The sequence below is a fragment of the Candidatus Manganitrophus noduliformans genome, from assembly GCF_012184425.1.
GTDB classification, from domain to species: Bacteria; Nitrospirota; Nitrospiria; order SBBL01; family Manganitrophaceae; genus Manganitrophus; species Manganitrophus noduliformans.
This window is the reverse complement of the sequence record NZ_VTOW01000001.1, coordinates 168,005-627,314: the sequence shown is the minus strand read 5'-3', so window position 1 is coordinate 627,314 and position 459,310 is coordinate 168,005. Positions and strand designations below refer to the sequence as shown.

Genomic DNA, 459,310 nt, shown 5'->3' with positions numbered 1-459,310 from the left:
AGCTCTTGATATACTCTTCCGGTTTTCCGGGATCGAAGACTTTGTTCATGATCGTGTGGTTCTGGTAGGTGCTGCCCGGCGGAGGGTAACCGATCTCTTTCATCTTCTCGCCGCACTCCGAGGCGAGATAGACCCGCTCCGCCACCGCTTTGTAATCGATGTCCCCTTTGATGTACCCCCACCGCTTCATCTGGGTCAGAATCCAGACCCCCATCGAATGCCAGGGGAAGGGATTGAAGTCGATCCGGTCGGGAACATGATGCTCCTTGCCGAGGCCGTCGTCATATTTTCCGGTCAACACCTGCTCCACCACCGGCAGCGGCTGATTGAGATACGCCTTCGGCGCGATGGCGGCGGCGATCTCTTTGCGGTTTTCATGCTTCGACGAAAAGTGGGTGGCATCGACGATCGCTTTCAGCAGGGCGCCGAAGGTGTTCGGGTTGGCGGTTACAAACTCCCGGCTCGCCGCAAAGGCGCAGCAGGGATGCCCGTCCCAGATCTCTTTGGTCAGCAGATGAATAAATCCGACCTTGTCGAAAACGGCCCGCTGGTTGAACGGGTCGGGAGAGAGGTAGCCGTCGAGATTTTCGATCCGGAGGTTGGCGACCATCTCCGGCGGCGGCAGCACCCGGATCTCCACATCTTTGTCCGGGTCGAGGCCATGCTCCGCGAGATAGTAGCGGAGGAGGAAGTTGTGCATCGAGTAGTCGAACGGCACGGCGAATTTAAATCCTTTCCACTGCTTTGGGTCTCTTTTATCTTTATGTTTGATGTGAAGGGTAATCGCCTGGCCGTTGATGTTCTCCACCGCCGGCATGACGAACGGGACGGCGGGGGAGCCGGCCCCCAAAGTGATCGCCAGCGGCATCGGGGTCAACATATGCTCCGCCTCGTACTCCTTGGCGATCGCCTTGTCGCGCATCACCGCCCACCCGGCGGTTTTGAGCAGCGCGACATCGAGGCCGTAACGTTTGTAGAACCCCATCGGCCCGGCCATGATAATCGGGGTGGCGCAGGTGATCGGCACAAAGCCGATTTTCAACGCCGTCTTCTCCAAGGGACCGCTCTTATCTTTGGCGGCCGCCTTCACCGCCGCCAGCGGGAGAAATTGCGCGATCAGCGCGGCGATCGTCCCCTGGCCGAGCATGCCGATGAACCGCCGGCGGCTGAGCGGCGTGTGGCGGAGCACCGCCCGGACGACGGCCCCCTCGACGGCGCGATCGAGCGCCTCCTCAGGTCCGGCCGGAGCCGGGTCATGATTGTGAGGGTTTTGCAGATGGAAATGCTCCTCCTTTTTCATTACATCCCCCCTTTCTTTTGATTGTTTTTCGTATCGTTTATTTATCCGCCTTTGAAACGAGCGCAGCGCCTTCCGCCAATGCATCGCTTTTATGAGAATCGCCTCCGTCCAATCGTCGCTTGGCGTCCCCCTCGCCGTAGAGAAACTCAAGGATCTCTCCCTTCCAATGCTGATAGCCCGACTGGCGGACCAGCTCCATCCGCGACCGGGGACGGCGGAAAGGAATCGGCACGATCCGGCCGATCGTGGCGGCGGGCCCCCGGGTCATCATGACGACCCGGTCGGAGAGCAACAGCGCCTCGTCGACATCGTGCGTCACCATCAAGACGGTCGTTCCGAATTTTTCCCAGATCCGGAGCAGCTCGTCTTGAAGATGCCCCCGGGTCAGCGCGTCGAGCGCGCCGAACGGCTCGTCGAGGAGGAGCACTTTCGGCCGGATGGCGAGGGCCCGGGCGATCCCGACCCGCTGGCGCATTCCGCCCGAGAGCTCGGCCGGCCGCTTCTGCGCCGCCTCGGTCAGGCCAACCATGTCAAGGAAATGGCCGACCCGATCTTTTTGCTCCTTCCGGCTCATCCGGGGAAAAACCGACTCGACGGCGAGGGCAATGTTCTCGGCACAAGTCAGCCATGGAAGCAAGGCATGGCTCTGAAAAACCACCCCCCGGTCGGGTCCCGGCCCGTCGATCTCCTTTCCCTCCAAGACAATGACCCCTTCGCTCGGTGTAATCAGGCCGGCCACCATCGACAAGAGGGTGCTCTTTCCGCAGCCGGAGTGGCCGATCAGGGTCACGAACTCCCCCTTGCGGATCTTGAGGTCGATTCCCTGAACCGCGGGATAAACGCCGTTGGCCCCCTCGAAGGTCTTGCCGATCCGGCTGATCTCGAGATAATTGGTCTCGATCCGTTTAATCAAATCCTGACCGGTTGCTTCATCGCACTTCATAGTCAAACCTCCTTCCAAGCCAGCCCATGGCGTTATCCAAGATCAGGCCGACGATACCGATGACAAAGATCGCCAGGATAATGTGTTCCAGGCTGAGGTTGTTCCACTCATCCCAGACGAAGAAACCGATCCCGATTCCGCCGGTCAGCATTTCCGCCGCCACAATCACGAGCCAGGCGATCCCGACCGAGATCTTAAGGCCGGTAAAGGTATAGGGAAGGGTCGCCGGCAGGAGAATCTTCGTGAACCGCCGCCAGGGGGAGAGCTTCAGAATGCGCGCCACCGAAATATAATCGGCCGGGATCTTCTGAACCCCGAAAGCGGTGTTCAAGACGATCGGCCAGATGGCGGTGATGAAGATGACGAAAAAGGCGGCCGGGTTGGCCGCTTTGAAGGTGGCCAGTCCGATCGGAAGCCAGGCGAGGGGCGAAACCGGCCTTAGAATCTGGATCAGGGGGTTGACGGCCCGGTGAAACGCCGGCACCGCGCCGACGAGGAACCCGACCGGGATACCGACCGCGGCGGCCAAGCCGAACCCGACCGCCACCCGCCCTAAGCTGTAGAGCAACTGCCAGCCGAGTCCCATATCGTTGGGGCCGCGATCGAAGAAGGGGTCGCGGATCAGATCCCAGCTGTGCGTGAAGGTTTTGATCGGCCCGGGGAGCATCGGCGCGACCGTTCGGCTGATCGCCTCCCAAATTCCGAACACAATTGCGAAAACAAGCAGCGGCAGGATCAGCCGATCGAGGCGCGGAAAACGGAACCGGCGCTTCCGCGCCGTGATCTCCGGACCCGGCGCCGGTTTCTCCTCCGCCCCGCGGATCGCCTCTTCTGTCGCTTGGAACACCACCTCCATCTCCACCTTCTCCATCCTCAACTCCTCCGAATCTTAAACTTTTGGACATATCCCTCCGGGTCGGCCGGGTCGAACTCGATCCCGTCGAAAAGGGTCTCCTTCTTGTACTCCTCCTTCGGAACCGGGATGCCGAGTTTTTTGGCCGCTTCCCGGTAGAGATCGGTCCGGTTGACCTGATCGACCACTTTCTTATAGTCGATCGGCTTGTCGATGAATCCCCAGCGGCGGTGCTGCGTCAGAAACCAGAGGCCGTGCGATTTGCAGGGGAAAGTGACCTCGCCGTCGCGGTAGAACTTCATATAGTCGGGATCGTCGACCGTCTTCCCGTCGCCGTAGTCGATCTTCCCCTGGATCCGCCCCAAGAAGACCTCGGTCGGCGCGTTGACATATTCCTTGCGGCTGATGATCTCCGCAACCTTGGCACGGTTCTCCATCTTGTCGAGGTGTTGAGAGGCCTCGATGATCGCCATCAGCAGCGCCTGGACCGTCTTCGGATTTTTCTCCGCAAACTCCTTCGTCATCCCCAGCACCTTCTCGGGATGATTTTTCCAGAGCTGCTGTGTCGTGATGGCGGTCCAGCCGATGCCGTCGAAGATCGCCCGCGCATTCCACGGCTCCCCGACGCAGAAGCCGTCCATGTTTCCGATCCGCATGTTGGCGACCATTTGGGGCGGGGGGATAGTGATCAGCTTGATATCGTTGTCCGGGTCGATCCCCCCCGCGGCGAGCCAGTAGCGCATCCACATCGCGTGGGTTCCGGGCGGGAAGGTCATCGCAAAGGTGTAGGTCCGCTTTCCCTTATCGGCGTCGATCTGCTTCTTCAGATCGGCGAGCGTGTTCACCCCTTTTTTCTTTAAATCGGCGCTCAACGTGATCGCCTGGCCGTTGTGATTGATCGCCATCGGGATGATCATCTCTTTTTTCTGCCCCTCGGCCCCGGTGATCCCGAGGGTGGAGGCATACGGCATCCCATAGAGGATGTGAGACGCCTGAAGCTCGCCGATCGTCAATTTGTCCCGAACCCCCGCCCACGAAGCTTCCTTCGAGACGATCACCTCCAGGCCGTATTTTTTATAAAGTCCCAGCTCGTACGCCATGACGACCGAGGCGCAATCGGTCAAAGGAATGAATCCGACCTTCAGCTTGGCCGTCTCCGGGGTGTCGCCGGTTCCGGCGAAAAGTCCGCCGGTCAGGGGCGGGAGACCCGAAAGAAGCACCCCGAGCGCCGAAAGTCCGGCGGCGCCGAGAAAATGCCGTCGGGTGATCTCGTTCTTCTTATTTGATGATGTTGGCATCTCTTCCCCTTTCATCGGTCAGCGTCAGCCCCAAAAACCTTCTTGTGTCAACCCTAATGCCCCCATCCATCCTCGCAGGACATCGTGCCGGGTCACCGTTCCGACAAGATGATTCTCTTCATCGACCACCGGGATCCGAAAAAGGTGAAACTGCATCATGTAATGGGCCACCTCTTCGAGGGGAGTCGCCTCATCGATCACAACGGGGCAGATCTTCATTACCTTGCCTGCCGTTGTTTCCTTGAGATCTTTCCCCTCCATCAGCGCTTTGATCAGATCGATCTCGCTTACCTTTCCGACCACTTGGTCTTTCGAATTGACGATCGGCATTCCGTGAAAGCCCGACTCCAAGAGAGCCAGGGCGATATCGAATGCGGACGTCTCCTCCCGGGCCGATAATGTATTCGTCTTTTTGATCTCCCCCACGGTGGCGTAGTGCGGCTTCATCTTGATTCCTCCTTAAACAAAAAAAACGCCCGCCTCCATGAGAGAAACTTCACTTCATCATGGAAGAGAGCGCCTTCGCTGCTTTCGGAATACAACGTTGTATCCAGCACGTCTAAAGAGCAAATCGAATGCCAAGCTTGCGGACTTGGCATCAGAATTACACAATGGACTGATTTCACATATTATTTCTCTCTCTTCTCATCAAGTCGGTCGATGGACAATCGGACCTTCGCCGCGACGGAATTGTCTGGTTTCAGACAAGGGTGACCGACGCGCCGAGGAGATTGGATCGATTGTATTTATTAGCTTGACCGGTCAAATTTAATTCTGTATATTGCCAGCGGGCATTATATTTTCTTTTTAGAGCCTTATTTATTCCGCTAGAATCCAGCTTTGTGTTTAAAACTGCAAGGGAGTGGATAGTGATGACTCGCGTCCCTTCCGATTTGACTAAACATGAACTGGTCACCGTTCTAGAGTTGATTCATGCCTCCCTGAGCGTCAATACCGAAGAAGAATTTAAATCCCTCCTCTCCCGCGTCGAAGCGCTCATTCCCTCTACACATACGATCATTTGCCTTGGAAAGATCGACGCCGAAACCCGTTTTCAAAGCTTCATGAAAATGGTCAACATCAGTTACCCCCTTGACTGGATCCGCCTCTATACGAAAGAGGATTATTCGGAAGTCGATCCGATTCTTCAGTCCCATTATGGTCGATTTAAGACTCAGATCTGGTCGGAAACCTATCGACAAGCCACCTCCCCAGGCGAGCTAAAATTTATTAGAGATGCGGACACATTCGGCCTATCGGAGGGGATTACGCTCGGGGTCGCCTGTCACCGAAGAAGTGTCGGGAGCATCTTCTCCTTCGCGGGCCAATCGATGTCGGATCATACCCGTCACGCCACGATACTCGAATACCTTGTGCCTCACCTTCATGTCGCGCTGATGCGAACCCTTTCCCCCTCCTCCACCCAAAATCCGGATCTCTCACATCGCGAGCGGGAGGTTCTGGACTGGATGAAGGAAGGGAAAACGAGCTGGGAAATCTCCCATATCTTACATATCAGCGAACGGACAGTGAATTTTCATGTCCAAAATATTCTTTCAAAACTTCAGGCTTCGACCCGTGGACACGCCATTGCCCTGGCGCTACAGCAGGGGCTGATTGGACCGTAGTCATCCAGTCGAGAAATTCAGGTTGGCGATTCCGGTTGTGGGATCGAAATGCCTCCCAATCCAGAATAGCGGCCATTGAGTTCGCGCCCGCCGGAGGGAGACATTTCACCGGACCGATCGGCGTCGAAATAAACCCCAGAAATTGAAGAATTCTCCAAAAACGCTTCTCGACTTCGAGATAGGAATACCGGACGTTGTTGACGAGGGTCCACTGATAGAGACCTTTGAGAAGGATGTTCAGATAGCGGGAAGAGAGTCCTTGTTCTTTTGCGGAGGGTGTTATCGCGAGCCTGGAGATTTCGGCGGTATCGATCTCTTTGCGGATCTGGTATCCGGGAGCAACCAAATCCGAAAAATCGGTCTCCAACATAAAAGGTTGGTTCGGAGGGAGGAGACGGATCATTCCCAGAAGGGTATTCTCTTCCGAGAAGAGCCCCAGTAATGTTGCAAACGAATCGTACCGGTCAATCTCCAATCCGGTCGGATTGGCCGGAACCCAGCCGAGAGTCTCGCAAAAAATCTCATACCGCAGCCGGTAAGCCTGCAAATACTCTTCTTCCGATTCAATCGATCTGATCCAACATCCATCTTCATAAAACTGAATCGTCCGATAATCCATTTTTTCCTCCATTTGTGAAAGGGTGAAATGACGGTGATACAAGGCAAGGCTACCTGAAGATGACGAATATGCCGACCTGTTAGAACTGACAGGTGACTTTTTAGACGAGCCCGATAGAATGCACATTGAAATAAACTAAGAAGAAAATCATTAAAACAGAAGCTTTCTCAATGAGACGGGCTGAGGGGGAAACACCAAGAGGATTTATGAGAACCTGGATCCTTTTCTTTTTGTCTTGATTTGAAAGAATGTGGAACCGGTCAGGAACGTGATAAGCCGCCTTACTTGAAGGAAGTGGCAGAGCCGACGAACAACAAACATACCGAGAGGGCAAATGATGATGTCATCAGATGACATTAAGGATGGAGTTAAAAACCATCAGGAGAGTCTCGCGAAGTTTGCGCAGGGTCAAGAGATAGAGAAAAACAGCAAGATCACGGGAACGCCCTATTTAATGTCTCACCACAGCGGCAAAGAAAACGAAAAGACGACGGAAACCGTCGAAAAAGCGAAGACGAGGATAAAGAAGCAGACGCCCCACAAGAGGCCCCTTACGAAGCGGGAAGCGGAGATCGTTCGCCTGATCTCAGGCGGCCTGAGAAATAAAGATGTCGCCAAAACACTGGGTATCAGCGTTAAAACGGTCGAAACACACCGCGTGAATATAATGAACAAGCTCGCCCTTCAGAATCTTGCACAACTGATCCGCTACGCCGTTCAGAATGGGCTTATTCAGATTGAACTAGAGAAATAGGTAATCCGGTCAATGCTGATCTTCCCGGCCCTCCCATAGCCGACCCCTTACATATCGTTACGGTTCACTGTAACGGATCATTCGAATTTCGTTGCTCAAACTCTGTTCCCCGCCCCGATCTTTCTTGGAGTGATGGGCCTTCTATATCTCTATACTGCCTATCTGCTGGAAACTTCTTGACAAAAAAGGTGAAATCGTGTTTAATAAATTTTTTCGAAGGACCAGAAAAAGGGAGATAGGAAATGCACGCAGTGATGGAAACAGGTGGAAAACAGTATCGGGTGACCACCGGTGATGTCGTTCAAGTGGAAAAATGTGTCGGTCAGGTCGGTGACAAGGTAGAGATTCGATCCCTTTTGCTCCTGCAGGACGATCAGGGAGTCACCGTCGATCCCGAGCAGATCAAAACCGCCAAGGTGGTCGGCGAGATTCTCCAGCAGGGCCGGAATCGCAAGGTGGTCGTCTTCAAGAAAAAGAGACGAAAGAACTATCGGAGAACGCAGGGACACCGACAGGCATTTACCCGTCTGAAGATTTTAGAAATCGTAAAATAAATATTTTGAACAGGAGTTAGAGCAATGGCACATAAAAAAGGGGTCGGCTCCTCCCGAAATGGCCGCGACAGCCACGCCCAACGCTTGGGAGTCAAGCGGTTCGGTGGCGAGCAGGTTTTGGCCGGAAATATTCTGGTCCGGCAGAGGGGAACCCGTATCCATCCCGGTTTGAATGTCGGAATCGGAAGCGATGATACACTCTTCGCAAAGATTTCCGGCGTCGTTACGTTCGAGCGGGTTGGAAGAGATAAAAAGCGGGTCAGCATCTATCCCTCCTCGTAACGCTCCTTTCCACCCCTCCTCTCCCTCATTTTAGAAAGCGCCCTTTGGGGCGCTCACATTCTGATTGGAATCGCTGTGTTTATCGATCAGGTCAAAATCTACGTCAAGGCCGGCGACGGAGGAGACGGGTGCGTCAGCTTCCGGCGCGAGAAGTATGTCCCGAGAGGCGGACCCGACGGGGGGGACGGAGGGAAGGGGGGAGACGTTTTTCTAGAAGCCTCCCCTGAGCTCTCGACCCTCATCGATCTTCGCTATCAGCAGCACTATATGGTCAAGCGGGCCGAAAACGGAAGCGGGCAAAACCGCAGCGGAAAAAACAGCCCCGACCTGATCATTCCCGTTCCCGTCGGAACGACGGTTCGCGATGCGCAAACCGATGAACCGATTGCCGATCTGACCGAGGTGGGGCAGCGGGCGTTGATCGTCCGGGGAGGCCGCGGGGGACGGGGTAATTCCCATTTCAAATCCCCCACCCGGCAAGCCCCCCGCATTGCGGAGCCGGGGCAAAAAGGAGAAGAACGCTGGCTACAGCTGGAGCTGAAGCTTCTCGCCGATGTCGGCCTGGTCGGTCTTCCCAACGCCGGAAAATCGACCCTCATCTCCGTTATCTCCGCCGCCCGTCCGAAGATCGCCGACTATCCGTTCACCACATTGGAGCCGAACCTGGGGGTTGTGACCTGGGGCGGGACGCGCAACCAGGAATATCACTTCACCGTCGCCGACATTCCGGGACTGATCGAAGGGGCTCATGAGGGGAAGGGGCTGGGGATTCAATTCCTAAAACACATCGAGCGGACATTGCTTCTCCTCCATTTGGTAGACGTCTCGGAGATGGGAACGGAAGATCCGCTGCACGATTTTGAAGTGGTCCGGGCAGAATTGTCTTCGTATCATCAAACGTTGGCCGAGAAGCCATTCATCGTAGCGGCCACCAAAATCGATGCCGCCGGCGAGGGGGAGAAAAAAGAGCGGCTGCGGCGCTACTGCAAGCAGAAAAAAATCCCCTTCTTTGAAATCTCCGCCGCCACCGGAAAAGGGATCAAACCGCTCATTCGCACGCTCGGGAATCAGGTCGAGCTCCTCCGAAAAACGAGAGCCGCCCCGCCGGCCGCCGCCGACGGCGAATCCATTCCTTAACTCGGAGACCGGGATGTCCTCGCCGCGACAGCGCCTCCATAAAAACAAACGGATTGTCATCAAAATCGGCAGCAGCATCATCGCCTCGCACGAGAAGGGCCTTCGCGAAGAGCGGATGGCGGAGATTGCCGAAGAGGTGTCTCTCCTCCGGTCCGAAGGACACGAGATCTTCTTGGTCTCCTCCGGCGCCATCCTCTGCGGGATGGAGAAGCTGGGGCTGACACGCCGGCCGAAGACGATCCCCCTCAAGCAGGGGGCCGCGGCCGTCGGACAGAGCCGGCTGATGTGGGCCTATGAAAAACATTTCGAGAAGTTTCAGATCAACGTCGCCCAGGTTCTCCTGACCCGGGAAGACATTGCCGATCGAAAACGCTTCATCAACGCCCGAAACACCCTGATGACCCTTCTGGAACACGGCATTTTGCCGATCATCAATGAGAACGACACCGTCACGGTCGATGAGATCAAGCTGGGCGATAACGATCACCTCGCCGCGCAAATTACTCATCTCGTCGATGCTTCTTTGTTGGTGATTCTCTCCGATGTCGACGGCCTCTTCACCGCCGATCCGAGAAAAAACCCGGAGGCGGTCTTGATCCCGTTGATCGAGGAGATCACGCCGGAGATCGAGCGGATCGCCGGCGAGCCTGGAGCGATCAGCGGCACCGGCGGGATGGCGACCAAGGTCCAGGCGGCCAAAAGCGTCGCCGCCTACGGTGTGACAACCCTGATCGTCAATGGAACCGCTCCCGGGTTGATGCAACGGGCCTTTCAGGGAGAATCGATCGGGACCCTCTTCCTACCGAAACCGGTCCGCCTCACCTCCAAGAAGCATTGGATCGCCCACTCCCTGAAGGTGAAAGGAGAGGTCGTTCTCGATGCCGGCGCGGTGGAGGCGATCTTGAAAAAAGGGAAGTCGCTCCTCGCCTCCGGCATCCGCGAGATTACCGGAAAATTCGAGGTCGGCGACGCCATCCGATGCCTCGCTTCCGATGGGAAAGAGATTGCAAAAGGCTTGACGAACTACAGTGCGTCTGAGATGATATTGATTAAAGGAATTCATTCTTCTCAGATCGAGAAAAAGCTCGGTTACAAGTCTACCGATGAGGTGATTCATCGGGATAATTTGGTGATCCTCAATGGGGCTTAAAGAAACCCTCAGAAAACAGGCGCAACGGACAAAAGCGGCGGCGCGAAGCCTGGCAAAGTGCTCGTCCGAAGTGAAGAATCGCGCCCTTCTCGCCATGGCCGAGCGCCTGGAGCGCGAAACCGCTTCTCTGCTGACCGAAAACATGAAAGACCTCGAAGCGGGGAAAGAAAAAGGGCTCGCCGGACCCCTTCTGGAACGGCTGACCCTCACGCCGAAGCGAATAACGGAAATGGCCGCCGGGCTGCGGGAAGTGGCCGCCCTTCCCGATCCGGTCGGCGAGGTCCTCAAGATGACGCGGCGGCCCAACGGCATTCAGGTCGGCCAGATGCGGGTTCCGATTGGCGTGATCGGCATCATCTACGAGTCGCGTCCGAACGTCACCGCCGATGCGGCAGGCCTCTGCATTAAGTCGGGGAACGGTGTGATTCTCCGGGGCGGATCGGAGGCGATTCACTCCAACATCGCCATTGCGCGCCATTTGGACGAGGCAGGCCGTGCGGCCGGACTTCCCCCTCATGCCGTCACGCTGGTGGAAACAACCGATCGCCAAGCGATCTTCGATCTCCTCACCTTCGATGACCTCATCGACCTGATTATCCCCCGCGGCGGAGAAGGTTTGATCCGCACCGTTGTGGAACACGCCAAGATCCCCGTGATGAAACATGACAAGGGAATCTGCCATACCTTCGTTGACGAATCGGCCGACCTTCAAATGGCTGAAGAGATCTCTCTGAATGCGAAAGTCCAGCGCCCCGCCACCTGTAATGCGATGGAGAGCCTCTTAGTCCATCGGAAAATCGCGGCGTCGTTCCTCCCCAAAATCGCAAAGCGACTGCAAGAGGCCGGCGTGGAGATCAGAGGCTGTCCGGAGACGATAAAACTCCTGGAGGGAGGGGGCGGATCCAAAATCGTTCCGGCCAGTGAGACCGACTGGAAAACCGAATATCTCGATTTAATTCTCTCGGTCAAGGTCGTCGACTCGATCGAATCGGCGATGGCGCATATCGCCACCCATGGATCCCAGCACTCGGAAGCGATCATCACGCAAGACTATGCGCACGCCATGCGATTTTTGAACGAGGTCGATGCCTCCGCCGTCTTCGTCAACGCCTCGACCCGCTTGAACGACGGTTATCAGCTCGGCCTCGGCGCTGAAATGGGGATCTCCACCAGCCGCATCCATGCCCGCGGCCCGATGGGCCTCGAAGCGCTGACCTGCATGAAATTCATCATCTTCGGGGATGGACAAATTCGAAAGTAATCGTGATTCGCTATTCGTTCAATGTTAAACGCAAAAACGGATTGCACGAATAACGATTCACGTTGAACGATTCACGTCCTCTTATGAACTATGCGCATCGGCCTTCTAGGCGGCACCTTCAACCCGATCCACAACGGCCATCTCTACATCGCCGGGGCCGTCCGTGAAAAACTTCATCTTGATCGGATTCTTTTTATCCCTTCCGGAACGCCACCCCACAAAGAGGAAGAAGGAATCCCTCCGGCAAAACATCGCCTTGAAATGACCCGGTTGGCCCTATTAGGCCATCCCGAATTCGAGCTCTGCGAAATCGAGGTAAAACGACCGGGCAAGTCGTATTCCGTAGAAACCCTCTCGGAGCTGAAACGTCTCCACCCCCATGACCGGCTTTTCTTCATCATCGGCACGGACGCCTTCGTTGATCTCCCGACCTGGAGGGAGCCCGAGCGCCTCTTCACACTCTCTGACTTTATTGTCGTCACCCGTCCCGGCCACCCATTTTCGCAATTGCCCGATCTCGGCCCGCTTCAAAAGCTCAAAAGGAGTAATTCGAGCCCGCTCCTGGAACTCGACCGCCGGAAGGAGGGGATCGTAACTGTTCCTTTAACATCAGAGACATCGATACACTTTCTCTCCATTTCCCCCAGCCCGATCTCGGCAAGCGAAATCAGAAAGAGGCTCGCGGCCGGCCGAGGGACGAAAAATCTCTTGCCTGAACCGGTAGCCTCATATATAATAAAAAACAAACTCTATGGGGCTTCATCAGAGACATTTCGGGACCGATCAGATCAGGAAAGAGGATAACGATTCCTAAGGATTCAAAGAAAGCCCGCGTAAAGAAACCGGCCTGGGATGCCAAGGCAAAGGCCCTTCTCATTGCGACGGCCGCCCAGTCGAAGCACGCTGAGGAAATTACCGTTTACCAAGTCGGCGACTTGACCTCCCTCGCCGACTTTTTTGTCATCTGCTCTGCGGAATCGGAGCCTCAGATTCGGGCCATCGTCGATGCGGTTCACGACTCCCTTGCAAAAAAGGGATCGAAGCCCCTTGGGGTCGAAGGCCGTGGGGCGAGCCTTTGGGTCCTCGTCGATTACAACGACGTGATCCTTCATATCTTTAAAAAAGAAGCAAGGGAGTTTTACAATCTCGACCGACTCTGGGGAGACGCCCCGCAACTCCCTTTCCCTTCTTCAGAGATGGAAGAGCCTCCGAGTAAAAAGAAAGAGCGAGGGAGGGTCAGATAGTCCATGCCTCTCTTAATCCTTATTTTCTTCGCCTTCATCGGAATTGTCGGTTATCTCGCCCAGCTGAATCCGGAAAAGGTCACCCTTTTCATCACGCGCGAGACCTCCTATGAAATGCCGGTCACCGCGCTGATTCTCTTCTCCACCGCCTTCGGCGGCCTCCTGGTCATCCTCTCCGCCGGCATCCGCGAAACCAGAAACCTTTTTCTCAACTGGAAATACACCCGGCTGCAAAAGAAAGAAGCGCAGGTCGAGACCTATTATACCGAGGCGGTTAACGCCTTTCTCGGAAAGCGGTATCGCGACGCCACCCTCCTTTTCCAGAAGGTGCTGGCGCTGAACCCGAATCATGTCAGCACCCTCCTGCGGCTCGGAAAGATTCAGCGGATCGAGAAGAATTTCAACGAGGCGATCCGGCTCCATCGGAAGGCGCGGAGTCTCGACGAGCAAAACATCGAGGTCCTCCTCGCCCTCTCGCGCGATCTCGAAGAAGCCCAGCGATTCGAGGAGGCGATTCAGCATTTGAAGGAAATTCTACACCTCGATGAAACCAATGTCGCGGCGCTCACCCGTCTTCGGGACCTCTACATTCGGCTTCAGCATTGGGAAGAGGCCCATCCGATCCAAGAGAAGATCCTCAAGCTGCCGCTCTCCTCCGAGGCAAACCAAAAAGAGCGGGTTATTTTCCTCGGGATCAAATACGAGATCGGACGGCTCTTCCTCCAACGCGACCAGAAAGAAATCGCCCGGCGCTACTTCAAAGGGGCCATCAAACTTGAAAAGGGATTCTTGCCGGCCTACATCGGCATCGGCGAAGTCCATTTGAAAGAAGGAAAGACCGAACTCGCGGCGGCCCTGCTGGAAAAAGCCTATGAAATGACGAACCACCTCATCCTGCTCCATCGCCTGGAAGATCTCTACCTCGAAATGGGGGAGCCGGAGAAAATCCTGCAGGTCTACCGGAAGGCGATCGATAAAGACCGCCACAACACCGTTCTTAAATTTTTTCTCGGAAAGCTCTATTATCGTCTTGAAATGATCGATGACGCCTTCGAGACCTTGGCGGAGATCGACGCCCATGTCGAATATTTCCCCGATCTACACAAGATCCTCGGAAACATTTATATGCGGCGGGGAGAGCCCGAGTCGGCCGTGGAAGCGTTCAAAAAAGGTCTCAAGCTGAAGAAACGGGTCTTGGTCCCCTACTACTGTGCCCAATGCGACTATCACACCATCGAATGGTCGGGGCGATGCGGCCGGTGCGGCCGGTGGAATACCTATCAGGCCAATCCGATCCTGGTCGACAAAGCCCATAAGAAAGCCCTCGCCGAAACCCCCTATTCCACCCCGCACCCTCGGGAGATCATCTAAATGCCGCAGAGACCGAAACCTGTCGTCCTGATCATCCTGGACGGCTGGGGAATCAATCCCCGGACCGATGCAAACGCCATCGCGCTGGTCGATCCCCCTTTTTACCGGTCACTCCTGGAGCATTATCCGAACACCTATATCGAGGCCTCCGGCGAGGCGGTGGGGCTCCCCGATCAACAGATGGGGAATTCGGAGGTGGGGCATCTGAACATCGGCGCGGGCCGGATCGTCTATCAAGATTTTACCCGGATCAATAAGGCGATCACCGAGGGAACCTTCTTCAACAACCCGGCCCTGAATGCGGGGCTCGATGCGGCCAAGGAGCGGAACAACACCCTTCATCTGATGGGGCTTCTCTCGGACGGCGGCGTTCACAGCCACATCGACCATCTGATTGCCCTTTTGGAAATGGCGCGGAAGAAACAGCTCCGATCGGTTCGGATTCATCCCTTCCTGGATGGGCGGGACACCCCCCCGCAGAGTGCGCTTCGTTATATCGATCAGCTCGAGCAGGTCCTTGAGGAAAAGCGCCCCTCCGGCGCCGACTGGAAGATCGCGACAGTGATCGGGCGCTATTATGCGATGGATCGAGATAAGCGCTGGGATCGAACCGAGAAGGCCTATCGAGCGATCGTCGAAGGGAAAGGAATCGAGGAGATCTCTGCAAGAGTGGCTGTAGAGAAGAGCTACGCGGCGCAGATCACCGACGAATTCGTGAAGCCGGTTGTCATCGTTGAGGAGGGAAAGCCGGTCGGAAAAGTCCTAGACGGGGACAGCGTCCTCTTCTTTAATTTCAGGGCCGACCGCGCCCGGCAGCTGACCCGCGCCATGACGCAGAGAGATTTCACCGGTTTCCCGCGGGAGGTTTTCACGCAGCTCGCCGCATTCGTCACGATGACCCGCTATGATGAAACCCTCCCCCTACCGGCGGCGTTCGAGCCGGTTTCGCTCGACCAGATCCTGGCGGAGGTGATCAGCCGGCGGGGGCTCCACCAGCTTCGGATCGCCGAGACCGAAAAATATGCGCACGTCACCTATTTCTTCAACGGCGGCCGAGAGGTCCCGTTCGAAGGAGAAGAGCGGATCTTAATCCCCTCTCCCAAAGAGGTGGCGACCTATGATCAGAAACCGCAGATGAGCGCGTATGAAGTGACCGACGAGGTAGTCCGCCAGATCGAGCGCGGCCGGTTCGACCTGGTTGTGTTGAACTTCGCCAATCCCGATATGGTGGGGCATTCCGGCGTGTTGAAAGCGGCGATGCAGGCGGTCGAGGTGATCGATCGATGCCTTGAACGGATCGTCGACAAAACCCTTGCGGCAGGGGGAGCGGTTCTGATCACCGCCGATCACGGCAACTTGGAGCAGATGATCGATTACCAAACGGGGGAGCCGCATACCGCCCATACGACGCTGCCGGTCCCCTTTATTCTGGTCTCTCCGGAAAAGGTCCGGCTTCGGCCCGGCATCCACGCCGATATCGCGCCGACCATTCTCGATCTGATGCAGATCCCGAAGCCGCCGCAGATGGACCACGACTCATTGATCGTGAGGAGCGAAGCGGGGAAGCGAATGGACCTCAGGTGAAGTCAAAACCACCAGGGGGGCGGGCTCTCCTTCGATTTCAGATAGCCCTGTAAGATATCCCTCCTTGCAACCACCCCCACCAGGGTGCCGTTCTTATCGACGACCGGCACCCGGATCAGATGTTTCTCTTGAAGCAATTGAATGATCTCTTCCGATAGGGTCTCTTCGGTCACACAGATTGGGCTCACCGTCATAATCTCTTCCGCCGTCACCTTTTCCAGCTCTTTTCCGCTTGTGATCGCCTTGAGCAGATCAAATTCGCTGATAATCCCGACCAATCTCTTTCCTTTATCGACAATCGGCACACTGCCGAATCCACCCATCGTGATTGCGGTCGCGAGCTTGTCTCCGGTTGCATTCTTCGGGTAATAATAAACATCGGTCTGCATGAAGTGGGCAGCCGACATCTTCTTGAAATCCTCTCCCCCCAGCATATAGTCGACGCGTCTCATAACGGTCCTCCGTGTGAACGATATTTATTGTATCAACTTATCGGGTTGAATTGAAGCCCCCGATTCGATCAGGGAGCGGAAAGAAGCTTACTGGGGATCTTGATTGGATTCATGGACCGTGGCCGATTCCGCACAGTCTCTTCCGTTTTTTTTGGCTTTGTAGAGGGCATAATCGGCGCATGGCATAATCTGATCCATCTCCTTCAAGTCGGGGTCTGGCAGCGCCGCGATTCCGATGCTCAACGTAATTTTTTCCCCCTTTTTCATCTCTTTGAAGCGAAGCTGCCTGACATGTCTGAGGATCCGCCCCGCCGCCTTCACCGCCTCCTCTCCTTTCTGCTGGGAGAGAAGCACCGCGAATTCATCCCCTCCATACCGGGAAACCGTATCAACCCCCCGGATCTGCGCCTGGATCGTCTGTGCCGTCTCCTTTAAAACCAGATCGCCGACGTCATGGCCGTAAGTGTCATTGATTCTTTTGAAATGATCGACATCGATCATGAGGCAGGTAAATGGAGTCCCATAGCGGCGGTAGCGCTCGAACTCCTGGGCCAGCATCTCCTCGAACCGCCTTCGGTTGAAAAGACCGGTCACCGGATCGGTAATCGCCATCCGCTCGAATTTCCGCATCAGCTCCTCATACTCCGTGTTCTTCTTCTCAAGCTGATCACGGAGGGTCTTCTCGCGGAGAACGGCGTCGATCCGCGCCTTCAGCTCCGAATCATCGCACGGTTTGGTGACATAATCGTTCGCCCCGTCTTCCAGTCCGGCCACACGCTCCTTGACTTCGGTCCGGGCAGTCAAGATAATAATCGGGATCGATTGCGACTCGACATTCAACTTTGCCCACCGGCAGACCTCTCGACCGGAGATATCGGGAAGCACCAAATCGAGGAGAATCAAATCGGGCCGCTCAAGTTTGATCAACTTCATGCCCTGCATCCCGTTTTCGGCGATCAGGACCTCATGGCCCTCTCTTTCGAGCAGAACCTTGGAGTGCTTGGCCTCAAACGCGCTATCGTCAACGACCAGGATCTTGGCCATTCCTTGCTCCTCGCGACGGGAACTGAATCTGAACACGTATGTATGCCTTCCCCGCAGTTATTTTGGGGGAGGCATACGAAGCGGCGGTGTCTTTTCTCTCGGGCCGACGCTCTCCCAAGGCTTGACGGAAGCGTCAATCTGAGCCAAAGATACCACATCCCCTTGACCTGTCAAGAAAATGGAGCCCCTCTAGGGCAAGCTCGATGAGTGAGAAATATCACAATCATTGACCTGCGAAACACAACCGGATCGCCCCGTGGGGGGACTTCCAACTTCGACGGGGCTTCTGTATAATCATCCCAGGAGTGAATCACCATGCGCATTGAAAAAGAAGCGGTTCTTCGAGAACTGGAGAAGAAATCCGACCACCCCATGCTCCTGAAGGAGCTGATGCGGGCTCTCAAAGTTCCCAAGGATGCGCGAAGAGAGATCAAGAAACTTCTCCGTAAAATGATCCAGGAGGGGGAGATCATCAAGACCCGCGGCAACCGCTACGGCCTGCCGCAGAAGATGAACCTGGTGATCGGCCGGCTAAAAGGGCACCGCGACGGATACGGGTTTGTTATCCCCGAAACGGAGGGAGAACCCGACATTTTCATCGCCGCCAAGAAAATGGAAGAGGCGATGCACGGTGACCGCGTCGTCGCCCGGATCGAAGCAACCAAGCCCGACGGGCGGCGGGAAGGAAGGGTCATTCGGGTCTTGGAGCGGGCCCGCAAACAGATTGTCGGCCGGTATGAAAAAGGACGAACGGTCGGATTCGTCATCCCCGCCGACAAACGAATCACCAGCGATCTCTATGTCACCCCCGAAAACAGCCTCTCGGCCGAAACGGGAGAAATCGTTCTCGCCGAGATTCTCTCCTACCCGACCAAAACCCGAAACCCGGAGGGGAAAATCGTCAAGGTGCTGGGGAAGGCGGATGATCCCCGGATCGATACGATGATGGTCGTGGAGTCGTACGGCCTCCCGCGCGATTTTCCGCAGGAAGCGATGCAGGAGGCCGACAAGATCAAAGAGTCGGTCACCGCCCAGATGCGCAGGGGGAGAGAAGACCTCCGGGGTCTTCCGACCGTGACGATCGATGGAGAGAAGGCACGCGATTTCGACGACGCCATCTCGATTGAGAAGACCCGAAAGGGTTATCTTCTCCGGGTCCACATTGCCGATGTCTCCCATTATGTTCCGCAAGGGTCGGCGCTCGACCGGGAGGCGTACGAGCGGGGAACGTCGGTCTATTTCCCCGACGCCGTCATCCCGATGTTTCCGGAGAAGCTCTCCAACGGCATCTGCAGCCTCAATCCGAAAGAAGACCGGCTGGCGATGACGGCGGAGATGACCTTCGACGCCGACGGCCGGCGGGTCGGCTACAAGCTCTATAACAGCGTGATTCGAAGCGACGAGCGGATGACCTATACCGCCGTACGGCAGATCCTGGTTGACCGCGACCAGAAGGTGCGGGAGCGGTATGCCGCGCTGCTTCCTCAATTCGAATTGATGGAGCGGCTCGCAATGCAGCTTCGAAAGAACCGGCTGGAGCGGGGGAGCCTCGATTTCGATCTTCCCGAGCCTTCGATCGTCCTCAGCCTCACCGGGGAGACGATCGACATCATCCGAGAGGAGCGGAATGTCGCGCATCAGATCATTGAAGAGTTCATGCTCGCCGCCAATGAGACGGTCGCCGAACATATGACCGCCCTGGAGGTCCCCTTTCTCTATCGGATTCATGATCCGCCGACCCCGACCCGGATTTTTGAATTCAATGAACTGCTCAAGACTTTCGGCCTCTTCCTTCGCGATCTGGAAAGAATCCGCCCCAAGTCGCTCTCCGATGTCTTGGACGTAGTGAAAGGGCGCCCGGAGGAGCGCCTCATCAATCAAATTCTCCTTCGTTCTCTGAAGCAGGCGAAGTACTCCGCCGAGAACCACGGGCACTTCGGACTCGCCTCGGAGGAATATACCCACTTCACCTCGCCGATCCGGCGCTATCCCGATCTGGTGGTTCACCGTCTTTTAAAAAAGGCCCTCCATCAACGGATGTCGCAAGACGAGCAGGAAGAATGGGGACGTCGCCTCCCTGAAATCGGCAAGCATACCTCGGAGCGGGAGCGGGCCTCTATGGAGGCGGAGCGGGAGGTGATTCAACGGAAGAAGGTCAAGTTCATGTCGGACAAGGTCGGCGCAATCTACAGCGGCTTCATCTCCGGCGTCGCCGCCTACGGCCTCTTTGTCGAACTGGGCAGCTATTTTGTCGAGGGATTGATTCACGTCAGCAATCTGCATGACGATTATTACATCTACGACGAGAAGCAGCACGCGCTGATCGGCGAGCATCATCGGCGCACCTTCCGGCTGGGTGACCCGATCCAAGTCCGCGTCGATCGGGTCGATCTGGAGAATTGGCAGATTGATTTCGGTTTGATGGAAGAGGAAAAACCACGCCAACGGAAGCGGCGGTCGAAATAGGGCCGTTCAGCGCCCGCGAAACATGCTAATGTAATTAGAACAAGAAAAGCGGCTCTTCTCTACAGAGAAGACATCGTTCGCTTATTCCATCATGTCTTGGCCCCCTTCCCCGTTCCACTAACCCATCGCAACCGGCTGATCCCAAAGCCGAATCATAATCTTACTTTTTTACCATAAATATTGACTTTTTATACTTTTATGGTATAGTCCATATATGAATTTAATAACCCCCCGAGAGCGAAGAATGAGAGAACCTTCATGTTTTATAAGACACCATCGTGATTGTTTCCGGGGTCTTTCATCTTGCCGGGTGTGTCGCCTTGCGACGGAGGACAAACATGGACGATCATCAGTGGGGTGAACTCATCGCGTTTATCATCGACAAGACATTAATCTCGGAGCAAAGGATCGAGCGTATTCTCCACATTTATACTCCCGAAGCGCTTCCCCCGTCGTTACTAGAAGTAATACAAGATATCCTGATGGAAAAGGAGATTACAAGGGAAGGGGTGAGCCCTTTCACGAAATATGGCGCGCTTAGCTCTCTTATGGACCTTGAGGCGGAACAAACAAAAAAAGAGTTCCTCACTATCGAAACGGTTTTAGGGCACGGCAGGATATCCGAAGCGGCTGTTGGCGAGGTTCCGGAGCTATTTATCAAATATTCGAATCTCATCGAGGATATCTGTTCCAAAACAGGAGAAAACGAAGAGACAATCCACCAGGTCCACCGCGCTTACCTGGAATATGTGTATATGAAAACGAACAATCCTGACACCCTCATCCCTTTCCTGAAATGGTATTTGAAGACCGAAGAAAATATAAACCGCGACTTTTAGTATAAAAATATATTAAAAACCGTTCCGGTCATCGGATATTCCCGCCTCTTTATTATTCATTCATCCCGGCGGGAATATCCCTCCTTCGAGGGGATTGACGCAAATAGATTCGCCTGTGATTTGTAAATCCGGAATCGCGCTCATATCGGGATATCCTTAATTTCCGCAGGTCCGCGTCAAAGCCGGTCCTTCGACCGTTTGTGAGCCCGAATCTCCTTCCAAGACCCCCGACAGCGCCGGGCATTCTGCAGCGCCGCTCCGGCCTGTCGTGCTAAATTCTCCGCCAACTCCAGATCCGCCGTACGATACCGACGGCCCGAATCGATCAAGACGAAGGAGATCGCGCCGAGTGTACGCTCCCCGACCCGAAGCGGCGCGAGGATCGCCGATTTCAACCCGAGCGATCGGGCAATTTTCAGGTGTTCGTCATCCCATGCGACGGAAACCAGCATCTCGTCGGTGATCTCCGGAAGGAAGATCGACTTTCCAATCTGCAGCGCCCGTCGGATGGGGTGCTGTCCGTTTAGGTCGGAGGGATCGCGATGGAACAGCTTCCTTCCGAGCGCCTCTTTGGCGGGATCGGCGGCTGCCACGGCCAAACGGCGCAACGTTTGATTCTCTTCCAAAATATCGATGACGCACCCATCGGCCAAATAAGGGACGGCGAGGCGCGCAATACCGGCGAGCGTCGTTTCATAGTCGAGTGATGAGGCAAGCAGCGTGCCGGCCTCCGACAGAAAGGCCATGTGGCGACGGGCCTCTTCCGTCTCGGTTCGTGCGATGCGCTCCTGAAATGAGAGGCGGTGTCGCTCTTGCTCGATCCATTTGCGTTCGCTGATGTCCCGAATAAAGCCGGTAAAGGCGGGAGGCCCTTTTAAAAAGAGCCTCGTCATTTTCAACTCCGCAGGAAATTCACTTCCATCCGCCCGCATTGCCGTGATCTCGATGCGCCGACCCAGCACCTTCCCTTCTCCGGTCGCAAGAGCGTGCCTGATGCCTGCCCAATGCCGCTCTCGAGAAGCAGGAGGGATGATCCGTTCCGCCATCTCTTCCCCGATCACTTCGGAGCGGCGATAACCAAATGTGTTCTCGGCCGCCGGATTGAACTCAAGGATCTTCCCCTCATGATCGATGGTAATAATACAATCGAATGAGGCCTCCAGAATCGCTTCCCGCTGCGCTTCGCTCTCGCTGAGCGCCTTCTGCACCTTGTCCCGATTGGTCAAATCGAGAACAAAACTAATTCCGCTGTGTTGAGAGCCCTCCAGCATGATCGCTCCGAATAAAATCGGAACACGGCTGCCGTCTTTACGGACATACTCCTTCTCAAAAGGGGCGCAGACGCCGGTCTCCGCGAGATCTCGAAGTCCTTTCTCATCAAGGCGCCTATATTCCTCCGGCGTCATGTCGCGCGATCGCAGTCTCCCGGAGAGAAGCTCTTCCCGCGTGTAGCCGACCATGTTGAGGAAAGCATCGTTGGCCTCGGTGATATTTCCATGAACATCCCAAAGGAAAAGCCCCAGGACGTTCGACCCTGCCAAGCACCGCAAGATGCCTTTACATTTATTCATCCTTCTATTTATGCCGCGAAATTAAAAATCCGCAATCAGACTATCTCTCATCTCGATGGTACGAAATATCCTACCGAGAACAGGGGAAACCAGATGAAGTGCGTTTCGTTAATATATTCTTTCTAGGGGGTTTTAAAGCGGGGACGATTCGTCGAGATTGTTATATCAGCGGGGCAGCGAAGGAAAATCGATCGATGAGGAAGAGGGGTCGTTCCTCTTGTTCCGGAGGAGGCCTTGAACGCGTTGAAGCTGGCGCCGGCAGTCGTCGGCCCCCTGAAATAAAATCGACTCCATTCCGAGCCGTCGTGCGCTCTCCACATTGGGAGGGTGGTCGTCGATGAAGACACAGGCAGCGGGAACCAACCCGTAGCGGGAGAAGAGATGGTGGAAAATCTCGGCGTCCGGCTTGATCATTCGAATGTGCGCCGAGATCACCAGCCCCTTGAACTTCCCCCAAAAATCATATCGCCTCTGAAGATAGGCGAAGACATTCACCTGCATGTTCGACACACAATAAAGATTCATCCCTTCCTTCGACAGCTCTTCTAAAAGCGCGAACGTCGGCTGAATGGGGATGAGGGTCTCTCTCACAGTGTCCATCAGTTTCTTCATCTCCGAGAGAGGCCGCCCCGTTCGCCGCTGGAATAACAGAATCGCCGCTTCCTCGTCGAGGGTCCCTTTATCCAGGGCAAGCCAATCGGGATGTTGAAAGACCTCCTTCTTGATGAGGGCCTGCGTCTTCGGGGCCTCCGGATAAAGCCGCGCTAAGATTTGATCGGGCTTCCACTCCAAAAGAACCCCGCCAAGATCGAAAACAACATTCTGAATAGACCGCCTCATCAATCCTCCATCACCGAATGAATGCTTCCCTCGGTTCAGTATATCCCAGCCGGATCAATAGCCGATTGCAATCTTTAGCACTTCTGTGCAAAAGCTGCAACCCCGACCGCGACCCGATGGACTCTCTCTGATCGAGACCCCTAGATATAGACTATTTTCTTTACTTTAACCGAAACCTGTGTTATGAAGAAACAAATTTCTTGTTGTTTGGAGGTCTCTCTGCTTATCTTGATGGACCGATTCGACATTCAGGATCGATCCCCCACGACGCCGGGTATTTTCTTCCCCGCCCCGGTTTGCTTAACTCCTTTTCTCTCCAATTTACCCATCGAATATTTGAGGATATAAAGATGCGTCTTAAAAAATTAGAGGTCTTCGGATTCAAATCGTTCTTCGACAAAACCGTGGTCACCTTCCAGCCCGGCATCAATGCCATCGTCGGGCCGAACGGCTGCGGGAAGAGCAATCTGGCCGATGCCATCCTCTGGGTGCTGGGAGAGCAGAGCGCCAAAAACCTCCGCGGCGAAAAGATGGAAGATGTGATCTTCAACGGAACGGAGCAGCGCAAAGCGCTCGGGATGGCGGAGGTGTCTCTCACCTTCGGCGACATCGACAATGAACTCCCCCCTCCCTACTCCCCTTACGCCGAGATCACCGTCAGCCGGCGGCTCTTCCGCTCGGGCGAGAGCGAATATCTCATCAACAAGACGACCTGCCGGTTGAAAGATATCCGGGACCTCTTGATCGATACCGGGGCCGGATACCGCGCCCATACCATCATCGAGCAGGGGAAGGTCGATGATCTGATCTCCGCCTCTCCGATGCAGCGGCGGGAGCTCGTCGAAGAAGCGGCCGGAATCGCCAAGTATCGCCTCCGGAAGGCGGAAGCGCTTCGCAAGCTGGAGGCGACCGAACAGAACCTCACGCGCGTCCGGGATATCATCGGCGAGATCAAGCGGCAGATCAATTCCCTCGACCGCCAGGCGCGAAAGGCGGAAAAATACCAGAAACTGCGGGAGGAGCTCCGCGCGCTGGAGCTGTGGGTCGCCCGCGCCGAGTGGGATCAGTGGTGCGGGACACGTGAGCTTCTGGAGCAGGAGGAGAGGGGGCTGCAGGAGACGGCGTCTTCGGAAGAGAACCGTCTCGCCGGACTCGATTTGAAGCAGGCCGAAATCAAGCTCGCCTTGACCGAGCAGGAGCAGGCGCTGGGGCAGATCAAGACGCAGGTCTTCGAGATCGAGGGAAAAATCCAACGGCTGGAGGGGCGGATCGAGACGATCCGCGCCCAGCGGAAAGAGTGGAGCGAGACCGAAGCGCGCAACCAGCAGGAGATCGGAGAGATCCGCCAGGCCGAAGCGAGCCTGAAAGCGGAAGAAGAACTTCTTGAGAAAGAGCGGGAAGAGATCGAACGGGAGCAACCGGAACGGGAGCGGCTCCTCGCCGAGCGGCAGGAAGAGTCGAGCCGGCGCGAAGAAGAGCTCAATCGTGAGATCGCCCGCCTGGAGCAGGAGAAGGTCTTTCTCTTCGAGCTTGCCTCGCGGCTCACCCAGGCGAACAATAACCTCCTTCACATCGAGCGGCGGAAAGAGGATCTCTTTAAACGTAAAGGGCGCGGCGCCCAGGAACTCGAAGCGGTCCAAGGGAAAAAACAAACGATCGAAGAGGCCGCCGGCCAGTTGAAGGGAGCGTTGGAGCAAACACGGCAGCGTCTCTCGGAAAAGAGCGCCGCGCAGACCGCCGCCGCCGCCCGTTTGAAAGAAACGGAGGCCGACCTCAAAGCCCGGTCGGCCCGGCTCTCCCAGGCGAAGGAAGAATGGGCCGCTCTGGCCGCTCAGCTCGCCTCCCGCGAAGGTTTTTACCGAGGGCTTCTCGGCTCGGGAACGGAGAGCCTGCTGGTCCAGCTCCAGGGAACTCACGGGATGGTCGCCGACTTTATCGACGTCCCGGCCCCCTACGAAAAAGCGATCGAAGCGGTGCTCGAGAGCCGTCTGCGGGGCATTATCGTGGAAGGACCGGCCGAGATCAAGCAGGGAATCGAACACCTCCGGCAATCTCAGATGGGGCGGGGAACGTTCTTCCCCCGCCGGCCCCGCGTTCGGAGGGAGGGCGCTCCCCCGCTTGAAGCGGGCCAAGACGGAGTCATCGGCCGCGCCCTCGATCTGGTGACCAGCCGGGAAGGGTATGACGCTCTGGCGAACGCCCTCCTCGGAGAGGTGGTTCTGGTTCGAGACCTCGACGTCGCCCTTCGGCTCTGGGAAAGCGCATCGGCCCCGGCCGTTTGGGTCACGCTGCAGGGCGAGGTCTTGGATCCTTCCGGCGGGGTGACCGGGGGAGAACGGGGTGAGACCGGTCTTCTTGAACAGAAGCGGGAGATCAAATCGTTATCCGACCAGATGGACCATCTTCATGAAGAGATCCGCCGGTTGGAAGGGGAAATCACTGAGACGCAGGGGACCCTCCAGACCACGCGGCAGGAGATCGAAACGCTGACGGCGGAGATCCGATCGCTCGAGATGCAGCAATTGCATGAGCAGAAAGATCACAGCACCTCGCTGGCGGAGATCGACCGTCTCCAGAACGCCCTTCAGACCGTCCTCTTCGAGCAAGAGGAAGGAACGAAGGAAGAACGGGAACTCTTGCAGCAAGAAGAAGAAGAACGGAACCGGATCGCCGAAGCGCAGCGCCTCAAGGGAGAAAAAGAGGCGGAAATTGTCCGTCAGCAGGAGCAGGTCGAGGCATTTCGGCAAAGCTTGGGGGGAATGAAAGAAGAGGTTGTCCGGTTAAAGATGGAAACGGCCTCCCTCAAAGAGCGGCATCGTCACCTCCTGGAGAAGCGGGACCGGGTCCGCCGGGCCCAGGAAGAGCTCGGGCAGCGATTCCAAGAGAAAGAGCGTCTTCTCGCCTCGCTCAAGGAGAAGTGGCGGGCGGCTGAAACGGAAGAGGCTGAAACAACCACGGCCATCTCGCAGGCCATGTCCGAACGGGAGGAAAAGGTCGCCCAGATCCGTGAGAAGACCGAGGTCCACGCCGCCGTTCTGGCACAATTACAACGGATAGAGCAGGAGATCCACCAGGTTCGCTCGCAGTTGGACCAGACGCAGAAATCACTCCAGGAGCGCGCCCTTCGTAAGATTGAAGCCCAGATGACGCAGGAAAAGATCCGGGAGACGATCTTCATGAATTATCAAATCGAGATCGCCGAGACGACTCCCCCTCCCCCCCCTTCTTCCGAAGAAGGAGAATGGACGATGGACCAGGCGCGAGATCGCGCGGCGACGCTCCGGCATTCGCTCGATGAGATGGGACCGGTGAACATCGGCGCCATCGAAGAGTACCGCGAGCTGGAGACCCGCTACCAGTTTCTCACATCGCAGGAGACCGATTTAACCACTTCGATGGAGAGTCTCCGGCAGGCGATCGCCAAGATCAACAAAACCACGCAGAGTCTCTTCACCGATACGTTCCACCTTCTGAATGAGAAATTCAAACAGGTCTTCGTCTCCTTCTTCGGCGGCGGCAAGGCGGAGTTGATCCTGCTGGACGAGGCCCATCCGCTCGAATCGGGGATCGAGATGGTGGCGCAGCCTCCGGGGAAGAAACCGCGCAGCATCACCCTTCTCTCCGGCGGGGAGAAGGCGCTGACGGCGATCTCCCTCTTGTTTGCAACGTTCCTGATCCATCCGAGCCCCTTCTGTCTGCTCGATGAGATCGACGCCCCGCTCGATGAAGAGAACACGCGCCGGTTCACCAAGGCGATCGACGACATGTCGCAGCAGACGCAATTTATCGTCATCACCCACAACAAGCGGACGATGGAGATTGCCGATGTCCTCTACGGGGTCACGATGGAGGAGACCGGTCTCTCCCGCCTCATCTCGGTCGACTTGAACGAGAAGGAGCGAACGAACGGCAATGGACATCCGGTCGGAGCGCCGGTGACGTCCGATTCTATCTAACGGATTTGATTCGATCGGCCCGCGATGATGGAGGAGGGGAGCATGTCCACGGAAGAGAATGCCAACATCGTTCGGGAACATTACAGCGCTTTCAATAAACGTGATTTCGGGTACGGGGCAACCCTGGTCGATCCAAAGGTGCGATGGACCAATATCCCCTTTGCGACCACCTACGAGGGGCCGGAAGGGTATAAAGCGTTTTTAAAGATGTGGACCACCGCCTTCTCGGATGCGCGGATCGAGATCACGAATTTGATCGCCTCGGGCGATTGGGTCACCGTCGAGTTCACCGGGAAAGGAACCCATCAATCGGGCCCGCTCATCGGCCCCAAAGGATCGATCCCGCCGACCGGCAAGTCGATCGATCTCTCGTTCTGTGAAATCTTCAAACTCAAAAACGGCAAGATCTCCCTCGCCCGACTCTATTTCGATGCCGCCACAATGCTGCGGCAGCTGGAAAAGATCCCCTAACCGGACGTAGATTATTTTCATCCGACCGGCCTCATTTTTGTGAACTTTCCCGCTTGATTGAGAACAATTAATTTCGTTATACTTTTTCATGATACTCAAGATCAGTGTAACGCATGAGGGGTCCTCCTTTTCTTCAAGGTAGGGTGTTGGGCCGACATCATCCTTAAAGAGAAGATGGCCCCCTTTTCATTTTGATTGCGACGAGGCGCGCAGCATCGTTTCCACCTCACCGGATAGAAACAACCACCTAAACAGATCACGGATCAGGAAAGAGCGCCGCATGTTCACACAAGAGGATTTCGAGCAACTGATCAAGCATTACAATGACGACTATCTTTACCTGTTGATACGGGCGAGCCACCGGAGTTATGAGTGCCTCATCTCCTCGTTTATGGTGCTGAAGGATCTCTATCACGTAATCGTCAAGTTCCAGGCCTCGGGAGATTTCCAATTTCGAACCCTCCCTTATCCTTTGTCTTTTCGCGCCAACGACGATCTTCTCAAGAGCATGGGGTTCGACGGCGAAGAGATCAGAAACATCTATCACTTTCTTGAATTCGTGAAGCAAACACAAGGGAAAGAGTTTGAGGAATGTTTAGAAGGAAGCGTCTACAATTTGTGTAAACGTCTGCCGGATGATCAAGCTTGGAAAATGAAAAGCGCATTGCCTTCGTAGCAGGACCTTCGAACAGGAGGCTACGCGGATGGAAGCGGGGCGGAACGGCACAGGGATCAATACATCTCACCTCCATCTGGGCGGCTCTCCTTATAAAACGGCGCCATTTTCCTTCGGGTTCCCCCCTCTTTTTGTCGATTTCTAAGCGTTTTAACGGAATGACTTTCCCTTCTTGAACCGAGAAGAATGCCCTGGCTATGCTTTCGGTAACCCTTTCTCTTGGCACTTCAAATAGGTACACCATTCGCTTCGTAAAGCGACTGTATCAACCGGTGCACCTATTCTTTCTCACCTTGTCAAGGTGGGGGGCGGCAATGGGTCATTGCCCGTGGCGTTTTGTGAACAATATAATTAAAAGGAAGAGTGACGCATGTTTACACAGGATGATTTCGAGCAACTGATCAAAAACTATAACGAAGATTTTATCTATCTCCTGATTCGGGCCAGCCAACAAAGTTATGAATGCCTTATCTCGTCTTTTATGATGCTGAAGGATCTCCATAACGCCATTGTCAAATTTCAAGCGTCGGGGAAATTTCTATTTCGAATTCTTCCCTATCCGTTGTCCTTTCGCGCGAACGACGATCTTTTGAGGACCATGGGATTCAACGACGAGGAGATCAGAAACATCTACGGCTTTCTTGAATTCGTAAAAGAAACACAAGGGAAAGAGTTCGAGGAGTGTTTGAAAGAGAGCGTGTACAACCTGTGTAAACGTGAGCCCGGAGATCAGCCATGGCGAATGAGAAGCTCAGTGCCCTTGTAGAAGCAAACATCGAATCTCTCACCGAATTGTGGATACAAGCCGTGCGGAGCGACGTGCGGATCGACTCGGACGCCGCGCTGTCGCGTCTTGAATTACGCGACCACGTCCCTGCGATTATTGAAGAGATCTGCGAATTACTTCGAGCCGATGAAACACCGTCCCCCACCAACACATTGGAAGGGCGCGTCAAAGTCTACCTGCGCTTTCAACAAGGTTATCGCGGACGGGAGCTTGCGCGGGAGGTGTCCCTGCTGAGAACCAAGATGCTCGACTTCTTGGCGGATCGCTGCGCCAATCCTTTGATGAACGTCGATCTGAAAGCCTATTATCCTGCGGCGCGCATCATCAATCTTTACATGGACGAAGTCTTGATTAATGCCATTTCCGCTTACAGTGAAGCCGCTTAATCACCCGAACCATCCGCGGTCACGAGGCCGTCTTCATTTCCTATGATCGCCCTTCTCTGGATTCTCGCCGTCGTTTTGATCGTGCTCGGCCTCGCCGGGCTGGTGTTGCCCGCCCTTCCCGGCGCGCCGCTCCTTTTCGTCGGCTTGCTCCTGGCGGCCTGGGCGGAAGATTTCGTCTATGTAGGGGGATGGACGCTGGCGGCGCTGGGGGGGATGGCGGTGCTGACCTATCTGGTCGACTTCGCAGCAACGGCGTTCGGAGCAAAGCGCTTCGGCGCCTCCAGGCGTGCGACGGCGGGCGCGGCGATCGGCGCCCTCGCCGGGTTGTTCTTCGGTTTACCGGGGGTTCTGCTGGGGCCTTTTGTCGGGGCGGTCATCGGCGAATTGACCGCGCGGCGCGATCTTACGGCGGCGGGGCGGGCCGGGATCGGCGCTTCCTTGGGGCTGGCGCTCGGCGCGGCCGCCAAGCTTGCGTTGGGCTTCGCGATGGTGGGGATCTTCCTGGTGGCGCGATTCGTGTAGACGGATTAACAATGAACCCGTTTTCGGTCCTTATTCCATTTTCTTTTCATCCGGAAGTTCGATCACTTCGGGTTTTCCGAATAAGAAGCCCTGAATCAGATGGACACGCATCTTTTTTACAACCGCGAGCTCTTTCCGGGTCTCGATCCCTTCAGCGATAATTCCCTTTTTCGCGTAATTGCGCAAAGCCAACACCTGATAATTTAAAAACTCCCTGAATTTCTCGGATGAAACGGCCTGAAGAATGGTAAGGCGGTCGATCTTGATATAATCGGGGACCAGCTTGGCGATGAACGGCAGGGAGATAAAACCGGCTCCAAAATCGTCGATGGCGAATCGAAACCCTTTCTCGCGCCACTTTTGCGCGACTTTCAAATGGTTTTTCAAATCATGCAACGCTTCCTTCTCCGAGATTTCCAAAATCACCTCCAGACGAGAGGAGGTCGCCACGGGGTCGAGACGCTCTAAGAGCGCGAAATCGGCGTTGACAAAGACCCGCTTGAGCCCGATGGCCTGAGCCGCCTTGATCTGCTTTTTGAAGCAGATCTCCTTCAGCTCATTCAATTTACCGATCGCCTCATATTTTTTGAAAAGCTCGTAAACACTCACTCTTCCCTGCGCGTCGCGGCTCAGCGCTTCGTGAGCCAGCGTCTCCCCCGACAGGGTATCGATGATCGGTTGAAAAGCGATCTGGACCACCTGGTTATCCAGATAATACTCTTCTTCACCGATATGGATCTTATCGCCCCGTTTTTTGGCAATGTATAAAGCCCGATCGGCCAGACGGATCAGTTGGTCGACATCGCTTTGTAAACAGGTTGGAATCTTGCAGATTTTCTGATCCGCTCTCCTGAGTGCAGCGAAGCACTCCTTCTGGTGATAAAAGCAGCCGCTTCGCTGCACTCAGGGTCGGTTGGACACGCTTATTTTTTGAGTTTCTTTCCGTCAAAAACCACCGTCTCTCCCGGCTTCATCACCAGGGCAGGAATTTTCTCCTTCCCAAGCGCATCAACAAAGGCTTTCGGATCTTGGGTCAGAACAGGAAAGGTTCCGAAGTGATGCGGAATCGCCAACTTCGCTTTGACCGTCGCGGCGGCCTTCGCCGCCATTGCCGGGGACATTCCAAAGTGGCCGCCGATGTTGATCAGGGCGACGTCGGGGGCATGCTGGCCGATTAGCGCCATATCTCCGAAGTAGGCGGTGTCGCCGGTATGGTAGATCGTCGGGCCGTTCTTGATCACCAGAAGGAATCCCGCCGGGTTGCCGGCGTAGACGATATCGGCCTCTTGCGCGCCCGCGTTCGGATGGCCGAGGCCGCTGGAGTGGACGGCCGGCGTCATCAGAACGGTCACCTCCCCCTTCGCGATCTGAATCTCCCCCCCGATATTCATTAACGTATCGAATCCCATCTGCTCCTTTGGAAACCCGTGGAGCTTGGCCATGTTGCTTCCAAGCTCGAAATTGGAAACGAGCCGGGCCCCCGTCTTCTTCGCCAAAGCAACGGCATCGCCGACGTGGTCGAAGTGACCGTGGGTGAGCAGAATGTAATCGACCTTTTCAAATCCGGCGAGCGGATCTTTGCCTTCCTTCGCATTCGGATTGACCGGGTTCTTCAGCCAGGGATCGATCACCACCACCGCCCCGCCGGGGGTCACGATCTCAAACGCCGCATGGCCGTGCCAGGTCAGCCGGGTCTCCGCTCCCCACGCGGAAACAACCGGCACCAGGAAGATCATCGCTAAAAGGAGCATATATCCGAACAGATTTCCCTTCCGATTCATCGCATCATCCTCCCTCTCCATTTTGATATGATTAGACTACGCAACCGACCCGGTCTTCCTACCGACATGACCCTCCCCTTGTAACCGAATCGATCCTCCCTCGTCAACTCTCCACCCCTCTTCTTGTGGCCGGGCCTCCGATCCGATAGAATCAAAAACAACGGCGCATCCGTGCAGAGGATCTGTCTACAGGACGCCGGGAGAAAACCGCCAATGACCCTTCGGCTTTATTCAGGAACGATCTTGCCGCTGACCCTGCTCGGTGTCGGGCTGATCGGATTTTTCCTCCTCTGGAGTGTCATGATCCGAATGCCCGCGGCCTCTTTCCGCGGACCCCTCCCGCCCCTCACCCCCGCGGAAGAAGCAAGCCGCGCGCGGCTTCAATCCCACCTCTCCCTCCTCGCCGGTCGGATCGGCGAGCGGAACCTTCAGAAACCGGCGCAGCTTGAAGCGGCGGCGAGTTATATCGAATCGACCCTTCGGCAAATCGGTTACGGAATCGTCTCACAGGAGTACACTCACAACGGCCAAACGTTCCGGAATCTGGAGGCGACCCTCCCGGGCCAAGACGGGACGGAAGAGGTTGTTCTTTTCGGCGCGCATTACGACTCCGTCTTCGGCTCGCCGGGAGCGGACGACAATGCCACCGGGGTGGCGGCGCTCCTGGAGCTGGCCGCGTTATTGAAGGGAAAACGATTCGACCGGACCATTCGGTTCGTCGCCTTCACCAACGAGGAGCCGCCGATTTTTCTGACCGGCCAGATGGGAAGCCGGGTCTACGCCCGTGAAGCAAGACGGCGGGGGGATAAAATCACGGCGATGGTTTCGATCGAGTCGATCGGTTATTACGCCTCGGAGCCCGGCAGCCAGCGGTATCCCTTCCCGTTCAGCTTCTTTTATCCGGATCGCGGCGACTTTATCGCCTTTGTCGGAAACATCCGGTACAGGCGACTGGTGAAACAAAGCATCGCCGCCTTTCGAAGGAGAACCCCCTTCCCCTCGGAGGGGGTCGCCGCCCCCGCCTGGATCCCCGGCGTCTTTTGGTCCGATCACGACTCGTTTTGGAAAGAGGGCTACCCGGCGATGATGATCACCGACACGGTCCCCTTTCGAAACCCGCACTACCATCTCCCCACCGACAGGCCGGAGACGGTCGATCAGGTTCGTCTGGCGCGGGTGGTTCACGGCCTGGCCGATGTCGCCCGAAGTTTGGCGCAGAAGTAAAGAGGGAGCCGACCCATGCGCTGAAAGATAGAATTCCGGCGGGGCCGTTAAGCGGGGGGATGTTTCTTCACCAGGAAGCGGGCGATGTCGCCGATTTGGGTGGGATCGGGAGAGAGGAACTCGACGCCGACCCCCTCCGAGCCGGTCCATCGAATTTGACCGGCGAGATGAATCTCTTCATCATTCAATAAAAACTGGACCTCGATAATGTCTCCGAGATTGAAGCGATGGGCCGTCCGCACAAAACAGCCCCCTTCACTCAAGTCCACCAGCAATGACGGCTCTTTATCCAGAAGGGCCTCCTGCTGAACCTTCAAACGGGTCGAACGTCTCGCGATGGAAGCGTCCTGGATTTTTTTAATGGCATCGACAAGGCGGAGGAGCTGATCGTCGTTGTGGGACTCGAATCGGATTCCGTATTGGTTGGCGCCGATCACGTGAATGACCCGGCCGCGCAGGTGAAACGTTTCGCCGAAGGCGGAGAACCTCACTTCGAGCGGGTCGGCATCGCCCAGGGGCTTGTTGCACTCGACAAGGCATCCGCCGAGACTCAGCTTTTTGATCGCCGCGCGGATGTTGCGATTAATCCGCGCTTCGAAGTTGACGTCCACGCGAACGAACTTGCGTCTTTCGTAGGCTGAAACCGACATGTCTTAATTCTCCTATCCGGGATATCTTAAGATGGGATTGGAGATCCGAAACGGATTAATTGTACCAAATTTGAAACAATTTTCAATGGAAATAAAGCCTTCCGTTAAAACACCCAAGCGCGGGTCATTGTTTTTATCTATCCGCGGGAATCTCGATTTCGGCGCCGCGTTCCTGCGGTCAGCGGCTCGACACCTCGAAAAATGGTTTCCCGATTGCAATGATTGGGCGCGATGTTTTATGATTAGAATCACCCTGGATGTTTTCCCCGTCTCGATCGGATCGATGAAGACGCGATCTACATCCAATCTCTTTCACAAGGGCGACCCCTCATCATTACGCCACCCATTGCCATTTACCGAAAGGAGAGAATCATGGCTCAAGCAAAACGCGGGAATGCCGTAAAAGTTCACTACGTCGGGAAATTCGAGGATGGGACGGTATTCGACACTTCCAAAGAACGGGAACCGCTCCCTTTCACCATCGGCGAAGGAGAAGTCATCCCCGGCTTTGAAGAAGCGGTGGTCGGAATGAATCCGGGAGAGTCGAAGAAGGTCGTCATCCCGGCGGAAAATGCCTATGGCCCGCGCCATGAAGAGATGGTCCTGGTGGTCGATCGACAGAACCTCCCCGAAGGGGTCGATCCGCAGGTGGGACAGCAATATCAAATTCCCCAATCCGACGGCCAATCGATCGTCGTCACCGTGACCGACGCCTCCGATTCGAGCGTCACATTGGACGGCAATCATCCTTTGGCGGGACGCGAGTTGACATTCGAGATCGAGCTGCTTGAGGTGGCCTGATCACCCGACCGATCCGAGGGGAAAAAGTCCGGCCGGCGATCGCCGGCCGGATACAAGCTACAAAAACCTCGCCTCTAAGATGAGGACCCCTACCCCCACGCCGATCGTCAGCAGCGTTAAGATCGCGCCGACCTTGAAGTACTCCCAGAAGGAGATCTCCACCTCCGGGCGCGCCAATGAGACGACGATCAGATTGGCGACCGAGCCGACCAGCGTCAGATTCCCGGCAAGCGTGCTGCTCATCGCCAGGGTGAGCCACCCCAGATCGGGGTTGGGAAGCGCCTCCACGAACGGCTCCAGCAAGACGACCGCCGGAACGTTGCTGACGAGATTCGAGAGAACCAGCGTCACCCCGCTGAGCACCGCCACCACCTGCGCCGGGCTTCCTTGAAGCAGCGGCGCGCTTCCCTCCAGCACCAACCGGACCCATCCCGAGCGCTCCAACCCCCGCATCACCACGAAGAGGGAGGCGAAGAAGACCAGCAGCGTCCAATCGACCTTTCGGAAGGCGAGCTCCGGTTTTCGATTGCCGATCAGAAAGAGGACCGCCGCCCCCCCGATCGCAACGAGCGGATAGGGCTGCTCGGCGAAGAAGAGGACCAGCATCCCCGCCACGACCGCCAGGCTTTTGATTAAAAGGGGGCGATCGGTCTCGGGCAGGAGGTCGTTCGGCCCGATCTCGACCGGGGAAGCGGGAGACGCCAGCTCCTTTCGATAGATCCAGGCGATCACGGCCACATTCAGGGCCAACCCGATCAGGGTGATCGGCGAGAGCAGAAGGAAGAATCGGGCGAATGAAATCTCCGAATGATTCCCGATGAACATGTTCTGCGGATTTCCCATGATCGACATCTGGCCGCCGATGTTCGACGCCGTCGCCAGCGCAATTAAATAAGGAATCGGGTTCAAGCGAAGCGACCGGAGGAGCGGGAGCAGAATCGGGGTGAAAAGAAGACAGATCGTGTCGTTCACGAAAATGGCGGAGAGAAATCCGCTCAGCAGGACCACCCAGACCAGGAGGCGAAAGGGGGAGAGGGAGCGGCGGGCCAAACATGACGCGATCCAGTGAAAGAGCCCACCCATCGCAAGATAGGCGACGACGAGCATCATCCCCAGCAGGAGGAGGAGGGTGTTCCAGTCGATGGCGATGTAGGCTTCTTGGAGGGAGAGGACGCCGGTTGCCACCATTAAGACGGCGCCGACCAGCGCGCCGGCCGGCATATCGAGCGGAACGCCCGGGATGTTCCGAACGGCGATAAAGGTATAGGTGAAGAGAAAGATCAGGAGAGAGGCGGTCACGGCCCCCTCACCGATGCATTGACGGCGAAATCATCGGAAGGAGCGCCTCCTCTTTTTGAGGCGGGGCGAGATCGTCTTTTCCCTCCGCGATCTCCCCGACCAGATCGTAATCGTGCGCGGCGGTGATTCGAACAGAGACAAACCGGCCCGGGTTCACCACCTCTCCTCCGGTGTCGTGGTTTCCGTTCCTACCTCCAACCATTCCCCCTAGGTCATTGATCAGGACGACGCCGTCCACGTCGGGGGCCTGTCCTTCCAGTCGCCCTTCGATCAAAAGGTCACTTTCTTTCGAAAGCCCGTCGACCAGGACCGTCTGCACGGACCCGATTATCTTCCGGTGTTTGCGCCGAGAAATCTTCCGTTGCATTTCCAACAGCGCCTTCTGGCGCTTAATCTTGACCCCTTCCGCAATCGGATCGCCGAGCGGATGGGCGGAGGTCCCCTCCTCCAGCGAGTAAGTGAAGATGCCGAGCCGGTCGAATTCGGTCTCCCGGATGAACTCCGAAAGGCCCCGGAACTCTTTCTCCGTCTCCCCCGGGAAACCGACAATGAAAGTACTTCGGAGGGTGACGCCGGGGATCCGGTCTCGAAGTTTCTCGATCAGCCGCTCGATGTCGCGCCGCTTCCCCTTCCGGTTCATCTTCTTGAGAATGGTATCGTCAATATGCTGAAGCGGGAGGTCGATGTAGCGGCAGATCTTCTCCTCCTCGGCGATCAGATCGATCAACGCGTCGGTGAAATCGGTCGGATAAGTATAGAAGAGGCGGATCCAACGAAGGCCGTCGATCCGGACCAACGCTTTCAGAAGGGTGACCAGCTCCCCCTTTTTCCGGCGGTCCCAACCGAAGCTGGTGAGGCTCTGGGCGATCAGGTTGATCTCAACCACCCCTTCGTCCGCCAGCGCCTGCGCCTCGCGGACGACCGAATCGATCGTCCGGCTCTGAAGATCCCCCCGAAAAGAGGGAATGCTGCAGAACGAGCAACGGTAGTTACACCCCTCAGACACTTTGATATAGGCCCAGTGTTTCGGCCCGAGCCGCAGGCGCGGGGTCTCCGGCTGATAGAGATAGGTCGGCGTCTCGGTGAGGCTCGGGCGATTATCTGTTCTCTTCGGATTCAGCAGCGCGTCGCAGAGGGAGGCGATCTTCGGGAAGTCGCCGGTCCCGACGACGGCGTCGATCTCCGGAAGCTGATCGAGGAGATCGCCCGAATAACGTTGCGTCAGACATCCGGTAGCGATGAGCGCTTGGCAGCGGCCGCTCTTTTTCAGCTCTCCCATTTCGATGAGAGTGTCGATCGACTCCTCTTTGGCCTGATCGATGAATCCGCAGGTGTTGACGATCACGATATCGGCCTCTCCCGCTTCGGCGGTCAATTCATACCCCGCCTGAAGGAGCGATCCGAGCATCACCTCGGAATCGACCTGATTCTTGGGGCAGCCGAGGCTGACCAGCCCGACCTTTTTCTTTTCATTTGAATATTTCAAACCGACCTCTCCGGAAAGAACGGCTATTGTATGCCAACTTCCCCCGAAAAACAAGCGTTTCGCGAACCAGCCTCTCCCCTCCAGATCCACTCCTTTGGATTGGACGGACCCTCTTTTTCATTTAACCGTTCTTCCCTCTCCGAGTAGTTTACCAGATCCGATCCGCCTGATTTTCAGGGAACGAGGAGAGATACAGCAAAGCATCGAAATCATACAGCAGGGCAGGGATATTCTTGCGGAAAGACATTCTTCCTTCCGGAAGACTTCCGAATTCCGGAAGAGAAACCGTCCCACCGATTCCGATTTTGATCCCTTCGGATCGTCAAACGGCCTTTTTTCTCACTCTTTCCTTCCTAACATGTCACGGCACATTGCTTGCTTTAGCCTATGATCGTCATACCAACAATCAAACATCGAGGGGGGATAAAATGAATTGCAGAAAATGCGGCGGGCTGATGGTGGCGGAGAAATTTTTATTTACATCGATCGAATCGCGTCCTTGGGACTATGTCGGCGCGCGGTGTCTCTGCTGCGGGCGGATCGAGGACCCGGTGATCTTGGCGCACGAGATGAGGGCACGGTCCCGTCGTTCCAGAGCGAGGGGTTAGCGTCGGAACGCTTCGGAACCGCGCAGAATCATCCATCTTGTCTGAAATCGTCCATTTTCGTTTTGATTGTGGAATCGCTCCGCCCCGATTCAGTATAATGGTCTGACCCTGACATTTGCTGATGAGCGGAGCCGCACGATGGATGCTTTTTTCTCAACCCCCCTGGAAACCAGACTCGCACGCCATCTGACCGAATCGCCCGAGCAGGCCGCCCTCACCCTCTTTCACTCGGTCGCCGCCGAGGTTCCCGCCTACCGCGACTTCCTAAAACGCGAAGAGATCGATCCGGGCCGGATTCAAACGTCTGCCGACTTTCAAACCCTCCCCCTTCTCACGAAACAAAATTACATGACCGTCTACCCGCTCCCGCAGCGCTGCCGCGGGGAAAAGTTGCACGACTGCGAGATGATCGCCGTCTCCTCCGGATCGACCGGAACCCCCCTCTTCTGGCCCCGCTCTCTGAGACATGAGCTCGACGTCTCCTTTCGTTTCGAGCAGATTTTCAGGGATGCTTTCCAAGCCGACCGCCGCCCCACGCTAGCGGTGATCTGCTTTGCTCTCGGCACCTGGGTCGGCGGGATGTACACCGCCGCCTGCTGCCGGTATCTTGCCCAGAAGGGTTACCCGATCACCCTCGTCACGCCGGGGAACAACAAGAGCGAGATCTTCCGAGTGATCGAGACCCTGGGTCCGCACTTCGAGCAGGTGGTCCTCGCCGGTTATCCGCCGTTTATCAAGGAGGTAATCGATCATGGGATTGCGCAGGGGATCGACTGGAAACGGTATCGGATCAGAATGGTCTTCGCGGGCGAGGTCTTCAGCGAAGAGTGGCGAACGCTGGTCTGCGAGCGGGTTGGATCGAGCGATCCGGTCCATGACACCGCCTCCCTCTACGGAACCGCCGATGCCGGGGTGATGGGGAACGAGACACCGATTTCCATCACCCTCCGACGGTTTTTCGCCACCCACCCTTCCGCAGCGCGGAAGCGGTTCGGAGAATCCCGCCTCCCGACGCTTGTCCAATACGATCCGTTGAGCCGCTTCTTCGAGGTCACGCCGGAGGGGACCTTGATCGTCACCGGCGACAACGGCGTGCCGCTCATCCGTTATCATATCGCCGACAAAGGGGGCGTCGTTCCTTACGAAACAATGCTCCGGTTCGTGAAGGAAAACGGCGGAGATTCATTGACCGACCTGCGCGGCGTCTATCCCCTCCCCTTTGTTTATCTCTTCGGCCGGGCCGACTTCACCGTCTCCTACTACGGCGCGAACATTTACCCGGAGAATGTCACCGTCGGCCTGGAGCAAGCGCCGATCAAACAGTGGGTCACCGGGAAGTTCGTCCTTCAGGTGCAAGAGACCGAAACGAAGGACAAGCGCTTCAGTGTGGCCGTCGAGCTCCTGCCGGGGATCACCGGCGATGAGGAGAAACGGCAGGCGATCGCCGCATCAATTCAGCGGGAGCTGCTGCGGCTGAACAGCGAGTTCGCCCACTACGTTCCCGCCGCGCGCCAACGGCCGGAGGTGACGTTGAAGCCGTCCGGCGATCCGGACTATTTTCCAATCGGGGTGAAGCACCGATACACGAGAAAGTAGTTGACGTCCTTCTCTCAGGTTTGCGATGCGTTATGATGTGATTGTGGTGGGGGGAGGTCCGGCAGGAAGCACCGCGGCCCGGGAGTGCGCGGCGCGGGGAATGTCGGTTCTGCTCCTCGATAAGGCGACCTTCCCGCGCGACAAACCGTGCGGCGGCGGGATCACGCTGCGCGCCGCGCGTCTTTTGCCGTTTGATCTTGCCCCGGTCGTCGAACGCTCGATTCGCGGGCTCGACCTGACGTTCTCCCGCCGCGGCGGCTTTGCCCGCGATGCAGCGCAGCCGCTTTTTCATCTCGTCCAGCGGAACCGGTTCGATCATTTCTTAGTCGAACAGGCGGTCAAGGCCGGAGCGACCCTACGGGAGCGGACCCCGCTCCGCGAGATCGAGCGGGAGCGATCCCGGGTGATCGTCCGAACAGGCAGCGAAACGTTCGAGGGCCGGACCTTGGTGGCGGCCGACGGCGCGAATGGGGAGACCGCCAAGCGCGCCGGACTGACCGTGCCGCGCTGGCGCATCCTCGCCCTGGAAGGAAACGTCACCCCGAGCGGCCGCTTCCCGGAGCGGTGGCAAACCCGCGTCGGGATCGATCTCGGCGCCGTCCCCGGCGGATATCACTGGCTCTTTCCGAAGGGGGATCATCTCAACATCGGGATCGGGGGGTTGCCGTCGGTCGGATCGGCCCTGCGCCGGAAGTTCGAGGAGGCGGTCCGCAGTTACGGCTTCGACCCGGCGGCGCTCTGGGGAGTCCGGGCCGCCCCCCTTCCGATCCGCCGTCCCGATACGCCGCTGATCCATGGCAACCTCCTTCTGGTCGGCGATGCCGCCGGCCTGGTCGATCTGCTGACCGGAGAGGGGATCTACGGCGCGATCTGGAGCGGCCGGGCGGCGGCCACACATCTTGCCGCACACTTGGATGGGAAAGTCTCCGATCTGGAAGGCTACCGGCAGGAGGTGGAGCGGGAGTTGATCCCCGAGCTTCAGATCGCCTTCCAGATGTGGTCTCTCTTCCACCTCGCTCCCGCCGTTGCAGCCAATCTGCTCTGGCGCCGATCGAACGGGCCTCTCAGCCGGCTCATCGGCTGGACCCGCTTCTGCCGGTTGACCCAAGGGGAAGATCGCTATAGAAATATACGGAAAGACTTGCGACCGCTTTGGTCGATTCTCGATCTGGTGCTCCGGCCCGCGGCGTTTCCGTTCGCCTCGAAAATCTTTGAGACGTTCCAGCGGTAGGGCTCACATGAATGATCGGGATCAGAGGAAAGCGACGGCGACCTCATCCGCCAAAAGCAGCCCCTTAGGGGTCAGCCGGACCTGTTGTTGATCGATCAAAAGAAGCCCCTCCAAGATGAGTCGGTCGGTGGTCTTTCGGAGGGAGGGGTCTTCCTTCAGGAATTCGAGTGGAATTCCTTCCGTCTTTCTCAACCCGAAGATGATCCGGTCTTTCCGCAACATCTCCGGGCTCACCTTTTCGGTGCGATCGACCGGAAGATGCCCCGACGCGATTTTCTCCAAATAGGCCTGGAGCGAGTCGGTGTTCGCGCGGTGTTCCCGATCGAGGTAGGTGTGGGCCGAGAGGCCGACGCCGAGGACCTCGCCCCGATCCCAGTAGAGAAGATTGTGGCGGCATTCGTAGCCGGGCCGGGCGAAGTTGGAAATTTCATAGTGCCGGTAACCGGCGGCCCCCAGGCGCGCTTGCGCGGTTTGATACTGCATGATCGCCTCCCCCTCGGTGGGAAGAGAGAGAAGCCCGGCGCGGGCTTTCTTATCAAAGAGGGTTCCCTCCTCGATCGAAAGCCCATACAAAGAAAGATGCTCCGGGGCAAGATCGATCGCCGCCTGGAGGGTGGCCTCCCAGGCTGAACAGGATTGATCAGGGAGCGCATAGATCAGATCGATCCCGATGTTGGCAAAGCCGGCCGAGCGAGCGGCATGGAAGGCGGCGCGCGCGGCCTCCGCCGTGTGGCGCCGACCGAGCGCTTCGAGATGCGCATCGGAGAACGACTGCACCCCCATCGAGAGGCGATTGATTCCGCCTTCCCTAAGGAGCGCAAGATTTTCCGGATGGATCGTGGCGGGATGCGCCTCCAACGTCACCTCGGCATCGGGGGCGACGGGAAACCGTTTCCGACAGAGCGCCACAAGACCGGCGAGGACCTCCGGGGAGTAGAGACTCGGCGTCCCGCCTCCTAAATAAATAGTGGTGACGACACGGTCCCGCCAGAGCGGCGCGTCGGCATATGCGGCGATCTCCTTTTGAAGGGCGTCGGCATACCGCGATGCAAACCCCTCCCGGTATCCCTGAATATTGAAGGCGCAGAACGAGCAACGGGAAAGACAAAAAGGGAAATCGATATAGAGTCCGATCGGCTTCATCTCTCTTCTCGGCCTTCCCAGGAAAGGGAGCGAAGGAACTGGTGCGTCTCCTTCGGAAGCGGCGCTCCTTGCCGCTCGTGGAGGGCGAGCGTCTCTTTAAGAAAGATCAAATCGCCCGGCCGGTCGATGTCATACCAGAAGGGAAGCAGCGCGCAGCCGCGCTTCTCGGCATTGATCCTTCGCAGGGTCGAAATCAAGACCCGATCGCTCCCCCATTGAATCCCGCTGAAGAGATCGGGGAGCGGCGGCCGCGCGCCGATCAGATAGTAGCCGCCGTCGAGACTCGGCCCGATCACGAGCGGCGACTGTTCGAGGCGATCGACCGCCTGCCGGATCAGATCGGCCGGCAGGGTCGGCGCATCACACCCGATGAGGACCACCCGCTGAAACCCCTCACCGAACCCCCAATCGAAGGCGTTCTTCATTCGATCTCCCAGGGTTTCTCCTTCCTGACGAATCAACGGGATCGACCGCTCCCCTCCACACCGGACCAGGAAAGGGTGATCGGCCGGCGGGGCCGCCGCCAACGCCCGTTGAACCGGGAGAGAATCGGTCAGGGCAAGGGTGTCGAGGATCATGGCGGCTTGCAGCCGGGCCCGTTCTTCCGGATGAAGAATCGATTGAAGACGGCTCTTCACCAATCCCGGTTCGGGAGCTTTGGCGAAGATGATGATGATCGCCTTTTTTTGCGTCTCGGTCATGGAGGGTTCCTACAAGATTCTTCGGTCGAGGATTATCATGATTCACCGCGGCTGTCAACGGAAACAGCCTTTTCCATTGAATTTACAAGGGAAAGATGGTATAAATGCTTCTAATGAAGAAAAAACGAAAAAGCCGACCTCTCCGCATTTTCCTGGGACTCTCCCTCCTGCTCCTTTCTTTCACCGCAGTTTATATCGCCTACCTCGATTATCAGGTGATCACAAAGTTCGAGGGCCAGCGGTGGAAGCTCCCGTCCAAGATCTACTCGGCCCCGCTCGTCCTCTCTCCCGGCCTCGATATTGAGAAGAGTCACGTGGTCTCCCGGCTCAAACGATTGAATTATCATCCGGTGAAGCGGCCGGTCCGAAAGTCGGGGGAGTATTATCTGACCCATGACGGCCTGGAGATCTTTCTCCACGACTTCGCCTACCCTGACCGTCTTCAGCAAGGCATTCCGGTGAGTCTTTCCTTTTCCACCGGGAGGCAGATCGATCGGATCGTCGATCTTTCACTCGCGGAAGATCTCGACCGGGTACCGATCGAGCCGGAGGTGATCGGGGGATTTTATGAGGGGATCTGGGAGGAGCGGAGCCTGATCGGATTGTCGGAGGCCCCGCCGATCCTGATCGATGCCATCCTCGCCATGGAAGACCGCCGCTTCTACGAGCACAGAGGGATCGATCCGCGCGGCATCTTGCGCGCCGCTTGGGCCAATCTTCGCGCCGGCGGGATCGTCCAGGGAGGGAGCACCCTCACGCAACAGCTGGTCAAGAATTTTTATCTCGACAGCGAGCGGACCTGGAACCGAAAGGTCAATGAGGCGATCATGGCGCTCCTCCTGGAGCGGCGCTATAGCAAAGAGGAGATCCTCGAGACCTACCTGAACGAAATTTATCTCGGCCAAAACGGAATCATGGGGATCTACGGAATCGGCCAGGGCTCCTGGTTCTACTTCGGCAAGCCGCCGGGCGAGATGACGATGGGAGAGTCGGCGCTGCTGGCCGGGATGATCCGCTCTCCGAATACCCTCTCTCCTCAGAAAAATCTGAAGAAGGCGATTCAGCGCCGCAACCTGGTCCTGGAAACCCTCTTCGCGGGAGAGAAGATCACCCTTCGTCAATACATCAACGCCCGCGCAGAGACCGTTTCCGGCCGGAAGGTGAAAGAGCGGTTGAACGCCGCCCCCTATTTCGTCGATGAGGTCCGCCAGCGTCTGGCGGCGGCCTACCCCGGCGATCTTCTCAACTCGGGCGGGCTTCGGATCTTCACCGCGCTCGATGTCGAGCTGCAGCGGATCGCCGAGGAAAAGCTCCGCGACGGGCTTCGGATGCTGGAGCGGCAATACTCCCACCTGAAGCGGGCCGAACCGGATCGGCAGATTCAAGCGGCCTTGGTGGCGATCGACCCCAGAACCGGAGAGGTCCGGGCGCTGGTCGGGGGACGCGACTACGGCACCAGCCAATTCAACCGGGTGACGCAGGCGCGCCGCCAGCCGGGATCGCTCTTCAAGCCGTTCGTCTATCTGGCCGCCTTTGAAGAAGCGGCCAACGGGAGAGGACCGTATACGCCGATCAGCCTGGTCGAGGATGCTCCGATCACCCTGCAGGCGGGAGGCCGCGACTGGTCGCCGCAGAATTACGATCGAAACTATCTCGGGCCGGTGACGCTGCGTGCCGCGCTCGAGCAGTCGCTGAACACTGCGACCGTTCGTCTGTCGCAAGAGGTCGGGATCGAAAAGATCAGCAACGTTGCCCGCGCGTTGGGGGTGATCAGCCCTTTGAAAGATCTTCCTTCGCTGGCGCTCGGAACCTCCGAGGTTTCGCCCCTGGAGATGGCGGTCGCCTACGCGACGTTGGCCAGTCAAGGAATCAAGCGCGACCCGCTCTTTGTGGAAGGGGTGATCGATCCGGCCAATCTCCGCCTCGACTCCCCCGACTCGGAGGAAATGCCGCCGTTCGAAGTGATCTCGCCGCAGGCGGCCTTTCTCGTCACCCATCTGATGAAAGGGGTGATCGAGTCGGGCACCGGGCAAGGGGTCCGGCGGCTCGGCTTCGATCGTCCGGCCGCCGGGAAAACCGGAACCACCAGCGATGAGCGGGACGCCTGGTTTGCCGGGTATACCCCGGAGCTGGTCACCGTCGTTTGGGTGGGGTTCGATCAGAACGACCCGGTGGAGTTGACGGGGGCCGCGGCGGCATTGCCCATTTGGACTGCCTTTATGAAGGAAGCGGTCGTGGCGACATCGCCGACCGACTTCCCCCCGCCGGCCGGGATCGTCTTCGAGCGGGTGAATGAAAATGGAAAGACCTGTCTCGATGGGAAGGAAGAAGCCTTCATCGAAGGGACGGAGCCGACACAATCATGTCGAGGGGGAATTCTCAAATGGTTCGAACGGCTTTTCTTTTAATCGCAATCCTCGCGAGCGCCCTCGCCGGCTGCCAGAAGGGGGCCGAGGGTCCGTCCGAGATTGTGATCGGCGTCGCCGGCCCGATGACCGGCGATCAGAGCAAGCTCGGGGGGGATGTCGAGCGGGGGGCGCGCCTGGCGGTGGAGGAGTGGAATGCGCGCGGCGGGATCAACGGGAAGAAGCTCCGCCTGGAAGTCGGCGACGATCAGCACGACCCAAAACAGGCGGTCTCGGTGGCGAACAAGCTGGTGAATTCCGGCATCGTCGGGATGGTAGGACATTTTAATTCGAGTGCGTCGATCCCCGCCTCGGCTGTCTACCATTCGTCCGGTGTTCCGATGATCACCCCCGCCTCAACCAATCCGAGATTGACCGATCAAGGATTTTGGAACGTCTTCCGCGTCTGCGGCCGGGACGATCAGCAGGGGAAGGTGGCTGCCGACTTCGCCGGAGGACAACTCAAGTTAAAGAGAGTGGCCATCCTTCACGACAAGACGACCTACGGCCAGGGGCTGGCCGAAGAGTTTCGAAAAAGTCTTGCCGCCCATCCGGAGACCGAGGTCGTCTCCTTTGACGGGGTCACTCAGGGGGACAAAGATTTCAGGGGCATCCTTACCTCGATCAAAGGGAAGAATCCGGAGCTCTTTTTCTTCGGCGGGGTCTTTCCGGAGGGGGGACAGCTCGCCAAGCAGGCGAAAGAGGTCGGCCTCACCGCCCCGATGCTCAGCGGCGACGGGGTCATCGATCCGAAGTTCATCGAGATCGCCGGGGCGGCGGCCGAAGGGACTTACCTCACCTTCACCCCCGATCCCGAAAACATGCCGGAAGCGAAAGAATTTCTGGAAAAATACAAGGCCAAATATGGAAACGAGCTCGCCCCCTACGCCATCTACTCCTATGACGCCGCAAACATCCTTCTGACTGCGCTCGCGGAAGCCGAGAAGGAGGGAAAGATCAAAGATGGGAAGCGGGTCGCCGAGATCATGCGGAATGTGAACTATGACGGGGCGCTCGGCCACATCGAGTTCGACGAAAAGGGAGACGTCAAGAAGTCCCCCTACATCGTCTGGATCACCAAAAACGGCAAGTTCGAGGAGTTCTGGAAGCCGCAGGGATAAAGAATCGCCGGCCATCGGAAATTCATCCCGATCTTCCTTCCCTCGGTGGAATTCCTTTCTATATCTATACATAGCATAAGTTATCATAAGCGAGACCCTCTGCACATTATGGATATCCTTCTCACCCCCACCGGTCTGCGCGGCCTGGCCGGCTTCGCCGGTCTCTTTCTGTTCATGGCGATCGAGAACCTCTTCCCTTTTCGAAAACGGGTCGATCCGATTTTTCGCCACTATGGTCTGAATCTGCTGATCGCGGGGGGGAACACGCTCCTCCTCGGCATCGCCTTCGGCGGGGCGGTCGTCGCTTACGCCCGGTTTTTGGAGACGCGCGGGATCGGGCTGCTCCATCTCTTTCCGGCGGGGCTCGGCTGGAATATTTTTCTTTCCCTGCTCTACCTTGACTTCGTCACCTATTTGTGGCACATGGCGTATCATCGGGTGCCGCTCTTCTGGCGGCTCCACCGGGTCCACCACACCGACCGGGACCTCGATGTCACGTCGGCCTCCCGGTTTCACCCGGCGGAGATCGGCGTGTCGATTCTTTTGCGGTTGGGGGCGATCGCCCTTTTAGGGCCGGCGTGGATCTCCGTGGTGATCTTCGAAGGAGCGCTGCTGCTCGCAGCGCAGTTCCAACACAGCAACCTCAAAATTCCGGAGCCGTTGGAGTCGGCGGTGCGTTGGGTTTTCGTCACCCCCGATATGCACCGGGTCCACCACTCGGATGTTCCGGCGGAGACCAATTCGAATTACTCGACGATCTTCTCGTTTTGGGACCGGTCGATCGGAACCTACCGGATGGCGCCGCAGGAGCGGTTGAACATCGGCTTGAAGGAGTACCCGAATCCGGAAGACCGCACTTTTTTGAAGCTGATGGTGATGCCGTTCGGCCGAGGCTGTAGCAGCGCCATCGCCGAAAGCACCCCGAAAGAGACAAGGACCTAGCATGTTTTTACAGCAATTGATCAACGGCCTTACCCTCGGCGCGGTGTATGCGCTGGTGGCGCTCGGCTACACCATGGTCTACGGCATTTTGGGGCTGATCAACTTCGCCCACGGCGAGATCTACATGATCGGCGCCTATCTCGGGATCATTTTCCTCGGCCTCTTCACCGTCGCCGGCCTGACCGAATCGCATCTTTTCCTCTCGCTCATTCTGACCTTTCTCCTCTCGGCGGCGACCTGCGCCGGATATGGGATGACGTTGGAGCGGATCGCCTACCGGCCGCTTCGGCACGCTCACCGGCTCGCGCCGCTGATCTCGGCGATCGGGATGTCGATCTTTCTTCAAAATTATGTGATGTTGACGCAGGGATCGGGCGACAAGGTTTTCCCCCACATTCTTCCGACCGGTCCGATCGCCGAAGCGGGCCTTCCGATCAGCGGAATTCAGCTCTTCATCCTCCTCGCTTCGGTCGTTCTGATGGGAACGCTGCACTTCTTTATTCGAAAGACCCGCCTAGGGAAGGCGATGCGGGCGACGGCGCAGGATAAAACGATGGCGTCGCTCTGCGGCATCCCGATCGACCGGGTGATCATGGTGACCTTTGCGATCGGGTCGATCCTCGCCGCCGTCGCCGGGGTGATGGTGGCGATGTATTACGGGGTGGTCCATTTTTTTATCGGCTACGTCGCCGGCATCAAAGCCTTCACCGCGGCGGTCCTCGGCGGGATCGGAAACATCCCGGGCGCCATGGTCGGCGGGCTGCTGCTGGGACTGGTCGAAAGCCTCGGCGCCGCCTACATCTCCAGCGAATTTAAAGACGGCTTCGCCTTTTTGATTTTAATCTTCGTCCTCATCTTCCGTCCCTCGGGCCTGCTCGGCGAAAAGGTCCCGGAACGGGCGTGATCAAAGGAATAATTTGTCGATCTCCGTGTTAAAGAATTCGCTATTGATCGGCCTCTGGATGGGGCTGCTCACCCTTCCCTTCATGGGGTGGCAAGAGGCGGGGAAGCTCGCCTTGATCCTGGCGGCCGGCGGGATCTTCTGGCAGGGGATGATGATCTGGGGGAGGAGCGAGCCTCTCCATACCGGGATGATCCTCTTTCGAAGGCGGGTGAGGGAAATTGGAGAGACGATCGCCCGGGTGAATCGGGCGGCGCTCTTCGCCGGAGGGGGTGCCCTCTTCCTCGTCCTTCCTCTTTTTCTGAACAACTACTACATCGACATCCTCAGCCTGGCGGGACTCTACGCATTGCTGGCGGTCGGGCTGAACATCACGGTCGGTTACGCCGGTCTTCTCGATCTCGGTTACGCCGCCTTCTATGGGATCGGGGCCTATGTTTATGCCCTCCTCTCCACCGGCATCGGCCTCTCTTTCTGGCTCGGTCTTCCGCTCGGCGGGGCGGTCGCCGCCGCGTTCGGCGTGATCCTCGGGACGATTACGCTGCGCCTTCGGGGCGATTATCTGGCGATCGTGACCCTCGGCTTCGTCCAGATCATCTATCTGGTCTTCAATAACTGGGACTCGGTCACGAACGGCCCAAATGGAATCTTGAGCATCGGGCGGCCGGAGCTGCCCGGATTCGTCCTCCGTCAGCCGATCCATTTTTATTACCTCGTTCTCGCGCTCCTCCTCGTCACGGTCCTGGCCATCTACCGATTGACCCATTCTCAAATCGGCCGGGCCTGGATCGCGATCCGTGAAGATGAGCTCGCCGCGGCAGCGATGGGAATCAACACCACCCAGATGAAAATCCTCGCCTTCGCATTGGGGGCCGGGATCGCCGGGGTGGCGGGGGTCTTCTTTGCGGCCAAGTATACGTTTGTCTCGCCGGAGAGCTTTACCTTTCTCGAATCGGTCCGGGTCCTCTCGATGGTCGTATTGGGGGGGATGGGGAGTCTTCCCGGCGCGATCCTCGGCGCTTTCCTCCTGACCGTCTTGCCGGAGCTTCTCCGGGGCCTGACGAGTTATCGGATGCTGATTTTCGGCGCGGCGCTGGTGGTCATGATGATCTTCCGTCCTCAGGGTCTCCTCGGAAAGCGTCATTAGATCTACGTAAGGCAGCTTGCGAAAGGGCGGGGGCTGTGATAAAAACGAGTAAGACCGAAATAAAGGAGGAAATCAGATGAGAAAGAGCCTTTCCTTCGTGATGGTGCTTCTCTTCTCCCTTTTCTTGTTGGGAGGGGTCCACGCGGATGCCGGCGGCCCCAAAGTCCCGCCGTTCGAGCTTCTTTCCCTCGACGGGGAAAAATACACCGACAAAGACCTGCTCGATAAGCCGACCCTGCTCATCTTCTGGGCCTCCTGGTGCGGTACGTGCAAACACGAACTACCGAAGGTTCGCGACCTCAAAGAAAAGATGAAGGGGAAACCGTTTCAGGTGATCGCCATCGGGTTTAAAGATTCGGAGGCGAACATCCGGGGCTATGTAAAATCACACCCCGATGTTTTCAATTTTCCCGTCCTCTACGATTCGAACGATCGGGTCTCCACCCGATTCGGAGCGCAGTTCACCCCCACCCTCTTTCTATTGAATAAAAAGGGGGAGCTGGTCCTGCATCATTTTAGCGGCGGCTTCTTCGAGCGCCGCGAATTCCAAGAAGCGTTGCAACAACTCTTAAAAGAGGCATAACCAGACTGGACTGTCAGACTGAAATGGATTTTCATTACGACTACATCACGACACCGGACGCCTTCAGCGAGGCGGTCGATGCCTTGCGCGGCGCCCCTATCATCGGCGTCGACACGGAAGGGGACTCCCTCTACAGCTATCAGGAGAGGGTCAGTCTGATTCAGATCTCCGGAGCGGAGCGGCACTTCATCTTCGATCCGCTCCTTCTTGAAACAGTGGAACCGCTCGGCGCGCTTCTCGAAGAGCGATCGATCTTAAAAATTTTTCACGGCGCCGATTATGATCTGGTGTCGTTGAAGCGCGACTTCGGGTTCAACATCGGCCCGATCTTCGACACCGCCTTGGCGGCGCGCGCGTTGGGGGTTCGAGAATTCTCCCTTCAGAATCTGATTGCGCGTTATTTCCAATTAAACCTTTCGAAGACCCATCAAAAATCGAACTGGTCGATCCGTCCCCTTCCGAAGGATCAATTGGATTACGCCGCCCAAGACACCGCCTACTTGGTTCCGCTCTACGAGCTTCTGAAAAAGGAAATCGCGGAAAAAGGAAGGATGGACCAAATCGAAGAGGAATGCCGGCTGCTGGAAGCGATCACCTGGAGCGGGAAAACCTTCGAGCCGGATGATTACCTGCGCATCAAAGGGGCGCGCGTCCTCCCCGCCGCTTCTCAAAAAGTTTTACGGGAGCTCGCCGTAGTGCGCAACCATCTGGCGAAAAAGAGAAACCGCCCGCCGTTTAAAATCATCTCTAATGATGATCTCATTAAGATGGCCAAAGAATCGCCCCGATCAGAGGAGGATTTGAAGCGGCTTTTCCCCAGGGAAACGGCGCCGGTCTTTCGAAATCCGGCCCTCTGGCTGAATGCCGTGGCAAAGGGACTGACAACGACCGATCCGCTCCCGAAAGTCGAGCGAAACGGCAGCGCCCCGCTTACTCCTGAACAAGAACGATTGTTGACCCGCTTGAAAGAGTGGCGAAACAAACAGGCGGAGCAAGAAGGGGTGGAGCCGGCGATGGTGGTCACCAGCGGCGTGCTGCGCGATATCGCCAAGCGGACGCCGAAATCGATCGAGGCGCTCCGGGAAGTCGCATCCCTTCGGGAGTGGCAGATCCACCGCTACGGAGAACTCCTCCTCAAGGAAATCTCCACCCCGCCCAAGGCCCGTAAAGAGTGACCCCCTCCAGATTACCTCTTTCCAGCATGATGAAGCTGAAAACGCTTCTCCGTCCCCATTGCCTGCAAGGTGATCTCCCCCTCTAATCGATAGTCGATCTCCTCCGTTTTTTGTCTCAATAGCGGCGCCAGCTCGCGCGCCTCTTTGAAGCTCATCTGCACCGGCAGGACAACATCGATCGATTCGTGCCTCGGCAGCTCGAAGGGGGCTGTCATCTCTCCCTCCGCAATTTTCACTTCATGTAAATAAAATTGATACGTCAGATGCCGGACGGTCACGCCGACGGGGTTCGGATTGGTAATGCGTAGAGCCAGACCCACCGAGGCCCCCGAAAGATCGATCCGGTCGATCCGAATTCCTTGCAGGCGCCATTCCGGTTTGGAAAGAAACCGGGCCGGCGAGCAGCCGAAGAACGCCTGGAGGAGAAAAATAACAAAAAGGGAGAAGGATACAAACCGTTTCTGCATCCGTTGAGACTACGGCATTGAACAATCTTTGTCAAAGGTCTCTTTTTTCCTCTTCCGCCCTTGACAAAATATTACTTTTTGGTATCTTTTACCACGAACAAAGTCTGAATCCAAGATAAAGGCAAACCAACCGAAAGGTTGGGGCGCAAAGCTTCAAGGCTTCGCCGGGCGAAAGGAGTCGCCGGCATGCTAGTTGGGCTGCCCTGGATAAATAAGAATCGCTCTATCCTTATTTATATGCGCAGCCCATTTCTAGAGTTTGGAAATGGGCTTTTTTATTTTGCAAGGATGCAAACGAGAGGCTGCCCATTTCTAGGTCGTCCGAGAGAACACATCGAAACACAAACAGGAGGCAACAAATGAATAGGTTACTTGCAGTGGCTTCGGCTTCGTTGATCTTAAGCCTCAGTCTGGCTGCCTGCGGAGGCGGAGGAGGAAGCAGTTCATCGGGTGGTGGTGGCTCTCAGTCGGCCGGCTTCGAGGTGCCGACCGAAATCTCGGCGGTGCCGACCAATCTTTCCGGAAGCGTCGGAGGGGTCACCAAGCCGGGGTTGAAATCAAAGCTCTCCGCGTTGAAGCAGGCGGCGACCGACCCGAACACAGATTACAGCAAGGCCGTCACCCGCAAATATGTGAACGAGCACACGCTGGAGCAGTTCGATATCATCGAAGAGGTCCTCGCAGCGCTGGCTCAGACGAACTACGCCGACGAGGCCAACGTCAATCAGGGACCGTACAAAGCGATGGTCTCCTTCCAGGACGAGCAGAACGGCGTCCAGACCAAGAGTCTGGAGCCGTGGGTCGTCGATTCGGCGATGATTGAGGAGGACGGCCAGGACGTCAATCGCGTCCGGGTTTGGATCGACGAGGCCGACATCAACCGTCTCATTAAAGCCGAGTTTAAAATATACCAATCGGCGACACGCAAGGAAGATGGCTCCTATAGCGACTACGGCGTTTGGAAGCTCAATGTCAAATTTGGCGATTCACCCGACTCCTTCTTTGCGGCGGATGCCGGTGTCGATGCAAACGGCCGCTCCGTCATTCGCATCAACGAGCGCCAGACCGAATCGACCGATGCGCCTCCCCATGAAATGAAGGCGATTATGAATCGGTCTGAGACGGATGGTTATGGCAAGGTGATGTTCCCCGATTGGGAGAGCTGCCATCAGCCCGACTGCAACCCGGCCCCGGTGGTCGCAAAATATGCCTACAACGCGAACCACTTGGCCCTTCAAAAAGCAGAGGGCGCCGTTCAATATAAAGACCGGACTTCCGTCAACGACATGACCCATCGTTACGGTCTGTTCGACAGCACAACCGGCCAGGATATTATGAAGACCAAGTCATTCGGCTTCCCCGTGGACTACACCGACGGCGAGGGCCGCCACCGGTTCGCCTACTATGGCGCCTGGCAGGGTCGTCATTCGCTCTGGTCCGACGGTGGAACGATCCCTCAGGGGACGACGGTCACCCGTCAAGACAGAGGACCGCAGCAGAATGCGGAGACCTACACCGTCTCGGCCCCATTCGTTGGAACCCTAACGAAGCGGACGGCGGTCGCGGCCAATGTCAATGACGTCAAGGGAATCCCGGTCGAAACCTGGGTCAATTCGAATTTCGAGCTCCGATATCTCGCATCGGGGCCGGACGGGGCGGGTTGGTATGAATGCACCCATACCTTCGACCCAGATACCGGGTTTTTCCAGCAGAATTGCGCCAGCAAATTCACGGCGTTCGATTCACTGATTGTCGGCGAGAACGACAATAGAAAGTTCGTGAATATCAATCAATGCAACGGTTGTGATCAAAATAACCCACCGACCAACTACGTCTATCTGGCGGACGGGCCGAGCGGCGCCGGTTTCTACGTCGGCACGTTCGATTCTTCCACTGGAAGGACCACCGCGACCTCGACTCTTTATACGCCGAGCGACAATGAATTTCTCTGGGTCAACATCGGCGGGTCGATCTACATCATGTACAACGGAACCGGCTGGGTTGAGAAAACGTTAACCGGTTTCGATACCGAGACCTGGACACCCGAGTTCGCCCCTAGCGAGACGGGCGACAAGCCTTACACCATGCCGCTCGACCGGGAGTTCTACATCAACAGCCGGGGGGCCAATTATATCGTCAAGCGGACCAGCACCGGTTACGAGGTGAAGATCGAGATTCAGAGCACGGCAAATCCGGTAAACGCTTCGACCTTTGTCCCAACCGGCACCGTCTTCAAGTCGTCTTGGTCGCCGGACACCGAATCGACGTTTGAATTCGTTACCGATCCGAACAGCGCCAATTTCATGAAGCTGGTCTACAAAACGATCGGCCAGACGGATCAATCCTCGAACCCCGCTCCTCAGGTGGGGCAAGTGGTCACGAATGGGCAGTGGGGACTGGTCGCTTATGTCAACGGCAACCAGACAACCAACCAGTTTAACTGGGACTACCCAAGAGAGGGAGACATGTGGGGAAGTCAGCAATACCTCAAAGATGCCAGCAACAACTACGTCCTGCTGAGCGACCCGGTTCGCCTCCTGCCGGTGACGTTGACCAACAATGCGGGAGAGGAAAAGTCTCTCGCGCTTCAGTATGACGGCTGGATGCACGGCTTGCCGGATCTCTTCCACGAGCTCTTCAAGAACGGTCACGTGATGACGGAGGATATCTCCAATAAGATCATTAACATCCCGGCCGGCACCCAGGTCACCGATGCCGATGATCAGACCAAGGGCTACCTGGTGAAACCGCTGGAGGTCAGCCAGTTCTTGGCCGTCCTGGAGAATGATCCAGGCGATCTCGACATCAGCGTTGCCGACAGCATCGACCTCAACTCGGTTCCCGTATTGGTCGATCACAACATGGGAGATGTGCCGGAGACCGACGGCGTGAAGTACTCGGAAGGGATTTTAGTGGAGTAGATTCAAAGGAGTACCCCGCCCGCCAGGGCGGGGGGATCCACGGCGTCGGGCAACGTCGTGGGATGATACACCCCTCCTGTGCCCGCGCGAAGAGGGGACGCCGAAAGGCGCCCCCTCTTCTCTATTTATGGACGAGGAAAAACCGCTTTCTTCTCTACCGATAGCGCCTCGGCAAGAATTTCTTCGACCCACCTGCAGACCTCATCCAGGCCTTCCAGCCTTTTGAGATTGGTGAAGATGTAGGGACGATCGGCGCGCATTCTTTTCGTATCCCGGTCCATGACGCCGAGGTCGGCCCCGACGTATGGGGCGAGATCGATTTTGTTGATGACGAGCAGATCGGACCGGGTAATTCCGGGACCTCCTTTGCGCGGAATCTTGTCCCCCGCGGACACGTCGATCACATAAATCGCCCGATCGACCAGCTCCGGGCTGAAGGTGGCGGCCAGATTATCCCCGCCGCTCTCGACGAAGATTAATTCCAAATCGGGAAACCGATGGACCAGCTGATCGATGGCATGGAGGTTTCCGGAAGCATCCTCCCGGATCGCCGTGTGGGGACAGCCGCCGGTCTCGACGCCGATGATCCGCTCTTTTTCCAAAGCCCCCGCCCGGATCAGAAACTCGGCATCCTCGCGGGTGTAGATGTCGTTGGTCACGACCGCCAGATGATACCGATCCCGCAGCCGCATGCAGAGCCTTTCAGTGAGGGCGGTTTTCCCGGAACCGACCGGACCGCCGATCCCGATACGGACCGGCAGGCGGAGCTGCCGCGGCGTCGGAGCGACTGGCTCATGATCATGAAATCCTCCCATCCCCTTCCCTCCAATTTATATGTGGGGCCGGCGCCGAATAACCGTGTTCGTTACAGATCTTCTCACCAGGTGCGCCATACCCCACACCCTACGACTGAAACAACCGCATCTCGGCCATTTCATGCCGCATGCTGCGAATCTCCAACGCCGGCTGGAATGAAGCCGGGGCCACCTCCCGTTCCGAGAGAACGTGCTCCAGCGCTCCCCCCTCGCAAATCTCCTTCCAGAGCCGGGCGAGGATCCGCTGCCCCTCCCCCTGGCCGATCGGCAACAGCCGCAGCCCCGCCGAGACCTGCCCTGACGCCATCCCATAGAGATATCCGATCAGGGTCGGAACCATCGGCCGCTCGGCGGCCACGCCCGCCAGCGCAAAAGCCACGGCCGGATCGCCCCGAAGCTGTCCCTCCTTCAATGCTTCCAGACATCCTCTCGTCCACGAAGAGGGATAAAGATCGGCCGTCATCTGAATCCAGCGCCGCCCGATGGCCCGGCTTCCCTCCCGGAATTCCATCGGCAGCCGCATCGCCATTCCCTCTTCATCCAAAGCGGAGAGCGTCTTCAAATCCGCCTGCACGGCTGCCGCATTCGCTTTCCTGATGAGGACGCACTCCCCTGGAAAAACCGAGTAGATCAACTTTGCCCGAATCGACCGAAAGAGCCCTTCGCCGTCCCGCACCCTCCCCTCCCGGACCGCTTCTTCCAGACCGAAGGAGTGGGCATACCCCCCCGCCGGGAAGAGGGAGTCGCACCATTGAAGAAGGCCGAGGAGATCTTTTGGAGAAAGATTCATTTCCGGTCCATGCATGTAGGGGCGTATTGCAATACGCCCCTACACCGTTTAAAACAAAAAATACCGCTGCGCCATCGGCAGCTTCTGTGCCGGCTCGCAGCGCAGTAGAACCCCGTCGGCCCTGACCTCGTAGGTCTCCGGGTTCACCTCGATCCGCGGGAGCGCATCGTTCAGCCACATCTCCCGTTTCCCGATCCGCCGGCAACCCTGCACCGCAACAGTTCTTTTCCTCAGCTCCAGGCTCGCCGCGAGGCCGGTCTCCGCCGCCGCCTTGGAGAGAAAGGTGATGCTGTTTTCATAGGGAGCGCCCCCGAAGGCGCCGAACATCGGACGGTAGAGGACCGGCTGCGGGGTCGGGATCGAGGCGTTCGGATCGCCCATCGCCGCCCGGAGAATCATACCCCCCTTCACCACCCGCTCCGGCTTCACCCCGAAAAACGCCGGCCGCCAGAGGACCAGATCGGCCAGCTTTCCCACTTCGAGCGATCCGACCTCGTCGGCGATCCCATGCGCGATCGCCGGATTGATCGTGTATTTGGCGATGTACCGCCGCGCCCGGAGGTTGTCGCTTCCTTCCCCCTCTTCCGGCAGCGGGCCGCGCTGTCCCTTCATCTTGCTCGCCGTCTGCCAGGTCCGGAGGATCACCTCCCCCACCCGCCCCATCGCCTGGGAGTCGGAGGCCATGATCGAAAAGGCGCCGAGATCGTGAAGAATATCCTCCGCCATGATCGTCTCGGGGCGAATCCGGGAGTCGGCAAAGGCGACATCTTCCGGGAGCGAAGGATCGAGGTGATGGCAGACCATCAGCATGTCGAGATGTTCGTCGATCGTGTTGACCGTGAACGGCCGGGTTGGATTGGTTGATCCCGGCAGGATGTTCGCCTCCCCGCAGAGGCGGATAATATCGGGGGCATGTCCGCCGCCGGCTCCTTCGGTGTGATAGGCATGGATCGTCCTCCCGGCGATCGCCTCGATCGTCGCCTCGACGAAACCGGCCTCGTTCAAGGTATCGGTATGAATCGCCACCTGGACATCGAACCGATCGGCGACTGTGAGCGCGGTGTCGATGGCGCGCGGGGTGGTACCCCAATCTTCATGCAGCTTCAACCCGATCGCTCCGCCGAGGATCTGCTCCTCCAGCGGCGCCGTCGACGACGCGTTCCCCTTTCCGAGAAAACCAAGGTTGATCGGAAAGCCGTCGGCCGCCTGGAGCATCCGGGCGAGATTCCACGGCCCCGGGGTGCAGGTGGTCGCGTTCGTCCCGGTGGCCGGTCCCGTCCCGCCGCCGATCATTGTCGTAATCCCGGAGGTGATGGCTTCATCGATCTGCTGCGGGCAAATGAAGTGGATATGGGAGTCGATCCCGCCGGCGGTGACAATCATCCCCTCGCCGGCGATCACTTCGGTGGCGGCGCCGACCACCATCCCGGCGGTCACGCCGTCCATGATCTCCGGATTCCCCCCTTTTCCAATTCCGACGATCCGGCCTCCCTTGATCCCGATATCGGCCTTCACGATCCCCCAGTAATCGAGGATCAACGCATTCGTGATAATCAAATCGAGCGCCCCTTGTTCCGACGTCGCCCCGACCGACTGCCCCATCCCGTCGCGGAGAACTTTCCCCCCGCCGAACTTGCATTCGTCCCCATAAACGGTCAGGTCCCGTTCGATCCGGATGATCAAGTCGGTGTCGGCCAGGCGGACCCGGTCGCCGGTCGTCGGTCCGAACATTTCGGCATAGACCCGCCGCGGGATCTTCAGACTCATGAGTTTCCCTCCTGAAATCCCTTTTCCCGAAGCCGCATCAACGCCGCGCTCTTCTGCGCCGATCCCGCCGGGCCTTCGGTCAGGCCGTTTAATCCTCGGACAATCCGGCTCCCGCCGAGCGCCACAAGAACAATCCGCTTCTTCTCTCCCGGCTCGAACCGGACCGCGCCGCCCGAGGGGATATTCAGCCGCATCCCGAATGTGGCCTCCCGATCGAAGGAAAGCGATCGGTTCACTTCGAAGAAATGAAAATGAGAGCCGACCTGAACCGGCCGGTCGCCGGTATTCGTGACGGTCATCTCAATGGTCCGCCGGCCGGCGTTCGCCTCGATCTCGCCGTCGGCGATGAAATATTCTCCTGGAATCATTATGTTTTCCTCATTAGGCCTCTGTAGAGACTTCCCGGCGGGACGTCTCTACCATACAGAGGACGACACCCTGCATCATCCTATTTCACGTGATCGGATCGTGGATCGTCACCAGCTTGGTTCCGTCGGGGAAGGTCCCCTCCACCTGGATCTCCTTGATCATCTCCGGCACCCCTTCCATGACGTCGTCCCGCGAGAGGATCTTCCGCCCCATCTCCATCAGCTCCGAAACCCGTTTCCCGTCGCGAATCCCCTCCATCACCGCCGAGGTGATGAGCGCCACCGCCTCCGGATAATTGAGCTTGAGGCCGCGTCCCTTCCGCTCCTTCGCCAATTGGGCCGCCAGATAGATCAGGAGCTTCTCCTGCTCCCGGGGTGTCAGATGCATTTAATCTCCTCTGTAGGGGCGTATTGCAATACGCCCCTACCCATCCGAAACATCACACCGTCAGATGCCGGCGGACCACCTCGTCGGTCAATTTCTCAACCGGCCCTTCCGCCGCAATCGCCCCCTTCTCCATCACGTAGAACGAATCGGCAATCTCCCGGACCAATGAAAGGTACTGCTCCACCAGGAGAATCGCCATCTTTCCCTCCCCCTTGATCCGGCGGATCACCGCCACGATCTCCTTGATGATCGACGGCTGGATTCCCTCGGTCGGCTCGTCTAAAAGAAGCAGCCGCGGACCGGAGACGAGCGCCCGGCCGATGGCGAGTTGCTGCTGCTGCCCGCCGCTGAGATCGCCGCCGCGCCGGCCGAGCATCGTCTTCAGAACGGGGAAGAGGTCGAAAACCTCCGCCGGGATCGTTCTCCCGCCCGACGCCTCCAGACCGATCAGGAGATTTTCTTCGACCGTCAGGCTCGGAATGATCTCCCGGCCCTGGGGAACATAGCCGATTCCGCGCCGGGCGCGCAAGTAGGGGGGCGCCTTCGTGATCTCCTCCCCGGCCAGCGTGATTCCTCCCCCCTTGGGGGCGAGGAGGCCGATGATGGTTTTCATCAAGGTCGTCTTCCCCACTCCATTCCGACCCATCAGACAGACAACCTTCCCCGCCGGGATGCTCAGATGAACCCCCCGAAGCACCTGGCTGTCTCCGTAAGAGACGTTGATCCCCTGCACCTCAAGCATGGGCCTCCTGCTCCCGTCCGAGATAAACCTCGACCACCCGCGGGTCGTTCTGAACCTGCAACATCGGCCCCTCGCAAAGAACCGTCCCCTCATGGAGGACGGTCACCCTTTTGGCGAAATGGCGGACGAACTCCATGTCATGTTCGATCACCAACACCGAATGCTCCCGGGCAATTCCCTCTAAAAGCAGGCCGGTCTCCTCCCGCTCTTTTCCGGTCATCCCCGCCACCGGCTCGTCGATCAAAAGAAGCTTCGGCTCCTGCGCCATCACCATCCCGATCTCCAGCCACTGCCGCTGGCCGTGGGCGAGGGTTCCGGCGAACCGCTCGGCATGCTCCGCCAGCCCGATCCAGTGGAGGATCGCCTCGATCCGCTCCCGCTCCTCCCGTCCCCGCCGGCCGAAGAGAGACGGGATCACCCCCTTCTTCCCCCGCAGCGCGAGGGCGAGATTATCGAAAACGGTATGGTGCGGAAAAGCGGTCGGGGTCTGAAATTTTCGGCCGATCCCCCGGTTGGCGATCTGGTGCTCTCTCAACGGGAGAAGATCGGTCCCCGCTTCGAAGATGACCCGGCCCTTCGCCGGCTTGACCTTCCCGGAGATCACGTCCAGCAGGGTCGTCTTCCCGGCCCCGTTCGGCCCGATGACGAACCGGAGCTCTCCCCGCTCCATAAAAAAATTCAAGTCGCGCAGCGCCAAAAAGCCCTCGAAGCTGACCGTCACCGCCTCCAGATAGATGATCGTCTCCCTCGGAGGAGCCGTTGCTTTTTCCTCAATGACTGCGACATCGACCTGAACATCTTTCCTGCTTCCATCAATTTCTTTTGGCTGACCGTTCGAGGGAAGCCCCTCCCCCATCCCGCTTGCAGATTTCACTCTTCCGAACCTTCGTTTTACCCACTGTTGGATCTGAGCCGGCAATCCGACCAGTCCGTTCGGAAAAAAGAGGACCCCTGCGACAAAAAGCCCGCCAAGGAGAAAGGGCCAGAGCTGCGGGACCTTGGTCGTCAGATAGGTCCGCAGACCGTTGACGACGACGGCGCCGAGGGCCGCGCCGATCAACGTCCCGCGGCCGCCGAGCGCGACCCAGACGACCACCTCCAGCGACGGGAGAACCCCCATCTGGCTGGGGGTGATGATCCCCACTTGCGGCACATACAAGGCGCCGGCCACCCCCGCCAAAACGGCCGAGACGGAAAAGACGAAAACTTTGAATCCGGTCGTGGAGAAGCCGCAAAAATGGAGGCGGCGCTCGTTGTCCCGGATCGCACGAAGGACCTTCCCCAACTTGGAGGAAACGATCGACCGGCAGAGAAGATAGGCCCCGATGAGGAAAACGACCGTTGCGATGTAGAGTCCCCGCTGCGTCGCCGGATCGTGGAGGGAAAACCCGAGGAGGGTCTTGAAATCGGTGAGGCCGTTCGTTCCGCCGAGGTTCATTTCGTTTCGATTGAAGAGGAGCCAGGCGGCGAAAGCAAGCGCCTGCGTCAGGATGGAGACATAGACCCCTTTGATCCGGCTGCGGAAGGTGAGATAGCCGAAGATCCCCCCGAAGAGGGCCGGGATCAGGATCACCCCCAGCGCCGCCAATCCGAAGTGCTCGAACGGCTTCCAGAACCAGGGGAGCTCCGCCACCTGGTTCCAGACCATGAAATCGGGGATCGCCTCGCCGTATTTACTCTGCTCCGACCCGATCTCCAGCATCAGATACATCCCGATGGCATATCCGCCGAGGCCGAAGAAAACCCCCTGGCAGAGACTTAAGATCCCGGCATAACCCCAGAGCAGATCCATGCCGATCGCCAAGATCGCCAGCGAGAGATATTTCCCAAGAAGGGTTAGATAAAAGTCGGGAAGATGGAGCGCGGCGCCGGCCGGAAGCATGTTGAGGATCGGAAGGATCACCCCCAGAACAAGCGCCGTTGCAATCAGCCCGAAGTTCCCCTTCTTCGAATCGACCGACATTATGCCGACTCCGCCGCGCGGCCTTTGGCCGGGAAGAGACCGGAGGGCTTTCGCTGAAGGAAGAGGATGATCGCCGCGAGGATAAAAATTTTGGCGTAGATCGCCCCGCCGGTCCCGCCGATCATCGGCTCCAAGATCTTATTCAGCATTCCGATCCCAAACGCCGAGACGACCGTCCCGGCCAGCTTGCCGACCCCGCCGACCACGACCACCATAAACGAATCGACGATATAGGTTTTCCCCATCTCCGGATCGACATTCCCCACCAGACTCAAGGCGCATCCCGCCAGCCCCGCCAGGCCCGCTCCCAAAGCAAAGGTCCATCCATCGACACGGCGGGTCGAGATCCCCAGGCACGCGCTCATGTCGCGGTTTTGCGTGACCGCCCGGATCTTCAGCCCCCAGCGGGTCCGCGAGAGGAGAAGAGAAACCCCCACCAATCCCACGATGCTTAAGGCGATAATGAAAATGCGATTGTAAGGTAAAACCAGACCGACCGTCGCCTGAACGCCGCCGCGGATCCAGGTCGGCGCGTTCACACTCGTCAGATCGCCGAAATACCACCGCGCCGCCTGCTGCAGAATCATGCTGATCCCCCAGGTCGCCAGCAGCGTCTCGAGCGGCTTTCCGTAGAGAAACCGAATCACCCCCTTCTCCAAAAGCCACCCGACCACGGCGGCCACAAGAAAAGAGAGCGGGAGCGCCGCGATAAAATAGAGATCGTGATACCCCGCCGGAAAGCGCGTTCTGAAAATCTCCTGCAGGACGAAGGTTGTATAGGCCCCCATCATCATCATCTCGCCGTGGGCCATGTTGATCACCCCCATCAACCCGAAGGTGATCGCCAGGCCGAGCCCCATCAACAACAGGATCGATCCGAGGCTGATCCCGCTGAAAAGGGTCCCGACAAACTGCTCCCGGGCCTGGTAGTCCTCGATTCGTCCGATCGCCGTCCGGAGCGCCGATCGGACGGCAGGGTCGGTTTCGGCCGGCTCCTCGGAAAAGAGGGCCTTCAATCGGGGAAGCCCCTGCTGGCTGTGGATCGTCCCCAACCGCTCCGCCGCCGCGCGACGGACCGCCGGATCGGGATCTGCGAGCTGAATTTGTCCAACCGCCTCTTCCATCGCATGCCGCGCCCAACGATCGGTTTCCCGGGACAAGGCCCGGGTCAGCGGGAGAAGATTGGAGAGATCCCCCCCGTTCCCGATTTTGGTCGCCGCCGAGCGGCGCGCCTCCGGGGAAGGATCGGAAAGTTTGATCCGGTCGAGCGCCGCCGAGACCCACCGCCGCCCTTCACTCGATCCGACCGAGATCATCTCGAATCCCTCGTCGGTTCCATCCCCTTCGCCGATCCGCTCCCCGGTCAACGGATCGACCAGGAGACCTTTCTTCTCGCCGTCGGGCGAGGCGACCATTTCAACGCGGACAACCCGGACCGCTCCGTCGGTCGTCCACCGGTAAAGACTCCCCTCATGCAGCGCCGTGAGGAGGGGAAGACTCGCCGGATCTCCCTCCTCGGCCAATTCCTTCAGCGTCCCCGCCTGAACCTCCGGATCATCCCCGGCGATCTGCTGGAGGAGCAGCCCCTTATCTCCACCGGCGGGAAGGGACCCCTCCGACCAAGCGGACTGAAGCGGCCCAAAAAGAAAAATGAAGACCAGAACGACTATTTGTAATTTCATCTTTTCGCCATACCACACGGGGCCGGGAGACGTTTCCGCCCCCCGGCCCCCGACACCTGCTTTAAACTACATCGGCTCGATCGGCATCGCCGACGGATCGAGGAAGACCTTCTGGCCCCCCTTCATGTCGAACGACCCCTTGCCCCCCTTGCTCCAATCACATTGGCGATCGGGATAGGTGTACTCGCTCCACGGCTCCGGCGTCACGAGCCCTTTCGACTGCCAGATGATCTCGAATTGACCGTTGGCCAAGATCCGGCCGATATAAACCGGCTTCGCGGTGTGATGGTTCCGCGTATCGGCCACGATTTTTCCCGCCGCCGTTTGGACCTCCAGTCCGGGATAGGCCTTCAGCACCGCATCGACATCGGTGCTCCCCGCCTTTTCGACCGCCGCCTTCCAAAGATAGAGGCCGTTATACCCCCAGAACATCGGATCATCCACCACACGGCTCGCCCCGCCGGGGAGGTTGTTCTTTTTGGCGAATGCCTTGAACTTCTTGACCAGCTCCTTGTTCTCCGGGGTGCTGACCGATTGGAAATAGTTCCACGCCGCCAGGTGGCCGACCAACGGCTTGGTGTCGAGGCCGCGCAGCTCATCTTCCGCCACGCTGAACGACATCACCGGACACTCGTCCGCTTTCACCCCAGTGTTCGCCAGCTCTTTGAAGAGGGGAACGTTGGAGTCGCCGTTGACGGTGTTGATCACCGCCGCTTTCCCGCCGGCGCAGAACCGTTTGATCTTGGCGACGATCGTTTGATAGTCCTGGTGATGGAACGGGGTGTACTCTTCCATGATGTCCTTCTCGGCGATTCCTTTCTTCAGGAGCATCGCCCGGAGGATCTTGTTCGTGGTCCGCGGATAAACGTAGTCGGTGCCGAGCAGGTAGAATTTTTTCTTCTCCCCCCCTTCTTTGCTCAGGAAATATTCCACGGCGGGAACGGCCTGCTGGTTGACCGACGCGCCGGTGTAGATGATGTTCCGGGAGCACTCTTCCCCCTCATACTGCACCGGATAGAAGAGAAGGCCGTTGTTCTTCTCGACCACCGGGAGCACCGACTTCCGGCTGACCGACGTCCAGCAGCCGAAGATCACCGGAACTTTGTCCTGAACCAGAAGCTTCTTCGCCTTCTCGGCGAAGAGGTCCCAGTTGGAGGCGGGATCTTCCACGATCGGCTCGATCTTCCGGCCGAGCACCCCCCCCTTGGCGTTGATCTCCTCGATTCCCATCATCATGATGTCTTTGATCGACTGCTCGCTGATCGCCATCGTTCCGCTGAGCGAATGGAGGATGCCGATCTTGATGGGTGGTTTCTCCTCCCCCGCCGCATTTGCGACCTCCCTTGCAGCGAAGGTCCCGACGACCCCCACCGCCAAGAGAACCAGAAGACCGAATAATGTCGGCTTCAGATAACGCCGTTTTGTTTTGACCCCTTCCGTTGATTTTTTTTCTCCCACCATCTCTCCTCTCCTTCTGATAGTGATCTTCCCTTGACTTACTTCAGGGCGACAAACGATGCCCCCATCAATCACATGTGTCGATCGATTCGCTTAAGAATGGTCAATATTTTCGAATGGGGGGGAGGGATCTCCCCAACACCTCCTTTCGAAAAAGGTCCCAGAGGTTAAAAAAAAACCGTGAAGGGCCGGGGTGTCGTGGGCCAGCGCCCGGACCGCCAGACCCCGACGGGATAGGAGCGTGGCCCCCCAGAAAAGATCGGCCCGTTCGACCGATCGGAAAGCCGTAAGAAGCCTCATCCGGGCCGACTCCGGGCAGAAGAGATAAAGGGTGCCGAGATGACTGAAGCCCTCCATCACCCCGATCTCCTCCAACGGGCGTTCGGAGGGGGCCAGCCGAAATCGCTCTTGAACCAGAACCCCTTCCGGATCGACGATCCGCAATTGATTCTCATAAAGCCGGTAGGCAAACGATTCCCCCCGGGCAAGCCTTCCGGGGCCGAGGAGGTCGGCGTAAAAAAGGATGGCCTGCTCCTCCAGAAAAATATCGGTCTCTTGATGAAAAGCCGCTCCGGCATAGGGGAGAACCGGCTCGGCCAGATATTCCAGGGTGGCGCCGGGACCGACGGAGAGGGTGGTCCGCTGGCGGGCCTCCCCCGACGGCGTCGGATGGACCCGCGTCGCCGCCGGCGTCGTCACGACGGCGTGGGTCCCCTTCTCCAGACGGAGGGAGATCTCGAGTTGGTCCCCCTCCAGAATTCCCGCCGTGGCGTTGAGAAGATAAAGATGGGCCGTCCCCTCCCCCTCGGGGTAGAACGGCCGGATCACCCGAAGCGGCGCCTGCTGGCGGATCTCCCGCGCCACCGTTCGATTTCTCTTTTGTTCAAAGGTGATGTTTAGAATCCCGTGCACCTGCCGTCCCATCCGTATTTGTAGGGGCAGACCCGTGTGTCTGCCCCTATGAGAGGATGCCCGTTAGATCTGGAACTGAAGGCCCAGTTTGATCATGTCAAAATCGGGGGCGCCCGCGGCAGCCGGATCATCCTGAGAATAGGTGAGGGTGATCCGAGCGTTGTGTCCATCGATGATATAGCTCAATGCCACATCGAGTCGGCTGTGATCGCCGGTGGCCGGACCTTCATTCTCGAACCGCTGATACCGGACCATCGGCTGGAGCTGTCCCTGAAGCGTCTCCCCGCCGACCTTGCCGGGAAGGAGATAGCTGATCAGCGCGAAGTAGCCGTCCCCTTCCGTGGCAAGCCCTTCGTTATCGTAGTCATAATAGGCCCCTTCCAAGGTCGCGACCCCTGCCGAACCGAGATTCCGCTCAACGAGGAGATCGACGTTCCAGCCGGTAAAATCGCCGGAAGCCCCCGCCGTTCCGACGGCGTCTTTTTGGGTCATTGCCGCCAGGCCGATTGCGAGAACGTTCATCGATCCGTAATAGGTGCTGCTGTTGTAGTACCCCGCCTCCGGATCCCACAGATTGAGGGTGAGCCGCCCCGCGTAAAGGAGGTTGTCTTTCTCATTCGGTCCGCCTGTCGTCCCGTCGAAGGCGCCGACCTGGTACTTAAATTTTCCTCCGCCGATCATCCCCCAGATCGCCGCGCCGTCATCCCGCCCGGCGAAGATCGCCGGATACATCTGAACGAAGGGGAAATCCCAGGCGTTCAGATAGTAGGGGCCGTCCAGATTCGAGCGGTCGCTGGGAGGAAGAAAACGGCCGAACCAAATATTGAAGTAATCGTTAAAACCAAACTTCACGACCGCATCCAGGACACGAATGCTCTCCGTTGTGGCGGACGTCTGCTCGCGTTCGGTATTGAACTCAAAGGTGATTAATTCATGGAGCTGTCCACTCATGTAGAGGCGGATATTATCAAGCGCAAAGTCTTTGGACCAATCCTCTCCGCTCGGGGCGGCATCTTCGATCATGTTGAAGCTGGTCCGCAGCCCCATCCCGACACTGACGGAGCGCACGTCGTCGATTTTGATCGTTCCCCCCGCGTGGGCCGTCGAAGGCCCTGTTGCCAATGAGGAGAGAAGAATTCCGAGAAGTCCCAGGAAAACGAAGATGCGCCCAAGGCGATATCGTATCATTTGGTTTTTTTCCTCCATGTGTCGGTTGTGGTGATCGGTTGGGTCGGTGGTCTTTCATTTTGGGCAAAAAAAAAGTGCATCACCCGCGCGAACCACGCCGGGATGAGGCACCTTGCCTGCACGGAGATTACCTCTTCGTAATCGACCGCTCGTCGTACATGATTCTCTTGGTGCAATTGCTATACCGATTGGATCTGTAAGCGCGCTTACTTTCACAAAAGAACTCGAACGCCCTACAACCGCGCGTCATTTATTTGACAGCGGGGATAGAAATAGGACATCAAAAATGCAATCCCGAAAAGTAACCGGGCCGAACGATTTTGTCGCGAAATGAACAAATCTGTTTTTTTTGTCTCCACTGTGTCGCCCGAATTCGACTCGGAAAATGTTCTTCTTCTTGACCCTTCATCGGCCGCTGTGATAAGGTGCTCGCGTTTTGACTTCCTCCCTCAAATGTGTTATCCAAAAGAGCGGGAATCATGTCTCAACAGGCTTTTTTGGAAATAGAGGGGCTGACCAAAACCTTCGACGGGCTGAAGGCGCTCGAAGGGGTTGCGCTCTCGATCGAAGCGGGGAAGGTGACCAGCCTCATCGGGCCGAACGGCGCGGGGAAAACGACCTTTTTCAACTGTATTACCGGCCTGATCCCGCCGACCGCCGGCCTGATTCGGTTTCGAGGGGAGCCGATCGGTTCTCTCCCGCCGCACGAGATCACCCGTCGCGGGGTGGCGCGGACCTTTCAGAACATCCGGCTTTTTTCGGAGATGACGGTTCTCGAAAATGTCATGGTCGGCCGGTATCCGCGAAGCGCTCCCCCGCTGATCGGCACTTTTATCGGCGCGCTTTTGCAGAGCCGGCACTTTCGAGGGAAAGAACGGCGGCTCCGCGAGGAGGGGCTTCAATCGTTGGAATTTGTCGGCCTGGCCGACCGGCACGACCTCACGGCGCGCCATCTCTGTTACGGCGACCAGCGGCGCCTCGAGATCGCCCGGGCGCTGGCGTCGGAGCCGGGCCTGATCCTCTTGGACGAGCCGGCGGCCGGAATGAACCCCCGCGAGACCGAGGCGCTCATGGTCCTGATCGGCCGGATCCGCGATCAGGGAATTACCCCGTTTCTGATTGAGCACAACATGAAAATGGTGATGAAGATCTCCGACCGGATCTTCGTCCTCGACCATGGGGTGAAAATTGCCGAAGGAACGGCGCAGGAGATTCAAGGCAATACCAAGGTCATCGAGGCCTACCTCGGGAAGGCGGAGACGGGAGGTGAGGAGCAGTCGAAACTTCCCTGACCCCGCGCTCCTTTTTTAAAATGCTCGCAATAAATGATCTGCGCGCTTCCTACGGCGCGGTGACGGTTTTGAATGGGATCTCCCTGGAGGTCGCATCGGGCGAGGTCGTGGCGCTCATCGGCGCGAACGGCGCCGGGAAGACGACCACCCTGATGACGATCTCGGGAATCCTTCCGAACCGCTCCGGAAGCATTCTTTTTTGCGGGGAGGAGATCTTGGGTCTTCCGCCGCACCGGATTGTTGAGAAGGGAATCTGTCATGTCCCGGAAGGGCGGCGGATTTTTCCAAGGCTTTCGGTCTTAGAAAACCTGGAGATGGGGGGCTACCTCCAAACCGGCCCGAAGCGGGCCGAGGAAGATCTCGAGCAGATCTTCACCTTCTTTCCGATTTTAAAAGAGCGTCGATTTCAGCGGGGAGGGACCCTCAGCGGGGGGGAGCAGCAGATGCTGGCGATCGGCCGGGCGCTGATGTCGCGGCCCAAACTCCTCCTTCTGGATGAGCCCTCTCTCGGCCTCTCCCCCTTGATGGCCGAGAAGATTTTTGAGATGATTAGGGAGATTCGTCGGCAGGGGAAGACGATCCTTCTGGTAGAGCAGAACGCGCACGCGGCGCTGACATTGGCCGACCGCGGCTATGTGATGGAGACCGGCCGGATCGTCTTATCCGATCCGGCGTCGCAGCTCTTGCAGAACCCGCGGGTTCAGTCCGCCTACTTGGGATCGGGATCTTCCCTCTAAGAGCGCCACACACAACCGAACCGTTCGAGGTGGATGATGAAGAGAACTCCTCTCTATGAGAGACATGTAAAGTTAGGCGCGAAGATCGTTCCCTTCGCCGGATGGCAGATGCCCCTTTCTTATTCCGGCGTCACGGATGAGCATCAGTCGGTTCGGACGGCGGCGGGGCTCTTCGACATCAGCCACATGGGGCGCTTCGAGCTCTCCGGGAAGGGAGCGGAGGCCTATCTGGAACGGCTGACCCCCGGCCCCGTCCACAAAATGCAGCGGGGAAGCGCCCAATATTCGATGCTCTTGAACAAGACCGGCGGCATCCTCGACGACATCTACCTTTATAAGCGGGGGGTCGATAAGTTTTTTGTGATCGTCAATGCGGCCAATCTCGACAAAGATTTCAAGTGGATGACGAGCCATCTTCCCCCCGGGGTCGATCTGAAGGATGTCAGCGGAGAGACGGCGCTGCTGGCCTTACAGGGCCCTAAGTCGTGGGAAGTGCTGGTTCAGATCATTCCCTTCGGTAAAACCGAGATCGCCCTTCGAAACTTCATTGAAACCGAGCTGGTCCCGGCGCGCGGCGCCAAAGGAATCATCGCCCGAACCGGCTACACCGGGGAAAAGGGATATGAGCTGGTTATTCCGGCGGAAGCGGCCGAAACGGTCTGGAATGCCCTGCTGGAGGCCGGGAAAGCGGAGCGGATCAAACCGGTCGGGCTCGGCGCGCGGGATACCTTGCGGCTGGAGATGGGCTATCCTCTCTACGGCCACGACATGGACGAGAAGACGACCCCGATCGAGGCCGATCTGGAGCGCTTCATCGATTTTGAGAAAGATTTTATCGGAAAAGAGGCCTTGGTCCGGCAGCGGGAGAAGGGGTCCCAACGGAAGCTCATCGGCTTTGAGCTTCTCACCGGGGGGGTTCCCCGGGAGGGCCATACGATCTATTCCGACCAGAAGATCATCGGCAAAGTCGCCTCGGGGAATTTCTCCCCCTCGCTGCGAAAGGGAATCGGCATGGGTTATGTCGATCCCCGCTACAGCGAGATCGGGAGCGAGGTCCTGATCGACATCCGCGGAAACGCCACCCCGGCGATCATTGTCAAACGGCCTTTTTATAAAAAGAAGAAATAAAAGACGGACGGAGGTTTCATGGAATACATTCCCAAAACGGCGGCGGAAGAAACGGCGATGCTGGAGGCGATCGGCGTCTCCTCCTTCGATCAACTCTTGGAGATTCCCGCCGGCCTGCGGCTGAACCGGCCCCTGAATCTTCCCCCTCCCCTCTCGCAGATGGAGCTGCGGCGGGAGCTCTGGGAGATCAGCCGAAAAAATCTCGACACCAACACCGCCCTCTCTTTTCTCGGCGGGGGGAGTTATGACCACTTCGTTCCGAGCACCGTGGGGCATGTCCTCTCCAAATCGGAGTTCTACACTTCTTACACCCCCTATCAGGCGGAAATGAGCCAAGGACTTCTCCAAACGATCTATGAATACCAGACGATGATCTGCCAGCTGACCGGGATGGAGGTCTCGAACGCGTCGGTGTATGACGGCGCTTCGGCGCTGGCCGAAGGGGCCTTGATGGCGATGCGGGTCACCAAGCGGAGCAAGGTCATCCTCGCTCGGACCGTTCATCCCCACTATCGGCAGGTCGTGAAGACCTACCTCTCCGGCCTCCCGGCGGCCCGGATCAAGGAAGCCCCCTTTCACGCCGGATCGACATCGATCGAACGGCTCGGCGAGCTGATCGACGATCAGACCGCCGCCGTTCTGATTCAACACCCGAATTTCTTCGGACAGTTGGAAGAGGTCGAAGAGATCGAACGGCTCGCCCATGCGCGCGGAGCGCTTCTGGTGATGACGGTCGATCCGATCTCCCTCGGCATTCTGAAGACCCCCGGTGAATTCAACGCCGATATCGCCGTCGGCGAGGGACAGTCGCTCGGGAATGCCGTCAGCTACGGCGGGCCGTACGTCGGCTTCTTCGCCACCCGGCGCGATTTCATCCGCCAGATGCCGGGGCGGGTGGTCGGCGCCACCACCGACGGACAGGGGCGGCCCGGCTTCTGCCTCACCCTCCAGACCCGCGAGCAGCATATCCGCCGGGAGCGGGCCACCTCGAATATCTGCACCAATCAGGCGCTCAATGCGCTGGCGGCGGCGGTTTATCTCGCCACTGTCGGGAAGGAAGGGCTTCGTGATGTGGCGATGCTCTGTCTCGCCAAATCGCACGCGGCGCAAGAGAAGATCGTCGCGATTCCTGGATTCAGCGCTCCCTTCACCGCCCCTTTCTTCAAGGAGTTTGTCGTCCAGCTTCCGGTCCCGGCCTCCCGTCTTCTCAAGAAGGCGCGCCGCGCCGGCATTCTGGCAGGAATCGACCTCGGCGCCTATTATCGCGAGCTGAAAAATCATCTCTTGATCTGCGCCACGGAAAAACACCATCCGGAAGATATTGAGCGTCTGGTCGCGCAGTTTAAATCTTTTAACGTGTGATAACGATGTTGGAGCGCACCCCTGTCCCTGCAGATCGGAAGGCATTCATCGCCTCCCACATCGCTCAGATCAGCGAGGAACGGCTCCTCGGCCATCTCGAATCGTTGGTCGGCGTCCGGCACCCGGTGACCGCCCCGGAAGGGCTGCGGGCCGGCGGAGCCTATATCGCGGGACAGATGAAATCGTTCGGCCTCGACCTTCTCGAAGAAGCGATCGAGGGGGAGCACAACGAGCGGTTCGTCAATTTAATCGGACGGGAAAGCGGGGGCCGGTCCGGGAAGAAGATCCTGGTGATCGGCGCCCATTACGATACGGTTGCGGAGTCTCCCGGCGCCGATGACAACGCCAGCGGCTTGGCGGTGATGTTGGAAGTGGCCCGGATTCTCGCGCCGTTGCGCGGGAAGCTGACGCCGCAATTCGTCGCCTTCTCCTTGGAGGAAGAGGGCTTTTTGGGAAGCGATCACTACGCGCGGCAGGTCCGCCGGAACAAAGTCCCGCTCTGGGGGGCGATTATTCTGGAATGCGTCGGCTACACCGATGCGCGTCCCGGCTCGCAGACGGCGCCGGCCGGCCTGCCGATGAAGCTGCCGAGCCAAGGCGATTTCATCGGCCTGGTCGGCAATGCCGCCGCGGAGCCGATTCAGAAGGCGTATGAAGCGGCCGTCGCGACCTACTGCCCCGAGCTTCCCTGCGTCAGCCTGCTGGTCCCCGGCAAAGGAGAAGCCCTTCCCGACTCCCGGCGCTCGGACCATGTGCCGTTCTGGGACCGCGGCTACCGCGCGGTGATGCTGACCGATACCGCCGATTTCCGGAATCCGAATTACCACAAGAAGAGCGATCAATTAAAAACGCTCGATATGACTTTTATCACCCGGGTCGCGCGGTCTCTGGCGGCCGCCGTGATCGATCTTGCCGAGCTCGATCTCGTAGAAGCGAAATCATGAGGCGGAAAATCGGACGATGACGCGCGAAATTTATCACGGAAAAATTGTCCATCTCTTCGTCGAGTCGGCCGCCTTGCCGAACGGAAAGACCTTCGATCTGGAGGTCGTCCGGCATCCGGGGGCCTCGGCGGTCGTGCCGCTGAAAGAGGACGGCAAAGTCGTTCTGATCTACCAATACCGCCATGCCGCCGGAGGGTTTATCTACGAAGTCCCGGCCGGGAAACTCTCGCCGGGAGAGGCCCCCGAGTTGTGCGCGGAGCGGGAGGTCGAAGAGGAGGTCGGCTACAAAGTCGGCAAGCTGGAGAAGCTGACGACGATCTTCACCGCTCCCGGCTTCTGCGACGAGCAGATTCATCTCTTCCTCGGAACGGGGCTCGTCTTCAGCGGCCAGCAGCTGGGGGAAGATGAAGTGCTTCAGGTGATCGAGATGCCGTTTGAAGAGGCGATGAATCGGATTGAAGACCAGACGATCCGCGACGCCAAAAGCATCGTGGCATTGGAATTGTCATACAGACGAGCGAAGAAACGGGGCTGGATTTAAAAGATAATGAAGGAGGAATAGGTGCCAGAGAAATTAATTTTCGAAAAAAGTGTCGCGGGACGGCGGGGAGCCACTTTCCCGACCGAGGCGCTTCAGGGGTTTTCGATCGACCAGGTCTTGCCGAAAAAATTTCAGCGGCAGATCCCGCTGCCGCTGCCGGAGGTGAGCGAAAACGAGCTGATGCGCCACTACACCCGCCTCTCGCATGAAAACTACGGCGTCGACACCGGCTTCTACCCGCTCGGCTCCTGCACGATGAAGTACAATCCCAAGATCAACGAAGATGTCGCCCGCTTCCCCGGCTTTGCGCAGATTCATCCCCTTCAGCCGATTGAAACCGTTCAAGGCGCGCTGCAGCTGCTGTATCATCTTGAAAAAATCCTCGCGGAGATCGCCGGGATGGCGCGGGTGTCGCTCCAGCCGGTGGCGGGGGCGCAGGGAGAGTTGGTCGGCATGTTGATCACCCGGGCCTATCATCAGCAACAGGGACGGCAGCGAAAGAAAGTGATCATTCCCGATTCGGCGCACGGGACCAATCCGGCCAGCGCCGCCCTCGCCGGCCACACGATCCAGACGGTTCATTCCAACGCCGACGGGCTGATCGACGTGGACGATCTTGCCAAGGTGGTCGACGAAGAGACCGCCGCCTTCATGCTGACCAATCCGAATACGCTCGGCCTCTTCGAGCGGGAGATCGAGAAGATCGTCCGGATCGTCCACGACGCGGGGGCCTTGATGTATCTCGACGGCGCCAATCTCAACGCCCTTCTAGGGCTGACCCGTCCCGGCGACATGGGGTTCGATATCGTCCACTTCAACCTCCACAAGACCTTCTCCACTCCCCACGGGGGGGGCGGGCCGGGAGCCGGGCCGGTCGGCGTCGCGGAGCGGTTGGTCCCCTATCTTCCTTCGCCCACGATTGAAAAGAAGGGGGAAGAATATTTTCTCGATGAACGTCGCCCCCAATCGATCGGGCGGATTCATGGTTTTCACGGCAACTTCGGCATCTTGGTCCGCGCCTACACCTACATCAGCCGGCTCGGCGCCTCGGGTCTCTCTGCAATTAGCCGAAACGCCATCATCAACGCCAACTATCTTCGAAAGCAGCTGGAAGGATCGTATCCGGTTCCGTTCAACCGTCCCTGCATGCACGAGTTCGTCCTCTCGGCCAAGAAGTTTCGGGAGAAAGGAGTCCATGCCTGGGATATCGCCAAACGGCTGATCGATTACGGCTTCTACCCGCCGACCGTGAACTTCCCGCTCGTCATCGAGGAGGCCTTGATGATCGAGACCCCGGAGAGCGAGCCGCGCGAGGTCCTGGATGCCTTCGCGGAAGCGATGAAGTCGATCCGAAAAGAGATCGACGACGATCCTTCGCGCTTGACCGGCGCGCCGCATACCCGTCCGGTCGGCAGAATGGACGAGGTCCAAGCGGCGAAACGGCTCGATGTGAATTACCAAAAGAAGTAAACTGTATGGCAGAGAGGCAATCGTCTTTAGGAGAAAGCAATGCCATTGGAGCATGATGTTCTCATCGTCGGCGCCGGCCTCGCGGGGATGCGGGCGGCGATCGCCGTTCCCACCCATCTGAATGTCGGTGTGATTTCGAAGGTCCATCCGGTCCGGAGCCACTCGGTGGCGGCGGAGGGGGGGATCAACGCGGCGATCCGTCCGGAGGATTCTTGGGAATCGCACATGTACGACACGGTGAAAGGGAGCGACTGGCTCGGCGATCAAGACGCCATCGAGATCCTCTGCCGCGAAGCGCCGGGCGACATCATGGAGCTGGAGCGGATGGGGGCCCTCTTCTCGCGCGATCCGCAGGGGCGGATCGATCAGCGGAACTTCGGCGGCCTCGGCTTTCCCCGCACCTGCTACGTCGCCGACCGGACCGGACATGCCCTGGTCCACCTTCTTTATGAACAGCTCGTCAAACGGGCCGCGCACGTTTATGAAGAGTGGTATGTCACCTCGCTCATCGTGGAGGAGGGGGTCTGCCGCGGCGTCGTCGCGCTGAACATCTTCAACGGCGAGTTGACCGAGATTCGCGCCAAGGCGGTGGTCCTCGCGACCGGAGGATATGGGCGGGTCTATCTGATCTCCACCAACGGGCTGATCAACACCGGCGACGGCATGGCGCTCGCTTATCGCGCCGGGGTCCCCCTGCAGGATATGGAATTCGTTCAGTTCCATCCGACGACGTTGAAAGAGACCGGCATTCTGATCACCGAAGGGGCGCGCGGCGAGGGAGGCTATCTCTTCAACGCCCGCGGCGAACGGTTCATGGAAAAGTATGCGCCGAAGATGATGGAGCTGGCGAGCCGGGACGTCGTCTCCCGCGCCGAGTACCAGGAAATCCTGGAAGGTCGCGGCGTCGACGGCTGCGTGATGCTCGATCTGCGGCATCTCGGCAAGGCGAAGATCATGGAGAAGCTCCCGCAGATCTGGGAGCTCTCGATCACCTATGTCGGGGTCGATCCGGTCGAAGCCCCCATTCCGGTCACCCCCGGGGTTCACTACTCGATGGGAGGGATCTTGACCGACATCCACGGCGCAACACCGATTCGGGGTCTCTTTGCCGCCGGGGAGTGCGCCTCCGTCTCGGTCCATGGCGCCAACCGGCTCGGCGGAAATGCGCTGATGGAGACGATCGTCTACGGCCGGCGGGCCGGGACCCGCGCCGCCGAATACGCGGAGCAGACGCAACCGGCGCCCTCTTCAGGCCGGGTGCTTCAGCAGGAGCGTGAGCGGATCGGAGCGATCCTCTCCCGGAAAGAGGGGGAGCGGGCGGGGTTGCTCCGGGAAGAGATCGGAAAGGTCATGGCAGACCATTTCGGCATTCTAAGAACACGCGAGCGGATGGAGGAGGGGAAACGGAAGCTGGCGGAGATCCGGCCGAGGCTGGAAAAGATCGCCCTCCACGACCGGGGAAAAACCTTCAATCTCGAATTGATCGATGCGCTGCAGATTTTCTCGATTATGGATCTGGCGGAGTGCATTGCCGAAGGAGCGGCCGTTCGGGAAGAATCGCGCGGCGCGCATTCCCGCCCCGACTTCCCCAAACGGGACGATGTGAACTGGCTGAAACATACGCTGGCTTATCGATCAGAGGCCGGCCCCCGGCTCGATTATCGCCCGGTGACGATCACGCGGGTGCCGCTGGGCGAGCGCAAATACTAAAACTCAGTTCACCCCGCCTGAATCGGTGTGAAGGAGAACCCCGTTATTTCCGACCGCCCAGCCTTCCAATCCCCCCGGTGTGAAGTAGACCCCATTCAGGTTTTGATTCGTTCCGGCCGGTGATTGCCGCGTCCAGTTTGTTCCGCCGTTCTGTGTATACAAAACCATCCCCGCCGCGCCGACCACCCATCCATTGTTCGCATCGGAGAAATGAACATCAAAGAGTGTCGAAGTGGTTGATGACGCCTGCGCCGCCCAGGTGACACCCCCGTTGGTCGTCTTATAAATTCTCCCCGAGCTCCCGACCGCCCAGCCGGTCGATGCACTCACAAAATAAACCCCATTCCAGGTGGTGCTGACGGTTTGCGTGCAGGCCCAGCTCGCTCCCCCATCGGTGGTGCGGGCGGTCCATCCACTGGTTCCGACCATCCAGCCGCTGCCGGCATCGAGGAAGTAAACGCCGTTCATCGTCGCCGCCGCGGGAATACAGGCACTTGCTTGCGGCGACCAGGTTGCTCCGTTGTAATAATAAACCTGCCTCGTCGTCCCGGCATTGGTGACCCTGCCGACCGCCCAGCCGTTCGTGGCATTGGCGAAGTAGACTCCTTTAAGATTCCCGGACCCCGCCAAGGTTGTATCCAGTCCCCAGGCGCCGCTGCTGTAATGATAAACTCCCCGGGTATTGGTGACGGCCCATACGTCGGTCGCGCTAACGACGGAGACACCGTTAAAGTCGCCGGCGACCCCCGACTCTTTGACCCAGCTGGTCCCTCCATTCGATGTCGTCAAAACGGTCCCGGCGTCACCCACCGCCCAACCGTTGACCCCGTCCAGAGCGAAACCAACAGACTTTAAATGATTCATGGAGGGTCCGGAGACATTATCCCACTCCGTCCCGTTGAAACTGGTAAAGACCATCCCGGAGAGACCGGCGGCAACCCCGTTTCCATTATTGGAAGCAACCCCCCTAAAATATTTGGCGGAAGGAAGCGACGGATCACCGGCGTTAAAGGTGACAGGGAGCCAGGCCGCTCCATTCCATTGGAGAATGGTTCCCGCCCCCGTGTTATCATCCCCCCCGACGGCCCAACCGAGACTGGGAGTAGACATGAACACATCCAGAAGGGTCGAGGGGGTGCCGCTGGCGACCATCTCCGTTGTCCAGGGTTCCGAACCAGTATCCGAATAGATGTGAAGAATCGATCCCTCTCCGCCCACATCGGGGGCGCCGACCGCCCATCCTTCCAACCGATCGGGAAAAGGGGAGTTCGGATCTTTGGGCAGAAAAAAGAGAGAGTAGAGTTGTCTGGCGGACTTCCGGTCCTGCGGGATGATACCGGCCCAGTTATCGTCCGTCCATAAGATCGAATCGTTCGCATTGTTCGTGGTAATCCACCCGTGCGTTGCATCGTTCATGAAGACATGGGTCAATTGGTCTGTCCTTCCGGAAGCGATCGGCGCCCAAGATCCCCCTCCATCCCGATAGAGAATGGTCCCCGCGTCTCCCACCGCCCATCCATGAGACGCGTCGAGAAAATAAACCGACTGAAGCGGTTGGGTGGTCGAACTGCTCTCCGCCTCCCAAGTCGCCCCGCCGTCGCTGCTGTGAAGGATGGTGCCGCCGTCGCCGACGATCCATCCTTCCAACGAATTGACGAATCGAATCGCGCGAAGATCTTCCCCCGTGCCGCTGACCACCGGAATCCAATTGTTCCCATAATCGGGGGAATCGGGAGGGGAGCGGAGAATCGTTCCGCTATCGGCGACCGCCCAGGCCACCCCTTCTTCAGAGAAGGTCACATCGTTGATCGGATAGCTGGTCGGCTTCGGATTTTGATGCTTCCATGCGACCGGATTGCTCAGGCCGACTTCGATCGTCTTCGACTGCACCGGAGAGAGCGTGCTTCCGCCGGAGGTCGCCGTCAGCGTGAGGGTGGCCGAACGGGCCTGTCCGCAGGTCAACGTCGATGCATCCACTGTCACGGTGATATCGGTCGAGGTGGCGCCGGCCGCCACCGTCCCGCTGGTGATATCGAGGGAGACCCATCCTGTCTCCGCCCCCGCATAGGTCACCGCCGCGCTCCAACCGAGGGAGCTTCCGCCGTTGTTCTGAATGGTAAATGGTTGCGGGTCGGGACTCCCCTTGCAAGCGGTCGCAAAGAAACCGAGGGCAGAGGGACTCGGCGTGATATTCGCCGCCGAAGGGACCACCACTTCCACCGTGACGTTCTGGGGAGAATTTCCCGCCTCCGCCGAGGTGAGGGTGATCGTTCCCGAAGAGGTCGCTCCGCAGGGAAGATCGGCCGTGTCGACATTCGCCACCGTCACCGTCGCTCCGTCGGTCCCGTTTGTGGGAGCAAATTGAATCCAAGCGGCGTTCCCCGCGCCGCTCCAATTGAAGCCGCCGTTTCCGTCGCTGGTGATCATAAACGAAGGCGATCCGCTGGTTGCGACCCCGCCGCAGGAAGAAGCGGTGAAAGTCACTTTCAGTTTATCTGTGATGATCGCCGGACGGGGCGGAACGACGACTTCCACGGTGACGCTCTGCGGAGAAACGCCTGTCGCCGTCGAGCTGAGGGTGATCGTTCCGGAGGAGGTCGCTCCGCAAGGGAGGGTGGCGGTGTCAATATCCGCCACGGTGATCGTCGCGCCGTCGGTCCCGTTCGTCGGGGCGAACTGAATCCAGGGCTGACTGGCCGTTGCATTCCAATTGAAGCCGACGTTTCCGTCGCTGGTGATCGTAAATGACGGCGATCCGCTGGTCGCGATCCCGCCGCAGGAAGAGGCGGTGAAAGTCACCTTCGGTGTGTCCGTGATAATCGCCGGAGGCGGTGTCGTCGGCGCCGGGATCGTCACGGTCACCGTCAAAGAGACCGGTGTGTTGCCGGCGTCAGGGGCTTCAAAATGAACCGTTTGCGAATAGTCCTCGCCGCAAGAAAGACCGGTCGTGTCGATCTGCGCCGTCACCGTCGTGGGAGCCGTCCCGCCGGAAGGGGTCAGCATCAACCAGGAAGGAACATTGGAAGTCGACCAGGTGAATGTTCCCTTTCCGGCATTGGTAATCTCAAACGTCTGGCCGGCCGGATTCGATCCGCAGCCGACGCCGGTGAAGGCCAGCTCCGCCGCGCTCAGTTGAATGAACGGAGAAAAAGGGGTCGGAGAAGGAAATATCCAATCCTTTTGGCCGCTGCCGTCGTTACAGCCGGTCAAATAAATTAAGAAGATCAAAAGGGTAAGTTTCTTCATATTCTTTCAAAGTATAGCCCAGCATCCCTATCTTGTCTGCGCGCGGAGAAGAGGACGGCGGGTCAAAGATAGAAACCCCGTACAATCGCCAATCTTGTCAAATCGTCAGGGAAAAGAAGAAACTGGAAGTGTCTTATGGAACCACGAGAGGGGGAAATAAGCGGTTGGTAAACTTGGGACGGATGGTCTTTGTATCTGATTACGCCTGATAATACTGCCCTTCGAGATTCCCTCCGCCGACGAATTTGAAGACGGTGGTTCCGATCCGGATGAGATCGCCGTCCTTCAACGCGGAGCCGATGACTTTGATATCATTGACGTAAATTCCGTTCTTGCTGTGGAGATCCTTGACCATCGTTTGATTATTCTTCCGATAAAACTCGGCGTGATTTCGCGAGACGGTCTTCTCATCGATCGAGATCTGGACCTGATCCCCCCGGCCGACCAGGATCTGTTTCTGGTCCAGCATATATTTCTTCCCAAGTGTTTTGCCCGAAATGACGACCAGGCAGGGAAGGCACTTTCGAGGATCGGTCACCGGAGATGACTCGGGATGAATCGTATCCTCATTATCCATGCTGGACCCCTTTTCACAATCTTTCTATTGCGTTCGGATGGCTATCCCAAAACAGGATAAGCCGTTTACCTAACCAAGTTTATAATAAAATAGTAAATTGTCAAATGCGTCGTCTTCGCGCGCGCGGATCGGCGCGTCTCTCCTAGAACCGCGAGAACGCCCTTTTTAAATTCTCCCACTCTTGAGTCGGAAGGGAAGAACGCCAGCGGATTTTTTGTATCCGGCTCTCTCGATAACGCTTCAATCGCCATCCCGACGAGTCGGTCTCGATCACGACGGCGCCGTCTCGATCGGTCCGATAAATCTCGGCGGGAAGGGCCTGGTAGGCGGCAAGCACATCGGGATGCGGATGCCGGTATGGATTGTTTCGGCCGACCGAAAAGAGCGCCGCTTCGGGCGAGACGGCGGAGAGAAACAAAAGATCCAAGGAGCTGATGCTTCCATGGTGAGGAACTTTCAGGACGGTGCTCTTCAGATCTGTCCCGCTTTCCAGCAGGCGTCGCTCCCCGCCCCGTTCGATATCCCCGGTGAGGAGAAGAGAGAATCCCTTTTCGCCCAGATCGGGACAAACGAGCCGGAGAACGATCGACTGATCATTGAGCGCCTCTTCCTCAAGGGGATTGATTGCGGGAGGATTGAGGAAGAAAAGCCGGCAGCCGTCGATCTCCATCGGCGGCGCTTCGGAGGAGATCACCTTCGGTCGAAGCCCCTTCGCTTCAAGCGCCTCGGAGAAGGCCTGATAGAACGGAAGATCGCGCGGCCGGCCGTTGGTCCAGGTCTCTTTGACATCGAATTTTCGAACGATGTAGGAAAGCCCGCCGATATGATCCATCTGCGGGTGGGTCCCGACCAGATAGTCGATCGTTCGAATTCCCCGCTCCCAAAGGTAGGGGGCGACGGCGATCCTTCCGACGTCGAACCCGCCCCCTGCCCCCCCGTCGACTAACATCGTCTTCCCGCGGGGGAATTCAATCAGGGTCGCATCCCCCTGGGCCACGTCGATGAAGCTGACCCGCAGCCGCTCCGGAGGAAATCGAACGCTCCCCGCCCCGAGAAAAAATATGAAGAAAGCGGCGACGGACGGCGCCATCCATTTCCAGGAGACCCCGCGGACGAGCATCCAGATCGTCACCCCGTAAAAAAGGACGATGATCCAGAGCGGAGGCGCGGCGGCGTGGAAATCGGCGCCCGGGAACTCGGCAAAAAATCCGGTGAGGCGATCATAAAACGATCCGAGGAGTTGATGCCCTCCGGCCAAGGGAAAGCCCTCTCCTCCTAAAAGGGAGAGGAGGGCGGAGAGAAGACCCAAGGGAACGATGATCCAACCGGCGAGGGGGATCAGAAGAAGATTGGCAAACAGTCCGATCCAGCTGAATTGATGGAAATAGAAAAGGGTCAGCGGCGCGGTTCCCAATGTCGCCCCCAGGGTCGAGAGGAGCATCAGCCGCCCCGGCTCGATCAGATAAGTCCGATAGCGCGACCGTTCCTCTTCCGCCGGGGCGGCCGGGAAAGCCCCCTTCCACCAGGAAAAGGTCAACGCGATCATCAGGACCGAAAGGAAAGAGAGCTGGAACGAGAGGTTGAAAACGGCTTGCGGATGAAAGCCGATGATCAGAAGCGCCGCCAGGGAGAGGGTCGTTTTCACCTCGCCGCTTCGGCCGATCCAGATCGAGAAAAGGTAAACCGAAATCATCGCCAGCGAGCGGATCGTCGCGACCTCTCCCCCGGCCAAGAGGGCGTAGAAGGCGACCGGCACCGCCGTCGCCAGGGCGGCCCACTGGGAGGGGATCTTCCAGAGAGAGAGCCGAAGCAAAAGGGGGGCGGGAAGATGAAGGAGAAGCCACCGCGCGGCGCCGAAAATCAAAACCGAAACCAGCGCCAGATGCGAGCCGGAAATGGAGAGAATGTGGGTGGTCCCCGAGGCCGAGAAGCGCTCCCGGATCGGATCGGTCAAATAACCGGTTTCGCCGATGATCAGTGCCAGCAGGAGGGCCGCCGGCGCCCCTTCCAGCGAGGCGAGGATCTTCCGCCGAATCCGCTCGCGCCCCCGGTAGATCGACTTGAGGAGCGGATTTCCCTCCTCTCCGATTTTTTGAATCCGGCCGAGATCGGAAAGGCCCGCCGACCCGCTCCAACCTTCCCGCTCCCGGTAGTCGGCGTAGGGGAACGCCCCCGGCGTGCCGAATTGTTGGGGACGGCGCAGGCGGATCCGCATCCGGAGGCGATCACCGTATTCGAAGGGGGCATCGGGATGATAAATCGTGAGCCGAAAGGAGCCGTGGACCGGTTGGATGGAATCGCCATGGATCTCGATCCCCTCCATCTGAAGAAGGACCTGTTTCGCGAAATGCTGCGGGGGCCGATCGATCCGGGCCACAAGATCGATCTCCCCCTGGTCGATATACCGCCTCAGGTCTCCCGGGCGAAAGGGGGTCGAGACGAGTTGCTGGAGAAGCAATCCGGCGCCGGCGCAGAAGAGGAGCGCAACGGGGAGAAGCGCTCCCTGCCTGAATCGCCGGTCGAATAACAGAAAGCAGAAAAGAAAAAAGATCAGGGTGAGCGGGAAATACGAGAAGAGCTCTCCGAGCGCCAGGCCGGTGATGAAGGAAACGGTGATCGCGATGAAGGGTCTTTTCCCCAACGATCACGCTCCTGATCGCCCCGCGAAGCCGCCGCCCCGTCGAGATCCCGGATGGGACTACGGTTGGGTTTGGAGGTAGCCGGCGACGATCATCGCCACGACGATTCCGACGAGAAAAAGGACAACGCAGCCGCAGCCCCATCGGTTGGTCTGCTGGACGTCTTTCGCCAGCGCCGCCTTCGTGTTTTTTCGTTTGATCAAGGATGAACCGGCTCCTCGGCAATCACAAGCGCTGCTGCCGTCCTCTCTCCGCGGCCGGCATGCAGTCGGCCGCCTCTTCGAGCCGCCGGGCCTCCTCGGCAACCCCTTCGAGCTTCGTCCGAAGGGCCGCGATGCGCGCCAGCAGATCGGGCGGAGGATGGAGCCGTTCGACCGCCCCGAACGTCAAAAGAAGATCGGGAAGGAGCTCGCGGAGCGCCGTGACCAAACGGAGCATCTCCTTTTGTTGTCCTTTTTCCTGCTGAGTGCTCACTTCAAACCGCTTCCCTCGGCGGAGCGCCGACCGAGATCTGAACCGTTCTCTCTCGTTGATCGCGGTAGAGGGTCACCGCAATCGATGTCCCCGGGGAGATCTTTGAAACTTCCTGGCGAAGCGCCTCGGGAGTTGCGATCTTTTTTCCGTCGAGGGAGAGAAGGACGTCGCCCGCCCGAATTCCCCCACGGTCGGCGGGGCTCCCCGACTGAACCGCCGCCACAAAAACCCCCTCCCGAACCCGGAGACCGAGCCGCATCGCGATCTGGGGGGTCAACTCCTGAACCGTCAACCCCAGCCAACCGGCCGGAGGGGCTTCAACGGCGAGCCATCCTATCAGAAACAGAACGAAAAGTCTTCGCATTTTTCGAAACGTCCAAATGATCGATCTACGAATAATCGAATTGGTGATGATTATTTCAAAGGTGAAAATGGATGTCAAGTTATACGGAAGAGAATGACCCGTTCACTACCTACTCCGAACAGTAAGGGGTTGCTTTCGCTCAAGTCGGGCGGTACGATGATAAGAATGAAAGGAGTGAAAGAAAAGATGGCGTTGAAAGATGAAATTTTATCCGATCTATTTTTACATCTCCCCGTCAGCAGCGCATGGATCGATTTAAAACAAACCTATCGCTTTGTCACCCCTGCTTATGCCGATCTCTTCGGGAAAGAGCCGAAGGAGTTGGTCGGCCGATCCCTTTACGAATTTTTTCCTGAAACGAAAGATCGGATAGAGCAAGGCCTCCATCAGGCCGCCTCCGCCGGAGAGGCGGTCGAATTGAACGATCTGACCCCCTCTCTCCCCGGTGAGCCGGGTCATTGCGATCATTTCTGGAATGCAACGCTCTGGCCGATCCGGGATTCAACAGGAACGACCGCCGGCTGGATGATCTCGATAACCGATCTGGCCCAAGAGGTTGCGATTCAAACCCAGCTGGAAGAGACCCTCGCTGAGCTGGAAGAGGAACGGGAACGGCTTCAGATGGACGTTCGGGAGCGGGAGCGAATCATGTCCCTTTTGGACCAATCCCACCTCGACCTCGCGGCGCAACATCTCGAGCTTGAGCAGGCAAATCAATACAAAAACCACCTCCTGACCGACCTCTCCCACGAAATTCGAACGCCGCTCAACATCATCCTCGGCTACGGCCAGCTCCTCCAGGATGAAAAGTTCGGAAAGGTCACCCCGGCCCAGCGCGACGTGGCCCAGCGGATCGTCGCTTACACCCGGTCGCTGTCGAAACTGGTCGACCGTCTGCTCGATCTCTCCGGAGCACAAAGCCGCCCGATGCCGGTTCTGACAACGGAGGTCTCCCTCCCCCAGCTTTTAGAGAGCCTTTTTGCCTCGATCCGTCCTCTCCTTCGCCAGAGGCGGGTCCGTCTGAAGTGGAAGGATGGAACGGCGCCGCCGAACATCGTGAGCGACCCGATCCGGCTCCGGAGGATCTTTTTTAACCTCGCAAGCAATCTCATCAAGTTTATTCATCATGCGACATTAACAATCAGCGTGAGAGATCTGACGGAGCAAAGGAGCGTCGCGGTCACCTTGACCGGAAGCGGGAAACAATTGGAACCCCTCTCCGATGTGTTTGAAGATTTTTTCCGCGTCGCGGCGCAGCGGCAGGGAGAGAGCACCGGCCTCGGTGTCGCCGTGGCGAAGGAGTTGCTCGATCAAATCGGCGGCAAGATTGAGATGAATCGGCGGCCGAGGGGACACCCCGTATTTACCATCACGATCCCTTACCACCCTCCTCAAGAAAGCGAATCATTACTGGGGCAACAGGAAGCGGCCTGAAAAAGAAAACGGGGTGGGGCGGGACGCCGCCTCGCCCCAACGCCTTACGCCAATGCCTTACGCAACGCCTTACGATTGATGAAAAAACAGAAAAAAGAAACCGGACGGGTCGTCGCCGTCTGCCGAAGCCCGACCGCGGGACTTCTCAAACAACCGGAGGATCGGATCCTCATCGGCCGATACGGCGTGGAGGGGGACGCTCATGCCGGTCCGAAGAGGCGGAGCCGCCGGACCGGTCTGGTAAAGCGAAATGACCGCCAAATCAGCGTCGTGGCCAAAGAGGTGATCGATGATCTCCAGCGCCGGTTCGGGATCGCCATTCCGCACGGAGGCTTCGGAGAGAATATTCTCGTGGAGGGAATCGGAGACCTCTCGAATCTCTCCGAGGGAGATCAGCTCTCTTTTGAAAGCGGGGTCGTTGTGGAGGTGACCGAGCAGAACGAGCCGTGCGCCAATCTAAACGTCTGGCACAAGCGCGTTCTTTATGAAGTGATGGGGAAACGCGGCATTGTCGGCGTCGTCAAGAAAGGGGGAACCCTTCGCCCGGGCGACGCGGTGGCAATAAAAATCGGCCGCTCAAGGCGGCGATCCCCTTGAGCGGCCGGAAACAACAACGACGTTATTTGATGTCGAGCAGCTCCACGTCAAAGACGAGGGTCGCATTCGGGGGGATGACCCCGCCGGCGCCCCGCTTGCCGTAGCCGAGATCGGGCGGGATGGTCAATTTCCGCTTTCCGCCGACTTTCATCGTGGAGACCCCTTCGTCCCATCCTCGAATCACCTGCCCGACGCCGATTTGAAAGGCGAACGGCTCATTTCGGTCGACCGAGCTGTCGAATTTTTTCCCATCGGTCAGCCAGCCGGTGTAGTGGACGATCACCGTCTGTCCCTTTGTGGGGCTGGCCCCTTTTCCCTCTACCAGATCAACGTATTCTAAACCAGAGGCCGTCTTCACCACATTCTCCTTTTTTGCATCGCCGGCAGCTCCGAGCGGAGAGACCAAGGCCAACGTTAAAATTGTAAAAAGAACGACAAGCAGTCGCATCGATTCTCCAGTGCAGTTACGGTCCCCGATGGACCGGATCAATTCGGGGTTGAGTTTAATCTGAAATATAAAGGGAATCAAGGAAAATTACTGTAGCGGGGCTGCTCGCCCCACACCCCACGGTGGGGCTTGGGGCGAAGCCCCATTCAGTGTTTACCGCTCTATTTCTTCGTCGGCGCCAGCATATACGCGTCGACGGCGCTCCAAACCGCCATCGCCACGAGGATCATCTGCAAAGAAAGGGAAATATTTCCCTCTCCCATCGCCTGACGCCGGACGACCCCGCTGATCACCATTGCGATTACCAGGAACACGGCCCCCTTGACCCATCGGTGTTGAAGCAGTTGGCCGGCCCCGGGTAAAATCGTTGAAAGAATTGCAGTCAGTATCCGTTCCATGATCTCCTCCTCCTTCTGTTCAATTCCTTCAAAGTATACCCGAAAATCAGGAGGAGAGGGATCCGCTTTCCGATCGTTGTCTCAAGGCAAGAGGGAGAAGGTTACACGGAGAGGAGCCGTCTTTTCTTGAAGAATCCCTGCTTTTTTTCGTAGCTTTGAAGCACCGCCGCAGCCGCCAACCCAAAGGCCAGATGCGAGAGAATCGGCATGGCCGCCTGCATCGGCGCTTTTTTCCAGGGAGGACGCTCCGCCCCGATTCCGGGAACCCATCCCGAAAGCCCGATCGCCCAGAGGGCCAACCCGAAGAGCGGCCCCGAAACCCAGGGAGAGACATTCAACTTGGGGGCCGACCAGCCGTAAAGCGCTCCCATGAGGGTCCCATACGCGAAGTTCGATCCTTGAATGGCGGCCGTCTCCGCGTTCCCGCTCAGCCGCCCCTGAATCCCGAAAAAGTTTTCGGCTTTCTTCACCACCTTGTGCGGAAAGAGGGCATTGTGTTTTTGCCCCCAGGGCAACGCCCTCTTTTCCAACTGCACAACGGCGGTCAACGCCGCCGTCCCGGCGACGCCGGCCAGAAGTCCCATTCCGATCTGCTTCATCATCGTTTACTCTCCTTATCAATCATGCGGATGATCAGGTTGTGCTGAATACTTCCATCGTACGATAAAGAAATTTGGCGGATCAATCACCCGATTGGATTATCCCCCACCCGCTTCCCTAAAGAAGCAAAAGAGTCGGATCTCAGGGGAACCTGACCGGAAAATCATATTTTATGTGATCTCTTGCACTGATCATCCGGGAAATTGACATACACTGTATTCTATTGTAGGCTGAAAGCATACAAGGAGGTCTATGATGGCGAGTATACAGAAAAGCTTGAGGATTCCAAAGGAAGTTTTAAAGGAAATCGAGCAGATCGCCGAGGAGCGCCAAAAGGACTTTTCCAGTGTCGCCAATGAGTTGTTGGAAGAAGCCGTAAAAACCCATCGCTGTCCGGGAATTATCTTCACAGAAGGGGTCAAGGGCCGGCGGGCGAGGGTGGCCGGCACAGGCATCGAAGTATGGGAGGTAATCGCCGCTTATCAGAGTGTGGGTGAGAGCCTGCAACGGCTCCGCCAAGCCTATCACTGGTTGACCGAGCAGCAGATTCAGTCTGTCCTGGGTTATTACACAGCCTATCCGGAAGAGATCGACCGTCTGATTTCAGCGAATGAAAGCTGGACGCCGGAACGTGTTCAAAAGAAATATCCTTTCTTGCCTGCCGGCAAATAATGAAATATTACCTCGATGAAGACCTCAGTCCAAAGATTGCTGAGATACTCAGAAAGAAGGGGGTCGACACAATCAGTGCGCATGACATCGGAATGATCCAGATATCCGATCGGGAGCAATTGGAATATGCGGCTGAGAACGGCCGATGCCTTGTCACCCGAAACAGAGACGACTTTATTGCTCTGACGGTTCAATTCTTCAACGAGCATCGGCGGCATTCTGGATTGCTGGTTGTTCCGTATTCTTTTCCCGGAGACCGTTTTAGCATCATCGCCAATGCCGTTGCAAAGCACGCCTCGAATCATCCGAGCGGCATGGAATCCTACGCGGTAGATTTTCTAAAGTCTTAATGTGAGCGTTCCCGGAATTCCGCTATCCCTTTTTGATTTAATTCGTTATGATCCGAAGCGAATCGTTACTTGTTAGACCTTCATTGATCCCCGCCTATTCATGCTTTTAAACATTGAATCAGAGGAGGATGCCGATGAGCCTCACCGATGAATGGATTGCATCGACGCGGAAATTTGCGACCCGGCTTGCCGAACAGGCAGGGCGGATCAAGGCCGTTCCCCAAAAAGATATTGCGGCGCTGCGGGGCGAAGGGCAGTCGCTTCTTCGGACGCTGATCGACGGACTCCCCCTGCTCCCCGACTGCGAGGCGATGAGCGCCGTGCGCTCCTTCGGCGCCGCCGCGGGGAAGATCGATCCGGCGTCTGCAGAGCGGCTCGGCCCGGTCCTCGATGTCTCGAATCGATTGATGACATTGACCGGCAGCGGCGGCCCCGGCCCGACGGTTTGGGCGCAGGAACGCTCCGGCTTGCCCGACGTGCTCAAGGGGATTCCGCTCCCGGAAAAAGAGCGGCGGGTTGTCGATAATATGTTGTGGACGCGCGAGATGTTCGAGTCGTCGACGAAGGCGCTGGAGGGGGTGGGCGAGGAGATCGAACGGCAGGACGGCTCGGGGGAGCGCAAGGCGAAAGAGGCGGCGCGCGAGATCGAAGAGAAGGCGCAGAACCCGCCGGTGAAGCCGGGGTTCCTTCAGCGGGTGGCGACGGCGATTGCGAATTTGTTTGGGGCGATCTTTGGGTGAGGGAGCCTTTTAAGTCCCCCTTACATTCTGTTAATAAATTAGCACAATAATAATGATCAGTCTTGTAAGGCGCGTATGATCGATCTTTCATGTAAATTTCCAAGTATCTAAGATTACTTAGAATCTCTCCTATAAAACGCCACTCTTCTCCCTCAGTTAACTTTAATTATAATTTGACTTATTTAAAGTTAATCACTAAACTTTAAACATAAAAAAATCTATTTAAAGTTGATCGCCGATGAAAAACCCAAATTTCAAGGCCGGAGTCTACCGGCAACAATACGAGTACAAGAGTTTTACCCCTTCCAACATGAATATCACATTCAAATGGCAAGACCCTAAGATCGATGTGTTACTGGAGGAAGCAACGAGATTTTTAGGCGAATTGAATGCTTACTCGCTACTCGTACCCGATGTAGACTTCTTCATCCGTATGCACCTCTTCAAAGAGGCGACAACCTCTAGCCGTATCGAGGGAACGAAGACGGGTATGGATGAGGCATTACTGCCTGAAGAAGAGGTCAATCCGGAACGAAAGAATGATTGGGCTGAAGTACGAAATTACATAAAAGCGATGGATTTCGCCATTGCGAACATAGAGAAGATTCCACTCTCTATCCGGCTGCTTAAAGAGACACACAAAATTCTTCTGACAGGTGTTCGTGGCGCACACAAAAACCCTGGAGAAATTCGCACCAGCCAAAACTGGATCGGGGGCGCGAGTCTCAAGGATGCCGTATTTATTCCGCCGCATCCCAATGAGGTTCCCGAGCTTCTTAGTGATTTAGAAAAGTTCTGGTATAACAAAAATATTGAGATTCCCCATTTGATTAAGATCGCGATCAGCCATTATCAATTTGAGACCATCCACCCTTTTCTAGACGGGAATGGGCGTATCGGCCGGCTGCTCATTACGCTTTATCTTGTTTCGATGGGAATATTGCAAAAGCCGACACTCTACTTGTCGGATTTCTTCGAGAGAAATAAGGGCGCGTATTATGACGCGTTGACTGTCGTCCGAACATCCGACAATTTAGAACATTGGATTAAATTCTTTTTGGTCGGGGTCGCAGAGACAGCAAAAAACGGGAAATCAACGTTTGAAAAAATTATTGCCCTGCGACACGACTCTGAGCAGAAAATTATGTCGCTCGGAAAGCGAGCAAAGGTGGGCCAAGAACTTCTGAAGCAGCTCTATTCTCAACCGATCCTAAATACGAAACAGATCGCGGAACGATTAAACATTACTCCCCCATCGGCCAGCACGCTCGTCAAACAATTCGAGGAGATCGACATCCTTAAAGAGGTCACCGGGTTTAAGCGGAACCGTCTCTTCCAGTTTACGAAGTATCTAAGACTGTTTGAGAAATAGATACCTTTATCGAAAAATAAATCTGTTCCCTTTTCGGTCATGGGTCGAGAGGCAATCGACTCCTCGATCGCGCAGCACCTGCGCCAGAAGAGGATCAACATCCTCATCCAGATAGAGCTTGATCGAGATTATTTCTTCTTATTGAGAAGGCGGCCGGCGCACTGCCTCTTCCATGTTCTCAGCAATGTCCCTGTCTATTTCTTCGCGGTTATCGTAGTAATAGGCCAGCGCGTCGTGGATTTGCGCCAGCGTCAGATGGGGGAAATCGGCGACCAGCTCTTCCGGCGTGAGTCCGTGTTGAAGAATATAGATCACCACGGAGCGGACCGGAAAGCGGGTCCCGGCAATGATCGCGCTTCCTCCGCAAATGGCAGGGTCGCCTGTGATATGAGGATGGGTGATTCTGGACATGACATTATTCCTAAAGTATGTAAAAGAATACCATCGTTCAGGCGCCCTTGAAAAGGTTTTCATCGCGGGTCTTGTTTTGATCGAACGGCAGGACGGCTCGGGGGAGCGCAAGGCGAAAGAGGCGGCACGTGAGATCGAGGAGAAGGCGCAGAACCCGCCGGTGAAGCCGGGGTTCCTTCAGCGCGTGGCGACGGCTATTGCGAATTTGTTTGGGGCGATTTTTGGGTGAGGGGGGCTTATAGGAAGGTGATCAAAAATAAAGCCGTTTCTTGTCGGGCTAAGCCAAGATCTGTTATTGCAAGACCTGATTTTCGTCGCGAGATTTACATTTATTCCACCGCCTCTAAGACCTTCTTCAAGAATGGATGAGTCTCTTTTGTGCGGTGCTCCATAAGGACCTCGCGGCCGGCCTTACCACCATAGAGCATTAGGGCGAAGAGTGCATCATAGCGCAGCAACTGGGCCGACTCGTTCAAGAACTCCTTAACCTGTGCAACTCCCTCTGACCCCCACAGGTGTACCGCAATATAAAAACTCAGGCCTCTCTTTCTCAGATCCGGATCAATCAACAGCTCTTTTAATTGAGGATCAAAAGTGCGATCGACATGTTTGCGTAGCGCCTCGGTCGCGGCCCACCGAATGTTTGGATTATCGTGCGCCATTAGTGAGAGCAGTGGATTAACATACTTTTGCTCCAATGAATCTGAGAGCTTTTCGGTGGCAAGTCCCACAATAACCGAATTCTCACGTTTTAAAATCTCTTCAAGGCCGACCTTCTCTCGAAGCAGCCTCTGAAACTCCGCCTCTGAGAGTTCCCAATTTAGTTTCAGAATACGAGACTCGGCAAATTCTCCGTCGTAGAAATGGGGAGAAAGAAAATAGGCGTTCAGGTAATATTTAAGGGCGTTTACTTTATCTCCCTTGACCTTCATATAGAAACGGCCTATCCCGCCTTGGATCTGGTCTACATGGGGGGCAAACGCCGCCGCCTGCAGTAAGTGCCGCTCGGCTTCCTCAACGCCTTTCTCTTTTTCCAAAAACTGTATTAGCAAAGCGAGTTGAAAATGAAATAGCCCCTCGGAGGGAAAGGCCTCCAGGGCCTCCTCAAGCAGTTGCTTTGCAGCGGACGGCTCCTTCTCAATTAATTTGCTTATCCTTGCTTGATAAGCAGCCTGTGATTTTGGGTACTTCTCTGCAAACTCCCGCATTACCGTCTCAGAATTCTGCAGATCCCCTTCCTGTTGATATATCACGGCAAGCGTACTGATTTGACTGAAGTCATCCGGTCGAAGCTCAATCGCTTTCTGCAAATATTTCTTGGCCTTTTGCCAATCTTTGCGGGAGGCATATAGCTTCACAAGATCTTTGATCGTCTCAACTGCAGAGGGATCCTCTTTGTGTACTCGCAGCAGGCGCTCCTCCGCTTGAGGAGAATCCTCAGGTGCCCCTTGCATGGGAAAAATGCGTCGGAAGACAGGATCGAACTGTGCATTTCCGAATCGGCGTCTTGCATCTTCTAAAATATATAAGGCAGTAAGCTTTTCATCATGATCAGAGAAATACTTGGCAAGTTCTAAATGGGGTTCCGGCTCGAGAAAAGAGATGGCGAGACGCTCACGTAGATGAGCCAAATCTTTCTCCTCGGCCAGCGCTGGATTGGGCAGCATTAAAAAGAGAAGGATCGAAAAAATTGTTTTCAACTTACCTGAGAAATGCACCGTCTTGCCTTTGGAAAACCATCGTTTCAACGTAAAAAACCATTCCGCTCGTTTTTCGATTACTGTCATGCCTCGCAAAAGAAGCGATGGACAGGATTAAAAAAGCACCATTAATGGGCTTTACAGAAGCCCATAATATGCCATTGCGGAAGATAAAAAACAATATTATTCCTATCTGTTATGGATTGCGGCGGGCTCGGCGCCAACGATCTGGGCGCGAGCGCTCCGGATTGCCCGATGTTCTCAAACGGGTCCTGCTCCCGGGGAGAACGCGGCAGGACGGCTCGGGGGAGCGCAAGGCGAAAGAGGCGGCGCGTGAGATCGAGGAGAAGGCGCAGAACCCGCCGGTGAAGCCGGTTCCTTCAGCGGGTGGCGACGGCGATTGCGAATTTGTTTGGGGCGATATTTAGTATTTTAGAGCAAATGGAAGCGGCGAGCGGATTCGAACTGCTGATTTCTTTTCGATCTATTGATAAGAGTCAAAATATAGTCGCTTCGATTCTTCGACGGAGACGCTCAAACAGATCCGAGGAATCCTCCCATAATATATGGTTGAATTGTCTTGTATCAAAGTGGAGGTCGTCTTTATGATCTTGTCTACAGGTCCAGATAACAGGGAGGCCGAGACCAAGCGCAAATCCCGCTTCAAAATAGACTCCTCCACGGTGACCGGTAAAGTCCGCAACTAGAAAACGGCTTTTTCGAATTTCAGAAATAATTCTATCATCTATTTTTTCGTTGTGTTCTTTCACATCAACTCGCACAACCTCGTAACCACAAACTTCAATCGCTTTCTTGAACCCATGGCTATAAGAATCATTGAGGTTCGTATTAAACCACATAGCAACGAACGCTTGTTCCGAATTTTTACCAATTCTCCGACTTTCCATTTCAGCCAGTTTGTTCCAACCATGAACCGATATTGTTACCGAAGAAATACCCACAGGAGTATTTTTACATTCGATCCACTCGGCATCAACAAGCGCCATGAGAATAAAATTATATGCCTCTCTACTCTCCGCAAAAAGAATTGGATAGTCGTCATTTTGATTGATGTAGTCCAAATGACCAGGTATCCCTGAAGAATTAAGATATAAATTTTTAAGAGCTCTCTCTAATCGCTCCGAAACAGTTCTTGGAAAAAGGGAAATTATCTCATCAGCACTGATGGCGGGTTCGGCTGAAACCTGAGCAATCTCTCTATTACTCACGATTGTAATTCTCGGTTTTTTCTCAAGAGATCTTTCCCTTGTAAAGGCAGAGATTTTAGCTTTATCGACCGCTGTTAACGATTTGAGGTTTATAGAAGATTGCCTACTAATAGAGTAGTCACCGCAGACGTGACAGTCATATTCGTTCACATCTTTTGTACCGACTGATTTTGATGGTACATTTAATTTTCCACAAATCGGGCATTCTGCCACGTCTCGTCCTTCCTATAAGAAGAAACCTTCTTAAGATCAATTCCGAGTTACTTACAATATAGTGATCGATCGAGTTGAAGGGTTAGGACTATCGACTAATTTAAAACGAGTGAGTTTTTGCTTGGGGACAGAAAATTTGGAGAATTTTTTGTCTAAGTTAAGTGTTGATCTTATTTATAAAAAACCTGGTGCCGAAGGGGGGACTCGAACCCCCACGGGGTCACCCCCACTAGACCCTGAACCTAGCGTGTCTACCAATTCCACCACTTCGGCTTTTTAGACGGGAGGGATCGGAGGAGGTCTCCGATCCCCGCATTCTTATAACAAATTCGGGGGAGAGAGTCAATCAATTGCGGAATTTGGAATGGGGCTCTTCGCCCCAAACCCCACCGCGGGGGGTGCGTGCCCACCCCCCTTCGGATTCCCAGGGCAGCCGGGGGGAAAGTACCCCCCCAGCTCCCCCCGGCTACGGTCAGAACTCGCACCCCCACGGAGGGGCATCGTGGATGGTGCTTCAGACAGCTGACCTAATAGGGTAGGTGGAACGATTTGATTTGTAGTGGGCCTCTGCGTCCTCGCTCCACCCATCCCCCAGTGGGTCCCTTGCGCTGCGGGCGCAGAGGCCCACAGAACATCACCCCGAATTCTATGAATTAAATCAAAACCCAAGAGCGAAGAGCGTGCGCGTCATGGGCGTTCTGTGCCCCCATTCTCCTGCGTTCTTCTGTCCAGACGTTTTATCTACCAAATCAGGTCACCATTGTTTGAAGCACAATCCACGGTGCTCTTCCGTGCGTTGTGCGAGTTGTGACCGTGGGGGGTGCTGGGGGGCGGTAGCCCCCGCTGCCCTGGGAATCCAAAGGGGGTTGGGCACGCAACCCCCTTGGCGGGGGGTGGGGCGAGGAGCCCCACGACTTTGATCTTGCAATTGATTCTCGCAGCTGGGGGGGCTTGGGGCAACGCCCCATTCCAACGCTCTTATTCCCGCGTCGCCGGATCGATCACAACACTTTCCTTCCGAAACTGAAAATAAAGAAGCAGATCGTACACCCCCTTCAACCCGGCCGCCAGGAAGAACGGCGCCGCCGCCGACACCGATTGAATCAGCACGCCGGTGACGGAGGGAGCAACCGCCTGGGTGAGGCTTCGCGAAAGGAGCGTGATGGAGGCCGCCGCCGTCCGCTCCGAAGGGGCCACCAGGGCGACCGTATAGGCTTGCCGGGTCGGGACATCCATCTGGGAGAGGGCCATCCGCGCCAGATAAAACCCGACCGCAATTTCAAAGGTGGGCGACAGCGGCACCAAAATGAGGAGGAGATGCGAGAGAAGATGGGTCGAGACCATCGTCTCCAGCAGACCGATCCGGTCGGCCAGGCGCGCCGCGACCAGGAACGAGAGCGACGTCAAAATCCCGGCGACAAAGAAGAGGGTCGAGAGGGTCTGCAGCGAAACATTGAACCGGGTATAAAACCAGTAGGCCACCAGGCTCTGAAGGACGAAGCCGCCGGCGAAGGCATCGAGAGAAAAGAGAAGCGACAAGCGCGTGACCCGCTTGCGCGAGGTGGGGCTGAGGCGCTGCGGCGAAAGGGGCGCCGTCTCCCCCTCCACCTGCCCGGTCAGCCTCCACGCCATCCAGGCCGAAACCAATCCGAGAAACGTATAGAGAAGAAAGAGCGGCTGAAAACTCGCGACGGAAGAGAGCCCGGCCCGCTCCAGCCATCCGGGGAGCCCCCCGACCAGCGTGCCGGTGGCGGTGGCGAGCAGCCCCGCCATGTTATAAAAGGCGAAGAGCTGATTCCGCTTTCCCTCCGGCCCGACCTGCGCCAGGACCGCCTGCTCGATCGAAAGAAACGGCCCGATCTCATAGCCGGTGGCATTGATCGCGCCGATAAAGGCGGCGATGAGGAAAAAGAGCGGCCGGTCCGAAAAAGCAAAGAGGAGCCCGGAGGCCGCCATCAGCAGGCTGAAGAGAATCAAGATCCGCCGGCGCCCGAGCCGGTCGGCATAGAGGGCGGTCAGGACCGTAAAAACGGTCCCCCCCAGAATGCTGAGGGTCATCACCGCGCCGATCGCGATCTCGGAGAGGCCGCGCTGCTTTAAATAAATCGCCAGGACAAAACTGACGAAGCCGTACGCGAAGGCGCGGAGCATCCGCGCGGCGATCAGCAGCGTTCCATCCCGGCCCAACCAGTGAAGGGACATCCCTCTCCCCCGAATCAACGCCTGGCCAGGGCGCAGCCGATTTTTCGCTCGGGCCGATACGATTCCTTCGTTTGACGAAGAGAAGGAATCCCCGAATCATCCATCGCATTGATCCATTGAAATGCGGTCAGGCTTTGGCAGAAGGAACGGAAGAGATAGGCGGCGGCCCCCTTCCATTTCAGATCGGCGACTTCTAAGAGAATACAGAAGGTCTCGCGGTCTTGCGGGAAGCCGAAGGTATACCCGGCCAACGCGCCCGACACTTCGACGACCCAGCCGGTCAGACCGAGGACCTCCGCCTCCGAGAGAGCATGCCGGTGAACCGATTCCGAATCTTGGATCATCCGGCGATAGATCGGATCGGGATGCCGCGCGATTCGATCTTCGACCCATCTTTCCAAAAGCCCCCGCGCCGCCGCTTCATCGGAAGAACGATAGGCGCGGCCGATCGGGTGATGCTTCTCGAAAGCATTACAGGCGGCCCGCTTCGCCTTGTATCGATCCCCCTTCAGCGCGGCCAGCGCGGCGCGCCGGTAGAGATACTCCGGCGCTTTCCATTCGGTCGTAAGGTCGCACGCCTGATAAAAACCGATCTCGGTCTCGGCGATATTTTCGATCCGGGAGATCGCCCGGTCGGGATTCTTCCGGTCCATCCGGTCGAAACAGTCGAGGATCACCGTCCGATCGGGGGGGCCGAGCGGCGGCAGCGGCATGTAGAGACAGCGGTCGTATTCGGCGAAGAGGAGAAAGTGGTCCCGATGAACGGCCCATTGAAACGAAAAGTGATCCCGCCAGAGGAAGTGGGCCGGAAAAGCGTAGGCCGAAAGGGGGGCGCCGGTCTGTTCGAGATAGTTTTCAAAAAGGGGCCGGGTGTCGCGTTGAAGCGGCTTCAGGTCGATCATGGTTGGATGGAAGAGTGATCTCGGCCGACCGCCTCGGTGATCCGTTCAAGCGGCCGGACGATGATGACATCGTCCTGATAGGGGCCGATCAGCGCCGGATGGGTCGCAAGGATCGGTAGGATCGACGCCGACTCCAGAAAGGCCGCCACCTCCTCGGCATCGACCTTCATTTCGGGATCGGCCGCATGCATCTGGATGAAGGGACATTTGGTGTCGATTCCCAAGACCACCCCCCCTTCCGGATCGCGTAAGATGGCAAAAGGATAGATCCGGCAATCGAGCGGCCGCTCGCCGTAAATTTTGCAATATTGAGTCTGAGGATCGAAGTAAGGACAGATGCACCCCTCGCCGTGGTGCTGAAGCTTGATTTTGGAGCCGGCCGCGGGGGAGTAAAAAAACCGCGCCTGCTCGGGCCCCAGCCGCGCGATTTCATCTTGCGTGAAGAAGGGGGCGAGAAAGCTCGTCTCCTCCGGAAAGCGGCAGCAGACGTCGCAGGTGAGACAGAGGGAGGAAGGGACGATCTGCTTGAGGGGGCGATATTTCTCAACGAGGGAATCTTGTTTCATTGAATACCTACCAAGGTGTTGGAAATGCTTGATCCGTCATTCCCGAATGTTTAATCGGGAATCCAGTTCTTTTGAAATTAATAAATTCTGGATTCCCGCTTTCGCGGGAATGACGGCTTAACAAAATACAAATACTTTCCAACAACCTGCTAATCGAATAAAGAAAGGGGGAGGCTTTCACCTCCCCCTGTTCAAGTCGAAGTTGCTCATAAGCCGAGTTCTGTTCCCCGACAGGACACCCCAAAAAGCAGGCTTTTTGGGGACCCCGGAAGTCGGGGTGATGATCATTTCTCTGGACCGTCTGTTGCCAGCCGGTTCTAGCGACCTTACCCGAGAGCTCGGGCGGGCCGCCCTTAGAAGAAGGCTTTCGCCTCCCTCGTGCTCTCCTATTTGGTCTTGCTCCGGGTGGGGTTTACCATGCCTTCGATGTCGCCATCGAAGCGGTGAGCTCTTACCTCGCCGTTTCACCCTTACCGGGCATCCGTAGGATGCCAGGCGGTTTATTTTCTGTGGCACTTTCCTTAGGGTCGCCCCCAGTCGCCGTTAGCGACCACCCTGCCCTTTGGAGCTCGGACTTTCCTCCCCCGCGCCAGGATCGTGAGATCCTGCCGAGAGCGATCATCTGAGCCACTTCGCCAACCGATCTTACACTCTTTTCGTATTCTTGTCGATAGCCTCGTTGGCCAGGGCATCGGCCTCGCTGTTCTCCCTCCTCGGGATATAATGGAACCGGACCGCCCCCTCCGGCCACTGCCGGCGCAGCTGCTGCGCTTTCTGGACCAGCGGAATGATCCCCGGATGTTTCACCTTGTATTCTCCCGTCATCTGGCGGACGACCAATTGGGAATCGAGGTAGAAGTCGATCTCCTGCGGCCGATGCTTCCGGGCCTCCTCCAACGCGCGAATCAGCGCCGTATACTCCGCCACATTGTTCGTGGCGATGCCGAGATATTCCGAGAGTGTTTCAATCGTCTCGGCCCGCTCATTTTTAATCACCACGCCGATGCTCGCCTCCCCCGGATTGTTGCGGGAGGCGCCGTCGGTGTAGATCGATAATTTCGCCATGGGTTAGGTCGGTGCAGGGAACAAAATGCGATGGCAGTAGGTGCAGGCGAGGACTTTCTCCCCTTTCCTCACCTCGGCCACCAATTGGGGGGGGAGGCTGAAATGACAACCGCTGCAGATGTTTCCTTTCAGGGCCACCACGGCCAGCCCTCTTTTCGTCGCGGCCAGCCGCTTGTATTCCTGAAGGAGATTCTTTCCGACCTTCTCGCTCAGGGCGGTCCGCTCTTGCTCAAGCCCCTTCATCGACTCCGACTTGCTCTTGAGCGCATTTTCCAACCCCTCTTTTTCGGCGCGGAACTTCTTCTCCTCCTCGGCCACCACCTTTTCCTGCGCCGCCGCCTCTTTTTTCACGGCGTCGGCCCGGTCCATCGCGACCAGAAGCTCTTCCTCGATCTTTCCCTTCTCCGCATTGGCCGATTCAATCTCGTGCAGATGGGTCTGATATTCTTTATTGGTCTTCAGCTCGGTGAGCCGTCCCTTGAGCTTGGTGATCTTCTCCTCCGCCGACTGGAGGGCCTGCTCTTTCTCTTTCCGCTCCTTCGTCGCCTGATCGAGCGCGCTTTTTAATTTGGCCAGCGTCTCCTTCGCCTGCTCCAACGGCTGCTGGGCGATCTGGAGCCGCTCCGGGAGCATCTTCTCCTCTTCGTGGTACTGGTTCAACTGGCGGTCCAACTCTTGAAGCCCCATCAACAGTGCAAGCGGCTCTTTCACGATCTCTCCCAACGACCTTTCTCCCAGAGCAGGAACTCCGGATATGGTGGGCCCACCAGGATTCGAACCTGGGACCAACCGGTTATGAGCCGGCGGCTCTAACCGCTGAGCTATGGGCCCGGTTTCGTTACTCGTGATACGTTCATCGTTAAACGTGAAGAAAGAGATATCCGAGTAACGAATACCGATGAACGTTCACTCACAGGCTTTCGACGAAACTCTTCAGCCGTTTGCTTCGGCTCGGATGGCGGAGCTTGCGCAGCGCCTTCGCTTCGATCTGCCGGATTCTCTCTCGCGTGACCTCGAAATCCTGGCCGACCTCTTCCAAGGTGTGGTCGGTCGACTCGCCGATTCCGAAGCGTTTTCTCAAGACCTTCTCCTCCCGGGGGGTCAACGTCTGAAGGACGCTGTTGATCTGCCGCTGCAGATCGTACCGGATCGCCGCATCGAGCGGGGAGATGACTTTCTTGTCCTCGATAAAATCGCCCAGATGGGAATCTTCTTCTTCTCCGATCGGCGTTTCCAGGGAGATCGGCTCCTTGGCGATCTTGAGGATTTTTCTCACCTTCTCGAGGGGGAGGTCCATCTTCTCCGCGATCTCTTCCGGAGAGGGCTCCCTTCCGAGCTCCTGCACCAGCTGCCGGGAGGTCCGGATCAACTTGTTGATCGTCTCGATCATATGGACCGGAATGCGGATGGTCCGCGCCTGGTCGGCGATGGCCCGTGTGATCGCCTGCCGGATCCACCAGGTGGCATAGGTCGAGAATTTATAGCCCCGCTTGTACTCGAATTTATCGACCGCCTTCATCAGGCCGATGTTTCCTTCCTGAATCAGATCGAGGAACTGGAGGCCGCGGTTGGTATATTTTTTCGCGATGCTGACGACCAGGCGGAGGTTGGCTTCCACCAGCTCGCTCTTCGCGAGCTTCATCTTCTGCTCCGCTTGAGAGAGCTGGCGGATCGAATCTTTCAGCTCCTCGGCGGTGACCAACGCCGCTTCCTCTACCTCGCGGACCCGCTTTCGGGCGTTCCGATAGATCTTTTCGATCTCCAGGATCTGCTCCTCCGAAAGATTGACCTTTTTCTCGACGGCCCGCATCTCTCTTCGCCCCTGCTTCGCTTTTTTGAAGAGGGCGTTCAGCTCCTCGCTCGCGACCCCCATCTTCCGCTTGCAAAGGGTCACCTCCCGTTCCGCATGGATGATCTTATCGGCCAGGGAGCGAAGCTCTTCGATCAGCCCCTCGATCACGCGAGGATGCAGGTTCATCGCCTCGATCTTTTCGATCACCTTTCCGCGCCCCTCTTTGAGGGTCTCCTGGGCGAGCTTCTTCGCCTTTTCGCTCCGGGCGGAGCGTTTCGTCCGCTCCACCAACCGGATGTAATCGCGCTGGCGATTCTTGAGCTGATTCATCAATTCGAGCGTTTTGGTTTTAAGCTCTTTTTCGTCCTGCTCCACAACCTCAAATTCTTCCTCCGGCATGGAGACGACATCGCCGATCGGAATCTGATCGGTCTTGAGCTCTTCTCCGAACGTCAACACCTTTTGGATGGCGATCGGAAGCCCGAAGACGATGTTGGAGATCTCTTTCTTCCCCTCCTCGATCCGCTTCGCGATCTCGATCTCCCCCTCCCTGGAAAGAAGCGGCACCGAGCCGATCTCGCGGAGATAAAGGCGGACCGGATCGTCGGTCCGGCTGACCGCGCCGGGGGTCAAATCGATCTCCTTTTCCCTCTCCTCGCCGACGACCTCTTCGTCGACCTCCTCGATCTCCTCGACATCTTCGACCTCTTCGTCCGATTCGACCGCCATCCGCTGGAACCGGCCGGCCTCCTCGGGGTCGATCACTTCGATATCCATCTCGCCGAACATCATCATGATATGGTCGAGCTGATCGGAAGAGAGAACATCGGCCGGAAGGGCGTTGTTCAATTCCTCATACGTGAGGAAGCCTTTCTCTTTGCCTAAAGAGATCAGCTGTTTGACTTCTTCCATCTTTTCTTCTTTGGACATGGAGCCTCCAATAGATTTCTAAAGGGACCAACCAATTTTTAATGCGACAAGGTCAAATGGCTGAGCTCTTTCCGAAGTTTTAGAAAGTGCTGCTGAAGAGACTTCATCAAAGAGAAATCTCCTCCCCGCTCTGCCAATTTGATCTTACTTTCAATCTCGCTGCTCTCCCTTCGGAGCCGCTTCGCCCGGAGGGAGAGAATATAGTCGCGCGCCGTTTGCTGCACATTCTCATAACGGTTTTCACGAACGGACAGACGGCTGTACAATGTGAGGAGGGGCGCTTCGATCTCGTTCAAGCGGTTCGGCGAAAACCACCGGCCCTCCTCCCGATTCCAAAAATGAGAGAGTATCCCCCGAATCTGCGGGTCTGTAAAATCTTCCAGATCGAGCTGATCGGCAAGCGCCGAAGGGTCGATTTGACTCTGAAGGAGGAGCGAGGCAATCGTTTCCTCATCGTGAGGAAGCTTCGACTCCGCAACCGGCGCCGGCCGGCTCGGAGAAACCTCTTTTTTATTCTTCCGGGTCCGGGAGGAAAATTCGGCCCTAAGGTCCCGCTCTTCAATCCGAAGTACATCGGACAGCCGCTTGAGGTAGTGGCTTTGTTCGACCTTGTTCTTTAATCTCTCGATGAGGGGGAAGATTTCTTCGGTTACTTTTATTTTATCATCAACAGACTTGAGAGCGGAAGCCTCCGTCATCTTAAAAATGGCGAAATCGATCGGCGTTTTTCCCTCCTCCAGTTTCTTGAGAAACCCGGCCTTCCCCTCCTTTCGAATAAACAGATCGGGGTCTTCCCCGGAAGGGAGAGAGATCACCTTGGCCGAGATCCCCTCTTCGATCAGAAGGGGGGCCGTCCGAAGCGCCGCCCGGGCGCCCGCCTCATCCGGATCGAAAATCAGAAGGACCTTTTCCGAAATTCTCCGAATGAGCCGCAGATGGTCCTGTGTCAGGGCGGTCCCCATCGTCCCGACGGCATTGGGAATTCCGGCCTGGTGGGCGGCAATCACGTCGAAATAACCCTCGACGATAATCAGAGCGTTGATGCCGGCCCCTTTGGCCCGATCCAAGGCGAACAGGTGTTTCCCTTTGGTGAAGACGGGGGTTTCGGGGGTATTGAGATATTTCGGCTGCGTGTCGTCGAGAACCCGCCCGCCGAACCCGACCACCCGCCCTTGCAGGTTCCGGATGGGGAAGAGAACACGATTTCGAAATCGATCGAAAAGTCCTTCTTCTCCCTGCGCCCCCTCCCTCCTGGAGGTCAATCCGGCCTTTTCCAAAAGAGAACGGGAAAACTGCTTGCCGAGCTGTTTGAGAAGATCATCCCGCCGCGGCAGCGCAAATCCGACGGAGAAGGCTTTGATCGTTTCGGCCGTGATCCCCCTTCCCTTCAAATAATCTCTGCAAAAAGCCCCTTCGGGCCGTTCGATCAGATTCCGGTGAAAATAGGCGGCCGCCGCTTCGTTCAGTTCATAAATTTGCGCCGCTTCACGCCGGGCCGGACTTTCTCGCTCATCCGGTCCCGCCTCGGGAAGCGCCACCCCCGCCTTGCCGGCCAGCCTTCGGAGCGCTTCGGGAAACGCAACCCCTTCGACCTTCATCACGAATTGAAAAACATCTCCCCCGACCCCGCAGCCGAAACAGTGAAAGAACTGCTTCGAGGGGTTGACGCTGAAGGAGGGCGTTTTTTCGGCGTGGAAAGGACAGAGACCGGTGAAATTCTGTCCCGCCTTCTTGAGGGTGAGGTATTCGGAGACAACGGAGACAAGATCGCTTCTGTCCCGAATGGTTTCGACGAGTTGATCGGAAACCCTTCTTCCATTCAAAGAGAGAGACCTTCCCTGACGATTAAGATCAAAGCTTAGAAATCGCGGCTTACCTTCGGTTTATTTCTGCCCAAGGCATTCTCGGACCATCTGGCTGACCTTGCTTCCTTCCGCCCGTCCCACAAGCTGCGGGACGAGGAGCTTCATCACTTTCCCCATATCCTTTACGTCGGCCGCCCCGGACTGGGCAATCGCCTCTTTGATCTTGATCCGGAGATCCTCGTCGGAAATCTGCTGAGGAAGAAAGGATTGGAGAATGGCGAGCTCTTTTGTTTCTTTATCGACGAGGTCCCGACGTCCCCCTTTTTCGAACTGCTCGATCGACTCCTTCCGCTGCTTCACGGCGGAGCTGATCACCTGAAGGATCTCCTCGTCGGTCAGCTGCTGCCCTTTGCCCTTGTCGATCTCTTTATTTTTGATGGCCGAGCGGAGCAGACGGATGACGGAAACCCGGTCGGTGTCGCCGGTCCGCATCGCCTCTTTCATTTCATCAACGAGTCTTTGCTGCAGCGCCATGATGGGGGGAGGAACCTCATTATCAATGGACGAGATTGCCAGAATGATCGGTACAGTAAATTTTAACTATAGCAAACCGGTTGTTGCTTGTCAACTAATTGTTTTTATTTCCTTTTTCCACCCGATACATTATCCGGGAGGCCACTGCAGGGAACGCCCCCCAAGTAAATGAATATGGAGGTGAAAAACGGTTTGGCCGGCATCCCGCCCTGAATTGACCACCGTACGGAAACCTCGCTCGGCAATTCCCTTTTCTCGCGCCAGCTTCGGGAGGGTCAGAAAGAGATGGCTGATCGCTTCGCGATCGTCCGGCGTCAGATCGAGCAACCCGGAGAGATGTTTCCGGGGAATGAGCAGAAGATGGACCGGGGCCTGCGGATTGATATCTTCGAAGGCGACCATCTTTTCATCTTCATAGACCAGTTTACTTGGGATCTTTTTCTCTGCAATCTTGCAGAAGAGGCAATCGCCCCCCGCAGAAACCGGTTGCTTCGACATCATGACTCCTCGCTATGGTTTTTTCCTCACTTGAGTCCTTGATTTTTTTTCGGCCAACCCCGATTGAGACGATCGCCGGCGAAGCTCCGCTTCAATGGCTTTGAGCGGGATCTGATGATGGTTCAGCGCGACCCAGAGATGATAAAGGAGATCGGCCGTTTCGTGGACCACCGCTTTTTTGTCTCGATTCTTCGCGCTGATCATAAACTCGCCCGCCTCCTCCCCCACCTTCTTCAAGATCCGATCGATTCCCCCCTCGAAAAGGGTGGTGGTGTATGACTTCGGAGAGGGGCGCCGTTTCCGATCCGAGATCGTCTGATAAAGCGCCTCGAAAACAGGAAGGTCCGGTTTCGATGGAGCAGTCGGCTTTGCGCCGTTGGGGGTGATCTTCTCAAAAAAGCAGGAGCGGCTCCCGGTGTGGCAGGCGACACCGACCTGTTCGACTTCGATCAAGAGGGTGTCTTGATCACAATCGGTGTAAATGGCCTTCACCCTCTGGACATGGCCCGAAGTTTCCCCTTTTCGCCACAATTTTTTTCGGGAGCGGCTCCAGAAGTGGGTCTCCCCCGTTTGGAGCGTTTTCTGAAGCGAGGCGGGGCTCATGTAGGCGACCATCAAAACATCTTTCTTCCGATGATCGACGATGACGGCGGGGATGAGACCGCGCGAGAATTTAAGCGGATCGGCTTTCTTTTTCATACGAGCCGGACCGGCACCCCCTTCTTCGAGAGATAGGCTTTCGCCTGCGGAACGGAATAGGTCTGATAGTGAAAGATCGAGGCCGCCAGCACGGCGTCGGCTTTTCCGACGGCGATCCCTTCATAGAGGTGATCCAAAGTCCCCACCCCCCCGGAGGCGATGATCGGAACATGAACCGCTTCGGCCACCGCGCGGGTCAGCGCCAGATCGTATCCCTGCGTCGTTCCGTCCCGGTCCATGCTGGTGAGGAGGATCTCCCCGCAGCCGGCCGTCTCCATCCGCTTGGCCCACTCGACGGCGTCGATTCCGGTCGCCTTCCGTCCGCCGTGGGTGAACAGTTCCCAGCCGTTTTCATCCCTGCGCTTCGCATCGATGGCGACGACAATCGTGGAGCTGCCGAACTGAAGCGCCGCCTCCCGGACGAACGCCGGGTTCTGCACGGCGGCGGTGTTGATCGAGACCTTATCGGCCCCCGCGGCGAGAAGCGTCCGGACATCTTCGAGGGTCCGGACCCCGCCGCCGACCGTCAGCGGCATCGAGACCTCCTCGGCGGTTCGCCGGACGATATCGAGCAGAATCTCCCGCTCATCGGAAGAGGCGGTGATGTCGAGAAAGCAGAGCTCATCGGCCCCCTGCGCCTCGTAGAGCTTGGCGATCTCCACCGGATCGCCGGCGTCTTTGAGATTGACGAAGCTCACCCCTTTGACGACCCGCCCCCCCTTTACGTCGAGGCACGGAATGATCCGCTTCGCGAGCATCAGGCTTCTTCTCCCCGGAGCGCCGCCAAGGCTTTCGGAAGCGAGAGGGCCCCGGTGTAGAGGGCCTTTCCGACGATCGCCCCCTCGACCCCCGGGATCTCGGCGAGCTGCTGAATCTGCGGTAGGGTGGTGACCCCCCCCGATGCAATGATCGGGATCTCCACCTGCATGCCGATCTCCCGGAAAAGCCCGATGTTGGGACCGGCGAGCATCCCGTCTTTTTCGATATCGGTCAGGATCAGCGCCGCGACCCCCGCCTCCTCCATCCGAACCGCCAGCGTCGCCGCCTCCTCCGGATGGACCTCCGTCCAGCCGCGGACGGCGACCCGCCCCTTTTTTGAATCGATCCCGGCGATGATCCGACGCGGAAATTTCCGCGTCGCCTCTTTCACCAGCGGTTCGTTCTGCAGCGCCGCCGTCCCCAGGATCACGGCCGCCGCCCCGGCCGAGAGATAATGCTCGATCCGATTGAGGCTGCGAATCCCGCCGCCGACCTGAACCGGAATCTTCACCGCTTTGATGATCCGCTCGATCAAGTCATAATGGACCGTTGCGCCGCTGACCGCGCCGTCGAGATCGACCAGATGAAGCCGCTCGGCCCCCTGGGACTCCCACTGTTGCGCCATGGCGACCGGATCTTCGGAGAAGACCGTCTCGGAATCCATCGCCCCTTGTATCAGCCGGACGCAGCGTCCGCCTTTGATATCGATCGCAGGGATTACAATCATCTTCCCTCCCTAATTCAATTTTGCGAAATTGGCAAGCATCTGAAGCCCCATCCGTTGGCTCTTCTCCGGATGGAACTGGCAGGCGAATACGTTCTCGTGCGCGATCGCCGAGGGAAAACGGACGCCGTAGTCGGTGGTCGTCGCCACCCAATTATTTTTTTTCGGAGCCCCGTAGTAGGAGTGGACGAAATAGAAATAGGCGCCGTCCGGAATTCCCTCCAAAACGGGGCTCTTCTTTTCGATCCGGATCTGATTCCATCCCATGTGGGGAACTTTCAAATCTCCCTCCGGGAATCGGACCACCTGCCCCGGTACCAGATCGAGCCCCGGATGGGACCCGAACTCCATCCCCTCCGTAAAGAGAATCTGAAGTCCCAGGCAGATGCCAAGGTACGGTTTTCCCGCCCGGATCGATTCGGTGATCGGTTTGAGAAGACGAAGCGTGTCGAGGTTCTTCATGCACTCCGGAAAGGCCCCCACCCCCGGCACCACCAGATGGGTTGCGTCCGAGACCGCCTTCGGATCTGAAGTAACCACGGCGGCATACCCCGCCCGCTCAAACCCCTTCTGAACGCTCCGAAGATTCCCCGACCCATAATCGACAATGACGATTTTCATACGTGAGAATATTAGAGCTTTCCCTTCGTCGAAGCGACCCCCTTCAACCGGGGATCGATCTGCGTCGCTTCATCGAGCGCCCGGCCGAAGCCTTTGAAGATCGCCTCCAGGATGTGGTGCGGATCTTTTCCATAGTGAAGGTTGATGTGGAGGTTGATCTTGCATTGATCGACGACGGCGCGGAAGAAATGCTCCACCAAATCGGTATCGAACTCCTTGATCTTCTTTTTCGGCATTTTCACCTGGTAGACGAGATAGGGACGGCCCGAAAGATCGACCGTCACCTCGGCCAGCGCCTCATCGAGCGGAATCGACGCATGGCCGAACCGCCGGATTCCCCGCTTCTCCCCCCAGGCCTTGGCGAGCGTCTCGCCGAGAACGATCCCGATATCTTCGACGGTGTGGTGATCGTCGATCTCGACATCTCCCTTCGCCTTCACCGTCAGATCGAAGTAGCCATGCTTCGCAAAAGCGGAGAGCATGTGATTCAGAAACGGGAAGGGGGTCTCGACCTGATACTTCCCAGCCCCGTCCAGGTCGATCTGGATGGTGATTTGCGTCTCTTTTGTCTCCCGTGTCACGGCGCCGTTACGCATTATTGTTCACCCGAATTCGGACCATGTTGGCGTGCGCCTCCAATCCTTCCACCTCCGCGATCCGGACGAGGTGTTGGCCGCTTTTCTCCAGCGCTTCCCGGCTGTACGAAATCACGCTGCTGCGCTTCACGAAGTCATCGACGCAGAGCGGCGAGAAGAACCGCGCCGTCCCGCCGGTCGGGAGAACGTGGTTCGGCCCCGCGATATAATCGCCGAGCGCCTGCGGCGTCTGCTCGCCGAGAAAGACCGAGCCGGCATGGACGATGCCGTCGAGGTAGGCGAACGGCTCGGCCACGAAGAGGGAGAGATGCTCCGGGGCGATCTCGTTCGACATCGCGATCGCTTGCTTTAAATCGGGAACGATGAAGGTGACGCCATGATGCCGCAGCGAGGTCGTGGCGATCTTCTTCCGGGGAAGCCGGGCGAGCTGCGCCTTCATCTCCCGCTCCACCTTCTCGACGAGCGATTTGGAAGTCGCCAGGAAGATTACCACCGCCTCCTCATCATGCTCCGCTTGCGAGAGAAGATCCGAGGCGACATAGGTCGGGTTGGCCCGGTCGTCGGCGATGATCAGCAACTCGCTGGGGCCGGCGATCATATCGATATCGACCAAACCGTACACCAACCGCTTGGCGGCGGCGACGTATTGATTCCCCGGCCCGACGATTTTATCGACCTTGGGAATCGTCTCGGTCCCATACGCCAAGGCGCCGACCGCCTGCACCCCGCCGATCCGGTAGATCTCCGTTACGCCGGCAATATCGGCGGCGATGAGCATGTAGGGATTGAGCACCCCGTCCGGAGAGGGGGAGACGATCACCAGGCGAGGAACCCCCGCGACCCGGGCGGGGATGGCGTTCATCAAAACAGAAGAGGGATAGGCCGCCTTCCCGCCGGGGACATACAGTCCGACCCGCTCGATCGGATGGACCCGCTGGGCAAGATAGATCCCGTCGTTCTGAACGGTAAACCCTTCTTTCTTCTGTTTTTCATGGAAAGCGGTAATCCGGTCGGCGGCATATTGGAGGCTCTCCACGACGGCGGGATCGGCCTTCTCATAGGCCCGCCGAGTCTGATCTGCATCGACCCGCATCTGGTCCGGGGTGAGTTTCAGCCGATCGAATTTTTCTGTATAACGCAGAACCGCCTTATCTCCTTTTTCCCGAACGTCATCGAGGATCTTTCGAACGGTCTTTTCGATTGTCCGGTCCCCGACATCCAATCGATGGAGCACCTTCCGATAAACCGCCTTAAACCGCCGATCTTCGACATGAACCGTCTTCATCATTGTTCGACCTCGTATCCCTTTTTCTACCGGTGAACCTTGACCTTCGATTCCCGACTGCCGCTCTTTTTTAATTCCTTCTTCACCGCCTCCATCAACTTCTGCACGGCCGGATATTTGATCTTCAGGCTGGCGCGATTGACGATCAGCCGGGCGGTGCATTGGGCGATCTCATCGACCACGCCGAGATGATGCGTCCGGAGCGTTTCCCCGCTGGAGGTGAGATCGACGATCTGATCGGCCAATCCGACTAGCGGCGCCAGCTCGATCGAGCCGTAGAGCTTGATGATCTCGATCGGGATTCCCTTCTCCAGGAAATAGCGCTCGGTGATGTTCGGATACTTCGTTGCGACGCGCAGCTTGGAGTGCCCGTTCGGCCGCTCCCCGTTCCCATTGCCGCTCGGACCCGCCAGAACGATCCGGCAGAAGCCGTATCCTAAATCGACCGGCTCATAAACGTCCCGCATCTGCTCCAGCAAAAGATCTTTTCCGACGATCCCGACGTCGGCGGCGCCGTATTCGACATAGGTCGGAACATCGGTCGCCCGGACGAGGATGATTTTGATCTTCTTCTCCGGGACGTCGAAGGTGAGACGGCGGCTCTCTTCGGTCAGTTCCGCCGGAACAATCCCGAGTTGGCCGAGAAAGGGGATCGTCAGCCCAAGGAGTCTCCCCTTTGACAGTGCGATCGTGAGGGTCGGCTTCTCCATCTAGGCCGCTCCTTTCACCCGGCGGATCGAAGCCCCGACTTTCGAGAGCTTCTCCTCGATCCGCTCGTATCCCCGATCGAGATGATAAATCCGGAGCACCTCGGTCTCTCCTTGCGCTACCAGGCCGGCCAAGATCAACGAGGCGCTCGCCCGAAGATCCGACGCCATCACCGGCGCCCCCGACAGCTTCTGCACCCCTTTGATCACAGCGTGATTTCCCTCCAGCCGAATCTCCGCCCCCATCCGGCGAAGCTCGGCGACATGGTTGAAGCGGTTCTCGAAGATCGTTTCGGTGACGACGGAGAGGCCGTCCGAAATCGACATCAGCGCCATCATCTGCGCCTGCATGTCGGTCGGAAATCCGGGATAGGGGAGGGTCTTCACATCGACCGCATGGACGGCGCCCCCTTTGACCCGAAGGAGATCTTTCTCCTCCGTCACGGTCGCCCCCGCCGCCCGGAGCTTCTCGATGACGCTGGCCAGATGTTCCGCGCGGCCGTGGCGGATCACCAGGTCCCCTTTTGTGATCGCCGCGGCGATCATGAAGGTCCCCGCCTCGATCCGATCGGGCATCACCCGGTAAGAGGCACGCTTCAGCGCGGCAACCCCTTGGATGGTGATTCGGTCGGTCCCCGCCCCCTCGATCCGCGCGCCGCAGGCGTTGAGAAACTGCGCAAGATCGGTGATCTCCGGCTCGCAGGCGGCATTCTCCAACGTCGTCGTCCCCTCCGCCAGGGTCGCGGCCATCATCAAATTTTCCGTTCCGGTCACGGTCGGGAGATCAAAATAGATCTTGGCCCCCTTTAGTTTGCCCGCCTTGGCATGGATCATCCCATGCTCGATCTTGATCTCGGCCCCCATCTTCTCCAGCGCGGTGAGGTGGAGCTGAATGGGGCGCGCGCCGATGGCGCAGCCGCCGGGAAGAGAGACATGGGCCTCGCCGCAGCGGGCCACCAGCGGCCCCAAGACCAGAATGGAGGCCCGCATCGTCTTGACGAGATCATAAGGGGCCTCGCAACTCTTGATCGTCTTGACCTGAACCGAATGGACCCCCTCCTGCTCGCTGATCTCCGCTCCCATTCGCTGTAGCAGCTTCTTGGTCGTGGCGACATCCATCAACTTCGGAATACCGAGCAGGGTTTGCGGTTCGGAAGAGAGAAGGGTCGCCGCTAAGATGGGGAGCGCCGCGTTTTTCGCCCCGCTGACCTCAATCTCGCCGATGAGAGGAGCCCCCCCCTGGATGACGATCTTATCCATCGGCGCCTCGTCTCCGGCAGACAGCGATCCGATCGATCCCGGCCGGATCTTGGAGAAAGGTTGCGCTGAACATCGTCTCCTGCGCGGCATAGGCTTGGAACCAGGCCGCCTGCCCCGCCCCGAGCTCAAAGAGGAGAGATCCTTCTTGCGTGAGAAAAGAAGGGGCTTTCCTCAGAATACGCCGATAAAAGGCGGTTCCCTCCTCCGGCGCGAAGAGGGCCTGCGCCGGCTCGAAATCGCGCACCTCCGGTTGAAGGGTGGGTCGATCTCGCTCTGGGATATAAGGGGGATTGCAAACGATGAGATCAAACCGATCCGCTCCCGCTTGAAGCGGCGCGAAGAGATCTCCCCGCACGAAATAAAGCTGCGGAAGGCAGCCGTGGCGCTCCGCATTTACGCGTGCCGTCTCAAGGGGCCTTTCATCGATGTCGGCGGCAACAACGTGAGAGTGGGGAAATTCTTTTGCCAGCGCAATCGCCAGCGCCCCGCTCCCGGTGCAAAGATCGAGAATACGACAGGGAGCAGGCGAGATCGTGCGCGCCCGCTCGACGATCAGCTCGGTCTCGGGCCGAGGAATAAAAACCCCGGGGCGGACCGAAATGGAGAGCCCGCAGAAATCGACCTGACCGGTAATGTATTGGATCGGCTCGCGCCGGGCGCGCCGCGTTAAATATGATTGAAAGAGGCCCTCTTGATCGGTCTCGATCGGCCGCGCAGGTTCTAAATATAGATCGATTCTACGGCAGGAGAGAAGTGCGCAGAGGAGCAGTTCGGCCTCCCGCCGGGGCAGGGCGATTCCTTGCGCTTCGAGGAAAGCGGTTCCTTGGCCGAGAAGTTCGGAGACCGTTTTTTCTTTTGTCATGGTGATCGGCATCTTCATTCAGGAGGAAGCGGGGTTGCTCGTCTCCAATCCCATTCAGGAAGAATTACGATTCGGCCAATTGCTTTGCCTCATCATCGGCGATGAGAGGCTGAACAAGGGAGTCCAGCTCTCCCTGAAGAACCTGATCGAGCTGGTAGAGGGAGAGGTTGATCCGATGATCGGTCACCCTGTTTTCCTTGAAATTGTAGGTGCGAATTTTCTCGCTTCGCTCTCCGGTCCCGACCTGGGATTTCCTGTTTTTTGCAATCTCCGCCTCTTGCTTCTCCCGCTCGACTTCCAGCAGGCGGGATCGGAGGATCCGCATCGCCTTGGTTCGGTTTTTTAATTGGGATCGCTCATCCTGGCAGGAGACGACGAGGTTGGTCGGAAGATGGGTGATCCGGACGGCGGAATAGGTCGTATTGACGCTCTGGCCGCCCGGTCCGGAAGAGCAGAAGGTATCGATCCTCAGGTCTTTCTGGTCGATATGAATATCGACCTCTTCCGCTTCGGGGATGACCGCGACCGTCACGGTGGAGGTATGAATCCGCCCGCTCGCTTCCGTCTCCGGTACCCGCTGAACGCGATGAACGCCGCTTTCGTATTGGAAATGACGATAGGCCCCCTTTCCCGCAACCGAGAGGATGACCTCTTTCAAGCCTCCGATTCCAGTCTCGCTGGAGTCCATCATCTCCACCTTCCAGCCCTTCTTCTCGGCATATTTCATGTACATCCGGAGAAGGTCCGACGCGAAAAGGGCCGCTTCGTTGCCTCCCGTCCCGGCGCGGATCTCGAGAAAGAGATTCCGATCGTCCAGGGGGTTTTTCGGAATAAGGAGCCTTCTGAGAATGGCTTCCTGCGCCTCTTTCTTCTGCTGAAGCGTATTCCACTCCGACTCCGCCATTTCGCGCAATTCCGCCTCCGCCGCCGGATCCCGCCGGACCTCATCGGCTTCCGCGATCTCCTTGAGAAGCGACTTGTAGGTCTCGTATTGCTGGATCGTCTCCACGTATTCAGACCGTTCTTTCGCGAGACGAATCTGCTCCTTCGGATTCGCCAGCACCTTCGGGTCGGACAGCTGAGCGCCGAGCACTTCGTATTTTTTAAAGATTCCTTCCAGTTTGTCTGTCAAGAAATCTTCTTTAGAGAGAACCATTTCTTTCCCGTACCGCTTGGTTAAGTTCAGATACCAGGCTTACCCTGGACCACTTAGAGAGGAGAAAATAAAAAACCTGCCCGGCGGGCAGGCTCTGGAAGAGGAAGTCGGGGGCTATTTCTTCGCGTATTTCTTCTTGAACCGTTCGACGCGGCCCTCGGTATCGATGATTTTCTGGGTCCCGGTGAAGAAAGGATGGCAGGAGGCGCAAATCTCAAGGCGGATTTCGCCTCGGGTCGACTTCGATTTAAGCACCGCCCCGCACGCACAGGTGATCTCCACCTCTTTATATTCGGGGTGAATGGCTGGTTTCATTGCAATCTCCTTTTATTTCATAAATGGGCATAGATCGAGCGTGAGATTATAGCTTAAATCACGTTTACTTTCAAGCCCTTTTTACTTGTTCATCGATTCCAAGAATTCTTTATTCGTTTTGGTCCCCCTGATCTTGTCGAATAAAAATTCCATCGACTCAATTGTCGAAAGGGGGCTCAAGACCTTCCGGAGAATCCACATCTTGTTGAGGTCTTCTTTATCGACCAGCAACTCTTCTTTACGTGTTCCGGAAAGGGTCATGTCGATCGACGGGAAGATGCGGCGGTCGGCCAATTTCCGGTCGAGGTGAAGCTCCATGTTGCCCGTTCCTTTGAACTCTTCAAAGATGACGTCATCCATCCGGCTTCCGGTATCGATCAGGGCGGTGGCGATGATGGTGAGACTGCCGCCGTTTTCGATGTTTCGGGCCGATCCGAAGAACCGCTTCGGCCGTTGCAGGGCGTTGGCATCCAAACCGCCGGAGAGGACCTTTCCGCTCGGCGGAACCACGGCGTTGAAAGCGCGGGCCAACCGGGTGATCGAATCGAGCAGGATGACGACGTCCCGCTTGTGCTCGACCAGACGTTTCGCTTTTTCCAGGACCATCTCGGCCACCTGGACGTGCCGCTGGGCCGGCTCATCGAAGGTGGAGCTGACGACCTCCCCCTTCACCTGGCGCTGCATATCGGTGACCTCTTCAGGGCGTTCATCGATGAGAAGAACAATCAGAATGATCTCCGGATGATTCTTCATGATCGCTTTTGCGATCGCCTGCAACAGCATCGTTTTACCGGTTCGGGGCGAGGCGACGATTAATCCACGCTGTCCCTTTCCGATCGGGGTGATCAAATCCATCACCCGGGTCGAGTAATCTTCCTGGCTGTACTCCAGCTTAATCCGCTCCAACGGATAAAGCGGGGTGAGGTTGTCGAAGAGGATCTTATCCCGCGCGACCTCCGGCTCTTCGTAGTTGATCTTTTCTACCTTCAGCAACGCAAAGTAGCGCTCGCTCTCCTTGGGAGGCCGGATCTGGCCGGAGACGATATCGCCTGTTCGGAGATTGAATCGCCGGATCTGCGAGGGAGAGACATAAATGTCGTCGGGTCCGGGGAGGTAATTGTAATCGGGGGACCGGAGAAATCCGAAGCCGTCCGGAAGGGTTTCCAGAACCCCTTCGCCGTAGATCGTTCCATTTTTCTCGGACTGGGCTTGCAGAATCGCAAAGATGAGCTCTTGTTTTCTCAGGTTGCTCGCGCCTTCGATCTTCAGCTCCCTGGCCACCTCAGTCAGGTCCGCAATGCTTTTCTCTTTCAGTTCGGCAAGATTCATCTTTTTCTCCTTGATATATTAAATCTTACAGTCAGTTTCTATTCAGGTATTGATTAAATGGTTTAAAAGTGTAAAAAGGGCGAGCATGTCAGATAGGATTTATCCGAATATGACCTTCATCGATATATGTTTAGATCGCATCATCATTAATTATAAGAATTGAACGAGGAAGGGATCGTAAGACGAGTAGGCAATTAGCTTATGGCCATCATTCCTTTTATGGTTTTTTTTAATGAAATGCTCTGAGCAGATATGGAAGAAAATTTGTGAACCACCTGAGACGGATCTTTCGTTTTGGACCGGCCAACGAATAATGTTGTAGGAGGAGATGCTGATGAAGAGCCGAGTCGGAAAGAAGTCCCAACGACATTCACTATAGGCTAAGTCGTATTATAGTCAACTCGTTTGTTTTTGTCAAACGCTATTTTCCGTCAAGGTTCGGCTTCATCGCTCTCCCCTCTTTCTCACTAGTGATTTGACATTTCATGGGAGGATGGTATATTGATTCCGTTTTCCAAATTGATGGAGGGGAAATCGATGAGGCAACGGCGGTTCTTTGTCGAGGGGATCATTGCTGGGGTCACGATCTTGTTGCTGGCGAGTTGCGCCGGTCACAAGGCCAAGCATGAGGAACCGGACTGGGTTCAAAAAGGAAACGGCGCTTTTCTCGATAACGATCAAAAGGCCTTCTATGGGGTGGGCGCCGTCACGGGGGTGAAGAACAAGCCGTTGGCAAAAACGGCCGCCGACAACCGGGCCAGAGCGGAAGTTGCAAAAGTATTCGAAACCTACTCCGCCTCCCTGATGCGCGATTATGCCGCCTCCACCACGGCCGGCGATTTCAAGAAGACCAGCGAGGAGCAGAACATCGAGCAGACGATCAAGACCTTCTCGGCCACGACCCTCTCCGGCGTGATCATTATCGATCACTGGACCGATCCCGCCGATGGAACGCTCTACTCCCTTGCGCGGCTGGACCTCGATAAATTCAAGGACAACATCCAACAGGCCCGAGAGCTGAATGCCGCGGTCCGCGATTACGTCCGAGAAAATGCGGAGAAGGCCTTCGAGGCGCTCGACAAGGAAGAAGAGAAACATCGGTAATCTCTTCGGGCCGATCCATTTTCCGATCCGGATGGTATCGTGCTGCAATCCCCCATTGAGAAAGGAAAGAACCATGATCAAGAAAGCGCTCTTTTTAATCCTTACAGCCACGGCACTCACCGGGATGATCTCTTGCGGCGGAAGGACCGTTTCCCGCGTCGAGACCGATACGGTTACAGACCTTTCGGGCCGCTGGAACGACACTGACTCCCGCCTGGTCGCCGAAGAGATGGTGAAGGATTCGCTGAACCGTCCTTGGGTCGACAATTTTATGAAGAAGCGCGGAACGGAGCCGACCGTCATCGTCGGGACGGTGGTGAACCGCAGCCACGAGCACATCAATGTCCAGACCTTCGTTAAAGACCTGCAGCGGGAGCTGACCAACTCCGGACGGGTCTCCTTCGTCGCCGGCCAGGGAGAGCGCGAGGAGATCCGGGCAGAACGGCTCGACCAGGCCCAGAACTCGTCGGACGAAACGGCGAAGGGCCCCGGGAAAGAGATCGGCGCCGATTATATGATGATCGGGACGATCAACACCATCCTTGATGAAGCCGACGGAACCAAGGCGGTTTTTTATCAGGTCGATCTCGAGATGGTCGATATGGCCAACAACAAAAAAGTGTGGCTCGGCCAGAAGAAAATCAAGAAAATCATCGAAAAAAGCCGGATCAAGTTCTAGGGATTGATGTCTCATGCATCCTTCCCCCCTATCTTCATCAAAATGCCGGACGCTCACGGCGCGATTCTTTAAGCTCGGGACCCTCTTCTCACTTTTGCTTTTGACCGCCTGCGGTCCTTCGCTCCGCCACCAGCAACTGGTGGAGCAGCATCTTCGCTCTCATCGGTATGCCGATGCCGATGCCGTTGTTGAGAAAAACAAGAACGACTACGGCGATCGCAATCGTCTTCTTTATTATCTCGATCGGGCTTTTCTCCTCCACCTCTCCGGGCGCTACGAGGAGAGCAACCGTTTTTTTGAACAGGCCACTGCCGAGATCGACCGGCTCTACACGCAAAGCCTCTCCACCCATGCCGGCGCGATGCTGACCAACGATAACCTTCTCCCTTACGAAGGAGAAGACTTCGAAACCGTCCTCATCCATCTCTTCTCGGCGCTCAACTATGCCGCCCTCGGCCGATGGGACGACGCGCTGGTGGAGGCAAGACAGGTCGATGCCCGCTTGAACCTGTTGAACGATCGGTACACGCAGAAAAACGTCTATAAGGAAGACGCCTTCGCGCGTTACCTATCCGGAATTCTTTATGAAACACGGGGAGAGTCCAATGACGCCTTCATCTCTTATCGAAAGGCCTATGAAGCATTCCAAGCATACAAAAAAAATTACAACACGCCGGTTCCTTCCCGGCTGGGGCTCGATCTGATCCGGATCACAAACACCCTTCATCTGCCGGAAGAACGGGAGGAGTATCAGCGGCTTTTTCCCGAGTCGGTGGAGGGCGCTTCCCGAAAATCTTCGGATCAAGAAGGCGAGGTTGTCGTAGTCACCTATGAGGGGCGGTCGCCCGTGAAGGAAGATTACTTCATCGATGCGCCGGTCCCCGATGGAGGGGGGGGCCTCTACCTGGTTCGGGTGGCGCTTCCCCGATTTGTCCCCCGCCCCTCCCAAGTCGGCTCGGTGGAGGTGACCTTCCGGCAAGGAGAGACCCTCCTTAAACAGAGCGCCGATGTGATGGAGGATATCACCGCCCTGGCAAAAAAGAACCTTGAGGACCGGATCGCCCGAATCTCTTCCAAGGCGATCGCGCGCGCGACGGCCAAATATGCCGCGGCCCGGACCGCGAAGCATCAGGCGAAGAAAAAGGGAGGGGAAGGGGCCGAGATCCTGACCGACTTTCTGACCAACGTCTATTCGCTCGCCACCGAGCAGTCGGACAAGCGGAGTTGGCGGACCCTCCCCGCCAAAATCCGTCTGGCGCGCGTTTCTCTTCCTCCGGGAGAATGGGAGGTCCGGATCGCCTACTACTCGAACCAGGGACATCTGATTGAGGAGCGCCCGATTCCGCCTCTAAAGATTGAAAAAGGGAAGCCGCAGTTTTTGATCGATCATCTCCTACAGTAACGCCGATTGAGGAGGACCTATGAAACGTTTCACCCGGTTTATTCTGCTCTTGGGCAGTATGGTACTCCCTCTCTTCGACATGACGGCAATCGGTCTCGCTGCCGAGAAACCCGACTGGGTCGACGGACCCAGCGAAAATTATCCCGAGGCATCTTTCCTGATCGGCGTCGGCTCCGGCGATACCCGGCAACGGGCGGAAGAGAGCGCCTATGCCGCGCTGGCCCGCATCTTCCGGGCCGAAATCCGCTCGGCCACCCACGAGCGGGAAGATTTCCGACAGACCGAAAAGGGAAAGCGGATCGAGATCGATCGGACGATTGACCTGCGAAACCAGACCGAGGTCTCCACGCAGAAGGTGCTCGAGCAGGTCCGGATCGCGGAGCGATGGACCGACTCCGTCTCTAAAGTCCACTATGCCTTGGCGGTGTTGGACCGGGCGAAGAGCGCTTCGGCGCTCCGCCGGAAATCGCTCGACGCCGAAATGGAAGCGCGAGAATGGGAAGCGCGGGCGAAAAAATCGGCCGACCCGCTTGAGCAGGCGCGGGCCCTCCACAAAGCGCTGCGGGCCGCCCGGCAGACCGAGATCTACGAGTCCGATCTTCGCGTGATCCAGCCGACCGGCCGGGGGGAGGGCCTCAAGGTCAGCGCCGCCGCCCTCGATGACCAACTGAAGGCGCTTTTAAGCCGCTCCTTTAAAGTGGATGTCCAGATCGACGGTCCGCAAGCGACAGCCGTTCGCGATGCCATCCTCGCCGGACTTCACGACAAAGGGTTCATCGGAGGGGGCGAGGGCGACCTGCTCATCAAGGGAAATGTCGGACTGGAAGAGGCCGATCTGAAAGACCCGAAATGGCACTATATTCGGTGGTCCGCCGATTTGACACTCACCCAAAAGGAGGGTCAGAAAGAGTTCGGCCGCATTCAGCGGTCAGGGAAAGAAGGCCATCTCACCCCCAAAGAAGCGGAGCGGAAGGCGCTGTCCGCCCTCCAAAAGGAGCTCTCCGAAACGGTTGGCGAGAGCGTCTTAAAGCTCATCTACGGAGAATAAATCCATCCAGGAGAGGACCGGCTCAACATATTGAACCCCTGCATCAAATTGCATCGGAAGCGTCGAGCATGTTAAAGTAATAAAAGTTCTCAGCCTCACTGTTCGATAGCGCCTAATGTCACTTCAAAAGGAAAAGCGCGATGAAGGTCGCCGGTATTCTCATCGGGATGGGCATCCTCCTCCTCGTGTTGGTCCTTGCCTCTATTTCCCGAATGAATACGATCCGCTCCGAAGCCAAGGCCGCGCGCGCGCGACAGGCCCCCCGGATCGTCGTGCCCGCCCCGGACCCCGCCCGATTCAATCATTTGAGAATCGCCAAGCTCGGGAGAGACGGCGCGCCGATGGTCTTCATCCGGGGAGGGACCCTCTGGAGAGGGGCCAAAATAGAGGGAGAGTTCGATGAAAAGCCGGCGCGCGAGGTGACGATCAACGCTTACTTCATCGATCTTTATGAAGTCACCAACGCCCAGTATCAGCAATTCGTCGAGAAAACCAACCGCCACCGGCAGGAGGTGATGGTTTTTTTTGATGATGTCTCCGTCTTATTCCAACCGAATCATCCCGCCGTCGGCGTCTCCTGGTTTGATGCCGACGCCTATTGCGCCTGGAACGGAAAGCGACTCCCTACCGAGGTCGAGTGGGAACATGCCGCCCGCGGCGAGGAAGAACACCCTTGGCCTTGGGGAGGAGATTACGCCGACGGTTATGCGAATGCGCGCGGCGAAGACGACGGCTTTGCCTATACCGCCCCGGTCGGAACCTTCGAGGCCGGCCGGAGCCCGTTCGGCCTTTACGATATGTCCGGAAACGCCCTCGAGTGGGTCTTCGATTGGTATGATGAATTTTATTACAAAGACGGGCAGGTCACCCATCCGAAAGGGCCCGAGGTCGGCATGGCCAAAGCGGTGCGGGGAGGCTCTTGGGACAATGTCGGAAGCGACGTCCGGACGACCAAACGTTATGCCGTCGCTCCGTACCGAAAAGAGGCGACCATCGGTTTTCGCTGCGCCATGGACGCCCCGGACGCCCCCCCCTCTCCAGTCGCAACCACCTCGAAAGAAACCTCTCTCAAGAAGAATTAATCCCGCTCTCTAGTAAGCTAGACCCGGAGATGGATCGATCGTCTCGGCGAATTTTCCTGTACCGGAATAGATACGCTAAATATACTTAGTATCTTGTAGGGCCGGATTCTGCTTGACTCGTCGACGGCGGATTGGTTAGTGTACAGGGTGGCTGAGTGATACCATCCCCGTCTAACCCTGACGGGACTTGATCTGGGAATGCCCGAGCGGCATGGATGTTTGATTCAGATTAAGCGCAACGCTCATCCTCGCGAACACCCAAAATCATCTATAGTCACTAACATCAAAAATTCTCTTCTCTAAACCGATGCCGCGTATATCGTATATAAAGACGGGCCCTGTGGACCGGGAATGACAAAAACCATTTTACAGATTGATCTCAGAGACAACCGCGCACATCCTGACCCTTGCTCCAATCTGAAGCAAATCATCACAGAGCACCTCCCCGGGGAACGGGTTCAACTGATCGGCGCATCGGCCCTCCCTTCACCGGAGGCGTTGTCGATTCGGGCGCCGCACCTGATCTTACTTCAATCTTCCTCGGAAAAGATCGCTGCAGAAGCGGTCTTCTCTTTTCGGCGGCTCGGCTACTTTGTGCCGGTCCTCTGGCTCTCCTGCCAGGGTCCCTTGATTAATCTTGCCCCCTTGAATCAAGTCCTTCAGGTCGCGGACGATTTTCTCTTCTGCCCTTTTCAGCCGGGCGATTTGATCGCCCGCATACAAAAATGGCTTCAGTTCGAAGACCGGAGCGCCGCCGAGCGGCTGAAGATCGATCTTGGCATGGGTTCTCTCATCGGCGAGAGCGATCCGTTTGTAAAAGCGCTTCGCCAGATCAGCCTCCTGGCCCGATGTGATGCGACCGTCCTCCTCTCCGGGGAGACGGGAACCGGAAAAGAGCTCGCCGCTCGCGCGATTCACTACCTGAGCGCCCGCGCGGGGGGCCCGTTTATTCCGGTGAATTGCTCCGCGCTTCCAGAAACCCTCCTTGAAAACGAGCTCTTCGGCCATACCAAGGGAGCCTATACCGACGCCTCGCTCCCGCAGCGGGGCTTGATTGCAGAGGCGGAGTCGGGCACCTTGTTCCTCGATGAAATCGACGGGTTGAGCCTGACCGCTCAAGCCAAAATCCTCCGCTTTCTCCAGGAAGGGGAGTATCGGCCGTTGGGGGGACGACAGCCGCTCCAGGCCGATGTCCGGATCGTGGCGGCGACCAATGCAAATCTGGTCGAGAAGGTCAAGGCGGGAACGTTCCGTGAAGACCTCTACTTCCGTCTGTATATTCTCTCGCTCTCTTTGCCCCCGCTCCGAGAACGGTCAGAAGATATTCCGCTGCTCGCCAAGTACTTTTTAAAAAAATATTGCCGGCGCTTCCGAAGCGATTATAAAATCCTCTCACCGGCGGCCCTGATGAAGCTCTCCTCCTACGCATGGCCCGGCAATGTCAGAGAGCTTGAAGCGGTGATCCAGCGTGCGATTGTCCACTCTCCGGTCTCTCTGATCCAGGCCGAGGAGATCGACCTTCCTCACGCCGAAAATCCCCCCAGACGGGGATATCCCTTCCGGACGCTCAAACGACGGGCGATCGACACCTTTGAGAAATCCTATCTCTCCCAACTGTTGATGACCCACCGCGGAAACATCTCCCGCGCCGCGAAAGAGGCGGGGAAAGATCGAAGGGCTTTCCGGCGGCTGATGGAAAAACATGGCCTGATCCGACAGCAGTTCATCAATGCGGGGCAAGGCGACGCCCAGGTGATTTAGGCTCCCACTGCGCCCCGCTCCCCGTCGATTTTTTTCCCAGGGCATGGGCGAAAAAAGAATACGATCGCATGGAGGGCTCAGTTCTGGGTAGCGGGTGTGATCTTCTTTTCACGACGAAGGTTGCGCCAGCCCGAGAGATCTGCCGAGGAGATTGCCCTCCTCCACAACCGACACGGTCACCGCCTCGCTCCCCGGCCTGACGGCGGATTCGATACAAAAGCCGGTGCTGGGCGGTCACGCTGACCTACCAGGACCTCCGGACCCGAAACGCGTTCTCTGTTCTGATCTCTCTAAAAGGTCTCGGCAAGACCGGATAAGCCGGTTCACTTCGCTCTTCTAAGGTTTCGCCAGGGAGCCTGCCCTGACCCATCGAGACGTTTGATTTAAATTTTCCCGGCGCCGGGAAAATAATTCCCCGTTGTGCCCGAAGAGAATAGACCTTTGGCAAAAATGCCTGATACCCGGGCTGGTATCGGATTATCAGGGCAAAATGGCAAGTTAATCATTAGCCGGATCGTACGTGACGCGAAGAAAGGAAAAGGGGCCTGCCTGCGTAGTTGACTTTCGAAATCGAATGCGCAATTTGTAGACCTGGCCCGGTCGCTTGAAAAAACCGGGCTGCGGTCCTTCGCCGCCGCGCCCGGCTCGGGAGAATCCGCATTGACCGCCCCCTCATCGTCCACCCGGGTGCTGTTTGTCTGCATCGAGAACGCCAATCGGAGTCAAATGGCTCAGGCCTTCGCGCGTCTCCACGGCGGTCCGACCGTCGAAGCGCACAGTGCGGGCTCGAACCCTTCCGGCCAAATCAACGCGAAGGCCGTTGAGGCGATGCGCGAGTTGGGCTACGATCTGAACACCCACGAATCGAAGTCCCTCGCAGACATTCCCGACGTGGAGTACGACGTCGTTGTAAGCATGGGATGTGGGGACGCCTGTCCCTCCGTGCGAGCCGTGCGCCGCGAAGATTGGAACATTCCCGACCCGAAGGAGTTTTCGCCGGAGCGGTTTCGGGAGGTGCGAGATTTGATTGAAGCGAAGGTCAAGGATTTACTTGCAGGTCTTCGAATTCAGCGCGGCGCGGTCTAACCGTCGGTTGGAAGCGTCTCATTTTAGGTCGGCTCGCCTCGATCATCGGGCGCGCAGAGAGCAGGTTAATCGATGATAGGCCAGTGGATTCTCATCACAACCGGAGCCGTCGTCATCAGCGCTGCGATCGCGGTCTTGATCGGACGGGCCCGCGAAACCGCCCAGGCCGAGCAGATGGCGGCAGCCCTCATCGAGAGCGCCGGCCGGCTGGCGAACGGGACCGTCGATTTTGGCACCTTCTCCGAACTCCCGCCCCCGGTTGCCCGTTTTTTCCGGCACGTTCTGACCAACGGCCAGAGGTTGATCAAAGCAGCGACGTTGCAGCAATCGGGTCTGCTGAGAACCGATCCAGCCGCCGAAAGTTGGTCCCCCTTCACCGCAAGCCAACTCGCGGTGCCAGGCGCCGGTTTCGTTTGGAACGCCAAGGTCGAGATCCCTTTCGCCGCTCATATTCGTGTCCGGGACAGCTACATCGCCGGTGTCGGCTCGGGCCGCGTCACTTTCTTGTCGGCCTTTGCTGTCGCCTCGGAAGCAGGCGCACCTGAATTGAATTCGGGCGCGTTGCACAGGTACCTGGCCGAGGCGGTCTGGTTTCCCACCGCCCTCCTGCCCCAGTCCGGGGTGGTGTGGCGTCCGATCGACGATCACTCGGCACTGGCCACGCTCACAGACAGGGGAACGACGGTGTCGTTGGAATTTCGTTTCAACGAAGTCGGAGAGGCGACGGGTATCTACAGCGCCGGTCGTTTCGGCAGATTCGGCGGCGAATATAAGCAGGTCCCATGGCAGGGCCACTTTCGGGACTATCAAGTCCAAGCAGACATGCGGATCCCCCAATATGGGGAAGTTGGCTGGTACGACGACGGCGTTCTACAATTGGTCTGGAAAGGACGCGTCCTGAATGCGCAGTATGAGCTTGAGCCGTAAGGCGATTGTTCACGCGGCCGGTCCGCCCGCCGACGGAGCGCCGCACCGGCGCGCTCGTTCGTCAGCCTCCATTGCGAGGAGTCCTTTCGGGCCCCCTCGCTTCAGGCACGATTCGAAAGGAAGGAGAAATCAATGCATCCGAAGGTCGTGATCCGGGGCGAGACAGCGGCGGATGTCGACGCGATCCGGGAGGTGACCGTCTCCGCATTCAAGACCCTGGAGATCAGCAGCCACACGGAGCAGTTCATCGTCGCGGCGCTCCGCGCCGCCCAGGCCCTCGCCGTCTCGCTGGTGGCGGAGGTCGACGGCCGGGTCGTCGGACATATCGCCTTCTCGCCGGTGACCCTCTCGGACGGGACGAGGAACTGGTACGGGTTGGGACCGGTGTCGGTGTTGCCGGAGCACCAGCGGCAGGGTATCGGCAAGGCGTTGATCGAGGAAGGTTTATCCCGGCTGAAAGGCCTCAAGGCGCGAGGGGTCTGTCTGGTGGGGCATCCGGAATACTACAAAAAATTCGGGTTCAAGAACGCCCCGGGACTCGTGCACGAGGGGGTGCCGCCGGAGTTTTTCTTCGCTCTCTCTTTCGACGGACAGATCCCGCAGGGGACCGTCACCTTCCATGAAGCGTTCCACGCGAAGGGCCAAGAGGGCGCCGGCAACGATTGAAAGCCCCGACCTCTCCAAAGATCGCCCCAGCAAATTAGCCCGGTCCTTATTGATCGGCTTCACGATCTTCTGAGCCGGGTGTAGCGCTCCCTTCCGGACGGTCCCGGCCGGCCAAACCCCCACCCCGATTGGTCCCTCGAGAAACCCGGATTGATTTTTCACGAATCCGCGGATATACTCGCCCCCGTTATGACCCGAAGAGAATCGCCCTTGGGCGAAAGTTTCTGAAAGACGGCACCCCACTGGAATATATGCTGGTCAATATCCGCGACTGGTGCAAAAACGACTTTGAGGTCGTCCACCAGCTTCGAATCAACACTGACACCAGTTTTCAACGCTACGACCTCATTCTCCTGATCAACGGCCTGCCACTTGTGCAGATCGAACTGAAGTCGCTACAAATCAGCGCCCGCCGCGCCATGGAGCAGATCGTCGAGAGAATATCTTTATCTGGTGTTTCTTTCTCGCCGTCGCCCAACTGGCCGTGGATCAGCAAGAGGCCTATCGCTGGGTCAAATATATCTATATCGACGACCCCATCTCCTCGCTGGATGACAACAACGCAATCGCTGTAGTCTGCCATCTCGCGCAACTGTTGAAGGGTGCCAAGGGGCAAATCAAAGCCGTTGTCTCCTCCCACCATGCCCTATTTTTTAATGTGGTATGGAATGAGCTGAATGAAAGACGAAGGGATAACCCGCTTCAGCCTCTATTCCTGAATAGTAAACCGGACGGAACCATCACGCTCTGCGATACCAAGGACACACCCTTCTTTCATCATGTCGCGTTGCTAAAGGAGTTGCATGAGGCCGTGGAGTCCGGCCAGCTCTCTACCTACCACTTCAATGTGTTGCGCAGCATTCTGGAAAAAACAGCCTCATTCCATGGGTTCCCGAACTTTTCCGCTTGCATTAAGAAGGACAAAAACGATGAGGATGGCCTCCTGTATGCACGCATGATCAACGTCCTGAGCCACGGCAATTATTCGCTCTTTGAGCCCCGCGAAATGCTGGAAGAGAATAAGCAGTATTTTACAAAAATCTTAAACGACTTTATGGCGAACTATCGGTTCAATCCCGAGCTGTTCCCGCAACACCCGGAGGAGACAGCAGTATGACAAAAGAAGAGCGCAACCAACTTGGAAAGACCCTCTGGGACATCGCCGATCAGTTGCGCGGAGCAATGAATGCCGACGATTTCCGTGACTATATGTTGTCGTTCCTGTTTTGCGATATCTCTCCGACAATTACGAATCGGCAGCGCGGAAGGAGTTGGGAAGGGACTATCCCGCGCCTGCAGAAGGCGAGCGGCGCGCGCCGCTGGCGATCTGGTACGAATCGAATGTGGAAGATGTCCCCGCTTTTGAGAAGCAGATGCGACTTAAGGTGCACTATGTGATCGAACCGCCATATCTGTGGAGCAGCATATACGAAATGGCGCGCACCCAGCATGACGACCTGTTGGACACGCCGTGGAAGGGTTTTAAGTATATCGAAGAGAAATCCTTTGAAAGCACATTTCAGGGTCTGTTTTCCGAGATCAAGCTACACTCCGAAAAACTGGGAAAGACGGCCAAACTGCGCAACGAAAAACTCTGCGCCATTTATAAAGAAGATCGGCGACGGCATTGCCCAGTTCAGCACCACAACTGATATTCTCGGCGATGCCTACGAATACCTGATCGGCGAATTTGCCGCCGGGTCGGGTAGAAAAGCGGGTGAGTTCTACACTCCCCAGCAAATCTCAACGATTCTTTCCCGAATCGTTACCCTGGACAGCCAGGAACCGGCCACCGGGAGAAGGAAAAAACTTAACAAGGTATATGACTTCGCCTGTGGTTCCGGCTCGCTGTTGCTCAACGTACGCAAGCAACTTGGTAAGGACGGTATCGGCAAGATCTACGGCCAGGAGAAAAATATCACGACTTACAACCTGGCACGCATGAACATGCTGCTGCACGGGGTGAAGGATACTGAGTTCGAGATTCACCACGGCGACTCGCTGCTCAACGACTGGGATATCCTCAACGAGATGAATCCAGCAAAAAAAGTGCAATTCGATGCCGTGGTCGCTAATCCCCCTTTCAGCTACCGTTGGGAGCCGAACGACGCGTTGGGCGAGGACTTCCGCTTTAAGAACTACGGCCTTGCGCCGAAATCCGCCGCCGATTTCGCATTTTTGTTACACGGTTTCCACTTTTTGAGTGACAATGGTGTGATGGCCATTATCTTGCCGCACGGTGTGCTGTTCCGGGGCGGCGTGGAAGAACGGATTCGGACCAAACTGCTCAAGGATGGCCATATCGACACCGTGATTGGCTTGCCCGCCAATCTCTTTTTCTCCACCGGCATCCCGGTTGTATTCTGGTGCTCAAACGCTGCAAAAAGCCGGATGATGTATTGTTCATCAACGCCAGCGAACATTTTGAGAAGGGCAAGCGTCAGAATCGCCTGCTGCCGGAACACATCGACAAGATTGTCGACACCTACCAGCACCGGAAGGAAGAGAGCCGCTACGCCCGCCGCGTTGCAATGGAAGAGATTGAAAAGAACGACTACAACCTGAATATCTCGCGCTACGTCAGCACAGCCACAGCAGAGGAGGAGGTCGATCTCCAAGCGGTGAATCGAGGCTTGGTTGAGCTGGAACAGAAGATCGCCGCCGCCATCAGCCGCCATAACGAATTTCTCAAAGAGTTGGGGCTACCCCCATTGCCGCACACAGAAAAGAAGCAGTAATTCCGCAGAGAGAAAAGGGCCACCCATTAACAGTCGAAGTCAAGAGTGAAAAAGAGATCCCTCCTCTATTTTAGGTTAACAGAGTATCCAACAATACATATTCGGGATTCACACTTTGATCGCTGCGTCCGTGGCTTCGTCGGTTCGAAGTCGTCTCATTCTCAGAATGATCCGCTTCAGTCACCCATCCGGATCTAGCCTAAAACCATAAACAGTCTTCTCTTAGGCCCAAACAGTTGTTTGACTGTTCCAGAAATCATTCGGTTCCATGCCGTGTCCACTCAGATTGTTTACAGGCTCCGTTCCCAAGGCGCTGGGTCGGGCCAACCCCTTCTGGCTCATGGCATGGGCGGATCAAATGGAATTCCTTTAAAGCGGGTTGAAGCGGCTCCCAATCAGATCTGATGGTTCGACCAACCCCTATTCTGGCTCAACCGCCTCAACCCTTTCCTTCTACTTGTGAAATAAACGTTCTGCGTCAAATGCGGGCGGATTCCGGGGACACCATACTTAATTATTGACTCCTCTTAGGCGAAGGGTTGCCCTGCCGTCATGGTTAGAATCGCACGGGTCATCGCGCCCGGTATCCCCCACACATCACTCAACGCGGCAACCGCCGGCAACAGACATTTTTTCACGATGAGGATTACCAAGTTTACATTCGACGGATAGCCGAATGGTGCTCTCGTTTCAAGTTGGTAGTCTGGCATACCGCCTTATGCCGAATCATGCCCAGATGATTCTGGCCCCACATGAGCGAACGGGACGCCCACTTGAAGGCGAAGGGTTTTATTTCCAAGCCTAAAACCGTATCCTTTCGTCGTCGAAGACCAGGGGTAAAGAAAAAGACATCGAATTAAGTATGGTGTCCCCGGAATTACCCCGGTTGCGCTGATCGGGGCGGCAGCGAAACAAAAAACCGTCTCGCTCTGCAAGAGTCCCCCTTCACCATTCCGATTTTAAAGGCACCCGTTTTGCAATAGCCACGGATGGACATACGCGCCGTTTTCGCGTCGTCGCGGTAAAGGCTCTGCCTCCACAGTTCCGGGGCCTCCCGACCTTCTCCGAAGCGCGGCGCCGAACGACGGAGGGACTATGGATCAGCAAAAACAGAGGATGGGGATGAGCTGGGGCCGATTCGCGGCGATGATCGCGACCTCGACCTTCATCATGTTCTTTTTGATGTACCAACTTGTCTACTCCCTTGACCACGCAATGTTCAGTATGAACCGGCTGATCGCATCATTGGTGATGGGGTGCGTCATGACGGTCGTGATGTTGAGCTTCATGTGGGCGATGTACGAAGGGATCGGAACCAAAATCGCCGTTCTCGCCGCGGCCGCCCTCGCCGGCGTCCTCCTCCTCTCCGTCAACCGGAGACAGGTCTTGATCGAAGACGTCACCTTCATGAAGTCGATGATCCCCCATCACTCCATCGCGATCAACAACGCCCGGAAGGCGCGCATCAGCGACCCCCGTGTTCGGGAACTGGCGGACCAAATCATTTCGTCGCAGGTTCGTGAAATCGCCGAAATGGAGCAGCTCATCGACGATATCGGGCGCCACGGCGAACGGGGCACGGCCGCCCTTCCCGCCCGTGCCGCGGAGGTGACCCCCGAGATGGAACGCGAAATCAGGGACGCCGTGCGGTGATCCGCGCGCCGGGGTCTCGCGCTTCGGCGAGCGGCCTGCGCGAAGAAGTCGTTCGCCCTGCAAACGGCCTCAGGTCAGCGGCGCCGGCGGCAGGGGTGGTCCCGGCGGGGTGATCGGCGTGTTGACGACCATCACCGTTTTGGTCCAGGTGTCCAAGAGGGTCGCGATCGCATCGGCTTGCTGGGCCGCCGTCTTCTTATCGGCCACCCCCGATGTAAAGAGCGCAATCAAAGCGGCGGAGAGGACCCCCGGCGGGGCGACGGTGACCACGCCGGCCATCGTCGGCGGCGCCGGAGGGGGCGGGGCTGCAAAGGCGATCGGCGGGGCCATCCAGAAGGCGACGAAGGCAAGGTCCATCGCAGAGGCCAATCCGGAGACCGCCGCCGGAGGGGGCACCCCCTTCGCCGCCGTGAATCCGGCCGCCAAGGCGCCAGCGAGCGCGGTTTGGGCCGCCGTGAGCGAAGGGGGCAGCGGGGTCGTCGCTCCCGCCTGGGCCCCCTCCGCATATTTCTTGTAAGCCTCGGCCCACTTCTTCCCCGCTTCGGTCTCGTCGGGCGGAAAAACGATCTCCCCCGGTTGCGCCGGATCGTTTCCTTCGAAGATATCCTTGAGGCGGTTGGAGAGGAGGGTCTTGTTCAGCGGCATCGGCTATTCCGCCTTGAGCACCTTCGTGATCGACTTCGGATTGGTGGTGGAAAGCACCACGGGCGGCCCGGTCGGCCCGACCCCGCTCGGATGGGTGTGGGTATCGAATATCGTCTGGACGAAGGTTTTTGTCGCCAATTCCTCCGGCATCTCGGACGCTCCCTGAGCGATCACCGAATCGGCCTGGATCGTGATCTTCTGGCCGCTTCGATCGATGACAATCTCGGTCCCCTCCTTCGTTCGAACCGTGATCGACTCGCTTCCCGAGCTGTCGTTGATGATGATCACATTCCCCGACGGCGTCTTGATGACCTGCTGCTGCGGGTACGATTGAAGCGCCTCCTCGGGGAGTTCGCTCTGCCCCCCCGGCTTCCCCCAACTGCAGCCGGTCCAGAGCGGATGGTCGAGCTCTCCTTCGATAAACTCCACCCAGACCAGATCTCCGACCTGCGGCATGAAAAAGAAGCCGATTCCCGCCCCGGCATACGGGACGGCGGGCCAGGCCCAGCCGCTCACGGCGTCCGCGAGAAGACTCGGCACGGTCACCTTCAGCCGTCCGAGCTGTTCCGGATCGTTATTATCCTGAACGAACCCGCGATACTTTCCCCAATATTTCCCTTCGGCCCGCTCGACATACCGGGCCATTCTTTCGTCCATCGCTAACCTCTTCCCATTGGAAAATGATAAATGGAAAACGGCAAATGGAAAATAATCATTTTATTCTCCTCGCTATTCTATGGAATCGGCAGCCCGATCCGCAACCGTTCCATCCGCAGATCGGCTTTCCGGACGTAGATGATTTCGACCTGCAGCGTGCTTCCTTCGCTTTCTGCGGCAACGGAGACCTGATCGACTTGAAGCTCGTCCCCCAGATAGCGCTGGAGCGCCCGGTTGACCATGAACTCGGTCGTCGCCGCCAGGATGTCGTTGTTCGGATCGAAGACCAGATCGCGCAAGCGGGTTCCGTACTCCGGCAGGTTCACCCGCTCCCCCGGCGACGTCAGAAGCAGTTGGAGGATCTTCCCCCGCAGCAGCGGATCGCCCCCCTGGGCGTAGACCCCGCCGGTCCCATCGATCCGGAACGGAAAGCCGAGCCCGCTCGGAACTGACGGCGGCCCGCCCCCTCCGGGGGAGGTGAAGATCGGCGCCTGAACCGGCTGAACGAAAAGAGGAATCGTTTTCGAGGGAAGACTGTAGGCGCCTCCCCGCCGGGCGATCACCGTGAAGTAATAATGCCCCCCCTCTGCAAAGCCGGGGATCAACGCCGAGGTGACTTTGAGATTCCCGGCGCGAAGCGTCCGGAAGGGATCGAGCGGGTCGGGGCTGGAGAAGAGGTCAAACGCGATTTTTTGCGCTTCGATGTCGTCGGCGTAAGTCCACTCCAGCAAGACCATGCCGGCCCCCTCGTCTTGGCCGGTCAGATCGGAAGGGGATGTGATCGGCGCGCCCAAGGGGGACAACCCCAGATCGGCGAACGTCCCGATGCAGAAAAAGCACGGCTCAAATCCCTCGGCGACCGCCTGCCCCGCCGTATCCGGGGTGAAGGACTTCTGCATCAAAATTTCCGAAATCTGGCACTGCGCTTTCTGGTTCGCCAGATCGTGAAACTCGTTGCTCTTCAGATTGCCGAGATAAGGGGCCATTATTTTTTCTCGCCGCGCTTGGTCCCGATGAGATTTTGGACGGCGTAGGCCCGAAAGGCCCGGAGCCACTCGGCATCCGGAGTGTCGGCATTTTTCAACACCCGCTCCAGCGCCGCCGGGCCCTCCGCCGCTAGCCCCCTCACGACGGGACCGGGGGCCGGCCGTTTCAGATCCTCCAGGCCCTTCCGGTTCGAGAGGAGCTTTTCGATCTTCGTCCGGTCGGTCCGCGAAGGTTCTCCCTCATAAGTAATTGAGACCCGCCCCTGCCGGACCGCCAGCCCTTTCACCCCCGGAACCTTTTCCTGGACCGCTTTCAACACCTCGCTCAACGGCACCCCCTCCGGGTTCTCGCGGCTCTCCACCGTCACCGGCAGCTCGACCTCCGCCAATTCAACATGCTGCGCCGGTCCGGTGATTTTTTTGATCGGCACCGCCCCCTGGATCAGCTGCTGGCCGACCGGGTTCTCAAGAAAGGGCCGAAGCGGCTCCAGGTCTTTTTTCGTAAAGATGTAACGTCCGGGCATTGAAAACCTCCATAATGAAGCTTTCAGCATTCAGCTAAATCAAAGGATTTTCTGTTTAAGCTGATTGCTGAGCGCTTATTTTACTCAAAAACTCTTCTTCAACTCTAACACCGTCAGACGCATGTTCACCAGCTCCACGCTGAAGCCGTTCTGGTCCACCCGGGCGAAAAGCTGGACCGACGTCGGGACAAAGCTGTTCGGCACAAAGAGGAATCCGGCGTCGCTGTTGACGAAGAGCATCTGGATCGGGATCTCCACGCCGGTCTGCTTCCGCCGGAGCGGGATCTTCATCGTCTTGTCCTGGATCTTCCCCTTGTCCGGTTCGGTCGTCGGATCGGTCATCTCGTCATTGTAAAAAGCGGCCCGGATCTCCAGGTGCGAGTTGTTCGGCACCGCCCCGGTAAGGAAGAGCTCCCCCGACCAGAAGACCAAAAACTTGCTCCCCTTCGAGGCCGGAGGAAGGACGATCCCTCCCAGGAAATGATCGGTATCCTCCCCGGTAAAGGCGGAAAGATCCGCGATCGGCTTATCGACGGTGGAGGCATTCCCCGCCCGCTGCCGTTTGTCTTGGAAATCGAGGATCTTGTCCGGCTCGGGCGCATCGCCGTCGCGGGTCAAGATCGCGAGCGGCGCATAGTAGTGCCGGACACCGTGCGGCAGCACGAAGCTCAACGGCTCGATCCGGGTCTCCGGGTTGATCCCCGACGGCTCATCCCCGGCGAGGAAGCGGGTCTTGAAGATCCAGTCATCGCCCCGGCGCATCTGGTTTCCGCCGAACCGGATCGCCACCCCGTCGTTCAACGGGATCGCCGCGGAAACCGTCGAATCGGCTGGGTCGGCGGGGATCGGAACTTTAAAGGCGTTCCACCGCGCGATCTTCGGCCGGTCTTCCATCGAGAACCCGGTGAAGTTGAGCACCTTCGACGCCGCCGGCAGCAGCGAGAGCTGCCCGCCGACCGGATCGTTCAGCGTGATCACATTTCCGAAGACCGATTGGATTTGGTGCATCTCGCTTCCGAACTCTTTCGAGATCAGGATCAGCTCGCCCGGATGAAACGCCGACGCATCTTCGACGACGACCTCCTTCGATCCCGCCGGGATCGGCGCGATCACCCGCCCGATCGTCGAAGCATTGTCGTCCGACCAGCGGAAGGTCGCCGTGCCGATGTTGCCCGCCGTATCGATCTCGATTCGATAAAGGCGGTTCGCCTCGCCGGTGTAAACCCCTTCCGTCGCAAGGGTCCCCTTCCCGATCCCCTGCCCCTCCGGAAGCCCCCCTCCCTGATTCACCCGGACCCGGTATTTCACGCGAAGGCGGGTCGTCGTGTCGGGGCCGCCCAGGGCGATCTCGCGGATCTCGGGATCTTCCACATAGGTTACCGGCTCCTGCCAGACGTCGAGGTAGACCATGTCCTTCCGAACCTCCCCGGCGGGGGGAGACGCCAGCGACGGATCGTTCGGATCGGCCTGTTCGGAGTAGAGGGTGTCCCTGACCAGGACGCAGGGAAACCCGGCGACATACATCCGTCCGGCGTTTTCAATGCTGGGATGGGTAAACTCGAACTGGGTGTTCATCAGCTCCAGAAGATTGGCCAGCCCTTCGTCCTCTCCGCCGCCCCCTCCTCCGCCCCCCCCCTCCTCTTCTTCCTCGCTCAGCGCGCCGAACATCCCGAAGAGGGAGAAGATCCCGAGGAACTCGGAAAACTCCGAGCCCCGGATAATGAAGTTGTTGACCCCGATCGTCTCCAGAAGATTTTCGCCGGCGATTCGAAGATCGTCGAAATCCCACACCAACGGGTTCGTCCCGTCTTGGTAGACCTCGAAGCCGTATTTCCGGATCTGCGTCAGATCGGCCGGGGTGCCGGTCGGAAGCTCGAATTTGACGAGCGCGGCGATCAGGTCGGCCGGATTGATCGGCGGAATGGGGGGCTGGGCCGGCGCGGGATCGAGCACTTGCAATGTAAAAACCTTCGTCGCGACCACCCCGTTATTGTCGACCGCCTGGACGGTAAAGGTGGAGCTGCCGGCGGTGGTCGGGGTGCCGCTGATTTTTGCGCTCTTTGAGTTGTCGCCGCTGCCCGACGGCGCCAAGGTCAAACCCGCCGGCAGACTCCCCGATGAAACCGACCAGGTGATCGGGGTCGCCCCGCCGAAGCTGAAGATCGTCCCCCCGCTGTAGCTTTGATTCCGCCCCGCGTCGGGAAGATCATCGGTGGTGATGTGGAAGCTGACATCGAGGGGGGCGGCGAACCCGGCCACCCAGACCTCTTTGGCCGCCCCGCTGTTCTGTGTCAACCAGACGGTCCGGTTGCCGTCGTCGTCTTCGAGGAAAAACTTGATCGTCCCGGCCGACTGCTGGTTCAACCGGTAACGGAAGGTGAGGACTTCATCCGCCGAGAGGTCTTTCAGATTGGTGAAGGTCTTGGTGATCGTGACCGTCCCGGCATGGCCGGAGAGCCTCAAGAAACCCTTTCCCTCGTAAGGGCCGTCTTTTCCGATCCGCAGGGTCCCCTGCGGGGAGGAGAGGATAAAACCTTCGAGCGACTCCATATCGTCGAACTTCTTGCCGGGAAAGTTGAGGAAGAAAAGAAGCGGGCCGAAGATCATGCTGAAGATGAGCCGGATCGCTTCAACCATGATCGCGCTGCAGACCTCGCCGGCGCACTGCTCCAGGTTAGGACTGCCTCCCCCCGGCGGGGTCGCTTTCTCGACCAGCGTTTCCATCGGGAGGGGGAAGATCGGATCGACGGCAAACCCCCGATTGGGACTCCCGTCGCCGATCGCCTCGCGGCTCATCCGCCGGAGGAACGAGACGAAGATATCCTGGTTCTCGTTCCAGTCGGCGTCGAGGATCACCCGCCCCTGCTGGAGGTAGACCCCCAGATAATTTTTAAGCTCGTTGAAGCTGTCGCGCGAAATCGATTGGGTCATGCGTTCTCCAAATTGTAACTGTAGGGGCGAATCTTGTATTCGCCCTGCATTTTGCGTTTTTCCCGGCGAGAGAGAGGGCGATCACAAGGATCGCCCCTACGAAACCAACACCGCCGGATCGACCTTCGGGACCCGTGTGTCGATCGGGACCGGGACCACCCCCGCCGGCAGCAGCTTCGGCGAGCGCTGCAGGAAGCTCGTCAGCAGCTGCGCTTCTGCTTCCGTCTCCTCGTCGCTATAGTCGACGGTGATCAGATCGGCCGGCGAAAAAAATCCCGCCGGGAATTTGAACCGCCCCCGGTCGACATCGACCGCCAGCCGGCCCGGCGTCACCGGGGTGGCCGGATCGCCGAGATCCTTCTCCTCGGCGACGAGCGTTCCACTCACATCGATCCCGTTCCGGTAGACCCTCCACCCGCGCGCCGCGCCGTGAAAATCGGCCAGGGCCGCCCCAAGCCGCCGCTTGACCGAGATCGGCATTCCATCCTCCCCGTCTCGCAGAACGATCATTTTCCCCTGCGGATCGAACCCGAAGAGCGCATGCGCCGTCGCCGAGAGGGCCGCCGGCGCCCTGCCGCGATGGTTCTGAACCGGCGCCAAAAGGTAATCGACACGGATCTGCTCGGCGGCGATTCCGAGCCCGGCCAAATCGAGCTTGAACCGCCCCAACTGCGGGTCGACTGCGACCTGGTCGGGGGCAAGGATCATCGGCGCACCGGCGGGCGTCATTGGATTGGAAAAATCGGAGAGGTCGGCGGCGCGCAGCGTGACCGCCGGCTGGAAATCGGCGCTGCAAATATCGACGCCGCCGACCCGGATCGTAAACCCGCGGGTCGTCCCGCAATATTCTGCCGCCGCCGATTCCAGCTTCCGCCGGGTGAGGGGCGCGCCGTCGATCCCGTCTTGCAATTGCAGCGCGGCCCCGGCGGTGTCCCCCACCCCCAGAAGGCGTCCGTCGAAGGTGAAGTTCCCGCTCTCCGAATCGGGGGGCAAGACATTCGGCCGTTGATTCTGCATGCGCCGTCCGAAGGTAAAAAAGAAACCCAAGTTGTCGAAGTGGTATCGGCCGAACCGATCAGTGGGCCGCCGCGGGCGGCGGATGTCGAGGGTGTGGGGGGCCGCATCGTCGCTCCGGTTCAGCCGCGCGATCTGTTTCGGATCGCGAAGATCGAACGTCTGGACCGCGACCGAAGCGGGAACCAGCACTTGAAAATCGACCCTCAGGTTTCCCGCCAAGGGAATCGGCGAGACGATCTTGAATCGCCCCAGCTCCGGATCGATCGCAATCTGATTCGGCAGGATCGTGAGGGCGATGCCGCTCGGCATTTTGGGATTGGCAAAGTCGATCAGGTCGGCGGCCACCGCGGTGAATGCGGGGACCGAATCGGGAAGGAAGAGATCGGCGCCCCGGTCTCTAATCGCAAAGCGCCCCTCGATCCCGGCATACGCCGCCTCCTGCCCGAAGAGCGCGTTCCGCGTGATCGGCCGGCCGGTGATCCGGTCGAAGAGGGGCTGGCGCTGCTGATCGGCCCGGAAGAAAAAATTCCCGCTCCCCGGCGGCGCTTCCCCGACCGGCTGGTCCCGATAAGGGATCACGGGGTTGAGATCGGGAACAAACGGAACTTGAGCGACCTTTTGGGAAAAATCGATGACGGCGGTCCGCCACGCCGTCACCCGCTCCGCGAAGAGGGCGATCGGATCGTGCAGCCCCTTCGACCGGTAGAAGGCGAAGGCCTCCTCCACCTCGGTCCGCTGCGCCCGCTCCGGAAGGGTCGGATCGATCTCCACGCCGATCAGCGCCCCGATCAAACCGATGAACGGCTCGCGGCTGTTGTCGATGAAGAGATCTTCATAAAGCTGCGCCACGCTCACCTCCAGCTCGTCGAGCGGGAGGGAGGCGATCTCCAGGAAACGGCGCAGCTCTCCCTTGGCGTCTTTGTCGCGGTAGATCCCCGGAAGGAGTTGATAGAGAAGCTTCGGGAAATCGACGCTGGGGGAGAGAACCGGGTCGCTCATCGAATGCCTCCAAAGAGGTTCACGGTCAGAAGCCCTTCGTACGCCAATTCATTCTCCCCGATCGGGACATCGGCGAAGTCGCACCCCTCATGGTGGGTCGCCGGCGGCAGGCCGCTTCGCGCCAGCCGCTTCAAGAGAACATAGGCGACCCCTTCGACCGGATGGAGCGCCGCAAAGACCTCTCCGACCCGAATCGGCTGGCCGAACGCCAGCCGGGCGAAACTCAGCAGATCGTGGAGGATCTTGAAGATCTCCTTCCGGACCCGCTCCTGCCCCGCATCGGCCTTCAGATAAACATCGACCGCGACATCGACCGGCACATAGGTCGGATCGAGAACATCGACCCCCGCCATCCGGTTGACCGGCTGGCGCGCTTCAAGATGCCCCTTGAGCGCTTCCTTCAACGCCCCGCTTGCGAACGGGGGCGGGATCACGGTCGGATTCTCCGGCGCGATGTAGACCTGGACCACCTTATAGCCGCCGCGAAGCCCCACCCGTGCTTTCGCCTTTCCGACGCCGGGAAACGCTTTCGCCAGCAGCTCATAATCATGGAGCGTGACCGCCCGCTCCTGCGCGATGATCGATCCCGGTCCGGAGATCTTCGCCTCTTCGGTCGTCTCCCGGTCGGCCCCCCCCTCTGCGTTGAAAGGGTTGGTGATCTGGGTGATCTGGGGAATGGCGGTGAGGGCGACCGTCAAGGTGTCGGAGCCGACACTCCCCTCGCTCCCCAGCCCGATCCGGTAGACCCCCTTCACCTCCGCCCCGGCCGGAACGACGCTCCCCCGCTGGCCAGTCCCGAAGGTGATCGTGAGGGTGTCGTTCTCATCGATGAAGGTGACATAGTGCAGATCGGACGGCGTGCTCTGAAAGAAGGTCTCGACCTCGTCCCAGAGGACGCCGTCGACGCGGACCTCCAGCTCGGGCCGCGACCGCCGCCGGGTGAACGGCCCCATCTTCACCAAATGGGTCACCGGTTTGCGCGAGAGGGTCATCCGTTGTCCGGGGGCACCGTCGCCGATGAAGAGCGGCTCGTCGAAGACCGACTCGCCGTGCGTGGCGACGATGTTGTTCCCCTTCAGCGTCGTCTTCGCCGGATCGAACGGCTCCGGAAGGGGGGGAAGCCAGGTGATCCGATCGACATCGGCCCCCGCCGGCTCGATTTTGATCATTTCGAGCATCGGCGAGCGCCGGATTTTAAACGCACCGTCGGGCTGCTGACGTTTTTCTTCGAAATAGAGCGCCATCCCTTCGGCAAGCGCATGATCGGTCCGCCGAAGATCGATCGACTGGGTCTCCGCCGCCAGGGCCGTCAGGCCGACCGCCGAGATCGCCAGATCGATCCCGCTGTTCAACTGCTTCAAGGAAAATTCCTGCGTGACCTCGAAGTTCCGGTCGGGCTCCCCCGGCACCCCGGCGGTCTTGAGCCGATAGGGGAGCGCCGTCCCGCCGACGGTCACGTCCGCCGAGCAGTCGAAATGGATCCAGACTGACGCCGCCAGCCCCGGATCGATCCGATAGTCGATCAGACGGAGCAGCTCCACCACCGAGCGCCGCTGGGTCGCCGACGGAAGATACGCTTCGTTCGCGATCCGGTCTTGATAATAGCTGAGAATGTCGGCGACGTAGGCGTAAAGCTCGATCAGGGCGACGCCGAAGTCGCTCTCGCTCCGGTCGGTCCAATTCGGCAGCAGCAGGGGAATTTGATTGAGCATCCCCTGCCGGAATCCTTCATAATCCTTCGTCACGTAATCGATGACGGGACGGCGGCGAAGGGTGGTGATTTTGGGGGGCTGAGGTCCGGACATGTCGTCTCCAATCGTAGGGGCGAGGCGGTGCCTCGCCCTTCATGTGGGCGACCCGTCGGGTCGCCCCTACAAAAATCAAATTCCTGGGATCGTCGATCCTTCTTGTTGCGCCGGAAGAACGCGGTTGCCCGATTCGACCGAGGCGCCGCCAAGGCCGGGGAGCGCGATCGCGATCGGGAGGGCCGCTGCGGCGAAAACCTCGTCGCCGGTCAATCCCGCGCCGTTCCTTCCCCCTTCGAAGTTTTGTGTGTAGCCGTCGAGAGTGAACGCATGACGGACGCGGGTCACATAATAAAGTCCGCTGAACTGCTCGCCGGCCCCTTTGATCGTCACCAGCCGCTTCGGCCGCAACACCGCGCCGTAGATCCGCGCGTCGATCTCCCCCTCGACATGAACAAACCGATCGCCCCCCCGGTATCCTTCGCGCAACCGCCCCCGCATCTCCTGAGACGACGCGGCGATCTGGTTTTTCAGCAGGAGGCGCCCGGCGCGCGCCCCCGACTGGAGATCAGCCAAGCCGGTCTCGCCGAGCTTGCGCCGGGGGCTCTCCGTCATCTCTTCCCGCGCCTCCTCCTTCTCGAACGGATCGATTCGGCGGATTTCAAGATGGGTCGGGGCGGTGCCGTCGACGCGAAAGCGAAGATTCACAAGGTTCGTCTCCTCGCCGAACTGGATCGCCAGAATTTTCTGCGGCGGCAGTTCGAGCGTCGGGCTTCTGAAGTACCCCTTGCTCCCTTGGACGAAGCATTCGAACCCGTTCCGCGCCGCCAGCCGCCGGAGAAACCGGATGTCGCTTTCGGTTTGAAGGGTGGTTGAGACCGTCTCCTCCAGCCGGGCCACCGTGTCCTCCACCTCGTAGCTCAATCCATAGTCGCCGAAAATCTGCTGGGCGATCTCGCTGTCTTTTTTGTTCGGCCAGGCGAGCTGCTTCTCCTCCAGGTCCATCAAGGCGCTCGCGTCCATCCCGGAGATCTCCAGCGTCGACTCCTGCGGATCGCCGGAGAGGTTTACGTTCATGTGGGTAATGTAGCCGTCGATCAGCGTCTCGATGCCGCTCTCCGGATAGCCGGCCTCGATCGAAACCCGGTTCCAGACCCGAAAGAGCTCCTTCTCGTCGATGTATCTCCAGCTTCCGTCACGCTCGACGTTGAGGGCGATCTCGACCCGGAAGACGCTGGCGGCGTCGACATCCTCTTCCACCTCAATCCGTATCAGATCGGGAATGAGATCGTCCTGCTTTTCCCCGTTAATCGAGAGGGTGACGACTTCTTTGATTTCCATTACACAATCCGATTCTGCGGGACACGGATCCGCCGGCCCGGCTTGAGGAGATGAAACGGATTTAACTCATCCGTATTTGCGTCCAAGATCAGCCAATACTTCTTCGGATCGGTATAGAACCGATGCGCCAGATGATCCAACCGTTCTCCCTCGCTGACGATGTGCTCGAAGACGCCGGGGGTTTTCGGAATCTCCCGGATCTCCAGCACTCGCGGCGTCTTCTCCTCGGCGTTCTCGGGAGCGATGACTTCTGTCCGGGTGTAGCGCGAGCCTTTGTAGATCATAGATCATCCCTCTATTCCGGTAAGGGCGTATTGCGATACGCCTCCTACAACCCATCAAATATTAATGATCGACTTCGCTAAATCGGGCGCGTTCGCCAAATTCAGCGCCGCCAGCAGCTCCCGCTGCGCCTGCGTGAAGATGTTGAATGGGTTCCGCCCGCCGATCACCTGGAGGCTGACCCCCACCGTCACCCGGACGGGGTTGAGGTTCGGATTGTACTCGGTCTCCTGGATATTCAGATCGGTGATCCGGACGGCATTGATCCGCTGCCGGCCCCAGATGAAGATGACGACCGGCGGGCTCTGGCGGTCTCCAAAACCGAAATCGGCCGAGAGCCCCAACAGTCCCGCAAAAACCGATTCCGACCGGGGGATCACCATCATCTCCAGCGCCGAAAGGGCCGGGAGCACGCCGAATTCCCCGGCGATCGGATCGCCTTTTTCCAAGGCATCGGTCGCGTCGAGTCGGATGTCCAACGACAAGCTCTCCGGATTGGTATGGACCGTCTGCGCCTCCCCGAGGCTCTCGCTTTCGGAGGCTTCCTCTTCTCTCCCCCGTCGGGAAGGAGGGGCCGTCACACTGATCCCCTTGCGCCGGGTGATCGTCTCCGGGTTGAACTGGAAAGGGACGATCAGCGGCGGGAAGGCGAGCAGATTGGAATCGACAAAGGCCCCCTTCAAGACCTTCGGTTGATTGGAAAATCCGTTTGCCATCGTTCTCTCCTATTTTCTTTTGAGCCGGTGGGCGACCTCTTCGCGGATCGCCCCCGCGGCTCGCCGGACGATTTCCGGTTTGCCGGCGCTCTCCGATGAAATTCGGACCGCCGGCGGGGAGAGCCGCTCGATTCTCCCGGGGGGGGCCCCTTGAAGCTGCTTCTGAACCTGGGAAAGGACCTGTTTGGAAAGCATCGCCGCCTGCCGCGGGTCGAGCGGAACGCGATCGTAAGTGATCTTGATTCGTTTGATCCGGATCATCTGGCGCTCCTCTTGGGGACGGCCCGCTCGGTTGCAAGGGCCGGGGGAAGGGTGAATTCCGACTCGGAGAAGAGTTTCCCCATCTTTTCATATTCCCTTCGAATCGCTTGAAGAAGATGCACCATCTGAATCGGCCCCCCCGCCTCCGCCGCCAGGAACGCCGCATTTAAAACAATGTTCCGGATATTCCCGCCGGCGATCTTGAATTGACCCGCCAGATATTCGAGATCGACCCCCTCCGCCAGCGGCGCCTCCTTCGGAAGATGCTTCTTCCAGATCTCCAGGCGCGACGCTTCGTTCGGAAAGGGGAACTCGATGCTCATCTGGATTCGCCGGGAGAAGGCGTCGTCGATGTTTTGCGCGAAGTTGGTCGCCAGGATGACGATTCCCTCGTACTCCTCCAATCGCTGCAAAAGATAGTTGACCTCGATATTGGCATAGCGGTCGTGGGCATCCTTCACCTCGGAGCGCTTTCCGAAAAGGGCGTCGGCCTCGTCGAACAAGAGGATCGCGTCCGACCGCTCGGCCCCCGAGAAGATCCGTTGGAGATTCTTCTCGGTTTCGCCGATATATTTGCTGACGACCGCCGAGAGATCGACCTTCAAAAGATCCCGTCCCAACATTTGCGCCAAGACCTCGGCCGCCAGGGTCTTTCCGGTCCCGCTCGGCCCCATGAAGAGAATGTAGATCCCCTTTCCGAGGAGGAGCTTCTTCTCAAAACCCCAATCGTGCAAAACCTGCGGTCGATGGCGGACCTGGGAGACGATCTCCCGAAGCTGCTGGAGGAGGGGGTTGGGCAAGACAAGATCTTCCCAGGAAGCGCGGGGGGTCATCGACCGCGCCAGGCCGCCGAAGTGAACCTGCGATCGCTCGCGGCAGGCCCAGAGAAGGTCGTCGCACGTCACCTCCGCCTGCGCGGGGGAGCGGAGAGTCGCCCGATCCCGGGCAAGGCACATCGCCTCCTCCATCTCCCGCAGGGTCAGCCGATACCGGAGCGAGAGCGATTCGATCTCCTCTTTCCCGATCGTCGTCGGCGCCCGGTCGATCAATCCTCTCCACCCCTCGATCCGGCGGTGAGCGTCGGGGAGGGAGAGGGCGAAGGGGAGAAAAAGGCTCTCTTCAGAGATCGCCCCCGGCACCCGCGGCTCCGTCCCCTCGATGAAGGTGAGCCAGGAAGCTTCCCGCAAAAGAGATTCCATCACGGAGATATCCCCTTTTCCCTCCTCCCGCCACTTCTCGAAGCCGGAGAGATAAAGCGCCGCCGGCTGCAGCAACGCCTCGCGGACGATCCGTCGAAGCCCCTCGGCGAAGGGGAGGGCGCCGGCCAGCCCGGCCTGATGCAGCGCGGCCAGATCGACCTCGATCAGATGGATCTTCAATGTTTCGCAGAGCTGCTCGGCGATCCCCCGCCCATCGGGGGCGCCGGGTCCGTAGAAGTAGGCGAGGACTTTTCGCCGGGGGGCATTCTGTTGCTGGAACTGTGACGTGATCAACCCTTGCAGCTGGGAGACCACCTCCGCGGCGGGCGACGGAAGGGCCCGCTCTTTCCGGCGAAGCGGCTGAACATAGGGGAGGACCTTTGCATCGAACTGCGCGATCTCCAGGAGAAAGGCGACGATCCGCTCGTCAAGAACGAGCCCTTGATTCAACCGAGGAATCGGGAGCCCCGCCTCCCCGGCCGGGTGGAGAAGGTGCCAGCGAAGCAGCGGCGCCTGCGCGGAGAAGAAAAAACGCCCCTGCGGGCCGACCGCTCCTTGCAGCCGGGCGATCGTCAGAATCAGATCGACGCTGGGGAACTTCCGTGTCAAATCGTCCTGAAGATAGGCGTAGAGCTTGGCATATTTCGGATCGAGCTCCGGCGCAAGGGAGACAAGAAGGGCGGTCTCCTCGACCGGCGAGAGATGGAAAAGATGCGCGAGGTGAGGGAGGGAAAGATAGACCCCTTCTTCCAGACTCGCCTTTCTTCTGGAGACGATCTCTCTTCGCGACCGATCGAGCGAGGCGCGGAGCGCTTCGGCGTCGGGTTCATCCGCCGGAGGGTTTTGAGAGAGAAGCCGCTCGGCCTCCTTCTGCGAAAGAAAAAGCCCCTGCCCTTCCGTTTTTGCCTCGCGTCGATGGAAGAGGTGAAGCAGGAGCGATAACGCCCGATCGAGCCAGTCGAGCTCGGCGGCGAGGTACTCCCGGCTGTCGCGGAACGACGCGGCCTTGGTCGCTCTCTTAGTCGCTCTCATGGAACCACCTCAAACACCTCCCGCAGCCGGGAGAGGTTCGCTACGTTCACTTCGACCTCATAGACCCCCGGCGTCAGTCCCGCCGGGACCGGTGCCACAAACAGTTGATCCTCGAAGAGCATCTGATCTTCCACCGCGATCCGACCGCCGACGCGGACCGTCGCTTTCCATCCCCGCAGGAAAGTCCCGGTGAACTGGAGGGTCGTCCCGACCGGACCGGAAAGAGGGGACATCCCCTGAAGGACCGGCTGCTTAAAGGGCGCGCGGACATCGAGTTCGACTTGCGTGACCCGCTTCGGCAGCGGACGCTCTTGCTCCGCCGGAACCTCCACATATGAGACTTCGTAAGCGACCGAGAGACGGAAATCTTTGTTCAGCGCCGTCCAGATCTTGCTGAGCTGCTCGAGATCGAGCGGAAGGAGGGTCACCTTCACCTCCCCCTCCTGCAGGCCCGTTTCGAGGTAGGTCTGAGGGATGATGGCATTTTCGTAGAGGACCCGCATCGCCTCCCCCAACAGTCCGTGCGCATCGGCCAGGCCGGTCTGCGGATCGAGGGGAGAAAAGGGGGTCATCAAATAGAAAAGGTTCAGGGCGAGCGGTGGAGCGACGAGCTGGTTCGTCGTTCCCCGCTTCGGCTGCCAATCGCGATTGTTCAGGTGCGGGTTCTCGATGACCCGGTAGAGAAAAAGATTGATCCGCTTGTTCTGCCCGCTCGTGTCGCCGGGAGAGATCAGCGACACATTCGTCGCCGGAACCATCTCGCCGACGAGAAGATTCTTCAACGACTCGGTCACTTTTCCGATGGTGGTGCTCATCGTCGTCTCACACCTTTCCGAGATAATACCGGGCCGCCGTCTCCCAGGCGCCCGAGCGCTTCGGCGCCTCCGGCCGTGCTCTCGGAGGCTCCGGTTTCCGCTCCGGCTCGGCCACCACCCGAACTTCCAGCTGCTCGATGATCAAGTCCCCCTTCTCCTCTTTCGCTCTGGCCGCGGGCCGCGGAAGGATCGCTCCACGCGGCGGAATGAACAGCGCCTTCGGAGAGAGATCGACGGTTCTTTCGTCCTTCTCGGTACGTTCCGCCGGAGAGGGGTGCGCCGGGTCAGCGGGTCGCGCTTTGGATGGTTGATTTCCCGACAGGAACGCTTGATGAAGCTTTTCCTTGGGAGCGGAATCCTTGCGGTCTGCCGGAACAACCTCCCAGATGATCTCTCTTGCCGGCCGATCGGGACCGCGAGCTTGCTCCGCGCGGCCTTGTTCCGGTTGGGCCGATCCCTCGCCCGCGCTCCGCTTTTCTCCGGTCGGCTGAAACCGCCGTTGCGACGGATGAACGGCCCGGTTAAATTCGACCGGCTCAAAAGAGAGGCTCTCCATGATCGGCTTCGGCCGCTCCTCTGTGATCGGAGGAAGAGCGAATGGAGCGGGTCGAATCGGAGCCGTCTCTTCTAAAAACAGCCCCCTTTCCAGCTCCCGCTGTGGGGACAAGGGCTCCGGCGCAGCGGCCCGTTCACCTGCGTGCGTCTCGTCCGATTGATCGGACAGTGGGGACGAGGGGGACGGCGGGAGGGACGCTCTCTCCTCGATCGACGCGACTTCAAAACGCTCCCCTCCCTCCGCATCCTCCCAAAAGGGAGGCGAAGCGCCCGGCGCGGCCGGCTCCCCTTCGACGCTCTCTTCGAGAGTCGATTCCATGTTCGCAGGCGCGACGATCGGAGGCGCCGCCTGTCGAGGGTACGCAAGCCCCGATCCGACCCGGCGCAACCCCGGCGCCAAAACCCGGTTCAAGAAGGGGTTCATCCGACCTCCACGGCGGGACGGCCTCTCCGATCGAGCTCGTCGGTGAGAAGCCGAAGATAACGATGCCGTTTCCGCCGGGTCATCCCCAGAATCTCCCGCAACGGCCAATGATAGTAGAATCCCAACAGGTGAACCTCCCGCTCCAGCTGCGTCCTCCCCCGAAGAAGTTCATTCAAGAAGAATGGGACAATCTCGAACCGGTGTGTGAAGAGATGGCCACACTCCGGGCAGCGCGCCTCCATTTCGGCATCCACCAGAGGGGAGGCGCGTTCCATCGCCGCCGTGATCTCTTCCACTGTATCGTCCAACAGCCGCGACACAGCGTCGAGGGTGACCGCATCGACCTCGCCGATCTTCAGAAGGGAGCGGGCAAGGAGATGATTGACCCGTTCCCGCTCGTTGAGATGGGACCACCCGCGCGCCGCTTCCTGGTCCGCGCCATTCGGAATCCGGAAGACAACTTCCCGCGGCGGGCCACCTTCTTCCGAGAGGAAGATCGCATAGCGGGGTGCGACCGGCTTCGGCTCGATCGGGATCTGGTCGAGCGCCAGATCGATGTCCATCTTCTTGGCGCATTCGGATCGGGGGCAGACCAATGTGAGTTCCACCCCCTTCCCGAAGGTGATCTGCCGAAGCCGTAACATCAGATAGTCGCGATCGCCGACAGTGAGCGAGCGGATCGTCTCTTCGGTCGGCCGCTCCGGGCCGATCCGCTCGACGCAACGGCGCAGCAGCGCCGTCACGAGCGCGGCCTCGGTCCACTCCCGCGCCGGATCGGCGATCCACTCCTCCTCTCGACCGGTCAGGGGGCGAAGCTTCACCTCCCGATGCAGCGTTCCATCACGATCGAGATATCCTCCGGGGAGAAGGAAGAGCCCTTCTTCAGGACGTTCAATCGGGTCTGACATCTGATTTGATTACTTCTCGGTCGGCTCGGTCACCGACTTATCCCGCTCCCATCCTTCGTTCTCGAGCTTGATCGTTTGGATGGCGACCGCGTTGGCGCCGGCATCCAGGTCGGGAAGGGCCTGGTAATCCGAGACCCAGCAACGGAAAACGTTGTACGAGAAAACCTTTTGGCCCGCCTCGTTGAAGACGTCGATCGCGATGTCCTTCCGGAAGTTCTTCAGCGACCCCGACGCGTCTCCCTGGAAGTTGTGGACCAGATTGGCCCAATCCTCAAAGGTGGTGTCGTGGGTGACGCCGGCCTCCAATGTAATCGCCTCGTATTTTGTCTTCCCGGGAAGCTGGCGGCTGGTGGAGGGATCGCCCCCCTCCCGCCAAGGGGTGACTTCGGTCGTCCGCTTGAGCGAGCTGCACTTGCTCAAGCCGGCGACATACTGATTATCCACTTTGACTTTGAACTTAAAATTGCGATACGGATCGAACCGATGCGTGTTGACCGTGAACTTGGCCATGAATGTATTCCTCCTTCAGATGATTACGCCGACTCCCCGGCCTTCTGACTGATCTTAATCACCACGAACTCCGCCGGCTTCAGCGGCGCAAAGCCGACCATCACGTTGACCACCCCGGCATCGATGTCGGCCTGGGTCGTCGTCTGGCTGTCGGCCTTCACGAAGAAGGCCTGCGACGGGGTCGCCCCCTGGAATGCGCCGGCCCGGAAGAGGGTCATCATAAAGGCGCCGATGTTCAGGCGCAGGCTCGCCCAGAGGTCTTCGTCGTTCGGCTCGAAGACCGCCCACTGGATGCCGTTGTAGATGCTCTGCTCGATGAAGATGGCGGTCCGCCGGACCGGAACGTAGCGATACTCCGGATCGGCCTGCGTCGCGACGGTCCGCGCCCCCCAGATGACGATGCCGGACGCGGGAAAGACCCGGATCACATTCACCCCGATCGGGTTCAACGTGTCCTGCTCGGCGTCGGTGATCTCTTTGGTCAGCCCCACGGCCCCGCCGATATTCGCCTCGGTTCCCGCCGGTGCCTTCCAGACGCCGCGCCGGGAGTCGATCCGCGCGTACATCCCGGCGACATAGCCGGAAGGGGGGAGGAGAATCGGCTCCGGCGAGACCCCGGTCGGGTCGATCGCTTTGAGCCAGGGAAAGTAAACCGCGGCATACGAGCTCTTCACGGTGAGACCGGTCACGAAGGCCTGCGCTTCCTCTTTGGTATCGTCGGCCGCCCCCATGTCCCCCACAAAGAAGCAGTCTTGGCGGTTGCGGCAATAGTTGCCGCCGAAGTCGACCATCGTCTTCGAGCCGATCCCCGGCACGGCGACGATGTTCACATCCCGCCGGACGTCGAGAAGGGCGAAGCCGTTCTGATAGTCGATCTCCTGCGGCGTGATCCCGTCGCTCCCGAGGGTGGCGCTGATCACGTTGCCGGCCACGGCGGCATCGCCGACATGGTAGTTGGCTCCGACGGCCGGGCGAAGAACGGCGGCGCCGGCCTGTTCGACTCCGCCGTTGTTTCTCCCCAGCTTGAGAAGGGTCGCCCCGTTCTCCGACGGGGCATTGGTCACCTGGACCGAAGAGCGCTTTCCGCCGGCGCCGGAGGTGAGGGTGTAGACCCCTGTCGCAAACCCGGCGGTGAAGGCGGTGAACGCGGCGGTCGGCGTCGATCCCCGGAGCGGGACCAGCGCCCGAACCGCAGTCTCGATCGCGGTGGCGATCTCCCCCCCGGTGGTGAGCGGATTGGCCAGGGTGATCGTCTGCGGTCCGTCGCCGTTGACGTTCACCACCATCTTCCGGTTGCCGGCGGGGAGGGTGGTCGCCGGGGAGGCGCCGCTGACGCTGGTTCCCCGGTTGGTCGTGTCGTTGGCCGGATCGACCACCGCTTTAATCAGCTTGGAGTTGGCCGTCACGACATTTTCGACGAAGTTCGTCGCGTCGGGATTCATGCTGAGGTTGTCGTGGATTTCAAGAGGGGTTCCATTGAGCTTGACGGTGATCTTGAATTCGTTCCCCGAATCCTGCGCGCCGTCGGCGACATCGATGTCGAGCGCGTTCCCCCAGGCGCCGGGGCTGTTGGCAAAGATCGTGAGGGTCTTTGCGGGGGTCCCCTTTCGATCGACGATCGCCACATCGGCGGCCACCGCCCCGTTCGCGACCCGGACGATGTAGAGCCGCTTTCCTCCGTTGTTGAAGAATTGGAGCGCCGCGTGGGCGAGGTAGCTGTCGTTCTGAAATGTGCCGTAAGTCGCCTGAAACTCGATGAAGCTCGTCACCATCAAGGCCCGGTCGAGCGGTCCCTTCTCGGCCTTTCCGATAAACGCCGCCGTGGAGGTGCTGACCCCCTCGATCGGACGAACCCCGCTCGGGACCTCCTCAATGTAGACACCCGGATGCAGTCTTTCCATCTATCCCTCCCTGTGAGAAATCCCGGCCCGCGGGAATCCCCGATTCAAATGAATTGCGCCAAGTGATCTATCCTCGACCCCTTCCCCGTTTCGCCTTGGGGGCTTCGTCCGTTTCGGCCACCGACACCCATCCCCGCTGGGCCATTTTCTCAAGGGTTGAATTGTTTTTGGTTTCGATCGGATCGATCCCCCCCGCCTCTTCTCCGGGGGCCAGATGGAGGGTGGCGCCGCTGTTGAGGGGGATAACGAGCAACTGTTTGGATCGGTTTGTAATATTTATCGGCATCTCTAAACCTCCCTTCGAAGGGGGAAAAGACGCTCCACGAGCGCCTTGACCTCGTCCTTCTTATCCGGATTCAAACGATAGAGAGGGAGCGATGCGCCGCGATGCTCCTCCAGGATCAGTCCCTGCTTAACCAGCGACGAGAGCCCTTGTGAGATTTCCACCAGTCGCTCATGAATCTCCTCCTCCAACAGCCACCACCGCGTCATTCCTTCAAGGGTATCCCTCGCCTCCGGATGTCTGAGGAGGTAGCTGAGGAGTCGTCGAGCGGTCTCTTCCTCTTTCCGTGTCAAGTCGCGGTCCAGCATCGTTCCCTCTCGAAGAGAGAAGATTTAGCAAAAGGCAGGCCGCTCCCCGCAACAGACCGAACGGGACCGATCCTCACCTGGAATAATCGGATGATTGTTAAGGAAAGCGCTTACCCGCCGGTGTTTTTTTTCAATTGAAAATGAATTAAAAGTGGCGCCTCTCTGTCCCACCCACTGGGGCGGAAGAGCCCCACCTTTGGTAAAGAGGAAGCGCTGACCTCCGGTCGTTTTGAGCGGTGCTCATTTCTGATTACATCGGCACCAAAGTTGCTTTTCCCCTATCCGATCGTGATCTACTCGCTTGTCGACGGGGTCCGGATCATCTTCCCACCGGAAGAAAGCGGTGAAGCGCGGAAGGATTGCATTGATATTGCCGGGCGGTTTAAATACCGCTCGTTGATCGAGAGGAAAAGAGGCATCATGGACCCCAGGATTATCCCCCTCTATTATCTCAGCTCGCTGGCCGGCCTGATCATGGTCGCCGGGGGGATCTGGCTGATCTACAAAGAGAAGATCTATATCGATCAAGAATCGAAGCAGGTGACCGAGATCGAGACCCCGATCGGGAAGTTCAAGACCAATCTCCCGGCGCTGGTCCTCTTTGCCCTCGGCTTCGTCCCGCTGATCTACCCGATCGTGAAGTCGGCCGGGTTCGCCGAGGAGATCCGGATTCAAGGCAACGTCAAGGCGAGCACCTTCCCGGTGCAGGTCTACGCCGTGATCCGATCCGACTCGCTCCTGGAGAGCCGCGGCTTCAGCCTGGAGGTGCCGGTGGTGGAGAACGCGCCGGGAGAGTATAAAATCCTCTACATGGCGGGGAACCTCGTCCTCGAAGAGCGGGCCGACCTGAGACGGCGGCAAGACGGCAGGATCCAGCTGCCGGATAAAGAGCTTCTGCTTTCTGCGGAGGAGCAATTCGAGCCGGCCCGGGTAGAGCCGGTCCCTCCCGAATTTCAGTAAAAAGGGGGTCGAGATGAGCCGATGCTTTTTCCTGACGCTGCTGATTCTCACCCTCCCCCTCCCGGCGCTCGCCGCTGATTTCAACGGCCGCGTCGTCGAGGAGAGAAGCCGGGAGGGGATTTCCGATCTGACGGTCCGGCTGATCCCGCCGAAAGCGGCGGGGCGGCCGGAGAAGGCCACCACCACCGACGAGCGGGGGGGATTCCGTTTTCCCGACATCGAGAGGGGCCGATACCTGCTGGAGGTGTATCAAGGAACCACCCTCCTCTATCGGGAGGTGGTCGAGACGGATCAAGAGACGGTCAAGGAGATTCAACTCTCGCGGAAGGGGAGATGACCGGCGCTATTCCGCAAAAACAGAGGCGAATCAAAACTGTTCTCACTCACGCAGACAAGGGGAGCTCGCATGGCGAAGAGACCGAAGAAAAAAGGGGTGACGGCGAAAGAAGCCGCTGCAGACCAATCGAACCTCAGCATCATTTACATCCATGGGATCGCGAACAAACCGGCCCCGGCGGTCTTGAAGCGCCAGTGGGACATGGCCCTCTTCGGGGTCGATATGGGATCGCGCACCCGGATGGCGTATTGGGCCGACATCCGCTATCCGCAGCCGCTCCCCTCTACGATGACGGAGGCCAAGGCGATGATCCTTTCGGAGAGCTACCGCCCCCGCTCCGACGAGGAGATCATCGACGAAAGCAAGCGGCTCGCGCCGTATGGCAAAGACGCGGAGGCGTTCGCCCAGAAGCTCGCCAAGCGGATGCTCGATCAGTCGAAGAAAGATCAGATCAGAGCGCAGGATGGGACACTGGATGTGAAAGATGTCCAGGCGAAGATCCTCCCCCCTTGGATCCGGCGCTCGGCGACCGAGTGGATCACCAAGCAGTTCATCGAAGATGTCGCCGCCTATTTTTACAATCAGGAGCAGCGCAAGGCGATTCAGGAACGGTTTCGGTCTCTCTTGAACCCGGAGGGGGGACCGTACTTCGTGATCGCCCACAGCCTCGGAACGGTCATCTCCTACGACATCATGAGGGAGCTGACCGCCGGCAGCGGCGCCCAGACCCCCTACTACATCACCCTCGGCTCGCCGCTCGGAATCGACGAGGTCCAAGACAATCTTCGAAAACCGGTTCGGATTCCGGCGCCGGTGAAGCAGTGGGACAACTTCGCCGACCTGCTCGATCCGGTCGCCTTCGACAAGTCCCTCTCCGGCGAGTTCGCCCCGACCGGGAAAATCGACGACGACATCGTGATTAACCGCGACACGCTTCGGTTGAGCGGCTTCAATCCCCACTCGGCGACCGGCTATCTCGCCACGAAAAATGTCCAGACGACGGTAAGGAAAATTTTAGGATCGAGCTTCGCCGAGCCGCTCTCGCCCTTCATCGTGGCGCGCGACCTCGCGGCCGAGATGGCCGACCCGACCGAGCGATTCCCCGTCCTGATTGAATTGAAGGAGGAGATGACCGGAAAAACGCTCGAAGAGAAGCGAAAGAATCTGATCGAGGAGCTGACGCGGCTGACGGACCGTCAGCGCGCCGCGAAGATAGATCCGCTCAGGCGTTTCGTGGCGGCCGAATTGACCTCCATCGAGATCGACACCCTGGCGGTGCGGCACCCGCAGCTCCAAATCGCCCGAATCTGGAAGAACAGCGAGAAGCGGGCGCTGCTCGACAAATCGACCCACGTCGTCCAGGCCTATACCGCCCAGCTCGGCTACGGCGCCACCGGACGCGGGATCACCTGGGCGGTGCTGGACACCGGTATCGCCGCGGACCATCCGCACTTCAAAACCTACAACAACATCGCCGCCCAATGGGACTGCACCGGGATCGGCGCTCCAAGGATGCCGAAGACCGGGGACGTCGGCGACGGAAGCGGGCACGGCACTCACGTCGCCGGGATCATCGCAGGCAGCGGGACCGGCGAGAACGCCCTCTACCGTGGGATGGCGCCGGAGGCGAAGCTTCACATCTACAAAGTCCTCGACGACGACGGCCGGGGGAGCGACTCGTGGGTAATCAAGGCCCTCGACCACATCGCCAGCATTAACGAGGCCTCGCCCAGTCTGGTGATCCACGGGGTGAACCTCAGCCTCGGCGGCCCGTTCGATCCGACCGTCTACGGCACCGGCTTCTCCCCCCTTTGCCGGGAGCTGCGGCGGCTCTGGCGGATGGGGGTGGTCGTCTGCATCGCGGCGGGGAACGAGGGACGGCTGATCATCGAGACCTTCGCGGGGCAGCAGGAGTTGAACCTCGATCTCTCGATCGGCGATCCGGCCAATCTGGACGAAGGGATCGCCGTCGGATCGGTCCACAAGGAGCAGCCGCACCTCTACGGGATCTCTTATTTCTCCTCGCGCGGCCCGACCGCCGACGGCCGGGCGAAGCCCGATCTGGTGGCGCCGGGCGAGCGGATCGTCTCCTGCAACGCCCGGTTCGCCGCGAAAAGACCGGCGACCCACTATGTGCCGATGAGCGGGACGAGCATGGCCTGCCCGCATGTCTCCGGGATCGTCGCCGCCTTTCTCTCCTCCCGCCGCGAGTTCATCGGCCGGCCCGATCAGGTCAAAGCGTTCCTGCTGTCGCACTGCACCGATCTGAAAAGAGACCGCTACCATCAAGGCGCCGGCATGCCGAATCTGGTGAGGATGCTGGCGGAAACATAAGAAAACCAGGTGAGGAGTAAATCAGAATGCCTTTCTATCGTCGCGGTTCCAAAGGTCCCGAGGTCGAGCGGATTCAGGCGCGGTTAAAAGAGCTCGGTTATTATCGCGGCCCCGTCGACGGCGACTTCGGCGGCGGGACCGAGAGCGCGGTCAAATTGTTTCAAAAGGCCAAGCGGCTTACAATCGACGGCATCGTCGGACAACAGAGCTGGACGCTTCTGTTCGCCGAGGAGATTCCGCCCCCGGCGATCCTTCAAAAATCGCTCGCCTACCGTTGTTTGGCCTTGACGGGAACGTTCGAAACGAACGCCCCCGTCCCCGACTGCTTCGCCGGCCTCTCGGGCGATTTCGACGGGCAAGGGATCAGCTTCGGCGTCCTTCAGTGGAATCTCGGCCAGGGGAGCTTGCAGCCGCTCTTGGCGGAGATGAATCGGAAACATCCGAAGCGACTTCGCGAACTCCTCCATAACAACTATCCTTTGTTCGTCACCTTCCTCAAGGCCGACCGGGCCGAGCAGATCGCCTGGGCGCGATCGGTCCAGGACCCGATCCGGCACACGATCTTCGAACCGTGGCGCGGGCTCCTCAAAGGGTTGGGCCGGATGCCTGAATTTCAAGAGATCGAGGCGGCCCACGCAGAGACCATTTATCAGTCGGCCCAAAAGCTCTGCAGGTCCTACAAGCTCTGGTCGGAGCGGGCGGTGGCGTTGATGTTCGACATCGTCGTCCAGAACGGCAGCATCTCCAACATCGTTCGCGCCCAGATCCTTCACGACTGCGAGAAGATCGACCCCAACTTGGATGAAGAGGAAACCGAGGTGGCCCGGATGACGATCATCGCCAACCGCCGCGCCGAGGCGGCGAATCCGCGATGGGTGGAGGATGTCCGCGCCCGCAAACTTTGCTGCGCCCGCGGAGCCGGCCGGGTCCATGGAACCGAGATCGATCTGGAGGGCCAATACGGAATCGGCCTGCGGGAGGCCTCGATGAAGGAGCGGGGCGGGATTCGGTAAGATACTCCAATCATCTCACTCGAAAAAGACCTCATCCGAAGAGATCTCCCCTTCTTGATTTTGATCCTTTTAAAAGCGTAGACTTTCTATTTAGCGACCCACCGGCGGGAGCCGATTCCGCCGTTTTTCCCACCCCTCCGTCCGGAATCTTTCTTTAGAAGCAAAGGAAGGTCCTGGCGCGGAGCGGCCCCATCAAACCTAAACAGAAGGAGGGACTGCGATGACCCATCGGTGCAACCCGCTTTACTGTATCATTCCACCTCACATCCTCCGGAACGTGGCGGAGCGAGGCAACTCAAATCAGAAGGCGTCGGCCTGGCGCGCGTTATCCATTTCCGATCAGATCCGCGGACATCGCCAAGCGCTCGCGCCGATCGCCCCGCTTTTGATGACCCCCCTCATCGGCGCCAAGGGAAGATCGGTTTACGACGCGCAGCAGGAAGACGAGCTCCCCGGGAAGCTGGTCCGAAACGAGGGGGACCTACCGACCGGCGATCCCGCCGTCGATGAAGCCTACGACGGCGCGGGGGCGACCTACGATCTCTTCATCGAAATCTTCGAGCGAAACTCAATCGACGACCGCGGAATGAGGCTGATCTCGACCGTCCACTTCCTCAAAGGCTACGACAACGCCTTCTGGAACGGCCAGCAGATGGTCTACGGAGACGGCGACGAAGACATGCCGGAGCAAGATCGCCTCTGGAACCGATTTACCTCCTCGATCGATGTGATCGGGCACGAGCTGACCCACGGCGTGACGCAATTTGAGGCGAACCTCGCCTACCGGTTTCAATCGGGAGCGCTGAATGAGTCGATGTCCGATGTCTTCGGCTCGCTGGTCAAGCAGCGGACCCAAAACCAAACCGCCGACCGGGCCGACTGGCTGATCGGAGAGGGTCTCTTCACCTCAAACGTGAATGCAGCCGCAATCCGGTCGATGAAGGCGCCGGGGAGCGCCTACGATGATCCCGTCCTCGGAAAAGATCCGCAGCCGGCTCACATGAAAGATTACAAGAAGCTCGCCTTCTGGGAAGACAACGGCGGCGTTCACATTAACTCCGGGATCCCGAACCATGCCTTCTACCGAGTGGCAACGGAGCTTGGCGGCCACGCCTGGGAAAAAGCGGGGATGATCTGGTATGTCGCCCTGCGGGATCGAATTCGATGGAACTCGGGGTTTCAGAGCGCTGCGAATCATACTTTCCAGGTAGCCGGCGAGCTCTTCGGTCCGGGGAGCAAGGAACAGCAAGCGGTGAAAAACGGCTGGTCCCAGGTCGGGATTAATATCGAGGCAAAAGCGAAAAAGGCCGCAGCCTGAATCCCCGCAGACCGGAGGCGCGAGGAACATGGAGGATCATCGGCCGAAAAACTCTATCCAACCATTCTTCCCCGCTCTTCTCCTTTCCCTTCTGATCGCCCTTCAAGGCTGCGGAAAAAACCTCGGCCCTGAAGGGGAAGAATTCTTCCGGAAGGAGCGCGACGTGCAGGTCCGCTTCGTGCGCTCCGGCGGGCTGGCCGGGATGCGGACGGCCGCCGTCATCGATTCGGAGTCGCTCCCGGAAGAGGAAGAAAAGCGCCTTCGCGATTTGATCGACCGCGCCGGCTTCTTCGGCCTTCCGGAGGAGATTCCCGGCCCGGCCCGGCCCGACGAATTCCGCTACAGCATTACCGTCGAGATCGACGGCAAGCAACACCGCGTCCGCACCACAGAGACCGCCGCTCCGGAGCAATTAAGACCGCTGATAGAGTGGCTGAACGAGGCCGCAAGAAGGGAGACGGCGCGCACCGGTTGAGGAGCCGCTTCGTTTGTGGTACCGTGATGAAAAGGGCGCTTGATGATTCTCGTCCGAGAAGCGCTTGATCACGCTTCCGCTTGAGTAAGGAAAATCGAGAGATGAGGAGGGAATTAATCTATATTCTGGTTTGGATCTTGGTCCTTTCCGGCGTCGTCGCCCCTGCAGCAGCCGCCCCGCTTATTCAAGAGTACCCGGTGCCGCGCGGGTCGCGGCCGCACGATGTGGCCCCGGCGCCGGACGGCGCCGTCTGGTACACGGCGCAGGGCTCCGGCGAGTTAGGCCGTCTCGATCCGGCCACGGGAAAGACGACCCACATCCCATTGGGCGAAGGGTCGCGCCCCCACGGGGTGATCGTGGGACCCGACGGCGCTCCCTGGATCACCGACAGCGGCCTGAATGCCATTGTTCGGGTCGATCCGGCCACCCGCGCCGTGAAGACCTTTCCCCTCCCGCCGGAGAGAAGCAACGCCAATCTCAACACCGCGACGTTCGACCGCCAGGGGATCCTCTGGTTCACCGGCCAGAACGGCGTTTACGGACGTCTTGAGCCGACGTCGGGGCGGATGGAAGTTTTCGACGCGCCGAAGGGACGGGGACCGTACGGCATTGCGACCGCGCCCGACGGCAGCGTCTACTACGTCTCGCTCGCGGGAAGTTATCTGGCCCGGATCGATCCGAAAACCGGGAAGGCGACGGTGATCGTGCCGCCGACGCCCGATCAGGGAGCGCGGCGGGTCTGGTCCGACTCCCTCGGCCGGCTCTGGATCAGCGAATGGAACGCCGGGAAGGTGGGAATGTACGATCCGGCGAAAAATCAATGGAAGGAGTGGCGCGCCCCCGGCGAGGGTCCGAAAATTTATTCGATCTTCGTCGATGAGAAAGATCAGGTCTGGGTGAGCGATTTCGGCGCGAACGCCTTCATGCGATTCGATCCGGCAAAGGAGACGTTTGAAGTGATCCCCATTCCGAGCCCCGGCGCCGCGGTCCGGCAGATGCTCGGCCGACCCGGCGAGGTCTGGGGGGCGGAGTCGGGGACCGATAAGCTCATCGTCCTCCGGACCAAGTAGCCCTTCGCGGCTGGACAATGACTTAAACGTTTCAGGCCGACATCAGCGCCTCCGGGCGGCCGAATAAAAACCCCTGGCCGAGATCGATTCCCATCTTCCGGACGAGGGTCAATTCCTGTTCGGTCTCAATCCCCTCCGCAATCATCCCCCGCGTGGTGTAATTGCGCAAGATAAAAACCAGATCGTTTAAAAAATCGCGGAGCTTCGGAGAAGAGACCGCCTGGAGCAGGGTGGAGCGGTCGATCTTGATATAATCCGGAATCAACTTCCCGACAAAGGGGAAAGAGCCCGCGCCCGCTCCGAAATCATCGATGGCGACCTGGAACCCCTGTTCGCGCCACTTTTCGACGAGCGTAAGATACCGCTCGATATGCCGGTGACGGCATGCTTCCGCCTCCGAGATCTCCAAAACCACGTCGATCCCTTCCGGCTTCCGGATCAATTCGATCTGATCGAGGAGCTGGAAATCGACGTTCAGAAAAAGCCGTCCTCCCTGGAAGGCGGGCTTTTGCGCCTCATTGAGCTGGGAGCGGAAGCAGAGCCGCTTTAACTCGCCGAGTTGGCCGATCACTTCGTAACGCTTAAAGAGCTGCGGCACGGTCAGCTTCCCCAAAGGATCCCGCGTGAGCGCCTCGTATCCGATCGGCCGGCTGGAGCGAAGATCGATCACCGGCTGAAAAACCATCCCGATATCCCGCTCATTGAGTCGATGTTTCCCATTGCCGATGTGAATCTTTTCTCTCCCCTGTTTGGCGAGGGAGAGGGAGCGGTTCGCCAGGTCGATCAACGCATCAATCGTAAAACCGTGCTCGGGATAGAGCGCCGCTCCGATGTGGATAGGCAGGAGAACCTGCGTCTCTTCACTGACATTTGCCACCGCTCTCCGAATCCGCTCCGCGGCAAGGACGACCCCTTCCCGGGAAGTCTCCGTCAGGAGGACGGCGATTTGATCTCCCCTCCAGCGAAAGACAAGATCGCTCTCTCGCGTACTCTCCACGATTTTCCGAGCCACCCGTTTTAAAACCCGGTCCCCGGTTTGATGGCCGAGTGTGTGGGTGACCGCTTTAAAATAGTTCAAATCGCAGAGGAGGATTGCAAAACACCCCCCCTTTCGGTCGACCCGCGCGATCTCTTCGTCCGCGCGAAGATCAAAGTAGCGGCGGCTGTAAAGCCCGGTCGCCGTGTCGAAATTCCCCTGCCGTGCCAGCATTTGTTCGGTCCTCATCCGCTCGATGATCTCGTTTTCAAGCGCTTGATTGGTTGCTCTCAGCTCGGCCGTTTGAAGCAGAATTTGACTCTCCAGCGATTTATTCAATCTCTTGATCTCTTCCTCGGCTTTCTTTCGTGAGGTGATATCGATCATCACCGTCCGACAGTGTCGTGTGCCCCGCTCCCCTTCGATCAAGAGACTCTCCATCTGGGCATCGAAGAGGCGGTCCCCTCTTTTTATTTTGATTTCACAGCGACGGCGTCGGCCGTCTTGAAAAACCGTCGCAAGATGGGTGCGAAAGCGGATTTGGTCTTCTTGAGAAAGATAGCGGGTGAAGGGCTGATCAATGATTTGATGCCGCTCCCCCCCCATCTGTTCCGCGCCGGCGGGATTGACCTCCAGAATGGCGCCGTCGCAATCGAAGATAAAATCGCCGACCGGGGCGCCGTGGTAAAGATTCGAATACCGGTGGCCGAATTTTTCAAGCTTGGCCTGGGTTTCCCGCAGTTCCTCATTTTGTATTTCCAGTTTGGCCTGTTGCGTCTTTAACTCTTCAAGCAGACGCGCCATTTTTCCCTGAGCCAGTCGTTTCAGCATTTTGTTTTTTCCGTTTAACTTTTCATGGGCGGGCAATTTGGTTTGACGCCTGTTCATTGTCATCTCCAGGTTAAAGAGACAAAAGCTTTCCCAGTATATCCCGATATACAATTTTGATGAGAACGTGATCAGGCCGAGAGGCTTCATGGGGTTGAAGCCGATACTTTAAAACGAATTATCCCAAATAGCGATTAAGAAAATGGGGAGTTTTTCCAGATCGGACCGGAAGGAGAAGAGGACCGCCGCGTTAGGGAGCCCCTGTTCGGCGGATCGAATTGAATTTTCAGGCGGGGATCAACGGCTCCGGCCGGCCGAACAGGAATCCCTGGCCGAGATCGACCCCGATCTCCCGGACGACCGCCAGCTCTTGTTCGGTCTCGATCCCTTCCGCGACAATCCCCTGGGTCGTATAATTTTGCAATGCGAAGACCAGGTCCTTTAAAAACTTTCGGAATTTCAGGGAGGAGACCGCCTGAAGCAGGGTCGAGCGATCGATCTTGATGTACTCCGGAATCAACTGTGCGATGAAGGGGAAGGAGACGAATCCCGCCCCGAAATCGTCGATGGCGAGTTGGAACCCCTGCGCGCGCCATTTTTCGGCGAGCGCGAGGTAACTCTCGACATGATGGCTATGCAGCGCCTCCATCTCCGAGATTTCCAAAATCACATCGATTCCCTCCGGTTTTTGCATTAATTCGATCTGATGCAAAAGATGGAAATCGACGTTCAGGAAGAGCCTCCCTCCCTGCAAGCCGAGCCGCTGCGCCTCGTTCAGCTGGGAAGAGAAGCAGAGCCGCTTCAATTCGTTGAGCTGACCGATCGCCTGATATCGCTGAAAGAGCTCCGGGGCCGTCAGCTTTCCTTGCGGATCCCGCGTCAGCGCTTCGTATCCGATCGACCGGCCTGAGCGAAGATCGACGACCGGCTGAAAGACCGCCTTGATACTCCGCTCATCAAGGAGATACTCCTCCGCCCCGATGTGAATCTTATCGCCCCCTTGTTTGGCGATATAGAGCGATCGGTCCGCCAGGCTGATCAACCCATCGATCGTGACGCCGTGTTCCGGGTAAAAGGCCACCCCGACGCTGATATCGAGGGGAAGCTGCGCCTCTTCACCTAGTTTTTTCACCGCGCTCCGAATCCGCTCCGCAGTAATGAGGGCCCCCTCCCGAGAGGTGTCGATCAGGAGGACGGCGATCTCATCTCCCCCCCACCGAAAGACCAGATCGATCTCTCGGATGCACTCCTGAATGCTCTGCGCCACCGACTTTAAGACCCGATCTCCGGTCTGATGGCCGAGGGTGTCGTTGATCGATTTAAAATGATCCAAATCGCAAAGGAGAATCGCGAGACAACTCCCCTTCCGATCGGCCCGCGCGATCTCTTCGTCTGCGCGAAGATCAAAATAGCGGCGGTTGTAGAGTCCCGTCAAGGCGTCGAGATTCGCCTGCCGCGCCAGCGCCTGTTCGGCCTTCTTCCGCTCGATGACTTCATTTTGAAGCACCTGATTGGCGGTTTTCAGCTCAATGGTCCGTTGGAGAATCCGGCTCTCCAGCAACTCATTTATTTTTTTCGTCTCTTCTTCGGCCCTCTTCCGAGGGGTGATATCGGTCATCGCCGTCCGGCAGCGTTCGCCCCTCTCCTCTTCGACAAGAAGGCTTTCCAGCTGGACGTAATACGAAGTGTTCCTCCCGTTCATTTTTATTTCACAGTGCCGTCGGCCGCCGCCGTGGAAAACCGCGGCGAGATGGGCGTGGAAATGGGGTTGATCTTCTTGCGCAACGTAAAGGGTAAAAGGTTTTTCAATGATCTGCTGCCGCTCCATTCCCAACTGGTCCGCGCCGGTTAAATTGACTCCGAGGATGAGACCGTTGCAGTCGAATGTAAAGTAGCCGAGGGGAGCGAAGTCATAAAGATCCGAATATCGATTTCGAGACTCCTCCAGCATCGCCTGGGCTTCCAGAAGCGCCTCGTTCTGCATCTCCAGTTCAATGTGGTGGGCCTGCAGCTCCTGGAGCAAACGCGCCATTTTATCCGGAGTCGATCGTTTTGATATTTTGTTTTTTTCTTTAAGCTTTTCTTGGGACCGCTTATCGGATAGTTTGGTTGGACGATTTTTCATCGCGGGGTCTCCATGCTAAAGAAAGGGGCGAAAAACACTCAGATCGCGCGGATAGGAGGGAAAGAATTCGCAGGGTCGGAAACGACAGTTTAAAACAAGTTTGGTTAAATAGCGATTAAGAAAAATGGGAGTTTTTCCAGTAAGAGGGAGACGAGGGACTATCCGGACGCTGGCGAACCGGATCCAACGCTACCGGACCTTCGGGTATTAATCCGATTTGGTGAATTGCATCCCTGTATGGCGGCCGCCTATAATCAGATCACATCGATACCAGCAATGTGAAGGGAGAACAAGCGATGGCAGGAGAGAAGATCCTTATTGTCGATGACAATTCCGATGCGGTTACGATCCTCACGGCGATCTTAAAAAAAGGGGGATATGCCGTCTCAGTTGCGAGAGACGGGGTAGAAGCCCTTCGTATGGCCACCGAGAAGCGTCCCGCCTTGATTCTCTTGGATTTGATGTTGCCGAAAATGGATGGATTCGAGGTCTGCCGGCGCATTCGGGACGATCCGGCATTGCGGGATACGATTATTTTTTTCCTCAGCGCGAAAGGCGATACCTCCTCCAAGACACAAGCGATTACTCTGCGGGTAAGAGAGTACATCATCAAACCCTTCACACCGCAGGAAATCCTTGAAAAGGTTCAATACCATCTTTCGACGCCAAAACCCCCGGACATTTTTTCACTCGCTTTTCTGGTGGGTCTCTACAGCCGTCTTGTGCAGCTCGGGCTATGGATCCGCTTGCGTTCGCTTCAAAAGAGGCCGGCGATAAACCCCTTTCCTTGATGCGAGGAGAATAAGAGAGAACCGTTCAACGGATCAGACGCTTGGATGATCCAGCATCTTCCAAAAAGAAAACCCCGACCGCGAGGAGACCTCGGGGCGGGGTCAAGGGGGGTCGGCTGACCCGGTCGGTGGGCGATTGCCCCTTAAGACCGAACAAAGGACGAGCCTACATATGTTTCCGTTTCAAAAGTAGACGCCTCTGGGAGAAATTTCAGGGGAGCAATCATCTCCTCACCCGGTAGCCTCTTTTCAAACTTGGGTGAATCGGCCGGGACAGGCACCCCTCGGCGGACGAAATTGATCCATTCTACCGTAATTGTCTTGAAATCATTGGCCCAGGGTAGGTGCAAAGCGGTGTAGATCCCAAGCAAAAGCATGTTGATCAATGCGAAACCGGCAAGTCCCTCGAGTCCATAAACGATGTATTCTTGAAACATGGCGCCCTCCTTTGAGAACCGTAATATCTAACCTGCCCTCTTATATAGCAAATGAGGTGCCATTATTATAAATTTAATTATATCAACATCTTATGAAACACATCCTGCTCCGAAAGAGAAGGGTTGTTTCATAAGTGAAACGCCCATCCTGTTCACTTTTGTAACTCAGATTTCTTTACAGGATCCAAAACAGAAAAGGCCAAAGGAACGCACCCGAACCGGCCATGAGTTTCTCTTTGGGGGTCAACCGGCGAGTGGCGTATAAGAAGGGGAGGCTTACGGGGGAGGTAAGGAAGCAGGCGGTCAGATAAACCCATTTGGGAGTCCGCTGCGCTCGGACCGGTTCCGGAAAAAGGCTACAGAAGGGGCACTCGACCTCTCCACGCAAAATTTGACCGCATCGCGCGCAACGCGTCCGGCCCAAGAGTTCATCGAGATAAGCTTCCTCGTCTGCCGACATGATCGATCCCGCCTCGAAGAAAATCATATCAAGGTCCGGCGGCGTAAATCAAAGCTTTCTTAATCGATCCGGCTATGCAGCCTTTCCTGTTTCCGGCTCCGGCGCTTGGTAGCGCTGGAGCGCCTCTTCATATCCGCGGGCGTCTTCCTCTTTTAGAAAAAAGGCGAGGTTGCGCGATCGGTAGCCGCTCCAGGGTCCCTTCGGTTCAAACCCGATTGTCTCAGCGGTCTCCAGGTAGTCGACCTCAAATCCCTCGGTATAGATCTCGGCGTCCCGCTCCAGGAGAAACCGCAAAAACTCCCGATTCTCCGGGATGCGGTCGGTTAGACGGGCATTGCCGTTCGGCGCGGCATCGTCATCTCGGAGCGCAAACTCCTCAAACGAGGCCGCGTCTGCCTTCATCTCCCTCGGGATCTCCAACGCATATCCCGGTAGGAAAGGGGAATAGGGGGGCGGCTCTCCGGACGGCGTCGCCTCATCGTCATAGATGTTCGGCATGTCGCCGACCTGTTCAATTCCCCCCTCTTCGTCATAGACGTGTGTTACATCGAGTAGAACTTTTTGTCTCGGCATAAATCGTTCCTTCCGATAAGACAATCGATCTTCGGATCCTTTTCGCTATGCGGCCCACGGGTAGGTCTCCGGCGGCTCCCGTTCGGCGCGCGGTTTGAGAGGAAGCGGATGGAGCGCTTCGGTCTCGTCCAGGTAGAGGAACGCGTCGTACCGAAACGGCATGACCGTCGGAACATAATTTCCGAACCGCTCCCGATTCGGATGATAGACGACGCCGATGGCGCGATGGTCGCGCCATTCCCAAATTTGCTCCTTCCTCGGGAGACGGTCGAGATTTTCAAATAGGATCAGCAGGTCGCGGGCCGCGATCCGGTGGAGGAGCTCCTCCCAGCTCTCCTCCCGCGCCGGCGGCACCGGCATGATCTCCATCGGCGCCTCCCACTCCACCGCGGCGACGACGCTCCCGCGATACGAGCCGAAGCCGACAAGGACCACCTTCTCCTCCCCGTACCGCTCGCGCGCGAGCTGGCCGACATTGACCATCCCCTCGTCGGCCATGTCGGTGGCGCTGGCGTCGCCGACATGGGTATTGTGCGCCCAGACGATCCCCTTCGCGTCGGGTCCATGGAACCGCATCAGCCGGTCGAGGGTGTCGGTCATGTGGTGATCGCGGATATTCCAGGAGGAGGCGCCGCCCCGCACCATCGTCCGGTAATAAAGCTCAGCGTTCTTCGCCACCAGGGCGTTCTGCTCGGCGTTGAACGCCCCCTCCCGGTCGTCCGGGTACTCCTGAAATTTCCGCCGCAGCATCGTCAGGATCTGGACCACCTCGTTTTCGCACGAAGCGGGGACAAACGCGGTCGCCCGGGCATACTCCTGAACGTCTTCCCCATACGGCTCGAAGCAGCGATACGCCTGCCTGGCGACCTGGGCCGCCGCCGGATCGATCCGATTCAGGTACCCGATCACGGCATGCATCGAATCCCAAAGGCTGTACACGTCGAGGCCGTAAAACCCGACCCGCTTCTCTTCCGGAATCGTTTCGTTAAAGCGGCGAAGCCATTCGGTCAGGGCGACGATCTCATGGTTGGCCCACATCCAGGTCGGCCAACGATCAAACGCAGAGAGCACCTCCCGCGCGCTCGCTCCCGAATTCGTCGCCCCCTTCACATACCGGTTCACACGGTAGCAATCGGGCCAATCTCCCTCAACCGCAATGAAAGAGAACCCCTTTTCTGTAATCAGCCGCTCGCTGATGAGGTGCCGCCACGTATAATACTCGGCGGTTCCGTGGGAGGCCTCCCCCAGAAGGACGACGCGGGCTTCGCCGATCCGATCCAACAGCGGATCGAGATCGCCCTTTCCCGCCAGCCGGTGCGCCAGCGTGCGGAGCGATTCGATCCACTCTTTGCTATTTTCGGAATCGCCCTCCGGTGCTTGTTCTTTTTCCATGCCGATCTCCCCTTCTTCCCCAATCATTACTAGCCTAGAGATTTCATTAAAAAAGGACAATTCCTCAAAAGGAGTAGGCGATCCGTTCTTTCAATAGGACACCCGTTGTATAATGGACGGATGCAGCTCAAACATCTGGTCCAACTGACCGCGCGACTTCGGGAAACGGCGCGCAAAAACGAGAAGATCCGCCTGATCGCCGATTTCTTAAAGCAGACCGCCGACCACGAAACGGCGCTCAGCGCACTCTACCTCACCGGCACCCTCCCCCAAGGGAAGATCGGGGTCGGCTGGAGAATGATCCAAGCGGCCCTCTCGGAGGGAAAAGCATCTCCTCTATCTCTCTTATCTCTCTCGCTTCAGGATGTGGACGATCACTTTGCACAGATTGCCGCTGCGGAGGGATCCGGCTCGGCAGGACGGAAAGTGGCGCTGTTGGGACAACTCTTTCAACGGGGTGACCCGGAGGTGCGGCGTTTCCTCTCGCAGTTGATCATGGGTGAGCTACGGCAGGGAGCGCTGGAGGGATTGGTGTTGGAGGCGATTGCGAAGGGGGCCGGTCTTGCGACGGGGGAGGTCCGCCAAGCAATGATGTTCTCCGGAAACGTCGGTGAGGTGGCACGGGTTGCCCTGGAAGAAGGGGGCGCCGGATTGAGGCGGTTCTCGCTTTGTCTCTTCTCGCCGGTCTCCCCCATGCTCGCCCAGACGGCCGACACAATTTCCGAGGCGCTGGAGCGGCTCGGCGAAGCAGGCTTCGAGTTCAAAATCGACGGAGCACGCATTCAGGTTCATAAGGGGGGGGAGAGGGTCCGCATCTTCACCCGGCAGCTTCAGGAGGTCACCGAACGGCTGCCCGAAATTGTGGCGTGGACCCGAGCCTTACCGGTGGCTGAGATCATTCTGGAGGGGGAGGCGATCGCGCTCCGGCCCGACGGAACGCCGCAGCCGTTTCAGATGACGATGCGGCGGTTCGGCCGGATGAAGAATGTCGAGGCGATGCGGCGGGAGATCCCGCTTACCTCCTTCTTTTTCGATTGTCTCTACCGGGAAGGACGCTCGCTTTTATCTCTTCCTTATCGGAAGCGATTCGAGAACCTCTCTGAAATCATCCCGCCTGACGCGCTGATTCCGCAAATCATCACGGCCGATCGAGAGGAGGTCGCACGGTTTCAGCGACGAGCGCTGGAGGCGGGTCATGAGGGATTGATGGCGAAGGGGCTTGCGGCCCCCTACACCGCCGGACAGCGCGGATCGTATTGGCTGAAGCTGAAGAGGGCCAAGACCCTTGATTTGGTGGTCCTGGCGGCGGAGTGGGGAAACGGCCGCCGGTCGGGATGGCTCTCCAATCTTCACTTGGGGGCGCTGGATCCGGAGAGCGGACAATTCATCATGCTCGGAAAGACTTTCAAAGGGCTCACTGATGAAATGCTTCAATGGCAGACGGAGAAGTTTCTCGCGATGGAGACGGCACGGGATGCTTGGACGGTTTATCTCCGGCCCGAACTGGTGGTGGAGGTTGCGTTTTCCGATGTACAGGCGTCGCCCCGTTATCCGGCCGGGATGGCCCTCCGTTTTGCGCGGGTCAAGCGTTATCGGCCGGACAAGCCGGCCGACGAAGCCGATACATTACAAACGGTGATGGAGATCTTCAGGCGAGAAACGCGATTAGAAATGAGATAACAAGAGCGGGAAGGGGCAAGTCGCGTTCCAAATTTTCGCGATTCTATTGCACCTTTCGCTTTGAAAGGAGAATTTTTTCCCCTTCCTTAAAGGTAACCTGAATCTTGTCCCACGAAAGGCGTTGGGTCACCACCCCGAGGCCAAACTGGGCATGATCGATTAAATCATTCTGCTTGAAGGGACCGGCAAAGGTATACGGCTGCTTCTTTTTTGAAGAGGATGACTGGACCAACTGTTCCCAAGCATGCTCGAGCTTGGTCTGTTTTGCGGCCTTTCGGGCGGGGGACTCTCCGGCCGCAGGATTGACATACCGATGGAGCCCGCCGCACGTTTTACACTGCACCTTGGCAACCCGCTCTCCCACCATCGCAGCGATCGTATGGTCGAGGGGCAGCTTACACTTCGTGCAAACCGAAGTGATCTCTTCTCCAACCTGATATTTTTTCGTTGTACTCATTGCGCCCTTTCTCAAAAAGTTTTGGTTTATTTTACTCCTTTTTGAGGGAAAATGCCACCTTAAACAATGAGGGAACCGGAGAGAGTTCGAGGTGTAAATACGTCGGTAAAAAACAGGGCTCTCCGATCAGGACGCCAGGGATAGATCGTTAACTCACTGAAAAAATTTGCCCGCCGGCGGCGTCCGATATTATAGGGCGAACCGCCGGCGGGCACTGATTGATGCCTGCGGATAAGACGTCATTTACAAACGGATCTACCGACTCGGTTCTTCATCGGTGTTCGGCACAAAGAGTTCATTCTTTGGGTCCATGAACTCGTTGTCCAAACCCGGTTCGTCGACAAGATTGCGGCCTCCGCCCATTCCTTCGAATTCCTCTTCATCCCCGATCACCTCTCTTGCGACAATCACCGGGTCTCCTTCTTCAATGTTTTCTGTCACCTCCGAATCGAGTTCGGTCTCAAGATCCCGCTCGATCTCGCTGCGGTCGAATCGCCGGACCGTTCCGGTCACCTCCACGTTTTTTCCTTTCAGATCTTGCGTCACTGAAAGGGGATGCTCCGCAATCACGAAAAGCGATTCCCCTTGATTATCTTCAATCGTGAACGCCCTATTTCCATAGGACTCTTCAATCTCCCCCTGGATCTTTACCTGTTCTCCAATGCGATCTCCCGGTTTCTCGGCAACTTCTTCGACCCGGACATTCTCGGTAGCGCATGCCGCCAAAAGGAAAAGAGAGAAGAAGCCTCCTATCCACTTCAGCGGATTAAGGTAACGATTTTGATTTTGAATCATGATCTCCTCCATGTGTATGTCTATGAAATGGCCTCTCATTGCTCCGGCGGAGAGACAAGGTCTAACTCAGCCGAAAGCGACCGCTGCAATAAAGTCCATCTATAACTCAGCTTAGACATTTTATTCGGGGGTTGGCAATTCTTCCAAAAGGAGTAGCGAAGAATCGCCCGATGGAGGGGTGTTGGTGCATCGAGGGGAAGCCGCCTTTCGCTTCTGAGTTGAAGCGAAGCAACGACATTGTTCAAAGCACATACAGTGGCATAGACAAAATCACCGCTGAAAAGAGGTCTGCAAGATTTTCAGCGATTAAAACTGCCGGATCAGCGGCTTGGTCCCGCTCCCACGCTCCTGAAGCCAGCGGGAGAGGGGGATTAGCTGGCGCTCTTTGAAGCGGATGCCGATCTGCATGAATTCCAGCGTCTGCGCCAGCGCCCGTTCGGCGGCGGCGACCCGGTTGGCCGGGTCGTTGAAGAAAACCTCGATCTCCTGGTACCACGCGTCACGCCACAAGGCGCGGGTTCCCTGAATAATCCGCATGGCGCCGACGCTCCCCCCCTTCTGGCGCAGCGGCTGCCAGCGGGCTTTGATGAAATTCCACGCCTCCTCCTGCGCCGTCGGGTTGGCGAGCAGATACCGAACCGGCTTCCAGACGTCCTGCGAGCGGACCTCTTCCGAAAGAGAAAACTCCAAGAGCTTCCGGGCCAGATCGGGCTTGGCAAAATCGGCCAGCGCCAAGAGGTACCGGTCGCGATCTTCGGGGGTCGCGGCGGTTTTGAATTTCTGGACGAAGCGGTCGAATCCGGAGCCGCCGTCGGTCCGGGCGGTCAGGCGAACAAGCGGGGTGGTCAAGGTCGGATCGATCGAGGTCGGCTTCGCCTGATACCGTGTCCACCGCCGGGGGAGCTCCGAGAGGATCTCTTCATCCTGCGCCAGCGCCCCCATCGCCCAGAGGGCGGCGGCGCGGGTGAGCCGCCGCTCATCATCCTCGGCGGGCGCCGGGTCCCAGCCGACCTCCTTCCAGACCGGCTCGAAGAACTCCTTCACGAGCGCCTGAAACTTCGGCCGATCCTTCGGCATCACCAGCTGATTCGAAAGGGTCTCGAAGTATCCCGCCGCCGCCTCGACCACAACACGGGTTGCATCCCCCTTGAACCGGACGAGCATCTCCATGAAGGTCACGATCGAGAGATCGCCGCTGACGCTCAGGGCCCAGAGATGATTCAAAAACCCAATCCGCTCCGGGGCGGAGAGGGCCGTCGTCGCGATCGGCTGAAGGGCGTCTCGGAGGGGACGGTTGTATTCGGTCCGGAAAAAGCCCCTCTCCTCGGCATTCCCGTAGACCCAGCGGACCGCCCCATTTCCGGGAAGGGGGACCGGGGTGACCCGGTTCTTGAGAAGCACCCGGTGGGTCTGAAGACCGGTGTCATCTTCATATTTCAACGTAAAAGGGACCGACCAGAGGAGCGGGGAAGCCTCGCCGACGGCGCGGCCGGCCGCGAAGAACCGCCGCTGCTCGACCGTAAGATTCCGGAACTGGCTCTCGGAGGCCTCCAGGGAAATAAGGGGGAAGCCCGGTTGGGTAAACCAATCTTTGGCGATCGCCGAAACCGGCTGGCCGGAGGCCGCTTCCAAGGCGGTCCAAAGATCGGACGAGGCGGTGTTTTTGTACTGGTGCGCCTTCATATAGTCGCGAATCCCTTTTCTGAAGGCCTCCTCTCCCAAGAACTGCTCGATCATCCGAAGACAGGCGGCTCCCTTCTCGTAGGTCAACGCGTCGAACATCTCTTCAATTTGCGCCGCGCTGGTCACCTTCGCCTGAATCGGCCGGGTGCTCTGCAACCCGTCGACGCCGAGGGGAATCTGCTTCTCCTGCTGAAACTCCACCCAGGAGTTCCACTCCGGCCGCCACTGATCGACGATCTTCACCGCCAGCCAGGTGGCGAACGCTTCATTCAGCCAGAGATCGTCCCACCACGCCATCGTCACCAGGTTGCCGAACCATTGGTGGACGATTTCGTGGGTGATGACATTGGCGACCCCCCGCTGGGTCCCGGTGGAGGCGAGCGTTTCATCGAGCAAGAGGCGGGAGTCGCGGAAGAAGATCGCCCCCCAGTTCTCCATCGCCCCCATGGCGAAGTCGGGAACGCTGACGAGATCGAGTTTGGGATAGGGGTAGGGGAGGTCGAAATAATCGTTCAGGAGGGGGAGGACCGCCGAGGTCACTTTCAGAGCAAAGTCGCCGAGGTGGAGCTGGCCCGGCACCGTCCAGAGGGCGACGCGGGTCCCGGCGACCTCGATCTCCTTCGATTCCAGGCGCGCGACCGCCAAGGCGAGGAGGTAGGTCGACATGACCGGCGTTTCATCGAAGGCGACCGTCTTCGTTTTTCCGTCGGCCTTCTGATCAACCACCGGCATGTTCGAGAGGGCGGTCAGATGTGCGGGAATCGTGACGGTGAGGCGAAACCGCGCCTTCAGCCCCGGCTCATCGAATGAGGGAAACATCCGGCGGGCGTCGGTCGCCTCGAACTGCGTGAAGGCGTAGGTCTCGCCGCCGGCCTGCGCCTCATAGAGGCCGCGAAGCTGCCGGTTCAGTTTGCCCGAAAACCGAAGCTGCAACGCGGCCGGTCCGGCCGGGATCGCTTCGGGGAAATGGAGGGTGATCGTTTCGGAAGGAGGATCGGCGGAGACGCGGGCCGGAAGAGCGGCTTCCTTTCTTCCCCCCGTCGCCTGAGAAACCTCCAGCTCCAAGGCATGGAGGGTGACGGCATCGGTCGGCTCCGTCACCTGAATCTCAATCGTCACCTCACCCTCGAACCGACGCTCCTCGGGGACAACGGTGAGTCGAAGATGGTACAGCTCAGGCCGGACCCGCCCCGGCAGGCGTCCTTCGATCAATGGGCTCATAGATCTCCTATCGGAAGATAATGTGAGGCGGGAGGCGGAAAAAAGATTTAAATAATCTTTTTCTCCTCCCGCCTCTCGTGTTTTCGCATTTAGGGCATTATAAGACAGACCGGTGCCGAGGGCAAGCCGGAAGGCGATCTATTTGGATTGGAATTGCGTGCGGTAGTCGGAGGGGGATTTCCCCATCTTGCTCAGGAAGACTTTGCTGAAATAGCCTTGCTCCGAGAAGCCGACCTCGCAGCTGATCTCTTTGATCGTTCGATGCGGATCTTTGAGGAGCTGAATCGCGCGGTCGATCCGGATGGCGGTGAGATAATCGTGAAAACCGACGCCGCACTCTTTTTTAAACGAGGCCGAAAGATATTTCGGATGAAGCGACACCGCCTGGCCGATCTCTTCCAGCGAAAGCTCCGGCGAGCTGTAGTGCCGATCGATATATTGCACCGCACGGCGCATTTTTAGCGAGAGGTGATCGAAGTCGATTTTCAGATTCCGGTGCACCCGCTCAAAGGGATCGGAGCTGAGGAGGCGGGCGATTTTTTGCTCCAGTTGATCGAGATTCCACGGCTTGTCGATAAAGCCGTTGGCGCGCACATCCAACAACTGCGTCAGCAGCTCTTTGGTGCCGTATGCGCTGGTAAAGAGGATCGGGACCACCCGGTCGATCTGACGGATCCTTCGGTAGAGGGTCACGCCGTCGGTCTCTCCCAGGCGATAATCGAGGATGATCAGATCGAGATCCCTTCTCTCCTGGACAATGCGAAGGGCATCGTCAGCTTTCTCTTTCTTGATCAGCTGATATTTGTCTTGGAGGATGATCTCCAACGACTGCAGGACCGATGCATCGTCATCCACCGCCAAGATGGTTTTCTTGTGCGGATCGGGTCCGAGGGTGGTGATCTCTTTTGCTTCCAAGTCTGTCAGGGCCATAGGTTTGATTCCTATACAGGATGATTTCAAGCTTTATTATACCCTATGAATCCAAACGTGGGGAAGCCAAATTCTCCCTTCTCGGTTTAATAAAGAAGCTCTAGAGAGGAAGGAAAAAGGTAAAGTTATCTAAGAAAAAAGCAGGTCGGAACACGTCGAAGGCGAAAAATACCGAAGGACGCGGGAGGGAAATCCCCTTTCATTCTCGCTGTTAAGACCATTCGGGAAGTCTCGTGATGATCTCCCACTCTTCGGGAGTCACCGGTGTAATGGAGAGCCGGTTTCCTTTTCGAAGGACCATCATCGATTTCAACGCCGGGATTTCCTTCAACCTTTTTAGGGTAATCACCTCCCGGCATGCTTTTTTAAATCGAAGATCGACCATGAACCAAACCGGCTGACTCGACAGACTTTGGGGGTCGTAATATTTGTTTTTCGGATCCCAGGCGGTATGATCGGGATAACCGGTCTTGATGACTTCGGCGATTCCGGCGATGCCGACCGGTTCGACATTGCTGTGATAGAAGAAGACGCCGTCGCCGACCCGCATCTGATCCCGCATGAAATTTCGCGCCTGATAATTCCGAACCCCCGACCAGTAGGTCGTCCGATCGCGCTTCAAATCATCGATGGAGTAGGTGTTCGGCTCCGACTTCATCAACCAATATTGTTTTTCAGGGGCCACTGAATACTCCATCGACGAAGGAAAAGGTCGCCGGGCGCGCCTGCCCCTTTTCAGGAAAGGGGGGAAGGAGGCGGCGCGCCGTCCGATAACGCGGCTTCCAGAAGGGATGATCGAGGCGCTCCACCCTCACCTCTCCGCCTCGGCTGGGAGCATGAATGAATTTGTTCCCTCCTATATAAATCCCGACATGAAGCGGCTGCCACCTGCTGATTCTGAAGAAGACCAGATCGGCCGGCAGGAGCTGGCCGCCGGGGACCGGCCGGCCTTTTTTAATTTGCGCGCCGGTGACGCGCGGAAGGCTCAGGCCGACCGACCGGGAGAAGACATAGGCGACATACCCGCTGCAATCAAACCCCTCCGCCGGGGTCGCGCCGCCGAAGCGATACGGTGTTCCCAGAAAATGATGGGCGGTCTTCACCACCCGTTGGCGGGGAGGGACTTTGCCGCTGATCACCAGGTCAGGCCGATCGTTTCCCTGCATCCCGGCGCAACCGGTCAGCATGAAGAAAAAAAGAATTGTGAAGAGTCCCCAACGCATGACGGTAAAATACCCCGTATCCAAAAGGGTTGTCAAGCAAATCACTTTTGCTTTGCCGGAATGTTATGCTATAGTCTCTTTTCTTATTACGTTATTATACCGAATCGGAGGAGAAAGCATGTTGACCTTTTATCACTACGCCAAATGCAGCACCTGTATCAAGGCCAAAAAACATCTCACGGCGCAGGGACATCTCTTGAAGGAGATCGATCTCACCACCGATCCTCCGTCGGCGAAAGAGTTGGCCGACCTGGTCAAAAAGAGCGGGCGTCCGTACACCGATTTTCTCAACCGGAGCGGGGTAGTATACCGGGAAATGAAGATGAAGGAAAAGGTCAAGCAGCTCTCCGAGGGGGAGATCGTCCGGATGCTGGCGTCGAATGGAAGATTGATCAAGCGGCCGATCGTCACCGACGGAAAGCGGGTCACCGTCGGCTTCGACGGGGGGGAGTTCGATGCCGCCTGGCCCCTCCGCGTCGGTTAAATGAAAAACGGCCGAACCGCGCGGCCGCGATTTCGGCCGTTTTATCGATTTCTCAGCCGATTTAAGCGGCCATTCTTCCGCCGGCGCTGAGATCTTTCTTTAAATTCTCAATCTGCTCCCCGAGTCGATCCAGCTGATCCCCGAGATTTTCCTCCGCCTCGGGAAAGAGCGTTCCCTCCTCTTCTTCGATATGATCATCGAGGGCCTTCTCCAGCTCGGAGAGTTTCTTCTTGAAATTTTTATCTTTCCCGGTCAGGCCGACCAGATCGGTCAATATTTGATCGACCTGCTGGTGTTCCTCGATAGAGTGCTCCACGAGTTCGTTATCATACTCCCTCATCGCAGGATAAAAAATCTGCTCCTCCGATTGGGTATGCAATTGGATCTCATTCTCGAGCCTGACGAGAAGATCTCCCTTGTCTTTAGCGGATTTCAATTCCTGAATTAAGTCTTTCACGGTTTTGTGATCTTCGATGAGCAGTTCCGTTGCTTTCATAAGATCTCTCCTTTCATTTCTGAAGCCCGTTCTCATCGTACGAAAAGGGGCACGGGGAAAACAATCACCCGATTGGAGAGGAGGATTCATTCAAAAGAGCGAGGCGGTTTTTCCCTAGAAGCGACTGGCGACAACACATTTTCCCGCTCAGGCCGCCTCCCTCCACTCCTCTTCGAGATCGCTCCGCATTTGGCCGATTTGGGAGCCGAGTTCGTTCAGTTGCTCTTCCAACCGCTCTTCCATCTGGGGAAATATTCTGACCTCTTCGTCGTCGATATGCGCATTGAGGTGCTCTTCCAATTCGTTCAGCTTCTGCTCAAATTCCTCTTCTTCTTCGACGGCATCGATCAAATCCTCCAGCAATTCATCGACCTGCTGGTGCGCGTCCAGCGCCGAATCGACCCAGGCGCCGTCCACATCCCTGACGGCCGGGTAGAAAAGCGCTTCCTCCAACTGAGCGTGAATCCTGATTTCCTTCTCCACCTTCAGGAGAAGCTCTTCTTTGTCCCGCGCCGATCGGAGCCTCTCAAGCAGGTTTCGCATCTTCTCGTGATCTTCTTGAAGCAGTTCCGTCGCCTTCATCATCTCTTCTCCTCATGCAATTCCGGATCATCCCTTCATCGTATGAAAAGAAACCGGCCGGAACAATCACCCTAAAGAGGTGGGGCCAATGATCCGGAAGAAGGAGAAATGATCTTAGATGAGAAGGAGCCCGGCGGCGCGGAGGGTCCGCCAGGGACGGCTTTGCAGAAATTTTGAGAAGGATTGGCCTGCCGAAGCGGGATACCGCCCCCCCGCCTCCGAAAGCCGGATGAAGGGGGCTCCCTTTCTTCCGCGGGGCCGGGATTGATCGAGGAGATCGCGGCACCATCCGGCAACCGGCGGATCAAGCCGAATCTCCCCGTCTTCTTCCCATCCGGGAAAGATCAGGGAAACCTGCCCGGCCCTTTTCTGTGTCCGGAGCGGCCGGAGGAGCGGTGTCCCCCCGAGCCAAACCAGCCGCCGCTCCAGATCTTCTCGGGTGGACGGAGGGGAGGCGAGCGCCTGCGCGATCAGATCGGCGGGAACCTTCGGCTTCGGTGTGGGAAAGTCGAACCAGCGCCGGACACCGGTCTCCAATCCGACGCCGTGCATATAATTGTAGATCGCCTTCGCCAGCCCCGGACCGAAGGGGGCGGGGTCGCACCCGGCCGGATCGAGATGGATCAGATCGTTGTTGGCGAACGGTCCGGGCGCCGGTCCGGCGATCGTGATGCCGTACGCGTCCGGATTCAGTCCCACCGGGCTGTGGCGCGTGGCGGTAAAGCGATGCCAGAAGGCCGACTGAATGACCCCCGCCGCAAAAAGCTGCCGCACCCGTTCCAGGCTCTCGACCGTCTCCTGGGGGGTCTCGGTCGGAAAACCGTACATCAGATAGGCATGGACCAAAATGCCGGCCTCGGTGAAGGCATGGGCGACGCGGGCCACCTGGGCGACGGTGATCCCCTTTTCCATCAAGGCGAGGAGGCGGTCGGAGGCAACCTCCATCCCGCCGGTCACGGCGATGCAGCCGGAGGCGGCGAGCAGCCGACAGAGATCGGGGGTGAAGGCCTCTTCGAACCGGATGTTTCCCCACCAGGAGATCGACCGTCCCCGATCGAGCAGCGCCAGCGCCAGATCGGCCAAGCGCGACGGCGGCGCCGCCTCATCGACAAAATGAAACCCGCTCTCGCCGGTTTCTTTTAGAAGGGCATCGATTCGATCGGCCAACAGCGTCGCCGGGGCCGGCTCGTAGCGGCGGATGTAGTCGAGGCCGATATCGCAGAAAGAGCACTTCCGCCAGTAGCAGCCGTGCGCCACCGTCAGCTTGTTCCAGCGTCCGTCCGACCAGAGGCGGTGCATCGGGTTGAGCATCTCGACGAGCGAAATATACCGCCGAAGCGGGAGGCCGTCATAGGTCGGGGTGCCGATCTCCTCAAAGGGGAGATCCCCCTCCGGGGCGCCGTTGAAAAAACGGACCTTCCCGTCGATCCGAAGAAACGTCCGGCAGAGCCGCTCCGGCGTCCGGCGGCGATCTAAAAACTCCAGGAGAGAGAGGAGGGGACGCTCGCCGGCGTCGAGCGCGACATAATCGACCGTGTCGAAGAGGCGCGGCTCGGCCAGATCGCGCAGCTCGGTGTTCACGTAGCCGCCGCCGAGGGCGATCTTCACCCGCGGATTCCATTTCCGGACGGCGGCCGCCGCCCGAAGCGCGCCGTAGAGATTTCCGGGAAAGGGGATCGTGATCCCGACCAGCGCGGGCCGATGCGTTTCCAGATGGGGTCGTAGGACCTCTTCCAGCATCTGATCGATCAGCCCCGGCGGCGCGTTGAGCGCTTGGTGAATCGGGTCGTACGAGGCGGCCGAGGTGGCGATCCGCTCTGCATACCGGCTGAGGCCGAAGTGGGGCGCCACCGTTCCCTGGATCAGATCGGCCAAATCGTCGAGGTAGAGGCTTGCGAGATGCTTCGCCCGGTCGGTGATTCCGAGGCTTCCGAATGCCCATTGATCTTCCTCCAGCGCGGCGAACCGGGGCCCCTCCGGAAGAAACCGCCGCTTGCAAATCTGCGTCGCCAGCGAGGGCTGATTTCCCTGGAGAAACGCGATCACCGGCTCGACCGTATCGAGATAACGCTCTTTCAAAAGAAGGCTCCGGACAACCGCGGGGTGAGGATCTTCCACCGCTCGGATCTCCTCGAAGAGACGGCTCAGCCCCGGCCGGGAAAAGAGGGCGAGGATCGTCTCGATGCCGAGGTCGGCCTGAAAGACGGGATACCCCCTCGACCGGAGAAACCCGGTCAGATAAGCGGTCGCCGGGTAGGGGGTGTTGAGCTGGGTAAAGGGGGGGGTCAGGAGGAGAAGTCGGCGGTTTCGGTTGGAGAGAGCATTTTTAGAGGAAATCATTTCGGCTATTCTGTCACCGCGGCGGAACGATGTCAAATCGGGCGAATCCTCCCAAAGGAGTAGCCGCATCCCCTCTTCGGGTCATTGAACCTTCGCTGCCGCAGATGCTACGTTATAAAGAGTAACCCTTTTGTTCAGGAGGCGCTTATGCAGCCGGCTCGCGCAAAAATCATGGGCCATCCGATCCACCCGATGCTGGTCGTCTTTCCGATCGGCCTTTACATCATTTCGTTTGTCTTCGATCTGGTTTATTTGTCGATCGGCGATCCCTTTTGGTTTCGAATGGCCTACTGGACGATGCTGGGGGGATTGATCGGGAATGTCGCCGCCGCCATCCCCGGTTTTCTCGACTACCTCACCCTCCCTCCCAAGACCGAGGCCCGCCAGATCGCGACATACCATATGGGAATCGGGGTCACCCTGGCGATTCTTTATTTCGCCAACCTTCTCCTTCGCGATTGGGGAGTCATCGCGGCGAATCAGCAGCCCTGGGGGGTGGTGATCTTGAACCTGGTCGGCGTTCTCTTGATCGGCCTGCAGGGATGGCTGGGGGGAGAGCTGGTCTACAAACATGGCGTCGGCGTGGAAGAAAAAGGACGCACCGGCGAAGAGCGATTCCGAAGGGTGGCGTGAGGTCAACCGGCCGGGAAGGAGCGGTCCTTCTCCGGCCGTTTGCTTTCGGACGGTCCTTTGTCCCCCCTCTGTGAGAATCCCCGCCTTCTTCCTTTAGATTCCCCTCCGATCCCAAAAGCAAGTTGCTTTCAGGCCGGCTTGTCTGTATGATGGAAAACAATGAATGATCGTGAACGGGCCGCCTTACGGCAGCAACTTCTTAAAAAACTTCGGGATTCTTTCGTCTACAGCGCCGAGCCGACGTTCGTCCTCTCCTCCGGAAGGAAGAGTCACTTCTATATCGATTGCAAGAAGGTGACGCTCGACGCCGAAGGGGCGACCTGGGTCGGGCTGATGATTCTCGACCGGATCGCCGATCTGGAGATCGACGCCATCGGCGGGATGACCCTCGGCGCCGATCCGATCGCCACCGCCGTCGCGGTCCTCAGCTACGAAAGCGGCGCCCCCATCTCGGCCTTCATCATCCGGAAAGAGTCGAAAGGGTACGGGACCCAGGGCTTCATCGAGGGAAGGGTCGGCCGGGAGACCAAGGTGGTCGTGGTCGACGACGTCCTCACCAGCGGGCGGGCGACCGAGCGGACGATCCGGATCCTTCAAGAGGCCGGCTGCGACGTGGTGAAGGTGATCGCGCTGGTCGATCGGAAAGAGGGGGGACGCGAGCATCTGGAGCGTCTCGGTTTTGAGGTGGAAGCGCTCTATACCGTGGAAGATCTCTTAAAGGGCTAACCATTGGCCACGCCGAGCCTGGAAGAAAAGCGCGCCTGGGCGGAACAGTTCTTCGAGAAGACCGGGGCGAGTTACGATCAGGTGGTCGATCATACGACCTTCCGGATCGACCGGCTCTGGAAGAAAAAAATCATCTCCAAAATTCCTCCCTCCTCCCGAAAGATCCTCGATCTCGCCTGCGGCACCGGCATTCTCAGCTTCGCCGTCGCCCAAAAATTCCCAAATGCGCAGATCGTCGGGGTCGATCTGACGGAGGGCTATCTCGACATCGCCCGGAAAAAAGCCGAAGCGAACCGCGCCGATGTCACCTTCGTCCACAGCCCCGCCGAAGCGTTCGTCTCCGACGACCGATTCGACGCCTGCGTGACCTCCTACCTTCCCAAATACGCCGACCTCGATCTTCTGATGTCGAATCTCTCCCGAATGATCGCCCCCGGCGGCGTCCTCGTCTTCCACGACTTCACCTACCCGACGAATCGATTCCTGCAATGGACTTTCGAAGCCTACTTCAAACTCCTCCCCCCGATCGGCGGCTGGCGCTGGCCGGAGTGGAAAGAGACCTTGTATGAACTGCCGGTCGTCATCCGAAAAACGCGATGGATTGAAGAGCTGACCGCCGCGATGCGGCGGGAAGGGTTCGAAGCGATTCAAGTTGAATCTTTGACAATGCAGGGATCGGCACTCGTCACCGCAAAGAAGCAACAATAAGCCTTCATTCTATGCGGACATCCTTTTCTAATTGACCCCCCCTAATGCATTTCGATAATATCTAGCGGTTGGCTCGTTGCATCAACATTTGCGGCTCGACATTTTCAACATCGGCGATCTGTTCCAGGGCGGGGATGCGGGTCAAGGCGTCGGCGATCTCTCCCGAACGGGCCCGCAGCCAGGCCGCGTGCGGCGCATAGTCGAGGCGCTGCACGACCTCGTAACCGGCCTGCTCGATTTCCCGGAGGCGCCTTTCAACCGGCACCCCTTCTTTGAAGCGGATGAAGACGCGTCCCGACGGGACGGCGGGCGTGCCGCCCGGCTGCAGCGTGTAGACCGGCCCGACTTGGCCGGGGGCGTTTTTCTGCTGCTCCGCTTCCCCGCGGAATATCTCGATCCGGTCTTCTCCTTCGCCCATCGAGAGGAGGGCGTCTTTGGAAGGCGGCCGGGGGCCGTGGACGGCGTAGCGGTCGGGCAAGCGGGTATAGACCGGAGAGGACGGTTGTATGCCGCTTCGAACCTCTTGGGGGAATTTGGAAAGGGGATTTTTCTCCGACGCCATCTCGACACCTGCAACAAAGAAGAATACGCCCAACACCTATTTTGAATTTGGAGGCCTGATCGGTTTAGTATAGAGGATACGCGCCGCGCAATCAAAAGACAACTCAGACGACAAGGAGGTCCATCGATGTTCTCGTTCCGATATGGTGGCAAGACCGGAAAACGCTACTCCCTCACAACCAGCAACGAGCATCTCGTGGTTCGCACGACCAACCGCGCCCCGGTGCTCGCCGCAAGACCCTTCGAGGTGGCCCCTGTTTCACCGGAGGCCCGCGCCTTGCTCGGCAACTTCGACCTGGCGGCCCGCTTTCGTGAGGCGGGGGTCGATGTTCTTCGCGCGAAGCCGACGCGACGTGCCAAGAGCCTGCGCGACCGCGCCCGCCAAGTCCTGAAGCGCGAGCCCCAGGTCGAATTCGCCGGCCGGGTCCTCGTCGATCCGAAGAGCGGTCGGCCGGTCATTTATACCGAAAACTTCTTCGTCAAGTTCGACGGCGACGAGAGCGCCACCGCCTGCCGGAAGATCATTAAAAAACACCGCCTGGAGATCAAGCGGGTCCTCGAATATGCCCGCAACGCCTATTTCGTCGCCGCCCCCGAAGGGACCGGGCTCAAGATCTTCGACATCGCCGAGGCGCTGTTGAAAGAGCCGGCCGTTCAATTCTGCCATCCCGAGCTGATTCGCGAGGCGCGCCAGCGCGCCGCCTTCCCGCAGCAATGGCATTTGAAGAAGACGAGCGTCGGCGGCCAAACCATCGATCAGCACGCCAATGTCGAAGCGGCCTGGCCGTTGAGCGACGGGACCGGAGCGATCATCGCGGTCATCGACGACGGGGTCGATCTCGATCATCAGGAGTTCCGCTCCTCGGCCAAGATCGTCGCCCCCCGCGACGTGACCCGAAAGACGAACGACCCGCGGCCCGGCAACGGCGACAATCACGGGACCGCCTGCGCCGGGGTGGCGTGCGCAGACGGGAATTTCGGCGCCTCGGGGGTCGCGCCGCGGGCGCGGTTGATGCCGATCCGCTTCGCCTCCAATCTCGGCTCGCAGGCGGAGGCCGACGCCTTCGTCTGGGCGGCGCAGAACGGCGCCGACGTGATCTCGTGCAGCTGGGGGCCGCCCGACGGCGATTTCACCAATCCGAACGATCCGCGCCACCATCAGGTCGTGCCGCTTCCCGACAGCACCCGCCTGGCGATGGATTTCGCAATTAAGAACGGCCGAAACGGAAAGGGGTGCGTCATCTGCTTCGCCGCCGGCAACGGCAACGAGAGCGTCAACAACGACGGCTATGCCAGCTACGAGAAAGTCATCGCCGTCGCCGCCTGCAACGACAAGGGGAAGAAAGCGCCGTATAGCGATTTCGGTCCCGCCGTCTGGTGCGCCTTTCCGAGCAGCAATGTCTTCCCGTCGCTCACCCCCGGCATCTGGACGACCGACCGCTCCGGACCGCTCGGCTACAACTTCGGAAGCGCCAGCCTCGGCGACGCCGCGGGCCACTATACCGACGAATTCGGAGGGACCTCCAGCTCCTGTCCCGGGGTCGCCGGCGTGGCCGCGCTGATCCTCGCGCGCAACCCGAACCTCCGCTGGGACGAGGTGAAGGATGTGATCAAGCGCTCGTGCGATCGGATCGACACTTCCGGCGGGAAGTACGATGCGAACGGCCACAGCCACCTCTACGGCTACGGGCGGGTCAACGCCAAAAAGGCGGTGGAGCTGGCGGTGCCGGCGCAGCCCGACACGGTCGCCATCCGGACGGTGGTGCGCGACGTCCCGATCCGGGATCTGCAGACCGCCCGGCTCGACCTGCCGGTCGCCGACACCGGCTCTTTGAAAAAGATCAAAGTGACGGTCGACATCGAGCACACCTACATCGGCGATCTGATCGTCAGCATCAAACCGCCGACGGCGACCGGCGTCTCCGCCATCCGCCTTCACAACCGGGAGGGGGGCGCGACCGACAATCTCAAGAAGACCTATGACGAGATCAATGCGCCCGGCCTCGTTGCGCTGAAAGGGAAGAGCCCGAAGGGAACCTGGACGCTTATTGTGGAGGACAAGGCCCGCGTCGACACCGGGAAGATCCGGAGCTTTACGCTTGAAATGACGCTTTGATTGGGTGAAGAGTGCAGTCCCTTGGCATTGACGAAAGAGAAGGATCAAACCGCAGTGCCGAGGGACTGCCTGATATTATAAAAAGGGGACAGATTTATTTTGTTGACTTATATCGATTCATGGATTTTAAAGTCGATTGTAAAAGAACATAAAAGAGGGACCATTTTTAAGGTGCTGTGAAATCAATTAATGGTGTCTGTTCCTCTTTATTCGACTACAAACACACCCTCATCCCGCCGGGCCATGCCGTGCTTCTACTCATTGGGGGGCTTATTTCTTCGATAAAGTCTATCTTGATTTTCTGAGGAAGAACGGCTAGGCTGAAAGCATGGATTACCAACACATCATTACAATAGAGCCTGGCAAGCGCGGCGGAAAACCGTGCATCCGTGGATTGCGTATCACCGTCTCTGACGTGCTCGACTATCTTGCTTCCGGTATGTCGGAAGATGAGATTCTCAGAGACTTTCCCGATCTTACACGTGAGGATATTCGGGCCTCCCTTGCGTTTGCCGCAGACCGGGAGCGCAGGCTAGTCTCGATCCAGACAAAGTGAAGCTTCTCTTCGATCAGAACCTTTCCCCCCGATTGGTAAAGGCGCTTATCGATCTTTACCCTGATTCCGTTCACGTTCGGGATGTTGGTTTGCACAATGTCTTGGACGAAGTCGTCTGGGAGTATGCCGCCCGCCACGGCCTGTCCATCGTCTCGAAAGATGCCGATTTTCATCAGCGAAGTTTTCTCTTCGGCTCTCCTCCGAAAGTGATTTGGGTGCGGCGCGGGAACTGTTCGACATCGGACATCGAAGCGATTTTGCGGGCGCATCATGCGGATCTGCTTTGGTTCGAGCAAGACGTAAAGAGCGCTTTTCTGGTCTTAGATTAACGCGCGCCGGCGTTCAGTTTAGATGACATAAAGTCCTTTCCTTTTGAGGTCATGAACCCACCCATGAAATCTCGCTGGCTCCTTCTCGTCTCAACCGCCCTCGCCTTCATGACGGCGGTGCTCCTGCTCGAACGACCCGGCGTGGTCGCGCAAGTCGGCCTGGGTCTGGCGACGGCGATCTTTCTCTGGTTCTTCGTGCGAATTGCCGAGCTCGATCCGCGCCAGATCCTCACCACCATCGCGATCGCCACGACCGGTGAAGTGGTCCTGTCGATCGGGTGGGGCCTCTACGATTACAAACACACCCTCATCCCGCTCTACGTCCCGCCCGGCCATGCCGTCTTCTACGCGTTGGCGGTGGTGACTGCCCGCGAGCGAAGCCTCCAAAAACATGCCGCCGCCATCACCCGGACCGTCCTCATTTTGGGAACGGTTTACGCCGCCTCCAGCTTTCTCTTCTTGAACGACACGTGGGGGCTGCTCTGGTGGGGGGTGGCGTTCGTCCTCTTCCTGAAATCGGAGAACCCCCTTCTTCTCTCCTCCTGCGCCGTCTACACGATCCTGCTGGAGTGGGTCGGCACGGCGATCGGCAACTGGTATTGGCTGCCGGAGGTGCCGTATCTTTCCATCAGCTCGGCGAACCCGCCCGCGGGGGTTACTGTTCTCTACATCGTCCTCGACCTAATGGTGGTCACCGCCTGCGGATGGCTTTGGCGGAACTCCGAAAAAGCGGACCCCTCACCGGTTCCGAGCCTCAATATTGCAGAAGAACGATAGAGGATCACGCGTAAAAGAAAATTGTTGCACTCTCTTTCTCGCCGCCAGAGCCTCTCTAAAAACTCGAGCGATCCCTCTGCGCATCCTCTAAATACATATTGACTTGATCGAACGCGTCTATATAATATGGCCCTAAAACTGAATCCGGCTTATGCGAGTTTAGGTTGAAAGAGAGCACCCTCCTGCCCCACCAAAGAATTATTTTCGCGCTGGACTACCCCTCGTTCGAAGAAGCGCGCCCCTTCATAGAAGCCTTAAAAGATAAGGTCGGTTTATTTAAGATCGGGTGGACGCTGCTTTTAAGCGAGGGCCTGAATGTCTTGGCCAAAATAGAAGGGATCGAAGGGGTCTCCGCCAAGTTTTTTTTGGATATTAAATATTCGAGCCGGTCGGTCGAAGATATCCCGCAACAGGTCGGCGGCATGGCTTCCGTCATCACGTCTAAAACAAGAGGGGTTGAGTTTATCACCGTCCACACGTACGAAGGCGAGGCCCTTGTGGGAGAGGCCGTCAAAAAATTCAAGACAAAAGGAACGAAGATCCTCGGCGTGACGGTGTTGACGAGCGTCAACCAGGAAAATTCGAAGATCACACCGCTCCAAAGGGTATTGGAGTTGGCTCAAATCGCGAAAACGGCCGGTTGCGACGGGGTCGTTTGCTCCGGACATGAAGCCGGAGCGGTCAAAGAGAAACTGGGCCGGGATTTCATCGTTGTCACGCCGGGCATCCGCCCTGTATGGGCCGAGATCAAGAAAGACGATCAAAAAAGAATCATGACTCCGGGAAATGCGATTAGAAATGGAGCGGATTATATTGTGGTCGGCAGACCGATTTCCGCCGCAAAAGACCCCGCCGAAGCGGCGAGCAGGGCCGAGAAGATCGCCGAAGAGATCGCCGCCGCGCGAAGAGAAATGACCGCCCTTTAAAGATTTCAACCACTCCTCCCGATCACGACAACAGCAAGCCGCCGCGGGAGGCAAAATATGGCTCAATACCGAAACGCCTTCCCCCAACTGAGCGACCGCTTTTCCCTCACCGACGGCGGCAATTAGGCATAAACGGAACACGCCTGACCGAGGAGAAAACAATGAAAAAGCTTTCGAAGCGGCGTAAACGAAAAGAGCCGCCGTACGGCGGCCCGATTCCGGACGAAGAATTTCCGCCGGACACCCCCGAAGAGATCGGCCTCGAAAAGCGGGCCGCGCTCGTGCTCCATTGCGGCGGCCGCGCGATTGCCGCGACCAAAGGGAGCGCCGTCGTCTTCAGCGAAAATATTATCACCCAGCATACGGACCTGATGTACCTCCGTCTGACCGCCAGTTTTTTCTTTGGTCATGACGAAATCACCTACCTCTCTCCTTTCTTCGATCGGGGACCGGTCGAGAGAAACGTCAAAGAGTCGCTGCTGAACCGGCGCGGCGCCAACGCGCGTGCCGACGGGAAAAAGCTCCGAGACGGCGACTTGGAAGTGGTGGACGGCAGCGTTGTTCTCGATGCTCTCAACACGCTTGCAAACGTCAAAGCGTTTTTTGATCGCGTCCGGGCCGAGGGTCATGATGAAGTGTTTGTCTACATTCACGGTCACGGCAATGCGGCGGAGGAGTTCCGTCGCAACGGTCGCGTTGTGTTGGCCGATGAAGACAGTAACCCAAGCGAGTTCATTTCGTTCGAGCAGCTCGGGAAGTGGATCAACGCCATTCAAGCCGACCATATCGGCGTGGCGGTCGACACCTGCTACAGCGGACAACTGGCTCGACGTATTAGAAATAGACGACACCTTCTTGTAGCGATGTCGGCCGATGGGCAGGATCTCTCTTTTGGAGACGGGGAGAACGCTTACCATAAGATTCGGCGAGGGAAGTTCGGCGACTGGTCCGATCTCTTCATCTTCAACTTTCAGAAACTCAATGCCGATGACAAGGTAGACGTCGCGACCGACCGCGCTTCCAGGGCGGTCGGCTCGGAGTCGCTCAACGCCACGCCGCGTCGGGCGCCGAGCCGTCTGAGCGGTCACTAATCTCGAAGGCCCCGCAGCCGGCCTCACCCCGCCAGCCGCCAGGTCACCATCCCGGCGGCCAGCAGCATCACCCCCAAGCTCACACATTTAAGGATCGCTTCGTAGCGGACCTGATGATTGGCAGGATCGAGGCGGCCCGATCGCTTGAGCTCTTTGTAAGGGCGGGAGGCGTTGATCTCCACCAGGCTCAAGAGCCCCATCGCGCCGGCCACGATCAGGGCGGGAGGGGAGAGCTGGTTGGTCTGAACGACGTAACCGGCGAGAACCGGCAAGACCCCCCAGGAAAAGGCGAACCAGCCGTCGGTGTGAAATTTTCCGTCAAAGAGCTCCAGATTGTAGGCGAAGAGGAAAAACCCCTCCAGAAGGGCGATCACCGCCAGTTGGGGGGTCTTGAAGAGGATATAGTAGAAGCCGAGGGCGTACGCCGGGACCAAGGCGCCGATCGCGAGGGTCCAGAGCTGTCGCTTGGAAAAATGCGCCCCCCACGGCTTGGGTCCTTTGCCGCCGATCGCATCGAGGGCATGCGCCGCGATCCCGAGGCCGAGGAAGTAGATCAGGACAGCCGCCCCGACCCGCTCCCAGAAAATGGTTTCGGCCAACATCCCGCCGATCACGGTGAAGGCGAGGACCATTCCGGTATAGGGGAGAAAGAGGAGGCCGATCCAGATCCGGAGCTTCAGCGGACCGGATTTCGGAACGAACCATTCGGAGCGGCGATCGGGAGCCGGGTCCATGCCATCCTCGATTAGTGGGGTCGCTTACTCGGTATCGACCGTTCGGAAGTTCGATCGCTCGTCCGGGAGGGGGCTTGGGCGGGCGCCTGTTGCACCGGCGGGGTCGCCGGACCGCCGTATTGGAGAATCAGCCCCCCCTTGCCGACGGCCCACCCCCGGGCGGGAGAGGTAAAGTAGATGCTGTTCAGCCGCTGCGTCACCCCGCTGTCGCGCTCCGCCCACGATTTTCCGCCGTCCTTTGTATAGAGGATCATTCCGAGATCGCCGACCATCCATCCCTCCGGCCCCTGCATCGAGAGGTCCCAAAGCGGCATCTTCGTTCCGGTGTCGATCGGCCCCCAGCTTTTTCCGCCGTCCTCGGTCATCAAGAGGGTCCCCTCCGACCCGACCACCCATCCCCGGTTCGGCGGACGAAAGAGGATTCGGGTGAAGGTTGCCTTCGTCGGAAGCCGGAACGGGGTCCATGTCGCGCCGCCGTCTTCCGTCTGAAGCAGGGTCCCCCCGGTGCCGACGATCCATCCTTTCCGCTCGTTGAGGAAAACGATGTCGGAGAGACCGGCGGTGGTATCGCTGAGCTGAAAATCCCATCGGTTGCCGCCGTCGACTGTTTTGAAGATCAACCCCGTCTCGCCGACCACCCATCCGATCTTGGGGGTCAGGAAGAAAACCCCTTCCAGGCTCGCCTCGGTCAGCTTCTGCCGGCGCTCCCAACGTTTTCCCCCGTCGATCGTGTGGAGGAGAAGCCCCTTGCCGCCGACCGCCCACCCCTCCCGCGGCGAGGTAAAATGAACCGACAAGACCCACTCTTCCGTTCCGCTGTCTTGATACCTCCAGCTCCGGCCGCCGTCGTTGCTGTGGAGGATGGTGCCGGTCTCCCCGGCGATCCAACCGTGCCGCTCATCAACAAAGTGGACCCGAAAGAACCGGTCGGTGAAGCCGTTGTTCTGCGTCTCCCAGCGTTTGCCGCCGTCGCGGGTGTGGACGATCACCCCCCCCCATCCGACCGCCCAGCCGTGGCGGTCGTCGCCGAACGAGAGCCCTTCGAACGTTTTGTTCACCGCGGCATCGACCTTCTCCCAGGTCGCCCCGCCGTTTTCCGTTTTCAGCATCGTTCCGGATCCGCCGGCGGCCCAGCCGATCTGGGGAGAAGCGAATTGCACGCCGATGAGAAGATGCTCCGTGCCGCTTTGCTGCGGCTCCCAACGCTTTCCCCCGTCGGTCGTCCCGAGGATCGTCCCCTGTCGGCCGACCGCCCAGCCCCGGAGCGGGTCGATGAAGAAGATCGCCTCCAGCGCGGCGGTCGTCCCGCTCTTCTGCGCCGTCCATTGATTTCCGCCGTCCTGAGTGTGGAGGATCATCCCGTTCCACCCGGAGGCCCATCCCTGCTGCGGATCGATGAAGAAGACCTCCAGAACCGGACCGGTCTGCCCGCTTTTTTGAACCTCCCAACGCCGGCCGCCGTCCGCGGTACGGAGAATCACCCCTTTGTCGCCGACGATCCAGCCGTTTGATCGATCGGTAAAGTAAACATCCCAGAGCCAGACCCGCTCCGGATTCCGCTGCTCCTCCCAGCTTCGGCCGCCGTCGGCCGTATGGAGGATCTTGCCGGTCCAGCTGATCGCCCAGCCGTGGCGCCGATCGGCAAAATGAAGCGAGAAGAACCGCTCCCCTTTCTCTTTGTATTGCGCCCGCCAGCTCGCGCCGCCGTCGGCGGTGTGGAGGATCGTTCCATCTCCCCCCCCGGCCCATCCCTCGCTCGCCGAGACGAAATGGACCGCCCAAAGCCCGTTCGACGTCACCTCCCCTTGCTGAACCGACCACCCCCCCTCCGCCGCCGCGACCGTCCCGGCGAAAATCGGGAGGAGAAAACCGGCCAAAGCCGTGTAAAAGAATAGACTTTTCTTGATCATCCGGTACAGAATCTTGACCCTCCTTCTTTTTTTGTGTTATCTATTTACAACATTCAGGAGAGAAATGCAAAGCCGCCTTCTAATCCCCATTGTATTGATCTTGCTTCTGATCGACGCCCCCGCGCGGGCCGAGGAGGAATCGCTTCGATCGGTCCGCCAGCTCACCAACGAGATTTATCGCCTCTCTCTCGATATGATCACCCACGGCAGCGAAGGGCACCACCATGAGATCGTCAGTTACGGCCAGGAGATGATCCGGCGGAGCGAAGCGTTGATCCAGGAGGTGGAGTCGAGCCCCTCTCCGAAGATCAAAGAAAAAAAAGAAACGCTCCTCACCTCGATCAATGCGACCCTGAACAAGGCGAAAGAAGCGGTCCGGCTGGGGGAGGCGGAGAAAACAGATCCCGCCCTCGACGCCTCCCGCAAGGCCTCCTTCCGCGCCAAGCAGTTGCGCCAGCAGATCCAATCATTGAAGTAGACCGACCGGCCCTTCTCGTCGGAAGCGATACAAAAATGTCGGCCGGCCGACCGCCGCTTCTTTCCATTCGATTCCCAGGCCGACCTAAATCACACGAAAAATCAACCGATCCGACCGGTCCCTCCCCCCGGCATGGTTGTTGCTCTATATTCGGTCAACGATAACGACGTCTGCGGGCAAGGGCGCCTGGATGAATCTCTCCAGGCGCCTTTCCGTTTTTAAAGGGGTTTCCATGCGGGAAGGAATCCTTCCACCGAAATTTGCCGACAAGTTTTTCCGGATCGATTTTGATGCAATGCCGCTTCCGATCCTCTCCCTCTATCCGATCCCCCCCTCCCTCGCGCTGGAAGAGGTAACGCTCGACCTCGCCGGCCTGGAACAACATCCGCGTTTGATTTCCTGGCCGATGCTGCACGAGCTTCCCCGCGTGAAGCTGAAGGTGCCGTTCATCTGCCAGATCTTCAACTGGGTCGAGGAGGTCGAGTGGGAGGGAATCCGCCTTGTCGATCTGCTCGACTCCTTCAAGATCGACACCCACCCCGACGGCTACTTCGCTTTTTACTCGCGCGACCGGGTCTTCTTCGAAGGGCTCTCGCGCGATGAAGCCCGCGATCCGCGCGTTCTGCTGGCATATGGATTAAACGGGTCGCCCCTCCCCGAGGTCCACGGCGGGCCGCTCCGATTGGTCGTCCCCTTTCTCCAGGGGTATAAAAGCGTCAAATGGGTCCATTCGATCCATGCCTTCCGGCACGACCCGGTCGGGATCAAGCGGCTGCTTGCCCAGAGCCCGACCGGCCAGCTGAACGAAAAATGGCGGGGCCAATATCAAATTGTCCCCCCGGCGGGTAAATCCGGAGATCCCCCTCCGGTACGGAGCGAGATCGCGCCACTCTCCACCCCCCCGGCCGCGATCTCGCCTCCGGAACCGCCGGTGCACGGCCGGGTCGATTCGGTCCTCAAAAAGAAACAGCCGCCGCGGCAGGCGACATTAAAAGAGGTGATCGCCTTCGTTCGCCCCGGCAAGCAGCTGGCGACCCGCCAGGCGCTGGAAGCGGCCGGCATCTACGGGTATACGACCACGACGGTCCTCGGCCGGAGCCGCCAGCGGGGGCTTCGATTTCAGTCGGAAAAAGGGGAGCCGGTCGCAATCAAGTTTATGCCGAAACAATATTTCTCGATCATGATCGACGCCGGCCGCGTTCCGGCGGTGATCGCCGCCTTAATGAAAGCGAACCGGACCGGAAAGGGGGCCTACGGCGACGGCAAGATCTTCATCGTCGACATCGACGACGCCGTCCGGATCAGCACCGACGAGCGGGGGGAAGAGGCGATCTGATGGAGGGTGAAAGAAAATGAAGCTGATTCGCGCGATCATCCGCCCCGAGCGGGAAGAGGCGGTCCTGGGCCGTCTGGAGGCGGCCGGACTTTTTGCCGTCACGAAGATGCCGGTGCTCGGGCGCGGGAAGCAACGCGGGATCCAGGTGGGGCCGGTTCATTACGACATCCTCTCCAAGTCGATGCTCCTGCTCATCGTCGGCGAGGAGGAGTATCCCCGGGCGATCGCCGCCATCGAGCAGGGGGCCGGGACGGGGCACCCGGGCGACGGGAAGATCTTCGTCCAGGAGGTCTCGGAGAGCTACACCATCCGGACAGGGACAAAAGAGACGGAGTCGGTGTCGGAGTGAAGGATCGATGACGAATCAATCCAAAATGCGGGTGGTGGTGATCGGCAACGGGATGGCGGGGATCGCCGTGGTGGAAGCCCTATTGAAAACCGGCGCCCCCCTCTCGATCACCCTCTTCGGCGATGAGCCGCAGACCCACTACAATCGGATTCTCCTCTCCGATCTTCTGGCCGGGAAAACCGAGGCGGAGCGGATCTTCACCCGGCCGCGCACCTGGTATGCCGAGCGGGGAATCGATGCAAAGCTCGGTCTGGCGATCACCGGCATCGATCCGGTTTCCAAGTATGTGACGAATGCCGACGGCGGCGCCGCCCCTTACGATGCCCTTGTCCTCGCCGTCGGCGGGGTCCCTTTCATCCCGCCGATTCCGGGGAGCGAGAAGAAAGGGGTCTTTCTCTTTCGAACCCTGGAGGAGACGGAGCGGATCGTCGCGGCGGCCCGATCGAGCCGGCGCGCCGTGGTGGTCGGCGGGGGGCTGCTTGGTCTGGAGGCGGCGCGGGGGCTGATCAATTACGGTGTATCAGTCACCGTCGCCCACCTCGCCGACCGGCTGATGGAGCAGCAGCTCGATCCCCCCGGCGCCTCGCTTCTGAAACGGGAGCTGGAACGGATGGGGATCCGGATCTTGCTCAAGACCACGGCGGAGGCAATCCTGGGAGAGGAGCGGGTGACCGGCGTTCGCCTGACGACCGGCGAGGAACTCCCCGCGGGAATGGCGCTGATCTGCACCGGGATCCGGCCCAACCTGACCCTCGCCCAACAGATCGGATTGAGGACGAATCGAGGCATTCTGGTCGACGATCGGATGGCGACGAGCCTCCCAGGGATCTTCGCCGTCGGGGATGTCATCGAGCATCGCGACAAAACCTACGGCCTGATCGCGCCGCTGAAGGAGCAAGCGGAGGTGTTGGCCGATGTCCTGGTCGGGAAGAATCAACGTCGCTACCCCGGAACCCTCTGCGCGACGACACTGAAGGTCGCCGGCATTCATCTCACCTCCGCCGGCGATTTTCTCGGCGGACGGGGGGCGGAAGAGCTGGTCTTCATCGATACCGAGAAGGCGATCTACAAAAAATGTGTGATCCGCCAGAACCGTCTGTCCGGGATGATCCTCCTCGGCGACAACAAAGACGGCCCCCGGCTTTTTAACCTGATCCAGAAGGGGGAAGAGATCGGCGAGATTAAATCGTCGCTCCTCGGAAATGTCTCGGTCGAAGGGGGAGCGGGGGCCGCAAGCGGCGCGGCCGCGCTGCGGGAGGCCGACCTGGTCTGCAACTGCAACAGCGTCACGAAAGGGATGATCCTCGCCGCCATCCGGGAGAAGGGGCTGAAGACACGTGACGAGGTGGCCGCCTTCACACAGGCGACGACCGGCTGCGGAAGTTGCAGTCAATTGGTGGAAGATCTTCTCGGCGAAGCGACAAAGACGCCGGCCAAGGGGCCTGCAACGGCGATCGTTGCGGAGAGGTCCCCCACAAAAACAGGACCGGGGGCGCTCAAGACGCTCGACCTGGAGAAGATCAAACAGGAAGGGTTGGGAATCGATTTTGACCGGCTGCGTGAGGAGGGGACCCGCGCGTTGGTTCCGGAGGATTATTATCGTCTCAAGACCTACGGCATCTGCAGCCAGAAACACCCCGGCTACTTCATGCTCCGGATCCGCATCCCGGGAGGAGCGGTCACACATACGCAGCTGATGGGACTGGCCGACCTTGCCGAGGTCCACGGCCGGGGGTGGGGACACCTCACCGTCCGCCAGAGCATGGAGCTGCATTGGATCCGCGTGGAAGATTCGCTGGAGATCTTCGAGAGGCTGGAGGCGATCGGTCTTTCGACCCGCTCGGCTTGCGGCCACACCTTGCGGAACATCATGGCCTGCCCGCACGGGGGGGTGGCGTCCGAAGGGCTCTTCGATGTTCAGCCCTGGGCCCAGCGGATCACCGATTATTTCGTGAAGCGGTCGGATCTGATCAACCCGACGATGCCGAACCGCCTGAATGTCTATTTTGCCGGATGCCGGGCGTGCGCCTCCGATGCCGCGATCAACGACATTGGGTTCGTGGCGGTCGAACGCGAAAGAACTTTGTCCGACCCGTCGGACCTGTCTGACACGTCAGACAAAAAACTCGGTTTCGAGCTCTGGGTCGGAGGAAGCTTGGGGGCCCATCCGATGCTCGGATTCAAGCTGAAGGAGTTTCTCTCCCCGCCGGACGCGCTGGCCGCCTGTCAGGCGATCTTCGCCATTCACACCAAATTCGGCAACCGGAACAAAGCGAAGTCGCGGTTGAAATATCTGATCGAGCAATGGGGCCGGGAGAAATTCGTCGAGATGTTCGAGAAGGTCTTCCTCGAAAAACAGAATCTTCCCGAGAACCGCGAGATCCCCCTCCCTTCTTTGGCCGACCCGGGACCGCGGCCGCCGCTCTGGAAGCGAATCGGGAACCGGCTGAATCCGGTCTCGATCCCGAACACCCCCGGCATTCTTCCGCAGCGGCAGCCGGGTTACGTCCGCCTGACCGTCGCCGTTCCGCTGGGGGAGCTGCGCGCGGAGCAGCTTCGGGCCGTCGGCCGAATCGCGCGGCGGCATGGCAACGGGATCGTCCACTTTACGAAAGACCAAAATCTCGCCCTCCACTGGATTCCGGTCCGGAAGACCGGCCGGGCCGTTCAGGCGTTGAAGGCGGCCGGCCTGTCGCTCAAGGGAAAAGAGAGCGGCCCCGCGCTGCTCGCTTGTCCCGGCACCGAGTTCTGCACCCTCGCCGTGACCAATTCGCAGGGGGCGGCGCGCGATCTATTGCGCTTCCGTCCGGAAGCGCCGGAGAAGGCGGCCCTCTTTCAGTCGATCTCGATTCACCTCTCCGGCTGTCCCAACAGCTGCGCCAAACATCAGGTCGCCGACATCGGCCTCGCCGGAACGATGACGCCGGTCGGCGAGCTGCGGCGGTTTTCCTACCAGCTCTTCCTCGGCGGTCAGGTCGAGGGGGGAATTCGCTTGGGGGCGATGGTCCGAAAAGGGATTACCGAAGAGATGGTCGTGCCGACCGTCGACGCGCTGCTCGGAATCGTCGCGACCGATCGTCTTCCGGGCGAATCGTTTCAGGAGACCGTCCTGCGGCTCGGCGCCGACCAGGTCGCATCACTTCTCGAAAAAGAGATCGGCCCGCTGGCGCCCGAATTGTCGGATGCGATCACGATGATTCCTGATTTGATCGAAGCGCGATGAAAAAAGAAGGAGCCTTTCGATGAAGATGGTCCAAGCGATGGTCCGTCCGGAGAAGGAAGGGGAGGTGATCGCCGGGCTGGAGAAGGCAGGCTTCATCTCGCTGACGCGGCAGGCGGTCTTCGGCCGGGGACGCCAGCGCGGGATTCAGGTCGGCCCCGTCCGCTACGAAGAGCTTCCCAAGGTCTGGCTGATGCTGGTGGTGGAAGAGGGGGAGGTCGATCGGGTCGTCGATACCATCAAGATCTCGGCGCGCACCGGAAATCCGGGCGACGGGAAGATTTTCGTCTCCACCCTCGCCGAGGCCCGCTCGATCCATCCGCCGATCTGATCTAAGTCGCCTGTCCGGAAACGATTTTGAAGATCTCCCCATCGTAGGCGGTGATGTAGAGCTCCCCCTGCTCGTCTTCCCCAAAGGAGCTGATGTTCTTTCCGGTCTCCAGGAGCAGCCGCTGGTCGGAAACCGCTTTCCCATCGTACCGGAGCATCCAGAGCCGGCCGCTTCCGAAATCGGCGTAGAGATACGCTCCCGGCAGGTTCGGGATCGCGCTTCCCCGGTAGACATATCCGCCGATGACCGTCGTCCCTTCCGAGCGGGGATAATCGAGGATCGGGAGGAGATATTGGCTTTTATCGCAATCGGGGCTCACCCCCGGCGTGCAGATCATCCCCTCCATCACCCTCCAGCCGTAGTTCCCCCCTTTTCGGATCACGTCGATCTCCTCCCGCGCGTTCTGGCCGACATCGCCTGCGTAGAGGAGGCCGGCCTGGCGGTCAAACGAGAAGCGCCAAGGATTCCGGAGACCGTAAGCCCAGATTTCGGGAGCGGCCCCCGGCGTGCTGACAAAGGGATTGTCGGCGGGGACGGCGTATTCTTTTCCGCCCGCCTTCTGATCGACATCGATCCGGAGCATTTTGCCGAGGGGGGTGCCGAGACTTTGGGCATTGTTCTGCGGATCGTTTCCCGCTCCGCCGTCCCCCATCCCGATATAGAGAAAGCCGTCGGGCCCGAAGAGGATCGTCCCTCCGTTGTGGTTGGAAAAGGGCTGGGGGATCGTGAGGAGAATCCGCTCGTTCGCCGGATCGGCCCGGCCGGTGGCCGGATCGACCGTAAATTCGGAAATGACGGTGTGGAGTCCCCCGGCGTCGGAGGTGTAGTTGACGAAGAAGCGGCGGTTCTCTTCAAACTTGGGGTGAAAGGCCAACCCGAGGAGTCCCCTTTCCCCCCCGGCGCTGACCCGGTCTTGGATATCAAGGAAGGGTGTTTCGCCGACCGCTCCGTTTTGCAAGATCCGAATCGTCCCCCCCTGTTCAATCACGAAGAGCCGACCGCTCCCGTCCCCCGCGTTGAAAAGCCCGATCGGGTCGTCCAGCCCGGTGGCAACCGATTCGAGCCGAATCGCCGGCGCGCCGGAGGTCCCCCCGCCGATCGTAGACGAGGTACTTTTAGAAGAAGACGAATTGCAGGAGGCGGGGAAGACGAGCCAAAGACCGAAGAGCAAGAAAGAGAACGCCTTTCCGAAAGAGATCATGCGCAAGGCCCTCCTAGGGTGTGATATCCAGCCTAGGGGAGGCGAGGGGGCATTGTCAAGCAGGCCTGCGAATCCGCCGATGCTATTTCCCTTCGAACAGCCGGATGAAGTCGTCCCGGACCCGGCGCATGTGGTGTTGAATCTCCTCTTCGAGCTCTTTTCTCCCCCGCTCCCAATCGCGCTGCCCGTATCCCATTCTCCGCGCAAGAAAGGTAAACTCCTCCGTCCGAACGTCGGGAAGGATCAGATCTTTCGCGTGGCCCCGGACGATCCGGAGCGCGTCGATGAGGCTTCTCAGAAAAAGATAACCGGCCTGAAAATCGATCCAGATCTCTTTCGGGAGGATCTTCAGCCGGCGGAGCTGCTCGAGCGCCGCGAGGGTATGCGGGGTTCGCAGCGCCGGATGGCGGGCGCCGTGCATGATCTGAAGATACTGGACCGCATATTCGATGTCGAGGAGGCCTCCGGCGCTGTATTTCACATTGACCTTCCCCTTCGGAACCAGCTCGTTCCGCTGACGCTCTCTTAACGCCAGCGCGGTCTTTAAATCCCACGGCGCCCCGCCGTAGACAAACCGGTCGCGGTGGGCCTCTACCTTCCTGCCCAATGTCTCATCGCCGGCGATCCACCTCAGCTTGATCAGCGCCTGGCGCTCGAAGGGGGCGGCCTCGCCGGCCGGCGCGTAATAGGCGGCGAGCTGAGAGAGCGGGTTCGCCAGAACCCCCGCGTTTCCATGCGGCCGCAGCCGCGTATCGATATGAAAGATCCCCTCCTGCTTCGCCGTGATGAAATGGGTGATCTGCTGCGCCAGCTTCTCAAAGAAGAATCTGTTATCGATCGGCTCCCGGCCGTCGGTCTGGCCCGGTCCTTCGTAGACAAAGAGGAGCTCGATATCGGAGGCATACCCCAGCTCGGCCCCGCCGAGTTTTCCCAGTCCGCAGATGGCGAAGGAAGAGGGGCGTCGGTTTTCAAGGCGGGGCGCGCCGTATCGCTTCACCAGATCGGCCCGGCAGAGAAGATCGGTCTCTTCAATGACCACCTCCGCGAGATCGGTCAGCGCCTGAGAGAAATCGGTCAACGTCAGGGAGGGTTCGAGGAGATGTTTGATGTCGATCCGGAAAAGCTCCCGGTCTTTGTATTCATTCAAGATCCGTTTTTGCTCTTCCAGTCCGGTTCCTTTCCGAAGCTCCCGGCGCAGGCCCCGGCGAAGCGCCTCTTTCCCGATCCGGAGTTTTTTCCCCTTGTATTGATCGAGCAGAGGAAGAAGGTTTTCGAACTGAATCCGAAGAAAATCTTCCCACAGATAATCCGAGGTCCCGAAGAGGCGCGCCAAGAGGTGGAGTGTCTCCCGCTTCTTCAGAAAAGAGATGAGTGAACTTGATTTTTCTTCCTCGATGATTTTGTCGAGCAGTTGATCGAAGTGGGCGATCGCCTTCGTCGGATCGGGGGAGCGGACCAGGAAATGAGTGAACTGCTTGATGAGGGCGGCCGAGATCCGAAGCGCTTTTTTCTCCCGCTCCCCGGCGATCTTTCGTCCTCGTCGGTCGGAGATGTAGAACCGGTCTTGGATCTCGGCCCCGGCATTTTTGATCTGGACCTTGTGAATATAAATGCCGCGCAGCGAGAGGGCGTTGGAGAAGGCGTAGAGAAAGCCGGGGGTATCCTTGCCGTGGATATCGAGAATCGTCCACCGTGCCGAACTCCGATTGTCGAACCGGACCTTCAGCGGCGAAAGAAGCCCCCCCTCCGGAACCTTCGCCTTGGAGAGATAAGCGATCAGGTGCCGATTGACCTGATCCCTCGCCTCGTTGAACTTGTCTTGGTCGAGAAGACGGACGAGCAAGAGGAGCGCCTCTTCGAGCCGCTGCCGCCGGCCGGCATCGAACTCCTCTCCCGGAATCAGGGAGGCCTGAAAAACATCGACGATCGTTCGAGGGGCCGGCCGCTTCGGGCGCGCAAGCGGGCCCCGCGCCGGCGCGGCCTCTTCATCCGAAGAGGTGTGGACGTTCCCCGCCTGAATATCGAAGCCGAACGAGGCCAAGAGGCCGCAGAGGATCGAGAACTCCGAGAAGTAGTCGAAGGCGACCACTGTGATCTCAAAGGCGCGCTCCCCTTTGGAGACGATTTTCAAGGCGGCGGGACGATCGCGGTCAAGACGGGAGGCCATCCCGATATGATCGGCGATCTCCGCGGCGGAGTAGAGGGAGAAATAATCCCGATCCATCCGGGAGAGAAAGTCTTGAACCGTCTCTCTCGGCGCGGAAAGCGCCTGTAGTTTTTTTTCTAATTCTTTGAAGCCCAATTGCCTCGCGCTCAACCTCAACCGGGTTCATTATACAGAATCGGGGACGCCCCATCAAATCGGCTCTGCAAAACAAATTGCAGCGGAAGCAAAGGGGATGTATAATTCGGCTCAGTGAGATCCTGGGAAGAGGAGAGCGGACGATATGATCGATAGAAATCAACTTACCGAGCAGTGCCAAGACACCCTTTCATCGGTTCTTGGACTGGCAATGCATTTTCTCGGTTGTCTCCGCTTCGACCGTAGAAACCCCCAACAGCTTTACTCAGTCTGTCTCTATTCGCGTCTGCTTGAATTAGCCAGCGGGTGTAGCGTACTGCTCGAAAAGAACACTCTCGTTGGACTCCCCCTTCTTTTGCGAAGCATGTTTGAAGCTAATATTGACCTGGCAAACCTCATGAAATCCACCGATTACCCTGAGAGAATGCATGCGACATTTCTGGAACAAAAACTCAAGCTGATAAAGGAAACTTTGACAGACAACCCCAATCCGCCCCAGGGAATATTACAATTGCACCGAGGCTATCATGTATGGATTGTCCATATCCGAATTTGTAAGACGAGAGGCAAGGGTAATCGAAGTGTGTGTTAAAAAGTTCCCTGGGCGCAGAGATTCAGCGAAGGAAATGGCAAAGTTTAGGTTATGTCGCTCCCAGATTATTGAGGGGTCTCATAAATGATCGGGAAGGGATAATATAAAAAATATAGGCGATTGGGGCCAGGTCATGCAATATCTTAATATGGTGCTCCTGCTGCCCAGCTCACTGGAGCCCACCGCGTAAAGTCGTAGCAATTTGGGGAGGCTCGGTGGGCGGACAGCTCAATTTAACATTAGCTGCAACAAAATTCCATAGAGAAAGGTGAATCAAAATGGCAGTTCAAAAACATCAATTCGTCATTGACGATAACGGGAAGAAGACAGCGGTCATATTAACGATCGAGGAGTATGAAAAATTAATTGAGGAGGCGGAAGAGCTAGAAGAGATTCGCGCGTACGATGCAGCCAAGGCGGCAAACGACCAAGCCATTCCGTTCGAGCAGGCGGTCGATGAAATTGAGCGTGACCGAAAGTGACCTATACGATCACCATTTTACGGCGCGCGTTGAAGGAACTGTCGGATCTGCCGCAGAATTCCTACACTCGGGTACGAGATGAGATCCGAAAGCTGGCGGAGAACCCTCGTCCGAATGGATCGAAGAAGTTGGCCAGTCGATCCGGGTGGAGAATCCGAGTAGGCTCTTATCGTGTGGTTTATGAAATCAATGACGCGAGCCGTTTGATTACGATTATGCACGTTGGGCATCGTCGAGATATTTACCGATAAACGTACCAGCCAACACTGGAGCCAACCGCAAAAAAGCCGTCGCATTTTATTGATAGAGTAATCGGGGGCGGGGGCTCATTTTTAGCATTCTTTCATTTGTTGAGATACGGTGCCGCCTCTCGAACCAAAAAATGAGTCAAAAGATCCGCGTCGGAAGGAACCTTCCCCCTCTACGAAACCGCCGTTGCAGTTGAAGGACCTCCTCCTCGCCCCTCAGCTGAGCGGCGAGGAGGTCGCTTCTCTGCTCAGCCCTTATGGTTTCGAAGAGATCAAGCGGGCCGATACGAACCTTCAATTGATCGCCGAGGAGCCGCGGGTCCGACAGTTCTTCGCCGAAATTCTGGAGGATTTCTTAAGCCCCCTGGGTCAAACAGCCGAGCCCGATCGGGGGCTGAACGACTTCGAGCGGTTTACCCGGGCCGCCATCAGCAAGACCCAACTCTTTTCGTATCTCCGGGACGATCCCGCCACCGTATCGAGAGCCGCCACGATTTTTGGCGGAAGCGCGTTTCTGGCCGAAATTTTGATTCGGAATCCGGAATATTTTTATTGGGTTTTCGACCCGGCGGTGCTGAAGGGGCACCGGAGCCGGCGGGAGATCGCGCGGGACTTCTCGCAGGCGCTGCGGCTCCTTAAAACAAAGGAAGATCGGCTCGATCTCCTTCGCGCCTTCAAACGAAAGGAGATCCTCCGGATCGGCGTGCGCGATCTCTTGCGGGAGGCTTCCGTAGAGGAGACTCTGACGGAGCTTTCCGAGCTGGCCGAGGTTCTGATCCAGAAGGCGTATGAGATTTGCGACCGGGGCTTGCGCGAGCGGTATGGGATTCCTTCCTACCGGGACCGCTCGGGGAGGCGGGTGCGGACCGGATTCACCATCATCGCCATGGGAAAACTGGGCGGCGGCGAGCTCAACTTCAGCTCCGACGTCGATCTTCTCTATCTTTACGCGACCCGAACCGGCCGGACCTCCGGCGTTCGAGGAGAGGCGGCAAGCCGGATCGCGAACGCCGACTATTTCCGGCGGCTCGCCCAGCAGATCACGGCGGCGTTGAACACGGCGACCGGCCAGGGCTACGTCTATCGCGTCGATCTACGGCTTCGCCCCGAAGGGGAAAAGGGGCTGATCGTCCAGCCGCTCCAGGGCTACCGGCGCTACTACGCCACCCGCGGGGAGACCTGGGAGCGGCTCTCCCTGCTGAAGGCCTGGCCGGCGGGGGGGGATCGTTCCCTGGGCCGGGAATTTCTGAAAAGGGTGATCCCCTTTCTCTACGGCAAACCGTTCGGCCTCCCCGGATTGCAGGAGGTCGGCGCGTTGAAAGCGCGGATCGATGAGAAGATCGACCTCTCGAAACAGACCGAAAACCACGTCAAGCTCGGCCGGGGAGGGATTCGCGAGATCGAATTTATCGTACAGGCATTGCAGATTTACTTCGGCGCGAAACACCCCGCGATCCGGGAGCGAAACACCCTGAAGGCGATCGAGAAGTTATCGCGATCCAAGTTTCTTTCCAAAGAGGACTCCCGTTCTCTCAAAGAGGCTTATCTTTTCTTGAGGAACGCGGAGAACAAGCTTCAGGTTGTGAACGATTCGCAAACCCACCTTCTGCCGATCGATCCAAAGGGGGTCCGGGCCTGCGCCCTTCGGCTCGGCTACCGGGATGAAGCGACCACGTTTGCGCAAGATCAATTGATGCGCGATTATCGCGCCCACACCGGCCGGGTCCACACCCTTTTTCGTCTCCTCTTCGGAACGCCGTCACAGTGGCCCGCCTTTCAGAAGAAACCCCGCTGATCGATCTGATCGAACCTATCGAATCCTCTACGGCGGCCTTTTCAATTGACCTTAGAGAAAGGCTATGATAGCCTTTTAGCTCGTTTCTGTGATTGAAGGATATCTCTATGTTTTATAAGGTGAAAGGGCTTCTGGAATGACAGAGGCCGAATCCCCCGATACCAGGGAGAGAGGCTTTCCCGCTTCGAAACGCCGATTCCTCATTGCTTCCTTTCCCGCACCGATCTCTCTTTTGTTCCCCGTTCTTCTTTTCTGGCTTCTTTTCCAGCCGGCCCCCTCTGAAGGGGCAGGGACGTTTACCGCGTTCGAAAAGACCTTTTCTCGCGGGGAAGGGGAGCCGATCCTGGTTGAGAGCGAATTTACCGTGATCGATCCGGAAGCGTCCTACCTGCTGAAGATCTCAAGCAATGGACTGAAAGATGCCCCGAATGAAAAGGTCGGCGCCTCCGAGATTTTGCTGAACGGGGTCCAGATCGTCGGCTCCTCTCGGTTTAGCCAAAGAGAAACCTCCTTTAAAAAACCGATCACCCTCAAAGAAAAGAATATCCTCCAGGTGAAGCTCAAGGGGAGACCGGGGGGGGAGATGACGCTGCGCATCGAAGGAACCGATCGGATCACGCCGCAGCTGTCGATCCTCGCGCCGAAGACGCGGCTTCTCATCAATGATCCCCGGCCGACGTTTATCCTCAAATATGAAGACGCTACCGCCGGCGTCGATCGCAAGAGCCTTCGGGCTGTTCTGAATGGAAAAGATATTGCGTCTCTGTTTGAGCTGGGGGAGACGGAGGGGACCTATACCCCCGATCGTCTCCCGGACGATGCGTATACCTTCGTGGCATCGATCGCCGATTTTGCGGAAAACCGCGCCGAGGCGAGGGCGACCTTCCAGCTCGATGCCACCCCCCCCGAGACCCGTCTTCTGCCGTCGGACCCCCCCGGCGGATCAGACTGGTATCCGGCCTCCCGCCTCGAAGCATCCGACCCGGAGGGGGGCGCGGGGCTGACCGAGCTTCGATATCGGATCGACTCCCATCCGGAGGTCGTCATCCGGCCCGACGCCGATCTTCTCTTCTCCGAGCGGCGCACCCTCTCGGCCCCGCTTCCGCAGGAGGGAAAGTTCGATCTCCTCTATTATGCAATCGACCGCGCCGGGAATCAGGAGGCGGTGCAGCAGCGGACCGTTCAGATCGACGGGACACCGCCGCAGATCAAGGCGCATCTCTCTCCGCCGCCGAACGAATTCGGCTGGCATCGAACCGACGTGACCGTCAGTTTCGAGGCCACGGATCTCCTCTCCGGACTCGCCTCGACAACCCCGCCGATGCCGATCACCGCCGAGGGGGAGAATCAGCCGGCGCAAGGGATCGCCGTCGATCGCGCCGGGAACGAGACGAGGATCGCGGCCTCGATCTGGATCGACAAAACCCCGCCGATTCTTTCTTTGGATTCCGTTCCGGAGGAAGCCGCGCTCGCCACGAAAGCGGTCCCCCTGACCTTTTCCTTCAGCGATTCCCTCTCGCAGGTTCGGCCCGACCGCTTGACGGTCGTCCTGAACCGGGTCGATCTCTCGCCGGTCTTCAGACCGCAGGAGGGCCAGGCGACAAAGACCTTTGCGATGGCCGATCGGGAATATCTTCTGATCGCCTCGATCGAAGACCGGGCCGGGAATAAAACCGAGCTGACCCGCCGGTTTACCATCGATACCCTCCCGCCGGAGCTGACCGTCGCCGCCGCCGAGGGGGACCGGCCCATCAAAGCGACGGCGGCCCGCCTGATCGGCAAAGCGGTCGATGCAACGACGTCGGTCCGCTCCCTCCGGGTGAACGAAATCGAAATCCCCCTCCAGACCGGGGGGGAATTTACGGCTCCTTTTCCGCTCCTCAACGAGGGGCTGAATTCCTTAAAGATCGAAGCGGTCGACGAAGCGGGAAATGTCGCCGTCAAGGAGATCAACCTGGTTCGGGATACCGTCGGTCCCGAATTCAGCGAGATGGCCCCCGCGCCGGGATCGTTTAGCCGGCAGCCGACGGTCACCCTCTCCGGGAGGGTGCGGGATCTTGCAACCGGGGTGGTCTCGCTCCAAATCAATGGAGCGGCCATTCCGTTCGCCCCCGAACAGGGAGACCGCTTTTCCGTGGAAGTCCCCCTGCCGGTAGAGGGGGAGAACCCGATCGAAATCATGGCCGTCGACGAGACGGGCCATCAGACCGTCTACCCCCGCTTTTCCGTGGTCAGGGACACGGCGCCGCCGGTCGTCGAGGTGGTGCAACCCGTTCCCGGCTCGAGCGTTGCCAGCAGCCCGTCCGTCGTGACGGGGAAAATACTCGATGCCGGGCCGATCACGGCCTTCTCCCTCAACGGTCGGCCCGTTGCCCTTCAGGGAAACCGATTTTCAGCGGAGATCCCGCTTCAGACCGGCGAGAACACCCTCCGCTTCTCGGCGACCGATGCGGCGGGAAACAACACTGAAGCGCATCGAACGATCCTACTCGACCCGACATTGCCTGAAATGAAGATTACTTCCCCGAGAGAGGGCCAGCTGATCGCATCCAAAACGGTCGACCTGGTCGGGCGGGTGGCCGATCCGACCTCTTCGATCTCTTGGGTCATGATCAATGGAATCCGGATCGTACCGACCGTGACAGGCGACTTCGCCACCGTTTTCCCTTTAAACGTTGAAGGAGAAAATCGGTTTGATTTCATGGCAAGCGACCTCGCCGGCAATCATGTTTCAGCAAGCCTGACGGTGATCCGGGATACGGTGCCGCCCGACCTTTCGCTCGTGCATCCCGCCGGAGGCCGTTACACCGACGAGCCGACCCTTCCCTTGACGGGGACCGCGTCGGACCGGGGGGGCTCGGCCGTTTCGGTCAGGGTCGACGACGTCTCCGTTCCGCTGAAGGAGGGTCGGTTCAAAACGATTGTTGCGCTGAAAGAAGGGGAGAATACCCTCCAGCTTACCGCGACCGACGCGGCCGGCAACGTCAAAACCCTTTCACGAAAAGTGATCCTCGATACCCGTCCTCCGAAGATCACGATCGACGCTCCTCCGGCCGGCGCGCCGATTTCCACTTCGGTGATTATTCTCTCGGGAACCGTCACCGATGCCGGCCCGCTTCGCTCCGTCACCCTCGACGGAAATCCCGTTCCGGTGAAAGAGGGCGCGTTTACATTTCCGGTGGTGCTCTCTCCCGGCGCGAACACTCTGGTTCTCTCCGCGACCGATATCGCGGGGAATACCGGAACCGTCCGCTGGGAGGTCACCCTCTCCGAGCCCTGATCTCAACATTTCGAAGACCGGCGCCGCGAAATACCTCTCGCCGCCCTAGACAAATCCCGATCATCGGTTATACTTTCCGAAGTACGGTTCATCATCAAGCGCAGGAGGGGATATGGGATCGGTGTTCGGAAACGGGAAGGAAGAAAACGGCAAGCGGGCGGTTGAAGATATCATCATTTATATGGGGAAGAACGTCGAGATCAAAGGGAACGTCAACTTTGAGGGCTCGGGACGGATCGACGGAAAAGTCGAAGGGAAAATTACGGTGAAGGGAAGCATTATTTTTGGAGACGGCGCCGTGATCACCTCCGACGTGGAGGGAGACACCGTGGTGGTCGGTGGAAAGGTGACCGGAAGGATCGTCGCGCACCAGAAGATCCAGCTGCTTCGGACCTCCATCTTCACCGGAGACCTGATCACCCCGTCGCTCCTCATTGAGGATGGCGCTCAATTTAATGGAAGCTGCAAAATGACCAGCCATAGCTCTCAGGAGCATTACGAGGCGGAGCTGATGAAATCGGAGGCCATGGCCGTCCGATAACTGTGCTGATGACACAGCGGCCCTGCTCACGATCTGATGAGCAGGGCCGCTGTGGTTTTATCTTCCTGTTTTATCTCTCTCGCCGCCGAGGCCGATGTCGCGACCCGGCGCGAGCGGATCATCACGATTCCGGCCCCGCCTCCAGGATCATCCCGCCGCCGATCACTTCCTCCCCCCGATAGAAGACGACCGATTGCCCCGGGGTGACCCCGCGCTGCGGCTCATCAAAAAGGATCCGGACCCGGCCCTCTGAAAACGGAACCAGCGTCGCCTCCCCGGCCGGAGACCGATAGCGGATCTTCGCCTGAACCCGGAGGGGGGCTTCCGGACAACCCTCCCCTCCCCAGACAAGACGATCGGCAAACACCTCTTTCTTCAAAAGCGACTCCTCCGACCCGACCACCACTTCGCGCCGCGCCGGATTGAGCTGCGTGACATAAATCCGCTCCCCCGCTGCGACGCCGAGACCCCGGCGCTGGCCGATCGTGTAGAAGGCGACGCCGGCATGTTCTCCGACCACCTCCCCCGACTCGGTGACGATCTTTCCGGGGGCCTGCGATTCGGGGCGATGCTCCGAGAGAAACGCCCGATAATCTTTCTGCGTGACGAAGCAGACCTCCTGGCTCTCCAAGACCTCTTCATACGGAAGGCCCAGCGCCGCCGCCTTCTTACAGACCGCTTCCTTGTGCATTTCTCCCAGGGGGAAAAGGGTTGCAGCAAGTTGTTCCTGATTGAGACGATAGAGGAAGTAGCTCTGATCCTTCTGAAGATCGGCCCCCTTCAGCAAGGAATAGCGGCCCCGTTCGGGTCGATGCCGAATCCGGGCATAATGGCCGGTGGCGAGAAGATCGGCCCCCAGGTCGCACGCCACCGTGAGAAGACGGCCGAATTTCATCCGCTCGTTGCAGCGGACGCAGGGGTTGGGGGTCTGGCCGACGAGATAGGCGTCGCAGAAATCGTCGATGATTTCAGAGCGGAATTCTTCTTGGATGTCGAGGACGTGATGCGGGATCGAGAGAAGCTTCGCCACATGGCGGGCCAGCCCCACTTTGCAGCAGGAGCGGTCCTGCCAGCGCTTTTCGTCTTCCCCCTCATCCTTCCAGAGGGTCAGGGTGACGCCGATGACGTCATAGCCGGCCTCTTTCAGCAGGGCGGCGGTGACGGCGGAGTCGATCCCGCCGCTCATCCCGACCACGACCCGTCTTCCCTTTTGCGTGCCGTTCAACCTAACTCCCGTTCGAATCGTGCCCGACCGCTTGCAGCGGCCGGATCTCAGCCTGTGAGGCCTCTTCCTGCCCCATCTGGCACTTGCCGTTGAAGCTGACCCCCTCTTCGATGATCAGATTGGGGGTGTTCACGGAGCCGGTCATCACCGCCTTGGAGAGGAGATGGATCCGCTCCGAGGCCCGGATATTTCCGGAGATTTTTCCGCCGCAGATCACCGTGCCGGCGGAGATCTCCGCATTGATCACCGCCGTCTCGCCGACGACCAGCTTGCCTTGGGTGACGATTTCCCCCTCGACCTTGCCGTCGATCCGGACGGTGCCGCTGTAGGTGATGATCCCCTTAAATTCAGTCCCCTTTCCCAGGAACGCAATGATCTCATCCGACTGGGCTCCCTTTTCCTTTTCATCCCTTCGCAACATGATCCCCCCTACATGGCCTGGAGGAGATCCCGAATCGTGATCTCCTCACGGTTATTCATCTTAATTCGTGCCGGTCAGCTTCTCGAGAATCCGGTCGAGATCTTCAAAGGAGTAATACTCGATCCGGATCTCCCCCCCTTTTCCCTGCTGCACCAGACGAACCTTTGTCCCCAGCGCGAGGCGGAGACGGCTCTCCAATTCCGCCGTTTCCGGCGCGGCGCTCCGCGGGGCCTTCGGCGGCTCCGGGCGCGCCTCTCGTTTCATCTTTTGAACCAACGCTTCGACCTGACGGACCGACCACCCCTTCGCCTTGATCTCCCCGGCGATGCGAAGCTGGTCTTCTTTCCGCTCCAAAGAAAGAAGCGCCTTGGCATGTCCCATTGTCAAGACGCCGTCGGCAATCGATCCCCACAACGACTCGGGGAGGAGGAGCAGACGGAGGAAATTCGCCACGCTCGACCGGTCGATCCCCATCCGGGCGGCGATCGCCTCCTGCGTCAGGGAGAATTCGGAGATCAGCCGTTGATAGGCTTGCGCCTTCTCGATCGGGTTGAGATCTTCCCGTTGGACGTTTTCGAGGAGCGCCCACTCCATCAGTTCCTGATCCTGGACCGGCTTCACGATCGCCGGGATGGCCGCCAAGCCGGCGAGTTGCGCCGCGCGCCATCGGCGCTCCCCCGCGATCAGCTCGAACCGCCCGTTTTCTTCCTTCCGGACGGTGATCGGCTGGATCAGCCCGTGGCTCTTGAGCGAGGCGGCGAGCGCGGCGAGCGCTTCCGGATCGAAATACTGCCGCGGCTGGTATCGGTTCGGGATGATCTTCCCGATCTCGATCTCCCGAATATCTCCCTTCGGCGGCTCCACCGGCGGGACCAGGGCGGTCAGTCCAAGACCTTTTCCTAACGCCTTACGCTGCTGCATGCTCCAAGACCTCCTTGGCGAGGGCGAGGTAGGCCTGCGCCCCCTTCGAGACCGCATCGTAAAAAACCGCCGGCTTGCCGTGGCTCGGCGCCTCGGCGAGGGTGATGTTGCGCGGGATGGTGCTCTGGAACACCCGGTCTCCGAAATGCGATCGAATCTCCGCCTGAACCTGGTTGTTGAGATTGTTCCGGCCGTCGAACATCGTCAACAAAACCCCTTCCACTTGGAGGGACGGGTTGAGCGATCGGCGGACCAGCTCGAAGGTGTTCATCAGCTGCGCCAATCCCTCCATGGCGTAATATTCGCACTGCATCGGGATGAGGAGAGAGTCGGCGGCGGTCAACGCGTTGAGCGTCAGCAGCCCGAGCGAGGGGGGACAATCGATCAGGATAAAGTCGTAGTGTTCGATGGATCCCTTCAGCCGATCTTTCAGGACCTGCTCCCGGCCGTCCATGCCGACGAGTTCGATCTCGGCGCCGACCAGATCGATATGCGCCGGAACGACGCTCAACCAGGGGACTTCAAGCGGAACGACCAACTCCGAGAGCCCCTTGCGGCCGATCAGAAGATCGTACACGCTTCCGGACAATCCCTCTCGGGAGATCCCGATGCCGCTGGTGGCGTTTCCCTGGGGATCGAGGTCGATCAACAACACCTTCTTTTCGGCGACCGCGAGTGACGCGGCAAGATTGATCGACGTGGTCGTCTTTCCGACCCCCCCCTTCTGATTGGCGATTGCGATGACTTTTCCCATCAATTCTTGACCTAGCGCTTGCCGAAATGCGCTATCCTAGCATATTCCGTTTTGGAAAAAAAGCATTAGTCGATAAACCATCAGACCACTTTGAGGAGGACCAGCGACCGGGGTTCGTCCGTGAAAGGGAGCGAAACCGGGTGGATCCCCTCCAAAACCAGCCGCCGATTTCCCTTCAACGCTTTCTCCCACCGCGACGCATCGGGCGGTCCCTGGAAGAAAAGGATTCTTCCTTCACTCTGGACCAATCCGACCCCGTTTTGGAGGATGACGGCGGGAGAAACCGCGCGCGTCAGCAGGAGATCGTACTGCTCCTCCCACCTCGGCCCGTGCAGATGCTCTAGACGATCCTGAAGGACGGAAATCCCTTCCAACCGGAGCAGGCCGATGAAATGGTGGAGGAAGGCGGCCTTCTTTCCGGTCGCTTCCAGGAGGGTCATCTCCAGCTCGGGGCGCGCAATCTTCAGGACCAGGCCCGGAAAACCGGCGCCGGTCCCCACATCAATCCAGCGCTCCCCCTTCCTCGGCTGCAGCAGGGTCAGCGGGGTGAGCGAATCCAAAAAGTGTTTGATGAGGATCTCCCGGTCGCTTCGAAGACCGGTGAGATTGATCGAACGGTTCCAGCGGATCAGCTCAGAGAGGTAAAGGAGAAGACGGTCGACCTGTTCCGACGAAAGTACGATTCCAAGCTCCCCGGCGCCGCGGACGAGAAGGTTTCTCTGCTCTTCATTCAGTGTCCGCTCTCCATCACATTCGGGGTAATCGGTTCGTCCCCATCGTGCCGACCGGAGAGCTCTTTTCGCCTTCGACGTTCGAGCGCCAGCATCAGAATCGAGATCGCCGCCGGCGTGACGCCGGAGATTCGAGAGGCCTGGCCGAGAGAGCGGGGTTGGATCTTTTTCAACTTCTCAAGGACTTCTCTTGAGAGGCCGATGACCGCATCATAGCTAAATGTCTCCGGAATTCGCTTTCCCTCCATCTGCTTGAACCGGGCGACGTGGGCAAGTTCCCGTTGAATATACCCGTCATATTTGATCTGGATCTCGATCTCGTCTGCGATCGAGGGATCGGTTTGATTCTCCAGGTTGAACCAGGAGACGAGGCTGTTGTAGTCGATCTCCGGCCGCTTCATCAGTTGCGCGAGGTTCATTGAGGGAAGAATCCCCTGAATGCCGGCATTCGCCAAGATCTCGGCGGAACGGGGAATCGTCCGGATCGATGTCGATTCAAGCCAGGCCCTTTCCCGTCCGATCCGCTCCCGCTTCGAAAGGTAGGCCTGATATTGCCGCTCGGGAAGAAGGCCAATATGATATCCGTTTTCCATTAAGCGTAAGTCTGCATTATCGTGCCGGAGTAAAAGGCGATACTCTGCACGAGAGGTGAACATCCGGTACGGTTCCTCGGTCCCCAGTGTGACCAAATCATCAATTAAAACACCGATATACGCGTCGGATCGGTCGAGGATCAGCGGGGGCTGATCCCGCAGTTTCAGAACGGCATTGATCCCCGCCATGATTCCTTGTGCGGCTGCTTCTTCATACCCGGAGGTCCCGTTGATCTGCCCGGCGTGATAGAGCCCGGCGACAGGCTTCGTCTCCAAAGTTGGATGAAGCTGAATCGGCGGAACATAATCATATTCGATCGCATAACCGGGTCGGAGCATTTTTACGTTCTCAAGACCCGGAATGGTTCTAACAAATTCCAGTTGAACCTCTTCCGGGAGGCTGGTTGAAACGCCGTTAGGGTAGATGACATTCGTATTTCTCCCTTCCGGCTCCAGAAATACTTGGTGGCGCGGATGGTCGGAGAACTTCACGATCTTATCTTCGATGGAGGGACAGTAACGCGGTCCGATCCCGGTAATCACCCCGGAGTAAAGAGGCGATTCGGTCAGGTGGGCTCGGATGACGTCGTGCGTCTTCTCCCCGGTATAGGTGAGATGGCAGGGAAGCTGGTTGATCTCCAGCCGGTCGGTGGAATATGAAAACGGAAGGGGGGGCTGATCTCCATATTGCGGCTGAAGCTGAGCATAATCAATGGTGTTTCCGTCGAGCCTGGGAGGGGTTCCGGTCTTCAACCTTCCTAAGGTGAAGCCGAGATTGATCAGGCTCTGCGAGGCTTTTTCGGCCGGTGCTTCACCGATCCGTCCCGCTGAAAATCGGCGCAGGCCGATATGGATCAATCCTCGAAGAAAGGTCCCTGTCGTTAAAATGACCGCGCCGCTATGAAATCGGGTCCCGTCTTGAAGCGCAACCCCCACCGCACGGCCGTTTTCTACCAGAACCTCGTCGACCATCCCTTCAATCACCGTCAGATTGGGCTGTTTGAGGAGAACATCGGTCATCACGGACCGGTAGACGTCCCGATCTGCTTGCGCCCGGAGGGCGCGGACCGCAGGCCCCTTTCGCATATTGAGCATTCTAAATTGAATGCCGGCCTGATCGATGACCCGGCCCATCTCTCCCCCCAAAGCATCGATCTCCCGGACAAGATGACCTTTTGCAATACCGCCGATGGCGGGATTACACGACATTTGGCCGATATTGTCGAGCTTCAGCGTAAAGAGAAGGGTCTTTGCCCCCATTCGAGCGGCAGCAAGGGCCGCTTCGCAGCCAGCATGGCCTGCGCCGACAACGATGACATCATATGCCGCTTTGTTCATCCCCTCTCCGATTCATGTTCCACGTGGAACACTTTTTACTTGCCGATACAAAAGTTGTTGAAGATCTGATCGAGAATCTCATCGGTTGTCGTTTCGCCGATAATCTCTCCCAAGGAATCGGCTCCTTCCCTCAGGTCTGCAGCAAGAAACTCCCATGAAGCGTTCTCTTCGACCGCTTTTATGGCACGATGAAGACTCTTGGACGCCGCCTCCAGGGCGGTGCGATGCCGAAGGAGGGCGACCAGCGGTTGCTCTTTCTCAGGTTGTTTCCGAAGAAGCTGCTTGATCTCTCGTTTTAAATCGCCGAGCCCGGAACCGGTCACCGTCGAAAACGGGAGGATCACCTCCTGCGGATGCTCCGTTCTTATCCGAGAGTGATCGAGACACTCAGGCAAATCGGATTTGTTCAGGAGAATGATTTTTCGCTTCCCTTTCAGACGTCGCGCTAAGACATCGTCTTCAATTTGGAGCGGTTCGCTCGAATCGAGCATCCAGAGAATCAGATCGGCCTTCTCCAAGGCTTCTTCTCCGCGGCGCACCCCCTCTGCTTCGATCGGATCCTCTGTCGCTCGGTAGCCGGCGGTATCGGTGATTCGAAGAGGAAGGCCTTCGATGTGAACGGTCTCCTGAAGAATATCCCTTGTCGTGCCGGGGAGGGGGGTCACAATCGCCCGGTCTTCTTCCAGGAGAAGATTCATCAGGCTCGATTTCCCGACGTTGGGCCGCCCGATGATGACGGCGGTAAATCCCTCCCGGATTTTCCGTCCCTCTGCATACCCTGCCAGGAGGCGCTCCACTTCTTCTGAAACAGACCCGATCTCCTTGCCCATTTCAGAATCGGTCCAGAAGTGGATTCCCTCTTCCGAAAAATCAATCGAAGCCTCAATATGAGCGAGAATCTGGAGCAAATGTTCTCGTAAGAACTCAACTTGACGGGATAAACTCCCTTTTAACTGTTTGAGCGCCCATCCATGATGGTCCCAATTCTCCGCAGTGATCACCTCCATCACCGCTTCCGCTTGGACAAGGTCTATTCTACCTAATAAGAAAGCCCTGCGCGTAAATTCTCCAGGGGCGGCCAGCCTTGCACCCTGCATCACAAGAAGGGAGAGGATTTTTTCAAGGATGAGCGGACTGCCGTGGGTCTGGATTTCGACAACATCTTCGCCGGTATAGGTCCGCGGGGCTTTCATGACCAAGAAGAGGGCTTCGTCGACAATTTCCAGACTGTTTGGATCGATGACGTGACCGTAGTGCGCGGTGTGGCTTTGAACTTTCGCGAGCTCGCCGGAACCCTTGAAAAGAGACTGGACGACTTGGAATGCTTTGGCGCCGCTCACCCGCACGACACCGATGCCCGCCAATCCGATCGCGGTCGAAATAGCGCAGATGGTATCGTCCTGCCCCGCTTGCCGTCGCATTTCGTCTTCCTGTTACGTCGTTCCCGCCTTGGGAATCGCCAGCCCTTCCCGGTTCATGAGGTATTGCTGTCCGATCGTCAGGATGTTGTTGACGAGCCAATAGAGGACCAAGCCCGATGGGAAATTGAGAAAGAAGAAGGTGTAAATCACAGGGAGGAAGAGCATGATTTTTGCCTGCATCGGGTCCATTGTTGTCGGCTGCGTCCATTGCTGGAAAAACATGCTGATCCCCATAATCACAGGCAATACGTAAAAAGGGTCTTTATCGGAAAGGTCTTGAATCCAGAACATGAACGGCGCCTGCCGCAGGTCGATCGTCGTGTAAAGAACATTAAATAAGGAGATAAAAACGGGTATTTGCGCCAGCATCGGCAGACAGCCGCCGAAGGGGTTGATCTGGTGCTCTTTGTAAAGGTTCATCAGCTCCCGATTCATCTTTTCACGATCGCCCGCATACTTCTTTCGAAGGGCTGCCACCTTTGGCTGGATCGCCGCCATATCTTTCATCGACGCAAGGCTCTTTCGGGTAATCGGGAAGAAGAGGACCTTCACGAGGACGGTAACAAGAATGATGGCGACCCCGTAATTGTGGGTGAATTGGTAGAAGAATCGAAGGATAAAATAGATCGGCTTTGCTACAAAACGAACGGGGGCCCAGCTTCCCATGATAAACCAGCCGAAGTCGATGCTTTCTTGAAGACCGGCGCCGATCTGTGCCAGTCGATCGTATTCTTTCGGACCGGCATAGAGCCCCAGCTGTTTTTGACCGGCCTGCTCCGCCGGAATCTTCAAGTCGACCCGAATTTGCTGCGCTCCCTCTTTTTCCACCGTGACTGTGTTCATTTGACCGACTTCCTTTGGAATCAGGGCGCTGATAAAGTATTTATCCTGTAGCGCTGTCCATAAAACCTCCCCTTCGTGAGCCACTGCTCCGCTTATATCCGACTCCGCATTCTTGATCATTTCATTATTGACGAATGTCGCCGCGCCGATGCTCCCGCCGAACTCCACCGCCCAGTTATTAATGCCGAAGTTCGTGCCGAGTGAGATCTTGTAGCCCTCTGTATAGCCTTCTGTCGCAATTCGGGTGTCGACCAAGTAGTGATCGTTGTGGAAGGTCAACTCTTTCGTTATCTTCCGACCGTCCGGGCCGACGGCGGTGAGGGTCACCACCTCCATCGGATTCTCCGGGCTGAGTTGAACGGTCTTCTCATCGAGGCTGTATAGCTGCTTCGATCCATTCGGTTCTTCTTCAGTGAAAACGGTCAAGGGCAAGGTTTTCACATCCTCCTGAAGGAGCTCGATCGGAGCCGCTCCTCCCGCCTCTGTTTTCTCGGTGTACTTTTTAAGCTGCCATTCTTTGACGGTCCCCCCGATGTTCGACAGGACGATACGGTAGAGATCGCTCTCTATTATCTTCTCTTTCGCATCTTTTTCCTCTACAACAGGTTCTCCAACCGAAGCACCTTCCTGCGTCGAGGAAGAGGGCGCGCTTTTCGGTGTCGTTTCCATTGGCGCTTGCGTCACTTCAGGAGCTTGCGGAGTGGGGCCGATCATCTGTTCCATGAAAAATGGGTATGCAAAAATGATCGCTAAGGATAAAATTAAAAACACAATAAGACGTTTTTCCATCACTTGTCTGGGTTCCTCTAAATAAAGAAAACTTAATTTACCGGATCGTAGCCGCCCGAGCAGAATGGGTGACAGCGAATAAGGCGTTTAATCGTCATAATCATCCCACGAAAAAAACCATGACGCTTGACCGCCTCAATGGAATAGGACGAACAGGTCGGGTAAAACCGACACGCAGGTGGAAGCAAAGGGGATATAATGCCTTGATAGAAACGAACAATGAAAATATAGATTAAGGCCATTTATTCTGGGGGTTTCGGAAAAAGAGCTTTGATTTGATCGGACACCTGATTTAAAGTAAGGAGTTTTGATCCGACCCTTGGAATCACAACTAATTTGTGACCGCGGAGTGAAATCTGTTGGCGCCGGAGGGCCTCGCGATAGACTCGTTTGATACGATTGCGCTCTACCGCCGATCCAAGCTTCTTACGAATGTGAATGGCATAGAGCAGATCCGGAAACGGATACTTCAAAGAAAAAATAACAAAGGAGGGAGAGACAAACTTTCTTCCCTCTGAGAAAACCCTTTGAACCTCTTCTTTTCGAGTCAACCGCTTTAGCTTGACGCTAGGCGTTTGTGAGGCGCTTCCGTCCTTTAGCGCGGCGGTTCTTAATAACCCTTCTACCATTGGGAGTAGACATCCTCTTCAAAAAACCATGTGTGCGACTTCTTCTCAGTTTGCTCGGTTGGCGGTAGGTAACCGACATAGTTTCTCCTTACGTTGTGAATATGAAAATGTATATTTTCCTAAATTTTAGCGTTATTGTCAAGACTAAACTCGTTTTGAATTTTTAGAGCTAAAAAAAAGATAGAAGTAATAGTAAGGGGAGGGGACTTCTTGATAAGATGGCAAGGTCCTTTTATTAAAGGAAGAAATGCCGGGGATAGCCGTGTGGATAGCCGATTCACCCGATTAATCACTTGATTCATTTTAGGCGATTTGGTATATTAGAACAGCATTTTTGTCGGAATCTGTTCCTCAGCGGTTGAGTTCTTCACAGGGTAATCTCTAAAACACTGATATACCTAAGAAATAAAACTATTAACAACTGTTGATAAGATTGTGTGTAACTCCAGGAAAGTCGGATGCAGTTGGACCAGATCTGGAAGCAACTCCTTGTTCAGCTGGAGCCTAATATTAACAGGCAGAGCTTTGAGACATGGCTGAAACCGACCTCCTTGGTTTCCATTTCCGGAAAGGATGTCCATGTTGCTGTGCCGAATCGATTCTTCGGGGAGTGGATTAAAGAACATTACTACCCGCAGATGCAGGAGGCACTGGAAAGGGAATTATCGGAGGAAGGGCTACGTATTCATTTCGTAGTCGATGAGAAGGGAGAGGCTGCCGGATCGCCTGAGCGCGAGAGACGAAAAGGAAACCTCAACCCGCGCTACACCTTCGATTCGTTCGTGGTAGGATCAAGCAATCAGTTTGCCCATGCCGCTTCCCGAAAAGTCGCGGAACGGCCGGGCACCTCGTACAATCCGCTCTTTCTCTACGGCGGGGTCGGATTGGGCAAGACCCATCTTCTGAGCGCCATCGGTAATTTCATCTCCACGCGCGACCCTCTTCTCCGTATCGCCTATCTTTCCTCGGAACAGTTTACGAACGATGTGATTAACTCCATCCGATATGACAAGATGATCGAGTTTCGAAACAAGTACCGGAATGTCGACGCTCTTTTGATCGACGACATCCAGTTTATCTCCGGCAAGGAGCGGACCCAGGAAGAGTTCTTCCACACGTTCAACACGCTCTACGAGGCAAATAAACAGGTGGTCATTTCAAGCGATCGCTCGGCCAAAGAGATGTCCGACATCGAAGAGCGTCTCCGCTCCCGATTTGAAATGGGGTTGATCGCCGATATCCAGCCCCCCGATCTGGAGACGAAGATCGTCATTCTTCGGCGGAAGGCGGAGGGGGAGGGAATTCCGCTGCCGAATGATGTGGCGCTCCTCCTTGCGACCCATATCAAAACAAACGTTCGAGAATTGGAGGGGGCGTTGATTCGGCTCGGCGCGTTCAGTTCGCTGACGGGGCAGGAGATCACCGTCGAGATGGCCAAGCGTGTCCTGCGCGACACCATCCAGGAGAAGAAAAGGGTCGTCACCATCGAGGATATCCAGCGGGCCGTCGCGGAGCGGTTCCAGATCAAACTGGTCGAGCTCAAATCGAAGAAGCGGACCAAAAATCTGGTCATTCCGCGGCAGATCTGCATGTTCCTCTGCCGGGAGCTGACCAGCCTCTCTTTCCCGGAGATCGGGAAGCACTTTGGGGGGAAGGACCATTCCACCGTGATCCATGCCTGCAAACAGATTGAAAAAGGGATGGGAGAAGACTTCAGTTTGAAAACCACACTCGACAGCTTGACCCAAAACTTGAAGGAGGATTGAGAATGAAGATCAAGATCGAGCGGAAGGAGCTGCTCACCGGGATCCAACGCGTGCAAGGGGTGGTCGAAAAACGCAATACGATGCCGATCCTCTCTCATATCCTCATGGAAGCGCAGCGGGAGAAGATCGCCCTCTTCGCGACCGATCTGGAGATTGGCATCCAGGGAGCTTACCCGGCGGAAATCCTGGAGCCGGGCCGCCTCACTTTCTCGGCGCGAAAGCTCTATGAGATCATCCGAGAATTTCCGGAAGGAAAAGTGGAAATTACCGGCGAGGCGAACAACTGGGTTGTCATTCAATCGGGAAAGAGCCATTTCAGAATCGTGGGACTCCCCCCGGAGGAGTTTCCGACCCCACCCTCCTCGGACGCGGAGAGCAAGCTCCCGATCGATGCGGCCGCCTTATCCGATCTGATTCGGCGGACCTTGTATGCCTCCGGGGAGAACGACGCCCGGTATATCCTCAACGGTGTCTTGGTTCAGCTACAAGAGGCGGACGGGAAGAAAAAGCTGATCCGCTTTGTCGCCACCGATGGACATCGCCTCTCACTGGCCGAGGTTCCAATCACCGCTGATGCCGGGTCTCTCTCGGAGCAGAACATTATCGTCCCGAAAAAAGCGATCTTGGAGATCAAGAAGGCGCTCGATGAAGGGGGAGACGAAGGGGCGCCGGAGCTGGCGATCGGGAAAAATCAGCTGGTCTTTCGGCGCGGATCGTTCATCCTGACCTCCCGTCTCATGGAAGGGAACTACCCGAATTATCGGCAGGTCATCCCGAACGGAAATGATAAAAGGGTCTCGGTCAATCGGGAGGAGCTCGAAGGGGGTCTCCGCCGCGTCTCCCTTCTCGCCCGGGAGAAGACCAATGCGGTGAAATTTACGCTCGAGAGCGGCCGGATTCTGCTTAACTCCAACAACCCGGAGATGGGAGAGGCGAATGAAGAGGTCTCCGCCTCTTTCGCGGGGGAGGGCTTCAGCACCGGTTTCAATGCGCGCTACCTCCTGGATGCGTTGTCGGTGCTGGAAGGGGAAGAAGCGACGCTGGAATTTAAAGATGCTCTCTCTCCTTGCCTGATCAAAGAGGAAGGAAAAGGATTTCTGGCGGTGGTGATGCCGATGCGCGTGTAATCGTCCACTCCGGACGGATCCAGATAAAACAGGTTTGTAAGGAATAGAAAGAGAGTATGGCAGAAGAAATTAAGCAATCACAATATGATGCGGGAAAGATCAAAATCCTCGAGGGCCTCGAAGCGGTTCGGAAGCGTCCGGCGATGTACATCGGAAGCACCGGGCCCGACGGCCTCCACCACCTGGTCTATGAAGTCGTCGACAACTCGGTCGACGAGGCGATGGCCGGCTACTGCACCGAGATCGAAGTGATCATCCACATCGACAATTCGGTCACCGTGATCGACAACGGCCGCGGGATTCCGACCAACATCCATCCGGACAAAAAGGTCTCCGCCGCCGAAGTGGCCCTCACCGTCCTGCACGCGGGGAGCAAGTTCGACAACGAGACCTATAAGGTCTCCGGCGGATTGCATGGCGTCGGCGTCTCGGTCGTGAACGCACTCTCGGAATGGCTGGAGCTGGAGATCAAGCAGAACGGCTCGGTCTTCCAGCAGCGCTACGAGCGGGGAAAGCCCCAAGCCGCTTTGAAGACCATCGGCAAGACCAAAAAACGCGGGACGCAAATCACCTTCAAGCCCGACGGGCAGATCTTCGAGCAGACAGAGTACTCCTATGATGTTTTGACGACGCGCCTTCGAGAACTCGCCTTTCTCAACAAAGGACTGCTGATCTCGCTGGAAGACGAGCGGACCGAGAAGAAACAGGAGTTCTGCTACAAGGGGGGAATCCTCTCGTTCGTCGAGATGCTCAACGAAAGCAAGACCCCGCTGCATAAGCCAATCTTCGTCGAGAAGGAGAAGAATGGGATCATGCTCGAGCTGGCGGTCCAGTACAACGACAGCTATTCGGAAAACCTCTTTTCTTTTGCTAACAACATCAACACGAAGGAGGGGGGAACCCATCTGGTCGGCTTCAAATCGGCGTTGACTCGAACGGTGAACAGCTACGGCTCGGCAAACAATCAGTTGAAGAACGGAGAGACCGTCAGCGGCGATGATGTCCGGGAGGGATTGACCGCCGTCATCTCGGTGAAGCTGCCGAACCCGCAGTTCGAGGGACAGACGAAGACGAAGCTCGGGAACTCCGAGGTGAAGGGGATCGTCGAAGGGGCGGTCAACGAGGCGCTCGGTGAATACTTTGAAGAGAACCCGCCTGTCGCAAAAAAGATCATCGACAAAGCGCTGAACGCCGCGCGGGCCCGCGAGGCGGCGCGCAAAGCGAAAGAGCTGATCCGGAGAAAAAACGCGCTCGACGGCGGCTCCCTTCCGGGAAAACTCGCCGACTGCTCCCAGAAAGATCCGGCCCTCAGCGAGATCTATCTGGTGGAGGGAGACTCGGCGGGCGGCTCGGCCAAACAGGGGCGCGATCGCCGTTTCCAGGCGATCCTTCCATTGAAGGGAAAGATCCTCAACGTCGAACGGGCGCGGTTCGACAAAATGATCTCCTCCGAGGAGATCCGGCTGCTGATCACCGCTTTGGGGACCGGCATCGGCATCGACGATTTCGATATCGCCAAGGCCCGTTATCACCGGGTCATCATCATGACCGACGCCGACGTCGACGGGGCGCACATCCGAACCCTCCTCCTGACCTTCTTCTATCGCCAGATGGCCCAGATGATCGAGAAGGGCTACATCTACATCGCTCAGCCGCCGCTTTTCAAGGTGAAGCGGGGGAAGACCGAGCGTTACCTGAAGGACGAAGCGGCGCTCCGCGAATATTTGATCGGAATGGCGGGCGATGAGGTCCAGATCTATCAAGAAGGATCGAAGGAGTGGGCCTCCGGGGCGAAGGTGAAGGGGCTGCTCAAGAAGCTTGCCTCTTACGAAGCGATTATCGATCACTTCGCGCGCAAGCAGATCGACGCCGAGGTTGTCCGCGCTTTGACGCAGCATGAGGAGCTCCAACCGGAACTTCTTCGGGACCGCAAGCGCCTCGACGCCCTGCTTGAAACCGCCAAGGGATACTGGACCAAGTATTATCCGACCTACGTCATCACCTCCTCGATCGGTCAGGATGAAGAGCATGTGTCGCACCGGGTCGAGATCCAGATCCAGAAGAACGGCGCCCCCCATTTGATCAAAATCGACGAGGCGCTCATCGGATCGCCCGAGTTCCGGGAGCTGAAGAATCTCTCCCCGTTGCGTTTGGGGCTTGGAAAGCCTCCCTACCGGGTGACTGATTCCGACGGGGAGAAGGAGTATCCGACCGCCGCGGGCATCATCCAGCATGTCCTGGAGCGGGGGAAGAAAGGGCTCTCCATCCAGCGCTATAAGGGTTTGGGGGAGATGAACCCCGACCAGCTCTGGGAGACGACGATGAACCCGGAAAGCCGCACCCTCCTGCAGGTCCAGCTTGAAGACACGGTCGAAGCGGAGCGGGTTTTCTCGGTTCTTATGGGCGATGAAGTCGAACCGCGCCGGAATTTCATCCAGCAGCACGCGTCCGAAGTAAAGAACCTCGATATTTAAATGCGGGTGTCGGGGGCCGGGTATCAGGGAAATAGTGAACGAGAGGTAAGGGGGTTTTCACGGTCGAATTGACCGAAACTTTTCTGTTTTCGTTTTTGCTCTTCCCCAACACCTGACCCCCGGCCTCCGGCCCCCAGTTTTTAGGAGTTGCAATGCCAGTAGACGAACAGAGAAACACCGTCAATCTCGAGACCGAGATGAAGTCGGCATACATCAATTACGCCATGAGCGTGATCGTCGGCCGCGCCCTTCCCGACGTCCGGGACGGTCTCAAGCCGGTCCACCGGCGGATCCTCTACGCGATGTTCCGCGAAGGGCTCCTCTCCAATCGTCGTTATTCGAAGTCGGCCGGTGTCGTCGGCGAGGTGATCAAGAAATATCATCCTCACGGCGATGCGGCGGTCTACGACGCGATGGTCCGGATGGCCCAAGAATTCAACATGCGCTACCTCCTGGTCGACGGCCAGGGGAATTTCGGCTCGATCGACGGCGACCCCCCGGCGGCCTACCGCTACACCGAGGCGCGTCTCACCAAGCTCGCCGAGGAGATGCTCGCCGACATCGACATGGAAACGGTCGACTTCGTCCCGAACTTCGACGAGTCGGTCGTGGAGCCGACCGTCCTCCCGACCCGGATTCCCCAGCTTCTGATGAACGGCTCTTCGGGCATTGCCGTCGGAATGGCCACCAACATTCCGCCGCACAATCTCGGCGAGTTGATCGACGGGCTGATCCAGCTCCTCAACGATCCGGCCCTCACGGTCGAAACGCTGATGCAGACGATTAAAGGACCCGACTTTCCGACCGCCGGCTTCATCTATGGAACCAAGGGGATTCAAGACGCCTACCAGACCGGCCGCGGCTCCATCCAGCTTCGCGCCCGCGCCGTCATCGAGGTGAGCGAGAAGACGGAAAAAGAGACGATCGTCGTCACCGAGCTCCCCTACCAGGTCAACAAGGCGCGGCTGATCGAGAAGATCGCCGAGCTGATCCGCGATCGAAAAATCGAAGGGATCTCCGACCTGCGCGACGAGTCGGACCGCGACGGGATGCGGATCGTCATCGAATTGAAGCGGGGCGAGATCGCTTCAATTATCCTCAACCAGCTCTACAAGCACACGCAGATGCAGTCCTCTTTCGGCGTCATCATGTTGTCGCTGGTCAACAACCAGCCGCAGGTATTGAACCTCAAGCAGATGCTCCAGTACTTCCTCGACTTCCGCCGGGAAGTGATTATTCGCCGAACCCGTTTCGAATTGCGGGAGGCGGAGGCGCGCGCCCACATTTTGGAAGGGCTCAAGATTGCCCTCGACCACCTGGATGAAGTGATCGCCCTAATCCGCAGCTCCCCTTCTCCGGACGAAGCGAAGACCGGCCTGATGCGGCGGTTCGGCCTCTCCGAGCTCCAGGCGCAAGCGATCCTCGACATGCGGCTGCAGCGGCTGACCGGGCTGGAGCGGGACAAACTCATCGCGGAATATCGGGAGGTCCTCCAGAAGATCGAGCAGCTCAAAGCGCTCTTGGCGAGCGACGCCCTCATCCGAAAAGCGATTCAGGATGAGCTGACTGAGATTCGAGAGAAGTATGCCGACGACCGGCGGACCGAGATCCTCCCCGAGGCGGGCGAAATTCACATCGAAGATCTGATCGCGCCGGAGGAGATGGTCATCACCGTCACCCACACCGGTTACATCAAGCGGACCCCCTCCTCGGTCTACCGAAGCCAGCGGCGCGGCGGGAAGGGAAAAATCGGCGCCGGCCTGAAAGAAGAGGACTTCGTCGAACATCTCTTCGCCGCCTCGACGCATGACTACCTCCTCTTCTTCACCGACGCCGGCCGGGTCTACTGGCTGAAGGTCCACCAAATCCCCGAAGCGGGCCGCGCGACGAAGGGAAAGGCGATCGTCAACCTGTTGCAGATCGCGCAGACGGAGCAGATCACCGCGATCCTCTCGGTCGATCAATTCCAGGAGGGGAAGTTCGTCGTCATGGCGACCCAAAAGGGATTGATCAAGAAGACGGCCCTCTCCGCCTACAGCAATCCCCGCGCCGGAGGAATCCGGGCGATCAATCTGGAGGAGGGGGATCGGCTCATGGCGGCCCGCCTGACCTCCGGAAATCACGAGATCCTGCTCGGGACCAAACATGGACTCTCGATCCGCTTTCACGAGGAGGAGGCGCGCGCCGTCGGCCGGGTGGCGACCGGCGTTTGGGGGATTCGTCTCGAGGAAGGAGACGAGGTGATCAGCGCCGAGGTCCTCGCTCCGAACGCCCAGGCGAGCATCATGACCATTACGGAAAAGGGCTACGGCAAGCGGACGGAGCTCTCGGAGTATCGGACGCAGGGGCGCGGCGGCCACGGCATCATCACCATCCAGACCAGTCCCCGCAACGGCTGCGTCATCGCCGCCCTGCAGGTGAAAGACGAAGAAGAGGTCATGCTCGTCACGACGATCGGAAAGATTCTTCGTCTTAGGGCGGGAGACATCCGGGTGATCGGCCGAAACACACAGGGGGTCCGCCTGATCGATCTCGAAGGGGAAGAGCGGGTCTGCGGCGTGGCCCGCCTGGCGGAGAAGGGAGAACGCGAAGAATCGGCGGATGCCGGGGATGACGCGTGAGATGGAAGGCCAAAGCCCTCTCCTGGGGAGGGGTCGTTCTCGCCGCCCTCATTTTGACCGTCTGGAGCGTCTGGTCGAGCGCCGAGCGGGTTCCCAAGCGGTATCTTGAATCGGCCGAGCAGAAATGGCGGGCCGATGATTATCTCGGCGCGGTCCGGGAATATGAAAAGATCTCGGAGGAATACCCCCGAAGCAAATTCATTCCGGAGGCCGTCTTCTGGAGCGGCGTCCTCTATCACCTCTATCTAAACGATCCGCAGAAGGCGGTCGATGCATTCCAGAAGACGGTCCGCCTCACCGCCGCCACCCCGAAAAATGCGCATGCCCTCTCCGCCCGCCGCTACCTCGCCGAAGTCTATGAAAAGAAATATGGCAAACTCCGTGAGGCGATCTCCGAGCACGAGAAGGTGATGGAGCTCAGCGACGACTCCGATCAGATTTTGGAGAGCCAGTTCAAGATCGGCGAGCTCTATTTCGCGCAGGGAAATGTCGAGCAGGCCCGGACCGAATGGGATCTTCTGATCAAGCGCGATCCGAAAAGCCGTTGGGCGCCGGCGGCGCTCTATCGCCAGGGAAGCAGCTACTTTATCGAGGGGAGATGCAAAGAGGCGGTCGGATTTTATCGGCGTCTTATCGCCGACTATTCCGACAGCGAGATGAGCCCGTTCGCGCAATTCCGGACGGCGAACTGTTTGGAAGAGGGAAACCGGGCCGAAGAGGCCCTTCAGCTTTATCGCCAGCTGGAAGGGCGCTATCCGAACAAGGAGCTTCTCGAAGCGAAGATCCGGCGGCTCGAGAAGGGGCTGCCGAAAAATGCCGGAACCGCCGCGGCGGAGCCGGTCAGCGCTGCGCCTGATCCGGCGAGCTCCCCGGCGCCGACTCCTTAATTTCGCCTTGCCGATGGAGAAGATGCCGCCGAAGCGCGCGGCGGACCGACTCCTTCAACTCCGTATCCGGGATCGATGCGATCTGCTTTTCGATGAAGGCGGCCTCTTCGGCCGTGCATTCCCCTACCGGTACCGGGGTCTCCGCGGGCGATTCGAGGGGGGGCGGAAGCGGGCCGGTCCGGAGCTGAATCTTCCGGATGGACTCTTTCCCCAAGAGCCGGTTGCATTTCTCGATGATCTCTTTCTTTAAGAAAGAGAGCTGATGCATCCAGACGGCGCTGTCGACCGTGAGATGAAGGGTGTCGAAGCGGATCTCGGCGGGATAGGTATGGGAGGCGATCTGGGGGCCGACGATCTCTCTCCAGCGGATCTGCAACAATGCGCCGGAAATCCCCTTCTCCAGACCGAAATCTTTGATGATTCCCTTGAGGATCGGCGAAATCGATGTTGGAGAGAATCCCTTCGACATGGGATCGATGTTATAATAGCGCCCAGGTGAAGTCAACGTGAAAGGATCGGCCCGCGGGCCCGTTCGAGCGGAATAGATCATGGCGGTTGAAAAAGAGAACGATTCATTGGTGGTCAGCAACCGGAAGGCCTTCCACGATTATTTTATCGAGGAGACGCTGGAGGCGGGAATCGTCCTCGCCGGGACCGAGGTCAAATCGCTTCGCGAGGGACGGATCAACCTGAAAGACAGCTTCGCCCGGGTTGAAAATGGAGAGGTCTTGCTATATAATTGCCACATCAGTCCCTACAGCCACGGCAACATTTCCAACCACGACCCGACGCGGACGCGAAAGCTTCTCCTTCAAAGGCGAGAAATCGAACGGCTCCTCGGGAAGGCCCAGCAGAAGGGATACACGCTGGTGCCGCTGAAGATCTATTTTAAACGGGGTTGGGCCAAAGTAGAGATCGGGTTGGCGGTCGGAAAGAAGCTGTACGACAAGCGCGAGACCGAATCAAAGAAGTCGGCCCAGCGCGAGATCGAAAAGGCCGTTCGGGGAAAGAGACAAGACAAGTTTTAGAGATTGAGTGAGGGGCGTGAGGCCCGCGAAAAGACAATCTCTGGATCAAGCGAGCGACTGGCTCCGCGAGCGTGAGGGGATTATAGATCTCCGAGCCGGAAAAAGAATAAGGCGAGGATCAGGCTTTGCCTGTCCGAGCCACGGGTGTGGGGCATCGGAGGACCCTCTTTTTAGGGTTCGCCGGACGGGCCCCACATAAAAATAGACAGGGGGCGATCGGATTCGACGGGGATAAAGAGGTTAAGGAACGCATGCCGAGGTCCCATTGGGCTCGTTAAACAAATGGGAAAAACATAATTGCTAATGAACAATTAGCTCTCGCTGCCTAAACGCAGTGACATCGACTTTCCGTCGCCTGTGCGGGGGGAAGATGCCAGATAGCAGGCTGGCCTGACTCTTCGCCTTGGGGAGTTGGGTGAGATCTTTCGAGGCTAGCGGAAGAGGGAGCCTGTCTCTGGGCGACCTTGGACGCGAATTCCAAATTAGAGACTAAGCATGTAGTGTTCTTTTTCTGAATATCTTCGGACGCGGGTTCAATTCCCGCCGCCTCCACCAGTTTTCAAGGGGAGAAGATTCAATTGGATCTTCTCCCCTTTTTTGTTTTTGGATTCGAAGTTCAGCAATGCCCGTTTCCGATCGAGGCCGCCGGCGTATCCGGTGAGGGCCCCGTCGCGGCCGACGACCCGATGACAGGGGACGATCAGCGAAATCGGATTGCGTCCCGTCGCCGAGCCGACGGCGCGCATGCTCGACGGCGCGCCGATCCGCGCTGCCAGCGCCGAGTAGCTGAGCGTCGCGCCGAACGGAATCGCCGCGATCGCCTGCCAGACCTGGAGTTGAAAGGGGGTTCCTTTGAACCGGATCGGCAGATCAAACGTTTGCAGTCTTCCCGATGTGTACGCGGCGATCTGGGCCTCGGCATTGCGAAACAGCTGAAGTTTCGGATCCCGTTTCCAAGGCTCCGCGTCCGGAGCATACTTCTGGCCGATGAAATAGAAGCCGGTCAGTGCAGCGCCGTCCGAGACCAGCAAAATCGACCCGAGCGGCGAATCGATATCGGTATAAAGATTCATCTCAATCCCCCGCCTCAATACAGGTGACCCCGTCCGGTCCGACGATCGCTCCGTGGCGGGTGCCGGGGGGAAGGGTCAGGCGGTCGCCGGGGCGGAGCGCGACCTCTTTTTTAAGATCGGGAAGCGAGAAAGTAATGCTTCCCTTTACGCAGAAGAGGGTCTTTTGATAGTTGTGCGTGTGGACGGAGTAGACCTCCCCCGGCCCGTTCGACCATCGGCTGGGGGTGAGGTTGCGGCTTTCGAAAAAGGCGATCACCTCCGGCTCCGGCAGCGAGTGCTTGTGCGGCCAGCGGAGGACCTCGATTCCTTTCGGAAGCGCTTCATGGTAAGAAGGGTGATCGGACACGATGGACCCATGGGTTGGCGATAGAATACTATAATGATTTTGTAGGTTCGTGTCAAAAAGGGTTCACCCCTTTCCGCAAGGGGCCATTTCTCCGTTTGACACTTCCCTCCCCATGTCTGTAGAATGATTCCATGCGAACCTTCCGACATTTTTATCTTTTCTCATTAACGGCGGTCTTCTTATTTCTCGCGCTCGGCTGCGCCGGGCCGACCCGTTCCCAGGAACAACCGAAGGACGCTTCAAACCCCCATTCGACGCGACCCGCTCCAACCCCCGTCGCCGACGCCCCGACAACCCCCCCCGCGGAGGAGTCTCTCGCCGCGGAGTCTCCTTATATCCACCTCGACGAGATCGAGGAGGGAAAGATCGTCCATGTTCCCACCGGCGTCGCTGTCTCGAAGGAGCGGCTGATCGATTTTCTGACGCCGGCGCGGATCATTTACGTCGGGGAGGTTCACGACAACCTCGAAGACCATCGGGTGCAGCTGGAAATTCTAAAGGCGCTGAACGAAAAATTTCCGGGAAAGGTGGCGGTCGGGATGGAGATGTTCCGGCGGCCCGCCCAGCCCCAGCTCGACCGGTGGCTGGAGGGGAACCTCAGCGACAAAGACTTCCGCAAGCTCTGGATTGAGAATTGGGGGATGGAGATGGGCTATTATCAGGAGCTGCTCAACTTCATCAAAGAGAACAAGATCCCGCTTGTTGCCTTGAACGCTCCCCAGGAGTGGGAGGCCAAAGTTGGAATGAAGGGGATCGATGCCCTCTCTTCCGAAGAGCAAAAAGCGCTTCCCGAGATCGATCGGAGCGATCGGTATCACCGCCAGGCGTTGCAGGCGATTTTCAAAGGACATGGTCCGATGGGCCGGCAGGACGGCGGGGGGTTCTCCTCTTTCTACGACACGATGCTCCTCTGGGATGAGACGATGGCGGAGAGCATCGCCCGGTATCTCACCTCTCCCGAAGGGGCCGATAAGAAGATGGTCGTCTTTGCGGGGGGCTTCCACGTCGGCTACGGCTTCGGCATCCCGCGGCGGGCTTTCCGGCGCCTGCCGGAGCCGTACCAGATCGTCATCCCGAACACGCAAGAGGTCCCGGAGGCGAAGCGCTTCCAGGTGGAGCTCAAGCTCCCCGATTTCCCGTTGCATCTGGCCGATTTCATCTGGGGGGTCGGCTATAAAGAGGTCGAAACGAAAAAAGTTCGATTGGGGGTCATGATCGAGCCGTTTCAATCCGGGGTGCGCATTACCGATGTTTCCCCGAACTCCACCGCGGAGGCGGCCGGGATCCAACAGGGCGACATCGTCGTCTCCTTCGACGGGGAAGAGATGCGTGAGCCGTTCGACCTCACCTACGCCGTCGGCCAGAAGTCGCCCGGCGATCGCGTCAAGATGAAGCTCCTCCGCGACGGGAAGGTGATCGAGACCGAGGCCGAGATGAAATCGTCCCGGCACCCCTGACTGTTCCGCAGATCCGACGAAATCGAACCGATCGATGGAAAAACATCACTCCCAAGAACCGTCCGCGTTGTTGACCGAACACCTTGCACGCTTCCAAAAAGGGAAAGCATTGGAGGTGGCGTGCGGCTTCGGCCGAAACGCCTTTTATCTCGCCTCGCAGGGCTTCGAGGTCATGGGGCTCGATCGCGACCCGGAGGCGGTGGCCTTCTGCAACGCCGAAGCGACCCGTCGCGGCCTCTCGTTCACCGCGCGCGCCGTCGATCTGGAGCAGCCGGCCCCGATTCCCGGCGAGGGATACACCCTGGTGGGCTGCTTCTACTATCTCGACCGGAACCTCCTTCCCGCGATGAAGCGGGCCGTTCGCCCGGGGGGGCATCTCGTCTATGAGACTTTCTTGATCGATCAGCACGAGCGGTTCGGAAAGCCGGGGCGGAAGGAGTTTTGCTGGGGGCACAATGAGCTGCTCCGGCTCTTTCTCGATTTTCGGATTCTCTTCTATTTCGAGGGATTCAAAGGGGATCGCTGGATGGTCCAACTGATCGCCGAACGGCCGGGTTAACGGCATCCGCTCGGCGTCGGTAGAAGCGAGGCATCTCTTTGGAAGAGTTTCAAGTATCGGAGGAGATCGCCACCGGAGAGATGTCGCTGGCGGCGCGGGGCGACTCGCTCGAAGGGCTCTTCCGGGCGACGGCGAAGGGACTCTTTGAGACGATGGTCGATACCGAGGAGGTCCGCCCCGAGATCGGGAAAGAACTGCTCCTCTCGGCCGACAGCATCGACCGGCTTCTCTTCCATTGGCTCTCGGAATTGATTCAGCTCAGAGATCGGGAGAATCTTTACTTCAGCTTCTTCGAGGTGAAAATCGAACGCGGCCCCCGGCATCGGATACAAGGGGTCGCCATGGGAGAGCTGATCGATCCGACCCGCCACCCGGTCCGGAACGAGGTGGCGGCGATCCGATCGAATCCCTTTCAGATCGTCCGCCGGGGCGAGGCCTGGCAGGTGAATATCCTATTCGACCGTTGAGGCCTCTCCTTTGGACGGCTCAACGATCGACCGCATCGATCCCCTTCAATTCATCGTCTCCTTTGACTAAAATATAAAGAGAAGTTTTTTAAAGAGCGGATGCCGTTAGGACGGGAGCAAAGCGATGGTTTTCGGAGATAAAGTCAAACAGCTCAGCGAGACGATCTGGGAGATCGATCCCTCCTATAAAGAAGGGATGCGGGTGCCGGCCCGGATCATCGGAACGGAGAAGCTGATTCGGGAGATGGATGACGCGGTGATCGAGCAGATCACCAATGTGGCGACCCTCCCCGGCCTTCTCCGCGCCGCCTACTGCATGCCCGACGGCCACTCCGGCTACGGCTTTCCGATCGGCGGGGTCGCGGCGATGGATGCCGAGAAGGGGGTGATCAGCCCGGGGGGGATCGGGTTCGACATCAATTGCGGGATGCGCCTGGTCCGGACCGATTTGACCGAGGCGGAGGTGGCGCCGAAGTTGACGGAGCTGGTCGATCTTCTCTACACCCGCGTTCCGGCGGGGGTCGGAAGCAAGGGGTTCGTGAAGCTGGCGCCGAACGAGTTTAAAGAGGTCATTGCCGAAGGGTCTCAGTGGTGTCTCAAGAACGGTTATGCGTGGCCGGAGGATCTCGCGCTCACCGAGGAGAGCGGGTGCATCGCGGGGGCGAATCCGGAGAAGGTCAGCCAGAAGGCGATCGACCGCGGCCTGAGCCAGATCGGAACGCTCGGCTCCGGGAACCACTACCTGGAGGTCCAGGTGGTCCGGGAAGGGAACATATTCGATCGGAAGATGGCCGAGGCGATGGGGCTCTTCCCGAATCAGGTGGTGGTGATGTTCCACTGCGGCTCGCGCGGCTTCGGCCACCAGGTGGCGACCGATTATCTTCAGGTTTTCCTGGAGGTGATGGCGGCGAAGTATGGAATCAAGATCCTCGACCGGGAGCTTGCCTGCGCGCCGTTCCGCTCTCCGGAGGGACGGGATTATTTCTCGGCGATGAAGTGCGGCCTCAACATGTCGTTCGCCAACCGGCAGACGATTCTCCATCGGATTCGGGAGTGTTTCGCGCGGATCTTCGGGAAAAGCGCCGAAGCGCTCGGGATGCGGATGATCTATGATGTGGCCCACAATACCGCCAAGCTGGAGCGCCACCCGATCGACGGGAAATCGCGCGAGCTTCTGGTTCATCGGAAAGGGGCGACCCGCGCCTTCGGCCCGGGACACGAGGCGCTGCCGGAGCGGTATCAACCGTACGGCCAGCCGGTGATCATCGGCGGGAGCATGGAGACCGGCAGTTATCTTTTGGTCGGAACCGAGGGGGCGATGAAGGAGACCTTCGGAAGCACCGCCCACGGCTCCGGCCGAACGATGAGCCGGACGCAGGCGCGCAAGCAGTTCCGCGGCGACCGGCTGCAGAAGGAGCTTCGCGCCCGGGGAATCTATGTCCGTTCCGCTTCCTTCGCCGGTCTGGCCGAAGAAGCCGGACCGACCTACAAAGATATCGACGAAGTGGTCGACGCGTGCGAGCGTGCCGGAATCTCAAGACGGGTGGTGAAGTTCGCCCCGATCGGAAATGTCAAAGGGTAGCTGTGGCGACTAAAACACCCATCGTCATCCTTACCGGTTATCTCGGGAGCGGCAAAACGACACTGCTGCGACGGTTGGTCGCGCTGTCGGACCAGCGCCTTGCGATTATAATGAACGAGTTCGGCGCGCTGGCGGTCGATGCCCGCGTGGTGGCCGGGAAAAATATCAAGATTGCCGAGCTGGAAGGGGGATGCGTCTGCTGTTCCCTGCTGGGCGATTTCGAGGCGGCGGTGAAAGAGATCGTCGAGACGGTCGGGCCGGATGAGATTATCGTCGAGACGACCGGATTGGCGGAGCCCGATGCCCTGATCGGCGATATCCAAGAAAACCTCCCCGATTACCCGATCGATGCCGTCGTCACCGTGGTTGATGCCGATGCGACGGTCCGATTTCCTTCCATCGGCCATACCGGCCGGATTCAGATCGAGATGGCCGATCTTCTCCTTCTCAACAAGATTGATCTGGTCACCGACGAACAGCGCCGCAAGGCCCGCGAGATGATCCGGGCGATCAACCCCGCCGCTCTCATTTTGGAGACGACACGCTGTGAGATCGATCCGGCCCTCATCTTTGGAAAGCCGCTCCGGAGAGACAACCGGAAAGAGGTGCACGAGAGAGAGAAGGAGGGGCATCATCCGTCCATGGAGTCCTTTCAACTCCGCACGGATCAAACCCTTGAGCGGGATTGCTTCGAGAAGAGGATGGGTCAATTTCCGCCGCAGATTTATCGCGCGAAAGGATTTGTCCGATTTCCCGAGGGGGTCTTTCTTTTTAACTTCGTCGCGGGCCGATCGGAGCTGATCTCTTTTCCGGAGGAGAATGCGCTCGGCATCATCTTCATTGGAGAAAAGGTTCTCTCCCTTCAACCGGTGATCGAAGCGCAGATCGCCGCTTGCGCAATTCCCCCTGATCATTCATCAGACCGATCCTGAGAATCAGATGCCGTATCGTTTCATTGAGGGGTTGACCGTGGCCGACATCGCCTTTGAGGCGCGCGGCAAGACGCTGGAGGCGCTTTTCTCCTCGGCGGGTCAGGCGGTGACCGCCGCTCAATTGCATGATCTTCGGACGATTCGAAAGAAGGAATCCCGCACGTTTGATCTGACGAACAAAGCAATCGACATGCTTCTTTTTAATTTCCTTCAGGAGTTGATCTACTGGAAGGATGTCGATCTGCTCCTCTTTAAATCGTTTGACCTTTCGATTCGTCAGAAAGCGGATGGGAAATATCATTTGATCGGAACTGGTCGGGGGGAGCCGATCGACGTCTCCCGGCATCAACCCCGGGTCGATGTCAAAGCGGTCACGATGCACAAGTTCGAAGTGGCCTCCGATGCGAGCGGATGGAAGGCGACGGTCGTTCTCGATATCTGATGAGGATAAAAGTGAGGGTTAGGACGATTGTCCGAGGAAAGCGCCGTACGAAGGGAAACGATCTTGCCGGAGCTTGTCCCAGACGTAGGCTTCTTCGTATGCGAAGAGGGGGTAGTCGAAGCCGCGGACGTTGTGGGTCCCGATGACCCGGCCTGCAACCGTGATGACCTTTCCCTTTTTAAGAAGGGTCTCATCGACCCGGTACGGGAAGATCACGAAAAAGTGCTCTCCCGGATCGAATCCCAAAGCAGGCTTGCCGGTCCGGTAGAGGGGAATCTCTGCGAACTCCACCTCCGTTTGCTGCCCTTTATATTGAAGACGAAGAACCTCCCCGCCGAGGATAATAATCTTCCCGACGTGTTGCTTCGGATCTTCAAAAATCTCTTCGAAGAGGGTTTCCTCGTTGGCCGTCGACCGAACCTGCTCGGAGAGGACGGCGTTGCAGGCCGAGGTCGACATCAAGAGGAGGAGGGCCAAAAAGATCGGCCACTTCTGTTTCATGGGATAGTCCATAAAGGTATCGGAGATTTTACCAAGGTTGGTATAAAAGTCAAGAAATTAATGTCGCGTGATTTCCGTATTTTCTTCCGTATTTCCCGGGGGATCAGGAGGCCCCTCTTTATTCCTCCTCCTGCCGCAGCTTGGCCAGGACCGTATAGTCTTCCAGGGTGGTCGTATCGCCGATGGTTTCCCGTCCCGCGGCGATATCCCGGAGGAGCCGCCGCATGATTTTGCCGCTCCGGGTCTTGGGAAGGTTCTCGGTAAACCGGATGTCGTCCGGCCGGGCGATCGCGCCGATCTCCTTCACCACATGGGCGCGCAGCGCCTCTTTGAGCGGGTCGCTCGGGGCGTTTCCGAGCTCCAGGGTGACGAAGGCGGAGATCGCCGTCCCCTTCAGCTCGTCGGGCCGGCCGACGACCGCCGCCTCCGCGACGGTGGAATGGGAAACCAACGCCGATTCGATCTCCATCGTCCCCAAGCGATGTCCGGCGACGTTGATCACATCGTCGACCCGTCCCATCACCCAGAAGTAGCCGTCTTTGTCGCGCCGCGCGCCGTCGCCGGTAAAGTAGACCCCCGGGATATCGGACCAGTACTGCTTTTTGTAGCGCTCCGGATCTTTCCAAACGGTTCGAAGCATCGACGGCCAGGGGCGCTTGATCACAAGGTAGCCCCCGACGTTGGCCGGAACCGACTCTCCCTCCCGATTGACGACGTCCGCGGCGATTCCGGGGAAGGGGAGGGTGGCGGAGCCGGGTTTCGTCGGGATCGCCCCGGGAAGCGGGGTGATCATGATGGCGCCGGTTTCGGTTTGCCACCAGGTATCGACGATGGGAGATCGCCCCTTGCCGATCACCTGGTGATACCACATCCAGGCCTCCGGATTGATCGGCTCCCCGACCGTCCCGAGGAGCCGGAGGCTTGAGAGGTCGTGCCGCTTCGGCCATTCCTCCCCCATTTTGATCAGGGCGCGGATGGCGGTCGGCGCGGTGTAGAGAATATTGACTTTGTATTTATCGATGATCTCCCAGATCCGGTCGGGCTGTGGGTAGGTCGGCGCCCCCTCGTACATCACGGTCGTGACGCCGTTGGAGAGAATGCCGTAAATCACATACGAATGGCCGGTGACCCAGCCGATATCGGCGGTGCACCAGTAAGTGTCGGTCTCTTTCAGATCGAATATCCAGCGGGCGGTGACCGTCGTCCCCAAAAGATAACCGGCCGTGGTATGGACGATCCCCTTCGGCTTGCCGGTCGTCCCGCTGGTGTAGAGAATGAAGAGGGGATGCTCCGAGTCGAGCGCCTCGGCGCTGCATTGATCGGATGCGGTCTTCATCAAATCATGCCACCAAAAATCACGATCGGCCTGCATCTCGACCGGGGTGTTGGTCCGCCGGACGACAACGACCCGTTGGACCCCCGGGGTTTCCTTCAGCGCCTCGTCGACCTTTTCTTTCAGGGTGACGACTTCCCCTTTTCGGTAGCCGCCGTCGGCCGTCACGACCAACCGGGCTTCGGCATCGTTGATCCGGTCCCGCAAGGCGGTGGCCGAAAAGCCGCCGAAAATAATCGAATGGGTGGCGCCGATCCGGGCGCAGGCGAGCATGGCGATCGCCAGCTCCGGGATCATCGGCATGTAGATCGCCACGCGATCTCCTTTGACGACCCCTTGTCCTTTCAGGACATTGGCGAACTTGGAAACCTCCCGATGGAGATCTTGGTAGGTCAGGACGCGCGAGTCGCCCGGCTCCCCTTCCCAGATGATCGCCGCCTTGTTTTTCCGCCAGCCCTCCAGGTGACGGTCGAGGCAATTGTAGGCGATATTGATCTTGCCGCCGACAAACCATTTTGCGAAGGGGGGCTTCCACTCCAAGACCTTTTTCCACGGCTTGAACCAGGAGAGCTCCTTGGCCAGACCCGCCCAGAAAGCTTCCGGATCTTTCTCGGCCTTCCGATAGAGGCGTTTGTAAGCCTCCAAGCTCGAAAGATGGGCTGCTTTGCTGAATTCTTTCTTCGGCTTAAAAAGACGACGCTCGTTTAAAACGGAGGTGATCTCTTTCTCTCGGGCCATCCCTTCCTCCCCGCGTAAATCATTGATGGATATTCACGAAAACGAACCGTACCAGATGCCGAATTGTAATGAAAGAACGAAGAAAATGTCAATGAACAAAATGCGGGGAAGAAAGATTTCAGCGGATAAGGGGGGGCTAAGCCGCCTCTTGCTCTGTCATTCGCGCGAGTCTCCTTTCCAGTGCTTCGATATTTGCCTGCCTTCTCTCCAGCGCCTCGATCCGCTCTAAATAGCCGCGCGTCAGATCGTGGATTTCCGATTCCAGCTCCGCCAGCCGGGAGGCGAGGGTGTTGAATCGGCCGAACCGCTCTTCCCACTGATCCAATTTGTGCGTCACCTGTTCGAACGCTTTTTTGTATTCGTTGTATAGTTCGCCGAGGGAAGAGAGATGATCATCGACCTCTTTTAAAAGGCGAATCATCTCCTCCGGCTTCCCCTCGGTTTTTTTCCGTGTCTGTGTTGCGGTCGCCTTTTTTGGGGCCGCCGTCTTTTTGGTTTTTGTCTTCTGTGTCATGAGACCTCCTTGCAGGATGAATGAATGCATCCTTCATTTCATCATCGAGAAAAGGAGATTTATCTGTCAAGAGGGTGGGGTTGGTGGCAGAGGAGGCCCGGTTGGAGTTGAATGAAATGGAGCCCTAGCGGTACCGCGGAATACTCGGGTCGGCCGTCACGGAGTAAGCGTCGATCCCGCCGGTCAAATTCTTCACATTCGTGAAGCCGTTTTTAACCAAAATTCCGAGCGCGGTGAGGCTGCGGACGCCATGGTGGCAGACGGTGACGATCTCCTGCTCGGGGTCGAGCTCGCCGATTCGCGACGGAAGCTGGCTGAGCGGGATCAACACCGAATCGGGAATCCGCGCGAAGTCAAACTCGACCTGTTCCCGCACGTCCAACAAGAGAAACGGCTCTCCCTGGTCCTTCTTTTTTTTGAGTTCCTGGGGTGAAATCTGATAGGTCACGACCGGCTCCTTTTCTTTCGGAATGACAACGGTTCCTTTGGAATCTTCATCATAAACTCACTTTGTTTTGATCGTCAACCGCAATTTGACCTCTCACGGAAAGTAGGATATAAATAGGCGATGGCATCGGGTTTGGACCGGCTACAGACGGCCCCCGTTGATCTGGTTGTTATCGGAGGCGGTATCCAGGGAGCAGGGGTGGCCCGGGAGGCGGCCTTGCGCGGGTTGTCGGTCGCTCTCTTCGAAAAGGGTGACTTCGCGGGGGGAACCTCCAGCCGAACTTCTCACCTGATCCATGGCGGCATCCGGTATCTTGAACAGGGAGCGCTTCGCCTCGTTCACGAGGCGGTGCATGAACGCTCTGTTCTCTCCCGGCTTGCCCCGCACCTTGTCCGGCCCCTCCCCTTTCTCTTCCCCGTTTATCGCGGCGACGCGAGGGGAAAGTGGAAGATCCGGGCCGGGATGATCCTGTACGACCTCCTCGCCGGATCGAAGAGAATCGGACCGCACCGGATGTTCACTCCAGCGGAAGCGCTGGCGGAGGAGCCCGGCCTGCAGTCGGAAGGGCTGGTCGGCGCCGCCCGTTTTTACGACTGCCGGATGGACGACGCCCGGCTCTGCCTGACCGTCCTGCTCTCCGCGCGGGAGTGGGGGGCGTCGATTTTCAATTATGTCGCCGTCACCGGTCTCATCCGGGAGAAAGAGCGCGTCTGCGGCGTTCGGGTGCAGGAGGTCCTGACCGGCGCGAATTACGATATTTATGCCCGCATCGTCGTGAACGCGGCCGGTCCCTGGGTCGACGCGATTTGCCGGATGGAGGGGGAAGCACCCCGCCGGATTCGGCAGACCAAGGGGATCCACCTGGTTTTCCCGAGCCTGACGCGAAGTCACGCCGTCGTGGTATCGAGCGAGAAGGACCGGCGGATCTTTTTCGTCATTCCTTGGAAAGGAAAAAGTCTCATCGGCACCACCGACACTGATTTTGCCGGAGACCTCGATCACATTCGGGTTGAAGAGGAGGAGGTCGCCTGGCTCCTTCGGGAGACGGCGCGGCTCTTTCCCAAGGAGCGGCTGGGGCCGGAAGAGATCATCGGGCGGTACGCGGGGGTCCGGCCGTTGATTTATAATCCGGGTGGGAGCGCCTCCGATGTTTCCCGGGAAGGAAGGATCGAATGGACGCCGGGAGGGATGATGATCCTGGCCGGCGGAAAATTCACCCTCTTTCGATCGACCGCCGAAAGGGCCGTCAATGCCGTCGTAAAGAAGGCGGCCGATCTGAAGGCGCATCCCCGGCCTCCGAGCGACCCTTCACTTTATGGCGGGGAGATGCCTTCCCTGGCCGAATATCTGAAAGAGGAGGCGCCGGCAGCGCGGGAGCACTATCGGCTCAGCGACGAGGGAATCCGGTATTTGATCGGGGCCTATGGAACGAAGTTCCATGCGGTCCTCGCTTTGGGAAAACAAGAGAAAGGATTGCTCAAACCGCTCACCCCGCTCGGATATCCCTTCCTGGCGGAGGCGGTCTATGCGGTCCGGGTGGAGATGGCGAAGCGCCTCTCCGATTTCATGCGGCGGCGGACGGCACTGGCGCTCGGCCCCTACAAGCGGGATTCGAACATGATCATTCAGATCGCGGAACAGATGGGACAAACACTCGGTTGGAACCGGGAGCAAATACAAAGCGAGATCGACGACTACCAGCGGGAGGTGGAGTGAGTGGAGAGCGACATCGAGGCGGTCCGAAAAGCGAATGAGACCTTCTACCAGGCCTTTGAAAAACTCGATATCCAGGAGATGGACGCCCTCTGGATCAAGGAAGATTACGTCAAATGCATTCATCCGGGGTGGGAGGTGCGCAGCGGCTGGGCGGAAGTTCGCGACAGCTGGGTGCTGATCTTCAACCATACCTATCAGATTAAATTTTCCGTCAACCTGATCGACATTGTCATCAGATCGGATTGGGCCTGGGTCGTCTGTCTTGAGATGATCTCCACGCAGGATCAGGGAAGATGGGTCGAGGGGCGGGTCCTCTCCACCAATCTCTTCGAGCGGCGCGACGGGCGCTGGCTGTTGATTCATCATCATGGCTCTCCCCTTCTCTCTCTGGAGGAAGAACACGAGGAGGAAGAGGGGGAAGAAGAGTTGCCGATGATCGATGAAGAGAACCCGCCCGAAGAGACTTCTTAAAAACCCGCCGCATAGGCCGCCTTCGCGCTTTATGGAATCATGGGAAGAATTCAGGAAATCGCATTTTTAGTCTTCGGACAGTTGGCCGTGGGGGGAGCCTTTCTCCTCTCGCTTCCCTCCTTGGAGACGGTCGGCCTGGGGTTCTTCAGGACCAACGGGCTGGTCTTTTTTCTCACCCTTCTTCTGGGACTTTTTCTCTTTCCGATCCCCTTTTCCGCGGGGCTCGGATGGAGCGGCGCGATTCTCTTCGGTTATTCTCTCTTTGCCCTCCTTCTTTTCATCTATAATCTTCGTCTCTGGTTTCGCCATCCGCACCACAGCCGGCCCCTTCTCTGGGGGGCGACCGGCGCGGGGGTGGTCGCGATTCTGGCGAGCGTTGTCTACTACCTCCCCCCGTCGGCGGGGCCGATTCGCGCCCTCTCCCTTTCTCTCTATTTTCTGATCTCCAGTCTTCTCCTGGGGGCGGGAGTTTTGGCGATGTTGTTGGGGCACAGCTATTTGACGCGCCCGTCGCTTTCGATCGTTCCCCTTCGGAATCTGGCGAAGCTCTTCATGTGGCTTGTCTTTGTGGAAGGGGGGCTGGCCCTCTTGAATCTGCTGCTGACCTCCGAGTCGGAGCGGCTTCGGAACGCGCTTCTCTTGAATACGTTTGAAGGGCTCTACCTCTGGATTCGTTTGCTGATCGGCATCGGCGGCCCGATGATTATTGCCCCGATGATCTTGCAAACCGTGAAAGAGCGCGCTACGATGTCGGCGACCGGTCTTCTTTACATCGCGATGATGATGGTGATTATCGGCGAGATCTTCTCCCGTTTTTTCCTTCTCGTCGATGTGGGATTTCTCTAAAAAGAGGATGCCGGGGAGCTGGAAAAAGATAAGAACAAAATTCGACGGAGCGGAGGGAGTGAATGCAGGTCACGACGATTGAAAAGATGAAGAGCTTCTCCCCGGAGAAGATGAAGAAGATCAACCTCTTTGACACGAAGAACCTCTTCTGCGATCTTTACTGCTTTGAGCCGGGGCAGGCGCAGAAGCCGCATGCCCACGAAGGAGAGGACAAAGTCTACTATGTATTGGAGGGGGAAGGGTCGTTCCGCGTCGGGGCGGAGGAGCAGACGGTGAAAGCCCACTCGGCCGTCCTCGCACCGGCCGGCGTCGATCATGGTGTCACCAACCGCTCTTCCCAGCGGCTGGTGGTGTTGGTTTTGATGGCTCCGAAGCCGCATCATCATTAGAAGTAATAAGTTGGGAGCAAAAGCTGAGTTCAAACCAAAGTGGAGAGCACACCATGATGCAAGATCCGCAGGCGGTTGAAGAGGCTGGCTTAAAAATAATTGATCAAGAGGCCGGGGCGCATTCCTTCCATCCCGGCCAGTGGTCGGTGGTCCGGCAGGTCATCCATGCCACCGCCGATTTTGATTTTGCCCGAGAGATGGTCTTCCACCCCGCCGCGGTCGAAGCGGGGGTGGCGGCGGTCCGTTTCGGCGCCGATATCGTCGCCGATACCCCGACGGTCGATGTCGGGATCGCCAAAGACCGCTTAAGAAAATATGGCGGGACCGTTTGGTGCTTTATCTCCGACGATGATGTGATTTTAAAGTCAAAAGAGGTCAACCTCCCCCGCACCGCCGTCGCAATGGAGAAGGCGGCCGAAACGAGCGATGGATCGATCTACGCGATTGGAAACGCCCCCGCCGCGCTTCTGCATCTGATCCGCCTCGTAAAAGAAGGAAAAGCGAAGCCGTCGCTGATTATCGGGGTCCCGGTCGGCTTTATCGGGGCCGCCGAGGCGAAAGAGGAGCTTCTCTCCATCTCCACCCCCTTCATCACCTGTCGGGGGAGAAAAGGGGGAAGCGCCGTGGCAGCGGCGATCATCAATGCCCTCTCCCTTCTTGCCACACATTCGTAGGTCGGTTTCCGTCCACAGAGACCCACGCTTTTCTTGTTGCAGATTGTCGGATAAAATCCAGGCGCATTGTTGACAGGCCGGTTCGAGAAACAACGGAGGGCGAACCATCCGGTTCGCCCTCCGCATTTTTCTCTTGGTTTGCAGCGGCCGAAGGAGTGGATTATTCGGCGGCGACTTTGATCGATCTTTCGTGCAGCGGCTGAACCGGTCTGGCCGTCATCGGGAAGATCGCGGTGAATTTTTCCACCTGGGCCTTCGAGACTTCAATCGAGTCGTTCATGACCATCCAGTTGACCCCTTCGGAGCAGGGGGGGGTGGTCAACGAGCCGGGATAGTTCGAGAAGGTCTTCTTGGCGGGGAGGAAGTCAAACGGGTTGATGACGACTTGACCGACCGTCTTTTCTTTGCCGGCCTCGGCGGGGAGATGCTCCCAGAGCGTTTTGACGAGGGGATGCTCCTTTCCGGCGTTCATAAAGACCCCGACGACCGCCAGCTCTCCCGCGTCGTTCTTGTGAACGAGGTGGACCTCCATGTCGCCGGCTTTACCGCTCTTTTTGTGCTCGCTCGGGCTGTGGAAGTGGAATTGAAGCAAATCGTATTTCTTTCCCCCCACGGTGATGGAGCTCCCCTTCGGCGCGTTCACCTGGATGGTGTGGCCGTTGTTGACAATGGTCAGGGGGAAGGGATGATATTTGAATTCAATCGGACCGAGCTTCTCCGGCTTGCCGGAGGTGATATCGATGGGGGATTGGTTCTTTCCCGATTTACACGTCTGAAATTTCGGATCGAGCTCTCCCCAGTGCTCCGGCCCCTCTTTCCCGTCATAATCCCAGTGGGGCCCGTGACCTCCTGCGGCAATCGCGTGGGTGATCGGGGCAAAGAGCGATAAAGCAAAGGTCCATGTGGCGAGTGCCTGGGCTGTTCTGTTCATTCTGACCTCCCTTTCGATGGCGGTGATTGGATGAATCAGGGGTAACAACGGTTCGGCAGCGGAAGAGTGCTTGCCGCTCCCCTCTCCGTGGACAGGGGTATCGATTTTGGTATCAGAATCTCCCTCTCCATGTCAAGCAGAAATCATTTCCGTCAATAGAAATGTCAAAAAGGAACAGAAAAAACAGCTCCTGTCGCCGGGCGTCTGGTCTGCCGATCGGATCTTCTTCCGCGCTCACAAACCGGTTGCCTTTCCGATTTCGTTTGGCTATAATTCGGTGAACTCGTTGGGGGAATTGAATCATGTCCGATCAGAAAACGATGGAGCAGAAGATCCTTCTTCAACATGAAGAGCCGCTCAAAACGCTCGACGATTATCTCGCCCGCGGCGGCTTCCAGGCCCTTAAAAAGGCGCTGGGGATGACGCAGATGCAGGTGATCGACGAGATCAAGCGGTCGAGCCTTCGCGGTCGCGGCGGCGCCGGTTTCCCGACCGGGATCAAATGGGAAGGGGTTTACAAGAAACAAGCCGACATCCTCGGCATGATCCCCACGAAATACCTCGTCTGCAACGGCTCGGAAGGAGAGCCGGGCACCTACAAAGATCGCTACCTCATTCAAAAGAATCCATACTCGCTGATCGAAGGAATGATGATCGCGTCGTATGCCATCGGCACCTACAAGGCGATTATCTGTATCAAAGAGATTTTTAAAAAAGAGATCGCCATTCTCCAGCGGGCGTTGAAGGAATGCGCCGACGCCGGCTACATCGGCGACAACGTCATGGGGACGGGGCGGAACCTCCCCCTTGAGCTCGGCTTCGGTCCCGACTCGTATCTTCTCGGAGAAGACCGCGCGCAGTTGGAAGTGCTTGAAGGAAAACCGGCCTGGCCGCGCGCCAAAGGGATGATTCCGGTGGAGTACGGTCTCTTCGGTCAACCGACCGTCGTCAACAATGTCGAAACCCTCTCGACCGTTCCTTATATTATTCTGCGGGGAGCCGATTGGTTCAAGTCGATCGGAACGGCCGACACCGCCGGTACGATGATCTTCACCCTCACCGGCGATGTCAATCGCCCTGGGATGTATGAGCTGCCGATGGGGACTTCGCTGCGAACTCTAATCGAGGTCTACGGCGGCGGCGCCAAGCTCGATCGCCATATCCGGGCGGTCTTCTCCGGTCCCACCAACGCCGTGATCCCGGCCGACAAACTCGATACCCCGCTCGATTTCGCATCGATGCGGAAGATCCCTTCCGGTATCGGCTCCGGCGGCTTCATCGTCTACGACGACACCGCCTGCATCCTGAAAGCCGGCCTGAACTTCGCCCGTTTCCTGGCGATCGAATCGTGCGGGCAGTGCGCCTCCTGCAAAACCGGAACGGGCCGGATCGCTCACCGGCTGGGGCTGATCGAGGAGGGAAAAGGGACGGAGCAGGATGTCTTCGCCATTTTGGAAGACTGCCTTCACACCAAAGGCTCCGGTCGTTGCTATCTGGTGACCGAAACGGGGATCGACATCAGCAGCATCTTCTACAATTTCCCGGATGATGTCGTCGAGCACCTGGAGTATGGCTGCCTGAAGGATCGACATCTCCCCCTGCCGAAGATCAAAGATTTCGACGAAGCGACCCACACCTTTACGTTCGATGAGAACTATTTCGATCGGAGCTTCGCGGAGGGGCGGTACATCATCGAGCCGGCGCTCTAGGGGGTGAAGGCGGTGACCCGGTTCGTCGGTGTTCTTCCGTCCGGTCCCCGTCCCCCGATCAGATAGATTCTCCCCTCCAAAAAAACGGTCGCCATCGCCACCCGGGCGTCGGGCATCAGCGGCAGTTCGATCCATTTTCTTGTCTTAGGATTAAGCACCGCCGCCCGGTCCTGGACTCGATCGCCGCTGTGCCCCCCGAAGAGATAAATCTTCTCATCAACGAGACAGCTCCCGACCCCCGCCGCGCGCCACGGTAGGTGAAATCGCGGGTCGGACGACCAACGGTTTTCGGCCGGATCGTACTGCTCGATCAGATCGTAATTGTGAAAGACCCCCTCCCGAAACCCGGCCCCGCCGATCGCCAGAATCTTTTCCGAGAACGGCACCGTCGCCAGCGAAAAGCGGGGGGTCGGCATCGGAGCAATCTCCCACCACAACCCTTCTTTCCGATCGAGCCGCTCGGAGAATGCAAACGCCGGATCGGTCATCGGGCCGCCGGTCGCCTCCGGATGGTGCCCGCCGAAAAGATAGATCGTATCGTTGAAGGTGGTCGCCGCCGGCGCGTCGTGCCGCTGCAGCAGGCCGGGCCCTTTCGACCAGGCGCCGGTTTTCGGATTGAAGACCTCGACGACAGTGAGGAAGTTGAAGGTGCCGTCCGGACGCCGAAATCCCCCCCCCATGACGTAGGCTTGTTCATTCAAATTTACCGCGACCACCCCCGAACGGAGCGTCGGCATCTCCGGCCCGAAGGTCCACCGGTCCGTTTTGGGATCGTAGATCTCGACCGTCTGAAGGCTCTTGAACTCCGGCCCCCCGCCGCCGAAGACATAGAGCTTTCCACCCATCGCCGCGGCGCCGCAGTGGGAGCGGATGGTGTTCATCGGTGCCAAGGTGAGCCAGGAGGAGGAAGTCGCCATGATCAACGTCTCATCGGGTGATGGGTGATTCCTTCATTTGCCACAATGTCGCTCATCAGTCGAAACGTCTTTATCCCCTCCGCGACGAGTCCCCCTTTTTCAAATATCGGGCTTTCGAAAGGGATGAATCGATGGATCTTCAAAAAGGGCCGGATCGCCAGCGCCGCTTCAACCGCCTCCCGATTGTCTTTGCGGATCTCCAGGAGCAGCTCGGGCCGCTTCTCCCACTCCCAGAGGGTCGGGGCCATGAGAATGTAAAGCCCTTGATCGGCCAGCCGGTCGTAGGAGCTCAGAAGGTTCCGCGTGTACCGGTCGAGATGGGGTCCCTCCAGGATCAGGGCGAAGACAAAATGGTGACCCCACCAGAAAAGGGAGCGGAAGGTGAACTTCTCGTCCTGAGAAAAGTACTTTGGCAAGTCGAGATATTGATATGGAAAATCGTGCAGGTGTTCCCCTTTTACGAACTGGCCGATGGTCGTATCGACCCCCTCCGGCGCGAGGAGGGAAACGGTAAACAACTCTTCTTTGAGGGCGACATGAAGCTGCTCCAAAATCTGCTTGACCTTCCGCGAGATGATGGCTTTTGTCTGGAAGAAATGGGTCTCTTGGATGAGGCTTCGTTCGGCCGGGGTAAACTGGATCGATCGGTCCATCGGCGCAGGGTTACTCCTATCGGTTTGGGTGGAGAATAACGGTCTCGGTGGAGGGAGTCAAGGAATTAAAAAGGGGGCGAAGAGCGCCCCCTTGGGTGAGAATTAAAGATATTTTCCGTCGGTTACGCCACCTTTGGCTCAAGGGCTTCCTCCGCCGGAGGGGTTTCCGTTCCTTCCATAAACGCTTTGAACCGGTTGAGATCATCTTCGACCTGTTGAGAAGGCTCCTCCCCGAAGAGCTTCGCAAAGGCCGCGCCGACCTTCCCGCCGGGCGGGTTGTACTGAAGCATCACCCGGACCTGGGTTCCCTCCGGCACCCGATCGAAATGGACCGATCCGGTGTTGTCGACGTCGGCCCCTTCGAGCGATTTCCAGGAGATCAGCTCGTTCTGCAAATCTTTAATGATTTCGGCATCCCATTCCACCGTCGTTCCGGCCGGGGCCTTGGCAACCCAATGAGACCGATTCCGATCGAGAACCTTCACCGATTTAAGATGATTCATGATCTCCGGCAGGTTCCCGAAATTTCTCCAAAAATGATAAAGGATTTCGGGGGGTTTCCGAATAATTACGCTCTTTTCCACTTTGATTCCTTCGATCTTTCTCCTCATGGGACCTCCTTACATTTTAGTTCCTCGATAAACGGCTCCGGTAGACCTACAAGACTCCCCAAATAAAAATATCTCCTTGAAAGGGGGGATGTCTACCCTCCCGAAAGGACTACTCCAGTTGGATCATCCGTCAGCGAGAAGCGAGCCCTTCTTCCTGAATAAAAGCTTGACACCCGCCCCCCGGGGCCGGTATGATCCGTTCATTCGTAAAAGCAAAGGCTTGTCATGAAAAGGAATTTCCTCGCACCCCCTTTTTTTATCTCTTTTTTTCTTCTCACCCTCTGCCTCTTTCAGCCGGCTTTCGCAGAGGAGCCGGTCCCTTCTGGAGCAATCTCGGGAGAAGTTTCAAAAGACATCTATTACCAAGGGGGAGGGCCCGTCTCCGGTCCCCCTGCGCCCAAGATGTCTTATCCGGAGAGCTACGGTCGGACCGGCGGGATCGACGGCCGATCGCTCCTCTGGTTTTTCATTCAGCAGCACTTCTTTATGGGGAGCTTTATCCTCGGCGTCCCGATGATCGCCTGGATGATCGAGCTCTTCGGCCATCTCCGCCGCCGGGGCCATCGGGAGCAGTCGGAGAAACAGGACAGCCTGGCCCGGGAGATCATGGAGATTGGAATGCCTTTTTATCCGATCACGATCTTCTTCGGGGTCGCCCTTCTGGGTGCCTTTCTCTTTCTCTACAATTCATTTTTCCAGTATATGGCCCAACTCTTTCGGCCGGTCGTCTATCTCTATGCCCTCTGTTTTATTCTGGAGAGTATTCTTCTTTACGGCTACACGCTGACCTGGGAGCGCTGGCGGCGCGGCGATCGGAAGTGGCTTCACCTGAGCATCGGGGCCCTCACCGTCACCAACGGCGTGGTGATCGTCTGCCTGGCCAACGCCTGGATGGCGTTTATGATGTCCCCGGCCGGAATTGATTCCGAAGGACGCTACCTCGGCAGTGTCTGGCGGATCATGCACACCGCTCTCTGGAATCCGCTGAACGTCCATCGGATCTTGGCGAGCATCATGTTCAGCGGGGCGGTGATCGCGGCGTATGCCGCCTACAAGATGCTCACCACGCGCGACCCCGCGCGGCGCGCCCACTTCGATTGGATGGGGCATGTGAACATCATGATCGCCATCGTGAACCTTTTTCTTCTTCCCTTTGCCGGCTACTGGTTCGCCAAGATGATTTTCATTTACCGGCAGCGGATGGGGGTCACGTTGATGGGAGGGCAGATGAGCTGGCCGTTCGTGATTCAGGCGATGCTGATCGGCCTGATTTTCATGACGGTGACCTATTACCTTTGGCAGGGAACTTCCCGGATGAACGGGTCGGAGCGGTATAACTATCTGGTCAAGTATCTGCTGATCATCTTGACCGTCTCGTTCATCATCTGGACGACCCCGCACACCCTTCCGGCGAGCCAGAGCGAGGTAAAACAGATGGGAGGGGCGCAGCACCCGATCGTCGGCTATTACGGGACGATGGCGGCGAAGAACACCGCCATCAATACGATGATCCTCGCCTTCGGCCTTTGCATGATCATCTTCAAAAGATGCAACAAAGAGATCACCGTTGCTTGGAGAAAATGGGGAAACGCCGCCCTGATCGCCCTCTTCGGGGGGGCCGAGTTGATCGTGATCTACCTCGGCGTCTCCGGCTTTTACGTTCCGGCCAACGTCCGGGTCCGGTTTGCCTTTCCGCAGTTTATGGCGGCGATGATCGCGCTGGGAGGGGGGTATCTCCTGAATTGGCTGATGCTCCGGCGGTCCCGGTCGCTCGGCCCCATCCAATGGGGAAAACTTCCGGTCGGCGGAGCCATCGCGCTTTTTTCCCTGGCCGTCTTCATCACCATGACGATGGCGCTGATGGGATACATCCGGTCGTCGGTCCGTCTCGATTGGCACATCACCGAGATCATGCACGACGCCACCCCTTGGGCCGCGACCCCCGGCCTCACCTACGCGGTCGGGATGGTCCTCCTCAACGTGGCGATTTTCTGGTTTCTCGCCGTGTTAATTTTCTGGGCCGGCAGCGGCCGGAAGCTTGCGCTTCCCTCCAAAGCGATCGAAGGCTCGGGCGAGCTCCCCGAGACGAACGAATCGCTGCCGTCGTAAGCCGCTGCCGATAACCCTTCCTTGTTATCCTCTCTGCGTTCCCGTAAGAAATTTTAATTGACATCTCACCTCAATCTTTGGTATAGCTCTTCGACCCTGGAAAGGGATATTCCCTACACCTGGAGAGGAGAAAAAAATGCCGAGGCTTCTAATCGCAATGATCGTTGCGTTTCTTCTGACGGTGAATGTATCCCGCGCAGAAACCTTTGAGGCAAAAGACGGATTGTATATCGGGGCGGATCTGATCGTGAACGTCCCTGAGCAAGACCTCAGCGGCGACTTTGCCGAGGTTGATCCCGGCTCCGGATTCCGTCTCAACCTGGGTTATCGCTTTCCCATTCCTCTTGCCCTTGAGGTTGAATTCGGGGCTTCTGGGCATATGGTGGATGATGAAGACGCGGGAATTGCGTTTTTGGCGATAAATCTCCGTTACTTTCCATTGACCTTTTCTTTTGCGGGCATGCCGGCGGAAGCCTTTTTTCGGGCGGGGTTCGGCTCATATGCTCTCGTCATTGACGGGGTCAGAGACGGCTCCGGCCGTCGAGACGACCTTGAATTGACCGGGGACGGGTTCGACGTCGGGATCGGAATAGAGATATATCCTCGGCCGCAATTCAGCGTCGTGTTCGGGGTGACGCAACGGTTTGTGGAGTATGACGAACTCGATTACCTCGACTTCGAATTAATTGAGGATGTGAAAGGGGCAATGACCACCGTAAATGCCGGTATAAAATATCATTTCTAATCCGGTGCGGACTCTCCCTTCTAAAAATAAAAATGAACCGTGACAAGCGCCTCATTCAGGAAGTCGCGTCGATCGAATTCCTGCCGGCGGTTGAGCTCCACGCGTAGTGCCAAGTCTTTTTGCAGGGTCACCCGCTGCTGGAGCGACATCTTCAGATCGTGGGAGCGATCGCCGAGAGGATAGGATAGATACGTTGCAAAAAGATGTGCCTTCCACCGAGACGCCAGGTCGGCCAATACTCCGATCGTCCCGCCGATGCCGGCCCGATAATTCGGGTCGAAGAATCCTCCATAATTCCCATCCACTTCGATAAAGAAATAAATCAGCTCTCGCCGGAGCAGATGCGCTTCCAAGGCGCTCCCGGTGCCGGCGTTCAAAGCAAAATAGCGGCAGTTGCGGCAAGGACTACCGGTCAACGTTTCCAGGCCGACGCTCACCTTCCAAGAGGGTTTCTTAAAGAGGGGATCGAGCGGAAAGAGGGAAATGATGTTGGCGAAGGAGAGAGAGTGGAGCACGGTCTTGTCTTGGTGATTGTAATGGCGAAGCCGCGCGTTCATCAGCTCGATCTGCGCGCCGGGTGTGTAACCAGTCTCATCATCGAGCAGATCTTGGTAGGCCGGCCGAATGGCAATTTCTTCAAACGGCTCCCCCTCCCGCCAGCCGAGACCCAGGCCGACGCGCGCCGTCTCATGCCCCTGCTCGGGGGGGACCGTCGTCGGCTCGAATCGGACCGCCGGACTCTGCACCCGCAGCCCGCTTCGGCGCGCGAGCAATAATCGCTGCTTTTTCTTGATCGCCTCGGGACCGGTCTCTTCCTTCGCCGTCTGATAACGGGTGTAGTCGTAAGCGATATCGAGAAGAAACGCCTGCCGGTCGATCGGGAGGGTATTGAACGGCTCGGATTCGATCGCTGCCGAGGTATTTCGATCGATCTCCGTCAAAAGCCGACGCTCCTCGGATGAAAGATGGTCTCTTTTTTGACGGATCTGGGTTCCGCGCGCAGGGCGGTAGGTGATCTCGCCGACGAGCCCCGGCACCGATGCGATCAGGCGAACGGTGTCGGCTGGAATTGTCCAGAACCAGAAGGAATCTGTCAGGTGAAGATCGGGGTCGGCGACCTCCAGCAGGGGAAGCAGTTGATAGGAGCAGTTCTGCTTGAAGAAGTAATAAGTGAAGGCGGTATTGCCGAGCTCCCAGGCATGCATCAGCATTCGCCGGATCTGCTCCTCGGTGAGGTTCAACCGATATTCCCAAATGTCTCGGTTTTCCATATCGCTGTATTTGCGAACCTGGAGATAATAGGGAATCGTCGAAAAATTCCCCTTGAAGCCGCCGGTAATTCCAAGCACCGCAAAGAGAACACCGTTATCGGTCGTCACGTTGGCGGCGTAGTTGACGGTGTAGTCGAGAATCTCTGTCTGTTCCGTCTGGTCCTTCTGGTCGATCCGAAGAAGGGTGTGGCCGAACATAGATGAGGGGTTGTTCATGTAGGCCGAAGGGAAAATCAAGGTCATCGATTGAGGATTGAGCGCCGCATACCAGGCATCGAACCGGCCGCATTGCTGTTCCGGGAGGCGTGTCGGATCGATGCCGAGCTCCGTCTTAAGCCAATGATACCGGGCGATGAAGGCGCACTGGGCCGGCTGTTTTGATGTGGCGACGAGCTCCTCACTAAAAAAAGCGGCAAGGGTGGCCTCCAGCTCGGCCTGGGGGTTCGTTTTCCCGTCGGGCGCCAGGAAGAAGCCGGCCGGATCGGCCTCGCTGACGACACCCCCGAGGAGGGCCGGACGATAATGAAGAAGAAGATGCCAGTAGCGTTGTTGAGAAAGCTCATTCTGACGTGAGGCTTCGATCAGCTCTTGCAGATAGTCCTGAGCATCTCCAGCAAAAGCAGGCCTCGCACAAATCAGGAGGAGAAAAAACAAAAGGAACGTCGTTACGCTCTGTAGAAGCGGAGATCGGCGGCCGAAAAAATATAACTTAATTGGTTTCAAACCGAAGAAGAACGCTGAGGCGAAAGACAACATCGGCCCTACTCGGCCCCCGACCGAAGCCGGGGGCCGAAGAGAGATTAGTGACTTGAAATAAAAGTGGAAAGATTTGGATGGGTCGACATCTCTTGGTTGAGCGCAACCAGCATCTCCCCGGAAGTCGTCTTCTCCGTGGGGAAGATCGCGGTATATTTCGCCTGGGTCAATGTAAAGAAGTCGGTTTGATGCTCTGCAGGGATGCCGAGAAGAGAAGCCAATGAAGCGAGGTGCTCCCCTTGACCCTGGGCCATCTCTTGAGAAAGGTTATCCAGATTCGCGCTGGCGAAGACGTTGACTTTCTCTTCGTTCTTTACAACGCCATCTTGGGTGCAACCCAAGGTGCCTGTTGAAATTCCGAACGTCTGGTTGCCAAATGTCCCATTGGTTGTTGCGGCCAGCACCTGCGGGACGACCCCTTTCTGTCCTTTAAAAATCATCGTTCCGGCGCCGCAGCCGGGCCCCTCGCCGTCGGCAAAACTCTGAGAGACAGGAATCAAAGCGAACACAACCGCTGCATAGAGCAATCTTTTCATTAGTGATTCTCCTTTTTGGGTTGGTGAGGAAGGTACGACTGATCTGTGTTCACTGGATCCGGACCGAGAGAACCTGGTCCGCGTTTCTGCTGCACGGTGCACCTAAAAAGTTATCATTTGCGGGATGAATGTGTCAAGGGAAATGGAGAGACATCAAACCTGCTTCCCGCCGGAGAAGCAAAGAGATTTCGCGAAGGTCTATACTTCTTGATCAAAAGTTTTATCTTTCAGCGCGTCCAAAAAGAACTGATGAGTGGTCGCCGTAAAAACATCCTCCTCGCTATAGGTCGCCAGGTTGATCCAAGCGAAGGGAAGAAGAAAGAGCCAGAGCCCGAACTTTCTCGTCACTTGATACTCATATGTTTTGATACGTTGTTGATCGAAGAAAACCTGATATCGTACCCAGTAACCATCATTTCCGCTATAGGCCGGAATGAGACCGAGCGTCGAGACCGAAAGATATCCAAAGATCAAAGCAGGAAGAGATAGAGGCTTGTATTCCACCTCCACAAGACAATACATTCCTTTTGCAGGAGGTTCTTGCGCTTTTATGGTTTCTGAGAAGACCGCATTTTCTCTAAATCTCTTGTTGAGGGTATGAAATCCTCCCGCGTCCAAGATTGGAAATTTCTGAATGGTGTAGTAGAGAACACCGTCCCGTTTCGGAGGAAGGGTTTGATCGAGCGCGGTTTCCGGGAAATCACGATAAGTTGTGATGCAAGCGGTTAGTTGTGTGAAAAGGAGAATCAGTGCGAGAGCACTTCTTGCCAATCGTCGTATGGGATCCATCGCTGATGAAGCCTTTCGTCGGCCGCTTCAGATAACATCGATGTAAAGAAGATCGGGATAAAACAGATGGCATTGCCATTGTCTAAAACAATCACACGTAGAATGTTATCTCTTCAGCGTAGAATAAGCCGCCGGATAAGCCCCGTTGCCGCTTCCGTTTCCATGTCCGTTGCCGTTTCCATTGAGCCCCTTTCGGTTCGTGCACTGAACCACCTTCCAGTAGTTGAGCGGTTTAACGCTTCTCTTTTTTTCCACGACCAGCGGCTTTCCGCTCAAGAGGCTGCTCAAATCGAGGTCGGCCTGGAAGCCGATCTTCTTGGTAAAGGGGGAGATGGCCTTTTCACAGCCTGAGATGAAGGGGTTCATATTTTTGAAGTGATTGAGGAGGACGATCTTTCCCCCCACCTTGCAGACGCGGATCATCTCCGCGATGACCTGATGGGGATCGGGCACGGCCGAGATCACGTAGGCGGCGAAGACGGAGTCGAAGGAGTTGTCGGGAAAGTTCATCTTCATCGCATCCATCTTCATCAGCTGGATGTGAGAGAGCTGATACTGGCCGACGCGTTGCCGCCCCTTCTCCAGCATCGGCTCGCAGAAGTCGATCCCGATCACTTTGCAGTTTCTCGGGTAATAAGGAAGGGAGAGGCCGGTGCCGACCCCCACTTCGAGAATGTTCTCTCCTCCCCGGATATTTAAGAGCTGGATTGCATCCGCGCGGGATTGGTGGAAGAGTTTTCCAAAGACCAGATCATAAAACCCCGAGAAGACGGTATAAGCCCGCTCGATACTTTTCGCATCCATAACAGGATTCTCCTATTGACTGCCGCATAACGCGTGATACCAGATGGAGATTTCATTCGAGACGTCTGATGGATTTTAAAAAAAAAGACTAAAAGAATCAAGATAATTGTAACAGAGAACACCTTTCAAACGGAAGCGGTTTTACACCGAAAGGGGCTGACCGCGACATCGATACGGAAAACACCTCTAGAACGAGGCGGTAAAAAAGGGATTGTGCTGTTGCTCCTCCTCGACCGTGGTGGCCGGCCCATGGCCGGGAAAGAGGCGGGTCTCTTTCGGAAGAGAAAGGATCGCCTCCCGGACCGACCGAAGCAAAACAGGGTAGGTCGAGGTCGATTGCGCCCGGCCGAGCGATCCGGCGAAGAGGGCGTCGCCGACAAAGGCGACCGGTTTCTCCAGACCGTTTGTCGGCTCAATGAAGAAGGTGGTTCCGCCGGGGGTGTGGCCGGGGCTCCGCCGGTGGCGGATTCGAAACCGCCCGACCGGGATCTCCCCTCCCTCTTTCAGAAAAGTGATCCCTTGAGGGGGTCGGCCCCCGCCCGAGAATTCATCCGAATGGAGATAGATCGGAGCGCCCGTCGCGGCGTGGATCCGATCGGCCCCGCCGACATGATCGGCGTGTGTATGCGTGATGCAAAGAGCAACCAATCGGATCTTCTCCTTTTTGATCTCCGCCAAGACCTGATCGGGACTGTAGCCGGTATCGAAGAGGGCCCCCTCCCCCGTGGCGGGATCGATAAAGAGATAGCCGTTTACCGGATAGGTTCCGATTTTGCCGTCGATCCACCGGACCATCGGAATCGGCTCGCGCGACCGGGGTTCCCATTCCGAGCGCGCGATGGCGGCCAGCTTACGCGCATCCAGCGAAAGGGCTGCGGAGAGGCGCTCGATCTCGTCGGCGCTCGGGTCGGATCCCCCTTCCAAGGCGCCGATCCGAGCGCCCGTCATTTGCGCCTTTTGCGCCAGCTCGTCCGGAGACCATCCCTTTCCGAAGCGGGCTTTGCCGATAATATCTGAAAAGGTATCTTCGAGCACTTGTTTTCCTCTTTGATCGAAGATACAGGAGACCCTACCCGTGTGTCAATGACTGATAAAGGAAGAGAAGTGGATGATTTACAGTTGAAATTTGGTTTTTTTTCGAATACACTCCCTGAATAATCCTTCGGAGGTGACCATGCAGGTTGTCGATAAGACATTATCGATCGTACTGGCCGGCGGGGTCGGCTCCCGTCTTCATCCCCTGACGGCCGATCGGGCCAAGCCGGCGGTTCCCTTCGGCGGGATTTACCGGATCATCGATTTTACCCTCTCGAACTGCCTTCACTCGGGCCTCCGGCGCATCCTGATTCTCACACAATACAAATCACATTCGCTTCACAAACATCTTCGAGACGGCTGGTCGATCTTCATCCCGGAAATCGGCGAGTTCATCACCGCCGTTCCGGCGCAGATGCGGGTGGGAGAGGGATGGTATGCCGGGACTGCCGATGCGATCAACCAAAATCGCTATCTCCTCGAGCGGAGCGGGGCGGAGTATGTCCTGATTCTCGCGGGAGATCACATCTATCGGATGGATTACGCCCGGATGCTGGAGGAGCATGCCCGCCGAAAATTCGACGTGACGGTCGCCTGTATGCCGGTGCCGATCGCCGATGCCCGCTCCTTCGGCGTCATCGACATCGACCCGGAGCTCCGGGTCCGGAGTTTCATTGAAAAGTCTCCCCATCCCCCGACCATGCCGAATGACCCTCAACATGCCCTCGCCTCGATGGGGGTTTACGTCTTCAATCTTCCTTTTCTCTTGAAGGTCCTCGCCCAGGACCACGAGGACGACACCTCCGGTCACGATTTCGGAAAGAATATCCTCCCAAGCGTCATCAATACCCATTCCGTCGGGGCGTATCACTTCGGGGGCAAGGAGGGCCGGGTCACCCGCGACGGCTACTGGCGCGACGTCGGAACCCTGGATGCGTACTACCAGGCGAACATGGATCTCATCGAACCGGTCCCTCCGATCGATCTCTACCAGAGCGATTGGGGGATTCGGACCTACCACGGCCAATATCCCGCGGCCCGGATGGCCCCTTCGGCCACCGGCGAGGCGGGATCGGTCGTCAACACCCTGTTGGCCGGAGGGGATGTCATTATCGGCGCAAGGGTTCTCCATTCGATCCTCTCGCCGAATGTTTGGGTCGAATCGGGGGCGCTCGTCGAGGATGCGATTCTGTTCGAAGGGGTTCAGGTCGGCGCCAGGGCCCGCTTGCGGCATTGCATCCTCGACAAAGGAGTTTATGTTCCGGCGGGAGAGACGATCGGTTGGGATCACGAACAAGATCGCTGCCGGGGATTTACGATCTCCGAGGGAGGGGTTGTGGTGGTTCCGAAGGAATATAAATTCGAGAAGAGGTAAAGAGGAAGGGGATAGCGGATTAGGAGGACACGGATTAGGGAGGGCGGGGCAAGGCTCAAAAGATTTTTACCCCGGGTTCATCTATCCCGTGTCCTCCTAATCCATTTTTTTCTCCGTTACTTTGATCTGATGATCTTCACCTTTTTGATGACCACTTCACTTTTCGGCCGGTCGCGCTCGTCGCGCGGGAGGGCGACGATCTTCTTGACCACCTCCTGGCCTTCGATGACCTGGCCGAAGATCGTGTGGCGGTTGTTCAACCAATCGGTCGGTCCTTCCGTAATAAAGAACTGGCTCCCGTTGGTGTTGCGGCCGGCGTTCGCCATCGCCAGGCGGCCGGGGCGATCGAATTTCAAGTCGGCCGAGAACTCATCCTCAAATTGGTAGCCGGGTCCGCCGCTCCCGTTCCCGAGCGGATCTCCCCCTTGGATCATAAAGCCGGGAATGACGCGATGAAAGATCACGCCGTCGTAGAGCGGCCGCTTCACTTTTTGTCTCGTTTTCGGATCGGTCCACTCTTTGGTTCCCTCGGCCAGCCCGATGAAGTTCGCCACCGTTTTCGGGGCCTCTTTCTCAAAGAGCTCCAGGGTGATGTTGCCTTGCGATGTCTCCATCACCGCGTAAACGCCGGGAGGGAGCTTCTTCTCCTCGGCCGCTCCCTCGGGAATGAGGGCCAAACCAACGACAATGAAACTTAAGATCCAGAGAGTCAGCTGCATTCAAACCTCCTTGAAAGTAAAAGACGGGCCGATCTTAATATAAGTAGGGCATCGTTGGCAAGCGGGAGGCGAAGGCGCCGGGCGAAGGTCTTTTGGGGGCTGGTATTTGGGGTTCAACTTCAAGTACAATAGAAAAAACATAGACACGGACCGATTGGTTAATACTGAATCACCTTGAAGGGGAGAGACATGGAGAAAAAGTGGGCCGTTCAGGGAGACGTCAAGGTCGAATTCCCGATGAGTGCCGTCATTGATATGTATTCTTTTTTCGAAGAGATCAAAGAGAAATGGGCGGACGATCCGGAGCTTCACGATTCGCTCAACCACTTCGAGCTGGAGATCAAAAAAGACGATTTCCACTATCGGATGGGAGAAATCTCAATCAAAGATCTCTTAAGAGATTACAAGATGGACGATCTCTATCAGCAAGCGAAAGCCGAACTCCCCTTAAAAGAAGCGCTCCGCCTTTTTGTCTCCTTCCTTCAACTGGAACAGCGGCTCCCTCCGAAAGTTCTCAAAGATGTCGATTACCAAAACAAGCGGGCCTGTTTTGTAATGGCCCTGGAAGAGAACAAGCTGCGCACCCCCGATTGGAAGGAGATGCGTCCCTTTCCGGTGGTCCGTCTCAGCTTCGATGTGGAAGAGGAGAATCAGGCGGAGGTAATTCCGATCCGTCCCGAAAACCAGAACCACTCCCCCCGGCCAAAACGAAAATAGATCTCTTTCTTTGTGTTCCGATTCGTAGGGGCACAGCATGCTGTGCCCCTACACAACCACCTATATCGATCCACAGTCAACCCGCGCAGAGCGCTTCAAGCTCCTTGGGCTCCATCTCCGTCAGGCTTGTGATAATCCGATCGGCTTTTCCCTCCAAACTTTCCCGCGCATAGGAGTTGGTGACCGCCAGACATTTCATCCCCGCCAGGCGGGCCGCCTCCACCCCATGGAGGGAGTCTTCAATCACCACACATTCGTCCGGCCGGATCGGTGGGTTCGGCACCGGCGGCAGCTCGTTTAGCTTTGCGAGCGCCGTGAGGAAGGCCTCCGGGTGGGGTTTCCCGTTTCGCACATCCTGCGCGCTCACGATCACCGGAAAAGCCGACCGCATCCCCCCTTTATCGAGGGCAAACTTGATCTCCCCCCGAAAAGCGCCGGAGGCGATCGCCAGCCGGTAGACCCCTGCCGCCTTCTTCACAAACTCCACCACCCCCGGATAGAGATAAAGCTCCTGCTGAGAGAGGGTCCGATAGACGGCCATCTTCCGAATGATCAAATCCTTGAGGATTTTGTTGTTGATCGGTTGCTGATGGGCGGCGAGCGCCGTCTCGAAGCACCCTTTGTCGTCCATCGCAAGGTACTTCGAATAATATTCCTCTTTGCTGAGGGTGATCCCCTCCTCCTGCAACACCTGCTGCAGCGCTTTCATATGGTGCGGCTCGCTGTCGACGATCACCCCATCGCAGTCAAAAATAATCGCTTTTAACATGGCTCTCCTCAAAAAAGTTGTCTTAGCATAAAGAAAGAGGCCGGAGAGATCAAGCCCTTTTGAAGGGTCAGGAAGTTTGAGCCTGCGCCGTTCGTCCCGGATGCCGAGGGGGTTGCGCTGCCTGGCGGATTGCCTGGATACGCTGCAGGATCGGAGGATGAGAATCGTTGAGGATCACATGGAGCGGGTGCGGCGTCAGGTTGGAGAGATGATCGACCGCCAGTTTTTTCAACGCGCCGATCATCGCCTCCGGCTGCTCAAAAGTCTCTGCGGCGAAGCGGTCGGCTTCGTATTCGTTCCTCCGCGACAGAGCTTGTAGAAAAATAGACAGGATCGACTCGACCGGGGTGAAGAGAAGGCTGAAGAAAACCAGCCCCGCATAGATCGACGGCTGATCCATGTAGAAGGCCTCATAAAGTCCGGGCCGGTAGAGAAAAATGGAGAGGAGGAAGAACATCAGCCCCGCGTGGGCGATGGAGAGGGCCATTCCCAGGAGAATGTGCTTTTTCTTATAATGCCCGATTTCATGCGCTAAGATAGCGACCAGCTCCGGAACCGTCTGCTTCGCAATCAACGTATCGAAGAGGGCGATCCGTTTGTGCCGGCCGAAGCCGGAAAAGAAGGCGTTCGCTTTGGTGGAGCGGCGCGAGCCGTCGATCACGTAGATCTGCTCCACCGGAAAATCGACCGAGCGGGCATAGGAGAGAATCCGCTCCTTCAGCTCCCCCTCTCCGAGCGGGGTGAACTTGTTGAAGATCGGCATAATCCAGGTGGGGGCGATAAATTGGACGAAGAAGACGAAGAGGGTAAAGGCGGCCCAGGCATAAAGCCAGGCGAGCTCCCCGGCGAAGTGGAAGAAAAAGAGAATGCCGGCGAGAAGCGGCCCCCCGAGCAGCAGGCCGAGCGCGGTCCCCTTGATCAAATCGGCAACGAAGGTCGCCGGCGTCATCTTGTTAAAGCCGAACCGCTGCTCGATGATGAAGGTGTCATAAATCTGGAAGGGAAGCGACAGAAGGCTTCTCAGGAAAACCAGAATGCCGATATAGGCGAGGCCCGTTACGATCGGACCGTACCCCCAACTCCGGACCCATAAGTCGATGAGATTGAATCCGCCGGAGAACCAGAAGGCGAGAAGGGCGATCAAGCCGACCGTCGCGGTGAGAATCCCGAACCGCGTCTTCACGCGGAGATACTCCTGCGATTTGCGGTAGGCCTCCGGGTCGTAGACCCCTTGAAATTCCTCCGGCAGCTCCCGCCGCATCGACTTGAGGTTGAGGAGATCGGCGGCGAGATTCAGGATGTAGTCGAGAAGAAGCGCGGCGAGAATGATAATTCCATAAAGATTCATCAGATCACCCTAAACAAATTAAGCGCCAAGAAGATATAAAAGCAACCCCGCTAATCGATCGGACTAATTGTGACATCGATCCTCCTCTCCAGAATCAGTTTTTCTTTTTCTTTCCGAGAGAGCGCCTTGAGCGCCCCCTCCCTGATGGATGCTTCGGAACGGCTGACGCAAGCTTCTTGATAGAGCACTCGGACCGGGCGCCGGGAGCGCGTGTAACGGGAGGCGCGCCCCGCGTTGTGTTGATCGAGCCGCCGCGCCAGCTTGTTGGTGATGCCGGTGTAGAAGGTCCCGTCGCTGCATTCGACGATGTAGACGGTCCAGATCGGCTCCTGTCGTTGATCAGAAAGAATCTCTTTTCCGGTTCGAGATCGCGCACGCTTTTTTTTCAGAGGGCGCTCCTAAACGAAGAGGTCGGGAATCAGCGGGGTTCCGGGCGAGACGGCATAGCGGTCGAAATCGGTGATCCCGGCCGATCGGAGAAGCGCTTCATCGAGAAAGAAGTTTCCGGTGCACTCCCGGCTCGACTTCGTCAGGATGAGATAAGCCGCATCGGCCATGATCTCCGGTCTCCGGCAGCGCTGGAGCGCCACCTCTCCCGCCAAGCTGACCATCGCGGCGGTCGCGATGGCGGTTTGCGGCCAGAGGGAATTGACGGCGATCTCCTTTTCCTTGAACGCTTCCGCCATTCCGAGGGTGCAGAGGCTCATTCCATATTTCGAGAGGGTGTAAGCCAGATGCGGCGCGAACCACTTCGCGTCGAGGTTCAGCGGGGGGGCGATGTTGAGGATATGCGGATTGGCCGATTCCGTCAAATAGGAAAAGCAGGCCTGAGCGCAGAGAAAAGTCCCGCGAACGTTGACCTGATGCATCAGATCAAACCGCTTCATCGACGTTTGAAGGATGCCGGTCAGGCCGAGGGCGCTGGCGTTGTTGATCAGGATATCGATTCCGCCGAATGTCTCGACCCCCTTCTTCACCGCCGCCTGGACCTGATCTTCAAATCGAATGTCGGCCGGGCAGGCGAGCGCCTGGCCTCCGGCGGCGATGATCTCCTCGGCGGCGGTGTAGATCGTGCCGGGGAGGTTCTTCTGAGGGGTGACCGTCTTGGCGACCAGAACGATGTTGGCGCCGTCCCGGGCGGCCCGCAGGCCGATCGCTTTTCCGATCCCCCGGCTCGCGCCGGTGATGAAGAGAGTCTTGCCTTGCAGCGTCGTCATATTCCTCCCTGATGCGGCGGTCTCTCCGGCGGCCGGTTCAAACGTTTTTGCCTCTGTTCAACAATTCCTCATAGATCTTATAGTGGGTCTCCGCCATCCCGAGTGCCCGATAGGTCTCTTGTGCCCGCCGATTCTCCCGCTCGACATAAAGCCGGAAGCCGCAGACATCCCCTCGTTCTATCGCCCGGCGCTTTACCGCTGCGTAGAGCCGTTTGTAGATCCCTTTCCCCCGTTGCGATGGGAGGACATAGACGCTCTGAAGCCACCAGAAGAGGCCGTCTCTCCAGTCGCTCCACTCATAGGTGACCATCAGCCCTCCGACGACCTCCCCGTTGATCTCGGCGACCAGATAGAAGCCGTATTGCGGCTGCTTGAGAAGCGCGGCGACGCCGGCCGAGACGGTTTCCATCGGAAGGTCGAGCCCCTCGGTCTCCTTCGCCATCGCCCGGTTGAACGCCACGAGGCGCTCCGTATCTTCCTCGACGGCGGGTCGAATGAACAACACGTCGGTCATCGATCGTCCGTCATCGCTTTTTTTCCTCTTCTTGTCTCTCTCTTTCCAGCTTCAGGGCGGCGGAGTTGATGCAGAAGCGCATTCCGGTCGGCCGTGGACCGTCCGGAAAGAGATGGCCGAGGTGAGATTCGCAAGACGCGCACAACACCTCGACCCGGCGCATCCCGTGGCTGAAGTCCTCCTCGGTTCTGATTCCCTCCGCGGAGATCGGCTCCCAAAAGCTCGGCCAGCCGCTCCCCGACTCATATTTTGTTTTGGAGCTGAAAAGTTCATTCCCGCAGGCAACGCAGCGGTAGATCCCCGGCTCTTTGCTGTTGTAATACTCGCCGGTAAAGGCCTGCTCGGTTCCCTTCTTCCGGGTGACCTCGTATTGCTCGGGGGTGAGCTCCTTTTTCCATTCTTCTTCGGATTTGGTGACTTTCTTTTTCATAGAATTGAACTCCTCACTTTATACTCTCTTTCGAATTTCATTCTGAGGCGAAGCCGAAGAATCTAAAAAAGTCGGCGCAACAACCAGATCCTTCGCTTTGCTCAGAATGACAGATCCAGAGTCTTAAATCTTTTTAAATGATCCTTTCCAAATCTCCCTTCAGATCACCGATTTTCTTGATCCCGGAGGTTTGGGAGAATGATTCCATAACCGTCTTTGACGGTCGCCCCACCGGGATTGAAACACTCACCTTGCACAAGACGCACAGCCGGATTCCTGCACAACCTTGTTGAGCTTGACCGATGGGGTTTGGGCGATGTCTTCAAAATAGCGCGTTCGGTGTTCCTTTAAACAGGCTTCGTTTCATGATAATCCGAATTAAGCAGGGGGTCAAATCTGCTTTCACAAAGGAACCCGCCGTAATCCGTCGGTTGCGCCTGTGCTGAGATTTCTTGGCAGGTAAGAGTAGAGGTATCTCCGATCCGGGGGGTTGTATGCCGTTCTGCTTTCGCCATAGAATAAAACTGAGGGGAAAATATGGCCGGCCTCTGAAAAGAGGAAGGTTCGTATCAGAAATGGGAGGGAATGGATATGGAAAAGGCATCGAAGGGCGTGATGACGCTCGGCATCATTTTTATTATTCTCGGGATTTGGGGATTCTTCCAGAATCCCATTCTGGGGCTGTTTATGGTCGGCCCCATTCACAACTGGGTTCACCTCATTTCCGGCATTCTCGCGGTGATCTTCGCATCGAGCGGAGAATCCCCGGCGAAGCAGTTTGCCAAAGTATTCGGCGTAGTTTATGGATTCCTCGCCATTGCCGGGTTCTTTATCACCGACCAGCTCTATTTCGGATTCCTCCGGGCGAACGACGCCGACGACTGGCTCCACCTGTTCTTGGCAGTGGCCTTTCTCTATCTCGGCTACAGCCGCTCCTATGGTGTCCATCGCCGAGGAATGCGCGAGGCGCCGGCCCGAGGCTAAACGAACAATTCCCGTTGGCTCAACCAGGGCCACTCGCCTCGATAGCGAGTGGCCCTGCTGCTCGTGCAGACGATTCCCCCTTCCAGAGGTCCTTAAAACAAAACCTTCATCTTCCGGCCCCCCGTCACATCAAAGCGCTGACGCTCATAGAATTGAACCGTTCCGGCGAACTGGGGAAGCGGCGGAGTGCAGACTTCAAGCCGTTTCCATCCTCGCTTCCGGCCGTGGTTCATGGCCGCCTCAACCAGCCTTCTTCCAATTCCCCTTGCGCGGTGGGCCGGATCGACATAGAGCTCCTGAATGATCCCGAAGGCCCCCTCCGCGTAAAGGGCGTGGCTTTCGCAAAGGGCGATGAAGCCGAGCGGCTCATCCGATTCGGAGTCGATCGCCCTGTACACCGCGTAAAGTTCCTGTTCCAGGAATCGCCGGCAACGGGCGCTCGTCTCCGCCAGGTCGATATTGAATGGCTTCTCGCCAATCGCGTCAATGATCTCGTCGGTCAACCGCTTCACCATCAGCGCGATCTGTTCGGCCTCTTCCGGCGAGGCCTTTTTAATTCGGATCGTCATTTCGGTTTCCGGCCCCAGACCGAAAAGGTTGCGTAATACATCATCCAGGAAGTCGGATCGTCTGAAAGTTGGATGAAGCGGACAAGGTCCTCTTTGTCGGGACCCCGGTCTCGATCAGCCGCTCGGCCAGATGCGCCACCGAGATTTTCATATCTTCGCCATGCGTGATCCGCTGGGATGATTGACGTGTATAAGCCAATTCTTTTTCCAAGTCAATCGAATTGCATGAGGGGAGAAAATGCCGTGGGAGGCGGGTTGTTTGTCGATCCTGCGTATTTAGTTACCGGGGTCCAATCTCGAAAATCCGAACCTCGCCGGGAGTGAGCTGAACATTGCGGAGGGTCCGGCCGTCAAACTCCGGGTAGGTGGAGGAGGCGCCGTCGAGTCCATATTCGGTCGCCGCGGCGCCGCGTTGCCTGACCTGCAAGTTGACCGTCGGCCGGCCGCTTTTATCCCAGACGAAAACGATCTGCTCTCCACCCGGACGGATAAAGAGATGATGATAAAGCGCCCCGGGCTTTCCTTCCGTCACGGTGACCGTCAGGTCGGCATCCGCCAGGGTGAGGGGCCTCACGTCGAGGAGATCGGTCAGCAGGTCTACCGTGTAGAAGGCCAGCTTTTTTTTGCGGTCGGGATAGGTCAAGCCGAGAGAGTAATTCTCTCCTTCCCCGATGACCGGGCGGTCCGGTTCCAGATCTTTAAGTTCATAGATGCCGATATGCTCGATCTCCGGCACGGCCAGGAAGGTTGCGATCGCGCGGGCCCACCAGTTGGCCTGGTCGCGCTCGGTTTTCCCTCCGGCCGTGGCGAATCCGGCCTCGTTGATCCAGATCGGCTCCCCCTGGCAGTCGGTTTCGACGGTCTCGGCGAACGCGCGGTATTGCGGGTCGAGATAGTTTTCCACGGCCACTGCTTCCGGCGTCCAGGTCTCCGGGTAGGCGTGGAACGGAACGATATCGAAGCTCCCCGCATTCTCGAAGGTCGCGCAGATCTCCTCGATAAACTCCACGTCGGGAAAAACCAACCCGCCGAGAAGGACCTCCGTTCCCGGGTCGGCCGCTCGGATCGCGGCGGCCCCCCGCAGGAGAACCTGATTATATTCCGCGACGGTCCCGTCCCACCAGAGGGGAACGTTCTGCTCATTGTAGATCTCGAAAGAGAGGAGATGGGGGTACCGCCGCAGGGAGGTGACGAGGGTATAGACGAAGTTGTACCAGGCCTCGATGTCGGCTGGGGGATCGTTCCAGGCCGCCTCGTCGCTTCCCCCCTTCGCCGCCCAGGCGGGGGTGTAGCCGATGTAAGGGCGCAGCTCGATTCCGACCCGCCCCGCGAGTTCGGCAAAGTCATGCAGCCAGGCGAAATCATATTTTCCGGGGCTCGGCTCATAGTCGTCCCACCCGAAACTCCCGCGCCAGGTGGTGATTTCCAACGCCTGCATCAGAGCGAAATCTTCCGCGACTTCGTCTAAATCTTCACCTTTGTCGTAATCTTCGAGAATGCTGAAGGAGACCTGCTTGGTCACGTGGGCCGATTCCGTTTGGGCGGCGGCGCCCCCGCCGGCATCGGAAGGAATGGAGCGGATCGCGGGGCATGCGACCCCGGAGGCGGCAAGGAGGATCAGTGCAGTGATGGAGGTAAAGGTCCGCTGGAGCATGATCGACCTCCGATGGCAGCAGCATGCGGACGGCTTTTAGAAGCGGCTGCTTAAATACTTCATTCTATGATACGGGAAGAGGGGTCCTTCCAGTCAAGGGGACAGGCGGGAACGGAATGATACGAGCCTGTTAACAAGACGATACAGTCGGTCTGCGCCCCTCGGTGCAACGGGCGCGGCCGTTCTAAAAGACCGCGATTTTTGCGGGCCTTTGTCCGATCGGACGTCGATTTTCTCCGAAGCTCTGTTTGGCACGCGATATGTATCGCGAGTAAGGGGCCTAAGTCAGGTCAAAAGATCATCAGCGAAAGAGGAGGAGACGATGTTGCCACGACAAATTTTCAAGCGATCTCATGAGCGCGACACCCGCCGCTCGAATCTTACAACCCCTCCGATAAATTGGGCCAACCACTTCCGCCTCCGGTGGGTTCACTTCGCCTTGATCGTGAGCCTGACGGCGGCCTCCGTTCATAATGTTTTTGCGCTGACGATCATCCGGGAATTTATCGGAGGGGACCCTCAGCCGATCGCCGTCGGGGAAGGGAATCTGATCGATATCTTCAATGAAGCGGCGGATCAGTGGGAGAGGGCGATCCTCGATCCGCATGTGGTGACCCTTCGCTTCGGCTGGGCCCCCGTCGGCGGAGGGACCCATGAATTGCTGGCGCAGGGGGGATTCCCGAACCGCGAGACGGAGGGGTTGATTCTTTTCAATAACGATTCCGATCCGGAGCACTTCAAGTGGTTTCTCGACCCCACCCCTCATCTCAATGAGGAATACCTCCGCTACGAGGAATCTTCTATCGAGTTGGGAGGGGGAAGCCTTAATTCGGGCCGCATCTTCTCGGACGCCGTCGGAGCGGCCGATTCCGGCTTTACCCATATCGATCTGCTTTCGTCGGCGCTGCATGAAATCGGACATTCTTTGGGGATGAGCAACAACAACGCCGCATTCACCATGGAAAGCATCGACGGCGACATTGATATCACCTCCCCGCGCCCTTTTCCCGGCACGACCGTTCCCCTCGCCTTCAACAATCTCGGTGTGGACAGCCATCCCGATCCGATTGCAATTCCCTTTGGTTTGGCGATGGGAAGCCAAGCGGCGGATCAGCGACAGCGCCTCACCGAACTCGATATTTTGATGATCTCGCAATTGGGGAGCTTCGAAGAGATTCGACTCGATCCATACGTTGCGAGCGTTCCCGAGCCGTCCTCATTCCTCTTGTTCGGATCGGGGTTCATCGGCTGGTCTTGGTGGCGCGCTCGGACCAAGAATCGGTTGTGACCGACCGCTTCGATGTTTTCTTGAAATCGCCCTCCGCCTTCTGATACCTTATAAAGGTCTATTCAATTTTAATATGAAGAGCGGGAACGTTGGCCGGGGATTTGATACCAGAAGAGGTGAAGCAGTTTATCGCGGAACGGATCGACTCCGTCGAGCTGCTGGAAGTGCTTCTGTTCCTTCGCGCCAACTCCGAGCGGGAATGGCGGGCCGACGAGGTCAGCAAAGAGTTCCGAAGCAGCACCGTTTCCATCTCAAAGCGGCTGGCCGATCTTCACGCCCGGGAGCTTCTTTTTCTGAATGAAGGATCCCCCCCGCGCTACCGATACAACCCTCGCACAAACAAATTGGTCGTCGCGGTGGACCGCCTGGCGGAAGCTTATGCGTTGTCGCGGGCCAGGGTGATCGACTTGATCTTCTCCAAACCGGCCGACAAGTTGCGTCATTTCTCCGACGCCTTCAAGTTAAGAAAGGAAGAGGAAGATGATTGAAGGAGCGGTTTATTTTCTTTGCGCTCTCACCAGCGTCGCCTGCGCGTTCATTCTGCTGCGGAGCTACCAGCGGAACCGAACGGGGATTCTGCTCTGGAGCGCGCTTTGTTTTGTCGGGTTGGCTTTAAATAACATCCTTCTTTTCGTCGACCTGCTCTTTCCGCAGGTCCCGCTCCAGCTCTGGCGACTTCTCCCCGCGCTGGTCGGCCTGATGCTGCTGATCTATGGCTTAATTTGGGATCTTGTCTGAGGAGAGATAGATGATCGGATTTGTCTCCGGCGCAATTATGATGGCCTGTTGGGTGGCCGGACTTTTCTTCCTTCGCTTCTGGAAAAAAACGGGAGACCGCCTCTTCGCAATTTTCGCGCTGGCGTTTTGGATGCTCGCCGCGGAGCGGATCATTCTCGTCCTGATCAATCAAGAAGACGAGGTTCGCACCTTCGTTTATGTGATCCGCCTCTTTGCGTTTGTCCTTATTTTATGGGCGATTTATGATAAGAACCGCGCTCGGGCGCCGGATTGATCTCCGGCGATCTTCCATCGGCGCGATAAGGAAGCGAGAGGATAAAGGTCGATCCTTTTCCGAATTCGCTTTCTACGCCGATCTCCCCTTTTAAAAGATCGACCAGTTGTTTCACGATCGTGAGACCCAAACCGCTCCCCCCAAACTCGCGGGTTGCGGTCCCGTCCACCTGATGAAACGCGTTGAAGATCTTCGCAAGGTCTTCCGGTTTGATGCCGATGCCGGTATCGTGAACGCGAATCTCGATCCCTTCTCTTTCGGGCCGATCTTCCATCTCGACCGTGACCCCCCCTTCGGGCGTAAATTTAATCGCATTGGAGAGGAGATTGACCAAAATCTGCTTGATCTTATCCGCGTCCGATTGAATGAGCGGGAGCGTTCTCTTTTCACAGTGAAGAGAGAGACGCTTCTTTTCCAGCAGCGATTGGAGCCCGGCCGACACATCTTCGATCAAGGCGGGGATCTCCACCGGCGCGATTTTCAGGGGGGTCTTGCCGGACTCTATTTTCGAGAGATCCAAAAGATTATCGATCAGCTTGCGGAGGTCGTCCGCGTTTCGGATCACCCCCTCCAACGCAGATCTTTGTTCCTCGTTAATCGAGCCGTAAATATGACCCAATACAAGATGAGAGAAGCCGATAATTGCATTCAACGGGGTCCTCAACTCGTGAGAGACATTCGAGACAAACTCCGACTTCACCCGGCTCGCCTCTTGCGCTTCGCTCGTTCTTTGCGTCAGCGCCTCTTCCATTCGCTTGCGCTCGGTGATATCCATGCAGACGCCGACCATCCGCTCCGGCCGGCCGTTCGCATCGAGAAAGAGCTGTCCCCTCGCCTCCAACCAGAGGAGCCTTTGATCCGGAGAGAGGATTCGATACTCGATTTGGTATTCGCTCCCGTCCCGCAATGTTCGATTGATCGCGGCCAAGACCCGTTCCAGGTCTTCCGGATGGATGTCGCGTTTAAAATCTTCGAAACATCCCCCGAATGTCCCCGGTGGAATTCCATGAATGGCCTCAAGCGTGCTGTTCCAAGCGATCTTCCCGGTCCGAAGGTCCCATTCCCAGGCCCCCATTCGTCCCGCGCTCAAGGCGACATTCAGGCGCTCTTGGCTTTGGCGCAGCGCCTCTTCTCGCCGCTTGCTCTGAATGGAAAAGGCGACGTGGCCGGCGATCGTCTGCGCGAGCTGCACCTCCTCCTCAAGAAAAGGATGCGCCGTGTTGTAGTAAACCATAAATTTCCCCAGCAGCCGCTTTTGATAGACCAAGGGAAAGAATCCGAGCGCTTGGATTCCTTCCCGACGAACAACCTCTCGCAGAGGCGCGTCCAAGGGGGCATGATCGATGTCTGGGATACAGACCGGCTGCGGATCGGGGGCGCCGGGCTGCCAGGGAGAATGTCCCTGCACAGCCTCGCGGTATTCTTCCGAAAGTCCGCGCCACGCTTTAAAGCGCATGACCTGATCGTCGTCCATCAATAGAATGGCGGCGCGATCGGCCTTCACCGATTGAAGAATCATGTCGAGCGAGGCCTTGTAAATCTCCTCAAGGGCCTCGGCCCGATTGACCTGATCGTTGAGCTGATAGATTTGCCGGAGTCTCTTGTTTTGCTCCCGCTCTTGGTGTCCTGCGCGTTTCTTTTCTTCCAGACGGGCGTTTTTCAGCTGAGAGATCATCCAGTCCAATTTATCCGCTTCGGACCGGCCGTCCAGAATCAGGGGAGCTTCATAAAAGAGATTGGGATAAACCGTTTGTCCGATGATGGCGAGCGGGTGGGTGTTCAACGAGGTCTCTACGACCGCCGGGGCGAGGCGATGGCGGCTGTATTGACAGACGATCCGGCCCGGGAAGCCGGGAATGAAGATTTTATTGATGGTCGCCTCCCAATGTTTTAACCGTTCCGCGCTGATCGCGGGCCCGAGGGTCCAGGTCATTTCCACCGCAAACCGAATTCCGGTGAATCCCGCCGCAAAGGCGGCATCGATGAACTGACGCACCTGGGCCGCTTTTTTGTCGGAATCGAACTCGCCCGGCTGGCGCCACTCCTCCCGGGTCCACAGGAGCAGCGCGCCCCGTTTCAATTCATCGCGAACGTCGATTCCGCTCCCTTCAAGCGCGCGGGCCACTTCGTCGGTCGTCTGATCATCGGCGATATAAATACACTGCTCTCCGCCCGCCAGTCCTTGTTTGATAAAGGGAACCAGCGCCGGCATCTGCTCGGCGGGGTCCTGATCATAAATGAGGCAAAGATGATCCCCCGGCTCTAAACCTAAGATCTGTTCCGTCAGCTCGTTCATGGAAAGGTTCTCCAAAACAAAAAAGCCCTGCTTAATTATAAACAGAGTGGTTTTTTAGATGCAAGAGGGAGAGTGGCCGGTTCGGAAAAGGCTGAAGATTGCGGGGCATTGAGAGAGCGGATCGTTGGGAAGATCCGAGTCCGGCCCTCTTTAGCGGATAAAGGTCCCCTCGCGAAGCTCGCGGAGGGTCTGCTCGATCTCCTCGCGGGTGTTCATGACGAAAGGGCCGTAGCGGGCGATCGGCTCGTTGAGCGGTTGACCGGAGACGAGAAGAAATCGGACGCCGCTTTCCCCCGCGCGGACGGCGAGGAAGTCGCCGTCGTCGAGCACCAACAATCTGGGCGCCGACGCGGAAACGCCGTCCGACTCAGCGATCCCGAACGTCCCCGCCCCCTCGAAAAGATAGGCGAAGGCGGCATGGCCTTGCGGAACCGACCTGCGAAAAGCGACGTTCGCCGGGAGCGTGATATCAAGATAGGTCGGATCGGCCGCGATATCGGTCACCGCCCCCCGGATGCCGCCGACCTCCCCGGCGATCACCCGGATCGTCACCCCGTTTTCTCCCGTCCAGACCGGAATCTTCGCGGCGGAAATGTCTTGATATCGGGGAGCGGTCATCTTGAGCCGGGCCGGAAGATTGACCCAGAGCTGGAACCCGTCCAGCCTCGCGCTCGGCTGCGGCATCTCTTCGTGAAGGATTCCCCTCCCCGACGTCATCCACTGAATGTCGCCCGGCCCGATCGTTCCGGCGTTTCCGAGGGTATCCCGATGCCGGACCGTTCCGGCCAGCATATAGGTGACCGTTTCGATCCCGCGGTGGGGGTGCATCGGGAATCCGGCCAGATAGTCGTCCGGATTTTCCGATCCGAAGTGGTCGAACAACAAAAACGGATCCAGCTCGCTGAGGGTGCGGGTGGCGATGCTTCGCTTGAGGTGCACCCCGGCCCCTTCGATCACCGGCTGGGGAGTGATGACCGTTTTGATCGTCCGCGCTTGATCCATTTCCCCGCTCTCATTTTATGTGGGGCCAGCACTAGAAGAACCGGTTTGCTTCCCGATCTCCACACCAGGTGCGCCATGCCCCACGCCCCTATCTGCTCTCTACAGTCACCTTCGTGGTCACGGAGTTTGCAATGAAGCAGCCGCGGTGCGCCTGATCGTGAAGTATCTTCAACTCTTCTGCGGTCGGCTTCTTCTCCCCCGAGAAAGTAATCTTCGGCCGCAGGGTAACACGCGTCATTGCGAGCTTCCCCTCCGCATTCTTCTCCAGAATGCCGGTGGCGTCATCATGATAGGAATCGACGACAAACCGCTTTCGGGCGGCGACGGCGAGGAAGGTCAACATGTGGCAGCTCGACAGTGCCCCGACAAGCGCCTCTTCCGGATTCACATAGCTCGGATTCCCCTGATAATCGGGAGCCGCAGATGCCGAGACCCGCACCCCGCCGGGAAAGGTCCAGAGGTGATCGCGGCTGTATGACTCGTAGGTAAATTGCTCGGTTTCCCGTTCCCAGTCAATTGCAACCTGATATTCAGACATATTTTTCCTGTTGATTCACGACTCGGGCTCCGTTTCGGCCGGTTGCGCGGCCGATTCTTCGGCCCCCGTCTGCTCGGCCGTTTTCTCAAGAAATGTCTTTGCTTCCGCCAGCTCCGTTTGGCGGCCGTTCGCTTCCCCGGCCAGCGCCACCAGCTTCTCATAATAGATCCGGGCCGTTTTGAAGTCTTCCGCGCGCTCGGCGGCGCGGGCGGCGCCGTAGAAGCCGTTGAACCGATTCGGGGAGGTCTGAAGCGACTTCTCGAATTCGACCAGCGCCTCTTTCGGCTCCCCCACCTCCAGCAGAAGATCGGCGAGCATCTCCCTCGCCGGCACGATCGGGCCGGGGGTGACCGGGTGTTTTTCAAGGGAGTCTTCCAGATCGGCCGCCGTGCGCATGTGCATCACGGCCCGCTCATGTTTCCCGTCGGCGTATTCGGTCCAGGCCGCCGCGGCCTGAAGGAGCACTTCGACCTGGTTCGCCCAGTATTCGTTTTTCGATTCCACCAAGCGGTCGCGAACCGACCGAAGCACTTCCAGCTCGCCGCGCGCTTCGATCAGGCGGCGGTTTCGGGCCGCCCCGACGGCGCGGCTGAAATAGGTGATCGCTTCCGTGTAAGGATAGCGGCTCGGCCGGGCGGAGAGGGCCAGCGCTTCCGCCCAGCGGCGCCGCTCGATCGCATGGCGGGCAGGGATCGCCGCCATCGCGTAGGCGGCGGTCAGGGTCTCCTGCTTCGCCTTGGGAAGAAAGGAGAGATCGTTCAAGATCCCCTTTGCCTGGAGGTCCTGTCCGCTCTGGAGATAAGCGTAGACCATGTAATCCATCGCATGAAGCCGCGGGTCGGGATTCCCCTTCATTTTCGATTTTGCGGCGGCGTCGGAGGCGCGGTTGGAGTCGATCGCCTCCTGCCAAAGCCCGAGACGGATGAAGATGTGAGAGGGCATGTGAAGGGCGTGCGGAACCGACGGGGCGATCTTCGCATAGGCCCGCGCGGCGTTCAGCCCTTCCGAAGCGAGCGCCGGCGAATCGGTGGCATGGATCAGATAGTGAATCACGCCGGGATGCTCGGGGGCCTCGGCCAAAATCGGATTGAGAATTTCCACCGCTTTCTTCTGGTTCGTGTAGCTCTTGTCGCTCGGAGAGGCGGTCCCCAGAAGAGAGAGGGCATAAAAGATCGCCCCTTCCCGGTCGCCCGGATGTTTTTGGTGAAGCTGCTCCAATGCCTTTTGATAGGCGAGGGCGCGGGTTGCATGGTCGACCTTATCGGAATCATGATAAAAAATTTCAAGGGCGGCCAGGTAGTCCCTCTCCCGTTCGTTCTTGCTCCCGAGCTTCTTCGCCCGGGCGGCGAAGGTCCATCCCCGTTTCAGATCGGCGGCGTTGGGCGCTTCCCAAAGGGGGTGATAGACGCTCATCGCGATCCCCCAATATCCCATGGCGCAGTTGGGATCGGTTTGAATGACCGAAGTAAACGCTTTCTCCGCCTCCTGGTACCAGAAGGAGTGGAGCAGGGCGATCCCCCGGTCGAACGATTTCTGAACCGTCTTTTTACAGGAGATTGGAAAGGCGGCCTGGCCGATCTGCTCCGGCGGCGCCGGTTTTTTACTCTTCTTTTGCGCGTCGGCGATCGATGCCGAGAAGAGGGCGAGGAGGATCATAAAAACAAAAAGAGAAGAACGTTTGATCATGATCTGATCCTTTACATACAAAGAAGTGGATGGAATGTTGTTCAAAAGACTTTCTTATCGCCCGGTCGTTTCTTGACGCCTATCCCGTCACTTCATGGGAGAGGGTCAATCGGGGCGAATTCCGCAAGGTCTGATAGACCACGCAGTAGCGCTCGGTCAATTTCAGCAGGGTCGCAATCTGGTCCGGGGCGGCGTCGGTGTCGAGCTGGAAGCGAAGACGAACCTCAGTAAACCCCACCGGAGTTTGTTTGTCAACCCCCAAGGTCCCCCGGAAGTCGAGATCTCCCTCCGCCATGATTTTGCCCGACCGAAGCGGGATCGCAAGCGCCGTGGCGACCGCTTTAAGGGTGACCCCCGCGCATCCGACCAGCGCTTCCAGGAGCATGTCGCCCGAGCAGGCGGCCAGGCCGCTTCCGCCGCTCGCCGGATGAAGACCGGCCTCCACGAGCGCCCGCCCTGTCGACACCTTGCAGGTGACCGACGCTTCTCCGAGGATTCCTTCCGCGGAGAGGGTGACCTTCGCGGCGGACGGTTCCTCACGATAACGCGCCTTCAACGGCGCTTGCACGGCGCGGAGCTCGTCTGCGTTCATATTTGTTCCTTCTCGATTGTCTCCTTCTCCGGGAGGGGACCCTCCTCCGGCCGGACCGTGAACTCTTTCTTCGGGAGCCGCTTCACCCGCCGCGCCGTTGTGAGGAATCCGGAGTGGGCGACCATCCGGTGATCGGGGCGGACGCTGCGGCCGTCGATGTTCCAGGTGCGCAGCAGCGTCTCGAAAGTCTCGATCTCGGAGAAGGCCGGCTCTTTCCGGAGGGCGCCGACCACCAGCTCCACCTGCGGGACGGTCGGAAGAAATGACAGGAAGATCCCGCCGGAGCGGAGCTTGGTCACGGCGTGCGGCACCACTTTGTGCGGCTCCGGCAGATCGAGGACGATCCGGTCGACCTCTTCCTCCTCGATCCCCTCGTAAATATCCTGCTGGCGGACCAACAGTCGGTCGGTCGTGATCGCCGACCCAAGATAGGCCTCGATGTTCGCCACCGCCCGCCGGGCGAAATCTTCGCGGATCTCGTAACTGATCACCCGCCCCTTTTCCCCGACCGCATTCAACATCGCCATCGTCAACGCCCCCGATCCGATTCCCGCCTCCACCACCGTCGCGCCGGGGTGGATGTCGGCCCACATGCAGATGAGCGCCAGATCTTTCGGATAGAGGATCTGGGCACCCCGCGGCATGTGCAAGGTATACTCCGCCAGGGTCGGCTTGAACACAAAGAAGCGGCTGCCGCGCGACAGGGTGATCTCGCTTCCATCCTCCAGGCCGATGATGGCGTCGTGCGGGATGGTCTCCCCGCTGAATTGAAAGAGCGCTCCCGCCTTCAATGTCAGCGGGTAGTGGTCCCCTTTGGCGTTGACGAGATGAACCCGTTCTCCGGAAGAAAAAAGCCTCATGGGGTCACCCGCTGCATCAACCGGCAGAATCCGCAGACCGCTCCCGGCGTCGGCTGGCCGCACGACTGACAGGGGTGAAGATCGACCGGTTTCGCCGTCGCCGTCGCGGCGCGCGGCCGCTTCAGAAAGCCGAGATAAAATTTATGCTTCGTGCCGGGGGAGGCCTCTTCCAGCCGGTTGAGGATGTCTTTATAAAGGAGCATCTTCGCCCCCTTCGACATGGGGCACTCATCGACGATGTAATCGATCCGGTTCAGAATCGAATAGGCCGCGATCTCCCGCTCCGCGAGGCGGAAAAGCGGCTTCACCTTTCTCGCCCAGGTCCCCCCCTCGTCGGAGAGGACCGGCGACTGTTTCTCCAAATATTCTTCCTGCCACTGCAATACGTTTCCCAATAGACGCGAGGCCTCATCATCCAGATTGTGTCCGGTGGCGACGACGGGGAACCCCCGCTCCATCGCGATCCGGTTGAAGTGGTAGCGCTTCATCGTCCCGCAGGCGGAGCAGGCCGGCCGGGCCGTCTCCTCCGCAATTTCGATCACGCCGAGACCGTAGGCCTCTTTGTAGGGATGGACGATCAGATCCAAGCCGCGTGACGCCGCGAACGTCTCGACTTTTTTCCGGGAGACTTCCGAATACGCTTCGATCCCCAAATCCAAATGGAGCCCCGCCGTCCTGTAGCCGAGTTTAATGAGGACATCCCAGAGAGCGAGCGAGTCTTTCCCGCCGGAGATCGCGACGAGAATCTGCTCTCCATGATCGAACATCTTCTGCTCGGTGATCGCCCGATCGACCTGGTCGTGGACGTAAAGGTTGAAGCAGCCGCCGCAGAGGGAGGTGTTGTGGCGCTCCATTTTAATAACGGCCGACTTTTGACATTGACGGCACTTCATCGGATCACTCTCCTCCCGAGATCACGGGGCGGATCTCGACCGTCTGGTCATCGGGGATCACCAAGTCTTCCGTGACCAGCTCATCGCCGCAGATGACGAGGTGCGCCTCTTTGGGAAGGTTGAGCTCCCTCAGAAGAACGGCGACCTGTTTGGGTCCTTTCAGGATGATTTCGCGCGTGGGGTGATAAAGCTTCACTTTCATAGGGGGTATCATAGACAAATCGGACCGGAATTGCAATTTAGGGAAAGGCCGGCGCACTTATCGATATTTGCAGATCGTATCGAGATCGGCTAGAATCGTTTTCCAGTTTTCATTTCCTTCACCGGGTTGCAGAAAAGATAAGGAGTAAAAAATGAAGAGGATCTTCTTTTCCGCATTTCTGTTTTTCTCCATCGTTCTTCTTTCACAGCCGTCGCCGGCGGCGGAGCTTTCGGGAAGGGTCTTCAGCAAAGGGGCGCCGGTCGCGAACCTGACCGTGGCCGTGAAGGGGACGGAGACAAAAACGAAGACCGGTCCCAAAGGGGAGTATAAACTCGATCTGCCGCCGGGAAATCACACATTGATTATCCGAGGGGAGGAGTTCCCCGTGAAGGTCGAATCCGACAAAACCAGCCACGACATTCAACTTTAAAAAGGATCTCCATGCCTGAGAAAGAGAAGCGGACCGATGGCTGGGCGAAGATGGAGTCGTTCGCAAAAATCCTGGCCGGCTTCAGCGCCGCCGTCAGCGCCATTCTGATTCCGGTCTTGATCAACTCCTACACGGAAGAGAACCGCCGGGCCGAGATGTTCGTCCGGACGATGACGGAGCGGGAGAAGGCCGACACCGATATCCGGCAATCGATGTTCGAAACGCTCTTGAACGGTTATCTCGGCTCGCTGAAAGAAGATTTTGTGAAGGCAGATGAAGACGCTTTCCGGCGGCGGATCATGTTTCTGGAGCTGTTGACGATCAACTTTCAGGAGTTTTTTAACGCGAAGCCCCTTTTCGAAGAGGTCTACACGGGGCTGGAGCGGAAACGGACGGCGGCGCAGACCGACGCCGAGCGGAAAAAATGGGAAGACTTAGAACGGCAGATCATCCGCGTCTCGATGAACATCGTTTCCCGGCAGTCTAAAATGCTGAACAATATCGGGACAAGCTCGGTGTTCAACATCGAAAAAGAAGAGCCGATCTGCGTAAGACTCTATAACCGGGAAGAATTTGCCACCCTTCGGAAACAGGACGGGACCCCCTTTCAGAGTTTTCTGCCCGGTCGCTGTCTGGAGCCGGGGAGCACAAACAACGGAGGCGACGGTCTGGCGGAGACCCTCATCAATCTGGTCGATCTGACCGGCGATACCCGGCGCCAGTCGCTGGAGATCATGCCGGTTTCGGTGAATAAGGCCTACGCCACGATTCAAGTCGGCATCTACGACGATCTCTTTAAAGGGGATGTTCTTCAAGGAAGCCTGCTGAAGGGGAGCCTCCAGTTTGATATTTCCTATTTCGATCTCCCCTACATGGACAACACCAAACTCAGCGACGGCAGCCGGTTTGCGTTGGTGCTCCGGGACGTCGTCGGCGATTCGGTTGAAATCGAAGCGATCCGGTTTAGAAACGATTTTATGAGCCTTCGAGACCGGCCCTTCTTTGAAGAGATGCTGCAGAAGTTGGAGAAAGAGGGGAGCTGATCATTTCTTCGGGTCTTCGGGCGGGGGGAGTATTGCGGCCCCCCCCCCCGCCCGATCCACTCAAGGCGCAGCGATCAACCGCCGTGCACATCCATCACACGGTTTTGCTCGTCGATTTCCAGGGTGACTTGGGTCCCTTCTCTGATGGAGCCCAATTTTGAAGCGGCCGAGTCTTTGACCAAAAAGCTCTCCGTTCCGCCGTCATTCGATTCAATGATAATCTTCTTGTCCGCCCGGCTGAACATTTTTAACGTTCCCGCGATCGAGCGGTGCCGATGATCTCCTTTGGTGATGATCGATCCTTCGCGGTGAATATCGATGATCTGGTTCCCTTCATCCATTTCCAGGACCACCTTGTCTCCCGCTTTCAACGATCGGACGTTTTCCCGTTTGCTTTCGCTGACGGTGAAGGTCCGGGTGGTCCCTTCTTCCGTTTTTACGGAGATTAAATCGCTCTCCACTTTTTCAACCGTCCCCGACACCTCTCTGTGCCCCGAAGAAGGTTCATCGTCGGCCAGAACCTGCCCGGCGTAAAACAGCTGGGCGATCATCGTCAAAATCAGAAACCCTCGAATCAACCCTTTTTTCATTCTATTCCTCCTTATTGCCGGACCGGGAGATTCGACTTGCCCCGGCGCGGCCGCTTCCCTCCTCCGCTCCCCGTTAGCTACTATTTTCGCATATTCCTTGCGAGCGAATCCATCCCACGGAATCACAGACGGTGTCCTTTAGTGAAATAACCTGTCCTCTATCGGATGACCCGTTCGGGGGATCTTCAGGTAATTCTTCTTGGGAATTGCGGCCGGAGAGGTCACCCCTTTATGATTATTGCAAGTCATCCATTATGAGGTTTAATCAATCTCGGCCGGATGCGTTCATCTTCTAAAGAGGGAGGAAGCCCCGTAATGAAAAAATCATCTCCGACGAAAACGACGCCGTTCCGCCTGATTCGCCAGGGAGATCGGGTTTATTTTTTTCTGGCGTTTCTTTTCCTGGTGTTTGCAGCGGGATGTGTCCGGGAGGAGGAGCGGGTTTCGGAGATCGAGCGGGACGCGCAAGGGGGGGTCACGGTCGAGAAGATCACGGAGAACCCCGAACGATACGTCGGAGAAAGTGTATTGGTGAGCGCCGAAATCAAGCGGTTTTATCAGCCGGGGGTCTTCTCCATCTCGGATGAAGGGCCGTTTGAGAGCGAGTTGATCGTCGTGACCACGGAGCCGATGCCGCTGCCGAAAGAGCTCCCGGGCGAGCCGCCGGAGTCGATGAAGGAGACCGTCCGGGTGGCCGGTACGGTCAAACGGTTTGTGGTCGCCGAGATCGAGCGGGACCTCGGCTTTGATTTGGAATATCGGGTGGAGGCCGAAATCGAAGAGAACCAACCGGTCCTCGTCGCGCAATCGGTCAGCGGCGTTCCGCACGTCGGGCTGGGAGGCGGAACGTTCGACGGCGAGGAGCGGGGAAGCGGCGTCCGGGGCCTCGGGCCGCCTTGAGAATCGAAGGGAAGGTCGTTAAGCCCTCATCACCAGGAACCGGCGATAGACGAACATGGCGACCACCAGAACGAGGATGAGAAGTCCGTTCAGGCCGGTGTCCATCAGGTAACGGTAAAATTCGCCCGCCTCGTCGGGCCGGGGCGCCTTGGAGATGTCGAAATAGGTCTCCTTGGCGCCGGTGGTCAGGATTTTCCGGATCGCGGCGACAATGCCGACATAAAAGAACGACTCCAGACTGACCGTGTGGGTTTTCAAAAAATTGAGGACGGTTCTGAACAGCTCAAGAAGAATCAGAACCAGGAGAAGATCGTTCATCAGCAGCATCGCCGCCAGCAGGACACTCTCGTTCAGGGCTCGGTAAAAGGCCACCCAGCCGTATCCGAAGACAACCATCCCCAGGATGAGAAAGCTCAGCCCCGCGGTGACATATCCCCACTGCTCCAGCCTCTCCATCCACCCCACGTAAATCGCCGTCTTCTGCTCTTCCGCCATTCGCTATCCCCTATATAATTACTCCGCCATTGTATCACCTCCGGAAGGGTTATCACAAGAAAAGAGAAGGGGGCTCGATGTCGGTTGTGGAAATGAGTCACTGCCGAGGTGAGCGGAGCGCATGCGGAAAAAATCGAAGGGCGGATAAAATGTGCCGGCCGGCGAGACCGGTTCCGGCGCGCTAAGCAATCGGCCGGCGCGAGCGATTCAGCAGCTTCATGAACAGGTACACCACATAATTGACGACCCAGGTCGCCCACGCCAACCACAAAACCAGCGCGGCGCCGAAATCGACGGAAAACCGGATGGAGAGAATATTGATGGTCGTGACGCTGATCGCGGCGCTCAGGCCGGCGCCGAAGGCGCTCCCTTGATATTTTAATTTTTCAAGAAGCTTCAGAAAGGCAAAGGTGGCGATCCCGATCACCCAGCCATAAATGAGCTGAGAGACGAATGCGACGGTCCACGCCCCCCCCGCGCCCATATCCCTCACGAGGCCGTCCCAGCCCGGAAGCAGACGAAGCACAATCATGCCGATGGGGAGGGTGACAAGGATGCTTGCAACAGAGCCTCGAAGCACCACATTGTTATTCATGGTTATTCATGTCTCGTCCTGAACCGTTTCATCGCAGCGGCAGCCGAGCATTCGACCCGTCGAGAGAAAGCCTGACCGGCTGGATTTCTTCTAAAATCATCACGCCGTTGATTTTCCAGTGATTCTTTCGTTTGCCGAATGATCCTCGTCTCAGACCTTCCAGACCTTCAGTTCGGCGGTAATGATCCCCCGGACGACGGCTTCGACGTCGAACCCCAATGCATTGACTGCGAACCCCTTGGCAAAAAGCCATCGATAAACGGCCGTGCAGCAGGGCTCCTGATCCTCCTCCAACTCGCAATCGCCGACTTGGATCGTCTGATTGATTCTCGTCCGCCCCCGCGCGACCTGCTCATTGGCCTGACCGCGGTTTGTGAAGCTGGCGATCCGGGCGGTGCCGACGAACGATCCGGTCGCGGTGATGCAGCAGGCGTCGTCGTCGAACCCGCCGCCGAAAAACGGCTTGAGCGTGAACGTCGCGATGATGTCGCCGGTATTGAGCTGTCCGAGGGCGGGGTTGCCGAAATTGAGCGTGACGGTCTTGTCCCCCTCGATCTCGACGGTCTCTCCCGCCGCCTGTCCCGCCGGGTTCCGGGTGGCGCCGCGGGTGAGCGAGTCGGAGAAGAGATCGGGATTGACCGGCCCCGCGGCGTCCCATTCGATTAAAAAGTCGACCGTGATTCCGTCCGGACAGGGGCATTCGCACCCCTCTTTGCGGGTGATCTCCACGGCCGGCCGACCGCCCACCGTTTCCTCTTCTTCGGGAGGGGGGACCCTCGCCAACTGCGGACCCGACGCGAGTGCGATTGCGCGCAGAAGGATGCGAAGCGCTCTTTCGATCTCTTCCGGGGAGAGCGGCTTCTCGACCGCTTGTTTCTCAACGCCTTTCGCGGGGGGGAGGGTGATTTCTTTCTTATGACCGAAAAGATAGAAGAGATCGGCGTTTGCTTTGAAGAACGCCGCGGGAGAACCGAATCCGAGTTCCGAAACAAGGTCCCTGAGATCCGAACGGCTGACCGATACCGTTTTCGATCGGCCTTTCGCGTCAAACACCGGCCGTTTGGATCTTTTGCGCCGAAATCCTGACTTTTTTGGCATGAAGGTTTTCTCCTTTCCGCGGAGAGGTGCTCCGGAAGAACGCCGACGATCACTGATCAGGTTCAAGGTATATTCTGATTCCGATTCGTTGTCAACATTCGCGGGAGGAGACGGTTCAGGAAGCGAGTCAATCGCCCGTGAGAGACACTTTATCATCCGATCCGTTCGTGGTAATCTACTGCTCTTGGATGTTGATAAGGAGGCAAACACGATGAAGATTTACAAGGCTGTCTGCGCCACGCTGATCGGTGCTTTTATCTTTTTCTTGGTCATGCCGGCTTTTTCCGCCGACCCCCCCGCAGGGAAGAAAGAGGTCGGCCAAGAGGTGAAGGAGGCGGTTGAGGCGATCAAAGAATATTCCGCCGACCAAAAAGACGAAGCGGTGAAGAAAGGGAAAGCGGTCCTGGATAATCTGGACGGCCGGATTGAACAGATGGAATCGAGAATCAAGAGGGAATGGGACCGGATGGGAGACTCGGCGCGCAAAACCGCAAAGACGTCGCTGGAAGGAATTAAAAATCAGCGCGAAAAAGTGGCCGAGTGGGTGGGCTCCATGAAGCAGAGCTCCTCCGGCGCCTGGGAAGAGGTCAAGAAGGGCTTTGTGGAGAGCTATGAAACGCTGAGCGACTCCTTCGATAAAGCCGCGGATAAGTTCTAGACGCCGGCGCTCCAGGGCGATCCCGGTTCGCGGCGCTGTCCCGCACTCCGTTTCGGCGCGATCAACCTTTCCCCCGCCCGTTTTTGATTCCGAATGACCCTTCTCTCGACGGCGGCCGGATGGCCGCCGCTTTTCCAGTCGACTCACATGAAACCCAACGAGGGCTCTCCGCTCTCGATCCCTCATTTCTTTTGCTTCAACTCCGAAGTCCGCACTCCGCAGTGTCTTTCTTGATTCTCGATTGACCCATTACTTTCATTGGACCGGTCTATTTCTTCCACGTCGATCCGGCTTCAGCCCCTTCATTTTATCTGGAACCTCTCATCTGTCTTCTAAAGTATTTCGTAATGAATATCCGGCAAACTACCGAGGCGGAATTTTCAACTGGATGGTATACAAGTTCAATCCCGTCTGGAAATATTACCGTTAATGAAGAGAAATCGGTAGATCACAAGGCGCTTTCCAGATCTTTTTTTATTTGTTTTTTAAAGCTCCAAACTTTTTCTTTTCCAATCCATCATGAACTCCGCATTCCCGTTTTGGGAGAAAGGTAAAGGATTGCATATGTTTAAAAAGTCGAATTCGATTACGGCATTCGTCATCTCTGCGTATCTCCTCTCTTCACTTCCCATGGCCGTCGCCCAGGAAAAAACGGCGCCTCCCCCGGCGCTGCCGGCGCCGGCCCAAAGCGCGCCCCGACCCGTCTCCGCCGTGAACCCGATTACCGAGGCGGCGGTGAAGAGCGGCGTCCTGGCGTGCACCAGCCGGATCAACCAGGTCTCCAATTTTCTTCTCGACGGCAGCCAGGGAGGCGGGGCGACGATGTTCACCCCCCCCGTCGATCCAGACCGGCGTCTCTTTTCCGTTTCGATGGAGGTTCCGGTGACGAACGGGCCGTCCGCCTATGCCAGCGCCAGCTTCGCGCCCAATCAGGCGAACGGCTGCGGGGCGATGTATGAGACGATCGTCTACTGGCCCGAGCCGTGCGACGCGGTGGCGGAAAAGAACTTCAGCGATCTAAAGCGGAGCGGGGCCCTCTCCAAAACCATTGCGGTGCTCGGCGGGGCTCCTGCGACCACCATCTTCCTGATGCCGGCCGGAGCCGGCTGCGTGTCGATCAAAAAAGAAGTGGTGCAGTAAATCAGGAATCATATCGAGAGATTGAAATCACGATTCCAGGGAGGATTTTGGTGAAAAGAAGGCAGACGATTGAAATGTGGAAAGGGATATTTGGGAAGATCGGGTTGCTTGCGGCGGCCCTCGTGGTGTTATTCACCCTGAGAGGCCATGCCATCGCGCAAAACGTGGATCTGCTCTTTGGTTTTGGTAGTTGGCAATCGACTAACGACGCCAGTCTCTCTAGCGGCCAGTCTAGCCAAGCAACGGTATATAGCAGCTCTGGAATTACCAGTCAGGGGGGGTGCTGTAATGATCCATTGACTATTACAAATCGGGGAATTGTCATCAACAGCAACCCGGACAATAGTAGTGGTGAGCTCTTTCAAATCTATGATTCCGCAACGGAGGTCTTTCGGGCCGACGGCGGGACCAGTACTGCGGTCAAAAGCGGATCGAGCTCGGTGACGATCACCAATAACGGCTCGGTGGCGATCGCCACCACCGGGGGGGTGAGCGTGACCGGCGGCGGTCTGAACATGAACAGCAACGGCATTTCCAACGCCGGGGCTATCGCCGGCGCCACCTCGTTAAGCGTCAGCGGGACGACGACCCTGGCCGGTACAACGAACATCAACACCGGCGGGCTTTCGACGACGAGCATCGGCAACAGCATCGGCGGCGTTACCCTTACCGGCCCCACCAGCATCAACACCAGCGGGTTTTCGACGACGACCATTGGCAACACCAACGATGTCACTGTGACCGTGAGAGGTGGTGCCAGCGGCCTCACCGTCAACAACACCAATGCGATCTTGAGCAATGGCGGCAACAGTCTAGCGGTGAACTCCTTAGGCACGGCCGTCACCGGCAACGCGACCGTCTCCGGCACTCTCGGTGTGAGCGGCGCTACCACCACAGTGGGCGTTACTAACACCGGCAATATCGGTACCACCACCTTAAGTACCACAGGGGCCGCCACGGTCGGCAACGGTTTGACCGTCTCCACTGGCGGGGCCGCAATCACCGGCAACTCGACGGTAACCGGGACTCTGGGCATCAGTAGTGATACAACTGTTGGAGGAGCGTTGGGAGTGACCGGCGCCACAACCCTCAATGGCGCGACGGCTGTCAACAATACCTTGAACGTCACCGGTACGAGCACCACCGCCGGGATCAGCAACACCGGCAATGTCGGCACCACGACCTTAAGCACAACCGGTGCGGCCACCGTGGGCAACGGCCTGACCGTCTCGGCCGGCGGCGCAAATGTGACCGGCAATTCCACCGTCACCGGCACCCTGGGAGTCACCGGCAATACCACGATCGGAGGCACGTTGGAAGTGACAGGCACGGCCACGCTGAATGGCGCAACCACCGTTGACGACACATTGAATGTCACCGGGGCCACCACGACGACCGGCATCACCAATACCGGTAACATCGCCAGCACTACTTTGAGCAGTACCGATGCGGCGACGGTCGGCAATGGTCTCACTGTCTCGGCGGGCGGTGCCGCCATCACCGGAAACTCCAGTGTGACCGGCACGCTCGGCGTGAGCAGTAATGCCACCGTCGGCGGCACGTTGGGCGTCACCGGCGCCGCTACCGTGAACAATACGCTGAACGTCACCGGCGCGACCACCACGGCCGGCATCGGCAACACCGGCAATATCGGCACGACGACGCTGAGCACCACGGGTGCGGCGACAGTCGGCAATGGCCTGACCGTCTCGGCGGGTGGGGCGAACATCACCGGCGACTCCAACGTGACTGGGACGCTCGATGTGAGCGGCAATACGACGGTCGGCGGGACGCTCGGGGTCACCGGGGCCGCCACGTTGAACGGCGCCGCCACCATCAACAACACGCTGAATGTGACCGGCGCCACCACGACCGCCGGGATCGGCAATACCGGTGCCCTGACCAGCAACGGGACGACGACCTTGACCGGCGCCACCAACATCAACACCAGTGGGACGGCGGCGACGACCATCGGCAACAGCACCAATGGAACGACCGTTTCCGTCATGGGTGGGGCCAGCGGCCTCACCGTCAACAACACGGCGGCGACCCTCACCAATGGGTCGAACAGTGTCGCTGTGAATTCTTCGGGGACCGCTATCACCGGCAATACGACGGTCTCCGGCACCCTCGGCGTCACCGGCGCGACGACCCTGGATGGTGCCGCCACCGTCAATAACACATTGAATGTCACCGGATCGACCACCACGGCCGGAATCACCAACACCGGCAATATCGCCACCACGACCCTGAGCACCACCGGGGCCGCCACGGTCGGCAACGGCCTGACCGTTTCAGCGGGCGGTGCTGCGATCACCGGCAACTCGACTGTCACCGGTACCCTTGGCGTGAGCGGGAACACCACCGTCGGCGGAACATTGGGCGTCACCGGTGCCACCACGACCGCCGGGATCACCAATACCGGAAACATCAGCACCACGACCCTGAACACCACCGGCGCTGCAACCGTCGGCAACGGCTTGACCGTCTCGGCCGGCGGGGCCGCCATCACCGGCGACTCCAACGTGACTGGGACGCTCGATGTGAGCGGCAATACGACGGTCGGCGGGACGCTCGGGGTCACCGGGGCCGCCACGTTGAACGGCGCCACCACCATCAACAACACGCTGAATGTGACCGGCGCCACCACGACCGCCGGGATCGGCAATACCGGTGCTCTGACCAGCACCGGGACGACCACACTGACCGGTACCGCCAACATCAACACAACCGGAACCGCGGCGACTCAAATCGGCAACAGCACCAACGGGACGACTGTATCCGCGACCGGAGGCGCGAGCGGCCTCACCCTCGATAATACGGCGGCGACCCTCGCCAACGGATCGAACAGCGTCGCGGTGAATTCCTCGGGGACCGAAGTCTCCGGCACCCTCCTCGTCGCCGGCGGAACCGTCATTGACAATACCCTCTTTGTGAGCGGAGAAACGGCCACCCGCGGGCTCACCAATATCGGCGACCTACACACCACCGGGACGACGAGCCTGACCGGCACCACACAGATCAATATGGTCGGAACGGCGGATACCATCATCGGCAATACCACCGGCGGGATCGAGATGACGGGGAGCAGTGTGTCGATCAACACGGCCACGGCCGCTTCGTCGACGACCCTCGGCAACAACGATACCGGCGCATCTGTCAATCTGACCGGCGGCGCGAGCGGTATCACCGTGAACAACACCGCGGCGACCTTGACCAATGGCAGCAACAGCTTGGCGGTCAACTCCTCGGGAACCGCCGTCACCGGCAATGCAACCGTCTCCGGCACCTTCGGCGTCACTGGAGCAACGACCTTGAATGGCGCGACCACGATCGACAATACATTGAATGTCACCGGGTCCACCACGACGGCGGGCATCACCAACACCGGTAATATCTCGACCACCACGTTGAGCACCACGGGTGCCGCCACAATTGGAAACGGTCTGACCATCTCGGCGGGGGGCGCCAATGTTACCGGCAACTCCACCGTGACCGGAACGCTCGGTGTCAGTGGGAATACCTCTGTCGGCGGGACGCTTGTGGTGACCGGCACGACGGCCACGGCCGGAATCACCAACACCGGCAGCTTGACCAGCACCGGCGCCGCCACGCTGACCGGCACCACAAACATCAACACCACCGGCACGGCGGCGACCGCCGTCGGAAATGCCAATGCTTCCACCACCGTGAGCGCCACCGGCGGCTCGGCGGCGCTCTCTCTGGCCAACGACGCGGCGCAACTGGCGGTTTCAAACGGCGGCGGTTTCTCCGCCACGCCGACCACGGCCGCCATGGGCGTTCAGGGGGGAGGGAGCATGACCACCTATGCGACCCCGCAGACCATCCCCGCGACCGGGGAGACCGGACTGGTGAATGGAGACGCGACGAGTCAAAACACCGTTCGGGGCGCGGAGTTCGTGAACCGCATCCAAGGCAATACCCTGGTCGACGGCAATATGTATGTCAACGGCACGCTGGCCTATACCTCCACCGCCTCGGCGACCACCTCGGTCACCAACGGACAGAGCGTCTTGGAGGAAACAGCGACGACCGCCGGACAGGTTTCCGTCGTCAACCGGGGCGAGGCCGCCCCACACGCCACCGTCAACGCGAACGGCGTGATTACGATGACCACGGAAGCCGCGGGCGAATCGACCGCCTCCCTCACCCTGACCAACGGCATCGGCAACACCCACGGGGTGGTGGTGACCGAGCGGCAGACGGTCCTCAGCGGCGGCACCCACTCCACCAGCCTGACCCTCGGCGACGACGCGGCCACCTTCACCAACATTGAGAGCGGCGGTCCGACCCGGGTGACCGGCATTGCCGACGGAAGAAGCGATTTTGACGCCGTCAACTTCCGGCAATTGGAAAAGCTGGAATCGAAGATGTCGCGAGGAATCGCCTCCGCCACCGCGTTGGCTTCCATCCCGCAGGTGGAGGGAGGGGGAAAGTATTCGCTGGGGCTTGGTACCGGACTTTATAACGGGGAGAGCTCCATCGCCATCGGCGGGAGCGTTCGCATGACGGAAAACGCCGTCTTCAAAGGGGGGTTCAGCTTCGGGTCCGGCGGGCGTCCGACCGGCGGGGCGGGGGTGGCGTTCAGCTGGTAAGGATTTTTAGATGAAGAGAAAGCCGCTCCTTTTTTCGAGGGAGCGGCTTTCTTATTTGGAATGACATTGGAATAGGGTGTTGCCCGCAAGCCCCATTCCAATGCAGCACTTCCTAATCCAACCAGTCTCTCTCTTTCAGCTTTTTCGGAAGGTACTTCTTCGTCAGATACTGAAAGTCTTTGTTGGCCAGCGCGTCGAGCTCGTATTTGAGACCGCTCTGGAGCATCCGCTTAATTTCCTTCTGCCAATCGGATTTTTGAAACCAGGGATAAGCAAGAAGCTCTTTCGCGCGGGCGATGTCTTTTTCGTTCAGCTTGATCCCGACGTTGCGCGGGAGGCCGTAGGTTTCGGGGTCGCCGCTGGAGAGGCCGATGAACTTTGCTTTCGGGATCGCCATCCGCTGGCTCTCAAACGCCAGGTTGATCGAGCCCTGCTTCACCACCGAGTAGATGTAGTAGCCCCAAGGGTCGTTGTCGACGAGAACGTAGACAGGAAGCCCCTTTTCTTCGTGCAGCCGCCGGGTCAAACGCCGGATGCCGCGGGGAGGCTGGCCGTTTCCGGTCAGCAGGATGCAATTGTACCGGCGCCAGAACTTGTCCTCCGAGAGACGGTTCCACTGTGTTCCCTTCTCGACCAGCAGAACGAAATCGGCGGTGCACTTCTTGATCGAAAGATACTCCGGCTCCACGATCGACGGGACCGAGTAGCCCCCTTTTCCCAGCCGGGTGCAGTTGACCGTGTCGCCGTCGTCGACCAACACCAGCGGCCCGACGACGCTCCCGGCGCTCTCGGCGCGGACATGGAGCTCCTCGCGCAGCGCTTCCAGCGACGCCTCCAGATCTTCGATCACCGGATCGGATTCGTCCTGGCTGTCGAAGGTGTTTTCGTGCGAGTCTTTCAGGGTATGCTTGGTCCGGTAGTAGATCTCCCTCAACGAGGTGGTGAGGCCGGCGCGCTGCAGCTCGGAGAGGGCGTCGGCGACGAGCACCGTCTGCATGAACTTCTTCGCCATCCCGACGTTGAAGAAGGAGCGCTCCTGCTTCTTCTTCCCCATCTCGATCATCCCCTTCTTCTCGCTGAAGGTGACGTTGGAAAGAGATCGAACCGGTATCGATAATGTGGGGTCCTGCCGCCGCTCCGCGGCGTGGATGACGGTGTCGGCGACGCCGATCAACTTCTTTTCGACCGGAGTGGTTTTGTGCTCTTTCTTCTTCGCCATGCGCTCTCCTATTTCTTTTTACGCGTTGTCGGTTTCTTCGCGACGCTGCTCGCCTTGGCCACCGGTTTGACCTTTCCCTTCGAGCGCTTCGGCGCCGTGGCGGCGTCTCCCGCTTCAGAGGGGGCATCATTTTCCGGCGCCCCTCCCCCTTTGAGGATTCCCTCTGCGGCGGGCCGCTCTTCCGGCGCCCCATCGTTCACCACCGGCGCATCCCCTTCGACCCCCTCCGCAGTGACAATGATCGAGTGCGGAAGACCTTCCGGCCCCTCTCCCGTCATCCCGAGGGCCGCGTCGGTCTTCTCGCCGCCGGTCCGCTTGAGCGCGATTTTTTGCAGCTGCTCCTTGAGCTTCTCCGTGGCGAGGTTTCCTCCTTTGAGCCGGTTGCAGGCATCGACCACCTCTTCGATGTAAAGCTCGAAGATGTTGCGCCGGCGGAATTCGGTTTTGGCCCGCTCGCGCCGCTTCAAAAAGCTCCCGAGCCGACGGCCGCACTCGCGCAGGGCCAGGGTGATCTCTTTTCGGATCTCATCATAATCGGCGATCGCCTCCTTCGATTCGCTGGTGAACGGCACCCAGACCGACGCCATGTGGACGAAGATCACCATCGGTCCGGCCGGCAGCGCCCCCTTCGATTGAGAAATGCCATAATTCCTCCAAGACGTTTCGAGGACCCCTTTGAAGGTGGCGCAGGCCGACTGCTGATAGAGGAGCGGGACGCGGTTGGCATAACGGATCACCCGGGCGAGCTCGCTGTCCTCCTCGTGATCCTCCCCTTCGGCCAGCGGGACCTTTTTCTCTTCCGCTTTTTTCCCCTCCGGCTCCGGCGCCCGGCCGTAGGCCAATCCTGCCTCGATGGCAAACGGATTCCCCCGGTAGACGGCCGGGGGACGGCTGACGGCGGTGTAGAACTCCCCCTTGATCTGTTTGTAGAGCCCGGCGAGGATCGCGTTCTCCCCGATCGGCGAGAGGCAGTTGGTCGGCGGCGCCATGATTTTGGTCGATTGGATCGCCTTGTAGAGCGCTTCCGCCTCGGCGCCGATCACATCGCGCGGCCGGCTCTCGGGGGAGAGCTGGGCCGCTTTGCAGATCTCCTCGGCGACATTCGCGGAGACCCGGCTGAAATCGCTGGAGAGAAATCCGGCAAGGGTGCGGCTCTTGGTGTCTTGCAGCATCTTCAGCAAGATGCCGAACTCGATGCCGTACGGATGCGGCTTGATCTCCTTCGGCGGAACCGGCAGCTCCTGAACCATCCGGGGATAGACTTTCGTCTCCCCCTCCGGGGTGATGTAGATGAGCTTTACGTGGGGGTTGGCGATCGAGGTCTGTTCCAAATAATCGTCGACCGACGCCCGCCCTTTCTGATAGCGCCCCTCGATTTCGAGCGCCACCTGGGTCCCACGCGGGTTCTCCCAGTCGACCTGCTTCTTCTCCAGGATCAGCGGCTCGTTCTTTTTGGTGTCGATCTGGACTTCGAAGTAGTGCGCCGGGCTCTTCGGACCGGTCCGGGAGATGATCTGCACCGGTCTTCCGGTCGTCAGCTGGCCGTACATCCCTGCGGCGGAGATCCCGATCCCCTGCTGCCCGCGGCTCATCCGAAGCCGATGGAATTTCGATCCGTAGAGAAGCTTCGCGAAGATCGGCGGAATCTGCTGGCGGACGATGCCGGGGCCGTTGTCGATGACGGTGATCCGGAAACGGGTCGCCTGGCTCGCCGGGGGGGGCGTTCCGTCGTTCGAAGCGATCTCAAGTTTGACGGTGACCTCCGGAAGGAGGCCCGCTTCCTCGCAGGCGTCGAGGGCATTGTCGACCGCCTCTTTGACGCAGGTGAGCATCGCCTTTCGCGGGGAGTCGAATCCGAGCAGGTGCCGGTTCTTGGTGAAAAACTCCGCGACGGAAATTTCCCGCTGGCGCGCCCCCATCTCGACGGCGGTAAGGGTGGTTCTCGGCGTCGCGGCGCGTGGGCTCGGTTTGGGCTCGGCGGTTTCGGGTTTGGGAGGGTCTTGTTTGTTGCTCTTTTTCGCCATGGCTCCTCTCAATCGTTGATGACCAACCCTTTTTTATAAGCGAAATCTCTCGTTCAGTCAACCTATGAGAATCAATTAAGAGCATTGGGATGGGGAGAATGAATGTCGTGGGGCTGCTCGCCCCGCCCCCGCGGTGGGGTGTGGGGCGAAGCCCCATTCAAATGTCTTTAAATGTTCGATGCACTTCGAATTTCTCTTACGATCTTGCTTGGACTTCTATTTACATCGACGACGACCACGTCGTCGCCCCAGGGTTCTTCCAGGGTCTCGAATTGGCTGTCGAGTAAGGCGGGATTTATGAAATGGTCGGATCGCTTCTCAAGACGGTTTTTGATCAGGGCCGGGTCTCCTTTCAAATAGACCCACCGAACGGCGTTGCTCACCTGCAACAATTGGCGATACGATTTTTTTAGCGCCGAACAGGCGAGCACGGCATTCTCTCCTCGCTGAATCCATTCGCCGATCGCCTTGCGCAGATTCGCGAGCCAAGGTTGCCGATCGTCGTTGGTGAGCGGAAGACCCTGACGCAGCTTTTCTATGTTGTCAGGGGAATGAAACACATCGGCGTCGTAGAAGTTCCAACCTAATTCTTTCGCAAGCAACTGGCCGATGGTGGTTTTCCCCGCTCCTGTGACGCCAAAAAGAATGATGACCATGGATTATTGTAGCATTCTACCCGGGTGGTTCGGGAGGGAGATCGATGGCGTTTACTTGATGGCGTCTTTTTTGGGATCGGGGAAGGTGTCTTCCGGATAGGACATCACGACATCGCTGATCAGCTTGCCGTCTTTATCGTACATCAGATATCCGAGGTTTGGCGGGGGAAGGGGGCGGACGATGTACCGCTCGGTTGTTCCCTCCGGGAAGATGGCGACCGCCCCGTTCTGATAGCGAACCATCAGCCCCTTGCCGAAGGGGGTGTCCCCCTCGCGCTCCGCGATGTCGAAGCCGAAGAGATCTTCCAGGTCGGCGTCCAGGGGAATCTCCGTCGGCCAATTCTCGGTCCCTTCGACGACGACGGTGCGGGGCTCGGGAGGCGCTTTCTTTGGCGCGGGGGGTAGTTTGGGGGGTGTCCCCTTCTGCGTTCCGGACCAATCGGTGGTGTGCCAGACCCGGAACTCCTTGCCGTTCCCTTCGTTGTTGATCCAGACCTCCCACCAATAGTAGGGAAAGTTCCCGCCATACCCCGCATAGAGATAGCCCCGGTCCCAAAACCATTGCGGCTTGTATCGCGCAAAAATCACGGCCGCTTCATAGTCGCCCCCCGCCCGGACCTCCCGTCTCGGATGTTTCTTCGCCCGCGCTTCGTACTCCTGCACCGTCAGCTCCCCCGGACCGGGCGGGACTTTCTGGGAGGGCTTCGGCTGCCGTTGAACCCGATGGTCGCCGGAGGCGCGCTGCTGCACCACGTGCGCCAGCTCATGCGCAAGCAAGCGCTTTCCCTCGGCCGTAGCGGGAGCATATTCGCCCGCTTCAAAAACCAGATCCGAGCCGACGGTGTAGGCCCGTGCTCCCAATGTGCGCGCCGATGCGGCCGCCCGGTCATCCGTATGGACCCGCACATGGGCGAAGTCTTCCCCGAAGCGGGATGCCATCCACCCGCGCGTCGCCGCATCGAGCGGCCGACCGGGGGAGGAGACGGCTTCTGGGACGGAAGAGGGCACCGCTGTCTCGCCGGAATTGTCTCCCCGGTCCGGTGCTGTCTGTAATCGCTCACGAGGACCCGGTGTCTGCATCACCTGATCGGCTGCGCGGTCCGCTTCCTGTTCAGACCGATCTCCCAGTGTGTTGGCGGTCAATTTGGGTTGGATCTGGGGATGCGCTGCATGTGTCTGGACCAAACGTTGGACGACTTGATTACCAATAGTCTGTTGCAGAAGAAGGAAGGCGTGTCTCGCCGGATTGTGTGCGAAGGAGTTTCGAGCCTGCATTTTGGAGCGGGCAGGCTGGGGCAGATGACTTTGTTTCTGATGGGGTCCGAAGGTGCGCATTCGCGGCCATTCTTCCGTCACTATAGGAAAACGGGTTGGATCTAGAGGGAGAAGAAAATGAACGACCTGTTCGAATTGTATGTCGGTCCTCTCCCCGGCGTCAACCGGGTGCATCAATGGAACGATGGGGTTCATTCAGAGGTCGGGCATGAAAGGCTCACATAGACATTCATTGCACTATGAAACTGCTATGGTATACTTCTTTCCCAAAATCCCTGGAGGTCAGTATGTCATCTAGGAAGCAGGTTTTGTGGTTACGGCTTCAATGTATCATTGCGACGCTTTCATTAGGAATGCTAGTCATGGCAATCTCGGGGTGCAGCGGAAGAGACGGATCACAGGGAGCGATCGGACTGCAAGGTCTACCTGGAGAGGAAGGAACGACTGGTGAACAGGGTTTACCGGGGGAACAGGGTCCGCCGGGGCCGATTGACACTACAGTGCCTTCCACGCCGACTAATCTGCGTGTTTTCTCGAACCCAAGCGGCCCGCCGACATTCGACCTCCGGTGGAGTCTGCCAGAAAGCCCCGTAGCTATCCAGTTCTTCGTTATCTATGAGTCGGATCAGACGATTTCGGCTTCCTCGGAAGAATTGGTTGTCGCCACAGTTCCTGGCGCTGCGCGAACTGCTCCAATTAGACTCGCCTCCAACAGCGGAAAGCGACACTTTCGTATTTCGGCTGTTAGCTTCACCGGTGTCGAAGGCCTACTCTCTAGTGAGTACATCATCGATACGACTGCCAGACTCCTGTTCCGTGCCGACAAAACTACTGATAACGTCACGGATCTATATAGCGCTACTCCCGGCTCCGGTGCGGAGCCGATCAATCTCAGCAACCTTGGTGCCGCCTCGAATGTGGACGAGTCGTTCCCATCACCGGATGGTCGCAGGGTTGCTTTCACCGCAGATAAGGATATGGATAATATCTTCGAGTTATATGTTGTACCGACTGACGGAAGCAGCGCGGCAGTTAAGGTAAGTGGCTCACTGGTTGCAAACGGTCAAGTAGCAACCAACTTTTCGTCTGTACCAATGATATGGTCGCCGGACGGTAGCCGAATCGCCTTTATCGCGGACAAGCATACCGATGATGTTGTCGAGGTGTATGTCGCCTTGGCAGATGGCAGCGGCGTACCTGTAAAGGTGAGTGGAACTCTCGTCGCTGGCGGGTCAGTGGAGGTCAATATCCCCCAGGCCTTTGACTGGTCGTCAGATGGTACCCAGATCGCCTTCGTAGCTGACAAACGGGCCAACGGTGTGAATGAACTCTTCGTGGCACCAGCGGACGGCAGTGCGGAACCGGTCCTGGTCAGCGGAACGATTGTGACCGGCGGCAACGTCTCTCAATTCCTTTGGGCGCCGGATGGAACACGGCTCGCATTCAGTGGAGATATACTCACTGATAATGTGGAGGAACTATTTGTGGCTTCTGCGAACGAGAATGAAGTTCCGACGATTGTGAGCGGAACGCAAACTCCGACGGCGAGCATCAATGACTTCGATTGGTCGCCGGACTCGACCCGTCTAGCAATCTTAAGCGATCGTCTAACCGACGATGTATTCGAGTTATTCGTCAATTCTGCTGCGGGAGGCGGAGAACCAATTCCATTGAGCGCTAATTTTAGCGCGTTTGCTGATGTCAATTTGTTTGCCTGGTCTCCGAACAGCCAATACATCGCATTCTCGGCAGACAAAACCACAGACGGTGTTGTCGAGTTGTACGTTTCACCCGCGACTGGCGGCACGGATGCCCACAGGGTTTCACCCGGCAGTACTTCTATTCCTCAATTCGCTTGGTCACCTAACAGCGAACGCCTTGCTGCCATTACTGGTTTTGGTACTACTTTCAGATTATTTACCGGTACAACACAATTTCTTGACCAGGGAGTTAGCGGCACAATGGTCGCTAATGGCGGTGTCATAGCGCTAGCATGGTCGCCGGATGGAAACCGACTCGCTATGGTTGCAGATAAGACGACGGACGAGATATTTGAACTGTATGGTCTCTTCCCTGCAAGCAATGAGCAACCTGTTGCCGTGAGCGGAACGATGGGAGCCAATGCAGATGTGAATAGTGATGGCCTCGTCTGGACTCCATTGGGGAATCCGTAGGAATTCTACTGCTTCACCACCGCAATGGTGCTGTTCGAAGCATTCAGCCCATCGACGGTGGCGCCGAGGCGGTCCATTTTGCGGATGTAGTCGATGACCTCTTGGGTCACGATCTCGCCGGGGACGAGGAGGGGGATGCCTGGGGGGTAGACGGTGATGATCTCGGAGCTGATCAGGCCGCCGCTCTCGTCGAGGGGGGCGTAGCGGTAATCGCGGAAGAAGGCCTCGCGCGGCGTCATCTGGCCCGCTTTGCCGAACGGCGGAAGGCTGACTTCGGCAATGAAACTCGATTGGCTCGGCTTGCCGTGATACTCCTTCGACATGTCGCGGAGCGCGTCGACCAGGCGGTTGAGATCGTCCCGCCGGTCGCCGATGCTGACGATCACCAGCACATTGAACGGATCGGCCATCTCGACCTGAATGTGATACTTGTTGTTGAGAATCTGCGACGCCTGATAGCCGGAGAGGCCGAGATCCCGGACGGTGATCGTCAGCTTGGTGATGTCGAAATCGCCCATCGGCGAGAAGAGGGGGTTTTTCACCATCGCTTTGTCGAAGCAGGAGACACCCGGAATCCGGTTGATCTTGCTGCGCGCTTCGGCGGCAAGCTTGATCGCCTTGTCGAGCAGCTTCTCCCCTTCCGTCGCCATCTGCATCCGCGCCAGATCCAACGAGGCCATCAAGATATACGAAGGGCTGGTGCTCTGAACGAAGCGGAGGACCGTGGCAAGGGTCGTCATGTCGACCCGCGGCCCCTGCGCATGGAGCATCGATGCTTGCGTCATCCCGCCGATGATCTTATGCGTGCTCTGGACGACCAGATCGGCCCCCGCTTCGACCCCGGACATTGGAAGCTGGGGATGGAATTTCAGATGCGGCCCGTGCGCCTCGTCGACCATCACCACCAACCCCTTTGAATGGGCATACGGGATAATCCGCTCCAGATCGGCGCAGATGCCGTAATAATTCGGGCTGGTGAGGAAGAGGGCCTTCGCCTCGGGATGCGCGTCGATCGCGCGGATCGTCGCTTCGTAGGTGACGTTGAGGGTCAGTTTCAGATTGTCGTCGACCGCCGGAGAAAAGAAAATCGGCTCGGCGCCAGAGAAGATCAGGCCGGCCAATACCGACTTATGGGCGTTGCGGGCGACCAGGACCTTGTCCCGGGGGCCGCAGGCGGCGAGGATCATCGCATGATTGCCGCCGGTGGTGCCATTGACCAGAAAGAACGACCGGTCGGCGCCGTAGGCCTTGGCGGCGAGCTCCTGCGCTTCTTTGATGACCCCTTTGGGCTTTTGGAGGGAGTCGACTTCGTCGAGGGTGGTCAGGTCGATGGAGAAGATCTTCGGTCCGACGAACTTCCGGAAGCGGGTCGAAATCCCCTTGCCGCTCTTGTGGCCGGGAGTGTGAAAAGAGACCTTCCGGCTCTCGGCCAGGGAGACCATCGCGTCGAAAAGAGGGGTTTTAAACTGTTCCTGATCGATTTTCATTACATCTGTCGGAGAGGCCGGCTAAGAGGGCTCGTCCGATTCTCCCCTCTCTCCCATGATCAAAAAGGCGCGGACCGGCTTCTTCCGGGCGCTCGATAAACGTTTCCCTTTCAAGGCGGAGGCGCCTCCAAAAAGGCGGGTCCTGCGCGAAGGCCCTCCGGCCCGGCGGATCGATTGGATCTCTCTTAAGAATTTTTCGCTCAATGGTATGTAAACAACGGATAGTTGTCTTCGATGATCCGCTCTTGTTTCTCCATCTGAATCCGGACTTGCTTCGGGAGGAAGAACTGGCCGACATGGGTCTCCCCGTCGTAATATTTCAGCTCCCGCTCCAGCCGCTGGGAGATGCGACGGTCGATCTCTTTTTCGTCCAACGCCCTCGGATCGAACCGTTTCGAGGCCAGAGCGAAGCCCCAGGGAAGACCGAAAGAAGGGATCGGCGCTTGATAGGGAGAGACGACGGGGAAGACGGTCCGGAGGGTCTGGTAGACGGCCGAAAAGTTCAGCAGGCTGGTGGCGGCGGTGGTGCCGGCCTGAAGAGAGATGATTCCGCCGCTCGTCAGACGCTCCATCACCAGGCTGTAGAACTCTTTTGTGTAGAGGAGATACGCGGGGCCCTCTTCGACCGGCTCGGAGATGTCGATGATGATGATATCGTAGGTGTCGGTGGTCTCCTCCAGATATTTTCGCGCGTCGAGATAGCGGACCTCCGCGCGGGGATCGTCAAACGACCCCTGGTGCCACTGGGGAAGGTGGCGCTTGCAACTCTCCACTACCTCTTGATCGATATCGACCATCAAGACCCGTTCGACCGACCGATGCCGGAGGATCTCGCGAAGGGTCGCCCCCTCGCCTCCTCCGACGATGAAGACTTTCTTCGGCTCCGGATGGGTAAACATCGCGGGATGGACCAGCGCTTCGTGATAGATGAACTCGTCTACCTCGCTCGACTGCATCTTGCCGTCGAGGACCAGACAACGTCCGTAGCTTTTGGTGTCCAGGATCTCTACCTGCTGAAATTGGGTCTGCTTGGAAAAGACGACCGTGTCGATCCCATGCATGTGCCCTTCAAACGGGGAGAGGTAATCAAGGAACCATTTGTAGCTCTTTGGCTCGGTCATAATGAACGGGCTCTCCTTTAACCGGCTTGTGAGGCAATTTCTGGTCTCCCAAGGAAAGCAGGCCTCTCTTCATTTCGACCAGAGAGGGGTTCTTCGACTGTAGTTTGGCGACAATGTAAGAGGCGGCGACGGAGGGTTGGAGCGTTTCGCCGCAGGTAAAAATATCAACGGCCGCATAGCCGTACTCGGGCCATGTGTGGATGGTCAGGTGGGATTCCGCAATCACGACCACTCCGCTGATTCCAAAGGGGCTAAATTTGTGGAACCGACTTTCAATGATGGTGGCTTTCGCTTCCTTCGCAGCAGTAACCAGAATGTCTTCGATCTTCTTCACGTCATTCAAAATCTTGGAGTTGCAATCTTTCAACTCCACCAGCAAGTGCGTCCCTAAAGCGTGCACTCTATTTGCCCCCTTTCGTTATGGGTGGGGTGAAGCCACCCCGTTTTGTTTGTTTGTGAGTAGTCTCACCTCCTTTTCTCCTGGAATCATCAAAAAGGTCAAAGAAATTTGTGTAAATATATAGCAATATTTTTTTTTGTCAAGTATAAAAAGTCACCACTAATTGGGGTCGGCCGATGTCGTCTCGTCTATAGGTTGAGGTTTTTGACATTTGTCCTATTTTCCGGAAAGACCCCCTCCGTTGAATAAAAGTTTATATCACATATGAACGGATATTCAATGCCGGTTTTGGAATGAATTGGCGGTTTTTGAGAGTTATTAGGTCAAAAGAACCCTGCATTTGATTTCTAAAGATTGTTTTTGATAGCATACCTAAAATATGGCCCATTTTCTCTTCCAACGGTTTTGGCAGCTTCTCATTACGCTCTTCGGAATCACCCTTCTGACCTTCGGCATCATGCATCTGGCCCCGGGAGACCCGACCGATCTTCAAACCGCCCTTAATCCTAAAGTATCGGCGCAAGCCAAGGAAAACTTAAGAAGGCTTTACGGACTGGACCGGCCGCTTCACATCCAATACCTCGATTGGCTGCGGCGCTTCGTCACGTTGGATCTCGGCCGCTCCTTTGTCGATGGCGCGCCGGTCTCTCAAAAGATCCTGGATCGGCTGCCGATCACGGTGGCGATCAACCTGCTGACCCTGGCGGTGATTGTTCTGGTCGCCTTTCCGATCGGCATCCTCTCGGCGACGCGCCAATACTCCTGGATGGACAAGGCGACCACCCTCTTTGTTTATATCGGGTTTTCCCTCCCCAGCTTTTGGCTGGCCCTGCTGCTGATGCTTCTCTTCGGCGTTTATCTCGGATGGCTTCCCCTCTCCGGATATCAATCGCTGACGACGGCGCAGCTCTCCCCGCTCGAGCGGTTGATCGACTGGGCGCGCCACCTGATCTTGCCGGTCCTCACCGCCTCCCTCATCGGTCTGGCCGGGTATTCGCGGTATCTTCGATCGGAGATGCTGGAGGTGATCCGTCAGGACTATATCCAGACGGCCCGGGCGAAAGGGCTCTCCGAGCGGCAGGTGATTTACAAACACGCGCTTCGGAACGCGTTGATCCCGGTGGTCACCCTGATGGGGCTGGAGCTGCCGACATTGATCGGCGGGAGCGTGATTATCGAGACGATTTTCGCCATTCCGGGGATCGGGCAGCTCTCCTTTCAGTCGGTGTTGGCCCGTGATTACCCGGTGATCATGGGGCTGACGGTCTTCGCCGCGGTGCTGACGTTGATCGGCAATCTTCTCGCCGATCTTTCGTACGCCTGGGTCAATCCGAGGATACGCGTTTCGTGAGGAAGGGACCGGGGCCGGGTGTCGGGTGCCGGAGAAAACCAAAATAAAAGGGACTCAATGAAACAAACCGAGATGCAACCAGCGGCCTCTTCCGCCGACCCCCGGCCCCCGACCCCCGGCCCCCCTCTTTTCTGGCGGCGGTTCAAGCGGAATCGGGTGGCGCTGGCGGGGAGCCTGATCGTCCTGACGATCTTTCTCGTGGCCGTCTCGGCGCCGCTCTTGGCGCCGCATGATCCCTACGAAATCAACATTGAAAAGATCCTCCAGCCGCCGAGTTTCGAACATCCGTTCGGAACCGATCCGCTCGGACGGGATGTTCTCAGCCGGGTCATCTGGGGGGCGCGGATCTCCCTTTGGGTCGGGTTCGTGGCGGTGGGGATCGCGATTCTGATCGGCATTGGAGTCGGCGCGCTGGCCGGTTTTTACGCGGGAAAGATCGATGCGATTCTGATGCGGCTGGTCGACATCATGCTCTCCATCCCGACCTTTTTTCTGATCCTGGCGGTGATCGCCATTCTGGAGCCGTCGATCTGGAACATCATGATCGTGATCGGTCTGACCGGATGGATGGGGGTGGCGCGTCTGGTCCGGGGGCAGTTTCTCGGGATCAAGGAGATGGATTACGTGACGGCGGCGCGGGCGCAGGGGGCGCGCGATTTCAGATTGATCGTCCGCCACATTCTCCCCAACGCCCTCTCGCCGGTTTATGTCGCCGCCGTGCTGGGGATCGCGGGAGCGATTCTCACCGAGTCGGCGCTCAGCTTTCTCGGCATCGGCGTTCAGCCGCCGAAGGCAAGCTGGGGGAGCATCCTGACGGCGGGCAAGGACAACATCGAGATCGCCTGGTGGCTCTCGGTCTTTCCCGGCCTCGCCATCTTCGTCACGGTCCTCGGCTACAATCTCCTGGGGGAAGGCCTGCGCGACGCGCTCGATCCGCGGCTGAAATTGTAGGGGCGTATTGCAATACGCCCCTACATCCGAAATCTACGCGGCTTTTTTCAGCCGCTCGTATTCCGACTTGCAATAAGCCAGGTGCTTGCGCTCGTCTTGAAGCCCGCGTTGGACATATTGAAGAATGTCGGGCGGAAAGTTCTTGGTTGCCCCCGCTTCATAGGCGGAGACCGCCGACTCCTCATTGGAGACCATGGCCGAGAGGATCGCGTCGGCCCCGCCGAGTTTGGAGACGGCCGTCCAGCCTTTTTGGAGAACCCCCATGCCGCCCGGCTTTTTCTCGGGGTCTCCCCCGTACTGCCGAACAAAGGGAGAGAGCTCCCGGACATGGCGTTCGTGGTCGCCCCGGAACGTGATGAAGCTGTCCCGGAGGGTGGGGTGTTTGTCGAGGCCGTCGATCGCCGTGTTATAGGCGCCGATGGCGTTGTGGTCCGTTTCGATCAAGTCGTTTAATGCTTCGACAATTTCGTCGTCGCGCATGATGGCGCCTTTGTATTCCATGCCGCTTCCTCCTTATCTGATGAACCGGTTAGGCCGCTTTGATCAGTAGATATTTCTCCGGTATCTCGTGAAAGTGTTTCCGGCACGAGTCGCCGCAGAAATAGTATTTTCTCCCCTCATATTTCAGCGAGGTTGAAAGTTTTTCGTCGATCAGGACCCCGCAAACAGGATCTCGGCTCATGAACGTCCTCTCTTTAATGGGTTGATACAGGCTGCGGCCGCATCAAGAAGCGGTTCGCGCGCAAACGAGAAAGAGGAGGATCTCCTCCATTGCTGCCGGACCGAACACGGACAGATTGGTTCGAGAGGGTGGAATACCAGACTGCGAAGATCGGTCGGGGCCGCAAGCACTTCTGAAGACTGCAAGCAGGATGCCGCCGTTAGGGACCCGATCAGGCAGCGCTGATTGCGCTGAGGGAGGAAAAGAAAAATGCGGAAAGGACTTCTTGTGCCGGACTGATACACATCCGCCCGGGAAGGGAAGATCGGGTGTGCTCTTCTTGCACAGCCGGATTAAGGAACGGCCTGCGGCTCCGCGCGGTTCCCGGAGATCTTCCACTGAGGCAGGTTATATTGGATCCCGATCGGCGAGGGTTCGATTCCTTTGAATCGCTTGTGAACAATCGGCAGGGCCATCGGGTAATATAAGAAGGTGTAAGGCTGGTCTTCCGCGATCAACCGGTGCAGCTCCTGATAAATTTTTTTCCGTTCTTCCTGATTGCAGGTTTCCCGACCTTTGACCAGGAGGTCATCGACCCGGGGGTTCTGATACGAGATGAAATTGAACTCCCCCTCTTTGGTTTTGCTGGAGTGCCAGATGGCGTAAATATCGGGATCGAGCCCCACCCCCCAGCCCATGATGACTGCTTCAAATTGCTTCTTATCGATAAATTGGTGCAGCAGTGTTTGCCATTCCAAGACCCGGATCTCCACCTGAATGCCGATCTCTCTCAAGCCCTGTTGGATGATCTCCGCCGCTTTCGCCCGCTCCGCATTGCCTTGATTGGTCAGGAGGGTAAAGGCGAACGGCGCTCCCTCTTTTTTGAGAAGGCCGTCCTTGTCGAGACTCCATCCGGCCTCCGCCAAGAGGGCTTTGGCCTTCTGAGGATCGTAATCAAGATCCTCCACGTCGGGATTAAAGGCCCACGACTCGGGAATGTACGGGCCGGTGGCCGGCTTGCCGAGGCCGAGGAGGACCCCCTGGATGATCGCGTTTTTGTTGACGGCATGCGTGAGCGCCTGGCGGACCCGCTTGTCCGAAAATTTGGGGTCCCGTAGATTGTAGCCGAGATAGGTATAACTCAACGCCGGGTATTTGAATTTGTTGAATTCGGTTTTAAAGAAGCGATCGTCGGTCTGCTTCTGGTGCTGAACCGGGGAGAGGGTCATCATGTCGATATTCAGCGCTTTTAATTCCAGAAATTGGGTCGCCGTATCGGGAATGAGCCGGTAGATGTACTCCTCGATCTCCGGTTTTCCCTCGAAGTAGTCGGCATTGGCCTTGACGACGACCTTCTGCCCCGTCACCCACTCCGAGAACCGAAACGGGCCGGTGCCGACCGGACTGCGGTTGAACGGATCGTTGTTGAGATCTTTTCCCTCAAGGAGATGCTTCGGAATGATCCCCATCCCCCAGCTTTCCAGGCCGGGGGCAAACGGCACCCGATAACTGACCCGAACCGTGTGCGGATCGATCTTCTCGACCTTCTCTACCGTTTCGAAGTTGCTGCTGTAGGGGGTGGCGATGTTCGGATCGATAATTTGTTGATAGGTGAAGAGAACGTCGTCGGCGGTGAACTCCCGGCCGTCGTGCCATTTTACCCCTTTCCGCAGATGAAAGGTCGCCAGCCGGCAGTCGGGGGTCATCTCAAACGACTCGGCGAGGTCGCCGACCAGACGGATGTTTTTGTCGTATTTCACCAGGCCGTTGAAGACGAGGCTGGCGATGTCCACCGAGGCGCTGTCGGTGGCGAGCATCGGAATCAATCGCTTCGGCTCGCCGATCGACGCCTCGGCCAGCGCGGTGGGGTTCTTCGGCGCTTTCGGCTGCGTGCAGCCCCAGATCGAGGCAAAGATCAGAACGAAAAGAGAGATCCTTGCGAAATTGGATTGAAACGTTTTTGGGTTCCGGAAATTCATCAGCGACCCGACACGGCGGTTGACTCCGGTATATCAGAGTCCGAACCGTTTGGCAATCACCCGGCCGGAACTTTCAGCAAATGAGAAAGGAGCGGTTTGAAAACGGCGGAGGGGATCGGTCCGTTCGGACCGATCCCCTCGCGGGTTTGTTAGAGAGGTTCTAAACGCTTAGCTCTTTTGCAATTTCCGAAGGAACGGAAGGCCCATCAGGCCCGCCGCGACCAGCAGCAGCGCGCTCGGTTCGGGAACCTGAGCGGACGGAGTTGACGTGAGCCCGATGAAATCGATTTCAAGCAGCTCGCTCTGATATCCTCCGAAATTCGTCGTTTCGGCGATCCTGAAATAGCCCCCCGTGACGGCCTGATCGAAAATGAACCAGTAAGCTTGATCGATCTCCGGAGCGTAATCATCGGTCTCAAGCCCGCTTGAAGAGGCGAGAATGGTCGCGCTGGCCGAGGAATTGAACCCGTTAAAGAGGAGATCGGATTGCGTACAGGAGGTGTCGTAGCAATAACGAAGCGAGAAGGGATCCAAGCCGGCATCCTCAAAGAAGACCAACCCGGTCACGGAAACGTCCTGTGTCGACGTCCGCAGCGTGACGGAGGAGCTGTCTCTGAAGTCGATATTCAGCGCGGCGTCCGACGACTCGTTGACAAAGCCGGCGTCGTCGAGCTTGGCGATCTCGCTGTTGACCCTGGAGGCAAGCTGGCTGGAGGAGACCTCGTTGGGGTCGATGGTGCCGGTGTGCGACTGGTAATAGAGGCGGTCGGTCGTCTGGATCGTGAGCGGTCCGCCGAGGGCCGTGGCCGATGTGGCGACTCCCGAGCTATTGAGTGTCAGTTGGAAACCGGCGGTGCCGTTGACGGTAAAAGGAGCGGCGGTGGCGCTGGTCGGCGAGGTCCAGTCCGAAAGGATGTAGGCTTGAGAAATAGAAAGGGCCCACGCGGGCGAGGCGGCGCCGAACATCAGGGTGATTGCTGCAACGATTGTCAGCGCCCGAATGCCGCGTTGTCTTAACGGAAAAGCCGTCGATAGGGTGGGCATGGTCTTTAGTGCTCCTTGAAGAGAGTGATCGTGTTATGCAGCCCACGGGACGAGGATTCGTCTTTGTAGCGTGCCGATGGACTTACCAGACAAATTAGCCTGAATTGGAATAATCCTACGTGATCCGTCTATTCATTGTCAAATAAATAATTTACCTATTTTCTTACTTATTTATACATCTTTGTCGGATGTGAGATCAGCATACAGCGATAAATGCCCAGGCGTAACAAGGGGACTATTGATTTGACGGAGGGTTGGAGGGGGGGTGTCGCGGCGTTCAGCCGTTACTTCGAATACAAATGACACCGCACGGTGTGCCCCGTACCGCGTTCGGTCTCTTCCGGATAGGTCTCGCGGCAGACCGTCATCACCTCCGGGCAGCGGGGGTGGAAGTGGCAGCCTCTCGGCGGGTTGATCGGGGAGGGAATTTCGCCTTCGAGGCGGAGGATGGTTCGCTTCTGATCGGCGTCGATCTGGGGGACGGCGGAGAGGAGGGCGCGGGTGTAGGGGTGCTGTGGATGGTTCAAGACCGCCTCGACCGGACCGTACTCCACGATCCGGCCGAGATACATCACGGCGACCTCATGAGCGAAGTATTCCACCACGGAGAGATTATGCGTGATGAAAAGATAAGCGAGTCCCAGCCGTTCCTGGAGTTCTTTCAGAAGATTCAGAATCTGCGCCTGGACCGAAACGTCGAGCGCGCTCGTCGGCTCATCGCAGACGATAACCTTCGGATCGACGGCGAGGGCGCGCGCGATGCAGATCCGCTGCCGCTGCCCGCCGGAGAACTCGTGTGGGTAGCGCGGCTTCGCCTCGATGGGAAGACCGACCTGTTCTAAAAGTTGATCGACACGGGCCTCTGCTTCGGAGGAGGATTTTGCGCGCCGTTGCGCTTCGATCCCTTCGTTGATGATGTCGCCGACCATCATCCGGGGATTCAGCGAGGCGTAGGGGTCTTGGAAGATGATCTGGCAGTCGCCCCGCTTTTCCCGAAGGGCCGGACCGGAGAGGGTCGTCAGCTCGACATCGCCGAATCGGACCTTCCCGCCGGTCGGACGGATCAGCTGAAGAATCGCCTTCCCCGCCGTCGTCTTCCCGCAGCCCGACTCGCCGACGAGGGCGATTGTCCGTCCGGACCGAAGCGACAGAGAAACCCCATCGACCGCCTTCACATGACCGACGACCTTCTTAAAGAGCCCTTTGTGAATGGGGAAGTGAACTTTCAAATCGGTGACCTGTAGAAGGGAGCCGTTTGTTTGAAGCGGTGTTTTTCGAGTTGCTGCGACGGGTGAAGCGGCTGTCCCGGTGGCCGTTGCGGGTCGTGTGGCCGCGACGGCCGGATCGTAGAGATGGCATCGGACGCCGCTCCCGGCTTCCGCAATCCAGCGGGGATCGATCTTCTCGCAAGCCTCCCACGCCGCTTCGCACCGGTTGGCGAAGCGGCAGCCGACGAATTCCCGGTTCAGCGGCGGAACGCTGCCGCGAATCACGCCGAGGTTCTCTCCCCGTTTGTTCCGGCTCGGCAGGGAATGAAAGAGCTTCTGCGAATAGGGATGGCGCGGGTTGTCGAAGAATGCGGCGCGGTCGGCGGTTTCGACGATCTGCCCGGCATACATCACCGCGACACGGTCGGCCATCTCAGAGACGACCGCGAGATCGTGGGTGATCAGGAGAATCGCCATCCCCCGGTTCTTCTGCAACTGTCGGAGCAGATCGAGAATCTGCGCCTGGATCGTCACATCGAGCGCCGTCGTCGGCTCGTCGGCGATTAACACCTCCGGCTCGCCGGCAAGCGCCATCGCGATCATGATCCGCTGCTTCATTCCCCCCGACATCTGGTGGGGGTATTCGTCATACCGCCGGACCGGATCGGGGATGCCGACCGAAGCGAGGAGATCGCACGCCCGCTTTTTCGCCGCGGCGCCGTCGAGGGAAAAATGATGCTGCAATGTCTCTGCAATTTGATCGCCGACCGTGATCACCGGATTGAGGCTCGTCATCGGCTCTTGAAAGATCATCGAGAGCCGATGGCCGCGCAAGGGGCGCATCGCCACTTCCGGGAGCGTGCAGAGATCCTGCCCTTCCAACAAAATTTCCCCCGCTACGATCCGCCCCGCCGGCTCGGGAACCAGCCGCATCAGCGACAGCGCCGTCATCGATTTCCCGCAGCCCGATTCTCCCAACAGGGCGAAGGTCTCCCCGCGGCGGACTTCGAACGAAATCCCATCGACTGCTCGGACGACTCCCGCGTCGGTGTGGAACCAGGTCTTCAGGTCGGTGACTTTCAGGACGGGATCAGGGTTGTTCATGCGCGCCCTCTCAACCGCGGGTCCAACGCGTCCCGCACCGCGTCGGAGAAAAGGTTCGCCGACAAGACCAATCCGAACATGAAGACGAAGGCGGCGATCAGCGACCACCAGACGATCGGCTCGCGCGCCATCTCCATCCGGGCGCTGTTGATCATGTTTCCCCACGAGATCATCGCCGGATCGACGCCGACCCCGACATAAGAGAGCACCGCCTCGGCGAGGACCAGGCCGCTGAAGTCGAGCACCACCGAGATCAGGACGATATGCATGACGTTCGGAAGGATATGCCGAATAATGATCCGCCAGCTTCCGACCCCCAATGCGGTCGCGGCCTGGACATAATCCATTTCCCGCAGCTTCAGCGTCTCCCCGCGCAAGAGGCGGCAGAGGCCGATCCAGCCGGTGACGCCGAGAATAATGCAGAGAAAGAGGAGTCGAACGTCGGCGCGCCGTGTGACGCTGGTGAAGGCGTCGGCGTTCTGATCCATGTAGACCTGAAGGATCAAAACCGCCGCGGCGATCAGAAGAACCCCCGGCACCGAGCTGAGGGTGGTGTAGATATATTGAATGACATCATCGACCCATCCCCGGAAGTAGCCTGCGGCAATCCCCAGGAGGACGGCGAAGGGGAGCATCACCAGCGTCGTCACGGTCCCGATCACCAATCCGGTCCGGATCGCCTTGAGCGAGAGATAGAGAACATCCTGCCCCACCTTATCGGTTCCAAGGAGATGATATTGAGTGCTGAGCGACCAGGCGATGCCGGCCACCGCCAACATCAACGTGATCGTTCCCAACGTGGCCCGCCAGGCGGTTTCGGTCTTTCCCTTCAGAATGGCCTGCGCCATCGCTCCCGGCTCGGTTCCATGCCGCCGGCTGAGGAGGAAGAGAAAGTGAATGTTGACGATGAGGGCCGCGACGAGGCCGAGGAGCCCCCCCTGGAGGGCGGTGAAGGCCACATCCTGCGACCACTCCTTTTCCGGGTCGGCAAGATGCGCCCCGCCGAAGCGCAGCCTGGGAAAGAGGCGCGCCTGGGTGCCGTCGGGCATTTCGACCGTCTCCTTCGCGTAGGCGTGGGTGGCGAGCGGGGCGGAGTAGGTCCGCTCGGTATTTTTTCGAAGCCGGTCGGTCATGACGTCGAGAAGCGAGAGGACTTCCGGCGAATACTGTGTCTTCTGTCCGGCCTCGGTCGCCGGCAGCCGTTTTTTGAAGTGGATCGAATCGATGAGGCCGATGCCGACGTAAGCGAGCAGGATCACCATCGCCGCCATCGCCACCGGACGCCGGCGGATCTGCCGCCAGGGGGCGCGCAGCGGCTCGCGCCGGGAGGCGTAAAGGCCGAAACCGACAGCGGCGGCCAATAGAAGAAAGACCAAGAGGTCGGTCCAGAGGATCACCGGAAGGATCGACATCAGTTCAACCTCACGCGCGGATCGACGAGGGTATAGGAGAGGTCGGTCAGGATCAAACCGATGATGTAGAGGACCGAGCCGAGAAAGACCATCGCCCGGACGATCGCGAAATCTTGGCTGTTGATCGCGTCGATCGTGTAACTTCCGAGGCCGGGGATGCCGAAGAACGACTCGGTCAGAAGGGAGCCGAGAAAAAGGAGGGGGATGACGACGACGACGCCGGTCAAAATCGGGACCAATGCGTTCCGCAAAACATGGCCGAAGAGAACCCGCAGCTCGGAGAGCCCCTTGGCGCGCGCCGTCCGGACATATTCTTTGCCGATCTCTTCCAGGAAGATCGTTCGGTACCAGCGCAACCCGCTCCCGATCCCGGCGACCAGGCCGATCAGGACCGGAAGGAGGATAAACTTCAGGGCGGTGAGGCCGTCGGCGTATCCGGAGATCGGGACGAGCCGCAGGACCTTGCTGAAGAGGTACTGGCCGCCGATGATGTAGAAGAGAGAAGAGATCGACATCATCGCCACCGCGACGATCACCCCCCAGAAATCGATGTAGGTGGCGCGGAAAAAGGCGACCAGCATCGCGGCGGTGATATTCACGAGGAGGCCGATGATCAAAGCGGGGAGCGCGATGGAAAGGCTCGGCCACATCCGCTGTTTGATGTCGGCCCCGATTTCACGGCCGTCGTCGGCCGGTCCGAAGTCGAACACGAAGAGCTTCACCGATTTTTCGAAGAAGATCGTCCTGGTGAATTTCTCCATCCCCTCCGCGGCGGGGTTGAAAAGGGTCGGCTTGTCGTAGCCGTGCTCCGCTTTCCACTTGTCGATCGCCTCCTGGTTCACCCGCTTCATCCCGAGGTGCATCCGGGCCATGTTGTCCGGCGTGTTCACGACAAAGAAGAGAAGAAAGGTGAGGAGGTTCACACCGATCAGAATCGGAATCGCATAAAGGATCCGGCGGATCAGGTAGCCGATCATTTCGGTGCCCCCTGCTCCTTGCGCCGGTAGGTCGCCACTGCCGGGAGGGTGCCGGCAACAAGAACGGCGACGATCGCCGCCACCGGCCACCAGACCGGCCTGTTCCAGACCCGGCGCTGTCGGGCGCGGAGATCGGGATCGAGCTTCCCATATTTCAAGGTATTGTTCGCCATCAGATTCGGCTTGATGTTGTGGCGCCAGGCATGATGGAGGCCGAACTGTTTCGGGTGGAAGCCGGAGACCCAGGGGGCGTCGCGCCGGACGATCTCCAGCATCCGGTCGATGATCGCCTGCCGCTCCGGCGTGTTCTCCATGTTCTTCATCTTCTCGAAGAGGCGGTCGAACTCCGGGTTTGCGTAATTGGTCGCGTTTTCCCCGTTTTTCCCCGCCTTGGCGTTCGGACCGTAGAGGAGGAAAAAAAAGTTCTCCGGATCGGGATAGTCGGCGTTCCATCCCCACTGGAACATCTGCGCCGTCCCCTTGAGCATCTTGTCCTGAAAGCGGTTGTAATCGGTCGCCCGGACGACCAGTTGAATGTTCAGCTTCTCGAACTGCTTGCGCATCCAATCGAGGCTCGATTTCGCCTCCGGCCCGGTGCCGGTGGTGTCGAAGTTGAGGATCAACGGCCGCCCGGTTTTGGCGTCGCGGCCGTTGGGGTAGCCGGCCTCGGCCAAAAGCCGCCGGGCGGTCTCGATCGATTTCTGCTGGGGGCGTCCGTTCACCCAGTCGTAAACATAACGATTGATCCCCGCCGCTCCCTCCGTGTAGCCGAAGATCCCCGGCGGGAGGGGGCCCTGCATCGCGATGCCCCGTCCGTTCCGGAAGATGGCGATCGACTCCTCTTGATCGACGGCGATGGCGATCGCCCGGCGGAGCTTGCGGGCCGATTCGGAGTCTCCCCCCACCACCGGGTCGAGCATGTTGATCCCGAGGTAGAAGGTGCTCGTCTCCACGCTGGTGATCAGCCGGATTCCCTTTTCCTTCATCTCCGCCGTGATGTCGGCGTCCCCCTGGCCGCCGATCCGGACCGCCTGATCGAAGTTGTCGGAGGCGATCCCGGCGCTGTCGTAATAACCCTGGAGGAACTTGTTCCAGATCGGAATTCCTTCTTTCTCCAGGGTGAAGACGACCTTGTCGATGAAGGGGAGCGGCTTGCCGGCGTCGGCGAGCAGGCCGGATTGTTCGTCTTCCGGCTCTCCCTCGGTCGGATAGGCTTCGCCGTGGAAATTCGGATTTCGCTCCAGAACCATCTGGCGGTTCGGATTGTTCACCGTCAGCATGTACGGCCCCGTTCCGATCGGATACCAGTCGAGGGTGATGTTTTTTTCGATCAGCCCCGGCTGCGAGTAAAACCGGTCGGCTTCATGCGGGACCGGGGCGAAGAAGGGCATCGCCAGCCAGTAGAGGAACTGCGGATATTTGCCGGCGACCTTGATCCGATAGGTGTGCCGATCGACCACTTTGACCCCCGAGAGGGGATACTCCCGCAGATCGAGGAAGGCCCCCGGTTCGGCCTTCTCCTGTGCCTTCCGAAGGGTTTCGCCGAGCTCCCGCAGGCCGACGATATAATCCGACATGAAGCCGTAGATCGGGGAGTGGATCTTCGGGTGGGCCAGCCGTTTGATCTGGTAAACATAATCCTCGGCGGTCAGCTCCCGGCTGCCGGTCTGCTTGAAGTCGCCGAGCGAGGAGATCCGGTCGAGCCCTTCCGGGCCGAGGGAGTGATAAAGAGGGCGGCCCCCCGGATCCCGTGCGAAGGCCGGGTGCGGCTGATAACGAATGCCCGGCTGGATTTTGATCTCATAGAGACTGAATGCAACCTGCTCGGCCGGCGTATCCTCGTTGACCCGCTCCCCCTGGGCGTTGAGATAAACGGGGGTCGGCATCCCGGCGGCGGTCAAGGGAACCAGCGTGTAAGGCCGCTTCAGGTAGTGATACTGGAAGGGGGGCTCGTAGATCTGTGCGGTGAAGATGATTTCGTTGGAGGAGTACGACTGCGCCGGATCGAGGTGCTTCGGCCGCTCGCTGAAGGAAGAGTAGAGGATATTCTTCCCCTCTTCCTGTCGAGGATAAGGGTTGTTCAACGGGGGTCCGGCGCATCCGACGAACGGGAGCAGGATCAACGCTGAGATGAGTTTTTTTACAAAAAGAAGGTTCATGCCTATAAGGCACGATCATACTGATTTTTGAGACAAAACTCAATGGGGCCGTTGGCCGGCCCCATCTTTTAGAAAGGGTTCGTTATTATTTCGCCGGGGCGGGCGCGGCGGGCGCTCCTTCCGGGGAATTGGCCGGAGAATCGGCCGAAGGATCGGCCGGAAGGGTGTTCGGGCCGCCCGCGGCCGGAAGCTCTTTGGGAATGAGTTCATCTTTCGTTTCGGTGTCGATGATCGATGAGGCGATCGAGCGTTCCCGGCTTAAGATCGAAAGGCTCAACGAGGTGACCATAAAAAGGATGGCCGCCCCTACGGTCAGCTTGCTCAAGAAGGTGGCGGCGCCGCGGCTGCCGAAGATCGTTTGGCTCGATCCTCCGAAGGCGGCCCCCATCTCGGCCCCCTTGCCGGCCTGCAGCAGAACGACGGCCATGAGAATGAGGCAGACGATAATATGGATGACGGCGATCAGTGTGTACATCGGTTCTCCTCTAGACTAAAACTTGCATAATACTCGATCCGGGCGCGCATTTCAACTGCGATCTGCGCGGCGAATCATTTCTCTTTCGCTTTGACTCCCAAATCGATCATATTACAAAACGACTCGGCAAACAGGCTGGCGCCCCCCGCCAATACGCCGTCGATATCGGCCTCTTCCATGAAGGCCGCAATGTTTTTCTCTGTTGCGCTCCCGCCATAAAGAATACGCGGTGTGTCGGCCTCTTCTTCTTTCGAAAGAGAGCGGAAAAAGTCCCGGATCCGGCGGTGGACCTCTTCCGCTTCCGACGGCTGCGGGGTCAGCCCCGTGCCGATCGCCCAGACCGGCTCGTAGGCGATGATCCAGTCCGAGGGGCCCGGCCGGAGATCATCCAGTGCTTCTCTGATCTGTCGCTCAATGACTTCCCCGGTTTTTTCTTCTTCCCGCTCTTCGCGGGTTTCGCCGACGCAAAGGATCGGGATCAGCCCCGCCCGCAGCGCCCCCCCGATCTTTTTATGGATCAATGCGTTCGTTTCGCCGAAGTAGGTCCGGCGCTCCGAGTGGCCGATGATGACATGGCGGCATCCGGCATCGCGAAGCATCAGCGGTGAGACCTCGCCGGTATACGCCCCCCGCTCCTCAAAATGGACGTTCTGGCCCGCCAATCCGATTTGGAGCGGCCTCTCTTTCAGAAAGTCGGCCATGGGGGCCAACATCGTGAAAGGGGGGGCGACGATCGTTTCCCAGGGGGCCCCGGGGAGCTGCGGCCACCGCTTCTCGACCGCTTGAAGATATTCCCGTGCTTCAGCGATCGTCTTGTTCATTTTCCAGTTGGCGATGAAGCAGGGGGTGCGCATTTGTCATGGCCCGGGTCTGCGGCGGGGCGACCCATGCGGCGCCCCGACAGGGTTATCCTTCTTTTTCCGGCAGAACGGTCAGTCCGGGAAGCTCTTTTCCTTCCAGAAGCTGCAGGGCCGCCCCGCCGCCGGTGGAGATGAACGAGATATTCTCCGATTCGCCCGCCCGGTGAACGGCCAGCGCGGTCTCCCCGCCGCCGACGATCGTCAACGCATACGAGTTGGCAACCGCATGGGCGACGGCAAAGGTTCCGCGCGAGTAGGCGTCCATCTCAAAAACGCCCATCGGGCCGTTCCAGAGGATCGTCTTGGCATTGGCCAGCACTTCGGTGAAGAGGTGAACCGACGCGGGGCCGATATCGAGCCCGATCCACCCCTTCGGGATCTCCTGGACCGGAACCCGCATCGTCTCGGCCGCCGGATCCATGCTGGTGGCCACCACACAATCGACCGGAAGGTAGAACTTGATCCCCCGCTCGATCGCATGCTCCTTGATCTCCCTCGCGAAATCGAGCATCGAATCTTCGACCAGCGAGTTGCCGACATCGTGTCCCAGCGCCTTTAAAAAAGTATAAGCCATGCCGCCGCCGATGATGACTTTATCGACCTTTTTCCCGAGGTTTTCGATCACCCCGATTTTTCCGGAGACCTTTGCTCCTCCCAGGATCGCCACGAAGGGCCGGGCGGGGTTGGCCACCGCCCCCTCCAGATAGGAGATCTCCTTTTTCATCAAAAACCCGCACGCCTTGGTCTTGACGAATTGGGTGATGCCGGTGACCGAGGCGTGGCTGCGATGAACCGTTCCGAAAGCATCGTTGATATAGACGTCGATCCCAAGATCGGCCAATGCCTTGGCAAAGCCCTCATCGTTCTTTTTCTCGCCGGGATGAAAGCGGAGGTTTTCCAGGAGAAGGACGTCGCCCGGTTTCAACCGGGCCACCATATTTTGAACCTGAGGCCCGATGCAGTCGGGGGCGAATTGGACCTCCTTCCCGAGAAGGCGCTGGAGCCGCTTCGCGACCGGGGCGAGCGAATGGCGCGGATCGACCCCTTTCGGCCGATCGAGATGGGAGGCGAGAATGATGATGGCCCCCTCGTCGATGGCGTAATTGATGGTCGGAAGGGTCGAGCGGATTCGGGTGTCGTCGGTGATATGAAGATCGCTGTCCAATGGGACGTTGAAATCGGCCCGGATGAAAATCCGTTTTCCTTTGATCGGGATATCCTCAATCGTCAGTTTGTTCATGTGCATGGGTATGATCCTTCATTTGTGCGTAGGGGGACCGTATGTGTGGTAGGGTTGCAATACGCCCCTACCGATTTTATTTATGTCCTGCGATGTAGAGAATCAGATCTCGAACGCGGCAAGAGTAGCCCCATTCGTTGTCGTACCAGGCGATCACCTTCACCATCCGATTCCCGATCACCTTGGTCAGGGTTCCATCGACAATCGAAGAGTGGGCGTTGCCGTTAAAATCAGTCGAGACCAACGGCGCTTCGGTGTACTGCAAAATCCCCTTCATCTCTTTCTGGGCTGCGTTGGAGAGGGCCGTGCGGACCGATGCCTCCGTGGCATCCGATTCCAGCTCTGTAACCAGATCGACCACCGAGACATTCGGGGTCGGCACCCGGATCGCCATGCCGTCCAACTTTCCGGCCAGCTCGGGGAGGACCTCCGAGAGCGCTTTGGCGGCGCCGGTGGTGGTCGGGATCATCGAGAGCGCGGCTGCCCGCGCCCGTCTTAAGTCCTTATGGGGCAGGTCGAGCAATTGTTGATCGTTTGTGTAGGAGTGGACCGTCGTCATCAGGCCCCGCTTGATCCCAAATTGGTTCGACAGCACCTTGGCCACCGGGGCAAGGCAGTTGGTCGTGCAGGAGGCGTTCGAAATGATGTGATGACGGCTTGAATCGTACTTCTCTTCGTTCACTCCCAAAACAAGGGTGATATCGGGGTTCTTCGCCGGGGCGGAGATGATCACCTTTTTGGCCCCGGCGGCGAGATGCTTCTCCGCGCCGGCCCGGTCGGTGAATTTGCCGGTCGATTCGATCACCACGTCAATCGCCATCTCCTTCCAGGGGAGGGCGGCGGGGTCTTTCTCTTTGGTGATCCGGACCGATTTGCCGTCGACCAGCAGGGCATCGTCCTTCGCTTCAATCTCATGATCGAAGATGCCGTGCACCGAATCGTATTTGAGAAGATGGGCGAGGGTCTTGGCGTCGGTTAAGTCGTTGATCGCAACAAACTGCAAATCGGGATTCGCGAACGCGGCTCGGAAGACATTTCGTCCAATCCTTCCAAATCCATTAATCGCCACGCGTACTGACATGATCCGCTCCTTTTTTAAGGATTCTTAAAAGAATAAAGAATGACGTAAGGGGTGAGGCGTTGGGCGTAAGGGGGAAAGGCAAAAGAAAAAATCTTTTACCACCCACGCCTCACGGTTCTTAAAACGAAGCCTCTTCCTCGTCCAGCCTGAAGAATTGGGTCGGCGTCGGGGTCTCGACCTTGAACTCCTTCGGTTCGGTCCCCCTGACGAAAATTTCGACGACCCCTTTCTCTTCACCGGGAGGGGCGAGGAGCCCCGTTTGCGGGTCTATCTTAGCATAAACGATATTGTCAGGGATAGAGAAAGGAGTGATCGGAAAACGGGAGAGACTCTCCTGCATAAAGGACATCCAGATCGGCAGGGCGGTGCTTCCGCCGGCCTCCCGGTCTCCCAAGGAGCGATTGTCGTCAAACCCCACCCAAACGCCCGCCACCAGGTTGGGGGCAAAGCCGATGAACCAGGCATCGGTGAACTCGTTTGTCGTCCCGGTCTTGCCGGCCAGCGGCCTTCCGAGCGATTTCGCTTTTCGCGCCGTTCCCCGTTGGATCACATCTTCCATCATGTTGGTCACCACGTAGGCGGTCTCTTTCGAGACGACCTGCTGCGGGGCCAACTCCCGATGCTCCAGGACCCGGCCGTTGTGGTCGCTCACCGAGATGATCAAGGTCGGCTCGACGCGGACCCCCCGATTGGCAAAGACGGCATAGGCGGAGGTTAATTCGGTGAGGGTAAGACTGGAAGAGCCGAGCGCCAGGGAGAGATCCCGGGTCATGGGACTCTGGATGCCGACCCGTTTCGCGAATTCAATGACGTTCCGGACGCCCACCTGCTCTAAAAGCCGGACGGTCGCAAGGTTTCGGGAATAGGTCAGCGCCTCCCGTAGGGTGATCAGCCCGTAGAATTTTTCTTCGTAGTTCTCCGGTTTCCAGACCGTGTCCAATTCCGCATCGGTGTAGACCACCGGATTGTCGAGGACCATGCTCGCCGGGGTCAACCCCCGCTCGATCGCCGTCGCGTAGATGATCGGCTTAAACGCGGAGCCGGGCTGCCTTTTCGCGACGATCGCGCGATTGAATTCGCTTCGCCTGAAGTCGTATCCTCCGACGAGCGCCTTGACCGCCCCGGTCGCCGGATCGATCGCAACGAGCGCCCCCTCCGCGGCCGGCTCCTGCTCGAGGCTGAAGAAGGCCCCCTTCCCCTCTTTGCCGGCCTTTTTCACCTTCACTTTGATCAGGTCGTGCACCTTGACGATGTCCGATACTTTCGGTTTTTCAATGACCTGTAGATCCTCCAGGCGCGATCCTTTCAGGCGACGGGCCGCCCAGGCCATCTCCTCCATCAACATCTTCCCGGTGACCCCCCCCGCCTGGACCAGAGCATATCCTTCTTTATCGGAGATCTGGGTGACATGTCCCTCTAAAATATCCCCCACGATCAAAGAAGAAACGGCGATTTCGGCCGCTTCCGCCGGCTCTTCATATTTGCCGAGCGGCCCCCGGTATCCCTGGCGCTTGTCCAGCTCGCGGAGGCCGGTCTTCACCGCCTGGTTGGCGGCGCGCTGCATGTCGATGTTGAGGGTCGTATAGACGTTGAGCCCCCCTTTGTAAACGGCGTCGTCGCCGTATTTGGCGATGAGGTATAGCCGGATATGCTCAAGGAAATGGAGGGCCAACGCTTCATCGGGGGCCATTTTTTGAAAGAAAAGATCTTGCCCGTAGGCCTTGCGGTATTGCTCTTCGGTAATGAATTTTTCATCCACCATCCGCCGCAGGACGACCCCTTGGCGCTGCTTCGCCTTTTGGGGATGGCGATAGGGAGAGTAGTCGTTCGGCGCCTTCGGAAGACCGGAGAGGAAGGCGACCTCCGCAAGCTGCAATTCACTGACGTCTTTCCCGAAGTAAGTCCGCGCCGCCACCTGGACCCCGTAGGCCCCATGCCCGAAGTAGATCTGATTCAGATAGATCTCAAGGATCTCATCTTTCGTCAGCATCATCTCCATTTTCCTGGCGAGGAGGATCTCTTTCAACTTTCGCTTCATCGTCCGCTCGGGGGTGAGAAAAAGCGAACGGGTCAGCTGTTGGGTGATGGTGCTCGCCCCCTGGCGAATCCGCATGTTCTCCAGATTGGTCAGGAAGGCCTTGATGATCCGGATGTAGTCGAAGCCGCCGTGCTCATAGAAGCGGGAATCTTCCACCGCTAAGATCGCCTGGATCAGCTCTTTCGGCATTCGGGTGAGGGGAACGAAGACCCGCTTTTCGATATAGAACTGTCCGACGACCCGGTTGTCGTCGGAATAGATCCGGGTCGCCTGGCTCGGCTCATAACTTCCCAGCATTTCGAGCGAGGGGAGGTCCCTGGAAAAATACCAGATGATCCCGCCGACGCTGAATGCAGCGATGAGGACAAGGGAGAAGAGAGAGAGAAGGAGCCACTTCAGCCATCGAAAGCGGCGCTTTCCTCCCTCGTTATTTTCGACCGGAAAATCCAAATTCACCCGGATTTACAAGAGAAAAGTAATTGAATCGAACCTTCAGGTTAGCGGTTTTCCCCCGCCTTGTCAAGGTTGACTTCCGTTGTTTTCAAAGGAAAAAGAAGCTCGTAGGGGCGGCCCGGGCCGCCGCGGGAAATCGAGGGGGAGTCGGCGGCTCGCCCCGACAGGGGATTGAAAACTTTCTCCGATTCTCTTATAGTACCCCAATTAGGTTGTGCATGCAGCGCTTTTATCGTGAAGCGCCCGTCAAAGGAGAGGGAGCGGTTTTTATGTTCCTCCAAGAAAGCGCAGGATGAATCCGGTTTCGCTTCTGATTTTTGATCTCGATGGCACCCTCATCGATTCCAAAAAAGATCTCGCCATTTCCGTCAACCTGACCTTTCGCGACCTCGGTCTTCCTGAAAAGCCTTTGGAGGAAATCTACGGCTATGTCGGAAACGGGGTTCGGCGGCTCATCCTCGATTCGCTGGGGGAGGCCGATCCCATTTTGCTCCGGCAGTCGCTGGAGATCTTCGAGGGGCACTACCTGAAACACCTTCTCGACGAGACCGACCTTTATCCGGGAATGGAGGAGGTCTTGATCCACTTTAAAGTGAAAAAAAAAGCGGTCGTCACGAACAAGCCGCTTCTGTACACCACCCGGATCATCGAAGGATTGGGGGCCCGCCCGCACTTCGATTTGATCCTCGGCAGCGAGCCGATCGTCAATTTAAAACCCCACCCGGAGATGCTCTTGCGGACGATCGAACATCTGAGGGTCTCTCCCTCCGAGGCGGTGATGATCGGGGATTCGGTCAATGACGTCCAGGCGGCGCGCTCGGCGGGGATCAGATCCTGCGGGGTCGGCTACGGCATCTGCGATCCCGACCTGGTCCGCTCGGCCGAACCGGACTTTTTCGCCGAAACGGTCGGCGATCTCAAACGCCTTTTCATCTAGTCGCGAAGGCAAAGGAGTTTTTGTGAAAAAACCGGTTTTTCTTTTTGTCATTCTCTTTGTCTGTTCTTTATCCGGGACGGCCGCTTCGGCACAAAGTCTCGCCGATCGGGTCGTCGAGCATACCCTCTCCAACGGCCTCACCGTCTTGATGGTGGAGCGCCACCAGGCGCCGATCATCTCCTTTCGGATCACATATAAAGTCGGCTCGGTGAATGAACACAGCGGAATCACCGGGGTGGCCCACCTCTACGAGCATATGGCTTTCAAGGGGACGCAGCGATTGGGGACCTCCGACTATCAGAAAGAAAAGGAGGTCCTTGAGGAATTGGAAGGGCTCAATTGGGAGATCGTCCAGGAGGAAGCCAAGGGTTCGGAGGCCGATTCGGAGCGGCTGAAGGGTCTTCGGGAGAAATTCGAAGCGCTCGAGAAAGAAGCGAAGCAATGGGTGGTGACGAACGAGCTGGCGGAGCTGTACAACCGGAACGGCTCGGTCGGCTTCAATGCCTCCACCAGCCGGGATGTGACCTCCTATGTCGTCTCTCTTCCGTCGAACCGCCTTCCCCTCTGGGTCGCCATCGAGGCCGATCGGATGGCGAATACCGTTCTGCGAGAATTCTACAAAGAACGGGATGTCGTTCTCGAAGAGCGGCGGCGAAGCGTCGATACGAACCCCGGCGGAAAGCTCTATGAGACCTTTCTCGCCACCGCCTTTCTCGCCCATCCCTACGGCTATCCGACCATCGGCTGGCCGTCGGACGTCGGCTCCCTCTCCGCCGCCGAGACCGAGCGCTTTTTCCGGACATACTACACCCCAAGCAATACCGTCATCGCCATGGTCGGCGACTTCAAGGTGGCGGAAGTGATCCCCCTGCTTGAGAAAACCTTCGGGTCGATTCCGTCCGGCCCCCCCCCGCCGCCGGTCGTCACGGTCGAGCCGCCGCAACTGGGAGAGCGCCGCGTCGAGGTGGAGGACGAGGCGAATCCGCAGGTGGTGATCGGCTATCATAAGCCGAATTTCGAGCACCCCGACGATCCGGTCTTCGATGTCATCGACTCCCTCCTCTCTCTCGGAAGGACCTCCCGGCTCTATAAGAAGCTGGTCGTGGAGAAAAAGATCGCGGTCGGCGCCAGCTCGAGCTCCGGAACCCCCGGCGCCCGCTACGCAAACCTTTTTACCCTCTCCGCCACCCCGCGCGCCCCCCATACGGCCGCGGAGGTGGAGGAGGCGATTTACGAAGAGCTGGAGCGGTTGAAGAATGAGCCGCCGACAGAGAAGGAGTTGGAGAAGGTGATCACGAATTTGAATGCCGACCTAGTCCGATCGCTCCGATCAAACAGCGGTCTCGCCAGCCAGCTCGCCTATTTCGAGGCGGTCGCCGGCGACTGGCGGTATGTCCTCCGGAACCGGGACAAAATCATGAAGGTCACCGGAGAAGATGTCATGCGGGTGGCCCGCACCTACTTTACAAAGAAGAACCGGACGGTGGCGACGCTCGTCCAAGTGCTCCCCGCGGGGGAGCCGGGCGGGAAAGCCCTCCCGATTTTAAAGGAGGGGGGACAATGAGAAGGAGAATGAATCGATTGTCTGTTCTGTTTTTGGTTTTTCTCTGGAGCCTCTCCCTCGTTCCCTCTCCGTCCGCCGCGCCGGCGCCCGCCGCAACGGAGCTGCCCGATCCGCGGACGATGACCTTTCCCGCGCCGGCGTTTCAGCCGCCGAAGCCGGAGCGACAGGTCCTCTCGAACGGGATGATCCTCTATCTGCTTGAAGATCACGAGCTTCCGCTCATCCGGATGGAGGTCATCGTCAAGACCGGCAGCATCTACGAGCCGGCCGACAAGATCAGTCTCGCCGGGTTGACGGGGGCGATCATGCGGACCGGCGGAACGAAGCGCCACAGCGGAGACGAGGTCGATGAAATCATCGATCAGATGGCGGCCGATCTTTCGGTGGGGATCGGCGCCGACGCCGGGGGGGCCTGGCTCGACGTCTTGAAGAAAGATTTCGATGCAGGGCTCGCTCTCTTCGCCGATATCTTGATGAACCCGGTGTTCGAAGAGGAGAAGCTTCAGATCGCGAAGAACAACGCCATCGAAATGATCCGGCGCAGAAACGACCGGCCTTCTTCCATCGCCAGCCGCGAGTTTAACAAGCAGATCTACGGCGCCGACAACCCATACGGGCGCGAAGCGACCGAGGAGACGGTCCGATCGATCGTCCGGGACGATCTGGTCGCCTTTCACCGGAAATATTTCGTTCCCAACAATATAATGATCGGGGTGACCGGCGATTTCGACAAAAAGGAGATCATTGCGAAGATCGAAAAGGCCTTTGCCGGTTGGAAGAAGAAAAAGATCGACTTTCCGGAGGTCCCCTCGGTGGTCGAGCGGAAAGACGGAGGGGTCTACGCGATCGCCCGTCCGATCACGCAGACCCAGATCCGGATCGGCCACCTCGGCATCAAACAGAATAATCCCGACTTCTTCGCGGTCTCGATCCTCGACGATATCCTCGGCGGTGGCGGGCTCACCAGCCGTCTCTTCAGCGACGTCCGGACGCAGCGTGGCCTCGCCTACTCGGTCGGCAGCGTCTTTCGCCCCGGTAATTTCGAGCGGGGGGTTTTCATCGCCTATGGAGAGACCCGGGTCGACACGACCCATCAGGCGATCTCCACCATCCTCGACCATATCCGAAAAATCCGCCGGGAGCCGGTCACGGACGAGGAGCTGAAGCGGGCGAAGGAGTCGTTCCTTAATTCGTTTATTTTTTCGTTCTCCAGCCCGGCGCAGATCGTCAGCCGGAAGATGTCGCTGGAGTATTACGGGCTTCCGAGCGACTTTCTGGAGCGATACCGGGACAACGTGGCCAAGGTGACCAAGGAAGATATCCTGAGGGTGGCGAAGAAATATCTTCATCCCGACCGGCTGGTCATCCTGGCGGTCGGAGACGACGGAAAATTCGACCAGCCCCTCTCATCGCTGGGGAAAGTCACTCAAATCCAATTGACACCATAAAGGACGGGAGGCGGTAGGCGCTTTTCCCCTTCCGCCTTCCGATGACTCAGATGCTTCATCGATTGAAATTAAGAGTTCTCTACGGCCATCTGCTGATGGACCGCGCCGCGCGGCGGCTGAAGATGCGGATCATCCTTTTGTCGGGATTCGCCGTTTTTCCCCCGTTTCTCTTGATCACCTATCTGGTGTTTTTTGAGACGCGGGTGATTTTTTTGACGATGATCGGCCTTCTCTCCTCCCTTGTCTGCATTCCGGTCGGCCTTTATGCCTATGCGAAGGGATTCGGCCGTCCCCTCCGCGAGATTTGGCGGGAGCGGCCGGATGAAATGAAATGGTTTTCCTTGAAAATCGGATTTCTTTATTCCTTCGCGCTTTATTGGATGATCCTCGGGATCGTGGAGTTTCTCTTCGGCTATCAAGCTTTCCGGGCGGCGCTGATCAGCTTTGTCGCCAGCGCCGTCGCGCGGGACGGCTTCGAGATCGGTTATCTACGGGCGCGGCAGGAGAAGGGCCAGCGGACTATCTTTCCCGACGGACGGCCGATCGGAGAGCTTTTTTGGCCTAGGACACGGGGCGGCCACCCGCACACGGCGCCGGCTTCGAACCTGCTGCTGATTCTGCTGGCGGCCGTGATCGGCGGCGCGGTCGGCGCGATCCTCGGGCCGGTTCTGGAAAATTCCCTTCATCAAACGCTGGCGGTCGGGGGTGTCATCGGCCTGATGGCCACCCTGGCCTATACCCGATTTCTCCCCGCCCTTCCCGGGATCGTTCAACTCGTCCGGTTTTTTATTTGGCCGGGCCTGACGATGGCCGCGACCTATTTTCTCATTCTCGCCTATCTCCTTCGGATCATCTTCCAAGTTCCCCTTTCCCCCGCGACCGACTTGGCCCTTCTAACGGCGGCCTGCGCCGGCTGGATGACCCTGGAGTCGCTTTTTCTCGGTCTTCTCAAGCGGGAAGCGGGTCTCGCCGAAAAGCCGCTTGAGCGTGGAATCATCCCGACCGTTTAGTCCGTTTGATCCAGGAAAAACGGCAGGGGACCTCCCGGAAGAAAAAGGTTGAAAATTCAGACCAGTTTGGGATATAGTGGGGCGTTATTTGGGTTTTTGAAATGGAAAAACTCCTGGGTGAAAAACAGCCGCGCAAGGCGGCCGCTCTTTTTGGAAGGTACCGGCTTCTCCGGCCGCTGAAGCGAAGCCCGTTTCTTGAAAATTATCTGGCGCAGGGGGAGTCCCCTCCGCACACGATGGTTGTTTTGAAGCGGCTCCATCCGCTGGTGATCCACCGGACCGATTGGGTTTCCCTTTTTTTAGACGAGGCGAAACAAGCGGCCACCCTCTGGCATCCGAACATCCTCCGGATTTATGACCTCGGCGAAATCGACGGCATCCCTTATTTCGTCCAACCGTATCTCTTCGGCAAAAAACTGCAGACCCTTCTGGCGCGAAGCCGCTCTCTCCCGATTCCGACCGGAATGGCGCTGCTTCTCATTCGGCAGCTTCTTGACGCGCTCCAATTTTCCCACGCTCTGACCGGACGCTCCGGGAGGCCGATCGCGCACGGCGGGCTCCATCCGGAGCGGATCTTTATCGGCTACGACGGCGTGGTGGGGGTCGGCGATTTTGGCCTGGGCTGGCTGGAGGATCCCCGTTCGGCCATCCGCTCGCGTTATCGCGCGCCGGAGTCGATCTCCGAAAGAAAGGGGGGGGAGATTCCGAGCGGGACGCCCGGAGAAGATCTCTTCGCCGCTTCGGCCATTCTCTGCGAGCTGCTCGGCGAGTTTCCGGAACCGGTCAAGGCCGACATGCAACCGTGGGGGTATCTTCCGGCGTCCATTCGCTCGATTCTGGTCCGGGGCCTCGCCGTCGACCCGGCGGCGCGCTTTCAAACGGCGGGCGAAATGATCGCGCCGATTGAATCGATTCTGCAAGGCGAGTATCCGCGGCTCAATTTAACGAACTATATCCAGGCTTTTTTCGGAAAAGAGATCGAAGCGGAACGGCGGGCCTTCGCACGGTTCGCGCCGACCGAAGGGGGAGGGTCCGCCTCCGGCGAGCCGCTGCTTTTCGAACGGATGGAGCTTCCGGCGGTCTTGGTCCCGCACGCTCCATCGCCGGCGCCGGCGATCGATCCCGGGCTTCCCCAAGAAGCGGCTGCACCCGCCTTGGCCGTTGTAGAGACGGTCGTCCCCCTCCCTGTAATCTCGGATTCGTCTGCAGGGGAAACGGCCGCCCCCTCCCAAGAAGTCCATCCGGAGAAAAAAACCGTTTCTTGGCAGCCGATCTGGTGGGGCCTCTTTGGATTGCTGATGACCGGTTTTGTAGGGGTCCTCTTTTTTTCGCTCTACCGCTCTTCACCCGCTCAGGTCGCTTCCGCTCCGGCGGCGCCGTCTCCCGTCATCGCGTCGCGGCCCGATCCGATCGATCCCCCCGCTTCTGCGGTGGAAGAGAACATCGAAGCCAAAGAGGGCGCGCTTTCTCCCGAGCAAGAAATCGCCCTCCCCCTTTCTCCCGCAGCGCAGCCGGTTTCACCCGAGCCTCCGGCTCCGGCGCCCCCTCCTTCCGGCGGAAGACCGGAGCAGGATCAGATCAACAAGACGACTGTTTTATCGGCCTTCAAGAACGATTCTTCTTCAGCCCCGGTGTCGCCTCCGCCGGTGGCTCCCCGCGATGCGTCCCCGGCCGCGGCAAAAATCTCCCCGAAGTTGAGGGAAGGATCGCCTCCGCAACCGAAGGTGGAGGAGGTTCCCGCCGGCAAGAAGACCAATGAAGAGATGTTGCACGAGTTGATCGAACGACAGCGGCGCGCCTATCAGAGCCAGGATTGGGCCCTCTCGCGGCAGGATGTCGCCGACGGAAGCGCCTTTGAGGGGCAAATCGCCGAGCTCTTCGGAGGGGCCGAACCGATCCGTGTCGAATTCCAGATTTTCGGATTGAAAGTCCGGGGGGACGAGGCCGATCTTTCGCTGATGCAGACCGCCCGCCTTCGGAAGGGGAAGGGGGTGTCGCTTCAGAAGGCGCTTCTTTTCTGGAAATTGAAGAAAGAAAAGGAGCGGTGGAAGATCGAGAAATTCAATGTCATCGAGAAGTACCCGCCGATTGAAGTCGGATAAGTCGCGGGGCACCCGCCCATTCCCTCCTCTCTTGACCTTTGATTTCCACCCCGATATACTCCCCCTATTCAAATTTGGGGGTTTTTGATGGGTCGGGAAATTTCGGCGCCTTCGCTTTTCCAGTTGGGATATTATTGGGAGGCGAAAATATTTTTGACCTCGGTGAAGCTCGATCTCTATACCCCGATGGGGAGCGGACCGAAGACGGCGGCGGAGATCGCGTCGGCCGTCGGGGCCGATCCTGAAAACCTCGAACGCCTTCTCGATTCCCTGGTGGCGATCGGTCTCATCCACCGCGAAGGGATACGCTACGCCAATACGCCGGTGGTGGCGGAGTTTCTCGTGAAGACCAGCCCCTTCTATATGGGGGAGCTGATGCTGCTTCAGGATGAAGAGTGGGAGGCCTGGGGGAAGCTGGAAGAGGTGGTTCGAACCGGAAAGCCGCCGGTGAAGGGGAATATTTTCATGAACCGCCCGGAGGTCGGGGAGAAGATTTTGCGGGTCCTCGATCGCATGGCGAAACGGGTCGCCCCGAGCCTGGCGGAGCGGATCGATCTCTCCGGCTACAAGACCTTCCTCGATGTCGGCGGAGGCGCCGGGACCTTTTCAATGGCTTTCTGCAAGCGTTATCCTCATCTGCAGGGAACCCTTTTTGACCTTCCAGAGACCCTCGCGACGACACAGAAGAATATCGACAAAGAGAAGATGACCGGTCGGATCAGGTTGGTCGGCGGCAACTTCAACCTGGACGAGCTCCCCGGGACGTTCGACGTCGTCTTCCTCTCCGACATCCTCCACTATCAAACTTCAGAGGAGAATGCAGCCCTCTTCCGGAAACTCTCCCGCGCCGCGAATCCGGGCGGGCTGATCATCGTCAAGGATATGTTTCTGAACGAAGATGCATCCAACCCCGGCTGGAATGCGATTTTCTCCATCCATATGATGGTCTATTCCGAGAAGGGGCGCTGCTTCTCGGGATCGGAAATCCGCGGATGGTTGGAAAAGGCCGGATTCCACTGGGTGACGGAGATGGAGCGGAACACCGTTTTAACGGCAATCAAGTAACAAGGAGGAGACCATGAAGGAAATGTTAACCGCGCCCGGATTTCTTTCGCCGTACGGAACGTGGGGGGCGGATATCTCGTCGGTCATGGCGTGGGTTTTCACCCTGCTTTTTATCTACGGCTGGTATGCCGGCAGAAAACATCAGGGACAGCGCCACCATCTGGTGACCCTTTGGGGGATGGTCGCGATGCTCGGCTACTTCACCCTTTACTATCTGGCCCGCGGATTGGGGGCGCTTTCGCTGGAGGGGAAGGAAGGCTTCGGAGGGCCTGATTGGGTTTACAATTATATCTTCTCGCCGATGCTGACGATCCACATCTTGGTCATCTCGGTCGGTCTGGTCCTGGCGGTTTATATGATTGTTCTTGGATTTCGGTCGTCTTTTAAGAAGGGGAATGAGCGCTACCTGAAAGTGGAGCCGTTGAAGATGGGGAGCAAAGGCTTCAACTATACGCTCGCGGGAGCGGCGGCCCTCTTCGGCCTCTTTGCGCTCATACGCTGGACCGGATCGATGGGGCGGCTGGTCGTCTATATTTCCGGCTTCGGTCTGGTGGCCGGCGTTCTCTTTATGGAACGGGGAATCGAGCGGTGGATTCCGGATGCCGCCACCCGGCATCGAAAAATGGGGGCGTTCACGATGGTCCTCTACGTGATCGCCTTGGTCACAAGCACAGTCACCTACGTGATGCTTTACTACATCTACCCGGTGAAAGAACATTAAGATAGATAGGTCGATCTGTTTACCCTCGTAGAGACGTCCCGGCGGGACGTCTCTACTTTTTTGATGCCGGACCGGTCATTCCACGATCGCCTATTTGGTCGTTCACATAGACCTCCCCGCCGTGATGCGCATCGCTGAGACGATGCGCACTCCGGTCTTCTCAACCTCTGCCGTAATGCCTGCCGTTTTTGAAAACCAGCGGTATTCTGTGTAAAAATGCATCGGATTCCTTCTCAATAGATGGAGCGTACTCAGCTCATTTGGACCCAGTCAGGCCGTTGACCCAATCTGCTGAGCTGGCGCCGCGCATTTCTTGCCCAAGGTTACAAGACACGCGTGGGTGATCGGTGCATGTTCATGACGGTTCTTTGCCTTGCGATGGCGAAAAGCAAATCTTCCGTACGGATGGGCTGGCACTTCCTTTGCAAATTAAATTTCTATTGCTCATGATTTACCGAAAGGAGGCACGATGCTTTGGACCATTTTTGTAATCCTGCTTATTCTCTGGGCGCTCGGCTTCAGCTTGAACCTGGCGGGGGGAGTGATCCATGCCCTGCTGGTGATCGCCGCCGTGTTGCTCGTTGTTCAGCTTCTGACCGGGAGAAGGACCGTCGGTCCCCCTCCATAACGCAACGCCCCATCCGTTTTTTGGTCTACTGCCCCCCGTCCTGTCTGCCCGTTTTTTGATCGGACGGGACGGGGGCGCTTCCAAGAGCAGCAAAAGAGAAGTCCGCCGAAGTGGCTGTCATACGGAGGAGAGGTCCCCATTAAAAATAAATCATGGTTTAGGGGAGAGACGCGGCGGCCGGCTTGGGCCGCCCTCTTTTTGTTACTGCTCGCCTTTGTTCTGTTTGTCCTCCCGGAATGGATTACCCTCAATCGCCTCATCCCTTTTTTCTCCGAGCGATTACAACAAGCGATCGGCCGACCTTTCTCCGTCGACGAGATTCGCGTCTCGTTCCTGACAGGCTCTGAAATTCGGCTCCGGAGCGTCGTGATCGGGGCGGGGGAAGAAGCGCGGCCGATTGCAGAAGTCCAAGAGATTCGAATCGGATTTCGGCTTCTTCCTCTCCTCTGGAAGCGGATGGAGATTGTGGAGATTCATTTGATCGAGCCGACCGTCTCTCTGATTCGAGATCGGAACGGGGAGTGGAACTTCAAGGATCTCCTTCCGAAGAGGGAAAGGGAAGCGGGCGAAGGATGGAAGGTGGCGAACCGATCGAGGATCGTTACTCTACGGCAGGGGAGGCTTTCCCTCCTCGATCATGCTCTCTCCGGCGGCCCTGTGGAATGGACGGCTCAACGGATAGAAGTCCGGATCCGTCGTCCTTTTTGGGATAGAGAGGTGGGCGTAAAGATTGATATCCCCTCCGTCTGGCAAGGAATCTTGGTCGACAAGGCGACCCATCTGCAGGTGGATGGGAGAGTGGAGGAGGAAGGGGGGTTCTTCGGCTTCACGCGAGAGACAGCCCATTTCATCGTGACGCTCATTCGTTTCGACTCCAATCTGATTCAGCCCTATCTTTCCGAAGCGGTTCCCCCTTTTTTGTTCGAGTGGGGCTGGGTGACCATTGATGCGCCGAGTGCCGACCTGTTCCGGCTCCACCGTCTGTTTCGCTCGCCGGAAACGCATCTGGCGGGAGAGTCGAAACAGATTTCCGTCACCCTCGCCAAAGACCTTCCGCCGGTCGCGGTCGATCAAGCCTTGTGGCGTTATGATCGCCGAGAGGGGCACATCACCCTTTACCACACACATCTCTTGGACTCCACTCTCACGGAGACCACCGGACGATTGAAACCGTTCACAGAGGGTCCGCTGGAGATTCAAACCTCCGGACAAGTCTCCCTCTCGGATGCCGCGGAGGTTGCTTTCAAACGCTTCGGGAACGAGCGGCTCAAGCGGCTCAAAACCGGCGGTTCCGTTGAGACCGATCTCAAGATAAAAATTCCTCTGAAGGCCCCCTCTCAGACAGAGTTCCACGGCCGTCTTCTGGTTCGCGAAGGGGCGCTGACCCCCTTTCCCTCTTTTCGGCCGATCCAAAAAATTAAAGGGACCGTCCGGGTGGAGGGAAAACGACTCCTGATCGAATCGGCCGAAGGGGAATGGGGGACCGGCCGCCTGGCGGCGACCGGAAAGATGCCCGACCTCTATGAGGAAGGGATCGAATTCGATCTTCACGCCACAACCCTCGATTGGGATGTGCTCCGCCTTCCCCCCGACGCGGTGGAAGCTACGCGCACGGGTGAGGAGCGACCGAAGGAGCCGAGGCCGACCTCCCCGGAGCCCGATCAGGATGATCATGAGGAGAGCGGCTATGCAGTCGGGCTGCTTCGGATCGATCGCCTTAAGATAAATGAGTATGATTTCTTAAATTGGCAGAGCGCGATGATCTATCGGGAGAAGACGCTGCAATTTCGGGAGACCGAAGCCGATTTCGCGGGGGGGGTCTTCAGGGCCGATTTCGCCCAGGTCCATTTTCGGCCGGACGGATCGATGGCGCTGGCGCTGACCCCCAAGCTGGAGCAGATCAGCGTGGCCGCGTTTCTGAGCGATTTTCGCGGAGACGGAGAGCGGCCGATCATGTCGGGACGGGGACTCGTGGCGGGAGGCCTGAATACGGAGGGGAATCATCTCCAGGAGTTTAAAAAGAACCTGGAGGGAAATCTGATCGTCTACCTGGAGAAGGGAACGATCTATCGATTCAGGGCGCTGGCCCGGATTTTCGCGTTGATGAATCTTCGCTCCCTTCCCGATCCCGATGTGAAGGGGATCAAGTACGATGTCCTCTCCGGCAGCTTGAGCATCGAGCGGGGGAAAGTCGCGCTGCACGACACCGTTCTCTTCGGTAAGGATGTCCGTGTCATCGCCAACGGGAAGATCGATCTTGTAAAGAACGAGTTCGATTTCTTGATGGGGGTTCAGGTCTTTCGGCTGGTGGATGATATTCTCAAGCAGCTTCCCGTCGCCGGACCGATCTTGCTCGGCAAAGACCAGATGTTCATCGCTTCCTATTTTGAAGTCGAGGGGAAGCTCACCGACCCGAGGGTTCGATTCCGGCCGTTTAAGAGCATCAAAGAATCGACCCTGGCGGTGCTGCGCCGGGCGCTCACCTTCCCGGTCCGGCCGGAGGAGTTCAGTGGATGATCAGACGCAAACCATCTCGGCGAGCAATTCCAAATGTCCCGTCTGCGGGAACATATCAAACGGCTGGAGTCTTTTGAGGACATATCCTCGGTCGAGAAGAATGCGCGCGTCGCGTGCGAAGGTGGCCGGATCGCAGGAGAGATAGAAGATTTTCCGCGGCGCGAGGGAAGCAATCCCTTGCATGACCGCTTTGCCGGCCCCTTCGCGCGGCGGGTCGAGAAAAATTTGAGAGAACGGCTTCTTCTCTCTGACAGCGCGCCGGACGCCCTCTTCGGCGGCAGAGACTTGAAGGGTGACATTGGTGAGGCCGGCGGTCTGAAGATTCCGTCGGGCGTCCTCCACGGCGGCGCGGTTTCCTTCGACGGCCGTCACCGTCCCCGCGCGTTCAGCAAGGAAGAGGGTGAAATTGCCGATCCCGCTGTAGAGTTCCAAGATGCGATCGTTCTCGGTCGGCGCGGACCAATCGAGGACCGTTTCGATTAGAAGCCGGTTGACGGCGGGGTTCACCTGCGAGAAGGCGCGCTCGCTGATCCGGAAGCGCTTCTCGCGGACGGTCTCGATCAGGAAATTCTCTCCGAAAACATGCCAACCCCGTCGGTTGCCGACGACGACCCCCTTTAACGGAAGCGCTTGCCGCGCGGTTTCGTAGAAGTGTTCCGCGCGATCATGCGGAAACTGATCGCCGCGCAGGACAATGAGAAAGTCGCCGGAGGAGACCGCCTGCAGTTCGATCTCTTCGAGCCGGTCGCGCTGGAGAGAGCGGAGGATCGCTTCGATCGCTGCATTCAGGGGGGCGATGAGAAGCGGGCAGCGGTCGATCGAAACGATTTCATGGCTCTTCTGCCGGTAGTAGCCGAGCTCGCCTCGCGCGACCTTCAACTGCGTCCTTGTCCGGTAGTGAAAAGGGAGGGGAGAGGGAACCGGCGGGAGGAGATCGTACGATGCGATTTTTCCGATTCGCGCCAGGACCTCCCGCATCGCCTCGACTTTGTAGCGAAGCTGCCCTTCTTCCGGGAGGTGCTGGAGCTGGCAGCCGCCGCAGATCGTGAAGACCGGACAGGGGGCTTCTCTCCGCTCGGGGGAGGGGGTGATGATCCGGACGATCTCCGCCTCGGCGTATTCTTTCTTTTCTCGGACGAATTCCGCTTCGACCGTCTCCCCCGGAATGGCGAAGGGGACGAAAATCACCCGGCCCTCATGGCGAGCCAAGCTGTCGCCGCCTTGGACGATCTTTTCGATTTGAAGGGAAAGAATACGATTCGGCAAAGCCGGGTCTTTACTCCCCCCCCGGCGCCTCGATGCCGAGGAACTTCATCTTGCGATAAAGGTAGGTGCGCTCGATCTGGAGGGCCTCCGCCGTCTGGTTGACGTTCCAGTTGTTCTCCTGGAGCTTGGCGAGAATGTATTTCTTCTCGAAAACGTTGCGCGCCTCTTTCAGCGAGCCGGGCGCGCCCCCTTCCACAGGGGGGAAAGAGTTGTCTTCGGGAGGGAGCCCTTCGGTCACGAATTCGGGGAGATCCTGCGGGAGGATCACCGGCGAGGCGACCATAATCATCAAGCGCTCGACGATATTCTTCAGCTCGCGGACATTACCGGGCCAGTGATACCGCTTCAACACGGCAATCGCCTCGGGAGAGAAACGCTTCGGCTTGATCCCCTGTTCCTGCGAAAGCTCTTTTGTAAAATACTCCAACAGCACCGGGATATCTTCGGCCCGTTCGCGCAACGGGGGGACATGAAGCGGGATCACGTTCAATCGATAATAGAGGTCTTCCCGGAAGGTTCCCTTTTTAATCTCCTCGGCGAGGTTTTTGTTCGAGGCGGCGATGACCCGGACGTCGACCTTCACCCGTTCGCTCCCGCCGACCCGGTAATATTCCTGCTCCTGTAGGACGCGGAGGACCTTCGATTGGGTCGCCAGCGCCATATCGGCGATTTCATCCAGAAAGAGGGTCCCGCCGTCGGCCAGCTCGAACTGCCCCTTCTTCTGGTGATTCGCCCCGGTGAACGCCCCCCGCTCATAGCCGAAGAGCTCGCTCTCGATGAGATTTTCGGGAATGGCGGCGCAGTTGATCTCCAGAAACGGCTGCGCGCGGCGCGGGCTGTGGCTGTGGATCGCGCGGGCGACAAGCTCTTTCCCGGTGCCGTTCTCCCCCGAGATCAAGACGCGGCTTGGAGCGGGTCCGGCCATCTGGATCTGGTCCCGCAGCCGGAGAATCGCCGGGCTCCCTCCGATCATTTCATTTTTTTTCTCCACCAGCCGCTTGAGGGTGCGGTTCTCCTGCCGGAGCCGAAATTCGGTGAGGGCGTGCTTGACCATCAAAATGACTTTTTGAAGGGAGATCGGCTTCTCGATGTAGTCGTAGGCGCCGAGCTTGATCGCCTTGACGGCGGTCTCGATCGAGCCGTGACCCGACATCATCACGACAACCAGCTCGGGGAAGAGAACTTTCAGCCGCTTGAGCGTTTCGATGCCGTCCGGCTCCGGCATCCAGATATCGAGCAAAACCAGCGCCGGCGGCTGAGATTGAACCTGGCGAATCGCCGCCGCGCCATGCTCCGCGGTGACGACGGTATACCCCTCATCCATCAAGACCCCCGAGAGGGTCGAGAGGATCGAAGGCTCGTCGTCGACGATCAGAATTGTTTCCGACATAGCAACGCTCTCATTAAACAGGAAACTCCACCACAAACGTCGTCCCCTTCGGCTGTCTCGGGACGGCGCGGATCTGGCCGTTGTGATCGATGACGATCCGATGGACGATCGCCAGCCCTAGCCCCGTTCCGGTCTTCTTTCTGGAAAAGTAGGGGAGGAAGAGCTTATCGAGATCCTCCGGAGAGATCCCCGATCCCTCGTCGGCGACCTCGATCCGGACCTTCTGCTGCGCTTGGTCGTAGCTGCTCTGAAGGCTCAGGCCCCCTTCGCGGTTCATCGCATCAACGGCGTTGTCGAGAAGGTTCACGAAGAGCCGCTTGATCTGCTCGCGATCGAGGTTGAGGGGAGGCGCCGTCTCATCGAATTGAGCGGTGATCGTGATATCTTTGTGGGCCGATTGATAAAGGACGATGACCTCTTTCAAGATCGGTTCGATCTTCTGAAGCGTCGGCCGGGGGGCCGGCATTCGGGCGAAGTTGGAGAATTCGTCGACCAGATTCTTCAGATCGTGAACCTCGTTGATGACGATCCGGGTCGATTCATCGAATATCTTATCAAAATCGCTCGAATGCTCATAGTATTTTTTTCTCAGCCGTTCCGCCGAGAGCTGAATCGGCGTCAGCGGGTTTTTGATCTCGTGCGCGATCCGCTGGGCCACCTCCTGCCAGGTGGCGAGCTTCTGCGCCCGGATCAATTCGGACAGATCGTCGAAAACGATCACCCCTCCGAGAAACCGTTGGTCTTCCCCTTGCAGCAGGGAGACGGCGGTCCGGAGGGTCAACGATTTCTTCCGAACTTCGAGATGAACCTGCTCCTCCAGGGCGGTTTTCTTGAGCTGCTGAATCTTATCGAGAAGATCGGCCATCGGCTCCATCTTTCGGCCGGAGAAAAACGGAATGTACGCTTCTCCGACCGCCTCGGCGGCGCAGATGTTCAGGATCCGCTCCGCCGAGGGGTTGAAGGTGGTGATGATCCCCTTCTCGTTGACCGAGATGACCCCGGCGGCGATGTTTTGAAGGATGCCTTCCATATATGCCCGCCGGCTCTCGAGTTCCAGATTCGACTCGGTCAGCGAGCGATTCGCTTCCTTGACCTTTTCTTGGGTCTGTTTGAGATCGGCCGTCATCTTGTTGAAGGAGTCGACCAGGACCCCCAGCTCGTCGTTGGCTTGAACATCGATTTGAACCGCCAGGTTCCCCTGCGCCACCGCTTCGGTTCCCTCCGCCAGCTTCTGAAGCGGGACGGTGATTCCGCGGGCGAGGTAGAGACCGAACCAGGTCGCCGAGAAGATGATCAGGAGAACGATGATGAAGAAGGAGAGGATATAGCTTCCCTTGATCGGGTTCTTAAACGCCTTGAGCTGTTTGTAGTCTTCCAGCGCCTTTTTAATCTCCTCCATCTTGCCGACGAAGGAGGAGGGAATGCGGGAGTCGACGACGAGAAGGGCGATCACCCGTTCATTTGACTTGAGGGGAAGGATCCCCCGGATCAGGTCTCCCCGGTGGGTCGATTGAACCGTCGTGATCGGCTCGCCCGCCCGCAGCGCCCGTTGGAGGAGCTCGGTGGCGGGAAAGGGAGCGTTGGGCAGGTCGGGGATCCCTTTTGCGGTCGAGGCGAAGCGATGGAATGCGGGGGTAAAGAGATGAATCGCTTCGACGTCATACTCCTTCTGACGCGCCTCCAAGGTCCGGACCAATTCTTCATAAGGCCCTTCCAACAGGTTCCGTTCCTGGATCGTTCGCCCCGTTTGTTGGGCCAGCGTGGAGACATGTTCTTCGCTCTTTTGATAATACCCCTGCGCCACCTCCAGCGAGTGGCCGAGCGACTTCTCCACCTGGATCGAAAACCAGTTCTCGATGCTGCTCGTCAAAAGACCGCTGGCGACGATGAAGAGGAGAATCGACGGGATCATCGAGAGGCCGATAAAGGCGGCGACCAGCTTGCTCTTGAAACTCGACCGTCTCGGCTGCTGCCGGCGCTCGAAATAAAGTTTGATCAGGTTGCGGGAGAGAAGGAGAATGAGGAGGATGGCAAGGGTGATGTTGACGTTGACGAGGGTGAGGACTAGGATATTGGTCGAAAAGAGCGCGGGTCCTTCGACCCCTCTGAAAAAGAGGACGGTCAGGGAGACCGAAAGGGCCAGAAAGAGGGCGGTGATCAGAACGGGACGCAACCCCCCCTTTGATTTCGGCGGCGCTGTTTTTTCAAGATCGGATCGATTCATCGAATCAGGCCGTGCCCCGTCTCCTCTGCGGTCCGAACGTTCCCTTCAGGCGAATTCGGCCTCTCTTGATCACTTCCCCTCACCGGATCACTGAGAGCGAGTCGGAATCGGCCCAGGGGGTGTCGATTTCGAGAAAGGGGATGAAGAAGAGAAAATAATCGACATAGAAGGGGAGCTTGGCCGCCTTCATCTGCGATTTGACGCTGACATAATAGCGATTGCGCGATTTGAGAACGCTGACGGGGGCGAGCTTCACCTGGTCGATCTTGGAGACAATCCGTTTCATCGTCTCGAGGTCGTCCACCGTGTTTTCCACCGTCCGTTCTCCCTCCCGCTGGACAACGGCGTACTTTTTCTTCAGCGTGTCGTACTTCACCGTGTAACGGATCGTTTTGGCCAGGATCTCTTCATCAAACCAGTTCTTCTGCTTTCGCTTCAAGAGAAGATAGTAGTAAAAATCTTTCGGAATGCCGTCGTGGATGTCTCTGATGATCTCCCGGTTGAATCCATCCACCAGCTCCGCCGTGACGACGATCTCCTGATTTTTGACCTCGGTGACCACATTCCTGATCCGCTCCGAGCCTGCGGCAAAGAGCCCTTCCGGGACAACGAGGAGGATCAGGAAAAAAGAGATGAACCACATTTTTTTCGTCATACTTCTATCCGGATCCCATCCTTTTCTGCCACTCCAATTGGAAATCGGCGTAGGGGATAAGAAAGATCTGCTCAAACGCTTTCGGAAACGGCGTGTTGTCGGCCAATCCCTCCAAAAGGAGCTTGATTCGAAAAAAGCCGTACCGATCGATCAGATAAGCGGTCGCGGAGCGGCTCTGTGCGTAAGCCCGCCGGGCGGTCGGCTCATCATACGCCATGAACGTGCCGTGGAGCCTGTCGAGCGGGAGAAGGGGAGGGGTCAGTCGATCCCGGTCGAGCCGTCCCCCTTCTTCGAAGTAGAGGGCCAACCCTTCGTTCAGCCAGGTCGGTGTTTTGCCGCGCGAGAGTTGGTGAACGAGCGCATGGGTGTATTCGTGGTAGACCACCTTTTTCAGCAAGGCTTCATTTTCGATCGGGCCCCCGATCGGAAGGTGGATTTTACCATCAAAGAGGGCCTTTGTCCAAGCCGGACTTTGGGTCACGTCCCGAAATTGTTGATCGGTGTAGAGAACGGCCAGGATGGTCCGGTCGGGATAATAAGAAAAGGTCCTCCCGATTTCTTGATAAGCTTGCTCGAGGAGTTGAATGACCCTGCGGGCCCGATCTTTTTCCTCCCGTCCCTCGAAAAGAAGGTTGAAGTGGAGCGTCTGCGCCTGCTGGAATTGGGAGAAGAGCCGGTGCTCCCGCCGCATCTTCTCCATTCTCGCCGAGAGCGCGGCGTCTCTCGGATCGAGCCGAGAGGCCTTCTCCCACGCTTCAATCGCCTTTTTGAATTCGTTTCGGCTTTCATAAATCTCTCCGAGCAACTTGTAGGCGATCGCCTGCTCCGGATCAAGGGAGATCCCGATCTCCAGCATTCGAAAAGCGTCCCGCTCCTTCTGCCGGCGATGGAAAGCAATCGCCGCCCCAAAATAGAAAGCGGCCTCTTTGTCGAATTGCTCGATCGAGGCGGCAAAGTGGGGCTCCGCGTCGGCGAAGGCGTTTTGCCGGATCGCCTCCCATCCGAGCTGCGCATGCGCCTGGGCGACATTTTTGCGGAGGGTGATCTCTTCCGGCCGGAGGGCGAAGGCCTGTTGAAAAAGATCGAGCGCTTCTTGATAGCGCCCTTTGTTGAAGAGGGCCACCCCTTTTTCGTTGAACGTCGCCCAGGGGGGAGCCTCTTGATCCGAGGAGGGGGGGGAAACGGAGCCGGGAGGAGAGGGCCGGGAGACCTCGATATCAATCGAAGGGAGCAACGAATCGGTGGCGCCTTCTTTCCGGAGGGGGATCTCTTTTTTGGAGGGGGCGATGAGATAGAAAAGAAGGAGGAGCCCGATTCCGAGGAGGAGCCATCGTTCTTTGGAAGAGAACCGCATTCGTCTCCTAAAGAAGTCACCCCGATTTTCTAGAAAGCGTGTCCGAGGGTGAAATGGACCGTCCAGGGATCTTCGTCGGCCTCGCGGTTGAGCTTGTATCCCCAGTCGAGCCGGAACGGCCCCACAGGAGTATTATACCGTACCCCGATCCCGGTGGTGGATTTGATGTCGGAGAAGCGGACGTCCCGGTGGTCCAGCCAGACGTTCCCATGATCGAAAAAGAGAACGAGGCCGAACGACCGGGGAAGGGCGATCCGAAGCTCCTCGTTGAAGATCAACATGGCGTTTCCGCCGATGGGATCTCCGTTGATGATGGTGACCCTCTCCACCCCGAGCTTGTCTTGACCGTAGCCGCGGACCGTGCTGCGCCCTCCCGCGAGAAACCGTTCCGTGAGGGGAATCACCTCGGTCTCGCCGAATCGCTGCGCCACGCCGGCCCGCGCCGAGAAGGCGAAGACGAGCTTTTCGGAGAGGGCCTGATACCAGCTGCTCTGAACCGTTGTTTTGACGAACTGCGCCTCGGAGCCGAAGATTTGCGCGGCGTCCTGGACGGTGATTCCGTTCAAGCTTCCGGAGCGGGGATTGAAAGGGTCGTCCCGCGTGTCTCGGATCAACGAGGGGGTGATGCTCCCGATCGTGACCCGCCCGATATCTTCTTGTGTCAATTGCGCGTCCGGGTCGACATTCGAGAGCCGGTTCCGTTCGTATTGATAGACGAGCGATCCCTTGACGGTTTTCGAGAAACTTTTGTCGACGCCGACGGTGCCGCTGGCTCTTTCCAAATCGTAGGTGCGCTCTTCCCGATCTTCGTAGGCCGCCACCACATGGGCGTCGGTGTCGCGGAAGAAGAACCACGGCTCCCGGTAGCTCAGGGTATAGAGCTCCTGAACGCGGCTTCCCTGCGCCCGGGCGCTGAGGCTCCGGCCGGTTCCGAAGAGGTTCCGATGGGAGAGCTCGAAAAATCCGCGGACCCCTTCGAAGTCGGCATAACCGAAGCCGAACTCCACGCCGATGCTGGGGCGCTCCGTCACCGAGAGTTGGAGGTCATGAACCGTCGGTTTGTCTTCAAAGCGAATCGGCTCGAACCGGACCCCCGAGAAGAGGCCGGTCCGATAGAGGCGCTGCTGGCTCGTGAGGATCTGATCGAAGCTATAAGGATCTCCCTCGCGAATGACGAGCTCACGGAGGAGAACGTGGTCGCGTGTTTTCAGGTTTCCATCGAGAACGATTCGGCCGACGCGGACCTGCTCTCCCTCGGAGAGATCATAGGTGATGTCGGCGGTCGTCTGATCCTCGGAGAAATCGGTGAGCGACTGAACGGCGGCGTAAAGATAGCCCTCCTTTTCATAGGCGGAGAGGAGCTGGCGCGCCCCCTCCCTCACGATCGCTTCATAATAAGGATCTTCCGGCGCGATCCGGAGCGCCTCTTTCAGTGTCGTTTCCGGCAGGCGTTGGTTCCCCTGAAGAGTGATCCGGCCGATCCTGGTTCGAATTCCCTCGTCTATTTTGTAAGTGACCGTGGCGTCGGTTCGGGTGTCGTCATAATCGATCTCGGGGGCGACGCGCGGGTTTCGGAACCCCTCCCTCTTATAAAAGAGAACCAGGGCGGAGGCATCCTCGTCGAGCTGCTCGCGGGTGTAAAGACTCGACGAGAAGCGACCCTCTTTTTGGAGGCGGACGATCTCCCGCAGGCGCTCCGATGAAAAGGAGTGGTTGCCGGAGAATTTGATCTGTCGAATGCGGGTTCGGGAACCGCTTTCGATCTTGAAGCGAACCTCCGTCCGGTTTTCCTCCGGAAAGGGAAGGGCGGAGACGGTCACCTGGACGAAGGGATAACCCGCTCTGCGGTAGAATTCTTCAATCTCCTGGGCGCTCTGCTCGAGCGTGCTCGAATCGTCGCTCCCCTCTTCTTTGATGAGGACCAGCGGCTCCAGTTGTTTCACCGACATGGGACCCCGCCCGTCGAAGTGAAGGTCGATCTTGTTGGAGGCGGCGATCGGAAGGGTGATGTCGACCTCATTGGTCCGCTCGATAAAATCGAGGATCGGCGGACCGACGACGGCCTTCAAGTAGCCCTCGCTGTAATAGAACGCTTCGACCGCTCTTATATTTTCTTCAAGTTTGTCGAAGCGATAATACTCCTTCGGCCAGGAGGTCATCATCCGAAGCTTGATCGTCGTGTCTGAAAATACTTTCTGTCCGGTTAAACGGAGGTTTCTGATTTTGGCCGGATCCCCTTCACGAATCTTCAGGGAGAGATCGACGCCTCTCCGGTCGCCGGGGGGCCGTTTCAAGTCGGTCGAGAAGCGGGTTTGAAAGTATCCCTTTCTTCGATAGAGCGAGCTTACGTCGGAGAGCGCTTTTTCCCAGCGGGCCTCCGTAAACTCGTCCCCCGGCTTCATCCCGATCGCACCGAGAATCTCCTCCTCGGAAACGAAGTAATTTCCGGAGAGGTCGATCGAGGAGAGAAGCCGCCGCTCGATGAGGACGAATTTGACGGTGACCTCCTCTCCCGCCGGTTCGACCTCCACCCAGATGTCGCGGTAGCGGCCGGTTGCGTAGAGGCGTTCGATGGCTTGCCGAATGAGGCGGGTCTGGTAGCGCTGCCCCGGTCGCAGTTCGATCTGTTCGAAGACCTCCGGCTCGGAAGAGCGCTCGGATAAATCGATGCCGACCTGGTGAATGACCTTCCCTTCCCAAGAATGGGCATGAGCAAAAAGAGGGGCGATGAGAAGACAGATTGTCGCGATTATCGGAACTCGAATCTGAATCGAACATCCCCTCCCATCTGCCCGTCTTGATCTCGTTCTCCCACCAGAGACACATTTTTGCCAAGCTCGTAAATCATTCGGATCAGCTGTTCTTGGGAAGGATCGAGGTTGGCCTCATATGTCACCAGGAGCCGGTCTTCCAGGAGCCGTTTTTCAGCCGTGAGTCGAGGGCCGCTCGACGACTTCGATCCCCCGGCAAAAGGATCGACCTGGATCCGATCGACAAACCCTGTTTTCGGAACCGTTCCCTCTAAGAACTCCGCCAGAATCAGGCTGGTCGCCTCGCTGCTGGCCACCCCTCCTTGCCTCTGGGCGAACTCCTCCGTCGTCACCCCGAAGGTGAGAAGGGCGAGAATATCGGTCTCCGGGAGCGGGGGAGAGGAAGAGAGCGCCAGCGTGAACTGGGAGAGGGTTCCGGTGAGACCGAGATCGATTTCGTAATCCTTATCGAGGCTCTCTTTGCTGTTCCTTGTTTCCACCACCGTTTTGGCTTTCAAATTAAATCGCGGGTTGATCTTCTGGGGGTCGAGGAATTCGACCGAGCCGGAGGTCACCTCGAATTCATTATTCCGGAAATAGATCAAACCGCGCGGGACCACGATCCGGCCGATCAGGAGCGGCCGGTCGAGCGTCCCCTTCAGAAAGAGATCGGCTTCAAGCGGGATTTTCGCGAGGTTGTTGTCGATCCAGAGATTCTCCTCTCCGGAGAGGTGGATGTTCATTTTCGTCGCGCCGATGAAAGGAGTCTCTTTGCTGAAGGTCTCCTCCGTTTTCTGCGCCCACTCGACCGCCACCGATTTGAGATCGACCCGCTTGTCGTAGATCGCCCGCTTCACGATCAGCTCTCCTTTGAGGGTCTGAGCCGATCCCTCCCGCTGGAAGAGGAGCTCGCCGTCGACCGTCGCCGTCAGGTCTCTCGCAAGGTTGATTCGCGTGTCGGCGACCTCCAGAAGAAACCCGAACGGGCCGACGCCGAAACCGGCCAGATCGGCCTTCCCGTTTGCCTGGAACCGTCCCCGTCCCATCTCCCCCTCGAACGTTTCCAGGAGAAGGACCCGTTCGTTGAAGACGACCGAGAGAGAGGAGACATGAACCGACTGGGGGAAGATGACCGTTCGCACCGTGCCGTCTTGAAGGGCGAGTTGGCCGAGAATACGGGGTGATTTCCACTGATCGGAGATCCGCACGTCGAGGGTCGCCTTCCCTTTTCCGGAAGTAATCGTCCTTGAAAAAAAAGTGAGAAGATTCAGATCGGCCTCTCCCTTTACGAACAGATCCCATGATTGGAGGGGGATCAACCCTCCGTTGAACTCTAAGGCGGTGTTCTCTCCCTTCAATCGGGCGTTCTCGAAGGCAAAGGCCCCTCCCTCCGATCGGACGGCGATCGGGCCGTCGTTCCCGACGGCGTATCCGCCGAAGTCGGCCGCAATCTCCGTCAGCGATCCGGTCAGATTGACCTGGTCCATCTTGGTGAGCTGTCCGCCTCCTTCCAACTCCCCCGTCATCTGAAGGGTGATCCCGGCGAGAGGGGTCGAGAAAAACTGTCGGATGAAAGGATCGATCCGAAGCTGCGCAAAGCGGCCCTGGAAAGAAAAGGGGTACGAAGGGGTCAGCTGGATCTCTCCCTTCGCGGAAAAGTTTTTCTTGGGAAAAGCTCCCTCCAGGCGGACGGCCCCCTGGCTCCAGTCGACTTTGACCGTTCCGGAATCCCCCTCCGTGTCGGCATATCGAAGATCCTGGACGGAAGCGACGATCAACAGGTTCGGTTTCTTAAAACTTCCCTCGCCCGTCACCTCCAACCCCATCTTTCCGGAGAGAAGCGGCGCCCGGAGCTGGATTATCTCGATCTCGTGAATGGGGAGATGCGCCCCTTTCGCCGCGATCCGATAGGTCCCGTTGAACCGGATCTCTCCTTCTCCCGCGATGCGAACCGTCCCCCGCTCCAGGGAGACCTTGCGAAGCTGGACCTCTTCGTTCGTGACCGTCAGATCGACTCTTCCCCGGTCGAAACGCTCACCGTAGAGAGAGCCCCGCGTCAAGCGCAGCGGCCCCTTGACCGCGAAGGCCCGGGGCGATCCTTTGATGGTCAGCGTTCCGGTCGCCGCGGTCCGAAGCGGAATGGAGAGTTTGAAGAAGTCGAAGACCGCCTGGGGATCGGCGGAGGCGATCTTGGCTTGAAGGTCGAACATCGGCGCTTCAGGGTGGGCCCACTGAATGCTCCCGTCGAAACGATAGGGCGCCGATGCGGATTTCTTCCCGGTGGGGGGAGATTCCAGAGACCCCTCCTTTAATAAGAGGCGCCGGTCCTGGAGAAGGAATTGGGAGGAAAGGGTTCCCATCGCTTTGCCCTGGAAGGTCCATCGGTCGAGCAGAGCGTGCCCTTCGACGCGGGGATGATCGATCTCTCCGGAGAGGGTTCCTTCAACCTGCAGCGCTCCGGTGAAGGGAAAGTCGAGCGCCCGGGTCAATCCCCGGACCTCCTCGGAGAGGGCGGCCGCTTCGATGGAGAGGCCTTGCTGTCGGCTCCAATTTCCGTGAAAAGTCGCTTCTGCATTCGGGAAAGCGAGCCTTCCCTGGTCGATCGACAGCCGGCTCTCCGACCATCTCCATTGGAGGACTCCCCCTTGAAGCAGGGCGATCAACTTCTGGGTGCGTCCCGCGTCGGCGCGAAACGGAGGGGAAAAGAGGGGAAGCCGTTTTGCTTCCAGACGGCCTCCTCCCGCCCAATCGGCCGGGGCCGCCCCTTTTCCGGAAATGGAGAAATCGCCGTCGAGAAAAATTCCTTCCAGCGCCCGGTCCATTTCCGACGGGAGATTCGAAAGGAGCTTTCGCGTCTTCTCCAAAGGAAGACGTCCGTATTGAAGCGAGGCGCGGTAGGTCGGCGTCTCCTCCATGAAATCGCCCTCCGCCTCCCCGCTGAAGGTCCCTTTGAAGAGCTCGCCGGAGAAGGAAGAGACCACGACCTTTCGATCCCGGTAGGAGATTTCCGAGAGGAGAGAGCCGATCTCGGCCCCTTCCGAGGAAAGCTGCGGCAGGGTGATCTTTCCTGCGGCGGCAAGGTTGGGATAGGCGCCGGTGAGTTGCCCCTGCACGATCGCCTCGCCGGAGAGTTTTCTTTCGGTGATGAGAGCAACGGGCGCCTCCTCCAGGGGAAAACGGAGGTCGATCTGCAGGTCGAGCCGGTTGTCTTCTCCCGTGTGGACCTTCCCTTCCGTCAAGAGGTGCGCTCGTCCGGAGGTAAGCGAGCCCTGCCGGATCTCGACTTCTCCGGGAATCAAGGCGACTTTCGTCTCCAACCGGTCGATCGTTCTCTCCTCCTTCTCGGTTGAAATCCGTCCCTTTGCCGCCGCGAGGTCGATCTCGAATCGGGTCATTCCCAGATCGGGCCGGATCTCCGCCTCGATCTCCTGGAGCGAAAGGGAGCGGAGCAGGCCGGCTCCCTGATAAGAAAGCGATCCGTTCTTGATTCGAACGGTCCGAACGACGACCGCCGGAGGGCTCCCCTCCCGTTGCTCCGGCGAGGGGGGGGGAGTCTGAGGGAGGAATGCGGGTGTCAGCATGATCGCGGGAGACTCGATCACGATCTGCCGGATAAAAAAAGATTGGGTCAGCAGAGACCAAGGACTGAAATAAACCCGAATCTCTTGGGCCGAAAAGGGGGAGACATCGCCAGTCGGTCGGGCGGAGACCCCCTTCAGCACCACCGAGGCGGAGAGAGAGCGAAGTTCGACCTCCCCGATTTGGATCGGCCGTCCCAGCAACCGCTCCAACCCCTTTTCGGCATATTCCTTTGCCTTCTCCGAGAAGAGACCGCTTTGGAGGACAAGCTGAACGGCAAGCAACAAAAGGAAAAGGGCGGCAAAAATAAAGAGGATCCACTTTTTTGACAAACGGGGCTCCTTACATTGAAGCGAATCCGAGGCGACCGAAAGGGGGGGAGACCTGCCTGACCTCTTCACAAGGAGGGCGGATCAGGGGTGGCGTTTCTTTTCTACCTCGACGAACTTCAATCGCAGGGTGAAGAGGACCTGTTGAAGGAGCGTTTCCTCATCCGGGGTCAGGTTCCCTTTGGTCTTCTCTTCGAGAAGGGTGATCAGATCAATCACCTGGCGGGCCGCCGGCAGCGCCACCGACCTCTCCCCGGTCGCGGGATTGGCCTCCTGCCCCAGGTGGATCAGCGCAGAGGTCGCGAGAGAAAGAATGAAGGAGGAAAAGTGAACCGGAAAAGAGTCCTCCGCCGAGGGATGAGCCTGTTCCTCTCGGCCCGGAGACGCGGCTTGGGTTTCCTTGTTCGAAGCGGAGGCCGGTTTCTCCGTACGCTCTTTTTCCGATCGCTTCTCCGGGTCCGTCTCCTTCAGGTAAGCGCGGCGGTCTCTGACTTGAAACCCTTTTTCTTCCTCTTCCATCGGTTCCTCCCTCGCACGATAAGTTAGCACAAACTTTTCCCCTTTTCAAGGCAAGGAAGAGGTTGTGTCGAGGACGAGGTCGAGGGCGACCCCGCCCCCTGCGCTTGACTTTTATCGCCGGTGAGGCATAGACTACTCTGCACCGAGGGGATTTGTCTTACACATGGGTGATCCGCTAAAAGAGAAGGTCCATGTTTTCGGCGTGGGAGAGGACGGCGTTCTCTCGATGAATCTCAAAGCGATGCGGCTGCTTCAGGATGCCGAGTGGATCTTCGGCCCCGAGCGGCTATTGGCCTTTTTCCCCAATCACGACGCCAAGAAAATTCCGATTCAATCCGATCTCGAAAAAATCACCGAGATGATTCAATCGAATCTCGGCCGGCGCCAAATGGCGGTCCTTGCCTCCGGAGATCCTAATTTTTACGGGATCGCACAAGGGTTGGTAGCGCAGCTCGGGAAAGAGGCGGTGGAGATCCTCCCCAATGTCAGCGCCATGCAGCTTGCCTTCGCCCGGATCAAAGAGAGCTGGGAGGAGGCCTATTTCGGCTCGGTCCGGAACCGGCCGATCGAAGGGGTCATCGAACCGATCCGGCATGCCGTCAAGGCGGCCATTTTGACCGACGCGGAAAATACCCCCGCCGCGCTGGCCAAGGCGCTCCTGGCGCGGGGAGTCGAGAACCGGACGGCGTATCTTTGCGAAAACCTGGGAGAGGGGGACGAGCGCGTCACGGAATTGGATCTGAAGCAACTCCCCGGAAGGAGCTCCTCCCCGCGCACGGTTCTGATCCTTTTGGACCGCTTAAAACAACCGTCGCAGAAACCGATTCAGTCGAACACCGGCAAAGACGCGCTTTCCTCTTCAAAGCATGACGAAGAGGGGAGAATCTGAAAGACGGCGCTTTCCGTCAAAAGGAGCCCTCGATGGAAAATGGTCCCAAACGTTTAACGATTGCCGCCATTCAGATGACCTCGATTCCGTATCGCGTTGAGGAGAACCTTGAGAAAGCCGATCGGATGGTTCGGGAGGCGGCCTCGCGCGGCGCCCGCATCGTCGTTCTTCCGGAACTATTCAATACCGGATATTGCTACGACTGGAGGAATCTGACGGTGGCCGAAGATCTCTCCGGACGGACCGCCCGATGGTTTCGAAATCTTGCAAAGGGATTGGGGATCTACCTGATCGGAGGAATGATCGAGCGGGACGGGGGGAATCATTACAACACGCTTCTTTTGAGCAGCCCGCAGGGCCGGCTTGCCTCTTATCGGAAGCGCTGTCTTCCCCTTCAGGAGAAATGCTATTTTACAAAGGGGGACGAACCGCTGCTGGTCGAGACCCCCCTCGGCCGGATCGGCTTTGGGATCTGCGCCGATCTGCTCGATCAGAAGATCTGGGAGCGGTTTCGGAACAAGGTGAACCTTCTGATTGTTTCTTCGGCCTGGCCGGACTTCACCGCCGGCGGTTTTCTCTTTGCCAAGACGGCGGTGAACAGAAGCATCAGCCGGATGCCGGAACTCCTTCCGAAGCGGCTGTCGGAATCGTTTGGGGTGCCGGTGGCCTACGCCGGCCTCTGCGGGCCGTTTGATTCACCCCTTCCCTTTCTCTATCCCTATGCGGTTCGCAGCCGGTTCGTCGGGCATTCGGCGGTCTATGATCGAGGAGGAATTCCGCTGTCGATCCTCAAAGAAGAAGAAGGGATGGCGATCGGCGGGGTTGTCACCGAGCCGCTGTCGGCGGAGAAGCGGTACGCCGTCGATGCGGCGGTGCGGATGATGGCCCGGCTTGATCGGGTGTTTCTGACGATCCCCTGCCGCGTCTATCGGGTGTTGAACCGCTCCAAGGGCGAAGAGACCTGGAGAGGAATGCAACCCTCGCCGTAAGAAGGCGGCGCCTGTAGGCGATTTCCGCTCAGCGACCGAATGATCAGGAGGTACATCCATGTCGTTGTTTCAAGTTCGGTGGGTTCAATGCTTACTCGTCGGGTTGAGTGTTTTCTTCGCCGGCCAGACGGCGACGGGGGACGAATTCGGGCGGGACGGAAATTTGGAGATTTATATTCATGCCGATAAGCCGACCTACAAATTCGGCGAGCCGATTCGCCTGACGGTTCGGCTCAAGAACAACACGACCCGTCCCCTGGTCGTCAACCGGCGGCTTGATCCGTTCAGCGATCTTCAGTGGGAGCTTTTTGCCGAGCCGGACGGGTTCCTGCAGACCAAAACCAATCCGCCGAAGCCATTGACCGCCGACGACTTTATCGAATTGAAACCGGAGGAGGAGATTCGAAAGAAACTTCCGCCCCTCTCCGAGCTGACCCCCCATCCGCTGAAGAAAGGGTTATACGGGCTTCGCCTCACCTATGCCAACAAAGAGAAACCGACGGGGGTCGAGAAGAAGGGGAAAGACATCTGGACCGGTGAGATTATCACCAACCGCCTCTCCATTCAGATCCGAAGCAGCGAGAAGGCGTCCTTTCAGCCTTTTTCCCCCGAAAGCATCGCTCCGGAAGAATCCTTGTAAACGCCCCCCTTTTGTCATTCCAGGTTTGTCCTCTCGAATTGCCCAAAATTGCCAATCAGGAATCTTTTGCTATACTTGAGTGCCATGTTGACCATTCCTTGATGGGATGGGAAGCGAGTCCTTTCGATCCATTCCTGTAATCAATCTTCTTTGGAGGAAGACATGGCGCGACGGAGAGAGATCCGAAACCGGTTATTTGCTTATCTCGTCCTGATCATCTGGGTTGGCATGCTCACGTTCGGATCATCGCGGCAAGCGCTTGCGCAGCTCGGGGCGATCGGCGGGATCGGGGGGATCTCGGGCGGGGAGACCAATGAGGCTTCCCCGCTCTTTACGATGACCGGGAGTCCCAGCTTCAACGAGGGGGAAGGAAACCTCAGCTTCGCTTATCAGAACACCCGGATCACACGGTTCGAGGGAGATAAAATTGAAGACGAATTCGGCCCCAACTTCGCAGCCGAATTGGTCTCAAAGGTTTTCCTGGTCGGTTACGGCGTAACCGATCGATTTTCGGTGGCGGCCGTTTTTTCCCAAGATACCAATCGATTCCATATCGGTCTGGATAGCGATCTTTTTCCGGACAAAAAAGAGACCGGGGGCCTTGCGAACCCTTCCTTCTCAGCGAAGTACACGCTGATTCGTAATCCCAACATTTCCGTCCGCGGTACTCTGGGTCTTCCATCGGGTTATGAGGCAGGGTCTGAGAGTCCCGTTGTGGCGCTTGACTTTGCCTATTCCGTCTCTCTTTGGGGAATGACAGATCTCCATGTTCAGGCAGGTTATCAATATACCTTCAAGGACAGGTTTGACGTCGATCCGACTGACCTTCTCGTCGTGAATACCGCCTTGGCCCGCTCCTTCGGTGAGAACTTCACCTTTTTTACGGAGCTGACCTATCGGCAGGGGGGAGGCTCTTTTGATTCCGAAAACGACACCCCTACACAGAAGAGCGTCGATGTCATTCCCGGATTCAAAGTGGAGTTTCAAGAGAAGTTCCTCTTCTCCACCGCGGCTCGGATCGCTCTGATCAACGATTTCACGCTGGGTTATGATTACTCTTATTTAATCCTCCTGAGTTATCTGTTTTAAGCGTCTTTGCGGAAAGGGACAGTGGATAGACGCTGCGGTCTCCTCGTCCGGCGCGCTCCCGGAAATACGGTTTCTCACCGCCTTCTTTTTACCAGATAGGTTCGGATGAAGCTTTTTCCTCTCCAGATCGGTCTTCGGCTGAAACTCACCCTTCCGGTTGTCTTTCTCATTCTGGTCATTATGTTTTCGATCTCTTTTCTCTTCGGCCTGCGCCATGAGCAAACCTTGAGAAGCGAGATGAAAAGGCGGGCGGTGAGGGTCGCGCAGACGGCCGGAACAATGAGCCTGATTCCCCTTCCCGGGGTTCCCGCTTGGACGCTCTCTAAAAGTTTTGTCCCGCTCGTTCCCCAACTCGACCCGAATGTGCTTTACATCGTTGTCTTCGACGAGCTTGGGAAGGTGCAGGCCGCTTCGATCAATCAGTCCCTTCTGAAAGAATTATTAAAACAAGAAGAGATTGCGTCTGCTGAAAAAGAGTTAATCACGGAAGTGACCAACGCGCGGGGGATCAGGGAGGAGCGTTCGGGCCCTTCCCGATGGGGATCCCTTCTTCCGGTGGAGGTTGGGCTTCAGCCCGACGGGCGGGGAAAGGTTGTCGTCGGTTTTTCCCTCGAAGAAATGGAGCGGGAGGTCTCTTCTTCGAGGCGGACGGCGCTCGGCCTGACCCTCGGTTTCGTCGTGTTGGGGGTAGTGGTGGCGGTGGCGGTCGCCGCGTCGATTACACAGCCGATCCAGGTGCTGGTTCGCGGGATGGAGGAAGTTCGCAAGGGGAACCTCGCGGCGGATGTTGAAATCCCGAATAAAGATGAGATCGGCGCGTTGGCCAACTCCTTTAATTTCATGATCGCCGGACTGCGGGAGCGGGACAGAATTAAAGGGACCTTTCAGCGGTTTGTTTCTTCCCAGGTTGCGGAAAAGGTGCTGGGGGCCAAGGATATCGTCCTGACCGGGGAGCGCCGGCGCGCCAGCATTCTCTTCGCCGATATTCGGGGCTTTACCTCGATGTCGGAACGGCTGGCGCCGGAAGAGATCGTCAGCATGCTCAATGAGTATTTCACGGTGATGGTCGACATCATCATTACCCATGAAGGGAATCTCGACAAGTTTATCGGGGATGCGATGATGGCGGTTTTCGGCGCGCCGCTGCGTCACCCGGATGATCCGCTCCGGGCGGTGCGGACCGCCGTCGATATGCAGCGGGCCCTGCTGGAGTTGAATGAAGAGCGGGATCGGCGGGGGGCGGAGGCGATTTATATCGGCATCGGGATCGCGACGGGAGATGTGGTCGCGGGAAACATCGGCTCCGAGAAGCGGATGGAGTATTCGGTCATCGGGGATGAGGTCAATCTCGCCGCCCGAATCCAATCGAAGAGCGGAAAGCAAAAGATCCTCATCTGTCCGGAAACGTTCAAAGCGGTCCAAGGGGAGATAAAAACGATCCCGCTTGAGCCGGTCATGCTCAAAGGGAAGAGCCATCCGGTTCAAATCTATGAAGTGGTTTATTAATCGGACCGGTTTGTGTGAGGATTTGGGGAAAGACGAGACGGTTTATTTCTTCCGCTTCAGGACCGACTCGACCGCTTGGACGATCTGCTTCGCGGTCAAGCCGTATTTCTCCATCAGCTCCGTCGGGGTGCCCGACTCGGCGTAGGTATCGGCGATTCCGATCGAGGCCATCGGCACCGGATGGTGCTCCGCGACCACCTGAGCGACTCGGCTTGCGACCCCTCCCGAGAGAAGATGCTCCTCCGCCGTGACGATCGCGCCGGTCTCCTCGGCGGCGGCGATAACGGCGGCCTCATCGATCGGCTTGAGAGTATGCAGGTCGAGCACGGCGACGGAGATCCCACGCTCCCGGCAGATGTCGGAAGCGACCAACGCCTCCCACACCAGAAGCCCATTGGCGATAATCGTCACATCCTCTCCCGCGGCAATCTTGTTCGCGCGTCCCAACTGAAAATGTTCTGACCCGGTGTAGATGATCGGCGCCTTCGGCCGTCCGGTCCGGATGTAGACCGGGCCGACATGTTCCGCCGCCAGCCGGACGAGCGCTCTGCAGGAGATCTCATCCGCCGGCGAGAGGACGGTGAATTTCGGCAGGGCGCAGGCAAGGGCGAAATCTTCGACGCTCTGCTGCGATGCGCCGTCTTCTCCCAAGCTGATCCCGCCGTGGGAGCCGACGATTTTCACATTCAACGAGGGATTCGCGACCGACATCCGGAGTTGATCGAACGACTTACAAAGAAGGAAGGAAGCGAAGCTGGAAGCGAAGGGGATTTTCCCGCAGGAGGCGAGTCCCGCCGCCACGGAGACCATGTTCGCTTCGGCGATGCCGCAGTTGAAGAAGCGGTCGGGAAAAGCTTTCCCGAAGAGACCGCTCTTGGTTGATTTTGAAAGGTCGGCATCGACCGCCACGATCCGGGGATCGGCCTTGCCGAGCTCCACCAACACCTGACCGTAGGCGTCGCGCGTTGCGAGGCCGAGCTTTTTCTCGCGCTGGACGGCTGATTTCATTTCGGAAGGATTGGCATTCATCGGTCGAGCTCCTTGAGGGAGGCCTGAAGCTGATCTGTGGTCGGCGCCACGCCGTGGAATTCGAGATTGTTCTCCATGAAGGAGACCCCCTTCCCTTTGGTGGTGCGGGCAAGGAGAAGCGTCGGTTTTCCGACGGTGCGTTGAGCCTCGTCGAAAGCGTTTAAGATTTGGCCGAAGTCATGTCCGTCGAAATCGATCACATGCCATCCGAAGGCCCGCCATTTGTCCGCGAGCGGCTCGATGTCGAGGATCTCGGTGGTCCAACCGTCCAACTGCTGGCGATTGCAATCGAGGATCACGGTCAGATGATCGATCTTGTAATGGGCGGCGAACATGGCGGCCTCCCAGACCTGTCCCTCGTTCGCTTCGCCGTCCCCCATCAAGACATAAACGCGATAGTCTTTCCGGTCGAGCCGTCCCGCCAGCGCCATTCCCGCCCCGATCGAGACCCCCTGGCCCAGCGATCCGGTGGAGGCTTCGACGCCGGCGAGCTTTCCTTTTTCGGGGTGGCCCTGAAGGGGACTGCCGAGCTTCCGGAGGGTTTTCAGCGCCTCGACCGGGAAATAACCGGTCCGCGCCAACGCTGCATAAAGGGCGGGGGCGCCGTGCCCCTTGCTCAGAATGAATCGATCTCGGTCTGCCCATTCCGGATCGGACGGCTTGTGGCGGAGGAGCTTAAAATAGAGGGCGGTGATCAGATCGACCGCCGAGAGGGACCCTCCGGGGTGTCCGGAGGCGGCGGCAGTGATCATCTCCACGATGTCTCGCCGAAGGAGCGTGGCTTTCTTTTGAAGCTGTTCGATCGTTCCGTTTTCCATAAGCGGGGCTTAGGGTATCAGAAAGCATTTCCCAAGTCAACGCTATGATCGATCAAAGGACGCATCGTTTTTTCATTACTTTTTCATTACCTGATGACGGATGTTTTCATCGCGGATTGCTTGACAGGATAATGCGGAGTCATTATAATGGCCGAAATTTGCCGAAGTGGTGGAACTGGTAGACACGCACGTTTGAGGGGCGTGTGGGGCAACCCGTGGGGGTTCAAATCCCCCCTTCGGCACCAACACTCCAATTGATGGTTCACCTTCGCTCGGATGACCTCCTTGTGTACCGTTCGGAAGACCTCAGCCCACCGCTCGCTTTCCAAGCCTCAGCCCGTTATCCGCATTTCCTCCTTAAAGAGCGCTGCCCTGAGTGCATCGGGGTAAAGATGGTATAATCTCTAAAGAGGCAGTATGGAAATGACCCTTCTATTAAACGCAACCTACGAGCCTTTGCGGGTCATCCCTTGGAAAAAGGCGATTCTTCTCTTGTGCCAGGGGAAAGTGGAGGTTTTGGAGGTTTACGATCGGGAGATCCGAGGCGTTTCTATTTCCTTCCGACTCCCTTCCGTGCTGCGCCTTCTCGAACTCGTCAAAATCAAGAAAAATCAGCGGGTGGTCAAGTTTTCCCGGGGGAATATCTTCGCGAGGGACAAACATTCTTGCCAATATTGCGGCCAGCGCTTCCGGGCCGATGAGCTGACCTTTGATCATGTCGTCCCGATCGCCAAGGGAGGGAAGAAAACCTGGACCAACATCGTGACCGCCTGTATCCGGTGTAACAATCGGAAAAGCGGACGCACCCCCGATGAGGCGAACATGCGGCTGATCAAGAAGCCGGAGAAGCCGAGCTGGAGCCCTTCCTTAACGATCACCATCGGGATTAAAAAGACGCCGGAAAGCTGGCGTGATTATCTTTACTGGAACCTCTCCTTGGAAGAAGATCTTCCCGACGAAGAACCTTCCTAAGATTTCCGCCGTTTTAGCGCAAGATTCTTTCCCTCCCGCCGTCCACTAAGTCGAATGAACCCGTTTGTGGAACCGCTCCAACCAGGAACCTTTTTCCGTTTCTCCCCCTTCAGTATAAATGTGAATGAGGTTGCGGATCATCCTTGTAATGATCTGGCGCGTGGAAACCTTTCGGAGATATTGAGCGATGAGCCCTTTTTCGTCTCCTGGGAGTTGCGATTCAATCTCCCCGCGAGTCAGCATCCGGCCTTCATGGAAGGGATCGATGTAAATTTCGTCTCGTTCATCCGACCAGGAAACCAGGAAGTGACCCGGCATCCCGATTCCGTGGAGAGGGAGATTCAGCCGCTCTGCAAGAAGGAGCATCACCACCGATAAGCTGATCGGAATCCCCTTCTTTGTGTCGAGGACGGTATTGATATAGCTGTTTTCCGGGAGGTAGTAGTTCTCGCGATTTCCTGAGAAGAGAAGCTCTTCGAAGAGATACCGATTCAGGGTCCGGATCACCGCGGGGGGAGACGAATCAGGTTGAATCCTCCTCCGGAGGACCTCGGCCATCCGATCGATCTTTGTCCGATAAATTTCCGAATTCATCTCCGGGTAGGCGAATCGAGCGAGGAGAAAGACCCCCTCTTCCAGGGAGCAGGGTTCTTTCTCGGCATAACGTTGCCACTCCTCATCCAACGCTTCAAGCCGGATCGACTCGATAATCTGGCCGGCCCGCTCCGATATCAATGAAGCGCCCTCCCTCACGCACCGCTCCAGCGCGGGGAGGGCGGGGGAGCCGATCTCGACCAATCGTCGGCGGATGATCTCGAAGTGGGCACCTTCCTCTCCCAACAGTCGGATCAATGCGTCAAGGGTGCGGTCATTTTCAGGCGAGTTCATTCGGCTCATTTGGTTGATGAATGAGGGCGCAGTTCTTCCCGGAACGCTTGGCGCCGTAGAGGGCATCGTCTGCGGCCGCAATGAGGGTCTCTTCGGTATCGATACCGGGGGAAGGGAAGGTCGCCAGGCCGATGCTCACGGTAAATCGGGTCCCTCCCTTCTTTCCTTTTCGTAAACCGAAAACATGATCTGCAATCGTTCGGCGGATTCGTTCGGCCACCTCCATCGCCGCCTTCTCTTCCATCCGTTGAGGAAGTACAATCGTGAATTCGTCTCCGCCGTATCGCGCGGCGAAATCGTATCCCCGAAGAAGGTCTCGGAGAATCGTCCCGATCTCCTGCAAAACCCGATCTCCGTTGAGATGGCCTAAGTCGTCGTTGATTCGCTTAAAATGATCGACATCCATCATCATGCAGAAGATCTGTCCTTTTTGCCGTTCCGCCCGCCGAATCTCCCGCTGCAGAAATTCTTTCAGATATTTACGATTGTAAAGCCCGGTTAAAGGATCGATGATCGACTGACGTTCCAATTTCCGGATACGCTGCTTGAGTTTATCCTGTGTCGCTTTGATCCGCAAGAGGACTTCGGCGCGTAGGACCAGATCTTGAATCCGGTAGGGGCGGGTGATGTAATCCCACGCGCCGTTGTCGAGCGCTTTCTGTTTTTGAGGCGCATCGTGGGGAGATCCGATCAGCAAAAGGGGAATCTCTTGGGCAACTCTTTGATCGACAAAAGAGGAGAGAGGGGAGAGATCCATTTCGGGGGGATGGGCGGAGGCCGGATCATCGTAGATGATCAGATCGACCTTCTCCTTGGAGAGAATGCGAAGCCCCTGCCGGAGGGTCTCCGCTTCATAGATCCGGTAGGCGGTCGGGCCCTCTTTAAGGGCTTCCCTCATTTTTCGCCGTTGTCCTCTCTCCTTCTTGACCAGAAGCAGGCCTCGTTTCATTTTTCCTCCCCATATTTTCTTTGGCACTCAAAGGGCTTAGAATACTTAGGAATTCTCATTGATGTCAATAGAAATCTGATTTTATTGTTTTCATGGAGACGATTCGGTATACTCAACCCATTCATTAAGGAGGATCTATCCTCACCGAAAACCTGATCAAAACAGCACGGGACCGGATCGCCTCCGCCCATTCGATCACCGTTTTAACCGGGGCCGGGATTTCAGCCGACAGCGGGGTTCCCACGTTCAGGGGAGAGGGGGGGCTCTGGAAGCAGTTTCGGGCGGAAGAGCTCGCCACGCCCGAGGCGTTTGAATCACATCCTGAGATTGTCTGGGAGTGGTATCACTGGCGGCGTCAAATCATCTCGGAAAAACGTCCCAACCCGGCGCACGAAGCGTTGGTCTCACTTGAGAACGCCTGTCCGAGTTTCACGTTGATCACTCAAAATGTCGACGGGCTTCATCCACTGGCCGGGAGCCGGAAGATCATCGAGTTGCATGGAAGCCTTTGGAGGATGCGTTGTATGCGCTGCGGTCGGATCACGGAAAAGCGCTCCCTCGAGCTTCCCCGGCTTCCCCATTGCGATCTTTGTCGTTCATTGCTCCGTCCCGATGTGGTCTGGTTTGGAGAGGCGATTAACCCGCTCCATCTGAAAAAGAGTCTGGAGGCATGCCAAGGAGGAGGGGTTTTCTTGGTGATCGGAACATCCGGAATCGTTCAGCCCGCCGCTTCATTCGCATCGATCGCCAAGGAGCATGGGGCGTTCACGATCGAGATCAATAGGGTGGATTCGGAGATTGCAGACCGGGATCTGCTTCTGATCGGGCGCGCCTCGGAGGTTGTTCCCCAATTGATTCATGCCAACCATTAGAATCATTTCGATTCGTTAGGGAGGAGAAGATGACACCATTGGCCCTTTTGATGCATCGGGATCTTCAGGAAATTTCCCCAAAGACCACGGTACGGGATGCGGCAAAACAGATGCGGGATAAACGAATCGGCTCCCTCCTGGTCAGCGAGGGAATGGAGCGGATCGGGATTGTGAGCGAGACCGATTTTGTCCGAAAGGCACTCGCCGACGGCCTCAATCCCGACACCACTCCCGTGGAAAGAATCATGAGTCAGCCGGTCATCGGGATCGATATCGACAAAACCGCCAAAGAGGCGAACGACCTGATGGCGACGAAGGGGGTGCGGCACCTGGCCGTGACCGACAAGGGGAAAATTGTCGGGATCATCTCGGTGCGCGATTTGGTGATCTGCTTTAAGAATCGATTGTAAATCGTCCCGGCGGGAATGGAGCCTAAAAAAAGGGAAGGCCGGTTTTAATCGGCCTTCCCTTTTTCAGTTAAGAGGCTGCGCTCGAACGTCGGTGCGTTAGTTCCGAACCCCGCTCCAGACACGCGCCGGATCGATTTCCTTGTCCGGATTCAGTGACTTGGCTTTTTCCAGAAGGACATCGGCCTTTTCGGGATAGGTCGGATCGGAGATGCAGCAGTCGGACACCGGACAAACCGCCGCGCACTGGGGCTCATCAAAGTGGCCCACACATTCGGTGCAGCGTTCGTAGGTGATGACGTAGATGTTGTCGCTGGTGGCGTGGGCGAGCTGGCCGCCGCCATCTTCCCCGGTCAATTTATATCCCTTTGATTCGCAGTCGCTTCGGTTCTCGAAGATCGCTTCGTTCGGACACTCAGGCAGACAGGCTGCGCAGGCGATGCATTCACTGGTGATCAAAAGTGCCATGGTAGGGCTACCTCCTTGTTGCGTTGAAAGAAAATGATTTTCGAACTATATCATGCGTCTTTGCGGCATGTCAAACCCTTTTTAGCTCCTTCAGCGCCGAGAGGACTTCGTCCAGATGGGCGTCTACTTTCACACGGCGGAAGAGATGGGTGACCTTCCCCTTCGGGTCGATCAGAAAGGTCGATCGCTCGATTCCCCAGAATTTCCGGCCGTACATATTCTTCAGCTTGTAAACGCCGTAGGCTTTCGAAACGGCGGCATCCGTATCGCTCAAGAGCAAAAAAGGGAGGGTATACTTCTCGACGAATTTTTGATGCGAGGCGAGGGAATCGAGACTGACCCCCAAGATCACGGCCTTCGCCTTCTTCAGTTCGGCGAAAGAATCTCGGAAAGCACACGCCTCCTTGGTGCAGCCGGGGGTATCATCCTTCGGATAAAAGTAGAGAATGACATGGCGCTTTCCCCGGTACGAGGTCAGATCGACCTTCTTCCCGTCCGAGGAGGGGAGAATAAAAAGGGGAGCATCATCTCCCGGTTTCAGCTCTGAAGTCACCTATCCCTCCGTTTGTCCATCCGTCTGTCCGATGGTATGAAGACCCATCTCCATCAATTCCGCCAAGCGTTTTGCCCGTTGTGAGAGGTCTCCGGCTTCCAGCAAAAACTGTTTTTCCAAGACCGTCAGCGGAAGCCCCGCCGAGAGGGTCGCCACCAAGACATCATCTTCAAGCCCGATTTCCAAAATCGACTCCAACGCCTCGGCCCCCGGCATTTTCTGGCGGTAGCGCATCGTCAGATCGACCAACTTTTCTTTGAGCGGCGCGAGGAGTAACTCGGTCTGAGGCTCCTCAACGGTCTCGATTCGCCCCTGCCGGTAACTCCGGTCGTGACGCTCGCCCCGAATCAGACATTTCTTCAGGCCGTAGAGAATGATGTTGTATCGTCCGTCATCGAGCCGTTGGGATCGAATGATCCGCCCGACCGAGCCGATCTCATGGATCGGCGGGTTCCCATCATAATTGATTTCCCAGCCCTCTTTCAAGAGGACCATCCCGATCATCCGATCCCCGCCCAAGGCATCTTCGACCATCTCGCGGTAACGCGGTTCGAAAATATGGAGGGGAAGATAGGTCTTCGGAAAGAAGACCACATTCGGGAGGGGAAAAAGGGGAACCCACTCCGGAATTTGTGTTCTCGCCATGAGTGTCCTTGAATTATTGAATTTTTTCGATCAGAGGTGCGGTGGAGACGAGATGTCGCTTCATCCCGAGCTCTTTGGGTGAGAAGCCCATCGCCAGGCCAAGGAGTTGAGGAAGGTGGAGGATCGGAACACCGAGCGTCTCATCCGGACGGGTTTGCTGAAGCCGGTCTTCGGCGCGGTCCTGATAGATATCGAGACTCATGTGGCAGAGGGGGCAGGGGGTGACCATCGCGTCGCTTCCTTTTTCCTTCGCCTCGCCGACGTTCTTCGCGACCATGCTCAGCGCAATCTGATCTTTCTCCAGGAGGACGGGGAAGCCGCAGCACTTGGTTCGGCCGTCGTATTCGACCGGATAGGCACCGACGGCGCGGATCAATTTCTCGAGCGAGGTCGGATTTTCCCAATCGTCAAAGCCGGTGGCGCGAGAAGGGCGTAAAATATAGCAACCGTAGAACGGCGCGATCGATACGTTCAAAGGATGGGTAATAAACTTGCTCAGCTCGTCCAAGCCGAAATCTTTGACCAAAATCCACTGAAGATGTTTCACCTCGACCGTCCCGTGGTATTCCAGGCCGGTGGCGTCCTTGAGGGCCCGGTTGATCCGATCGCGCAAGGCGTCATCCTCTTGAAGATTCTTGTTGGCCCCGCCCAGGATCCCCTGGCAGGTCCCGCAGATCGTCATGACATTGTTGATCCCCATCTTCTCGGCGGTGGCGAGGGTCCGGGCATTGAGGGTGTAGGCGAGATCCGGGTCGGCCTCGCTGATCACGCCGGCCCCGCAGCAGTTAAATGCTTCCAGTTCAACGATGTCGAGACCGAGGCGTCCGACCACTTTCATGGTGGAGGTGTAGAGCTCGGGGGTGGCTCCCTTGGAGGCGCATCCTGGGAAGAGGGCGTACTTCATTTCGTTTTCTCCCAACGTTTGAAGATGGCCCGGACTTCATCACGTCCCGGGACGCGCTTGAAGGGGAACGGCGTCTTCCCGTGCAAGAACATCTTGATCCCGAGCGGGATGATCCGAAGCATCTTTTTGAGATTTCCCCACGTCATTAAGATCGGCAGGAGTGTCTCATTCAGCCGACCCTCATCACCCACCACTTTCGTAAACTCGGTAATGTGTCTCGCCTCCACCGATTCGGAGAATCCGGCGCCGATCGACAATCGCCGAAGGCGCACGATCTGCTCCATCGGCCGGACATCTTTCGGGCAGACCTGCACGCAGAAGTTGCACCGGACACAGTCCCAAATTCCGTCGGGTCCCTGAAGCGCCTCCAGACGAGGAACGTGTGCTTGGTCTCTCGGATCGGCCTGAAAGCGGTAGGCTTTGGCCAATGCGGCCGGACCGAGAAATCCGCGGGAGACTTCAAAGCTGGTGCAGGCCGAAACGCACGCCCCGCACATAATGCAGCCGTCGGCATTGTGCAGTTTCTCGTGAAGATCCTTCAGCGCTTCGGTCGGAACCTCCACCCCGTTCTTCGTCATCAGAAAGGGATCGACCGCCTTGATCTTCTCCCAGAAGGGGGCCATCTGAACGACCATGTCTTTGATCACCGGCATGTTCGCCATCGGTCCGACCTCGATTTTCCCGTGGTGTTCCAGCTCTTCCTTGAGGGGGAGCTTGCAGGCGAGTTTCTGGCTTCCATTCACCTGCATCAGGCAGGAGCCGCAGATCGCCGCCCGGCAGGAGGCGCGGAAGGTGAGGGTGCCGTCGATCTCGGCCTTGATTTTCAACAGCGCGGTCAGCAGGGTCATCCCCCGGCTGGCCTCGACAAAGTAGTCCTTTTTGTAAGGCTTCGGATCGACATCGGGGTTAAATTTTTGGACCGTCAGTTTAACGCGCATTCGACTCGATGATATCAATGATTGCGTGATTGCCGGTGAATCGGTGAGACAGGAGATGAAAACAAAGGGGAGAAAATGATTATGGTGATCCGACTTCCGCCGGATCTCTCACCCAGTAACGCTCAAATTCAGCCAGATGGGTCAATGTGGAGAAATCTTTCATCCGGTCGAGATAAACCTTTCCGTTTAAGTGGTCGATTTCATGCTGGAGGACAATGGCGAGGAAGCCCTCGGCTTCCATTTCGACCGGCTGCATGTCGCGATTGAATGCCTTCAAGCCGACCCGCGCCGAGCGAATCACTTTGCCCCGAAGGTTTTCCACGCTCAAGCAGCCCTCCCATCCTTCAACCTTTTCTTCGGACAGATACGTAAAGGTCGGGTTGAGAAGGATCAAAAGTGAAAGATCGGGGGCAGCCGGATAACGAGGGTTGGCATTGGCTTCGATGACGACAATCTGTTTCGATTCGAAGACCTGCGGCGCGGCCAGTCCGACGCCGTCGAGTTTCCGCATCGTTTCGACCATATCCTCAAGAAAATTTTGAAAGTTCGGATCTTGACAATCGGCCGGGGTTACGGGCGCTGCGACCTTGCGAAGGATGGGGTTTCCCAGTTTGGCGACTTTTAAAATAGACATATTTTTTCCCGTAGTTTCCGTAATTTATAGCATAACCGATCTCTTTTTGCAACCTGCCCGAATGGCTGAACGGATCGACATTCTTTGTGCATTTGAGTTAAGAAAATAACCGGAAGAGGGGAGTGAAGTCAATAAAGGGGGATCTTTAGTGGAGCTGGTCCAGCTTTTCTTCCTCTTCGGGAGAAGGTTGGCTCCCCATCTCCTGAAAGGTGGCGATATCGACTCGATTCTTTCCATTGCGCTTCGCGCGGTAGAGGGCAAAATCGGCGGTCGCGATGACCTGAGAGGGGTGTTGGAGGCCGGGATCGGGCAGTCCGGAGATGCCGATGCTGAGGGTCACCGAATGCCGCTTGGGAAGAAAGGAGTGGATTTGACTGTAAGCGGCTTCGCGGATCCGCTCCGCGATCTGCCGGGACTTCTCCCGGGCCGACTCGGGAAGGAGAACGGCAAATTCGTCGCCGCCGTAACGGGCGATCAGATCGACATCGCGCAGCTGCACCTGAAGCAGGCGCGCCACCTCGCTCAAGACCCGATCTCCCGACTCATGACCATAGGTGTCATTGATCGGTTTAAAGTGATCGACGTCGATCATGAAGCAGGAAAAGAGGGTGCCGTATCGTTGCGCGCGGGAGAACTCCTGCTGTAAGACCTCTCTGAAATAACGGCGGTTGAAGAGGCCGGTGACCGGATCGGTCATCGCGAGCTCCTGAACGTTCTTGAGAAGGATCTTATATTCCTCGTTCTTCTGTGTCAGGTCGTCCTGAAGCTGTTTCATCCGGAGGCAGGCGTTGACGCGCGCTTTGAGCTCGCGCGCATCGAACGGCTTGGTGATGTAATCGTTCGCCCCTTGCTCGAAACCGAGGACCAGATCCTCCGTTTTATCCCGGACGGTGATCATGATGAGGGGAATGTTCATCGTCTCGGGGCTGGCGCGCAGCAGCCGGCAGACATCGTGTCCGGTGATATCGGGGAGAACCACGTCGAGAAGAATCAGATCGGGAGGGTTTCGCCGGGCCTGCTTGATCGCATCGGCGCCGGTATAGGTCCAGGAGACCTCGAAGCCCATCTTCTCAAACATGATTTTGATCTGATCAACTTCGAAGGCGCTGTCATCGGCGATCAGAACGCTCGGCGCTTTCTTCCGCTTCTTCTTCATTGTGAAATCGTAGCATAAAAAGGGGGGCTGTCAACTAAGGGAACGCCTCCCAAGGCGATCACGGCGGATGATCGGAGAGGTCGGCCTTTTGGAACCGTGGCGCGATTAGGAAACGGTTTGTAGGAGGAGAGGAAGGAAGCGTTGAATAGCCAAAATGGCTGAGGGATAAAGTGGAGGCGGCGAGCGGATTTGAACCGCTGAATCGCAGTTTTGCAGACTGCTCCCTTAACCACTTGGGTACGCCGCCTTGAAGGAAGCCATTTTAGCAGACCCGGGGTTGAAGTGCAATGCGCAAATAGCGCGATTGGAGAGAGGAGAATCGGTCCTTCCAAAGCGGCGGAGGAGGCAGCGGCCGGTCTTATGAAAAGAGGTTGATCACATCGCGGACCCCGCGGACCCTTCGGGCCATATCGATGATATCTTGTTTTTCCTGATCGCTGGGAATGCTCCCCCGAAGGGTCACCGTCCCCTCCTGTGTGGCGATGTCGATGATCGCCGTATTAAAAAAGCGCCCCAGCTCGCTTCGGACCCGCTGCGCCAGGATTTCATCGCTGACGATCATCTCCTCGGGAATCGCCCGCTCCCGCATCTGGTAGACCACCCCCTGAACGCGGGTGCTCTGCTGTCGCGTCTTCTTGGCAAGACTCTCAAGCCACACACTGATTCGATCCATCCAGTCATGATATCTCTGAGCGATCAGGGTCCGGGTGCTCCGGCCGTTTCGCGGTGCGAATAGGATGCCGAGGGTGAGACCGGCTAACAACATGGTGGTGCGGGAAGGCAACACCGACGGGATAATCGACCTTCTTCCAAATGCGCGCGCCATCGAAAATACCTCCTTAAGAACTACGCTGCTGAACGATTTTTTACACCCAATATCGACGATTCATAATTTTTTAACAGAGCGGGGAGATCGGGATAGATTTCGTCCGCCCCCGCTTTCCGAAGCGTCTCCTCCGAAAATCCCCCCGTCAAAACCGCAATCGTCTGGAGACCGATCTCTTTGGCGGCCGCCACATCATACGGTGTGTCGCCGAGGACCACCGCGTCGGAGGGTTTCCAATGAAAACGATCGAGGGCGAGATGAAACAGGTCGGGATGCGGTTTGGATCGGGCGACATCATCGCCTGAGAGGACATCCCGCACCCAGCGGTCGATTCCAAGAAGACGGATATAGTGCTGGACCTCGCTCCCCCCGCTGGAAGTGGCGAGGACAATGGTTTTCTTGTCTTGATGAAGCCGCTCGAAGAGGGGGATCACGCCGGGGAGGGGCCGGATCTGGTCGAAATACTTATTCTTGAAGATCTCTTTCTTCCGCTTATGGATCTGGGTTCCAAGCTCGGAGATCTGCTCCGGGGTGAGAAAGCGGGGAAGGAGCTGATCGGCCCCTTTCCCGATTTCGCAACGGATCTCTTCCCATTTAATTTGAATTCCGAATTCCTGAAACGCCTCCTGCCAGGCGCTCGCATGGGCGTCGTTGCTGTCGACCAGCGTTCCATCTACATCTGCAATCACCCCTTTGATCATTTCTACCGCCACCCTTCCATAAAACCGAAAATCATGCCGCCTTGCGCCGAACCGCCGGGGCTTCGGCCGCCGCTTTCAGAAAACGAGGATAGATTCCCAAGCTGATTCCAAAGGCGATATGGGCCAACGCAAACGGGATCGGCGGCGCGGCGGCCAGCCAGGGATTCATCACAGGAAGCAGTCCGAATTGCATGATGACCCAGATGGAAAGGGAGAAGATCACCCCCCAGGCGATCGCCCCCCCGACGCTCAGGTAACCTCCCAGCCAGACGAAAAAGACTCCCAGCGCCACCGACAGGGTCAGATGAAGCGCCAGACCGAGGAAGACCGGTCCGAATTGAAAACCGGGGCCGATCGCCCCCTCGCCGAGGAATGTTGCCGCCGCCAGCTTCATCGGGCGCCAGAGATCCCCTTGAAAAAAAAGAGCAAACAGAATTGCCACGGCGGCCATTGAAGCGGCCCCGATCAAGCCGCAACGGACTCCGGGCGGCGCCGCTTCCCGAAGGGAGATCGGCTCATTTGGAATCGTCACCCTGGTTGGATTCATGGGGGGGTCTCCTTGGCTTCAAGTGAATGGATGGCCCGAATCGATTCACAACGGAGGAACGAAGGACCCCAAAACGTCGGTAGAACAACCTCCTCATCGCGTTAGGTTCAGTCCTTCACCGCGTCGAGAGGCCCTTCGCTGATTCAGTGGTCCGAAACTCAAAAAACACTCTTTATATTTAGATTAAGGAATTAAGTGAGGAAGCGTCAATGCTACCAATGGAGGAGCGTGCCTACGCCGATCGGGTTATGTCGAGGCTCATAAAGGAACAGGGCTTAAATTGACACCTCCACACCGCCGTTGTAAGATGGGTGGAACTTTTTCCCGAAGGAATTCCATGGCAAAGAAAACATTCTATATCATCGACGGAAGTTCCTATATTTACCGAGCCTATTTTGCGATCCGGGAGCTCTCAACCTCAACCGGACTTCCGACGAATGCAGTGTATGGCTTCACCCAAATGTTGCTCAAGATCATCAAAGACAAAAAGCCCGACTACCTTGCCATCGCCTTCGATACGAAGGGTCCCACCTTCCGCCACACCGCCTACCAGGACTATAAAATCCATCGTCCGGAGATGCCCGATCCGCTCGCGCTTCAGATCCCCTACATCCACAGGATGGTCGAGGCGTTCCGCATTCCGGTGATCATGGGGGACGGTTTCGAGGCCGATGATCTCATCGGCACCCTGGCGAAAAAGGGGGAGGCCCAGGGATATCGGGTGGTCGTGGTGACCGGCGATAAAGATATGTTCCAGCTGATCTCCCCCGGTGTTTCCGTCTACGACACGATGAAGGAGAAGCACTACACCGAGAAGGAGATTTTGGAGAAATTCGGAACGACGCCGGCCCAGGTCGTCGAGATCATGGGGTTGATGGGCGATTCGGTCGACAACATTCCCGGCGTCAACGGGATCGGCGAGAAGACGGCGGTCCAGCTGGTCCAGCAGTTCGGAACGATCGAACATCTTCTTGCAAACCTCGATCAGGTGAAGAAGCCGAAACTTCGCCAGACGCTGGAGGCGGAGGCGGAGACGGCGCGCCTTTCCCGCTCGCTTGCCCTGATCGACACCGATTGCCCGATCGAGTTCGATCCGGAGCGGTTTCAAATGCAATCGCCCGACTTTGAGCGCTTGATTCCCCTCTGCAATGAGATGGAGTTTTCCAATATCCTCAAGGGGCTGACCCTCCCGCCGCCGACGATGGCCGACGGTTACCGGATTCTTCTTCCCACCGAGGCGGGAAAAGAGATCGACGCCGTTCAAAAGAAAGCGCGGGTCGCCGTCGACATGCTCCTTACCTCCGAGGAGCCGATGCGGGCCGAGTGGGTCGGAATCGCTTTCTGCCCGGAAAAAGGGAAGGCCTTTTACATTCCGCTGGAGGATCGAAAGCAGCTTCCGCCGGAGATCAAAACGATTTTGGAGTCGGAGTCGATCACCAAGGTCGGGCATGATCTGAAGTTGGCCGAGATTGTCTTGGGCCGGCGCGGGATCGTCCTTCGAAATGCTTCCTTCGATACGATGATCGCCTCATACCTTTTGAACCCCGGACGCCGCGATCACACGCTGGAGACGGTCGCCTTCGAATACCTCAAGGAGCGGCTCACCACCGCCACCGAGGCGGCCGGCGGGGACAAGGAGGCGAAAGCGCATCCTCTTATCGAAGCGGCGCCTTCGCGGATCGCCCCCTATCTTTGCCAACGGGCCGATGCCGTTCTCAAGCTGGCCGACCTGCTTCCGTCTCTTTTGGATGGGCAGGGGCTCACACCGCTTTTCAACGATCTGGAGATGCCACTGGTCCCGGTGCTGGCCGAGATCGAGCGCAACGGGGTGAAGATTGATGGCGATCTTCTTTCGGAGATCTCCAAGGAGCTCGACGCGAAGCTCGTTGAGCTGACCGAGCGGATCCATCGGCTGGCCGGAGAGGAGTTCAACATCGGCTCTCCCAAACAGCTGGCCGAGATCCTCTTTGTGAAGCTGGGCCTCCCGCCGATCCGAAAGACCAAGACCGGCTATTCGACCGATGAAGAAGTTCTCACTCAGCTCGCGGTCCGTCACGAACTGCCGGCGGAGATCTTAAACAGCCGGCAGCTCATGAAACTCAAATCGACATACGTCGACGCCCTTCCCAAATTGATCCACCCCGAGACCGGGCGGGTCCACACGCAGCTCAACCAGACGATCGCCGCCACGGGGCGGCTCTCCTCCAAAGACCCGAACCTCCAGAACATCCCGATCAAAGGAGAGCTTGGCCGCCGCATCCGGCAGGCCTTCATCGCCGAGTCGGGGCATCAGCTCCTCTCCGCCGACTACAACCAGATCGAGCTGCGCCTCTTGGCCCATATGTCGGAGGACCCGGTGTTGATCGAGTCGTTCCGGACCGGCGAAGATGTCCACACCCGGACGGCGATCCAGCTTTTCGGTCTTCCGAAACAAGAGATCAGCTCCGAGATGCGGCGGGTCGCGAAGACGGTCAACTTCGGAATTATTTACGGGATCAGCCCGTTCGGGCTAGCCTCGAACCTCGGCGTCTCGCAGACCGAGGCGAAGCGCTACATCGACCGCTACTTTGAAAACTACCAAGGGGTCCAGCGCTTCATCGACCAGATGCTGGAGACCGCCACCCAGCAGGGCTACGTCACCACCCTCTTCGGCCGCCGCCGCCACATCGCCGAGCTCTCCAGCCGCAACACCCAAACCCGCGGCTTGGGGGAGCGCCTCGCCGTCAACACCCCGCTCCAAGGGACCGCCGCCGACATCATCAAAAAAGCGATGATCGATATTCATCGCTGGATGCAGGAAGCTCAGGTGAAGAGCCGGATGATCTTGCAGGTGCATGATGAATTGATCTTCGAGGTGCCCGAAAGCGAAATCCCGCTGATGAAAGAGAAGGTGAAAGAGAAGATGGAAGGGGTGATTCAGCTGAAGGCGCCGTTGACAGTGGATATCGGCGTGGCGGCGAATTGGGCGGGGGCGCATTGAAGCAAAATTGGTCAAAACCTCTTAACATAACCTTGTTCGGATTGCAATTACAGTCTTTGACATCTAGTTGGAAATAAAAATTCAAAAGAATCAAACATGTGGGAAAAAAACATATGAAAAAGGATACTCAGCTAGAAAAGGTCAAGGCTGATTCTCAACAGCCGACGTGCGGCATTATTATGCCAATTTCTAATCTGGATGGTTGTAGCGAAGTTCACTGGAGCGATGTTCTTTCAATCCTCTCTGATGCAATTGACTTGGCAGGATTCTCTCCTAATCTTGTGAGCCATGCAGATGACGTAGGTATTATTCAGAAACGTATTATTCAGAACCTTTATGAGAATCCGGTTGTCGTGTGTGATGTAAGTGGTAAAAACCCAAATGTAATGTTTGAATTAGGAATGCGCCTTGCGTTTGATAAGCCAACAATTATTGTTAAGGATGATAAGACATCGTATGCCTTCGATACTGCGCCAATCGAGCATCTCGAGTATCCACGTGATTTACGCTTTACAAAAATTGTCGAATTTAAGGAAGAGCTAGTAGAGAAAATTAAAGGTACATACCAAAAATCTACATCAGATGAAAATTATACAACTTTCTTAAAACATTTTGGCACATTTAAAATACCTAAGATTGAAACAGAAGTAATTTCCAAAGAAGATTATGTATTGGAAGAAATCAAAAGCCTTCGCAATCTAATACTTAGGGCGACTGATCAAGGAATAGTTAGCCCAAAAGCATTGCTCCGTTCTAAGCTGATGCTCTGTATGAGAGAAACTTCTAAAGAAGTGAGTAAAAAGGTCTTAGATGAGGTTAGCTTGATTGAAGGTGTGAAGGTTCTTAACGGACCACAGCGAGTGCGCCCTAGTGAGGCTCATTTTCATATTGTGTTTGATCCAGAGTTCTTCTTTGATAGAGAAAAGGTATTGGCTATCGCAAAAAATAGTACAGCAAACGTACGATGGCTTGACCGAAATTAATAATTTCACTTTATCTGTAGAAACTGGTGCAGCAAATTAACGGACAACGATTACGAATCGAGTCATCGGAATCGGCGGCATCTTCTTCAAATCAGACGCCCCAGAGAAACTCAAGGCATAATACCTAGATCATCTCATTCAGGGTCTGCCAAGGGGCGGTGAACGGGACACAAAGAAAAGGAGCGGATCATCTTGAAATGAACAGAAACCCTACCTTTATTGACCAAATTGAGCTTCCCGACGAGAAAATGATCAGCGTGCTGCGGGCTATGACCCCTACCAAGCGATTGGAGACGGCTTTCTATCTCGCCCGTCTGGCCCGAAAAATGATGTGGGCTCAAGCCGCTTCTGCACATCCTGAATGGACGGAGGAGCAGATTCGTGAAGAGGTGGCCCGGAGGACGCTGCTCCGAAGCATGGGAAGCGATATTCAAGACGGTTGGGAGATCTCATCCATTATGCTTGGGAGTTAGATCATGCAGGACCGACCTACAGACCCTTCTTGAAAAAGAAAAATCATCGAAACCATCAATGGCCTCTTCATTGGGACTGATCAGCGGGATTGGGTTTGGGTGAAAAAATGTTTTGCGCCGCGGGTCCATTTTGATATGACCTCATTGACCGGGGGAGAGCCGGCGATGATGACGCCGAAGGAGATTGCCGACATTTGGAAAAAAGGCCTGAAGCCGCTCAAGGCGATTCATCATCAATCGGGGAATTTCATCGTCAGGGTCACCGATAAAGAAGCGACCGCCTTCTGTTATGGAATTGCGATGCACTATCTCCCGAACAAAACCGGCCGGAACACCCGGACGTTCGTCGGCAGTTATGATTTCCATCTGGAAAAAAGAGGCGCCCGCTGGCAGATCGACCTGATCAAGTTTAATCTCAAATACATCGACGGCAATTTGAATTTAGAGAATTCCTAATAAGCGAGATCCGGTCCGGATTGTCCCACTGGAAACGACCATGCCGTTCATTCACATCAAATCGCTTCCCTTCGAAGAAGACCTGGAGATGTCCTCCATCCTGGCGGCGGTGAGCCGGGATTTTTCAGAACAGGCGGGGATCGAGATCGCGCATGTCACGGTCACATGGGAATATCTTGAGTCGTGGCACTACGCGGCGGGCGGCCTGACCGCACCGAATCAGCCGAAAGAGTCCCATCCCCTTCTCGTCGATCTCCTGGTCCCTGATTTCAACCCGCCCGAGACAATCGAGAAGATGTTGAAGTGTGTCGCCGCCAGCATCGCCCAGCGGGTGGGGATTCCGGAGAACAACATCTTCATCAACGTGCGGCAGGCCCGGAGCGGCCAGGTGTTTGACGGCGGAGAGATTGTCCGTTGGTAACGTGGGAGAGAGACCATGATGTTTTTGGCGTGATCAATCACGCACTTATAGTTGATTTGGAGAACCAGTAAGATGTCAAAGAAAGTTCGCGCCTTGTTAATTGTGTCGGGGATACTGATCCTTCCTTCGTGGGGATTCCGGCTTTATATTCTTTCTCTGAAGTGGGAGACCGATCCCAACCGGTTCATCACCCTGTTCACCTGCATCGTCTCGATCTTGATCGGGGGGTTTCTCATCTGGATGGGGATCAAGGGAAGCAAAGCCGCCCGCAGAGACTACAACCTCCTCATCTCCTCCGCCCTCTTTACCATCGGGTTTTGGACGTATCGATTGGCCGGTTTGATTCTCCACCCGGAAACCGACCCCAATCCGAGGGCCCACCTTCGTCTGACCGCGACCTTCCTGGTGATAGGAGGACTGCTCCTCCTCTCAGGTTTGCAAGGACGGAAGAAAGCCTCTCTGCCATCCTGAGCCCCTCGCCTGTCATGCTGTGAGCCGCGGCGCTTAACGCTTTCTCTTGGGAGCGCTTCTTTGTTGACCTGGGGGCGGGGCCTGCATCTTTGCGGGGGAAACCTTCGGGCCGGTGGCCCGCTCGGTTTTGGAGCCGAGGGAGCTGCCGCATCCCTGGCAGAGGTAATCGTAGAGCTCTCCGTCGGGGAGGACCAGCAGGAGCCGCTCGCGCACCGGCATGGCGCGGCCGCATTTGTTGCAATAGAGAAGGGAGGCGCGGAACTGATCGAATTGCTTGTCCATCGTCATGTTATAAAGAGGGGGAAGACTCGATCGATTCGGGTTTTTTCACCTTTCGATATTGCGCGATCATCCAGAGCATCGCGAAATAAGAAACCACCCCAAAAGCCACTCCCAACAGGGTCGATCCAAGCACGAACGGGAAAAAGTACGATTTAAGCTGCGTCCCCATCGTCGAGAAGGTCAGATTCTCGAAGCTGATCGGGGGAATTTCATCTGTCTTACAGCAAAGCTCGATCCCGAACCAGGTGGAGGAGAGGGTGATCGGGGTGAAGGTCCAGGGATTGTTGACGAAGGCGCCGACGAGAATGGCGACCCGATTGAGACGGAAGAGCCACGCCGAAACGATCGCCAGGAGAAAGTGAAGGCCGAGCAGGGGGGAAAAGGCGATGAAGACGCCGAGCGCGAAGGCGAGCGCGGTCCGATGCGGGGTGTCGTTCAATCCCAACACCCGCCGCATCTGCTCCTTCCCCTTTGCCATCAAGCCCATCTTATCCCTTTTCGCCTTTCTTTAAGTGGTCCCACCCCCCTGGAGCGAGGGCCCGGCGGCGTCCGCTCGGATTGATCAGCATTAAACCGGTCCGCCGTGGCGCCATTTTACCGATTCGGTATGCTTTGATCAACCCGTTTTTTATCATCAGCTCCAGCTTCTTGAGTTTCCGTTCCGGGACCGAAAAAAGGAGCTCGTAATCTTCACCCCCATTTAAAGCATACTCTATCGAATCAACCCCCATTTGTAAAGCCGCACGTTGGAGGGGGGCCGAGAGGGGGATTTCAGCGGCGTCGATCTCCGCCCCAAGCCCGCTCCGTTCCATCAGATGGCTCAGATCAGAGCTCAACCCGTCTGACAGATCGATCATCGCCGACGGAATCCGGGCCTTTGCCAAAAGACGCCCCTCCCGCCAGCGGGCTTGCGGCGCGCGATAGCGCCGAGTCAGCCGGCCGAAGAGCTTCGTGTCGATCCCTTTTTTCAATAAGGCCAACCCCGCCGCGGCGTCCCCCAGCGTTCCGGTGACATAGAGGTGATCTCCCTCTCCCGCGCCGGCCCGGGTGACCATCTCCTTTTTGGGAATCTCTCCCACCACGGTCGGGGAGATAAAAAACGGTCCGGTGGAGAAGGCGATGTTTCCGCCGATCAGATCGAGCCCCGTTTCGCGGCTTGCTCTTTCGATCCCCTTGTAGAGTTGGTCGATCGCTTCGACCCTCTGGCGGCCGGTCAGGCCGAGTGAAATCAGTATATAACGGGGGGTTCCCCCCATCGCCGCAATGTCGCTGACATTGACCATCACCGATTTATAGCCGACCTCTTGAAAGGTCGAGAAGGCGGGGTCGAAATGAACCCCTTCGATCAGCGTATCGGTGGTGAGAAGAAGGTGCTGTTTCTTGGAGGGGAGGATCGCCGCGGCATCGTCGCCGATGCCGAGAACGGTTGAAGCGGGAGGGGGAAAGCGCTTTTGAATCCGGTCGATGAGACCGAACTCACCGAGTTGACGGAGGTCCATGTCCTGTTCCGGGCTGGACGCGGGGCGCCGAGCCGATGTTTTAAACCGTCGCGACCGTGGAGGCGATTCGCGCCCGCTTTCGCTGTTTTTCCCGTTGGGTTTTTGTAATCGTTTTGGCCATGACGGAGGGGGTCTTCCTTATGTTGAAGGCCGCCGACAGAACCGCATCCATGTGCTCGGCGAAGACCAGATCGAGTCCTCGCTGCACGTGGCGGGGGACCTCCTCCAGATCTTTTTCGTTCCGCTTCGGAAGGACCACCGTCTTCATGCCGGCCCGTTTGGCGGCCAAGATCTTTTCTTTCAGGCCGCCGATCGGGAGGACCCGGCCCCGCAGCGTCACCTCTCCGGTCATCGCCACATCCCGGCGGACCGCTTTTCCGGTAAGGAGCGAGGCGAGCGCCGTCGCCATCGTGATGCCGGCGGAGGGGCCGTCTTTCGGAATCGCCCCGGCCGGGACATGGATGTGGATATCGCTCTTGGCGAAGAGGTCGCTCTTGATCCCAAGCTCCTTCTCCTTCGATCGAATGTAGGAGAGGGCCGCATGGGCCGACTCTTTCATCACATCTCCCAGATGCCCGGTGAGGGTCAGTGCCCCTTTCCCCTTCATCAGGGTCGCCTCGATTCGAATGATATCTCCCCCGGTCGGCGTCCAGGCGAGCCCGGTCGCGACACCGACTTCATCCTGCTCCTGCTCCGCTTCGGGAAGAAACTTGGGGATGCCGAGATATTGGTTGACGTTGGAAGGGGTGATCTTGAATCGCTTCTCTTTTCCCTCCGCCAGCTTGCGCGCGATTTTCCGAAGGACGTTGGCGATCTCCCGCTCCAGATTGCGAACCCCCGCCTCGCGGGTGTACTGCATGATCATCAGATCGAGCGCCGCGTCGGTGAAGGCCACTTTGCCTGTCTTGACCCCATGCTCCGAGAGCTGGCGCGGGATCAGGTAATTCCGGGCGATGCCGACCTTCTCCTCGGTGGTGTAGCCGGAGATGTCGATGATCTCCATCCGGTCGCGCAGCGGCGCCGGAATCGGATCGATCTGGTTGGCGGTCATGATGAACATGACGTTCGAGAGATCGAACGGGACGCCGAGGTAGTGATCGGAGAAGCTGTGATTTTGCTCCGGGTCCAACACCTCCAGCAGGGCGGCCGAGGGATCTCCCCGAAAGTCCATGCCGACCTTGTCGATTTCGTCCATCATGAAGACCGGATTGTTCGTCCCGGCCTGTTTGATCCCCTGGATGATCCGGCCGGGGAGCGAGCCGACATAGGTTCGGCGATGTCCGCGGATCTCCGCTTCGTCCCGAATGCCGCCGAGCGAAATTCGGACAAACTCCCGTCCCAGGGCGCGGGCGATCGATTTTCCGAGAGAGGTCTTCCCGACCCCCGGAGGGCCGAGGAAACAGAGGATCGGCCCCTTCATCTTCTCCTTCATCTTGCGGACGGCGAGATATTCCAGGATCCGATCCTTCACCCGCTCTAGGTCGTAATGATCTTCATCCAGGACCTTCTTGGCCGCGATCAGATCGAGCTTGTCTTTGGTCGCCACATTCCACGGGAGCTCGACAAGCCATTCGAGATAGGTTCGAACCGTGGAGGCCTCGGCGGAGTCGGGGTGCATCTTTTCAAGCCGCTTCAACTGCCGTTCCGCCTCTTTGGCGACTTTCTCCGGCATCGCCGCCTCTTCGATTTTGTTCCGAAATTCCTGGACCTCTTCGGCCCGCTCATCCGATTCCCCCAGCTCCTTCTGGATCGCCTTCAGCTGCTCGCGCAAGAAGTATTCGCGCTGCGTTTTATCCATCTCCCCTTTGGCCTCGGACTGGATCTTCTGCTGCACCGTCAGGACATCGACCTCTTTGGTCAGAAGGTCGTTGATCTTCCCGAGGCGCTGCAATGGATTGAGGATCTCGAGCACCTCCTGCGCGGTTTCGACCTTCAATCCGAGATTCGAAGCGATCATGTCGGCCAGCCGCCCCGGGTCGTCGAGGTTTTCGATCACGGAGATGATGTCGGGAACGGTGAATTTGCCGAAGGCGACGACCTTCCCCATCAACTCTTTGACCGTCCGGACCGCCGCTTCGACCTCTAGGGAGCTTTCGGTCGGGGCCGGATCGGCCACCTTCTCGATCCGGACCGTGTGGTAGGGGGCGGTTTGCTGGAATGAAGTAATCCGCCCCTTGGCGATCCCTTGGACCAGAATCTTGACCCGACCGTCGGGAAGCTTCAACATCCGCATGATCGTCCCGACCGAGCCGATGGTATAAATATCGTCCGGCTCAGGGGATTCCACTTCCGACGACCTCTGCGCCGCCAGAAAGACCATCCGGTTTCCGGCCAGCGCTTCTTCAATCGCTTTGATGGAGATCTCCCGCCCGACGAAAAGGGGAAGAACCATATGGGGGAAGACGACGATGTCCCGGACGGGGAGAAGGGGAAGCTTCTCGGGGATATCCAGTTTCTGTTTCTCTTGATCCTTCAAAGACACGGGGGGCTCCTAACGTTGATTCGGATGACAGGGTCGATCTCTCGGGAAAACGAAAGAGATCGGTCTCGCCTTGATCTCTTAAGTTGGAATCAAGCAGACCGGGATCGTCTGGTCATTTTACACAGGTTGGCGGGACTCTGCAAGCGGGCTCTTTGAGCGAAGCGGGCCGGTTTTAGAGGGGGAGATCTTTCAAGAATTTCCGAAACTCTTTTCCCAGCTCGGGGTTTTTCAGCCCCATTTCGACCGTCGCCTTGAGAAATCCAAGTTTGTCCCCGGCGTCGAAGCGTTTCCCCTGGATGACATATCCATACATATTCCGCAGCCGGGCCAGTTCCTTGAGGGCGTCGGTCAACTGGATCTCATTGTTCTTCCCCGGTTTTGTTTTCTCCAGCAGCTCAAAGATTTCGGGGGTCAGAATGTAGCGTCCGATCACGGCGAGGTTGGACGGGGCTTCCTTGGGAGACGGCTTTTCGACCAGATCGTTAATTTTGTAAAGCCCATCGACGGCGGCTTCGGCGTCGATCACCCCGTATTGGCGGACCTCCGACTTGGGAACTTTTTGGATGCCGATCAACGGCGCCTGATTTTTCTGATAGAGGTCGATCATCTGCTGCAGGGCGGAAGTGGGATGATCGATGATGTCGTCTCCCAGCAGGACGGCGAAGGGCTCGTCGCCGATCAGATTCTTCGCGCTGAGAATGGCATGTCCGAGCCCGAGCGCCTGCCGCTGCCGGATGTAGCAGAAGTCGGCCATGTCGGAGATTTTCCTCAGACTTTCCATCAGCTCCAGCTTGCCGTTCTGGCGCAGGGTCTCCTCCAGCTCGAACGAGATGTCGAAGTGATCTTCAATCGCCCGTTTGCCGCGCCCGGTAATGATGATGATCTCCCGGATGCCGGCCCCCACCGCTTCTTCGACAACATATTGGATCAGCGGCTTGTCGACCAGGGGGAGCATCTCCTTGGGGGATGCCTTCGTCGCAGGGAGGAATCGCGTTCCCAGCCCCGCTGCGGGGATAACGGCTTTCGTGATCTGTCGGCCCAATCTTTTTCCCTCCTGAACTGCCGACATTTTATCGGCGGTAGATAAAGAAGTCAAGAAATTCGCCTGGATATTGCCCGATCATGCAGCCGTTGATAGAGCGATCGGACCGCGCCTTCGACCCCCGGCAACGGCGCGCGGGTATCGATGATCTCATCCGCAAATCGGCGCTTTTCATCCAGCGGCATCTGGGCGTCGATCCGACGCTCGGCTTCCTCCCGGGTAAGGCCGTCACGTTCGATCAACCGTTCGATTTGGGTTGCGCGGTCGGCATAAACGACGATAACCAGATCCATCTCCCGATGGGCCCCGGTCTCGATCAAGAGGGGAACATCGAAGAGGATGACTGCTTCGGGATGGGCGGCGGCAATCGCCCTCTTCTCCTTCTCCGCCTGCGCGTAGACGTGTGGATGGACGAGTTGATTCAATCGCTCGCGCCGGCGCGCATCGTTAAAGACGATCTCTCCAAGGCGCTTCCGGTCGATCTCCCCTTTTTTGTCAAGAATGGCGGCGCCGAAGGCCTCGACGACGCCGGCGTAAGCGGGCGCTCCCTTACGGATAACGGCGTGGGCGATTTCATCCGCATCGATGACAAAGGCCCCCGTCTCTCGAAAAAGGCGCGACACAGTGCTTTTTCCGCTGGCGATCCCCCCCGTCAACCCGACCCAGATCATCCCCGCTCCAAGACATAACAAAGGGGGATGTTAGCATATTCACGTAAGAGGGGGCAATGTGATCGTCTTACGATTCCTGTCGTGATCCAGGAGCGGTGTTCGATGTCCTCTTCCCTTCATTGACGCACCGGACCCCCTTTGTTACACTCTTCGACATGGAATCGCGCGAACAGGTTCTCGCCCTCCGGCAGAATATCGAACAGGCCATCAAGGGAAAGACGGAGGCGGTCAAGATGGCGGTGGTCACCCTTCTCAGCCGGGGCCATCTTTTGATCGAAGATGTCCCCGGCGTCGGCAAAACCACCCTGGCGGCGAGCCTGGCCCGCTCCATCGACTGCACCTTCAAGCGGGTCCAGTTCACCAGCGATCTCCTTCCCTCCGACATCCTCGGCGTGCCGATCTTCGATTCGAAGAAGAACACCTTCGAGTTCCGTCCCGGCCCGATCTTTGCCCACATCCTGCTGGCCGATGAGATCAACCGGACCACCCCCAAGACGCAAAGCGCTTTGCTGGAGGCGATGAACGACGGCCATGTCACGGTGGAGAACCAGACCTATTCGCTCCCCGATCCGTTCATGGTCATCGCGACGCAGAACCCGGCCGATCACCAAGGGACCTACCCCCTTCCGGAATCGCAGCTCGACCGATTCACGATGCGGATCCGTCTCGGCTATCCGGACGGATCGGATGAAAGAGCGATCCTGCTGCAAGCCGCCGCTTCCTCCGGGATCGTGAAGCCGGTGCTGACGCGGGACGAATTACTCTCTCTCCAAAAAGAAGCGGAGCAGGTGACCCTGGAAGAGAGCCTGGTCGATTATCTCTTGGCGATTGTCCATGCCACGCGGCATCATCGCGGGCTCTCGCTGGGGATCAGCACGCGGGGGGCCCTCTTTCTGCAACGGGCGGCGCGGGCCCTTGCCTTTGTCGAGGGGCGCGGCTACTGCCTTCCCGACGACATCAAACGGCTGGCCCCCCTGGTTTTCAGCCATCGGATTCTCCTGAAAGGATTCTCTCCCGGACAGGCCCTTCACGGGGCCGATGCAGTGATGACGGAGATCCTCGGGGCGATTCCGGTGCCGCTCTGATTCGCGGCCGGAGCGCGCCGATGTCTTCCCGCCTTGCCGTTTTCAGATACCTTCCGCGGACCATCCGGCCGACCAAAGAGGGGTGGTATTTTATCGCGTTGACCTTCGGCATCGGGTTTGCCGCGATCAATACCGGCAACAACCTCCTCTATCTTCTTGTCGCGCTGATGCTCAGCATCATTATCGTCTCCGGGCTTCTCTCCGAACAATCGCTTCGTTGGCTGACCTTCTCCGCCGATCCGCCCCCCCCCGCCCATCCGGGCGAGCCGGTCTCCCTCCTCGTGCGGCTTCGAAACGAGAAGAGCCGGTTTCCTTCCTTCTCGCTCCGCGTCGATCCGGTGCCGGGCGCCGACCTGCCGGAGGGGAGGTATACCTCCGAAGCGGCCCACTTTATCTCCCTGGATCCCCAATCGACCGGGTCGCAGCCGTTGCGGATGACCTTTTCGAAAAGAGGATGTTATCGGCTGGAGGGGATCACCCTTTCGACCACCTTCCCCTTCGGGTTCTTCGTCAAGACGGCGGCGAAACGAGAGCCTGTGGAGCTGTGGGTCTACCCCAAGACGCGGCCGGCGGAGCGGCCGATCCTTCCCGCTTCCTCCGGAGCGGTGGACATTTCTTCGCAGCGGAACGGACAGGCGGCGGCCTTTCATCAATTTAGGGAGTATCAGCGGGGGGACGACTGCCGGCTGATCCATTGGAAGCTCTCGGCCCGGCAAGGACGATGGATCATCAAAGAGCGGGAGCGGGAAGAGGGGAGCGGGGTCCTCTTGATCTTAAACAATCGGATTCCCGCCGAGCGGACCGACGGATGGGAAGCGCGGTTCGAGCAGGCGGTCGAAACGGCCGCCTCCCTCGCTTCGGCGATGATCCAGGCCGGATTGAAGGTCTCCATTCAGACGGCCGATCAAACCGTCGCGCCGGGGGAGGGGCCGACCCATCTCGACCGGATCTTCAAGCTCCTCGCATTGACCGAGGCGATCCCGCCGGCACCGGCACCGATGCCGACCGCGAGCCCGGATGGGCGGGCCGTGATCCGGATCGAATGGGAGGAGGGGGAGGTGGCGGCGATCTCCGATGAGGTGGTTGTCGAGATCGATTCCGGGGAGGAGCGGGTTGATGCCGTTTGATAAAGGGGCCCGGCTGCTGAGCCATTTGACGGCGCTCGCCTGCTTCTCGGCGCTGATCATCAACAACCAATTTGGATGGGCCTGGAGCGCGACGGGGGTGGGGCTGATTCTGGCGTCGCTCTATTTCATTCTGACCGACCGTCCGGTGAGGCTCTCTCCCTTTTTCTGGTGGGGGGCCTCGGTCCTCTTCTGCCTGATCTTTCTGGTCGACCTCTGGCTTTCCGGGGCGCTTCTCGCGGCCTGCATGCATTTCCTCGTTTATCTGATGGCCTATCGCCTCTTCCATCTTGAAAAATCGAAAGACCATCTCCAGCTTTATCTGATCTGTTTTTTACAGCTCCTCGCCGCCTCCGGCGCGGGGAGTGGGTTCGGATATGCCCTCTCTTTCGTCGTTTCGACCGCCCTTTTGATCTGGGGACTGGTCGTCCAACACTTGAAGAAGCAAGAGGAGTCGCGCCTTCCGGCCATGCCGGCCCGCTCCTTCCGGTCGGTCGTTCCTTTTCCTCTGATGATGTCGATTCATCTCCTTTCGGTCGGGGCGCTGTTGCCGACGCTGCTGATTTTCTTTCTCATCCCCCGGATCGGGATCGGCCTTTTTCAGACGGGGCAGGCCTCCCCTCAGAAAATTTCGGGATTTTCCGAGAAGGTCGATCTCGGCTCGATGGGCCCGGTGATACGGGACCTCTCCCTGGTGATGCGGGTGATCCCTTCCGGCGGGGAGAAAGATCGGCCCCCCTATCTGCGCGGGATGTCGTTCGACGCCTATGACGGGAAGGCCTGGAAGAACACGTTCAATCGGAAGGCCGCGCTTCCGAAACGCTTCGATCGCGGCTTCGAAATCGGTCCGGAGCCTTCCCCCTCCGATCCTTTTCAGGAGACGATTCTCCTGGAGCCGATCGACACCACCGTTCTTTTTACCGTCGGATCGCCGACGGCCGTTCGGGGAAATTTCCCCTCCCTGTTGCGGGATCAGCCGGGGAGCCTCTACCTTCCAGCGGTTCCCCGCCAGCGGATAGAATATGAGATCACGGCGGTCCACGCGTTTCCGTCCGAGAGAGACCAATCGGCCGCGCGGATCGACTACCCTTCCGACGTTCGGGAATATTACCTCTCCGGCGGAATCGATCCGCGCATCGTGGCGTTGGCGCACGAGATCGCCGATCCTTTTCCGACGGTTTTCGAGAAGGTGCGGGCGATCGAGCGTCATCTTCGGACGGAGTATACCTACACATTGGAAGTGGCCCCTTCGGATCGCCCCCCGCTCGAGGATTTTCTCTTTTTCCAAAAGAAAGGCTACTGCGAATATTACGCTTCGGCGATGGTGATGATGCTGCGAAGCGTCGGAATCGCTTCGCGTTTGGTCACCGGATTTTTGCCGGGGGAGTGGAACGAATTCGGAAAGTATTACTTGATTCGCCAGAGCGACGCCCACGCCTGGGTGGAGGTTTATTTTCCGGGAGGACGGTGGCTCCCCTTCGATCCGACGCCGTCGGTCGGCCAAAAAGTCGAGAGCCCCTGGACGGCGATGGCGGCGTATGTCGATTGGATGCAGATGAAGTGGGAGCGGTATATCGTCCGGTATTCTCTCCGCGATCAGTTCGCCCTTCTGGAGGGGACGCGCAGTCAAGTGGGCCGTTTTTCGGAAGGGATCGGCGTGTGGCTCTTCCGCGCCCGGCAATCGATCGAGAAAGTTCCGGTCCTCGGCCTCGTCTTGGGAGGGGCCGTGGTCGTCTTAATGGCGCTTCTTTACCGAAGCGGATGGGGATGGGGCGGATCGATCCGAAGAAAATCGCCGAAGCGCGGGGCGACGGTGATCTACGGGCGGATGCTTCGGCTGTTGGAGAAGCGGGGACTTCGGAAACGGGAAGATCAAACGCCGCTGGAATTCGTCGAGACAGTCAGAGGAAAAGAAGGATGGCCGATTGACGCCGTCCGAAAGTTGACCGCGCTTTACTGCGAGGTACGGTTTGGGGGAAAGGCCTTTTCCTCGGACGATCTCAGGCGGGCGGAGCGGCTTTTTGCTGAAATCAAAGCGGGGATCTAAATGAGGCCGTAGGGGCTACTCGATATGGAAGGTCTCCGGCAGCACGGCCGGAATGGTTCCCTTTGAGAAATCGCGCACGTTTCGGGTCACGATCAGCGTCATGCCGGCCTCTTCGGCCGCCGCGTGGGAGACTGCGTCTTCGAAGTCTTTGATCTTGCTGATCAGGGCTCGCCGGATGGAGGAGTCGGTGACAGGCGCGATCTTCATTTTTGAGAGAAGCTCATTGAGAACCGCGAGGCTTCCGGACGAACCGAGCTGCCGCTGCAATAAATAAGCAATGGTGGTAATGGCGTGGCCCGCGATGTAGCCTTCCACTTTCCCTCGCGCCACGGCCTCCAGCGCGCCGGCCGAGGCGCCATAATGCGGCTCGCGATTCAACAGAACATCCAGGATGACATTCACATCGTAGAGGACGCGCCTCATCGGTGTTTGGCCTCAAGCGCCTCCAGCCGCTCCCGCCGGATTTCCTCGTCTGTAGGAGGCTTCCCCTTTCCGGAAGCCGCTCCCGAGAGCCGGCGGGTCCAGGGACTCAGTTCGGGGGTTTTCCCCTTTTCTTCCTCCGCAACCTGAGAGAAGAATTCGGCCACCGCTTGCGACAACGAAATATCCCGCTTCTTCGCCCAGATTTTTGCTTTTCTGATGAGTGTTTTGTCTAAACGAAGCGTCAATTTCGTCTGCAACGCCTGTCTCCTTTCTGACGTACAATTATAAATGAATAATACGTCTAATGACCTCTTCTGTCAACCCCTTTCTTTGCGAGATGTCGAAGGAAAATCGGTTTGCCGTAGGGGCAAGTGGTGACTTGCCCTTCCCGCCTCGGGCGACCCATCGGGTCGCCCCTCATACATTCTAAACACTAAATATCGTGAAGCAGCCTCGCCCCTTGACAACCGGAACGGGGCGATTTATATTCATTGATACTTCAATATTAAATGATTCAAATTTAAAACACTGGTCTGGCGGTTCATGGGAACACACTATCGCGGAACACGGGAAGAAGTCACCGCCCTCGACACCTTTATCAAATTGATGCGGGCGGCCGATTCGCTCAGCTCCCGCTTGAGCCCGATCCTCGCTTCCACCGGGCTGACCTCCGGCCAGTTCGGCGCCCTGGAGGTGCTGCTTCATCTCGGGCCGCTCTGCCAGAGCGAGCTGGGGAGGAAACTCCTCCGGAGCGGCGGCAACATCACCATGGTCGTCGATAATCTGGAGCGAAGTGGGCTCGTCCGGCGGGAGCGGGGAGAAGATCGCCGATTTATCACCCTCCACCTGACCAAGGAGGGACGACAACTGATTCAGAAGATCTTTCCGAAACATCTGGAGGCCCTGGTCCGGGAGATGCAAGTGTTGACCGAAAGCGAACAGAAGGCGCTCGGCCGGCTCTGCAAAAAATTGGGGAAGGGATCGGATGGAGAGATCCGAACGGGAGCAGGAGGCAAGGATGCGACGCCTCCCGCCCCCAAGGAGGGAAAAAATGATTCGAACAAACATCGATATTCGACGGAGCAAAGAGCGATTTCAGACCGAGATCCCCTGGCTTGAGTCTCGCCACAGCTTCAGCTTCGGCCATCATTACGATCCGAAGAACACCCACCATGGGCTGCTCTTGGTCAATAACGACGACATCGTCCGGCCCGGCACCGGCTTTCAGACCCATCCGCATCAAGACATGGAGATCGTCACCTGGGTGCTCGACGGCGAGCTGGAGCACAAAGACACCCTCGGGAATGCCGGGATCATCTATCCGGGGCTGGCGCAGCGGATGAGCGCGGGGCGGGGGATCTGGCATTCAGAAATGAACCCGAGCGGCGATCGCGAAGTTCATTTCGTCCAGATGTGGGTTCTTCCCGACACCGAGGCGATCGATCCGTCGTATGAACAGCTCGACATCAATCGCGAGCTCGATCGCGGCGGGCTGGTCCCGATCGCATCGGGTCGGGGACACCAGGCGGCGATCCGGATCGGTCAAAAGGGAGCGGTCCTCTGGGGAGGGAGGCTCAAACCGGGAGAGTCGGTCCGCCTTCCGGAGGCCCCCTATCTTCACCTCTTTGTTCCAAAGGGAGCGGTGACGTTGGAAGGGGCGGGGAGGCTCGAAAAAGGGGATGCGGTCCGGCTGACCGCCGCCGGGACACCCGCCGTCACGGCCGATCTGGCCTCCGGCGCGGAGATCCTCATTTGGGAGATGAATCCGCAAAGCGCGCCGTAAATTCCAAATTTAAGAGCGCTTCACATTGACCCCTTCAGAAGAAGGAGGATAAGATGATTGAGACAGAAGAAATTGTCGCCGACGAATATGAAAAAACCGAGGATGGAACGGTGAGAGAGAAGGATGTGGCCGGGGCCGAGAGTTCCGCCGCCGACCCGGTGGAGCGCTCCGATCTGGAGCTGCTCGATGCCTATTCGCGGGCGGTGATCAACGTCGTCGACGGGGTCGGACCCGCCGTGGTGAGCGTGATGATCGGCGGATCGGCTCGAGGCCTGAAATTGGAGATGACCGGGGCCGGCTCCGGGGTGATCTTCACGCCGGACGGTTACATTTTGACCAACAGCCATGTGGTCCACAAGGCAAGCCGGTTGGAGGTGATGATGACCGACGGCCGCAAATTCGGGGCGACCCTCGTCGGTGAAGACCCCTCGACCGATCTGGCGGTGATCCGGATCGACGCCTTCGGCCTTCCCTACGCTTCTTTCGGCGACTCCCGTTCGCTGCGGGTCGGCCAGCTCGTCATCGCCATCGGAAACCCGTTGGGATTCCAATCGACCGTTTCGACCGGGGTCGTGAGCGCCCTGGGAAGATCGCTGCGCGGCGTGAGCGGACGTTTGATCGAAGAGATCATCCAGACCGACGTTCCGCTCAATCCGGGCAATTCCGGGGGGCCGCTGGTCGACTCGCGCGGCCGTGTGATCGGGGTCAATACGGCGATCATCCGGATGGCGCAGGGAATCAGTTTTTCTGTTCCGATCGACACCGCGAAGTGGGTCATCCCGCAGCTGCTCCGGCACGGCCGCGTCCGGCGCGGCCTCCTGGCGATCGGCGGCCAGCAACGACCGCTGGACCGACGGCTGACACGGGCCCTCCACTTAAATCAGTCCCATGCCGTGGAGGTGATCTCCGTCGAACCGAGCGGGCCGGGCGCGCGGGCCGGCCTTCGCGAAGGGGATCTGATTCTTTCGATCAACGAGCGGATCGTCATGAGTGTCGATGATCTCCACCGATTTCTGGCGGAGTGGCCGATCGGCAACAAGGCGACCCTGGCGGTTCTGCGCGGGATCGAGCGGCAGCGGCTGGAGGTGGTTCCGGCGGAAGCGCCTTAAGCCATTCATCCGAAGTCCGAAAGATAAGTCGAATATTCATGGAGGCAACCATGGCGGAAGGACCGATTCTTGTCACAGGGGCGACGGGGCAGCAGGGAGGGATTGTGGCGCGGTATCTATTGCAGCAGGGAGAAAGGGTCCGCGCGCTGACTCGGCACCCTGCCAAAGCCGATGCATTGAAGAAGTTGGGGGCCGAGGTGGCGGCCGGCGATCTCACCGACAAGGCATCGCTCAAGCCGGCCTTGCGGGGGGTGCGAAGGGTCTTCCTCGTCACGACCCCTTTTGAGGCGGGACTGGAAGCGGAGGTTCGGCAGGGGATCGAGATGGTGGATGCCGCTCAAGCGGCGGGGGTCGCCCATCTGGTCTTCAGCTCTGTCGGAAGCGCGAATAAAAAAACCGGGATTCCTCATTTCGATACGAAGCGACGGATCGAGCAGCATCTCCGGGAGAGCGGTCTTCCGGCGACGATCCTCCGGCCGGTCTTCTTCATGGAGAACTTCACCGCCCCCTGGATGCTCCCTGCGATTCGACAGAGAAAGGTGGTTCTTCCCCTCGCCCCCGACCGAACGCTCCAGATGATCGCGCTGGACGATCTCGGCGCCTTCGCGGCGGCCGCCTTCCTCCGGCCGAAGGAGTTCCTGAGGGAGGAGATCGATCTGGCGGGCGACGCGCTGACGATGCCCGAAGCGCTTGGACTTTTGGGGAAGGAAATCGGCGCGCCGATTCGGTATGAACAACTTCCGATCGATCAGGCGGAGCAGCAGCTCGGACAAGATGCGGCGATGATGTATCGCTGGTTCAACGAAGTCGGCTACAACGTCGACATCCCGGCGCTGGAGAAGCGCTGGGCGATCCCCCTGACCAAGTTCAGAGAGCTTGTCACGACGGAAGCGTATCAGCGGCGGCTTCAACCCAAGGCGGCTTGATACCGGTTCGATGCCAAGTCAGGCGGTTAGATCTTCTGTGGGGTTCAACATGTTGAACCCTCCCTTGCCCGGCCGCGTCCCGCTTGATCCCTTTATCGACGGGTTCTCTCCAGGCTTCCCTTCATTGACAGTAGAAAAACCGGACGATATACTAAAGTTCAATTCCCGGCCGCAAACGCCACGCTTCAACCGCTCCAACATACCTCCTGATATCATTTGCTGATCCTTCATAAGGAGAATCTGGATCTGGTCGAGCGACACTTTTGGCGCGGTGCGCCAATGAGGACCGTCGGCTTCCTTTTATTTGAATGAAGCGCCGCTGAATAAAGAGGTCACCATTATGCCAAGCCCCCTGCGGGTCTTGTTCATCGAAGACTCGGAAGAAGACAAATTGCTCCTGATCCGCGAGCTGGAACGCGGCGGCTATCAGGTAAACTCCGAGCGGGTCGACACGGAGTCCGCCATGCGGGCCGCGCTTCGAAAACAGAGCTGGGATCTTGTCATCACCGATTACAATATGCCTGATTTCAGCGCGCCGGTCGTTCTGGCCGTTTTGAGAGAGAGCGGAATCGATCTTCCTTGCATTATCGTGACCGGCTCCCAGGGGGAAGAGACCGCCGTGGCGACGATGAAGGCGGGCGCCCATGACTTTATCCTGAAGGGAAATTTATCGCGGCTGGTTCCGGCGGTGGCGCGGGAGCTGAAAGAGGCGGAGCTGCGGCAGGAACAGAAACGGACCGAGCGGGCCATCCAGCATCTCGCCTACTACGATACGTTGACCGACCTGCCCAACCGGACCCTCCTTCAGGATCGCCTCCAGCAGGCGATCCTCGCGGCGCGGCGCGACAAAAGAACGCTCGCCCTTCTCGTCATGGATCTCGACCGGTTTAAAGAGATCAATAACATCCTGGGCCATCACTACGGCGACCTGGTGCTGCAGCAGGTGGGGCCCCGCCTGCGGGAGGTCCTTCGTGAATCGGATACGGTCGCCCGGCTGGGAGGAGATGAATTTGCCGTTCTTTTGCTCTCGATCGGTCTCGACGGGGCGATCCTGGCCGCGGAAAAGATTTTGAGACATTTTTTAACCCCGTTCGTTGTTGACTGCCTGTCGCTCGAGGTGGGGACGAGCATCGGAATTTCCCTCTTCCCGGAGCATGGAGACGATGCCAATACGCTCCTGCGCCGGGCCGACATGGCGATGTACGAAGCGAAGCAGCAGAGCACGGGATATGCCGTCTACTCCCCGCAGCACGAGCGGCACAATTCAAGCCATCTGATCTTGATGGGGGACCTGCGCCATGCCATCGATCGAAACGAGCTTTTTCTGCAATACCAGCCGAAGGTTGATCTTCGGAGCCGGTCGATCATCGGGGTGGAGGCGTTGGTCCGATGGCAACATCCCTCCCGCGGAACCGTCCCTCCCGATCAATTTATCCCCCTTTCGGAGCAGGGGGGGCTGATCAAACCGCTGACCCTCTGGGTCCTCAAGGCGGCGCTCTCGCAGTGCCATGCCTGGCACCAAGCCGGATTGAAGTTATCGGTAGCGGTCAACCTTTCCGCCCGGAATCTGCAAGACCCCCAGCTCCCCGATCAGGTCGCGCGCCTGCTCCATGCCTACGACCTCGGACCGGGATGGCTCCATCTTGAGATCACCGAAAGCGTCATCATGGCCGATCCGACCCGCGCGATGGAAATTTTGAATCAACTGAGCAAGATGGAGGTCCATCTTTCCATCGACGACTTCGGCACCGGCTACTCGTCCTTGGGGTACCTCAAGAAACTTCCGGTCGATGAGATCAAGATCGATAAATCGTTCGTGAAAGAGATGGCGGTCGAAAAAGACGATGCGATGATCGTCCGATCGACGATCGATCTCGCCCACAATCTCGGTCTGAAGGTCGTCGCAGAGGGAATTGAGACGCAGGAAATTTACGACCGGCTGGTCGCCTGGGGGTGCGATGCGGCGCAGGGTTACTACATCAGCCGGCCGGTCTCGCCGGCCGATCTCCTCGGCTGGCTCGCCGACTCCCCCTGGGCAAACAAGAAGAGCGCTTCAGAAGATGAATCGCGGATCACTTAATTGAGCGCGAATCGATAAGCGCCTGGCTTTCCGCTCCCCCCTTTCCATTTATCCTCCATATTTCCCCGGCATTTTTCGGGTCACTCCCCCATCCTTTTTCATCCTTCTCCGCCACTCAATCCATCTCTTTTTTCAGGTCAATTAGGGCCGTTTCCCAATGGTCATTTGAACCAGATCTGGTAGGCTTGCAAACCGATTAGGGCAAGCGGTTGCCACGTCACGAGGTTCGTTTGAAAAAGATCAAAGTGCTCATCGTCGAGGAGTACGAAGGGATCATCCAGGTCTTCCGGCGTCTCCTGAGGACCGCCCCGGAGATCGAAATTGTCTGGGAGGCGAGAAGCGAAGCCGAGGCGATCATGGCCCTGGAGATGTTCAAACCCGACATTATTCTCGTTAATTTTGCCTCTTCAGGGAGACAAGCGACGAAGATCTGGAAAGAATTCAAAACGCAGGCGCCGGAGAGCCGATTGCTGGCGTTGACGATCCCTGAGAATCCCACACTCGTTCGGCAGGCGAAGACGCTCGGCGTGACCTTTCTGGCCAAAGAGGAGATGGTCCGCACCCTGGTGCCGACCATCCGAGCCCTCATCGAGTCCTCCATGGAGAAATGCAGCCCATGACGATTCAATTGATGATTCAATGGACCTTTCAATCGATCCACTCATTTTTTCCCCCTCAATATCTCGTCAAAAAAAAGCGAACCACCCCCGTGAAAGGCGTTCTTTCTCGCTGAGAAGGGACGCCTCTTCAAAACGGACCTCTCTGTCTAACTGGGAGAGAGGCTGCCACCTCGATCACGCCAGGGTCGCCTGTTTTTAAATTCAGGCATTATCGCCTTGAAATCGATTGCCATCGACCGGAGGAAATATGGAAACAAAGAAGCGCTTTTCGCCCATCCGCATTGTATTTCACCTTTTTATTGTTCTATTCGCGATGTCCGCTGCGGCCAACGCCATGACCGTCTGGACCGATCATGCGACCGTGAAGATCCGTCCCAATACCCCCCCAAAAACCGATCAGCTCTCCGCAACCGTGAAGGGGGCGCGAAATGAATTCGAATCGTTCCAACTGGTGGTGACGGCGGGCAGCGGCCCTCTTTCGGGTGTCGATGTAACCGTGAGCGATCTGGCCGACGGCCGCGGCAACACGATCCCGACCGATCGCGTCATGATCTACAAAGCGGCTTACATCAATGTAAAGACCGCCTCGACCCTCCAGGGGGGAACGGGAGAGTGGCCCGATGCGCTGATTCCGAAAAAAGATGAATACGTCGGCGAGGTGCGCAACGCCTTCCCATTCAACGTGGCCGCCGGAAGGAACCAGCCGGTCTGGATCGAAATTTATATTCCCCCCACGGCCGCCGCCGGCGTCTACAGCGGCTCCGCCACCGTCACGGCGACCGGACAGACCCCCCTGGTTGTCCCGATCGAGCTGACCGTCTGGGATTTCGCCCTGCCGTCGGTCTCCACGCTGAAGTCGGCCTACTCGATCGACCACCGCCTCCTCGCGCCCGGCCACGGCCTCTCCGGCGGCGCCTCGGTGGCGCTCAGCCAGATGTATGCCAAAGCCAATCTCCTCCACCGGATTTCGGACAACTATCTCCTCTCGCCCGAAGCGATGGGGGGAATGAGCGGGGGGAAGATCAATTGGGCGCCGTTCGATACCGCGTTCGGTCCTTTCCTGGACGGGACCGTCTCCCTCCCCGGCGGAAAACTTCCCGGCGCCAAGCAGACGACCATCCAGACGCGCGACTTTAATCATAGGGAAGATGTCCCCTTTCTGCGGGAATACGCGCAGCACTTCAAATCGAAAGGATGGTTCGACCGGCTCTTCCAGTACACCTTTGACGAGCCGAAGAAAGCGGCCGACTGGGCCGCCATCCGGCGGCGGGCCGACGCGCTCCACCAGGCCGATCCGGATCTGCGATCCTCCGTAACCACCAGCGTCCAGAGCGCCGCCGAAGGGGGGGTCGCCGATGTGATCGATCTCTTTATCCCGACGATCCGGTTCATGGACAACAAGCCGAACGGGCGGGAGCCGGGGAGCGAAGTCCCCGGCGGCGCGGCCACCGTCGGGAACCAGAGAAACAAGTACGGCCCGGAGGTCTGGTGGTATCAGGCCTGCGGCAGCCACGGCTGCGGGATTATGGGGGGAGAGCGGTTCGACCGGGAAGGATATCATATGGACTGGCCGAGCTTCATGATCGATCTGCCGGCGATGTTCAGCCGGATCATGCAGTGGATGAGCTACAAATACAACATCCAGGGGGAGCTTTATTATGACATGATCTACGCTTTCGGCGAAGGAGACGCCTGGGCCAACCAATTCTTCTTCGGCGGAAACGGCGACGGCACCCTCTATTATCCCGGACGGCCGAGCAAGATCGGCGGCAAAACCCATATCCCGGTCGAGTCGATCCGCCTGAAGTTGCTCCGGGAGGGGATGGAGGATTACGAATACCTGCATCTTCTCAAAAGCATGGGCGAAGGCTCCTTTGCCGACGAACAGGTGGCGAGCATGGTCACCAACACCTATACCTGGAACCGGGAGCCGCTCGATCTCTATGAAGCCCGCGAAAAAATGGCCGCGCGGATCGCCCGCACCACCCCCGGCGCCGGAGCGTTTTCGGACAATGTCGGCCCGAATGCGACCACGGCAATCAAGGACGATTCCTCCGGCGGGGGGGGTGGCGGAGGGGGATGCAGCCTGAACCGGACCGCCGGGCCGACCGATTTCCGCCAGGCGATTCCGTTCCTCTTGATCTTCTCCTCCCCCTTCTGGGGCTCCCTCTGGAGAAGAATCGGGAAAAAGAGGGCATGACCGACGGCGTCCCCGCCGGGGAGGGGATCTCCCTTCTCGGCGGCTCGATCCGGTCCATTCTGGAGCGTCCTTCTCAGGACGCTCCATTTTTATAAAATGATTTTATCTGGGATTTAGGATGTATTTAGATTTGAAAGAAAGAAGCAGGTTTTTATCCAACGCACGGTTCATGTCAATCCTTTCCATCGTTGCGGCGCTCTTCCTCGTCGTCGGGTGCGGGGGAGGGGGGGGAGCAGGAGGAGAAGAAGAAAGCGTTCCCTCCGCAGCGCTTCCCTCCGCCCCCCCCGTCAATACGCCGGCCGAAGATCTTCCCGCGTCGCCGGGATCGCTCTCGATCCAACCGGAGGGGGCCCGTCTGCCGGTCGGCGGACAGCAGCATTTTTCGGCGACCGACACCCTCCCCGATTCGGAGGGGATCGAGTCGGATGTCGCGTGGCGTATTGAGGAAGGGGAGGCGGGGGGATCGATTACGAACGACGGGATCTATACCGCCCCCGCCCGGCCCGGCACCTATCATCTGATTGCAACCTCCCGGAGCGATGAAGCGCGATGGGCTGCAACGGAGGTAACGGTGATCTCGCAGGGGGCGATCCGGGTTCAGCCGGCCGCCCGGTTTCTCGGCCCTGGCGGGAAGGCGCGCTTTTCCGCGGAGGTCACGGAGACCCCCGACAAGACCTTCTTCTGGAGTGTTCGGGAGCAAGAAGGCGGCGCCATTACGGAAGAAGGGGAGTACACCGCCCCGACGGCGGCGGGAACCTACCATGTGACGGCGACCGGCCGATCCGATCCCTCTCTGAAAGGGGAGGCGGCGGTCACGGTCTCCTCCCTTCTTCCGAAAGGGATCGCCTGCAGCGCCTCTCCCCGGCAGCCCTACCTCGCTTGGGTCTCTTCCCAATCGGCGGTGATCGCCTGGCGTTGCAGCCCCGGCGGGACCGTCCGTTGGGGTCTGGGAGAGGAGCGCAACGAGGCCCTGCCCGATCGGACGGTCCAAGATCAGCACTTCGCCCTTCTCTCCGATCTCACCCCGGAGACGACCTACTCCTACGAGGTCGAGATCGACGGGGAGCGCTTCGGGCCGGTCGCCACCTTCACCACCGCGCCGGCGCAGGGGAGCGAGAGCTCCTTTATCGCGTTCGCCGACAGCGGAACGGGGAGCGTCCATCAGAAGCGTTTGGCGGAGGTGATGAAAAGCCGGTCGTTCGACTTCGCCCTGATCGCGGGAGATGTCATCTACGATAAAGGGGCCGACAGCGAGTACGATCGGGGCTACTTCCACCCGTATGCCGGGCTGATCGACCGTCTCCCCTTCTTTCCGGTCCCCGGCAATCATGATATCGTGACCGACGGCGGAAAACCGTTTAAACAAAATTTCTATCTTCCTCGGGGGAATTTTTACTACGACTTCTTTTGGGGGGAGACGCATGTCATCGGCCTCGACAGCAACAAGGTGGCCGACCCGGCGCAAAAGAGATGGCTGGAGACGGCGCTGAAGGCCCCCGCCCGGTGGAAGATCGTCTACTTCCATCACCCCGCCTTCAGCAGCGCGGAATATGGAGACACCCCCTCGGTTCAATTACACTGGGTTCCCCTCTTCGAGCAATACGGCGTCGATCTGGTGTTCAACGGCCATGCCCACGGCTATGAGCGGACCGTTCCGATCAATGGGGTGACCTACGTCGTGACCGGCGGGGGGGGAGCGCCGCTTTATCCGGTGGGGCGGAATGAGCGGACCGTGATTTCAAGCGCGACCCATGAATTTGTCTCGGTCGATGTAACTGCCGATACACTCGTGTTGAAAGCGATCGATATCACCGGGGCGGTGATTGATACGTTCCAGATCAATCGGCCGGAGTAAGCAGGGGGGAAGATCTGTATGAGCGCGCGCTTATGGCGGGGGAGAGGCCCCTCTTCCCTGCCGAAGCAAAAAGAGGATGTAGGCGCCGGTGAGTTGAAGCCCTCCCAGGGCAACCAGGTAAATCCCCGGGCCGATCGGGTAGCGATTTTGGTAAAAGGTGTATAGGTCGAGCGTTGCAATCATCAGGATTAAAAAGCCGATCAGGCCATAGACCCAGTAAAAACGCCCCCTTTTCTGGAGAAGCTGGTAAGAGGCTGCAAGAAGTCCGATCAGGGCCAGGCCCAGGGCGATCTTTCCATCGACCATGTCGATTCCTCGAAGGCCGACGACGAACAGACCGGGATGAATCCAGGGAAGCACGCAGCCGAGCGCAACCAGGAATGTGTTGAATAAAATATAATAGAGCATCTCTCTCCCTTCGGCCCCTTCCGACAAACCGGATCATTATAATCAAATTGCAATAAAATGCAAAATAAATGCAAGCCCCGCTCTCTTTCCAATCGGCCGGACCGGTCCCGCCTGTAAAGGGAATGTTAAAACTTTGTAAATCGACCGGTACACTCCTTGCAAATTACCGTTCCTGTTCATGAACGGAGCCCCTTCGACCGGGAGGTCGTCTCGCGACGAGAGGGAACCCCGTTCTCCTCACTCCTAATCGCGCACATATTCCATGAGGTAATCGAGATGTTTCAAAGCGCATTGAAGAAAGATCTGCCGCTGCCGGCAACCCAACGGAGCCGGAAAGGGTCGACACTGGCCTGCCCTCATTGTTTCCATCCCCTTCCGCACGACGGCGCCCTCTCCTGCAAAGAGTGCCGATTTACCTGGAAGGAGGTCGATGGGATCCCCTGTTTCGCGGCCAGCGATTATTATTGGGGAGAGATCCCGGAAAAAGAGATGATTCAAATCAACGATCTGGCCCGGAAAGCGGGATGGAAGAAGGCGCTCGATCAAAAGGTCGCCAAGGCTTATCCGAGCATTTATGATTACATGACCGATGAGGCGCGGGCCGACTTCCGGTTTATTCTTCCCCTCCTTCCCCATTCGAAGGTGCTCGATGTCGGGGCCGGCTTCGGAACGATCTCCTTCGGCTTGCAGCCGCACTGCGGCTCGATCACGGCGGTCGAGCTGATTGCAGAGCGGGCCAAATTCATCGAAACCCGCCGGGCGCAAGAGGGGCTCGACAACATGGAGGTGGCGATCGCCAGCGGGCTGAAGCTCCCCTTCGCGCCGGGAACATTCGATTTCATCATCGTGAACGGCTATCTGGAATGGGTCGGATTGGCCGATTACAACGAAAATCCGCGGGTCCTCCAGAAACGCTTCCTAGAGCAGCTCCATCGACTGCTCAAGCCGGGGGGAGCGGTCTACATCGGCATTGAAAACCGCTTCGGGTTTGACAATTTTTTAGGTGAAAAAGATCACAGCGGATTGAAGTACACCAGCCTGATGCCCCGTTGGATGGCCGATCTCTGCTGCCGGTTTTATATCAAGCAGCCCTACCGGGTGAGCCGCGCTTACAGCAGCTATCGGACCTACACCTACGGGAAGGGGGGCTATCGAAAACTGCTGGAAGAGTCGGGGTTCATCGACAACCAGTTCTTCATGCCGGTCCCGGGGTACAACCGGCCGGTGGAGCTCGTGTCGCTCGATCATCCCGCGCCGCTGCGGTTTTATCTGAACCATGCGATTTCCCCCAGCTCCCGCTTGGGGAAAATCAAGAAGAAGCTCGCTCTCATGGGGACATCGCTCGGCGTCACCTCTTTCTTCTCCCCTCATTTCAGCATCATTGCTTGGAAGGAAGGACCCTATGCTTAAAGAAATCGAAAAAGTCATCGTTGAGAACGGACCTCGCTGGGAGATTCCTTTTTTCCCCCCCCGCGCCCTCTACTTTACCAAGACGGCCGGATCGAAGAAAAACCCCACCGCGCAACCGGTGGTCTTCTTGCTCTTCGATCAGAACGGCTCCACGCCGAGATGGGTGGTCAAGGTTTCCCGGGATCACCAGACCATCCCGATGCTGACGCAGGAGTATGAAAACCTTCTCTACTTCTACCATCGGCTCACGCCGACGTTTCGATCGACCATTCCCAAGCCGCTCTTGAGCCGGGAAGATCCGGGGCGGTTTCTCTTCGTCGAGACGGGACTCAAGGGGAAGGGCCTTCCCTCCGTGGTGAAACCTGATGAAGGGGTTGCGCATCAAAAGGAGACCAACAAGATGCTCGAGAGCGTTCTCGCCTGGCTTCTGCAATTTCAGAAGGAGACGCAGGAGGGGACGGTGGAGGTCACCGAGAGCTGGATTGAAGAAGAGGTGAGGGGGCCGATCGAGCAGTATCGATCGCTCTACCCGGTCGATGCTCCGGAAGCGCATTTCTTGAACGAACATTTAGAAGGCTGGGAGGAATGGAAGCGAACGGCGCTTCCGATCACCGGCCACCATGGTGATTTTTGGCTTGGGAACATGTTGACCGACGGCGCTTCCCTCTCGATGTGCGATTGGAGCTTCTCCCAAAAAAAGGGATCGCCGTTTGATGATCTTTTCTTCTTTCTCTCGTCCCTCCCGGTCGGAAAAGAGGAGGGGGACCCCCTCCTTTCCTTTGAGAACCTTTTTTTCAAGGAGCATTGGTTCCGCCGACGGATTCAAGACCTCATGGCCCGTTTCTTTTTTCAATGGGAGTTGAGCCCGCGGCTTTTCTCTCAGCTCTTTCCGCTCTTCTTGATCAAGATGTCGATTCGGGAGTCGGGCCAATATCATCTTCATGCGCTTCGAAATCCCCTTTGGCGGGAGCGGTTGCGCTTCTTGATTCGAAACCGATCGGGTCTCATGGAAGTTTAAGCCGATCTATTTCCCCTAAAGCATCGGGAGGGGTTTATAAGGGGGCGACAAACGCCTCGGTTCGGTCTTTTCCCTGGCGCTTCGCCTGGTAGAGGGCCGAATCGGCGGCCCGGATCAGATCATCGATTGTCACGATGGTCCGGCCGGGGAAGGATGCGACACCGAGACTGAGAGTAATCCTTTTCGTTTGATTTGCCTCGCCGTAAGAGTGGCTCCGGACCGCTTGACGGATCCGCTCTCCTTCCTGATAGGCGCCGGCCAAATCGGTCTGAGGAAGAATGATGACAAATTCCTCTCCCCCGTAACGCGCCAGGAAATCGGTCTTTCGGATCGTCCCTTTGATCACCGACGCCGCCTCCCGCAAAATCGTATCCCCCCGCCGGTGGCCGTAGGTGTCGTTGATCCATTTGAAATCGTCGATATCGAGCAAGATACAGGAGAGGGAGAGATTGTAGCGAATCGCCCGGTTGAACTCTTCCTCCAGCCGGGCGCTGAAGTAGCGGTGATTGTAGGTGTCGGTCAGAAAATCGATCATCGCCAGCCGTTCCAGGTCGTTCTTTTCCTGGAGAAGGCTTTCGTAGTGGTGGGCGTTTCGTATGGCGGCCGGCGCCAGCTGAGCGACCCAAGCCGAAAACTGAAGCTCCTCCGGTGCTAAGGTGCGGTGGCTAGAGATCCTCAAGATCAGATTCCCGAGGACTCTCTCTTCCTGGATCAGGGGGTGAATCAGAATCGAACCGAGGGAGACTCCCCGCAATACCTCCTCGAACGGAGCCAACAGCGCGTGACGCAACACATCGGGGATAAAGATCGGCCCCCGCGCATGGACCGCGTGCACAATCTCAGGATACTTTTTCAGATCGAGGGGGATCCGTTTCGATTCCGGCGTCTCGTGTGTCGCGACGACGTAGGCGGTCTCTTTTCGTTCATCGACGAAGATGATCGAGCAGCGGACCACGTCGATCCGGCTCGCAATTTCGCGGACGACCTGGTAGAGGACTTCATTGAATCGTCGCGCCTGAAAGAGGCGATTGGCAACTTGGAGCAATGCTTGCCATGGTTCGCTCTCCGGGGCGTTGCTGACGTTGTCCATTGAATCAGATGAGAGAGGGTTTAAAAAAGAGAACCCCGGGAGACCCTCGTCGGAAGACTATCTCCGGGATGTGTGGATCGGAAAGGATTTAAACCGTTGGACTGGTTCCTTCCCTTTTTGACTCCGCTTGTGCCGGCGCTTCCGGCGGCAAGGTCCGTTCCTTCAGGGCGAAAATAGCGGCTTGGACGCGATTATTCAAATGTAGTTTTTTAAGAATGTGGCGCAGGTGGATTTTAACGGTGTGCTCCGAGATCCCCAAGGTCGCTCCGATCTCTTTGTTGCTGGCCCCTTCGCCGAGACAACTGAGAATCTCCCGCTCTCTCGGGGTCAGGGGACCATGGTTCGTGGAGGGCGCCGAGGAGGTGATGTAGGGGGAGGTAAAGAGTTTCGAGGCCATCTGCCGGGGCAAAACCAACTCCCCGCGATGGACCAGGGAGACGCATTTATAGAGCTTCTCAGGGTCGATGTTCTTGTAGATGAAGCCCTTGGCCCCCGCCCGCATGGCGGCGAAAATGTTCGACTCTTCATCCGAAAGAGCGAGAATGATGATATTGGCGGCGGGATGCGCCTCCCGGATCAGGCCGATTCCCTTCAGGCCGTCACAAACCGGCATTTGCGAATCCATCAGAACCACATCGGGCTTGAGCTCCTTGGCCCGCTCCGCCGCCTCGATGCCGTGCTGCGCCTCGCCGACCACTTTCATCCCCTTCTGCAGATGGAAGAGGGAGATCAGCCCCTTTCTCGTCAGGGCCTCATCATCGACGATGAGAAGGCGGATCTCGCTTCGAATGAGGGCCAGATGGGATTTTTTGATCGCAGATTCTCTCATTTTGTCGGACACCTCTAAAACTTCCTTATGTTTTAAGATATCTGAATTCTAAGGGGCGAGTCAAGCGTTACGAAAAGGACCGATTTGACCCGATCTTCCCGGCCATGTTATTATTTTTCACTTATTAACCGATTTTCAAGGGAGATCCATGCCGACGCCGCTTTTACGCGCCCAACACCAACAGCGGGGCGCCCGTTTCGTGCCTTACGGCGAATGGGAGCTTCCGTCCGATTACGGAGATGCTCTCTCGGAATATCAAGCCGTCCGACGAAAGGTCGGCGTGGCCGATCTTTCGCATCAGTTCCCCTTCCTCATCACCGGGAAAGACCGCATTCCTTTTCTGCAAAATATCATCAGCAATGATCTCACTCCGTTGCAACAGGGAAAAGGACTCTATGCCACCCTCCTGACGGCCAAAGGAAGGGTCCTCTCCGACTTCCATCTCTACCTGCTTCCCGAGGCCTTGCTGATCGATGTGGAGTGGACGAATGCGAAGAAAACGCTCGATCAGCTGATGCGGTTTAAATTCCGATCCCAGATCAAGATCGAATCTCCGGCTTGGGGGCGACTCCTCGTATCCGGCCCCGAGGCCCGGCCGCTTCTCGAAGCCCTCCTCGGTCCGCTTCCGATCCATGAAGAGAAGTCGTTCTTTCAAAGCGAGCGCGACGGAGCGGCCCTCCTTTGCGTCAAACAATCGACGACGGGAGGAGAAGACTATCATCTCTATGTCCCGGCGGAGGGGCTGGAGAAATTATGGGAGGGCCTTTTTTCGGCGGGCGGCGCGTTCGGCCTCCAACCCTTCGGCCAAACCGCTCTCGAGATCTTGCGGATCGAGGCGGGAAAACCCCGGTATGGGATCGATATCGACGAGCATATTATCCCCATTGAAGCGGGTCTTGAGAAGGAAGCGATCAGCTATACCAAGGGGTGCTATCCCGGCCAAGAGGTCATGGCCCGCATCCAGACCTATGGCCATGTGAACAAACAGCTCATGGGATTGACGATCGAAGGGTCGGATCTTCCCAAAAGAGAGGACAAAATCTTCCAGGGGGAGAAGGAGCTCGGCTGGATTACCAGCGCAACCTGGTCTCCCTCTGCGGGAAAGATCGTTGCGATGGGCTACGTGCGGCCGCAGATCGCGATTCCCGGCACGGAGGTCGAGGTGGAGATCGCTCAGACCAGAAAAACCGCGCAGGTCTCGGCCCTTCCGTTCTACCGTCTTGTACCCTGAAAGGGGGCCTTCACCCGATCTGGAAAAAGCAGGAGCGCGTTTGATGAAATTTGTGATGATCGGGCTGGACGGCCCGGATGGCGCTGAGTTAAGAAAACATCTTCGCCCATCCCATTTGGAGCGTCTGGAGAAGTTGACGGCTGAAAAGAAATTAATCTTGGCAGGCCCCTTCGGGGACAAGAGTGGAAGTCTCATCGTCTTTGAGGCGGGCTCTTTAGAAGAGGCGGTCGCTTGGGGCGAGGCGGACCCGTATGTTTCAGGCGGGGTCTTTTCCCGATACGAGATTAAACCGTTTACACAGGTCTTTCCAAAAGAGTAACGCAGTTCATTTCAAGATCGAGGGAGGTCACGTGGCAAGCCGGAAAGAGAAAGATGAAACCATTTTGCTCGAATTCTCCATGTCTCCGCTTACCCAAGGGGAGAGCGTCAGCGAGTATGTCTCCCGATCGCTGGAAATTATCGACAAAAGCGGCCTGGAGTATCGTCTCAACCCGATGGGGACGGTGATCGAAGGCCCTTGGGAAGAGGTGCTTGGGGTCGTGAAGGCCTGCTGGGAGCGGATGAAGGAAGATTGCGACCGGGTCTCGACGGTGATCAAGATCGATTATCGCAAGGGGAAAACAGGGCGGCTGACGAGCAAAGTGGCCAGCGTGGAGAAGACGCTCGGGCGAAAGCTGAAAACTTAAGGGTCGGAACAGTCGCGCTTGAAGCCGCACCGACGGCAGATCAGTTTGCAGTGAAGATCGAGCATCGGTGCTCCGCAAAGATCACACCAATAGAGCTTCTTCGCTGATTTTCCCGTATCCGGTAAGACTTCTTTAGAGGGAGAGGATTTAGGTCTTACGCCGACTTCATCAAGACTCATTTCTTTTCTTCTTCTGTTTTCACTTCCTTGACCTCGATCGGCGGGGGCTCGCCCCCCCGCTTCGTATGGAAGATGGTCCCTTTGATCCCGATGACCCAGCCGACCTGAGGGTCGACGAAGAAGACGTTGGTCAAGAAATTAATCGTTCCGGAAACCTGCTGCTGCCAGGTGGCCCCTCCATCCTTTGTATTCAAGATCGTCCCCGAAGCGCCGACGGCCCAGCCGACCTGATCATTGATAAAGAAGAGGCCGAGCAGAAAGCTCGGCACCCCGCTGGTTTGGGGAGACCAACTTTTTCCGCCGTCTTTGGTGTGGAGAATGGTCCCGGCGCCTCCCACCGCCCAGCCGATCTCGGGCCGTGAAAAGAAGATGCGGTGAAGATCCTTCTGCGTTCCCGACTCCTGCCGAGTCCAATTGACGCCGCCGTCTTCCGTATAAAAGATATTCCCGGCGTCCCCTGTAATCCACCCTTGCTTCTGATTAACGAAAAAAACGGAATTAAAAGAGACCGCCGGCTTGACCTCGGTCGATACCCAATGTTGCCCGCCGTCGGTGGTGGAGAGGAGGAGTCCCTTCTCGCCGGTCACCCATCCTTGGTCCGGGCTGATGAAGAAGACATGCAACAGATTCTTCTTCAGTTGACTGCCGTCCTGAAGCGCCCATTTTTGTAGCTCCCATTTCTGTCCGCCGTCCTCGGTGAAGAGAATCAGCCCTTTTTCTCCGACCGCCCATCCCCGCTTCGGGGTGACGAAGAAGATCGAAACCAGCAGCGTCTGTGTGCCGGTTTCCTGCACCGACCAATGCTGGCCGCCGTCCGTCGTGTGAAGAATGATCCCCTTGTTTCCGGTCAGCCAGCCGTTTTGAGCGTCCAAGAAGTAGATGCCGCCCAATGAGGCTTGGATGCCGCTGTTTTGGATTTCCCACCCGGTCGGGGAGCCGGGCGCATCGGGAACAGGGGAGGGGGGGCGGCAGCCGGCGAAGAGAAATGCGAGGAGGGTCCACTGCCAAATCTTTTTGCTTGAAAAATATTTCAATCGTGCTCCTTTATGAAAATAATGAATGCCGTTTTCTATTCGAGACCTTTTCGAATCTCAACGCAACTTCATTTTCTCCCAGCGGGCGCCGGCATCGGTGCTTCGATAAAGACCCTGTGTGGTCCCCGCGAAGAGGACCTCGGGCGATTGGGGATGAATCGACAATGAGGTGATGGAGCGGGGTGAGCCGGCGAGGGGCGCCCACGATTCGGTGCCGTTCACTGTTTTATAAATACCGTCTTGATTGCCGGCGTAGAGGACCTGTGTCTTTTCCGGATGGATGAGGAGGGTGACGATAAACCTGTTCGCGAGACCGTTGTTTTGCGGCTGCCATGTGTTCCCCTGGTCGGTCGTCTTAAAGATCCCCTGATTTGTCCCGGCGTAGACGATGTTCGGATCGGACTTGTCGAAAACGATCGCATTCACCGCCCATTTTTTCGTCTCCGGATGGACCAATCGCCACGTCTTGGCGGCATTTTCCGTCTTAAAGATCCCTTCGTTTGTCCCCGCCATCAAGATGCTGTGATCCCGAGGATCCATCACCAGGGCGATCACGAACCGATTGGCGACGCCCATATTTGCCGACTTCCACTCTCCCCCGCCGTCCATACTTTTGTAAACCCCATGGTTCGTTCCGACATAAAGAATGTCGGAGATAAAGGGATTGGAAACAACGGCATTTACCGCCTGTGTTCCGACATTATCATCCAGACCGGTATTGATGATCATCCAATTCCGGCCGCTGTCGATGCTTCGATAGACGGCGTCTCCAAACGAGCCGGCGTAAAGAATCGTGGTCAAGGAGGGATTCACCGCAATGGAGGTGATATTGTAGGAGGTCAACCCATTGCTCATTCTTTGAAAGGTCACTCCTCGATCGGTGCTCTTGTAGAATCCGCCCCCCGTTGTGCCGACATAGACCGTGTCCGGATTGCGGGTATTCAGTGTGACGGAGAGGACCGTCTCACCCCGACTGCATCCCAAGGCAAAAAAAAGGGAGCACCAAAGAATCAAACGGATTGACAAAAAAAGCGGCCTCATCGGTTTTCCAATAAAATGCGCCGTCATGTTAACATATCTTTCTTTCCAAAAACAATGCTGTGCCTCGGCAAGGGAGCGGGATTCGGCGGAGATCCCCTTTCTTGACAATTCACGATTATTTGATATCTTTCTCCAAAGACGGCGAGGAGGATAAAATGGCCTTTAGACAGCGGGTCTTTCAATGGACGGTTCTGGTGACCTTTCTTGTTTCCGTCGGCGCTTTCCACGTGTCGGCGGAAGAGATCCCTGCGGAGGAACCGATGTCGCCTCTCTCGGACCTGAGCGAAAAGGAGATCGCCTCGCCTAGAAAGATCGATTTTTGGTCGGCTCTCTCGAATGGAATGGTCGTGCAGGATCTAAACTCAGACGGAAAACTCATCGGGGCAAAGGATTCGAAGACCCTCTTTTCCAGAGGCGATATTGTTTATCTCCAACTTTCAAAAACGGAAGCCGCTTCCGATGAATGGGTCCTCTATCGTAAAATAAAGAAAGTCCACCATCCCGAGACGGGAAAATTGCTCGGAGATCTGATTGAAATTACCGGAGCAATCAAGGTCATCGAACGCAACGGGAATACTGCGACCGCTCAGGTTGTTCATTCGAAAGAGGCCATTTCAATGGATGATGAGATCGCGGCACTCGGAGCCCTCATCCGTTCTTCGACCCCCTCCGAGCAGGTCTCTTCCGACAAAAAGGGAGGGATGATCGCCGAAGTGCGTGACGATCGGTTGAGTAGTGGAGAGCATGACATCGTCTACATCGACCAGGGATGGAAGAATGGCATTCTCCCCGGGGATCAGTTTGAAATTATCCACGGCGGGGAAAAGGCCGGTGCCGGTCGTATTCCAAAGCGGAGCGTGGGACGTCTGCTGGTTCTCACCAGCCAGAAGGAGACGGCCACCGCCCGAATCACCTTGAGTTCCGAGCCGATTTCGAAGGGGGATCCCCTTCAATACCTCCCCCAGGAATAGTACATTCCTTTCCGCTCTATCCGCCTTGATTTCCCAAATATTTCCGGTTGACTCCCCCTCCGGGCTATGGTAATAATATTAATCTCATGTTATCATCGTGACTCTTATTCCCTTTAAATATAAAGTACTTGTAAAAGCAAATGAACTAGCGGACTCGGTAAGGCGCGGTCAATCGTTTGTATTTGTTTGAAGGTAAGGGCCAGAAAAAACCACCGGCCGAGACCAAAGGAGAAGCGCAATGAAATTGTCGGGATCACAAATTCTGATTGAGTGCCTCAAGCGGGAGGGGGTCCAAGTTGTTTTTGCCTATCCGGGAGGGGTCAATCTTCCTGTCTTCGATGTTCTTTATGACGAAAAGGATCTCCAGGTCGTTCTCTGCCGGCATGAGCAGGGGGGAACACACATGGCGGAAGGATATGCGCGGGCGACAGGAAAGCCGGGCGTGGTTTTGGTGACCTCCGGTCCCGGCGCCACGAATACCGTCACCGGCATCGTCGACGCCTATATGGATTCAACCCCCTTGGTGATTCTGACGGGTCAGGTCCCGACGAAACTGATCGGCAATGATGCCTTCCAAGAGGCGGATGTGGTCGGCATCACCCGTCCCTGTACGAAGTACAATATTCTGGTGAAAGATGTAAACGATCTGGCCCAGGCGATTAAAGAGGCTTTTTACATCGCCACTTCCGGGAGACCCGGGCCGGTTTTGGTCGACCTTCCGAAAGATGTCGTTTTGGCAAAGACCGAATTTAAGTATCCTGATAAAGTGTATATCCGAAGTTATTCCCCCGTTTATAAAGGAAACAAGTGGCAGATTAAGCAGGCGGCCCAGGAGATTTTAAAGGCGAAAAAACCGGTCATTTATGCCGGCGGAGGGGTCCTCTCCTCGGATGCGCATCAAGAGCTTCGCGAGCTGGCGGAGATCACAAAAATCCCGGTAACCCTCACATTGATGGGCCTTGGCGCTTTTCCAGGAACGCATCCTCAGTTTCTCGGCATGCTCGGAATGCATGGGACCTATTGGGCGAATATGTCGATCCACAATTCCGATCTCATCATTGCAGTCGGCTCCCGCTTCGATGATCGCGTCACCGGCCGGGTCGCCGACTTCGCCCCGAACGCACGAATCATCCACATCGACATCGATCCCACTTCGATCCACAAGAACCTAGCCGTTCATGTGCCCATCGTCGGTGATGCCAAACTGGTCCTCCGGGAACTCAATCAGCTTTTGCGGACCTCCGGCAATGGGAATTTGGGACAACATCAGCCGTGGATGGAGCAGATCGAAGCGTGGAAGAAGGAACATCCTCTCGCTTATGAACAGGGAAACAAAATCATCAAGCCTCAATACGTGATCGACAAGATTTATGAGGCCACGCAGGGAAATGCCATCATCACCACCGATGTCGGCCAACATCAGATGTGGTCGGCCCAATTCTATAAATTCAATCGGCCCCGCACCTTCATCAATTCGGGAGGTCTCGGCACGATGGGATACGGACTCCCCGCAGCGATCGGCGCCCAATGCGCCTATCCGGATGAACAGGTCGTCTGTATTGCCGGCGACGGCGGCATCGTTATGAATATTCAAGAGCTTGCGACCGCGGTCCAGTACAAGCTGCCGGTGAAAGTCGCCATCATCAACAATAAATATTTGGGAATGGTCCGTCAATGGCAACAGCTTTTCTATGATGGGCGATATTCCTCAAGCTTCATGGGGGACTCTCCCGATTTCGTTAAGTTGGCCGAAGCTTTCGGCGCCGTCGGGCTTCGCGCCACGGAGGTGAGCGAGGTGGACGATGTTCTGAAAGAAGGACTCGCCGCCAGCGGACCGGTCGTGATCGATTTTCAGGTGGATCAAGAAGAAAACTGCTATCCCATGATTCCGGCCGGCGCCGCCATCAACGAGATGGTCTTCTCCGACCCTGACAAGGGATCGAAAAAGGCGAAGGGTCAAAAGCAGGAAGAAAAAGCGGACGGCGTGCTCACCGCGTAATCTCTTCCGTTTGTTTCCCCTAACTGATGAGGATTCATGCAGCATATTATTTCCGTTTTGGTCGAGAATAAATTCGGCGTTCTCTCCCGCGTCTCCGGCCTTTTTTCAGGCCGGGGCTTCAACATCGAAAGCCTCTCCGTGGGGCCGACGCTTGATCCGACGGTCTCCATGATGACCATCGTGACGCAGGGAGACGACCGGATCATCGAGCAGATCACCAAACAGCTGAACAAACTCGTCGATGTGATCAAGGTGGTCGATCTCACGGAAAAAGAGTATGTTGAGCGGGAGACCGCGCTCATCAAAATCAACACCCGCGAGCAGGACCGCGCCGAAGCGCTCCGGGTCGCCGATATCTTTCGGGCAAAAATCGTCGACTCCACGCCGAACACCTATACGATCGAAATTACCGGCGATGTGCAAAAAATTGACGCGATCATCAACCTGCTCCGGCCGCTCGGGATCAAGGAGTTGATTCGAACCGGCCGGATCGCCATCGCCCGGGAAGAGATCAAGACCATCTCCTCGAAAGAAGAACGAGAGAAAAAGATGGTATCAAAATAGGATTTATTTTCCACGGTCCATCCGTATAATAAGGGGATTCCATGAAAATTTATTACGATCAAGATGCCGATGCCTCCCTGTTGAGAGAGAAACAGATCGCCATTGTCGGATATGGCAGCCAGGGACACGCCCACGCTTTGAACCTCATGGACAGCGGGCTGAAGGTCGTCATCGGTTTGCGCGAAGGGCGTTCCTGGGACAAAGCGGCGCGTGCCGGACTCAAGGTCATGCCGGTCGCCGACGCGGTGAAATCGTCCGAGATCGTCATGATCCTCACCCCCGATGAAGTCGCCGGTGATCTCTACCAGAACGAGATCGCCCCCAATCTCAAGACCGGGGCTTATGTGGCGTTTGCCCATGGATTTAATATCCATTTCGGACAGGTCGTCCCCCGCGAGGATATCAACGTCTTCATGGTGGCGCCCAAGGGACCGGGGCACCTGGTGCGCTCGGAATTTACAAAGGGAAGCGGCGTCCCAAGCCTAATTGCGATCCATCAAGATCCTTCAAAGCAGACCAAGGCGATCGCCCTCGCTTATGCCAAAGGAATCGGCGGGACGCGGGCCGGCGTTCTGGAGACGAACTTCCGGGAGGAGACCGAGACCGATCTTTTCGGAGAGCAGGCCGTTCTCTGCGGTGGATTGACTTCCCTGATTACGGCCGGGTATGAGACCCTCATTGAGGCCGGCTATTCTCCGGAGATGGCCTACTTCGAATGCCTGCATGAGGTGAAGCTCATCGTCGATTTGGTTTATGAGGGCGGCATCTCGAACATGCGCTACTCGATCTCGAATACGGCCCGCTACGGCGACCTGACGCGGGGGCCGCGGATCATCACCGACGAAACCAAAAAAGAGATGAAGAAGATCCTCAACGAGATCCAGAGCGGCCAGTTCGCCAAGGAGTGGATCCTGGAGAACAGGGCGCGAAGACCGGTCTTCAACGCCCTTGCAAAGAAAGGGGAGGCCCATCCGATCGAGCAGGTCGGTGAGCGGCTTCGTGCCATGATGCCTTGGCTCAAGAAAGATCGGCTGGTCGATCGGAGCAAGAACTAAGCGTCTCCCGTCCAGGTAGCTATTTTTTTCTCCTCCAAAATGCTAAAATCGGAACCGTAAACCATTTTGGGCGCTCCGCACCGGACGAGGTTGAGCATGACAGAAGAAACACAATTTCCGATCGCAAAAGAAGGCTTCATATTTATTGCAGGCGGGGCGCTCTCGACCCTGCTGGGGGGGCTCTTCCTCGGTCGAGCGGCAGGGTGGTTCTTCGGGGCGCTGACCCTTTTTTGCCTCTGGTTTTTTAGAGATCCGCGTCGATCTGTTCCGCAAGCCGAAGGGGCGCTGGTCTCTCCGGCCGACGGAAAGATCGTCGATATCTCAAGGACGGAAGAAGGGCGGTTTCTCAATAAACCGGCGATCAAGATCAGCATCTTCCTCAATGTTTTTAATGTCCACATCAACCGGGTTCCCGTCGCCGGAAAAGTGATCGGCGTTTTTTACAACGCCGGACGTTTCTTCGCGGCGAACGTGCCGAAAGCTTCGCTGGAGAATGAGCAAAACGCGGTTGTGTTGGAAACGCCGGCCGGAAAACGGGTTGTCTGCATTCAAATCGCAGGACTGATCGCGCGGCGGATCGTCTGCTGGATTCAAGAAGGAAGCGTTTTAAATCGGGGCGAGCGATTCGGCCTGATCCGTTTCGGCTCCCGCGTCGACCTCTTTCTCCCGATCGAAACGGAAATTCGCGTCTCCATGGGACAAAAGGTCCGGGGAGGCGAAACCATTCTAGGAATTTTAAGATGAATCAGAAAAAAAGGCCGGAAATGAAAGAGCTGAGACGGAAGGGGATCTATATTATTCCGAACCTCTTCACCAGCGGAAACCTCTTCTGCGGCGTTTTCGCGATTATCGCCGTCTTCAACGCCGAGTATGTCATGGCCGCCATCGCCATTTTGGTCGCTTCGATCTTCGACACTTTAGACGGCAAACTCGCCCGTCTTACCAAAACGACCAGCCGGTTCGGCGTCGAATACGACTCGCTGGCCGATCTGGTCTCCTTCGGCGTGGCCCCCGGTCTTTTGATTTACTCCTGGGCTTTAAGCGGTTACGGCCGCCTCGGCTGGGTCGCGGTCTTTCTCTTCATCGTCTGCGGCGCGCTCCGACTTGCCCGTTTTAACGTCCAGGTTTCCGGCCCGGAATCGACCGACTTCGTCGGGCTGCCGATTCCGGCGGCGGCAAGCCTGATCGCCACCCTGGTCATGCTCGACAGTTATATTCTCCACTTTGGCAAAGAGATCCGTCCCGCGTTGACCCTGGCGGTCACCTATATGCTCGCCTTCTTAATGGTCAGCAATATCCGTTATCGCAGCTTCAAAAAGTTCAACCTGAAGGATCGAAAGCCGTTCGGCGTTTTGGTCAGCCTGGTCCTGGTCCTTTTAATTCTGGTGACCGCTCCTCAGGTCATGCTCTTCTCCCTCTTCGCAATCTATGTCCTCTCAGGAATCACTGAGAAACCGGTCGTCGCCCTCTACAACCGCCTTTCCAAGAAGACGGGCGAAGCGCCTCCCCCCGCCGGCGAAGGGGTCGAGGATATCGAGGACAAGGAGATTTACCTTAAAAACTAAAACTTGGACTCGCTTTCGTTCAGGAGTTCATTTGGTAGACTGGCCTTCGTCCATGGGTGAAGGCCATTTATTTATCCATTCACAATTGAGGCAGATGCGATGTCACGGATGATTCAAATTTTCGACACCACCCTCCGGGATGGAGAGCAATCTCCCGGCGCCAGCATGAACGTCGAGGAAAAGCTCTCGATCGCCAGGCAGCTGGCCCGATTGGGGGTCGATATCATCGAAGCCGGATTCGCCTACAGCTCCCCCGGCGACTTTGAAGCGGTCCGGACGATTGCCAACGAGATCGAGGGGCCGACCATCTGCAGCCTCGCGCGCGCCAAGCCGGCCGACATCGACAGCGCCTGGGAAGCGCTGAAAGGAGGGGCAAAGGTCCGGATTCACACCTTCATCTCCACCTCCGACATTCATCTGAAGCATCAGTTCCGGCTCACGCGGGAGGAGGCGCTCAAACGCGCGGTCGAGATGGTCTCGCACGCGCGCGGCTACGTCGAGGATGTCGAATTCTCCCCGATGGACGCCACCCGCTCCGACGAAACCTATCTCTGTGAAGTTTTGGAGGCGGTCATCGCCGCGGGGGCTAAGACGGTGAATATCCCCGACACGGTCGGCTACGCGATCCCGCAAGACTTCGGGCGGCTGATCGAAGCGATCCGCAAGCGGGTTCCCAATATCGATCAGTCGGTCATCTCCGTCCACTGCCATAATGATCTGGGGCTGGCGGTGGCCAACTCCATCGCCGCCATTTTGGCTGGGGCCGGACAGGTGGAGTGCACGATCAACGGCATCGGCGAGCGGGCCGGGAACGCCTCGCTCGAAGAGGTCGTGATGGCGCTTAGGACCCGCAAAGATCTCTTCGGCGCCGATACGAAGATCAATACCGAAGAGATCACCAAGGCGAGCCGTCTGGTCAGCAAGATCACCGGGATGATGGTTCAGCCGAACAAGGCGATCGTCGGCGCCAACGCCTTCGCGCACGAGTCGGGGATTCATCAAGACGGGCTGCTCAAGGAGAAGATGACCTACGAAATCATGCGGCCCGAGTCGGTGGGGGCCGGCAAGACCCATATCGTTCTCGGCAAGCACTCCGGCCGCCACGCCTTCAAAAAGCGGCTGGAAGAGATGGGCTATCATCCGAACGAGGCCGAGCTCGACCAGGCGTTCGAGCGGCTCAAGCGTCTCGCCGATCAGAAGAAGGAGATCTTCGAAGAGGACCTCGAGACGATCATCACGGAAGAGATGGACCGCCCCTCCGAAACTTATAAGCTCATCGCGATTCATGTGGAGAGCGGGAGTGAGGTCACCCCCACCGCCACGGTCGAGATGTCGATCGGGGAGACCGTCCGCAAGATGGTCGGCAAGGGGGACGGTCCGGTCGATGCCGTGTATCGGACGATCGCGGCGATCACCCAGACGAAGAGCCGTCTTCTCTCGTACAACGTCAAGGGGATCACCGGCGGGACCGACGCATTGGGCGAAGTGTCGGTCTCGATCGAAGAAGAGGGGAAAACCGCCATGGGACACGGCGCCGACACCGATATCATCATCGCCTCGGCCCGGGCGTATCTCAATGCCCTGAACAAACTCGCCGCGCGCGCCGCACGCGGGGGGAAGACCGAGCCGAAAGTGGGATTAATCTAGGGTACTCTTAAACGTTCAATCATTGACAAGGATCTATTGCGAAAATGACAAAAGCATATAAAATCGCCGTTCTCCCTGGGGACGGGATCGGCCAGGAAATCGTTCCCCAGGCGGTGGCCGTCTTGGAGACCATCGGTAAAAAATTCGGACATCGGTTCGAATTTCAAAATGCCATCGTCGGCGGAACGGCGATCGATCAGTTCGGGAAGCCCCTTCCCGAGGAGACCCTCAAGTTGGCGCTTGAGGCCGATGCCGTTTTGCTCGGCGCCGTCGGGGGACCGAAATGGGAAGGGCTCGATTATTCGATTCGCCCCGAGCGGGCGCTGCTCGGATTGCGCGAGAAACTGGGACTCTATGCCAATCTCCGGCCGGCCAAGCTTTTTCCAATGCTCGCCGACGCGTCGACCCTCAAGCGGGAGGTGATCGACGGGATCGATCTGCTGGTGGTCCGCGAGCTGACCGGCGGGATCTATTTCGGCAAGCCGCGCGGGGTCGAGAAGTATGAAGGGGGCGAGCGGGGGATCAACACCGAAGTCTACACAACGCCGGAGATCGTCCGGATCGCCAAGGTCGCCTTCGAGGTCGCCCGGAAGCGGCGGAAGAAGGTGATGTCGGTCGACAAGGCCAATGTCTTGGAAGCGACCGAGCTTTGGCGCAAGGTCGTCACCGAAGTCCACAAGGGGTATCCCGATGTGGCGCTCAGCCATATGTACGTCGACAATTGCGCGATGCAGCTGATCCGAAACCCGAAGCAGTTCGATGTGTTGGTCACGACGAATCTCTTCGGGGATATCCTCTCCGATGAGGCGGCGATGTTGACCGGCTCGATCGGGATGCTCCCCTCCGCCAGCATGGGAGAGCGAGCGGATGGGAAGGGCCTGCGGGGGATGTACGAGCCGATTCATGGAAGCGCTCCCGACATCGCCGGGAAGGACCTCGCCAATCCGATCGCCACGATCCTCTCCGCCGCGATGATGCTGCAGTACTCCTTCGGGCTCGATAAAGAGGGGGCCGCCATCGAGGCGGCGGTGGTCCGGGTCCTGGAAAAAGGCTATCGGACGGCCGACATCTACTCCGAGGGGACGAAGAAAGTCGGATGCGTCGAGATGGGCCGCCGGATTTTGGAAGAACTCAAGTAAGAGGGGAACGCTTATGGCGCTTCAGAAAAAGAACGCGTATCACGTCGCCGTCATGGGGGCGACGGGGGTTGTCGGACAGGAGATGGTCGAGATTTTGGAGGAGCGGCAGTTCCCGGTCGAGGCGCTCCATCTTTTTGCGTCGGAGCGGTCGGCCGGCTCCACCCTCACTTTTAGAAACAAAGACATCGTTGTCCGGAAACTGAGCGAAGAGGTTTTCAACGGGATCGACATCGTCCTCGGCGCGACCGGCGGCGACCTCAGCAAAAAGTTCTCCCCGCACGCGGTGAAGGCCGGCGCCGTGGTGATCGACAATTCGAGCGCCTTCCGGATGGAGCCGGCGGTCCCGCTCGTGGTGCCTGAGGTCAATGGCCACACCCTGGCAAACCATCGCGGCATCATCGCCAACCCCAACTGTTCCACAGCCCAGCTCGTCATGGCGCTCAAGCCGCTCCACGACGCCGCCCGGATCAAGCGGGTGATCGTGACGACCTATCAGTCGGTCTCCGGGACCGGGAAAGAGGCGATGCAGGAGCTGATGGAGCAGACGCGCGCCCTGATGAATTTCCAAGAGGTCGAATGCAAGGTCTACCCGCAGCAGATCGCCTTCAACTGCATCGTCAACTGGGATGCCGATCCGGAGACGGGGTATACCGAAGAAGAGACCAAGATCGTCAATGAGACGAAGAAGATCATGGGGGACGATGCGATCCGGATCACCGCCACGACGACCCGCGTCCCGGTCTTCCGCGCCCATTGCGAGGCGGTCAACATCGAAACCGAAAAGAAGCTTCTGCCGAACGAAGCGCGCGCGCTTCTCTCCGCCTTCCCCGGCGTGGTTGTGATGGACGATCCGGGCCGCAAGCTTTATCCCACCCCGCTCGATGCCGCCGGACAGGATGACGTTTACGTCGGCCGCGTGCGCGAAGACCGCTCCGTTCCGAACGGCCTGAATCTCTGGGTGGTCGGAGATAACCTGCGAAAGGGGGCGGCGCTCAACGCGGTGCAGATCGCCGAGGCGTTGATCCGATAAGCGCTTTTATCTCGTCTCTTCTAAATCGCGCCGAATGACACCTCCCCCCCGGTGATTCGATGGACCCGGTCCCCCCCGGAATACGCCGCATCCTTATTGGACGTCTCTCTTTATTTCTCCTCATCCTCTTCCCCCTTTTTGTCTTAGGATGCGCGCGCTTTCCCGCTCCCGCGTCTCTCTCCGTGCCGGAGGGCTCCTCCGTTCTGGTCGGCGCCGGGGACATCGGCCATTGTTTCTGGAAGGGCAATCAGGCGACCGCCCGGCTGCTCGATCGGATCCCCGGCCTGGTTTTCACGACGGGGGACAACGCCTATCCGGAAGGGTCCGCTGAAGACTTCGCCGACTGCTACGATCCTTTTTGGGGCCGGCATAAGGAGCGGACCCGTCCTTCCCCCGGAAATCACGACTACCGGACCCCCGGCGCCGCCGGATATTTTGATTACTTCGGCCCCAAAGCGGGCGAGCCGGATAAAGGCTACTACAGTTACGATCTCGGGGGGTGGCATATCATCGTTCTCAACAGCAACATCGATGTGAGCGCCGGCTCTCCTCAGGAGGCGTGGCTGCGGGCCGATTTGGAGAGCCATCCCAAGCGATGCACACTGGCCTATTGGCACCATCCGCTCTTCAGCTCCGGGAGACGCGGCAAGGCCGCCATGAAGCCGATCTGGCGGGCCCTCTACGAAGCGAAGACGGAGATCGTCCTCTCCGGACATGATCATGTCTACGAGCGCTTTGCGCCGCAATCGCCCGACGGCGCGGCCGATCCCGGCAGGGGAATTCGAGCCTTCGTGGTCGGGACCGGCGGGGCGGGCCTCCACCGTTTTAGGACAACGGCGGCCAACAGTGAATTCAGATATAACCGGGCTTACGGCGTGTTGAGGCTGGTCCTCAACGACGGGACGTATCAGTGGGAATTCATCGCGATGCTCTTTCCCGGACGGATGCGGGTGGTCGATTCAGGAAGCGGTTCCTGCCACTAGGTGGTTTTACGCCATGATCTCTTCTCTGATGCAACTTTGGGGAAGACCCGCCCTGGAAATCCCGTGTGATCACAAACCGCCGGAGCGGCATAAAGACTTGGAAATGATCGGAAAGATTCTAAAAGGGGCCCGCTTTGTTGCTTGATCAGCTACCCCCCCTATGTTAAACTAAATTCACTTTTCTTGTAGGATCGATTGATGAGTGTCGCCACCGAAAAACGTCTGATCGCCAAAATCGAGCGGCTCAAAAGAGAGCGGCAGGCGATCATCATCGCCCATAATTATCAGATCGGGGAGATCCAGGATGTCGCCGACTTCATCGGCGACTCGCTGGAGCTCTCTCAGAAGGCGGCGCAGACCAACGCGGAAGTGATCGTCTTTTGCGGCGTTCATTTTATGGCGGAGACGGCGGCGGTCCTCTGCCCCAATCAAACGGTGCTGCTTCCCGATCTCGATGCCGGCTGCGGAATGTCGGAGATGATCACGGCGGCGGAGGTCCGGGCGCTGAAGGCGCAGCACCCCGGCGCGGTCGTCGTCTGCTATGTCAACTCCAGCGCCGAAGTGAAGGCCGAGTCGGATATCTGCTGCACTTCGTCGAATGCGGCGAAGGTGGTCCAGTCGATTCCGGCCGATCGGGAGGTGATCTTTATTCCCGATCAGTTCTTGGGCGCCCACGTCGAGCGGCAGACGGGACGGAAGCTGATCTTATACAACGGCTATTGCCCCACCCATTTTCGGATCATGACCTCCGAGCTGGCGGAGGCGAAGGCGGAACATCCCGGCGCCTTGGTCCTGGCCCATCCGGAGTGCACCCCCCAGGTGAGTGCCGCGGCCGATCAGGTCCTCTCGACCAGCGGGATCTGCACCGAGGCGAGAAAGACCGATCACAGCGAGGTCATCGTCGCCACCGAGATCGGCATTCTCCACCGCCTTCAGAAAGAAAATCCGGACAAAGAATTCATTCCCGCCTGCAAGTGGTGCGATTGCGCCCACATGAAGGTGAATACCCTCGAGAAGCTCCTCTGGTCCTTGGAGGAGATGCAGTTTCCGATCGCCGTTCCCCCGTCGGTCGCCGTGCGCGCAAAGACGGCGATCGATCGGATGTTGGAAATCAGCAAGGCAAAATAAGGAGGATCAGATGGCCGACATCGGGCGCATCCTCATTTTTCTCGGGTTGATCCTCGCCCTTCTCGGCGGCATCGTCCTCCTCGCGGGGAAGATCCCCGGCCTCGGCCGACTTCCCGGCGATATCCTCATTCAACGGCGCAACGTGACTTTCTATTTTCCAATCGCCACCAGCATTCTCATCAGTATCATCCTCTCGCTGATCTTCTGGCTGTTGAGTCGAAGGTAATGCATTCGATACTGATCGCCCTCTTTCTCTTTTTCCTTCCGACGGCCGCATGGGCCGGGGAGACGATCCGTGTGGCCCTTCTGGAGAATGCCGCGCAGGTGCTCGTTACCTCCGGTGAAGGTTTTTTCGTCAAGACCGCTTCGGGCGACCTCCTCAGCAAACATCCGATCACCTCCGCCGATCTTCGGATTCAAAAAGGGATTACGCTCAATCGACAGGAAACGGGGGAAGAAGCCCTTTTCTTTTCACCGAGGCGCGGCGGCAAGATCGCGATCAACCGCCAACTGTACGACGGCACGATCCAGATTAAAAAGAAAAACGGCGGCCTCCTCGTCATCAATGAAATCGATATTGAGCGATACCTCCAGGGGGTCGTTCCCGCGGAGATGCCGGCCGACTGGGAGATGGAAGCGCTGAAAGTTCAAGCGGTCATCTCCCGCACCTATGCGCTCTATCAGAGGGAAAACCGAAAGGGAAAAGAGTACGACCTGGTCAACACCATCCTCGGACAGGTTTACAAAGGAGAGTCGGTCGAAGACAGCCGCGCTTCGCTTGCGATTGCGCAGACCAAAGGACAGATTCTCTCTTACGACGGGGGGCTGGCGTTGACCTTCTTTCACTCCACCTCCGCCGGTCCGACCGAAGATGCCGCCGAGCGCTGGAACATCGCCTTTCCCTATCTCAAAGGGGTGAGCTGTCCCCTCGATCGAGATTCCCCCTATCACGAGTGGAAGCGGACGATCACCCTCGACGATCTGGAGGCGGCTTTGGGAAAGCTCGGTCATCCGGTCGGCGCCATCGCCACGCTGACCCCTCTTCAATGGAGCCGGGCCGGACGGCTGCTGACCGTTCGGATTCTCTACTCGGGCGGGGAGTTGATCGTGAAGGCCGAAGACCTCCGAAAGGCCCTCGGCTACAAGATCCTTCCGAGCACCCGGTTCACCATCGAAAGTTTTGGAAGGAAAATTCAGATCCGGGGGATGGGCTACGGACACGGCGTCGGGCTTTGCCAATGGGGGGCGAAGGTGATGGCCGAAAGCGGGTTGAATTTTGATGAGATTCTGTTATATTACTACCCAGGCGTCACGCTGCAACCGTATGAGGAAATAAAATAATCTCTCTAGAGAATGAACAGCACCTTGCGGCTTACGATTACTCCCTTGATCCCTCCCTGATCGCAGCGTCGCCCGCGGCCGAGCGGGATCAATCGCGGCTCCTTGTCTACCATCGAAAAAGAGAGAAGATCGAACACCGGCGCTTCTCGTCGCTTCCCGAATATCTGCACCCTTCGGACCTTCTGGTCCTCAACGACACCCGGGTTTTCCCGGCGCGCCTTCGCGCGAAGAAAAAGTCGGGGGGACGCATCGAGCTGCTTCTTCTGCGTCCCTCGGTTTCGGACAGGGATGTGTGGGAAGTGATGATGACAGGGAAAGTCACCCCGCCGGTCGATCTGCTTCTGGAAGAGGGGGCGATCGCGCATGTGGTCCGGGAGATCGACGGAGGGCATAAGGAGATCCGGTTCGAGCTGCCGAAAGGGACCCCTGATCTTAATGCTTATCTGGAGCGTTGGGGCGAGGTTCCGCTCCCCCCCTACATCGTCAAGAAACGCGCGGGCCGGAGCGACACGGCCGACCGGGAGCGCTATCAGACGGTGTACGCCAAAGCTTCGGGGTCGGCCGCCGCGCCGACCGCCGGGCTTCATTTTACCGATGCGCTTTTAGAGGAGATCCGGCGAAAGGAGATCCAAATTGCGACGGTCACCCTCCACGTCGGCCTCGGCACCTTCCAACCGATGCGGGAGGAGCGGATCGCCGATCACCGGATGCATCGGGAGTGGTTTCAGATCCCCCTCGAAACGGCGGAGGCGGTGAAGGGGGCGCGACGGAGCGGCGGAAGGGTGATTGCCGTCGGCACAACGGCGACCCGTGCGCTGGAGAGCGCCTCCCGGCCCGACGGAACCGTTCAGTCCGGGGCCGGGGAGACCGAGCTCTTCATCACGCCGGGGTATCATTTCAAAGCGGTGGACGGTTTGATCACCAATTTTCATCTGCCGAAATCGACCCTTCTGGTTTTGGTTTCCGCCTTTGCCGGAGGCGAGGCGGTCCGCGCCGTCTACCAAGAGGCGATCCGGGAGCGCTACCGCTTTTACAGCTACGGCGATGCAACGCTGATTTTGTAACGCGAATTTAAAAGTCCTTTTTTGTCAGGAAGGGGGTTTTTCATGCGTGACTTGAAGGATTTGAAGCGAGAAGACGAAGGAATGGGCCCGAAGAAGAAGCCCCCCTATTTTATGATCGGCCTGCTGGGGGTTTTGGTTTTTCTCACGCTCGTTTTTGTCTTCCGAACAAAAGAGGAAAGCCCGGAGCCCCCCCCGCCCCCGCCGGTGAGCCAGCTTGCGCCCGATCAAAGCCCGGCCGCTCCGGCGGAGCTTTCGGAGAAGGAAGAGCCGGTGGTTCCAGACCCCGCGCTGAAGCCGGGGGAGATGCGGTTCGATTCAAAGCCGGAGCCTTTCCCCGCGGCGCCCCCCCCAGGGAATGCGGCGACCGCTCAAGCCCCTGGGAATCCGATTCCGAAGGAAGACTTGACCTTCTTCGATACCTTGAAGGACAAAGAAAAGAAAAGCGTCGCGCTGCAGACGAAGAAAGAGACCAAGCCGGCAGCCCAAAAAACAAAGCGGCCGCCGGAAAAAAAGAGCGACCCCAAGAAGGTTTCCGTCCCGCCGACTTCCGGACCCTCCGGCGCCTACACGATCCAGGTGGCCTCCTTTGCGGAAAGAAAAGGGGCCGAGACCCTTTCCCAAAAGTTGAAGAAAAAGGGGTATGACGTCTATGTCGCGGCCGGCGAGATCCCGGAGAAGGGAACCCGGTATCGGGTTCGGATCGGCCATTATCCAAGTCGCGCGGAGGCGCAGAAAGCGGCCGAGCGGATTCGGGAGGCGGAAAAGTTAAGCTTCTTGATTACGACCGATACGGGAAAATAGCAAAATATTTCGGGTGTAGATTACAGGAGGGGGATCCGCTTCTCCTTGGCGGCATGTTCCAGGACCACCAGAGCGGTGTGTAATCGCTGAAGGCGTGTGTTCCGTCTCCGAATCCCCATCGTGTCGTGCGTGGGGAAACTCTCCGACCGAACCTCTCTTTGCACTTTCTTCAGCTGTTGATGAAGGGCTTTGTACATTTCCTTCTCGAAACGCTTCAGGACCAGAGGATTGAGGACCATGAATCCCTCTGCGATATCTTTCGATACGGAAACGACGCTTTTCCCCCGGATCTGACCTTCGGCCACTTCGACCTCAAAATAAAGGTTTTCTCTTGGCAAGGAACAAAGTAAAAGATACCGGATCATCCGATTCCTGTCAAAAGCTCTTCCTTCCCGGCGGGCTCCTCTCCACCCTTTTAAATCGTTACGAATACCGCGAAGGGCAAATGCAGATGGCTTCCGCGGTCGCCGACGCCCTGGAGCGGCAGAGCACCCTTCTGGTGGAGGCCCCCACCGGGACCGGAAAGACCTGGGCCTACCTGATTCCGGCCGCGCTCAGCGGAAAACGGGTCGTGATTTCCACCGGGACCAAGACCCTTCAGGACCAGCTCTACCAAAAAGATCTCCCGCTCCTGGCGCAATCACTCCCGCGCCGCTTTACCTACAGCATGATGAAGGGGAAGGGGAACTACCTCTGCCTTTACCGGTTCGGACAATTTCTGGAGCAGCCGACCTTTCCCGGCCTGGAAGTCGGATCAGATTTTGAACAGCTCCACCGCTGGTCGATGGAGACCGCCACCGGCGATCGGGCCGAGTTGTCGGCCCTGCCGGAGGGGTCGCCCCTCTGGCCGGAAGTTTCCGTGAAGGGGGAGGCCTGCCTCGGGAGCGGATGTCCCGACTACGACCGCTGCTACATCACCCGGATGAAGCAATCGGCCGCCGCATCCGACCTGATTGTCGTGAACCACCATCTTTTCTTCGCCGATCTGGCGCTGAAAGATTTTTCCTTCGGGGAGGTCCTTCCCCGTTACGACGCCGTGATCTTCGACGAAGCGCATCTGCTGGAAGAGGTCGCCACCCAATACTTCGGTGTCTCGATCAGCAGCTACCGGGTGGAAGATTTCCTCCGCGACACCGAGCGGGAGGTCCGCTTCTCCCAACCGCAGGAGAAAGGGTATCTCGACCAGTGCGCGCGGATCTTGGCGAAGTCGAACCGGTTCTTTCAATTTTTCAGGAGAGGGGAAGAGCGATACCGTCTGACACGCGCATTTTTCTCGCGGGAAGCGGTCACCGCTGGGCACGATCTTCTCCAATCGCTCGACCTGCTTCGCCAGCAGATCCACGCCGCGCAGGTAAAAAGCAACGGTTTCTCCCATCTTGCGGAGCGGATCGAATTATTCTCGGCCGACTTGCAGCTCTTTCTGACGGCGGATGCGTCGACCCCGTTCGTCTTCTGGGGAGAGAGCCGAAGGCTGGGGGTCTTTCTCCATGCGTCGCCGCTCGATATCTCGGCCCTCCTCCGCCAAAAGCTCTTTGAGCAGGAGATCCCGATCGTCCTCACCTCCGCGACCCTCTCTTCCGGTATGCAAAGCCGGGGCGTATTGCAATACGCCCCGACGGCGACGGGGGCTTTCGATTTTGTGAAAGAGCGTCTGGGGATCGAGCAGGCCGACGAGGCGGTCCTTCCCTCCCCCTTTGACTACGAAAAACAAGCGCTCCTTTATCTCCCGAGCCATCTTCCGAGCCCGACGAGCCCCCCGTTTGTTCCGGCGATCGCGGAGGAAATCGTCCGAATCCTTGCTGCAAGCGGAGGGAGGGCCTTTCTCCTCTTCACCAGCTGGAAGAATCTGGAAGAGGTCTATCGACTGATCGCCCCCCGGGTTCCCTATCTTCTCCTCAAGCAGGGAGACCAGCCGAAGCATGCGCTGATCGAAACGTTCCGGAGCGAAGTCTCCTCGGTTCTCCTCGGAACGACCAGTTTTTGGCAGGGGGTCGATGTCCAAGGGGAAGCGCTCTCTTGCGTCATCATCGACAAACTCCCTTTTGCCTCTCCTTCCGATCCCCTCATCGCCGCCCGGATCGAATCGCTGACCGATCAAGGGAAAGATCCCTTCATGACGTTTCAATTGCCCTCCGCGATCCTCTCCCTTCGACAGGGGATTGGAAGACTGATCCGGAATCGGGAGGACCGGGGGCTTCTCGCCATTCTCGATCACCGTGTGACGAGAAAAGAATACGGCCGGCATTTTCTCGCGAGCCTTCCCCCCTCTCCCCGGACCGATCGGCTCGAAGCGGTTCAGCGCTTTTTCTCCGCCGGAGCGTCGGCCGGAGCGTCGGGATGACGGCATGCCGGCAACGCAACGGCGGACTTGACACTGCTTCTTCATTTGCTACGATTGAGAAGATGAAATTTCGATCCATTCACTCGATCGGGATCTTTGCCCTCTTTTTCGGAATCTTCTTCGGTGGGGAAGCCGAGGGCAAGGGGGCCGTTTATTCCCGCGTCGATCGGACCGCTTTCCCGCAATCCTCCGATCAAGGTCCCGCGCCGATGCGTGTCGCCCGTCGCCCCAAATTGGCCCGGATTCCCAACCTCGACGTCTATCATGCTCCCGATCTTTCCTACAATCTTTATCTCTTCGAGAAGAGATGGTACTTCTATCACAATGGAAAGTGGTATCAGGGCCAGACACATGAGGGGCCGTGGCGCTATTTGAGCTATTCAAATGTCCCCGACAAACTGAAAAAAATTCCGGCCGAGTTCATCAAGAAGAATGAACCCCCTCCGCCTGTGAAGAAAAAGCTCCCCCCGCCTCCGAAGAAAAAATCGTCTCAGAAGAAAACGCCTTCCAAAAAATAACTTTTTGACTTGTCGTCGCCCGCGGCGCTGATGTAAAGTGACCAAACCGATGAAGAAGAAAACGCGCGCAACGGTTCTGCTGATCCACGGCGGCTGCGGGTCGACCCCGCCGACCGCCGCGCAGTTGAAAACGATCGAAACGGCCCTCGACCGGGGGGAGCGCCTTCTGCAGAGGGGGGCCTCCGCCCTCGACGCGGTCGAGGCGGCCGTGGTCGTTTTGGAGAAGAGCGGCCGGTTCAATGCCGGAAAGGGATCGAAGCGGCAGATGGACGGGGTCCTCCGGATGGACGCCTCCGTCATGAACGGGCGGGACCTCTCCGCCGGGGCGGTCGCCGCGATGGAGGGGATTCTCACCCCGATTCGCGCCGCGCGCCTCGTGATGGAGCGGACGCCGCACCTTCTCCTGGTCGGAAAATCGGCGGAGGGATTGGCCCGTCTTTTCCGTCTCCCCCATCTTTCCCCTTCGCTCGCCGCTCCGAGCCCCCCTTCCGAGGAGCTCTCTTTCGGAAAGTGGGAAGCGCTTTTCCGGAAGCTTCAAGGAGCGAAGAAAAACGAAAAGGGAAAGCGCGGAACCGTCGGGGCGGTGGCGCGCGACACAGAGGGGAATGTCGCGGCGGGGACCTCGACCGGAGGAATCCGTCTGATGCTTCCGGGACGGGTCGGAGACAGCCCCTTGATTGGGGCCGGAACGTACGCCGACAATCGTTCCGGCGCCGTTTCGATGACCGGCCTCGGCGAGGCGATCATCCGGGCGGGGCTCGCGAAGGAGATCGCGTTGACGATGGAGGGGGGCGTTGAGGCGGAAGAAGCCGGGAGAGGCGCTTTGATCCGGATGCGCCGCCGGATCGGCGGGGAGGCCGGCGCGATCATCCTCTCGGCCGACGGCGGTTTCGCCCTGCTTCACACGACCGACTATATGCCGGGGGGATACCGGGCCGGGCGACGCCGCAAGGTTGGCGGTCAATTTCAAAGGGTCATGGAGGATTGATGCAGATTCGTGTTTATTACGAGGATACCGACGCGGGCGGGGTGGTTTATTACGCCAATTATCTGAAATATTTTGAGCGGGGGCGGACCGAATTTTTCCGGGAGCGGGGGTTGGAAGTGGCTTCGTACGCGGCGGCGGGGGTTCTTTTCGTCGTCGCCCACGCCGAAATCGACTATCGCCTGGCGGCGCGCTACAACGACCTGCTCGATATGGAAACGGAGGTCGTCGACTTCAGCCGCGCCAGCCTCACCTTCTCCCATGTGATCCGCCTGCACGATACCGAGAAGGTCGCCGCCGAAGGCTGGGTCCGGCTCGTCTGCGTCGACGAGCGCTTCAAGCCGATACGCCTTCCGGAAGAGATCATAAAGATCGTGACGAAGATCTGCTAATTAAGCCGGCTCAATGACACAACGAAACGGGAATCCCTCCGCCCGGGCGGCGTTGTGGACCTGCTCCTGCTTCAACTCCGCCTGCTCCTTCGAGAGGGTCGCGACATGCGCGGCCCCTTCTGTATGGACCTGCCACATCAGCGCTTGGGCGGTGTCGGGATCTTTTCCAAAAATCTGAATTAAGATCCGGACAACAAATTCCATCGATGTGACATTATCATCGAGCAGGATGACCTTGTAGGGGGGGATCTCTTCGATCTCCGATTTGGTTTCTTCTGAAAGCTCCGGAAGGACGGACGGGGCCGTGCTGGCGATCATGACGGACTCATTTCTGAGCGGAAAGGAACCGGCGGGAAAGGCAAAACGAGATCACCCCTCGATGATCTCTTTCTTCACCATCGCGAGATAAACCTGCGCCTCTTTCCCCTCGGGATTGATCCGCTGGGCTTCTTCCCATTCGGCGAGGGCCAGATCGACAAAGCCCTTCATATAATAGGTGACGCCGAGATGGATGATGGCGGGAATGTACTTCGGATGAATCTCTTTGGCCTGCTGGAAAGTCTCGATGGCATCATCGAACATTCCCTTTTCCCGCAGGGTAATTCCGACTTTGGTGACCACGTCGACGAACTTCGGCCGGATGGAGAGAGCCCTCCGGTACTCCTCCAGCGCGCCGTCGTAGAGGCCGATCTCAAAATATTGATCGGCGAGCTTCGCATGTTCGTTGGCGAGCTTTCCCTGGATAAAGGGATCGATCGATTTCACCTCGGACCGGACGACCCGCGCCGCCTTGGAAAAGGTCTCGCCCGCCTCGTCGTATCGGCCGAGGTCGTTGAGGGCGATCGTCAGGTTAAGGGAGGCTTCCGTGTAGCGGGGATTGATCTGAAGCGCCTTTTTGAAGTAAACGACCGACATTTCCGCATTTCCTTTCTGAAAGGTGATGATGCCGAGCTTGTTATAGATATCGGCATATCCTTGCGGATGATTCTGGAGGAGCTTGAGAAAGAGCCGTTCCGCTTCGATGATCTTCCCCTCGTCGAAGGCGGCGCGGGCCTGCTCGTAGACTTTTTCGAAATCGTCCATCCGAAAACTCCCTGAAGTAGACCAAACTTACCTTAAAAGCGGAAAAGAGTCAAAAGTTTTTTCCCCTTCGTTCCCCTCCAGACACCCGATACCGGCGGGGTAAACGATTGTTTTATCAATCCGGAAAGGTTATAATCCCCCCAGATTTGATACAGGGAGGTCTCATGCAACACCCATCGATCATGGAGCCGTTTTATCTCACCAAGGAGCCCTATTATCAACCGGTCGGCGCGGAGGCCGTTCTCTTTAAGGCGGCCTATGAATCGAAGCGGCCGGTGCTGATCAAGGGGCCGACCGGCTGCGGGAAGAGCCGGTTCGTCGCCTACATGGCCTACCATCTCAAGCGCCCGTTGATCACCGTCGCCTGCCATGAAGATCTGACCGCCTCCGATCTGGTCGGGCGGTATCTGCTCCAGGGGGACGAGACGGTCTGGGCCGACGGCCCGCTGGCGCTGGCGGTGAAACATGGGGCGATCTGCTATCTGGATGAGATCGTCGAAGCCCGCAAAGATACCACCGTCGTCATCCACCCGCTGACCGACGACCGGCGGATCCTCCCGATCGAGAAAAAGGGGGAGATCGTCCCCGCGTCGGACGATTTTATGCTCGTGATCTCGTACAACCCCGGCTATCAGAGTGTTTTGAAAGACCTCAAGCAGAGCACCCGCCAGCGGTTCATCGCATTGGAATTCAACTATCCCCCGCGCGCAACGGAGATCCAGATCGTCGCCCGGGAAGCGGCCATTTCGGAAGAGGTCGCGCGCCGCCTGGTCGGGATCGGCGAGAAGGTCCGGAATCTTAAAAATCACGGCCTGGAAGAAGGGGTCAGCACGCGGCTTCTGATCTATGCCGGCCAGTTGATCGGGAAGGGCATCCCGCCGCATCGGGCTTGCGCGGCGGCGATCGCCGACGCCATGACCGACGATGCCGAGATGCACCGAACCCTCATGGAAATTGTCCGCAGTTTCTTCGAATGAGCCCGTCATCCCCCCTCGAATCGATCCAATCTTTGCTGGCGGCGACCCTCGACGCCGACGAGGCCGCGCGCATTCTCTGGGCGCTCTCCCGGCTCGATCCGTCCCTCCAAAAAAACGCGGTGAACATCGGCCTCATCCTCTCCGATTTCTCGACGAAAGCAGCGACGGAATACTTTCGCGCGGTCCCATTGGTGCTGCAGTCGATCGGCCCCGACGAGCTGGCCGGCTGGGTCGGGATGGGAATTCAGATCGCGCAGCAATCGTCGGCGGCAGGAATTCGGTTCTTCAAACAGGGCGCCGCGGTCTTCTCCAAGCTTCCATCCAAGCCGCTCCGCGACCGCTTTCTTCAGCTGGGGATCTCCCTGGCGCAGCGCGACTACAACTTGGCGATGGAATATTACCAACAGGCGCCCGCCCTGCTCGCCAACGTGTCCCTCACCGAGGCGGCGCTGGCCGAATGGGCCGAGCACGGCTTCGCCCTCGGGAAACAAGATTACACCTTGGCGGTTGAGTATTTCCGAACGACCCCCTCGCTCCTGATTCTCCTGCCGATCGAGCTCCTCCCGAAGTGGATCGCAGCGGGACAGAAGCTCTCCTCCGGAAAGGTCCTCGCGACGCTGCAGTTCGTTCGGACGAGTCCGGAGGTTTTCACTAAAATTTCATCGAACGCCGACCGCGTCCGGCTCCTCGATCTGACGGCCGAGGTCGCCGAGCGGAATCCAACCCTCGCCGCCAAGCTTTTCACCGAGGCGGCCGCCATCCTCCCCCCCTTTCAGACCCTTCATCTCGAAGGGGTCCTGCTCGATAAAGCGCTGACCCTGGCGCGATTCGACGGGGAGTTGGCGGCGACCCTTTTCTTAAGCGGTCCCAAGATCTTGAAGGAAATGGGGCGCGCCGCTTCCCACTTCCCCGAGTGGGTCGAAGAGGGGATGGCCTTGGTGAAGCAGGGGCCGGGGGCCGGGGGCCGGGGGTCGGCAAAGGCGTTTTTTGCGTTTGAATCGAAGGGGGCGCGCGAGGCGGTCGATCATTTCGGGACCGGTGTCTCTCTGGCCTCGATCTCACGGATGTTAAAGCTCTTCGCGGAGGCCCTCTCCGGCCGGCCGGTCGCGATCCAGCCGACCTCAAGCCTCAAACAGGAAGGAAAGGAGTCCGAGGCGCCTACGACCGACGGCCAGACGATCTATCTTCCGGACCATGTCAACCAATTCCCAGACAGGGCGCTCAATCTCGAATGGTATAAGGTTGCGACCGCCTATCAGGCCGGCTACCTGGAGTTCAACACCTTCACGCCGAAAATCGCCGACACCGCCGACCTGATCGAGGCGCTTCAGATGAAATACAAACGCCGGGGGGGATTCTCGAGTTTGACCTCCTTCTTTTCCCTCTTTCCCGAGCCGGCGCTGATCCAGCGGCTTTTCGAGATCGCCGAGGGGGCTCGGATCGAGTACTTGCTGAAGCAGGAGTATCCCGGATTAAGATCGGCGCTGATCCGGATGCGCGAGGCCGACCTCGCCCGCCGTCCGCCGCTCACCGGGTTGAGCCCGCGCGGGGCTGTCGTCGAGCTGCTCCATCAGATTTCGCTGTCGGGGAAAACAAAAGAGCCGATCCCGCCGGCGATTCAATCGACCCTCTTCGAGGCTTGCCGGATGTTGGGAGCGGTTCAGAACCCCGATGCGCCGGTCCCGGTCGCCTACGCGATGGCGGCGGCGGCGCGGGTCTACGATCTTTTGGAAATCGACCAGGCCGAGCCGACCCCCGCCACCGGCGACATGGAGACCTTTGATGAGCGGGGAAGCCCGGTCCGGGGCGAAGGAGAAGGGGCCGGAATGATCGCCCCCTCGACCCGCGGGGTAATCGATCCGAAGCGGGTGGAGGAGACGAAGAAAGCGACACAGGCCCAGGCCGACGCCCTGCTGGAGAAACTCAAAGGGGCGGGGGTCGATCTCTCGACCGAGGCGGCCGTGGCGGCCCTCTCCGGATCGATCCAACGGGGGGAGTCGACGCTCGAATCGCTTCAGCAGGGAGGGGCGCTCGACACCCTCGCCGAGCAGATGACGGCGGGGCGCTCGGAGCCGGGAGGGACCGCAGGCGGCAGGCGGTTCCGGTATGATGAATGGGATTGCGAGAGCAATGACTACCGGCCGGGATGGTGCCAGGTGATCGAGCGGCCGGTGGCGGCGGGGACCCCCGACGCGGTCGAGGCAATCCTCGTCGAGTATGGGGGGATGATCCAGTCGATTCAAACGGCGTTTCAGCACCTCCGCCCGGAAGGGCTCAAGCGGATCAAAGGAGAGCGGGAGGGGGACGAGCTCGATCTCGATGCGCTGCTCAACAGCCGGGTGGAGGCGAAATCGGGACGCTCTCCTTCGGATCGGATCTATGTCGCCCGCCAGAAGAAAGAGCGGAGTGTGGCGATCGCTTTTCTGATCGACATCAGCGGCTCGACACAGCAGCCGCTTCCCCCACCCCCAAAAAGCGGGCTTTTTGGGGACCCCAAGAACGCCGGAAAGCGGATCGTCCAGATCGAAAAAGAGGCGCTGGTCCTTTTGTCGAAGGCGATCGACGCCGTCGGCGACCGCTTCGCCCTCTATGGTTTTTCGGGACGGGGAAAAGATTCGGTCGATTTCTATCTGATCAAAGATTTCGACGAGCGCTACGGCGCCGAGATCGACCGCCGGATCGGCCGGATCGAGGCGGCGGCTCAGAACCGCGACGGCGCCGCCATCCGTCATGCGGCGCGGCGGCTCGCGGCCCAGCCGTCCAAGGTCAAGGTGTTGGCCCTCATCAGCGACGGCAAGCCGCTCGACGACCAATACAGCGGCTCGTATTCGACCGCCGACACGAAGATGGCGCTTCGCGAAGCGAAGCGGCAAGGGATTCATCCCTACTGCATCACGGTCGACCGGGAAGGACCGGAGTATCTGCGCGGCATGTATGGCGAGGTCGCCTATCTGGTCATCGACCAGATCGAAACCCTCCCGGTGAAGCTGCCGCAGATTTATAAGAGGTTAACGACATAACTGATAACGTAATGTAGGGGCGACGCATGCGTCGCCCCTACGGAGGACCCAATGGAACAGGATAATCTTTTCACCGGCTGGCTCTGGGAGATGTTCAAAGAGTATGTCCGGAAGATCCGGCGTACCGCCTCGCACGGCGCGCCGGAGGTGAGCGAGATGAAGGAGAAATATCAGGAGATCTTCAATGAAGCTTCGATCAAGATCTTGGTGGAAGAGAAGGTCGGGATGATCGTGATCTTCAACGATCTCGAAAGCCGGACGACGGCGGAGCTGGCGGGGTTGATGGAGAAGGAGCAGCTGATGGCGTATCTCGCCAAAACCTACGGCCGGGGAAAATACAAGATCAATCTCTATCACGGGATGACCTTCGTCGCGACCCATAATTTCAAAGTCGAAGAGGAGAGCCTCCCCGAGCACTGGCGGGAGATCGTCGCGCGGAACAAGGCGGCGGAGGAGAAGACAAATCCGTGGCAGAGATAAAAGGGCCGATTATCGCCGTTATCGGGCGGCCGAACGTCGGGAAATCGACCCTCTTCAACAAGTTGGTCGGCAGGCGCAAGGCGATCGTTCAAGATATGCCGGGGGTCACGCGTGATCGAAACGAGGCGCTCGGCCATTATCGGGATCGGCAGTTTACGCTGATCGATACCGGCGGGTTGGTCCCCGAATCGAAAGAGGAGATGGAGACCCAGGTCCGGCGGCAGTCGGAGATCGCCATCGAGCAGGCCGACGCCCTTCTTTTCGTCATGAGCGCGCGGGACGGGGTTACGCCGATCGACCGGTCGATTCATGATCTGCTTCGAAAAAGCGGAAAGCCGGTCTATTATGTGATCAACAAGGCCGAAGGGAAGGGAATCCAACGATTCAACGAATTTTATGAGTTGGGTGTCGATCCGCTGTATGCGATCTCCGCCGAGCACAACGAAGGGTTGAGCGATCTGCTCGACGCCCTCTACCCCCGGATGGCCCCGGAGGAAGAAGAAAAGAAGATCGAAGCCCCCAAGGTGGTCGTCCTCGGCCGGCCGAATGTGGGGAAATCGACCCTGATCAACACCCTCCTGCGGGAGGAGCGGCTTGTCACCAGCGATGTTCCGGGGACGACCCGCGATACGATCGACAGTTGGGTCACCTATCACGACAAGCGGTATCTTTTTATCGATACGGCCGGCATCCGGCGGCGGGGGAAAATCGAACATGGGGTGGAGCAGTTCAGCATCGCGCGGGCGAAAGAAGCGCTGGAGCGGTCGGACGTCGCCCTCCTTCTGATCGACGGCGTCGAAGGGATCACCGAGCAAGATTCGAAGATCGCCGGGTTGATCATCGAGAAGGGGAGGGGATCGGTCGTCCTGATCAACAAATGGGATCTTGCAAAAAAAGAAGAAAGGGCCAAGGAACGGCTTCTGAATCAGATCGCCCTTCGATTCCGTTTTTTGACCGATCTGCAGTATGCGACCATCTCCGCTCGGGAGGGAGAAGGGATCGGCCAGATCTTCCAGCTGATCGATACGGTCTACGGCGGCTATACCCAGCGGGTCTCCACCGGCGATCTGAATCGCTTTTTTGAGAAAATGATGGAGAGCCATCCCCCCCCTTTTTACAAGGGAAAGCGGCTCAAGCTCTACTACATCACCCAGGCCGGGGTGCGGCCGCCGACCTTTGTTCTCTTTGCGAACGCTCCCAAAGGGGTTCCCGATCATTACCTCGGCTACATTGAAAATCAGCTCCGCGAGACCTTCGGCTTTACCGGCACGCCGATCCGAATCCGACTTCGCCAGCGTCGATAATTTCCCTCTTCTTTTCGGCCTCAGAGGCCGTAAATACCCTGATTGACTCACTCAGGGTCAATTCTGTATATTGAAACCTACTCTGAGTGAATATTAACAATCCTGTATGGCCTCCTTCAGCAGAGGCTGAACATCTTCCTTCTCTTTGAGAGGGCTGCTGAAATACCTCAATAGAACACCCCTCGCGATATTAGGATTCGTCAAGAACCGACGAGGGAAGGATTCAGAGTCGGAGGTAGACGAGATGATCCGCTCCTTCTTCCCGAGTCTTCAGCCCCTTCGATCAGGCCGCCTTCCTGACCTCCTCTTTCAAAGACCGTTTTTTTCCGCAAGAAGATCCCGGATTGATGCGCTTTGTCGTAAGCGCTTTTCGGAAGGGGTCCTCTCTCCGGGTGGAGAAAGCGTCTGATGAAACCCCCCCTTCCCCAGGATGAACCAAAGCGGCTGGAAACGCTTCGGCAGTATCAGATCCTCGATACCCCATCGGAAAATGTGTTTGACGATCTGACACGGTTGGCCTCCGACGTTTGTGAAGCGCCGATCGCGGTGATCACCTTTATCGATGATCATCGTCAGTGGTTCAAATCAAAAATAGGTGTGAGCCCGACTGAGACCCCCCGGGAGAGCGCCATTTGCGCCCACGCGATCCTGCAGCGCCAGCCGTTGATTGTTCACGATACCGCTTCCGACCCCCGGTTTTCGGACAACCCCTGGGTGACCTCCGACCCCCACGTCCGATTCTACGCAGGCGCCCCGCTGCTGACCCCCGAAGGGCATGCCCTCGGAACCGTCTGCGTCATGGATTACGCTCCTCGAGAACTGCGCCCCAAGCAGATCGAAGGGCTCCAAACGATTGCGCACGAGACGATGTTGCTGCTGGATCTTCGCCGTCAGCTTTCGGCGTCGTCGCGCATGGTGACCGGCCTCCGGGAGGCGGAGGAGGCGCTGCGGGAATCGGAGGAAAAGTATCGGATCCTCTTCGAGAACAATCCGCATCCGATGTGGGTGTTCGATTCGGAGACGCTCGCTTTTCTGGCGGTCAACGAGTCGGCCATCCGGCACTACGGCTACAGCCGCGAAGAGTTCCTCTCCATGACCATCAAAGACATCCGCCCGCCGGAAGACATTCCCCGCTTGCTGGAAGATTTTAAGAAGATGTCCCCCGGAGTCGCTCGGGCCGGCATCTGGCGGCACCGAAAGAAGGATGGAACGATCATCGACGTGGAGATTACCCGCGATCTGATCCTTTTTATGGGGAAGCAGGCGGGGCTTACCTTGGCAAACGACGTGACCGAAAGAAAGAAGGCGGAGGAGGAGCACGCGCGCCTTCTTTATCGCGAGCGGGAAGCGCGCGCGGCGGCGGTGCAGGCGCAGTGGCGCTTTACTTTTCTGGCGGAAGCGAGTGAGATCCTCTCCGCTTCGCTTGATTACGAAACCACCTTGGAGAGCGTGGCGCGTTTGGCGATCCCCTTTCTGGCCGACGGTTGCGTCGTTGATATCGTTGAAGAAGATCAATCGATCCGCCGGGTGGCGGCGGTCGCCACCGATCCGGTCAAAGAGGCGCTCGGATTGGAACTGATGCGGCGCTACCCTCCCGAACGGGGAGGCGCCCACCCGCTTCGGCAGGTGCTGACCTCGGGAAAGCCGATGATCCTCTCCGATATTCCCGACGCGTTGTTGGAGACCATCGCGCGCGATCCCGAACATCTGAAGCTCGCCAAAGCGCTGGGGATCAAATCGGCGATGAGCGTCCCCCTCTCGGCTCGGGGGAAAACGTTGGGGGCGCTTTCTTTTGTCACAATGGAATCGGGCCGCCATTTCGGAGAGGACGATCTCTCCCTGGCGGAAGACCTCGCGCGCCGCGTCGCCGTGGCGGTCGATAATGCGTGTCTTTACCGGGGGGCCCAAAGAGAAATCGAGGAGCGAAAAGAGGCCGAAGCGGCGCTACGCGAGAGCCAGCGGGCGCTGACGACCTTGATGAGCAATCTCCCCGGTTTGGCCTACCGGTGCCGGAACGATCCGGACTGGACGACCGAGTTCGTCAGCGAGGGATGCCTGGCCATCACCGGTTATGCTCCGGATGACTTTATCGGCAATAAAACCCTCTCCTATGGGAGCTTAATCCACCCCGAAGATCGGGAACGGGTCTGGGAAGAGACCCAAGCCGCCCTTCGCGAGAAGAGACCGTACGAATTGGTCTACCGGATTTTTACCGCATCGAAGCGGGAGAAGTGGGTTTGGGAGCATGGGCGCGGGGTGTATTCCCAGGGGGGCGAATTGCTGGCGCTGGAGGGTTTTACCACCGAGATTACCGAGTGGAAGCGCGCGGAGGAGGCGCTGGCGTCGGAGAAAGAGCGCCTTGCGGTGACATTGGGGTCGATCGGCGATGGGGTGATCACCACCGACATGGAGGAGAGGGTTGTCCTGATGAACAAAGTGGCCGAGGGCCTCACCGGCTGGACCCAACAAGAGGCCGTCGGCCGCCCCCTTCAGGAAATCTTTCATATGATCGACGGGAAAACCGGCCGGCCTCTGGAGAGTCCCGCCGTCCAGGTTCTGCAAACCGGCGCGACCGTCGAATTGGCCGATCATACGATTCTGGTCTCTCGAGAAGAAACAGAGCGGAGCATTGCCCACAGCGGCGCCCCTATTCGAGACAAAGCAGGACATATCATAGGCGTGGTCTTGGTGTTCCGAGACACCACCCAGCAGCAAAAAATGGAGGAAGATCTTCTTCGAACGAGCAAGCTGGAAGCGGTCGGATTGCTTGCCGGCGGCATCGCACACGACTTCAACAATATCTTGACCGCCATTCTGGGGAATCTCTCCCTAGTGAAGATGTCGATCGGTCTGACCGATCCCCTTCATCGGCGGGTCAGCGACGCGGAGACCGCTTCGCTTCGGGCAAGGGATCTGGCGCAGCAGCTCTTGACCTTCGCCAAAGGGGGGACGCCGATCAAGAAAACCGTCTCGATGAAGGAGCTGCTGAAGGATTCAATCGAGTTCGTTCTGCACGGATCGAATGTCGGGGTTGAATTCGTCATCTCGGACGATCTCTGGCCGGTCGAAATCGATGAGGGACAGATCAGTCAGGTCCTCCACAACCTGGTCATCAATGCCCAGCAGGCGATGCCCCAAGGAGGGATCATCAAAGTGCGGGCGGAGAACGATCTTGTCAAAGAAGGGGACAAGCGGATTTTCCTCAAACCGGGGAGATACGTTCGGATCTCGATTCAGGACTTTGGAATAGGCATTCCGAAGGAGCATCTCCCGAAGATCTTCGATCCTTACTTTACGACCAAACAGAAGGGAAGCGGACTGGGGCTGCCGACCTCCTATTCGATTGTCAAAAAACACGACGGCTACATGATGGCCGACTCCGAGCTGGGAAAGGGCTCGATCTTCTCCATTTACCTGGCGGCCTCTTCGCGCGACGTTGAGGCGGAGCGGCGATCCGAGGCGCCGCTTCGGGGCAAGGGTAAAATTTTGATCATGGATGACGAGCAGGCGGTCCGAGAAGTGGCAGGAGAGCTCTTAGGCTTTCTCGGCTACCGGGTCGGATACGCCGAAGATGGCGCCGAGGCGATCGCACGCTACCGGGAGGCGTCGGCCTCCGGAGAACCGTTTGACCTGGTCATCATGGACCTGACCGTGCCGGGGAAGATGGGGGGGAAAGAGGCGATCCAGCGCCTCCTTGAAATCGACCCGCATGTGAGGGCGATCGTCTCGAGCGGCTACTCCAACGATCCGATCATGGGTGATTATGCCCGGTACGGTTTCAAAGGGGTGATCGCCAAGCCTTACCAACTCGAGCAGCTGAGCAAAACCGTTCATGATGTCATCACGGGAATGCCGGGATAGGATGAAAGACGAATCGTTCCGGGAGTTTGTTCTCGACCAACTGAGCCCGCTTGAAGGAATTCACTGCCGGCCGATGTTCGGCGGGCAGGGTCTCTACCGGGACGAGCACTTTTTCGGCATCCTTTTTAAAGGCCGGCTTTACTTCAAGACCGACGATGCCAGCCGTTCAGACTATGTCGAAATGGAGATGAAGCCGTTCCGCCCCAGCGCCAAGCAGACCCTGAAAACGTATTATGAGGTGCCGGTCGATGTGATCGAAGATCCGGAGCGGTTGAAGGGGTGGGCCGAAAGGGCGATTGCTTGCCAAGCGAAGATGCCGAGGAAACGGAAGCGCTGACAGGAGTAGGACTTCATCCCGATTGATCCGGTTATCACTTCGCACCGCTTTGCTCCGTACGTTGTTTGTTTCCGGCAATGCGCGGAGCTTCCCGTTTGCCGTTTACATAGATTTTGATATATTCTTCGAACTCTTCCCCTTGAGATGTTTTTACGAATTCGAGAAAGCCGTAGATATTTTTAATTTCTTCAGGATCAAACCCGATTTCTTTCAGAAAATCGTCGTTTGCCCGAAAGGACAAAGGGTATGGAAGGATTCGAAACAGATATTTTCCGGAATCTTGGAATTCAATAATAGCATAATAGAGATCGCTCAATCTTTTGAATGAGGAGAGAAGGCCGTTGTAATTTTTCCGGCCGGCTCGCCTGAGAAGGTGGCGAAAGTCGTCGTTATAGTCTTTGATGAGTTTATCGAAACGATCCTGTGTCATAGAAAAATTCTACTATAATTGATGGATACGGCTGCAACATGTTTTTTTAATGCGGTCTCTTTCCCTTCTTATTCCCGGGAACGTTTTCTTTCTCCTTGATCTTTCCCCCGCCGTTTCAGTACCATTAGGACCATGTCAGTCAAAGTCTGGTGGCCCCTTTTTCCGCTCCTCTTCTTCATCGTCCTGGTTTGCTTGATCACTGCCATGGTCCGGGTAAAACGCCGCGGCGGGACAACGCGAACCGAGTGGCTGACCCTCTCCCTTGCAATTTTTTTCTACTTGATGACCTGGGTGGTCGGAGAAATGGGGATGCGGTGGCTGCACATGCCGGTGTCGAACGTCGCCGAACTCTTTATTCTCTTCAACATCGTCTATTTCGCCCGGAAGGGATGGAAAGACATCGCCTGGCTCAACGGCGTCGCCCTGGCCGCCATCGCGGCCGATTTTGCGCTCCATTATATCTTAAAGTGAGCCATTCGCCCCTTTCCTCTCACAACAGGCTTTTGATCCAGTCTCCCAGCCAGCCGACGAAGCGCTCGCGATAGGGCCGCTTCCGCCACTCCTCATAAGAGATCGGACGCGACCGCGCCAGATCCTCCAGAAAAATTTCTTCCAGGTGTCGAGCGACCGCCCGGCTATGGAAGTTCAGGTTGAACTCATCGTTGAGGCTGAACGAACGGTTGTCGAAGTTCGTGCTGCCGATCGATCCCCAGACGCCGTCGGCCACCATCGTCTTCGCATGCATGAAGGTCGGCTGGTACTCGTAAATTTTCACCCCCGCCTTCAACAGCCTGCCGTATCCGTTTCGGGCCAACTGGTAGAGAAGGTAGTTATCGTTATATTTTCCGGGAACGATGACCCGGACATCGACCCCCCGCTGGACCGCCTCGATCAACCGGTCCTGAAGAAGACCATCGGGAAGAAAGTAGGCGGTGGTGATATAGAGGGTCCGCTCCGACGAGGCGATGGTCAGGAGGTAGAGCATGTAGACTTCGGAGCTCGACTCCATCGGCGAGCTCCGAAGTCCTTGCGCTTTGACCGGACCGATCTCTTGGAGGGGGGGAAAGTAAAGGTCTCCCACAATCATGGTCCGCGTCGCCTCCATCCAGTTTTCGGCGAACGCCGCCTGCATGTAGTGAACCACCGGCCCCTCGACGACGACGCAGGTGTCCCGCCAATGATCCTTGTCCTGCGCATGGCCGAGCCATTCGTCGCCGATCCCGATGCCCCCCGTAAAGCCGATCCGTCCATCGATGACGAGAACCTTCCGGTGCGTCCGGTAGTTGTACTGGAAAGGTTTGTACCACTTCAGCGGCCGGAACCAGGCAAAATGGACCCCCCCCTCCTTCATCTTCGCAACGTTCTTTTCCTCCATGCTCTTCGCCCCCTGGGAATCGAGGAGCAGGTAAACCGGCACGCCGTTTCGCGCGCGTTCAGCGAGCGCGTCGGCGAATGCGTCGGCGATCTCCCCTTTCCAGTAGACGTAGGTGACGAAGGTGATGCTCTTCTCCGCCTCTCGGATCGCCTTCAACATGGCGGCGAAGGTCTCGTCGCCGTCGAGCAAGACACGAACGTGATGCCCCGACAGAATCGGCGCGCCGGTGTAGGCCTCGAGGGTATCGAAAAAAGCGGGGTGGGAGAGGGGAAAGGGCTCTTGCCCCAGTCGCTTGGGAGTCGCGCCGCAGGCAACGAGGGCCAGCATCAGAACGAGAAACAAAATCCTTTTGATGCTGTTGTAAAAATGTTGGGTGAGGTGCGATTGGTAGATCATCTTTACTACTATTTTAGCGATTTTCGGCTTTTTGACGCAATATGGCGTCGAGTGATCGGGGGCGATAGCGGATCTCATCGATGGCGAGGAGCGCGATCCCGATCACCATGGGGATGAGGAAGTAAATTACCCGATAGAGCAGAAGGGAGGAAAGGAGGGCCGCTTCGGAGAGTCGGCCCTCGAGGAGCACCAACATGCTCGATTCAAACACCCCGATTCCCCCCGGGGCATGGGTGAGAATCGCCACCACCTCCACGATGAAATAGGCCGCGATGAAGGTTCCGATCGAAACCGCCCCCGCTGGAAGGATCAAATAGAGGATCCAGAGGGTCGCAAAGACATCGATCGTCCCCAGAACCAATTGCGACAACGCAATCCGGAAGGGGGGGAGAGACCATCGTTTCCCCCGGAATTCGATCTCCTTGTCGGATCGGCTGCAGATCCCCAGGTAGGCCAAGGGGATCGCCCAAACCAAGAGCCCCACCACGGGGAAGAGCGACCTTGGAAGAAAAGGGACGACCGTTTCTTCCAAGGGGTAAAAAAGGAACGAAAAGCCGCCCCAAAAGAAAAAACCGAGGAGAAAGGTGACGGTGTTGAATAGGACCAGTTTGGTGACATCTTTGAGATCCATTCCGCAGCGGGAATAAAATCGATAGCGCATCGACCCGCCGGTCAGCCAACTGATTCCGAGATTCTTGCTGATGGAATATCCGACAAAAGAGGCGAGCGCCACCCGAGGGTACGAGATCCGCTTCTTTAGAAAACGAAGGGCCAGCCAATCATAACCGGTGAGGACCAGGTAGCTGATCGTCGTCCAAAAACCAACGATCGCCAGCCGCATCCCCTCCAGGGAGCGGAGATATGCGGTGACCTCCGCCAGGTCGATGGTTCGAAATCGCCTGTATAGGAAGAGGCCCGCCGCAATAAGGGCGACCAAGCCGATAATCGTATTGATCCAATTTCGTGTCTCTTGTTTCAATCAAACCCCATTCCGGCGAGAGAAAAGGAGAGACGATGCGCGCCGGGCTTTATTTATTTTGACACGAATGGGGGGGGAAAGACGAGAGGGGGGAGAGGCCGTCCGTTGCGAACGGGGAAATGGTCTTCCCGCGGGAGTTGCATCTCAAATCGAAAAGATTAAAACGGAAAGAAGTTTATCGGGCGCCTCTCCCGGCGCCAACGCCCGATCGGTCTCGTTTAAACCGGTTACAAGGAGGGTTTTATTTTCTCCGGAGCCGATCGCTTTGTTCCTGGTCGCGTGCATCCGGCGGAAGGCGATATCTCTCCCGGATTTCCGTGATGCGTCCGAGACAGTGAAGGGCCAGCTCCCGATCCCCCCGGCCTTCATAAACCGCCGCCAAGCCCCGGAGGGCTTCGCTCTCCCCCGCCGGATCCCCTAACCGGCTGAAGTGGGTCGCCGCGTAGTTAAAGCAGGTTTCCGCGTCCCGATCCTGATCCCGCTGGAGGAAGGCCCGACCCAGCTGTCCCCAGGTCGCCGCCAACCCTTCCTCATGCCCCGCCTTCTTGTGGAATTCGATCGCTTTTCTGAAAAGAGTAATCGCCTCTTCCATCTGTCCCGTCGCCTCTTCCAATAGGCCCCGGTTGCTGTAGAGCAACCCCGAGGAGAGGTCGTCCGTGTTTTCTTGGAGAAGATCAGCCGCCTCCAGATAATAGGCCCGCGCCCGCTCGAACTCCCCCGCCTCCCGGCAGAGATTGCCGAGATTGACGAGGGTCTGCCCGACCGTTTTCGCGTCGGGCTCTTCCCGGTCGAGCGCCAAGATCTCCAGGTAGCAGGAGCGGGCCTTCTCCCGGTCTCCGAGGGCCGCGGAGGCATTCCCCAGATTCAGAAGCACCGCGCGGAGTTGATCGGCCTTCCCCCCGGCGCGCGCCTCTTCCAGCGCCTGCCCGAAACAGCGCCGGGCGCTTTCGAATTGCCCGCGATGGAGAAAGATCATCCCTTGCAGGAAGATCCCGGAGTGATTTTTGTTCGACGTCATCTCTTGATCAGCTCCTTTCCATTCTCTATCCCAGGCTATACCATTTCTTGGATCGGGGAGTCAATGACGAACGGCATCGCTATCATACTAACTCGGTATCAAATCGAAGTACAGAAAAAAACCGGCTTGACACACTTGTTTGATTGAGGTACGATACATCACAACACAAAGATGTGTTCTGACGAGGACGTCCCATTCCAACATCCGTTGGGGTGGGACGTTTTGTTTTTAGAGGGAAGACAGCCCGTCCACGTCGGGCACGAATCTCCAAGAGGACGACTGCAGGGAGGAAGAGTTTTATGGCCATAGAGTCTCGGGTTTCGAGCGCGCTGATCGGCCGCAGCCCCGTCATGAAAGATATCTATCGGGAGTTGATTCGCGTCAGCCAGAGCAAAGCCACGGTTCTCCTTCGCGGGGAGAGCGGGACCGGGAAAGAGCTGATCGCGAAGTTGATCCATGAAAACAGCCCCCGCGCCCACAAGCCCTTTATCAAAGTCAATTGCGCCGCCCTTTCGGAGACATTGCTGGAGAGCGAGCTTTTCGGTCACGAAAAGGGGGCCTTCACCGGCGCGATCCAAATGAGAAAGGGCCGGTTCGAGCTGGCCGACGGGGGAACGATCTTCCTGGATGAAATCGGCGATCTTCCCCTTCCGGTCCAGGTGAAATTGCTGCGGGTCCTGCAGGAAATGGAGTTCGAGCGGGTCGGCGGGGTTGATACCATCTCGGTCGACGTCCGGACGATCGCCGCTACCCATCGTCAGCTTGAGAACGCGATCCTGGAGGGGAGCTTTCGTCAGGACCTCTACTACCGGCTGAATGTCGTGCCGATTCATCTTCCGGCGCTCCGGGAGAGACGGGAAGATATTTCCTTGCTGATCGAGCACTTTCTTGAAAAGTTCAATAACGAAAACAATAAAAAAGTCCACCTCTCCAATGACGTGATCCAGCTTCTCATCCACTATGATTGGCCGGGAAACGTCCGCGAGTTGGAGAATTGCATCGAGCGGCTGGTGGTTTTGGCGGAAGATGAATCGGTGACATTCAAGACCATCCCCCCGGCGATACAGACTTATTTCAACGATATTAAAACGGTCACTCCGCCCATTGCCTCCGACAAGCGGGGTTCTTTCACGGAAAAAATGCAAGGAATGGAGCAAGAGGCTCTTAAAAAAGCGCTGGAGCGGTCGGGATGGGTCCAGGCCAAAGCGGCCCGATTGCTTGGAATGACCCCGCGGCAGGTCGCTTATAAGATCAAGAAGTACAAGCTCTTTCCCGAAAACCCATTTTAGTGGACAGTTTTGTCGTAAATGCGACACAATTGTATAGATTCAGACCATATTTGTCGGGTCGGCTGTTCAGGCGCTTTCAGAAGCTACAGATTTTTCAGGACTTTTCAAGATATTTCAATTTGGCATACCAGTTGCTCTAGTATCCTGGACAAACCGACTACACCGATGTAATCGTTTAAAGGCTGGCAAAGGCGCCGCCGGATTGATCCTTCGTCCTGCGGCGCCTTTTTTTGAGTTGTTGTAGAGCAGATAAAATTAGAGATCGACTACGCTGACGTAATCAATGTAGGCAGGCAAGGGCGCCGCCGGATGTTTATCTATCCTGCGGCGCCTTTTTTTTAACTTAACCGATCACATTCATACAGGGGAGGAAAAAGCAGAGATGAAAAAAACATGGGGGGCGGGTTTTGTCGTTCTGTTCTTGATCTTATCGACGGGGAGGTTGTTTGCGCAAGAACCGGCAGAATCGCCGTTTCAGATCAGCGGATTCGTCGATACGTATTACAGCTTCAACTTCAATAGACCCGACTCCAATACGAATGGGCTCAGCAACTTTGATTTCTATCATAACGCCTTCAGCGTCAGCTTGGCCGAAATCGTCTTGGCGAGAACGGCCGAGCCGGTCGGTTTTCGCATCGATCTTAATTTTGGAACCACGACCGACTTCGTCCACTGCGGTGCTTTCTCCTGTCCGGGCGGGGCCTCTGAAGAACCGTACAAAAACATTCAGCAGGCCTATGTGACCTGGGCTACGCCGGTCGGCCTGACCCTCGATATGGGTAAATTTGTCACCCATATGGGATTGGAAGTGATCGAGTCGAAGGACAATTGGAACTACACGCGGGGGCTCCTCTTCTGCTGTGCGATCCCCTACTATCATGCCGGGCTGCGGGCGAACTATGCCATTTCCGACATGATCTGGGTGAACGGCTATGTCCTCAACGGCTGGAACAATGTGGTCGAGAATAACAACGGTAAAACATTCGGAGCCCAAGTTGGAATCGTTCCGATCCAACCGCTGACCGTCATTCTGAACTGGATCGGTCCTGAACGATCGGCCGGAGGCGGTTTTCAGGATCGGCATGTCTACGATGCGATCGTCATGTTTAATGCGACAGATAACCTTTCCTTTGCAGCCAACTACGATTACGGCACGCAAGATCCAATCGGCGGCGGAGACAGTATGACCTGGTCGGGGATTGCTCTCTACGCCCGACTGGCGGCGGACCCTTATGCCGTTGCCGTTCGCGTTGAGAATGCCACCGATGATGACGGCGTCATGTTCGGAACGGCCGACAATACGGTTCAAGAGGTCACCGTCACCGGAGAGGTCAAGGTGGCGAACAATCTTCTGATTCGGGCCGAGTACCGTTACGACATGGCCGATGAAGATATCTTCGAAGACGAAGGCGGGGCGGTCACCGATACACAGAACCGCGCCGTCCTCGGCGTGGTCTATAGTTTCTAAATTCATCTGTAATACAAGGAGGAAAAAATGAAGGATTTAAAGATCGGTTGGATCGGAATTCTGGCGGCGTTGGTGATGTCACTCTCCCTCCCGGTGTGGGCGGAAGAGGCGGCGGCGCCGGCGGCAGAAGCCCCCGCGATGACGATGGAGAGCACAGAGAGCGCTCCACCGGCCCCGCCTGCGGTCGAAGGCCCCTCGGAAACCAAGGTCGCCCTCGACACCCTCTGGGTGGTGATTGCCGGGATGCTCGTTTTCTTCATGAACACCGGATTCGCCATGGTGGAATCGGGCTTCTGCAGGAGCAAGAACACCGTCAACATCCTCTCGAAGAACTTCATCGTCTTCGCCATCTCCACGCTGGCCTTTTGGTTCATCGGCTGGGGGTTGATGTTCGGCGACGGGAACGGATTCGTCGGGACGAGCGGTCTCTTCTTCCTCGGCGGAGAGGATAACTCGCCGATGACCGGCGACGGCTACAGCGGCGTCTACGGCGCCATCGCGTGGGCGACGGTCCCCCTGCTCGCCAAGTTCTTCTTCCAGCTTGTCTTTGCCGGAACGGCGGCCACGATCGTCTCGGGGGTGGTGGCCGAGCGGATCAAGTATCTCTCGTTTATCGTCTTCTCCTTCGTTCTGGTCGCTTTCATCTATCCGATCGTCGGGCACTGGATCTGGGGAGGCGGTTGGATCGCAGGACTGGGGATGTGGGATTTCGCCGGGTCGACCGTGGTTCATTCGGTCGGCGGCTGGGCGGCCCTGGCGGGAGTGCTGGTTCTCGGCGCCCGGCTCGGAAAATATAAGGACGGTCGGGTGCAGGCGATCCCCGGCCACAACATGGCGCTCGGCACCCTGGGCGCGCTGATCCTCTGGCTCGGCTGGTATGGCTTCAACCCCGGAAGCACGATGGCGGCGGCGCCGGGCGATATTTCTCGGATCATCATCACCACCACGCTGGCCGCGGCGGCGGGACTTCTCGTCTCGACGGCGACCGCCTGGACCATGCTTGGGAAACCCGATCTCGGCATGTCGATCAACGGCATGCTCGGCGGCTTGGTCGGGATCACCGCCCCCTGCGCCTTCGTCTCTCCCGGCAGCGCGGTGATCATCGGCGCAATCTGCGGCTTCCTAGTCGTTCTGGCGGTCATGATGTTCGATCGGCTTCAGATCGACGATCCGGTGGGGGCCCTTTCGGTCCACCTGGTCTGCGGAATTTTCGGAACACTCGCGGTCGGCCTCTTCGCTCAAGATGCAATGTTGCCGAACACCACCGGCAACGGCCTCCTCTTCGGCGGCGGGGCGAAGCTGCTGATCAGCCAGTTGATCGGAGTCGCCGCGGTCGGGGCGTTCACCTTCGTGGTCTCTTATATCATCTGGGTGGCGATCAAGGCGACCCTCGGCGTCCGGGTCAGCGAGCAGGAGGAGATGGAAGGGTTGGATATCGGCGAGCACGGCAATGCCGCGTATCCCGATTTTGCCGTCAGCATGATCTCCAGCAGCGGCGCAATGAATGTCGGCTACGCTTCACCGAAACCGAAGGTGTCCGAGACCGAAAAGGTAATGCGATAGGGAGGAACGCCAATGAAAAAAGTCGAGGCTGTCATCAAGCCGTTCAAGCTGGAAGAGGTGAAAAAAGCCCTCTCGGATATCGGAATCTACGGGATGACGATTACCGAGGTCAAAGGGTTCGGCCGCCAGAAAGGACACAAAGAGCAATACCGCGGGGCCGAATATACGATTGAGTTCGTCCCCAAGATCAAGGTGGAGATCGCCCTATCGGACGAGGACGAGGAGAAGGTGGTTGCCACGATCATGGCGGCCGCCAAGACCGGGAGCATCGGCGATGGAAAGATCTTCATTACGTCGCTGAGCGACGCTGTTCGGATCCGAACGGGAGAAAGCGGGGAAGCGGCGCTGTAGATCGGTTTTGGTCCGGTTCGGATGAGCGGCCCGTGTGAGGATTAGAATCTTCATCACAGGCCGCTCCGTGTCGGCTTGCCTCCGGTGCCGCGGCGAGCGATCAGATTATCCGGTTGTTCCGGCGCATTTTCTGCTATATAATGTCCCGAAATCAGCGCCTCTCCGCGGTACCGGCGTGGTAAAAGATCGGTTCAATGGACCCTGTGACAGAATCATCGAACGACATCGTTGAGATAGAATCGAAGTGGTATTTCGCCATCTGTCTCGCCATTGCCGCCCTAATCGGAATCTTCACCTGGAACAACCCTCCCAGTCCGAATCTTCTCGGAATCGAGGTGTTGGCGACCATTCTGATCCTTTTCCTCTTCGGGTCGATCCGTTATCGGATCGACAAAAACGCGATCACGTATGGAGCGCTCCCGATCATCTTCGTCACCTTCTTCCCCCTTTGGTGGCCCCAGTCCCAACTGCGTGAGGAGATGTCTCGGGAAGGGGGAGCCGCCTTGTGGCGTGCGATTCGGGAAAATCTTCTCTCCATCGACGGCCTTGAGAAGTTGATCCACGGCGATACGATGCTTTTTATCCTGGGGCTGACTTTTTTCGTCAGCGTCATCTCCCAGACCCGCTTGCTGGAAGCGGTCAGCATGAATCTCCTCCGGATCTTCGAGGGGCGCGTTTTGGCGACGGTTCTGACCATCGCGGGATTGGTCTCCTTTGCCTCCGGCATCTTGGACGGCGTCTCCATGATCGGCCTGACGATCCGCGTCTTGGTGATTATCCTGGTGATGGCGCGGATTCGGCACGAAGGGATCGAATTCATCATCATGATTTCGGTGATCCTGACCACCGTCTGCGGAATGTGGCTCGCTTACGGAGAGCCCCCGAACCTGATCATGAAGTCCAATCTCAGCCTCCCCGATACTTTTTTTCTGAAATATGCGTTGCCGATGGCGGTCGTTACCTTCCTCATTGTCTCCCAATTTATTTCCGGCTGGTTGAAGGGGGCGATGATCCCCCTGGATGAGCTCGACGTTCTGGAGAAGAATATCGCCGATGTCCGGTTCCATCAAGCCGCGCGGAAAGGAGAGGTCAAAGAGATCGAGGATATGTTCAAGGAGTACGCCGGACGCTTTGGAGAAAAAAAGGCGGCGGTGGATGCCCTCTACCATGAGGGACATCATCCGATCTCGGCGATGATCCGGGCCAAGGTCGATGAAGAGACCGTGAACGCGTTCATCGGGGATTTTTTGGGAGAAGCGTTTGTCGCGCCGGTGAAGTCCTATTATCATCATCGGAAACAAAGGGGGAGTCCGGGAGAGCGGGAGTTGGAGCTGCGGGAGGCGGGGGTGATCGAACGCTTGCTGGAGGACACCCGTGTTCAACGGAACGCCGCGCAGAGATGGGGCAAGCTCGCTTTTATTCCGTTCCTCGGCTTATTGTTTTGGCACGCCCGGAATCACGATGTTCCCCTCTTTATCTCGTCGATCGCCGCGTTTTCCTTCGCGCTGTTGGGGATTTTGGCCCACACGAAGATGAGAAAACTCGCATTGCGGGAAGCGACCCACGAATATAAGGAGTACCTTTTTCTCTTTCCTCTTTTTCTTTCGATCACGATGCTCACGGCGGTCGGATTTTTCGATCAGTTGAAGGCGGCGATCGAACGGGGGGTGGACCTTCTCGGCCCCGCCCATGTGGCGGTCATCCAGTTCCTCGGATCGGGGCTTCTCTCGGCGGTGCTGGACAACAACGTCGTCGCCGATTTCGCCTCCCGGGCCATTCACGGGATGCCGGATATGTTCCTCTTCGCCGCGGCCCAAATCGCCGGATATGCGGCGGGAGGCTCTCTCACCCACATCGGCTCGGCCCAGTCGGTGGTCGCCTTCGCCTACATCCTCCGGTATGTCGATCCCTCCTTCACCCCGTTGGGCTGGATCAAGGCGATGTGGCGGCTGGTCGTCATCATCTCGATTGCCCTGATTGTCATTCTCTATATCAAAGCGCTTCTTGTCGGTTCTGTTCCGGGATAGGTCCCCCTTCTTTTGAGGTTAAGGCCCGCCGCGATGTATGGTAGAATGAACCACCTAAGAATGGAGCAGGATGCACTCTCAGGCCAATATTCTTGCTGATCTTCGCCTCCTCTTTGGGGCCAGGCAGAAGGAGATCCGTGCCTTTCACGATCAGGGCGGGACCGGCCTTCGCGTCGTCGAGGCCCTCTCGGATCTGGCCGACCATCTCCTGCTGCGGGGATTTCAGTCGATCAACCCGACGCTGATCCAGGAATGGGGGGGAACGATGGTCGCCATCGGCGGCTACGGCCGCCGGGAGCTTTCGCCGGCCTCGGACATCGACCTGATGTTCCTCTTCCCCGAAGGACGCGCGAGGCAGGCCGAAAGACTCGCGTCGGAGCTGCTCCCCTTTTTTTGGGACCTCGGATACAAGGTCGGCCACAGCGTGCGCAGCGTGGAGGAGTGCATCGCCGCCGCCAAGCAAGACGCCCTCATCGGCACCTCCCTTCTTGAATCGCGCTTTCTCACCGGCGATCGCGGCCTGTTCCAGCAGTTTCACGAAGCCTTCTTCTCCAAGGTGGTCGGAAAAAATCTAAAGGATTTTTTGGTCCAGCTCGACAACGGAAGAGCGGCGGGGCGAAAGGAGTTCGGCGCCACCCCGTATCTTCTGGAGCCGAACCTCAAGCAGAGCCCCGGCGGGCTTCGCGATATTCATCACCTCCGCTGGGTGGCGCTGGCCCGCTATCGGACCAATTCTCTCGCGCAGCTTTTTCAGTGGGGGCTTCTCTCCAACGCGGAATATTCAAGCCTGACCACCGCCCTCGATTTTCTCTGGAAAATTCGGAACCAGCTTCACTTCAAAGCGGGAAAGGCCTCCGACCATCTGACGATGGAGCTGCAGGAAGAGCTCGCCCCCTTTTTTCATTTCGAGAACCGGCGGGAGCTGATGCGCCAGTATTATATCCTGACCGGTTGGGTCATCGAGATTTCGGATCGGTTTATCCGGGACGCCTTTCCGGTCAGCCGATGGCAGAGGTGGCAACGCGCGTGGCAGACCCGCCAGGCGGCCCCCGGCTTTCAACTCTCCGCCGGAGAGATTGTTCCGCAGGCGACCAATCTTCATCAGTTCTTCGGGAACGATGAAAATCTCCTTCGAATTTTTCTCCTTGTAAAAGAACACGGCGCCCGCATTCCCGGCCCGGTCCTCGAAGTCCTCCACCAGGTTGCCGATCAGGAGCGGGACCGGCCGATTTCACCGGAGGCGGCCGTCCTCTTCCGCGAAATCCTCTCGAAGCCGGGACGGATCGCCGATACCCTGCGCGTGATGCACCGGACCCATGTTCTCTGGCGGGTCATCCCGGAGTTCGCGCGTGTTCAACGGCTGGTCCAGGAGAGCCGGTCCCATTTTTTCACCGTGGACGAACATAGCTTCCGCGCCGTGGAAGAGGGGGAGCGCCTGGCCGCCGAGGGGGGGCCGATCGGAAAAATCTACGCGGGAATCCAAAGAAAAGATCTCCTCCACCTGGCGCTTCTTCTGCATGACGTGGGGAAGGGGCGCGATGAGGACCACAGCGCGGTCGGAGCGATGCTCGCCGAAGCGGCCGGAGTTCAGCTGGGATATGCCGACGAGGAGCGCGCCCTTTTGGTGTTTCTCGTCCGGCGTCATCTGATTTTGTCCGAGGTGGCGCTCTACCGGGACTTTTCAAACGAGCCGGTCCTCCTTCAATTCGCCAGCGAGGTCGCCCGGCCGGAAACCCTCAAAAAACTGTTCGTCTTAACCTGCGCCGATATTCGCGCGGTCGGCCCCGGCACCTGGACGAGTTGGAAAGGAGAGCTTCTCCTCAAACTCTACGGGGAAGCGCTTTCGATCCTGACGGGAGAAGAGGCCGATCCTGAGGAGCGGAAGGTCGAGATGATCGTCGCGCGCCTCCGCCAGGAGGCAAAAGGCAAATATCCGGAGGTTTGGCTGGAAGAGACCGTCCAAGGATTGATTCCACGCTACCTTTTGACCACCCCCTTCGAGAAAGTGCTCGCCGACTTGTCGGCCCTCTTCCACTTGCTGATCGATCCGATTCATGTCGCGGCGCGCTACCTTCCCGATTCCGGGATGACGGAATATACCCTTTACACCTATGATCAGATCACACCCGGTCTCTTCTCGAAGATGACCGGCGTGCTGGCCGCCAAAGGGCTTCAGATCATGGGGGCGCAAGTCTTCACCCAATCGAACGGCATGGTCGTCGATACGTTCCGGGTGATCGATCCCGATTATACCGGGCCGGTGCCGCCCGATCGGATCGAAACGATCTCGCAGGCGGTCCGGAGCGTTTTGATCGGTCAGGAAACGATTGAGGCCCTCTTCACGCGGGGACAACGGTTTGGGTCTCACAAGGAACCCCCTCCGACGGTTGCCGTGCGGGTGGAGCTCGACAACGACAGCTCCCATCACTTCACGATCATCGATATTTTTGCCCCCGACCGGCGGGGACTCCTTTATGTGATTGCGAAAACAATCTTCGATCTCGGTCTCTCGGTCCACTCGGCCAAAATCGCGACGCGGCTCGATCAGATCGTCGACGTTTTCTACGTGCAAGGTCCCGAGGGGAAGAAGATCACCGATTCGGAAATGATCCGGAAGGTGAAGGAGCGGCTCACAAACGAGATTCAGCAAGGTTCGACCGGCAAAGGAAAGTAGGCTCACAACCATCAGGGGAGGAACAATGGCAACGAATCGACGCATGCAGGTTTATCTGAGTTGGCTGCTGGTTTTGTTGTTTTTAACCCTGTTCATCGGGTTTCATCCGCCGTCCGCCTTTGCCCAGGAAGCCCCCGCTCCCTCCGCCATCGATACCGGCGACACCGCCTGGATGCTGGCCGCTTCGGCATTGGTGCTGTTGATGACCCCCGGCCTCGCCCTTTTCTACGGCGGGATGGTCCGGACCAAGAACGTCCTCGGCACGATCATGCAGAGCTTTATCATGATTTGCCTGATCAGCGTGCAATGGGTCCTTTGGGGGTATACTCTCTCGTTCGGTCCCGATGTCGGCGGCTTGATCGGAAGCCTCGCCTGGCTCGGGCTCAACGGGGTGGGACTGGAGCCGAATCCCGACTACGCCGCGACCATTCCCCACCAGGCCTTCATGATCTTTCAAGCGATGTTCGCCATCATCACCCCGGCGCTGATCACCGGGGCCGTCGCCGAGCGGATGAAATTCTCGACCTTCCTTGTTTTCTCGCTGCTCTGGGCCACCTTCGTTTATAATCCGATGGCCCATTGGGTCTGGGCGGTCGGCGGATGGATGCGGAACATGGGGGCCCTTGATTTTGCGGGGGGGACGGTGGTTCACATCAGCTCCGGCGTTTCCGCGCTGGCGGCGGCGCTCTATATGGGAAAGCGGATCGGCTATGGGAAGGAGCCGATGCCGCCGCACAATCTCTCGATGACGGTCCTCGGCGCCGGGATTCTCTGGTTCGGCTGGTTCGGCTTCAACGCCGGGAGCGCGGTGGCATCGGGTGCGTTGGCGACCTCCGCCTTCGTCGTCACGAATACCGCCGCCGCCGCCGCGGCCCTGACCTGGATGTTCGTGGAGTGGTCGCATCGGGGAAAGCCGACCGTCCTGGGGGCGGTCAGCGGCGCGGTGGCCGGCCTGGTCGCCATCACCCCGGCCTCCGGCTTCGTCGGTCCGATCTCCGCCCTGCTGATCGGGATCGGCGGCGGTTTTGTCTGCTACTTCGGCGCCGTGATCCTGAAGAATAAGCTTGGATACGACGACTCCCTCGACGCTTTCGGGGTGCATGGTCTCGGCGGCACCTTCGGCGCCTTGGCCACCGGAATCTTCGCCAGCAAGGCGATCAACGCCGCCGGCGCGGACGGTCTTTTATACGGCAATGCCAAACAGCTCCTCATCCAGGCGATCAGCGTGGTCGCCACCTGGGTGTTCGCTTTCGTCATGACGATGATTCTCCTGAAAATTCTCGACGCCACGATGGGACTGCGCGTGACGAAAGAGAAAGAGATCACCGGACTCGATATGTCGGAGCATGGGGAAAGCGGCTACAATCTCTGATCTCTTTCGATTATAATAAGCATCCTAAGGCAAGGAGGCGAGGCGATGAAGAAAATCGAGGCGATTATCAAACCGTTCAAGCTGGAAGAGGTGAAGAAGGCCCTCAATGACGTGGGGATTGTCGGGATGACGGTGACCGAGGTGAAGGGATACGGGAGGCAGAAGGGACACAAGGAGCTTTATCGCGGCGCGGAATACACGGTGGAGTTCGTCCCGAAGTTAAAGATCGAGATCGCCTTGTCGGATAAAGATGTCGATAAGGCGGTGGCGACGATCCTCGCCTCGGCCAAAACCGGAAGCATCGGCGACGGTAAGATTTTTATCACCGATCTGGAGGGGTCGATTCGGATCCGGACCGGCGAGAGCGGGGAGGGAGCGCTTTAGTTGCGGTTCCGGACGATTTCGACGACAACCCCTCCCCGAATTTCTTCGCGGGGGGGGAGGCATTTTTTCACGCGGACGCTCACGGAGACGATCCGCCGATCTTCCAAGATTTTTTCGGCGATTCTCTCCGCGAGGGTCTCGATGAGACGAACGCGGCTCTCCCGTCCGATCTTCGCAATCTCGCCGCAAAGCTGATCGTAGTCGATTGTATCCTTGAGCTGATCCGTTCGCGCCGCGCTTGCGACATCACATTTCATCTCCACGTCCACCGAAAGTCGCTGGCCGATGGTCCGCTCCTCTTCCGTGACGCCGCAATGGCCGTGGAATTCAATCTGATAGATCGCCAGCGTGTCCATATTGCTCCGAGCGAAGGTTTAATCGACGGGGATTTGAACGAGACGGGAGAGGACTTTCCCTTCGATCAGGTGCTCTTTGACCAGTCGGCCGACCTCTTTTTCTTCCATGTGGCCGTACCAGGTTCCTTCCGGATAGATCACCATGTTGGGGCCGTTTCCGCACTGCCCCAAGCAGCGGCAAAGGGTGACCCGGACGTTCTTTCGAAGGTGGTGCTCTTCTAGTTTTTGCTGTAGGATCTGCAATGTTTCTTCCGCCCCCTGCTGGCTGCAGGTCGGGCCGGTGCAGACGAAAAGATGATGAAACACATCCGCTCCTTAAGGTTGGCGGTTTATACCATACCGACCGGAAAATGTAAACGGCCGGGGGCCGCGTTTTTATAGCGGCCCGATGTCTTTGAAGTCCTTGATCTTCTGCTTCATGAACTTTTTCAAATTTTTGATGAGATTCTCTTCAAGCTGACGGACCCGCTCTTTGGAGATCTTGTACTTCTTGCCGAAGATCTCCAGCGTTTTCGGATTCTCGGAGAGAATCCGTTCGTTGAGGATTTCTAACTCCCGCGGCTTCAGCGTTTTTGAAAATTCCTTCAGCTTTTCCTGAAAGAGCTCCTGAAGCTCATCTTTGGCCAAACGGTCATCGACCGCTTCCTGATCCGAAGGAAGGAGATTGGCCAGCGTTTCATCCGATTCGGGGCCGGCCGGCGCATCGAGGGAGGTCTCCCATCCCCCGAGCCGCTGCTGCATCTCCACCACCTCTTGCTCCTTCACGTCGAGGCGATCGGCAAGGAGTCTCGGTCCCGCCTCATACCCCATCTTCTCCAGATGCTCCCGCTCTTTTGAGAGACGGAAAAAGAGTTTTCGCTGCGCCTCGGTCGTGCCGATTTTCACCAACCGCCAGTTGTGAAGGATATATTTCAGGATATAAGCGCGGATCCACCAGGAGGCGTATGTCGACACCCGAATATCTTTGTAAGGGTCGAACTTCTTGATCGCCTGCATCAACCCGACGTTTCCTTCCTGAATCAAATCCATCAGGTTGAAAGGAAGATTTTTATACTCCATCGCAATGGAAGCGGCCAATCGAAGATGGGAGAGAATCAATTCCGTGACCGCCTGGAGATCTCCCTCCTCTTTGAATTTGATGGCAAGCCGCTTTTCCTCCTCTCGGCTGAGAAAAGGATACTGCCGGATCTCCGCCAAATATCGCTGCAGGGGATCAGAAACGGCGACCCCCTGTTCATCGGGCTCCACCGGCTCGATATCGGTCTCCGGCGTCGCTTCTATGTTTTCGATTTCAAATTCTTCCATGGTCTTTCCATTCCGAATCTATCAGGAAAAAAAGTATAACAAAAAAAGGGGGGATAAAAAAGTGGCTCCCGGCCCCTTGACCCTCCCCAAAGAAGAATTATCTGATCGATGTGGCTCATGGGAAACAAGGCCTTGACTTTCATCCGCTACGGATTATTTAGAAAATAAATCATTTCCGCCGCCGAAAGCGGCTTATTTAAGAGGAGGAACCTATGGCGATCGTAAAGTGGGAACCGTTGAAAGATTTTGTCACCTTTCAGGATCGAATGAATCAATTTTTGTCTGACACCTTGAATAACTACGAGACGGAAAACGGCCGACTGGTTCAAGATTGGGTGCCGGCGGTCGATGTTTATGAAGACGCCGAGGCGATCCAGCTGAAGGCGGAGCTGCCCGGCATGGAGATGAGAGAGATCGAGGTCAAAATCGAAAACAATGCCCTGGAAATTCGGGGGGAGAAAAAGATCGAGCAGACGGAGAAGAAAGAGAACTACCACCGGATCGAGCGGGTGTTCGGGCGCTTCTCCCGATCGTTCCGGCTTCCGAACACGGTCGCGCAGGATAAAATCAAAGCGAAATATGACCGGGGCGTGTTGACGATCACCCTGCCGAAACGGGAAGAGACCAAACCGAGAAGCATTACGGTTCAGGTTGAGTAATCAATCCAATCCCCCAGCCGGAACAAGCTGGGGGATTTTTTTGTCTTAATTCCGGAACGCCTTTCTTCGGGCGTAAAGATAAATCATAAAAAGGACGAGGACGATCATAAAGACCGTCCTGATCCGGTGAGGGGGCGGGAGGACCAGGCGGCTGACCGTCGCGCTGGCCAGGCCGTAAAGCGAATAAAACATGAAAAGAGGATAAGCCCACCGGCGGCCCAGAATGGCGCCGTATCCGGAGGCGAAATGGAGGACCGGGGAGAGAAATTTGAAAAACCATCCGACTCCCCCGGTCAGCTTCATTCCAAAGACAGGAAGCCCATACGCCGGATTCGCAAGAATGATGTAGGTATCCATGATTCCGGAGAGGATCATCAAGACGCCGAAAAAAATAAGATCGGCCGGGACGGATTGACGAACCGGGACGGTCTCCTGAGAGATCGAAGTAGCCATGATGTCTCCTCCCATAAATGTGGTAGACCAAACATCCTGATCGGATCTGGCAAGATTTTAACAAATCGCCCACGGCAAGGGCCACATATATTTTATTTGTAAAGAGGTTCGCTACAAGCGCGTTGCGACGGCGGGGGATGACAGATGGATCGAGGGTGTATATACTGTATCAATCTGAAAATTAAAAAATGATCCCCATTTCTATTTAGGATATGTTATCTTTACAAAACACTCAAATGACAGATTCGCATTCAGCCTGCATCGATCGGCCGCTCACCGCCGATGAATGACTTCAAGGGGAAGGGATTTCCTCTTTAATTAAAGGTCCTAACGAGAGGAGGCAAGGAATGGCAAAAGAGAAGGCCGCGGAAAAGGCGAAATCTTGGCAGGACCGAGAATTACCGAGGACCTTTGAAGAGAAAGCGTATCGACTCCAGCAAGCGTTTATCAATTGGGTCGATGAGAATCCGGACCGGCTCCGGTTCCGGGAAGATGGGGATTGGATCACCACCCGGATGGTGGAGCTCCTTCTTCTGGAAAAAGCGGCCGAATGCAGCAGCCGCAGGCGGGTCGATTCGATGCGGCTGGTTGCGACCGATATGATGGTAAAGGTGGTCGACGACCCGACGACGTTGAAAGAGATCGAAGCGAAGGTAGACGAGCTCTTCAAGGAGCTGGAGGCCTACGATGAAATGGGCTTAAATGATCCGCGCTATCAGGCCAGGATTCAGGCGTTGTCCGATCGGCTGACCGGAAAGAACAACAAGCAAAAAGAAGAGTAACCACGGCTCAACAACGCTCTTGAACCAAAGGGACCCGGGGTTTTAGCCGGTAGACATGATTCGTGCCGGCAACCGGAGCGAACCGATTGTCCGGCCCCCCACCAGGGTCCTTATGGTTGTCACCACTACGTCTATTTGAGATCTCCCCTTCTTCCCATTTTTCCCAATCCCTCTGTAAGGAATATCGTGCCCGTGCGACGAATGGATAAGCGGCAAATAGGGCATATGGTTTTTGACAGAACCGGAATACGAAGGAGAACCGATGAATCGGAGAAACGTATTAAAAGCCGGGACGGTCGGCATCCTCGCCTATCTTCTTGATCTTTGGCCGGCCGGGGCGGAGGAGCCGGAAGGGGGCTTCGAGATTACGAAAACCGACGAGGAATGGCGGGCCATTCTCACGGCGGAGCAGTATGGCGTTTTACGAAAAGAGAAAACGGAGGCTCCTTTTAAGAACGCCTACCATGATCACAAGGCCCCCGGTATTTACCACTGCGCGGGGTGCGACCTTCCCCTCTTTTCATCGAAGACCAAATATGACAGCAAAACCGGCTGGCCGAGCTTTTGGGAGCCGATCGAACCGACGGCGGTCGGAACCAGGACCGATTGGAGGCTTTTCTTCTCTCGGACGGAGGTCCACTGCCGGCGGTGCGGCGGCCATCTGGGACATGTTTTCGATGACGGTCCGCCGCCGACCGGGTTGCGGTATTGCATCAACTCGGCGGCGTTGACGTTCGTGTCGGCCTAAAGCGACCTTAAGACGACCGCCGCTTCGTGCGCGCCGTCGGCGGCGCATTCCATGGATCATCGGGCCAGGGATGTTTCGGATAACGTCCCTTCAGCTCCTTCTTCACCTCGGCATAGGTCCGTTCCCAGAAGCCGCGCAGGTCCTGCGTCACCTGAATCGGACGCCGGGCGGGGGAGAGAAGATGGAGCGTCACCGGGACCCTTCCCCACCCCACCCGGGGCGTTTCGGCCAGTCCGAACATCTCTTGCAGTTTCACCGCCAATACCGGCGAGTCGCCGGGCCGGTATTCCAGCCGAAGTTGGGAGCCGCTCGGAACGGTCAGATGGGTCGGCGCCCCTTCCTCCAACCGCCGGTTTTGATTCCAGTCGAGCCGGGCCTTCAGCGCTGCGAGCAGATCGAGTCGCTTCAGATGCTCCCGGCGGGTGATGCCGGTTAAAAAAGGCCCGAGCCATTCTTCGAGGCGCTCTTGCAGCGCGGCATCGGAGGGATCGGGCCACCCTTCCTCCGGAAACCAATGGCGCAGAGAGAGCACCCGCGCTTGCCAGTCGCGGGCTTCGGGGGACCAGGGAAGCGCCGCGATGCCGAGCTGGCGAATCCCCTCCAGCATCGACGCGAGACATTTCTCCGGATCAGGGCGCGAAAGGGGGGCGCTGTCGATGAGCAGCTCCCCGAGGCGCTCTTCACCCAGCGCAATCACCCGCTGCTGCCGAGCGTCCCAGCGAATGACCGCTTCGGTCCGGATCTCGGGGGCGAGTTCCCGGCGGAGCGTATCGACATCGATGGCGGCCGCCAAATAGATGGCTCCCTCTACTTCGCCCGCGTCGACGCTTGCGACGACAAGATAGGGGAGGCGCATCCGCTGTTCATGCTCCGGCAGGCGCGCCCCCCGGCCCGAAGCGAGGAGGTAGCGGATCTCGCCCGGCGCGCGTTGCTGCGCGATCCGGTCGGGATAGGCAAACGCAAGGAGAAGACCGGTTTTTTCCAGATCCTTTCCGCTTTCCGGTTCATTGCTTCGCAACAGCCGTTGATACTGGCGGGCCGCCTGGTCGACACGCAGACAGGCGGCCGGGTCCACCCCCGAGGGTTGCGCTCGTCCTTTCCCCTCCTTCCGGAAGGCGCGGAGCGCTTCCATCCGTTCGACAAGGCTGGTGGAGCGCCGGCGCTCGCCGATGAAAATATCTCTTTCCGAAAGCAGTGCCGCGATGTCGCAAGCCAGGGGCCCGAGACCCCGCGCCTCGGCCCGATCCAACATATGGGCCAGACGCGGATGCATGGGGAAGGGGGCCATCGCCCGGCCCGAAGGGGTGATCGAACCATCCTCTTCGATTGCACCGAGCTGGACGAGCAATTGACGCGCCTGGGCCAGCGCCGAAGGGGGAGGCGGGTCGAGCCAAGCAAGCGTCCCCGCGTCGCGCACCCCCCATTGCGCCAGCTCCAGCGCCAGCGGCGCCAGGTCGGCGGCGCGGATTTCCGGGATCGGCTGGGCCATCAGCCCGCGCTGTGTCGCCTCGCTCCAGAGCCGGTAGCAGACGCCGGGACCGAGCCGCCCGGCGCGGCCGGTGCGCTGTTCGGCCGAGGCGCGGGAAATTCGCTTGGTGGTCAGCCGGGTGAGGCCGCTGCGGGGATCGAACTCGGGAACCCGCGCAAACCCCGCATCAATGACGACGCCGATCCCTTCAATCGTCAAGCTGGTCTCCGCGATCGGCGTCGCCAGCACCACCTTCCGCCGTCCTTCCCCGGATGGTTTGATCGCCCGGTCTTGCGCCTCCCAGGGGAGATCGCCGTAAAGCGGATAGACGTCGACCGGACTTTGTGGACCTTGCGTCGAGAGGTTTCCCAACAGCGCCTGCGTCCGGCGTATTTCCCAGGCGCCGGGAAGGAAAACAAGAAGATCCCCCCGGTCGTGCTCGAGCGCCTGCACGATCGCCTGACGGACCGCCTGCGGCAGCCGGTTTCCCGGTTCCGGATCGGCCGGGGCGTAGCGCACCTCCACCGGAAAGCTCCGTCCTTGACTCGTTACCACCGGCGCATCGCCGAGGAGCGCCGACACGGCCGCCCCCTTCAGCGTGGCCGACATCACCAGAAGCTTGAGGTCCTCTCGCAAAACCCGCCGGCTGTCGAGGCAGAGGGCCAGCGCCAGGTCGGCATGCAGATGCCGCTCGTGGAATTCATCGAAAATCACCAGCCCCACCCCCTCCAGCGCGGGATCGGATTGCAAGCGCCGGGTGAGGATCCCTTCGGTCAGCACCTCAATCCGCGTCTTTTTTGAGACCTTGCTCTCGAAGCGGATCCGATAGCCGACGGTCTCCCCCACCGACTCGCCGAGGAGAAACGCCATTCGCGCCGCCGCGGCGCGCGCCGCCAGCCGGCGGGGCTCCAAAATCAGAATCGACCGATGTTTCAGCCAGGGTTCGTCTCGCAGGGCCAATGGAACCTGGGTGGTTTTGCCGGCGCCGGGCGGCGCCTGAAGCACGGCGGAGGGGTGCGCCGCAAGCGCTTGCCGCAAGGAGGGGAGGACTTCATCGATCGGGAGTGAGGACATCGACCTCTCAAGTGAGCCGGGTGAAAACGTCTGCGATTATACACCTCCCCGCTGAAATAGGGGAGAAGGGGGGATCTCGACCGGACAATAAGGGGTTAATTTTTCATTGACCTTTTCCAAATAGTCATGGTAAAAAGGACGGGAGTCCATTGTAAAAGTTGAGTGGAAGAACTGATCGGCTGCAGCTATTACAACTCGCTGTGGCCTTTTTTTTATTTTCTCGACTTAGGGGACAGTGGACATTCCGTCAGCGAATCGCTGATAAAAAAGAGGAGAAACACTCAATGATCAAAGGAACCGTCAAGTGGTTTAACGGCAGCAAAGGGTATGGATTCATCACGCGTGAAGATGGAGGAGCGGATGTGTTTGTCCACTTTTCTGCCATTGCCGGTGAGGGATACAAATCTCTCGAAGAGGGAAATGCGGTCGAGTTCGAAGTTACCCAAGGCCAGAAGGGTCCGCAAGCGACGAACGTCCGATTGATCTCCTAACAAAAATTTTTTAATCCAAAAGCCCCGTCGGAATATTTTCCGGCGGGGCTTTTTTATTCGCTCGCATTTCCTAGGGTCCTTTCGCTTGGTGTTCATCGGGAGAATTTCTCTTGGCATAGGGTCTCCTTCCCGTTCCCGCAATATTGCTTTATTCGCCCCTGCCGGTTAAAATTAATCTAATCGGGGTTTATCGGCAGAGATGCCCGCGCAATCAGTGAGGATCGGAAATGATGAAAAAGGTTTTTTTATCTCGATTCAGTTTTCTTTTATTCATGATCCTCATCGGCCTGGGAAATGGACAGGGGGCCGATGCGGCGGAATTCAAGATCCCGGATGGAAAAACCGAGTTTTCGCCGAAGGCCCAACAGATCAAGAGCGGAGCGCAGGTCACCTGGGTCAATGAAGATAAGCGGACCCACTTTCTCACCGCGGCCGATCCGAATCGCAAAGAGCCTGCCAAAGTCGTCGATGATCTTTTGATCCACCACCTTCTCCCCCCCGGAGAAACGTTTCAAATGAAGTTCGACACACCGAACACCTACGAATTTTTTTGCGCCATCCACATGGAAATGCGTGGAACGATCACGGTCGCTCCTTAAGAACGGCATTCCTTCCGAAGCTTCGTAAAAACCCTCCTAATAGAAACAGTCCGGAATGAGCACTGTTCGTGGTTTAGTTGTGCACAGCCGGAACTTGAATTTTTTAATGAAATTAGGTCAAATATTGAATGGATTTGAAAGCAACAAACGGAGTGCCGGCGGGTGCTTTTTCGTCTAGGCTGGTTTCAACGAGCCATTCCGCTCGTAGAAATCTGAAGAGGAGACGATGATGGACGTTCCATTGACAAAAAATGAAAGGGCTCCGCAGACTTTTCGAAGCGACGACGATCGTTGGGCCGCCGTGCTGCGCCGAGACCGGACTGCGGACGGCGTTTTTTACTTTTCCGTGCGGACCACCGGGGTTTATTGCCGGCCCTCCTGCCCGGCGCGATCGGCGCGACGGGAGCATGTCCGGTTCCATTCGACGCGCGAAGCGGCGGTCCGGGCCGGTTTCCGTCCGTGCAAACGGTGCCGGCCCGACGCGCCTCCGCTCGCCGAACAACACGCCGCGGCGGTGGCGAAAGCATGCCGACTCATCGAAGCCGCCGAAGTGCTGCCGAACCTCGATCTGCTCGCGGAAGCGGCCGGAATGAGCCGGTTTCATTTCCATCGTGTCTTCAAGACAATCACCGGCGTGACACCCAGAGCCTACGCGTCGGCCTACCGCGCAGAGCGGGTGCGGGACGCGTTGTTCCGGAGCGACACGGTCACCGAGGCGATCTTTGGGGCGGGGTTTCATTCCAGCGGGCGGTTTTATGAGATCTCTTCGGAAGTGCTGGGGATGACCCCCTCCGACTTTCGCGCCGGCGGCCGGGGCGCCTCGATCCGCTTCGCTGTCGGAGAATGTTCGTTGGGTTCGGTTTTAGTTGCGGCCACCGACAAGGGGATCTGCGCCATTCTGCTCGGGGACGACCCGAACCTGCTGCTGCGCGATCTTCAGGATTGCTTTTCCAAGGCGGAATTGATCGGCGGTGATGCGGCGTTTGAACAATGGATCGCTCGCGTCATCGCCTTCGTCGAAGCGCCGGCGATCGGTCTCGATCTGCCGCTCCACGTCCGGGGCACCGTTTTCCAGCAGCGGGTGTGGAAGGCGTTGCGCGAGATCCCCGCCGGCGCGACGGTGAGTTATGCCGAAATCGCAGAACGGATCGGCTCCCCGGAAACGGTGCGCGCGGTGGCGCAGGCCTGCTCTGCCAACCTGATTGCCGTTGCGATCCCTTGCCATCGGGTGGTCCGCAATGACGGCGCGCTCTCCGGATACCGATGGGGGGTGGAGCGCAAACGGGCGCTGCTCTCCCGGGAGCGCCATCCTGATCAAAGTTGATCGCACTCTCGGTTTCAACCTGTCTGAGCCGGTCCTCTTGGATTGGATCACACGGCTCGAACAGGTTACGGCTTCCGCTCCTTGAACCGTGCAAACGCATCCGCCATCGTCGTCATGGGGGCGGGAGCGGAAGGTTGTTTCTTCCCGGAGGACGATTTTGGGGCCGATTTTTTCCCGCCGGCGTTCTCGCCGCTTTTTTCTTTTTCGGTCGGCGGCACCGCTCCCTCGCTCAAGCGCATGGTGAGGGAAACCCGCTTTCGCTCCAAATCGACCTGCATCACCTTCACCTTTACGACGTCGCCCGCCTTCACTACCTCGCGCGGGTCCTTGATGAAACGCTCCGACATCGCCGAGATGTGCACCAGGCCGTCGTGATGAACGCCGATATCGACAAAAGCGCCGAAGTTGGTGACGTTGGTGACGACCCCCTCCAGCACGCTGCCGGGGACCAGGTCGGCCAGGGTTTCGACCCCTTCACGGAAGGCGGCGGTTTTAAACTCCGGCCGGGGATCGCGCCCCGGCTTCTCCAGCTCGCGGAGAATGTCGCGCACGGTCATTTCGCCGAATTTTTCATCGATGAAATCCTGCACCGACAGCGACGATAAGAACGGCTTGTTGCCGATGACCTCGCGCAGCGCGCGGCCGGTGGCGCTGAGAATCCGCTCCACCACCGGATAGGCCTCGGGATGGACGGCGGAGCCGTCGAGCGGATTCTCGCCGTTCATGATCCGCAGAAAGCCGGCGCTCTGCTCGAAGGCCTTCGGCCCCAGACGCGCGACCTCCAGCAGCTGCCGCCGTCCGCGGAAGGCCCCCTTCTCCTCGCGGTAGGCGACGATGTTGGCGGCGGTCGTTTCGGTCAAGCCGGCGACCCGCGCCATCAGCGGCGCGGAGGCGGTGTTGACATCGACCCCCACGGTATTCACGCAGTCCTCCACCACCGCCCCCAGCTTGCGCGTCAGGCGTGTCTGGTTGACGTCGTGCTGGTATTGGCCGACGCCGATCGCCTTCGGCTCGATCTTCACCAGTTCGGCCAGCGGGTCTTGCAGGCGCCGGGCGATCGAGACCGCCCCCCGGTAAGAGACATCGAGATCGGGAAACTCCTTCGCCGCGATTGCCGAGGCGGAGTAGACCGACGCCCCGGCCTCGCTGACCACCAGGCAGGTCAGCTTCAATTCGGGGTGACGCTTGATCAGCTCCTTCGCCAGCTTGTCGGTCTCGCGCGAGGCGGTGCCGTTTCCGATGCTGATCAACTCCACCTGATGTTTGCGCGCCAGCGCGGCCAGTGCGGCCAGCGATTCCTCCCACTGATTTTTAGGGGGATGCGGAAAGATCGCCGTATGATCGAGCACCTTTCCGGTGGCGCCGACCACCGCGACCTTCACCCCGGTCCGCAGACCGGGATCGAGCCCCATCGTCGGGCGGGAACCGGCGGGGGCGGCAAGGAGCAGATCGCGCAGATTCTCTCCGAAAACGCGGATCGCTTCTTCCTCGGCCATCTCCCGCAGCCGCAGGAACGATTCGGTATCGAGCTGCGATTTGAGCTTGATGCGCCAGGCCCAGCGGACGGCGTCGGCGAGCCACCGGTCGGCCGGGCGGCCTTCGTCGCGGATGGAAAACCGCCGGGCGATCATCGCATCACAAACACCGAACGCGGTCGTCGATTCCAGATCATCCTGCCCCGGCAGCTGAATCACCAGGCGCAGCATCCCCTCGGCCCGGCCGCGGAAGAGGGCCAGCGCGCGGTGCGAGGGAATCTGCTTGAGCGGCTCGGAGAACTCGAAGTAGTCGGAGAACTTGGCCCCTTCCTGCTCCTTTCCGGGGACGACCGTCGAGAGGAGGCGCCCCTTCTCCCAGATCAGGTCGCGGAGCGCCCCGACCAGATCGGCCTCTTCCGCCGCTTTTTCCATGAAGATCTGCCGGGCGCCGTCCAGCACCGCCGCCGCGTCGGCGAAACCTTTTTCCGGGTTGAGCGATCCGGCCGCCACGCTCTCCGGGATTTGATTCGGATCTTCCAACAATGCGTTCAGCACCGGCTCCAGCCCCGCCTCCCGCGCGATCTGCGCCTTGGTGCGGCGCTTCGGTTGATAGGGAGCATAGAGATCTCCCAGCCGGGTCTTCGTCCCCGCGGCGAGGATCGCCGTATTCAGCTCGGGGGTCAGCTTTCCCTGCTCCTCGATGCTCTTTAAGATGGTCGCGCGGCGCTCTTCCATCTCGCGCAGATAAATCAGCCGCTCTTCGAGGGTGCGAAGCTGGGTGTCGTCCAACCCTCCCGTGACCTCTTTGCGGTAACGGGCGATAAAGGGGACGGTCGCCCCCTCGTCCAGCAAGCGGACGGCCGCCTCCACCTGGGCGGTGCGGGCGTTTAATTCTTCGGCGATCCGTTGCGAAATGTCCATGCGGTGAACCATCCTTCGATAAAGTGAAATAGAGTTACTCTTATATACTAGAAACGCCGACGAAGCAATTGGAAATCCGGGAGAAGAAAGAGAGATTTTATGGAATTAAATAAAGACGCATGATCGGCCGATCGAAAGGCTTGAACAGTATGAAGGAGAACGAAAGGCAAGAAGGGGAAGAAATAAGACCGGCCCCAGGGTCCATACCATGTAACCGACTGGAGCCGATCCGAATCACGGTCTGAGGAGACCGCACGTCATTCTAAACAACACGATCTTCTTTTGCAAGGGGGAAAGGGGAGGGATACAGACCATTTCTAAAAGGATTCAATTTACGAAGAGATTTCCTGGTGCCGGAGGCCGGAATCGAACCGGCACGCCCCTTGCGGAGCGAGGGATTTTAAGTCCCTTGCGTCTACCAATTCCGCCACTCCGGCGTTACAGCGCGGAAAAACCACTTCCTTGTAACACGTTTTGATTTCCTTCGTCAAGAATGAGGGCCGCTTTCCAAGAGGTCGATCCTTCCTGAAGGGAGCCACATTTTGGTTGAAAAAGAATCGAGATCGGGATAGAATTCCCTTCATGAACGGCGAGACAAACTTGAATCAGGTCCGATTGATCAGACGCGGAGCATGGGCCCTCGTCGGCCTGATGCTGCTTGGGGCCGTCGGCTGCGGCGGGCCCTCCTACAAATTTTACAAGGCGACCTGGTTCGGCAAGTTGAAACCGGGGATGTCGCGGGAGGCGGTCACGGAGCTGATCGGCACACCCGCCGAAATTGCCCGCCGCCAAACGGAAGATGAGCTCAGAGAAGTCTGGGTCTATCACGTCAAGAACCTCAATCCCCAGAACCATCTCTACCCGACCATCCGCCTTCTTGTCTTCAGCAACGGAACGATGGTCGCTCTGGACCCCGTCAACCCCTATTCCCCCGACCTGGTCCCTCGGACGGTCTCCACCTCCGAAGGGACGCCGGCTGCGGCCCCCTGACACTTTTCAGAACGACCCTCCTTCCGCCTGGAATCGCACCGTGGTAAAAAAAATCAAAAAGAAAATTCAGAAGGGCCCCAAAGCGACTTATGCCGTTCCGCTGGTGATGGCCCTCACCGCCCTCCACGGTCCCCGTCGGGAGGGGAAGGATTTCCGCCATCTGCTCGAAGGGGCCGACGCCATTCGAAGCACCCTTCAACTCCATCTGGGACAGACGCTGATCCTGGCCGACCGGCCTCTTTCGCTGGCCGAGTATCTTTCATGGGGGTTCAAATCGCGCCCGGCGCGGTTGGCGGAGATGTTCTCAAATTCAGGCGTCCTTCCGATGGGACTTGCCGCCGATAATGATCTGGAGGGAGCGCCCCAGCTCGGCATCCTTCCGATGATTGCGCTGGTTCAGGACCGGGCGCTCGACGATTTTTCGGAGCGGCTTTCCGAAGAGCTCAGTGAAGTCGGCCGGGTCGCCTTTCAAAACGCCATCTACCCGGCCCTGGGTCTGATCCCCGGCTACGATCTTCTTCTCTACGCCCCTCCCTCCCCCGCGCAAGGATTGAACCACGCCATCGATGCGCTGAATGCCTCTCTCAAAGACGCGTTCGAGCAGGCGGCGGTTCCTTTCCCCGGACCGTTCCCATCGATCCCGGAATCGGCCCTCGCATCGATTCCGTTGAAAGAACCCTGCACGAAATAAATCGCTGCACGACCCATGTAAAGCGCCGCCTAGATTTTCGCCGACGATTTCTCTTAAAATAAAAAGATGATCTTGCGAACTCGACGCAGGCGCAAGCGGTTTGATCTGTAAAATTGTAAAAAAAGGAGGGTAAAATGGCGCTTTTAGAAATCAGCATCGTTCCGATCGGAACCGACTCCCCCAGCATCGGCGACTACGTCGCCGAGGTGGTCAAAGTCTGCGATCAGCATGGGCTTAAATACAATTTAACCGACATGGGAACGATCATCGAGGGGGATGCCGATACGATTTTCTCCGCGGCCAAGATGCTCCACGAGCTTCCATTTAACCGCGGCATTTCCCGGGTCCTCACGCATCTGACGATCGACGACCGCCGGGACAAAGCGATTCATCTCGAAGATGAGGTGAAGGCGGTCCAGGATCGGCTCACTCAAAAAGCCGCTTGAGCCGCGCGATCGCGGGAGAGGGGAAAAGAAGGTTTTTCGAGGGAGAAATCGGGCTCTTCAAGCGGGTTCATCCGCTCAAAGAGATTGACTTTCTGCCTGGGTGCGGATAAAATACACCCCGCTTTCCTTATTTTCCCTTTATTCCCCAGTAGCTCAGCTGGCAGAGCAGACGGCTGTTAACCGTCGGGTCGCTGGTTCGAATCCGGCCTGGGGAGCCAGGTCTAGAAGGAGCCGTTGGAGATCATTCCAACGGCTCCTTTCCTTTTTCATTTCACAACAGAAATCTCAACTTGTTTTATGACATTCACAACCCTTTCTCTATCGCCCCAGATCGGATTCGAACCCCCTTTTCCCTGAAGAATTATATACAAAGGAAGACCAAATTCAGGAAGGTCGGAAAGTACACCCGTAAATCTCTCAATTGGGAAAACTCTCATTTTAAGAATCGTAATGGTAATCTACAATGCCAGCCTAGCGAATGATCGTAATCACTGAGTCCTCTCACTAATCGCTGTTCCGATTTTAAGTTATCCCATATTTAAATTTATTTTCTTGACGTTGCATTTTCTTTATTAGCCTTTCCGCCGGGTCCGTCGGCTATGCGATGCGACCTACGAAATACGGGGTCAACGATACTGCAGAGGCGAGGCAGAGAATCGTTGTCTGGAATTTGTGAAAAAAGGCATTGGAAAGGAATGGACTTTGAGTCAGTGGAGGGGTGGAATCTGCCAGGAGAGTACAAAATCTGGCAGATCCGTTGGGGGGACAGAGGGTTATTGATTCTACAATCACGCTCAGTGGTGTCGGACAGGGTATCAGCGAACGGATGACAAGCGGGTTTGTTGTTTCATCCAAGGCGTGTCTTTGTCCTGATGTTTCTCCAGGTCCTTCTGGTCCTCCATTTGGAATACGGCACATTCTGGTGCGCGGGTACCTCGCACCGGATAAATAAGACAGGTTAATGGCGGAAGATGTTGCTCGGCGCTTCATCCTTGGGGTCGGGCCGAGAGTGGCTCGGCCCCCATTACTTCTGAATGGAATATTTGGATCTCACTTGTTCAAATTCTTCAACATCAATCTCTCAATCGTTTAAAAATTTAAACAGAGACCTCTTCAATCATCTTGCTTGCTCGCCCATTTTTAAATTCATGAAGATCGATTTTAGACCCGCACACGGTAGAGGACGGCGGCGTCCCTCCGATGTTATCTTCATCATTTCAGATGTATTTTTCAAGAATCGTCCTTAATTCGTTCTCCTCGATCGGTTTTCGGAGGACATCATCGACCCCCTGCTCTGCCGCCAATGCCTCAAGAAGCTCCAAAGACCCAAACGTCATCAGAACTTTGCGCATTTCGGGCCTGTCGCGAAGGCGAGAGATCAGTTGAAATCCATTCATCTCATTCGGAATTTGATAATCGGTGATCAACAGGTCAATGCGCTGACTGCGGCTTGCATTGAAGGCTGCGATCGCAGAAGTCGTTCTCAAGATTTTCACCGGTCCTTTCTGCAAATCTTGAAGCAGGTCGGCGACCAAGTGACTTACCGCAATCAAGAACTCAGGGTGATTGTCAACGATCAGGATGGTTTTCATTCATGCTCAACGAACATTGGCGCACATTCCGGCGGAGTTTTTCAGACAACGACTTTTAGGCGTGTACCGTTCCTAAAGATTCATCCCTTTACAATGGGATCGCCCTCCCGTGGATGGGAAAAACCACAAGCCCGGAAGGGATCTGGTTTCTTTAACAAACAGGTTTTCATGGAGCAAGAGAGATGCCGCTAAGGAGGGTCGGTAATATTGCTTAGGCGGGGAAAAGAGTTGAAAAGTGTATCGAGTTCCGGTATGAATACAGCACAACATACTAGGTCAAAACATCTTCGGCCGTCTTTGCATTCGGCTCCTTAGTACTGTTCGCCTTTATTTCTGGAGAGAAGTGAAAGAGTCCATTCGCCTGCCTCAAACGATGCTTTCATTATCACCCCAGAAGCCCCTCCTCTCGGCGAAATATGAAATTCAAGAGGAAATCGCCCGGGGGGGGATGGGGGTGATCTATAGGGCGATTCATACGGCCCTCAACCGCCCGGTCGCCGTCAAAGTCCTCTATCCCGAATATCGAAGTGATGTTTCTTTCCTGAAGCGCTTTGAACGAGAAGCGCGGGCCCTCGCCCGCCTCGATCATCCGAACATCATTCGGATCTATGACGTATCCGAGGCACAAGACCCATACTATATCGTCATGGAGCTCTTCCCCGGCAGGGACCTCAAACAACTTATTTTAGAGAGGCGGTCTTTTCCCCCCTTAGAGGCCTGCGCAATGGTTCTTCAGGCGGCGGAGGCGCTCTCCTTCGCACACGGCAAGGGAATTATTCATCGGGATATAAAGCCGGGAAATATTCTCGTCGATCGCGGCGGGCATGTGAAAATTACCGACTTCGGAATTGTGGCCGCTGCGGACGAACTCTCGGCGACTCCGACGGGAGAAATCCTCGGGACCCCGGAGTATATGTCGCCCGAGCAGGCGCAGGGTGAGCCGATCGACGGCCGGAGCGATCTCTATTCTCTTGGAATGGTCTTTTACAAAATGCTCACCGGCAGAACCCCTTTCGAGGGAATCTCGCGGCCATCCGTCCTCGGGAAATTAATCTCCGACCAGAATGAATTTGTCCTATTGTTCTCCTCCGCAGTCCCTTCTACTATTCAGGAATTGGTCCGATCTCTTTTGAGGAAGCAAGCTCGGGAACGGATCCCCGATGCGCGGACGCTTGCGGCCGAGATTGCAACGATCGCAAAAGAGATAAAGGAGTGTACCCCTTCGAAAAAGGAGGGATCACCGCTCCCCGCCGTCCACACGCTTGAAAAGGATTCCCTCGTCCGCGACGAAGCATCCTCGATCCGGATCTCGACCCCTCTCTTAGACCTTTCCCCTTGCATCACGACGCCGATCGGAAAAAACGATGCAAGGCGCCAAAGCGGGACATTCTCTATTTTCCTGGCGGGAGTGATCGTTTTTTTTATCATCGGAGCGATTTACCTTTTTCTCTCTCAGTTCATTTTTTCAGCTTTAACCGAAACAACATCCCTCCCTGATCCGAAGACAACCGTAAAATCGATTGAAGTCCATCTGCAGCAACAAGCGACAGAGAATCCCTTTCGGAATGAAGAGGGCCCAATTAAAGCGACAGTGACCACGGCTGAAGCTCCGACATTGCCCGCTCCCCCTGAGATCGCCGTGATCTTGGCCCCTCCAATCCCTTCTACACCGGAGGGAAACCGGGTTCCATCCACGATTTCGGAGAAGAGGGAGAAACAAGTGGAAATCGTTTTAAACCGGGAAGAGCCGATTCAAGACGGCATTACTCGAGAGGAGATACCGGTACAACCGATCAATGACAACTTACCTCCTTCGTTGCATTCAGCGCCGGGCCCCCTGGAGCAGGAGCAGATACGGCCCTTCCCTGCAGAGGCGGTCACAGAACCGTCGGCGGTCTCCCTCCCCTCCACGGAGGAACTTCCCGGCAAAGCGGTTCAGGGAGAGGAAATCGCTTCTTCCCCCGCTCTCCAAGAGATTGCGAACGAGACCGTGCCTCCGCCGTCCTCCTCCCTTTCGGCTCCTCGGCCCGACTTGGAAGTGATCAGCGATCTTCTGGCCGAATTCAAGACCGCCTTCGAGGCGCAAGACATGGCCGCGCTTCTGCAAATCAGCGAGATGTCGCCGGAGCGCAGCCGGATTCTGGAAGAGATGTTCCGGACCTATCCGATCGTCAAAATCTCCTACTCCGATTTATCCCTCACCCGCGACGCCACCGCCTTAACCATTGAGGTTTACAAGCTGATTGATCGGGAAGGCGATCCCGTTTCCCCTCATAAAGAGTGGAAGAAGAGCCGGGCGATCATTCGAAAAAAGGGGGAGCGGTGGGGAAAACTGATCTGGTGAACGGATGCTGGAACTGAAGATATTTCAGGATAAAAAATTGATCCAAAAGGTGGTTCTCTCGAAAAGAGAGATCACCGTCGGACGGTCGGCGGACAATGACCTCATCCTTCCCGACGAGCACGTCTCACGGCTGCACGCGATCATCGCGCGAAGAGGGGAGGAATTTCTTCTGGAGGATCGAAGCTCCAACGGCGTCTTTGTGAACGGGAAGAAGGTTTCGGGCGTCGCGCCGCTCGCTCCCCGCTGCCGCGTAGAGATCTATCCATTTGAGCTCGAGTGTTTCTATGAAGGTGAGGAAGAAACGGCCCCCCTTTCCCATAGACGATCCGGGGAAAAAAGAGGGGGCGAAGCACCCTCTCCTGCTTTTTCCCCGCCCTCCTCTGCTTTGATTTACCACTTCGGAATTTTGATCGGCGAGAGCCCGCCGATGCAGCAAATCTATCAGATGATTCAAGATGTGGCGAAGAGCACGGCGACCGTTCTGATTCGCGGCGAGCATGGAACCGGAAAAGAGCTGGTGGCGCGCGCCATTCATGAGGCAAGCCCACGAAGGCAAAAACCGTTTCTCCCGGTGAACGCCGCCGCCATCCCCTTGGAGCTGATTGAAAGCGAGCTCTTCGGGTATGAAAAGGGGACCTTCACCGGGGCGCAGACGGCAAAGAAGGGAAAGACCGAAGAGGCCGATGGAGGCACGCTCTTTTTGGACGAAATCGGGGAGTTGAGCCCGGCGGCACAGGCGAAGCTCCTCCGCTTTCTACAGGGAAAGAAGATCAATCGCCTTGGAAGCGCGTATGAAATCCCCGTGGATGTCCGGGTGATTGCCGCGACAAACAAGGACCTTGAACGTGCGGTCGAGGAAGAAGTGTTCCGGCCCGATCTTTACTATCGGCTGAAGGTCGCCGAGATTTTTCTTCCGCCACTCAGGGAGCGCCCGGAAGATATCCCGTTGCTGGCGGCCCACTTCCTCCAAGCCTTTTCTCAGGAACTGGGGCTCCCGGCCTGCCCTCTCCTCACCCCCGAGGCTCGGCATCGCCTTCAGCGCGCGCCATGGCCGGGGAACACCCGCCAACTTGAAAATTTTATCTACGGCGCGCTCATCCGCGCCCGCCCGCCTTACTCCCTTGATGAAGCCGCCCTATTTTCCAGCGCCGCGTGGCCGGGACAATCCCTGGAGGAATTTCAATCACCGGCCGAAACCGCTCCTTTACAAGAGAGCATGCGGCAGCTTCTCCTCCGCACGCTGGAGGCGCATGAGTGGAATGCCATCAAGGCCGCCAAGGTATTGAAGGTGAGCCGGGGCACCATTTATTACAAAATGAAGAAGTATGGAATTCAGATCCCGGGACTCTCCAAGAAAGATGAATCACCGTTGAAAGATGGGACGATCCCCTCCTGACATATTCCGCCTTGACAGGTTGGCGCGTTTCTTGCTAGTGTTCGTTCCTCAGATTGAGTCGTCCAGGGAGAGCCGCGCATGAAACCGAATGGGATCCTGCTTCCGATTGTCGCCCTCTACGCTTTCGTTCTCCTTCCCCTGTCCCCCCTGTTCGCCGAGGAGGGGGGTGATCCCGCTTCGGATACGATCGCTCCCTCCATTCGACATGAGCCTCCCGATCAAGCAGTCGTCGCGGGACTCCCTTTCGTCCTTCAAGCCGTCATCACCGATAATGTCGGGGTGGAAGAAGTCACGCTCTACTATCGACTGAAGGGGACGGAGGAGTACTCCCCGCTTCAGATGAAGCGCGTCAGTCAGGATCTCTTCGCGGTCGCGCTTCCGAGCCAAGAGGTCTCCTCCGGGCAGATTGAATACTATATTCAAACCAACGACCCTTCCGGGAACATCTCCTTTCGGGGCTTCTCCTTCACCCCCCTGACGGTCGCCATTGTGGCTGCACCTCCTTTGAGACAGGATGCAGCCCCTTCTGAGCCGAGCAGCGCTGCATTGGAGCGGATCACCCTGCGGCGGGAGGATGCCTCACCCCCCTGGTATAAAAAATGGTGGGTCTGGACGATTGTGGGTGCCGCCGTGATTGCGGGCGGGGTTGCTGTCGCGGGACATGGAGGAACCGATGGAAGGGACGATGGCGAAGGAGGGGGCGCGCCGACGACCGGCTCCGTCGCCATCGTCGGACCGGCGGTCGGACAGTGAGCAAGAGGAAGATGAATACCTTCACCCCATCCACCAGGCGATCTTTGCCGGAATCCTCCCTTCTGCTTTTCATATGGGCTTCGATTCTCCTCTCTGCCTTCGGGTGTGGCTCGGGGACCTCCTCGTCGACCCTGCAGCCGGGAGGGTCCGCCCAGCAGTTGTCGGTGCCCTTAGCCGAGCCGCTGGTACGGACGGCTCCCTCACAGATCCCGCTCACGGCCGAGGTCAGCGTGGACGGGGGGGCTCCCATGCAACTGACGGTCGATCTTGAGAACAAAACAGTAGCAGGTCGGATCGACGGCCTGGCACCCGGCCAACATACCCTGACGATTACCTATCGGATGAACGATCTGATCGTTGCAATCTGGAGCTCGGAGGTCGAAGTGAAAGCGGGGGAGACGAGCTTGGTGGCCATCGACTCCTCCGTTTTGCAGTACCCGGATGACGATCAGGACGGTCTCTCGAACCTCCAGGAGCTCTTGGATGGAACCGATCCCAAAGACCCCCGCTCTCCCGTGCGGCTGCTCTCAATTCATGTCACGGCGTCTGATACGGATTTGGGGGTCGGCGCCACCATGCAGTTAAAAGTCTCCGGCTCGTTCAATACGGGAGCAGAGCAGGATCTGACTTCCTTCATGAATTGGCAGTCATCCGGCGATGCCGTTGCGACCGTCAGCGACACCGGCCTTGTCAGCGCTGTCTCTCCCGGCACTGTCGTCATCACCGCCGTCCATACGGAGACCCACCTTTCCGGTACTATTGAAATGACGGTCATTCCTCCAGGATCATTCCCTCTCACAGTGACTTTCGGAATCAAACAACTGCAGTTCGATTGGCCCAAAATCGGCGATGACACTTTCTACCGGCTCTTTGAGAACCCGGATGGCGTTTCCGGTTTTTCACAAATCGGGGGAGACATCCCGGCCGGCACGACAGCGGTCACGCGCGACATTGTCGTTTATCGCCACAACTGGGGGAAGGCGCGCTACCGTTTATCCGCTTGCGACCAGAGAGGTTGCATCGATTCCAATGAGATTGACGTCCTCGATGGCATGCTCCAGACCATCGGCTATTTCAAATCCTCTAACAAAGGGCCCTCCGACGATTTTGGTCTCTCTTTTGGTTTCTCGGTTGCCCTCAGCGGGGATGGGAACACGCTCGCCGTGGGAGCACTGAATGAAGCGAGCGCGGCCACCGGCATCAACGGCAACCAGGCCGACAATTCCGCCGCCGACTCCGGGGCGGTTTACCTCTTTGCCCGAAGCGGGGGGAACTGGAGTCAGCAGGCTTATATCAAAGCGTCCAATACGGATGCAGGCGATGGGTTCGGCTACTCTGTTGCACTCAGCGCAGATGGGAATACGCTCGCCGTAGGAGCGCGATACGAAGCGAGCGCAGCCACCGGCATCAACGGCAACCAGGCCGACAATTCCGCTAATAACGCGGGTGCGGTTTACCTCTTTATCCGAAGTGGGGAGAGTTGGAGCCAAGAGGCTTATATTAAATCGTCCAATACGAATATCGGCGACGAGTTTGGCGACTCGGTTGCCCTCAGCGGAGATGGAAATACGCTCGCCGTGGGAGCACCGTACGAAGATTCGGGTGGTCAAGATTCCGGCGCCGTTTACCTTTTCTTTCGGAACGGAAGCTGGACCCAGCAAGCCTATATCAAAGGCTCCAATACAGGCGCGTCGGATAAATTCGGCTGGTCTGTTGCCCTCAGCACCGATGGAAGCGCACTGGCCGTCGGGGCATGGGGGGAGGCGAGCGCGGCGACCGGGATCAATGGAAACCAGGCCGACAATTCCGCTCAGAACGCGGGTGCGGTTTATCTCTTTATTCGCGATGGCGAGAGCTGGAGCCAACAAGCCTATATCAAGCCCTCCATCACACACGGGTTCAATCCGTTTGGAGGAAGTGAGGGCGGCCTGTTTGGCTACGCTGTGACGCTCAGCGGCGATGGGAACACCCTTGCTGTGGGGGCCTATGCGGAACCGAGCTCAGCCACCGGTATCAATGGGAATCAAGCCGACACTTCCGCCCGCCAGGCCGGGGCCGTTTACCTCTTTGTCCGAAGCGGGGGGAACTGGAGTCAGCAGGCTTATATCAAAGCGTCCAATACGGATGCAGGCGATTGGTTCGGTTTTTCTGTCGCTCTCGGTGCGGACGGAAATACATTGGCTGTGGGAGCACTGAATGAAGCGAGCGCGGCCGCCGGCATCCACGGTAACCAGACCGACAATTCCGCCGACGACTCCGGAGCGGTTTACTTCTTTGTCCGAAACGGGGAGAGCTGGAGCCAAGAGGCTTATATCAAAGCGTCCAATACGGATGCAGGCGATTGGTTCGGCCACTCTGTTGCACTCAGCGGAGATGGAGCCACGCTCGCAGCGGGAGCGAGATTCGAGTCTAGCGCCGCTACCGGCATCGATGGCAACCAAGATGACGACGCGATGATGAGGATCGGTGCCGTTTATCTCTATTAACAATTATTAACAATTGGACCATGGAGGAGTAAGCAACCGAGCGGGATGAACGCTTCAGCCACGACGTCAACCCTGCGATCCCGGCGAGATTCCTCTCCGTTACTTTTTTGTATCTCTGAATTCTATCGCCGCTGTCCCGGTGAGACTCGGAGAGCATTCAGCACGTATTAATGAAGGGGAGCCACGCTCGAGGGAGCCGTTGGAGAAGATTCCAACGGCTCCCCTCATTTTTGATCTCATAGCC

The 459,310-nt window shown here is 57.9% G+C and carries 429 protein-coding genes, 6 tRNA genes, 2 other RNA genes, 5 pseudogenes and 1 riboswitch (1 of these 443 only partly in view); of the genes and pseudogenes, 217 read left to right on the top strand and 225 right to left on the bottom strand.

The window, feature by feature from the left end; all coding sequences use genetic code 11:
- The 5 genes in view from MNODULE_RS03005 to MNODULE_RS02985 are tightly spaced (at most 37 nt apart) and all read right to left on the bottom strand, a layout consistent with a single transcriptional unit that may run on beyond the window.
- A protein-coding gene (locus MNODULE_RS03005) for a CmpA/NrtA family ABC transporter substrate-binding protein (RefSeq protein ID WP_168057999.1) crosses the window boundary here: on the bottom strand, positions 1-1,300 show its 5' portion. 20 nt of this gene lie to the left of the window's left edge; the window shows 1,300 of its 1,320 coding nt (coding positions 1-1,300); the start codon lies at positions 1,298-1,300; its stop codon lies off the left edge, out of view.
- Between the two features lie 37 nt (positions 1,301-1,337).
- The gene (locus MNODULE_RS03000; protein WP_168057998.1) at positions 1,338-2,243 is read right to left on the bottom strand and encodes an ABC transporter ATP-binding protein; all 906 of its coding nucleotides are present in this window, start codon (positions 2,241-2,243) and stop codon (positions 1,338-1,340) included.
- Entirely contained in the window at positions 2,230-3,114 is an 885-nt protein-coding gene (ntrB, locus tag MNODULE_RS02995) for a nitrate ABC transporter permease (protein ID WP_181070913.1), read from the bottom strand. Before ntrB ends, MNODULE_RS03000 begins: the two co-directional genes overlap by 14 nt.
- A 2-nt stretch (positions 3,115-3,116) precedes the next feature.
- Entirely contained in the window at positions 3,117-4,394 is a 1,278-nt protein-coding gene (locus tag MNODULE_RS02990; RefSeq protein ID WP_202882097.1) for a CmpA/NrtA family ABC transporter substrate-binding protein, read from the bottom strand.
- A gap of 24 nt (positions 4,395-4,418) precedes the next feature.
- Complete coding sequence (locus tag MNODULE_RS02985) at positions 4,419-4,841, bottom strand: CBS domain-containing protein (protein ID WP_168057995.1); 423 nt, start codon at positions 4,839-4,841, stop codon at positions 4,419-4,421.
- Positions 4,842-5,266: 425 nt separating this feature from the next.
- On the opposite strand from MNODULE_RS02985, the gene MNODULE_RS02980 reads away from it, so the two are divergent.
- A complete protein-coding gene (locus MNODULE_RS02980) occupies positions 5,267-6,022 on the top strand; it encodes a helix-turn-helix transcriptional regulator (protein ID WP_238339309.1) in 756 nt (251 codons plus the stop codon).
- Here MNODULE_RS02980 and MNODULE_RS02975 read toward each other — a convergent pair.
- Positions 5,910-6,641, bottom strand: coding sequence for an acyl-homoserine-lactone synthase (locus tag MNODULE_RS02975; protein ID WP_168057993.1), 732 nt, complete (start codon positions 6,639-6,641; stop codon positions 5,910-5,912). The genes MNODULE_RS02980 and MNODULE_RS02975 overlap by 113 nt on opposite strands.
- Positions 6,642-6,975: 334 nt before the next feature.
- Between MNODULE_RS02975 and MNODULE_RS02970 the strand changes: the two genes are divergently transcribed.
- The 10 genes from MNODULE_RS02970 to gpmI all read left to right on the top strand — a co-directional run bounded on the left by MNODULE_RS02970 (position 6,976) and on the right by gpmI (position 15,978).
- Positions 6,976-7,395: a response regulator transcription factor gene (locus MNODULE_RS02970; protein WP_168057992.1), complete on the top strand. Its 420-nt coding sequence runs from the start codon at positions 6,976-6,978 to the stop codon at positions 7,393-7,395.
- A gap of 242 nt (positions 7,396-7,637) precedes the next feature.
- Positions 7,638-7,949, top strand: a complete 312-nt coding sequence (gene rplU, locus MNODULE_RS02965) for a 50S ribosomal protein L21 (RefSeq protein ID WP_168057991.1) — start codon at positions 7,638-7,640, stop codon at positions 7,947-7,949.
- A 24-nt stretch (positions 7,950-7,973) separates the two neighbouring features.
- Positions 7,974-8,231 (top strand): 50S ribosomal protein L27, encoded by a 258-nt coding sequence (gene rpmA / locus MNODULE_RS02960; RefSeq protein WP_168057990.1) that lies wholly within the window; start codon positions 7,974-7,976, stop codon positions 8,229-8,231.
- A gap of 75 nt (positions 8,232-8,306) precedes the next feature.
- A complete protein-coding gene (gene obgE, locus MNODULE_RS02955) occupies positions 8,307-9,368 on the top strand; it encodes a GTPase ObgE (RefSeq protein WP_168057989.1) in 1,062 nt (353 codons plus the stop codon).
- 13 nt (positions 9,369-9,381) lie between these two features.
- Positions 9,382-10,518, top strand: a complete 1,137-nt coding sequence (gene proB / locus MNODULE_RS02950; RefSeq protein ID WP_168057988.1) for a glutamate 5-kinase — start codon at positions 9,382-9,384, stop codon at positions 10,516-10,518.
- Positions 10,508-11,779 carry a glutamate-5-semialdehyde dehydrogenase gene (locus MNODULE_RS02945; RefSeq protein WP_168057987.1) on the top strand — a complete coding sequence of 424 codons (1,272 nt, stop codon included), beginning with the start codon at positions 10,508-10,510 and terminating at the stop codon, positions 11,777-11,779. Before proB ends, MNODULE_RS02945 begins: the two co-directional genes overlap by 11 nt.
- Before the next feature lie 90 nt (positions 11,780-11,869).
- On the top strand, positions 11,870-12,583 hold the full coding sequence (gene nadD, locus MNODULE_RS02940) for a nicotinate-nucleotide adenylyltransferase (protein ID WP_168057986.1): 714 nt from the start codon (positions 11,870-11,872) through the stop codon (positions 12,581-12,583).
- Positions 12,508-13,023: a ribosome silencing factor gene (gene rsfS, locus MNODULE_RS02935; protein WP_320412458.1), complete on the top strand. Its 516-nt coding sequence runs from the start codon at positions 12,508-12,510 to the stop codon at positions 13,021-13,023. The genes nadD and rsfS overlap by 76 nt, the downstream gene beginning before the upstream one ends.
- Positions 13,024-13,026: 3 nt before the next feature.
- Positions 13,027-14,394 (top strand): tetratricopeptide repeat protein, encoded by a 1,368-nt coding sequence (locus MNODULE_RS02930; RefSeq protein ID WP_168057985.1) that lies wholly within the window; start codon positions 13,027-13,029, stop codon positions 14,392-14,394.
- Positions 14,395-15,978 carry a 2,3-bisphosphoglycerate-independent phosphoglycerate mutase gene (gene gpmI / locus MNODULE_RS02925; RefSeq protein ID WP_168057984.1) on the top strand — a complete coding sequence of 528 codons (1,584 nt, stop codon included), beginning with the start codon at positions 14,395-14,397 and terminating at the stop codon, positions 15,976-15,978.
- 2 nt (positions 15,979-15,980) lie between these two features.
- On the opposite strand, the gene MNODULE_RS02920 is transcribed toward gpmI, so the two are convergent.
- Both MNODULE_RS02920 and MNODULE_RS02915 read right to left on the bottom strand, forming a co-directional pair.
- Positions 15,981-16,430 (bottom strand): CBS domain-containing protein, encoded by a 450-nt coding sequence (locus MNODULE_RS02920; protein ID WP_168057983.1) that lies wholly within the window; start codon positions 16,428-16,430, stop codon positions 15,981-15,983.
- An 87-nt stretch (positions 16,431-16,517) separates the two neighbouring features.
- A complete protein-coding gene (locus MNODULE_RS02915) occupies positions 16,518-17,474 on the bottom strand; it encodes a GGDEF domain-containing response regulator (protein ID WP_168057982.1) in 957 nt (318 codons plus the stop codon).
- Positions 17,475-17,789: 315 nt separating this feature from the next.
- On the opposite strand from MNODULE_RS02915, the gene rnr reads away from it, so the two are divergent.
- Together rnr and MNODULE_RS02905 are read left to right on the top strand one after the other, a co-directional pair.
- The gene (gene rnr, locus MNODULE_RS02910; protein WP_168057981.1) at positions 17,790-19,940 is read left to right on the top strand and encodes a ribonuclease R; all 2,151 of its coding nucleotides are present in this window, start codon (positions 17,790-17,792) and stop codon (positions 19,938-19,940) included.
- A 338-nt stretch (positions 19,941-20,278) separates the two neighbouring features.
- Positions 20,279-20,779, top strand: a complete 501-nt coding sequence (locus MNODULE_RS02905) for a hypothetical protein (RefSeq protein WP_168057980.1) — start codon at positions 20,279-20,281, stop codon at positions 20,777-20,779.
- 176 nt (positions 20,780-20,955) lie between these two features.
- On the opposite strand, the gene MNODULE_RS02900 is transcribed toward MNODULE_RS02905, so the two are convergent.
- Positions 20,956-22,350, bottom strand: coding sequence for a PAS domain S-box protein (locus tag MNODULE_RS02900; protein ID WP_168057979.1), 1,395 nt, complete (start codon positions 22,348-22,350; stop codon positions 20,956-20,958).
- 165 nt (positions 22,351-22,515) lie between these two features.
- Positions 22,516-23,190, bottom strand: a complete 675-nt coding sequence (locus MNODULE_RS02895) for an HAD family hydrolase (protein WP_168057978.1) — start codon at positions 23,188-23,190, stop codon at positions 22,516-22,518.
- A 350-nt stretch (positions 23,191-23,540) separates the two neighbouring features.
- Between MNODULE_RS02895 and smc the strand changes: the two genes are divergently transcribed.
- The 6 genes from smc to MNODULE_RS02865 all read left to right on the top strand — a co-directional run bounded on the left by smc (position 23,541) and on the right by MNODULE_RS02865 (position 29,988).
- Positions 23,541-27,146, top strand: coding sequence for a chromosome segregation protein SMC (gene smc / locus MNODULE_RS02890; protein ID WP_168057977.1), 3,606 nt, complete (start codon positions 23,541-23,543; stop codon positions 27,144-27,146).
- A 42-nt stretch (positions 27,147-27,188) separates the two neighbouring features.
- Positions 27,189-27,617: an ester cyclase gene (locus tag MNODULE_RS02885; RefSeq protein ID WP_168057976.1), complete on the top strand. Its 429-nt coding sequence runs from the start codon at positions 27,189-27,191 to the stop codon at positions 27,615-27,617.
- 280 nt (positions 27,618-27,897) lie between these two features.
- Positions 27,898-28,293: a hypothetical protein gene (locus tag MNODULE_RS02880; protein WP_168057975.1), complete on the top strand. Its 396-nt coding sequence runs from the start codon at positions 27,898-27,900 to the stop codon at positions 28,291-28,293.
- Positions 28,294-28,663: 370 nt separating this feature from the next.
- The gene (locus MNODULE_RS02875; RefSeq protein ID WP_168057974.1) at positions 28,664-29,059 is read left to right on the top strand and encodes a hypothetical protein; all 396 of its coding nucleotides are present in this window, start codon (positions 28,664-28,666) and stop codon (positions 29,057-29,059) included.
- Positions 29,029-29,466 (top strand): RsbRD N-terminal domain-containing protein, encoded by a 438-nt coding sequence (locus tag MNODULE_RS02870; protein WP_168057973.1) that lies wholly within the window; start codon positions 29,029-29,031, stop codon positions 29,464-29,466. Before MNODULE_RS02875 ends, MNODULE_RS02870 begins: the two co-directional genes overlap by 31 nt.
- Positions 29,467-29,508: 42 nt before the next feature.
- Complete coding sequence (locus MNODULE_RS02865) at positions 29,509-29,988, top strand: DUF456 domain-containing protein (protein WP_168057972.1); 480 nt, start codon at positions 29,509-29,511, stop codon at positions 29,986-29,988.
- Positions 29,989-30,018: 30 nt separating this feature from the next.
- On the opposite strand, the gene MNODULE_RS02860 is transcribed toward MNODULE_RS02865, so the two are convergent.
- Positions 30,019-30,891, bottom strand: coding sequence for an EAL domain-containing protein (locus MNODULE_RS02860; RefSeq protein ID WP_168057971.1), 873 nt, complete (start codon positions 30,889-30,891; stop codon positions 30,019-30,021).
- A gap of 20 nt (positions 30,892-30,911) precedes the next feature.
- Positions 30,912-31,769 carry a metal-dependent hydrolase gene (locus MNODULE_RS02855; RefSeq protein ID WP_202882096.1) on the bottom strand — a complete coding sequence of 286 codons (858 nt, stop codon included), beginning with the start codon at positions 31,767-31,769 and terminating at the stop codon, positions 30,912-30,914.
- 213 nt (positions 31,770-31,982) lie between these two features.
- Here MNODULE_RS02855 and MNODULE_RS24970 point away from each other — a divergent pair, with 213 nt between their 5' ends.
- Positions 31,983-32,993, top strand: a complete 1,011-nt coding sequence (locus tag MNODULE_RS24970; protein WP_168057970.1) for a M20/M25/M40 family metallo-hydrolase — start codon at positions 31,983-31,985, stop codon at positions 32,991-32,993.
- A gap of 47 nt (positions 32,994-33,040) precedes the next feature.
- Here MNODULE_RS24970 and MNODULE_RS02845 read toward each other — a convergent pair whose 3' ends face one another.
- Positions 33,041-33,643, bottom strand: coding sequence for a PilZ domain-containing protein (locus tag MNODULE_RS02845; protein WP_168057969.1), 603 nt, complete (start codon positions 33,641-33,643; stop codon positions 33,041-33,043).
- Positions 33,644-34,015: 372 nt separating this feature from the next.
- On the opposite strand from MNODULE_RS02845, the gene MNODULE_RS02840 reads away from it, so the two are divergent.
- A complete protein-coding gene (locus tag MNODULE_RS02840; RefSeq protein WP_168057968.1) occupies positions 34,016-34,444 on the top strand; it encodes an FKBP-type peptidyl-prolyl cis-trans isomerase in 429 nt (142 codons plus the stop codon).
- Between the two features lie 57 nt (positions 34,445-34,501).
- Here MNODULE_RS02840 and MNODULE_RS02835 read toward each other — a convergent pair whose 3' ends face one another.
- Together MNODULE_RS02835 and rimO are read right to left on the bottom strand one after the other, a co-directional pair.
- Positions 34,502-35,743 (bottom strand): SLC13 family permease, encoded by a 1,242-nt coding sequence (locus tag MNODULE_RS02835; RefSeq protein ID WP_202882095.1) that lies wholly within the window; start codon positions 35,741-35,743, stop codon positions 34,502-34,504.
- A 7-nt stretch (positions 35,744-35,750) separates the two neighbouring features.
- Positions 35,751-37,229 (bottom strand): 30S ribosomal protein S12 methylthiotransferase RimO, encoded by a 1,479-nt coding sequence (gene rimO, locus MNODULE_RS02830; RefSeq protein ID WP_168057967.1) that lies wholly within the window; start codon positions 37,227-37,229, stop codon positions 35,751-35,753.
- 428 nt (positions 37,230-37,657) lie between these two features.
- On the opposite strand from rimO, the gene MNODULE_RS02825 reads away from it, so the two are divergent.
- The 3 genes from MNODULE_RS02825 to MNODULE_RS02815 all read left to right on the top strand — a co-directional run bounded on the left by MNODULE_RS02825 (position 37,658) and on the right by MNODULE_RS02815 (position 40,664).
- Positions 37,658-37,837 carry a hypothetical protein gene (locus tag MNODULE_RS02825; RefSeq protein WP_168057966.1) on the top strand — a complete coding sequence of 60 codons (180 nt, stop codon included), beginning with the start codon at positions 37,658-37,660 and terminating at the stop codon, positions 37,835-37,837.
- Positions 37,838-37,975: 138 nt separating this feature from the next.
- Complete coding sequence (locus MNODULE_RS02820) at positions 37,976-39,433, top strand: phenylacetate--CoA ligase family protein (protein WP_168057965.1); 1,458 nt, start codon at positions 37,976-37,978, stop codon at positions 39,431-39,433.
- 25 nt (positions 39,434-39,458) lie between these two features.
- Positions 39,459-40,664 carry a geranylgeranyl reductase family protein gene (locus MNODULE_RS02815; RefSeq protein WP_168057964.1) on the top strand — a complete coding sequence of 402 codons (1,206 nt, stop codon included), beginning with the start codon at positions 39,459-39,461 and terminating at the stop codon, positions 40,662-40,664.
- 21 nt (positions 40,665-40,685) lie between these two features.
- Here MNODULE_RS02815 and hemW read toward each other — a convergent pair whose 3' ends face one another.
- Both hemW and MNODULE_RS02805 read right to left on the bottom strand, forming a co-directional pair.
- Positions 40,686-41,807, bottom strand: coding sequence for a radical SAM family heme chaperone HemW (hemW, locus tag MNODULE_RS02810; RefSeq protein WP_168057963.1), 1,122 nt, complete (start codon positions 41,805-41,807; stop codon positions 40,686-40,688).
- On the bottom strand, positions 41,804-42,508 hold the full coding sequence (locus tag MNODULE_RS02805) for a TIGR04282 family arsenosugar biosynthesis glycosyltransferase (protein WP_168057962.1): 705 nt from the start codon (positions 42,506-42,508) through the stop codon (positions 41,804-41,806). The genes hemW and MNODULE_RS02805 overlap by 4 nt, the downstream gene beginning before the upstream one ends.
- Positions 42,509-42,612: 104 nt before the next feature.
- Between MNODULE_RS02805 and MNODULE_RS02800 the strand changes: the two genes are divergently transcribed.
- From MNODULE_RS02800 to MNODULE_RS02770, 7 genes are all read left to right on the top strand, one after another.
- Complete coding sequence (locus MNODULE_RS02800; protein ID WP_168057961.1) at positions 42,613-44,916, top strand: PBP1A family penicillin-binding protein; 2,304 nt, start codon at positions 42,613-42,615, stop codon at positions 44,914-44,916.
- Positions 44,892-46,034: a branched-chain amino acid ABC transporter substrate-binding protein gene (locus tag MNODULE_RS02795; RefSeq protein WP_168057960.1), complete on the top strand. Its 1,143-nt coding sequence runs from the start codon at positions 44,892-44,894 to the stop codon at positions 46,032-46,034. Before MNODULE_RS02800 ends, MNODULE_RS02795 begins: the two co-directional genes overlap by 25 nt.
- Positions 46,035-46,142: 108 nt before the next feature.
- On the top strand, positions 46,143-46,976 hold the full coding sequence (locus tag MNODULE_RS02790) for a sterol desaturase family protein (RefSeq protein WP_168057959.1): 834 nt from the start codon (positions 46,143-46,145) through the stop codon (positions 46,974-46,976).
- A 1-nt stretch (position 46,977) separates the two neighbouring features.
- Positions 46,978-47,880 carry a branched-chain amino acid ABC transporter permease gene (locus tag MNODULE_RS02785; protein WP_168057958.1) on the top strand — a complete coding sequence of 301 codons (903 nt, stop codon included), beginning with the start codon at positions 46,978-46,980 and terminating at the stop codon, positions 47,878-47,880.
- Positions 47,881-47,893: 13 nt separating this feature from the next.
- Positions 47,894-49,024 carry a branched-chain amino acid ABC transporter permease gene (locus tag MNODULE_RS02780; protein WP_202882094.1) on the top strand — a complete coding sequence of 377 codons (1,131 nt, stop codon included), beginning with the start codon at positions 47,894-47,896 and terminating at the stop codon, positions 49,022-49,024.
- A 76-nt stretch (positions 49,025-49,100) separates the two neighbouring features.
- Positions 49,101-49,607: a TlpA family protein disulfide reductase gene (locus MNODULE_RS02775; RefSeq protein WP_168057957.1), complete on the top strand. Its 507-nt coding sequence runs from the start codon at positions 49,101-49,103 to the stop codon at positions 49,605-49,607.
- 23 nt (positions 49,608-49,630) lie between these two features.
- Positions 49,631-50,782 carry a ribonuclease D gene (locus MNODULE_RS02770; protein ID WP_168057956.1) on the top strand — a complete coding sequence of 384 codons (1,152 nt, stop codon included), beginning with the start codon at positions 49,631-49,633 and terminating at the stop codon, positions 50,780-50,782.
- 11 nt (positions 50,783-50,793) lie between these two features.
- Here MNODULE_RS02770 and MNODULE_RS02765 read toward each other — a convergent pair whose 3' ends face one another.
- Positions 50,794-51,249 carry an LEA/WHy family protein gene (locus tag MNODULE_RS02765; RefSeq protein ID WP_168057955.1) on the bottom strand — a complete coding sequence of 152 codons (456 nt, stop codon included), beginning with the start codon at positions 51,247-51,249 and terminating at the stop codon, positions 50,794-50,796.
- Positions 51,250-51,359: 110 nt separating this feature from the next.
- Positions 51,360-51,455: riboswitch (cyclic di-GMP riboswitch) on the top strand.
- A 153-nt stretch (positions 51,456-51,608) separates the two neighbouring features.
- Between MNODULE_RS02765 and MNODULE_RS02760 the strand changes: the two genes are divergently transcribed.
- Positions 51,609-54,170, top strand: a complete 2,562-nt coding sequence (locus tag MNODULE_RS02760) for a hypothetical protein (RefSeq protein ID WP_168057954.1) — start codon at positions 51,609-51,611, stop codon at positions 54,168-54,170.
- Positions 54,171-54,295: 125 nt separating this feature from the next.
- On the opposite strand, the gene ureG is transcribed toward MNODULE_RS02760, so the two are convergent.
- The 12 genes and pseudogenes from ureG to MNODULE_RS02700 all read right to left on the bottom strand — a co-directional run bounded on the left by ureG (position 54,296) and on the right by MNODULE_RS02700 (position 66,243).
- The gene (gene ureG, locus MNODULE_RS02755; protein ID WP_168057953.1) at positions 54,296-54,985 is read right to left on the bottom strand and encodes an urease accessory protein UreG; all 690 of its coding nucleotides are present in this window, start codon (positions 54,983-54,985) and stop codon (positions 54,296-54,298) included.
- A gap of 88 nt (positions 54,986-55,073) precedes the next feature.
- Complete coding sequence (locus MNODULE_RS02750) at positions 55,074-55,775, bottom strand: urease accessory protein UreF (RefSeq protein WP_168057952.1); 702 nt, start codon at positions 55,773-55,775, stop codon at positions 55,074-55,076.
- A gap of 48 nt (positions 55,776-55,823) precedes the next feature.
- Entirely contained in the window at positions 55,824-57,542 is a 1,719-nt protein-coding gene (ureC, locus tag MNODULE_RS02745) for an urease subunit alpha (protein ID WP_168057951.1), read from the bottom strand.
- Entirely contained in the window at positions 57,539-57,910 is a 372-nt protein-coding gene (gene ureB, locus MNODULE_RS02740) for an urease subunit beta (RefSeq protein ID WP_168057950.1), read from the bottom strand. The genes ureC and ureB overlap by 4 nt, the downstream gene beginning before the upstream one ends.
- Before the next feature lie 85 nt (positions 57,911-57,995).
- On the bottom strand, positions 57,996-58,298 hold the full coding sequence (locus MNODULE_RS02735) for an urease subunit gamma (protein ID WP_168057949.1): 303 nt from the start codon (positions 58,296-58,298) through the stop codon (positions 57,996-57,998).
- Positions 58,299-58,350: 52 nt separating this feature from the next.
- Positions 58,351-59,040, bottom strand: a complete 690-nt coding sequence (gene urtE, locus MNODULE_RS02730) for an urea ABC transporter ATP-binding subunit UrtE (protein WP_168057948.1) — start codon at positions 59,038-59,040, stop codon at positions 58,351-58,353.
- Positions 59,033-59,761: an urea ABC transporter ATP-binding protein UrtD gene (gene urtD, locus MNODULE_RS25390; protein ID WP_422666745.1), complete on the bottom strand. Its 729-nt coding sequence runs from the start codon at positions 59,759-59,761 to the stop codon at positions 59,033-59,035. The genes urtE and urtD overlap by 8 nt, the downstream gene beginning before the upstream one ends.
- Before the next feature lie 99 nt (positions 59,762-59,860).
- Positions 59,861-61,003 (bottom strand): annotated as a pseudogene (gene urtC / locus MNODULE_RS25385) (urea ABC transporter permease subunit UrtC); the annotation flags it as partial.
- On the bottom strand, positions 61,003-62,685 hold the full coding sequence (urtB, locus tag MNODULE_RS02715) for an urea ABC transporter permease subunit UrtB (protein WP_168057947.1): 1,683 nt from the start codon (positions 62,683-62,685) through the stop codon (positions 61,003-61,005). The pseudogene urtC and the gene urtB, both read right to left, overlap by 1 nt.
- 66 nt (positions 62,686-62,751) lie before the next feature.
- Positions 62,752-64,146, bottom strand: coding sequence for an urea ABC transporter substrate-binding protein (urtA, locus tag MNODULE_RS02710; protein ID WP_168057946.1), 1,395 nt, complete (start codon positions 64,144-64,146; stop codon positions 62,752-62,754).
- A 90-nt stretch (positions 64,147-64,236) separates the two neighbouring features.
- Positions 64,237-65,055: an urease accessory protein UreD gene (locus tag MNODULE_RS02705; RefSeq protein ID WP_168057945.1), complete on the bottom strand. Its 819-nt coding sequence runs from the start codon at positions 65,053-65,055 to the stop codon at positions 64,237-64,239.
- Positions 65,056-65,118: 63 nt separating this feature from the next.
- Positions 65,119-66,243, bottom strand: coding sequence for a porin (locus tag MNODULE_RS02700; RefSeq protein WP_168057944.1), 1,125 nt, complete (start codon positions 66,241-66,243; stop codon positions 65,119-65,121).
- Between the two features lie 479 nt (positions 66,244-66,722).
- Between MNODULE_RS02700 and MNODULE_RS02695 the strand changes: the two genes are divergently transcribed.
- Genes MNODULE_RS02695 through MNODULE_RS02660 form a run of 8 tightly spaced genes read left to right on the top strand, consistent with a single transcriptional unit; the run spans position 66,723 to position 75,427 of the window.
- The gene (locus tag MNODULE_RS02695) at positions 66,723-67,535 is read left to right on the top strand and encodes an ABC transporter ATP-binding protein (protein WP_168057943.1); all 813 of its coding nucleotides are present in this window, start codon (positions 66,723-66,725) and stop codon (positions 67,533-67,535) included.
- 20 nt (positions 67,536-67,555) lie between these two features.
- The gene (locus MNODULE_RS02690) at positions 67,556-68,272 is read left to right on the top strand and encodes an ABC transporter ATP-binding protein (protein ID WP_168057942.1); all 717 of its coding nucleotides are present in this window, start codon (positions 67,556-67,558) and stop codon (positions 68,270-68,272) included.
- Positions 68,273-68,305: 33 nt separating this feature from the next.
- The gene (gcvT, locus tag MNODULE_RS02685) at positions 68,306-69,400 is read left to right on the top strand and encodes a glycine cleavage system aminomethyltransferase GcvT (RefSeq protein WP_168057941.1); all 1,095 of its coding nucleotides are present in this window, start codon (positions 68,306-68,308) and stop codon (positions 69,398-69,400) included.
- A gap of 18 nt (positions 69,401-69,418) precedes the next feature.
- Complete coding sequence (gene gcvPA / locus MNODULE_RS02680; RefSeq protein ID WP_168057940.1) at positions 69,419-70,762, top strand: aminomethyl-transferring glycine dehydrogenase subunit GcvPA; 1,344 nt, start codon at positions 69,419-69,421, stop codon at positions 70,760-70,762.
- A 5-nt stretch (positions 70,763-70,767) separates the two neighbouring features.
- On the top strand, positions 70,768-71,706 hold the full coding sequence (locus MNODULE_RS02675) for a M28 family peptidase (RefSeq protein WP_168057939.1): 939 nt from the start codon (positions 70,768-70,770) through the stop codon (positions 71,704-71,706).
- Positions 71,707-71,722: 16 nt separating this feature from the next.
- Positions 71,723-72,247 (top strand): NUDIX hydrolase, encoded by a 525-nt coding sequence (locus tag MNODULE_RS02670; protein WP_168057938.1) that lies wholly within the window; start codon positions 71,723-71,725, stop codon positions 72,245-72,247.
- A 21-nt stretch (positions 72,248-72,268) separates the two neighbouring features.
- Complete coding sequence (gcvPB, locus tag MNODULE_RS02665; RefSeq protein ID WP_320412342.1) at positions 72,269-73,717, top strand: aminomethyl-transferring glycine dehydrogenase subunit GcvPB; 1,449 nt, start codon at positions 72,269-72,271, stop codon at positions 73,715-73,717.
- 39 nt (positions 73,718-73,756) lie between these two features.
- Positions 73,757-75,427, top strand: coding sequence for an FAD-binding protein (locus MNODULE_RS02660; protein WP_168057937.1), 1,671 nt, complete (start codon positions 73,757-73,759; stop codon positions 75,425-75,427).
- A 3-nt stretch (positions 75,428-75,430) separates the two neighbouring features.
- On the opposite strand, the gene MNODULE_RS02655 is transcribed toward MNODULE_RS02660, so the two are convergent.
- The 6 genes from MNODULE_RS02655 to MNODULE_RS02630 form a co-directional block, all read right to left on the bottom strand.
- On the bottom strand, positions 75,431-78,673 hold the full coding sequence (locus MNODULE_RS02655) for a YCF48-related protein (protein WP_168057936.1): 3,243 nt from the start codon (positions 78,671-78,673) through the stop codon (positions 75,431-75,433).
- A gap of 199 nt (positions 78,674-78,872) precedes the next feature.
- A complete protein-coding gene (locus MNODULE_RS02650; RefSeq protein ID WP_168057935.1) occupies positions 78,873-79,250 on the bottom strand; it encodes an FHA domain-containing protein in 378 nt (125 codons plus the stop codon).
- Between the two features lie 142 nt (positions 79,251-79,392).
- Complete coding sequence (locus MNODULE_RS02645) at positions 79,393-81,891, bottom strand: DNA internalization-related competence protein ComEC/Rec2 (protein ID WP_168057934.1); 2,499 nt, start codon at positions 81,889-81,891, stop codon at positions 79,393-79,395.
- A 57-nt stretch (positions 81,892-81,948) separates the two neighbouring features.
- Entirely contained in the window at positions 81,949-82,092 is a 144-nt protein-coding gene (locus MNODULE_RS02640; RefSeq protein WP_168057933.1) for a hypothetical protein, read from the bottom strand.
- 22 nt (positions 82,093-82,114) lie between these two features.
- On the bottom strand, positions 82,115-82,363 hold the full coding sequence (locus MNODULE_RS02635) for a hypothetical protein (RefSeq protein WP_168057932.1): 249 nt from the start codon (positions 82,361-82,363) through the stop codon (positions 82,115-82,117).
- Between the two features lies 1 nt (position 82,364).
- Positions 82,365-82,727, bottom strand: coding sequence for a S1C family serine protease (locus tag MNODULE_RS02630; RefSeq protein WP_168057931.1), 363 nt, complete (start codon positions 82,725-82,727; stop codon positions 82,365-82,367).
- 165 nt (positions 82,728-82,892) lie between these two features.
- On the opposite strand from MNODULE_RS02630, the gene MNODULE_RS02625 reads away from it, so the two are divergent.
- Both MNODULE_RS02625 and MNODULE_RS02620 read left to right on the top strand, forming a co-directional pair.
- Positions 82,893-84,161: a PAS domain-containing sensor histidine kinase gene (locus tag MNODULE_RS02625; RefSeq protein ID WP_168057930.1), complete on the top strand. Its 1,269-nt coding sequence runs from the start codon at positions 82,893-82,895 to the stop codon at positions 84,159-84,161.
- Between the two features lie 78 nt (positions 84,162-84,239).
- Positions 84,240-84,758, top strand: a complete 519-nt coding sequence (locus MNODULE_RS02620) for an MOSC domain-containing protein (protein WP_168057929.1) — start codon at positions 84,240-84,242, stop codon at positions 84,756-84,758.
- Positions 84,759-84,780: 22 nt separating this feature from the next.
- On the opposite strand, the gene MNODULE_RS02615 is transcribed toward MNODULE_RS02620, so the two are convergent.
- From MNODULE_RS02615 to MNODULE_RS02605, 3 genes are all read right to left on the bottom strand, one after another.
- Positions 84,781-85,206: an FKBP-type peptidyl-prolyl cis-trans isomerase gene (locus MNODULE_RS02615; protein WP_168057928.1), complete on the bottom strand. Its 426-nt coding sequence runs from the start codon at positions 85,204-85,206 to the stop codon at positions 84,781-84,783.
- A gap of 161 nt (positions 85,207-85,367) precedes the next feature.
- Positions 85,368-85,604 (bottom strand): hypothetical protein, encoded by a 237-nt coding sequence (locus MNODULE_RS02610; protein WP_168057927.1) that lies wholly within the window; start codon positions 85,602-85,604, stop codon positions 85,368-85,370.
- A gap of 101 nt (positions 85,605-85,705) precedes the next feature.
- Positions 85,706-86,206 (bottom strand): hypothetical protein, encoded by a 501-nt coding sequence (locus MNODULE_RS02605; protein WP_168057926.1) that lies wholly within the window; start codon positions 86,204-86,206, stop codon positions 85,706-85,708.
- Between the two features lie 250 nt (positions 86,207-86,456).
- Here MNODULE_RS02605 and MNODULE_RS02600 point away from each other — a divergent pair, with 250 nt between their 5' ends.
- The 4 genes from MNODULE_RS02600 (at position 86,457) to MNODULE_RS02585 (ending at position 89,338) form a co-directional block, all read left to right on the top strand.
- Positions 86,457-86,876 (top strand): DUF433 domain-containing protein, encoded by a 420-nt coding sequence (locus tag MNODULE_RS02600; protein WP_168057925.1) that lies wholly within the window; start codon positions 86,457-86,459, stop codon positions 86,874-86,876.
- The gene (locus tag MNODULE_RS02595; protein ID WP_168057924.1) at positions 86,876-87,226 is read left to right on the top strand and encodes a DUF5615 family PIN-like protein; all 351 of its coding nucleotides are present in this window, start codon (positions 86,876-86,878) and stop codon (positions 87,224-87,226) included. The genes MNODULE_RS02600 and MNODULE_RS02595 overlap by 1 nt, the downstream gene beginning before the upstream one ends.
- Positions 87,227-87,360: 134 nt before the next feature.
- Positions 87,361-87,966 carry a hypothetical protein gene (locus MNODULE_RS02590; RefSeq protein ID WP_168057923.1) on the top strand — a complete coding sequence of 202 codons (606 nt, stop codon included), beginning with the start codon at positions 87,361-87,363 and terminating at the stop codon, positions 87,964-87,966.
- 238 nt (positions 87,967-88,204) lie between these two features.
- Positions 88,205-89,338, top strand: coding sequence for a Fic family protein (locus MNODULE_RS02585; protein ID WP_168057922.1), 1,134 nt, complete (start codon positions 88,205-88,207; stop codon positions 89,336-89,338).
- 138 nt (positions 89,339-89,476) lie between these two features.
- Here the strand turns inward: MNODULE_RS02585 and MNODULE_RS02580 are convergent, their stop codons facing one another.
- Positions 89,477-89,749 (bottom strand): DUF433 domain-containing protein, encoded by a 273-nt coding sequence (locus MNODULE_RS02580; RefSeq protein ID WP_168057921.1) that lies wholly within the window; start codon positions 89,747-89,749, stop codon positions 89,477-89,479.
- On the opposite strand from MNODULE_RS02580, the gene MNODULE_RS02575 reads away from it, so the two are divergent.
- Positions 89,748-89,978 (top strand): hypothetical protein, encoded by a 231-nt coding sequence (locus tag MNODULE_RS02575; protein WP_168057920.1) that lies wholly within the window; start codon positions 89,748-89,750, stop codon positions 89,976-89,978. The two genes, MNODULE_RS02580 and MNODULE_RS02575, sit on opposite strands and share 2 nt — an antisense overlap.
- Positions 89,979-90,078: 100 nt before the next feature.
- Here the strand turns inward: MNODULE_RS02575 and MNODULE_RS02570 are convergent, their stop codons facing one another.
- Positions 90,079-91,536 (bottom strand): HEAT repeat domain-containing protein, encoded by a 1,458-nt coding sequence (locus tag MNODULE_RS02570; RefSeq protein WP_168057919.1) that lies wholly within the window; start codon positions 91,534-91,536, stop codon positions 90,079-90,081.
- A 161-nt stretch (positions 91,537-91,697) separates the two neighbouring features.
- Here MNODULE_RS02570 and MNODULE_RS02565 point away from each other — a divergent pair, with 161 nt between their 5' ends.
- Positions 91,698-91,877, top strand: coding sequence for a hypothetical protein (locus tag MNODULE_RS02565; RefSeq protein WP_168057918.1), 180 nt, complete (start codon positions 91,698-91,700; stop codon positions 91,875-91,877).
- 69 nt (positions 91,878-91,946) lie between these two features.
- Here the strand turns inward: MNODULE_RS02565 and MNODULE_RS02560 are convergent, their stop codons facing one another.
- The 25 genes from MNODULE_RS02560 to rho form a co-directional block, all read right to left on the bottom strand.
- A complete protein-coding gene (locus MNODULE_RS02560; protein ID WP_168057917.1) occupies positions 91,947-92,891 on the bottom strand; it encodes a hypothetical protein in 945 nt (314 codons plus the stop codon).
- Positions 92,892-93,077: 186 nt separating this feature from the next.
- Positions 93,078-93,164: transfer RNA gene (locus tag MNODULE_RS02555), tRNA-Leu, on the bottom strand.
- Positions 93,165-93,869: 705 nt separating this feature from the next.
- Positions 93,870-95,093 (bottom strand): MFS transporter, encoded by a 1,224-nt coding sequence (locus MNODULE_RS02550; RefSeq protein WP_168057916.1) that lies wholly within the window; start codon positions 95,091-95,093, stop codon positions 93,870-93,872.
- A 14-nt stretch (positions 95,094-95,107) separates the two neighbouring features.
- A complete protein-coding gene (locus tag MNODULE_RS02545) occupies positions 95,108-95,995 on the bottom strand; it encodes a phosphatidylglycerol lysyltransferase domain-containing protein (protein ID WP_168057915.1) in 888 nt (295 codons plus the stop codon).
- Complete coding sequence (locus tag MNODULE_RS02540; RefSeq protein ID WP_168057914.1) at positions 95,992-96,561, bottom strand: YkgJ family cysteine cluster protein; 570 nt, start codon at positions 96,559-96,561, stop codon at positions 95,992-95,994. Before MNODULE_RS02540 ends, MNODULE_RS02545 begins: the two co-directional genes overlap by 4 nt.
- A gap of 194 nt (positions 96,562-96,755) precedes the next feature.
- Positions 96,756-97,195, bottom strand: an RNA gene (rnpB, locus tag MNODULE_RS02535) — RNase P RNA component class A.
- 11 nt (positions 97,196-97,206) lie between these two features.
- The gene (locus MNODULE_RS02530; RefSeq protein WP_168057913.1) at positions 97,207-97,626 is read right to left on the bottom strand and encodes a ribonuclease HI family protein; all 420 of its coding nucleotides are present in this window, start codon (positions 97,624-97,626) and stop codon (positions 97,207-97,209) included.
- A gap of 3 nt (positions 97,627-97,629) precedes the next feature.
- Positions 97,630-98,337, bottom strand: coding sequence for a zinc ribbon domain-containing protein (locus tag MNODULE_RS25200; RefSeq protein WP_168057912.1), 708 nt, complete (start codon positions 98,335-98,337; stop codon positions 97,630-97,632).
- A gap of 44 nt (positions 98,338-98,381) precedes the next feature.
- Positions 98,382-98,457 (bottom strand) — tRNA-Ile (locus tag MNODULE_RS02520).
- 79 nt (positions 98,458-98,536) lie between these two features.
- Positions 98,537-100,348, bottom strand: a complete 1,812-nt coding sequence (gene rpoD, locus MNODULE_RS02515) for an RNA polymerase sigma factor RpoD (RefSeq protein ID WP_168057911.1) — start codon at positions 100,346-100,348, stop codon at positions 98,537-98,539.
- Positions 100,349-100,386: 38 nt separating this feature from the next.
- The gene (gene dnaG / locus MNODULE_RS02510; RefSeq protein WP_168057910.1) at positions 100,387-102,171 is read right to left on the bottom strand and encodes a DNA primase; all 1,785 of its coding nucleotides are present in this window, start codon (positions 102,169-102,171) and stop codon (positions 100,387-100,389) included.
- 60 nt (positions 102,172-102,231) lie between these two features.
- Positions 102,232-102,687, bottom strand: coding sequence for a GatB/YqeY domain-containing protein (locus MNODULE_RS02505; protein WP_168057909.1), 456 nt, complete (start codon positions 102,685-102,687; stop codon positions 102,232-102,234).
- Between the two features lie 129 nt (positions 102,688-102,816).
- Complete coding sequence (locus MNODULE_RS02500; RefSeq protein WP_238339186.1) at positions 102,817-103,188, bottom strand: histidine triad nucleotide-binding protein; 372 nt, start codon at positions 103,186-103,188, stop codon at positions 102,817-102,819.
- A gap of 9 nt (positions 103,189-103,197) precedes the next feature.
- Positions 103,198-103,884, bottom strand: coding sequence for a bifunctional phosphoribosyl-AMP cyclohydrolase/phosphoribosyl-ATP diphosphatase HisIE (gene hisIE, locus MNODULE_RS02495; RefSeq protein ID WP_168057908.1), 687 nt, complete (start codon positions 103,882-103,884; stop codon positions 103,198-103,200).
- The gene (gene hisF / locus MNODULE_RS02490) at positions 103,881-104,642 is read right to left on the bottom strand and encodes an imidazole glycerol phosphate synthase subunit HisF (protein WP_168057907.1); all 762 of its coding nucleotides are present in this window, start codon (positions 104,640-104,642) and stop codon (positions 103,881-103,883) included. Before hisF ends, hisIE begins: the two co-directional genes overlap by 4 nt.
- A complete protein-coding gene (gene hisA / locus MNODULE_RS02485; protein ID WP_168057906.1) occupies positions 104,642-105,370 on the bottom strand; it encodes a 1-(5-phosphoribosyl)-5-[(5-phosphoribosylamino)methylideneamino]imidazole-4-carboxamide isomerase in 729 nt (242 codons plus the stop codon). The genes hisF and hisA overlap by 1 nt, the downstream gene beginning before the upstream one ends.
- A 9-nt stretch (positions 105,371-105,379) precedes the next feature.
- On the bottom strand, positions 105,380-105,988 hold the full coding sequence (gene hisH, locus MNODULE_RS02480; protein ID WP_168057905.1) for an imidazole glycerol phosphate synthase subunit HisH: 609 nt from the start codon (positions 105,986-105,988) through the stop codon (positions 105,380-105,382).
- An 11-nt stretch (positions 105,989-105,999) separates the two neighbouring features.
- Positions 106,000-106,587, bottom strand: a complete 588-nt coding sequence (hisB, locus tag MNODULE_RS02475; RefSeq protein ID WP_422666744.1) for an imidazoleglycerol-phosphate dehydratase HisB — start codon at positions 106,585-106,587, stop codon at positions 106,000-106,002.
- Positions 106,577-107,872, bottom strand: coding sequence for a histidinol dehydrogenase (hisD, locus tag MNODULE_RS02470; protein WP_168057903.1), 1,296 nt, complete (start codon positions 107,870-107,872; stop codon positions 106,577-106,579). Before hisD ends, hisB begins: the two co-directional genes overlap by 11 nt.
- Positions 107,873-107,895: 23 nt before the next feature.
- Complete coding sequence (gene hisG / locus MNODULE_RS02465) at positions 107,896-108,579, bottom strand: ATP phosphoribosyltransferase (protein WP_168057902.1); 684 nt, start codon at positions 108,577-108,579, stop codon at positions 107,896-107,898.
- Positions 108,580-109,836, bottom strand: a complete 1,257-nt coding sequence (gene murA, locus MNODULE_RS02460; protein ID WP_168057901.1) for a UDP-N-acetylglucosamine 1-carboxyvinyltransferase — start codon at positions 109,834-109,836, stop codon at positions 108,580-108,582. It abuts the gene before it with no gap.
- Positions 109,829-110,698 (bottom strand): peptide chain release factor N(5)-glutamine methyltransferase, encoded by an 870-nt coding sequence (gene prmC / locus MNODULE_RS02455; protein ID WP_168057900.1) that lies wholly within the window; start codon positions 110,696-110,698, stop codon positions 109,829-109,831. The genes murA and prmC overlap by 8 nt, the downstream gene beginning before the upstream one ends.
- A gap of 64 nt (positions 110,699-110,762) precedes the next feature.
- The gene (prfA, locus tag MNODULE_RS02450; protein ID WP_168057899.1) at positions 110,763-111,830 is read right to left on the bottom strand and encodes a peptide chain release factor 1; all 1,068 of its coding nucleotides are present in this window, start codon (positions 111,828-111,830) and stop codon (positions 110,763-110,765) included.
- Between the two features lie 138 nt (positions 111,831-111,968).
- Complete coding sequence (gene rpmE / locus MNODULE_RS02445; protein ID WP_168057898.1) at positions 111,969-112,169, bottom strand: 50S ribosomal protein L31; 201 nt, start codon at positions 112,167-112,169, stop codon at positions 111,969-111,971.
- Positions 112,170-112,250: 81 nt separating this feature from the next.
- Positions 112,251-113,498 carry a transcription termination factor Rho gene (gene rho, locus MNODULE_RS02440; RefSeq protein WP_168057897.1) on the bottom strand — a complete coding sequence of 416 codons (1,248 nt, stop codon included), beginning with the start codon at positions 113,496-113,498 and terminating at the stop codon, positions 112,251-112,253.
- Between the two features lie 537 nt (positions 113,499-114,035).
- Between rho and MNODULE_RS02435 the strand changes: the two genes are divergently transcribed.
- The 14 genes and pseudogenes from MNODULE_RS02435 to MNODULE_RS02375 all read left to right on the top strand — a co-directional run bounded on the left by MNODULE_RS02435 (position 114,036) and on the right by MNODULE_RS02375 (position 127,644).
- Positions 114,036-114,602 carry an LPP20 family lipoprotein gene (locus tag MNODULE_RS02435; RefSeq protein ID WP_168057896.1) on the top strand — a complete coding sequence of 189 codons (567 nt, stop codon included), beginning with the start codon at positions 114,036-114,038 and terminating at the stop codon, positions 114,600-114,602.
- Between the two features lie 73 nt (positions 114,603-114,675).
- Positions 114,676-115,281, top strand: coding sequence for a penicillin-binding protein activator LpoB (locus tag MNODULE_RS02430; RefSeq protein WP_168057895.1), 606 nt, complete (start codon positions 114,676-114,678; stop codon positions 115,279-115,281).
- Positions 115,282-115,294: 13 nt separating this feature from the next.
- Complete coding sequence (locus MNODULE_RS02425; RefSeq protein ID WP_168057894.1) at positions 115,295-116,683, top strand: COG3014 family protein; 1,389 nt, start codon at positions 115,295-115,297, stop codon at positions 116,681-116,683.
- A gap of 19 nt (positions 116,684-116,702) precedes the next feature.
- The gene (locus MNODULE_RS02420) at positions 116,703-117,731 is read left to right on the top strand and encodes an LPP20 family lipoprotein (RefSeq protein WP_168057893.1); all 1,029 of its coding nucleotides are present in this window, start codon (positions 116,703-116,705) and stop codon (positions 117,729-117,731) included.
- Positions 117,732-117,871: 140 nt separating this feature from the next.
- Positions 117,872-118,813 (top strand): formylglycine-generating enzyme family protein, encoded by a 942-nt coding sequence (locus tag MNODULE_RS02415; RefSeq protein ID WP_168057892.1) that lies wholly within the window; start codon positions 117,872-117,874, stop codon positions 118,811-118,813.
- A 351-nt stretch (positions 118,814-119,164) separates the two neighbouring features.
- Positions 119,165-120,574 (top strand): sigma-54 interaction domain-containing protein, encoded by a 1,410-nt coding sequence (locus MNODULE_RS02410; protein ID WP_202882092.1) that lies wholly within the window; start codon positions 119,165-119,167, stop codon positions 120,572-120,574.
- Between the two features lie 660 nt (positions 120,575-121,234).
- Positions 121,235-121,660 carry an arsenate reductase ArsC gene (locus MNODULE_RS02405; protein WP_202882091.1) on the top strand — a complete coding sequence of 142 codons (426 nt, stop codon included), beginning with the start codon at positions 121,235-121,237 and terminating at the stop codon, positions 121,658-121,660.
- A 72-nt stretch (positions 121,661-121,732) separates the two neighbouring features.
- Complete coding sequence (locus MNODULE_RS02400) at positions 121,733-122,587, top strand: DUF6920 family protein (RefSeq protein WP_168057891.1); 855 nt, start codon at positions 121,733-121,735, stop codon at positions 122,585-122,587.
- Positions 122,588-122,719: 132 nt separating this feature from the next.
- Entirely contained in the window at positions 122,720-123,253 is a 534-nt protein-coding gene (locus tag MNODULE_RS02395) for a GNAT family N-acetyltransferase (protein ID WP_168057890.1), read from the top strand.
- A 227-nt stretch (positions 123,254-123,480) separates the two neighbouring features.
- Positions 123,481-123,690, top strand: a pseudogene (locus tag MNODULE_RS25380) (type I restriction endonuclease); the annotation flags it as partial.
- Positions 123,690-124,370, top strand: a pseudogene (locus MNODULE_RS02385) (AAA family ATPase); the annotation flags it as partial. The pseudogenes MNODULE_RS25380 and MNODULE_RS02385, both read left to right, overlap by 1 nt.
- Positions 124,367-124,905: pseudogene (locus MNODULE_RS25375) on the top strand (type I restriction-modification system subunit M N-terminal domain-containing protein). The pseudogenes MNODULE_RS02385 and MNODULE_RS25375, both read left to right, overlap by 4 nt.
- A pseudogene (locus MNODULE_RS25370) lies at positions 124,859-125,991 on the top strand (type I restriction-modification system subunit M). Before MNODULE_RS25375 ends, MNODULE_RS25370 begins: the two co-directional pseudogenes overlap by 47 nt.
- A 1,095-nt stretch (positions 125,992-127,086) precedes the next feature.
- A complete protein-coding gene (locus MNODULE_RS02375) occupies positions 127,087-127,644 on the top strand; it encodes a DUF305 domain-containing protein (protein WP_168057889.1) in 558 nt (185 codons plus the stop codon).
- A gap of 69 nt (positions 127,645-127,713) precedes the next feature.
- Here MNODULE_RS02375 and MNODULE_RS02370 read toward each other — a convergent pair whose 3' ends face one another.
- From MNODULE_RS02370 to MNODULE_RS02280, 19 genes are all read right to left on the bottom strand, one after another.
- Positions 127,714-128,289: a hypothetical protein gene (locus MNODULE_RS02370; protein WP_168057888.1), complete on the bottom strand. Its 576-nt coding sequence runs from the start codon at positions 128,287-128,289 to the stop codon at positions 127,714-127,716.
- A 3-nt stretch (positions 128,290-128,292) separates the two neighbouring features.
- Positions 128,293-128,946, bottom strand: a complete 654-nt coding sequence (locus MNODULE_RS02365) for a phage baseplate assembly protein V (RefSeq protein ID WP_168057887.1) — start codon at positions 128,944-128,946, stop codon at positions 128,293-128,295.
- A 77-nt stretch (positions 128,947-129,023) separates the two neighbouring features.
- Positions 129,024-129,932 carry a GPW/gp25 family protein gene (locus tag MNODULE_RS02360; protein ID WP_168057886.1) on the bottom strand — a complete coding sequence of 303 codons (909 nt, stop codon included), beginning with the start codon at positions 129,930-129,932 and terminating at the stop codon, positions 129,024-129,026.
- A complete protein-coding gene (locus MNODULE_RS02355) occupies positions 129,932-130,456 on the bottom strand; it encodes a hypothetical protein (RefSeq protein WP_168057885.1) in 525 nt (174 codons plus the stop codon). Before MNODULE_RS02355 ends, MNODULE_RS02360 begins: the two co-directional genes overlap by 1 nt.
- A gap of 84 nt (positions 130,457-130,540) precedes the next feature.
- The gene (locus MNODULE_RS24415) at positions 130,541-133,387 is read right to left on the bottom strand and encodes a DUF6519 domain-containing protein (protein WP_202882088.1); all 2,847 of its coding nucleotides are present in this window, start codon (positions 133,385-133,387) and stop codon (positions 130,541-130,543) included.
- A gap of 96 nt (positions 133,388-133,483) precedes the next feature.
- Positions 133,484-135,403: a hypothetical protein gene (locus MNODULE_RS02345; protein WP_168057884.1), complete on the bottom strand. Its 1,920-nt coding sequence runs from the start codon at positions 135,401-135,403 to the stop codon at positions 133,484-133,486.
- Entirely contained in the window at positions 135,400-137,208 is a 1,809-nt protein-coding gene (locus tag MNODULE_RS02340; RefSeq protein ID WP_168057883.1) for a putative baseplate assembly protein, read from the bottom strand. Before MNODULE_RS02340 ends, MNODULE_RS02345 begins: the two co-directional genes overlap by 4 nt.
- Before the next feature lie 75 nt (positions 137,209-137,283).
- The gene (locus tag MNODULE_RS02335) at positions 137,284-138,489 is read right to left on the bottom strand and encodes a phage late control D family protein (RefSeq protein ID WP_168057882.1); all 1,206 of its coding nucleotides are present in this window, start codon (positions 138,487-138,489) and stop codon (positions 137,284-137,286) included.
- Positions 138,489-138,773: a LysM peptidoglycan-binding domain-containing protein gene (locus MNODULE_RS02330; RefSeq protein WP_168057881.1), complete on the bottom strand. Its 285-nt coding sequence runs from the start codon at positions 138,771-138,773 to the stop codon at positions 138,489-138,491. Before MNODULE_RS02330 ends, MNODULE_RS02335 begins: the two co-directional genes overlap by 1 nt.
- Positions 138,774-138,827: 54 nt before the next feature.
- Complete coding sequence (locus MNODULE_RS02325; RefSeq protein ID WP_168057880.1) at positions 138,828-139,487, bottom strand: CIS tube protein; 660 nt, start codon at positions 139,485-139,487, stop codon at positions 138,828-138,830.
- 9 nt (positions 139,488-139,496) lie between these two features.
- Positions 139,497-139,748 (bottom strand): hypothetical protein, encoded by a 252-nt coding sequence (locus MNODULE_RS02320; RefSeq protein ID WP_168057879.1) that lies wholly within the window; start codon positions 139,746-139,748, stop codon positions 139,497-139,499.
- Positions 139,745-141,979 (bottom strand): ATP-binding protein, encoded by a 2,235-nt coding sequence (locus MNODULE_RS24540; protein WP_168057878.1) that lies wholly within the window; start codon positions 141,977-141,979, stop codon positions 139,745-139,747. The genes MNODULE_RS02320 and MNODULE_RS24540 overlap by 4 nt, the downstream gene beginning before the upstream one ends.
- The gene (locus MNODULE_RS02310; RefSeq protein WP_168057877.1) at positions 141,976-142,794 is read right to left on the bottom strand and encodes a Pvc16 family protein; all 819 of its coding nucleotides are present in this window, start codon (positions 142,792-142,794) and stop codon (positions 141,976-141,978) included. Before MNODULE_RS02310 ends, MNODULE_RS24540 begins: the two co-directional genes overlap by 4 nt.
- Before the next feature lie 7 nt (positions 142,795-142,801).
- Positions 142,802-143,773, bottom strand: coding sequence for a hypothetical protein (locus MNODULE_RS02305; protein WP_168057876.1), 972 nt, complete (start codon positions 143,771-143,773; stop codon positions 142,802-142,804).
- Positions 143,770-144,681 carry a T4 family baseplate hub assembly chaperone gene (locus MNODULE_RS02300; RefSeq protein WP_168057875.1) on the bottom strand — a complete coding sequence of 304 codons (912 nt, stop codon included), beginning with the start codon at positions 144,679-144,681 and terminating at the stop codon, positions 143,770-143,772. Before MNODULE_RS02300 ends, MNODULE_RS02305 begins: the two co-directional genes overlap by 4 nt.
- Positions 144,682-144,690: 9 nt before the next feature.
- A complete protein-coding gene (locus MNODULE_RS02295; protein WP_168057874.1) occupies positions 144,691-145,191 on the bottom strand; it encodes a phage tail protein in 501 nt (166 codons plus the stop codon).
- 23 nt (positions 145,192-145,214) lie between these two features.
- Entirely contained in the window at positions 145,215-147,092 is a 1,878-nt protein-coding gene (locus MNODULE_RS02290) for a phage tail sheath subtilisin-like domain-containing protein (RefSeq protein ID WP_168057873.1), read from the bottom strand.
- A gap of 67 nt (positions 147,093-147,159) precedes the next feature.
- Positions 147,160-147,378 carry a hypothetical protein gene (locus MNODULE_RS02285; RefSeq protein ID WP_168057872.1) on the bottom strand — a complete coding sequence of 73 codons (219 nt, stop codon included), beginning with the start codon at positions 147,376-147,378 and terminating at the stop codon, positions 147,160-147,162.
- 2 nt (positions 147,379-147,380) lie between these two features.
- Positions 147,381-147,683, bottom strand: coding sequence for a class I SAM-dependent methyltransferase (locus MNODULE_RS02280; RefSeq protein WP_168057871.1), 303 nt, complete (start codon positions 147,681-147,683; stop codon positions 147,381-147,383).
- Positions 147,684-148,103: 420 nt separating this feature from the next.
- On the opposite strand from MNODULE_RS02280, the gene MNODULE_RS02275 reads away from it, so the two are divergent.
- The 7 genes from MNODULE_RS02275 to MNODULE_RS02245 all read left to right on the top strand — a co-directional run bounded on the left by MNODULE_RS02275 (position 148,104) and on the right by MNODULE_RS02245 (position 155,190).
- Positions 148,104-148,643 (top strand): hypothetical protein, encoded by a 540-nt coding sequence (locus MNODULE_RS02275; protein ID WP_168057870.1) that lies wholly within the window; start codon positions 148,104-148,106, stop codon positions 148,641-148,643.
- 13 nt (positions 148,644-148,656) lie between these two features.
- Entirely contained in the window at positions 148,657-148,980 is a 324-nt protein-coding gene (locus MNODULE_RS02270) for a carboxypeptidase-like regulatory domain-containing protein (RefSeq protein ID WP_168057869.1), read from the top strand.
- 69 nt (positions 148,981-149,049) lie between these two features.
- On the top strand, positions 149,050-151,314 hold the full coding sequence (locus tag MNODULE_RS02265; protein ID WP_168057868.1) for a S8 family peptidase: 2,265 nt from the start codon (positions 149,050-149,052) through the stop codon (positions 151,312-151,314).
- A 26-nt stretch (positions 151,315-151,340) separates the two neighbouring features.
- On the top strand, positions 151,341-152,327 hold the full coding sequence (locus MNODULE_RS02260) for a peptidoglycan-binding domain-containing protein (protein WP_168057867.1): 987 nt from the start codon (positions 151,341-151,343) through the stop codon (positions 152,325-152,327).
- A 220-nt stretch (positions 152,328-152,547) separates the two neighbouring features.
- The gene (locus tag MNODULE_RS02255; RefSeq protein ID WP_168057866.1) at positions 152,548-153,645 is read left to right on the top strand and encodes a M4 family metallopeptidase; all 1,098 of its coding nucleotides are present in this window, start codon (positions 152,548-152,550) and stop codon (positions 153,643-153,645) included.
- A 28-nt stretch (positions 153,646-153,673) separates the two neighbouring features.
- The gene (locus MNODULE_RS02250; RefSeq protein WP_181070909.1) at positions 153,674-154,120 is read left to right on the top strand and encodes a protealysin inhibitor emfourin; all 447 of its coding nucleotides are present in this window, start codon (positions 153,674-153,676) and stop codon (positions 154,118-154,120) included.
- Between the two features lie 101 nt (positions 154,121-154,221).
- Complete coding sequence (locus MNODULE_RS02245) at positions 154,222-155,190, top strand: Vgb family protein (protein ID WP_168057865.1); 969 nt, start codon at positions 154,222-154,224, stop codon at positions 155,188-155,190.
- Between the two features lie 31 nt (positions 155,191-155,221).
- On the opposite strand, the gene MNODULE_RS02240 is transcribed toward MNODULE_RS02245, so the two are convergent.
- Both MNODULE_RS02240 and MNODULE_RS02235 read right to left on the bottom strand, forming a co-directional pair.
- Positions 155,222-157,054: a sensor domain-containing protein gene (locus MNODULE_RS02240; protein WP_168057864.1), complete on the bottom strand. Its 1,833-nt coding sequence runs from the start codon at positions 157,052-157,054 to the stop codon at positions 155,222-155,224.
- A 226-nt stretch (positions 157,055-157,280) separates the two neighbouring features.
- Positions 157,281-159,026 (bottom strand): diguanylate cyclase, encoded by a 1,746-nt coding sequence (locus tag MNODULE_RS02235; RefSeq protein ID WP_168057863.1) that lies wholly within the window; start codon positions 159,024-159,026, stop codon positions 157,281-157,283.
- 389 nt (positions 159,027-159,415) lie between these two features.
- On the opposite strand from MNODULE_RS02235, the gene MNODULE_RS02230 reads away from it, so the two are divergent.
- The gene (locus MNODULE_RS02230; protein ID WP_168057862.1) at positions 159,416-159,910 is read left to right on the top strand and encodes a response regulator; all 495 of its coding nucleotides are present in this window, start codon (positions 159,416-159,418) and stop codon (positions 159,908-159,910) included.
- Between the two features lie 143 nt (positions 159,911-160,053).
- Here MNODULE_RS02230 and MNODULE_RS02225 read toward each other — a convergent pair whose 3' ends face one another.
- From MNODULE_RS02225 to MNODULE_RS02215, 3 genes are all read right to left on the bottom strand, one after another.
- On the bottom strand, positions 160,054-160,347 hold the full coding sequence (locus MNODULE_RS02225; RefSeq protein ID WP_168057861.1) for a hypothetical protein: 294 nt from the start codon (positions 160,345-160,347) through the stop codon (positions 160,054-160,056).
- 532 nt (positions 160,348-160,879) lie between these two features.
- The gene (locus tag MNODULE_RS02220) at positions 160,880-161,380 is read right to left on the bottom strand and encodes a hypothetical protein (protein ID WP_168057860.1); all 501 of its coding nucleotides are present in this window, start codon (positions 161,378-161,380) and stop codon (positions 160,880-160,882) included.
- A 45-nt stretch (positions 161,381-161,425) separates the two neighbouring features.
- Entirely contained in the window at positions 161,426-162,772 is a 1,347-nt protein-coding gene (locus MNODULE_RS02215; RefSeq protein ID WP_168057859.1) for an erythromycin esterase family protein, read from the bottom strand.
- A gap of 120 nt (positions 162,773-162,892) precedes the next feature.
- Here MNODULE_RS02215 and MNODULE_RS02210 point away from each other — a divergent pair, with 120 nt between their 5' ends.
- The gene (locus tag MNODULE_RS02210; RefSeq protein ID WP_168057858.1) at positions 162,893-164,452 is read left to right on the top strand and encodes an ATP-dependent DNA ligase; all 1,560 of its coding nucleotides are present in this window, start codon (positions 162,893-162,895) and stop codon (positions 164,450-164,452) included.
- Between the two features lie 43 nt (positions 164,453-164,495).
- Here the strand turns inward: MNODULE_RS02210 and MNODULE_RS02205 are convergent, their stop codons facing one another.
- The 6 genes from MNODULE_RS02205 to MNODULE_RS02180 all read right to left on the bottom strand — a co-directional run bounded on the left by MNODULE_RS02205 (position 164,496) and on the right by MNODULE_RS02180 (position 170,761).
- The gene (locus tag MNODULE_RS02205) at positions 164,496-164,909 is read right to left on the bottom strand and encodes a hypothetical protein (RefSeq protein ID WP_168057857.1); all 414 of its coding nucleotides are present in this window, start codon (positions 164,907-164,909) and stop codon (positions 164,496-164,498) included.
- Positions 164,910-165,164: 255 nt separating this feature from the next.
- A complete protein-coding gene (locus MNODULE_RS02200) occupies positions 165,165-165,704 on the bottom strand; it encodes a hypothetical protein (RefSeq protein ID WP_168057856.1) in 540 nt (179 codons plus the stop codon).
- A gap of 306 nt (positions 165,705-166,010) precedes the next feature.
- Complete coding sequence (locus MNODULE_RS02195; protein ID WP_168057855.1) at positions 166,011-168,608, bottom strand: M1 family metallopeptidase; 2,598 nt, start codon at positions 168,606-168,608, stop codon at positions 166,011-166,013.
- A gap of 138 nt (positions 168,609-168,746) precedes the next feature.
- On the bottom strand, positions 168,747-169,538 hold the full coding sequence (locus tag MNODULE_RS02190) for a response regulator (protein WP_168057854.1): 792 nt from the start codon (positions 169,536-169,538) through the stop codon (positions 168,747-168,749).
- A 211-nt stretch (positions 169,539-169,749) separates the two neighbouring features.
- Complete coding sequence (locus MNODULE_RS02185; protein WP_320412337.1) at positions 169,750-170,223, bottom strand: EVE domain-containing protein; 474 nt, start codon at positions 170,221-170,223, stop codon at positions 169,750-169,752.
- On the bottom strand, positions 170,213-170,761 hold the full coding sequence (locus MNODULE_RS02180; protein ID WP_168057852.1) for a C40 family peptidase: 549 nt from the start codon (positions 170,759-170,761) through the stop codon (positions 170,213-170,215). Before MNODULE_RS02180 ends, MNODULE_RS02185 begins: the two co-directional genes overlap by 11 nt.
- A gap of 118 nt (positions 170,762-170,879) precedes the next feature.
- Between MNODULE_RS02180 and MNODULE_RS02175 the strand changes: the two genes are divergently transcribed.
- Positions 170,880-171,245, top strand: coding sequence for a Spx/MgsR family RNA polymerase-binding regulatory protein (locus MNODULE_RS02175; protein ID WP_168057851.1), 366 nt, complete (start codon positions 170,880-170,882; stop codon positions 171,243-171,245).
- Between the two features lie 61 nt (positions 171,246-171,306).
- On the opposite strand, the gene MNODULE_RS02170 is transcribed toward MNODULE_RS02175, so the two are convergent.
- From MNODULE_RS02170 to MNODULE_RS02160, 3 genes are all read right to left on the bottom strand, one after another.
- Positions 171,307-171,741, bottom strand: coding sequence for a hemerythrin domain-containing protein (locus MNODULE_RS02170; RefSeq protein ID WP_168057850.1), 435 nt, complete (start codon positions 171,739-171,741; stop codon positions 171,307-171,309).
- 147 nt (positions 171,742-171,888) lie between these two features.
- Positions 171,889-172,326, bottom strand: a complete 438-nt coding sequence (locus tag MNODULE_RS02165; protein ID WP_168057849.1) for a hemerythrin domain-containing protein — start codon at positions 172,324-172,326, stop codon at positions 171,889-171,891.
- Between the two features lie 111 nt (positions 172,327-172,437).
- On the bottom strand, positions 172,438-174,663 hold the full coding sequence (locus MNODULE_RS02160) for a B12-binding domain-containing radical SAM protein (protein ID WP_168057848.1): 2,226 nt from the start codon (positions 174,661-174,663) through the stop codon (positions 172,438-172,440).
- A 147-nt stretch (positions 174,664-174,810) separates the two neighbouring features.
- Here MNODULE_RS02160 and MNODULE_RS02155 point away from each other — a divergent pair, with 147 nt between their 5' ends.
- The 3 genes from MNODULE_RS02155 (at position 174,811) to MNODULE_RS02145 (ending at position 176,730) form a co-directional block, all read left to right on the top strand.
- A complete protein-coding gene (locus MNODULE_RS02155; protein ID WP_168057847.1) occupies positions 174,811-175,296 on the top strand; it encodes a DUF2231 domain-containing protein in 486 nt (161 codons plus the stop codon).
- A 159-nt stretch (positions 175,297-175,455) separates the two neighbouring features.
- Positions 175,456-176,022: an orotate phosphoribosyltransferase gene (gene pyrE / locus MNODULE_RS02150; protein WP_168057846.1), complete on the top strand. Its 567-nt coding sequence runs from the start codon at positions 175,456-175,458 to the stop codon at positions 176,020-176,022.
- A gap of 3 nt (positions 176,023-176,025) precedes the next feature.
- On the top strand, positions 176,026-176,730 hold the full coding sequence (locus MNODULE_RS02145) for a class I SAM-dependent methyltransferase (protein WP_168057845.1): 705 nt from the start codon (positions 176,026-176,028) through the stop codon (positions 176,728-176,730).
- 61 nt (positions 176,731-176,791) lie between these two features.
- On the opposite strand, the gene MNODULE_RS02140 is transcribed toward MNODULE_RS02145, so the two are convergent.
- A complete protein-coding gene (locus MNODULE_RS02140) occupies positions 176,792-177,292 on the bottom strand; it encodes a hypothetical protein (RefSeq protein ID WP_168057844.1) in 501 nt (166 codons plus the stop codon).
- Positions 177,293-177,418: 126 nt separating this feature from the next.
- On the opposite strand from MNODULE_RS02140, the gene MNODULE_RS02135 reads away from it, so the two are divergent.
- From MNODULE_RS02135 to MNODULE_RS02110, 6 genes are all read left to right on the top strand, one after another.
- The gene (locus MNODULE_RS02135; RefSeq protein WP_168057843.1) at positions 177,419-179,407 is read left to right on the top strand and encodes a S8 family serine peptidase; all 1,989 of its coding nucleotides are present in this window, start codon (positions 177,419-177,421) and stop codon (positions 179,405-179,407) included.
- 328 nt (positions 179,408-179,735) lie between these two features.
- Positions 179,736-179,963, top strand: a complete 228-nt coding sequence (locus MNODULE_RS25365) for a DUF433 domain-containing protein (protein WP_168057842.1) — start codon at positions 179,736-179,738, stop codon at positions 179,961-179,963.
- Positions 179,960-180,292: a DUF5615 family PIN-like protein gene (locus tag MNODULE_RS02125; protein WP_168057841.1), complete on the top strand. Its 333-nt coding sequence runs from the start codon at positions 179,960-179,962 to the stop codon at positions 180,290-180,292. The genes MNODULE_RS25365 and MNODULE_RS02125 overlap by 4 nt, the downstream gene beginning before the upstream one ends.
- 63 nt (positions 180,293-180,355) lie before the next feature.
- On the top strand, positions 180,356-181,069 hold the full coding sequence (locus tag MNODULE_RS02120; RefSeq protein WP_168057840.1) for a hypothetical protein: 714 nt from the start codon (positions 180,356-180,358) through the stop codon (positions 181,067-181,069).
- Between the two features lie 164 nt (positions 181,070-181,233).
- Complete coding sequence (gene pyrF / locus MNODULE_RS02115; protein ID WP_168057839.1) at positions 181,234-181,995, top strand: orotidine-5'-phosphate decarboxylase; 762 nt, start codon at positions 181,234-181,236, stop codon at positions 181,993-181,995.
- A 161-nt stretch (positions 181,996-182,156) separates the two neighbouring features.
- The gene (locus MNODULE_RS02110; RefSeq protein WP_168057838.1) at positions 182,157-183,086 is read left to right on the top strand and encodes a hypothetical protein; all 930 of its coding nucleotides are present in this window, start codon (positions 182,157-182,159) and stop codon (positions 183,084-183,086) included.
- Between the two features lie 23 nt (positions 183,087-183,109).
- Here the strand turns inward: MNODULE_RS02110 and MNODULE_RS02105 are convergent, their stop codons facing one another.
- Positions 183,110-183,820: a UbiA prenyltransferase family protein gene (locus MNODULE_RS02105; RefSeq protein WP_168057837.1), complete on the bottom strand. Its 711-nt coding sequence runs from the start codon at positions 183,818-183,820 to the stop codon at positions 183,110-183,112.
- Positions 183,821-183,831: 11 nt separating this feature from the next.
- Positions 183,832-185,730: a YCF48-related protein gene (locus MNODULE_RS02100; protein WP_168057836.1), complete on the bottom strand. Its 1,899-nt coding sequence runs from the start codon at positions 185,728-185,730 to the stop codon at positions 183,832-183,834.
- A 64-nt stretch (positions 185,731-185,794) separates the two neighbouring features.
- On the opposite strand from MNODULE_RS02100, the gene MNODULE_RS02095 reads away from it, so the two are divergent.
- From MNODULE_RS02095 to MNODULE_RS02075, 5 genes are all read left to right on the top strand, one after another.
- Positions 185,795-186,208 (top strand): hypothetical protein, encoded by a 414-nt coding sequence (locus MNODULE_RS02095; protein ID WP_168057835.1) that lies wholly within the window; start codon positions 185,795-185,797, stop codon positions 186,206-186,208.
- A gap of 190 nt (positions 186,209-186,398) precedes the next feature.
- Positions 186,399-187,544: a molybdopterin-dependent oxidoreductase gene (locus tag MNODULE_RS02090; protein WP_238339179.1), complete on the top strand. Its 1,146-nt coding sequence runs from the start codon at positions 186,399-186,401 to the stop codon at positions 187,542-187,544.
- Between the two features lie 16 nt (positions 187,545-187,560).
- The gene (locus tag MNODULE_RS02085) at positions 187,561-187,893 is read left to right on the top strand and encodes a P-II family nitrogen regulator (RefSeq protein WP_168057833.1); all 333 of its coding nucleotides are present in this window, start codon (positions 187,561-187,563) and stop codon (positions 187,891-187,893) included.
- A gap of 7 nt (positions 187,894-187,900) precedes the next feature.
- On the top strand, positions 187,901-191,116 hold the full coding sequence (locus MNODULE_RS02080) for an FAD-dependent oxidoreductase (protein WP_168057832.1): 3,216 nt from the start codon (positions 187,901-187,903) through the stop codon (positions 191,114-191,116).
- A gap of 19 nt (positions 191,117-191,135) precedes the next feature.
- Positions 191,136-191,444 carry a P-II family nitrogen regulator gene (locus MNODULE_RS02075; RefSeq protein WP_168057831.1) on the top strand — a complete coding sequence of 103 codons (309 nt, stop codon included), beginning with the start codon at positions 191,136-191,138 and terminating at the stop codon, positions 191,442-191,444.
- 1 nt (position 191,445) lies between these two features.
- Here the strand turns inward: MNODULE_RS02075 and MNODULE_RS02070 are convergent, their stop codons facing one another.
- Together MNODULE_RS02070 and MNODULE_RS02065 are read right to left on the bottom strand one after the other, a co-directional pair.
- A complete protein-coding gene (locus tag MNODULE_RS02070; RefSeq protein ID WP_168057830.1) occupies positions 191,446-192,645 on the bottom strand; it encodes a PQQ-dependent sugar dehydrogenase in 1,200 nt (399 codons plus the stop codon).
- Between the two features lie 82 nt (positions 192,646-192,727).
- On the bottom strand, positions 192,728-194,947 hold the full coding sequence (locus MNODULE_RS02065) for a [protein-PII] uridylyltransferase family protein (protein WP_168057829.1): 2,220 nt from the start codon (positions 194,945-194,947) through the stop codon (positions 192,728-192,730).
- A gap of 145 nt (positions 194,948-195,092) precedes the next feature.
- Between MNODULE_RS02065 and MNODULE_RS25360 the strand changes: the two genes are divergently transcribed.
- From MNODULE_RS25360 to MNODULE_RS02040, 6 genes are all read left to right on the top strand, one after another.
- A complete protein-coding gene (locus tag MNODULE_RS25360) occupies positions 195,093-195,539 on the top strand; it encodes a DUF5677 domain-containing protein (RefSeq protein WP_422666741.1) in 447 nt (148 codons plus the stop codon).
- Between the two features lie 278 nt (positions 195,540-195,817).
- Positions 195,818-196,021: a type II toxin-antitoxin system Phd/YefM family antitoxin gene (locus MNODULE_RS02060; protein ID WP_168057828.1), complete on the top strand. Its 204-nt coding sequence runs from the start codon at positions 195,818-195,820 to the stop codon at positions 196,019-196,021.
- Entirely contained in the window at positions 196,018-196,272 is a 255-nt protein-coding gene (locus MNODULE_RS25355) for a type II toxin-antitoxin system RelE family toxin (RefSeq protein WP_168057827.1), read from the top strand. Before MNODULE_RS02060 ends, MNODULE_RS25355 begins: the two co-directional genes overlap by 4 nt.
- Before the next feature lie 184 nt (positions 196,273-196,456).
- The gene (locus MNODULE_RS02050) at positions 196,457-198,064 is read left to right on the top strand and encodes a [protein-PII] uridylyltransferase family protein (protein ID WP_168057826.1); all 1,608 of its coding nucleotides are present in this window, start codon (positions 196,457-196,459) and stop codon (positions 198,062-198,064) included.
- A 136-nt stretch (positions 198,065-198,200) separates the two neighbouring features.
- Positions 198,201-201,344, top strand: coding sequence for an Ig-like domain repeat protein (locus tag MNODULE_RS02045; RefSeq protein WP_168057825.1), 3,144 nt, complete (start codon positions 198,201-198,203; stop codon positions 201,342-201,344).
- A gap of 112 nt (positions 201,345-201,456) precedes the next feature.
- Entirely contained in the window at positions 201,457-201,885 is a 429-nt protein-coding gene (locus tag MNODULE_RS02040) for a bactofilin family protein (RefSeq protein WP_168057824.1), read from the top strand.
- A gap of 121 nt (positions 201,886-202,006) precedes the next feature.
- Here MNODULE_RS02040 and mnmA read toward each other — a convergent pair whose 3' ends face one another.
- The 11 genes from mnmA to rpmH all read right to left on the bottom strand — a co-directional run bounded on the left by mnmA (position 202,007) and on the right by rpmH (position 211,629).
- Entirely contained in the window at positions 202,007-203,110 is a 1,104-nt protein-coding gene (mnmA, locus tag MNODULE_RS02035) for a tRNA 2-thiouridine(34) synthase MnmA (protein WP_202882087.1), read from the bottom strand.
- 1 nt (position 203,111) lies between these two features.
- On the bottom strand, positions 203,112-203,531 hold the full coding sequence (locus MNODULE_RS02030; RefSeq protein WP_168057823.1) for a bactofilin family protein: 420 nt from the start codon (positions 203,529-203,531) through the stop codon (positions 203,112-203,114).
- Between the two features lie 60 nt (positions 203,532-203,591).
- Positions 203,592-204,452, bottom strand: coding sequence for a ParB/RepB/Spo0J family partition protein (locus tag MNODULE_RS02025; protein WP_168057822.1), 861 nt, complete (start codon positions 204,450-204,452; stop codon positions 203,592-203,594).
- Complete coding sequence (locus MNODULE_RS02020; protein WP_168057821.1) at positions 204,439-205,206, bottom strand: ParA family protein; 768 nt, start codon at positions 205,204-205,206, stop codon at positions 204,439-204,441. The genes MNODULE_RS02025 and MNODULE_RS02020 overlap by 14 nt, the downstream gene beginning before the upstream one ends.
- A gap of 80 nt (positions 205,207-205,286) precedes the next feature.
- A complete protein-coding gene (gene rsmG / locus MNODULE_RS02015) occupies positions 205,287-205,889 on the bottom strand; it encodes a 16S rRNA (guanine(527)-N(7))-methyltransferase RsmG (protein ID WP_320412456.1) in 603 nt (200 codons plus the stop codon).
- A 47-nt stretch (positions 205,890-205,936) separates the two neighbouring features.
- Positions 205,937-207,868, bottom strand: a complete 1,932-nt coding sequence (mnmG, locus tag MNODULE_RS02010; protein WP_168057820.1) for a tRNA uridine-5-carboxymethylaminomethyl(34) synthesis enzyme MnmG — start codon at positions 207,866-207,868, stop codon at positions 205,937-205,939.
- A gap of 35 nt (positions 207,869-207,903) precedes the next feature.
- On the bottom strand, positions 207,904-209,289 hold the full coding sequence (gene mnmE, locus MNODULE_RS02005; protein ID WP_168057819.1) for a tRNA uridine-5-carboxymethylaminomethyl(34) synthesis GTPase MnmE: 1,386 nt from the start codon (positions 209,287-209,289) through the stop codon (positions 207,904-207,906).
- Between the two features lie 12 nt (positions 209,290-209,301).
- Positions 209,302-210,921 carry a membrane protein insertase YidC gene (yidC, locus tag MNODULE_RS02000; RefSeq protein ID WP_168057818.1) on the bottom strand — a complete coding sequence of 540 codons (1,620 nt, stop codon included), beginning with the start codon at positions 210,919-210,921 and terminating at the stop codon, positions 209,302-209,304.
- A 32-nt stretch (positions 210,922-210,953) separates the two neighbouring features.
- Positions 210,954-211,163 carry a membrane protein insertion efficiency factor YidD gene (gene yidD / locus MNODULE_RS01995; protein ID WP_168057817.1) on the bottom strand — a complete coding sequence of 70 codons (210 nt, stop codon included), beginning with the start codon at positions 211,161-211,163 and terminating at the stop codon, positions 210,954-210,956.
- Positions 211,164-211,550, bottom strand: coding sequence for a ribonuclease P protein component (gene rnpA, locus MNODULE_RS01990; protein ID WP_168057816.1), 387 nt, complete (start codon positions 211,548-211,550; stop codon positions 211,164-211,166).
- Positions 211,489-211,629, bottom strand: a complete 141-nt coding sequence (rpmH, locus tag MNODULE_RS01985; RefSeq protein ID WP_168057815.1) for a 50S ribosomal protein L34 — start codon at positions 211,627-211,629, stop codon at positions 211,489-211,491. Before rpmH ends, rnpA begins: the two co-directional genes overlap by 62 nt.
- A gap of 379 nt (positions 211,630-212,008) precedes the next feature.
- Between rpmH and dnaA the strand changes: the two genes are divergently transcribed.
- The 5 genes from dnaA (at position 212,009) to MNODULE_RS25195 (ending at position 220,425) form a co-directional block, all read left to right on the top strand.
- The gene (gene dnaA, locus MNODULE_RS01980) at positions 212,009-213,316 is read left to right on the top strand and encodes a chromosomal replication initiator protein DnaA (protein ID WP_168057814.1); all 1,308 of its coding nucleotides are present in this window, start codon (positions 212,009-212,011) and stop codon (positions 213,314-213,316) included.
- Positions 213,317-213,318: 2 nt separating this feature from the next.
- Positions 213,319-214,443, top strand: coding sequence for a DNA polymerase III subunit beta (gene dnaN, locus MNODULE_RS01975; RefSeq protein ID WP_168057813.1), 1,125 nt, complete (start codon positions 213,319-213,321; stop codon positions 214,441-214,443).
- Positions 214,444-214,499: 56 nt separating this feature from the next.
- Positions 214,500-216,917 carry a DNA topoisomerase (ATP-hydrolyzing) subunit B gene (gyrB, locus tag MNODULE_RS01970; RefSeq protein ID WP_168057812.1) on the top strand — a complete coding sequence of 806 codons (2,418 nt, stop codon included), beginning with the start codon at positions 214,500-214,502 and terminating at the stop codon, positions 216,915-216,917.
- 152 nt (positions 216,918-217,069) lie between these two features.
- Positions 217,070-219,538, top strand: a complete 2,469-nt coding sequence (gyrA, locus tag MNODULE_RS01965) for a DNA gyrase subunit A (RefSeq protein ID WP_168057811.1) — start codon at positions 217,070-217,072, stop codon at positions 219,536-219,538.
- Positions 219,535-220,425 (top strand): tetratricopeptide repeat protein, encoded by an 891-nt coding sequence (locus MNODULE_RS25195; RefSeq protein ID WP_168057810.1) that lies wholly within the window; start codon positions 219,535-219,537, stop codon positions 220,423-220,425. Before gyrA ends, MNODULE_RS25195 begins: the two co-directional genes overlap by 4 nt.
- Here MNODULE_RS25195 and MNODULE_RS01955 read toward each other — a convergent pair.
- Positions 220,379-220,894, bottom strand: a complete 516-nt coding sequence (locus MNODULE_RS01955) for a DciA family protein (protein WP_168057809.1) — start codon at positions 220,892-220,894, stop codon at positions 220,379-220,381. The two genes, MNODULE_RS25195 and MNODULE_RS01955, sit on opposite strands and share 47 nt — an antisense overlap.
- A 79-nt stretch (positions 220,895-220,973) precedes the next feature.
- On the opposite strand from MNODULE_RS01955, the gene smpB reads away from it, so the two are divergent.
- Positions 220,974-221,453, top strand: a complete 480-nt coding sequence (gene smpB, locus MNODULE_RS01950; protein WP_168057808.1) for an SsrA-binding protein SmpB — start codon at positions 220,974-220,976, stop codon at positions 221,451-221,453.
- Positions 221,454-221,661: 208 nt separating this feature from the next.
- Positions 221,662-222,008: a transfer-messenger RNA gene (gene ssrA / locus MNODULE_RS01945) on the top strand.
- Here ssrA and MNODULE_RS01940 read toward each other — a convergent pair.
- Together MNODULE_RS01940 and MNODULE_RS01935 are read right to left on the bottom strand one after the other, a co-directional pair.
- Positions 221,987-222,526: a methylated-DNA--[protein]-cysteine S-methyltransferase gene (locus MNODULE_RS01940; protein ID WP_168057807.1), complete on the bottom strand. Its 540-nt coding sequence runs from the start codon at positions 222,524-222,526 to the stop codon at positions 221,987-221,989. The genes ssrA and MNODULE_RS01940 overlap by 22 nt on opposite strands.
- A gap of 1 nt (position 222,527) precedes the next feature.
- Positions 222,528-222,872, bottom strand: a complete 345-nt coding sequence (locus tag MNODULE_RS01935; protein ID WP_168057806.1) for a cupin domain-containing protein — start codon at positions 222,870-222,872, stop codon at positions 222,528-222,530.
- Positions 222,873-223,003: 131 nt separating this feature from the next.
- Here MNODULE_RS01935 and MNODULE_RS01930 point away from each other — a divergent pair, with 131 nt between their 5' ends.
- From MNODULE_RS01930 to MNODULE_RS01905, 6 genes are all read left to right on the top strand, one after another.
- Positions 223,004-224,329, top strand: coding sequence for a ChaN family lipoprotein (locus MNODULE_RS01930; RefSeq protein WP_168057805.1), 1,326 nt, complete (start codon positions 223,004-223,006; stop codon positions 224,327-224,329).
- Between the two features lie 34 nt (positions 224,330-224,363).
- On the top strand, positions 224,364-224,888 hold the full coding sequence (locus tag MNODULE_RS01925) for a class I SAM-dependent methyltransferase (RefSeq protein ID WP_168057804.1): 525 nt from the start codon (positions 224,364-224,366) through the stop codon (positions 224,886-224,888).
- A 38-nt stretch (positions 224,889-224,926) separates the two neighbouring features.
- Complete coding sequence (locus MNODULE_RS01920) at positions 224,927-225,355, top strand: archease (RefSeq protein WP_168057803.1); 429 nt, start codon at positions 224,927-224,929, stop codon at positions 225,353-225,355.
- A gap of 124 nt (positions 225,356-225,479) precedes the next feature.
- A complete protein-coding gene (locus MNODULE_RS01915; protein ID WP_168057802.1) occupies positions 225,480-226,937 on the top strand; it encodes an RtcB family protein in 1,458 nt (485 codons plus the stop codon).
- A 2-nt stretch (positions 226,938-226,939) separates the two neighbouring features.
- On the top strand, positions 226,940-227,869 hold the full coding sequence (locus MNODULE_RS25190; protein WP_168057801.1) for a GTP-binding protein: 930 nt from the start codon (positions 226,940-226,942) through the stop codon (positions 227,867-227,869).
- 7 nt (positions 227,870-227,876) lie between these two features.
- A complete protein-coding gene (locus tag MNODULE_RS01905; RefSeq protein WP_168057800.1) occupies positions 227,877-228,311 on the top strand; it encodes an archease in 435 nt (144 codons plus the stop codon).
- 18 nt (positions 228,312-228,329) lie between these two features.
- Here the strand turns inward: MNODULE_RS01905 and MNODULE_RS01900 are convergent, their stop codons facing one another.
- From MNODULE_RS01900 to MNODULE_RS01885, 4 genes are all read right to left on the bottom strand, one after another.
- Positions 228,330-228,812 carry a Slp family lipoprotein gene (locus MNODULE_RS01900; protein ID WP_168057799.1) on the bottom strand — a complete coding sequence of 161 codons (483 nt, stop codon included), beginning with the start codon at positions 228,810-228,812 and terminating at the stop codon, positions 228,330-228,332.
- Between the two features lie 118 nt (positions 228,813-228,930).
- Positions 228,931-230,883, bottom strand: coding sequence for an acetate--CoA ligase (gene acs, locus MNODULE_RS01895; RefSeq protein WP_168057798.1), 1,953 nt, complete (start codon positions 230,881-230,883; stop codon positions 228,931-228,933).
- A gap of 136 nt (positions 230,884-231,019) precedes the next feature.
- A complete protein-coding gene (locus MNODULE_RS01890) occupies positions 231,020-231,397 on the bottom strand; it encodes a hypothetical protein (protein ID WP_168057797.1) in 378 nt (125 codons plus the stop codon).
- Positions 231,398-231,521: 124 nt separating this feature from the next.
- Positions 231,522-231,845 (bottom strand): rhodanese-like domain-containing protein, encoded by a 324-nt coding sequence (locus MNODULE_RS01885; RefSeq protein ID WP_168057796.1) that lies wholly within the window; start codon positions 231,843-231,845, stop codon positions 231,522-231,524.
- A gap of 120 nt (positions 231,846-231,965) precedes the next feature.
- Between MNODULE_RS01885 and MNODULE_RS01880 the strand changes: the two genes are divergently transcribed.
- The 5 genes from MNODULE_RS01880 (at position 231,966) to MNODULE_RS01860 (ending at position 235,941) form a co-directional block, all read left to right on the top strand.
- Complete coding sequence (locus tag MNODULE_RS01880; RefSeq protein WP_168057795.1) at positions 231,966-233,561, top strand: glycerol-3-phosphate dehydrogenase/oxidase; 1,596 nt, start codon at positions 231,966-231,968, stop codon at positions 233,559-233,561.
- Positions 233,562-234,032, top strand: a complete 471-nt coding sequence (locus tag MNODULE_RS01875) for a nuclear transport factor 2 family protein (RefSeq protein ID WP_168057794.1) — start codon at positions 233,562-233,564, stop codon at positions 234,030-234,032. It abuts the gene before it with no gap.
- A 39-nt stretch (positions 234,033-234,071) separates the two neighbouring features.
- Complete coding sequence (locus MNODULE_RS01870) at positions 234,072-234,878, top strand: hypothetical protein (protein ID WP_168057793.1); 807 nt, start codon at positions 234,072-234,074, stop codon at positions 234,876-234,878.
- A gap of 62 nt (positions 234,879-234,940) precedes the next feature.
- Positions 234,941-235,267 (top strand): cupin domain-containing protein, encoded by a 327-nt coding sequence (locus tag MNODULE_RS01865; protein ID WP_168057792.1) that lies wholly within the window; start codon positions 234,941-234,943, stop codon positions 235,265-235,267.
- Between the two features lie 53 nt (positions 235,268-235,320).
- Positions 235,321-235,941 (top strand): precorrin-8X methylmutase, encoded by a 621-nt coding sequence (locus MNODULE_RS01860; protein WP_168057791.1) that lies wholly within the window; start codon positions 235,321-235,323, stop codon positions 235,939-235,941.
- Between the two features lie 160 nt (positions 235,942-236,101).
- Here the strand turns inward: MNODULE_RS01860 and MNODULE_RS01855 are convergent, their stop codons facing one another.
- Positions 236,102-236,872 carry a carbonic anhydrase gene (locus tag MNODULE_RS01855; protein WP_168057790.1) on the bottom strand — a complete coding sequence of 257 codons (771 nt, stop codon included), beginning with the start codon at positions 236,870-236,872 and terminating at the stop codon, positions 236,102-236,104.
- 302 nt (positions 236,873-237,174) lie between these two features.
- Here MNODULE_RS01855 and MNODULE_RS01850 point away from each other — a divergent pair, with 302 nt between their 5' ends.
- On the top strand, positions 237,175-238,581 hold the full coding sequence (locus MNODULE_RS01850; RefSeq protein ID WP_168057789.1) for a complex I 51 kDa subunit family protein: 1,407 nt from the start codon (positions 237,175-237,177) through the stop codon (positions 238,579-238,581).
- Here MNODULE_RS01850 and MNODULE_RS01845 read toward each other — a convergent pair.
- From MNODULE_RS01845 to MNODULE_RS01835, 3 genes are all read right to left on the bottom strand, one after another.
- Positions 238,578-239,498 carry a Kelch repeat-containing protein gene (locus tag MNODULE_RS01845; RefSeq protein ID WP_168057788.1) on the bottom strand — a complete coding sequence of 307 codons (921 nt, stop codon included), beginning with the start codon at positions 239,496-239,498 and terminating at the stop codon, positions 238,578-238,580. The two genes, MNODULE_RS01850 and MNODULE_RS01845, sit on opposite strands and share 4 nt — an antisense overlap.
- Positions 239,499-239,500: 2 nt before the next feature.
- Positions 239,501-240,151 (bottom strand): hypothetical protein, encoded by a 651-nt coding sequence (locus MNODULE_RS01840; protein WP_168057787.1) that lies wholly within the window; start codon positions 240,149-240,151, stop codon positions 239,501-239,503.
- A gap of 122 nt (positions 240,152-240,273) precedes the next feature.
- Positions 240,274-240,762, bottom strand: a complete 489-nt coding sequence (locus tag MNODULE_RS01835; protein WP_168057786.1) for an SRPBCC family protein — start codon at positions 240,760-240,762, stop codon at positions 240,274-240,276.
- A gap of 225 nt (positions 240,763-240,987) precedes the next feature.
- On the opposite strand from MNODULE_RS01835, the gene MNODULE_RS01830 reads away from it, so the two are divergent.
- Entirely contained in the window at positions 240,988-242,871 is a 1,884-nt protein-coding gene (locus MNODULE_RS01830) for a cytochrome ubiquinol oxidase subunit I (protein ID WP_168057785.1), read from the top strand.
- A 136-nt stretch (positions 242,872-243,007) separates the two neighbouring features.
- The gene (locus MNODULE_RS01825) at positions 243,008-243,616 is read left to right on the top strand and encodes an outer membrane beta-barrel protein (protein ID WP_168057784.1); all 609 of its coding nucleotides are present in this window, start codon (positions 243,008-243,010) and stop codon (positions 243,614-243,616) included.
- A 20-nt stretch (positions 243,617-243,636) separates the two neighbouring features.
- Here MNODULE_RS01825 and MNODULE_RS01820 read toward each other — a convergent pair whose 3' ends face one another.
- From MNODULE_RS01820 to MNODULE_RS01800, 5 genes are all read right to left on the bottom strand, one after another.
- Positions 243,637-245,541, bottom strand: coding sequence for an Lnb N-terminal periplasmic domain-containing protein (locus tag MNODULE_RS01820; RefSeq protein WP_238339175.1), 1,905 nt, complete (start codon positions 245,539-245,541; stop codon positions 243,637-243,639).
- Between the two features lie 146 nt (positions 245,542-245,687).
- The gene (locus tag MNODULE_RS01815) at positions 245,688-246,179 is read right to left on the bottom strand and encodes a DUF3015 domain-containing protein (protein WP_168057782.1); all 492 of its coding nucleotides are present in this window, start codon (positions 246,177-246,179) and stop codon (positions 245,688-245,690) included.
- A 198-nt stretch (positions 246,180-246,377) separates the two neighbouring features.
- Positions 246,378-246,968, bottom strand: coding sequence for an LIC12231 family lipoprotein (locus tag MNODULE_RS01810; protein WP_168057781.1), 591 nt, complete (start codon positions 246,966-246,968; stop codon positions 246,378-246,380).
- 105 nt (positions 246,969-247,073) lie between these two features.
- A complete protein-coding gene (locus MNODULE_RS01805) occupies positions 247,074-247,772 on the bottom strand; it encodes a class I SAM-dependent methyltransferase (RefSeq protein ID WP_168057780.1) in 699 nt (232 codons plus the stop codon).
- A gap of 186 nt (positions 247,773-247,958) precedes the next feature.
- On the bottom strand, positions 247,959-248,807 hold the full coding sequence (locus tag MNODULE_RS01800; protein WP_168057779.1) for an MBL fold metallo-hydrolase: 849 nt from the start codon (positions 248,805-248,807) through the stop codon (positions 247,959-247,961).
- A 139-nt stretch (positions 248,808-248,946) separates the two neighbouring features.
- Between MNODULE_RS01800 and glgC the strand changes: the two genes are divergently transcribed.
- Positions 248,947-250,182, top strand: a complete 1,236-nt coding sequence (gene glgC, locus MNODULE_RS01795; RefSeq protein WP_168057778.1) for a glucose-1-phosphate adenylyltransferase — start codon at positions 248,947-248,949, stop codon at positions 250,180-250,182.
- 116 nt (positions 250,183-250,298) lie between these two features.
- Here glgC and MNODULE_RS01790 read toward each other — a convergent pair whose 3' ends face one another.
- Positions 250,299-250,901 carry a peptidylprolyl isomerase gene (locus MNODULE_RS01790; protein WP_168057777.1) on the bottom strand — a complete coding sequence of 201 codons (603 nt, stop codon included), beginning with the start codon at positions 250,899-250,901 and terminating at the stop codon, positions 250,299-250,301.
- Between the two features lie 189 nt (positions 250,902-251,090).
- Between MNODULE_RS01790 and MNODULE_RS01785 the strand changes: the two genes are divergently transcribed.
- Positions 251,091-251,618, top strand: a complete 528-nt coding sequence (locus tag MNODULE_RS01785; protein WP_168057776.1) for a hypothetical protein — start codon at positions 251,091-251,093, stop codon at positions 251,616-251,618.
- A gap of 76 nt (positions 251,619-251,694) precedes the next feature.
- Here MNODULE_RS01785 and MNODULE_RS01780 read toward each other — a convergent pair whose 3' ends face one another.
- The 6 genes from MNODULE_RS01780 to msrB (MNODULE_RS01755) all read right to left on the bottom strand — a co-directional run bounded on the left by MNODULE_RS01780 (position 251,695) and on the right by msrB (MNODULE_RS01755) (position 255,896).
- Entirely contained in the window at positions 251,695-252,387 is a 693-nt protein-coding gene (locus MNODULE_RS01780) for an HAD family hydrolase (protein ID WP_168057775.1), read from the bottom strand.
- A gap of 67 nt (positions 252,388-252,454) precedes the next feature.
- Positions 252,455-253,735: a M48 family metallopeptidase gene (locus MNODULE_RS01775; protein WP_168057774.1), complete on the bottom strand. Its 1,281-nt coding sequence runs from the start codon at positions 253,733-253,735 to the stop codon at positions 252,455-252,457.
- A gap of 50 nt (positions 253,736-253,785) precedes the next feature.
- Positions 253,786-254,043: a GIY-YIG nuclease family protein gene (locus MNODULE_RS25350; protein WP_422666743.1), complete on the bottom strand. Its 258-nt coding sequence runs from the start codon at positions 254,041-254,043 to the stop codon at positions 253,786-253,788.
- Positions 254,044-254,133: 90 nt separating this feature from the next.
- The gene (locus MNODULE_RS01765; protein ID WP_168057773.1) at positions 254,134-254,952 is read right to left on the bottom strand and encodes an SDR family oxidoreductase; all 819 of its coding nucleotides are present in this window, start codon (positions 254,950-254,952) and stop codon (positions 254,134-254,136) included.
- 37 nt (positions 254,953-254,989) lie between these two features.
- Positions 254,990-255,466: a GNAT family N-acetyltransferase gene (locus tag MNODULE_RS01760; protein WP_168057772.1), complete on the bottom strand. Its 477-nt coding sequence runs from the start codon at positions 255,464-255,466 to the stop codon at positions 254,990-254,992.
- A 10-nt stretch (positions 255,467-255,476) separates the two neighbouring features.
- The gene (msrB, locus tag MNODULE_RS01755) at positions 255,477-255,896 is read right to left on the bottom strand and encodes a peptide-methionine (R)-S-oxide reductase MsrB (protein ID WP_168057771.1); all 420 of its coding nucleotides are present in this window, start codon (positions 255,894-255,896) and stop codon (positions 255,477-255,479) included.
- 591 nt (positions 255,897-256,487) lie between these two features.
- Here msrB (MNODULE_RS01755) and MNODULE_RS01750 point away from each other — a divergent pair.
- A complete protein-coding gene (locus MNODULE_RS01750; RefSeq protein WP_168057770.1) occupies positions 256,488-256,880 on the top strand; it encodes a DUF4383 domain-containing protein in 393 nt (130 codons plus the stop codon).
- Positions 256,881-256,972: 92 nt separating this feature from the next.
- On the opposite strand, the gene MNODULE_RS01745 is transcribed toward MNODULE_RS01750, so the two are convergent.
- The 3 genes from MNODULE_RS01745 to MNODULE_RS01735 form a co-directional block, all read right to left on the bottom strand.
- Positions 256,973-257,449, bottom strand: a complete 477-nt coding sequence (locus MNODULE_RS01745; RefSeq protein ID WP_168057769.1) for a GNAT family N-acetyltransferase — start codon at positions 257,447-257,449, stop codon at positions 256,973-256,975.
- Positions 257,450-257,489: 40 nt separating this feature from the next.
- Positions 257,490-257,648 (bottom strand): hypothetical protein, encoded by a 159-nt coding sequence (locus MNODULE_RS01740; RefSeq protein ID WP_168057768.1) that lies wholly within the window; start codon positions 257,646-257,648, stop codon positions 257,490-257,492.
- An 81-nt stretch (positions 257,649-257,729) separates the two neighbouring features.
- The gene (locus MNODULE_RS01735) at positions 257,730-259,103 is read right to left on the bottom strand and encodes a beta-galactosidase (protein ID WP_168057767.1); all 1,374 of its coding nucleotides are present in this window, start codon (positions 259,101-259,103) and stop codon (positions 257,730-257,732) included.
- A gap of 322 nt (positions 259,104-259,425) precedes the next feature.
- Between MNODULE_RS01735 and MNODULE_RS01730 the strand changes: the two genes are divergently transcribed.
- The 4 genes from MNODULE_RS01730 (at position 259,426) to MNODULE_RS01715 (ending at position 261,403) form a co-directional block, all read left to right on the top strand.
- On the top strand, positions 259,426-260,391 hold the full coding sequence (locus MNODULE_RS01730) for a PEP-CTERM sorting domain-containing protein (protein ID WP_168057766.1): 966 nt from the start codon (positions 259,426-259,428) through the stop codon (positions 260,389-260,391).
- Positions 260,392-260,480: 89 nt separating this feature from the next.
- Positions 260,481-260,879, top strand: coding sequence for a hypothetical protein (locus MNODULE_RS01725; RefSeq protein ID WP_168057765.1), 399 nt, complete (start codon positions 260,481-260,483; stop codon positions 260,877-260,879).
- Positions 260,872-261,129 carry a DUF5985 family protein gene (locus MNODULE_RS01720; RefSeq protein ID WP_168057764.1) on the top strand — a complete coding sequence of 86 codons (258 nt, stop codon included), beginning with the start codon at positions 260,872-260,874 and terminating at the stop codon, positions 261,127-261,129. Before MNODULE_RS01725 ends, MNODULE_RS01720 begins: the two co-directional genes overlap by 8 nt.
- Positions 261,130-261,139: 10 nt before the next feature.
- Positions 261,140-261,403, top strand: a complete 264-nt coding sequence (locus MNODULE_RS01715; RefSeq protein ID WP_168057763.1) for a DUF5985 family protein — start codon at positions 261,140-261,142, stop codon at positions 261,401-261,403.
- Here the strand turns inward: MNODULE_RS01715 and MNODULE_RS01710 are convergent.
- The 8 genes from MNODULE_RS01710 to MNODULE_RS01675 form a co-directional block, all read right to left on the bottom strand.
- Positions 261,354-263,699, bottom strand: a complete 2,346-nt coding sequence (locus tag MNODULE_RS01710) for an MEDS domain-containing protein (RefSeq protein ID WP_168057762.1) — start codon at positions 263,697-263,699, stop codon at positions 261,354-261,356. The two genes, MNODULE_RS01715 and MNODULE_RS01710, sit on opposite strands and share 50 nt — an antisense overlap.
- Positions 263,700-263,849: 150 nt before the next feature.
- The gene (locus MNODULE_RS01705; RefSeq protein WP_168057761.1) at positions 263,850-264,701 is read right to left on the bottom strand and encodes a pirin family protein; all 852 of its coding nucleotides are present in this window, start codon (positions 264,699-264,701) and stop codon (positions 263,850-263,852) included.
- Positions 264,702-264,789: 88 nt separating this feature from the next.
- Positions 264,790-265,239 carry an OsmC family protein gene (locus MNODULE_RS01700; protein WP_168057760.1) on the bottom strand — a complete coding sequence of 150 codons (450 nt, stop codon included), beginning with the start codon at positions 265,237-265,239 and terminating at the stop codon, positions 264,790-264,792.
- A 15-nt stretch (positions 265,240-265,254) separates the two neighbouring features.
- Positions 265,255-266,925, bottom strand: a complete 1,671-nt coding sequence (locus MNODULE_RS01695) for a tetratricopeptide repeat protein (RefSeq protein ID WP_168057759.1) — start codon at positions 266,923-266,925, stop codon at positions 265,255-265,257.
- Positions 266,926-267,004: 79 nt separating this feature from the next.
- On the bottom strand, positions 267,005-267,517 hold the full coding sequence (locus MNODULE_RS01690; protein ID WP_168057758.1) for an OsmC family protein: 513 nt from the start codon (positions 267,515-267,517) through the stop codon (positions 267,005-267,007).
- Positions 267,514-268,377 carry a tRNA (adenine-N1)-methyltransferase gene (locus MNODULE_RS01685; RefSeq protein WP_168057757.1) on the bottom strand — a complete coding sequence of 288 codons (864 nt, stop codon included), beginning with the start codon at positions 268,375-268,377 and terminating at the stop codon, positions 267,514-267,516. The genes MNODULE_RS01690 and MNODULE_RS01685 overlap by 4 nt, the downstream gene beginning before the upstream one ends.
- Positions 268,374-269,270, bottom strand: coding sequence for a PP-loop family protein (locus MNODULE_RS01680; RefSeq protein ID WP_168057756.1), 897 nt, complete (start codon positions 269,268-269,270; stop codon positions 268,374-268,376). Before MNODULE_RS01680 ends, MNODULE_RS01685 begins: the two co-directional genes overlap by 4 nt.
- Before the next feature lie 4 nt (positions 269,271-269,274).
- Positions 269,275-269,472: a MoaD/ThiS family protein gene (locus MNODULE_RS01675; RefSeq protein ID WP_168057755.1), complete on the bottom strand. Its 198-nt coding sequence runs from the start codon at positions 269,470-269,472 to the stop codon at positions 269,275-269,277.
- A gap of 151 nt (positions 269,473-269,623) precedes the next feature.
- Here MNODULE_RS01675 and MNODULE_RS01670 point away from each other — a divergent pair, with 151 nt between their 5' ends.
- Together MNODULE_RS01670 and MNODULE_RS01665 are read left to right on the top strand one after the other, a co-directional pair.
- Positions 269,624-269,902, top strand: a complete 279-nt coding sequence (locus tag MNODULE_RS01670) for a carboxypeptidase regulatory-like domain-containing protein (RefSeq protein ID WP_168057754.1) — start codon at positions 269,624-269,626, stop codon at positions 269,900-269,902.
- Positions 269,903-269,913: 11 nt separating this feature from the next.
- Positions 269,914-270,945 (top strand): hypothetical protein, encoded by a 1,032-nt coding sequence (locus MNODULE_RS01665; protein ID WP_168057753.1) that lies wholly within the window; start codon positions 269,914-269,916, stop codon positions 270,943-270,945.
- A gap of 74 nt (positions 270,946-271,019) precedes the next feature.
- On the opposite strand, the gene MNODULE_RS01660 is transcribed toward MNODULE_RS01665, so the two are convergent.
- Entirely contained in the window at positions 271,020-271,535 is a 516-nt protein-coding gene (locus MNODULE_RS01660) for a hypothetical protein (RefSeq protein ID WP_168057752.1), read from the bottom strand.
- A gap of 315 nt (positions 271,536-271,850) precedes the next feature.
- Between MNODULE_RS01660 and MNODULE_RS01655 the strand changes: the two genes are divergently transcribed.
- Positions 271,851-272,435, top strand: coding sequence for a hypothetical protein (locus MNODULE_RS01655; RefSeq protein WP_168057751.1), 585 nt, complete (start codon positions 271,851-271,853; stop codon positions 272,433-272,435).
- 18 nt (positions 272,436-272,453) lie between these two features.
- On the opposite strand, the gene MNODULE_RS01650 is transcribed toward MNODULE_RS01655, so the two are convergent.
- The 3 genes from MNODULE_RS01650 to MNODULE_RS01640 form a co-directional block, all read right to left on the bottom strand.
- Positions 272,454-272,930, bottom strand: coding sequence for a phosphate-starvation-inducible PsiE family protein (locus tag MNODULE_RS01650; protein ID WP_168057750.1), 477 nt, complete (start codon positions 272,928-272,930; stop codon positions 272,454-272,456).
- A gap of 181 nt (positions 272,931-273,111) precedes the next feature.
- Positions 273,112-273,525 (bottom strand): hypothetical protein, encoded by a 414-nt coding sequence (locus MNODULE_RS01645; protein ID WP_168057749.1) that lies wholly within the window; start codon positions 273,523-273,525, stop codon positions 273,112-273,114.
- A 150-nt stretch (positions 273,526-273,675) separates the two neighbouring features.
- Entirely contained in the window at positions 273,676-274,623 is a 948-nt protein-coding gene (locus MNODULE_RS01640) for a hypothetical protein (protein ID WP_168057748.1), read from the bottom strand.
- Between the two features lie 211 nt (positions 274,624-274,834).
- Between MNODULE_RS01640 and MNODULE_RS01635 the strand changes: the two genes are divergently transcribed.
- Together MNODULE_RS01635 and MNODULE_RS01630 are read left to right on the top strand one after the other, a co-directional pair.
- Positions 274,835-275,281, top strand: a complete 447-nt coding sequence (locus MNODULE_RS01635) for a sll1863 family stress response protein (protein ID WP_168057747.1) — start codon at positions 274,835-274,837, stop codon at positions 275,279-275,281.
- 564 nt (positions 275,282-275,845) lie between these two features.
- On the top strand, positions 275,846-276,421 hold the full coding sequence (locus MNODULE_RS01630) for a hypothetical protein (RefSeq protein WP_168057746.1): 576 nt from the start codon (positions 275,846-275,848) through the stop codon (positions 276,419-276,421).
- Positions 276,422-276,788: 367 nt separating this feature from the next.
- On the opposite strand, the gene MNODULE_RS01625 is transcribed toward MNODULE_RS01630, so the two are convergent.
- The gene (locus MNODULE_RS01625) at positions 276,789-277,589 is read right to left on the bottom strand and encodes a hypothetical protein (RefSeq protein WP_168057745.1); all 801 of its coding nucleotides are present in this window, start codon (positions 277,587-277,589) and stop codon (positions 276,789-276,791) included.
- Between MNODULE_RS01625 and MNODULE_RS01620 the strand changes: the two genes are divergently transcribed.
- Positions 277,540-281,037, top strand: a complete 3,498-nt coding sequence (locus MNODULE_RS01620; protein ID WP_168057744.1) for a beta strand repeat-containing protein — start codon at positions 277,540-277,542, stop codon at positions 281,035-281,037. The genes MNODULE_RS01625 and MNODULE_RS01620 overlap by 50 nt on opposite strands.
- Positions 281,038-281,149: 112 nt before the next feature.
- Here MNODULE_RS01620 and MNODULE_RS01615 read toward each other — a convergent pair whose 3' ends face one another.
- The 4 genes from MNODULE_RS01615 to MNODULE_RS01600 form a co-directional block, all read right to left on the bottom strand.
- Positions 281,150-282,256 carry a DNA topoisomerase IV subunit A gene (locus MNODULE_RS01615; protein WP_168057743.1) on the bottom strand — a complete coding sequence of 369 codons (1,107 nt, stop codon included), beginning with the start codon at positions 282,254-282,256 and terminating at the stop codon, positions 281,150-281,152.
- Between the two features lie 8 nt (positions 282,257-282,264).
- Positions 282,265-284,280, bottom strand: a complete 2,016-nt coding sequence (locus MNODULE_RS01610) for a DNA topoisomerase VI subunit B (protein WP_238339172.1) — start codon at positions 284,278-284,280, stop codon at positions 282,265-282,267.
- Positions 284,281-284,447: 167 nt separating this feature from the next.
- Positions 284,448-284,936: a gluconokinase gene (locus MNODULE_RS01605; RefSeq protein ID WP_168057742.1), complete on the bottom strand. Its 489-nt coding sequence runs from the start codon at positions 284,934-284,936 to the stop codon at positions 284,448-284,450.
- A 51-nt stretch (positions 284,937-284,987) separates the two neighbouring features.
- Entirely contained in the window at positions 284,988-285,944 is a 957-nt protein-coding gene (locus MNODULE_RS01600; protein ID WP_168057741.1) for an eCIS core domain-containing protein, read from the bottom strand.
- A 554-nt stretch (positions 285,945-286,498) separates the two neighbouring features.
- Between MNODULE_RS01600 and MNODULE_RS01595 the strand changes: the two genes are divergently transcribed.
- The gene (locus tag MNODULE_RS01595; RefSeq protein WP_168057740.1) at positions 286,499-288,385 is read left to right on the top strand and encodes a PD40 domain-containing protein; all 1,887 of its coding nucleotides are present in this window, start codon (positions 286,499-286,501) and stop codon (positions 288,383-288,385) included.
- Positions 288,386-288,390: 5 nt separating this feature from the next.
- Here MNODULE_RS01595 and MNODULE_RS01590 read toward each other — a convergent pair whose 3' ends face one another.
- The 3 genes from MNODULE_RS01590 to speD all read right to left on the bottom strand — a co-directional run bounded on the left by MNODULE_RS01590 (position 288,391) and on the right by speD (position 291,393).
- The gene (locus tag MNODULE_RS01590) at positions 288,391-289,872 is read right to left on the bottom strand and encodes an aminotransferase class I/II-fold pyridoxal phosphate-dependent enzyme (protein ID WP_168057739.1); all 1,482 of its coding nucleotides are present in this window, start codon (positions 289,870-289,872) and stop codon (positions 288,391-288,393) included.
- 200 nt (positions 289,873-290,072) lie between these two features.
- A complete protein-coding gene (speE, locus tag MNODULE_RS01585) occupies positions 290,073-290,993 on the bottom strand; it encodes a polyamine aminopropyltransferase (RefSeq protein ID WP_168057738.1) in 921 nt (306 codons plus the stop codon).
- Entirely contained in the window at positions 290,959-291,393 is a 435-nt protein-coding gene (gene speD, locus MNODULE_RS01580; protein ID WP_168057737.1) for an adenosylmethionine decarboxylase, read from the bottom strand. Before speD ends, speE begins: the two co-directional genes overlap by 35 nt.
- Positions 291,394-291,772: 379 nt before the next feature.
- Here speD and MNODULE_RS01575 point away from each other — a divergent pair, with 379 nt between their 5' ends.
- Together MNODULE_RS01575 and MNODULE_RS01570 are read left to right on the top strand one after the other, a co-directional pair.
- Positions 291,773-292,744, top strand: a complete 972-nt coding sequence (locus tag MNODULE_RS01575) for an ABC transporter permease (protein WP_168057736.1) — start codon at positions 291,773-291,775, stop codon at positions 292,742-292,744.
- Positions 292,745-292,816: 72 nt separating this feature from the next.
- Positions 292,817-293,695, top strand: coding sequence for an ABC transporter permease (locus tag MNODULE_RS01570; RefSeq protein WP_168059173.1), 879 nt, complete (start codon positions 292,817-292,819; stop codon positions 293,693-293,695).
- Positions 293,696-293,728: 33 nt separating this feature from the next.
- On the opposite strand, the gene MNODULE_RS01565 is transcribed toward MNODULE_RS01570, so the two are convergent.
- The 13 genes from MNODULE_RS01565 to MNODULE_RS01505 form a co-directional block, all read right to left on the bottom strand.
- Complete coding sequence (locus tag MNODULE_RS01565) at positions 293,729-294,196, bottom strand: PA2169 family four-helix-bundle protein (RefSeq protein WP_168057735.1); 468 nt, start codon at positions 294,194-294,196, stop codon at positions 293,729-293,731.
- Positions 294,197-294,224: 28 nt separating this feature from the next.
- A complete protein-coding gene (locus tag MNODULE_RS01560; RefSeq protein ID WP_168057734.1) occupies positions 294,225-294,377 on the bottom strand; it encodes a YHS domain-containing protein in 153 nt (50 codons plus the stop codon).
- A 332-nt stretch (positions 294,378-294,709) separates the two neighbouring features.
- The gene (locus MNODULE_RS01555; RefSeq protein WP_168057733.1) at positions 294,710-296,335 is read right to left on the bottom strand and encodes a peptide-binding protein; all 1,626 of its coding nucleotides are present in this window, start codon (positions 296,333-296,335) and stop codon (positions 294,710-294,712) included.
- 168 nt (positions 296,336-296,503) lie between these two features.
- Positions 296,504-297,379, bottom strand: a complete 876-nt coding sequence (locus tag MNODULE_RS01550) for a PEP-CTERM sorting domain-containing protein (protein ID WP_168057732.1) — start codon at positions 297,377-297,379, stop codon at positions 296,504-296,506.
- Positions 297,380-297,663: 284 nt separating this feature from the next.
- The gene (locus tag MNODULE_RS01545; RefSeq protein WP_168057731.1) at positions 297,664-299,691 is read right to left on the bottom strand and encodes an ABC transporter ATP-binding protein; all 2,028 of its coding nucleotides are present in this window, start codon (positions 299,689-299,691) and stop codon (positions 297,664-297,666) included.
- Positions 299,688-301,103, bottom strand: coding sequence for an ABC transporter permease (locus MNODULE_RS01540; protein ID WP_168057730.1), 1,416 nt, complete (start codon positions 301,101-301,103; stop codon positions 299,688-299,690). Before MNODULE_RS01540 ends, MNODULE_RS01545 begins: the two co-directional genes overlap by 4 nt.
- The gene (locus MNODULE_RS01535) at positions 301,103-302,080 is read right to left on the bottom strand and encodes an ABC transporter permease (protein ID WP_168057729.1); all 978 of its coding nucleotides are present in this window, start codon (positions 302,078-302,080) and stop codon (positions 301,103-301,105) included. Before MNODULE_RS01535 ends, MNODULE_RS01540 begins: the two co-directional genes overlap by 1 nt.
- Positions 302,077-304,239: an ABC transporter substrate-binding protein gene (locus tag MNODULE_RS01530; RefSeq protein WP_168057728.1), complete on the bottom strand. Its 2,163-nt coding sequence runs from the start codon at positions 304,237-304,239 to the stop codon at positions 302,077-302,079. The genes MNODULE_RS01535 and MNODULE_RS01530 overlap by 4 nt, the downstream gene beginning before the upstream one ends.
- A gap of 85 nt (positions 304,240-304,324) precedes the next feature.
- A complete protein-coding gene (gene secG / locus MNODULE_RS01525) occupies positions 304,325-304,714 on the bottom strand; it encodes a preprotein translocase subunit SecG (protein ID WP_168057727.1) in 390 nt (129 codons plus the stop codon).
- 74 nt (positions 304,715-304,788) lie between these two features.
- Positions 304,789-305,568 (bottom strand): triose-phosphate isomerase, encoded by a 780-nt coding sequence (tpiA, locus tag MNODULE_RS01520; RefSeq protein WP_168057726.1) that lies wholly within the window; start codon positions 305,566-305,568, stop codon positions 304,789-304,791.
- A 52-nt stretch (positions 305,569-305,620) separates the two neighbouring features.
- Positions 305,621-306,820 (bottom strand): phosphoglycerate kinase, encoded by a 1,200-nt coding sequence (locus MNODULE_RS01515; protein ID WP_272953218.1) that lies wholly within the window; start codon positions 306,818-306,820, stop codon positions 305,621-305,623.
- A gap of 70 nt (positions 306,821-306,890) precedes the next feature.
- The gene (gene gap, locus MNODULE_RS01510) at positions 306,891-307,895 is read right to left on the bottom strand and encodes a type I glyceraldehyde-3-phosphate dehydrogenase (RefSeq protein WP_168057725.1); all 1,005 of its coding nucleotides are present in this window, start codon (positions 307,893-307,895) and stop codon (positions 306,891-306,893) included.
- A 118-nt stretch (positions 307,896-308,013) separates the two neighbouring features.
- Positions 308,014-310,389, bottom strand: coding sequence for a PBP1A family penicillin-binding protein (locus tag MNODULE_RS01505; RefSeq protein WP_168057724.1), 2,376 nt, complete (start codon positions 310,387-310,389; stop codon positions 308,014-308,016).
- A gap of 289 nt (positions 310,390-310,678) precedes the next feature.
- Between MNODULE_RS01505 and MNODULE_RS01500 the strand changes: the two genes are divergently transcribed.
- The 9 genes from MNODULE_RS01500 (at position 310,679) to MNODULE_RS01460 (ending at position 322,378) form a co-directional block, all read left to right on the top strand.
- On the top strand, positions 310,679-311,323 hold the full coding sequence (locus tag MNODULE_RS01500) for an HAD family hydrolase (RefSeq protein WP_168057723.1): 645 nt from the start codon (positions 310,679-310,681) through the stop codon (positions 311,321-311,323).
- A 22-nt stretch (positions 311,324-311,345) separates the two neighbouring features.
- Positions 311,346-312,887 carry a M16 family metallopeptidase gene (locus tag MNODULE_RS01495; RefSeq protein ID WP_320412335.1) on the top strand — a complete coding sequence of 514 codons (1,542 nt, stop codon included), beginning with the start codon at positions 311,346-311,348 and terminating at the stop codon, positions 312,885-312,887.
- Between the two features lie 8 nt (positions 312,888-312,895).
- Positions 312,896-314,335 carry a M16 family metallopeptidase gene (locus tag MNODULE_RS01490; protein WP_168057722.1) on the top strand — a complete coding sequence of 480 codons (1,440 nt, stop codon included), beginning with the start codon at positions 312,896-312,898 and terminating at the stop codon, positions 314,333-314,335.
- A gap of 50 nt (positions 314,336-314,385) precedes the next feature.
- Positions 314,386-315,345 carry a hypothetical protein gene (locus MNODULE_RS01485; RefSeq protein ID WP_168057721.1) on the top strand — a complete coding sequence of 320 codons (960 nt, stop codon included), beginning with the start codon at positions 314,386-314,388 and terminating at the stop codon, positions 315,343-315,345.
- A gap of 101 nt (positions 315,346-315,446) precedes the next feature.
- Positions 315,447-317,447: a protein kinase domain-containing protein gene (locus MNODULE_RS01480; RefSeq protein WP_168057720.1), complete on the top strand. Its 2,001-nt coding sequence runs from the start codon at positions 315,447-315,449 to the stop codon at positions 317,445-317,447.
- Positions 317,448-317,534: 87 nt separating this feature from the next.
- Entirely contained in the window at positions 317,535-318,512 is a 978-nt protein-coding gene (locus MNODULE_RS01475; protein ID WP_168057719.1) for a methyltransferase, read from the top strand.
- Between the two features lie 13 nt (positions 318,513-318,525).
- On the top strand, positions 318,526-319,233 hold the full coding sequence (locus MNODULE_RS01470) for a DUF420 domain-containing protein (RefSeq protein ID WP_168057718.1): 708 nt from the start codon (positions 318,526-318,528) through the stop codon (positions 319,231-319,233).
- Positions 319,234-319,702: 469 nt separating this feature from the next.
- A complete protein-coding gene (locus MNODULE_RS01465) occupies positions 319,703-319,861 on the top strand; it encodes a lmo0937 family membrane protein (RefSeq protein ID WP_168057717.1) in 159 nt (52 codons plus the stop codon).
- Positions 319,862-319,975: 114 nt separating this feature from the next.
- Complete coding sequence (locus MNODULE_RS01460) at positions 319,976-322,378, top strand: YhdP family protein (protein WP_479688864.1); 2,403 nt, start codon at positions 319,976-319,978, stop codon at positions 322,376-322,378.
- Here MNODULE_RS01460 and rlmD read toward each other — a convergent pair whose 3' ends face one another.
- The 8 genes from rlmD to MNODULE_RS01420 all read right to left on the bottom strand — a co-directional run bounded on the left by rlmD (position 322,379) and on the right by MNODULE_RS01420 (position 336,444).
- Entirely contained in the window at positions 322,379-323,644 is a 1,266-nt protein-coding gene (rlmD, locus tag MNODULE_RS01455; RefSeq protein WP_168057715.1) for a 23S rRNA (uracil(1939)-C(5))-methyltransferase RlmD, read from the bottom strand.
- A gap of 10 nt (positions 323,645-323,654) precedes the next feature.
- Complete coding sequence (locus MNODULE_RS01450; RefSeq protein WP_168057714.1) at positions 323,655-325,034, bottom strand: sigma-54-dependent transcriptional regulator; 1,380 nt, start codon at positions 325,032-325,034, stop codon at positions 323,655-323,657.
- Between the two features lie 13 nt (positions 325,035-325,047).
- The gene (locus MNODULE_RS01445; RefSeq protein ID WP_168057713.1) at positions 325,048-327,258 is read right to left on the bottom strand and encodes an ATP-binding protein; all 2,211 of its coding nucleotides are present in this window, start codon (positions 327,256-327,258) and stop codon (positions 325,048-325,050) included.
- A 79-nt stretch (positions 327,259-327,337) separates the two neighbouring features.
- Positions 327,338-327,913, bottom strand: coding sequence for a DUF4390 domain-containing protein (locus MNODULE_RS01440; protein ID WP_168057712.1), 576 nt, complete (start codon positions 327,911-327,913; stop codon positions 327,338-327,340).
- A gap of 4 nt (positions 327,914-327,917) precedes the next feature.
- Positions 327,918-329,267 (bottom strand): tetratricopeptide repeat protein, encoded by a 1,350-nt coding sequence (locus tag MNODULE_RS01435; protein ID WP_168057711.1) that lies wholly within the window; start codon positions 329,265-329,267, stop codon positions 327,918-327,920.
- Between the two features lie 29 nt (positions 329,268-329,296).
- A complete protein-coding gene (gene bamA, locus MNODULE_RS01430; protein WP_168057710.1) occupies positions 329,297-331,798 on the bottom strand; it encodes an outer membrane protein assembly factor BamA in 2,502 nt (833 codons plus the stop codon).
- Between the two features lie 218 nt (positions 331,799-332,016).
- The gene (locus MNODULE_RS01425) at positions 332,017-335,928 is read right to left on the bottom strand and encodes a translocation/assembly module TamB domain-containing protein (protein WP_168057709.1); all 3,912 of its coding nucleotides are present in this window, start codon (positions 335,926-335,928) and stop codon (positions 332,017-332,019) included.
- A gap of 81 nt (positions 335,929-336,009) precedes the next feature.
- Positions 336,010-336,444, bottom strand: a complete 435-nt coding sequence (locus tag MNODULE_RS01420) for a DUF1844 domain-containing protein (RefSeq protein ID WP_168057708.1) — start codon at positions 336,442-336,444, stop codon at positions 336,010-336,012.
- A gap of 163 nt (positions 336,445-336,607) precedes the next feature.
- On the opposite strand from MNODULE_RS01420, the gene cbiE reads away from it, so the two are divergent.
- The 5 genes from cbiE to MNODULE_RS01395 all read left to right on the top strand — a co-directional run bounded on the left by cbiE (position 336,608) and on the right by MNODULE_RS01395 (position 341,557).
- Positions 336,608-337,333: a precorrin-6y C5,15-methyltransferase (decarboxylating) subunit CbiE gene (gene cbiE / locus MNODULE_RS01415; RefSeq protein ID WP_168057707.1), complete on the top strand. Its 726-nt coding sequence runs from the start codon at positions 336,608-336,610 to the stop codon at positions 337,331-337,333.
- Between the two features lie 32 nt (positions 337,334-337,365).
- A complete protein-coding gene (locus tag MNODULE_RS01410) occupies positions 337,366-338,322 on the top strand; it encodes a carbon-nitrogen hydrolase family protein (RefSeq protein WP_168057706.1) in 957 nt (318 codons plus the stop codon).
- Positions 338,323-338,380: 58 nt separating this feature from the next.
- Positions 338,381-338,962, top strand: coding sequence for a hypothetical protein (locus MNODULE_RS01405; protein WP_168057705.1), 582 nt, complete (start codon positions 338,381-338,383; stop codon positions 338,960-338,962).
- A gap of 162 nt (positions 338,963-339,124) precedes the next feature.
- Complete coding sequence (locus MNODULE_RS01400) at positions 339,125-340,051, top strand: hypothetical protein (protein ID WP_168057704.1); 927 nt, start codon at positions 339,125-339,127, stop codon at positions 340,049-340,051.
- Positions 340,052-340,156: 105 nt separating this feature from the next.
- On the top strand, positions 340,157-341,557 hold the full coding sequence (locus MNODULE_RS01395; protein ID WP_168057703.1) for an adenylate/guanylate cyclase domain-containing protein: 1,401 nt from the start codon (positions 340,157-340,159) through the stop codon (positions 341,555-341,557).
- A 42-nt stretch (positions 341,558-341,599) separates the two neighbouring features.
- On the opposite strand, the gene MNODULE_RS01390 is transcribed toward MNODULE_RS01395, so the two are convergent.
- Both MNODULE_RS01390 and MNODULE_RS01385 read right to left on the bottom strand, forming a co-directional pair.
- Entirely contained in the window at positions 341,600-342,586 is a 987-nt protein-coding gene (locus MNODULE_RS01390; protein WP_202882085.1) for a transketolase family protein, read from the bottom strand.
- The gene (locus tag MNODULE_RS01385; RefSeq protein ID WP_168057702.1) at positions 342,583-343,404 is read right to left on the bottom strand and encodes a transketolase; all 822 of its coding nucleotides are present in this window, start codon (positions 343,402-343,404) and stop codon (positions 342,583-342,585) included. The genes MNODULE_RS01390 and MNODULE_RS01385 overlap by 4 nt, the downstream gene beginning before the upstream one ends.
- A gap of 160 nt (positions 343,405-343,564) precedes the next feature.
- Between MNODULE_RS01385 and MNODULE_RS01380 the strand changes: the two genes are divergently transcribed.
- Positions 343,565-343,649: transfer RNA gene (locus MNODULE_RS01380), tRNA-Leu, on the top strand.
- A 172-nt stretch (positions 343,650-343,821) separates the two neighbouring features.
- The gene (locus MNODULE_RS01375; protein WP_168057701.1) at positions 343,822-344,376 is read left to right on the top strand and encodes an HNH endonuclease; all 555 of its coding nucleotides are present in this window, start codon (positions 343,822-343,824) and stop codon (positions 344,374-344,376) included.
- Between the two features lie 45 nt (positions 344,377-344,421).
- Here MNODULE_RS01375 and MNODULE_RS01370 read toward each other — a convergent pair whose 3' ends face one another.
- Together MNODULE_RS01370 and MNODULE_RS01365 are read right to left on the bottom strand one after the other, a co-directional pair.
- The gene (locus MNODULE_RS01370; protein WP_168057700.1) at positions 344,422-345,264 is read right to left on the bottom strand and encodes a SirB1 family protein; all 843 of its coding nucleotides are present in this window, start codon (positions 345,262-345,264) and stop codon (positions 344,422-344,424) included.
- Positions 345,251-346,213, bottom strand: a complete 963-nt coding sequence (locus MNODULE_RS01365; RefSeq protein ID WP_168057699.1) for a GGDEF domain-containing response regulator — start codon at positions 346,211-346,213, stop codon at positions 345,251-345,253. Before MNODULE_RS01365 ends, MNODULE_RS01370 begins: the two co-directional genes overlap by 14 nt.
- Before the next feature lie 137 nt (positions 346,214-346,350).
- On the opposite strand from MNODULE_RS01365, the gene MNODULE_RS01360 reads away from it, so the two are divergent.
- Positions 346,351-347,085: an NAD-dependent protein deacylase gene (locus MNODULE_RS01360; protein WP_168059169.1), complete on the top strand. Its 735-nt coding sequence runs from the start codon at positions 346,351-346,353 to the stop codon at positions 347,083-347,085.
- Between the two features lie 29 nt (positions 347,086-347,114).
- Positions 347,115-347,495, top strand: a complete 381-nt coding sequence (locus MNODULE_RS01355) for a CBS domain-containing protein (RefSeq protein ID WP_168057698.1) — start codon at positions 347,115-347,117, stop codon at positions 347,493-347,495.
- Between the two features lie 96 nt (positions 347,496-347,591).
- Here MNODULE_RS01355 and MNODULE_RS01350 read toward each other — a convergent pair whose 3' ends face one another.
- The 11 genes from MNODULE_RS01350 to MNODULE_RS01300 all read right to left on the bottom strand — a co-directional run bounded on the left by MNODULE_RS01350 (position 347,592) and on the right by MNODULE_RS01300 (position 354,864).
- Positions 347,592-347,960 (bottom strand): 4Fe-4S binding protein, encoded by a 369-nt coding sequence (locus MNODULE_RS01350; RefSeq protein WP_168057697.1) that lies wholly within the window; start codon positions 347,958-347,960, stop codon positions 347,592-347,594.
- Positions 347,961-348,030: 70 nt separating this feature from the next.
- Positions 348,031-348,513, bottom strand: coding sequence for a thioredoxin-dependent thiol peroxidase (gene bcp / locus MNODULE_RS01345; protein WP_320412333.1), 483 nt, complete (start codon positions 348,511-348,513; stop codon positions 348,031-348,033).
- Positions 348,514-349,158 carry an LON peptidase substrate-binding domain-containing protein gene (locus MNODULE_RS01340; protein ID WP_168057696.1) on the bottom strand — a complete coding sequence of 215 codons (645 nt, stop codon included), beginning with the start codon at positions 349,156-349,158 and terminating at the stop codon, positions 348,514-348,516. It lies immediately after the preceding gene.
- Between the two features lie 13 nt (positions 349,159-349,171).
- The gene (locus MNODULE_RS01335; protein ID WP_168057695.1) at positions 349,172-350,062 is read right to left on the bottom strand and encodes a CoB--CoM heterodisulfide reductase iron-sulfur subunit B family protein; all 891 of its coding nucleotides are present in this window, start codon (positions 350,060-350,062) and stop codon (positions 349,172-349,174) included.
- Complete coding sequence (locus MNODULE_RS01330) at positions 350,059-351,000, bottom strand: succinate dehydrogenase/fumarate reductase iron-sulfur subunit (RefSeq protein WP_168057694.1); 942 nt, start codon at positions 350,998-351,000, stop codon at positions 350,059-350,061. Before MNODULE_RS01330 ends, MNODULE_RS01335 begins: the two co-directional genes overlap by 4 nt.
- A 79-nt stretch (positions 351,001-351,079) precedes the next feature.
- Positions 351,080-351,634: a peptide deformylase gene (def, locus tag MNODULE_RS01325; RefSeq protein ID WP_168057693.1), complete on the bottom strand. Its 555-nt coding sequence runs from the start codon at positions 351,632-351,634 to the stop codon at positions 351,080-351,082.
- Between the two features lie 145 nt (positions 351,635-351,779).
- Positions 351,780-352,790 (bottom strand): diguanylate cyclase, encoded by a 1,011-nt coding sequence (locus MNODULE_RS01320; RefSeq protein ID WP_168057692.1) that lies wholly within the window; start codon positions 352,788-352,790, stop codon positions 351,780-351,782.
- Positions 352,791-352,961: 171 nt separating this feature from the next.
- Positions 352,962-353,037 (bottom strand) — tRNA-Cys (locus tag MNODULE_RS01315).
- Between the two features lie 111 nt (positions 353,038-353,148).
- The gene (locus tag MNODULE_RS01310) at positions 353,149-353,616 is read right to left on the bottom strand and encodes a BON domain-containing protein (RefSeq protein WP_168057691.1); all 468 of its coding nucleotides are present in this window, start codon (positions 353,614-353,616) and stop codon (positions 353,149-353,151) included.
- 20 nt (positions 353,617-353,636) lie between these two features.
- Entirely contained in the window at positions 353,637-354,329 is a 693-nt protein-coding gene (locus MNODULE_RS01305; protein ID WP_168057690.1) for an HAD-IA family hydrolase, read from the bottom strand.
- Between the two features lie 19 nt (positions 354,330-354,348).
- Positions 354,349-354,864, bottom strand: a complete 516-nt coding sequence (locus MNODULE_RS01300; protein ID WP_168057689.1) for a DUF1440 domain-containing protein — start codon at positions 354,862-354,864, stop codon at positions 354,349-354,351.
- A gap of 337 nt (positions 354,865-355,201) precedes the next feature.
- On the opposite strand from MNODULE_RS01300, the gene polA reads away from it, so the two are divergent.
- The 6 genes from polA to MNODULE_RS01270 all read left to right on the top strand — a co-directional run bounded on the left by polA (position 355,202) and on the right by MNODULE_RS01270 (position 360,648).
- Positions 355,202-357,844, top strand: coding sequence for a DNA polymerase I (gene polA, locus MNODULE_RS01295; protein WP_168057688.1), 2,643 nt, complete (start codon positions 355,202-355,204; stop codon positions 357,842-357,844).
- A gap of 113 nt (positions 357,845-357,957) precedes the next feature.
- On the top strand, positions 357,958-358,827 hold the full coding sequence (locus MNODULE_RS01290; protein ID WP_202882084.1) for a hypothetical protein: 870 nt from the start codon (positions 357,958-357,960) through the stop codon (positions 358,825-358,827).
- 197 nt (positions 358,828-359,024) lie between these two features.
- Positions 359,025-359,300: a hypothetical protein gene (locus tag MNODULE_RS01285; protein ID WP_168057687.1), complete on the top strand. Its 276-nt coding sequence runs from the start codon at positions 359,025-359,027 to the stop codon at positions 359,298-359,300.
- A 42-nt stretch (positions 359,301-359,342) separates the two neighbouring features.
- A complete protein-coding gene (locus tag MNODULE_RS01280; protein WP_168059167.1) occupies positions 359,343-359,756 on the top strand; it encodes a nuclear transport factor 2 family protein in 414 nt (137 codons plus the stop codon).
- Between the two features lie 40 nt (positions 359,757-359,796).
- Positions 359,797-360,177 (top strand): tautomerase family protein, encoded by a 381-nt coding sequence (locus MNODULE_RS01275; RefSeq protein ID WP_168057686.1) that lies wholly within the window; start codon positions 359,797-359,799, stop codon positions 360,175-360,177.
- A 72-nt stretch (positions 360,178-360,249) separates the two neighbouring features.
- Positions 360,250-360,648 carry a hypothetical protein gene (locus tag MNODULE_RS01270; RefSeq protein WP_168057685.1) on the top strand — a complete coding sequence of 133 codons (399 nt, stop codon included), beginning with the start codon at positions 360,250-360,252 and terminating at the stop codon, positions 360,646-360,648.
- 33 nt (positions 360,649-360,681) lie between these two features.
- Here the strand turns inward: MNODULE_RS01270 and MNODULE_RS24360 are convergent, their stop codons facing one another.
- The 6 genes from MNODULE_RS24360 to coaE form a co-directional block, all read right to left on the bottom strand.
- Positions 360,682-360,930 carry a hypothetical protein gene (locus MNODULE_RS24360; RefSeq protein ID WP_181070904.1) on the bottom strand — a complete coding sequence of 83 codons (249 nt, stop codon included), beginning with the start codon at positions 360,928-360,930 and terminating at the stop codon, positions 360,682-360,684.
- 7 nt (positions 360,931-360,937) lie between these two features.
- Positions 360,938-361,408 (bottom strand): DUF2062 domain-containing protein, encoded by a 471-nt coding sequence (locus tag MNODULE_RS01260; protein WP_168057684.1) that lies wholly within the window; start codon positions 361,406-361,408, stop codon positions 360,938-360,940.
- A gap of 10 nt (positions 361,409-361,418) precedes the next feature.
- A complete protein-coding gene (thiL, locus tag MNODULE_RS01255) occupies positions 361,419-362,429 on the bottom strand; it encodes a thiamine-phosphate kinase (protein WP_168057683.1) in 1,011 nt (336 codons plus the stop codon).
- A 40-nt stretch (positions 362,430-362,469) separates the two neighbouring features.
- Positions 362,470-364,911, bottom strand: coding sequence for an endopeptidase La (gene lon, locus MNODULE_RS01250; RefSeq protein ID WP_320412332.1), 2,442 nt, complete (start codon positions 364,909-364,911; stop codon positions 362,470-362,472).
- Between the two features lie 172 nt (positions 364,912-365,083).
- Positions 365,084-365,980 (bottom strand): UTP--glucose-1-phosphate uridylyltransferase GalU, encoded by an 897-nt coding sequence (gene galU, locus MNODULE_RS01245; protein ID WP_168059165.1) that lies wholly within the window; start codon positions 365,978-365,980, stop codon positions 365,084-365,086.
- A gap of 23 nt (positions 365,981-366,003) precedes the next feature.
- Complete coding sequence (coaE, locus tag MNODULE_RS01240) at positions 366,004-366,624, bottom strand: dephospho-CoA kinase (RefSeq protein WP_168057682.1); 621 nt, start codon at positions 366,622-366,624, stop codon at positions 366,004-366,006.
- A gap of 95 nt (positions 366,625-366,719) precedes the next feature.
- Between coaE and MNODULE_RS01235 the strand changes: the two genes are divergently transcribed.
- From MNODULE_RS01235 to MNODULE_RS01225, 3 genes are read left to right on the top strand one after another with little or no spacing between them, the layout of a single operon-like run.
- The gene (locus tag MNODULE_RS01235) at positions 366,720-367,709 is read left to right on the top strand and encodes an AAA family ATPase (protein ID WP_320412331.1); all 990 of its coding nucleotides are present in this window, start codon (positions 366,720-366,722) and stop codon (positions 367,707-367,709) included.
- Between the two features lie 20 nt (positions 367,710-367,729).
- Positions 367,730-368,836 carry a DUF58 domain-containing protein gene (locus MNODULE_RS01230; protein ID WP_168057681.1) on the top strand — a complete coding sequence of 369 codons (1,107 nt, stop codon included), beginning with the start codon at positions 367,730-367,732 and terminating at the stop codon, positions 368,834-368,836.
- Positions 368,826-370,880: a transglutaminase TgpA family protein gene (locus tag MNODULE_RS01225; protein ID WP_168057680.1), complete on the top strand. Its 2,055-nt coding sequence runs from the start codon at positions 368,826-368,828 to the stop codon at positions 370,878-370,880. Before MNODULE_RS01230 ends, MNODULE_RS01225 begins: the two co-directional genes overlap by 11 nt.
- 15 nt (positions 370,881-370,895) lie before the next feature.
- Here MNODULE_RS01225 and MNODULE_RS01220 read toward each other — a convergent pair whose 3' ends face one another.
- Entirely contained in the window at positions 370,896-371,303 is a 408-nt protein-coding gene (locus MNODULE_RS01220) for a PIN domain-containing protein (protein WP_168057679.1), read from the bottom strand.
- Positions 371,300-371,560 carry a DUF6364 family protein gene (locus tag MNODULE_RS01215; RefSeq protein WP_168057678.1) on the bottom strand — a complete coding sequence of 87 codons (261 nt, stop codon included), beginning with the start codon at positions 371,558-371,560 and terminating at the stop codon, positions 371,300-371,302. The genes MNODULE_RS01220 and MNODULE_RS01215 overlap by 4 nt, the downstream gene beginning before the upstream one ends.
- A gap of 286 nt (positions 371,561-371,846) precedes the next feature.
- On the opposite strand from MNODULE_RS01215, the gene MNODULE_RS01210 reads away from it, so the two are divergent.
- The 8 genes from MNODULE_RS01210 to MNODULE_RS01175 all read left to right on the top strand — a co-directional run bounded on the left by MNODULE_RS01210 (position 371,847) and on the right by MNODULE_RS01175 (position 381,876).
- Positions 371,847-372,422: a MarR family winged helix-turn-helix transcriptional regulator gene (locus MNODULE_RS01210; RefSeq protein WP_168057677.1), complete on the top strand. Its 576-nt coding sequence runs from the start codon at positions 371,847-371,849 to the stop codon at positions 372,420-372,422.
- Positions 372,355-373,086, top strand: a complete 732-nt coding sequence (locus MNODULE_RS01205; RefSeq protein ID WP_168057676.1) for a pirin family protein — start codon at positions 372,355-372,357, stop codon at positions 373,084-373,086. The genes MNODULE_RS01210 and MNODULE_RS01205 overlap by 68 nt, the downstream gene beginning before the upstream one ends.
- Before the next feature lie 53 nt (positions 373,087-373,139).
- Positions 373,140-374,195, top strand: coding sequence for a S1C family serine protease (locus MNODULE_RS01200; RefSeq protein ID WP_168057675.1), 1,056 nt, complete (start codon positions 373,140-373,142; stop codon positions 374,193-374,195).
- Between the two features lie 50 nt (positions 374,196-374,245).
- Positions 374,246-375,121 (top strand): NmrA/HSCARG family protein, encoded by an 876-nt coding sequence (locus MNODULE_RS01195; protein WP_168057674.1) that lies wholly within the window; start codon positions 374,246-374,248, stop codon positions 375,119-375,121.
- A gap of 340 nt (positions 375,122-375,461) precedes the next feature.
- Positions 375,462-377,201: an EAL domain-containing protein gene (locus MNODULE_RS01190; RefSeq protein WP_168057673.1), complete on the top strand. Its 1,740-nt coding sequence runs from the start codon at positions 375,462-375,464 to the stop codon at positions 377,199-377,201.
- 230 nt (positions 377,202-377,431) lie between these two features.
- Positions 377,432-377,821, top strand: a complete 390-nt coding sequence (locus tag MNODULE_RS01185) for a response regulator (protein ID WP_168057672.1) — start codon at positions 377,432-377,434, stop codon at positions 377,819-377,821.
- A gap of 247 nt (positions 377,822-378,068) precedes the next feature.
- Positions 378,069-380,021: a DUF4091 domain-containing protein gene (locus MNODULE_RS01180; RefSeq protein ID WP_168057671.1), complete on the top strand. Its 1,953-nt coding sequence runs from the start codon at positions 378,069-378,071 to the stop codon at positions 380,019-380,021.
- Between the two features lie 169 nt (positions 380,022-380,190).
- Positions 380,191-381,876, top strand: coding sequence for a purple acid phosphatase family protein (locus tag MNODULE_RS01175; RefSeq protein ID WP_168057670.1), 1,686 nt, complete (start codon positions 380,191-380,193; stop codon positions 381,874-381,876).
- Between the two features lie 30 nt (positions 381,877-381,906).
- Here the strand turns inward: MNODULE_RS01175 and MNODULE_RS01170 are convergent, their stop codons facing one another.
- Positions 381,907-382,284, bottom strand: a complete 378-nt coding sequence (locus MNODULE_RS01170; protein ID WP_168057669.1) for a hypothetical protein — start codon at positions 382,282-382,284, stop codon at positions 381,907-381,909.
- A 276-nt stretch (positions 382,285-382,560) separates the two neighbouring features.
- Between MNODULE_RS01170 and MNODULE_RS01165 the strand changes: the two genes are divergently transcribed.
- Both MNODULE_RS01165 and MNODULE_RS01160 read left to right on the top strand, forming a co-directional pair.
- Positions 382,561-383,694, top strand: coding sequence for a methyltransferase domain-containing protein (locus tag MNODULE_RS01165; protein WP_168057668.1), 1,134 nt, complete (start codon positions 382,561-382,563; stop codon positions 383,692-383,694).
- Positions 383,687-384,712: a phosphotransferase gene (locus MNODULE_RS01160; RefSeq protein ID WP_168057667.1), complete on the top strand. Its 1,026-nt coding sequence runs from the start codon at positions 383,687-383,689 to the stop codon at positions 384,710-384,712. Before MNODULE_RS01165 ends, MNODULE_RS01160 begins: the two co-directional genes overlap by 8 nt.
- Positions 384,713-384,746: 34 nt before the next feature.
- On the opposite strand, the gene MNODULE_RS01155 is transcribed toward MNODULE_RS01160, so the two are convergent.
- Positions 384,747-385,802: a GGDEF domain-containing protein gene (locus tag MNODULE_RS01155; protein WP_168057666.1), complete on the bottom strand. Its 1,056-nt coding sequence runs from the start codon at positions 385,800-385,802 to the stop codon at positions 384,747-384,749.
- A gap of 88 nt (positions 385,803-385,890) precedes the next feature.
- Positions 385,891-386,643, bottom strand: a complete 753-nt coding sequence (locus MNODULE_RS01150) for a response regulator (protein WP_168057665.1) — start codon at positions 386,641-386,643, stop codon at positions 385,891-385,893.
- Positions 386,644-386,779: 136 nt separating this feature from the next.
- Here MNODULE_RS01150 and ygfZ point away from each other — a divergent pair, with 136 nt between their 5' ends.
- Genes ygfZ through MNODULE_RS01135 form a run of 3 tightly spaced genes read left to right on the top strand, consistent with a single transcriptional unit; the run spans position 386,780 to position 388,548 of the window.
- A complete protein-coding gene (gene ygfZ / locus MNODULE_RS01145; protein ID WP_168057664.1) occupies positions 386,780-387,862 on the top strand; it encodes a CAF17-like 4Fe-4S cluster assembly/insertion protein YgfZ in 1,083 nt (360 codons plus the stop codon).
- Positions 387,863-387,905: 43 nt separating this feature from the next.
- Positions 387,906-388,181 (top strand): YciI family protein, encoded by a 276-nt coding sequence (locus tag MNODULE_RS01140; protein ID WP_168057663.1) that lies wholly within the window; start codon positions 387,906-387,908, stop codon positions 388,179-388,181.
- A gap of 31 nt (positions 388,182-388,212) precedes the next feature.
- Complete coding sequence (locus MNODULE_RS01135) at positions 388,213-388,548, top strand: MTH1187 family thiamine-binding protein (RefSeq protein WP_320412330.1); 336 nt, start codon at positions 388,213-388,215, stop codon at positions 388,546-388,548.
- 175 nt (positions 388,549-388,723) lie between these two features.
- On the opposite strand, the gene MNODULE_RS01130 is transcribed toward MNODULE_RS01135, so the two are convergent.
- Both MNODULE_RS01130 and MNODULE_RS01125 read right to left on the bottom strand, forming a co-directional pair.
- A complete protein-coding gene (locus MNODULE_RS01130) occupies positions 388,724-389,761 on the bottom strand; it encodes a WD40/YVTN/BNR-like repeat-containing protein (protein ID WP_168057662.1) in 1,038 nt (345 codons plus the stop codon).
- A 57-nt stretch (positions 389,762-389,818) separates the two neighbouring features.
- A complete protein-coding gene (locus MNODULE_RS01125; protein WP_238339167.1) occupies positions 389,819-390,787 on the bottom strand; it encodes a WD40/YVTN/BNR-like repeat-containing protein in 969 nt (322 codons plus the stop codon).
- A gap of 170 nt (positions 390,788-390,957) precedes the next feature.
- Here MNODULE_RS01125 and MNODULE_RS01120 point away from each other — a divergent pair, with 170 nt between their 5' ends.
- The 15 genes from MNODULE_RS01120 (at position 390,958) to MNODULE_RS01050 (ending at position 406,089) form a co-directional block, all read left to right on the top strand.
- Positions 390,958-391,773, top strand: a complete 816-nt coding sequence (locus tag MNODULE_RS01120; protein ID WP_168057660.1) for a hypothetical protein — start codon at positions 390,958-390,960, stop codon at positions 391,771-391,773.
- A gap of 238 nt (positions 391,774-392,011) precedes the next feature.
- Positions 392,012-393,772, top strand: a complete 1,761-nt coding sequence (gene ilvB / locus MNODULE_RS01115) for a biosynthetic-type acetolactate synthase large subunit (RefSeq protein WP_168057659.1) — start codon at positions 392,012-392,014, stop codon at positions 393,770-393,772.
- 36 nt (positions 393,773-393,808) lie between these two features.
- Positions 393,809-394,336, top strand: coding sequence for an acetolactate synthase small subunit (ilvN, locus tag MNODULE_RS01110; protein ID WP_168057658.1), 528 nt, complete (start codon positions 393,809-393,811; stop codon positions 394,334-394,336).
- Between the two features lie 41 nt (positions 394,337-394,377).
- Positions 394,378-395,391, top strand: coding sequence for a ketol-acid reductoisomerase (gene ilvC / locus MNODULE_RS01105; protein ID WP_168057657.1), 1,014 nt, complete (start codon positions 394,378-394,380; stop codon positions 395,389-395,391).
- Between the two features lie 96 nt (positions 395,392-395,487).
- On the top strand, positions 395,488-396,135 hold the full coding sequence (locus tag MNODULE_RS01100; protein WP_168057656.1) for a phosphatidylserine decarboxylase family protein: 648 nt from the start codon (positions 395,488-395,490) through the stop codon (positions 396,133-396,135).
- Complete coding sequence (gene pssA / locus MNODULE_RS01095) at positions 396,132-396,956, top strand: CDP-diacylglycerol--serine O-phosphatidyltransferase (RefSeq protein ID WP_168057655.1); 825 nt, start codon at positions 396,132-396,134, stop codon at positions 396,954-396,956. Before MNODULE_RS01100 ends, pssA begins: the two co-directional genes overlap by 4 nt.
- Positions 396,957-397,055: 99 nt before the next feature.
- Entirely contained in the window at positions 397,056-398,603 is a 1,548-nt protein-coding gene (locus MNODULE_RS01090; protein ID WP_168057654.1) for a 2-isopropylmalate synthase, read from the top strand.
- A gap of 44 nt (positions 398,604-398,647) precedes the next feature.
- Entirely contained in the window at positions 398,648-399,742 is a 1,095-nt protein-coding gene (gene leuB, locus MNODULE_RS01085; protein WP_168057653.1) for a 3-isopropylmalate dehydrogenase, read from the top strand.
- Positions 399,743-399,755: 13 nt separating this feature from the next.
- Positions 399,756-400,772, top strand: a complete 1,017-nt coding sequence (locus MNODULE_RS01080; RefSeq protein WP_168057652.1) for an aspartate-semialdehyde dehydrogenase — start codon at positions 399,756-399,758, stop codon at positions 400,770-400,772.
- Between the two features lie 59 nt (positions 400,773-400,831).
- Entirely contained in the window at positions 400,832-401,755 is a 924-nt protein-coding gene (locus MNODULE_RS01075; protein WP_168057651.1) for a metallophosphoesterase family protein, read from the top strand.
- Positions 401,756-401,953: 198 nt separating this feature from the next.
- On the top strand, positions 401,954-402,883 hold the full coding sequence (nadA, locus tag MNODULE_RS01070; protein WP_168057650.1) for a quinolinate synthase NadA: 930 nt from the start codon (positions 401,954-401,956) through the stop codon (positions 402,881-402,883).
- Between the two features lie 10 nt (positions 402,884-402,893).
- Complete coding sequence (locus MNODULE_RS01065) at positions 402,894-403,109, top strand: DUF2905 domain-containing protein (protein ID WP_168057649.1); 216 nt, start codon at positions 402,894-402,896, stop codon at positions 403,107-403,109.
- Complete coding sequence (locus tag MNODULE_RS01060; protein ID WP_168057648.1) at positions 403,109-404,224, top strand: SpoIID/LytB domain-containing protein; 1,116 nt, start codon at positions 403,109-403,111, stop codon at positions 404,222-404,224. Before MNODULE_RS01065 ends, MNODULE_RS01060 begins: the two co-directional genes overlap by 1 nt.
- On the top strand, positions 404,224-405,288 hold the full coding sequence (gene queA, locus MNODULE_RS01055; protein ID WP_168059162.1) for a tRNA preQ1(34) S-adenosylmethionine ribosyltransferase-isomerase QueA: 1,065 nt from the start codon (positions 404,224-404,226) through the stop codon (positions 405,286-405,288). Before MNODULE_RS01060 ends, queA begins: the two co-directional genes overlap by 1 nt.
- 42 nt (positions 405,289-405,330) lie before the next feature.
- Positions 405,331-406,089, top strand: a complete 759-nt coding sequence (locus tag MNODULE_RS01050; protein ID WP_168057647.1) for an SPOR domain-containing protein — start codon at positions 405,331-405,333, stop codon at positions 406,087-406,089.
- A 20-nt stretch (positions 406,090-406,109) separates the two neighbouring features.
- Here the strand turns inward: MNODULE_RS01050 and MNODULE_RS01045 are convergent, their stop codons facing one another.
- Positions 406,110-406,394 carry a hypothetical protein gene (locus MNODULE_RS01045; protein WP_168057646.1) on the bottom strand — a complete coding sequence of 95 codons (285 nt, stop codon included), beginning with the start codon at positions 406,392-406,394 and terminating at the stop codon, positions 406,110-406,112.
- A gap of 140 nt (positions 406,395-406,534) precedes the next feature.
- On the opposite strand from MNODULE_RS01045, the gene MNODULE_RS01040 reads away from it, so the two are divergent.
- From MNODULE_RS01040 to MNODULE_RS01025, 4 genes are all read left to right on the top strand, one after another.
- Positions 406,535-408,430 (top strand): DNA repair helicase YoaA, encoded by a 1,896-nt coding sequence (locus MNODULE_RS01040; protein ID WP_168057645.1) that lies wholly within the window; start codon positions 406,535-406,537, stop codon positions 408,428-408,430.
- Between the two features lie 62 nt (positions 408,431-408,492).
- Entirely contained in the window at positions 408,493-408,948 is a 456-nt protein-coding gene (locus MNODULE_RS01035; RefSeq protein ID WP_168057644.1) for a hypothetical protein, read from the top strand.
- 49 nt (positions 408,949-408,997) lie between these two features.
- A complete protein-coding gene (locus tag MNODULE_RS01030) occupies positions 408,998-409,936 on the top strand; it encodes an isoaspartyl peptidase/L-asparaginase family protein (RefSeq protein WP_168057643.1) in 939 nt (312 codons plus the stop codon).
- On the top strand, positions 409,936-410,325 hold the full coding sequence (locus tag MNODULE_RS01025; protein WP_168057642.1) for a YbgC/FadM family acyl-CoA thioesterase: 390 nt from the start codon (positions 409,936-409,938) through the stop codon (positions 410,323-410,325). The genes MNODULE_RS01030 and MNODULE_RS01025 overlap by 1 nt, the downstream gene beginning before the upstream one ends.
- Here MNODULE_RS01025 and MNODULE_RS01020 read toward each other — a convergent pair whose 3' ends face one another.
- Both MNODULE_RS01020 and MNODULE_RS01015 read right to left on the bottom strand, forming a co-directional pair.
- Entirely contained in the window at positions 410,326-410,643 is a 318-nt protein-coding gene (locus MNODULE_RS01020) for an ATP-dependent Clp protease adaptor ClpS (RefSeq protein WP_168057641.1), read from the bottom strand.
- Between the two features lie 51 nt (positions 410,644-410,694).
- Positions 410,695-411,408 carry a tetratricopeptide repeat protein gene (locus MNODULE_RS01015; RefSeq protein WP_168057640.1) on the bottom strand — a complete coding sequence of 238 codons (714 nt, stop codon included), beginning with the start codon at positions 411,406-411,408 and terminating at the stop codon, positions 410,695-410,697.
- 164 nt (positions 411,409-411,572) lie between these two features.
- Between MNODULE_RS01015 and MNODULE_RS01010 the strand changes: the two genes are divergently transcribed.
- From MNODULE_RS01010 to MNODULE_RS00985, 6 genes are all read left to right on the top strand, one after another.
- Entirely contained in the window at positions 411,573-412,385 is an 813-nt protein-coding gene (locus MNODULE_RS01010) for a CbbQ/NirQ/NorQ/GpvN family protein (protein ID WP_168057639.1), read from the top strand.
- Positions 412,382-415,405 carry a nitric oxide reductase activation protein NorD gene (locus tag MNODULE_RS01005; protein ID WP_168057638.1) on the top strand — a complete coding sequence of 1,008 codons (3,024 nt, stop codon included), beginning with the start codon at positions 412,382-412,384 and terminating at the stop codon, positions 415,403-415,405. Before MNODULE_RS01010 ends, MNODULE_RS01005 begins: the two co-directional genes overlap by 4 nt.
- Before the next feature lie 51 nt (positions 415,406-415,456).
- Positions 415,457-415,885, top strand: coding sequence for a hypothetical protein (locus tag MNODULE_RS01000; protein ID WP_168057637.1), 429 nt, complete (start codon positions 415,457-415,459; stop codon positions 415,883-415,885).
- The gene (gene der / locus MNODULE_RS00995) at positions 415,873-417,189 is read left to right on the top strand and encodes a ribosome biogenesis GTPase Der (RefSeq protein ID WP_168057636.1); all 1,317 of its coding nucleotides are present in this window, start codon (positions 415,873-415,875) and stop codon (positions 417,187-417,189) included. The genes MNODULE_RS01000 and der overlap by 13 nt, the downstream gene beginning before the upstream one ends.
- 408 nt (positions 417,190-417,597) lie before the next feature.
- Complete coding sequence (locus MNODULE_RS00990) at positions 417,598-421,050, top strand: PAS domain S-box protein (RefSeq protein ID WP_168057635.1); 3,453 nt, start codon at positions 417,598-417,600, stop codon at positions 421,048-421,050.
- A 1-nt stretch (position 421,051) separates the two neighbouring features.
- On the top strand, positions 421,052-421,387 hold the full coding sequence (locus tag MNODULE_RS00985) for a TfoX/Sxy family protein (RefSeq protein ID WP_168057634.1): 336 nt from the start codon (positions 421,052-421,054) through the stop codon (positions 421,385-421,387).
- 34 nt (positions 421,388-421,421) lie between these two features.
- On the opposite strand, the gene MNODULE_RS00980 is transcribed toward MNODULE_RS00985, so the two are convergent.
- Positions 421,422-421,703, bottom strand: a complete 282-nt coding sequence (locus MNODULE_RS00980; protein ID WP_168057633.1) for a hypothetical protein — start codon at positions 421,701-421,703, stop codon at positions 421,422-421,424.
- Between the two features lie 246 nt (positions 421,704-421,949).
- Between MNODULE_RS00980 and MNODULE_RS00975 the strand changes: the two genes are divergently transcribed.
- Entirely contained in the window at positions 421,950-422,288 is a 339-nt protein-coding gene (locus MNODULE_RS00975; protein ID WP_168057632.1) for a hypothetical protein, read from the top strand.
- Between the two features lie 19 nt (positions 422,289-422,307).
- On the opposite strand, the gene MNODULE_RS00970 is transcribed toward MNODULE_RS00975, so the two are convergent.
- From MNODULE_RS00970 to MNODULE_RS00960, 3 genes are all read right to left on the bottom strand, one after another.
- The gene (locus MNODULE_RS00970; RefSeq protein WP_168057631.1) at positions 422,308-423,588 is read right to left on the bottom strand and encodes a phospholipase D-like domain-containing protein; all 1,281 of its coding nucleotides are present in this window, start codon (positions 423,586-423,588) and stop codon (positions 422,308-422,310) included.
- 13 nt (positions 423,589-423,601) lie between these two features.
- Complete coding sequence (locus MNODULE_RS00965; protein WP_168057630.1) at positions 423,602-424,567, bottom strand: lysylphosphatidylglycerol synthase domain-containing protein; 966 nt, start codon at positions 424,565-424,567, stop codon at positions 423,602-423,604.
- A 241-nt stretch (positions 424,568-424,808) separates the two neighbouring features.
- Positions 424,809-425,585: a tetratricopeptide repeat protein gene (locus MNODULE_RS00960; RefSeq protein WP_168057629.1), complete on the bottom strand. Its 777-nt coding sequence runs from the start codon at positions 425,583-425,585 to the stop codon at positions 424,809-424,811.
- 299 nt (positions 425,586-425,884) lie between these two features.
- Here MNODULE_RS00960 and MNODULE_RS00955 point away from each other — a divergent pair, with 299 nt between their 5' ends.
- From MNODULE_RS00955 to MNODULE_RS00915, 8 genes are all read left to right on the top strand, one after another.
- Positions 425,885-426,874, top strand: coding sequence for a sigma-54 interaction domain-containing protein (locus MNODULE_RS00955; protein WP_181070902.1), 990 nt, complete (start codon positions 425,885-425,887; stop codon positions 426,872-426,874).
- A 382-nt stretch (positions 426,875-427,256) separates the two neighbouring features.
- Positions 427,257-428,342 (top strand): porin, encoded by a 1,086-nt coding sequence (locus tag MNODULE_RS00945; protein ID WP_168057628.1) that lies wholly within the window; start codon positions 427,257-427,259, stop codon positions 428,340-428,342.
- Positions 428,343-428,486: 144 nt separating this feature from the next.
- Positions 428,487-429,905: an ammonium transporter gene (locus MNODULE_RS00940; RefSeq protein ID WP_422666742.1), complete on the top strand. Its 1,419-nt coding sequence runs from the start codon at positions 428,487-428,489 to the stop codon at positions 429,903-429,905.
- 12 nt (positions 429,906-429,917) lie between these two features.
- Positions 429,918-430,256: a P-II family nitrogen regulator gene (locus MNODULE_RS00935; RefSeq protein WP_168057627.1), complete on the top strand. Its 339-nt coding sequence runs from the start codon at positions 429,918-429,920 to the stop codon at positions 430,254-430,256.
- A gap of 194 nt (positions 430,257-430,450) precedes the next feature.
- On the top strand, positions 430,451-432,283 hold the full coding sequence (locus tag MNODULE_RS00930; protein ID WP_168057626.1) for an SLC13 family permease: 1,833 nt from the start codon (positions 430,451-430,453) through the stop codon (positions 432,281-432,283).
- Between the two features lie 70 nt (positions 432,284-432,353).
- Positions 432,354-434,957: a [protein-PII] uridylyltransferase gene (glnD, locus tag MNODULE_RS00925; protein WP_168057625.1), complete on the top strand. Its 2,604-nt coding sequence runs from the start codon at positions 432,354-432,356 to the stop codon at positions 434,955-434,957.
- A 25-nt stretch (positions 434,958-434,982) separates the two neighbouring features.
- Positions 434,983-436,329, top strand: coding sequence for an ammonium transporter (locus tag MNODULE_RS00920; RefSeq protein ID WP_238339165.1), 1,347 nt, complete (start codon positions 434,983-434,985; stop codon positions 436,327-436,329).
- A gap of 45 nt (positions 436,330-436,374) precedes the next feature.
- Positions 436,375-436,713, top strand: a complete 339-nt coding sequence (locus MNODULE_RS00915; RefSeq protein ID WP_168057624.1) for a P-II family nitrogen regulator — start codon at positions 436,375-436,377, stop codon at positions 436,711-436,713.
- Here MNODULE_RS00915 and folB read toward each other — a convergent pair.
- The 3 genes from folB to MNODULE_RS00900 all read right to left on the bottom strand — a co-directional run bounded on the left by folB (position 436,710) and on the right by MNODULE_RS00900 (position 438,374).
- Complete coding sequence (folB, locus tag MNODULE_RS00910) at positions 436,710-437,069, bottom strand: dihydroneopterin aldolase (protein ID WP_168057623.1); 360 nt, start codon at positions 437,067-437,069, stop codon at positions 436,710-436,712. The two genes, MNODULE_RS00915 and folB, sit on opposite strands and share 4 nt — an antisense overlap.
- Positions 437,070-437,087: 18 nt before the next feature.
- Positions 437,088-437,375, bottom strand: a complete 288-nt coding sequence (locus tag MNODULE_RS00905) for an NAD(P)H-dependent oxidoreductase subunit E (protein WP_168057622.1) — start codon at positions 437,373-437,375, stop codon at positions 437,088-437,090.
- 69 nt (positions 437,376-437,444) lie between these two features.
- A complete protein-coding gene (locus tag MNODULE_RS00900) occupies positions 437,445-438,374 on the bottom strand; it encodes an RNA polymerase factor sigma-32 (RefSeq protein ID WP_168057621.1) in 930 nt (309 codons plus the stop codon).
- Positions 438,375-438,586: 212 nt separating this feature from the next.
- Between MNODULE_RS00900 and MNODULE_RS00895 the strand changes: the two genes are divergently transcribed.
- On the top strand, positions 438,587-439,033 hold the full coding sequence (locus MNODULE_RS00895; RefSeq protein WP_168057620.1) for an Hsp20/alpha crystallin family protein: 447 nt from the start codon (positions 438,587-438,589) through the stop codon (positions 439,031-439,033).
- A gap of 45 nt (positions 439,034-439,078) precedes the next feature.
- Here the strand turns inward: MNODULE_RS00895 and MNODULE_RS00890 are convergent, their stop codons facing one another.
- The gene (locus MNODULE_RS00890) at positions 439,079-439,486 is read right to left on the bottom strand and encodes a hypothetical protein (RefSeq protein ID WP_168057619.1); all 408 of its coding nucleotides are present in this window, start codon (positions 439,484-439,486) and stop codon (positions 439,079-439,081) included.
- 347 nt (positions 439,487-439,833) lie between these two features.
- Between MNODULE_RS00890 and MNODULE_RS00885 the strand changes: the two genes are divergently transcribed.
- A complete protein-coding gene (locus MNODULE_RS00885) occupies positions 439,834-440,268 on the top strand; it encodes a hypothetical protein (RefSeq protein ID WP_168057618.1) in 435 nt (144 codons plus the stop codon).
- A 262-nt stretch (positions 440,269-440,530) separates the two neighbouring features.
- Positions 440,531-441,016 (top strand): peptide-methionine (R)-S-oxide reductase MsrB, encoded by a 486-nt coding sequence (gene msrB, locus MNODULE_RS00880; protein ID WP_168057617.1) that lies wholly within the window; start codon positions 440,531-440,533, stop codon positions 441,014-441,016.
- Positions 441,017-441,023: 7 nt separating this feature from the next.
- Here msrB (MNODULE_RS00880) and hrpB read toward each other — a convergent pair whose 3' ends face one another.
- On the bottom strand, positions 441,024-443,558 hold the full coding sequence (gene hrpB / locus MNODULE_RS00875) for an ATP-dependent helicase HrpB (protein WP_168057616.1): 2,535 nt from the start codon (positions 443,556-443,558) through the stop codon (positions 441,024-441,026).
- Positions 443,559-443,842: 284 nt separating this feature from the next.
- Between hrpB and MNODULE_RS00870 the strand changes: the two genes are divergently transcribed.
- The 3 genes from MNODULE_RS00870 (at position 443,843) to ada (ending at position 445,972) form a co-directional block, all read left to right on the top strand.
- Positions 443,843-444,049: a cold-shock protein gene (locus MNODULE_RS00870; RefSeq protein ID WP_168057615.1), complete on the top strand. Its 207-nt coding sequence runs from the start codon at positions 443,843-443,845 to the stop codon at positions 444,047-444,049.
- Between the two features lie 227 nt (positions 444,050-444,276).
- Positions 444,277-444,648, top strand: coding sequence for a cupredoxin domain-containing protein (locus MNODULE_RS00865; RefSeq protein ID WP_168057614.1), 372 nt, complete (start codon positions 444,277-444,279; stop codon positions 444,646-444,648).
- A gap of 229 nt (positions 444,649-444,877) precedes the next feature.
- A complete protein-coding gene (ada, locus tag MNODULE_RS00860; RefSeq protein WP_168059158.1) occupies positions 444,878-445,972 on the top strand; it encodes a bifunctional DNA-binding transcriptional regulator/O6-methylguanine-DNA methyltransferase Ada in 1,095 nt (364 codons plus the stop codon).
- A 65-nt stretch (positions 445,973-446,037) separates the two neighbouring features.
- Here ada and MNODULE_RS00855 read toward each other — a convergent pair whose 3' ends face one another.
- Entirely contained in the window at positions 446,038-448,368 is a 2,331-nt protein-coding gene (locus MNODULE_RS00855) for a Tex family protein (protein WP_272953216.1), read from the bottom strand.
- A 348-nt stretch (positions 448,369-448,716) separates the two neighbouring features.
- A tRNA-Leu gene (locus tag MNODULE_RS00850) sits at positions 448,717-448,805 on the bottom strand.
- 145 nt (positions 448,806-448,950) lie between these two features.
- Between MNODULE_RS00850 and MNODULE_RS00845 the strand changes: the two genes are divergently transcribed.
- The 4 genes from MNODULE_RS00845 to MNODULE_RS00830 all read left to right on the top strand — a co-directional run bounded on the left by MNODULE_RS00845 (position 448,951) and on the right by MNODULE_RS00830 (position 450,713).
- The gene (locus MNODULE_RS00845) at positions 448,951-449,358 is read left to right on the top strand and encodes an outer membrane protein assembly factor BamE (protein WP_168057612.1); all 408 of its coding nucleotides are present in this window, start codon (positions 448,951-448,953) and stop codon (positions 449,356-449,358) included.
- A 40-nt stretch (positions 449,359-449,398) separates the two neighbouring features.
- Entirely contained in the window at positions 449,399-450,049 is a 651-nt protein-coding gene (locus tag MNODULE_RS00840) for a hypothetical protein (RefSeq protein WP_168057611.1), read from the top strand.
- Between the two features lie 134 nt (positions 450,050-450,183).
- Positions 450,184-450,495 carry an MTH1187 family thiamine-binding protein gene (locus MNODULE_RS00835; RefSeq protein WP_168057610.1) on the top strand — a complete coding sequence of 104 codons (312 nt, stop codon included), beginning with the start codon at positions 450,184-450,186 and terminating at the stop codon, positions 450,493-450,495.
- 142 nt (positions 450,496-450,637) lie between these two features.
- A tRNA-Asn gene (locus MNODULE_RS00830) sits at positions 450,638-450,713 on the top strand.
- A 999-nt stretch (positions 450,714-451,712) separates the two neighbouring features.
- Here MNODULE_RS00830 and MNODULE_RS00825 read toward each other — a convergent pair.
- The gene (locus tag MNODULE_RS00825; protein WP_168057609.1) at positions 451,713-452,087 is read right to left on the bottom strand and encodes a response regulator; all 375 of its coding nucleotides are present in this window, start codon (positions 452,085-452,087) and stop codon (positions 451,713-451,715) included.
- Positions 452,088-452,430: 343 nt separating this feature from the next.
- Between MNODULE_RS00825 and MNODULE_RS00820 the strand changes: the two genes are divergently transcribed.
- From MNODULE_RS00820 to MNODULE_RS00805, 4 genes are all read left to right on the top strand, one after another.
- Positions 452,431-454,431, top strand: a complete 2,001-nt coding sequence (locus MNODULE_RS00820) for a protein kinase domain-containing protein (protein ID WP_168057608.1) — start codon at positions 452,431-452,433, stop codon at positions 454,429-454,431.
- A 4-nt stretch (positions 454,432-454,435) separates the two neighbouring features.
- The gene (locus MNODULE_RS00815) at positions 454,436-455,827 is read left to right on the top strand and encodes a sigma 54-interacting transcriptional regulator (RefSeq protein ID WP_168057607.1); all 1,392 of its coding nucleotides are present in this window, start codon (positions 454,436-454,438) and stop codon (positions 455,825-455,827) included.
- 78 nt (positions 455,828-455,905) lie between these two features.
- Positions 455,906-456,580 (top strand): hypothetical protein, encoded by a 675-nt coding sequence (locus MNODULE_RS00810; RefSeq protein ID WP_168057606.1) that lies wholly within the window; start codon positions 455,906-455,908, stop codon positions 456,578-456,580.
- Positions 456,581-456,744: 164 nt separating this feature from the next.
- Entirely contained in the window at positions 456,745-459,066 is a 2,322-nt protein-coding gene (locus MNODULE_RS00805) for an Ig-like domain-containing protein (RefSeq protein ID WP_320412454.1), read from the top strand.
- Positions 459,067-459,310 lie beyond the last annotated feature (244 nt).

Bases quoted from the DNA above. Each gene is read 5' to 3' on its own strand.
- MNODULE_RS03000 (WP_168057998.1), bottom strand. From the start codon at position 2,243: ATGAAGTGCGATGAAGCAACCGGTCAGGATTTGATTAAACGGATCGAG.
- ntrB (WP_181070913.1), bottom strand. From the start codon at position 3,114: ATGGAGAAGGTGGAGATGGAGGTGGTGTTCCAAGCGACAGAAGAGGCG.
- MNODULE_RS02990 (WP_202882097.1), bottom strand. From the start codon at position 4,394: ATGCCAACATCATCAAATAAGAAGAACGAGATCACCCGACGGCATTTT.
- MNODULE_RS02985 (WP_168057995.1), bottom strand. From the start codon at position 4,841: ATGAAGCCGCACTACGCCACCGTGGGGGAGATCAAAAAGACGAATACA.
- MNODULE_RS02980 (WP_238339309.1), top strand. From the start codon at position 5,267: ATGACTCGCGTCCCTTCCGATTTGACTAAACATGAACTGGTCACCGTT.
- MNODULE_RS02975 (WP_168057993.1), bottom strand. From the start codon at position 6,641: ATGGATTATCGGACGATTCAGTTTTATGAAGATGGATGTTGGATCAGA.
- MNODULE_RS02970 (WP_168057992.1), top strand. From the start codon at position 6,976: ATGATGATGTCATCAGATGACATTAAGGATGGAGTTAAAAACCATCAG.
- rplU (WP_168057991.1), top strand. From the start codon at position 7,638: ATGCACGCAGTGATGGAAACAGGTGGAAAACAGTATCGGGTGACCACC.
- rpmA (WP_168057990.1), top strand. From the start codon at position 7,974: ATGGCACATAAAAAAGGGGTCGGCTCCTCCCGAAATGGCCGCGACAGC.
- proB (WP_168057988.1), top strand. From the start codon at position 9,382: ATGTCCTCGCCGCGACAGCGCCTCCATAAAAACAAACGGATTGTCATC.
- MNODULE_RS02945 (WP_168057987.1), top strand. From the start codon at position 10,508: ATGGGGCTTAAAGAAACCCTCAGAAAACAGGCGCAACGGACAAAAGCG.
- nadD (WP_168057986.1), top strand. From the start codon at position 11,870: ATGCGCATCGGCCTTCTAGGCGGCACCTTCAACCCGATCCACAACGGC.
- MNODULE_RS02930 (WP_168057985.1), top strand. From the start codon at position 13,027: ATGCCTCTCTTAATCCTTATTTTCTTCGCCTTCATCGGAATTGTCGGT.
- gpmI (WP_168057984.1), top strand. From the start codon at position 14,395: ATGCCGCAGAGACCGAAACCTGTCGTCCTGATCATCCTGGACGGCTGG.
- MNODULE_RS02920 (WP_168057983.1), bottom strand. From the start codon at position 16,430: ATGAGACGCGTCGACTATATGCTGGGGGGAGAGGATTTCAAGAAGATG.
- MNODULE_RS02915 (WP_168057982.1), bottom strand. From the start codon at position 17,474: ATGGCCAAGATCCTGGTCGTTGACGATAGCGCGTTTGAGGCCAAGCAC.
- rnr (WP_168057981.1), top strand. From the start codon at position 17,790: ATGCGCATTGAAAAAGAAGCGGTTCTTCGAGAACTGGAGAAGAAATCC.
- MNODULE_RS02905 (WP_168057980.1), top strand. From the start codon at position 20,279: ATGGACGATCATCAGTGGGGTGAACTCATCGCGTTTATCATCGACAAG.
- MNODULE_RS02900 (WP_168057979.1), bottom strand. From the start codon at position 22,350: ATGAATAAATGTAAAGGCATCTTGCGGTGCTTGGCAGGGTCGAACGTC.
- MNODULE_RS02895 (WP_168057978.1), bottom strand. From the start codon at position 23,190: ATGAGGCGGTCTATTCAGAATGTTGTTTTCGATCTTGGCGGGGTTCTT.
- smc (WP_168057977.1), top strand. From the start codon at position 23,541: ATGCGTCTTAAAAAATTAGAGGTCTTCGGATTCAAATCGTTCTTCGAC.
- MNODULE_RS02885 (WP_168057976.1), top strand. From the start codon at position 27,189: ATGTCCACGGAAGAGAATGCCAACATCGTTCGGGAACATTACAGCGCT.
- MNODULE_RS02880 (WP_168057975.1), top strand. From the start codon at position 27,898: ATGTTCACACAAGAGGATTTCGAGCAACTGATCAAGCATTACAATGAC.
- MNODULE_RS02875 (WP_168057974.1), top strand. From the start codon at position 28,664: ATGTTTACACAGGATGATTTCGAGCAACTGATCAAAAACTATAACGAA.
- MNODULE_RS02870 (WP_168057973.1), top strand. From the start codon at position 29,029: ATGGCGAATGAGAAGCTCAGTGCCCTTGTAGAAGCAAACATCGAATCT.
- MNODULE_RS02865 (WP_168057972.1), top strand. From the start codon at position 29,509: ATGATCGCCCTTCTCTGGATTCTCGCCGTCGTTTTGATCGTGCTCGGC.
- MNODULE_RS02855 (WP_202882096.1), bottom strand. From the start codon at position 31,769: ATGAATCGGAAGGGAAATCTGTTCGGATATATGCTCCTTTTAGCGATG.
- MNODULE_RS24970 (WP_168057970.1), top strand. From the start codon at position 31,983: ATGACCCTTCGGCTTTATTCAGGAACGATCTTGCCGCTGACCCTGCTC.
- MNODULE_RS02845 (WP_168057969.1), bottom strand. From the start codon at position 33,643: ATGTCGGTTTCAGCCTACGAAAGACGCAAGTTCGTTCGCGTGGACGTC.
- MNODULE_RS02840 (WP_168057968.1), top strand. From the start codon at position 34,016: ATGGCTCAAGCAAAACGCGGGAATGCCGTAAAAGTTCACTACGTCGGG.
- MNODULE_RS02825 (WP_168057966.1), top strand. From the start codon at position 37,658: ATGAATTGCAGAAAATGCGGCGGGCTGATGGTGGCGGAGAAATTTTTA.
- MNODULE_RS02820 (WP_168057965.1), top strand. From the start codon at position 37,976: ATGGATGCTTTTTTCTCAACCCCCCTGGAAACCAGACTCGCACGCCAT.
- MNODULE_RS02815 (WP_168057964.1), top strand. From the start codon at position 39,459: ATGCGTTATGATGTGATTGTGGTGGGGGGAGGTCCGGCAGGAAGCACC.
- hemW (WP_168057963.1), bottom strand. From the start codon at position 41,807: ATGAAGCCGATCGGACTCTATATCGATTTCCCTTTTTGTCTTTCCCGT.
- MNODULE_RS02805 (WP_168057962.1), bottom strand. From the start codon at position 42,508: ATGACCGAGACGCAAAAAAAGGCGATCATCATCATCTTCGCCAAAGCT.
- MNODULE_RS02800 (WP_168057961.1), top strand. From the start codon at position 42,613: ATGCTTCTAATGAAGAAAAAACGAAAAAGCCGACCTCTCCGCATTTTC.
- MNODULE_RS02795 (WP_168057960.1), top strand. From the start codon at position 44,892: ATGGTTCGAACGGCTTTTCTTTTAATCGCAATCCTCGCGAGCGCCCTC.
- MNODULE_RS02790 (WP_168057959.1), top strand. From the start codon at position 46,143: ATGGATATCCTTCTCACCCCCACCGGTCTGCGCGGCCTGGCCGGCTTC.
- MNODULE_RS02785 (WP_168057958.1), top strand. From the start codon at position 46,978: ATGTTTTTACAGCAATTGATCAACGGCCTTACCCTCGGCGCGGTGTAT.
- MNODULE_RS02775 (WP_168057957.1), top strand. From the start codon at position 49,101: ATGAGAAAGAGCCTTTCCTTCGTGATGGTGCTTCTCTTCTCCCTTTTC.
- MNODULE_RS02770 (WP_168057956.1), top strand. From the start codon at position 49,631: ATGGATTTTCATTACGACTACATCACGACACCGGACGCCTTCAGCGAG.
- MNODULE_RS02765 (WP_168057955.1), bottom strand. From the start codon at position 51,249: ATGCAGAAACGGTTTGTATCCTTCTCCCTTTTTGTTATTTTTCTCCTC.
- MNODULE_RS02760 (WP_168057954.1), top strand. From the start codon at position 51,609: ATGAATAGGTTACTTGCAGTGGCTTCGGCTTCGTTGATCTTAAGCCTC.
- ureG (WP_168057953.1), bottom strand. From the start codon at position 54,985: ATGGGAGGATTTCATGATCATGAGCCAGTCGCTCCGACGCCGCGGCAG.
- MNODULE_RS02750 (WP_168057952.1), bottom strand. From the start codon at position 55,775: ATGAATCTTTCTCCAAAAGATCTCCTCGGCCTTCTTCAATGGTGCGAC.
- ureC (WP_168057951.1), bottom strand. From the start codon at position 57,542: ATGAGTCTGAAGATCCCGCGGCGGGTCTATGCCGAAATGTTCGGACCG.
- ureB (WP_168057950.1), bottom strand. From the start codon at position 57,910: ATGATTCCAGGAGAATATTTCATCGCCGACGGCGAGATCGAGGCGAAC.
- MNODULE_RS02735 (WP_168057949.1), bottom strand. From the start codon at position 58,298: ATGCATCTGACACCCCGGGAGCAGGAGAAGCTCCTGATCTATCTGGCG.
- urtE (WP_168057948.1), bottom strand. From the start codon at position 59,040: ATGCTTGAGGTGCAGGGGATCAACGTCTCTTACGGAGACAGCCAGGTG.
- urtB (WP_168057947.1), bottom strand. From the start codon at position 62,685: ATGAAATTACAAATAGTCGTTCTGGTCTTCATTTTTCTTTTTGGGCCG.
- urtA (WP_168057946.1), bottom strand. From the start codon at position 64,146: ATGGTGGGAGAAAAAAAATCAACGGAAGGGGTCAAAACAAAACGGCGT.
- MNODULE_RS02700 (WP_168057944.1), bottom strand. From the start codon at position 66,243: ATGATACGATATCGCCTTGGGCGCATCTTCGTTTTCCTGGGACTTCTC.
- MNODULE_RS02695 (WP_168057943.1), top strand. From the start codon at position 66,723: ATGTCTCAACAGGCTTTTTTGGAAATAGAGGGGCTGACCAAAACCTTC.
- MNODULE_RS02690 (WP_168057942.1), top strand. From the start codon at position 67,556: ATGCTCGCAATAAATGATCTGCGCGCTTCCTACGGCGCGGTGACGGTT.
- gcvT (WP_168057941.1), top strand. From the start codon at position 68,306: ATGATGAAGAGAACTCCTCTCTATGAGAGACATGTAAAGTTAGGCGCG.
- gcvPA (WP_168057940.1), top strand. From the start codon at position 69,419: ATGGAATACATTCCCAAAACGGCGGCGGAAGAAACGGCGATGCTGGAG.
- MNODULE_RS02675 (WP_168057939.1), top strand. From the start codon at position 70,768: ATGTTGGAGCGCACCCCTGTCCCTGCAGATCGGAAGGCATTCATCGCC.
- MNODULE_RS02670 (WP_168057938.1), top strand. From the start codon at position 71,723: ATGACGCGCGAAATTTATCACGGAAAAATTGTCCATCTCTTCGTCGAG.
- MNODULE_RS02660 (WP_168057937.1), top strand. From the start codon at position 73,757: ATGCCATTGGAGCATGATGTTCTCATCGTCGGCGCCGGCCTCGCGGGG.
- MNODULE_RS02655 (WP_168057936.1), bottom strand. From the start codon at position 78,673: ATGAAGAAACTTACCCTTTTGATCTTCTTAATTTATTTGACCGGCTGT.
- MNODULE_RS02650 (WP_168057935.1), bottom strand. From the start codon at position 79,250: ATGGATAATGAGGATACGATTCATCCCGAGTCATCTCCGGTGACCGAT.
- MNODULE_RS02630 (WP_168057931.1), bottom strand. From the start codon at position 82,727: ATGCGAAGACTTTTCGTTCTGTTTCTGATAGGATGGCTCGCCGTTGAA.
- MNODULE_RS02625 (WP_168057930.1), top strand. From the start codon at position 82,893: ATGAAAGGAGTGAAAGAAAAGATGGCGTTGAAAGATGAAATTTTATCC.
- MNODULE_RS02620 (WP_168057929.1), top strand. From the start codon at position 84,240: ATGAAAAAACAGAAAAAAGAAACCGGACGGGTCGTCGCCGTCTGCCGA.
- MNODULE_RS02615 (WP_168057928.1), bottom strand. From the start codon at position 85,206: ATGCGACTGCTTGTCGTTCTTTTTACAATTTTAACGTTGGCCTTGGTC.
- MNODULE_RS02610 (WP_168057927.1), bottom strand. From the start codon at position 85,604: ATGGAACGGATACTGACTGCAATTCTTTCAACGATTTTACCCGGGGCC.
- MNODULE_RS02605 (WP_168057926.1), bottom strand. From the start codon at position 86,206: ATGATGAAGCAGATCGGAATGGGACTTCTGGCCGGCGTCGCCGGGACG.
- MNODULE_RS02600 (WP_168057925.1), top strand. From the start codon at position 86,457: ATGATGGCGAGTATACAGAAAAGCTTGAGGATTCCAAAGGAAGTTTTA.
- MNODULE_RS02595 (WP_168057924.1), top strand. From the start codon at position 86,876: ATGAAATATTACCTCGATGAAGACCTCAGTCCAAAGATTGCTGAGATA.
- MNODULE_RS02590 (WP_168057923.1), top strand. From the start codon at position 87,361: ATGAGCCTCACCGATGAATGGATTGCATCGACGCGGAAATTTGCGACC.
- MNODULE_RS02585 (WP_168057922.1), top strand. From the start codon at position 88,205: ATGAAAAACCCAAATTTCAAGGCCGGAGTCTACCGGCAACAATACGAG.
- MNODULE_RS02575 (WP_168057920.1), top strand. From the start codon at position 89,748: ATGACATTATTCCTAAAGTATGTAAAAGAATACCATCGTTCAGGCGCC.
- MNODULE_RS02580 (WP_168057921.1), bottom strand. From the start codon at position 89,749: ATGTCCAGAATCACCCATCCTCATATCACAGGCGACCCTGCCATTTGC.
- MNODULE_RS02570 (WP_168057919.1), bottom strand. From the start codon at position 91,536: ATGACAGTAATCGAAAAACGAGCGGAATGGTTTTTTACGTTGAAACGA.
- MNODULE_RS02550 (WP_168057916.1), bottom strand. From the start codon at position 95,093: ATGTCCCTTCACTGGTTGGGCCGGGATGGAACGCTGCTGATCGCCGCG.
- MNODULE_RS02545 (WP_168057915.1), bottom strand. From the start codon at position 95,995: ATGATCGACCTGAAGCCGCTTCAACGCGACACCCGGCCCCTTTTTGAA.
- MNODULE_RS02540 (WP_168057914.1), bottom strand. From the start codon at position 96,561: ATGAAACAAGATTCCCTCGTTGAGAAATATCGCCCCCTCAAGCAGATC.
- MNODULE_RS02530 (WP_168057913.1), bottom strand. From the start codon at position 97,626: ATGGCGAAATTATCGATCTACACCGACGGCGCCTCCCGCAACAATCCG.
- rpoD (WP_168057911.1), bottom strand. From the start codon at position 100,348: ATGTCCAAAGAAGAAAAGATGGAAGAAGTCAAACAGCTGATCTCTTTA.
- MNODULE_RS02505 (WP_168057909.1), bottom strand. From the start codon at position 102,687: ATGGCGCTGCAGCAAAGACTCGTTGATGAAATGAAAGAGGCGATGCGG.
- MNODULE_RS02500 (WP_238339186.1), bottom strand. From the start codon at position 103,188: ATGATGTCGAAGCAACCGGTTTCTGCGGGGGGCGATTGCCTCTTCTGC.
- hisIE (WP_168057908.1), bottom strand. From the start codon at position 103,884: ATGAAAAAGAAAGCCGATCCGCTTAAATTCTCGCGCGGTCTCATCCCC.
- hisF (WP_168057907.1), bottom strand. From the start codon at position 104,642: ATGCTCGCGAAGCGGATCATTCCGTGCCTCGACGTAAAGGGGGGGCGG.
- hisA (WP_168057906.1), bottom strand. From the start codon at position 105,370: ATGATTGTAATCCCTGCGATCGATATCAAAGGCGGACGCTGCGTCCGG.
- hisH (WP_168057905.1), bottom strand. From the start codon at position 105,988: ATGAAAATCGTCATTGTCGATTATGGGTCGGGGAATCTTCGGAGCGTT.
- hisD (WP_168057903.1), bottom strand. From the start codon at position 107,872: ATGATGAAGACGGTTCATGTCGAAGATCGGCGGTTTAAGGCGGTTTAT.
- hisG (WP_168057902.1), bottom strand. From the start codon at position 108,579: ATGGAGAAGCCGACCCTCACGATCGCACTGTCAAAGGGGAGACTCCTT.
- murA (WP_168057901.1), bottom strand. From the start codon at position 109,836: ATGGATAAGATCGTCATCCAGGGGGGGGCTCCTCTCATCGGCGAGATT.
- prmC (WP_168057900.1), bottom strand. From the start codon at position 110,698: ATGACAAAAGAAAAAACGGTCTCCGAACTTCTCGGCCAAGGAACCGCT.
- rpmE (WP_168057898.1), bottom strand. From the start codon at position 112,169: ATGAAACCAGCCATTCACCCCGAATATAAAGAGGTGGAGATCACCTGT.
- rho (WP_168057897.1), bottom strand. From the start codon at position 113,498: ATGAATCTTGCCGAACTGAAAGAGAAAAGCATTGCGGACCTGACTGAG.
- MNODULE_RS02435 (WP_168057896.1), top strand. From the start codon at position 114,036: ATGAGGCAACGGCGGTTCTTTGTCGAGGGGATCATTGCTGGGGTCACG.
- MNODULE_RS02430 (WP_168057895.1), top strand. From the start codon at position 114,676: ATGATCAAGAAAGCGCTCTTTTTAATCCTTACAGCCACGGCACTCACC.
- MNODULE_RS02425 (WP_168057894.1), top strand. From the start codon at position 115,295: ATGCATCCTTCCCCCCTATCTTCATCAAAATGCCGGACGCTCACGGCG.
- MNODULE_RS02420 (WP_168057893.1), top strand. From the start codon at position 116,703: ATGAAACGTTTCACCCGGTTTATTCTGCTCTTGGGCAGTATGGTACTC.
- MNODULE_RS02415 (WP_168057892.1), top strand. From the start codon at position 117,872: ATGAAGGTCGCCGGTATTCTCATCGGGATGGGCATCCTCCTCCTCGTG.
- MNODULE_RS02410 (WP_202882092.1), top strand. From the start codon at position 119,165: ATGACAAAAACCATTTTACAGATTGATCTCAGAGACAACCGCGCACAT.
- MNODULE_RS02400 (WP_168057891.1), top strand. From the start codon at position 121,733: ATGATAGGCCAGTGGATTCTCATCACAACCGGAGCCGTCGTCATCAGC.
- MNODULE_RS02395 (WP_168057890.1), top strand. From the start codon at position 122,720: ATGCATCCGAAGGTCGTGATCCGGGGCGAGACAGCGGCGGATGTCGAC.
- MNODULE_RS02375 (WP_168057889.1), top strand. From the start codon at position 127,087: ATGGATCAGCAAAAACAGAGGATGGGGATGAGCTGGGGCCGATTCGCG.
- MNODULE_RS02370 (WP_168057888.1), bottom strand. From the start codon at position 128,289: ATGCCGCTGAACAAGACCCTCCTCTCCAACCGCCTCAAGGATATCTTC.
- MNODULE_RS02365 (WP_168057887.1), bottom strand. From the start codon at position 128,946: ATGGACGAAAGAATGGCCCGGTATGTCGAGCGGGCCGAAGGGAAATAT.
- MNODULE_RS02360 (WP_168057886.1), bottom strand. From the start codon at position 129,932: ATGGCCCCTTATCTCGGCAATCTGAAGAGCAACGAGTTTCACGATCTG.
- MNODULE_RS02355 (WP_168057885.1), bottom strand. From the start codon at position 130,456: ATGCCCGGACGTTACATCTTTACGAAAAAAGACCTGGAGCCGCTTCGG.
- MNODULE_RS24415 (WP_202882088.1), bottom strand. From the start codon at position 133,387: ATGACCCAATCGATTTCGCGCGACAGCTTCAACGAGCTTAAAAATTAT.
- MNODULE_RS02345 (WP_168057884.1), bottom strand. From the start codon at position 135,403: ATGAGCGACCCGGTTCTCTCCCCCAGCGTCGATTTCCCGAAGCTTCTC.
- MNODULE_RS02340 (WP_168057883.1), bottom strand. From the start codon at position 137,208: ATGTCCGGACCTCAGCCCCCCAAAATCACCACCCTTCGCCGCCGTCCC.
- MNODULE_RS02335 (WP_168057882.1), bottom strand. From the start codon at position 138,489: ATGGAAATCAAAGAAGTCGTCACCCTCTCGATTAACGGGGAAAAGCAG.
- MNODULE_RS02330 (WP_168057881.1), bottom strand. From the start codon at position 138,773: ATGATCTACAAAGGCTCGCGCTACACCCGGACAGAAGTCATCGCTCCC.
- MNODULE_RS02325 (WP_168057880.1), bottom strand. From the start codon at position 139,487: ATGGCAAACGGATTTTCCAATCAACCGAAGGTCTTGAAGGGGGCCTTT.
- MNODULE_RS02320 (WP_168057879.1), bottom strand. From the start codon at position 139,748: ATGATCCGGATCAAACGAATCAAGATCACTTACGATCGCGTTCCGCTC.
- MNODULE_RS24540 (WP_168057878.1), bottom strand. From the start codon at position 141,979: ATGAGAGCGACTAAGAGAGCGACCAAGGCCGCGTCGTTCCGCGACAGC.
- MNODULE_RS02310 (WP_168057877.1), bottom strand. From the start codon at position 142,794: ATGAGCACCACCATCGGAAAAGTGACCGAGTCGTTGAAGAATCTTCTC.
- MNODULE_RS02305 (WP_168057876.1), bottom strand. From the start codon at position 143,773: ATGAACCCCTTCTTGAACCGGGTTTTGGCGCCGGGGTTGCGCCGGGTC.
- MNODULE_RS02300 (WP_168057875.1), bottom strand. From the start codon at position 144,681: ATGTCAGACCCGATTGAACGTCCTGAAGAAGGGCTCTTCCTTCTCCCC.
- MNODULE_RS02295 (WP_168057874.1), bottom strand. From the start codon at position 145,191: ATGGCCAAGTTCACGGTCAACACGCATCGGTTCGATCCGTATCGCAAT.
- MNODULE_RS02290 (WP_168057873.1), bottom strand. From the start codon at position 147,092: ATGGAAAGACTGCATCCGGGTGTCTACATTGAGGAGGTCCCGAGCGGG.
- MNODULE_RS02285 (WP_168057872.1), bottom strand. From the start codon at position 147,378: ATGCCGATAAATATTACAAACCGATCCAAACAGTTGCTCGTTATCCCC.
- MNODULE_RS02280 (WP_168057871.1), bottom strand. From the start codon at position 147,683: ATGCTGGACCGCGACTTGACACGGAAAGAGGAAGAGACCGCTCGACGA.
- MNODULE_RS02275 (WP_168057870.1), top strand. From the start codon at position 148,104: ATGGACCCCAGGATTATCCCCCTCTATTATCTCAGCTCGCTGGCCGGC.
- MNODULE_RS02270 (WP_168057869.1), top strand. From the start codon at position 148,657: ATGAGCCGATGCTTTTTCCTGACGCTGCTGATTCTCACCCTCCCCCTC.
- MNODULE_RS02265 (WP_168057868.1), top strand. From the start codon at position 149,050: ATGGCGAAGAGACCGAAGAAAAAAGGGGTGACGGCGAAAGAAGCCGCT.
- MNODULE_RS02260 (WP_168057867.1), top strand. From the start codon at position 151,341: ATGCCTTTCTATCGTCGCGGTTCCAAAGGTCCCGAGGTCGAGCGGATT.
- MNODULE_RS02255 (WP_168057866.1), top strand. From the start codon at position 152,548: ATGACCCATCGGTGCAACCCGCTTTACTGTATCATTCCACCTCACATC.
- MNODULE_RS02250 (WP_181070909.1), top strand. From the start codon at position 153,674: ATGGAGGATCATCGGCCGAAAAACTCTATCCAACCATTCTTCCCCGCT.
- MNODULE_RS02245 (WP_168057865.1), top strand. From the start codon at position 154,222: ATGAGGAGGGAATTAATCTATATTCTGGTTTGGATCTTGGTCCTTTCC.
- MNODULE_RS02240 (WP_168057864.1), bottom strand. From the start codon at position 157,054: ATGAACAGGCGTCAAACCAAATTGCCCGCCCATGAAAAGTTAAACGGA.
- MNODULE_RS02235 (WP_168057863.1), bottom strand. From the start codon at position 159,026: ATGGCGCGTTTGCTCCAGGAGCTGCAGGCCCACCACATTGAACTGGAG.
- MNODULE_RS02230 (WP_168057862.1), top strand. From the start codon at position 159,416: ATGGCAGGAGAGAAGATCCTTATTGTCGATGACAATTCCGATGCGGTT.
- MNODULE_RS02225 (WP_168057861.1), bottom strand. From the start codon at position 160,347: ATGTTTCAAGAATACATCGTTTATGGACTCGAGGGACTTGCCGGTTTC.
- MNODULE_RS02220 (WP_168057860.1), bottom strand. From the start codon at position 161,380: ATGCCGAGACAAAAAGTTCTACTCGATGTAACACACGTCTATGACGAA.
- MNODULE_RS02215 (WP_168057859.1), bottom strand. From the start codon at position 162,772: ATGGAAAAAGAACAAGCACCGGAGGGCGATTCCGAAAATAGCAAAGAG.
- MNODULE_RS02210 (WP_168057858.1), top strand. From the start codon at position 162,893: ATGCAGCTCAAACATCTGGTCCAACTGACCGCGCGACTTCGGGAAACG.
- MNODULE_RS02205 (WP_168057857.1), bottom strand. From the start codon at position 164,909: ATGAGTACAACGAAAAAATATCAGGTTGGAGAAGAGATCACTTCGGTT.
- MNODULE_RS02200 (WP_168057856.1), bottom strand. From the start codon at position 165,704: ATGATTCAAAATCAAAATCGTTACCTTAATCCGCTGAAGTGGATAGGA.
- MNODULE_RS02195 (WP_168057855.1), bottom strand. From the start codon at position 168,608: ATGAGCCCATTGATCGAAGGACGCCTGCCGGGGCGGGTCCGGCCTGAG.
- MNODULE_RS02190 (WP_168057854.1), bottom strand. From the start codon at position 169,538: ATGGCCCTGACAGACTTGGAAGCAAAAGAGATCACCACCCTCGGACCC.
- MNODULE_RS02180 (WP_168057852.1), bottom strand. From the start codon at position 170,761: ATGCGTTGGGGACTCTTCACAATTCTTTTTTTCTTCATGCTGACCGGT.
- MNODULE_RS02175 (WP_168057851.1), top strand. From the start codon at position 170,880: ATGTTGACCTTTTATCACTACGCCAAATGCAGCACCTGTATCAAGGCC.
- MNODULE_RS02170 (WP_168057850.1), bottom strand. From the start codon at position 171,741: ATGAAAGCAACGGAACTGCTCATCGAAGATCACAAAACCGTGAAAGAC.
- MNODULE_RS02165 (WP_168057849.1), bottom strand. From the start codon at position 172,326: ATGATGAAGGCGACGGAACTGCTTCAAGAAGATCACGAGAAGATGCGA.
- MNODULE_RS02160 (WP_168057848.1), bottom strand. From the start codon at position 174,663: ATGATTTCCTCTAAAAATGCTCTCTCCAACCGAAACCGCCGACTTCTC.
- MNODULE_RS02155 (WP_168057847.1), top strand. From the start codon at position 174,811: ATGCAGCCGGCTCGCGCAAAAATCATGGGCCATCCGATCCACCCGATG.
- pyrE (WP_168057846.1), top strand. From the start codon at position 175,456: ATGAATGATCGTGAACGGGCCGCCTTACGGCAGCAACTTCTTAAAAAA.
- MNODULE_RS02140 (WP_168057844.1), bottom strand. From the start codon at position 177,292: ATGGCGTCGGAGAAAAATCCCCTTTCCAAATTCCCCCAAGAGGTTCGA.
- MNODULE_RS02135 (WP_168057843.1), top strand. From the start codon at position 177,419: ATGTTCTCGTTCCGATATGGTGGCAAGACCGGAAAACGCTACTCCCTC.
- MNODULE_RS25365 (WP_168057842.1), top strand. From the start codon at position 179,736: ATGGATTACCAACACATCATTACAATAGAGCCTGGCAAGCGCGGCGGA.
- MNODULE_RS02120 (WP_168057840.1), top strand. From the start codon at position 180,356: ATGAAATCTCGCTGGCTCCTTCTCGTCTCAACCGCCCTCGCCTTCATG.
- MNODULE_RS02110 (WP_168057838.1), top strand. From the start codon at position 182,157: ATGAAAAAGCTTTCGAAGCGGCGTAAACGAAAAGAGCCGCCGTACGGC.
- MNODULE_RS02105 (WP_168057837.1), bottom strand. From the start codon at position 183,820: ATGGACCCGGCTCCCGATCGCCGCTCCGAATGGTTCGTTCCGAAATCC.
- MNODULE_RS02100 (WP_168057836.1), bottom strand. From the start codon at position 185,730: ATGATCAAGAAAAGTCTATTCTTTTACACGGCTTTGGCCGGTTTTCTC.
- MNODULE_RS02095 (WP_168057835.1), top strand. From the start codon at position 185,795: ATGCAAAGCCGCCTTCTAATCCCCATTGTATTGATCTTGCTTCTGATC.
- MNODULE_RS02090 (WP_238339179.1), top strand. From the start codon at position 186,399: ATGAATCTCTCCAGGCGCCTTTCCGTTTTTAAAGGGGTTTCCATGCGG.
- MNODULE_RS02085 (WP_168057833.1), top strand. From the start codon at position 187,561: ATGAAGCTGATTCGCGCGATCATCCGCCCCGAGCGGGAAGAGGCGGTC.
- MNODULE_RS02080 (WP_168057832.1), top strand. From the start codon at position 187,901: ATGACGAATCAATCCAAAATGCGGGTGGTGGTGATCGGCAACGGGATG.
- MNODULE_RS02075 (WP_168057831.1), top strand. From the start codon at position 191,136: ATGAAGATGGTCCAAGCGATGGTCCGTCCGGAGAAGGAAGGGGAGGTG.
- MNODULE_RS02070 (WP_168057830.1), bottom strand. From the start codon at position 192,645: ATGATCTCTTTCGGAAAGGCGTTCTCTTTCTTGCTCTTCGGTCTTTGG.
- MNODULE_RS25360 (WP_422666741.1), top strand. From the start codon at position 195,093: ATGATCGATAGAAATCAACTTACCGAGCAGTGCCAAGACACCCTTTCA.
- MNODULE_RS02060 (WP_168057828.1), top strand. From the start codon at position 195,818: ATGGCAGTTCAAAAACATCAATTCGTCATTGACGATAACGGGAAGAAG.
- MNODULE_RS02045 (WP_168057825.1), top strand. From the start codon at position 198,201: ATGACAGAGGCCGAATCCCCCGATACCAGGGAGAGAGGCTTTCCCGCT.
- MNODULE_RS02040 (WP_168057824.1), top strand. From the start codon at position 201,457: ATGGGATCGGTGTTCGGAAACGGGAAGGAAGAAAACGGCAAGCGGGCG.
- MNODULE_RS02030 (WP_168057823.1), bottom strand. From the start codon at position 203,531: ATGTTGCGAAGGGATGAAAAGGAAAAGGGAGCCCAGTCGGATGAGATC.
- MNODULE_RS02025 (WP_168057822.1), bottom strand. From the start codon at position 204,452: ATGCAGCAGCGTAAGGCGTTAGGAAAAGGTCTTGGACTGACCGCCCTG.
- MNODULE_RS02020 (WP_168057821.1), bottom strand. From the start codon at position 205,206: ATGGGAAAAGTCATCGCAATCGCCAATCAGAAGGGGGGGGTCGGAAAG.
- mnmG (WP_168057820.1), bottom strand. From the start codon at position 207,868: ATGAACAAAGCGGCATATGATGTCATCGTTGTCGGCGCAGGCCATGCT.
- mnmE (WP_168057819.1), bottom strand. From the start codon at position 209,289: ATGCGACGGCAAGCGGGGCAGGACGATACCATCTGCGCTATTTCGACC.
- yidC (WP_168057818.1), bottom strand. From the start codon at position 210,921: ATGGAAAAACGTCTTATTGTGTTTTTAATTTTATCCTTAGCGATCATT.
- yidD (WP_168057817.1), bottom strand. From the start codon at position 211,163: ATGGCCTTAATCTATATTTTCATTGTTCGTTTCTATCAAGGCATTATA.
- rnpA (WP_168057816.1), bottom strand. From the start codon at position 211,550: ATGGTAGAAGGGTTATTAAGAACCGCCGCGCTAAAGGACGGAAGCGCC.
- rpmH (WP_168057815.1), bottom strand. From the start codon at position 211,629: ATGTCGGTTACCTACCGCCAACCGAGCAAACTGAGAAGAAGTCGCACA.
- dnaA (WP_168057814.1), top strand. From the start codon at position 212,009: ATGCAGTTGGACCAGATCTGGAAGCAACTCCTTGTTCAGCTGGAGCCT.
- dnaN (WP_168057813.1), top strand. From the start codon at position 213,319: ATGAAGATCAAGATCGAGCGGAAGGAGCTGCTCACCGGGATCCAACGC.
- gyrB (WP_168057812.1), top strand. From the start codon at position 214,500: ATGGCAGAAGAAATTAAGCAATCACAATATGATGCGGGAAAGATCAAA.
- gyrA (WP_168057811.1), top strand. From the start codon at position 217,070: ATGCCAGTAGACGAACAGAGAAACACCGTCAATCTCGAGACCGAGATG.
- MNODULE_RS01955 (WP_168057809.1), bottom strand. From the start codon at position 220,894: ATGTCGAAGGGATTCTCTCCAACATCGATTTCGCCGATCCTCAAGGGA.
- smpB (WP_168057808.1), top strand. From the start codon at position 220,974: ATGGCGGTTGAAAAAGAGAACGATTCATTGGTGGTCAGCAACCGGAAG.
- MNODULE_RS01940 (WP_168057807.1), bottom strand. From the start codon at position 222,526: ATGAATCTTTATACCGATATCGATTCGCCGCTCGGGTCGATTTTGCTG.
- MNODULE_RS01930 (WP_168057805.1), top strand. From the start codon at position 223,004: ATGCGAACCTTCCGACATTTTTATCTTTTCTCATTAACGGCGGTCTTC.
- MNODULE_RS01925 (WP_168057804.1), top strand. From the start codon at position 224,364: ATGGAAAAACATCACTCCCAAGAACCGTCCGCGTTGTTGACCGAACAC.
- MNODULE_RS01915 (WP_168057802.1), top strand. From the start codon at position 225,480: ATGGTTTTCGGAGATAAAGTCAAACAGCTCAGCGAGACGATCTGGGAG.
- MNODULE_RS01905 (WP_168057800.1), top strand. From the start codon at position 227,877: ATGCCGTATCGTTTCATTGAGGGGTTGACCGTGGCCGACATCGCCTTT.
- MNODULE_RS01900 (WP_168057799.1), bottom strand. From the start codon at position 228,812: ATGAAACAGAAGTGGCCGATCTTTTTGGCCCTCCTCCTCTTGATGTCG.
- acs (WP_168057798.1), bottom strand. From the start codon at position 230,883: ATGGCCCGAGAGAAAGAGATCACCTCCGTTTTAAACGAGCGTCGTCTT.
- MNODULE_RS01890 (WP_168057797.1), bottom strand. From the start codon at position 231,397: ATGACACAGAAGACAAAAACCAAAAAGACGGCGGCCCCAAAAAAGGCG.
- MNODULE_RS01880 (WP_168057795.1), top strand. From the start codon at position 231,966: ATGGCATCGGGTTTGGACCGGCTACAGACGGCCCCCGTTGATCTGGTT.
- MNODULE_RS01870 (WP_168057793.1), top strand. From the start codon at position 234,072: ATGGGAAGAATTCAGGAAATCGCATTTTTAGTCTTCGGACAGTTGGCC.
- MNODULE_RS01865 (WP_168057792.1), top strand. From the start codon at position 234,941: ATGCAGGTCACGACGATTGAAAAGATGAAGAGCTTCTCCCCGGAGAAG.
- MNODULE_RS01860 (WP_168057791.1), top strand. From the start codon at position 235,321: ATGATGCAAGATCCGCAGGCGGTTGAAGAGGCTGGCTTAAAAATAATT.
- MNODULE_RS01855 (WP_168057790.1), bottom strand. From the start codon at position 236,872: ATGAACAGAACAGCCCAGGCACTCGCCACATGGACCTTTGCTTTATCG.
- MNODULE_RS01850 (WP_168057789.1), top strand. From the start codon at position 237,175: ATGTCCGATCAGAAAACGATGGAGCAGAAGATCCTTCTTCAACATGAA.
- MNODULE_RS01845 (WP_168057788.1), bottom strand. From the start codon at position 239,498: ATGGCGACTTCCTCCTCCTGGCTCACCTTGGCACCGATGAACACCATC.
- MNODULE_RS01840 (WP_168057787.1), bottom strand. From the start codon at position 240,151: ATGGACCGATCGATCCAGTTTACCCCGGCCGAACGAAGCCTCATCCAA.
- MNODULE_RS01835 (WP_168057786.1), bottom strand. From the start codon at position 240,762: ATGAGGAGAAAGATCGAAGGAATCAAAGTGGAAAAGAGCGTAATTATT.
- MNODULE_RS01830 (WP_168057785.1), top strand. From the start codon at position 240,988: ATGAAAAGGAATTTCCTCGCACCCCCTTTTTTTATCTCTTTTTTTCTT.
- MNODULE_RS01825 (WP_168057784.1), top strand. From the start codon at position 243,008: ATGCCGAGGCTTCTAATCGCAATGATCGTTGCGTTTCTTCTGACGGTG.
- MNODULE_RS01815 (WP_168057782.1), bottom strand. From the start codon at position 246,179: ATGAAAAGATTGCTCTATGCAGCGGTTGTGTTCGCTTTGATTCCTGTC.
- MNODULE_RS01810 (WP_168057781.1), bottom strand. From the start codon at position 246,968: ATGGATCCCATACGACGATTGGCAAGAAGTGCTCTCGCACTGATTCTC.
- MNODULE_RS01805 (WP_168057780.1), bottom strand. From the start codon at position 247,772: ATGGATGCGAAAAGTATCGAGCGGGCTTATACCGTCTTCTCGGGGTTT.
- glgC (WP_168057778.1), top strand. From the start codon at position 248,947: ATGCAGGTTGTCGATAAGACATTATCGATCGTACTGGCCGGCGGGGTC.
- MNODULE_RS01790 (WP_168057777.1), bottom strand. From the start codon at position 250,901: ATGCAGCTGACTCTCTGGATCTTAAGTTTCATTGTCGTTGGTTTGGCC.
- MNODULE_RS01785 (WP_168057776.1), top strand. From the start codon at position 251,091: ATGGAGAAAAAGTGGGCCGTTCAGGGAGACGTCAAGGTCGAATTCCCG.
- MNODULE_RS01780 (WP_168057775.1), bottom strand. From the start codon at position 252,387: ATGTTAAAAGCGATTATTTTTGACTGCGATGGGGTGATCGTCGACAGC.
- MNODULE_RS01775 (WP_168057774.1), bottom strand. From the start codon at position 253,735: ATGAATCTTTATGGAATTATCATTCTCGCCGCGCTTCTTCTCGACTAC.
- MNODULE_RS01765 (WP_168057773.1), bottom strand. From the start codon at position 254,952: ATGACGACGCTGCAAGGCAAGACTCTCTTCATCACCGGCGCGAGCCGG.
- MNODULE_RS01760 (WP_168057772.1), bottom strand. From the start codon at position 255,466: ATGACCGACGTGTTGTTCATTCGACCCGCCGTCGAGGAAGATACGGAG.
- msrB (WP_168057771.1), bottom strand. From the start codon at position 255,896: ATGAAAAAGAAAGTCACCAAATCCGAAGAAGAATGGAAAAAGGAGCTC.
- MNODULE_RS01750 (WP_168057770.1), top strand. From the start codon at position 256,488: ATGGAAAAGGCATCGAAGGGCGTGATGACGCTCGGCATCATTTTTATT.
- MNODULE_RS01745 (WP_168057769.1), bottom strand. From the start codon at position 257,449: ATGACGATCCGAATTAAAAAGGCCTCGCCGGAAGAGGCCGAACAGATC.
- MNODULE_RS01735 (WP_168057767.1), bottom strand. From the start codon at position 259,103: ATGCTCCAGCGGACCTTTACCTCCATCACTGCACTGATCCTCCTTGCC.
- MNODULE_RS01730 (WP_168057766.1), top strand. From the start codon at position 259,426: ATGTTGCCACGACAAATTTTCAAGCGATCTCATGAGCGCGACACCCGC.
- MNODULE_RS01720 (WP_168057764.1), top strand. From the start codon at position 260,872: ATGATTGAAGGAGCGGTTTATTTTCTTTGCGCTCTCACCAGCGTCGCC.
- MNODULE_RS01715 (WP_168057763.1), top strand. From the start codon at position 261,140: ATGATCGGATTTGTCTCCGGCGCAATTATGATGGCCTGTTGGGTGGCC.
- MNODULE_RS01710 (WP_168057762.1), bottom strand. From the start codon at position 263,699: ATGAACGAGCTGACGGAACAGATCTTAGGTTTAGAGCCGGGGGATCAT.
- MNODULE_RS01705 (WP_168057761.1), bottom strand. From the start codon at position 264,701: ATGGATCAAGCGCGGACGATCAAAACGGTCATCACTCCCCAGCCGGTG.
- MNODULE_RS01700 (WP_168057760.1), bottom strand. From the start codon at position 265,239: ATGTCTGAATATCAGGTTGCAATTGACTGGGAACGGGAAACCGAGCAA.
- MNODULE_RS01695 (WP_168057759.1), bottom strand. From the start codon at position 266,925: ATGATCAAACGTTCTTCTCTTTTTGTTTTTATGATCCTCCTCGCCCTC.
- MNODULE_RS01690 (WP_168057758.1), bottom strand. From the start codon at position 267,517: ATGAACGCAGACGAGCTCCGCGCCGTGCAAGCGCCGTTGAAGGCGCGT.
- MNODULE_RS01685 (WP_168057757.1), bottom strand. From the start codon at position 268,377: ATGAGGCTTTTTTCTTCCGGAGAACGGGTTCATCTCGTCAACGCCAAA.
- MNODULE_RS01680 (WP_168057756.1), bottom strand. From the start codon at position 269,270: ATGAAGTGCCGTCAATGTCAAAAGTCGGCCGTTATTAAAATGGAGCGC.
- MNODULE_RS01675 (WP_168057755.1), bottom strand. From the start codon at position 269,472: ATGAAAGTGAAGCTTTATCACCCCACGCGCGAAATCATCCTGAAAGGA.
- MNODULE_RS01670 (WP_168057754.1), top strand. From the start codon at position 269,624: ATGAAGAGGATCTTCTTTTCCGCATTTCTGTTTTTCTCCATCGTTCTT.
- MNODULE_RS01665 (WP_168057753.1), top strand. From the start codon at position 269,914: ATGCCTGAGAAAGAGAAGCGGACCGATGGCTGGGCGAAGATGGAGTCG.
- MNODULE_RS01660 (WP_168057752.1), bottom strand. From the start codon at position 271,535: ATGAAAAAAGGGTTGATTCGAGGGTTTCTGATTTTGACGATGATCGCC.
- MNODULE_RS01655 (WP_168057751.1), top strand. From the start codon at position 271,851: ATGAAAAAATCATCTCCGACGAAAACGACGCCGTTCCGCCTGATTCGC.
- MNODULE_RS01650 (WP_168057750.1), bottom strand. From the start codon at position 272,930: ATGGCGGAAGAGCAGAAGACGGCGATTTACGTGGGGTGGATGGAGAGG.
- MNODULE_RS01645 (WP_168057749.1), bottom strand. From the start codon at position 273,525: ATGAATAACAATGTGGTGCTTCGAGGCTCTGTTGCAAGCATCCTTGTC.
- MNODULE_RS01640 (WP_168057748.1), bottom strand. From the start codon at position 274,623: ATGCCAAAAAAGTCAGGATTTCGGCGCAAAAGATCCAAACGGCCGGTG.
- MNODULE_RS01635 (WP_168057747.1), top strand. From the start codon at position 274,835: ATGAAGATTTACAAGGCTGTCTGCGCCACGCTGATCGGTGCTTTTATC.
- MNODULE_RS01630 (WP_168057746.1), top strand. From the start codon at position 275,846: ATGTTTAAAAAGTCGAATTCGATTACGGCATTCGTCATCTCTGCGTAT.
- MNODULE_RS01615 (WP_168057743.1), bottom strand. From the start codon at position 282,256: ATGGCGAAGAAGAAAGAGCACAAAACCACTCCGGTCGAAAAGAAGTTG.
- MNODULE_RS01610 (WP_238339172.1), bottom strand. From the start codon at position 284,280: ATGGCGAAAAAGAGCAACAAACAAGACCCTCCCAAACCCGAAACCGCC.
- MNODULE_RS01605 (WP_168057742.1), bottom strand. From the start codon at position 284,936: ATGGTCATCATTCTTTTTGGCGTCACAGGAGCGGGGAAAACCACCATC.
- MNODULE_RS01595 (WP_168057740.1), top strand. From the start codon at position 286,499: ATGTCATCTAGGAAGCAGGTTTTGTGGTTACGGCTTCAATGTATCATT.
- MNODULE_RS01590 (WP_168057739.1), bottom strand. From the start codon at position 289,872: ATGAAAATCGATCAGGAACAGTTTAAAACCCCTCTTTTCGACGCGATG.
- speE (WP_168057738.1), bottom strand. From the start codon at position 290,993: ATGACCGAGCCAAAGAGCTACAAATGGTTCCTTGATTACCTCTCCCCG.
- MNODULE_RS01575 (WP_168057736.1), top strand. From the start codon at position 291,773: ATGGCCCATTTTCTCTTCCAACGGTTTTGGCAGCTTCTCATTACGCTC.
- MNODULE_RS01570 (WP_168059173.1), top strand. From the start codon at position 292,817: ATGCAACCAGCGGCCTCTTCCGCCGACCCCCGGCCCCCGACCCCCGGC.
- MNODULE_RS01565 (WP_168057735.1), bottom strand. From the start codon at position 294,196: ATGGAATACAAAGGCGCCATCATGCGCGACGACGAAATTGTCGAAGCA.
- MNODULE_RS01560 (WP_168057734.1), bottom strand. From the start codon at position 294,377: ATGAGCCGAGATCCTGTTTGCGGGGTCCTGATCGACGAAAAACTTTCA.
- MNODULE_RS01555 (WP_168057733.1), bottom strand. From the start codon at position 296,335: ATGAATTTCCGGAACCCAAAAACGTTTCAATCCAATTTCGCAAGGATC.
- MNODULE_RS01550 (WP_168057732.1), bottom strand. From the start codon at position 297,379: ATGCCCACCCTATCGACGGCTTTTCCGTTAAGACAACGCGGCATTCGG.
- MNODULE_RS01545 (WP_168057731.1), bottom strand. From the start codon at position 299,691: ATGAACAACCCTGATCCCGTCCTGAAAGTCACCGACCTGAAGACCTGG.
- MNODULE_RS01540 (WP_168057730.1), bottom strand. From the start codon at position 301,103: ATGTCGATCCTTCCGGTGATCCTCTGGACCGACCTCTTGGTCTTTCTT.
- MNODULE_RS01535 (WP_168057729.1), bottom strand. From the start codon at position 302,080: ATGATCGGCTACCTGATCCGCCGGATCCTTTATGCGATTCCGATTCTG.
- MNODULE_RS01530 (WP_168057728.1), bottom strand. From the start codon at position 304,239: ATGAACCTTCTTTTTGTAAAAAAACTCATCTCAGCGTTGATCCTGCTC.
- secG (WP_168057727.1), bottom strand. From the start codon at position 304,714: ATGTACACACTGATCGCCGTCATCCATATTATCGTCTGCCTCATTCTC.
- tpiA (WP_168057726.1), bottom strand. From the start codon at position 305,568: ATGCGCACCCCCTGCTTCATCGCCAACTGGAAAATGAACAAGACGATC.
- MNODULE_RS01515 (WP_272953218.1), bottom strand. From the start codon at position 306,820: ATGCACATGAACAAACTGACGATTGAGGATATCCCGATCAAAGGAAAA.
- gap (WP_168057725.1), bottom strand. From the start codon at position 307,895: ATGTCAGTACGCGTGGCGATTAATGGATTTGGAAGGATTGGACGAAAT.
- MNODULE_RS01500 (WP_168057723.1), top strand. From the start codon at position 310,679: ATGAATCCGGTTTCGCTTCTGATTTTTGATCTCGATGGCACCCTCATC.
- MNODULE_RS01490 (WP_168057722.1), top strand. From the start codon at position 312,896: ATGAATCGATTGTCTGTTCTGTTTTTGGTTTTTCTCTGGAGCCTCTCC.
- MNODULE_RS01485 (WP_168057721.1), top strand. From the start codon at position 314,386: ATGCTTCATCGATTGAAATTAAGAGTTCTCTACGGCCATCTGCTGATG.
- MNODULE_RS01480 (WP_168057720.1), top strand. From the start codon at position 315,447: ATGGAAAAACTCCTGGGTGAAAAACAGCCGCGCAAGGCGGCCGCTCTT.
- MNODULE_RS01475 (WP_168057719.1), top strand. From the start codon at position 317,535: ATGGGTCGGGAAATTTCGGCGCCTTCGCTTTTCCAGTTGGGATATTAT.
- MNODULE_RS01470 (WP_168057718.1), top strand. From the start codon at position 318,526: ATGAAGGAAATGTTAACCGCGCCCGGATTTCTTTCGCCGTACGGAACG.
- MNODULE_RS01465 (WP_168057717.1), top strand. From the start codon at position 319,703: ATGCTTTGGACCATTTTTGTAATCCTGCTTATTCTCTGGGCGCTCGGC.
- MNODULE_RS01450 (WP_168057714.1), bottom strand. From the start codon at position 325,034: ATGTCGGAAACAATTCTGATCGTCGACGACGAGCCTTCGATCCTCTCG.
- MNODULE_RS01445 (WP_168057713.1), bottom strand. From the start codon at position 327,258: ATGAATCGATCCGATCTTGAAAAAACAGCGCCGCCGAAATCAAAGGGG.
- MNODULE_RS01440 (WP_168057712.1), bottom strand. From the start codon at position 327,913: ATGACGAAAAAAATGTGGTTCATCTCTTTTTTCCTGATCCTCCTCGTT.
- MNODULE_RS01435 (WP_168057711.1), bottom strand. From the start codon at position 329,267: ATGCGGTTCTCTTCCAAAGAACGATGGCTCCTCCTCGGAATCGGGCTC.
- MNODULE_RS01420 (WP_168057708.1), bottom strand. From the start codon at position 336,444: ATGGAAGAGGAAGAAAAAGGGTTTCAAGTCAGAGACCGCCGCGCTTAC.
- cbiE (WP_168057707.1), top strand. From the start codon at position 336,608: ATGGGTGATCCGCTAAAAGAGAAGGTCCATGTTTTCGGCGTGGGAGAG.
- MNODULE_RS01410 (WP_168057706.1), top strand. From the start codon at position 337,366: ATGGAAAATGGTCCCAAACGTTTAACGATTGCCGCCATTCAGATGACC.
- MNODULE_RS01405 (WP_168057705.1), top strand. From the start codon at position 338,381: ATGTCGTTGTTTCAAGTTCGGTGGGTTCAATGCTTACTCGTCGGGTTG.
- MNODULE_RS01400 (WP_168057704.1), top strand. From the start codon at position 339,125: ATGGCGCGACGGAGAGAGATCCGAAACCGGTTATTTGCTTATCTCGTC.
- MNODULE_RS01395 (WP_168057703.1), top strand. From the start codon at position 340,157: ATGAAGCTTTTTCCTCTCCAGATCGGTCTTCGGCTGAAACTCACCCTT.
- MNODULE_RS01390 (WP_202882085.1), bottom strand. From the start codon at position 342,586: ATGAATGCCAATCCTTCCGAAATGAAATCAGCCGTCCAGCGCGAGAAA.
- MNODULE_RS01385 (WP_168057702.1), bottom strand. From the start codon at position 343,404: ATGGAAAACGGAACGATCGAACAGCTTCAAAAGAAAGCCACGCTCCTT.
- MNODULE_RS01375 (WP_168057701.1), top strand. From the start codon at position 343,822: ATGGAAATGACCCTTCTATTAAACGCAACCTACGAGCCTTTGCGGGTC.
- MNODULE_RS01370 (WP_168057700.1), bottom strand. From the start codon at position 345,264: ATGAACTCGCCTGAAAATGACCGCACCCTTGACGCATTGATCCGACTG.
- MNODULE_RS01365 (WP_168057699.1), bottom strand. From the start codon at position 346,213: ATGAAACGAGGCCTGCTTCTGGTCAAGAAGGAGAGAGGACAACGGCGA.
- MNODULE_RS01355 (WP_168057698.1), top strand. From the start codon at position 347,115: ATGACACCATTGGCCCTTTTGATGCATCGGGATCTTCAGGAAATTTCC.
- MNODULE_RS01350 (WP_168057697.1), bottom strand. From the start codon at position 347,960: ATGGCACTTTTGATCACCAGTGAATGCATCGCCTGCGCAGCCTGTCTG.
- MNODULE_RS01340 (WP_168057696.1), bottom strand. From the start codon at position 349,158: ATGGCGAGAACACAAATTCCGGAGTGGGTTCCCCTTTTTCCCCTCCCG.
- MNODULE_RS01335 (WP_168057695.1), bottom strand. From the start codon at position 350,062: ATGAAGTACGCCCTCTTCCCAGGATGCGCCTCCAAGGGAGCCACCCCC.
- MNODULE_RS01330 (WP_168057694.1), bottom strand. From the start codon at position 351,000: ATGCGCGTTAAACTGACGGTCCAAAAATTTAACCCCGATGTCGATCCG.
- def (WP_168057693.1), bottom strand. From the start codon at position 351,634: ATGTCTATTTTAAAAGTCGCCAAACTGGGAAACCCCATCCTTCGCAAG.
- MNODULE_RS01320 (WP_168057692.1), bottom strand. From the start codon at position 352,790: ATGAAGAAGAAGCGGAAGAAAGCGCCGAGCGTTCTGATCGCCGATGAC.
- MNODULE_RS01310 (WP_168057691.1), bottom strand. From the start codon at position 353,616: ATGGCGCGCGCATTTGGAAGAAGGTCGATTATCCCGTCGGTGTTGCCT.
- MNODULE_RS01300 (WP_168057689.1), bottom strand. From the start codon at position 354,864: ATGAATCCAACCAGGGTGACGATTCCAAATGAGCCGATCTCCCTTCGG.
- polA (WP_168057688.1), top strand. From the start codon at position 355,202: ATGGCAAAGAAAACATTCTATATCATCGACGGAAGTTCCTATATTTAC.
- MNODULE_RS01290 (WP_202882084.1), top strand. From the start codon at position 357,958: ATGAAAAAGGATACTCAGCTAGAAAAGGTCAAGGCTGATTCTCAACAG.
- MNODULE_RS01285 (WP_168057687.1), top strand. From the start codon at position 359,025: ATGAACAGAAACCCTACCTTTATTGACCAAATTGAGCTTCCCGACGAG.
- MNODULE_RS01275 (WP_168057686.1), top strand. From the start codon at position 359,797: ATGCCGTTCATTCACATCAAATCGCTTCCCTTCGAAGAAGACCTGGAG.
- MNODULE_RS01270 (WP_168057685.1), top strand. From the start codon at position 360,250: ATGTCAAAGAAAGTTCGCGCCTTGTTAATTGTGTCGGGGATACTGATC.
- MNODULE_RS24360 (WP_181070904.1), bottom strand. From the start codon at position 360,930: ATGGACAAGCAATTCGATCAGTTCCGCGCCTCCCTTCTCTATTGCAAC.
- MNODULE_RS01260 (WP_168057684.1), bottom strand. From the start codon at position 361,408: ATGGCAAAGGGGAAGGAGCAGATGCGGCGGGTGTTGGGATTGAACGAC.
- thiL (WP_168057683.1), bottom strand. From the start codon at position 362,429: ATGGACCTCCGTCAACTCGGTGAGTTCGGTCTCATCGACCGGATTCAA.
- galU (WP_168059165.1), bottom strand. From the start codon at position 365,980: ATGTCGGCAGTTCAGGAGGGAAAAAGATTGGGCCGACAGATCACGAAA.
- coaE (WP_168057682.1), bottom strand. From the start codon at position 366,624: ATGATCTGGGTCGGGTTGACGGGGGGGATCGCCAGCGGAAAAAGCACT.
- MNODULE_RS01230 (WP_168057681.1), top strand. From the start codon at position 367,730: ATGTCTTCCCGCCTTGCCGTTTTCAGATACCTTCCGCGGACCATCCGG.
- MNODULE_RS01225 (WP_168057680.1), top strand. From the start codon at position 368,826: ATGCCGTTTGATAAAGGGGCCCGGCTGCTGAGCCATTTGACGGCGCTC.
- MNODULE_RS01220 (WP_168057679.1), bottom strand. From the start codon at position 371,303: ATGAGGCGCGTCCTCTACGATGTGAATGTCATCCTGGATGTTCTGTTG.
- MNODULE_RS01210 (WP_168057677.1), top strand. From the start codon at position 371,847: ATGGGAACACACTATCGCGGAACACGGGAAGAAGTCACCGCCCTCGAC.
- MNODULE_RS01205 (WP_168057676.1), top strand. From the start codon at position 372,355: ATGATTCGAACAAACATCGATATTCGACGGAGCAAAGAGCGATTTCAG.
- MNODULE_RS01200 (WP_168057675.1), top strand. From the start codon at position 373,140: ATGATTGAGACAGAAGAAATTGTCGCCGACGAATATGAAAAAACCGAG.
- MNODULE_RS01195 (WP_168057674.1), top strand. From the start codon at position 374,246: ATGGCGGAAGGACCGATTCTTGTCACAGGGGCGACGGGGCAGCAGGGA.
- MNODULE_RS01190 (WP_168057673.1), top strand. From the start codon at position 375,462: ATGCCAAGCCCCCTGCGGGTCTTGTTCATCGAAGACTCGGAAGAAGAC.
- MNODULE_RS01180 (WP_168057671.1), top strand. From the start codon at position 378,069: ATGGAAACAAAGAAGCGCTTTTCGCCCATCCGCATTGTATTTCACCTT.
- MNODULE_RS01175 (WP_168057670.1), top strand. From the start codon at position 380,191: ATGTCAATCCTTTCCATCGTTGCGGCGCTCTTCCTCGTCGTCGGGTGC.
- MNODULE_RS01170 (WP_168057669.1), bottom strand. From the start codon at position 382,284: ATGCTCTATTATATTTTATTCAACACATTCCTGGTTGCGCTCGGCTGC.
- MNODULE_RS01165 (WP_168057668.1), top strand. From the start codon at position 382,561: ATGTTTCAAAGCGCATTGAAGAAAGATCTGCCGCTGCCGGCAACCCAA.
- MNODULE_RS01160 (WP_168057667.1), top strand. From the start codon at position 383,687: ATGCTTAAAGAAATCGAAAAAGTCATCGTTGAGAACGGACCTCGCTGG.
- MNODULE_RS01155 (WP_168057666.1), bottom strand. From the start codon at position 385,802: ATGGACAACGTCAGCAACGCCCCGGAGAGCGAACCATGGCAAGCATTG.
- ygfZ (WP_168057664.1), top strand. From the start codon at position 386,780: ATGCCGACGCCGCTTTTACGCGCCCAACACCAACAGCGGGGCGCCCGT.
- MNODULE_RS01140 (WP_168057663.1), top strand. From the start codon at position 387,906: ATGAAATTTGTGATGATCGGGCTGGACGGCCCGGATGGCGCTGAGTTA.
- MNODULE_RS01120 (WP_168057660.1), top strand. From the start codon at position 390,958: ATGGCCTTTAGACAGCGGGTCTTTCAATGGACGGTTCTGGTGACCTTT.
- ilvB (WP_168057659.1), top strand. From the start codon at position 392,012: ATGAAATTGTCGGGATCACAAATTCTGATTGAGTGCCTCAAGCGGGAG.
- ilvN (WP_168057658.1), top strand. From the start codon at position 393,809: ATGCAGCATATTATTTCCGTTTTGGTCGAGAATAAATTCGGCGTTCTC.
- ilvC (WP_168057657.1), top strand. From the start codon at position 394,378: ATGAAAATTTATTACGATCAAGATGCCGATGCCTCCCTGTTGAGAGAG.
- MNODULE_RS01100 (WP_168057656.1), top strand. From the start codon at position 395,488: ATGACAGAAGAAACACAATTTCCGATCGCAAAAGAAGGCTTCATATTT.
- pssA (WP_168057655.1), top strand. From the start codon at position 396,132: ATGAATCAGAAAAAAAGGCCGGAAATGAAAGAGCTGAGACGGAAGGGG.
- MNODULE_RS01090 (WP_168057654.1), top strand. From the start codon at position 397,056: ATGTCACGGATGATTCAAATTTTCGACACCACCCTCCGGGATGGAGAG.
- leuB (WP_168057653.1), top strand. From the start codon at position 398,648: ATGACAAAAGCATATAAAATCGCCGTTCTCCCTGGGGACGGGATCGGC.
- MNODULE_RS01080 (WP_168057652.1), top strand. From the start codon at position 399,756: ATGGCGCTTCAGAAAAAGAACGCGTATCACGTCGCCGTCATGGGGGCG.
- MNODULE_RS01075 (WP_168057651.1), top strand. From the start codon at position 400,832: ATGGACCCGGTCCCCCCCGGAATACGCCGCATCCTTATTGGACGTCTC.
- nadA (WP_168057650.1), top strand. From the start codon at position 401,954: ATGAGTGTCGCCACCGAAAAACGTCTGATCGCCAAAATCGAGCGGCTC.
- MNODULE_RS01065 (WP_168057649.1), top strand. From the start codon at position 402,894: ATGGCCGACATCGGGCGCATCCTCATTTTTCTCGGGTTGATCCTCGCC.
- MNODULE_RS01060 (WP_168057648.1), top strand. From the start codon at position 403,109: ATGCATTCGATACTGATCGCCCTCTTTCTCTTTTTCCTTCCGACGGCC.
- MNODULE_RS01050 (WP_168057647.1), top strand. From the start codon at position 405,331: ATGCGTGACTTGAAGGATTTGAAGCGAGAAGACGAAGGAATGGGCCCG.
- MNODULE_RS01040 (WP_168057645.1), top strand. From the start codon at position 406,535: ATGCAGATGGCTTCCGCGGTCGCCGACGCCCTGGAGCGGCAGAGCACC.
- MNODULE_RS01035 (WP_168057644.1), top strand. From the start codon at position 408,493: ATGAAATTTCGATCCATTCACTCGATCGGGATCTTTGCCCTCTTTTTC.
- MNODULE_RS01030 (WP_168057643.1), top strand. From the start codon at position 408,998: ATGAAGAAGAAAACGCGCGCAACGGTTCTGCTGATCCACGGCGGCTGC.
- MNODULE_RS01025 (WP_168057642.1), top strand. From the start codon at position 409,936: ATGCAGATTCGTGTTTATTACGAGGATACCGACGCGGGCGGGGTGGTT.
- MNODULE_RS01020 (WP_168057641.1), bottom strand. From the start codon at position 410,643: ATGATCGCCAGCACGGCCCCGTCCGTCCTTCCGGAGCTTTCAGAAGAA.
- MNODULE_RS01015 (WP_168057640.1), bottom strand. From the start codon at position 411,408: ATGGACGATTTCGAAAAAGTCTACGAGCAGGCCCGCGCCGCCTTCGAC.
- MNODULE_RS01010 (WP_168057639.1), top strand. From the start codon at position 411,573: ATGCAACACCCATCGATCATGGAGCCGTTTTATCTCACCAAGGAGCCC.
- MNODULE_RS01005 (WP_168057638.1), top strand. From the start codon at position 412,382: ATGAGCCCGTCATCCCCCCTCGAATCGATCCAATCTTTGCTGGCGGCG.
- MNODULE_RS01000 (WP_168057637.1), top strand. From the start codon at position 415,457: ATGGAACAGGATAATCTTTTCACCGGCTGGCTCTGGGAGATGTTCAAA.
- MNODULE_RS00990 (WP_168057635.1), top strand. From the start codon at position 417,598: ATGAAACCCCCCCTTCCCCAGGATGAACCAAAGCGGCTGGAAACGCTT.
- MNODULE_RS00985 (WP_168057634.1), top strand. From the start codon at position 421,052: ATGAAAGACGAATCGTTCCGGGAGTTTGTTCTCGACCAACTGAGCCCG.
- MNODULE_RS00975 (WP_168057632.1), top strand. From the start codon at position 421,950: ATGTCAGTCAAAGTCTGGTGGCCCCTTTTTCCGCTCCTCTTCTTCATC.
- MNODULE_RS00970 (WP_168057631.1), bottom strand. From the start codon at position 423,588: ATGATCTACCAATCGCACCTCACCCAACATTTTTACAACAGCATCAAA.
- MNODULE_RS00960 (WP_168057629.1), bottom strand. From the start codon at position 425,585: ATGACGTCGAACAAAAATCACTCCGGGATCTTCCTGCAAGGGATGATC.
- MNODULE_RS00955 (WP_181070902.1), top strand. From the start codon at position 425,885: ATGGCCATAGAGTCTCGGGTTTCGAGCGCGCTGATCGGCCGCAGCCCC.
- MNODULE_RS00945 (WP_168057628.1), top strand. From the start codon at position 427,257: ATGAAAAAAACATGGGGGGCGGGTTTTGTCGTTCTGTTCTTGATCTTA.
- MNODULE_RS00940 (WP_422666742.1), top strand. From the start codon at position 428,487: ATGGAGAGCACAGAGAGCGCTCCACCGGCCCCGCCTGCGGTCGAAGGC.
- MNODULE_RS00935 (WP_168057627.1), top strand. From the start codon at position 429,918: ATGAAAAAAGTCGAGGCTGTCATCAAGCCGTTCAAGCTGGAAGAGGTG.
- MNODULE_RS00930 (WP_168057626.1), top strand. From the start codon at position 430,451: ATGGACCCTGTGACAGAATCATCGAACGACATCGTTGAGATAGAATCG.
- glnD (WP_168057625.1), top strand. From the start codon at position 432,354: ATGCACTCTCAGGCCAATATTCTTGCTGATCTTCGCCTCCTCTTTGGG.
- MNODULE_RS00920 (WP_238339165.1), top strand. From the start codon at position 434,983: ATGGCAACGAATCGACGCATGCAGGTTTATCTGAGTTGGCTGCTGGTT.
- MNODULE_RS00915 (WP_168057624.1), top strand. From the start codon at position 436,375: ATGAAGAAAATCGAGGCGATTATCAAACCGTTCAAGCTGGAAGAGGTG.
- folB (WP_168057623.1), bottom strand. From the start codon at position 437,069: ATGGACACGCTGGCGATCTATCAGATTGAATTCCACGGCCATTGCGGC.
- MNODULE_RS00900 (WP_168057621.1), bottom strand. From the start codon at position 438,374: ATGGAAGAATTTGAAATCGAAAACATAGAAGCGACGCCGGAGACCGAT.
- MNODULE_RS00895 (WP_168057620.1), top strand. From the start codon at position 438,587: ATGGCGATCGTAAAGTGGGAACCGTTGAAAGATTTTGTCACCTTTCAG.
- MNODULE_RS00890 (WP_168057619.1), bottom strand. From the start codon at position 439,486: ATGGCTACTTCGATCTCTCAGGAGACCGTCCCGGTTCGTCAATCCGTC.
- MNODULE_RS00885 (WP_168057618.1), top strand. From the start codon at position 439,834: ATGGCAAAAGAGAAGGCCGCGGAAAAGGCGAAATCTTGGCAGGACCGA.
- msrB (WP_168057617.1), top strand. From the start codon at position 440,531: ATGAATCGGAGAAACGTATTAAAAGCCGGGACGGTCGGCATCCTCGCC.
- hrpB (WP_168057616.1), bottom strand. From the start codon at position 443,558: ATGTCCTCACTCCCGATCGATGAAGTCCTCCCCTCCTTGCGGCAAGCG.
- MNODULE_RS00870 (WP_168057615.1), top strand. From the start codon at position 443,843: ATGATCAAAGGAACCGTCAAGTGGTTTAACGGCAGCAAAGGGTATGGA.
- MNODULE_RS00865 (WP_168057614.1), top strand. From the start codon at position 444,277: ATGATGAAAAAGGTTTTTTTATCTCGATTCAGTTTTCTTTTATTCATG.
- ada (WP_168059158.1), top strand. From the start codon at position 444,878: ATGGACGTTCCATTGACAAAAAATGAAAGGGCTCCGCAGACTTTTCGA.
- MNODULE_RS00855 (WP_272953216.1), bottom strand. From the start codon at position 448,368: ATGGACATTTCGCAACGGATCGCCGAAGAATTAAACGCCCGCACCGCC.
- MNODULE_RS00845 (WP_168057612.1), top strand. From the start codon at position 448,951: ATGAACGGCGAGACAAACTTGAATCAGGTCCGATTGATCAGACGCGGA.
- MNODULE_RS00835 (WP_168057610.1), top strand. From the start codon at position 450,184: ATGGCGCTTTTAGAAATCAGCATCGTTCCGATCGGAACCGACTCCCCC.
- MNODULE_RS00825 (WP_168057609.1), bottom strand. From the start codon at position 452,087: ATGAAAACCATCCTGATCGTTGACAATCACCCTGAGTTCTTGATTGCG.
- MNODULE_RS00815 (WP_168057607.1), top strand. From the start codon at position 454,436: ATGCTGGAACTGAAGATATTTCAGGATAAAAAATTGATCCAAAAGGTG.
- MNODULE_RS00810 (WP_168057606.1), top strand. From the start codon at position 455,906: ATGAAACCGAATGGGATCCTGCTTCCGATTGTCGCCCTCTACGCTTTC.